Here is a 461373-nt window from a genome sequence, read left to right as displayed (position 1 = left end):
AAGATCGAAACGCTCATTTTCGAGATCCTGTACGGATGGCGTGGATTTAATAACTTCCCCCATAGACTCCAACTGATCAAAAACCATGTAGGCCCGTGCAGCTTTGAGGAGGCAATTTTCTTGCAGGAGAACTTTAATCCAGAACAGGTTATTGCCCGCTTCCTTGGACTGCTTCAATACAGTCAGCGAAAACTCGTCCAGCTCGTAATCACGATTAGCGGTTTCGTCACCGGAAGTAACAGCCTCTGCTTCCGCCCCAACTACTTCATCCGCCGCAGATGTAGTTGGAGAAAAATCTCCAGCCACAATGGCCCGCAGTTTCGCTACTGGCTGAGAAACGTCTGCGGTGCCGCTTCCGCCTTCCATAATATCCATGACCATGCCTTCGATCAGGTCGACGCTCTGGAAAATGACATCCATGATATCGCTGTTGATTTTCAGCTTGTCGTTACGGATCAGATCAAGCACGTTTTCCGCTTCATGGGTGAGGCTGGCCATATCCTCGAACCCCATCGTAGCAGACATCCCTTTCAACGTATGAGCCGAGCGAAAAATTTCGTTGACGATCTGAATTCTTTCGGGATCGCTCTCCAACACGAGCAGGTTTGCATTGATGGCCTGCAAGTGTTCTTTTGACTCTTCAATAAACATGTCCAAATATTGATTCATGTCCATGGTGATCCACCTCCCAAAATCAGTGCAGCAGTTTACAGAGAGTTTCTGCAATCGAGTGCAATGGTACGACGTTATCGGCGAGGCCCGCCTGAATGGCCGCGCGCGGCATTCCGAACACAACACATGATGATTCGTCTTCGATAATACTCGTCACATGTCCAAGGTCCTTCATCTGTTTCAGGCCTTTCGTCCCATCATTTCCCATGCCTGTCATGATAATTGCCCATTTGTCTACTTTTGTCAATCGGCTAACAGATTCGAAAAGAATGTCGACAGAAGGGCGGTGACCGCCTCGAGGCTCTTGTTGATGAAGCTTTGCCTGCAATCTTCCGTTCACTTGTTGAACTTCAAAATGATAGCCGCCTGGTGCGATGTAGGCCGTCCCGGACTCTAGCCATTCGCCATCCATCACTTCCGTGACGCGGATGGCGCAAAGCGAATCGAGACGTTGTGCCAACGATTTGGTAAATCCCGCGGGCATATGCTGCACAATGGCGATCGGTGCTGGAAATTCAGCGGGCAATGATGTGAGCACGGCCTGCAATGCTTTGGGTCCCCCTGTAGAGGTTCCCAGCACGACCAGCTTCGTCCCATCATTTCTCCCGATCCCTGTTCTGGGAAAAGTGGTGCCAGGGCCATCCGCTTTCACCCACATCTTTGTGTTCATACTGGATGGAGGGACGACGGGTGGCTGTTGTACAAATGGCAGGGTTCCTCTTTTGAATCGGGTCTGCTCCTGCGCTGCCGCTTTTACCCTCTCCACCAACCGATCTCCTACTTTATGTATGTCAAGAGAAATGGGTCCTGAGGGTTTGGTAACAAAATCAAACGCCCCCAACTCCAGAGCACGAATGGTGGCATCCGCCCCGTCCCTGGTGAGACTGCTCAGCATCACGACTGGAACAGGCTGCTGCTTCATCAGCTGCTCGAGTGCCTCCAGTCCATTCATGATCGGCATCTCGATATCGAGAGTGATCACATCGGGCTTTAGCTGCTTTGACTTTTCCAAGCATTCAAGTCCGTTTCTCGCACGATCAATGACTTCAATCTCGGGGTCATCCTGCAGTATGTCTGATATTACCTTCCGCATGAATGCTGAATCATCCGTAACGAGAACCCGAATTTTTTTCATCCGCGATCGCTCCCTTCCGAAATCTAGTTGTCTTATCGAATCAGGCCCTTCAGCTTTGTGAGAAAGCCTTTGAATCCACCTGATGACCCCATGCTCTCATCCGAGCTTCCGAGATATACATCCGCTAGGTTTCTGATGCTCCGGGAAGCTTGCGATTGCGGATAGACAAGAAAATATGGACGCTGCTGCTTGACGGCCTTGGTGACAAGGTGATCATCCATGACATATCCCAGCTTGCTTACATCCATATCGAGAAAACGTTTGGCAACCGCTGCCAATTTTTCTGAGGTCGCCCGTCCTTCCTGATCTGAGGTTGCCCGATTAATGACCAGACGTACTTTTGTCTGCGGGTTCCGGGAGTGAATCATTTTAATGACAGCGTAGGCATCCGTAATGGCCGGCGGCTCCGGTGTTGTCACGAGAATCACTTCATCGGAGGATAGCATGAATCGCAAGGACTCCTGTGAAATGCCTGCACCCGTATCAAAAATGATTGCATCTGCATAACCGTAGAGTGGGTCCAGCTTGTGAAAGAGAAGATCCAGCTTCGCTGTGTCCAATTGGAGAATCTGCGTAAACCCTGAGCCCCCTGCTATAAACTCGAGGTCTCCTGGGCCTTTTTCCAAAATATCCCAAACGCTCGTTTCAGCTTCCAATAAGTGAAGCAGATTGCGCTTGGGAGTGATCCCCATCAACACATCGAGATTGGCCAAGCCCAAATCGACATCAAATAATATGGCTTTATGTCCCCGCTCTCGCAAAGCCAAGGCAAAATTCAGGCTGAAATTGGATTTTCCGACTCCCCCTTTTCCGCTAGTCACCGTCACCAGTCGTGTCTGGCGGGAGGGCTGATTCTGCTGCATTCGCTCCCGGAGCCGTTTTGCTTGGTCATGCATACGATTCATTCTCCCATTATCATGTTGGCGATTAATCGGGGTGACGCTACGACGATGTCGTCAGGCACATTTTGTCCGGTGGTTACATAAGAGATGGATAAGTTCGTTTCCACGGCGACGTTCAGCATGGCACCGTAGGCTTCCGTTTCATCGGCCTTGGTGAAAATGAGCCTTGATACCGGGATGTCTTCAAAATTTTGAATAATGGTTCTCATGTCGCTGTATTTTGCGGTGAGACTCAACACCATAAAATTGAGACTGTTTGTACCTGTGACAACCAGATCGCGAATACCTTGGACATATTCATCATTGCGATAATTGCGTCCAGCGGTATCGACAAAAATCAGATCGCAGCCACTTAGCCGCTCCATTGCTTGCGGAACCTCTTTTGGAGAAAAGACCACTTCAAAGGGAACATTTAAGATGTTGGCATACGTTTTTAATTGTTCGACAGCAGCAATCCTGTACGTATCTGCTGTAATAAAACCGACTTTCCGTTTTTCCTTTAACATGCAGTCCGCCGCCAATTTTGCAATGGTTGTCGTCTTTCCCACCCCTGTGGGGCCGAAGAAAAAGGCATAGCGGACGTCTTTTAGCGGATGCCCCGATTGCTGTTGTACTGCCTTTTCCAGGGCTTTTGTAATCAAAGCTTCGGCTGCACGCAGCGTCTGCGCCTCGTCCCAATCCGGATCGTGATCCATAATCAGTTGCCGGATAAGCTCTGAAGCCGTCTCTCCCGTAACCTCCTGCTGCATGAGACGATTCTGAACTGCCTGAATGGATGGCGGCAGTTGCTGCTTCAGATCGTTGCTGAGCAGCTTCTCAAACATTTGCCGCATACTGCGTACTTCCATCGCCAAATGATCGTTGTTTTCCCGAGGCGCATTCCCGGTACTGTTTCGAGCAGGGGAAGGCTGCTGAGAAGATGGCATACGCACCGCTTCAGGTTTCGGTACAGCTTCGGTACGCAGTTCAGCTTTAGGCTGCAGTACGTCTTTAGACTGCAGCACTGTTTCAGGTTGAGGCACTTCCGCTATGGACGGCTGCGAGAGCTCTTGCTGTCCGGACGTAGCAGCAGGAGCGGGTCTGCTTGTCCGAGCCAGTTCACCGTCCCAGTCTGGGAAAACATCTGCTTCTTCGGCTCGGAACTGAGGCCTGGCAGCAGCGCTTTGGTAAGCCCGTTTGGCATTATTGCTGCTGGTTGCTACTGTCCTTGCGGGAACTTCGCGTGGTTGTTTTGGCGATGAGTTTTTTTGCTTGCTCAACTCCTTCTCATCCACAGCTGCTACAACCTCAATCTGCTGTCTCCCGAACAATCCCAGAAATCCCCCGGTTTTGATCGGTTTGGAGTTGAGAATGACCGCATCCTGCCCCAGATCGACGCGAATCTTGTCAAGTGCTTCCGGCATGGAGTCTACGATGTATCGTTTCACTCTCATGAAATGTTCACCATCCCTACACTTTGCACTTCTACATGAGGTTCAAGCTCGCTGTACGACAAAACAGGGACATCCGGCATCATTCTCTCCATCAGTTGTTTCAGGTACATGCGGACGGCTGGAGAGGAAAGGATGATCGGCTGCTGACCGGAGTTAACCATCCTGCTGACCTCCGTTGACATGGATTGATAAATGCGCTGAGATGTTTCCGGATCGATAGCCAGATAGGTTCCTTGCTCCGTCTGTTCCACGCTATCGGATATGGCCTTCTCCAAACCGGGTCCAGCTGTAATCACGCGAAGCGGTTGTCCTGGCTCGCTGTACTGTAGCGTAATTTGGCGTGACATGGCCTGACGAACGTATTCCGTCAAAACATCGGGATCTCGTGTGTAGGCTGCATGATCGGCCAACGCTTCCAGCACGACAGCCAGATTGCGGATCGACACCTTTTCACGCAGGAGCTTTTGCAGCACCTTTTGGACATCTCCGATTGATAATGTACCTGGAATCAGTTCATCTACCAGTACAGGAGCAACTTCCCTTACATTGTCGATCAATGCGCGTGTCTCTTGACGTCCAAGCAGCTCATGTGCATGTCGCTTGATCACTTCTGTCAGATGCGTCGCTACAACCGATGGCGGATCAACAACGGTGTACCCAGAGAGTTCAGCAATCTCCTTATTCTCTTCTGTTACCCATAAAGCAGGAAGGCCAAACGCAGGTTCAACCGTTTCAATCCCGACAACAGAGTCATCGTCAAATCCCGGACTCATCGCAAGGTAATGGTCGAGCAACAGCTCTCCGGTGGCAATCTGATTGCCTTTGATTTTGATCACGTACTCATTTGGACGGAGTTGAATATTGTCACGAATCCGAATGACGGGTACGACAATCCCCAATTCCAGGGCGATCTGCCTGCGAATCATAATGACGCGGTCAAGCAAATCCCCGCCTTGTTTAGCATCCGCCAAAGGAATCAGCCCGTAGCCAAACTCGAATTCGATCGGGTCGACCTGCAGCAGATTGACCACGCTCTCTGGACTTCGCACCTCGGCCATTTGCTGGTCTTCTTCCGTTTGAACCGTTTCCTCCAGCGCCACTTTCTGAGATTGTGAGGTTTTCCAGCCCGCAAAGCTGAGCAAGCCCGCAATCGGAACTACGGGAAACAAACCGATCGGCGTGAGCAAGCCAAGCAAGAAAATGGCTCCTGCTACGATGTACAGCAGTCGCGGATAGCTGAACATCTGACTGGTAATGTCTTCGCCCAGGCCTTCGCCTGATGTGGCGCGGGTCACGATGATACCTGTCGCAGTGGAAATCAACAGGGCCGGTACCTGGCTGACCAAGGCATCCCCGACGGACATCGTGGTGAATTTGGAAGCCGACTCGGCAAAACTCATGTCGTGGATGACCATCCCGATGATGAAGCCGCCAATGATATTGACTATAAAAATAATGATACCGGCGATGGCGTCACCTTTTACGAATTTGCTGGCACCGTCCATGGCGCCATAGAAATCGGCTTCATCCTCAATCTTCTTCCGGCGCGCTCTGGCTTCCGTATCGGTAATCATCCCAGCATTCAGGTCTGCGTCGATACTCATCTGCTTACCCGGCATAGCATCCAGGGTAAACCTCGCGGCAACCTCGGCAACGCGCTCTGAACCTTTTGTAATCACAATAAATTGAATAATGACGAGAATCAGAAATACCACAAAGCCCACGACCTGATTGCCACCGACTACGAAGCTTCCGAAGGCTTCAATCACCTTGCCCCCCTCGGCATGCGAGAGAATGTTTCGCGTTGTCGAAACGTTCAGGGCCAAGCGAAAAAGCGTCGTAATCAAAAGGACTGTGGGGAAAATGGAGAATTGCAAGGTCTCCCTTGTGTACATGGACACAAGCAAAATGGTTAAGGCAAGGGAGATATTCAGAATCAGAAGCAGGTCTAACAGCTCAGAAGGCAGTGGGATTACCATCATGACAACAATGCTAATCACAAACAGTACCGTGCCCAGTTCTTTAAATTTGAATCCCACCGTTCATCCTCCTTTCATCTTTTTACTTCACTTTCCCTTGCAGTTTGTATACATAGGCGAGAACCTCAGCAACCGCTTTGAACAACTCTTCCGGGATTTGCTGTCCGATCTCAACCTGGCTATGTAGAGCCCTGGCAAGAGGCTTATTTTCCATCGTAATAATCCGGTGCTGCTTGGCGACTTCCTTAATTCTCAGTGCCATGTAATCCTGCCCTTTTGCTATCACCGTGGGGGCATGCATCTCTTTGCTGTCATAGCGGATGGCTACCGCGAAATGCGTTGGGTTGGTGATGACCACATCAGCATTGGGCAATTCCTGCATCATCCGCCTGATCGCCATGCTCCGCTGTCTTTCACGGATTTTCCCTTTAATCAGCGGGTCACCCTCCGACTGTTTGTGTTCATCTTTAATGTCCTGCTTGGACATGCGCAGATTTTTTTCATGATCGTACTTTTGATAGGCGTAATCCATCACAGCTAGTATCAGTAGCAGCATTCCGATGAACAGCCCCAGTTTGGCTGCCTCGGTACCCGCAAAGGAGAGCGTTGCTTCCAAAGGCTGCAGCGAGAGTCTGGACAATTCATTTCGCACGTCCCATAAGATCATGTAAGCGACCAGGATGCCGGTACTGATTTTCAAGAGTGACTTGCAAAGCTCGACCAGGGAACGCAGGCTGAACATTCGCTTGGCACCCTGTATGGGATTTAGCTTTTCCGGCTTAAATCTAATCGTTTCGGTCGTGAACAGCCATCCTACCTGAGCGTAGTTCACAATCAGAGAGACGACAAAAATGGTAGCCAGCACCGGGCCCACAATCTTCGCAATTTCCCAGCCGATCTTCGTCGTGATGACCCCGAGATTTTCCTGGTTGACTTGCCAGGTGCTAAAGGTCAGCAGGGATTCGCGAAACACATTCTGCATGGAATGGAGCATGCTCGCACCGAGCGCCGATAGAACCAGGAACACCGCCATGAGGCCAAAGGCCGGAGACAAGTCAGAACTTTTGACCACCTGTCCTTTTTTGCGCGCATCCTGCCTCTTTTTGGGTGTCGCTTTCTCTGTCTTTTCTCCACTGAAGTACTGGAGATCAACCGGGTACAAAAAGATCATTCTGTTCATCCTGTTCCTCCGAGCAGCTTCATCATCTGAGCGAATGAACGAAACATTTTTTCAAACAAGCTATTGAGCGTCAGGATAAACGCAGGCATAACGACGATTAGCATACTAAAGCTGGCTAATAATTTTATCGGAAGTCCGACAACAAAGATATTAAACTGCGGCACTGATTTGGCGATAATACCAAGAGAGAGGTCAACCAAAAACAGCGAGACCGCGATGGGTGTGGCAATCAAAAAAGCACTCAGAAACATTTCCCGAAACACCTTGACGGCCATCCACATGACCTCTTCGCTCCCGAACGCCGCCCACATCCTATCTAAGGGGATGGCATGATAGCTGGTGACGATCCCTTTGATCAACATGTGATGTCCATTGATGCTAAGGAAATACAGCATGGCGAGAATGTTTTTGAAATGGCCTGTGAGCGGCACGTACGCCCCTGTACGGGGATCGATCACGTTCGCCATCGCAAGGCCCATCTGCATATCCATCATTCCGCCAGCTACTTGAACGGCCACGTAGATCATTTCGCAAATGTAACCAAGAATGAGTCCTACCAGCGCCTCTTTAATGACGTGCAAGATAAAGGTCAAGTCCATGGGGATCGGCCCTTGCACCGTCACCGAGCCAAAGGTGATCACGGCCAAAAAAAGTGCCAAACCAATTTTAAATTGGTTGGGAACACCCCTTACTGAAAAAAACGGGGCTGAAACGAAAAATGCGGTGAGACGAACAAAAACCAGAAGCAACACAGGCAAATGCATCAAAAAGAAATTCATGGTCTATCCGACGAACCGATGGAGATTTCCGAAAATCCCCATGGCAAATTCCAAGATGACTCGAAGCATCCACGGTCCTACCGCCAATATCGTGAGCAAAATCGCTACGATTTTGGGAATAAAAGCAAGTGTCTGCTCCTGGATTTGTGTTGTTGCCTGAAAAATGCTGACGAGCAAGCCAACCAGCAGCCCTACACCCAGCGCTGGAGCAGCAACCAGCAAAACGGTATAGACAGCGCTTTGGGCCACTCTCATGAGTAACTCTTGCGTCATGCTCTCTCCTCCTCGCGTGGGACAATTGTTCCTGGCTAAAAGCTGGTCAGAAGAGACTTGACCACCAAATACCATCCATCGACCATGATAAACAGCAAAATCTTAAACGGAAGCGAGATCATCACAGGCGGGAGCATCATCATCCCCATCCCCATCAAAATACTTGCGATGATCATGTCGATAACCAAAAATGGAATAAAAATCATAAAGCCAATCTGAAATGCGGTTTTCAGTTCACTGATGGCATACGCGGGAACCAAAGCTGTCAATGGAATCTCTTGTACGGTCTTGGGCCGCTCCGCTTTTGAAAACTCCAAAAAGAGTGCCAGATCTTTTTCTCGTGTCTGTTTTGCCATAAATTCCTTGAACGGTACAACCGCAGCCTCAAACGCTTGCTCCTGTGAAAGCTGCCCCTGCATAAAGGGCTGGACGGCTGTCTCATTTACCTTGGCAAAGGTAGGGGCCATGATAAAAAATGTCAAGAACAGCGCCAATGCTATCAACACTTGATTTGGCGGCATTTGCTGCGTTGCCATTGCGTTGCGAACGAATGACAGCACGATGACAATCCTCGTAAAACTTGTCATCAGCAGCAAAATGGCCGGAGCTACAGAGAGAACGGTCAAGATCAGCAACAGTTGGATTGCCGAAGACGTTTCCTGAGGTGTCCCTGAACCACCACCGATTTTCAGGTCGACGGTAGGAATCAACGGCGTATTGATTGGTGCCGCTGCCGCTATTTCAGGTACCACCAGCAAAGCAAGCAGAATCACGAGCAACTGGAATCCTTGTTTCATTTTAAATCCCCTCTGTCCTTACCTTGCTCATCCATCCACCGCGTGTTTTGTTCCGGGCGCTGAGCGACTTGTCCCCATTGATTACGAAGCATTTCCTCAAACGAACGTCCTTGTGCATCTGACATTTGGAGGTACTCATCGGATTTTTGCTTCTTTCGTCCCAGAGGCAACCACTGCCACAGGGAAGGATTGGCAGCCTTCATCTCAGTTTCCGAAAGGATCAAATCTGCTTCCTCACCGGCCGGAATATGGTGCAGCAGTTGCACATTATCCCCAACGCCCAGCACATAAAGCGATTCTCCAATCATCACCACTTGTACGGATTTTCCGTTTCCCAGCGGCGTTACACTGATCACTTTAACCGGTCCTTGTACCATGCTCATGCCTGCCTGTCGCTTTGACAAAAAGCGCAGCAATCCATAGATCAAGACCAAAATCAGCCCGAGAGAAAAAATAACCTGGAGCAAATACCCCCACATACTGCCGGAGTCGCCTCCAACAATGGGCGCCGGTTCCGCTGGACCGGCAGGCCCATCTGATGTCAGCGTGCCGTTATTCAAAGCGTCAGCGACAGAGCCGCCTTCAGCCATAACATGAACCGGAAGGGAAGCGACGAACAACAATAGCAGGCAGCACATCCAGACGAGCCGCACCCTTGTATTCCGGAGTTTCATCATTAGCTTAGCGTCTTTTTGATCGCTTCCAAAACGCGATCTGCCTGGAATGGCTTCACGATAAAATCTTTTGCGCCTGCTTGGATGGCGTCAATAACCATGGCCTGTTGTCCCATAGCAGAACACATGATGACACGCGCATTTGGATCCAGCTTTTTGATTTCTTTCAGCGCTGTGATGCCATCCATTTCTGGCATGGTGATATCCATGGTAACAAGATCAGGTCCCAGTTCCTTGTATTTTTCTACGGCTTGTGCACCGTCGCTTGCTTCACCGACGACACTGAAACCGTTTTTGGACAAAATTTCCTTGATCATCATGCGCATGAATGCGGCGTCATCTACGATGAGAACTTTGTTAGACATGGATAAGCTCCTCCTTAAATTTCCCTTTGTTATTGCAATTTCGATACGCGATCGATCGGACTGATGATGTCAATGACCCGGACACCGAAGTTTTCATCGATTACGACGACTTCACCCTTGGCGATCAGCTTGTTGTTGACAAGAATGTCTACATGTTCTCCAGCAAGCTTGTCCAATTGAATGATGGACCCCGCTGAAAGGTCAAGAATATCTTTGATCAGTTTCTTGGTTCGGCCCAATTCCACTGTCACCTGAAGCGGAATATCCAGAAGCAGGTTCAAGTTTTGTTCGTCTGGTACAGTCATCATACCGGCTCCAAACGGTGAGAATTGAGCTGCTTTTACGTTGGCCATGTTCATGGATTGCCCCCCAAAATGCTGTGGTGCTGGTGGTGCTGGCGGCGCAGCGTATTGCGGCGGGTATGGCGATCCGTATTGTGGTGGATATGGATATTGTCCGTACCCATCTGGATACATCGGCGGTGCCGGGTAGCCCATCGGAGGCGCATATCCAGGCGCTGGCGCTTGCTGTGGCTGGCCTGTGTGATGCATATCGGCAGCAGCGGCGGGTGCACTCGTGGGAGCAGAGGGTTCAGGCTGCGGAGCCGGTTGGCTTGGAGCTGTCGAAACAGCAACCTCTGGCATTTCGACAGTCTCTGTAATCTCGCTGATATCGGCCACGCCTGTCAGTCTGTTGATCATGTCCTTCGCAAAAGAAAGCGGCAAAAGCTGCATGATATTGGAATCAATCAACTCTCCCTGCTCTCCTACCTTCAGGCGGAACGAAACTTTTACCAGAGGGGTATCATCCTCTGTGAAGCTGTCTCCTCCTTTGCCCTGAGCGAGATCCATGACATCAATCCCTGGAGGCGAGATATTCACCAATTGATTGAAAATCGTTGACATGGAAGTGGCGGCTGAGCCCATCATCTGATTCATAGCTTCCTGTACCGCACTGATGTGCAGTTCGGACATCTCTGTACTGCCCGGTCTTCCGTCTCCGCCCATCATCAGGTCCGCAACGACGGCTGCGTCTTCCATCCGTATGACCAAAAGGTTTACACCTTTAAAACCGTCTGTATATTCCACATGAACTGCGACATGCGGCATAGGAAATTCTTTTTCCAACTCGCTGACTTGAACCATCGAGACAGTCGGGGTCGTGATGTCTACCTTCTGACTCAATAAAGTCGAGAGGGCTGTCGCTGCGCTTCCAAAAGAGATGTTTCCAATCTCACCGAGAGCATCTTGTTCAAACGCTGACAAGAAATCGGATACGTCCGGCGTGCTGGCTTGTTCTGATTCTTCTTCCACCAAATTATTTGCACGAAGCAGCGCGTCAATCTCATCTTGAGAAAGCATATCTCTACTCATTATTTTCCTCCCCTTCCTCAAGGACTTCGTCGATCTGCACCGCAACACGCCCTTTTTGCGTGCCCGGCTGTCCCAGGAACTTCAGTTGATTTCCCACTTTGATTTTCAACTTGTTCTCCACGAGATGATCCAGTTGTATCACATCACCTGGCTGTAGCTGAAGAAAATCTCCAACCGTTATTTGAGCTGTTCCGAGCTCTGCGATGATCGGCAGGCTTGCCGATTTTACCCGCTCTTCAACTCTGAGTCGCTCCTCTTCATCCCGCGTTTTTTTCTGTTTGGAAAACCAGTACTGTCCGGACAGCTTCGACATGATCGGCTCCAACACAACATGCGGCAAGCACAGATTAATCATACCCGTGGTATCGCCGATTTTGGTACTGAATGAGATAACGGCCACGATCTCGTTTGGTGAAACAATTTGCATGAACTGCGGGTTCATTTCCAACCCTTCCAAATAAGGGTCCAGCTCAATAATTTGTTTCCACGCTTCATGGAAGGTATCCAGGGCTTTTCCGAAAATACGCTCCATCACGGTTGTCTCAATCTCTGTCAGTGCCCCCATCTTGTCCGGAATGATCCCTTGACCGCCAAGGAGGCGATCCAGCATCGTATAGGCGATGTTGGGGTTTACCTCCAACACCATGCGCCCTTCAAGAGGCGGTGCCTCAAAAATGTTTAGGATCGTCATTTTCGGGATCGAGCGGATAAACTCGTCATATGGTAGTTGATCGACGGAGGCAACTGTTATTTGCACGAAGGTACGAAGCTGAGCTGAAAAGTATGTGGTTAACAGACGTGCGTAGTTTTCGTGAATTCGCGTCAAACCACGGATCTGATCCTTGGAAAATCTCAGTGCTCGTTTAAAGTCGTATACTTTAACCCGTCGTTCAGTCTCTTCTTTTTTCAGCTCGTTGGCATCCATCTCTCCAGATGAGAGTGCTGCCAACAACGCGTCAATCTCACTTTGTGAGAGAACCTCGGCCATCTGTCGTCACCTCCCTGCTATGTATTCTTTCTTGATTCATCAGGACTGCAGTTGTTTGGTCGTAATCACCTGGACGATTTTGCCTTCCTGCATCAGTGCGCTGATTTCGTTCATGATTTTTGCTTCCAGCTTGTTGATGCCTTCAGTACCCTTGATGTCGTCCGGTTCCAAACCAGCCAGTGTCTTGATGATGATTTGATTAACCTGCGGCATACGCTGCTCCAGCTCTTCTTTGGAGCTCTTGCTGTCTGCCGTGATGGTGAAGCGAACAATGATATAGTTTTTGGAAAGCAGGTTTGTGGTAATTTCACCGGTATCCACCGAGTACTCTTGCATTTCCTTGGCCGAGAGGGTTTTTACCTCTGTGGCTTTCTCATTGCTTGCTGTCTGGGCCGCGGGGGAGAGATAGGTTTGCCAAAGCACAAACGTAATGACTCCCAGTAGCGAAATCGCAATAATGATGATAAGGGCCATGTTAAATAATCGATTTTGAAACATTGCTTGTGCCTCCCGCTATTCAATGGAATCGTCGTCCGGCTTGCGCGGCGGCGTAAATGCCGGAAACGCTTGCTGGTAGAAATGCAGGATCTGTGATCTCACTTCCTCTGCTGTTTCCCGAACGATGTACTTCTTCCCCGTAAGCAAGGTGATAACTGTATCTGGAGTGGACTCCACCGTTTCTACATGCGTTGCGTTTAAATAAAACTTGACGCCGTTAAACCGGGTTAATTGGATCATTTGCCGCTCCTTTCGGGGTTCAGGGGGAGGAAGCATGCAGCCTCACTCCCCGATCCCCTTTAGACATTAGCGTTTCAGGTTCACCAGTTCTTCCAGAACCGAATCAGATGTTGTGATAATCCGGGAGTTTGCCTGGAAACCGCGCTGGGCAACGATCATCTCGGTAAACTCTTCAGAAAGATCCACGTTGGACATCTCCAGTTGGCCTGCGATGATATTTACCCCTGCCTCCGCTGGTGTGATCGGAGTCACTGGATCTCCATCCTGTGCCCCGCTGTTCATTGTATTCTCATACAAAGAGTTGCCGATTTTCTTCAATCCACCCGGGTTGTTGAACATCATGACACCGACGAAAACGTCCGTAGCCAGCTGCCCTTGATCATCCACGGTCGTGATGCCCCCGTCTTTTCCGATCGAGTAGGACATAACTCCATCATCACGCGAAATCTGAATGACTCCGCCATCGGAATCCATCAGCTTCAGCCCTTGGGGATTCACCATGAATCCATCCGCATCACGCGTGAAATTTCCTGCGCGTGTGTAGTAAACAGTGGTTCCTTCGTCTGGGGTTACCATGAAGAAGCCTTCTCCTTCGATGGACAAATCCGTTGGCAGATTGGTAGTCATCGGGCTGCCGCTGCTAAAGACCATGTCAATGGAAGCCATTTGAGATCCCAAGCCTACCTGGAGAGGGTTTGCTCCACCCTTTCCGCCGTCTTCGCTTGGAGCGGTTGCACCGCCGATATTTTGGCTCAGGATATCCTGAAACATAACACGGCTTTTCTTGAACCCCACGGTATTTACGTTAGCAATGTTATTGCCGATTACATCCAGTTTGGTCTGAAATCCGCGCAAACCTGAAATTCCGGCATACATGGAACGTAGCATATATCTGATTCCTCCTCGAAATGTTTAGTTGCTGACTGCTTCAGTCGGTCGGCAGCCGATGGGCTTCCTCCGAAGAGGTCCGGCCCTTTTTCCTATACAAACACAGCACTGTCAATATTGGTAAAGACATTGTCCTTCATTCGGTTGTCATCCACCGCTGTAATCACCTTTCGATTGGGGATGCTGACGACAAAGGCCACATTATCCATCATGATCAGTGATTCCCTCGCCCCTTTGTTGGCTGCTTTTCTAACACCTGAAGTCAGACGGTCCAATTTCGCATCGTCCAGCGTAATGCCTCTCTCTTGCAGTCGGTTCAAGGCATGCTGGCTAAAGCTGAGGGCGCGTTTCTCGTTTGGCTGATCAATCGATTCCACCAGAACGTCATGAAAGGTCTTTCCGGATGGTGCAGCTCCTGCCGGACGAATGGATGCCGGAGAGCTCGGCTTGACAGGAAAGTAGGTCTGCCCAATGTGAAACGAATGCATGGCAACTCCTCCTTTACCCGCTCTCTAACGGGAATTGCCGATTCTGCTGATAACCTCTTCACTGTTGTCAAGCAAGGCTTCCAGTGAAAATTCAGCGTCATCCTGGGCGGTTTGCTTCTGGTTTTCGTTTTCAGGCTGAGGCTGGCGTTCGCGCTGCTGCTGTTGTTGGAAAGCCAAATTGGATGACTGTCCTTGCTGGCTGACTTCGAGTCGCTCCACCTGCAAGCCCTGTTGGGTCAAGGCAGCCCGTAATTGTGACAACTGGTTATCAAGCAATTCTTTTCCTGCTGCGGTTTCCGCGGAGAAATGAGCAGTAACGATCCCGTTTTGTGAGGTGATTTTAACATCTACCTGTCCGAGAGACTGCGGATACAGGATCAGTCTGGCTTCGTGAACACCGTTCACTTGCGTCAGCTTCATCTGTTTTACAAACAGTTGGGATACCTGCTGGCTAAACTGATTCGCCTGTACCGGATGTGCGTTATTTGCCGCATTTGCCTTTTGAGATGAGGCAGGCTGCGGGCCAGGGCTTACCTGTGCATTCAAATTCAATGAAGGGAACTCAGCTTCTGTCGCTTTCTTGTCAGTGCCGTTCAGTGCATCCGCGAGTACACCAGACTTTGCTTGCAAGCCGGCTTCTGTCTGGTAGCTTGCCAATGCATGGGAAACGCGTAAATTCTGCATTGCTGGCATCTGACTTGCACGCTGCGTCAGGTGATGGGCGGTAGCCGTCTGTTCGGCAGATCCCTGTTTCACTTGAGCGGCATTCACCATGCCTGCGCTCGGTTTCTTTTCTTCTGTTTTCCCCTGTTCAGATTGGACCCCCGTCAACCCCAACCGTTTGAGCAGCTCATTTGACTGTTCATCCAGCTTGACCTGTCCCTTTTGAGGAATGGTCTGATCTGTTTGTGATAGAGCTGTCAGAAACGCAGCCAGCTTTTCGGCGGTTGCTTGCGGGAGTCCCCGCTGAGTGAACGCAGCATGCATGCTCTCCATCTGTTTCTGCCCCAGTTCGGGAAGCTGGGCGAGCTTGCCTGTGAAATCTGGCAATTGACTCGCTTTTTCCGTGATGGCCGCTGCTTCTTCCTGGTTTTGATCCAGGGGGAGCGTAACAAACTGCTGCAAAAGCGCGAGCAATTCGGTCAGCTCTGCCATATCCTTGCTGTCCATCTCTCCAGCGTCGCCAAACAATTCGTTTTCCTCTGTCGCTTGCATGCTTTCGAGGGCAGATGTCATTTGCATGGCAAACAAATTTCCCAGCGAGCCGAAAGCTTGCTGACCCGTTGCACCTGTCTGGACACCCGTTCCAGGCACGCTGGCAACCGGTACAGTTGGAGCCATTAGATTGGCTACATTCATCTCTATACACCTCCTCTGATTTTTTTGTTGCTTATATAAACGATAGCGTAAAAGAGATTCCTCTTCGTCGCTTATCGAAGCAACTCATTGGTTATGCGAGCAGCAACGTCTTCTTTCTTCTTGGTGTCTTCCTTGGCTACTGCGGCCAGTATCGAAGCGCGCTTGTCGTTCGACATGCCTGCCAGGATCGAGATCGCTCGGTTTTGGTTCGTTCCCATCAGGGAGCGGATAATCGATGCTGCGTCCTCTGCAGGCATCTGCGAAAACGTGTTAATGAGCGAGTCGATGTTGGTAGCGTCTTTTCTTGTTTCGCTCAGTGCTTTGGTGAGAACCTGCACCCTTTCCTGCAAAGCGGCAATATCGTCATCTTTGGTGACGACGGTATCCTTCAACAGGATGGACACATCAGCCGCTTTTTTCGGGTCCATCTTTGCCAAGATTCCAGCCTGTTGGTCGGCCTTCATCTTTTTCATCACTGTCACGGCTTCTTCCAGACTTAAATTGTCCACGATAGCCGCTGCGTTTTTCGGTGACATCGTAGAGTACAGCTTCGCCAGCTCCTGATACTGCTTCTGGCGTTCTTCGTCCGACGTCCGCTTGTCTTCTATCATCTTTTGCAAATCTTTTACCTGCTGCTCCAAGGCTTGAATCGCGGAGTCTTTCTTCGCCGTTTCTTCTTGCAAGCTGGCAATCGTCTGCTGATTCTGGGCTTGTTCATTTTGTAAGGTCTGCACCTGTTTGGCCTTATCCACGTTTGGCGTATCGCCATCTTTTGCCGCATAATCATCCGGGATCAGTTTTTCCACGTAGGGGATTGTGTTTGCCCAACCAAGCACATGTCCCAGGACATTGACACCCAGAAAGCTGAGAAAGACTCCCCCAAGGAGCGTGGCAAACAGAGCAGGGATAACAATCATGTAAAAGAACCATTCCCACCTGCTATATTCCCGTTCTTCTTGGATTTCTTCCATAGTGAACCTCCATCAGTTGCTCTTGCGAAGATAGAGCTGTGTGCCAATCTCGTCCATCTCTTTTTGTTCCCGCAGCTTGGCATCCTCCGTGTATTGCCAATGCGCTTTCTCGCGAAGCTTTTGCCAAAGCTGTGTCTCTTTCATCTGTTCAGTCAGCCGCAGCTTGCATTTTTCCATTTCCTGCTCACATCCATACAGCGTAACTTTTTGTCTGGTTATGGAGCGCTCAACGGCCTCTTTGTACTGGGTGATTTCCATCAATCGTGCGATGCTGACCGTTTCTGTCTGAACCGCATGCAGCATGCCAGTCGCTTCTTCGTGAAGTCCTTGAAGCTGGCCCAATTTCCATTCTTCTTCATTCTTGCGCTGAACCGATTTGCCAAAAGCCCATTCAGCCTGTTCCTTCTCTTTCTCCTTCACATCCAAGACCTTCTGGAGATGAAACTGGAACACTTTCACACTAGTTCACTCCCCCAAAATGAGTGATCAGCGACTTGATGGCACTTTGGAGATCAGATGGTTCATGCGTGCCCTGCGCTGTAAATTCCCGAATCACATCTCTGTAGCGAATCGCCAGATCAATCTCCCGGTTGGTTCCCGGTTTATACGCACCGATGTTGATGAGATCTTCTGCTTCTTTAAAAACAGCCAGATGCCTTTTCAGCTGACGTGCGGCTTCCAAGTGATTATCTGTAGATATCTCATTCATCACGCGGCTTACACTGGCCATCACATCGATGGCTGGGAAATGTCCCTTGTGGGCAATCTTCCGGTCAAGTACGATATGTCCGTCCAAAATCCCGCGGACAGCATCTGCAATCGGATCATTCATGTCATCCGAATCGACGAGTACCGTATAAAACGCTGTAATACTGCCTACATCTGCAGTGCCTGCTCGCTCCAAAAGCTTGGGCAACAAGGCAAACACCGACGGCGTATAGCCTCGCGTCGCTGGCGGCTCGCCAATGGCAAGTCCAATTTCCCGCTGGGCCATGGCAAAACGAGTGACGGAATCCATCATCAGCATCACATTCAACCCGCGATCACGGAAATACTCTGCGATGGACGTCGCGATCATCGCTCCTTTGATCCGAATCATCGCCGGTTGATCAGAAGTGGCTACGACTACGACTGACCTCTTCAATCCCTCTTCCCCGAGGTCCCTCTCGATAAACTCCATAACCTCTCGGCCACGCTCACCGATCAAGCCGATCACGTTGATGTCTGCTGTCGTATTCCGGGCAATCATCCCCATCAAGGTACTCTTACCGACACCGGAGCCGGCAAAAATCCCCACGCGCTGACCTTTTCCTACAGTAAGCAGTCCGTCGATGGCACGCACTCCCACACTTAGCGGCTCCTGAATCCTTGGCCGCAAAAGCGGGTTGGGTGGCATGTTATTCGTCGGATACGAAGTTAGCCCAAGCGGCAACTGTCCCTGTAGAGGTCGCCCCAATCCATCGAGTATCCGTCCGAGGATCTCCGGACCTACTTTGACTTGAAGGGAGCGTCCTGTTGCCACGACGTCACTTCCTGGCCCAATGGCTGTCAATTCGCCAAGCGGCATCATCAACACTTTGTTTTCTCGAAAGCCTACGACTTCCGCTGCAATCGGTTCCTGACTTTGGTTGGCATAGATGTGACAGATTTCTCCAAGCTTCACTTCAGGCCCCTGGGATTCAATCGTCAGGCCAACAACTTGGGTGACCTTGCCATTGATTCGCACTGGATCAATGGCTTCCAGAACATGCCGATATTTGCTCAGGTCGAGAACGGTCATCTTATCTCACTTCCCTTGGCGATCTCCAGAAGTGCTTGGCGGATTTCCGTCAACTGTGTATCAATTCGTGCATCGACACTCCCCAATGGAGTGCGAATAATACAGCCACCTTCATCAACGGAGTGATCCGGATAAATCGACAACTCTGCCTGTCCGTCCAGAATCGCCAAAAGCTGTGCCCTGTGTTCTTGGACAAAATTGAAATGACGCTGATGAACACATACGGATATTTCTCCGTGAACCCGCGAGCGTCTAAGCGTGTCCTTCACGATTTCCAGCACACTCTCTGGGGATGTCACAAGCTCGGCTCCCAATATTTTTTTTGCTATATCGATGCTCAGCTCTACCAAAAAAGGTTCAGCCTCGGCAATGATTCTTTCTTTTTCTTGATGGGCAAAGTTCAGCAGTTTGCCAGCTTCCTCTACCTTTTCCCGCTCTTCCTCCCAAGCCTCTTGCTTGCCAGCCTGGTGTCCGGCGAGAAATCCCTGTTTCCTTGCCTCTTCTTCTGTCTGGGAAAAGAGAGCCGCTGCCTCATGACGTTTGTTTTCCCACCATTCATCCATTTCGGTCAGAGCTTCCTGTCGCATTTTTTCTGTCTGCTCCATCGCCTCGCGAAGCAGTCTCTGCGCGGTTTCTTCTGCATCCTGGAGAATGATTTTCGCTTCTTCTTCTGCATTTTTTACAATTTGCACATTTTCTTGCAACTTTTCTGGTGAGTCAACCGTCTGTAACTTTGAAACGCTCACCGAGAGAAGAAAAGCTTCCTCTGACGTTTGATAATGAGACAGCTTAAGAATCCTAGACAATGATATCATCTCCTCCGCCGCGAGCGATGATGATCTCACCTGCTTCTTCTAGGCGGCGAATGATCGCGACGATGCGGGACTGTGCTTCTTCAACATCACGCAAGCGAACAGGTCCCATAAACTCCATTTCTTCCTTGAATGTGTCTGCCATCCGTTTGGACATGTTCCGGAAGATAACTTCACGGACTTCTTCACTCGCCACTTTAAGCGCAAGCTGAAGGTCTGCGTTTTCCACGTCGCGTATAACCCGCTGAATGGAACGGTTGTCCAGGGTGGCAATATCTTCGAAGACAAACATGCGTTTCTTGATTTCTTCTGCCAATTCCGGGTCCTGTATTTCCAAAGAATCCAGAATCGTACGCTCAGTACCTCTATCCACACCGTTCAGCACTGCCACAATCGCTTCGATACCACCTGCTTGCGTGTAATCCTGCGTAACGGTAGCAGATAGCTTTTGCTCCAATACCTGCTCAACTTGTGTGATGACCTCCGGAGATGTGCTGTCCATCAAGGCGATTCTCTTTGCTACCTCTGCCTGTCTCTCTTGAGGCAGCGCCGAAAGAATCATCGCAGCTTGCTGAGGCTCCAGGTAGGAAAGTACAAGGGCAATGGTTTGCGGGTGTTCATTCTGGATAAAGTTAAGAATTTGGCCTGGATCCGCTTTTCGAGCAAAGTCAAATGGACGAACCTGCAGATTTGCTGTAAGGCGATTGATAATATCCATCGCTTTGGTTTCACCCAGTGCCTTTTGCAAGATTTCTTTCGCGTAGGTAATCCCACCCTGCGAAATAACTTCTTGCGCCACCGCAATTTGATGGAACTCTGCCAGGATCTTGTCTTTTTCATCCGTATCTACTTTGCGAACGTTGGCAATTTCCAACGTAAGCTGCTCGATCTCGTCCTCTCGCAGATGTTTAAACACCTGTGCGGATACTTCCGGTCCGAGAGAGATGAGCAGGATCGCAGCCTTCTGTCTACCGGACAACTCTTTTGCGCCGCGAGCCATTCACTTTCACTCCTTAATCTTCAGCTAACCAAGTACGAAGCAACACGACGAATTCGTCCGGCTTGCTGCGCGCCAATTTTTCCAGTTGTTTTCGCACCACTGTCTGATCGGTGTCTTCCTGATAGGCCAAATCGGGAATTTCCATCGACTGCATGGTTCCTACGTCTTCGATTTCCTCTTCCATCAGTTTGGCCTGGTTGCGCCTGCGGTAGATGAGATAAGCGACTGCTGCGAGAGCAAGCAGGGCTACTGCACCCGTACCATAGAGCAAAGCAGGTGTGAGGAAGCTGGAATTTTCTGCAGCCACTTTTCCGGAGAACGGACGTGGCAGTACGGAAATATGCTTGTCCAATTCTTCTTGTGACAGATCAATGCCTTTGTCACTCAATGTCACGCGCACGACGTTTCGAAGGACCTGTTTGATGCCTTCCATCGTTTGCTCGTCCAATTGGCCACCTTCTGGCGGCTCTACCCCGACATTGATTGTAATGTCGTCAATTTTATAAGGACTCATCGAAATATTTCGGGTAATCCGGTTCACTTCGCGATTGATCGTATCGTTCAGTTCTTCATACTGACTGTTGCTTCCCTGCGGAGTACTTCCGGGATAGCCAGGTGTGTCATTGGCACCTGTACCGGCGATGCCTCCGGGAGGTGCACCCTGTCCACTAAATGCTTTGGATAATTTTTGTGATGAGATAATAAGACCTTCATTGTTTTCTTTATCAGGGGCTTCAACCAGATTTTCGACGCGGTTTTCCTTGTCAAAATTCATGCTGATGAAGGTATGCACAATGACCTTGTCTCTGCCCATGATCGTACCCAAAAGGGTATACAGGTTTTGCTGAATTTTCTTCTCTACATCTGCTTTGATTCGTTCCTGTTGTTCGTAGGCTGTCAGGTTCCCCTCCGGTTCGTTTCCATCTGTTCGATCCAACAGATTGGAATACTGGTCGGATATGGTGATGTTTTCTGGAGACAGCTTCGGCACACTTCGGGATACCAGCAAATACAACGAGTTGATCTGTTTTTGATCCAGTCTGGTACCTGGTTCAACATCTACGATCACGGATGCAGTTGCGGCATCCGGTGTTTCGGTTACCCAGACGCTTTCCTGTGGCAAAGAGATCATGACCTGTGCGCTGCGGACACCCTTCACACGTTCCAGCATTTTTCGCAGTTCTTGCTGGAGAGCTTCCTTTTTCATCACGTCAAATTGACGGTCTGTTACGCCTAGAGTGTTGGAGAAAATTTCCGAATTAATGCCTGCCTGACTCGGGATACCCTGGGCTGCCAAATCTACGATGACATCTTGTGCAAGTTTTTCCGGCACTTCAATACTGGTGCCATTGTCTGTAATGCGATACGGAACTTTCTTGCCATCCAGCTCCTGTTTGATGATTCCGATCTCCTGTTCACTCAATCGCTGGTTGTATAACGGCTTATATACCGGCTGTGAAGCAATAAATATGTATAGACCGAGTGAGAGTAGTAGAAAAAGAGCGATTCCGGAAATCATCCATTTCTGTTTGTTAGGCAGCTGGTTCCATTTCGCCAAAGCTTGATCTTTATATAGTGCTAGACGCTCGTTCATGGTTCACCTCACCAATGATACCGCCAAACATTAAAGTGGCATTCGCATGATTTCCTGATAGGACTCTATGACTTTGTTCCGAACTTGCAATGTCAACTGGAGCATGAGGGACGACTTCTGACCTGCGATGGTCACCTGATGTAAATCTTGTATCTGGCCAGTTGCAAACTTGTCCGTCAGGTTCGCTGACTCGATTTGTGCTTGATTTACTTCTGTTATCGCATCGGATAAAAACGACGAAAACGATTTGCTAACTTCTGCAGGCGAATATGTTTTTGTCTGGAGCTGCGGCTGTATCTGGCCCGTCCGGGAAAGTGCGTTTATGTCCATCGATTAAAAGCCCTCCCCTATTTGATTTCCAATGCTTTCATCATCATGCTTTTGGCGCCGTTCAAAATGGTTACGTTCGCCTCATAAGCCCTGGATGCTGAAATCAAATCAACCATTTCTTTCATCATGTCAACATTCGGCTTCAAAACGTACCCTTCTGCATCTGCATCCGGATCAGTCGGGTCAAACACCCGTTTGAACGGTGTATTGTCTTCGCGGATCGCCGTTACACGGACACCCTGCTCCGATCCCCCTGATATCATGCCGATGGCTCCCTGAAGCAGATTATCAAAGGATTGGCCCGAAGCCTTTGGAGACAGCTCAACCATTTTACGCCGGTACGGCTGCCAAACTCCGTCTACCTGGGTGGCGCGAGTGGTATTGGCATTGGCCACATTCGCGGCGATCGTGTCCAGACGCAGACGGTTTGCTGTCAACGCAGATGCGCTTGTATTCATTCCAACAAACATGCTCATAATTACTTACCTCCACCCTCAATTACGCTGCGCAGCTTCGTAAAATAACCAGCAGTCAGCTGTGTTAATCCACCGTACCAAATGATGTTTTTGGCATACTCATTCATTTCGAATTCCATATCCACGTCATTTCCGCTATTTTGTACGATGCCATCTGGATTGGAAACGATTCTGGGTACGCTCGTTATACCACTGTTACCAAATGGAATATGACGTGCGTTTGTGCGATAAGCTGCCAAATTTCGGCTCGAAGACCCAGAAATTTCCTGTTGAAGTAGGTCTTCAAACACAACTTGCTTGCTTTTAAAGTGAGGGGTGTCAATGTTTGCCATGTTATTCGCAATCGTTCTTTGTCGAAGCATGGCAGCGTCCAAAGATCGCTCAAGAATCCCCAAATGGTTATTTACCAGCATTTTTCTCCTTCCCCCCATTCCGTTGCTTCTCTGTATTTCCACAAAACTCTAGGAATTTCCTTCTAATTCGACACGCGAATACGACTCAATCATAGCAAAACTGGTATGACGAAAAAAGCCCTATTCGCATAAGTTTTAGGAAAATGATTCAATGGGACTAAATCCCTGACGTTTCCTAATCCTGTTAGTATCATGAAAATTTTGTTTAAAAACCTTACAAATATTTGAATTATCTAGTTTTTTTCCCACTAACGTTTTTACCTATTTTATAAAACTTTCAGATTTTCGACATGATAATAGGTCTAAAGACCTAGAAAAAAGGTGTAGCATGATATGCTACACCCTTTCTATACCCCTTTATCGACTCTGGAAAACCTCTTATACCGGTTTTTGGACAAAGGTTCTATCTTTTTTATGAACTTTTCAGTTTTTCAAGCTCAGGCAACAGCTTTTCATTCAATACTTTGATATACGTACCCTTCATACCCAAGGAACGGGATTCAATCACACCCGCACTCTCCAGCTTGCGCAGTGCATTTACGATCACAGAACGGGTAATTCCTACGCGGTCAGCAATCTTCGAAGCTACGAGCAAGCCTTCTTTTCCTTCCAGCTCTTCAAAGATATGCTCAACTGCCTCCAGTTCACTGTAGGAAAGGGAACCAATAGCCATTTGGACAACTGCCTTGCTCCGCGCTTCTTCCTCAATAGCTTCCGAGCGTTCACGCAGAATTTCCATGCCGACAACAGTCGCCCCTACTTCCGCCAGTACCAGGTCGTCATCAACGAATTGGTTATTCACACGACCAAGGATCAGGGTACCCAGTCGGTCGCCGCCACCCATGATTGGAACCAGAGTGGTCCAGCCTGTACGGAATACTTCTTTCATCTCCACTGGGAAAATCGTGTAAGGACTATCCACATCCAGGTTTGCGGAGGTTTCTTCTACCTTCAGCAAGCCATGGCTGTATTCCTCTGGAAAACGACGCTCCTCCAGCATTTTCCGGATACGTTCGTTGTCTACTTCCTGATGAATGGCAAAGCCCAGCAGCTTCCCTTTGCGGCTGACGACGAAAATATTGGCCTCAATCACATCGCTGAGCACCTGTGCCATTTCGCTAAAGTTTACCGCATGTCCTGCTGATTTTTGCAGCAAGCGGTTAATTCTTCTTGTTTTCGATAACAGATCCATTCTGGTTTCCTCCCAGTCAATTTACTTGACCAACATATATTATTTTTTAGAGAATGTACTGGCTCAAATCTTTGTTTCCGACGATCACTCCCAGCTTTTCACGCACGTATTCCGGCGTGATCTGCACAACATCCAAATGAATGTCCGGCGCCTCGAACGAGAGGTCCTCCAGCAGCTTTTCAAGCATGGTGTGAAGTCGTCTTGCACCTATATTGTCGGTGGACTGGTTCACTTCAGCAGCCAACTTAGCGATCTCTTGAATGGCTTCCGCAGTAAATTCCACGCGAATCCCTTCTGTTTCAAGAAGCGCAATATATTGCTTCAGCAGGGCGTTTTTTGGTTCCGTCAGGATACGAACGAAATCCTCGACCCGCAAGCTGGTCAGTTCAACCCGGATCGGAAAACGTCCCTGAAGCTCAGGAATCAAGTCAGACGGCTTCGCGATGTGAAAGGCGCCAGCAGCGATGAACAGCATGTAATCCGTTTTGACCGGACCATACTTAGTCATGACAGTTGAGCCTTCCACGATCGGCAAAATGTCTCTTTGGACGCCTTCTCGAGATACATCAGGTCCCCTGTTATCCTTGCCGGCGATCTTGTCAATCTCGTCGATAAAGATGATGCCGTGATTTTCAGCACGTCGGATGGACTCCTGTGTTACTTCATCCATATCCACCAGTTTTTGCGCTTCTTGCTGAATTAATACCTTTCGAGCATCTTTAATTCGCAATTTTCTCTTCTTCGTTCGTTTCGGGAGAAGATTCCCCAACATATCCTGCATTTGCATGCCCATTTGCTCCGTACCGGGTACCTGGAACATGTCAAACATCGAGGGGCTTTGGTCTTCCACATCGATTTCAATCATCTGCTCCTCGAGCTGGCCCGCATCCAGCTGCCAGGTTACCTGACGGCGCTGTTGTTCAATCGAGGCATCCTCGGGTTCAGCGGTATTCTGTTGCTGCTGTTGCCCGCCGAAAAACATTTCGAGCGGATTTTTAAAAGACTGCTGCTGTTTTCGCGTCGGAACGAGAATGTTGACGATGGCTTCGTTGGCCAGCTTTTCGGCCCTTTCCTTTACGGATTCCATCTTCTCCTGTTTCACCGTGCGGATTGCCGCTTCGATCAGATCGCGAACCATCGACTCTACGTCGCGTCCGACATACCCCACCTCAGTAAACTTTGTCGCCTCTACTTTGATAAAAGGGGCACCTGTAATCTTCGCAATCCTGCGGGCAATTTCCGTCTTCCCCACACCGGTCGGACCAATCATCAGGATGTTTTTGGGGATTACCTCATCTCTGATTTGCTCTGGCAGCTTATCACGGCGATAGCGGTTGCGAAGAGCAACAGCAATCGCCTTTTTCGCTTGACCTTGCCCTACGATGTATTTATCCAGATGTTCGACAATCTTACGCGGGGTTAATTGTTCAAGGTTCAACACCAGGAGTCCTCCCTTCACTTCATCTCGTCGATGACTAAATTGTCGTTGGTGAATACGCAAATCTCAGCAGCCGTTCGCAAGGAAGCCTCGGCTATTTCTCTTGCGGTCAAATGCGGCGCATATCGCTTCAACGCTCTTCCTGCAGCAAGCGCAAAACTTCCGCCGGAACCAATCGCGAGGATTCCATCGTCCGGTTCGATGATTTCACCGTTGCCCGAGATCAAAAGCAAGTGCTCTTTGTTGCAGACAATCATCATCGCTTCCAACCGACGCAGAATCTTATCCATACGCCATTCCTTCGCTAATTCCACGGCTGCCCTCTGCAGGTTGCCATGGTATTCTTCAAGTTTTGCTTCGAACTTTTCAAACAGGGTGATCGCATCTGCTACCGAACCGGCAAATCCAGCCAGCACCTCACCGCGATAGAGACGCCTTACTTTTTTTGCGCCGTGTTTCATTACCATACTGTTGCCGAACGTGACTTGGCCATCGCCAGCCATGGCCGCTTCACCATTATGATGGATGGCAAAAATCGTAGTCGCATGAAACTGTTCCATTACAGATTCCTCCCGCTTATGTACTACCGGCCGATCCCGGACGGGAATCACCCGCGCGCGGATGGGCTGCGTCGTAAACATGTCGCAGCCTTTCCTTCGTCACATGTGTATACACCTGGGTAGTCGAAATATTGACGTGACCGAGCAGTTCTTGCACGGTTCGCAAATCAGCCCCACCGTTCAGCAGATGGGTTGCAAACGTGTGGCGAAACGTATGTGGAGAGACGCGAAGATTTAGAGCGTGCGTTTCCACGTATTTATCGACGATTCGCCGGACACTTCGATCAGACAGTGGCTCCCCTCGATAATTGAGCAGCAGGAACCCATGGTCTGTCTTTCCGGCAAGAAGGGTTTTTCTTCCATATTCTAGGTATTGCCGAAGAACGTCGCACGCATAACTACCGATTGGAACATATCTTTCTTTTGCCCCTTTGCCGTAAACCAGAGCAACTCCCATACTGAGGTTGACTGCTTTCAATGTTAGTGTTACCAGCTCGGACACGCGAATCCCACTTGCATACAAAAGCTCAAAAATAAGCCGGTCACGCAAGCCGAGCGGGGTCTTCGTGTCAGGCATGTCAAAGAAAGACTGGAGTTCGTTTGGGTACAAAAAAGAGGGCAGTTTTTTCTCTACCTTTGGTGTCGATACCATTTGAAACGGATTTTGCGTCAGTTTTTCTTCCCTTAACAAGAAGCGGTACAGGCTGCGCAAACTGGAAAGCTTGCGGGCAATGCTGCGCCGCGAAAGACCCTTTTTTGCCAAATGGGCGAGAAAAGAACGGCCGTGCAAATAAGAAACAGCAGCAAATACGGGGATTTGGTGCTGTTCCATAAAAGCGACGAATTCGTTGATATCTGCCACGTAATGCTTCACCGTATGAGAAGAGGCATTTTTCTCAATGCGTAAATATTGGACGAACGACTCAATTTCTATGGATATTTCTTGCCCATTGTCCATCTGGCACGCACCCTCCTCGAAGGCACCTATATAGTAACATAGGAAAAAATCAGATATCAACTTTAATTGTGTCGTTTTTGTGTAAAATTCTGAATTGTGTCTAGCGCCCGCTCAGCGAGTTTTTCGTTTTTCTCCCGTTTGTTGCGAATGCGCTTACCCAGCTCCGGAACTAGCCCAAAGTTTGCATTCATAGGCTGAAAATTATTCGGGTCCGTCGTGGTAATGTAGCGAGCCATGCTGCCCATGATTGTTTCCGGAGGAAGGACAAGCAGTTCCTCTCCTTTCGCTAGACGGGCGGCATTCAGTCCCGCCAACAAACCGGAAGCAGCTGACTCTACATAGCCTTCTACCCCTGTCATTTGTCCAGCGAAGAACAGCGTATCCCGCTGTTTATACTGGTACGTGGCACGCAGCAGCTTCGGAGAATTAATGAAGGTATTGCGATGCATCACTCCGTAGCGGATAATTTCGCAGTTTTCCAGTCCGGGAATCATCGAGAAAACCCGTTTTTGCTCCGGCCATTTCAAATGGGTCTGGAAGCCTACGATATTATAAAGAGTCGCCGCACTGTTATCCTGGCGCAGCTGTACAACCGCGTACGGCTGTTTACCTGTGCGTGGATCGATCAGGCCGACTGGCTTTAGCGGTCCGAAGAGCATGGTCTGTCTCCCGCGGCTGGCCATCACCTCAATCGGCATGCACCCCTCAAAAAAGATTTCTTTTTCAAATTCTTTCAGTGGTACTGCCTCGGCACTGACGAGCGCATCGTAAAAGCGGTTAAACTCTTCCTCGCTCATCGGACAATTCAGGTACGCCGCTTCGCCTTTGTCATAGCGAGAAGCTACAAAGGCCTTCTCCATATCGATGGATTCCCGCTCGATGATCGGAGCGGCCGCATCGTAAAAATACAGGTACTCTTCCCCTGTCAAGGATGCGAGCTGCTCGGATAAAGCCGGTGAAGTTAGCGGACCCGTCGCGATAATCACAATCCCCTCGGGGATCTCGGTCACTTCTTCATTTTGCACCTCGATCAGCGGGTGATTGCGTACAGCTTCTGTCACGTACTGGGCAAACTCATGCCTGTCTACGGCCAAGGCTCCTCCCGCAGGTACGGCACATTTGTCCGCAGCTCCGATAATCACCGAATCAAATCGGCGCATTTCTTCCTTTAATACGCCAACTGCATTGGTCAGTGAATTGGCACGAAGAGAGTTGCTGCAAACAAGCTCGGCAAATTTATCCGTATGGTGGGCCGGTGTTTTTGTTTTGGGGCGCATTTCGTACAGCTTTACGTTCACACCCGATTGGGCAATCTGCCAGGCTGCCTCACTTCCCGCAAGCCCGGCACCGACCACCGCCACATGTAGTTGTTTTGTCATGCTGTTATCCTCCAACGCTATTAGGAATCGGCTTCTTCCTGGTAGTCACACTTGGTGCACGCGATGCTGACGCCTTGTTTTTTCTTCTTTTTCTCCACAAGAAGGCTGTTGCATTTTGGACACGGACGGGCAATCGGTTTGTCCCAGGAGACGAAGTCACACTCGGGGTAACGGTTACAACCGTAGAAAATGCGGCTCTTTTTAGATTTACGTTCAATAATCGATCCGGTTTCACAACTTGGGCACTTTACGCCAATTTCTTTGACGATTGGCTTGGTATTGCGGCAATCAGGGAATCCGGAGCAGGCCAGAAACTTTCCAAAACGGCCCAGCTTGTATACCATCACGCTTCCGCATAGTTCGCAGAACTCATCGGATTCCTCGTCTTTCAGCTCTACCTCTTCCATCTGTTCTTCCGCGACTGCTACCCGTTTGGCAAAGCCACCATAAAACTGGTCGAGCACTTTAATCCAGTCGGCTACGCCTTCTTCGACCCCGTCCAAATCTGATTCCATATGAGCGGTAAACTCGACGTCGAGAATTTCCGGAAAGAATTCCTCAATTAGCCCGATAACGATTTCCCCCAACTCTGTCGGGATAAAGCGTTTTTCCTCCAAAGCAACGTACCCGCGCTTTTGGACAGTTTCCAGGGTTGGCGCATAAGTGGACGGGCGGCCGATTCCTTTTTCCTCCAACGTCTTGATCAATCGCGCTTCTGAGTATCGAGGGGGCGGCTGGGTAAAATGCTGCGCAGGCTCGATTGTTTCAACACCGAGCGTCTCTCCCTCTTCGATCGGCGGCAGAAACGATTCTTCCTCGTTGTTGTCGTCGCTTCCTTCTATATATACTTTCATAAATCCGGGGAATTTCACTTTTGAACCGGTTGCCCGGAAGGCAACTCCGTTTGCGTCGATATCCACACTCATCGTATCCAAAACAGCGGACGCCATCTGACTGGCGAGGAAGCGCTCCCAGATCAAGCGATACAAGCGCAATTGATCACGGCTGAGCACGTCTTTCATTTGATCAGGGGATCGCAGGACAGACGTAGGGCGGATTGCTTCGTGCGCATCCTGGGCGTTTTCATTCTTGGCCTGCGTACGCGGTTCTGACAAAACGTAGTCGCTGCCATAATGCTCCAGAATGTATTCCTTTGCTTCGTTTTGTGCCGTAACCGAAATCCGGGTAGAGTCTGTACGCATATAGGTGATCAAACCCACGGTACCCTCTTTGTTTCCCAGGTCAATCCCTTCGTACAGCTCCTGAGCAATCCGCATCGTTTTCGAGGTACGGAAATTCAGCTTCCTGGCTGCTTCCTGCTGCAAAGAGCTGGTGATGAACGGCGGTGCCGGATTTCTTTTTCGCTCCCGCTTCGTTACCTTTTGCACGACAAAAGGATGCTCGCCAACTTTCTCCAACACCTGTTTTACGTCGGCTTCGGATTTCAGCTCTGCTTTTTCTTCACCGTATCCGAAGAATTTTGCTTCAAACCTCTTCCCGTTGCTGAGCAGCATACTGCTGATCGTCCAATATTCTTCCGGGATGAATTGTTGAATTTCACGCTCTCTGTCGATAATCATTTTGACCGTAACCGATTGTACTCGGCCAGCGCTTAAACCCTTGCGAACTTTTTTCCACAGGATCGGGCTGATGTTGTATCCCACTAAGCGGTCCAAAATCCTTCTCGCTTGCTGTGCGTTAACCAGATCCATGTTAATATGGCGCGGTTGTTTGAACGCTTCTTTGATCGCATCCTTGGTAATTTCGTTGAAAACCACGCGAAGCGGCTGGTTCAGATCGAGGCCCAAATACTGGGCGAGATGCCACGCAATCGCTTCCCCTTCACGATCCGGGTCCGCCGCCAGATATACTTTTTTCACTTTCTTGGCTGCGTCCTTCAAGCTTTTCAATACATCGCCCTTGCCGCGGATCGTTATGTATTTGGGTTGAAATTGCTGTGTTACGTCGACACCCATTTGGCTTTTCGGGAGGTCCCGCACATGGCCCATCGACGCCTTTACTATATATTTGCTTCCCAGATATTTACCAATCGTTTTTGCTTTCGCCGGGGATTCAACAATCACTAGCGTATCAGCCATTTTTTTCCTCCCCTTTCTGTTAGGAATCCTCCCTATTATTAAATATGCTTATCCAATTTGTCAAACACAAGCAGCTATTGATGTTGCGGCTCTCCCCAAATGGGGCCTATCTTCTTACATAATACCCGCCGGGCAGGCTCGTGATCACTTGTTTACTCTCCATATTCAGCAAAGTTCGGTACAGGTGGACAGTGCCCTTGTCCTGAACGATCTCGCTGATTTCATCGAGATGGACGGGCTCATGACCAATATGCTCAATCAGCATTTGCTCGTCTTCACTCAGGATCGTCAGTTCTGGTCCACCATGCTTTCCTTTCTGTACATGCCCGGAGTTGTCTGACTCCTGAAAAGACGGCAGTTCCTCCAGCACATCAACAACTGCTGTTACTAGCTTTGCTCCTTGTTTGATCAAGTTATGCGGCCCTGCGCTGACATCTGAAAAAATCGGACCTGGGACCGCAAAAACCTCTCGTCCTTGTTCCAGTGCGCAATCGGCTGTTACCAGAGAACCGCTCTTCTCTGCCGCCTCTACCACCAGTACACCGAAGCCTAGCCCGCTGATAATGCGATTTCGTTCTGGAAACAAGCCTGGGACTGGCGGTGTACCTGGCGGGTATTCTGAAACGAGCAAACCCGTAGCGGCTACCTCCTGATACAAGTCCCGATGGACAGGAGGATAAATGATATCAATACCACAACCCAGTACACCGATGGTCGCCCCGCCTTCTTTGATTGTTTCTCGATGAGCTTCCGCGTCAATTCCGTAGGCTAAACCGGATACGACAACAAGACCCGCTGCACTAAGCTGTTTCACCAAATTTCTACAAGCTGCACGTCCGTACGGGGTTGGTTTTCTGGAACCGACAACTCCAATCGCAGGAACCCTGGTTAATCCCAAATCCCCTTTATAAAAGAGAGCCAAAGGCGGATCTGGAATGGCCTGAAGCAAAGGCGGGAACTCTTCTTCCCAGCAACCGACAATTCCGATACCCCGCTGTCGGAGACTGTGAAATTGCGCCTCAACACTCTCCGCTGTTAACATCCCTTCTCCACGCTTGATTTGGGGGCCAGTAAGGCCTATCTTCGTAGCCATTTGGGCCCATTTTTTGCCCGCTTCTTGAAACGAACCGCACATTTGATAAAGCTCACGCAATTTTCTTCTGCCCAAACCTGGCACACAAGACAGTGCGTAAAACCACTTCGTTTCTTCTCTCTTACGCTTATTTTTATCTTTCATGGATACCCTATGCCTCCCATCCTTCTCTTGCCTGTTATTGTAGCTGGAGACAGTAGGGGGCTCTAGAAAATTTGCGCTCTCAACAGATGAGGCACGAAGGCAAAAAGAAAGAACAGGCATAGAGCCTGTCCTTTTTCTGTGCTGTTCCTGTATTATTTGCTCATTACTTTGTCGAGCATGCCGCGTTCTTTCAGGACTTCGACCAGCGTTTCCCCGATCACGGCAGGTGTTTTTGCTACGCGTACGCCGCACTCTTCCAGCTTGGCGATTTTTTCAGCAGCTGTACCTTTTCCGCCAGAAATGATCGCACCAGCGTGGCCCATACGTTTTCCTGGAGGTGCAGTTTGACCGCCAATGAAGCCGACTACAGGCTTTTTCATGTTGGCTGCGATCCACTCGGCTGCTTCTTCTTCTGCAGTTCCGCCGATCTCACCGATCATGATTACAGCTTCCGTGTCTGGATCTTCATTGAACATTTTCAGAACGTCAATGAACTCCATGCCTTTTACAGGGTCACCACCAATTCCAACCGCTGTGGATTGACCGATACCGCGGGTGGAGGTTTGGTGTACGGCTTCATATGTCAAGGTACCAGAACGGGAAACGATACCGACTTTACCAGGTGTATGAATGTAGCCAGGCATGATACCGATTTTGCACTCGCCCGGAGTGATTACGCCAGGGCAGTTTGGTCCGATCAGCTTGGTTTTCTTGCCTTCCATGTAACGTTTTACTTTTACCATGTCGAGGACAGGAATACCTTCGGTGATGCAAATCACGAGATCCAGTTCAGCATCTACTGCTTCCATGATCGCGTCAGCAGCAAATGGAGGAGCAACGTAAATAACAGAAGCGTTTGCGCCTGTTTTTGCTACTGCTTCAGCTACTGTATTGAAAATCGGAATACCGTCAACTTCGGTTCCGCCTTTTCCTGGTGTAACGCCGCCCACCATTTGTGTACCGTATTCTACGGCTCCGCGAGTGTGGAACAGACCCGTTGCACCTGTAATCCCTTGCGTAATAACTTTTGTATTTTTATTAACAAGAATACTCATCGCGTAATTTTCCCACCTTTTTTAACGTATCTAGTTGCCTAGCTTACTTTACCAAAGATACGATTTTCTCTGCTCCGTCAGCCATAGACTCTGCAGCCACGATATTCAGACCGGACTCGTTGAGGATTTTCTTGCCCAGATCTACGTTGGTGCCTTCGAGGCGAACAACGAGAGGTTTGTCCAGTTTGATTTGTTTTGCAGCGTTCACAACACCGTTCGCAATGACATCGCACTTCATGATGCCGCCGAAAATGTTGACGAAAATTCCTTTTACCTTTTCGTCGCGAAGAATGATCTTGAAGGCTTCTGTTACTTTCTCTTCGGTAGCGCCGCCACCTACATCGAGGAAGTTCGCAGGATCTCCACCGTAGAACTTCACGATGTCCATCGTAGCCATCGCAAGTCCGGCACCGTTCACCATGCAACCGATGTTTCCATCGAGAGCGATGTAAGAGAGATCAAACTTGGAAGCTTCAATTTCTTTTTCATCTTCTTCATCCAGGTCGCGCAGAGCCACGATGTCAGCGTGACGATACAGGGCATTGCTGTCGAAGTTCAGCTTGGCGTCGAGTGCCATCACTTCGCCATCGCCTGTTACTACGAGTGGGTTAATTTCAGCAATCGAGCAATCTTTTTCAACGAAAGCTTGATACAAGCTCATCATGAACTTGGCAGCCTTGTTGATCAGTTCTTTTGGAATGTTAATGGCATAAGCCAAGCGACGTGCTTGGAAAGCATTCAAGCCAGTAACTGGATCGATAACTTCCTTGAAGATTTTTTCCGGAGTCGCCGCTGCTACTTCCTCGATCTCCGTACCGCCTTCTTCGGATGCCATCATGACAACGCTTCCTGTCGCACGGTCAACGACTACACCTACGTAGTATTCTTTTTTGATGTCGCAGCCTTGTTCGATCAGAAGGCGCTTCACTTCTTTTCCTTCTGGGCCTGTTTGATGAGTTACCAGTACCTTGCCGAGGATCTCTTGGGCGTATGTACGTACTTCATCGAGGTTTTTCGCAACCTTTACGCCGCCAGCCTTACCGCGACCGCCTGCATGGATTTGCGCTTTTACCACAACGACCTGCGTGCCCAGTTGTTTGGCCGCTTCTACTGCTTCATCGACAGTAAAGGCAACTTTTCCCTCTGGTACTTTCACACCATACTGCTTAAGTATCTCTTTGCCTTGATACTCATGAATGTTCATTCTCCATCCTCCTATGGCAGATAAAGATCAGCAGCTCCCCCGTCGCAAAATGCTTTTTGCGCATGGGAAAGACCGCCACAATCAGTGCAACATGACTATTCTACGACAAAATTCGCAAAAGTGGTAGTGTCATGATTGTATCTTCTCTGATTATCGTGACCATAAAAGGTGTTTATCATGATAAGAAAGCCTTTATTTCTTAGAACCGAGCAATCGAAAAATCTCTTCCTCCAGCTTATCCTGAGCGTACCAGTTCTCCTGATATCGGAAGAAACGGTCATAAAAGTAAACGGTATGCACGGTATCTCCCACCGCAAAGGAAAGCTGATACTTTTCAGCACCATGGTTTTTCGGTTCCTGCGAAAGGAGCGTACTGTTTTTCAGCAGGCGAACGCAATGATGAGCCATCCCCTGTTCAACTGTCGTTTCTGTCGATTTTTTCTCCACTGACCCCTTGGCTTCGGCACCAGTTGCGATCAACCGGATCGTAGCAGCCTGATAGAGCTGCTGGAACGAATCATCGGTCATTTTGCGCGGTGGCATCCACTGCGTAAATTGAGAGAACAAAGAACCCTGAATCCGATAATACTGAGTCTCGCGGCCAAACGGAACCGCGATCATGGTCGGGGTGAGCAAAGTGGCATCGAGCATTCGCTCACCCGTATCCACCCGCATTTGGTAGTAAGGATACAGCGGGTATTGATGCCGTTCCTTTTCCATCAAAGGCTCTGCTGTTACTAACACTTCCTGAACAGCGAAAGTTTGGTCTTTGTCAAGCGTGAGCGTCTGGTTCAAATCAACTGCGGATAGGACGGTGGACCGATATGTCCCGGAGAGCAACCCTACTCCAGCCTGTTTGTAAATCCACTGGTAAAACTTCACAGCCCCCTGCCCTCTGTAGGTGTTCTCCCCGTATTGACTGGCTTGTTCCCCAATTTCAACGACCAGTGGAGCCAGTTTGGCACGGTATAAAACGAGCGTGTACCTGATTTCTTCGCGTGCCAAAGGCTGATCAGACTTTTGCAAATCACTTCCCTGTTCGGTCAGTTCCTTTAAAAAAGTCGGCAACTCCAACGGAACCTCTACCCCATCCGTGGACAGTACAGTAATCCTCTCAATCGACCCCAGTTCAGCATCTATCTGCTTTTTCATATCTGCCGGCTGGCCTTGCATGTTTTCTGAGCAACCAGCCAACAGCAGACCGGCCATCAATACCGGAAACAGATACATACCTAATTTCACTTTCATGCAGGTACCTCCCCATCGTGTTCGCCTTCGTGCCGATACCTTCACAGAAGCCCTAATCGACGGCTGATTTCACTGCCCAACTTGCGTTTTACATAAATCTCGCTAATTTGATGTGGATCTTTTACGACGACCGAGCGATTGTTCGTGCGGATTGCTACGAACTTTTCGTTGTTCTTGTCCAGTCCGCAAAACAGCTCTGAGCCGACTTCCACAAAAATGGAGACGACGTATTTATCTTGCACTTTGTTCAAGGTGATCTTCGGAAAAGGGGTCAAGAATGGTACGGTTTTGTCCTGGATATACTGGGTGATCGCCAGAACGTATTTGTCTGGGTCCCCATAATGTTCCAGCTCGTGGTTTACCCCGATGATTTCACCTTCATCCGAGATTCCCAAGAAGAGATTTCCATTATTGGAGTTGGCAAAAGCGACGATTGTCTTTATGATTCCGCTCTTTGAAAGCAAGAAATCTTGTTTGAATTCAATCCGGTCACTCTCCCCAAGCTGCGTAGCCATGACAGGATCGTCTACCCTTCCGAGATAGCGGAAACGGCTAATCGCGCCCAGCCTGTACACATACTCTTCAAACGTATCTGCAGGCAGGGATATGTCATGGATGACAACATCCGTATGTTGCCAGAGCTTGTATGTTTGAGGGGAGAAGCACATGTCAAAAATAACCGTACTTCCCAGTGAGCGTATATTCATCCCTACCGCTGCCGACTGAGGCTGCAAGGGATGATAGCCATTTTCATTTTCCACTTCCAACACGCCGTTGAAATACAGGTAGTCAAAGTAATGACGAGGCAGAAGCACAGCCGTCTTCAACAATTCTCTGTTCAGCTTCGGTAGTTTGCTTAGATGGTAAAAATCAAAGAATACGGTACTTTCGTCCAATTTCTTGACGTCTGCTAAAAACGTACATGAATGGCGCATAGTTCTCCTCATTTTGCGTCTGGTTCATTTTTCTTATTCTATCTCAGTCATTTGATCATTGACCAGCTTTTTTCAGTTAATCCCCAAAAAAGGGGGCCGAAGCCAGCAGTTTTTCAGCCGAATATGCTGCCGGCCCGGGCGGATATTAAGCAACAGAATCATTGGTATTTTTGCAGGATGGATTGCAGCTTCAACGATAATCCCAGGTCTCCTTTGATTTTGAGCTTTCCCATCATGAAGGCAGTCGTCGGATTGAGCTCTCCGTTGACCAGCTTGACAAAATTGGCGTCAGACAACTCCAAAGAGCATGCTGCCTGATCTGGTCCTCCTTCACAAACGGAAACAGCATTTCCTGAAAAGGCAATTTGGAAGAGGCCGCTCTCTTTCAAATGAAAATGGAAAACGGCCTGAAGCCCTCCCAAATACTCCGGGTTCGCGTTCATTTTTTCGGCTAAGCGGTCGATCGTTTCTTTGACGCTCATCGATCGTCCCTCCTTATCTGTCCAAATATTCCTTCTTTTTTATAGCATAGTCTTATTCGCACAAAGGAGTAAAGTGCAAAAAAGAAGAGCCAGACCTGACTGTGTCGGCCTGGCTCCCTTTTTATGCGTATAAACGGCACCGCTGTACAAACAAATTTCTTTGGTGAAGCCAACAGCCATAAGATAATCGGACGTCTTCCCTTGCGAATCGGATTATTTTACTCGGACAGCAGTACCTGTCGCGATCACCATCATCATGCCTTCACGCAGCGTCTCAAAATCCAGATCAACCCCGATAACTGCATTGGCACCGAGTGCTCTTGCCTTCTCCTTCATCTCACGAATGGCCATTTCCCTGCCCTCTGCCAATTTGCTTTCATAGGCCCCGCTGCGTCCCCCAATAATATCCGTGATTCCTGCCAAAAAGTCACGGACAACGTTGGCCCCCAAAATCACTTCTCCACTTACGATGTCCAGGTACTCTGCAATCTCTCTGCCTTGTAACGTATTTGTTGTCGTTACGATCATCATGATTTCCCTCCCGTTATTAACTGGGTGTTCATTCTATCTAGAAAATACGGATGAGTGATCACTATGGTTTCATTTACGCTATACAAAATGAACCCTTTATCCCCGTTTTGTTTGCTGGTGCTCTTTGGCATCCCGGTCATTCTGCGGCTCCACTTCAGCTGCTTTCCCTTTGCTGCTCTGTTTATGCAAATCGACGTTTTTATTTTTGGACATCGTTTCTTCCTCCTGCCTTCAATTTTATCCGTCAAACCGGATTGCTATCAGTATGTGCAGAGAGGGTCCGTGATATTTTTCACTTTCAAGGCGCACCTTATAGGAAACAGACAATTCCTGGAGGTGCTGTCATGAAAGAGCCTTTTCGCGATGACTTACATGAACGGGATGAAGAAGACGTCGCCGGACTGATTCAACTCGTGGAGCTGATCAATGCCAAAGGTGACCGTGGTGAGATCGAAGAACTTCTCGAGCAAAGCGATTCTGTAGAAGCTGATGGACAGAGTGGTTGGCTGAGACCATAAGGCCAAAAAATCGGGTCATAGAAAATTTAAAAAATCGACCATCACTTTACTTTGCATGTTGCCTTTGATTCCGGTATGATTACCGGTATGAATCTTGATCAGGAGGCAGTTTTTTTTGGCGATTACCTATAACAAAAGAAAATTTAGTTCTGTTCAAATTATTGTATTTTTGTATTTAGCCAGTGTTCTCGTAGCATCGCTGTTGCTGTGGCTGCCCTTTTTTCAGCTTCCTGGCGTTACTCTTTCCTTCATAGATGCGTTGTTTACGGCAGCCAGCGCGATTAGCGTTACAGGTCTTAACGTCGTAACAATCCATGAGGTATTTAACCAACGAGGCGTGATACTGCTCACCCTGCTCTTTCAAATTGGTGGTATCGGTATTATGACACTAGGCACCTTTTTCTGGATGATGCTGGGACAGCGTATTGGATTGGAGTACCGTAAATGGATTGCCACCGATCACAACCGGCCGACTCTTTCAGGGCTTGTCGATTTGATGCGAAATATCCTCGTGCTTGCTGTGGTCATTGAATTAGCAGGAACGATTTTGCTCGGCAGCTACTTCCTGATCGCAGGTTATCACCAAGACTGGTACGAAGCTTTTTATTACGGATTTTTTGCTGCGGTCAGCGCTTTTACCAACGCAGGCTTCGATATCTACGGAAATTCCCTTCATGATTTCTCCAAAGACTATATTTTGCAGTCCATTACTATGCTTCTGATCGTCTGCGGAGCTGTCGGCTTTCCTGTATTGATCGAGCTGAAAAATTACATCGCTCACAGACGTATGGGCCGGCGTTTTGCTTTCTCTTTGTTCACAAAGATTACAACAATTACCTTTTTTCTGCTGATTGTACTGGGGACGCTGCTCTTTTTCCTGTTTGAAAAAGATTCTTTCCTCCAAGGAAAAAACTGGCATGAGGCACTCTTTTTCTCTCTGTTTCAGTCTGTTACCACGAGAAGTGCCGGACTCTCTACTATGGACAGCAGCATTCTGACCACGCCGACCGCGGTCATTATGTCTTGTTTGATGTTTATTGGCGCTTCCCCGAGCAGTGTAGGCGGCGGGATTCGGACTACCACCTTTTTTGTCCTGGTAGTCACTGTAGCTTCCTACATGAGGGGCAGAAAAGATGTAAAGGTGTTTGGGCGTGAATTAGTCGAAGAGGACATCATGCGTTCCTTTATCGTCTTTTTCGTGGCGATCATGCTCGTCTTGACGGCGGTGCTGTCGCTGATGTGGATCGAGAATCTCCCGCTTCCTGCGGTCTTGTTCGAGGTCTGTTCTGCCTTTGGGACGACGGGCTTGTCGATGGGAATTACCCCCGAACTGAGCGGCACAGGAAAAATGATTCTGATCATCATGATGGTCATTGGACGGATCGGCATTATAAATCTGCTGCTCTTCCTGAAAAAAGATGATTACTCCGTCTCCTATCATTATCCAAAGGAACGGATTATCATCGGGCAGTAATTGGATAATCATAGTAATCTTATGTCAGAAACAATGAAGACAGCCCTTCTCGTTCAGGAGGGCTGTCTTCATCAATTTATTCAAACCTCTTTCATTTTTCCAGCTCCCGATGAGCCGAGCCTACTCCATAAGGTTTCAGTTAACTTCTCAGAGATGAATTCGGTTACTCCTGAACATCGGCTTTCAGCATTCGCCGATTCTCTGTTGAACAGGGAGTTAACATACTCTTTCTCTTTATTGAATTTAGATATTGAAAAATATTGTTCTATCTTAACATGGATTTCCTGTTTTTCTAAATGCACATCCCTGTTGGCATTTCTAAACAAAAAACAAGCAGACTATATGATACTAAAATCGGAAATACTCCGGGTATATCACATAATCACAGTGGTTTTTTAGTCCTCACAGGAATGACGGAAAATACAAATGACAAGAGGAGCAACCATGAACAGACGACGTTTACTGATATTGCTTAGCATTGTCACCGTCGCCTTGATTTTTCCACAACCAGGCGAAACACATAAATCGACAATTGACATCCGTTCTTATAAAGCCCAGGGGGTCGTTTGGAATGTCCGCACAAACAAAAAGGTGATTGCGCTTACCTTTGATGATGGACCGAATCCCCTCTACACAACACAAATCCTCGACCTCCTCAAACAATACCATGCCAATGCCACTTTTTTTGTGACGGGTATGCAAGTACAAAGAAACCCTAAATTGGCTAAGCGACAAGTACAGGAAGGGCATGAACTTGGCAATCATACATATAACCATCCGAAAATGTCTCGCCTAACGAAGGTGCAGATCCAGCAAGAGCTGTCCCGAACCAATCAGGCAATCCTGTCTGCGACCGGACAACAACCCCCCCTATTATTCCGCCCTCCCGGGGGATACATTGACCAAGCAATGGTCAACGCAGCGAAAGAGGTCGGTTATTCCGTTGTACTGTGGTCTTTTCACCAAGACACACAGGACTGGAAACGGCCGGGAGTACGTAAGATCGTTAAAAAGGTAGTGAACCATGCGCGCGCTGGTGATATCGTACTATTTCACGACCACGGCGGTAACCGCAGCCAAACTGTCAAGGCTTTGAAACAAATCCTTCCTGCGTTACAAAAGAAAGGATACCGATTCGTCACAGTATCCGACTTAATGATGGAAGAAAATGTGAAGGACATCTACGACATTCACTTCATGGAGGGAAGAGAACCCTTGACGCTTTCACTTGCTCGGACCCAATCGGTGTTATTCCGACGATCCCGCGGCATGATGGGTTGATTGATCAGATACAATAACGCTAAGAAGGAATTTTTTTATGGAATAATGAGGCTGGAACCCTTCACATTTCAGAGGTTCCAGCCTTCTTTGCTCGATCTTCGTTGTTTTGAATCTGACTGAGTTTGTCTTGGCAACTAAAATGTGCATTTACTCAAGGGATGGTTCACGGCCTTGGATATATTGCTCGCCCCAATCGTTCAATTGGTCCAATATCGATTTCAGCGATTTTCCCAACTCACTCATTTCATAGACAACTTTCGGCGGTACTTGGTTGTATACCGTTCGAATGATGATATCGTCTTCTTCCAACTCCCGGAGCTGCTGCGTTAACATTTTTTGTGTAATTTCCGGTATTTCCTTCTTTAATTCACTTGTTCTCTTGGGTCCACAGTTTAAATGACACAGAATCAATAATTTCCACTTCCCCCCTAAAATGTCCAACGTTGCTTCTGCGGGGATGTTATAAGTCCGAACCGATTGTCTCTCCATGGAATGCCTACCTCCTGTACAAGATAGTCAAGATTTATACTAAGGCACTTTTTAGTACCTATATAACTTTTTTGTATAAATGATACAAAAAAGTGCGTACTTCTCAATATCCATTGTATGATACATAATCCATTCATGCCAGTATTACGACATCCTCTCGTCTCTCGATCTACATGTCTCTAGATGAAATGAACCAAATAAGTTTATGGAAGGGAGAAGCATAATGAAAGTATTGACAGTTGTATCACACCCAAGGGTTGACTCTTTGACCTTTTCTGTTGCAGCCCAATTTACGCAAGGCCTGATGGATGCTGGCCACGAAACGGAGGTGTTGGATCTGCATCGCAGCGGTTTTAATCCTGTGTTGTGGGAATCAGACGAACCGGACTGGACAGCAGATCATAAAACATATTCACCTGAAGTAGAGAAGGAAATGGAGCGAATGAAAAAGCATGACGCACTCGCCTATATTTTCCCAATTTGGTGGTACAGCATGCCAGCCATGCTAAAGGGCTATATCGACCGCGTATGGAACTATGGTTTTGCGTACGGCTCCAATAAGCTGCATCATAAACGGATATTATGGCTTGGTCTCGCAGGCGCTCCACTCGAGCACTTTGAGAAAAGACAGTATGACAAGATGATCCAGCATCAACTGAACATAGGAATAGCTAGTTACGCAGGAATCCCGGATACAAAGGTTGAGATAATGTACGACACCTTGGATTCGAGGCCGGAAATTCATGAAAAGCTGTTGAAACAAGCTTATCACCTCGGTTTGCATTATGACAGCAATCTGAAGTAATCATCTAACGATTCACAATTTTGCGAATTATGATCTCGCGAACAACGATAAATAAAGGAGAATGAGAATGAACACTCAAAATCAACAAATTATTTTAATGAACCGTCCAGAAGGTGTACCGACAGAAGATGCATTTGGACTTCGAAATATTCCGATCGATAAGCCCGTAAGAGATCAGGTGCTTGTAAAAACTCTTTACTTGTCTGTAGATCCATACATGAGAGGGCGAATGAATGCTGGAAAGTCTTATATTGAGCCATTTGCTTTACATGAACCTATTTCGGGTTCCATGATTGGTGAAGTGATTGAATCCAATTCAGCGGAATTGAACGTTGGGTACAGGGCTTCCTGCCTTGGCAACTTTACAACACTGTTGACTCAAAAACCGTTAGTAAGATCAATAATACCAATGTTCCCTTGTCCGCTTATTTAAGTGTACTCGGAATAACGGGATTAACAGCTTATTTTGGACTGCTTGATGTTGGTCAACCGAAAAAAGGAGAAACGGTTGTTGTCTCAAGTGCTGCAGGTGCTGTTGGCTCTATCGTCGGTCAAATCGCAAAAATCAAAGGAGCCAGAGTTGTAGGCATTGCAGGTACGGATGAGAAAGTTGCACATTTGGAAAATGAACTTGGCTTTGATAAAGCCATTAACTACAACACGACAGATGATTTACAAAAAGCTGTTGAAGAAGCATGTCCGAATGGCGTGGACATCTATTTTGATAATGTTGGCGGCAAAATTTCTGACGCAGTGCTCAGTTTACTTAATAATTTCGCGCGTGTCCCATTATGCGGATCAATTTCATCCTATAATGATGAGAATGAAGCGTTTGGACCAAGTATTCAGTCGAAATTGCTAAAGACACGTTCTCTAATGAAAGGCTTCCTCATCACGGATTATGAAGAACGTTTTGGTGAAGGGCTGCAGTACCTGGCCGAGTGGCTATTAGAAGGGAAACTGAAATACGAAGAAACCATTGCAGAGGGCTTTGAAAATGCACCGAAAGCTTTTCTCGATCTATTTACTGGGAAAAATATAGGAAAACAGCTTGTGAAGGTCAGTGATCCATCTAAGTAAATTCCGATATGAAACAATGAGGACGACTCTTCCGCATTAAAGCGGAAGACCGTCCTTTTTCTACAAACGTAAACTGGGCAAATCCTTGTCCCCAATATGGATGACCCAACCAATACCCCGGTTCAGCGCGCTTATGAGTTTTTGAAACATCTTATTTCTGTTTCAAATCTACGCATCATCTTCTGTCCTCCATTTTTTAACATGAAAACCTCTGATGAAACCTCCAAACCAGCCACATAAACAGGCTGTACCCGAAGAAGGAATAGGTGTGCTTCCATTCACCGCTGTGGACAAACCAACCCAAGCCTTCCGAAATTTGTTCGGCGCAGGCTGCCATAACATTGTTTTTGTTGCACTGGCGGGTGCGTTCCCTGATTTCCCGAATAAGCTGATGCTTTCCCTGACTGGCCAGATTCCATGGGCAGCGCATATGCCGATTCAAGCGATATTGTCAAATCCTATGTTCCTTTAGGGGCAAGTACACCGTCTCAAACCGCTTGGGCGGTCGATACCCTTATCGCAGCTTCTCCGACACCGACAACGCCGATGAGACGCGGCATTCATTTTTTACTGGAAAGCGAAAAAAGCCCGAAGTGGACACGATCGTATCCGACAGATGCGGCGCTGCCCGGCGGCTTTTATTTCCATTATCACAGTTACCGGTACATTTGCCCTTGCTTGCACTCGGTCATTTTCAAAAGAAGTATGGGTAATGACAAAAACCACCTCGAAGGTGGCTTTTGCACGGGTATCATCCCTTATCATTCATCAGAAATAAAGTGGGCGGGAAATCGGACGATGTTACTTGGATACGGTGAAGGAAACCTTGGTACCCTGATCGGGCTTGCTTTGTACCTGCAGACCTTTTCCGTAAATTTGCTGTAAACGTCGATGTGTATTCAAAAGACCGATTCCTGATTTTCTCTGGCGATTCGTATCAAACAGGTGTCGCAAGGTATTCTCGTCCATCCCTACCCCGTCATCACTGACAGCGATTTCAGCACGATTCCCCAAATCAGTGATTTGGATGCGGACTGTCCCACCACGCAAACGCTTCAAGGCACCGTGTCGTATTGCATTTTCGACAAGTGGCTGGATAGAGAGTGGCGGGATTTGCAACTCAAGATTTTCGTCAATATCCCAGACAATCTCAAGCCTGTCTTCAAATCGCACCTTTTCTATATACAAGTAAGAACGCACGAGATCTATTTCACGGGAAAGCGGAACAAATCGCCTCGAATTGCTAAAGTCAAAACTTGCCTGCAAAAAGTCACTGAGAGCTTCCAGCAGTTCACTCATCCGATCAGAATCGATCAGCTTGAAAGCAGTGATGGCATTCAGTGTGTTAAACAAGAAATGCGGCTGAATCTGTGCCTGAAGCCATGCTGCTTCCATGCGAAGCCTCTCCCGCGCCGACTGCTTCATGCCCGTTAATGCTTGCACGCGGGACCGCAATTCTTGTGCATCCACTGGTTTTGCCACATAGTCGTTGGCTCCGGATAAGAAGCCGGTATGGATATCATCCACTTGGCTACGTGCTGTCAGGATAAGAACGGGGAGCTCAGACAAGGAATATCTCTCCCGAATAAGACGCGTCAACTCGTAACCGGATATGTTTGGCATCATGACATCGGTTATGACCAGATCCCATTCTCGCTGCTCCAGCATAGACAGGGCCTCTTTGCCGCTCGTAGCCGTGATGATTTCATACTCTTCTGTCGAGAGAATATTTCTTAGAATCTGCAAGTTCACCGGATCATCATCAACGGCCAAAATAGCTAATCTGTCTTCAGGAATATTCAATCGCCCATCTAGTTGAGCATCGTTTGACGAGAGTGGTGCCGTAACCGAAATTTCCCGCTGCGCCATCTGTTCTGCGAGGTGAATCGACGTGGCGGTTGATTGATCACTTTCCTGCGCCATTGGAATCGAAAAGCGAAAATGCGATCCTTTATCTGGCTCAGCGTACACCTCGATTGTTCCCCCATGTAACTCTACCAGTTGTTTTACTATACTCAGCCCAAGTCCAATGCCGCCTAGAGTGACATCGTTTCTTCCTTGTTCATATGGAAGGAAGATACGTTTTCGGGTTTCTTCGTCCATACCGATGCCCGTATCGATCACACTGATGATTGCCATGCCGCTTTCTTTCGTTGCTTGAAGAGTTACGCTTCCTTCATGCGTATACTTTACGGCATTGTGAAGCAGGTTGAACAAGATTTGGGTAAATCTGTTTTCATCGGCGACGATAGCCGGAAAGTTGTCTGGGATCGAGTTGATAAGTCGTATAGATTTTCCCTGCAGCATAAATCGCATCATATCCGCAACACCATTTGTGACACTTTGAATATTGAGAGGACGTACGTGAAGACGGATACCGTTCTCCTTCAAACGGGTCATATCCAGTAAATCATTCAATAAATAGGACATGCGCTTCCCAACCGCAATCAGTAACTCGAGATTGGCTTTTCCCTTTTCACTGTGCTGGTTGGTCGAGTCATCCAAGACCGTTTGGGCAATATTGATCATGCCATGCAGCGGGTTTCGCAGCTCATGTGATGTATTTGCCAGGAAAATATCTTTCATTTTGTCAGCAGCTTGCAGTTGTGATGCTAACTCGGCAGTGCGTGTGGAAAATCGAAAATACCGTTTGAACCAGTATGAGGCAAACATCAGGAAAGCCACGATCAGATCAATCGGGTAATAGCCTATATCCGGCCAGAAAATGCCCTTGATAAAACCGCCAATGACGTTCGTCAGGATGCTGCTGATTCCCAAAGTAATAAAGATCGCATCTTCGTCGACGGTGATCGCCGTTCGAATGGAGAGGACAAGCAAAATAATGCTTGCAATAAGGGTAAGGCCGAAATAAAAGGAAGCCAGGACGGTTGTCAGCTTTGCAGACGTGAAAAGAATAACCGCCGCTGAGATCGCACATATCCAGAAGAACCAGTAGAAGACGTCAAACCTCCTGGGTGAGACCAAAAGGTTTTTGGCAAAGTGCATCAGAAAGGCAGCCACACCAATAATAGCCAAGTAAGTTAGTTTAATCGACCACGGATAGTCGATCGGCAGCCAGTGCAAAAGTAATCGGTCATCATCAATCAGGGTCATAAGCAAAGTGAAAAGAATGAGCACCAAAAAGGAAAGCAGGGCTTTCTGCCGAGTACCGATGATGTATAGGATGCCGACATAGATAGCATGCATGCCTAAAACCGTGCACACAATCACTTGCAAGCAGATTGATAACCACCTGTCCCTCTCAATTGCCTGCTCATTACCAAACTTGATCGAAGTATTGATTCCTCCTCTTCGAAGATGATCGTAATTCGCTACTTGGACAACGATATCCAGTTCGCTTTTGTCTGTGGTAAAAGTAGCGGTGTATGGAACATTTCGGGCGATGTTCTGGTCGATGTTTTCAGCCGGTTTACCGGAGCTTCCAACCAGACGACCATTTACAAATACGGCGGACGAGGATACTACATACGCTAACTTGATACTATACAAGCGCTGGGAATCAGGCTTGACCAAAACACGCAAACGATAGGTTCCGTAGCCAATCTTAGAGTTTGTCTCAGGGTTTAAGGTTTCGGCCCAGTTTCCTGGAACCTGTAAATAGATTGATCGATCACTAACAGAGGTTGCGCTGGGAATCAAGAGTTGGTGAGGATAGAACTCCCATTCTCCATTTAAAGTAACAACGCTATCTGAAGTGAAATCGATGTCTCGTAAATCGAGCAGGCCTTGAACTGCTCGATTTTGATTCGGCTGCGCAAGCTGATGGTACCAGGTTGTACGGATCAATAAAAGGCAAATAACAAACAGAGAGACTATTATCAGGATTTTTCTTTTCGTCATCATTTTTTTCTTTGTTCGACGTAAGTCAAGCCTCTCCTTCTCCATTTTCAGTAGATTTTTCTAAAAAAATCTACTGTTAGCGTAATGTCGAAAAATAAGTTTTTTAGTCTATAAATATCAATTTCCACTCATTCCCAAATTCCATAAAACTGTACTCCGTACCACCGCATTCATAATCTATCGAACATTTTTTATCAACAGTTACAGTAACGAGATCATTCTCTTTTCTAAATCGCGGATTCATTACAGAGATAATTTTTGCGTCTTTTTCCATTACAAGATGGTCGTAAACCGGTTCATAGAATTCAGGATCGTTAAACATATCCAAAAACCCTTCTTTGTCCCGAGCGTTAAATTTTTTGACAGATTGGTTTATTAATGATAAGAAAATCTTATTCTCTGGCGCGTAGAAAGGACTATCCTCGTCGAGGTAAACGACAACCTTTTCGGTCCCCCACTGATTTTTGCTCACTGTTTCTTTTGCAGGTGACAACGTCTCCTCTCTTTGACTTACGAGCGTCAAGAGAGTGAGTGATAACACCATCAATAGCACACTCTTTTTCATTATTCCTCCATATTATGCATGGGAGACTATGCAATCACTTCATTTCGTAATGCTGATGATCTTTTCGCCCTTTTGATTATAACTGTTCATTTCAGATTTGTGTTAAAATTTCAATAACGTGGCTTCATAATCAAATTGTAAATGAGGTGTCGTTATGATTGGGGTTAATGTTTACTTTTTTGTTTCGTTCCTCGCTTTTATTGGGCTGATATTATGTACAGCCATAGTTATAGGACGAAAAATTACTGAACCAACAAAAGACCTCAGAAGACAAGTAGCCGTTCTTGCAAAGGAAATTGAAGAACTAAAATTGAGAAAGTAAAATGATGTACATTCGTCGTATTATGTACGAAAACTTCTACCTCTAAAATATGAAAGGTCTATGTAAATAAGCACGAATTGCAACACGTCGGCTATCAGCCGGCGTTTTACGTTGTACACATTTTACATTCCCCCTTTCCCCGGGACATCTGATAACCGATCCTTACGTGCCTGCAGTAATTGTTCCGGAGAGGTCGGAGACACCTCTTTTCGTTTCCATTACTGAAATAACTTGAAAAAGATGAGAGGCCGTGATTAAATTATCTGATTAAAAGCCTTCCACTCAATGGAGTGAAAGGAGCTCGAACGTACACGGTTGGAAAAGGATGGTTGAGGGATAAATGGCTTTACCAGATAACAACAAGTTTTTTGATATTGCAGCACTGGTCATTGGTTCGTTCTTGTTTGCACTCGGGATTAATTTATTTGTGATTCCCCAGCATTTTGGTGAAGGCGGCGTTACCGGCGTTACCATTATTTTGTATTACCTTTTTCAATGGGAGCCTTGGCTGACGAGTTTGTTGATCAATTCATTTCTCATCATAGTGGGGTACCGTTTTCTTGGGAAATTAACGACGATTTATACGGTCATTGTCGTTGCGCTTCTCTCTGTTTTTTTGCATCTCACAAAAACCTGGAGCATTTCCTCGCATGAACCAACGATTAATGCTATTTTCGGCGGAGTGATCATCGGTTTGGGCATTGGACTGATCGTTCGCGTGGGAGGAACCTCTGCAGGGACAGGCATTCTCGCCAAGATTGCAAATAAATATTTGAGTTGGAACGTTAGTTATGCTTTGTTATTTTTCGATTTAATTGTAGTTTTCGCGTCTTTATTCATCATTGGGTTCGAAAAAATGATGCTGACAATCCTCATGTTATTCGTAGCTACCAAGGTGATGGATTTTGTCGTGGAAGGATTGAATCCGAAAAAAGCAATTACGATCGTTTCGCTAAAACAGAACGAAATTGCCGAACGGATTAGTATCGAGCTAAATCGAGGTGTGACAGTGCTTACAGGCTATGGCTATTATACGAAAGAGCCAAAAGAAATTCTCTATACAGTCATTACGAAACAGGAAGTACCCGCGCTCAAGAAAATTATTCGCAAAACCGATAAGGACGCTTTTGTAACGATTCATGATGCTCGCGATGTATTCGGAGAGGGTTTCGTAGATATCTCAAAATAGGAAATCATGCTAATGAGATACGGTAGATGGCAGTCGAGAAACCCAAACTTTCCCAAAACGTACTACCAGGTAACGTCGAAATGTGTTCGCCAGCGTGTTTCAACCAGCCCGGACGGTCACAGTCAAAACAGCATTTCCTCTGGAACAAATGGGCAGAGCCTATGCGATACTGGGCACGACGATGCGGACCATACGGATTTTGGCCCCCCCGGGACAATATGGGCGGGATTCTGTAGCCCATGCGAAACGCCAATCCACTACTGCTTACGGAAAAAATTGGCTAGTTTTTTACTTATAAAACGTTAAGGATGGTGCTTGCTTTGTCTCGTCGTTTGACTGGCCTTGGTTTTTGTTTTTGTGCGACGCTCTTATTTGCGGCTTATTACTTAGGAGCTTCAATCTTCAGTTCCAGGGAATATGGCTTTGATTCCGTGCTATTTTCATGGATCGTAGAGGAGACCTATGCTTGGCTGCTTCCGGTTTTTGCCGGTGTGTTTTTCATTACTGGGATAATCTATCTGATTGTGGCCGAAATTCGTGGGGATAAGTAAATCCAATGAACAAAGGGAGGATAAATGATGTCATACGGAATTGTAGCATATCAAGAGAAAGATCATGATCGATTAGTGGATATTTGGTATCAGGCTGTAGTTCATACCCATACCTTTCTGACGGAAAAGGATATTGAATTTTATCATGACATGGTAAAAAATGGGGCACTAAGAGAAGTTGAGATTTGGTTGGAAGTAAATGAAGATGCAGAACCTGCAGGTTTTATTGGGCTTGACGGAACGAAGATAGAGATGTTGTTCGTAGACCCAAAATACCATGGTAAGGGTATAGGAAGCAGACTCATTCATCACGCTGTAAAAATAAAAGGAAAGAACCTTCAAGTTGATGTGAATGAGCAAAACGATGGAGCTTACGCATTTTACAAACGACTTGGATTTATTCAGGTTGGAAGATCAGAATTAGACAGCTCAGGACAACCATTTCCCCTCCTTCACTTGGAGTTAAAAAGTTGAACAAACAGGGTTCGAAAGATAAAAAATAGCGGTAGTCTTCGACATATTTTGTCAAAAGCTACTGCTATTTTATTATAAACCGAGGTATCCAAATCTTGTATAATGATAGAATATAGATGATTACTCTGGGGAATGGAGGCTTGTCAGCTCCAGGAAAACAATACAATCAGCCTGATTTTCTAACAAAAGTGATGAAAGCGATGTGTCTATCTACTATGGAAGACTGGATTTTCCTTGTCTTGATCGTTCTTGTTGCTGCATTGCTGCAAACAAGTACTGGTTATGGCTTCTCAATTATCGGTACACCATTTCTGTTCCTGCTTTATCCGGCCCACACAGCCATACAAATAAACATCATCCTCTCTCTTTGTATTTCCATTGTGATGATTTATAAAATTAGAAAAGAGATTGATCATTCTTTGTTAGTTAGACTGATAAAAGGCAGCTTAATTGGATTATTATTCGGATTGGTTATATATCTTTATGTAGACGTGCAATGGTTAAAATTTGCAGTTGGTAGCCTTATCCTTTTATCAACTATGCTTCTCATTTTTAGACTGACGATACGCCAAACGAAGTTTAGAGACGCTTTCACTGGTGGAATCTCTGGCTTGCTAACAACAAGCATAGGGGTGCCCGGACCTCCTTTGCTCCTTTATTTTTCTGGAGTTGGAACGAGAAAGGAAACGCTTCGCAGCACGACTTTGGCCTATTATTTATTTGTTTATTTTATTAGTTTACTCATGCAGATATCCTTTGATGGAACAAATAACGAGGTTTGGGTTTCGTCAATGATCGCGGTTCCTCCCCTGTTTGTGGGCATATTCCTTGGACAGCTCTTGTTTAAATGGATAAGTCAAAGAGTATTCAAGCTCGTAACATACTTAATTCTCCTCTTTACTGGATCATATTTGTTACTATCCAGTTTTTAGGATGACGAAAAGTTGTAAAGAATCCCCCTGATTTTCAATTTTTCTGGGGGATTTTTGTACAATATTTGCATTCAGTTCCATGCTCTCAGCCTATTTCAATTTTTGTTTTTTCTCGTGATTACTGAAGAGCCTCATCAAATGCATGTTCAATTTGTTCGGCATTTTTGGAGACCACGAACAGAACAAATTTGCCGTTCACCTTCCAGACATGTTTTTCCATGAGCTGATATTCTTCCGGGCGATAGTCTCTGAATTTGAGTGTCTGCGCCTCGATTCGCTTTTGCACATTCTCTTTGACGTCATCTACCTGATTCAGGTCTTTCACTTTTAGTACCAAGAGTTCTTCCGCCCTCACATTGGACGAAGAGGTAAACAGGATGAAATCCTCGACTGCTTCCGGAGCAATGTGATAGAGCTTTTGCAGCTTAGCCATATCACCTTGCTTCATTTCCTCCAGATTTACGGCTTGCTTGATGTGTTCTCCAACCTCGATTGCTGTACCAGTCGGGGTCTCATCTCCTTCACTAGAGCATCCCGTTATCACGCCAAATAGAAAGATGCATGCAAGCAATGATAGCAGCCATTTCCTGTAACGATAACCTGTGATCATATCCTTTCCTCCCATTCTCACTCAGTTCCCTCTCACTCTGCTTGATCTGCCAAAGTTTGGATTGACGGATCTTCAAAAAACGTCTGGACATTGTAAAGCAAAAGCATTTCGTTCAAGTGCTGTTCCAAAATAAGTTTCTGAAGATTCCCCTCATAATATCTGAGATCAACGACATACATCTCTTGAAAATGCTCGGCTAAAAAAGGGAGAAAGCTGTTGGCATAAGAGTCTTTGACAACTAGGAGTTTTCTACCCTCTCGATTCCCTGTCGTTATTTTGATCAGGCCGTGGTTTCCGTTGAGAAAGACAGCGTACTTGTCCTTTTTCCTTAAATTTTCCATCGCATACAGGGAGTCTGTGCTCTGTTGCTCGTCCACATACTCTACGCTGGATCTTCCGTTATCCTTTGGCAAAAAGAACTCAATGCTGTCGGGCTTTACGTGTCTGTAACCGCTCTTGGAATACAGAGAACCGTAAAAGGTATCCGTGACTTTTTCAATACGGAAATCATCTTTGACTTTCGGTTCAAACCCCATCTCCCGGCCCAACACCTGATAGGCCTCGTAAGCGCCCGTCGTTGTCCAGTGGTGATCCGTCTTATAAAAAAGGGATTGTTCCCGCTTGCCAGCTAGTGCTGGATAGACATCGACAATTTGAAGATTCTCACGGAGAGAGCGTTGGACCTTCTCCCTGTAAGCAAGCTCGCCATTATCCGAAGCATAAGAGGGAAGTTTGTCCGTCAAAACGCTTTGCGCCGTGGGAACGAGCATCATGTATTTAGTCAGATCGGGGGTAGCGTCACAAAATGCATGGATCGCTGCTATTTTTTCCTTCAAGTCCTCGTCTGATGGCGGTGTAAATTTTTTCAGCATAAACCCGTCCTTACCCAAGTAAACCCCGTTGCTCTCCTTTTTCCCCATGATGCGGTCCGTCTCCGATTTCGCCTCAATCCATAGGTCTCGCAAGACAAATTGATCGGATACATATTTCTCGAAATCGGAAGTGAATGTTCCCGCCATCAATGTTTTCCATGAAAAATGCGGCAACTGTTCCAGCATCCGGTTTTCTGATTCCGAAAATGTGCGATCCGGCGCAAATAGATTAAGAGCGGCGATCACACTAATAAACAGCAGCAGCAATAGACCCGGCAACTTTCTGTTGGTTTTATCGTAACTGTCCATAGCCGCCTCCCTTAAAATCGAAAATATAGAAACGGGTTGTAGGTTTCATTGACCAAATAGGCCGTCGACAGAACCATCAATAGGAAATAGATAAGCGGAACGGTGATCACTCCGCTTATTCCCCCTCTTTCCTTCATGAAGGATAATGCCTTTCCAGGGAGCGGAGTCGCACAAATCGCCAATACGCTAAGCAATACGAGATTCGTGGACAAAGCATAGAGCGCCTGCCGATCTGAAAAACCGTGCCCGCCAAAACCGAACATCACTTCTATGAAACGCCAAGCGGAAGCCAAATGGTCCATTTCAAACAAGACCCAGCCGAAGATGACGATCAGAAGCGTATAGACATGGCCGACAAAAGCGGGTTTGCGCCCAAGCCATTTGAAAAGAAACAGCTTCTCCATTCCCACAAAGAAACCGAAATACAGTCCCCAGACGATAAAGTTCCAGCTGGCGCCATGCCATAAGCCCGTTAAAAACCATACCACCCATAAATTCCGGAACTGTTTCCACAGCCCTAAACGGTTGCCGCCCAGCGGTATATAAACGTACTCCCGAAACCAGCTGCCCAGCGAAATATGCCATCTGCGCCAAAATTCCGTCACACTCCTGGAGATATAAGGGTAACGAAAGTTTTCCATGAAATCGAACCCGAACATTTTGCCAAGCCCGCGCGCCATATCGGAATACCCGCTGAAATCGAAATAGATTTGCAACGTAAAGGCAAGAATGCCTAGCCAAGCGGAAAGTACGGTCAATTCCTCGGTCGGCGTCCCTTTTACGCTTACCCAGAGCAATCCGATATTATTGGCAAACAGCACTTTTTTTGCGAGGCCTTTGATAAACAGCTCCGCCCCTTCGCCAAAACGATCCAGCGTCACTTTACGGGAAATAAGCTGCCCCGCGATATCGCCGTATTTGACGATCGGACCGGCTACAAGCTGTGGAAACATCGTCACGTACGCTCCGAATGAGACGATATTCCGTTGTACCGGCACTCTGTTCAGATATACGTCCACTACATAGGACATCGTTTGGAATGTATAGAATGATATGCCCACCGGCAGCGGCAGATCGGCTGTTTGTATTTGCAGATGAAACAGCTGATTGATATTGTCCACAACAAAACCAGCATATTTAAAAAAGCCGAGAATGCTCAGACTGCCTGCCATCGAACCGATAAATGCCACTCGGGCGATCGTTTTTCGATGTCTGTACCTGTCGATCAGCAGCCCGTTGAAATAATCGAACACGGTAGAAAAGATCATGATGAAAATGTATAACGGCTCTCCCCATGCATAGAAGATCAGACTCGTGACAAGCAGGACGGCATTTCGCAGCTTCGCCGGCGAAACATAATAGATCAATAGGGTGACCGGCAAGAAAAGGAAAAGAAAGATGAGACTGCTAAAGACCAAGATTACACCTCCAAAAAGGTTGACCCGTGTGCAGCTATTTCACTTGATCTTTCAGCAGATCCAACAAGCGCGTGTAGTACTCAGGTTTAAAATGAATGCCGTCCGAATCGTACAGGTCAGAACCATTTGAAAATATCGGGGATAAATCGATAAATCCGACATGTTCTTTTCCCGCCAGTTCTTTTAACCCTTGATTATATTCATTTATCTTTCCGTAGCGCGGTTCTTGCCTTTCCGCTTCCGATGTCACGGGGGTTACTGTTAGCAGCGTAATATCTGCCTGCGGCAGTTTCTCCTTGATCAGACCGATCAGTTTCGCGTAGTTTTTTAGAGAGTACTCTTTCGGATTGTCGGTAGGCCACAAAATGTCATCCGATCCCAATTGGATAAAAATATGTTTCGGGTTTCGCCGGCTCAACTCGTCGATATCTTTCAGCGCAAACTCCGCCGTTTTTCCTGCGCCTGCCAGTACATTGCCCTCATCTAGCACATCATGAAAAGACATACCCTCCGTAATGGAGTCTCCCAAAAATACGCTGTTTTGAAAGAGCGATTGAAACGAGGTTGTGGTTGCCCCCGCAGAAGCCCCTTTCTGTTCTTGGGCTTGAGGCGACAGTTGCTGCGGATTCGGGCTTGCAGGTTCGTTTCCGCATGCCGCCAATACAAGCGCGATGCTACCAATCAATAAAGTCGAATTCATTTTTTTCATGATCATGTTCCTCTCTTCAAGTTAATTTTAGAACTTCTTTAATTCCGTCCAGAATGGAGTTTGCCATCCGGTATTGGACTTCTTCCGTCAACATTTCTTTCTCTTCTTGCGGATTTGTTAAATACCCCATTTCAATTAGAACCGCCGGCATGTTCGTATCCTTCACGACGAAAAAATCCTCTTTTTTTACTCCCCGATCCCGAAATCCATTTGCTTGGACCATATGCTTTTGCATGATTTCAGCCAAGGACAAGGAATCTTCGTGGTAATAGTAGGTTTCCGTACCCGAAACGCTAGGGTCCTCGTACGTATTGCCGTGAATAGATATGAACAAATCCGCGCCCAGTTGGTTGGCGAATTCCGGTCTTTCCCGGTCAATTGAAGATAGAAAACCATCATCCGTCCGGGTGAGATACACCTCGAATCGCGGCTCTTGTTTCGCCAATTCCTCCACCTTGCGAGCCAGCTGCAGCGTAAAATCCTTCTCTAAACGTCCGCTGGCGCCTGTCGCGCCGTGATCCTTGCCGCCATGTCCGGGATCAATCACGATTTTATATACCTTCCCCTGCTGGTGATGGCTGGTTACGCTTGCTGCACCATTCCCTGAACAGATGTTATACAGAAGAACGATCAACACCGCAGACAGAATAAATGTAAGGATCGGGACACCTTTCTTCATCCTTTCTCTCCTCCTTCCGGTAAAGAGTGTAATCGCCCAGGATAAAGATAAAGTGCAGATGAAATAAACATAAAATTAAAAAAAGCGCAGAACCGAAGTTCTACGCTTTTTTCTTCAAATGAAAATAAAACATTACGCCCTCCGCCGTATTGGTTACGCCATATGGCACATCATGCATCTCCAGAATCTTTTTGGAGATGGCGAGGCCGAGGCCGGTTCCTCCGCTGGACCGATGACGGGAAGGTTCTCCGCGATAGAATCGGTCCCAGATCTTCTCCAGTTGTTCATCCGGAATATGGGCTCCTTTGTTTTCAATACAAATTTTAACGGTGTCCCGCTCTTCAGTGGTTGTGATAAAAATAGACTCCTGCTCCGGAGTGTAGCGAATTGCGTTGGTGAGGAAATTGACAAGGACTTGTTCAATCCTAAGTTCATTGGCAACGACTTCGACGGATATCAGAGCAGTGTTCAGATGCAATTGCTTGCTCGCAATGCCCGCAGCTAATTTTTCGCAAACTCGCTCGATGAGAGTATCGATAGGAAACGAATCGATTTTCATCTGATACGTCCCGGATTCATATTTTGCCAATTCCAGCATATCCGCGATCAGCAGGTCCATTCTTTTTACTTCGTCTTCCATCGCTTTAAAATAATGATCCCGCTTATGGGGTGCAACCTCATCCTGCAGAATCGAAAGACAGCTTTGCATGACGCTTAACGGAGTTTTCAGCTCATGCGATACGCCGGCTATAAATTCCTTCCGCGTGTGCTCCAGCTGCTTTTCTTTCTCGATGTCCTGCTCTAATCGGAGGATATGGGCATGCAGACGATCGGAAAGCGCGTTAATGTTTCGCGACAAATCTCCGATCTCATCCTTGGTCGTGACCGGTAATTTTTCGGAAAAGTTAAGACTTGCCATTTGCTGCGTCGTACGGTTGATGCGCAGCAAGGGACGAGCGATCCAGCGGGAATAAAAAAACGATGCAAACAGTACGAGCAGAAGCGTGCCGATAATAATGTACACATAGTATTTTTCAATCATCCCCGCGGCTTCATTTACGGGCTGCAGTGACGTCACCGCGAAGAGATATGCGGGATTCCCGTGGTGATCGTTCATGCGGTTTACGAAGATTTTGTAATTCACATGGTTCTCTTCAAAATCAACGATTTGATTCACGTTCCCGCTGCTATCATAGTCTCCGTACAGCAGGTCGGCTTGGAAAGCTTTGATACGCTCCAGGAATAGATGGTTCGTATAACGAGATACTCCTGCACCTTCCGGTAATTGTACTTTTGTAATCGTTCCCTCGACGAGAAATCCTGGATATTTTTCATGATACTGGGTCGGATTCGCAAATCGTTTGACGACGACTTCATACTCCTTGTTCACCATCTGGCGATTTTCCAGTTGGTTTTCCTCTCGCAGGTTGGATACCGCTCTCCCCATCCGCAGGATAACCGGTTGATTGTTCATGATAATGCCTTCAATCGCGATCGTCCCCCCTTCTTCAATCCAAGGAATGAGGAACGGGTTGTTGCTGCTGAAATCCTCTACGTTGATCACACTGTACAGCGGAACCTTCAACGTCTTATTTGACAGTGTATCATCCGAAGCATTCAGCTTGATCTCCATGAAGAAATCGTCGGTATTTATCAAATTGCCTCGGGCATCCAATGTCGTGATCCAGGTATTATACTTTTGATAAAAATTTTGCTCGAGAATCGCTATTTCCTGTGTATTGGTGGCATCATTCAGGTAGTCGCGTTCGTATGACATGAGCGCTGCCTGTACGTCCTTCACCTTTTGATGAACATAGAATTGTTTGAAGAACACGGTTTGTCCAACAAAAATAACGGCAAGGATCAACACGCATAATCCGGTCGTCAACAAAAACAGCTTGCGCACAATACCCTTTTTCATGGTTGATCCTCAAATTTGTATCCTGAACGGACCACAGTGACGATGTGCTTGGCATGTTCTCCCAGCTTGGAACGCAGGTTGCGGATATGGCTGTTGATCGTCCGATCGTCTCCTACGAAGTCATATCCCCATATCTTTGTAATCAACTGTTCCCTCGTTATGATGATTCCTTTGTTTTTCATCAGATAAGCCAGCATTTCGAATTCCGTGTGCGTTAAACTGCAGTTCTTCCCATCGACGGAAACGGATCGGGATGGAAAATGGATGGCAATGCCACTGCTGGATAACGTATCGTTCTCTAGCTCACGAATATGTCGGCTCTCCAACAGACGTTTCGCCCTCGCCAATAAGATGGGAGGGCTGTACGGCTTGGTTACATAATCATCGGCGCCCAATTCGAAACCAAGCAATGTATCGTCCTCATCCGCACGGGCGGTCAACATGAGTATGGGGACGTTTGAAACTTTGCGGATGCGCTTGCACACGGACCATCCGTCTAATTCAGGCAGCATGATGTCCAAAATGATTAAATCCAGCTCATGTTCCTGAAATAACGCGAGCGCTTGTTTCCCGTCTGAAGCTTCCAGCACCATAAATCCTTCCTCAAGCAGATAATCCTTAATGATTTCGCGTAAAATAGGCTCATCTTCTACAATCAGTATGGTTTTTGACATATAACAACCTCTCAACATTTTTTTAGCGCATACTTTCAAACTTTTTCGTAAAGGAGTCCTGTCAACATGTTAACGCGTAATGTTGCCAGGGTCTCTCTATGAGTAATATCCATTCGGTCATTGCGTTTCTAGGTTTTTCGTTACCATTATATCAAAAGTGTCGCAAAAGACATTTTCACGCTACATTTCCTTTGCACCAAAGTTGAAAGTAGTCATTTCGATCAGGCTGCTCCACTGGCTCCGGTCCGAGCCTTGGAGCAACATCAATTTCTGCACTGCTGGTTTAAAAGCAAGGGTTTGTATATTACTTGACAGGAATATTCCGTATCACGTATATTTAAATCAGTAACAAGCTACGACATGTTTCTTCGGAAAAAGTAAGGTGATTTCTAATGTAGAAATACACGGTTTTGGAGGCGAACACGGAAGAAAAAACATTGGGAGAGGATCCGACATGAAGGTACAAACCTTCAGCGCCCTGGCTGAGCCCAACCGCCTGAATATCGTCGAACTTCTGCTGGACGGACCGCTTCCGGTGGGGAAAATTGCGGAGAAGCTGGAACTGAACCAACCTCAAACCTCCAAGCATCTTCGCGTCCTGTGCGACTCCGGTCTAGTGGAGGTCCAACCGGTCGCGAATCGACGAATATACAGGCTAAGACCCGAACCACTTCAAGAAATGGATAAGTGGCTTGACTCCTACAGACGAATGTGGGAAAAACGGTTGGATCAGTTGGACGATTATCTTAATGTATTGCAGGGCAAAAAACCGATGAATTGATGAGTGGGAAAATTGACGAGGAGGAGTTTCAATGTCAAACAAACAAATGGTTTCAAGAGTTGAGAACGATCGGGTGCTGGTGTTGGAACGAGTATTCGACGCACCGCGCGACCTCGTGTTCAGCATGTTCAAAGAGCCTGAGCATCTTAAGCATTGGTGGGGACCGAGAGGCTGGGAGCTTCCGGTTTGCACTGTCGATTTCCGACCGGGCGGAGCCTGGCACTTCTGTATGAAATGCGTCGATCCGAACCAAGGCGAATTTTACGGAATGGAATCTTGGGGCAAAGCCATTTACAAAGAGATTAACGAGCCAAAGTCCATCGTCTATATGGATTACTTCTCGGATTCCGAAGGCAATATTAACGAAAACATGCCGTCGACCGAAATCACGATGGAATTCATCGATCTAGGCGGCCAGACCAAACTGGTCAGCCGTGCGGAATATGCTTCCGCGGAATCTCTCAAAACGGTCATGGATATGGGTATGCTGCAAGGTATCACCGAAACTTGGGACCGTCTGGAAGAGCGTTTACAGAAGAGCAAATAGGAAATACACCGTTCCCCCAAATAAAATAGAAAAGTCCGGCCTTAGGTTGGACCCAAAACAGCGGCAGCCAAAAATGACTGGAAAATAAAGTCATGGATTGCCGCTGTTTCATTTACAAGGCACTCAAACCCATAGGCTAAATTAGGTACTCAAATTGCAAAACCAACGCACTTATATTGATGAACCTGTTTAAACCCTAATCGGAGTGCTAATTTTTTCGATGCATCATTACTCAACGAACAATCCCAGTAGGCTGAAAAGCCATTTTCAATAATTTTATTCACAAGTAAGCCTGCCAGGTACGTACCTACACCGCTTTTTTGATAGTGAGGAAGAGTTTCAATTCCGATAGCATGAGTTTCCTGAGTAACAAAACTAGAGTAACAAACACCAATTATTTCAGGCCCATCAATCGCAACATAGCCGTAACCTTTTTTATAAAAATCATCCTGTGTACACCAGAACAGATCGATATGGTCATCCACAAATTTGCTATTCATAAAGTTTCGATCTCTCCATTCGTGTGACTGTAAATGCAGAGCTGTCATTCGATTATCACTCGGTTCAAGAGCTTTGTTTTCAAAATCCGTTAGCTGAAACACTAGTTGGTCCCATTGCTGAAGTTGCCTTGAAGCAAAAAGCGATTCCAGATTCCATTTGTCATGATGACCCGAAACTTCGAAGTTGTCCAAACCCTGTTCCTTCATCCTTGGCTTCATTTTATTTGTTATATAATTATTTAGTTCGTTGTTAAAAACATGATTGTTGTGGTCACCAATAAGGTAAAATCCTCTTATTCCCTTGCTCCAAATCAAGGCAGTCGTGGGCGAGTCTAATTGATCAGAAAAGACCCAACCTGGGTTATTATTTTCTAGAATGGAAAGAACCTCAGGATGAGGATGACCATTTTTAAGAAGAGGCATGACTTTATAAAAGGAATCCTTGGATAACTCAATCATAAGCACTATATCCCCTTTCCCGTAAAATTGGGAGCAATGTTTCATTCTTCAATCCGTCTGAAGTTCCTTCTTACACCTAGCTGTTCTATTCCGCTTATCGCAATGATTCGCATTTTGTCAGCTGTTACATTTGTCCTTGAAAATTTAGATCAAATTGTATATCATGGACATTGAAGGTCTATAATAAGATCAATTGCTTAGAAAGGAGGAAGGAAACATCCAGTTTTCCAAAAGTACCGATTACGCCCTTCACGCCTTACTTCATTTGGCTCACTCGGAGCATCGCCACAACATTGGAATCAGGGAACTGTCAGCGACACTTGGCGTTTCGGACAGCTACTTATCTAAAATCATGTCCAAGCTGCGTCAGGATGGGATCGTACGTGCCGTGCCTGGGGTAAACGGTGGTTACGAGCTTGCACGACCGGCCGAGCAGATTACATTTCTTGACGTTATCCAAGTGATCGAAGGCAGGCAACAACTGTTCGAATGCTCAAATTTGAATTCGCAACAGCATCGGATGTTAGCGGAAGAAAAAACTGCAGAACGGGATCAGGAAAAATGTGAATGCCTCGTTAAAAAGGTAATGGACGGCGCCCAACAACATCTGTATCAATACTTGCGGGAGCATACCATCCAATCGGTGCTGAACGAAGCGATCAAGAATTGCAACCAAGCTGTAAACAAGAAGTGATCCACTTCTCTTCTTGTATTCTAATTATGGATATTACAGATCCACGGAGGTGCATGAACACATGAAGAAACAACTTCTCGATGTGGCGATTATTGGCGGAGGACCCGCAGGGTTGAATGCGGCCCTCGTGCTGGGACGGGCGCGAAAAAACGTGGCGGTGATTGATGAAGGCCGTCCCCGAAACGCAGTGACTCGTGAGGCCCACGGGTTTCTTACCCGCGACGGGATCAGTCCGAGCGAGTTTCGGCGGATTGCGCAGGAAGAGATCAGCGCGTATCCCTCTGTGTCTTTCGTGGCGGATACAGCCGTGTCGATTGCGGGAACGAACGGCCAGTTTCAAATTGAGACGGCGCAAGGACAAGCTTTTGAAAGCAAAAAGGTATTATTTGCCGTCGGCATGAAGGATCGTCCGTTGGACATTCCAGGACTTGCGGAGGTATACGGGAAAAGCGCCTTTGTCTGCCCGTATTGCGATGGTTGGGAATTAAGGGATCAGCCGCTTGTCATTATTGTTAAGGGGGCTGATCTCATGCATTTTGCTCCACTCATATCCGGATGGACGAACCGTTTTACCATCTGCACGAATGGCCCCGATGAGCTGACGGATGCTCAACGCGAGGAGCTCAGCCAGCATGGTGTTCCCGTATTCGAATCGCCGATCCGATCCATCGAATCAAACGACGGAATTGTGCAGCAAGTTGTTCTTGAAAACGGGACCACCGTTCCATGCAGGGGGATCTTTTTTAAACCGGAGCTGGTTACGGGATCGGATTTGCCGAGAGCCATTGGATGCGACATCACAGAAGCGGGATCAGTCGTCGTCGATCAGTTTGGGAAAACGAACGTTCCGGGCGTCTACAGCGCTGGCGATGCGGCAACGCGAATGCATCAGGCCATTGCCGCCGCCTCTATGGGCTCATTTGCCGCCGCGGCTATCAACAATGAGTTGAATTTGGAGGCTTGGGTGAGAAACACGAGCGAAATTTGAGTCTTTCGTGGCTGGTTGCGTAATCAATCCCCAAAAATCGGCGATCATTTTTCGGTCAAATCCCGAAAAGCGGCCGCCGATTTTCTTTATCGTAGTTCCCTTTTGATTTTAACGTTTTTACTCTTTCCCCACGGTTTGAAGACCGATATCGCGAACATCGCGGAAGTGCTTAATGAATATGATAGTGTGTGTATCTAAATGGACACTAACCAAAATCTAAAAAAGGATAAAATCGAAGGACCACATTCTCGAAATTTCATTGAACGCTCCCACCACTTAGCTTTTACTCGCGTTCGCTTGAAGTGGGGGATTCTTGGGTAATGACTTCTACCGAAGCCAAATGTACCAAGCGATCCCTGTGCGACCCACAGTTAAGTTAGGATGATCCCTAACAATCGAAGTCCTTCTTGCTCAATATTCTTACTTGCATTAATATCGCGATCATGGACGGTTCCACACGATGGACATTCCCATTCACGTAGATTGAGATTCTTTACCTCTTTATGTCGATATCCACAAGAGGGATGGGAACATAGCTGACTGGATGGGAACCGTTTGTCTACGATGCTGATGATTCTACCGTACCATTTCGCCTTGTATTCAACCATGGTACGAAAAGCAGCCCATGATGCATCTGCGATTGATTTTGCCAGCTTGTGATTTTTGGCCATGTTTTCCACCTGCAAGTCCTCCATACAGATCACTTGGTTTTCGCGAATCAGTCTGGCAGAGAGCTTGTGGAGAAAGTCGTTGCGTGTGTTGGATATTTTTTCATGTAAGTGAGCAACTTTGATCCGTGCTTTTTCCCGGTTTTTCCCTCCTTTCTTTCTACGAGAAAGGATTCGTTGCCATCTGGCTAGTTGCTTCTCATACTTTCGATCGTTCTTTGGATTCGCTATTTTTTCTCCAGTGGAAAGCGTAGCAAAATCCTTGATCCCAAGATCAACGCCTACCGTTTGTTCTCCTTGTTCGAATGGTTTGATGGCCACTTCACAGAGAATGGAAACAAAGTATTTCCCGGATGGTTTGCGTCTGATGGTAGCAGACAAGATCCGTCCCTCTATTTCTCTTGACTTGACACATTTCACAAGTCCCAGTTTCGGAAGTTTCACATGATGACCGACCATTCCTATATTTCCATTGGTGTACTTCGTTGTGTAGGATTGCACAAGATTCTTCTTACTTTTGAATCTGGGCCGATCATTTTGTCCCTTGAAAAACCGCGCGAAGCTGTCTCCCAAATTCTTTACAGTCGTTTGAATGGCAATGGAATCTGCTTCTTTTAGCCATCCATACATGGTTTTGAGAGCAGGAAGTTGTGAGGAGCAACGACGATACGTTAGTCCTTTCCCTGTTTCCTGATACGATTGATTCCACTTGTCGAGGAAATGATTGAACACAAACCGGCAGCATCCAATCGTTTTGTTGATGAGCGTGGCCTGTTCTGGTGTTGGATATAGACGGAATTGAAACGCTTTGTATTGTTCCATGGAGTTTCACCCCCTTTAAGAACACTTGTTCTTAGTCCAGTTTACCATGTAATTCCAAAGAAGTCGACCATTCATCTCCCACTTATAGAAGGTAGGAGTCTTCTGGTCAAATAATGATAAAAAAAGTGAAGTGTCCGTTTTGATGGTTCAACCCGATTCGCCCTCCATGCAGCTCGACAATGTTTTTGGCAATGGAAAGGCCCATGCCTGCACCGGGCGACCCGTGATGGTCGTTTCTTGACGGATCAGCTTTATAAAACCGTTCGAAAAGCAGTTTCTCCTGCTCTTCCGGGATTGGTTTCCCCCTATTTTCAACCGCAAAATAAATATGCTGCTCATCCGCTGACAGCCGTACCGTGATTTCACCCGGCTTTACCGAAAACTTGAGCGCATTCATCAACAGGTTATCGATGGCGCGGACCATTTTTTCAGTATCGACATAACCGTAAATCGGCTTCTGATCCAGAAACGTACGAACCGTGAGCGATTTTTCCAGCGCAATCGGTTCGAATTCATTCATGATCTGCTCCAATAAACTGTTCACATCCACCTTCGTAAAAGAAAGGTTCGCCGCTCCACTTGTTAATCGTGTGTATTCAAACAAGTCGTCGATCAGCTTCTTCAGCTGTTGAGATTTGTTGTAGGCGTTGTTGATATAGCGCTTATGTTCATCGAGATCTTCGAGATTATCATTCTTCAACAAATTCAAATAACCAATGATGCTGGTTAAAGGCGTACGCAGATCATGGGAAACACTCGTAATCAGTTCCATTTTCGAATTTTCGATTTGGCGTTCCCGATTTATTTTTTCCTGGAGCTGCTCAGCCATAAAGTTAATGCTCTTGGCGACTTCTCCCAGCTCGTCTTCATTGGACGCTGGCAGCCGATAATCCAGATTCCCGCCCGCTATGGTTAAGAGGCCTTCGGCAAGTGTCCGCAAATAACGAACAATGGGGCGCGTGAAGAGGAAGAAGAAGAACAAAAACGAGACGATCATAAAAATGAGATCGCCAATCACCCCAAAAAACATAAGATCGAGCGATAAATACGTGAGAATATATGATAAAGCCACCATACAGCTAAAGCTTAGAAAAGCTGCCCAGAACATTCGGATTCGAATATTCTTTTTCCAGCTTAAAGTGGAAAGGAGCTTTCGTTTCTGCTTCTTATTCAACCTTATACCCCACTCCCCAAACGGTTTTGATATACCTAGGCTCTCGCGGATTGTCTTCAATTTTTTCGCGAATATTGCGGATATGAACCATGATGGTGTTATCGGATAAAAATTTGTCCTCTTTCCACACGCTTTGGTATATTTTTTCCACATTAAACACATGTCCACGATGGCTGGCCATCAGCTCCAGAATCGAAAACTCGAGCGGAGTGAGCGATACTTCTTTACTGCGCACCGTCACAACATGGCGATTTTTATCGATGATCAGATCGTTAATTTCGATAATCCCACTGTCGGACACGGACTTGCTGCTACCTCCTCCCGCCAGCTTCTGCCTGCGAAGCTGCGCCTTTACCCGAGCGATCAGTTCCAGTGGATTAAACGGCTTGGCGACATAATCGTCAGCCCCCGTCGTCAGCCCGGTTATTTTATCGATATCCTCGCCTTTGGCGGAAAGCATAATGATCGGAATATTCGACATTTCACGGATTTTGAAACACGCTTTAATCCCGTCGAGATTGGGCATCATTACATCCAAAATGATCAGATCGACTGCTTCACGGTTCAAAATTTGCAAGGCCTGCAAGCCGTCCTCGGCCTCCCATACATGAAACCCTTCATTTCGCAAAAAAATATGAACCACATCTCGAATTTCCGGATCGTCATCGACGACAAGCACTTTGTGAGTCAAGCTTTATCACTCCTTGAAAAATTTTGCTGTGGCCAACCACAGAGGACATGACGTGAATGTCTAAAAGAAGAAATCATTTCTACTTAATGCAAAGCTACCACATTTATATACAAGTGTCTCTGAACCTCTATACCTTCATTTTTTCCTTCGGCTCAGCCGATCAATCACTCATTTTTCAAATAACCGAACCACACACCTAACAGCAAGCTGATAAACACACCCATGCGTTTCAAAACAAAGGCGGGGACCAAGTGAAAAAGCCTGCTTGCCGTTACCGGTTTCGACAGACGTATACGAATGCCGGAGGTATATTCAAAGGGACGTAATGAATATGCTCAATATCGAACAGGCTGCTGAGCTGGTTTTTCATCTGCAGCGAGTATTGAAAGGCGATGAATAAACCGCCCGGCTTCAGTGAGGTTACGATTTGTTCCATAAGCTGGTCACGCAATTGCTGCGGAAAGTTGAAAAACGGCAGTCCGCTCACAATACAGTCCAAATGTCCGATGTGTTCTCTCCGAAGTGTATCATGTAGCACGCACGCATCGGCGTAACCGGTATACGCAGGGAATCGTTGTGCCAATTTGTTGCGCAAGAATGTATCCTTTTCAAAAAGCAAGACCTTCGCATTTTTCATATTTGCTGCTTCGATATATTTGGTGATAGCCCCCGTGCCCGCCCCTAACTCAGCAATATGCTCAACCCGATTCCAATTCACCGGTTCGAGCATTTTTTTGGCCAAAAACATTGAGCTTGGCGTAAGGCTGCCGATTTGTTTTGGATCCCGTAAAAATTTGTACAGAAACAACAGCTTCTCTTGAATCATGTGTATCATAAGTCTCCCTCCCTCAGATCAGTATCCTTATGCTAAGAAAAATATCTTCGGAACGAGCAAAGGAATTTCTGAAAAATTTCTGAAGTTGAGCGGAACGTAAAGAAATACCCGCCAATTCACATAATTGACGGGTTTTCTTATCTGCTGCTTCTATGCTGCAAACGGCCCTTGCTTGTGTCTATTCGTATCCCTGTCTTTTCTTCCCCCAGACTTCCATGATCATCGAACTTACAAATACCGTGCAATAATTCGAACCAACTTGGCCGGGAACTCATTCAGATCCGAAATATCCAAAAATCTCTCATTCCCATAAATTTGTTGAATGACATCTTTGTCCTGCCCGATTGCGGCTGCCAAAAATGCAATTCCTTTCCGTTCATATTCAGCTATCGTTTGTTGCATGTCTTGGGCCGCATAAACTCCGGTATAGTTGTCCATAGCCTTGGGTTGTCCGTCGCTTAAACTGATCAATAGCTTTGTCTCTTGAGGAGCAGCCACTAGCTTCTCCGCAAGGATTCTAAGCGCCATGCCATCTCGGTTATTACTTCTTGCACGTATGTTCATGAGCCTGAATCGATCATGGGAATCCGCGTTATTAAAATCAGCATACGCAAATAGCGACATTTGCTCCATCTTGGACACATCGGCTGTATCACCGTAGATCAAAATGGGGATCTTACAAATTTGACAAAATTCATATACCGCAATTACCGCGCGTTTTGCTGCCTCCAATCTCCCGAATGCCGCCATCGATGCTGATTCATCAATTCTCAGGCCTACCACTAGGGAGGGAGATTCCGTCGGAGGGAGTTTCTTGGCAAAATACTTGTAATCCCGGTAAGCTACGCTTTCTGCTTGAAATTTGGTACCGTAATAATGATTTCTCGCAAATTTAGAAGATACCTCATGCTCCAACAACGGAAGCGTTTTTCTGGCGATTTCCCTTACGACAGGCATTAGCTCCTTGCTTAAGGCGATATACTCCTGTTTATTTTCCGGATTGTATTCCGGACGGTGCACAATCAGCTTTACCCCTTTATGAATCGATTCGGACACAATCTCCCGCGCATCTCGATTCAGCTTTTTCCGGAAATCACGTTCTTTTTGCTTCGCATCCACCGACTTTGGGTCAGGATTTGCCTGATGAACCATCGGCAATCCATTCTCTCCCAAATCCGAGCTTTCCGTTACATTAGAATCATCGGAAGCACTGTCAGATGAGTTTTCATCACTTTCAGCGGACTTTTTCAAAGCAATCCCTGTTTCTCCTTCATTGTTGGCAAGATCAGAGCCCGAATCATCTACACTTCCCCAAGTTCTCATTTCCGCCGTGTCTACAATCCGTTTTTTTTTATCCCGACCTCAATTTCATCGATCTTCTCTACCAAACCATGCGTTTTAAGCGCTTCTTCCAGTATTTTTATTTCCTCTGAATCGGTCGTAATTTTGTAAATAACCTTGTGATACAAAGATTCAATTCCCGAAGCACCTGCGGCAAATGCGTCTACCCAGTAGAAGTAGGAACGCATGCCGGCTACACCTTTAATCGCATTTGCCCGTGCTGTTTTGTCCAGGACCATAATGGCTTCTGCTAGAACGTCTAAAACCTGCTCATTTGCGTAGCCTGTTTTCGCCTTCGCACGATCGATCATGACTTCTTTCGTAGGCAGATCCATCTTTTCCGTATGCTGAACCCTGTCACGCAATGCTTCGTTTAGCGGCCTGGCCCCTGCATAACTGCGATTTGTGGTAATGACCGCAATAAAATCCGGATGTCTGTGTATGATTTCTGTTGGAAGATTGATGCTGCCGTCCAGCTCCAAAGCCGAATTTAGAGCCATTAACACCGCGGCATCGCGAATAACGTTTGGCTCCTGAATTTCCAGAAGATATCCTTTCTGAAAAGCTCTGACGATTTCAGACGGGTAGAAGCGATATTCAACGGCTTCACCCTCCATATTTTTCGAGGCCTTCTTCAATAATTGCTTCATCTTTCGTGCTGCAGCCTCCTGAGTAATACCGAGTACCTCCATCATGACTTCCGTTGCGCTTTGAAAACCATCGCTCTCATACAGTGCTTGCAAGACGCTTTGGTCCGCAGGGTCCATTTTCTCTAATCTTTCGGAGGAAATAACCGGCAAAATGGCGCCAATAATATCCGATTTATCCATATCGGCAAAACAGGTCACTTTCGTATACGGAAGCCCGAAATTTGCGGACAATGCTTTGGCAAGCTGAGTTTTACCGGAACCGGCGTCACCCTCCAGCAAAATATTGGCGATTTTCATTTCCCCGCGATTCCAATTTCGCTTTATTTCTTTACAAATGCGCCGTTCTTCTTCGCTAACCTTATGAGAGAAAGGCTTTTTCCAAATAAGTTCTTTTTCTGCATCTGACAGTTGCCTCGCGGGTGACAAAATATATTCATCGTTATGCATGATTGTTCTCCTTTCTAAATAGTGTTATGACGTCAATTCGCATCTACTTATTTAGTGAATTAATAAATTAGTGATTTACTAAATTACTTGCTTATCTTAACTGATAACTTCTCCTTCGTCAATCTGTTATCTGCCATCCATTTTTGAAGAAGAATACTCGTTGCGTAACATATATAGCCGGCACCCCCCTTTTACAATCAGCGCCGCCCATAAAAGAAAACAGCGGCACACTCTGACTTATAAAATAAAGTCCTAGTCTACCGCTGTTTCATTGAACTATCGTTCTTTGATCGTTGAAAAGTGCTGAGGATCAATCACTTACGAATCAAGCATGAGATACCAATAAATTGCTATCTCATCACTATCTTTACCTAGACCTCTGTAGACGTAGGAATCGAAACCTCCGATGACAAAACCACAGCTTTCGTAGAATTTACATGCACGGACATTATTACTTTGTGTCTCTAGCATGATTCCCGTCATACCGTTATCCTTCGTCCAACGTTTAGCCTGTTCGATTAGTTTTTTACCGACACCGTATCCTCTATATTGCTTATCAACTTTGATATCTTCCACATAGGCATATTTGTTCCAATTTCTTTTCAAAACAATTTGACCCACAACTTGATTATTTACGAGCGCTAAATAAATGATTTGATGGGGATTGCCGATATAGTTCGAATAATCCTCAACAGTGTCTTCTTCAACCTGTTCATCATCGTAGCTTTTATTTCTAGGAGGTATCTCCTTCACCGTAAATCCGATTCGCTGTCCCATTAGTTGCAAGACAAGGGTAGAGTCCACGATAAAGCTCCCATCAATGTTTGCACCACACTCATTGTCCCCTGCCCTCAGTTCCCTAATGAAAATATCCATATTCATCCTCCAATATTTATAAGAAAAAACGTCAGGGGCAAACACCCTGACGGTCCTTTCGTTTCCTGCGTATGTGCATCACTCATTATTGAGAACGATCCCTCATGTCTACATGCCGGTTCTGTAAATTCTTTGATTCACTCTGTTACATCGTTTTTCGGACTTCCCACCATTGTCGATACGGGATAAGGAAAAGGAAACCGATCCCTCCCAGGACCAGAACGGCAATATTGATCAGTATCAGGTTGCTGTAATGAAATGCGGCAGCATCGGTTACAGTCGGAAGGAGCGGGAAAGCGAGCCATGATTTTGTCAGCAAACCTCCGACAGTGGCCACTCCAATCCCTTCGCCCAGGAAGCAGGCAAAGTTCAACAAACCCATGCCCGAGCCGGATTCCTCGGGCCTCAGTGTGGCTGCAACGAAGGTGGATACGACGGTTTTTACTAATGAAAGTCCGCCGAATGTCAGAACTACGGCGCCAGAAACAAGCCATGGCGTTCGATCCGGGAATAATGAAACGATCAGAAAACTTGAGCCGATCATGCTTAAGCCTGCCGACATTGTGAATACCTTCCCTAACTTATCGACCAATGCACCACCGACAATTCCGAACAGGGCGACACTGACTGTCCCGGGAAACAAGACACCGATTCCGATCAGACTTGTCGGTAGTTGATGGACCTCTTTCATCATATATGGAATCATGGATACATACCCGGCGACTGTTCCCAGCAGTATGCTTCCCGTGAGCACACCGATAATAAACGTTCGCTTTCCTAACAAAGAGGGTTCGATAAAAGGTTGTTCCGCTTGTCGAATACGTAGGCCAAATGCCAAGAAAAACAGCAAGCACACGGCCAGATATCCCCACTGGTATGCCGTCATAAACAGCGTAAACGCTACAATCCCGCCACTTAACAAAGAGGCGCCGATGACATCGGTCTTTCCTTTTACTGAAGTTTCGTCAGGAATGATTCTCATGAATATCGGAATCGTCAGAAGCATCATCATCGGCAGAAGGAACAACATGAACCAATGGAGATACTCGGTCACAACCCCTCCGATCACAGGAGCGATTCCTTCGCCGCAAGCTACCATCGAACCCACCATACCGAAAGCTTTTCCATGGTGTTTCCTATCGATATATCGCGTAATGATGACCAAAATCAACGCCGGAACAGCAGATACTCCTGCTCCTTGTATCATTCGAGCCGCCAATACACCCGGATACCACGAATGGAAAAACAGCCCTAGCAAGGACCCCGCTCCGTAGATCCACAAACCGAGCAGGAGCAGTTTTTTCGAACCATACAAATCGGACAGCTTCCCATACACTGCCGTCCCAATTGCAAACGTCAGTATAAAGCTGGTATTTACCCAATTCGCTGCCGAAGGCGTGATACGAAAATGGGTAGCGATATCCGGTAGCGATACATTAAAAATGGTCTCGTTGAGAACGCTGAAAAATGCAAGAAAGCTAAGCCAGACGATCGATTTGGTATGGCCGCCTGCCATCAATAACTTCTTCAATTGGTTAACCCCTTAATAACGCAAGGGGAATCGCGCAGTTTACAGGGCCAATGATGCGTATTCCCCTATTTTTAGTGCCCTTTTCTGCATGGTGTACCTCATAGTAACGCCTCCCAATAAGAGTAGCTCATGAATTTCGAACTGGTATATTATACCACAACTAATTCACTGTCGTTAATAACCCATTTCCTTTAAAATTCTTGATAACGTACGCAGCCGCTCGCCGATCAACTCTCCGTCTTCGCTTAACGCCTGGTTGAACAGTTTGACATCCTCATTTATTTTGTCATTGTCCGTACATATTGCCACCGTCATGGCATATCCTTGCAGTCCAATTCGGTCGATGACAGGCTTCTGCGGATCATAAAAATTCTCGTATCGATAAGCCTCTTGAAAATGCTCCATGGTCCTACAGATAAGGATTGACAAATCTAAAACGCGATGAAGCGGCAGTTCCTCTGACTGTCTGGACCATTTTTCTCCCGTATATCTCCATACTTTGGCGGAAATATCGACTTTTCCTCGATCGTTCCACTGGGCCAATCCCAGGGAGAGGCCTTTCGCATCACTGTTTCTAGCGAATCTTCCGTCAACCTGCTCGTAGTTTTCTGAAACAATAACAGGCTTATGCTTTAACGATGTAGGTATTTTCAATTTCATTACCTCTTTTCATTTACTAAATTACTTAATTACTAAATTGATAGCTCATTTTATCTGATTTCTTATCATTAGTCAATCCGCTGAGGACTTCATGCAGATTGACATTTATGCAAATCAATGTTAAATTTTCGGACACTAATCCCTCCCTTCTCAAATCGCAGGAAATCCTGCGAACTGAAAACTGCGATTTTTGAAGGAGGTTACATGAATGATGGCATTGATAAAAGCTAAATATATTTATGTAGAATATATGGGCCGCGAAGTCTTGAATATCGATAAGAAGCACTGGAGAATTTAATGAAAAACTACACTGGCACAATTGTTTTCATATCACACGATGTCCGTCTGCTGGAGAACGTTGCCGATATGGTATTTGAAATTAAGGATAAAAAAATGATTCGAAAGGCTTAGCTAGGTTTGCCTCGTTGATTTGAACGAGGCCAAGGCCAATAAAATGTTACTTTACAGAGATACAACACTTCTGGTTGTATCTCTGCTTTTTTGATAATCGCTCACTCAGCTACCAATCTCTATTTGTTGGCATTGGCGTCAGGAACTTTGTCCGCTACAAGATTCAAGACAATGTTATGTTCAAGGAACGCCTTAAGTCCACAGGGCTGTGCGGCTTCACGACCTAAACCGGACGCTTACATGAAGATAAGAACATTCTTTTGTATACTTAATCATAGCCGGAACGATAAGGTAAGCAGCTAAAGGAGATCCATACCTAATGAAATCTGACCGTATTAAACTCCCACCGGGATTTTGGGCGGGATTACAACAATTAGGGATTGCCCCACACGATGTAGCTCGCAAAGCGCGTCTGCCGCTCACCATTATTACAGAACCAGCTGGAGTCACCACCGCCCACTATTTCAGAATCTGGCAAGCGTACTCCGATCTCGTTGGTGACACTGCCACCGGAATCATCAAGCTTGTAACAGTCTTTGAAACAGCACAATACCCACCAACCGTCTTAGCGACCTATCATGCTCGTAACTATCGCGACGCCCTTAACCGAATGGCCCGGTACAAACAGCTGTGTCCTCCAGAAAGCTTGCGAATAACCGAAGAGGGCGAGCTCTGTACGATCGAATTGGAATGGATACGCAGCGAGCAACCCGGACCTCCCGTGCTGGTTGGAACCACACTGGCCTTTCTTCTGGAGCTGGGGCGCCGGGGTACGGGCCAACCTTTACCTGCACAGTCCGTGGAATTTTCTCAGCCGATGGGCGATGCAGCGGCCCTCGAAGCTTACTTCGGGTGCCCGATTCGAATTGGTGCAACCGCTAACCGATTAACACTGCATCGAAGAGACCTGGACCGCCCTTTTATTTCGTATAATAAAGAGTTGCTGGAGATCCTGACCCCTGTATTGGACCGAACATTAGATGAACAGCGCAGCCGTTCAGCCGCCGAGATGGTCAAGTGGATATTAAAGCGCAGCCTATCCGGAGGGCGCCTTGACATTCGGGCTGTGGCGAGCGACCTGGGCATGAGCGATCGTACTTTGCAGCGCCGTCTAACTGAAGAAGGCACAACTTTCACGGAGTTGTTGACGCATGTTCGGCATGAACAGGCACGAAAATACTTGGCAGACCCTAAGCTCGATATCAAAGAAGTGGCTTTCTTAATTGGATATGAAGACCAAAACTCGTTTTACCGCGCCTTTCGCCTTTGGGAAGGCGATACTCCTTCCAATTGGCGTACCGAATATTTAGGGGCAAACCCGCCGTCATAGAATCCGCAACCCTTCCCCTTCTAAGCAAGGCTAGCCGTTTTCGAGTTTCATTATTTGGCGGCTTAAACAAGAAATTTGGCGTTATACGCTAGTTACCGAACGATTCGGATGAAGTAATATAATCTCTATCCGGAGCACTTGGCTGTTCCAAGAATAACTTCTAATCAGCTTGCCATGAATGACACCAAAGGAGACATGTGTTATGGATATGGGATTAATGAACAAAACAGCTATGGTAACAGGATCAACGAAAGGTATTGGGAAAGCAATTGCCATTGAACTTGCCAGAGAAGGCGTCAATGTCCTCATTAATGGACGAAATCATGAAGAGGTAGAACGAACCGTAAATGAACTGAAGTCGGAGTTCCCGGCTACTTCCCCTCAGAATGCTACAGCTGATATTGTGGATAAGCAGCAAAGAGAGGCTTTATTTGAGAAATATCCCCATGTCGATATTCTGGTTAACAATATGGGCATTTATGAAATCATGTCATATGAGGACGTTGACGATGAAGTATGGGAAAAGTACTTCCGAACGAATGTCCTTGCCGCGAATGGATTATCTAAGTTTTATTTGCCTCAAATGTTGAAAAACAATTATGGACGAATCATTTTTATTGCAAGTGAAGAAGCGGTCATGCCTTCAGGGCAAATGCCCCAGTATTGTATGACCAAATCGATGTTATTATCCCTGTCAAAAAGCTTGTCTAAACTGACGATAGGAACGGAAGTCACATCGAATACAATCATGCCAGGACCAACGCTTTCCGAAAATGTATATCAAATCATTGAAAGTTTGTTTCCTGATGATATGGCATTTCCGGAAAAAGAGAAAAAATTTATGGCTGCGAACCTGCCTCAATCAGAAATACAGCGGTTTATCAAGCCTTTTGAAATAGGCAGGCTGGCTGCATTCCTATGCAGCCCTTATGCATCCGCATTTAAAGGTTCTCCGATCCGGATGGACGGGGGCATGGTGCCTACAATTTTTTAACAACTTCGCAACAGTAGGATACTCCTATGTATGAACCAAAGCAAAAAGGGTACGAGCGTTTAATAAACCAAGCCAGTCTAACACTTTATACTCGTGTTTTGACTGGCTTTTTGTACAGTAGCAGCCCTGCTGGAATTGTTTCTGTTTTCGTTCTAGAACTTTACAATGCACTCTACCACTTTCAGAACGCCCAATATACGATTAACAACAAAGTCCCTAATGCTACATTGAGCCATCCAAGAAAACGGGCTACACTTTTTTCCTTGTTCATCTCCGCCAGCGCATAACTTCCTACATCCAACCGTAACATTAACAACCCAGTAACCAACCATAAGGATGTAACGTAACCGATATAACTCGTAAACCCAGCGTAAGGCATGGCTTGTAGCCCCCTCAATTTCCAATTCATCCTGTCTATTATTTTGCTTTCATACCGACACGGCGAATTCGCGATTCTACTTTAATATCGACTGAAATGTCTTTGTACATTTCCTGCCATCGCTCTTTCGTTTTGATTTCCCGATTCCAATATTGAGATTGTTTCGCACGAACATATTCGCCAAAACCGAAAATATCGGATTGTTTCTTCTGTGTTTGTTCAATTAAACCTTTGTACAGCTTTGCAATCGCCTTTTCATCCTCCTGTCTGAGTTTTTCAAGGATATCGGAACTATTTATGGGAATTTGCTCGTTCAATTTTTCCTCTAAATTAAGCTCAACTCAGATGGAGACAGTAATATGCGGACGTCCGTTTTTGATCTGAGTCTCAATTCTTGATTTCCGATGGATTGCATACAAAGTCGCCATCGATTTCCTGTCCACGTTCACCATGCCCCGATACCCAGCGGGATTGATCCCTTTAATCCCCATGTACCCTGCGATTTCGATAGGCTTCGTTACACCTACCATTTTGCTGCCTTTAAAATAAGCTAATCCTTTAATTTCGATATTATCTTCTTTCATCTTTTGCACATAAGGAAGAAACCCTTCCTGCCCTTTCTTTGAGGAATTGCTCCAGAACATACCGACATAATCGGTTGGAAGTTTGCCTACCTTGATGGCGTCATCCAACGTCGACATCAAATACAGCGTCGGCACACGTTCCAACTTTGGTGCGGCCTTCATTAATTCTATCGCAGGTCCTTTCGAAATCATCATCCAGGCCATTCTGCGCACTTCTGAATTGCGTCGAAAGAAATCATTCAAATTTTGCAATCCTTTTTTGGCCACGGCTTCGGATACAACAATGACGCGTAAATGCCCGAAGAAGAGTCTCCCCGAAATCTGCTGATCTAAATTCATAAGGGCATCATCGATTGTGTGACCCACTACCTCGATGACCCAAACGGTTTGTTCAACTCCATTGTTTCCTCCTCCCCCTCCTCCGCTTTCGCCCGGTCCGAGCGGAATTCTCCCAGGAAGCGCGATCTGCACGGCGATGCGAATCATGTCTTTATGAGGTGCTGGGAATTTCCCGCGAAGGTGTGAAATTTCGTCCTCTTTTTTTTCAGCTTCTGGGCCCGCCTCATCAATTGAAACCCCCAATACGACGGCACGATTTTCGATTTCGAGACGATCCCAGCATCCTGTCAGAATCGGAAACGCGAGGAGAATGACACACAGAAACTTCAGCTGTTTAATCCATGGGCTTATCCTCAACACGATCCCCTCTTTTCCTGCGAAGAATAGCGATCAACAACAACATTCCCGGATAAGCGATCGTAATAATGAGACCGACGCGGCCGACTTTTTGAATGATTTCATACATATGCATGATGTTTTGAGGGAACATAGCCATAATAAAAACAATCGGCAATATGAAAAAAGAAAACAGTCGATAGTCGCGTAAGCGAAAAAGTTTGCTCGCTGAGTGAATCGTAAGAAAATAACTTGAAAAAAGAGTGGTAAACACGGCGGTCACCCAAACAGCAAGAAAGGCGGCATCCAGTCGTTCCAAAATATTCGCTGGCAAGGAGGTCGCTTTGGCTAACTCCAGTGTCGGCCAGAGCAAAAACTTGATCTCTTCGGCGCCGAACACGCTGACAGCCGCCACGACAATCGAAACATACAGCCCTCCTGCGATTACCATTCCCCATATACTAGCCTTCATCGCCTTCTGGGGTCGACGCATGGCTGGAATAACTGCAGTCACAATAAAGGACCCTTGAAACAAGGCAGCTATCGTAACAACGCCAAGCAGCATACCGCCCGGTTCGTTTCCCCAAATAGGCTGAAGATTGATCACCTCGGCATTTTTCAATGAGAGCACGACGATCAACAGACCTGGTCCCAGAAGGATGGGAGTATAGAAATAATGAATGTATGCGAATGTCGTGATGTTATTGCGAGTCGAGATAGCTGCCAAAAGCAGCATGACAATTACAGTGACCTCCACAGGAGTTCTTGTCAGAACCGATGTCACGACTACTTCACCAAACTCACGTGCGGTAAGAGAAGTTAACACTGCAAAGAAGGCGACGATGAATACACTGCCGATCCATGCGAACCATTTTCCGATAATATCCTCGCTGTATTGAACGATGGATTTCGTCGGAAAACGCATACCTAGCACAGTAATCAATGCCAGCCCAACAAAGCCAAGCAGGACGCCTAATAGCGTGACGAGAGGAGCACCAGAGTCTGCTGCCCGAACAGCAAAAAGGGGGAGGGCAAGAACGCCGACACCTATAATGGTACTAACAAGAATTGCCGTTGCTTGAAATACGGTTATCTGACGGGGATGCTCCATCGTTAACGCTCCTCCTTCCGCCCTTTGGATTTTAACGGATCTAACTCAACGCCTTGCGATTCATTAAGCTGTTCCACCGTGCTACTGTCCACTCTGGTCTTATCTTGAACATGTAGAAATACAGGTCTGCTTTTCATCCACCATAACGGCCCGCGTATGAGCAAATCTTTCATTCCCTGAAAGCTTCCCGGAACCAGAGGGCTCAAGTAAGGGACGCCGAACGATTTTAATGAAAGAAGATGATTCACGATGAGAATCAAACCGATCATGATGCCGTAAAGGCCAAAAATTCCAGCTAAAACAATGAGCGGGAATCGCAGGAGCCGTAGGGCTAACGCTGCATTGTAGGCAGGAGTAGCGAATGACCCGATCGTAGTCAAGGCGATAATAACAATGGTGATGGGACTCGCAAATCCCGCAGACACTGCTGCCTGTCCGATAACGAGTACACCGACGATAGAAAGAGCGCCGCCGACCTGTTGGGGCAATCGGATCGTTGCTTCCCGCAATACTTCCATGGATATTTCAATCACCAGCACTTCGATGATCGCCGGGAAAGGAACGCCAGCCCGCCCTCCTGCTACAGCTACTGCAAATTCGGTCGGAATCAATTCCGGATTGAAGGAAATAATAGCAACATAAAGAGACGGAAAGATTAGAGAAAAGATCAAGGCTACAAACCTTGCCAGGCGAATTGCACTCATCAGTACAAATCTTTCCGTATAGTCCTCTACTGTCTGATAAAACTGGTTGAAGATAGTCGGTACGAGCAGTGCTAATGGGGAACCATCGACCAGAATGGCGACCCTTCCTTCCAACAGGTTGGCGACGACTTTATCCGGCCGCTCCGTATACTGAACTTGCGGAAATGGGGACACATGATTATCCTCGATAAACTGCTCCAAATAACCCGAATCGAGCACCGCTTCGATATCGATGTTGCTAAGACGTCTATTTACTTCCTCTACAAGATCTGGGCTTGTAATACCCTCCATATAACAAATCGCGACTTTCGAATTCGTCCTACGGCCGAGTTGCATCGTTCGGACACGAAAATCTGTCGTCTGTAACCGATATCGCAGTAAGGCGATATTCGTCCCCAATTGTTCGATGAAACCATCACGAGGCCCACGAATCACCTGTTCGGTTGCTGGTTGGTCCGGTGACCTATTCTCTATACTGCGCGTACCGATTAGAAAAGCTTCCTCCAACCCCTCGATGGCTACGACAGTCTCTCCGCGTAACAAACCCTTGATGAGTTGCGTAAACTGGCTTTCCAACATACCTTCGCTGTGATACAGCGAATCGTAGAGCAGGACATCCTTTAATTGGGAGGATTCAATTTCCTTTCCTTCCAAATGGGGAGGCAAATACATGAACGGTTTTAAAATATTGATATTAATTGAAGCTTGATCGATCATATTCGAAAAATAAAACATGACTGCCGGATACTTTCCGAATACGTGAAAGCGGCGAATCGTAAAGTCGTCATTCATTCCTAGTATTCGCTGGATCGAGTCGATCGTATGTTCCAAATCGCCGTTTATTCTCACGGTCTGGTGTTGTTCTAATACTTGATCCCGCACACTAACAGCAGCCCGTCTTTTTGATTTTTTATACCATTTTAAAATCGACATTTTTGCACCGTCCAATCGTAACTTCATGCACTTGATTGCTGTATTATTGGAATCAGTTCGCCGCTCTGATTACAGGGCTATTGGGAAGCGCTCATGCCTGGACGACTCTCGTTCTCCCATTCTTTCCCAAAGGAATGGACGAAATACATCAGGTCGATTACTTTGGCATCCCCATCCTCGGCTCACTCGGCGGACTTCAGACAATAGAAAAAAGCCATGATAGACTGTTGTGCACGCTATCATGGCTTTCCTTACTGCCTGTATGCTTATCTCTTTTGTTTTAAGATATGCCCCATAAAGTTTAACATGGTCATGGCCGCAACTCGTGTCGTAGAATTCGTCGGGTCATATTGTGGTGCTACCTCTACTAAATCAAAGCAAATGACATTTCCTTTTTCTGCGATGCCGATCAGGATGTCATTTAAAAAGTCGTAGGAGAATCCGCCTGGTGAAGGAGAACCCGTTCCTGTAGCCAAGGAAATATCAAAACAATCAATGTCGATAGTGACATAATACTTTTCCGCCTTAGGGATTTTCTGCAAAACGCCTTCTACTCCCAACTGCATGGCTTCCTTCGCAGAAATCAATTTACTATGATACGCTTTCGCTGCGTCAAAATCCTCTTTTCTGCTACTACCAAGTCCACGTAATCCGATTTGCACCATTTCTTTTATATGGCTCATTTCTGACATTCTCCTCATCGGACTTCCATTCCCCAAACGCTGTCCACCTGGAGCATCCGACCAGTCAAGATGGGCGTCTAGTTGGATCACTGTCACGTCCCCTTCCGCTTTCAAGCCTCTTGCGATGGGAATAGAGATAGAATGATCGCCGCCCATAATGGCAGGTATCGCCCCCTTTTCTCTTATTTTGCTTACCGCATACTCAATCGCAGTAAATGACCCTTCAATATCTCCATGGACTACATCTGCGTCTCCAACATCAACAATTTTGAAAGGCGCTCCCAAAAATACCTCATCTCTTTCTGGATCATAAAATCCTGCATCGCCGCGTGCGTAATGTGTAGAAATCTCGCGGATGCGTCGTGGGCCAAAACGGCATCCAGATAAAAAACCAACTCCTGTATCATAGGGAACTCCCAGTACAGCTACATCGGCGTCCAGTTGTTCCAAGTCGTCGCAAATAGGATATTTTGCGAACGTACAAATTCCGGTTATGGGCATGTTTACTTTTTTCATTTTTGATCCTCCACAAGTTTTTTATTCAATGAATCCGGTCATGACTCCTTGAGCAGACCGAGATTATTGGATCAACAAATCAAGTCAATGCGCAAAAAAGTTGGTAAAAATTACTATAGAGGGAACCCCGACGATATCCACGAGCATCGATCCGCTGACCGGGATAATGAAAAATGCCTTTTTCGAAACGACTCCGTATTTCTTGGTGATAGCATCCATGACGGCGAGAGCATTCGCCGTCGCACCTAAACCATGACCGATAAAACCAGCTGCAAGTAAAGCTGCGTCGTAGTTTTTACCTGTGACCTTGAAAATGATTAACCAAGCAATGAAAATGATCGCGATGGTTTGTGCAAGTAAAATAATGAGGAGTGGAACAGCAAGGTCATATAATTCCCAAATTTTCAGATTCATCATCGCCATGGTTAAAAAGAGCTCAAGCGCTACCATCGAAAAGACATCCAGTATTTTACTATCTATGTGCACGATGTTTTTCTTATTGTTGAAGGAAGCAAATAGTAAACCGACAAATAAACTGAATACATGACCGGGGATCGTGAATCCGGTTACGTAGGTTAGCCATTTTGCGACGTTTGTACCAAAAGCCAAAACGAGTAAGATGACTGCCACTATGGTCAAGACGTTTTTATAATTGATGCTCGCCACCTGGTTCTGTTTTTCAGGTTCATCGACACTTCTGGCCCAATTGTCATCCGTTTCAATCTTCAACTTGTTCTTTTTAATCAGCCAGTTTCCCAGCGGACCTCCGATTAAACTACCTGCGACTAAACCATATGTGGCGGCGGCCAGTCCCACAGTTAGCGCCCCCGTTCCTCCCGCAGCTTCAATGGAAGGCGCCATCGCAGCTGCCATTCCATGACCACCTTCTAGTGCTGCTGAACCGGATGCAATGCCAAGCAACGGATCTATTCCTAGCAACGACGCCAGGGCAACACCAAACCCATTTTGAAAGATTGCCAACCCCCAACAAACGAGGATGTAAAAAAATAAAACTTTCCCCCCTTTTTTGATTAAAGAAAGACTCCCAGCCAAACCGATCGTGACGAAGAAAACAAACATAAGCAAATCGCCTATCGTGGTATCCGTTTTCAATTGGACGACATCAAATTCTCTCAGAAGCCAAACGATCACCGCAAAACTAAATCCACCGATAACCGGGCTTGGTATGCAATATTTCTTAAAAATATCGACTTTCTTGTTCAACCACATACCGAGTAAAAGAAGAAAGATTCCCACGGCTGTCGAAGTAATCAGGTTCAGTTCCAAAACTCCTTCATTGATGATCACGAATAACCTGTCCCCTTTCCATATAGGATCGTCGACGTCTTACGAATAAGACTATCACGTAAGCGCTATCAAAAATAATGTGAGAGATTTATCAACTAATAGATAATGTCTATTAGTAAACTCATCCTCAATAGGAAAGCCAGCATGCACCAGCCGGATACCGTCGCAAACTGGCTTACTGGCTTTACCCTTACTCGACACTTATTCGAACATTTTTTTGATATAGGAGACGATCGTAGATATTGTTGCATCCTTCACATGCACAAGGGCAATGCTGGTTTGAAACTCATGTGGCAGAGTGAGGGGAATTTTTTTCATCCTCTGGTTTTGCACTTCATCTTCTACTGCGTTTTCAGGGAGGAAACAGATACCTATCCCTTTCATAACTAATCTTTTTGCCGCTTCCATATTATCGATATCGACAAGGAGATGTTGCTGGAAATTGACTTTTTCCAATAAATTCGTAATCCCCAACCATTCCGGTGAATTATGGTCGTAGAAAATAATATTGTGATCTGCCAATTGTTCGATCGATACACTAGTTTCCTTTTGAGCCAACGGGTGGTCTCTATGAGCGTATAAGCCAACAGGAAATTTCATCAATACCTTGGATTCGATACGTGGATGCATCAGCTCTCGGATGAGGCCGCAATCCACCTCGTGGTTCAGCACTTTGGATAACGATGACTCTGAATGATCAGATACAATCTTGAAACGACAAGCTGGAAATTGTTGTTGCAGTACCGGGAGTATGATAGGGATAACATAGTTTGAAATGGAAATGGAACAAGCAATTTTTACCTGATCGGGTATATGCAATTGCTGGTTCATTTTATATACGGATTCTTGGTACTCACGTAAAATTTTTTCAGCGTACGGAAGAAAACTTTTGCCGGCATCGGTTAGCACGCATTTGTTCCGGTCTCGTACAAACAGTTTTTGCGCGACGTCGTTTTCTAGCGATCGTATCCGTGCCGATATCGATGGTTGAGATAAATACAACGCTTCCGCTGCTTTATTAAAACTTCCGAATTGTACGACATAGATAAACGCTTTTATATTTTGGATGTTCACTTTCTTTACCCCCTTCTTTTCCTCAGTGTTGCCAAAGCACATTTGCATTTAAGTTTCAGTCATAAACCTTGCTAGAAGTGGGAATCGAGTGCAGATCTTGAAAAAAGGATAAGTCAGACTATCGATTTCTTCCGCGATCCCGTTCGACTGGGATTTCATTTGAGCAGAACAAGTACTACTGAATGACATGGCTACCAATCCGAAATTAACGTCGAAAAGGTTCATAGCATTGAGGGACGCCATGAACCTTTTTTATCATTAAAGAAAGGGGGTACACGATCGGTAGGGAAGCAACACATTCTTGGACATTTACTACGCCACGCAGTTTTTGAAACGGAATAGCTAGAATGCGTAAGCCTGACTATTCATTTAATCCCTTTCCATCGAGAATTTGCTGCATACATTTTTCAATCCTTGACTCTCTCGTTTTGGATTGTTTGGGCGTTGAAAAATGAAGAATGTAGGCTCTTTGACGTCCCGGCGTCAATGCTTCAAAAGCAGTTTTCAAGGCAGGGATTTCATCGAATTTCGTTTGAAGTTCTTGAGGAACTACGTATTCTGGAGTCTTTTTAAAATTCACTTCTAAACCGGATTTTTCAATTTCAATGGCTTCATGAATATAGGCTTTCAAGATGGTTTCCATTTCAACTATTTCTTGAAGATTGGTGAACCGAATCTGGCGCGCCGACTGTACATTCTCCGTTTGTTGGATGAGAATCCCATGGGAATCCTGTAACAAGGCACCTTTGTGAAACAGTAGCGCACAATATTCTTTAAATCCATGTATCAAAACGATGTTTTTTTTCTCAAACGTGTAACAAGGATGCATCCACTTAAATTCTTCAGTCAGCTCGCAGTCAAGAACAATATTTCTCAACTTCTCATATTCTGCCTTCCACTTTTTCGCTTTACTTAAAAATTCATCAACCTTAGGATTCGTTCTACTCTTTGTCATAAAGGGACACCCCTCACTGATTTTTCTCGATCAAGATCCCTCTTAATTAGACACCTTTTGGTGTCCTTATCATAGGGCACTAAATGGTGTCATGTCAATATTAATTTTGACAAAAAAGTCGCAGGGTATCGGCATGTCGTCCGGTGCTCTGCGACTGTACACATTCACTCGTAAATTACGCTTTGGATTCATAAGGCAGCCGCACTTCAAACTGGGTACGGATCAGATCGCTCTGGACAGAGATCGTCCCTTGATGCTGCTCTACAATATTTTTAGCTATGAACAAACCAAGGCCAGTACTCCCGTCCTGATGCGTTCGCGCCTTGTCGCCAGTAAAAAACATCTCAAAAATATGCGCCTGAATCTCCTCGGGAATCGGGTCACCATAATTGATGATTTGAATCACCACTGCCCCGTCATCACGATAGCCGTTCATATCAACAAACTGTCCATCGCTCCCGTAGCGACAGGCATTCATCAGGAGATTCTCAAACACGCGTGCCAGCAGCTCGCCATCTCCGCGAATCATCAATTGCGGGGCCACATTCATCCTTGCGACGAGGTTATTTTTTTCCAAGGCGGGATACATCTCTTCGTTCAGCTGTACAAGCAGCTCACTTAGATCAATTATCTTTTCGTCGATGGTAACCTTGCCATATTTCATTCTGGTGATTTCGAAAAGCTCATCGATCAGCTTTTCCAGACGCTGCGACTTGGTAAACGCAATCGTCGCATAGTGCCTGACCTGCTCGGCAGTCAGCTGCTCGTCCCGCAAAATAAAATCGAGATATCCCAACACAGAAGTAAGCGGTGTACGCAAATCATGCGCCAGATTAAGCACGAGCTGATCCTTGCTGCTTTCCGCAAAATCTCCCCGCTCTACAGCCTCTTGCAATTTTTCACCCGCCAGATTGATATCTTTGGCAATCTCCCCTAATTCATCATTGGACGGAATATGAACCTTCCTGGAAAAGTCTCCATTGGCGAGATGGTGAATGCCCGTGGAAATCTCCCGAAAATAGATGTCATACGGTTTGGTGAAGAGATAGAAAAACAGAATTGAAAGCGGAACGAAGAAAAGCAAAAAGACGTTGACGTCACCAATTTCTCTGATCATGCGGCGAATCAGTGCCAATGAGTCTTCTAACCGGACCTGCGTCCGATAGTAATACTGAAGCACTTTATAGAGTAAATAGGTGATGACACCAGATACAAGCATGCTAAGCCCAAACAGCATGATCATTTTGGACCGAAAACTTGATCTTTTAGCCATTGAAGGAGTACCCCACGCCCCAAACCGTTTTGATCAGTTTGTTCTTCGCTTTCTCTTCGCCAAGCTTTTTTCGCAAGGTTCGAATATGTACCATGACCGTATTGCTGCTATCAAGGTACGCTTCGCCCCACACCTGCTGGAAAATGTTTTCGGCACTAAACACCTTTTTGGGGTAGCTGGCCAAAAGGTACAATATATCAAACTCCTTTGGCGTAAGCTCAATCGTTTCTCCGTACAGGCTAACCGCGCGCTGATCGGGATAAATGACCAGCCCCCCCGCCTCAATTACCTTTTTGTCTGCGGCTATCGATTGATTAAGCTGCTTGTAACGTCGTAGTTGTGCATTTACACGCGCGATCAATTCCATCGGGTTGAACGGCTTTGTCACATAATCATCTGCACCCATGACAAGTCCAGAAATTTTATCCAGATCAGAGGTTTTGGCACTCAAAAAGATGATCGGCATATTATGCTGCTCGCGAATCAGTCGGGTCACGTCATACCCGTTCAACTCGGGCATCATGATATCCAGGATCGCCAAGTCAATCGAATGCGCCTGGACAGCCTGGAACGCTGCCTTTCCATCGGATGCAATGATATAGTCGTAGCCCTCTTTTTTTACATGTAAGGCAATCAGCTCAGCAATCTCCGCCTCATCGTCCGCTATCAATATCGTTATGCTTTTCATCTTTTCCTCCATCGCTATTATAAATCAGGCATTTTTACCATTATAGCAAATACCCTCACACGACTTGTTCACAGGTCAAAGGACGATGGAATCGGACCTGTATACCTTTTTTACCCGCTCTCCCAAACGGCTCACCAATTCATTGGTTATCGTGCTGCACTGGCTCGCCAATTCCTCAGCTGATATGCATTCAGCCTGATCCACCCCGATCAATGTCGCGATATCCCCCTGCACTGCATCATCCAAATCCGAGATATCTACGATAAGCTGGTCCATGCAAACTGAGCCGATAATCGGTACTCTTTTCCCCTTGATGAGACAGCTTGCGCTGGCATGTGACAATAAGCGCGGCATTCCATCTGCATACCCGATTGAGATGATGGCGATTTTGCCGTCCCTATCCGCTGTGTAGGCACGTCCATAGCCGACTGAAGCACCTTTTTCCACCTGCTTTACCTGTACAACTCGTGCTTTAAGTGATAGCACAGGGCGCAGCTCCATGTGTGTTTTTACCTTGTCGCCCTCACTACTTAACATCCCATAGAGAGCGATGCCAATTCGCGCATAATCATAATTAAGTTCACTATAATTGAACACACCATAGCTGCTTTGCACATGCAGCTTTTGCGGATCGATTCCTTTTGCCCGCAGCTGCTCAATCACTTTCTGAAAACGCGAGATTTGATTTTTGGTATAGATGACATCGGGCTCTTCCAAGCTGTCAGCCGCATTCAGATGCGTAAATGTACCGCAGACATACAGGTTCCGATACCGATACAGGGAAGCTATCTCTTCTATGTTATGATAAGACTCGCCCAGTCTGCCCATTCCTGTGTCGATCTTGATATGAACGTGGATTTTTACTTTGCAGTCATTCAGCTTTTTGGCATGCTCTGCATCCACCACTGTTTGCGTCAGCCTATAGCGGGCAATCTGACGAATATGACTTTCATGGGTATGTCCCAAAACGAGGATTTCTCCTCTTACCCCTTTTTTTCGAAGCTCGATCCCCTCTTCCAGCGTTGCAACAGCAAAATGTCCGATCCCCAGCTTCTGCAGGTACCTGGCTATTTGCCATCCGCCATGACCGTATGCCTGCGCTTTTACTACCGCCATGATGTCACAGCCCTTAGGCAGAACACGCCGGATTTCCCTCACGTTATGCTGCAAATGAGCGACATTGATCTCGGCCCATGCTCGCTCTGAGTAATCGGGCGCTCTGCTGCTCTCTTTTTTTATCTTTTTTACAAGTATTATCGCGAATACGGAGACAACAAATGACAGCACCGTTACCAGTAAGAAATGAACCAGGCTGTTTTCAACGACCAACGATGTAAGTCCTGTTGCTTTTCCCATTGCCCGGATGATCACGATGCACATCGGATGCAGGATATAGACATACATGCCCAGATTCCTCAGATACCTCCTGCTTCTGATTCTCATACTAAGCAAGAGTTGAAACAAAAAATACATACACGGAATCGACAACAGATACATACTATCATGCCGGGACAGATGAAATGCATGGACAAGCAAGCCTTCCGTCACCATCATGGCGAAGAAAAAGACAAATCCAACTGTGTACGACATCCTCTTTGTCTGATCATGTTTGCCGTATGTCGCAATCAGGCCACCCAGCATAATAAACACAGGGGCAAAGAAAATACCGTTCCTCGTGAAATCGAACAAGGAAAACATAGCTTGATAGAAGCTTTCTATATACGGATTCATCTGTGCAAAAGCATAATAACTGTCACCCAATAATCCGATCCCATACAGGAGCAACGCGATCAAGAAAGCTCCTATAGCAGAAAGCCTTGTATGGAGAAAGTAACAGATACAAACTCCCAGCATGACGCCGGGAAAATACCACAGATGATACAGCGTCCCGTTAAACAAGATGTCTTTAACCATGGTCATAACTGAAAATTGATTTGTAAAATATCCGGCGTACACATTTATCGGGAGGTACAAAAGGATTGAAAGCATGTATAGCTTTCCCACTTTATATAAGAACTTCAAGAGCCTATCAAAATTCTTATCTTTATCCGTGCCAATCTGTTGCAAGAAAAAATAGCCCGTGCACATAAAGAAAAACGGAACCGTCACCCTGGAAACAATTCGTGTGAGGGTGAAATCAGCAAACGCATCATAGGACAGGAGTGGCGACGTATGGTTGGCGATCACGAGGATTGCGGCAATGATTCTAAAACCATCCAGACCGCCGTACTTCTTTTCACTACCTGTACCCATCAGAATACTCCTGATGAAACAATGTCACAATAAATCCATCCACATTGTTGCCGGATATCTCGCATCTTGCACCATCGACAAGCGGGATTTGCGTGACGGTTTCGCCGGCCTTTACATAGTAGATTTCGATTGCCTCATCATCCACTAGTAGATGCTCGCCGTGAAACTCGTAGTTTTTTAGAAACTGGATATACTCCTCCAAACACAGCTGATGCTTTTCCATGAGAGCAGCGTGCGGATAGCCCACGTAGCGGAAATGCCAGGGTTCATCCGAAATGCCAGTAAGCTGTTCTTTCTCTTTTGCGTAGCGCTTGATAAACCCGTATTCACTTGCCCTTTGGCGAAACGTGCGACATACTCCGTGGTCGGGAAAGGATGGGCAGATAAAATCAATCTCCTCCTTCCTCTCACCTACATCAATCGCCATGCCTGTCTGATGCTCACTTTCATTTGGTCGTGCAACATATTGCTTCGTGAATTCCAAACCATTTTCATATAACGATTGGTCGTAGATATTTTTTTGTTCAGCCTTGCTGCGATATCCGCTTACAGGTACGATGCCGTGCTCTGCGTTGCAAGCTTTCAGGAGCTTGCCCAGCATCGCCGCGGCTGTGTGTTCCAGCATGATATTGTGGTGTATTCCGTCAATCAGTCTCATGCGGTTAAGCAGGATACCGTCGTCATTTTGCCAACGGATCGGGTGATAACGATTCACAAGGATCAGATGGCCATGATACATATTCTCGCTGTTCAGAGAAAGAGTAGAGAATGTATGCTTGTCTGCTTGTTTCATCGTTAGTCCGCCTCCATCGCCAGAAAGATAAGGGTATCCAGAAGCTCCTTATAGGAGATACCCGCTGCCCGCAGCATACTTGGATATCTGCTTTTTGTAGTAAAGCCAGGAATCGTATTTACTTCGTTAAACACAATTTCATTCGTTGGTGTAACAAACATATCGACCCGCGCGAAACCGCGACAGTCAAGAACCTGGTAGAGACGGATCGCTGTTTCCTTGATTTTTTCAGCCATCTCCTTTTCAATTCTTGCTGGTACATGGATGCGTGAGGTCTCAAGTGAATATTTTTCGTTATAATTGAAAAATCCGTGAGATAACTCAATTTCATCTACTTCGCCCACGATTACATCACCGTTTCCCAGCACCGCGCAGCCTACTTCAAAGCCCTCAATGTTTTCCTCGATGACCACTTTGTTATCGTGATAAAAGGCATTTTCTATTCCCTTTACCAAATCAGCGGTGTTATGTGCTTTTGTAATCCCCAGGGAGGACCCGGATTTTGCCGGTTTTACGTACAAAGGGAAGCCTAACGATTCTACAGCAGCGATAACGTTGTCAGGGTCGGTGTTTTTAAAAACAGTAACGGATCGCGGCGTTTTTACACCGGAGCTTGCAGCCAGAATGTGGGCGATATCCTTGTCCATACATATCGCTGAGGAAAGGCTATGGCAGCCAACAAACGGAATTCCGGCCAGCGCAAGCAAGCCCTGGACCGTTCCATCCTCTCCGTTTTTGCCATGCAGAACCGGAAAAACTACATCCACCCTGGTAGTCATCATCACACCGTTGTGAAGTGCGACAACTCCTTGCACCTGTCTGCATGGAGATAGAAAGGCAGGTACGCACTCTTTGCTTTGATGCCAGGTATCATTCTTGATCCGGTCAGTGCTTCCACCATATTGCAGCCATTGCCCCTCTTTTGTGATCCCTAGTAACAACACATCGTATTTTTCCAGGTCCAGGTTTTCCAAAACCGCCGTTGCTGATTTTAGAGATACCTCATACTCGGAGGAACACCCCCCAAACAAGATCGCGACTGTGATTTTCTTCATAGGATTCACTCCTTATCCAGCTTGTCAGAGAAGACGGTCATAATAACTCCCCCCATGTTGTCACCTGAAATCTGATAATGTTTACGGATTGGCACATCAATCGTTGTCTTTTCGTAAATCGGGTAATAGTAGATTTCATACGTTTCACCATCGATCGGAACAACAATCTGTTTTTGCTCTCTCAGGTAAGCCAGATATTCTTCCAGTGAAAAGTTGTTCTTCTTGATAATCGCGCTATGCGGCAGCCCTACGTAACGGTAATGCCAGGGTTCGGACATGGTGCCCGTAATCTCTGTCTTGTCCTTTGGATAGCGCAAAATAAATCCGTATTTCCAAGAGTTTTTCTCCAGCCATTTTCCCTCGGGTGCACGCTCCATTTTCATTTGGGTAGACCCGATATCGAGAGCCAGGCCGAGATTGTGTTCGCTGAAGCCCGCTGGCATGGCAAGTCCGGGGGCCATTTCATTATGGAGCTGCTCCTGTTCTTCCAGGCTTCGAAATCCGCTGTTGATGATAAAGTTGCTCACGTTATCTTCTTGCGCAGCGTGAACCATCTCCTTAAATACCCGTACCATGCTCTCCGACGCCTGAATCGTGTCATCCTGTAAACGGTATCCCTGGACCAGGTCCTTATTCTGAGAGAGCAGGACGACATCGGATTTGATCGCTTCCTTCTGAACGGGGTATTCTTTGTTCACCAGTAGCAGATTGCCGTGGTAGACCTGATCTTTTGCGATTTTTATGGTTTGGTACCCCTCTTTGGGAGTTTTTTCTTGTGTCTGATCGTATTGGTCATCTACTTTCTTCAGCGCACCCTGTGCTAACTGCTGAACAGCGACATAACCGCACAGCAAAAGGATGACAAGCAAAAAAACCCTCTTTTTCATGTACAGTTTCCTCCTTTGTACTTCGCACACTCAGGATAGACAAAACTGTTTAAATAAAAAGTAGGGCAAAAATAAAACTTTTCTTAAGGAAATGAGTTCAGGTTTTTGCGTGAAACCCAAAATAGTCCAATACCTAGTAGCTAAAACCGAACAACCACTCATTCTTCCTCATACAATGGATAAACATTTAGAAAAGGGGACTATTACATGCGGATACCTGTGACAGGATTTGTTATTGAATCAAGTGGATTTGGTTCTCAACACTCCCACACATTGTACATTTCGACCTGGGATGGTAAGCCTGTCCACACACACGCTTTTTCAGGATGTACTTCTTGTGATGTTGGTCACTCGCACTATTATGCTGGAATGACGGAGCCTGCATTATCGGGAGTTCCTCACGTTCATAAGTATTATACAGTGACCGCTGTAAGCGAAGGTCATACACATAGAATCAAAGGAACAACAGGTCCAGCAGTCCCATTACCAAATGGTGGTCATTATCATTATTTCGAGGGATATACAACTGTGGACGGAATACAGCCACACTCCCATATGTATCGTGGAAAAACGGGAGATGAAGAATAGTTTCCATGAAACCAAACGGCTTCGATGAGTATTCATCAAAGCCGTTTGTATTGTCACTTTAATGTGCTTCAATCGGGCGACTTCCACGGAAATCTAACGCTTGATTGGTCATAAACACACCTCTTCTGTATGGTAGGTGATTGTTCATCACCGGGTCTTTTTTGCACAAGAAAAAACCGGCCTTTCAGCCGGTCGCGATCTGAGGTTCTTAGACGGACATCCTCTTTAAATGCGCTTCGAGCCGGTCAAGATTTTCCTCGTTGGCCGGAAGTGCTATTTTCTTGATCGCGTTGAATACGTCAGCGGTTTCGAAAAGCTGGCGCCAAGTTAGTCTGGTTCTTCCGCCAAGATCCTCGAAGGTTGCCGTGAGTTGATAATAGGGGGCGCAAAGGTGCCGCAGTACGATCCGTTCAGGCCCAATTTCAACAAATTCGCTTTTGTTGGGATAATCGACTCCATTCGGTCCGTGCATCACAAACTCCCATACCCCTCCCGGCCGTAAATCAAATTCGTGAAAAGTGTTCGTAAAGCCGTTCGGTCCCCACCACTGTGCCAAATGTTCCGGTTTTGTCCAGGCTTCGTAAACGAGAGCTGGAGATGCATTCATCACCCGCGTTGTTACCAATTCGTATTCTTCCGTTGCGCTGATTTCGTTGTTTGCTGCACGGTTTTCCGTCATGTCCATTCCACCTCTGCATGTTTAAGTAGGTTAGCCGATCTCCAGCAACACAACCAGCTTGTCCAGCATCTCCTTGGTGCCGTGCTCACGCTGAGCCGGCGTATCGTGGCCGTCCAGGAAGACGCCTTGCTCTGTGAAAATCAGCTTTGTGCCTTCGCCCTCCAGCTTGAACTCGACGGTCGTTACGGAAACGGACACCCGCGTCTCGCCCATATCCAAAGTGTAGCTGTAAACGATGCGCTCGTCCGGCACAATGTCGTGGTACCGGGCATCGAAGGTAAATACCGGTCCACCGGGAGGCCCGCCTTGACTGCTTTCTCCACCACCGATTCGGAAGTCAAACTCATTCGCTTTTGAAAACCATTGCTCTTTCAGGCGTGGGTCTGCCCAATAGGCAAAAACCTTTGCTGGCGTGGCCTTGTACACCCGTTCTACGACGAAAGTGTTATGAACGGCAAATCGTTCGTTCATGATTTTCAGCTCCCTTGATTCGATTCCTCGGCATCCTTGTCTAGCAAGTCTCCCAGCAGGTCCAGGTGGCGCTCCCAAGTCATCCGGCGTTCGAGGATCATTTTTTCATTGTTCTTTTTCATCATTTCCAATAATTTTGTAAAATCTTCGACCGTGACAGGTTGCTTCAAATGCATCAGGTTGGAGACATATTCCAATTCGGCCAAAAGCTTTTGTTGCTTCCGGATCGTTTCTTTCAGACGGTCGATTTGCAGCGACACGATTTCCAGCGGACTGAAGTGCCCGCCGGTTACTACGGACTTAATCTCCTCTAGCGATAAGCCAAGCTCTTTTAGCGACAAAATTTGCTGCAATCTCGAGAGGTCGGCCTCGTTATACAGCCTGTGCCCCGAATCGGAATGCGCCGACGGGGAAAACAGGCCGATCTGATCGTTAAACCTCAATGTTCGTATCGTGAGTCCCGTGAGCTTAGCTAGCTCCCCCACCTTCCAAAGTCGCTTCATAATCACCTCTTTTTTGCTGCGCATCTGATTACCGGTATCTACACTATAAAACATGACGTTACGTCACGTGCAAGTGATATAATTCCCCCGGGTACTTTCACCTTGAAGAACGGCACCATTTTCAAACCTTTCCATTCACATCCATGCCTTTTTTAAGAGCCTGACACCAAGCTCAATTTCATCACAAGAAAGATGACTAAATCCAAGCTTAATGATTGGATGATCTGTATTATTCTTAATAAAGTAGATTGAGGTGGGGCACACTCTTACACCATAAGAAGAAGCGCGCTCGATTAACCATTCTTCTGAACGGCCCAGGTGTAATTTGATTAATAAGTATAAACCAGACTGCTCGCCGATAATCGAGATATTTTGGCCAAATTGCTTTTTTAGTTCAGATACTAAGTACAGCATTTTCCTCTTATACACAAGACGCATTCGTTTAATGTGGCGATTCCATTCTCCCAATTCCATAAATTTTGCCATTGTGAGCTGGCTGAAAAGCGAAGCAGGACTCTCAAAACGAGTAAAATGCAATTTATAACGGTTTAAAATTGACTCGGGCAGCACCATATAAGATAAACGGATTCCTGGAAGAAATGATTTTGAGAAATTCCCTAAATAAATGACTCTTGCTGAATCGATGGAGGCAAGAGCAGGAAATGGTTTTTGTGTATAGCGAAATTCACTATCATAATCGTCTTCGATAATATATCCACACATCTTGTTAACCCAATGAATAAGCATTTGCCGTTGTTGAATCGACATGCTTACTCCAAGTGGGCTTTGATGCGAAGGGGTTATATAGAGCAATCGTGAATTCATTTGTTCTAATTGTGAAAGATCGGCACCGGTTTCATAAACCGGCAAAGTTTCAAACATAAAACGATGGAATTGAAAGGCTTCCCTAGCACCGTCGTAACCAGGGTCTTCAACGATAATACTCTGGAATTCATCCTTCAGTATATGCCCAAGGTATACAAGCATTTGTTGGGTACTGCTTCCGATAATAATAGCATTCGCATTCGTTTTTACTCCGCGTGATTGAAATAAATAGGTGGAGATTTGTTCGCGCAAACATGCTTCCCCAAATGGTTCTCCATATCGAAAGCTATCCGGTAATGTTAATACTTGATTGGCAATTCTCCTCCAAATTTTCAGTGGGAAATGTGTTTGATCAACGGCATCCGCCCTGAAATTCACTACCGGGGGTTTCTTTGACTCTGTTTGCTTTTTATTTTTAGATTCTAATACCTCTTGAGATAATAGGGGCTCTAATTCATTTACAAAATAACCTTTTCGGCCCTCTCCACGAATATACCCTTCAGCAACAAGTTGCTCATATGCCATTAATGTTGTATTACGGCTTACATGTAAGGAATCTGCAAGTTGACGAATGGAGGGCAATTTCTCATTCGCCAGAATATCGCCGTGCTCAATAAATGATTTAAATTTCTCGTAGATTTGTTCGTATTTTGGGGAATTATCTTTGAAGGTAAACATGGTATTGATCATATGCATCCCCTCTGACATGTATATTTGTTTATAATTGTACCTTTTTAAATGTCAGTTTTAATACTATCATACCGGTAAAGGATATTTGATGTTTGTCAAATATAGGATTGAGGAGGTTTCACATGTATATCCCAGAGCATTTTTCGATGAAAGAAGTAACCGCCGCTTACAATGTCATACAGGAGAACAGTTTTGCAACATTGTTTTCCATTCATAAAGGAATACCCTTCGCTACACATTTACCTTTAGTGTTGAATAAGGAGAAAACCTATTTGTACGGTCATTTTGCCCGTCCGAACCCGCAGTGGCAGGATATTCAAAATCAGACAATCTTAGCTGTTTTCCACGGTCCTCATTGTTATATTTCTCCCTCATGGTATGAGACCGATAAAGCAGTGCCAACGTGGAATTATGTGACCGTTCATGTTTACGGAGAAGTTGAGCTAATCCAGGATGAGGACGAGTTGATGAGATCCTTGAATGAAATGGTACTGAAGTATGAAACCCCCGACAGCTCTTACAGATTGCAGGATGTGGATGCGAAGTTTCTCGCCGGTATGAACAAAGGTGTGCAAGGATTCAAAATAAAAATCGATCGGATGGAAGGGAAAGCAAAACTAAGTCAAAACCATTCCTTACACAGACAAGGGCTCGTTATCAAACAGTTGGAACAGATTTCATTTTCAGCCGAGCAACAAATTGCCTCCTTGATGAAAAAGAACCTTACAAATAAAGGGTAACACTGCTTTTTACCTGCCGAGGAGGAGTCCGGTTCCATCATGGGAAAATATACAACAAGGAGTTGCATTTTATGGAGTTTTCAACGATTTGGCTATTTGTAGTGGCTGCTGCTACATTGTTAATCATACCTGGACCCGCTGTATTCTATATTATGGCTAGAAGCATCGATCAAGGGAAGAAAGCGGGTCTGGTATCCGTTCTTGGTGTATCTCTTGGTGGTTCTGTTCACGTTTTGGCCGGAGCAATAGGAGTTTCTGCGATCCTGATGACATCAGCAACAGCCTTTAACATCGTGAAATACTTGGGTGCTGCTTATCTGATCTATTTGGGGTGCAAGACTTTATTTTCTACATCTGATGGTACGACTTCAGAGATTCCAAAAGCCCCTCGCAAAAAATTGGTAAAGATATTTTACGAATCAGCGCTCGTAGAAATAATGAATCCGAAGACAGCACTCTTTTTTTTAGCCTTCTTTCCGCAGTTCATATCACCTTCTGCTGGATCAGTCACCGTACAATTTTTGCTTTTAGGAACGATATTTATTATCCTAGCTTTTATGAGTGATGGTCTGTATGCAGTTCTTGCAGCAAGTATTAGAAAGCGGATTACGGGTAGTAAAGCGCGTCCAAAGTTGCTGAATCGGATAACTGGTTATTTTTATATTGCCCTCGGGATATTCTCCGCCTTTGCGAGCCCCTCCAAAACATAAGGGGTTTGTGATGAAATTTATCGTGCTATGACAAAACTAATAACGATTCTATCAAGACAATTCGTGATGAATGGAGCGATCGTTGATGCCTAGATTTATCATTGAAGATGATTTTTGGTCGTTATTCCCTCATGCAAAAATAGGCACCGTGATTTGCCAGGGAATTGATAATTCAAAAAGGGACGTTGAAATCTACGAGAAGCTGCTGCAGGAGGCAGAGAAAGAAGCACATAAATTTCTCAAGCTGGAGGAATTCAGCAGTAATCCAGTCATATTCGTTTGGCGAGAAGCTTTTCAGAAATTCAAGACAAAAAAAGGGGCAAGGTGTTCCATTGAAGCTTTATTAAAAAGAGTGAAAAACGGCAATCATATCGGAACAATAAACCCGCTTGTTGACATCTATAATTCCATTTCCTTGCGTTACGGGCTTCCGTGTGGCGGAGAAGATATCGATACTTTTGCAGGCGATCTTCGGCTAACGCAGGCAAATGGCAACGAACCGTTTATCCCATTGGGAAGTGATGAAAATGCTTCGCCCTATGAAGGTGAAATTGTGTATAAAGATGATGAAGGTGCCATATGCAGATGCTGGAATTGGCGTGAAGCTCAGAGGACGATGCTCACAGAAAATACGAAAAATGCATTTCTCTGTATTGAATCAATCGATGAATCAAGAAGCGATGAGTTTCATATGGCGCTTAAAGAATTGTCTGATTTCGTGTCACATCATCTTGGTGGTCATGTGAAGATTGAAGTATTAGATAGTAATAATAGGGAAATTACAATCTTTGCTTAAGGTCAGATTGTGTTTAAAAAAGAGGCCCTGTGAGTCGATATAGACAAAAATTACGTATCGGTCCCCTTTTACGTTAGAAGGGGACCAAAAGGTGAACATATCGTTTTGGATTAGATTAAAATCTATACTCCGTAGTGGTCACTATAATCATTCCTTGTCATCACATAGGATTTGCAAGGAAATCCATCATGCATGCTATCTCCAACGAACGTAAGCCCTATTTTCTCGGCTACCCTTATTGACGGCTGATTTTCTGGATGTATGTCGGCAACAACACGACCTACACCTACTGTTTTAAAGGCATGTTCAAGAACTCTTCGTGCGGCTTCCGTTGCATAGCCCTTCCCCCAAGCAAATCGATTTAACCGCCAGCCAATTTCAATCTCCGGTCCAATACCATCGTAAGGGATTAAAAGTATCCAACCAACGAACTGTGATGACTGCTCCTTCGGGAATATAGACCAATAGCCGAGTCCTGGCCCAAACGACTTCTGAATCCGCTCGCTAAGAAAGCGTTCATGTTGCACCGGGTCGCTCCATGGCCCCGGAATATATTTGGTTACCTCTGAATCTTTATCCATTGCCAAACATTCGTTGAAGTCATCCAAAGTGCGGGGCCTGAGGAAAAGACGTTCTGTTTGAAAACTCGGCAGCATAACGGTTCCTCCTTCGTCGTAAATCAAAATACCAAGCATTTCACGGAAACAACAGTGCTGCCCGTTGTTAGGTAAAGAAGCGAATATGCTTTATTTGTGTTAATACTCGATCCTTCAATTTTTCAATTCTTCCTCGCTGATCTGGTTGAAGTGGTATATGTAACATGGAGGCAATCGATTCTGAAACCATTCCAACCGTTAAATTTTCAGTGTCCAGATGATGCCGGAATACCTCGTTAGACAATCCTGCTATACACCGATCTATTTGCTGTGCAGCCCACGAATTTTTCCCCTCACCTCTCGTGAGCAATCTCTTGAGTAAAACTTCTTTAGAAGCACATAACGTAAAATGGTGAACAGTGACACCATCTTCTCTTAACTTACCTACAATTTCACTAAAATACTGAGGGTTAACTATGGTCATTGGTACAATAATAATGCCCCTATATTCGGTGTCCATGTATTTTAGCATCGAATAATTCATTTCACGCCACATCGTATAATCTTGAAAATCACCTTTGGAGAGTTCCCTCGGAATGTTCTTTCGAATGTAATAACCTGCATTTTCCGGGTCAAACACAATTGAATGGGGAAGCCTTCTCTGCAATTCAAAAGACGTCTGTGTTTTGCCGGCGCCAAATGCACCATTTATCCAGATTATCAAAACGTTCACCCCTTTACCCTCTTTTTAAGCATATGTACAAACTCTTCTAATGAAAGCTTGGATAGAGATGGTACCAAAACTATTTGGTACTTTTCGTTTTTTGCATCCAATTTTAATATAGCTGTAACAAAAAAAGTTGGAGTGAAATGCATGAACAAAATCAAAGCACTTCTCTATTCCTATCTTATCTTGTCTCTGATTTTTTTAGGCGGAAGATTCTACATCATCATGACCTACAACATGAAGCAAGGACCTGTCCCCAGGGAAGCGTTTCTCAAATTATATGAATGGGTTGATTTGTTTTCCTATTTCTACATCGTGCCCCTGTTGATCATCGGTTTGCTCAGAATAATCCGCTTTGCTAGAAATAGAAATCTATTACTGGTTTTTCGTATCTTGATTTGCGTATTGTACATAGCTTTAGCGTCTGGCGTCGGGATTGCCCTTAAATTCATATTCATTTTACTTTTTTATGGGTTCGCTCCGTGAGCTACTTCCGCACCCTAAGAACTTATGCTATGCTATCATTTATCAGGATGAACGAAGTATTCAGAGTGGTATATCTGCCACCTTCACCACCTGCCAGAATGGGGCAATGAATTTCGAAGGACGGCCCTTCTTGTTGAGGAGGAAGATCATTTTTGAAAAGAAAGATAACGGTTATCATCGTCTTCATCATCGCTGTTTCTGGGATATTTTTTGCAATCGATAGAATGAAGTACACATCATTTGAAGAAATTATATTAAGTAAGATTGGTAAAGATGACGCAGTTACCATCCACATTGAAAGATATTCCGATAATAAGAGGCTCTCTATAAAGGATGCTGCTTTAGTAGAAAAAATATTAACGGATTTTTCGAGAATGGAGCTTAAAAAATCAAATCACACGAAACAAAGCGGTTCATATGCAATTAGAATATACAGTAATAAATCCAGTATGTTTGGTGTGGAGATTCTTCAAAACAAAAATTTCATTTGGATAACACTTGATAATGAAAGCAATGTCTATCAAATCGTCAATGACTTTGATCCATTAAAAATAATTGAAAATGTGAACTTTAACTAGAAATCTACACGGACTCTGTTATTTCTTTCATACATTCAATCCTATCGTTTTTCGGACTGCCAACCATTGGCGATACGGGGTATGCTCGCATCTGTTCGGCATCATAGGGAACAAGCAGTGACTGCAACAAATCCGCGTCGAATCTTTCACGATCTAACCAGGTTGATTCGTCCTCTCGCCTCAAGATCACCGGCATTCGGTCATGTATGGCTTTCACGACTTCGTTGGGGCGGGTCGTGATGATCGTGCAGGTATGAAGCTTGTCACCGTTTGGATGCACCCACGAATCATACAAGCCCGCAAAAGCAAAAAGCCCACCATCTTTCATCATGATTCTCATTGGCTGTTTACCACACTCTGTTTGCTTCCACTCGTAAAAACCGTCTGCTGGAATGATACAGCGCTTGCGCTCGAAGAGACGCCGAAAGGCTGGCTTCTCTTTCAACGTCTCTGCCCTGGCGTTGATCATCTTGTATCCCACTTTTTCGTCCGTTGCCCATGACGGTACCAGCCCCCACCGAATCTGGCCAATCCTACGATGGCCCTGATCTGCGATTATGGCCGGGATAGGCTGTCCCGGTGCGATATTGTAGCGCGGTATGATACCAAACGGGATACTCCCCAGGTCAAACCGATCAAAAATCACATCCGGTTTTGTTGTAAAAGTAAATCGTCCGCACATGTACACCCCTCCTGTAACAATATAACCGATACGGCTTAAAAGAAAAACCAGCCTCTAGGATATATGAAAAGGTTTCAGCTGTAGATGGGTTTCAGCTCAGACGTAATCTTATATCACATTATTGAACGTGGCTTACCGGACCAAGCGTACCTTGTAAGATCCTTTAGCCGAAAGAAAAAAGACGCATCACGCGTCTTTTTTCGGCTATGCATATTTTTTCCACTTTTTATGATTAGTTGCCATTAATGTTCGAATTAAGCTCTTCTTCAATACGAGATGATTTCGAGGTCTCCCCCATACGCCAGTAAGTGATCAAGCTAATCGCAATACAGACCGCTACATAGTAGTAAAAGAGGGATTCCGAACCGATATTTTTAAGGCCAAGGGCAACGAACTCCGCTGTTCCACCGAACACAGCTACGGTAATTGCGTATGGGAATCCAACACCAAGCGCACGAATTTCAGTCGGGAATAGCTCAGCTTTTACAATAGCATTGATAGATGTATAGCCTGTAACAATAATCAGACCCATCATCATGAGCAAGAAAGCAACCATCGGACTCTTTGTTTGTTCCATCAAGAGGAACATGGGAACCGTAAACAGTGTTCCAAGGATACCGAAAGTCATTAATAGCGGGCGTCGGCCGATCCGGTCAGACAGCATACCGGCGATTGGCTGGAGCACCACAAATACCAGCAGGGCCGTAAAGTTGATCCAGCTAACGGTTTCCTTCGGCAGGCCAACGGTATTCACCATAAACTTTTGTAAGTAAGTTGTGTACGTATTAAAAGCAATGGTTCCACCGAGCGTAAGTCCAACTACGGTCAGTACGGCTTTTGGATACTTCATCAATGCGCGAAGAGTTCCAGCGCTTTCCTTTGTCTTCTTCTCCATTTGCGTGAATTGATCGGATTCGTCCATCGAACGGCGCAGCCACAAAACGACCAATGCCCCAAGAGCACCGATCACGAAAGGTATACGCCAGCCCCACGTGTGCATATCGGCTTCGCTGAGTACTTGCTGGAGAATGATCTGAACACCCAATGCCAAAAGCTGACCGGCAATCAGGGTTACGTACTGAAAGCTGGAATAAAAGCCTCTGCGACCACTGCTCGCCATTTCGGACAGGTACGTAGCAGATGTTCCATACTCCCCACCAAGTGATAAGCCTTGTAACAGACGTGCAAGTACGAGAATAATAGGAGCATAAATGCCAATTGTACTATAGCCTGGAGTTAATGCAATAATCAGTGATCCGCTTGCCATGACTGTGATGGATAGTGTCAAGGCTGCGCGTCTGCCGTGACGGTCTGCGTAGCGACCCATCAGCAGGCTTCCCAGTGGTCTCATTAAAAATCCGATGGCAAAGATAGCGGCAGTATTGAGCAGTTGGCTCGTTGTGTCTCCTTTTGGAAAAAACTCGGACGAGAAATACACGGCAAAAGCCGAATAAACGTACCAGTCGTACCACTCGATCAGGTTACCGATCGAACCTTTAAAAATGTTTCCCGTGATGCGCCGGGTGTTTGTGCGATCATTCGTTTGATTCACTCTTAATCCTCCTTGTTGTCGTTTCTATTTCAGAAACCAAGCTTTTCTCTGTGAGAATGTAACCGGTTTCAGTTTGCAGTCGCATAAACATACAAGCAAATTACATGCCAACTCATTTAATGTGGAGTCTCTATAAGTGTTTCCTACATAGAAGGCGCCTTATTTACCAAAGAATTTTAAATACGACCGAATGTTTTTAAAACAGGAGTTCTCATTTGGAAAGAGTGAAATCATGACCTGGCACTAAAAAAACCGGCAAAAAAATCCGCTTATTACGGAAGTTTTTGCCGGTACGGAGCGCGAAATCGGACTTTTTAACCTGTTATTTTGCATGGGTTAATGAATTGGCCGCTTCTGCATAAAATTTTGCAGCCCCAGGATGGAGGGGAACAACGAGATCCTTACCCGCTTCCTGCCTGTCAATTTGCTCGGCGGCCTCATGGGCCTCTTGCAGAACATCTAGATTTTCGAAAAACGCCTTGGTTAACTTGTAGACTTGTGCATCGGTTAAATCAGAACGCACGAGCAGGATATTGCGAATAGCCACTGTTGGGACAGGCTTGTCGTTTTGATAAATACCCGCCGGAAGCTGAACTTTTTCAAAAAAAGGAAACTGCTTGGTGAGCTGTTCGATGGCTTCAGGCTGGATGGGCACGATGACGACCTCATCCGTGCTTTGCAGATCCAGGACTGCCGCATTGGGAAGTCCAGAGGTAACGAAGGCAGCATCAATGGCATTGTTTTTCAATTGTTCGATTGCTTCTGCGTAAGAGAGATATTCCGGTCTGATATCGTTGTACGTGATGCCATGCTCACCCAAGATCATGCGAGCATTGACCTCTACCCCGCTATTCGGGGCACCAACTCCTACCCGCTTTCCCTTTAGATCATGAACGGAGTGAATCGCGCGATCTTTTAGCGTGACGATTTGCACATAGTTCAAATAAAGTCCAGCCATTGATCTCATATGCTTGGCCGGACCGCTTGACCGAAAGCCTTCCTTTCCACCAAGTGCAAAAGAGGCAACGTCTGACATCGCAAAAGCCACGTCCACTTTTCCTCCCTCCAGAAGGCGCACATTTTCAACCGAGCCGTCCGTGGACCGAACGGCTGCATTGTACCCAAGCTTTTCTTTATACACCTTGGCCAAGGCTCCTCCAATCGTAAAATACGGACCGGAAGCACCGCCAGTTGCAATCGTCACAAAGGGTTGCTCCTGATCGGAACCGATTGGTATTTGTTCGGGTTTATGGTCACAGCCACTCGCTATGATTCCCACAGCAATCGTAGCCAGCATAATCCAAGCTGTAATTTTTCTCATTCCTTACCTCTTACATATTGCTTCAGCTTTTCACGTAATCCCCGCTCGCTGATCGATAGTTGTTTGGCTGTATTCAGACGATGGCCCTCATTTTTCTCAAGTGTATAGAGAATATACATTCTTTCCGCTTCTGCAAGAGTTAGCCCTTCTGGTATCAAAAGACCGCTTTCTTTTGCATCCTCACCTGCTGGAGTGACCCGATTTCCACGAACGGCTTCTGGAAGATCGTCAAGCTGAATCACTTCCTCTTCGGAGAGCGCCACCGCATATTCCAGCATATTGGAAAGCTCGCGAACATTGCCGGGGTAGGTGTAGTTATACAGCTTACGTTTGGCCTCTGGACTTAATGTTTTCGTTCGGACTCCCATATTAGCAGCGTAAAAGGCTAAAAAATGCTCAATGAGAAGTGGCACATCCTCCTTGCGCTCACGGAGAGGTGGAAGATGGATGGGAATGACATTTAAGCGATAGTAAAGATCCTCGCGAAAGCTCCCTTTTGCCACTTCTTCCTGCAGGTTGCGATTTGTTGCCGAAATGATTCGAACATCCACTTCCTTGGGCTGCTGGGAACCCACTGGGGTAACGACCTTCTCCTGAATGACTCGCAATATTTTCGCTTGCAGCGACAAAGGCATCTCTCCGATCTCATCCAGAAAGATCGTGCCGCCATCGGATCGCTCAAACAGCCCTTGCTGTTTCTGATAGGCGCCAGTGAATGCACCTTTTTCATGTCCGAACAACTCGCTTTCCAGCAGAGGCTCCGGTATAGCCGCACAATTGATGACCGAAAAAGCGCCCTTCTGCCGTCCCCCCTGAAAATGGATCGCACGGGCTACCAATTCCTTGCCTGTACCGCTTTCTCCCGTAATCATTACGTTGGAATTAATATCCTTTACCTTCTCGATCAATTGAAATACTTTCTGAATGGCACTGCTCTTGCCAATAATGCCCGCATAAGTTTCGTGCTGCCGAACGGCCTGACTGAGCACCTGAACCTGGCGATGAAGCTGTTGAAACGCAAGAGCTTTGCTAAGCAAAAGCCTTACTTCGTCTAAATTGAGAGGCTTGGACAAGTAATGATAGGCCCCTGCTTTCATCGCCTCTACGGACGATTCGATCGATCCATAAGCCGTCATAATAATGACAACTACCTCCGGCTTTCTCTCCTTGATCACCCGAAGAAGATCGATCCCGCTCGCTACGCGCAAATTCAGATCAAGCAAGATCCCGTCAATCGGCTCTTCATCCAGTAGTCTAAGGCCTTCATCAGGTCCCGAAGCGGTTAGGACGCGGTATTCATCCTCAAGCGCAAATGAGAGCGAGGAACAGATGGCTCGCTCGTCATCAATGATCAAAATGTTCAATTGCGTTCTCCCCCTTCGCAAACTGTAATAGAAACGTAGTGCCTTTCCACACTTCACTTTTCACTTCAATCTCTCCGCCATGCTCGTGCATAATTTTCTGGCTAATATACAACCCAAGCCCAATTCCCTGACTTTTCGTTGTATAGAAAGGCTGAAACATTTGAAGTAAATCTTCCTGCGCTATACCGGAACCCGTATCGGAAATCGCCAGACAGACCATTTTGCCACCCTGCTTGGTATGAATCGTCAATTGCTTGTCCTGTGAGTCGGCCATGGCCTCAATAGCATTGAGAATCAGATTAATCAGCACCTGTTTGATTCGGTCGCGATCTACGAACACTTTCAAATCCGGAGAAATATCGACCACAATTCGTATCCCTTCGCTCTCCATCCGTTTGGTGAAAAGACCCATCACGGATTGAACGAGGTCCAAGGGCTTCTCCCATTTTTGTTGAACAGGCTTTTCTCTGGAATAATCAAGCAAATCCTCAATAATCCGATTCATTCTGGCTACTTCTTCCGGAACATGCTCCAGAAGCTCGGCCCGAAAACGTGTATCATCCAGCTTTTTGGGGAGCAGCTCGGTAAAGGTTTTGATCGCTGTCAACGGATTGCGGATTTCATGGGCAATACCCGCGACCAGCTCTCCAAGGGCACGCATTTTTTCTTGCGCAATTAATCGGGCTTGCAGATGCTTCTGCTCAGTCCGGTCCTGCAGGCAAAGAATCCCGCCTACCTGCGCTCCTACGCTGTTAGATAAAGTGGCGATATAATAATAAACGATTCTGCCTGTTCCATCTCCTAGGTGCAGCTCGCCTTCGAGTATGCTCTTCTCTCCCATCAGTGCCTGCTGAACAGGTAAATGGGGCAGGCAGTCCATAACATATGACTCCGCTGGCTTGCTCTCTAATCCCAGCAATCTACTTGCAGCATGGTTAATCAAGGTAATCCGCCCTGTTTGATCAAATGAAAGAATTCCGTTGTCCACACTGTCCAGCACTTTTCTCTGAAAAGCGAAGCTGTCTGCCAAAGCGGCTGTTTGAACCCTGACCTCTCTTTGCAATCGTTTATTCCAAAGAAAGCTCCCAGCCAGAACGATCACAACGAGTCCCATCACGATGAGCAAGCCGTAGACCAGCTTGCGCCACCAATCGATGGCCATAGCGTTATAAGGCTCCAGGTATTGCGAATACAAAAGCTCGTAGGTGCCACTTCGATGCAGCTCCTTCAAGCCTTCATTCAGCTTGTTTAGAAGCTCATAATTGCCCTCTCGCACAGCAAAGGCATAATCAGATGGTGGGATGAGACCTGTGCGAATCCGGTAGTCTTGCCGCATATTTGCCTTCTGGAGTACATATTCAGCTGTCCACCGGTTTCCCAGAAAAACATCCGCTCTCCCTAAAAATAGCATGTCCATTGCATCCGGCTGATTGAAAGCGATCAGCATTTTGCCACCCCTGATGCTCTCTAATTGGTAGATTCCTGCATCATCTCGCTGGACCGCTACCACTTTTCCTCTTAGATCATTGATCCCGGAAATATCTCGGGTTGCCGACGGAACGATCAATGCGTCTGACATCGTTAAATAGGAGTCACTGAAATCAAAGTAGATGTCGCGCGTGCTTGTATATTTCATACCTACAACCAGGTCCAGTTGTCCTGCTCTTAGCTGAATAACCGCGTCCTCCCACTCCAGCGGAATAAATTGAATTTTATCACCGCGGAGCGTAGCCATTTTCCGGATCAGATCGATATCAAAGCCGGCAGCTTCCCCGTTTTTATCCAAATATGATAAAGGAGGCAAGCTCTTATCGAAACCGACTCGAATCAGGCGTTCTTCTTCGGCTTCTGCTGATCCAGGGAAAAAAGTGAACAGAAATAATGTTACGACTATCATGAGCAAACCTGCCTGCCTCAATAATGACCGCCCCCTTTCATATAGCCAACAACAAGAAACCAGATGAACTACTATTATGGACGATACAAGTATGGCTTGGAAAGAAGACTTTTCTATTCAGGGCACGAACATGGATACCGAGCTTTCGTTACAAAACGGGTCGGGAATCAAGCAAAAATGGCTGGCTGCTGATGTCTCGCTCTTCATAAATAACGTTTTGGGAAGTGGTACAAAAACAAGAAAAAACCAGAATGAATCCCATTCTGATTCCATACATGAAATAAATATAGTGATATTGAAGGGGTTTTTCACACTTACTATTGATAAGACTCGACGCCCAGTCGTGACCAAACGCAGCATGGTGCAGGAGAATTGATCGGGACACCGCTATTAGATCACGTTATTATAGAACTCCTAATCATGATAATTGGGTCATGCTCAGATACTAAGGCAAGATTCTATTGAGTTTTTCATATGATTAGCGAGTGCTGTCACCTCGGAATCCATTCCTTCCCACTTATCAACAGATTCTCCTCGATAGGCTTTTCTGGCTACGTCGAGTAAAGTCGAATATTTTGTAGGCAACTGGGGTAAAGCCCATTTTGCAGCCACATCTTTTGGAGAAATATCACCGATAGACACGGTCTGCCACATTCGAGCGAGGGTTAAGATTACATTACGCTCATCACCTTTGATACCCTCAATCAACCCTGGCAAAGACTCCTTAATCGCTCTTCGAATATCTGTCATCGGCACGGGGTCAAGTATCTCTGAAGCATCAGGACCAAATAGAGAAATGCTATTTTTTCTTACTTGTGCTAAAACAATAGCCAAATCAGGGTCATAGGTTGGCCCCTGAATATGTCCTTTCTCAAACTCACTCCTAAGCCACTCACCATAGATAAATTCATTTCTGGGCGGATATCGCCAAGGGACAACATCGCTATGGTTTATCACCGTGACTTCAAGTGGTCTCACAGAATCTATATTTCCTATCTTTCCAGATATAGGCATTAGTCTGTCTGTTAGTTTTTTTCCAGTCACTTCAGACAAACTATGATTCACGACCACTAGAACATCTACATCACTGTTAATGCGTAAACCACCGTTTACTGCAGAACCAAATAAATATACTCCGACTATCGAACTTCCAAGCAACTCCTCTACGATTTTTAATGCTTGAATCGCTTCCTTCGGTATTTTTACGTTATTCAGATTGCTCATCAACTACAAACTCCTCTCGATTGAAAGGTCGACAACTACGCGGGTATTACCCCCAACTTGTCGTCGATCACGCCGCAGGCGAGATCAATAGTGAGTGCAGCAGCGTCTTTGTTTGACCTTTCGGGAAATTAACCCCCCGTACTTGTGCCAGCCTTTCTCCTTGCTGTAAACAAAACGAATTGTTTTTGTCCCGAAGCCATCCTCGCCTACTGGCACTTTGTGTGTGTAGGTGATTTTTTGACGGTGTCGTTATCCAGCTTTTAGTTGGGTTTAATAAACGATAGCGGCTACTCCTTACTGTCGGTTGCGTCTCCATAGTCAGTAATTAACCACTGATCATCGAACTTCTTCACGATCACTTTCAACAACCATGGCCCTTCACTGCCTTCAGAAGTCGCCATTTGTAAGTTCACGAGGAATTCTGCAGTATTGGCATTTAGTTGCTTTTCACTTTGAATTGCAGCGCTTGACACCCATGGACTGGAAACGCCGATCACCCAGCCGCCCTCTTCTGCAACCCTTTTGTCTCTAATATCCGGAGCGAGAATAGCGTGCAAGAGCGCGCCATTGCGTGTCTTATAGCTAGTGATAAACGATTCTGCGGCTTCTTTTGCGGAGTGGGGAGCAAGTGCTTTCTCCAGCTGCTCGATCCGTAGCCTTTCCTCTTCTTTCCCGGTGTCAATCAAAACTGCTTGCTGCCCGGCGTCCCAGGTTACCTTCGCTCCGATAATCTCGCCAAGCGATTTTACAGGAACCATTACGCGGTTATGGATATTTTCCGGTGCACTGCTTGTCTTGATGACATTCCCGTCAACAATCAGTTTGATTGGACTGTTTGCAAAGACAGTTCCTACCACAACTGATGCAATTGCCATTCCGGTTGTAATACTGAGCCAATGTTTTTTCATTACGCAACTCTCCTGTTACCGTTAAGATAATATTTCCAATATGTAAGACTCCTTCGTATGATGAAATGTTTCGAGAAACAGATCGATTTCCCTATTACTATTCCTCTATAGGAAGTCAAAATATGGTATTTTTGTAATAGCCTTTTTTCCCGTTTTGACCCTCTACCCATACGAAAAAAGCCGAGTTTTCGTACGCTAAGGAAATCTTCGACTATGATACTAATCCTCAATCAAATCCTACGTTTACTGGCTCCACTGAAACACCAACGTACGGCAAACAGATGGGACAGCGGAACAATAAGCAATCCATATGCCGCAGTCACAAGCACAATTCCTGTCTCGTCAGGTCTTTGTAGTTTGACGACGATAATCACGAGTATTATCCCCACAAGCAGTTCCTTGGTCACGCGGCTCTGAAGGATTCGCATCCAAGACCGCCCTGCCAACCGCAATGGGAAGTCACGCTTCGCCTGTAATATTGCGGTGATCAATGCACTGATTGCAGTAGCAACACTGAAAGCAACCGCCAGTGCCATCAGCGAAAGATTCTGCAACCACACAAGATATGCTGCGAACTGCGCTTGTAGTATACCCTCTTCGGCAATGTAAACAACTTTCAGTTCACCTTTGATGCCAAGATCGCGTAGCGCCTGTACATCAAGGCTGTGTCGTTCTAATAATTGTTGCGTAGCAGTTACACCAGTGAACACTATGTTGTTACTCGAGATCATGGATGTCAAGGCAGTATCATTAAAGGTGTCGTACAGCGAGGGAACGACAGCGAGCAGGATATCATCTCCAAAGTAGAGACTTTCTCCCCCTCCCCCTTGAGCCACTGAAAGTCGAGACCCCCCAACTGGTTGGAGGAATTGTAATTGTTCGAATAGATTCTCGGGATGACCCTCTCTCGACAAAATATTAATCTCTTCTTGGATTTCGCGAATAAGATCCTCAGAAATGTTGTGATGCGAAACAGGCGTTACAACCGGCTGTTTCGCACCCATAGTGACTAAGTCAAGCCAACGCTGGTTTACGAAAGAGACGGCGGAGTATCTGCTGAAATCAACCGATGGCCGCATTTCCTTAGTGTAAGTATAGGAAAGTGCTACTGCTTCAATCGATTCCGCATCCTTTACCATCTCGCCAATCATTGGCTCCATGCGATCCATTTCACCAATGTCTGTTGCGAACACAATTGACACTTGGTCTGCAAGTCTCTTCCACTCTGCCATTTCAGTTGCCTTAGCAGATGAGTGTTTATATGCAGACCAAGCAGGGGCAGCAGTGGCCACCACTAAAACGAACGTTAGCGACTGGATCACAATCGCCACCGAACGCAGGCTTTTTACAGCCGGTTGTCTAGTGGCAAGCATGACAGCACTCGGCCACGCAGAGGCTGACAAAATAAGCGCAGCAAGTATGGATATAGCTATAACAACGACTTGAATACTAATCAGTACTTTGGTGAAGGTACTGACGTACAGCCAGCCATGAAAAACACCCACATAGATTGCTGCAACCATAGCCACAGTCCCCGCCGAAACAAATAGCGCCCCACCAAACTCTGTAAGGTCCTGCATCTGAATCCGCATAGTCGGAGACCCGCCCAGAACCTGAAGTGCACGTCCCCGCGATCTCACTGACAACCAGAACAGTGCAAGCGATGAAATCAGCGCAAGCGATGCAAGAATTACTGTAGTAAATCCTCTTTCCTGCACAACGAATACAAGACTATCCAAGATTGAGGGATCCCGACGGCTAACCTTTACCCCCGAATCATTCAGGGTGTCCGCAAACTCATCCAAACGAGCAGTATTCCCAGTCACAAGATATAACCCATCGGGATAGGAATTGGCAAGCCGATCTTTTCCAACAATTTTGCCTGTATCGTCGCCACTAAACCAAGTAAATTCATCTGGCAGCCCATCATTGTTAAACGTTGCAAAAATTTTGCCATTTCCTTCGCTAGCCAGATCTGGGGCGATCTTGACCAGTCCAAGCTTTAGGCGTGTATCGAGTTCTTCTAACTTCGAAAACGCTTCAGTGATAGAGTATCCCGATTCGTTGAAGCTAATATTAAGCCTACCTTTGCTCCCAATAGCCTGTGGGAAGTCTCGATCATTTAAGTCGGTAATGATTGCGGCCAACAGTGCAAGTAAAGTAAACAACGCTACCGAAACAGCCACGATGATACGTTTATACATAGTCATCTCTCTTTTTCACCCCTCTTTCTTTTTAAATGCGGGGGACAACGTTTTGGGCTAGCTAGTTGAAAGCCTGGTTAGCGCTTCTCCAAATGAACTGGAACCCCAAATCCTTCACTGCTGGAAAGCAGTTTGTTTATGGCATCACGCTCAGATTTCGAATTATATCTCACCAAGACGAGCCCACGTTCCTGATCATTTGGACACGGCTTGCCCACTTCCACTTTAATCCCATCTCCAAGCTTTTCTATTTCCTTGGCGAAATTCTCGTGATTGTCCAAAGCAGCAGTGGCCTCCGCAACGGTCGGCAGCTGGTCGCATGGCGGGTGGGTGTCTTTTGGTGATGCCGTTATCCAACCATTTATAAACGCAAATGCTCCTACTAACAATAGTAAGCCAACAATGACACTGATCGTAATCTTAGATGTTGATTTCATAATTATCCCCCTTGTGTTCTTTAGTTAATGTGACGCGCTTCGGAACCAACCTGATGAATAGCGCTGCACGCATCGATCATCTCGGAATCATGCGTTGACACAATGACCGTCCGGCCACGCACAGCGAAGTCCGCAAGCAGTTCGATGACCATACGCCGGTTAGTTGCATCCAGTGAAGCCGTTGGCTCATCAACAAACAGGATGTCAGCATCCTTGTAAATGGCACGAGATAAAGCAAGACGCTGTTTCTCGCCTCCACTCAGGTGTCCGGCCAATTCATTTTCCCTGCCTTTAAGACCTGTCTGTTCGAGTGATTGTATCAACTGTTCTTTGTTTCCCGAGACATGTCTTCCAATGACGCTTGCCTGCATAGTGACATTGAAGGCAACCGACTCCTCATCCATAATGCCATAATCCTGAAGTACGAATGCCGCGTGATCGCGCCAGAACCGACGTCGTGCTGCTGCACCGTACTTCGTGACATCTTTCCCGTCAATCAGGATGCTTCCTTTATCCACCGGAAGCAACAATCCGAGGCAATGTAGGAGTGTGGTCTTTCCAGATCCACTCGCGCCAACGAGAGCTGTCATAATACCGGGCTTGCAACGAACGGACGCACCGTCAAGCACAATCCGCCCACCAATTGCGACTGAAATGTCTTGAGCTTCGATTAACATTTGTACTGCTCACCTAATTCAACGTGTGTTGAGAAAATTGCCAGCATAGCGAATATCGCTTTGATAGTTTGATTCAGGTCTTTCCTTTTTTGCTTATATAAAGGTTTTTCCATTTATTATTTCATTCCTTCCAATTCAGTAATGAATGGTTCACCGCGAACAATGCGTTTCTAAATGTAGTATAGGGCAAAAAAATAAACACCATTGAAATGGTGTCTTAACGGAACCTTAATTTTATAAAGGAAATAAAATTTTTATCTTCGTTCCTCTATTCGGCTCACTTTCGACTATAATCTGCCCCCCTTGTTTTTCAATAAACTGTTTAGCAATGGACATTCCCAACCCTGACCCTAGATGAGACTTGTCCGTCGTCGTCCCTCGGTAATATTGATTAAATAATTGTTGAATTGTTTTATCATCCATTCCGATGCCATTGTCTTTAATTTCTATTAAGGTTGAACCTTTTATTGTTTCTATAGAGACAGTAATCGTTGTTTCACGAGGGTTATGATAAATAGCATTCATAATGAAATTTTCTAATGCTCTTTTTAATAATGTCTGATCAAAAGATAATAAAATATCACCTTCATTCTTGACGTTTAAATGAATAGGATAGTCGTTCGCCATCGGATATTGACGGAGATCTTCCAAAACATTTTTTACAAAAGTGACCAGATTAATAGTGCGTAAATCCAAAGGGATTTGCATTTTATCAAACTCATAAATAACACTTAAATCATCAATTAACTGCTCCATATACAATGATTTTTCTTCAATAATTTTAGCAAATTCCTTAATTTCTTCTTCATTCCATTTATGTTCGGAGCGAAGCATGGCTGCGTATCCTTTAATGTATGACAACGGCGTTTTTAAGTCATGTGTCACTCCAGAGGTCCAGTTCTTCCTTGTTTCTTCAAGTTCTTTTCGTTCTTTCTCTGCTGTGTTGAGTTGATATGTTAAACCATCAAGCTTTGATTTAAGTTCCAAAAACAGACTAAACCTCATCTTATCTAAGGGAAAATTCTTTATTGTATCTGGCATTTTAAAAACCCCAAGTGATAATTGATCAATCCAGCGTATAAAAAAGAAAAGAGGCTTTCTAATTTGGCGTTCGATAAGAAGTCCAATCAGAATAAGCATTCCGATGAATAGTAGTGGGAATATAGCATATGTCACCAATCCATTAATTCCTAAAAGGTTGTTCAATAAGTTAAGGGCTGAAAATCCCGTAATAAAAAAAATAGCACCTATGGTTAAAAAAATGATTATTAATATCAATGAAATTTTGGTTTCTAATTTCATTGGGGACTCCTTTGGTTTTCATTACTTAGCATGTAACCCAATCCCCTCGCATTTTTTAAATACTCTGGATGTTTCGGATCCTTTTCAATTTTTTGCCGTAGGCGACTAATATGGACCATAACGGTATTTTCTTTTCCCACAATACTGTAATCTCCCCAAACCTTTTCATATAGTTGATCTACGCTAAAAACCTGATTGGGATGCTGGCACATGAATTTAAGTAATTGAAACTCCTTAGCCGGGCAATTTACTTCTTTTCCTTCCACAATCAACCTTGCTTGGTCATAATGCAAAACGAAACGCTTTGTTTGAAACTTCTGAGCTATCTCCGGTATTGTTTTCCTTTGACGATGTAGAATGGCTTTGATTCGGGCAGCGACTTCGAGGGGATTAAAAGGTTTCGTTATATAATCATCGCCACCCATAGAAAAGCCGGTTAATTTGTCAATATCGGTAGTACGCGCTGTCAAAAAGATAATGGGTACGTCTGATATTTCTCTAATTTGTTGACACAAATCGAAACCGTTTGTATCTGGCAGCATGACATCGAGCAATATCAGATCAATCCTGTGTTCCTGTACCTTTTTCAATGCTTCAGCACCTGATTCGGCCTGGTATATCTCTTGAAATCCTTCCTTATCTAACAATCGTTTTAGCATTTTAATTAATCCTACTTCGTCTTCTATAATGAGTATTCTTTCGTTCACTTTTTCACTCCTCGTCTAGTAGATATCTTATACCAAACATATAATAACCAGAAAACACGGCATTAAACATCTGTCCCTTACTGGTCTGAATCTAAATAAGGACCCCCAACTGTTAGCTATCTGATCACCCTAATTCTCACCTTTTACAGGGAGGGGCTATCCTTCATGAATGTATTATATCGTTTTTTCAACGTTTTCATCGATATCTATCCAAGCAGAGTAGGAGTTTTTATTGACCGCATGTTCTCCTCCAATTACCTTAAAGCCTGCGCTGATCCAAGTAGGTAACCTATTGTTGCAGTGGCGTTGTGGCAAATCAGTTTCACTACCCAACCAATCTGCTATGTCACTCCAAAACAGAAAAAAGCCCTTCGTGAAAAGGGCTTTCTACATGCAAAGAATCAAAACTTCACAGTTACGGTTTCGTCCCTTTTATCACAGCGGAGACAATGTAATCCTCCAATTTCGACCCATGAACCCAATCTTTGATGAATGTTTTGGATTCCTCTTTCGGCTCAACCACCACATCCTTAAATCCACTTTGCGTTAACATTGTTTTCAGCTCATCAACCGATGACGCACCGGAAATGCACCCCGTGTATAAAACATCCAGGTCACTTTTGATCTCCGCTGGAAGTTCTGCGGTGGTGACAATATCTGAAATGGCGAGACGCCCTCCAGACCTCAAGACGCGGAAAGCTTCATTGAACACTTGTTGTTTATCCGGGGAAAGATTGATTACGCAGTTAGAAATGATGACATCTACCGTTTGATTCGAAACGGGTAAGTGTTCAATTTCACCGAGTCGAAAATCTGTATTTGTGAATCCGCCTTTGACTGCATTATTACGGGCTCGGCTTACCATTTCCGGTGTCATATCTACCCCGATAACTTTACCTGTTTCCCCTACTTGACGGGACGCAAGAAAACAATCGAAACCACCACCACTGCCAAGGTCCAATACGACTTCTCCCTGCGTAAGCTCAGCAATGGCTTGAGGATTGCCACAACCAAGACCAAGATTTGCACCATCAGGGACAGCAGTTAATTCCTCAGTTGAATATCCCAATTTGGAAGATACGTCATTGGCTGATCCGCAGCAGTTCGAAGCTGGCGAACAGCATGAACCTGACTCAATTTCTTGCAATGCGATTTCCTTATAACGGCTACGAACATTTTGGCGAATCTGATCATTGCTTACTTGATTCATGATAATCACTCCTTACTAAATGTTTATAAAATTGGCAGCAACTAGGAGCGCAGCAAGCTGTTATGTCTGCATTCGTGAGTGGCCATCCCCAAATGAATCGATTCAAGGGTAATGCCTGCTAAAGTAGTAGCTTTTAAAAACGCAATTCACGTCTGGCCCCACCCCCTTACAATTTGCATCCAAAGACGTTGTTCATCTATACCTATGAATATTATTTGTAATTTGCAAGTATTATAGAAAAAAGATTACCCCAAAGGGGTCGTACAACATTGGCTTGATTTTGCCATTGCATCATTCAATAGCTTAATCGAGCGAATGACTGTATCTTTTTCAAATTCGTTCAGGTGAGAGAAAACTTCATCTAAATAAGAATTCATTTGCTGGTCAATGGTTGTAGCCACATATTTGCCTTCTGTCGTTAAGGAAAGGACATACACCCTGCGATCGTCCGGATCTGGTTCTTTTCTCACCAAGTTCATCTTCATTAACGATTGAACTTGGCGACTAAAGGTTGTAATGTCAGTGCCTAAAGCCTCTGCTACTTGCTGCATGGATGGCTTACGTTGACGGTCAATTTCATACAGAATATGGCTTTGGACTAAGGAAATGTCGCAGCCACCGGCTGAACAGCAATTTTTATTTAAGAATCCAAAACGACGCGTCATTATTTGAAATAGCTCGCGTACATTCTCCACGTCACATCACCTCATATACCAGTTATACATCAGTTATTTGCAATTTACAACTATTTTATTTCGCTTTAGGGGCACGATGAGCAAAAAGAAAAGCCACCTAAATAAGTGGCTGGTCAGATGAATATTGATTGGGTTATACAAGTTTATCGGCCTTCGGTTATAAATTTCTCCATACGCGACATTATTGCATCCCGGCACGCTCGAAAACTTGCCATGATATCTTCTTCGGTTCCCGTCGCTTTTGCCGGATCATCAGTGCCCCAATGCCATTTCACTACATGCTCGTTGGGAATCACAGGGCAATGCTCATCCGCGTGGCCACACAAGGTAATGACATAATCTGCCCGTCCTAAGCTCTCAGGATCAATGACATCTGAAGTTTGGTTGCTGATGTCTACACCAGACTCACTCATGACTTGAACAGCCCGGGGATTAAGGCCATGGGCTTCAAGACCCGCGCTTTTTACTTCGTAACGGTCTCCTCCTAGTGCTTTCAGAAAGCCTTCTGCCATTTGGCTGCGGCAAGAGTTGCCTGTGCAAAGAAAATAAACGAGTGGTTTCTTCTCCATTATGTCGTCTCCTTTATGATGAGTGATTATTGCTGATCACGAGACCATTTGCAGCCAGAGGAACAGACCCATCAAGGTAAGAAAGAGTGTCGGAATTGTCAGTACGATGCCGGTCTTAAAATACTGTCCCCAAGTAATCGTTACATCCTTTCGGGACAACACATGTAGCCAAAGTAACGTTGCCAATGATCCAATCGGTGTGATCTTTGGACCCAGGTCACTGCCAATGACGTTGGCATAGATCAACGCCTCTCGGATAACACCGGATGTTTGTGTGCCCGAAATGGCCAGAGCGTCAATCATGACGGTAGGCATATTGTTCATAATCGAAGATAAAATGGCAGCCAGGAAACCCATCCCCAATGTGGCAATAAGAAGTCCCTGGTCTGCTAAAGATTGAATCAATTGTCCGAGCATGTCTGTCATCCCTACATTCCGTAAACCATAAACGACGACATACATTCCAATAGAGAACACAACGACAGCCCAAGGTGCCTCTTTTACAATCTGCTTGGTGTCGACCACCTTGCTGCCACGGGCTACAACCATAAAGATGATGGCTGCCACACCGGCTGTAACAGAAACCGGGATATGGATCACTTCGTTCAGTAAATAACCAATTAACAAGATAGCCAGAATCACCCACGATAACCGAAAGAGACGGATATCTTTTATCGCTTCATGCGGTTGTTTCAGGTGGATTCGATCATACTCTTTTGGAATATCTTTTCGAAAATATAGGAACAACACAAGTAAACTAGCTCCTAAGGCAAAGAAGTTAGGCACGATCATCCGGGAAGCATACTCAACAAATCCAATATCGAAGAAATCCGCAGATACGATGTTTACGAGATTGCTGACAATGAGCGGAAGCGAGGTAGTATCAGCGATAAAACCACTCGCCATAATAAACGGCAGAATCAGCTTATCTGGAAACTTCAAGGCGCGAACCTGCGCCAGTACTATTGGTGTCAAAATCAAAGCGGCCCCATCATTGGCAAAGAAGGCGGCAACGGCTGCACCCAAAAGCACAACATAGGTAAACATACGTCGGCCATTTCCTCTTGCCAAACGAGCCATATGCAGCGCGGACCACTCAAAAAAGCCGATTTCGTCCAGTAGTAATGAGATCAGAATAACAGCCACAAAAGCTAATGTAGCGTTCCAAACAATGCCGGTTACCGTCACGACATCAGTGAAGCTGACTACGCCGAACAGTAAAGCAAGTATAGCTCCACCGGCAGCAGACCAGCCGATGTTGAGTCCCTTCGGCTGCCAGATCACAAAGGTTAACGTGACGACAAAGATCAGAAAGGCACTCCATATGGAAAACATGGTCTCTCTCCATTCTTTTGTCTATTCGCAGGTAACGAGTAGTCCCTGTTCCGCCAGTCTTTCGAATTCATAGGTGTAATCAGGTAAATTGCCCAAAGCAAATCGGACCTGTTCGAAGCGTTCATGGTTGAGCGCATACATGACCCACTGTCCCTTTCTCGATTCAATAACCAAATCCGCACTCTTTAATCGACTCATATGTTTTGATACTGCGGGCTGGGAAATCCCGAAGATGGGAACCAGTTCACACACACAACAGCTGCGTAATTGGAGCAAGCTGATAATTTTTAAGCGTGTTGGATCTGCTAGTGCCTTCAAGGCATTTACTACTTCTTTGGTATCCAATTCTTCACTACCTCCTTTCCTTTCAACAACCTTATACTATTATAACCATATGGTTATTTCAATGTTTATTGTTTTGAATCTGCTTGAGGTAGTCTTTCAGCATGTACCCCTTCACTAAGCACTAACAACTGACACATAGTTAGAAAAATCTTTTTCAATGAATCGCCTCCTGTCACCAATAGTTTCCCTTTTTTCCACCAATGCATGAAATTTTGATTGGCGGTACCTTACTTACTTTGCACGTGGTGTCAGCGACGCTGGTACTCCCCTATTTATGAAACCAAAAATTGGGGATGGATTTTAAAGCATATCCCAGAAAATGAAGGGAAGAATAACACTTGAATTTCAGATACGAATGCCCTGGCCCATGTGCATCCGGGTTCGATCATCCTAAAGCCCGCTGCCAGGAGAAGTAGAGAGGATTTGACGGGCACTATTCAGGGCTGCCCGATCTCATTAATAAACTGCGAAACGGCAGCGTTAAGCTGGTGACGATTCCTGGACTTACCAGACCTTCCAGAGGTACGTGAGCATGAGAAAATCACGAAGACCATGCGGCAACATAATTGTTTTCGCTGCGCTGATCCTTTACTTCCTAATTCCTTGTTGTCCTGCCATGGCGGAAAAACCGGGTTCGGTGCAAAAGGAGCGATTTCGCGCCTACGAAAACGAAATTTACGACTTAATCGACCGTGGCCTCAAACCGCTTGAAAAACTGGAAAATAACGATAAGCTAACAGCCGCGCTTTCATCCGCAGGGGAAGCATTCGGCAAAACGTCGAGCGACTTTTCAAAAGTAAAAGTTCCCGATGAATTTCCTCAAGAAACTAAAGAAGTCATGAAGGAAATCAATCATTATTTTGCGATGGGTTTATCGGGCGTTGGAACAAAGCATGGGCTTTTATTCCCAGTACCTAAAATACCGTGAGCCCGGGTCGTTCAAAGCGTATTCCGTGAAATACCAGGAAGGTTTTAGCTTCATTGATGGAGGTTTAACTTCTTTAACCACGCTAAAAATGGGGCTGTTCCCGGAAGAATTTAAAAACGTTTGGGTGCTGGTTAAGAACCGACTTTACGATTTGCGACATCCAAGGTAATCGGTAATAATTGCCCGGTTTGGGCCAGTAGAAAGCGAGGCGGGAAAAAACCGCTTCCCGCCTCGCATTTGCATACCTACAAATGTTCAAATTAGACTTGTTTTTTGAGATTCGTTGATGCAGAAATAACCTTTAGGGGGCTCCTAGCGTGCTGCGTTTATTTCTGTTAGCTGGACTGTCCATCATCATTGGATTGACACCGTTAAAAGGTTACGCGTTTCCGTTGGAAAAGGATAGTGATAAAGAGGAAATCACCCAGTTTTTAACCCAGTTGTATAAAGACCGCAACGATTTCCTCGTCAATCAACGGCCGGAAACAATAGAGAAGTATTATATAAAGTCCGAACGCGCGAGCCGATATGCTTATCAAATGGAGTTACGGCGGGCAAAATACCTGTATTCCTGGGCGGAAAAGCGCGGGCTTCGCCTTGTTGCAGCTGAACCATTTATTCGTATCGGTCGTCTCAAAAAGGACGGCGATCTAGCGACAGTCACCTTGGTCCAATCGGCCAAAATAACTTATGAGTACAAAGCATCGTACCTTCCCTCGCAATCGTTTGGAGTTGGTACCCGGCATGCCCTTACCATTAAAAAGATAAATGACGGCTGGCTCGTAAAAAAAGAATGGTATTCGGACCCCTTGGAGGAAAACCCGGATTTAATTTCGGATACCCCGGCTGGCTTTCCCCATCTTTCCTCGGTTGACTATACGCCTAAATCAAAGGGACGATATAACCGAGAGCGTGCGGTTGCTTATGCGAACAAATATGCGGGTCTGGCTTGGGGAGCCGGAAATAACAATCGATACAACAAGAAATATATGGACTATACACCTCTTGGTGGAGACTGCACGAATTTTACATCTCAAGTTCTTGGAGATAAAAAGGAGGGCGGTGGCCTGCGGATGACGGGCACATGGGGGTATTGGGGAGGCGGAAGCCATGCCTGGGTGCAAACGGATGCGTTCGAACATTTTCTGCTTTACTCTGGATATGGAAGATTAATTGCCAAAGGAACGTTTACAGAGATCACCCAATCAAGCGAAAAACATCCGGATGGAGCCATTGCAAAACTGTTGCCAGGCGATGTAATTGGTTATTCGCTTGACGGAGATACGGACCATTTTTCAGTCATTGTCGGGCACGATGTAAACGGGTATCCTTTGGTGAACTCCCATACCGCCGACCGGTACCGTGTGCCGTTTGACCTCGGTTGGGACAAAAATACGAAGTATCTTTTAATTCATATTAACGATTAGACGATAGGGGCGTATACCTTCATAACCTTGTTCATATAATTTTGGGACAAGGTTATTTGGGGTGAGAATATGCAGCTTCCCGCCTTCCTGAAACAAACAGTGCTACGTACTGGCGCTATTTTTCTTGTTAAAGCCATCGGACTTGCAGTTCGTATTCCGCTATATCGGCTGCTCGGCTCGGAAGGAACTGGTATTTACCAAATTGTCTATTCAATTTTTGGATTCGCACTCACCCTCCTCACCGGCGGCTTTCCGACGACATTAGCGTTAATGACGGCTAAAGATCTCAAACGCGGGTCACAATTGTTTAAAGGTTTCATTATCCCATTCTTCATTTTGGGTGTTGGGTCCGGTTTGCTTTGCTACACTACAGCTCCTTATCTCGCCTATTATCTCGGGGATAGCCGTTTGACGTTTCCTATCCGTTGTCTTGCACCGGCATTAATGATTGTCCCTTTATTGCAACTCCATCGCGGTTTTTTGCAAGGGATCGAGTCTTACGGAGAAGTTTCGACTTCCGAGTTGATTGAGCAAGCGGTTCGAGCCGGCACGATGCTCTTGCTAGTTGTGGTTTGGATGAAATATGGCATTTACGCTGCGGCCGGTGGGGCCGCCTTCGGTGCGTTTACGGGAGCTTTTGTTGCATTATGTTTTCTTTGGTTATGGCAATATAACAAAAAACCGATGTTTTCTGGTACGACTAACAGGACATTTACAGATTCAATTCGCTGGTCCGTTTTCGGGCCTGGAATATTCTTCTTTCTTAAAACATCCTTTGCGATTACATTAACTCGTTTGGTAACGCCAACATCCGACCTTCTGGATGCACTTATTATTCCTGCCCGCCTACAGAAATCGGGCCTGAGTCAATCAGATGCCGTCGGCGTTTTCGGAGAAATAACGGGAATGGCATCGATAACGGCATACTTGCCCACAATCCTAACGGCGGCATTATCATATACGGTTGCCTCAAAACTAACGGCTAATTGGCAAAATAAAAAAAGGAAAAATTTCCTTGAACGTTCAAACATATCATTAGAAGTTGGATGGTTCTGGGGTATTGGTTCTACGGTTTTTCTCCTTTTTTATGCAGATGAGCTATCCATACTCATTTTCGGCAACGAAGGGGCCGCTCAAGCAAACCGCTATTTGTCTTTTGCCCCCATCGTTGTGGGCATGAGGGAACTAACGACAACAATTTTGTGGGCAATGGATCAAAAAAGCGCGCCCTTGATTGGCTCAATTCTAGGTCTTATATGCTCGGCGTTTGCCGCTTATTATTTGACGGCCATACCCGGTTTCGGTTACGCCGGTGCAGCGATTAGTGTATTTACCTTTGAATTCATTCCCTTGATTTGGAATGTAGTCATGGTGCAAAAACGATGCAAAGGAGCTTTTCCCGTAACCAACATAGTTAGCGGCTCGCTTTTTCTTCTGGTCATCGCTTTTTTTTACACTCCGTTCGACGCTCTTTTATTGCGTGTTGGCCTTGATTCGGCAATCATCCGCTCGCTTGGCGGTACGCTATTTTTTACCATTTGCATTTTTCTGTATATATTCTTCCGTTTTCGGAAAAAGACAGGAGGTCGTTAAAATCAGAAAAGAAGGTGGCATGGAATGACAATGGTTCCGGATACATATTTGCGAACTACTGAGGCGAAAATATCCCTACACATACTACCCATAACAGGTGAACGCAATGAAATGGCTTTTTTCGCTTATCGTAGTAGGAATGATCGCAATTACCGCAAGCCAGGCCCCTGCCCATGCTGATAAGGAAATTTACATTAACCTGTGGAAAAGGACACTAGAACTAAAGGAAAACGGTAAAGTCATTAAAACGTACCGTATTGGAGTTGGTACAAGGGACACCCCATCCCCTGTAGGGGTTTTCGAAATTGTCGATAAAAGGAAAAATTGGTTTGATGGTTTTGGACCTAGGTGGATGCAGCTTAATGTTGGGTGGGGAACCTTCGGAATTCACGGCACCGATAAACCCTATTCGATTGGCGGATTCGTAAGCGAAGGTTGTATTCGCATGTTTGATAACCAGGTAGAGGAGCTTTACGACCTTGTTAGTGTTGGTACGAAGGTTACCATCGACGGGCCTTTAACCGGACATCCCGATATCACATACCGTATTTTAGTCAAGGGTTCCCGGAGTGCACTCGTGCAAATCGTCCAAAATCGCCTTCAAGCGGCCGGTTATTACATGGGAGAATGCAACGGTCAATTTGATCGTTTAACGAAATCGCGATTACCCAGTACCAAAAAGATCATGGCCTCAAGGTTACATCCCAAATCCATTATGAAGATTTGCTTCACTTGGGAATAGAGGAATAGGCAGCTTGCAGGATCAGTTCGCGGACAAAGCGGTTATGTAAACAACGTATTCTGGTATTATTGCCGCCTTCGCCCCCTGCCAGAGTGGGGCAAGGAGGCGGACAAATCTGGGGATCTTTAGTCCCTTCAGCGAGGTGCGACCCGCTTCAAGAACGATCCATAGTTAAGCGGTTCAGTCATCGTGCGGCAGCTTTCAACAGTTCCATAGTGGTTGGCGCTGCGCCGCTACAAGAATCCAAAGGAGCTTCACAAGCTTCCATTACAACTGAAAAAGAGCTACCCACGGACGGGCGCTCCTGATCAATTTATTCTATTGTATAAAGATATTTTTCGTAACGTTGTTCAAGCATACAGCATAAAGAAACTCACTTCATGCCCAAGCTGCTTCAAATAGTTATAAAGCTGAGAACGATGATGGAACAGATGCGTAACCGTTTCAATTTGCCATTTAACCTGCACATATCCCTGTTCCAAATAGAAGGCTTTTGTCGATCGGTGCAGATAGTCCTCTTCACTAAGCGAAACGATATAGTCTTTGTAGATTTCAAAATTTTTTCTAAGGCTTGCAGCCAACTGCTCAGGATCGTCGATTCCGGAAAGGCTTTGTTCGACCGCACTTACCTCTTGCTCGGATTTCTCCTGCATAATGGCAAAGTCCGAAGCCGGAATCAGCACCAAATGATGCACCAACTCCAGCAGCGAGCGCATATCATCCTGCGGGCGGTATGACCAATCCTCCGGACGTATCCGGCGGATCAGCGCCTCTCCGGTTCGTACTCCGGTCTCCAGTTCATTCAGCAGATGATCCCGAATTTGCAGCGTTCCGTTCATCTTGTCATCTCTCCTTCGCCATTCGTTATGATGATTCCAGTATAACGAATGGCTACATACGGGTATTGTAAAAATCGGACAACCTCCGGCGATATTCGGCTGCCGCTGTATGTGGAGAACCGCCGTAAAATCTGCGAAAATCGCAAATCAGATGCGCCCGGTCGAATTAACTGTGCCGGAGAACAAGCTCTGCCGAATCCACCGTTTCGCCACTTTGAGTGCTGTCCCAGCACAGACTGGAATCGGACGACCTCGCTGAACTTCTTGGGACTAAGCCCGATCCATTGCCCGAACTTGCGGTTCAGCTGCCTTTCGCTGACCGCCTCTTGTTCGGCAAGCGCTCGGACACGCAAGCTCCCACCGCTAACAAAAATGCAATGCAGCGCATTTTTCATCAAACTATAATCCTCCTTTCCGGGCCGTAGCCGCAGCAAATGCCGGTACAAATATTCGTCCATAATCCGTATCTTCTTGTAATTTTGAATAAAAACGAGCCTAATGAATCTTTCTTAGGCTCGTTTTCGTATAAATCGGATTAATCCATTTTGAATACTACTCCCTGTCCGTGAACATTGTAATACGTGAGGAGGGATACAATGATTAAATCCGTTATCTGTGCTATTGGTTTGTATATAGCTGGAGATCTAATTAGCAATATGAATGCAGATTCATTGTTAGCTGAAAGGTTATCCTCAAAATATCAGGCTCCATATCAGAATCTCACTACAGAAGATAAGGGAATAAAATTCTCTATCAAGGATATTATATACGATCATCAACAGTTGCTGATAAAATACACTGCAGAAGGAGAAAAAGCTGGAGGCATTCATTTCAATTCGGTAAATTTATCGGTAGAAGGTAAAGAGTTAGAACTCGGAAAGAGCGCATCCTATTCTCAGGGAAGAGGAGAAATTAGAATCCTTACCAATAATTCATTACCGAAAACATTTATGCTCCGGTTGGAGATTAGTCAGCTGGGGGATACAGTGGGGAAATGGATTTTAAATGTTCCTGTCTCCACTTCTGAATTCGAACAATCTATTGTTCATTATGAACCTATGATTACTAAAAAGTTCAGGGATGCCTCATTTGAAATTAAAACTGTTCAAATATCACCGCACACAACAACTATCTCCTACACCGTCGTCTTCCCCAAATACGATGATAAACGCACTCTGCACATATTTGTTTATGACAAAAACGGGATTCCGTTTGAACCTATAGGCGGTGAAATTAAAACGCTGAAGAACGACGGACAATGGGTAACCCAAAAGGATAACAGAGTATTTATTACTCCAAAGAACAAGCCGGATTCATTAACATTAAAGGTTTTTGATAGTCAGCTTAAAGGGACATCCAAAGAACCTTTAGCGACTATTGAGTTAAGCAAGTAATTGATTCTAACCAAAAGACGATGCTAAATTCCTTTAGCACCGTCTTTTTCATTCGAAATCAAGCTCATTACCTAATGGGTTTTCGAATCAGATTGTGCAGTTTTTCGTTCTTCTTCTTCGCTCCATGCCCTACTTCCACTTCCCGAAACTTATTCTGCTATCTTACGATGACATAAGCCGTTCGTCGGGCCTCGTTTTCGATTTCTTCTCGCTGTTCTAGTCTGACCTATGATGCACTAGTAAAATGAGAATAAGAATAATCGTTTTATTAAGGTTCCCTACAGTTTCACCATTCAGGCTCAACGTTAAGTATAATTTTAGATGGTGGTGTGTCTTGTTTTGGGATGGTTACTGGTAGTGAAACAGAGCAGAGTAAAATAGCAAAAGCAAGTGTAGATAATAGTTTTTTCACGGGATATTCCTCCCCTATTCGTTTGCTTCATTATGGCAGATCTTATCAATTTTTTCCATATGTTCAAAAGATAAACTTTTCCCACTCAGTCGATGATGCCTTAAGAAAAGACCTATACATTGCATTGCTTTTTCAGAATCGCCTAGCTGTCGATAGTAGGTAATGCTTTGAAGCAAGCTGTCAAAACCTTCATTCGTCAAACCTGCGGAGAGCTGACACACACCTTTTCGTTTGAAGTACCTTGCTGCAACTTTAATACGATATGGATGAATATTTATGTTTGCGGGCAAGAAATCTGCTTCTGAATCGATCAGCTCTTTGATCAAATCGTTTCTGCCGATTTCCAGGTAGACCTCGAGAAGATCACTGACAACAGAAATACGCCTATCACGTTCCGCTTCCTGAAGGCACTCTTTGTAAAGTTGTATCGCTTCCGCAAATCTCCCTCTTTTTGTGTAGAGGACTGCTCTGAAGTGTTTTTTTCTGAAGTCAGCATATCTACTATTCTCGTACTCCTTTAAGCAATACTCTGCAAGAATCAGATCGTCCAATGAAATGTATGCGTTGAACAGTGTTATCAAAGCGTAGGCTTTCTGGCTACTATCTGCTTGGTCTTCCCGTATGCTCCTTCCACAAAAATCGATGCATTCACCGTGATAGTCCAAAATATCAGCATGAACTCCCATCCGGTAATAATAGTTAATCCGCTCATTTGGCTGAAGAAAATCCATGTAATGCAAATTCTTTTCCACGACGGTATGTTTCCTCGAAACGTATAAAATCATCTCGTTCCAGCAAGTACCTCTCGTAGAGGTTTTTTGCTAGATAATAGGGAATCCCGTGCTTCCGGGTGTAATCAATAATCACTCCATACAAAGCAAGCCTGACATCCCGATCCTCCACCCCTTTCGTTACTTGGAGAAGATGATCTAACGCTAGAAGAGTATCCATTCTCGGTGTTTCGAGCAGCCTTAGAGCCGCTTTTTGAACAAGTGTCTCGCTGTTGAGTGCAATCGATTCTTCTAACAATAATTTAATTTTAGTTGGTTGTTCTGTTGTACTTAAATAAATTCCAATTGTTTTCGTATACGGAATATTGAGTGTACTTGCGATCTTTTTCCAAACCATAAAACTGGGTCTTTTCGTCTCCCCTGATTCAATCTTTGAAAGCGATGCCTTGCTTACGCCTGTCCGTTCAGCCAGTTCGCCTAAAGATATATTTTTTTGTTGCCGATGATATAGTACCAATTCTCCAATCGCTTCTATGCTCATTAATATCCCCCTAAAAAATTCCTTTCAAGTTTTTTTATGATATCACACCATCACGAGAATGGTAATAGTTTCCTAAGTAATTAAATCCCAAAAATGTAATTAGTTGATTTTCTTCTTTGATTATTGCTGGAGCCATTTTTATGTGATATTATTAAGTGGCCTCTATAAGAATTAAAGGAGGTGATACTATGTGCAGAACGATACAACTATTGGCCTTTCTCTCATTCTGTCTAGTACTGCTTAAGATCATGTAAGCTTACCCATTGGACTACAGGTGAAATACCCGTAGTTCCGATGCCGGGAAATATAAAAATAAATGAAACAGTCTCCATAAGGGAGATTTTTTTACGTACTTTTTAGTTCACTGATTATTCTGTTAATTCAATCGGCTTCATTTAATTTTTCGGCAACTACTACCTGCAAAGCTGTGGCTGCTGATCCCTTGAACCTTACGAGAGTAACAATGAACGTTATAATTGCAAGTAAAGGTAGCAATTGGTCATTTGCTTCTAAAAATAACCTCTAATACCTTATCATGGCAGATATATCCCTTTCACTCTTTCCCAGTTACTTTTTTCATCGCTTCTTGAAGGTTCTGTAAATCAGCCAAAGCATCTTTTTTTCCTAGTCATCAGGCAATTTATTAATTTCATTTTCTTTTTCCGATTGAACTTTGCACGCTGCTTCACCTTGTCGTGGAAAGGATGGTGAATAAGCAGAAAGAGGAAGTGTGACCTTCCTCGGGACTGACCCCATAACGTAAGACAAATTAAAACACCTTCAAGAGAATGCGACCATGTCGTAAGATATGGGGACAACTTGGAGGTGTTTTTCTGTGGCAACGAGAGTAAGCTATCCCGCGGAAATTAAGCTAAAGGCTGTTGAAATGAGGATGGCGGGCGTATCAGTGAGTGAAGTAATGGAACATCTTTGTATCAAGAACAAAACGCAGGTGGATACATGGTTACGTTGGTATAGAAACGGGGAAATTCACCGCTTTGAACAACCAGTAGGTAAGCAGTACACATATGGAAAAGGGCCAGAGGTTACATCTGAAGTTGAAAGATTGAAGCAGGAAAATCGCTTCTTAAAACAACAATTGGATGTCTTAAAAAAGTACAAGGAGTGGGAAAGGAGGTGTCACCAGAAGCAGTAGTCCAGTGGATGGATTCCATAAAGGGAGAGGTCTCTGTACAACAAGCGTGCCTATGGCTGGGCGTTGCTCGTTCCACCTACTATCGGTGGAAAAATCAAAGGAATACACAACCGGTTTCAAAACCACTCGTCACACGTATTCGTGAGCTGTGCTTAGCACATAAATTTCGCTATGGATACCGAAAAATCACAGCACTTTTACGCCGAGAGATGCAAGTGAATCATAAACGAGTGCAACGGATCATGAGAGAAGAAGGCTTGCAATGTCGAGTGAAAGTGAAAAAGCGAAAGGGAATCGGACAACCATTCCAAGTAGCTGATCATCTTCTAAAACGTGATTTTCATGCGGAACAACCATTGCAAAAACTAGTTACGGATATTACTTACCTGCCTTTCGGCAGCAAAATGCTGTATTTATCTAGCATCATGGACTTGTACAACGGCGAGATTATCGCCTACAGTATTGGAGACACACAAGATACCGGTTTGGTTTTAGATACGTTGTATCAGTTGCCCACAGTAACGAGTTGCATGTTACATAGTGACCAAGGTTCCGTTTATACATCCAAGGCATTTCAACAGGCTGTAAAGGAAAAGGGCATTACCATGAGCATGTCCCGTAAGGGTACACCTGCTGATAATGCCCCCATAGAATCGTTTCATTCCACGCTAAAGTCTGAAACGTTCTATCTTGAAGACTTTACCTGTACAACGACGGCCATCGTTGCACAGATTGTTCAAGACTACATTCATTACTATAACTCAATTCGCATTCAAACGAAACTAAACAACCAGTCACCGATTCAATTTCGGCAACTGGCTGCTTAATTGGCTAAGGTGTTTTGATCCCTGTCCTACAGACGGGGGGCAGTCCCCTCCTCCCGTCGCTTATTCCATGTGCTTTTTTATTGCCCCAGCTTTGCTTTCAGATCCTTCAGCTTTGCTTCCGCATTTTCTTTGGTGATCGTATCGAGTCCGCTGTCAATGCGCTGTTCCACCGGCTCGCCTTTAATCGCCGCCAATGCATTTTTCACGCCAAGGTAGCCCATGTCATACGGCTTCTGCGCAACCGAGCCGAACAGGATGCCTTTGTTCACGGATTCAACCGCCTCAATGATTCCGTCGACACCGACGACAGGGATTTTCAAGCCTTTTGCTTCTGTGGCGCGCACGGCTCCCAGCGCCATCTCGTCATTGGCGGCAACGACCGCTTTGACATCTGGGTGCGCTTGCAAAATGTTCTCCATTACGGAGGTAGCTTTTACCCGGTCCCAGTCAGCCGACTGCGAAACCGCGATTTCCAGCCCGGCTTCCGTCAGCCCTCTTTTCGCTCCGGCAATCCGCGTCTCGCTAGCATAGGTCCCGGCGATTCCTTCGAGAATAGCGACTTTGTCCCCTTTGTTAAGCTGCTTGGCGACAAGCTGTGCGGCTGTATAGCCTGCCTCATCGTTATTGGTACCGATATAAGAGGTTTTATCCTTCCAGTTCGGCACGTCTGTGTCGATCAACAGAACGGGGATGCCTTTCTGTTTATACTTCCTCAATACCGGGAGAGCGGATTCCGGCTGAGAAGGCATCAAAACCAGCGCATCCGGCTTTTCATTCAGCGCCGTTTCGATCATGTTTACCTGCTCTATGACTTGCGATTGATTGGAAGGAGCGATCACCTTTCCATCTACGCCGAACTCTTGAAAAGCGGCTTTTGCTCCCGCTTCCATGAATTTAAAATACTGCGCGCTCAGCTCCATCAAGACAACGGTGACTTTTGGCTTGCCGTCAGAAGACCCTTGCTGATTTCCGGCCGTCGCTCCCGTGCTATTGTTTGCTTGCCCAGCGCAGCCTGCCAGAACGGAGAACATCATCATCAAAATCAATGGAATCGCAATTCTCTTTTTCATAGGAACCCCCCGTGTGCTCATTCTTTTTTGCTATAGCCGACATACGTCTTTGGAAAACCTCGACCGACCATGCTCCCTCCTTCTCAACCTTTCGTAGTTTGAATAAGCGCTTAACCATTTCTCATAAAAAAATGGATAGAACATAGATTTCAGCGTGTTAAAACAGGCGAACATCTCCGTTTTTCAGCGCTTTCTGGCCGGTGAAGCTGTCTCGTATGTTTGGTTAAGCGTTTTCTTAATGGCATTATAATACAGACCATTCCCGAGTGTAAACACTTTCATTTTGAAAAATCAAAATCGAAAGACTACTCACCCTGAGACGCCTACCCCAAATCGAGACAAGCGTCAAGACGCTGGCAGCCCGGCAAGTGCGGCTTCCTGCGCCGATGTAACTGAATAATCTGAATTTCACTCCGGCTGATCGGACGCTACTTGCACAGTTGTACCTGTCCGAAACGACTTGGTAGCCGCCTCCGCGATTTGCAGAGCGATTTTGGCATCGGCTGCCGATACCGCTGGCGCTTGCTGGTTGCGGATGCTGTCCACAAAGCTTTGCAATTGCAGGCAAAAAGCATCTTTGAATCTGGTCGGAAAATCGGGAATGAGATCGTGCGTTTTGCCTTTTGCCGTCATGATTTTCACATCGTGGTGCCGCAACGAGCCGATCTGGATCGTCCCTTCTGTCCCCATAATCTCCCCGCGTATATCGTAGCCGTAAAAGGCGTTGCGGCTGCCCTCTATATCTCCCATTGCCCCGGAGTGAAAAGTCAGATGAGTCAACGCCTGGTCGACATCGTTGCATTCCTCCAGAAAAGGATGCGCCAGAATGCGGCCAAACGCTGTGACCGAAGCGACCTCAGAACCTATCAGATATCGGGCGATATCGTAATCGTGTATGCACAAGTCCAGAAAAATCCCGCCGCTATGCTTCATGTAGTCAAGAGGTGGCGAACCGGGATCACGGCCGATGCCTTTAAAGTAGATCGGCTTGCCGATATCGCCTGCTTCCACCCGTTTTTTCGCCTCGGCATAGGCAGGATCAAATCTTCGCATAAAACCGACCTGGCACATGACGCGGTGCTCGCGAATGATGCGAATCGTTTCCTCTGCTTCTTCTGATGTTTGCGTGATCGGCTTTTCGACAAAAATATGCTTGCCGCTCTCTGCCGCCCGTTGGATCAGTTGTTTATGCGTAGCAGTCGGAGTAGCGATGATGACAGCGTCAATCTCGAGATTATCGAAGATATCATCAACAGAGTTGGTCGCTTGTCTGACCCCGAGCCTGCTCGCTACGGCTTCGGCGTGTTCCTTGCGGGTAGCGGCACAGACAGCAAGCTCTGCTCCTTTTACGCTGTTGACCAGATTTGCGGCATGGGAAAGGCCAGCCCGACCAAGTCCTACTACGGCACAACGGACTGTTTCGGCCATCCGTCAGTCCCCCTTTTTGTTATCGAGTGCTGGAGCTGCCGCTTCGCCCAGAGAATGGATACAACTCCCCTTGAGGATCAGCTGAGGCCAGCCATCCGGCCCTAGAGCAGCTCGCATTCAAGACAGGTGATTCGTACAAGCAGCCTGACCGCGTCGAGCTTTGTAGCTTTTGTAGCATTGACGGCTCCTTCCTTTATTTCCCCAGCAGCCCTTTCGCTTGGGCGAGCTTTGCTTCGGCATTCTCCGGCGTAATGACGTCAATCTCTGTCACGATTTGCTTTGGCACCGTTTCTTTGCGAATGGCTTTCACCGCATTTTCAACGCCCTTGTAGCCCATATCATACGTTTTCACCGCGATTGAGGCATCCATCGAGCCTTTTTGGATAGATTCAATCGCCTCGATGATGCCATCCATTCCGATGACGGCTATCTCTTTGCCCTTCGCCTCACTCGCACGAATCGCCCCAAGCGCCATTTCATCGTTTGCGGCGACCACGCCCTTAATATCCGGGTGGGCTTGCAAAACGTTTTCCATGACCGATACCGCTTCCACCCGATCCCAGTTCGCAGCCTCGGAAGCGGCAACGATCATTCCCGCATTTTCCAGCGCCTCTCTCGCTCCTTGTACGCGCTTGGCGCTGGTCGGAGTGCCGGAAATCCCTTCGAGAATGGCTACTTTGTCCCCCCTGCTCAGCTTCGCTGCCAATGTTTCACCCGCTTTTTGTCCGCTCAGCGCATCGTCATTGCCGATAAAAGTAGTTTTGTCCTCCCAATCCACGTCGCTGTCCAGCAGCACAACCGGGATATCTTTTGCTTTGTACTTCGCCAACGCCGAAACGACAGCAACAGGCTGGCTGGGAGTAAGCACCAGCCCATCGGGGTTTTTGTTCAGCAAGTCTTCAATCATGTTGACTTGCTCCATCACCTGTGTCTGGTTCGAGGGAGCCATGATCGTCCCGTCCACGTTGAAATCATGGAACGCCGCTTTTGCCCCCGCCTGTATGAACTGAAAATATTCACTGTTCAGCGACTTCAAGACGACGTAAATTTTCGGCTTTTGTTCACCGGGACCCGTCTGCGGCTGCTGCTGGGTCGAGGAACCTTCCGGACTGCCAGGCTGCTCCCCGCATGCTACCAGGCTTAACAGGACCAAGCTTGAAAAAATGGCTTTCCAAATCTTCTTTCTCATCGTCCGCTCCTCCGCAACGCCTTCCTATTTTTTGGCCGAACGCTGGCGCAGGACATCGACGTACACGGCAGCGATAATCACAGATCCGATAACCACTACTTGCAAATCGGAGGTCGTCCCCAGCAAGTTCAAGCCATTTCGCAGCACAGCGATGATGAGCGCCCCGATCAATGTGCCCCATACCGTCCCCACGCCGCCGAAAAAGCTAGCTCCACCGATAATCACCGCGGCAATCGCATCCAGTTCATACGACAGACCGGCAATCGGCGACGCCGAATCCGTCCTTCCGATCAGGACAAGGCCCGCCAGACCAGCCATCAAGCCGCTTAGGGTGTAGACGAGAATCAGAATCCGGTCCACAGGAATACCAGCGAGCCGGGCCGCTTCCTTGTTGCCGCCGATCGCGTATATATACCGTCCCGTCGCTGTGCGCGTAAGAAACAGATGGAAAAGAATATACGTAATAATCACGAGAATAAAGCTCACGGGAAAAATCCCGATGTTTTCATAGCCCGCGTAGTTGATGATGAACGGGAAGCCGAAAATCGGAGAGGCTGCTGTGATGATGAGTGCCAGCCCGCGAAAAATATTCATCGTTCCCAATGTGGAGATAAAAGGATGCGGCAATCTCAGTTTGGTGAGCAAAACCCCGTTGAACCATCCGCCGAGCGCTCCGATCGCGAGACAAAGCAAGATCCCAAGCAGCGGGTGCATCCCCCAGTTCACCACGAAAATCCCTGTCGTGGTAATCGCCAATGCCAGCAAGGAACCGACAGACAAATCAATTCCCGCTGTTAAAATCGGCAAAAGCATTCCAATTGCGAGCAACGCATTGATGGAAGACTGCCGAGCGATATTCATTAAATTTTCTGCTTTCAAAAAATTTGGGGAAAGAATGCTCAGGCACACTGAAAGGATGAGGAGTCCGAGCAAAGCCCCAAACTTGCCGACAAACGTTTTCCAATTCAAACTCAGTGTCTTGCTGGCACTTGTCCCTGTGGTGACTGTCACAGAGTTGGACTGTTCCTTCATTTTCTATCAACCTCCTGTTGCTGCTTTCATGATTACTTCTTGCGTCGCTTCCTCCCGTTGCAGATCGGCGGTGATCCGACCGTCGCTCATCACGAGAATCCGGTCGCACATCCCGAGAATTTCCGGCAAATCCGACGATACAATCAGCACACATGCGCCCAAGTCCACTAGGTCATTGATTAAGTTGTAGACCTCTACCTTTGCTCCCACGTCAATGCCGCGGGTAGGCTCGTCAAAAATAAAAATGCGCGCCTGGGTGAAAAGCCACTTGGCGATGACGACTTTTTGCTGGTTCCCTCCGCTGAAGTTCCGCCCCATCAAATTGATATTGTTCGGGCGAATCTGCAGCTCGCGGACGTACTTTTCCGCTACTTCCTTCATCTTTACCGAACTCAGCAGCCCGTTGCTTTTGACTTCGCGCAAATTGGCGATGGACGTATTGAAAATAAGCGACTGGTCGAGAAACAGCCCTTCCGTCTTCCTGTCTTCCGTAATGAAAGCAAATCCCGCCTCGATGGCATCGCGCGGCTGACGAATCACAGCCTCTTTCCCGAAGACGTAGACCTTGCCCGTCTCCTTCGGCTCCGCTCCGAAGATCGTTTTCATCAGCTCGCTGCGACCAGCGCCGACCAATCCGGAAAACCCGAGAATCTCGCCCTGATAGGCAGCAAAGCTTATCGGGTGAGAAGCCCCTTTCATCTTCAGGTTTTCGATCCGCAGCGCTTCCTGTCCCCGGGTAAACGTCTGTTTCGGATACTTGTTATGCAGAGAGCGGCCGACCATCAGTTCGATCATCCGATCAATGGAAGTCGTGCTGACATCCACCGTTTCGATTTTTGCCCCGTCCCGCAGAACCGTGATCCGGTCCCCGATGCGTTTTATCTCTTCCAGCCGATGGGAAACGTAAATGAACGTCATGCCCTGCTCCCGCAACGACTCGATCGTCGCCAGCAACTGCTCGGCTTCCTGGGCGCTCAAGCTCGATGTCGGTTCATCCATAATAATCAGCTTGGCATTCAAAGAAAGCGCTTTAGCAATTTCCACTAATTGTTGCTGTCCGACCCCCAAACTGCTCACCAATGCATTCGGGTCGATGCTTTGCCCCAGCTTCGTCATCAATTCCTTCGATTTTTCCCGCATGTACTTCCGATCCAGAAAAGAGTAGCGACCATGCTTTTTCTTTTCGTGTCCCAGAAAAATGTTCTCTGCCACCGAAAGATGTGGAATCAGGTTCAACTCCTGATAAATCGTGGCAATGCCGATATCAATCGCATCGCTCGGCTTTGCGATCTCGACCGGCCTGCCATCCCAGCGAATTTCCCCCTTGTCTTTCGTGTAGGCTCCGGTCATGATCTTGATAATCGTTGATTTTCCTGCGCCGTTTTCCCCGAGCAGGACGTGCACTTCCCCTTGCCGAACGTCCAGATGAACGTCGTGCAAGACCGTCACACCGGAAAATGCTTTGTTAATGCCCTTCATTTCCAGCAACGCCAAGGTCTTCACCTCCATTTTTTCAATTTGGATTGATTAAATGGACACTTTTTTATCGAGCTTGACTGTCTTCGCTGTTTGAAACGACTCGGTAGCTGCCGCTGCGATCTCAAGGGCGATTTTTCCGTCTGTTTCCGTGCATGCAGGCCGTTCTCTCTTTTGCACCGCGTCAATGAAATGAATCATTTCCAGTAGGTAGGCGTCCTTGAATTTCGTCGGGAAATCCGGGATGATGTCATGCGTACTGGCATTGGTAGTCAGCAAAAGCACATCGTGGTGGCGAAGCGATCCGATTTGAATGGAGCCTTCCGTGCCGATGACTTCGCCGCGTATATCATAGCCGTACGGAGCGATCCGCATTGTTTCGATGTCTCCCGCCGCTCCCGAAGCAAAGGTCAGGGTGGTCACCGCCTGGTCGACATCGTGATAGTCATTCATGAAGGTGTGCAAGAGCACATTCCCCGTCGCTGTAACCGATTCCACTTCCGTCCCCATTAAAAAGCGGGCGATATCGTAGTCGTGAATGGCGACATCGAGGAACAGCCCTCCGCTGTGCTTGATAAACTCTGCGGGCGGGCAATTGCCGTCGCGGCTCACTCCTTTAAAGTAGAGCGGCTTGCCGATATCCCCGGCCACGATCCGCCTTTTTGCTTCCGCGTAAGCCGGATCGAATCGGCGCATGAATCCTACCTGGCAAAAAACGTTGTGCTTGTGTAGCACCTGAATCACTTCGTCTGCTTCCTCCACGGTTTGGGTAATCGGTTTTTCAACAAAGATTTGTTTTCCGTGCGTCGCCGCCTGGGTAATCATCTCCGCATGAGTACTCGTAGGTGTGACCAAAACTACCGCGTCGATATTTACGTCCTCAAATACTTCGCGAGGGTCTTTGGACCAGCCTGGAACCCCCAGCTCTCTTGCTACCTGTTCCGCGCGGCCTTCCAACGGGTCCACTACTTTTACAAGCTGGGCACCTTTCACTTTTGTCGCAAGGTTTTCTGCATGCCAATATCCGAGTCTTCCTAATCCGATTACTGCCGTGCGCACTTGGCCGCTCATATTTATTCCTCCATCATCGTTTTTTGTTAAAATGTTTTCTCTCAGGGTTTTAAGGTAACCGCTTACCTTAAGTTTAAATGAGGCTTAATTGATTTTCAATTCAAATTTGTTCGAAAAGATATTTAATTCGAAAATTTTTTATTACGCTAGATTTACCCACTTGCCCGAGCGGATTGATTCATAGCAGGCTTCGATCACTTTCATGTTTTGCAAGATGCTCTCCCCGGAATAAAGCGGTTGGGAGCCGTCCAGCACGCATTGGGAAAAATGCTCAACTTCCAGCTTGTACTCGTTCCCGCGCACTTTTTCCACTCTGGACACGCCATCTTCTTTTTCCACAATCACGATGCCTTCCCCATCAAAATACTCGGGCAAATTGTAAGAGCGCGGCACCTGGATCGTCCCATGCGTCCCCACAATCTCGTACCGTTCACGGCGCACCATGTCAAAGCTGCAGTCAAACGTCGCCAGCATCCCGTTGTCCAGCTCCAGCATCCCGACGGCCGACATGTCCACATCAAATTCCGGATCGCGCGGGGAGTGGACGTATAGCCGTTTCGGTTCGCATTGCAAAATATTGCGGATGGAGTGAATGCAGTAGCACCCGATGTCGTACAAACTGCCGCCACCGAGCTGCGGGTCCAGACGGTAATCGCGGCTCCGGTCTTCGATCCGAAAGGTAAAATTGGCGCGAATCAGCCTGGGCGTGCCGATCTCGTTGGCCATGAGCAGCTCTTTCACCACTTGGTGCTGCGGATGGAACTGGTACATGAACGCCTCCATCAACAGCACCTGCCTGCTTTGGCAATGCTCGATCATCTCTTTTGTTTCCGCCGCATTCAGCGCGATCGGTTTTTCGCACAAAATATGCTTTCCTTTGTCTGCCGCCTTGAGCACCCATTCCTTGTGCATGCTGTTCGGAAGCGGAATGTACACGGCATCCACCTCAGGATCATCCAGCACTTCCTCATAGCTGTTATAGACGCTGGGAATATTGAATTTCGCAGAAACTTCCGAAACTTTTTCGTTCTGGCTACCGATGGCGACAACCTCGGCGTTGTCCGCCACCAGAATAGCCGGAATCATCGTGTTTACCGCGATTCTGGCCGTGCTCAACACTCCCCAGCGCACGCGTTTTTGCCTCATCTGTGCTCCCCTCCCCTTCTTCTTTCCCCTTCGTTTCAAGCAGGCCATAGGAATCCCCATGGCCCGCTTACTTCGCTTACACCGTTTGCGTCATCATCCATTCATGGTCGGCATCGTTGGTAAATTTCCAGGTGCGCACTGGCCCCGCCATCGTATTCAAGTAGTACAGGTCGTAGCCGGGAGGTGCCGATACGGGATGGTAGCCTTTTGGCACCAGCACCACATCGCCATCCTTGACCACCATCGTCTCGTTCAGCGAGCGGTCGTCCGTGTACACGCGTTGCAAGGCAAAGCCGTTCGCCTGCTTGATGCGATGGTAGTACGTCTCCTCCAGATACGCTTCATTGGGCAGGTTCTCCTGGTCATGCTTGTGCGGTGGATAGCTCGACCAGTTTCCGTTTGGCGTGTAGACTTCGACAATCAACAGGCTGTCCGCCGGCTGATCCTCAGGCAAAATGTTATGAATGCGGCGCAGCGTTTTACCGGAGCCGCGCATGTCTACCCGAACGTCTTTCGGCGCGATCAGTCTCGCCTCGTACGTGCCTTTGCCCGGAGCAGTGCACACGGCGATCTCGGCATCTGTCAAGGCTTCTACCTCATACTGATCGCCAGATGGCACGTAGACGGCATAGGGCGGGATTTCTTCGAAAATGTGCATGCGCTGCCCGATGTTGTTCCACTTCTGCTGCTTTGTTCTCGCGTTGGCATACCCGCTGAGAAGCACGATGCACACTTCCTGCTCCCCTGTGTCCATGCTGATTTTGTCGCCTTTGGCAAGCGTGTACACCTCGAAGCCTACATAGCCCCAGTTTGCCGATTCCGGTGTGACCTTGACCACGCTTTTCTCCTGGTTTGGTTGCTGGCTGGGAACGATCAATTTAGACATTTTCCTTCTCCTTTCGCTGCAAAACTTCCTTTGCCCCTCGGACGATATCCTCGACGGCAATCTGGTATTTTTTCAGCAGGGCGTCGTTTGGCCCGGACTCCGAATTGAGATCGCGCACCCCGACTCTTGTCATCGGCACGGGCTTGTGCTCTACCAGCACCTCAGCCACAGCGCTGCCCAGCCCGCCGTAGATGCTGTGTTCTTCTGTGGCGACAACCGCCCCTGTCCGTTCAGCGGCCTCCACGATGGCTTCCACATCTATCGGCTTGATGGACGGCAAGTGCAGGACACCCGCCTGAATGCCTGCTGCGCGCAGCAGGTTCGCAGCCTGAACGGCGCGGCCTGTTTGCGTCCCGGTTGAAATGATCGTCACATCCTGTCCTTCGATTAGCTTGACGCCTTTGCCGGGTGTAAACGTGTGCGTTTCTTCCGCAAAAAGGGTCGGCAGCGGGTCGCGCGCCAGCCGAATGTACACGGGACCGTGGTAGTCGCGGGCGAACTCCATCACCTTTTTCACTTCGACCGCGTCCGCCGGAGCCAGGACGACCATGTTAGCCAGACTGCGCATGATCGCGATATCTTCCAGACCTTGATGCGTTTTTCCCGTGCATCCGGTCAGCAAGCCGCTGTAGGCACCGATCATTTTCACGTCCAGCTTCGGCTGGGCGATCGTCACGGCGATCTGGTCCAGAGAGCGTTTCACAATAAAAGCGGCAAACGTGCACACCCACGGCTGCAAGCCGACTGTTGCCAGCCCGGAAGCGACTCCGAGCATGTTCTGCTCGGCGATGCCCATCTGCAAAAATTTGGCTGGATTCCCCTCCGCTACTTTATCCAGCCTGGTGGAGGTCGCCAGGTCGCCATCGACTGCGTACACTCGCGGATCGTCCTTCGTAAATTGCAGCAATGTTTCGCCAAACGCATCGCGCATGGCTACTTTTTTATCAAGCTGTAATTGCATCTTCTACACCCCCATATCCAGTTCTTCCAAGGCTGCTTTCAGCTCTTCCGCATTCGGCACTTTCGCATGCCATGTGTAGTTGTTCTCCATGAAGCTTACGCCCTTGCCTTTGACGGTGTGGGCAATTACGACGGTCGGCTTGCCATGCACGCGCTTCGCCTGCTGGCATGCCTCGATGATCTGCTCCACATCGTGGCCGTCAATGGCAAGCACATTCCAGCCGAACGCCGCCCAGCGGTCTTCCGGGGAAAAGATCGGGATTTCCCGTTCGCGGCCTTCCGTTCCCTTCCAGCCGAATTGCTGCAGCTTGTTGTAGTCCATGATGACTACCAGATTATCCAGCTCGTATTTGGCCGCTACGTCCGCCGCTTCCCATACTTGCCCTTCCTGCGATTCCCCGTCGCCGATGATGCAGTATGTGGAGAAAGTTTGCTGCTTCAGCTTCGCGCCCAGCGCCATGCCGACTGCGGCAGAAATCCCCTGCCCCAGCGAACCTGTGGACATGTCCAGTCCGGGCAGCAGCTTCATGTCCGGGTGGGCTTGCAGGCGGGAGTCGATATCGTCGAACGTTTTCAGCTCTTCCACTGGGAAGTAGCCCCGCAGCGCCAGCACCGTATAGAGGGCGATCGCGGAGTGCCCCTTGGATAGCACAAAGCGGTCCCGCTCCGCCCACAGCGGCTCGTCAGGCTTTATATTCATCACGTCAAAGTAAAGAGCGATCAAGAGATCGGTCACAGACAGCGGCCCGCCGATATGGCCTGCCCCCGCGTGGTGCACCGTTTGCAGGATCAGCCTCCGGGTCTCGCTGCTTTTCTTTTGCAGCCAATTGATTTTTTTCTGAGCGGAAACCGTCTTCATACTTTCTCACCTCTGGTTGAAGATATCGTTTGCTCGATGTAGGCAATGGATCTTTTCGCGTATGCAACAGGGTTGTGAACGAGCGGGTCCTGCTCGCCTTCGAGCATGGCCCAGCCTTGATAATCCCGCTCGGCCAGCTCCTTGAAAATCGGGGCAAAATCGAGGCTTCCATCGCCTGGGACAGTGAACACCCCTCTGCGGATGCAGGTGACGAAATCAGCCTGTTCCGCCCTTGCCTGGTCGAGAACGTTTTGGCGTATATCTTTCAGGTGCACGTAGCCGATCCGCCCATAATACTTTTGCAGCAGCTTCAACGGGTCGTTGCCGCCGTAGTAGGCATGGCCTGTATCGTACAGCAGGTAGACAAGCCCGGGATCGGTCATTTCCATCAGGCGGTCGATTTCCTCCGGCTGCTCCACCACCGTCCCGCCGTGATGATGGTAAACGAGCTTCATGCCCAATTCGCGGCAAATCTCCCCTGCCTGGTTCAGCCCTTGGGCCAGGCTTTTCCACTGCTCATCCGTCAAGTGTGCGACCTGCTTTTCATGCGGGGAGCGGCGCGGGTCCCAGTGCAGCGAGCCGCCAACTTCTGCCGTGCTGACGACTTCTGCTCCCATCGCCTTGAGGAATTGCGCGTGCTTCCGGTAAGCCTGCAGCTCCTCGTCGCGGCGCTGCGCATCCGAGAACAGCACGGACTTCCACTGCGAGGTTAGCTGCAGCCCCCGTCTGCTCAGCTCCTGCTGCAAAACAGCCGGATCGGCGGGGAACTTCCTGCTCATTTCCACACCTGTGATTCCAAGGCTGGCTATCTCATCCATGACCTGTTCGTACGAATAATGATCGCCGTGTTCTTTTACATCTTCCCCAACCCAGTTGATCGGGTGGACCCCCAGCTTGAAGCTGTATCCTTTATCTGACATGACTGTCACTCCCTTAGATTAAGCGCTTAACTCAACGTGATAAAAAACTTGGCTGCACCGCGCCATTGGCGGAGTCTTCCTACCGCAGGGCACAGCGTTGGCTTGCTCGCTTCGTTCGAAGTCTCATTCAGTTTCCCTTATACTGGAAAAGAATCTTAGCCATTTTAATCTGTTGTATAAAAATGCAAACAACACTTACATTTTTTTCGCAATCTCGATCTGCTTGTTCATCGTTTTATAAGCGGCTTGAACCTTCTCGCTAGCGGATACTTCCGCTACCCCCAGTCGCCACCACGATTCGTAGCCGGACGAGCACGTTCCGGGAAGCACCTTGATATCAATCAGCGTCGTGACAGTCTCTTCCTTCGCCTGCTGCAAGGCCGCTCTCAGCTCTTCCAAGGTGTGGGCCGTATATGCCTTCGCCCCCATGCTTCTGGCGTGGCTGGCAAAATCAATCTGCATATACTCCCCCGTCAGCCGGTTCGTCTGTTCGCTGCGGTAGCGGAATTCGTTGCCGAAGCCTTCGCTGCCATGGCCTCTTTGCAGGTTGTGGATGCAGCCGAACCCGTTGTTGTCGAAAAGCAGGATCGTAAATTTTTGCCCTTCCTGGATGCTCGTGACCAGCTCCGAATGAAGCATCAAATAGCTGCCATCCCCGCAGACGGCGTACACTTCCTGATCCGGGCTTGCCATCTTTACGCCGAACGCGCCGGACACTTCGTAGCCCATGCACGAGAAGCCGTATTCCATATGGTACGTTTTCGCGGCCTTGCATCTCCACAAGCGATGCAAATCTCCCGGCAGGCTTCCGGCAGCAGCGACGATTATGTCCTTCTCGCCCAGGAAGCGGTTGATCTCGCCCAGCGCAAGCATTTGCGACAAGCCTTCCGCCCGCTCCACAGAGCAGACCCGGTCTACCTCTTCGTCCCACTCCTTCTTCAGTGCAGCAATCGCTTCCGTCGAGTAGGATGACTTGTATTCCGCTTGCCTCAGCGTGCCCGCGATCGCGACCAGTGCTTCCTTCGCATCGGCCACAACGGCCTTTCCGTTCATTTTCAGCGCGTCGTAGGTGCTGACGTTGATGCTGATGAACTCCACATCTGGATTTTGGAAGGCCGTTTTGGATGAGGTAGGGAAGTCAGTCAGTCTCGTTCCGACGCCGATAATCAAATCGGCCTCTTTGGCCAGACGGTTTGCGGCGAGCGAGCCTGTGACGCCAATCGAGCCTACTTGAAGCGGGTGGTCCCAAGGCACAGCGCTTTTTCCCGCTTGCGTCTCCGCTACCGGAATGCCAAATTCCTCGGCGAAGCGAATCAGTTCTGCCGTAGCGAGCGAGTAGTGCACGCCGCCCCCGGCGATAATCAGCGGACGCGCTTTTTTCCGGATCGCTTCCGCTGCCCGTGCGAGCGCAGCAGCCGACAGCGCTCTTCTTTCGACGAAATGGACGCGCTTTTCAAAAAACTCAGCCGGATAATCGTACGCTTCGCTTTGCACATCCTGGGGTAGAGCCAAGGTGACCGCGCCAGTGTCGACCGGGTCCGTCAGCACTCTCATCGCGTTCAGAGCGGCGGTCATCAACTGCTCGGGACGTGTAATGCGGTCCCAGTACTTGCTGACCGGCTTGAACGCATCGTTGGATGAAATCGTGTAGTCAGCAGGGTTTTCAATTTGCTGCAAGACCGGATCAGGCTGGCGGCAGGCAAAAATATCGCCTGGCAAAAACAGCACCGGAATCCGGTTCACCGTCGCTGTCCCGGCGGCTGTGACCATGTTCAAGGCGCCGGGCCCAATCGAAGACGTGCAGGCAAAAATCTCAAGCCTATTCTTTTGTTTGGCGTAGGCAATGGCCGCATGCGCCATTCCTTGCTCGTTTTTCCCCTGGATGTAGGTCAACTCACCCTGAAAATGCTCCAGCGCTTCGCCCATCCCTGTGACATTGCCGTGCCCGAAAATCCCCATGACGCCTTTGACGAATTTTTGTTCCTGACCGTCCATGGAAATATATTGATTGTCCAAAAATCGCAGCAATGCCTGAGCCATCGTTAAGCGGATTGTTTTTGCCATGTTATCCTCCCTCAGATTCGATTTCTCTCCACAAAAATCAAGTTAAGCGCTTTCCTTTGTCTTGATTATACTCGATTCCCGCACTTCCACAAACCCTTTTTTCAATTTTTTCTGTCTTTTCCGGCAGTTGGCTGTACGCGCGCAGACTACAGCTCACGGATCGCAGGCGATTACGCGGGCTGCACAATCACCTTGATCGCTTCTCCTTTTTTCATCACGTCGATTCCTTCCGTGATGCGCTCCAAAGGAACCCGATGGGTAATCAGCCGCTCCAGATTCAGCAGCCCTGCCTCCATGACCTTCACTACCTTCGGGAACGTGTGGTTCGAGATATACGTGCCTTTTACCGTTACTTCATAGCGGGTAATGTCGTTTTGCTTGATCGGCGGCAAAGCGTGCTGATTCATGCCCACCAGCAAAATTTGTCCCCCTCTGCGCACCAGCGTCAGGCTCTGATCGAACAGCGAACCGACGCAGTCGATGACGACATCGGCCCCGATTTTCGTCGCTTCCTGTACAGACTTCGCCACGTCATTCGTTTTTGGATTCACCGTCACATTCGCCCCGGATATGCGGGCATACTCCAAGCGATAATCCGAGAAATCGACGGCGATGATCGTTCCGGCTCCCGCCGCTTTCAGCATCTGGATGAACATTTGCCCCATCGGCCCTGCGCCCAGCACGACAGCACTCTCGCCCGGCTGCACCTTGATTTTGTCCATGCCGTTTACGACGCAGGACAGCGGCTCGGCAAAAACGGCAATTTCCGGCGGAACCGAGTCAGCAATTTTGTGCACATTTCTGGCAGGGACGACACTGTAGGAAGTCCAGCCTCCGTCTACGAAAATGCCCATTGTCGACATATGCTCACACATGTTCACGTATCCCATCTGGCAATAGTCACAGTAACCGCAGGTCAGCGTCGGATCGACTACTACCCGGTCACCCACTTTTACGTTCGTGACATCCGCTCCTGCATCTACCACTTTTCCGACGTACTCGTGTCCCTGAATCACGCCTGCCGTCGCCGGATGCCCCGGAGGGTTAGCCAAAATGTGCACGTCTGTGCCGCATATGCTGGCTGCCTCCACCTTGATCCGTACTTCATCTGCCTTCTTGATGACCGGAACCGGCCTTTCCTGCAAAGAAAATATCCCCACCTGCTCAAATACACCAGCTAACATGCTCCATTCGCTCCTCTTCTACTGTTTAAGCTGCATCCATTCTGTTTTTTCCGCTTCCTCGTTCCTATTGCTCGCGTCGGTCTGCGCCGCCCCTTCAGGAAATAAAGTACTGGTAAGCAGGCAGGCCATTTTTCATTGGAATGGACACCTCGCCCTGAATCAGCGGATAGATATAATCAAAAAACTCGGCTTTGACAAAATGGCTGTCGGCGTCGTACCACTCCAGCGGAAACAGCTTTTCTTTTCCGGCTACTTCCTTTAGCGGGACGGAGCCGTATTCCACAGCGTAAAACGGCCTCTTTTTGCGTTGCAGCGTGACCATCGCTCCGTTGATCCCCTGCTTGGCATGATAGCAAGCGTGTTTTCCCGCCAAATACGCTTCCTCGACATCCACCCCGGACGAGAACATCATTCCGCTGCGCTGCCAAATGCTCGGCAAAATGTACCGCGCGGACAAGCCCGCTCCCTGAGTGGTGATGACGTCCTTCAAATAGCCAGCCACGCCGCCGAGTTGCGGACGCCCGACCGCATCCCGCACCAGAGCGCTATCGGCAATCAGCCTGCCTGCTCCGTCACGAATGCCTTCTGAGACAATGACCAGGGCTGAACCGTGCTGCTCGTACTTTTTTTGCACATCGCGCAAAAACTTTTCTTCGCAAAAAGGCGATTCCGGAATGTAGATCAATAGCGGTATGCCTGTTTCCTGCTGCATTCCCAGTGCGCACGAGGCCGCCAGCCAGCCGGTATTGCGCCCCATCGTCTCGACAATCGTAATGCGATTGCTTTTCGGCAAGCTCATGATGTCCATGGACATGTCGAGGATGGAGGTGGCAAGAAATTTGGCTGCGCTGCCAAACCCGGGTGAATGATCGGTTTGCGTCAAATCGTTGTCTACCGTTTTCGGAACCCCGATCACATTCAACTCGTACCCTTTTTTCTGGGCAGCCTGATGGATCAGATGAGCGACATGCATCGATCCGTTCCCGCCGATATAGTAAAAGTAGCGAATGTCGTTCGCCTGCATGTGAGCGACGATAATCTCGATCTCGTGGGTGCTCAGCTTGTAGCGCCAGGAGCCGAGCGCCGCGCCCGGCGTCATTCTCAGCATCTCTAGCTGCGGTTTGGACAATTGACCTAGATCAATGTAGTCCTGGTTGAGCAGACCGTACACCCCTCTTCTCGCCCCATAGACTTTCTGGATCTGCGGCGACTGAAGAGACTCCTCAATGATTCCGTACAATGAATTGTTGATAACAGCGGTTGGTCCACCGGATTGAGCGATCAGGCAGTTTCCGGTCATTTCCACACTCTCCATCCATGATTCATTTACTCTTCCAGGTTGATGACGACGGCCACCGTCTCGACCATTTCTTCAATCGCAAATGCCGGGCCTTCTTTCCCAATCCCGCTTTCCTTGACGCCCCCGTACGGCATCTGGTCGGCACGGAAGCAGCAGGTATCGTTGACGATCACCCCGCCCACTTCCAGCAGATGCGGCAGCTTGTGGGCCAGAACGAGAGATTTGGTGTACACTCCTGCCTGCAAGCCAAACTTGGAGTCGTTGACCAACTTCACCGCTTCCTCGATCGTTTCGTAGGACGCCACTGTAACTACTGGTGCGAATACTTCCTCGTCAAACACTTTCATGCCCTTTTTCGCCTGGGTAATGACCGTCGGATAGTACACACTTCCTTCCCTTTTGCCTCCGGTCAACACCTTCGCGCCCTTCGCTGCGGCTTCATTTACCCATGCCTCGATCCGCTGAGCCTCTTTCTCGCTAATCATCGGTCCTACATCCGTATCCGGGTCGAGCGGATTGCCCACCTTGAGCTGCGCCACCCGCTCCAGGAAAAGCTCCATGAACTTTTCTTCTACTGCTTTGTGCACGAAAATGCGCTGTACGGAAATGCAGATCTGCCCTGCATTGGCAAAAGCCATTTTCGCCAGCTTGTTTGCCGCCTGCTCGACATTGCCGTCTTCATGCACAATCGTCGCAGAGTTGGACCCGAGCTCCAGCGTGACTTTTCGCATGCCGATCGTCTGCTGGATGTGCTTGCCTACTTCTGGAGAGCCTGTAAACGAGTATTTTTTGATCCGCTGGTCTTTCAGCAACTGTTCGCCAACCGTCGCGCCCCCGCCGACCACGCATTGCACGTACCCTTTTGGCACGCCTGCCTGCTCCAAAAGCTTGCACAGCAGCAGAGCAGAATGGGCCGTATCCGTTGCTGGCTTGACGATCACCGGATTTCCTGCCGCAAGCGCCGGGGCAACCTTGTGCGAAACCAGGTTTAAAGGGAAGTTGAACGGCGAGATCGCGCACACAATGCCAATCGGCTTTTTGATCGTATAGATCAGTCGCGATTCGTTTCCAGGGGAAGCCTGGCTCGGGATGATTTCCCCTCTCAGCTTTTTCGCTTCCTCCGCCGCCAGAAGAAACGTCGTCGCGGAACGGATCACTTCCACTTTCGCATCGCGAATCGGCTTTCCGCCCTCCTGGGCAATGCAGTTGGCCAGCTCCTCGATGTTTTCCTTAATCAGTTGGGAGGCCTTCATTAGCACGTCGTAGCGCTTTTCCGCTGAAAAAGGCGTATGGTAAAAAGCGTACTCGGCTGCCTCTACTGCGCGATCCACCTCTTTTTCCCCGGCCTTGCACACCTGCACGTACAGCTCTCCCGTGTACTTGTTGTAGATCGGGTGCGTCTCGCCTGTCTCTACCCACTCCCCGTCGATGAACAAGCGTTGCAATTGCGTTACTGCTTCCATTTCTTATCCCCCCTGAACAATTTAGATAAGCGCTTAACCTAATCCGTTAAAAAATTTGAAAAAAGATGCTGGGCCTTACACAGACTGGACTGCGCTAATTTCTTCGAGCTTGACCGGTCTGTTTTCGGCAAATGACTTTTTCGCCGCCATGGCGATCAATTCAGCCTGGAAGCCGTCATGGCCGCTGACCGGAACTTCCTTGTCAAACAAGATGCTGTCGATGAAGTCTGCGATTTCCTGAATAAAAGCTTCATTGTACCGCTCCAGGAAAAAATACTTGGGCTTATCCCGGAACACTCCCTCGGCTGTGCTGATCTCTGCGGTGGTCGGTGTAACATTGCTTACGGTCACACAACCCTTCGCCCCCAATACTTCTACCCGCTGGTCGTAGCCGTAGACGGCTTTTCTGCTGTTGTCAATGACCCCGATCGCGCCGTTTTTGAATCTCAGCGTCGTAATCGCCGTATCCACGTCGCCGCATTCCGCGAACAGCGGGTCCACGAGCACAGCCCCTTGCGCAAACACTTCCTCGACCTCGCTGCCAACCAAATATCTTGCCATGTCAAAATCGTGAATCGCCATGTCGAAGAACAGACCGCCGCTGGCTGCTACATAGTCTTTGCCCGGCGGATGAGGGTCGCGCGAAGTGATGCGCAAAATGTGTGGTTCGCCGATCCCCCCTTCTTTGACGGTTTGATGAGCCTTTTTCAGGCTGTGGTCAAACCTGCGGCAAAATCCGACCTGGAATTTCACTCCGGCTTCCTTGACGACCTCGAGCGCTTCTCTCGTCTGCTCCAACTGAAAGCTGATCGGCTTTTCGCAGAAAATATGCTTGCCCGCTCTTGCTGCCTCCGTGATGATGGGAACGTGCGTATCAGTGGGCGAGCAGATCAAAACAGCCTCGATGTCCGGGTCCTGTAAAATCTCTTTGTAATCATCGGTGACATGGGGAATTCCGATGCTGCCAGCCCACTCCCGCACCTGCTCTGCGAAAATATCCGAGATCGCCTTCAATTCGACGCGGTGCAGTTTGACCAGATTTTCCGCGTGCAGTTTCCCGATGCGCCCTGCTCCAATGATTCCAACCTTTACTTTGCTCATCATGATCTCTCCTCTTCCGTTAAGGCAGGCCGTCACTTTCTGTCCAAAGAAATGCCTGTCGTCGGTGATCTTTTTTTTGCCCTGCTCCAATATATGGATAGTCCTGCAGCCAACAATCCAGACAAACCAGCGAAGATGAAACCATTTGCCAATCCGCTGCCTGAATTCAGCCAGCCCGCAAGAAAAGGCCCTAAGAAAATGCCCAACGAATAGATCGCTTGATAAAAGCCCATGGCGGTTGCCCGCTTTTCACTCTCTGTGTACTGAATCGCCATTCCTAAAAACAGCGGAAAGCCCATCCCCTGTGCAAAGCCGTTGCCTATTTGCGTCAGGCACAGCTGGAGCATCGTGTCCGCATACGGAATCACGACCGTAAAAGCGGCGCTGCCCGCAAACCCGATGGCGAGTGTAGGCCAATGTCCCAAGCGGACGGCAAAATATCTCCCCGCCACGATGGAGGCCACAGCGTGCGGCAGCATGAACGCGACGACAAGCCAGCCAAGACTCTCCTTGTCTGCGCCGATCTTCAATGCTTGCAGCGGAGTAAAGCCATACATCGTAATGAACAGCATGCCGTGGGCGACGATGGACAAAATGGATACCTTTAACAAAATCGGCTCTTTCATCACGCCCGCCAAATCTTTTGGCTTGATCGACTTCCGGGACGCTGCCTGCTTCGGCTCGCGAATCAAAAAAGAGAGCAAAAGACCGAGGAAAGCCACTCCTGCCCCAATCCAGAACGGAGAATGCCACCCCCATCGGCTGACCAAGTAGCCGCTAACCCCCATCCCCATTAATTGGGCGGAAACGGTAATAAAATGGATCGTCGACATCGCTTTGGTAACGTTTGCGCCGGTAAAGTAGCTCGAATACAAAACCGTAAAAACGACCCAGGCCGAGGCTGAAATCCCGGCAACCGCTCTGGAAAAAAGCGCCCAGCCGACATGGTCGGTGACAGCAAAGCCGAGACAGCTAAGCAGGCTCGTGACCATGCCAAGCCAGATGAACGGCCTTCTGACTTGTCGGTAATCCGACAGGACGCCGATCGGCAAGCGCAAAAGAAGCTGGGTAACGCCGTAGCTGCTCAAAACAACTCCGATCAGCATATACGAGGCGCCCTTGTGCTCCAGGTACGGAGACAGTATCGGCGTGTACAAATATTGAGAAGCCCAGTACATAAAGGTGACAAAGATGAATACGATATGATCCTTTGCTTCGATCTGCTGTGCCTGCATCCCGTTCATCGCCTTTTCGCGCAAAATGTCGCCCTTTTATTGGTTAAGCGTTTTCCCTAACCCTATTATATGGGATGCTCCGCGCGCGTGTAAAGAATTAATTCTGAAATGAACAAATCAACACAATTATTAGACTTTTAATCATGTGCTGTCTTGTTCGGCCTAGTTGCGCTGGATAGGCGAACCCTCGCTCGCGCCTCCTTTTGCTCCCTTGAACGAACGATTGCGCTCTCCAGCTCCTTTGGCTTCGGCGGACGTAAAAAAAGCACCCTGTTTCCCCGGTGCTTTCTCGCTTCATTTTCTGATTTGATTGGTCGATTCCCGCACGCACAATTCCGGCAGCATCACTACTCGTTTTTTCCCTTTCTTTTTCCCTTTGATTTCCTCGATCAACAGGTCCATCACTTGCCGGCCCATATCGTGAAACGGCTGAGCGACAGTCGTCAGCGGCGGATTGGAGATGGCAGCAAGAATCGTGTTGTCGTAGCCGACTACCGAGACGTCATCGGGAATCGACAGCCCCAGCTCTCTCGCCGCCTGTATAATCCCAATCGCGACCAAATCATTGCCTGCGAAAATGGCGGTTGGCCGTTCAGCAGCCTGTAGCATTTTCAAGCCCATTTGCTTTCCGCATTCTACAGAAGAGGGACCAAAAAGGACGTATTTTTCATCATATTCCAAACCATTTTCCTGCAAGGCGAGGCGATAACCGCGCGCGCGCTCCCGGCCGACCTCCAGATCGAGCTGGATCGCGCCAATCTGCTGGTGCCCCAGGTCGAGCAAATGCTGTGTTGCGTTGTAGCCGCCAATGAAATCATCCACGGTTACTGTATCTACGGAGACAGTGGAGACGTCGCGGGCCAGTACGGCGATCGGAATTTTCAAATTCAGCAAGTCGCGGATCACGGCATCATTTTGGAAGCCAGACGCGAGAATAAACCCGTCCACGCTCTTTTGCTTCAGCAACGAAATGTACTTCGACTCCTTTTCCGGGCGATAGTCCGTGCTGCACATAACGATGCTGTAGCCCAGCTCGTGGCCCCGGTCCTCGATGCTTCGCGCCAGCTCGGCAAAGAACGGGTTGGCCAGGTCGGGAATCAACAGGCCGATGGAGTACGTCGATTTGCCAGTCAAGGCGGCAGCCACGAGGCTCGGCTGGTAATCCAGCTCCTTCATGACCTGTAATACTCTTTGGCGCGTCTTTTCCCCGATCCGTCCCGTGTTGTTGATGACCTTGGACACGGTTGCAATGGACACGTTCGCTTCCCTTGCCACATCATAAATGGTTTTTTTCATTATGTTTTCCTTCCTTACATCATAGTGATGACGATCTATCTGCACGTCCGGGATGAACAACGTTTTCATTCCAAGTGATTAAGCGCTTTTAGCTTATATTTATTGTAAAGAACAAATAATCGTGAAGCAATAACACATATCCGCGCTCGCGGCATCACGGAGAAGTTCAACAGACTCATCTCTCCATTCCGCGCCTTCTTATTGCGCCGCCGACAACAAAAAAACGCGTAGCAGAAAACCGCTAGGCGTTTGACTTTTGCTTGTTTATTCTTCTTTCTTTTTTCAGCCGCGCGGTCGAGTCCCGGACGATTCGTTTCGTATTCAGCACGATTCTACTTTTGTATTGCTTTTCTCCTTTGATCTCGGTCACGATCAGGTCCATCACCTCACGCCCCATGTTCTGAATCGGCTGGGCAATCGTCGTCAACTGCGGATCAATAATCGTCGCAATCACTGTGTTGTCAAAACCTACGACCGAGACATCCTCCGGAACGCGCAGCTTTTTCTCCCGGATCGCCTCGATTGCCCCGATTGCCAGCAGATCGTTACAGGCAAAAAAGGCAGTTGGCGGGTCGGGCGAGTTCAAATAATCGAGCGCGATTTTTTTGCCCCACGGGACGTTCGACTCCAACGTAAACTGGCTGAAAGTGTACTCGCGAATCCCGCCATGATCTTCAAGCGCTTTGCGAAAGCCGCGGATTCTTTCCCGGTTGCTCCAAACGTCTCTTGCGATAATGGCTATTTTTTGATGGCCCAGCTCGATCAAGCAAGAAGCCGCATCGTACCCGCCCTGAAAATCGTCAATGCACACCGCGTTCACATTGAAGGCAGGGACGTCGCGGGCGACGATGGCGACCGGATACTTTTCCGCGATCAGCTTTTCCACCTCCAGGGTGTTCTCGAAGCCTGAGGCCAAAATAAACCCGTCTACATTTTTTCGCTTCAACAGCTCGATATACTTCGCTTCTTTGTCGGGATTGTAGTCCGTGCTGCAAATGACCAGGTTGTACCCCAGCTCATTCCCGCGGTCTTCGATGCTGCGCGCCAGCTCGGCGAAAAACAGGTTCGACAAATCCGGAATCAGTAGCCCGATGGTATACGTATGCTTCCCGGTCAGTGCAGTAGCGATTACATTTTGCTGATAGTTCAGGCTGCCAATGACCTTCCATACTTTGTTTTTTGTTTTCTCGCTAATTCGGCCGGTATTGTTGATGACTTTCGAAACAGTAGCAATCGACACCCTTGCTTTCTTTGCTACATCGTAAATGGTCGGCTTCATCTCTACCCTCTCTCTGTAAAGAAAAATCGGTCTTGAAACATGTTTGTGCCAAAAAGCGGCCGCCTACGCTTTTCCTGAGGAGCCAAACTCTCTCATCTTTCCTTTCACCGCATCTTTGATCGCCTCACGGGCAGGACCCAAATATTTGCGCGGATCGTAGACGTTCGGATTTTCTGCCAGCACCTTGCGAACGGCTGCCGCCGAGGCGATCTGGTTTTCCGTGTTGACGTTGATTTTCGCTGTGCCCAAAGAAATCGCTCTCTGAATATGCGGGGTGGGGATCCCCGTTCCTCCGTGCAGCACCAGCGGCAATCCGGTCAGCTTTTGCACTTCCTCCATTCGGTCAAAGCCAAGCTTCGGCTCCCCTTTATACGGTCCGTGCACAGACCCGAGCGCCGGGGCGAGGCAATCCACTCCTGTTTCCTTCGCCAGTCTGTCGCATTCGGCCGGAATGGCGTACATTGCTTCGGCGTCATCGACCACGAGATCGTCTTCCTGCCCGCCGATTCGCCCCAGTTCCGCCTCTACGGATACTCCGAGCACATGAGCGACCTCGACGACCTTTTTCGTGATCGAGATGTTCTCCTCTAGCGGATTATGCGACCCGTCGATCATGACGGAAGTAAACCCGGCATGAATCGCTTCCACGCATTTTTCGAAGGAAGAGCCGTGGTCGAGATGGATGGCGACATCAACAGTGATCTTGTACTCCTCCATCAACGACTTCACCAGGCCGACGATCAGCTTGAAGCCGCCCATGTAGCGAGCCGCGCCTTCACTGACTCCCAAAATAACCGGAGATTGTTCCTCCTCTGCCGCCTGCAAAATCGCTTGCGTAAACTCCAGATTGTTAATGTTGAACTGCCCAACTGCATACTTTCCTTGCACTGCCTTGTTTAGCATCGCTGTCATGGATACGAGTGGCATCTGAATCCTCCTAATAGTAAAAAATGGTATTTTGTCGCTTGCTCGTTTTATTGTTCGTTGCTGCTCCTGCTTTTACGCCTGTGCCTTGGCTGCCGCGTGCATGCTCGCCAAAACCTCGACTACCCGATCGCCAACCTCGGAGGTCGCAGCTTTTCCGCTCATGTCCGGCGTCAGCACTGCGCCCTCGACCATCACCTGCTCGATCGCCTTCAAGACGCTGCCTGCCAGCTCTTCATAGCCGAAAAACTCCAGCATCTGACTGGCCGACCAGATCGCCGCCAACGGATTCGCGATCCCTTTTCCCGCAATGTCAGGCGCTGAGCCGTGAATCGGTTCGAACATGGAAGGATGGGTCCGCTCCGGATTGATATTCGCTCCAGCGGCCAAGCCCAAGCCTCCGGCGAGCGCTGCCCCCAAATCGGTTAAAATATCCCCGAACAGGTTGGAGGTGACGACTACCTGGAATCGTTCCGGCTGCTTAATCATCAGCATGCTGGCTGCATCTACGAGATACGAGTGCGTCGGGACATCCGGGTATTCGCTCGCCACCTCCGCAAATACTTGGTCCCAAAACACCATGGAGTAATTCAGGGCATTCCCTTTGCTGATGCTGGTTAGCGATTGGCCCATTTTTCGCGCCGTTTCAAACGCGTAGCGAATGATTCGCTCCGTCCCTTTGCGCGAGAAAACGCTCGTTTGCAGCACGGTCTCGTTGTCTCTTCCCTTGAACAGCCAGTCCCCCGCTCCCGCATATTCGCCCTCGCTGTTTTCGCGGATGAACAGCATATCGACCTGTTCCTTCCCCGTGTTTTTCAGCGGGCACGGCGCTCCATCCAGCAGCGTGATCGGGCGAATGTTCACGTACTGGTCAAACTCCTTGCGAATCTTCAAGAGCAAATCCCAGAGCGATATATGGTCGGGAACGCCGGGAAAACCGACTGCTCCCAGGTAAATGGCGTCAAACTGTCTCAACTGCTCGATGCCATCCTCTGCCATCATCCTTCCGTGCTGGAGGTAATACTCGCAGCCCCACGGAAAGTAATGAAAATCGAATCGAACATCTGTCAGCTCTACGGCCTTTTCCAGCACCTTTACCCCTTCCTGGATCACTTCAGGGCCAATCCCGTCTCCCGGGATGACGGCAATTTTGTACAATTTCGTCATACGTTTCTCCTTTCGTAATCGCTTGCATCATTGTTGGATTGTGGCGTTTATACACCCGTATTCATTACTAATCACATCGAATAACAAGGAAATATTTTTCGCGCTTCCGGCGTCCCCGCTACGGACAGCATCCATAAAAAATAGCGAATTGACGCTAGATTAAGCGGTTACCCTAATTATAGTTTACGATCAATTCCGGTGTAAATGTATTTATCGAAAAAATGTGAGTATTTTAACGACGGCAGCTTAAGCGGTTTCTTCGAGAGGGGATGCTTGCGTCTTGGTTTTCTCTCGATTCATGAGTCCATTGGAGCGCTGGAGCGGAGTCAGGTCATGGGCGAAGCGTTCGTCTCCAAAGGGCACAAGTCTTGGTCTTGGACCTTCATTTGGAGCCACGCTATTCGCTATGCTGCTGCACTTATCCGAAATCTGCAAAACAAAAAACGGAGGCACGAGGCCCCCGTCGAGGATGTTAGCTGAACTGTTGATGCGCGTTGTTTTGCATGAGAAAATCATTCAATTTGGCAGCCAGACCGCCGTGACCAAATCGCATCCGTCTCCCCTGTCTGTTCTGCTCGCGAGCGATGCGGAGAAACTCGATCAAAAGCTTCCTTCTTTGTGTGATCTCCACGTACCCGTGCTCGTAAAACCACGCATCCATCGTATTGAGAACGCCGCGATTGATGCCAAATTCCCGTTGCAAATGCTGCGCAAACGTCAAGTCCGGCAAATGCACAATGCTCGCTGCTGTCACAAGCCGATCATCGCCTCCTGTTCCGTTCTGCTTGTCCACCCCTTTTGCTCGGACAGCCGAAACGCTTCCTTCACGCTGTTTACGTCGCGCTCGATTTGCTTTTGCAACTGAGTGAGATCGGAAAAGGCCATTTCCGGCCTGACGTAGAAATGTACGTCCACGTGTACACGCTCTCCGTAAATGTCTCCATCCCAATCAAACAAATGCACTTCATGGCTGATTGGCGCTCCATCGTGAAAAGTAGGTCTGCGGCCGACATTCATCACGCCCGCATGCGTCTGTCCGTTTCGAAAAAGCGTCACCCCGTACACGCCATGCTCCAGCCTGGGATGCGGGGGAAGCAGAGACAGATTCGCTGTCGGAAAGCCGAGCGTTCTGCCTACTTGCTTGCCGCTTACCACCTGGCCGTGCAAGGTACAAATGGGCTGCTTCATTTTCTCCATCCTCTTCCCCACTTTCCATAGCGTATTAGCCGCTCCATTGGCTTCACCGCGGTTTGCAGCCAGGGGGGTTCCAAGCATCCTGCCCGAAGCCCGGACTCACTTTGCCAGAATCCCCCGCCAGACATGCTACATCGTCCTTTTCCGCACGCTCAGTTTCCTTTGAGCGCCTTTTGCATGAACACGATCTCCTGCGCCAAAAGGGCGATTCGCTCTAAGACGTCCCGGTCGACTACCTCGTTATTCGCATTGAAATGGTCAGTATGCGCATAGACGTAGCCAGGGGCCGTGAATGCGCGAAAATAACCGGCAATCGGCTTTAGTTGATTTTCAATGACCAGGTAATGCTGGTACGTTCCGCCTGTCGCGACAAACCCCATCACTTTATGGCGCAGGGCAGAGACGGGAACCAGGTCAAATAAATTTTTCAGCGCTCCGGTGAGCGAACCTTGGAAAATCGGTGTGCCGATGACATAACAATCCGCAGCCGCTACCAGTTCGATCACTTTTTTGGTGTCGCCCGTATAGGTCCCAGGGTCCCGGCCATCACAAAACTGCACCTTGTACTCGCTTAAATCCAGCAGCTCTACCTCTATGCTGTCGTCCTGTTTTTTTACGTGGCGCAAAACCTCCTGAACGACAGCCGCTGTTTTCCTACCCGTGACTGTCCCGGAAATTCCCAACAGCTTCATAACAACTCCCCTCCCTTCTGCTTAGCTGCAAACAGTCGCAGCTCGTTTTTCGGCTACACCGTTTGCGGCTTTACATGCAGGCGAGGCAAAACTTCCTCGACCAGCAGGTGCATGGACTCTTTCCATATTTCCGGCGATTCGCTATAGTCGTAGCCCGTAATCAGCAAAGTCCCGAAACCGCCGACCGTGTCGTACAGCTTTTGCAATTTGTTCGCGACCGTTTCCGGCGATCCTACCAGCCAGTCGGTTTTCGCCATTAGTTCGGCTGTTACCTCTTCGTCGGCAAGCGCCGGATCGGGCTTCAAGTTTTTGATGTCGCCCTGCTTTTTAAACAGCGGTAGCCATGACTCGTCGAAGAAGCGGCCCATCATGCCTCCCAACGCTCCAGCCATTGCTTCTTCATCCGTTTTCGCCACAAAGACGTCTTGCGTAATGCGCCAACTGCTTCTGTCCGCTTCTTTCCCAACAGAGCGCGCCCCTTCTTCCACCGCATTCCAGTGCGATTTGATGTACTCGCTGTTCCAACCGAGACTCATCGGGATAAATCCGCGCTCGCCCGCCATTTTCAATGTGGCTGAACCCGCGCTGAACCCGGTAATCCCGATAGGCGGATGCGGCTTTTGGAACGGCTTGATATGCGGCCCGAGAATCCCGTCATGCCGCTCCTTTGGCTGGTTGGCGCTGTAAAATTTCCCCCGGAACGAAAAGGACTCCTCATCTGACCACAATCTCTGAATCAGCTCCCACGCTTCCATCATCATTTCCCGATTTATTTTTCCGTCGACAGCAAACAGCTCCCAGTCCGTTTGGGTTCCGCCTGCCCCGATCCCGAGCATCAAGCGGCCTTGGGCCAGATGGTCGAGATAGGCGATGCGATGCGCCAACTCCACCGGATGATGATAGGGCAGCAAATGGGCGCCGGGCGCCAGCTTGATTTGCTTTGTCCGCAACAGCGCCTGCGCGATGATTAAATCCGGGGATGGAATCGGCTCCCACGGCGCGGTAAAATGCTCCCCGATCCACACTTCGCTGTATCCCAATTTGTCGGCATATTCAATCATTTCCAGGTCCCACTGGGTCGCATCGTACAAGGACCGCTCCGGCGGATGCTGCGGCATTAAAAACATTCCGATATTCAATTTCGTCATAATAATCCCTCCATTTTATGAAGAAAAATGTTCGTTTCTCAGTCAGTCGTCAGTCGGTGCACATTTACGCGCACTTTTTGTTCCGTTTGGCAAGAGGTTTTGGCCGCATAGGCGATTTCCTGCGCGATCAATCCGTCGTTGATGCCGACAGCAGGCTTGGCATCGCGGTGCAAGCACTCGATGAAATGCTCCAGCTCGCGCAAGTAAGCGATCTCAAACCGTTCCATAAAAAACGGAATAATGTCAAAGCTGCCCTGATTCGGCCCGAGAAGCGTCACGTTATGATTGCGCAAGCCGGCGATGACCAATGTCCCTTCCGTCCCGATCACTTCCGCGCGAATGTCGTAGCCGTATTTGGCATTTCGGTACCCTTCCACATCGCCTGCGGCCCCATCGGCAAACCGCAAATACGTTAACGCCTGGTCCACATCGTCATACTTGGCCACGATTGGCGAGGCCAGAACCGACCCCATCGCATTCACTTCCACGATCTCCTGGCCCATCAAAAAGCGGGCGATATCAAAGTCGTGGATGTTCAAATCGGTAAAAATGCCGCCACATGTTGCCACGTACTCTTCATGCGCTACAAAAGGGTCCCTCGTAACGCCTTTGAAATAGACCGGCGTCCCGATATCCCCCGCCGCAATTCTGTCTCTTGCATGCGCGTAAGCCGGATCAAACCGCCGCATAAACCCAAGCTGGCACGTAATCCCTGCTTCCTCAATCACGCTCGCCGTTTTTCTCGCCACCTGAATGTCTGTCGAAATCGGCTTTTCCAAAAACAGCGCTTTTCCCGACCGGGCCACCTTCTCAGCCAGCTCGGCATGCGTGCTGGTTGGCGTCACAACGACGATGGCGTCAATGTCATCGCGCGCTATGATCGCATCCGGCTCTGTGGACCAGTATTTCACCTCATGCTCCCGGGCGAATGTTTCCGCTACACCCGGCATCACATCGGAGACAGCCACGAGCTGCGCTCCTTTTATCTTCCCTGCAATATTTTCGGCATGGATTTTGCCCAATCTCCCCAACCCGATAACGGCACATCGCACTTTCCGATCCACGACACTCGAACCCCTTTCCTAAAATGGCAAATTGAACATCGCTTTTGCACATGCGCGAGTTGAACACGTAGTTTCCCAGATGCGTACGGGTATGGCTTCGCGGTGTGCGCTGGTAAAGCAGCAAGGTAACAAATCAAAGAAACAAAACGCCACATTTAGTTAACCGATTTTCGTCCCCCTTTGTTTCCTCACGTTTTGTTTGGTAGTACACTGTGAAAAGTGGGCTGATCTACTTGTGATTCAGTATAAACCCTCTGTTTTATCAATTCAACAAGAAAGTTAATTAATTTTCTGAATAATTTTTCGCAAGTTTAGTCAAGGTAACAAACTTGATTTTGTTACCTTTACTTCCGCTGTTTTACCTTAAGTTTTCCTCTTCGCTATGGTATAGTTTACATTGAGCGGTTGTGGCTCACGCAGTTTTTCACGGGTTGGCATTGGTCTACTTATCACCTGAATAAACAGTCCGCTCGCCAGAAAACATCCGAAGCCATCCGGCAAACACGTGTTGTGCCAGCGCAAAACACGGCGTTTAGCTGGGGATGGATAATCTGTCCGTTTATTTGCTTAGAAACTGGGGGTACATGCATGAAACCGACGATATACGATGTGGCAAAAGAAGCGGGAGTATCGACTGCTACCGTATCGAAAGTCATCAACAATACCGGAAAAATTGGCGACAAGACCAAAGAAAAGGTGCTGCGCGTGATGGAGCAGTTGAACTACCAACCCAAGGCGGTTGCTTCCGCGCCACGCGGGAAGCTCTCCCACTCGATCGGCTTGTTGATTCCGGACTTAGCGAACCCGTTCTTCGCTGAATTTGCCCGAAGCATAGAAGACTGCGGCCGCGAATTAGGCTACAGCATCCTGATTTGCAGTACGGACTTCCAAAAAGCGAATGAACTCAAGCACAGTTCTTTCTTGATAGAAAAAAAGGTCGATGGAATCATCATCATTTCAGGCTCACAGGATGAGTCGTTTATAAAGGATTTGCTCGACAAACAAATTCCTGCTGTGATTGTGAATAAGGAGCTGACTACGCCGCTGCCGATTGACAGCGTATCTGTCGACGATTTTTTCGGAGGGTACGAGGCAACGAAGCATTTGCTTGAGCTGGGGCACCGTAGGATCGGTACCATTCAATTGGGGGAGCTGATGCTGGGAAAAGAACGGCTGCGCGGGTACAAGCACGCGCTGGAACAATATGAGGTCAAATACGAGAAAAGCTTGATTTTTTTCTGCTCTCCCAATGCAACGATTGAGGAGAGCAAACAAATCTCGCTGGAGATCCTCTCCTCCCCCAATCGTCCGACTGCTATTTTCGCAGGAAACGATATACTGGCTCTTGGCGTCATTCACGCGGCAATGGAGCTGGGGCTACCGATCCCGGATGGGCTTTCCGTCATCGGCTTTGACAACACCGTTCTTAGCGCCATGTCCAACCCGCCATTGACAACCATGGCACAATCCATTCAAGATATGGGCCGTATCTCTATCAATTTGTTATTGGAAGGTATTAAAGGCATACAACGAAATAAACAAAAAATCCAACTACGTCCCGAGTTGGTCATACGCAAAACAACAAAAGGAATTTACTCAGTCAACTCCAAGTTGATTACCAAATGACTGAATGACGATTCGACTAAATCCGGTAGCAGCAGCGAAACATGCATCGCATGGCAAACGAGCCTATCATGCCCACCCTTCCATGTACGAATGGCCGTTTTGTTCGGCACAAAACGGTTTCGCCGCTGCAATTGACAATGCCAAAATTACGAATCGAATCGATCGCGCCTTTCGCCCACTGCGGAATCGCTTCGTCATGGTGTTGGCGTATACGTCGCGGTGGAGCTAGCGCCGTTATTGTAGAGCGAACCCGTAGCGCCATTCGTCGATGCCCAGCTTGTCGGAATGTACCGCTCGTTCCCTTCTGTAAAGAAGCTTTAGATTGATGGTCCCGCCGGAAGCGGTGATCGTTTCACCCTGTTCCCCCATCCGCTCGCTTTCGGCGAATATCGAAACAGTCTCGCCTGCGGGTATACTGCTTGTGCAGGCATATGCGGCGTTTTTCGAAGCGTCCTCAACCCAAGCAAGTTGAGGATAAAAAGAAAAAGTAAAACTAACCCATTTAATGCCGCTTGTTGGCAGCAATCTGTCTGGTCTGCAAGGCTAAAAAACTATCATTTACGAGGCGGCCTCACTTTCTCTGGACAACGTGGTTATGCCGGTAGCCAAGGGGGGACTTCTTGTGGGGGGTCCATGTAGGTTTTCTCTAACTGCATAAGTTGGAACAATTTCCATTTATGTCGCGGCTCATCGCGGTTGAACCATTTCCCCGCTTGTCCCGGGTATTGAACGGAGAAGAGCACACCGATAGCTTTCCGGGACAAACCACGCTGCTCTCGATTGCGGGTAAACACCTGAAAAATCAAGCGTTTGGACCCCTGGCTCGATCCAACGGACTTGCGGTTAATGTGTCGGATTAAAAAAACGTTAACAAAGGCGGGGAGCAAACTTACATTTTTTGCACGTTTACTTTTGCTGCGCCTGTTTAAACCGGTAGACCGCGATGCCCAGGGTAACGACGGAAAGGAGAACCAGATTCAGTGTTCCCTGCCAGGCAAAGTTGAGGTTGTCTCCCTTTAGATAGACCCCTCTGATTAAATCCAGGTAATACGTAAGCGGAATCAAATCAGCACACCATTGCACATAGGCGGATTTGCAGCAAAACTTCGACTACGAATGTTCATCATCATTGAAAATATCCATTCTCCCGAAATGCGTCTGATATTAATGGAGTATAAATGATTCTGCGAGAAATGAAATCTAACCCCAGTTATAGAACCGGTTATAGAATAAGTAGAGTAGGGAACTGAAATTTCTTTGGCGGGCGTAAGTCCTTCTTCGACATATTGGGAGACATCCAACGCTGATGTGATTTTCTGATTTTCACGCCACTAGAAGCGAAGTTCATATCAAGAAAGTCATTGCAAAGTGGAGTTAAATCATTTATTGTGGATACCATAGATCTACATTGAAGATACTCTTGAAAAGGAGGGAGGAGAAACATGCAGTTCTCCAAAAGCACAGATTATGCCCTGCACGCCTTAATTCATCTGGGACACTCGGAGCGTTGCAACAACGTCGGGATCAAGGAATTATCTTCAACACTTGGTGTTTCCGAAAGCTATTTATCCAAAATCATGTCCAAGCTAAGACAAGATGGAATCGTACGTGCTGTGCCAGGGGTGAACGGCGGTTACGAGCTTGCACGGCCGGCGGATCAGATTACGTTCCTTCATGTAATTCAAGTGATTGAAGGAAGGCAGCAGCTATTCGAATGCTCAAATTCAAGTTCGCAGCAGCATCAGTTGTTAGCGGAACAGGGGGCTGCACAGCAGGATCAGAATCGTTTGGGAAAAAACGAATGTTTGGTTGAAAATGTTATGAACGGCGCGGAACAGCATCTGCACCAATACTTGCAGGAACATACCATTCAGTCGGTATTGGATGAGGCGTTCAAGCGTTGCAGCCACGAGGTAAATAAGAAGTGATGCACTTCTTATATTTTAATTATGGATATTATCGATCTATTGAGAATACGCAAACAAGAAGTGAAGTCCTTTTTGTTTTTCAATTATGGATATTATCGATCTATGGAGGTTAAAATTTATTATGGAAAAACAACTTTTCGATGTGGCAATTATTGGTGGCGGACCGGCTGGGTTGAACGCCGCCCTGGTGCTTGGGAGGGCAAGGAAAAGGTGGCTGTGATCGATGAAGGCCTTCTTCGCAACGCTGTGACTCGCAAGGTCCACGGGTTTCTTACCCGCGACGGGATCAGGCCGAGCGAATTTCGGCGAATTGCGAAGGAAGAGATCAGCGCCTATGCCTATGCCTCCGTATCATTCGTGGCGGATATGGCGGTGTCGATCGCGGGAACCGACGGCCGGTTTCAGATTGAGACTAAGCAAGGACAAACTTTTGCAAGCAAAAAAGTATTGTTTGCCGTCGGCATGAAGGATCGGTCGCTCAACATTCCGGGCGTCTATAGGGCTGGGGATGCAGCAACGAGAATGCACCAGGCCATAGCTTCGGCTTCGATGGGCGCATTTGTCGCCGCGGTCATTAACAATGAGCTAAATACTGAAATTTGGGGGAGAAACAGATGAGTAATTTAATCAATATGAAGCGCGGTCCAATCATGTTCGCCCTGATCATCGGCATGTTCGTCGCCGCTTTGAACGAGACGCTAATGGGCAATGCCCTTCCCGATTTGATGAAATCGTTCGACGTGTCTGCGGCAACGGTCCAGTGGCTTTCCACCGCCTACATGCTTGTCGTTGGCGTGCTTGTTCCGGTGACGGCAATCCTGCAGCAATGGTTCACGACCCGGCAGATTTTTCTGTCGGCGATGGGTCTGTTCTTCGTTGGTACCGTCGTCTCGGCGGTGTCGCCGGATTTCGGGGTGCTGCTGATCGGGAGGATTATTCAAGCGATAGGAACCGGCATGCTTCTGCCGCTAGTAATGAACGTAATTATATCCATTTATCCGCCGGAAAAGCGGGGCGGCGCAATGGGGATGTTAGGGCTCGTCGTCATGTTCGCACCGGCGATTGGCCCGACTATATCGGGTTTAATCGTTGACGGGCTTTCATGGCGCTGGCTGTTTTACCTAGTAATACCGTTTGCGCTGCTCTCCATTATTATGGGAGCCGTTTTCTTGAAGAATGTGTCGGAAGTCACCAAACCGCGAGTGGACCTCTTATCCATCGTGTTGTCGACGATCGGCTTCGGCGGAATCGTCTATGGGTTCAGCAGTGCCGGCGAACACGGTTGGTCAGAAGCGGAAGTCATTTGGACGATCGCCGCGGGCAGTGTTTCCTTGTTGCTGTTCGTCTGGAGGCAACTGCTGCTTAAGGAGCCCGTCATGGATTTGCGGGCGTTTCGTTATCCCATATTCTCGCTTGTCGCTGTTCTGCTATTCGTGCTTTTGATGACGTTCTTCTCGTCCGCGATCATGCTTCCAATGTTTATGCAGGGAGTGCTGATGATGACGGCATTCAAGTCCGGTTTGATCCTGCTTCCCGGGGGGATTGTGAACGGGCTCATGGCTCCAATCGCAGGCAAGCTGTTCGACAAGTTCGGACCTCGCGTTCTGGTCATCCCAGGACTGTCCGTTGCCGTCGTCTCGTTGTGGCTATTCACCCGATTCGACGAGGCGACGAGCACCGGCTTCCTCGTCGCCGTTCACATCGCGCTGATGATCGGCATCGCGCTAGTCATGATGCCCGCACAGACAGCTGGGCTCAACCAGCTGCCACGCCATCTGCACCCGCACGGGACAGCGATCCTGAATACGCTGCAGCAGGTGTCCGGCGCAATCGGTACTGCTCTGTACATCGGTATTATGTCGGGCGGACAGAAGCAGTACTTGAGCGGAGCGAACGATCCGCAGGCTCCAGCGGAAATCGCCAAAGGACTCGCAGCAGGTATCAACAACGCGTTCTGGTTCGGCGTCATCATCGCGCTCGTTGCGCTCGTACTCGGTCTCTTTCTCCGTAAAGGGAAATCGCCGGAGCATGAACAAGCGGCAGGATGAAACAGGGCGTTCGTTTAGGGAATCCATAAACCGTCAGGAAAGCGTGGGGAATACACATGAACGATTTTTTTAATGCAGCTATATGGGAAAAAGCGTGGAAAGACGAGTCCGATTTGAAAATCAACAGAATGAAAAAGAATGGAATCGATCCTGCCAGATCTTTTGACCATAAGGCGAAGACTTTCAACGAACAATCATTTAACGAAGAGGGAAGAAAACGAACCAAACGGATCATGAACTGGTTGGAAGGACAAGGAGTTCAATTCGAAAACAGCTCCATTTTGGATATTGGCGCCGCATCGGGCGTGTTCTCAGTACCGTTTGCGGAGCGAGGGGCTCGTGTAACCGCCGTAGAGACTTCTCCCCCGCTGATCGAATTGCTGGAAAAAAACCTCTCGAACTTCGCAGAAGACCAGGTGAAGATTGTTCCCGAAAAGTTTGAAGATATTGATGTTCAGGCCAAGGGCTGGAACCGAGCCTTCGATCTCGTCTTTGTCTCGATGAGCCCGGTCATTCACAATTGGGAGAGCGTGGAGAAGGTGCTCCATTGCGCACGGAAGTTCTGTTATATCAGTATGCCGGCAAGTCCTTCAGAGCACAGCCTAGTGAATGAAATCTGGCCGCTCGTCACCGGTCAGCTCTTCCATACGAAACATATGGAAATGGGATATTTGCTACATCTGCTGTATCTTAAAGGTTATGTATACGAATCGCTAATTACGCGGGAAATGAAAACGACGGAAGTCTCCAGAGAAGCGGCGCTGCAGGAAGCACTGACTTGGCTTCGCCATCACCGTCTGCCTGATGATGAACGGAATCGGAAAATAATTGCTAACTATTTGGAGCAAGCATATCCGTCCGGCAAAGTAGTCATCCAGGAAGGCGGACGTTTTGGCAAAGTACTGATTCGATTGCAGGATCAGAACATGTATACGAGAGAGATTTGAGTCTGACAAGGCGGGTTACGTATTCATTCCAGAAAAACCAGAGATCACCTGGCGGTTGAGTACCGAAAAGTGGTTGTCTATTTTCTAAATGACTGTACTTTCCAAAGCAACTATCGTCGTCGATAAGGTTCATGTTGTTCGTATGGCGAACCAGGCGTTAGACACCATCTGCAAACAGCTTAGAGATGGCTTATCACCGAAGGAACGGCGAGGATTTATGCACCTCCTGAAACGCCACAAAGAGCTTACAGAAATGGACAAGATAACACTAGACCTATGGACGAAGAATCACCCCTATCTTGGTATTGCTTACGAATTGAAAGAATCGTTCTTTGCGTTGTGGGATAGCGACAGCACACAAAAGGCATACCTTAATTACCACGTTTGATTACAAGCCGATATATAGAGCCGGATCGACGCGCTGCCCGGCCTCGCAAGCGAAATCGATGCCCTCATGAGATGCACCCGGCTTGCCGGTCACCAGATCGATCCGGATACAGAAAGGGGATGTAACCTCTCCGGAAACGGGACGTGCAAAGCCGCTTTCAGAAGGTTCAATGACTTCAATCGGAATAAACCCTCCCGTGACATAGAGCCTCGCATACATCATTGCTTATGCAACATAATTTTGATCATGATTGTATGCAAAAATCACACGTTCCAGTGGACATTGCATCTACAAATGATCCACATCTTAGCGGAACATGACAGCAAAACTTCGAGAAAAATTTCCGTACATGGACATTAAATAAAAGGAATCTTTAACTTGTTTAAAATAGCCATATATGCATCGTCTAATTTATCGTTACTTATAAATGCAATATTTACATTTGACATATAACCCTTATTATACTCTGCGGATTCTATTACTGCCTTACAACTTGAACAATGACTATTTACAAAAACCAAGATTGTTGGTTGTATCCTACTTATAAGCTCAAAGGAATTCTGAAAACGATCTTTAACCAATAATGGAGGGGCATCTTCTCCTTCTTTTAATTCCTAAATATTTTTATGACCTTTGTTTCTGGTCTTTAATATTTGGTCAAAATTATTAGCTACTACAGCCGACAGTCACTTTAGACTGTCGGCCCATATTTACTGGATTTCTGTCACGAAATGCGCTAAGTTACACCCCATTTCTCTGTCAATATCCGCCTGCTTTTCCACATCGCTATCAAGTTCTTTTTAGTAAACTTTATCTGGACGAATCACTCGAATGAAATAGTCTCCGGGTGTTACTTCTTTTCCATCCATCCCAGTGTGATCCCACGAAATGGTCGCTTTATATCCGAATCCCCCGGGGATCACTCCCGAAAAGGAATGTAATGGGCGTCTGTATACAACGTCACCATCGACTTTTTGGACTTCAAATTTAAGTTCAATAGGCTTAACTATGACGTCATCGCTCATATGATTTTCAATACGGACATTAAATACACGGTCACTGAATTCGCCATTCACTTTTATTTCAGTAGGAATGATAAAAAAGGGTTTAATGCAATTTCCTTCAATGACCGGGTTCCGATCCAATTCCCAATTATCGGAGCCATACCTTGGTAAATATCGATCTTGTGCAAACCATCAGTGCTGTCCGACGGATACTGATAATCTACAGTCACGCCCATCTAGGTGCGGCTGTTTGCTGTCCATCTGAAACCCTTACTTGCCGATCAGTTTACTTAGATCGCCCAAATAATGTTCTAATTCACGAACTGTACGGTCTGAGAATTGTTTATCAATTGAAAAATAACTTTTTAAATTTTGATTATTAATCATAAACTGAAAATCTAGTTTCGTTTCCCGTTCTAAATGAACGATTTCGACTTGGGCAGAGCTAACTCCCTTTTTACTCAAAAAAGCAACAATGACTTCTTGTAAGTCCTTACTTTGTTCCGGAGCTTTAAGTGAATTCAAATCCTCTTTACGATATTCCGTAGTCTTGTCGTTGAAAACATCCTGTTCCCTTATTCGGTATAGGACGCCGGAATCGTTCAACTCTTTCCCCTTTTTATCCCAGGAAAAAGAATAAAACAAATCATGAAGGGCACGAACCCCGATAAGCTCGTTGGAGACTTTATAGGTATCCGAGTGATATAAATCAAAGGATACTGCTGTGGGTGTTAGTTCATTGTACACCATTTCAATCGGCCCAATTTTAGGATCATATGCTGGAAGGATATATGGTTTATCTTTCAATAACGATTCAACCTGTTGCTTCCATTCCAGATATTCCTTTGAAGGTTGCTCATTGATTACGGCCTCTTTTGAACCGCATGCCGTAAGTATAACAATAAATAGACCTCCGATTAACAATCTCCATAGGCGTTGCATTTCAATCACCTTCATCTAGGATAATAATACCCATTATACAATTGTATATTAGATATATTCAACATAAATAAGCACAGAGTTGGAACCCTCTGTGCTTATTTATGATTATTTTTTAACGTCTCTCCCTACTAACTTGCGATACGTTGTACTAAAGTTTACCGCCGCTAAATCCTTACTATACCAAGGTGAAGTTCCGCACCAAGAGCTGGCATAGTTCATCAGATTATAAGCATTCTGGCCATAGCAAGTGAACGACGTTCGAGTTGCTCGTTTCGTGGTGGTACCACCATTTTCAGCAGTAAACGGAATAAAATACAATACGCTTCCTCCACAATCTAAGCTTCCATTCCAGTTCGTCGCAGCATCCTTTATTAAGCGTTCGTTTTCGTATAAATCCGATGTTCCATCCAACGTAAAAAGCAACTGTGATATAAATTCTGCAAAAACCTTGATGGCCAAGCTACCGGCTTCATCTTCTGTCTTAACAATATTTCCTTTCCCTCTAAAATCAGAGAGCGTATAGTTCGTTTTCTTTGCTTTATTATACGTATCCAACATTCCGCTCCCGATCTGATATAAACCATATGTTCCGAAATACTATTGGTTTCAGATCAGACCAATTCAAACCCCGCTGCACTAATCCCCTGCAGAGTCTTTAATAACCGAAGGATAAAAAGCACTTGCTTTTTAATTATACAAATGTATAATTAAACTCATTACAACAATCATATAGGAAAGAGGTCAAGATCCATGGACAGGAAAATCAAACGATTGCCGGATGCAGAATTGGAGATCATGCTCGTGATTTGGAGAGCCGGAAAACAGGTGAGTTCTTCCTATATCCTGGATCAACTGCGGGATAAAAGAAAGTGGGCGTTAGCCACTTTAATGACCGTACTGGCGCGGCTGGTCGACAAAGGATTTCTTCGTTGCGAAAAAATCGGGCGTAGCAATAGTTACCTGGCCGTCATCTCGGAGACGGAATACAAGGAAAGTGAAGGAAAATCTACACTGGAAAAATTGTATGGCAACTCCATTCAAGACATGGTCATGTCGCTGTACAACGGGAAGGCCATCGACAAAGGCGATCTGGCAGAACTTCGCGATTTCCTCGACCAAATGGCCAAGGAGGAATAGCAATGCTTACACGCCTGTTTACAGATTTTCTGATCATTTCTGTAACAACGAGCCTTGTTATACTAGGTTTAAAGTTGGCGTCTCCACTGCTGCACAAAAGCTATACGGCCAGATGGAAATACTGGGTGTGGATGATTGTAGCTATACGCTTGCTGTTCCCCTTTCACTTTTCGTTTGCCACTAGTCTTGTACAAATTAACGTTCCTGAATATACAATGATTGGAACGGTCTTCCAAGGGGGGGCGTCTTCAAATGCTCAAGAAAACTCCCCTGTAGCAACGCAGAACGAATTACCAGGTCATGCTGTCGAGCCTTTAAGCCATATGCTATCTGTTCTCGACATTCTCTCTTTCATCTGGACTTCCGGACTCGTGCTTTTTCTGCTGTATCACTTCATCGGTTACTTCCTTTTCAGAAAGCAAGCGCTGCGATGGAGCAGCCCCATCCTAGACCAAAGCGTGACGGCCACGATCGAGCAAGCCTTCAAGGAAATGAATGTAACGTCATCCGTCACCGTGCTGACAAGCGAAAAGGTTCCCAATCCGATGCTGGTAGGCTTTCTCAAGCCTGTTCTATTTTTGCCGCATGAAAACTATACGGATGAAGAACTCGAATTCATTGTCAAGCATGAGCTGGTTCATTTCAAGCGATTTGATATCGGGTATAAGCTGCTGCTTCTGATCGTTCAGGCGATCCATTGGTTTAATCCGTTTGTGTGGCTAATGGTGCGCGAAGCCGGTCGAGAAATTGAAATGTACTGTGATGAAACAGTGGTCCGGGGGCAAAGCCTAACCTATCGTAAAAGGTACTGCGAAGCCATTTTATCGGCGATGCAAGATAAGCCCATACGCCCTTCCGCGTTATCCACGAACTTTGCGGGAGGGAAACATACAATGAAACAAAGGTTCAAGTCCATCCTTAGTATGAAGAAGAAACGAAGCGGCCTTACGCTTTTCTGTACCGTTATCCTCACGCTTAGCATGTTGGCCGCCTTTACCAATGTTACGAATGGCAGCAGCGCATCCTTTAAACCCGGTACGATTTATTCCAGCCTCGATGGGAAGCAAGTTGTCTCGTATGACGCAGGCAATTCGTATTCGATCCATGCGGAGGGCAATGTTTCCATCTCGTACCGGAATGGAGAAGTTACCGCGCAAACACCATTAAAAGTAGATATGACGAGGGAATCGTGGAACAGAGGAATAAGCGAAAGCGGCTTTTTTATCTCCGAGGATAAAACGGCCATTGTGTATAATCCTCAACCCGACAAATTATCGCCCCTCCATGTTCTGATTAGTGATGACATGGGAAAAACGTGGAACGATACGACAGTTCAAGGCGCAAGGGGAAATGAGTTATTCATCGGTTTTACTTCGAAAAACGATGGTTGGATGGTCAGCGGCCACTCCCGCGGCGTAGGAAGCGCATTGAATAATGTGTTCCAGACCTCGGATGGCGGGAAGACATGGGAAGAGGTAGGCGACCCGAATGATGTTTATTCGGAGCATTTGACGGCTGCGGGTTTTGCTAACAAAGATATAGGCTTTTTAGGCTTCCGATATTATTCCGACTACGGGCCAGTCATTTATTGGACCAAAGATCGGGGACAGTCATGGGCAAGGCTCCCTGTATCGCTTCCGGAGAAGTTTGACGAATACAGGAAGAACCCTCTCTCACCAATATTCAACGGAAAAGAAGGACTGTTCCCCATTGCCGTAAAAGATCAAGAACTTGAAGACATAGGAACTATTTATCTAACCAGCAAAGACGGTGGTTTAACATGGGTATACGATGAATCTTATGATAAGTTGAAAAGCCACAAATAAAGAAAGAGGCGGCCATTTCGTGAATGGCCGCTTTTTCTGCCTATTCAGAGGGCGAATTATTTCTTCCAACCCCCGCCCCCATGGGAAGACGATTCAACATAGTCAACGGTAATTTTGCCGCTACCAGATCCAATCGTGGTATTAAAGTTATATTGACGAAGGTTCCAATCATCGAAAGTCCCTTGCCACTTGTTATCTACTATAAAGGTGTACCGTTCCGTAGCCGGAGAAGTGCCGCGGATATAGGAGCAGACTGCTCTTGATCCATATATCCCCATCTTATATCCATTGGGATTTTTTCTGCTGTTTTCCAAAACAGACTTAACCCCTTGGAAATAAGGTACAACTTTATCTTTAATCTGCTTCGTGGTCATGTCGGTGTCAACTGCGAAGTAAATGGGTGTGCTCCTTGGTTGTCCCAAGTCACTTGCCAGTTCCACTGCATCCTCCGCATCGCTATCACCCTGGGCCTTAGTAAAGTAATCCGGATCTGTACCACCCTCGTTTTCATAAAGGGATACAATGTACAATCCCTCGTCGGAGATACGTTTTACTTCGGCATCTGTAAGCTCGTCATGCATTCTCTCTAAGCGATTCAAGTATCGACCAATAAACGTGAACTTCTTCTCTTTAATCGACTTTAATCTTGCCGCAGTAACTTTTGTTGTGGTATCACAACCAAGTGCCATAAAAGTAACCTTCCTTCCTATTTCGTTATTTGTAATCCATGCACAATTGCCTGGACATAACGATATCAGTAAGGTTGTCCGGTTCCTTCCAATACCGAATTGTACAAATGGATCTGAGAGCGTAGCTTGGGATAGAGAAGAAACATGGGATGGTACCCCTCCTGCACCAATGTTCTTCTAAGCTGCTCTATTATCATTATATTTTATAGCGTTACGTTACGCAATATAACATAGTGGATTTTGCAAGATATATTTCGTGACATTACGTAACATGTCGTTAAGTAAGTGTCATTACTTTATAAAAGGTAGACGAACGTGGTGAAGGGAACACTTTGTTCGTTGAAATCCCTAAATAAAGTATGACAATTAATATCTTGTTACGTCACGTAACATAATGTTTTAAGGGGTGATTACTATGCCAATCAACAACCCCTCAACTTATTTGTGGATGGCCATCAGCAAAGCAGTGCCCGCAGAGAATATACGCCAACTCCCCTTCAAGCGACACGGCTTTCCTACTCGGCGGCGTATACAGATGTGCAGGAGACACCGGTTTTACCTATGCTAGTGCCAGTTGCCTTGCCTTCCTATAATCGCGGTAAAAATGTGGCCGTAGCAAATACGGCTAACAACAGAACGGTTAGTGCGCCTGTAAATGATGTGGGGCCATATTTTGACGCCTATTACTGCGGTTCAGATGAATATTGGAAAAACGGTACGGTGCCTCGGGCTGAACAAACTGGTTATCTGAATAAACCGCGCTGTGAAGCTGCAACGTTCCTTGCAATTACGTTACATGTTATCGTGTGAGTGTAGATGATATAGCGGTAGTGGGGTTCTGCCGCTATATCATCATAACCCCTACAAAAAAATAGCTTTTGGGGGGGAAATAGCAATGGCATTAGCTGTGTCCGTTGGTAAAGCTGTTCCACAGGAATCCTATTTTGCTGGAAGTATTATTGCCCGTCAAGCTTTTACCGTAAGTGTTTCTGGAGCTGCCGCCTATAGTAGTGTAACGATTTATGCAAACTCCACTTCCGTCGATAAAGGATTTAACCTTGGTACGATTACCACAAATGCTATAGGTTCAGGAAGCAGATCAGTTACCATTTCGCAGGTTTTCAATAACGGTTCCAACCGTAAAATTACAGTTGTGGATTCGTCGAATAATTCAGCTTCGATTACGGTTGGCGTCTGGTTCAAGGGTAGAGCCACTGTATTTCAAGGAAACAGTAGTTCTTATTACGTTGACAAGGGTTGCACACCTCTTACAACGAATTATGTTGCTTTGCCTTCTTACAGTCTTTGCGGTAAAAATGTAGCCGTCGTCAATACAGCCAACGGAAACATCATTACTGCTCCAGTCAATGATGTTGGCCCATATTTTGATGCGAATTACTGCAAAAAAGACGAGTATTGGAACACTGGCACTGTACCTCTTGCTGAACAATACGATGGTAAACAACGTTGCGAAGCTTGCGGTGTTCCGTGCAACACAACCGGAGATAAACGTAAAATTTCGAGAGCGATTATTGATCTAAGCCCTCAAATGATGAGTTCTTTGGGCGGCTCTACTGAAGTTACAGCGGCTTGGCGTTTTACGTAATGAAAAGATAGAATGCTGCACCTTGAACGGTGCAGCACCCCCCTTACTCCGGCGTATTTGTGGCTATTGTTTGGTTTCTCGTTGAAAGGTAATCTTTTGAATGATTTGCAGGTCCGAATCTTGACCATGATTCCAGGTGACAACATACGTTCCCCATTTGGGAACATCCACTTGAACTATGGTTGTTCCGGTTTTAGGGTCAGTAGGGTTCTTCGTAAAGGAAATGCCATTTGCAGTCGTTATAGTAACGGTTTTATAGATCGTCCTGTTTAAGTTACTCAGTTGATCATCAATCGATCTGTCAGAAAAATACTCATACGGAATGAGATTAGAAATTCGCAGGTAGGTGCTAACAAGCGGATCGCCCCACGTCACACTATGGCCTTCGTTAAAACTTTGAACGACGTCTTCTGTCCAATATTCTATCTTTCCTTTGTGATAGCTTGGTATTTCGCTTGTTTTCTTGGCAAACTCCCTGGAATCCACTTCATACAGCGTTATCGGTTCCATAAGCACCTTCTTTTCTTCCTTTTTGAGCTGTGCCGATGAATCCGTTCCCCTGTTCTGCTCACTTGAGATTTGAACCGTATCCGAGTTGATCGAATTGTTCACGTTTGTGCTTTGATTTGCAGGAGATTGGTTCGGCATCCCGGAATCTAAAGTGGCCGCTTGCGTCGAACAACCGGTTAATGCTACAGCCATTGCAATCCCTGTTAATATCGTTCGTATTTTCATTACTCTATGCACTCCAATTTTAATTTTTATGATCAGAACATAATTGCAGAGACTTTCTTGACATTTTCGTGCTTTTAAGGTTCCTTCTAATCAACCTTCCGACTTGGTAAAAAGCTCTTTTGAATGATCTGAATATCCGAATCCTGGTCGTTCAACAGGGTTACCAGATAAGTTCCCCACTGGGCTTCATTGGAATTATCCTCCTGTTTAGCTTGATCAGAGGTTGGAACAGACTGTTTTCGGCCTTCGTCAGAAGTCTTAGCCGCAGAGCATGCAGCGGCCACTGTAAGAGTAAAAACAAGCAACATACCCAATAACATCTTCGATTCATTTATGGTACACTCCTGTAAGTCTATAATGAATCCTGCAAACAACAATTGCCCTTGCACGATTCAGGGAAAGCCTCCCCCTCCCCTTTTATTGATTATTACCATAATTAGACAAATCTAAGTACAGCAATGTTCCTATTGAATTTAATTATACATTTGTATAATTTAAAATCGAGAAATTTTATTCTTCATGCACAACAACATGAAGGAGAAAAACGATGCCCTTTGTGCGGTGACGCGGGTGCTCCGGATTACACCGTCAACGGCGCAATCCTAGATGTCGCTCCTTCTGTGTTAAATGCAGTCGGTGCAAGCGGAACACTGACAAATGGTGTTTGGCGGTTTACGTAAAAGGAAAGGGGCTGAACGACTGGACAGCCCCTTTTACTTTTCAGGTTGTATGATTTCAAAAGCATGAGAAAACGAATTGCTTCTCCACTCAAAATCATATTCATACTTTTTATCTTCGCTTTGCCATCTCATAAATGTATCTCTACTTGATAACAAAATTTGACCACTTGAAAAATCCTTTAACGGACTATTTTTCAACACATTGTATACTTCTGTTAATTTCTTAGTTGCTGATTCACCATTTAGGGTGACTTTGACTTTCCAATTGTTAAATTCCATATATCCGAAAATATCATAATCAGAGTCTACCCAAGCAGAGACATTTGAATCAATTGTAATTGATTTGGGGTTTTTAGGTATTTCCATCTCCTGAAAGGAATTCAGAGATCGGTTAGTTTTTGACCCACTTATTCCTCCCATTTCCCTACTTCCCGGTTTGTTTAACTCGGGGCTATTTACTTCCAGCTTTTTTTCTGTTGCATATACTTTAAGGGCATATTCATCCTCGGATGCTTTGTACTGTATCCCATAATATAAATTCTCTAATGGTTCTGATAAGTCGGGTGCGATGACTGGAACTTTGGTTTTTTGCTTTATGTCATCTATTACATTTGAATAAGAAAATAAGGATGTATCCGTTGCTGAATTATGAGAAGAATCATCCCCTGCAAAAGATTGATTTTGTTGAGTTGGTTTTTGGGTAGTTTCATTTGAACAAGCAGTTAATCCGCTGGCTAGAACAATTACAGCGGACATTAGGGTTATCGTTCTATTCATTTTTCCAGCCTCCTAATTTATATTATACAAGTGTATAATAAATTCATTAGGCAATCAATACTTAAACGTAAGAGTTTATAAAGTGTTTAGAGAACTGAACTAGCATAAATAACACCTGCAAAGTAGCATCCAACCTTTGATCAGCTTGCCCTCCATCCGTTAAAACAATACCTTTTATAAGCAGTAATGACAAGCAAATCGAAAATTGTAGTTGGAGTTACTCCTGATTATTATCATCATCAAATTGACACGTGAGAATAGGGGGCAGCTCTACAGGTAATAGCACTGGGTTACATTTGCACTTAGAAATACACTCGTAAATGGGCGGCGCGTCGATCCGGCACTTTTTATTGGCCTGTAATGTTCGGAATTAAAAAACGAAAGGATCTCCTACAGCCGATTCGAGGCGCAAGGATCTTGCTAGAAAACCGAACGATCTTAACTACTCTGTCGGCTAAAAAATTCGCATAAAGACGTTAATCGGAGGGGATCACCACAAGCTCTGGTTGTATGGGTTACGATTCTGCAGATATTGGGGAACAGTACAGGGTAGATGGCTAACCTGTGATCATGCTGAAGGAATAATGTTTTCGGTTGGCGGCGGTTTGACGGGAATATGGTGGAAGGTAAACACAGAAATTATAAAAACAAATATATATTGCGTGACGATACGTTACATGTTATAATTGGCGTAGATCAAAAAAGAATCAGATTGAAACAAGGGGGTCGGGATACCTCATCAATCTGAATCCCGTTCTTTTTTTGACACAATATAACGCGTTACGGTACGTAACGTAATAAAGAGGAGTGAATCAATTATGGCAGCATCTCTTCAGAAATGCCCCCCTTGTGATTGTTCATATGGCTCTCGGGATGTTTACAATGTTACTGCTAAGCCTATTCAAAAATGGTTATCTCAAGCTAATACGGCAGGAAAAAATCATGGACTAAACCCGGTTGATTTTTTAGCTATTGCTTCTATCGAAACAAATGGAGACTACTCCGCGATCGATCCAAGCGGAACAACTTATGGTATTGTTCAAATCGATAAGGCTCATTTGAATGCCTATAACTGCCTTAAAGGTACCAAGTATACCATGGACGACCTTATTGGCGAAGGAAAACTTATTACTACGTCTTCTGGGGCCGTTAGATTGAGCTTTGACATCCTGGGTTATCATCTGAGTTCAGCCTTGGATAAAACGGATAGTTTGAAATCCGCTGCTACCTCATGGAATGGTGCAATCTGTGGCGGTGGTGGTATTAACCCTTATGGTAGCAAGTGCGGGGGATTTAGTTACGCTAGCAAACCTAGCTGCTATGGTGAAGCAGTCTATAAGCTGGCTTCTGCTTATTCCGATTGGTTTCAAAACGACTCACGTTATAAAGGCGAACTGGAAGAAGTACCCACAAATACACTGCCTACCTATAATAAGGTTTGTTTCGGAAAATAAGGGGGCTGTCCAATAAGTCCCCAAAAATAAAAAATTGGGCGGAGAAGCGTAACGCTTTCCGTCCAACTTTTTATGTATCTGCTTGTGCAAGAAAGTAGCGAGGCGGGTGCCCGCCACTTTCAGTAGATTATGGGCCATGGCCACAATCCCAAACTCGGTGTGAACCTTCTCCAACCCTCGCAACGAGAACCGACGAAACGAGTGACTGCCCTTGATGTAACCAAACACGCTTTCTACCTTGACTTTACACTGGGCATAGATCGCGGATTTCTCGTTATCCTCAAGGGCTCTTTTGACCTTAGCTTTTAACTCTTCCCAGATTCTATTCCAATGTACCTGGCGGTTCCCCTTGGCCTGGATGTAGCTTGCCTTAAGTGGATAATCCCTGCAATCTTCATACTCATAAATTTTGAAGCTTTGCTCCAAACCCGATGCGTTTTTCTTCGTTTGGTATTACTTAAAGCGAGCGTATTGGCCCTTCGGGCAAATAAACCGGTCATCTTGCTCTTCATACGTCCAGTTTGAGGCATGTCGGATGTCCTTCTTGTACGACGTGTTTTCTCTTTCATAAGGAATGAGAGAATTAAAAGAGAGCTCTTTTTCTTCGCCCATGGCATACAAATAGTTCTCTTCGCTATCATAGCCCGCATCCGCAATCACCGTTTTGGGCATCGGTAACGAAGACGCGACCAATCGCTCCATATGCGGGATGAAGCAACCCGTATCGGTGGGACACTGGCGAATGCTGTAAAATAAAACGAACTGGTTTTCTGTCGCCATTTGCACATTGTAATGCTTCTATTGCCCATTTTACATGTGATCTTCCTTCATGCGCATAAACGTGGCGTCCGGGTTGGTTTTGAATAGCTGTTGCGGTCGCCATTGCAAGCCACCGCTTGCTGTCATGATCTTAACGATTTTATCCAGATGGGTGCCCCCTTGCTCCTTGGTAAGCTGTTGATCGATACTTGAGTCAGGCAGGTATTCATTCGGAATGAGGTTGGAAATCCCCATACTGGTTCATTATTAGCGATTTGATATCGGGTATAAGCTGCTACTCTGACGTTTAGGCGATCCATTGGTTTAATCCGTTTGTGTGGCTAATGGTGCGCGAAGCCGGTCGTGAAATTGAAATGTACTGTGCGATCCCTGTTAATATCGTTCGTATTTTCATTACACTTTGCACTCCAATTTTAATTTTTATGATCAGAACATAATTGCAGAGACTTTCTTGACATTTTTGTGCTTTTAAGGTTCCTTCTTATCAACCTTCCGACTTGGTAAAAACGATCTTTTGAATGATCCGAATATCCGAATCCTGGCCGTTCATCAAGGTTACCAGATAAGTTCCCCACTGGGGATTTAGCTTCGACAACAGACGTTTTTGCCTTCCCGGGGTCTCTTTGTTTCTGTATAAAAACGATGCCATTCGAGGTCGTTATTTTGCGTTCTTCCCCTACTTTGTAAGTACCTTTACTCAACTGTTCATCGATGGCCTTATCTTGCAAATAATCGTAAGGGATCAAAAATCAAGAAATTTCCCCCTTCAATTACTGTTCAAAAATTATATTGCGTTACGTAACGAAACATGTTATTATAGTTTTAAATTAAGCTTCAAAAAAATGGATATGGATGGTTTATCTACGAAAGGAGGGTTGGTAATGGTTTGTCGTGAAAAGTTATTAAAAAATATCCAAAGTGTCCGTGCCGCCGTTGTTTCCTATGCTAATTGCTTATGTGAAGATGCTCCGGCCAAGGACCAAGAGGTCTTTTATCAATTTGGATTAGAATTATCTCATCAACTAATGGAATTGCGAAAGCTGTATGTTCGTTTATATGATGTCAATCCGCTAAGTGGCCACAACCCAATTTCCATAACACGTTGCAGCGATCATTAAGCCCTAATACGACAAATTTGAACGACATAATATTTGCGTAATCTGCCGTCGCAAAATTATGTCGTTTGTTTTACGCATCGCAAATATTAAGTCAAGTTCATGAAAGGGGAATAAATTGTATGATAAACGGAGACTCCGAGTTGGCTTTGTACGCCCAACTCATTGCAAATGTTGGATTTCCAATTGTCGTCGCGGCAATCCTCCTTAATCGCCTGTTAAACGGATTCAACAAGCGTTTAGATACGCTAGCCCAGAAGATGGAGGAGTTAATCGCAGCAATCCATCAACTGGCCACAAAAGAGAGAGACGCCGGGGGCAAATCCCAAGGTAAAAAGAATACGTCATGATTTAGCGCTTTCCGCCAAGATTTTCTACACGGTATAGCGTAACGTCTCGTATTGTTATGTAACACAAAAGGTATGACTCTTTGAAAAACTGTTGAGTATTGTCACATTTTATTTGAAACATTTTCCAGTTACTTGCGTAATTACATGTAGAGGTTAGATTTTTTCTCTTAGCACACAAACGTTTGTTCGGTATAATGTAGGTGCTAGATTTTTCTAATTAGGAGAGAGGGGGATTCGACTATGGGAACATTTCAATGCATTGAACCAAACATGAAACCATTTTTAGACAAATTGGGAGCTAATCTCCGAAAGGCCATATCGGAGATCCTCCAGGTAGATGATGTCCACACCAAGTTCCATTACAGAATTATTGAAAACGATGGAGAATTTTATTGTTGCTTGAGCAGAATGTAGCCGATGAATATACCGTATGCCATTGCTTTTTTACCGATCCTGTTGATCGGACTGTAGATCAGTACCGCTACGAAAGCATATCGTTGAAAACGGTTCATTTACTTTCGCAATTTTCTGCGAAAAAAGGCTTAACCTGCTAAGATTATTTATTTTTCTTATCCTTGGTAACTCGGATGTATTCCTCTTCGATAGTCCTCGACAGTAATTCCGTTGCCGTCATATTCAACTTCTTCGCGGTTTCTACAAGTTGTTGCTTTATATAGACTGGTATATCATAATGGAACTTCACTTTGTTTCCGTATGCCATCAATAATCACCCTTCCTGGTCTATTACTACACTTTGATATTTCTTCTCAATTAATTTAATAAGCAGTTGCGTGGCCGACATATCTTGCAAATTGGCTGCCTCAATCAACTTTTCTTTGATTTCTGGCATAAATTCGTAAGGCAGTTTAATCTTTGGCTCGCTCATGTGGCCACTTACCTGCTTTTCTGCCTCAATCGCTTGATTAATCATTTCAGACAGTGTTGAACCCGTTGGGTCTTTTCCATACCTTGGTAGAACCCGTGTAAGATAAGCTTCTAGCGCTTTTTGTTCCTCCCCGCTGATGTCCACTATGAGTTTTCCATGTTCTACCGATAATTGGCATTCTGTGTGATAACCGAATAAATTAATTGAATATTTCACGTCTGCACCTCCAATTTTGTATTATATAGTGTTTCGTACCATTACACAATATACTTTTGCATCGTTTATGATGAGCATACTGGGATTTTTTTAGCGTTGTTTATGATTCGCTCCTTGAATTTGATTTTACATTAAGCAGTTCAGCAAAAATGGCATTCCCATTGTTTCGGTAATTTGCTAAAAGTGCGTGAGTTGCCAAAACGACAAGTTGAGTTTGTGAAAATCCGGTTTCTTTAGCCATTTGCTGCAATTGACATTTTACCGACTCCGGAAAATAAACGGTAAGTCTAGGCGTTTTATCTTCTGACGACATCAAAATCCTCCTTACTATTACTATCATTATAACATATTTTCTGTGTTATAAAAGCATATACTTGACTAAAGGGACAATTTTTTTGTCGAGCGAAGACGAGTTGTCACGAATGATGGAAGTTGCCTATATCTGTATAGTCAGATAATTCGTCTGTTCGATAATAGCCTTGGCGATTGACTTTCCAGGTGAACTTATAGAAGTGAGCATTTTGCATAATTCCGTTTTTGAAAATTAGTGGTAGAATCCATGACCAAATAGAACGGCATTTTTAGTTTAACCTACTTGAATTGCTAAAATGGGCAGACCTGCAGAATTTCTGCTGATTCAAAAATTTAAGCGACGGCTTTCTTGGACTGACGGGCCATCGCTAATTCCGAAGCCAGCAATACAATGGCGTTAAGGTATTGGTGAGTGGTTACCTTCTGAATGCCCCAGACATGCATGGCGTCTGCGGTCAAATGGGTTTTCATCCTGGAGTTACAACGTTCTACTCTTGTTCGTTCGTTGTAAAGTTCCTTCCAGCGTTTCGTTCCCCGAGGTGGACTCTAGTAGCGCCGCAAATCGCTTTTGGTATCGACTTTGACGACCATTCCATAGTTGGAAGATGAGCATGCAGCCATACCGAGCGGACAATCGTCCCTTCCTGTGGCATGAGGACAGCGGAATTTCAGGTGATCGCCATCGGCGCCCCAATAGGTCATGGCGAACCCCATCGAGCAGCAGGGCGTACCGCTGGAAGTCATGCCCGCAGGTGGTTCCTTCTCATTGCGAAGGTTCATCGGAATAATCGCTTGTGCCTTTACGTTCCGCGCTGCTTCGTAGTTTTTAAGTTGGTCATATCCGGCATCCAGCATAAAGAACTTCACTTCTGCCGCGGTAGCCACTTGCTCCATAAGAGAAGGAGCCATATCGCCGTCGTTGACATGAGCCGGTGTAACGGAGAGCGCCAGCGGCAGCTCGCTTGCCGTGTCTACGGCAAGATGAAGCTTGTAGCCGAACCACTTGACCTTGTTGCCAAAAGAATCGAACTTCGCGCCCCAGTGGCCGGCACGTCCCCGGCGTGTTCTGCAGCAATCCAGTGATCAATCGTGTTTTTCTCAGCGTTATAATTGTCGTTCATTCCTATCAAACCTTTTATCTCGCCATTAAGCAGTTGAATCAAATTGTCGACCGTTCCGTTTGTATTCACCTCACCCCAAAATTCCGGAATACCCTGTCCTTCCGCCTTCTCGCCGCAAGGACATTCGCGTTTTAAGCCTACTACCTGGAAAGCCTCCCTATCAACTATACGTTAATTCATCGGTTCTGCTCCTTTTAAAGTCACCTGTATCGTCAGGCGGTTATAAGATTGTAGCTTACCGATCCCTTTTCGGGCTTCACTCGGAGTAACACCATGCGGTTTACGGAAAGCTTTTGCGAAAGCCTCGGGAGTTTCATAGCCATACTTGTAGGCAAGGTCGATAATTTTGCCATCCGTGCTGATTAACTCTTTTGCCGCTAGCGTTAACCGACGACGCCGAATATAATCACCGACCGTTATATCCGTCAGGATCAAAAACGTACGTTGAAAATGAAAAGAATTTAGAAGCCACTGCCTCACTCCAAGCGTTCGGATCGTGGAAAATTCATGGTGCCTGCGGGTGACTCGCTTGCCAGCCGATTTAACCGGAGGGCCAACAAGGCGTATGCATGCAGCCACTCTTGTTGTGCAGATTCATTGACCATAGATAGAAGATCACTATGTTAGTTTGGATGTTAAGAAAAGTAATGGCCGAAAGAGGTATATGGACGGGGGCAGCTCTAGGACGCCTTTTGAAAGAAAAGGCCGGATATGAGTTATCCGCACCCTCCATTAGTGCGCTGCTCAGGGGTCAACCTAAACAAATGAAAGCCGACACATTAGACACGTTATGTACGGCTCTGGAATGTACACCCGGCGAATTATGGGTGCACACCCCATCACAAATCAAAGCATATAGCACCACGATACAACTCGTTACCATTTACACTGGCATTTCCGTGTAGTGTATTGGATTTTACATTGTAAATGTGCTGAGTAAAGACTGCCATATGGAAATTTCCTCACGGCAGGAAGGACATATGTTCGTGAAAGGGTAACTCAGGAGAATATTGACAAATAAAATGAGCCTACGGTATGATTTTTCTAATTCATTTCACAAAGGTGGATTATGAGAAAAAAATTACAAATTTATATATCGTCTACTTACTACGATCTTATTGAGGAAAGACATACCGCTGTTGAAGCCATACTTCAAGCTGGTCATATCCCTGCTGGAGTCGAGCAATATTTTTTTGAAAGTCCAATGAAAATAAGGAAGAGATGGATCGACGAGTCCGATGTATATATCCTGTTTCTCGGAGGGTTCTATGGTTTAACGCTTCCCGATGATGAATCCAAGAGCTATATACAATGGGAATATGAGTATGCCGGAGAAGCGGGCAAACCTAGATTTGCTTTTGTACTCACAGATAAAAGATTAAGACAACTGCCATACGATTTCCCAGCAATTGAACACTATCAGGAGTTTCAAGAGTTTAAGCAATCGGTCATGGAACAAGTCCCTACCTATTATGTTGAAGATTTACGGCACATTAAAATGGTTCTTCGTGATCAATTGCCGGTGTATGCAGCAAGGGACGATTTGTATGGCTGGGTTTCCGGCAAGGATGTCCCGAACGTTCAAAAGCTAATGGAAGAGAATGCAAGATTAAAGGCGGAGCTGGATATAAAGAAATGAAAGAGGGGCTGGTGCAACAGCCCCTTTCTTCCGATTTCCCTTAAACCCAACGGCACGCTTCTTCGCGTCATCAACCGTATACATGACATTAATCCCAAGTCCGACCTCATAGAAGAGATTAAGGATAATGCTAAAATAGGGTATTGAACCGATAAGGAAGGATATGTCGGATGAAATGCGAAGACTTCTGAGCACATTCTGTGAAAGTTCATTTTGAAGAATGAGGAGGAAGCATGAATAACAATCAATTTTATTTGGTTGAATATGGGCCTGCCGCCAAAGGATGCCCTTATTTCTTGAGTGGGAGATTAACGATCAGAGAACAATCTGAGTTTTGCGAGGAAACCACTATTGAAACCGGCGAAACGATGATGCATCGTTATTTCCCTGCGACTCTCTTATATGCCTGGATCAAACGATTCTCAGTTGTTCCAGCAGAGGCCCATCTGTTCAGGTGCTTAGAACTAGGATAGTTCGTCGCAAGTCAACGTTTCCGTGACGTGGCGCTGCGCAGGAATCTTCAGGGCATTCGATTCACTCCGATCGATGATACGTTCATATACGATCCATGGGGAGTTATTGGAGCGTAACATGTTTTTTGCTCTCCCTCATCATTTTTTTACTGTCACAAGCGGTAGTAATTGAAATGAATAGTATAAACAACAGCATATAAATAGGCATAATTTTAAACATTCCTTCTCCCCCTGCTCCTCGGAAATCAATCCTCCAGGCAAGCGAAATCGGTGATGAGACGCACAACTTGACCATTTTTGTTCAGGGCGAAGTAGGAAGCGTAGAACCCGTCGCCCCATCCGGATCTGAACACGGCGGCATTGTACGGTTGTCCCGAAAAAGGAATCGCGTTGCAGTAATCTGAACTGACCGCTTCATCCCCCTCCAGCAGCTCGCTTAGATAATCGTCATAATAATTGTCGTACGCTTCGCCGAGCTGCTCCGCCAGTTGCTGTTGGTGCTTCATGAACTGATGCGCGCTTTCCTTATCCATGAAGCACCCGAGGCCTGCATCGACCGGGTAGCCAAATATTTCGCCAGCCTTCAGTTCTTCAACCTTTTGTCCGGGCAGCACCGCCATTTCCCAAGCCGCGATCTCATCTTCGGAAAAGCGGATTTCGGCGCAGCAGATCCGGTTGTATTGCCGCTCTATATACAAATAGACCGGAAACGTTCCGACAGGCGTCCGGCGGGCAAATGCCGGTCTCTCCATGTTTGCAAGTGGATCGGCTGCGACAATGCTGCCTGAAGGTACGTATAGATCGGGCAACCGAACGACTTGCTGCACATCAGGATGGCCTTCCCCCATGTACAAGACGTCAAGCAGCTTCGCTTCCGGCATTCTCTGGCTGCGCAAAGCTTGCAACGCTTCGCGGAACCTTTTTTTCACAGCCAGCGTTGACGTATAGCTATCCTCCGGAGCGGTCTGGAATTGGCACTGCATCTCCCATTGCCCATTGTAGACATCGTAAAACATCTGCCACTGATTTTCCTCTATATACCAAACGATTCTCATAATATAAAATTGCGGGCCGTCGATAAATCCTACCTGCTTCCAATCCTGTTCGTGGCTTTGGTAGAAATAGCAGCTCCCGGCATCGTCCACTTTGATTTTGTAAAGACTCTTACCATTCGGGCCCCCGCTATGAAATATCTCGTCAAAAGCAGCAGGAAGCTCGTCGGTAAAAGACGCATAGGTTTGCTCCAGCTTCTCCCAGTCGATCACCGATCCTCCTTTCTCAAAACGGTCGAGGAGCATGCTTCTATCCGGCCAAAGTCCGTCCGGCGAGGCATCGTAATCAACCAGAACGTCATGCAGAACGTCTTTGGCCCGGTATGTCGAAGGATACAGCGTCCATCGTTCGATCATTGAGCCGCTCTCGCTCTCCAGTTTGTCGATGCCGTAAATATCGTTGCGGGATATGAGCACATTGCTGCCGATTGTCCCGATATGCATAACGAAATCATCGGCAATGACAGCGTCGGCTTCCAATCGTCCGGCCACGACCAACTGGCCATGATTGTAATATCCGTACAAGCATTCGCATTTTACATTCCCTCCGACATAGAAGGTGGCTCCGCATAAAGCGATGTTCCTTGCCGTCAGATCGCCAAATACGGCCATCGGCGGCGAATAATCGGTATCATAAGCTTCGATGAAGGTGTCTACCGTTAAGTTCGCGGCAAAGACGTATCCGGCAATGGTAAACTGGAGCTTGTCCGCTTCCTCCGCCAACTGGGTCATATCCAGCCGCTGAAGATGCACATTCTCTTCGGAGAGCAAATAATAAATGGGCCGCTCGTCCGCAAGATGCAACCAAGCGCTGTTCAGTATGTGGTACAGTGGGGTATCGTGCGCGGGGTGGACGATCGCGTTCAAAAGACGGTCCGCCTGTTTGACGGTGATGACGCGGAAAGTATGTCCAAGCAGCATGCATGTCCGATCGACAAGATCCTCCTGCTCCATTAGCGCCTGCATATACTGTTCCTTTTTCATCTCCAGTGCATCGCTCTCGGATTTTTGACGGTCTCCCTTTTGCACGTATTGTTTGTTATCGAACCGGACCTTTGCGACAAGCCGCTTGAAATGATGAAGAGCTTTCTTCAGCGCATTCGTGTCGTCGGGTGGCAGCGGCTTTAATTCGTTTTCATGCCCGTTGCCTTCCTGGTAATACAGGGCGACCATTTTGTCTCCCTGTTCGTCAACAGCAATATCGTAGTGGAAAAAGAAAAAAACATCTTCGCCGTTTTCATTAACGGTTTCTTCCCCGACCAGAACGCGGGCGGTCGGGCCTTGTTCCGGCAGGCGAAAGCCGAAAAACAGGCTTCCGTACCAATAGCCGTTCTTGTCCGTATCGTAATAGTCGTTGTACCTCTCTTGCACGAGCGGCAGAGCCAAAATGTCTTCGATCGCTTGTACGGTGACCGTCTCGCGCAGCTTATGCAAATCATCTTCGGGCCGAGGCAAAGAGTCCTCACTTTGTTCCTTCAGCAGCGATTTCCCGGCTTTCAGGAGCTGTAGCACATCGCTTCCCCGGGTGAGCCAACATTCTTCTTCATCTGCAGTATACAGTTCCTCGACCAGCCACCTCTTTAGCACCTCCATGTCCAAACCTTGCCAGTCCCCGTGACTATCCCATGGCGTAAGATCCTGCCTGCAATTCAGTGATCCTGCAATATTCACGTGATACTCGTCTGTTTCGGCAAAGACCGCCGCATTCACATCTCCTTTTACGGTAAGATCGCCGTGATTGTAATCGCCCCAAAACAGTTCCTGTACCGTCAGACTGCCGCTCACATATATTTCTTGGCCGCCCACCACCATATTTTGGACGGAAAGATGCCCTTTCACGATCAGTCCCGCGGCACCGTCCGTATTTTCGTTATAAATGTAACGTTTTACCGTAAGATTGCCGTCAACCAGAATTAGACTTATCCGTTCGTTACCGAACGGCGAGTCCAGATTCAGGCTTTCCAGTTCGGTATCCCCCGAAAAGTAAGCGACAAGCCCGCATTCCGCTCTTTCCGGCCTTCGCTCGATCCAGGCATAATTCAAGCTATCGCTTGGCAGCTTGTCCTTCACCTGCAATAACGGAATCATTTGATGACGAATATCCATAATTCCACACCTCCGTGCTGATTTAGGATGCATAGCTACGCCTGATTTCGTTTTTCCGCATACATGTTCTTTAGAGGTTCATACCACCAGTCGAGAAACTGCCCCCAACCCTGTTCCGTAAAACTATCGTCGAGTACTTCGAATCCCGTTTCAAACTCCTTCTCGGCTGGCAATCGGGTAAGGCCGTAATCGTTGTTGTATTCGAAAGCGCGAGTTTCAATCACTACGTTCCGTATCGCTTGAAAATGCGGATTTGCCATTATCGCTTGGGCGCTGCAGCTATCCTGTGGTATGCCGATTTCCGTACGCCTGGCTTGCCAGTCCTTATCCATCGCATTCAAGATGGCATAAGCCGCCATTAGCGGATACCAGATACTGATCAGGATCGTATGATTTTGCTTGCGTGCTTCCGTCAGCGTCATACTGACGATCTCTTCCAAAGGAATTTCCCGAGGCGGTTCCGCGTCTTTGCCGGTCAATTTGCCGACGTCTACAAACAGCCGCCACAGTTCGCTGCCTGCATCAAAATACAACATGCCGACATTTCGCAGATGATCCGGTATTTGGTCCAAATAATTCGCTCCCCAAGCTTCCATCGGATGGCAATAGATGCCCACCTCGGGGTTCGTCTCCCCGTCCCACTCGCGGTCGGGATGACGCAACAGAAACTCCTGTTTTCTCAACCCATCAAAATACGCCTTATGCTGCTCATACTCGGGGTGCTCCGTTACCGGAAACACATAAGTATACCTGTGTTTTAGCAAAGGCGCGAGAACGTGAAAATGTTGAAATGAAGCGTCCCATCTTACCACAAAACGAGCCAGGGAATCGCAAATGGAGCGCATATCCAATACCTTGCTGAGAGGACTTTCATCCAAAACAAGAACAACACCTTCGACTGCGCCTTCAATTTCGTGCATACCCATCACAGCGTCAAACCTTTCTATTTGTCAGATAAGGTCAGAATTATTACTATTTTCAATAATGATTTAAAGAAAATAGTGGAAGAGAGTCATTTGGGGCCGACTATCTCGATTCAAGTCGGCGGCATGCCAGTCGTACAAGAGCTTGAATCAGCAACAACTTGCGAATAGATGACACTGTCCCCAGAAGCCCGTCCTGAATCGGGGGATTATCTGCCGCTGTCTTTTGGGGAACTCGCGGGGGAACGACCGCCTTGGGGATGGCTTGGAAGCATCGTCCGATTTCGTCTTCGGGTACGCCGTTAAACGTATAGGAGACGTTTAACATCGTTCGCATGATTTGAGCCGGAGTACCGGCTACCGTTTCCCCCGCGTCCGATATGAGACGTATTTTACTTCACGAATCACAAAACGGGACGGGATCGGCACACTGCCCCAGGACGTGCTTTCTTCGTCGCACTGGTAAATATCTGCCGCTTGTTTGCGCCAGCTACCCTCTTCCGGCGCTTTATCAAGCATTCTTACCAGCCCGTTGTCGTCCTGCGTCGCATGTTTGTCCTGTACCACAATCAAAACCGAGTAGTCGGGTGCGAAAGCGTATGGGGACCGTTAAGGCTTGAAGGGCAGCGGACGCTTCGCTGTCGCCGCAATAGGCGCGTTTCAGCAGATCAATCATATCGGATGTATTGTAATGGTGTATATACATTCTCCGTTCGCCGAGGATTTGGTCGGAAACTGCCTGGTATTCTCCATTTGATCGACCCGGCAGTTTCCGATCGTTTCCATTTTAATTATACACAGCAACAGAAATCGGTACAAAATATAAGGACAATAAAGAAAAGATGTTAAACGTTCATGCTCGCCCAGCCGTCGCGGTCTGCGTCGACGCCTTATCCGCCATACCTTGCGATCATGGCCAAGCTCGTCTTCTCTTCTTCTGTAAAGTTCCCTCGCCCTGCGCTATAACAAGAGGGATGCGACCATCCTACCCACGTACACGGCATAAACTGCATGTGCCCTTCTGCCCCGATGCTTGAAATTATGGGCTGTAGCGTAGAGAATACCGTCTCCACTCGATGATGCGCGGCAAGCAAATTCCACGGAACGCCGTACCTGGCTTCGGCAGCTTTATAGATGGGGATATTTCTGCCGGAATTTTCGCGTTCCCCTAGCGGCGAAATCGTTCCGTCCAAAAAGCGGTAGCCGATGCTTCCGCCGCCCGTGAACAATATCGGGAAAAAATGACCCCACATCGCGCAATGATCAGCACGACCTGAATTGCTGCAATTAACTTAAGAATTATGCAAAATGCTCAGTAACATAACATCGAGTTGTTGCGTTTAAGTTTAATAGTTGACAAGATACTTAAGTGCGCATTAATATAACTTTGTAAGATAAATCTAATGATGTTAGAGGAGCTGGTGAAGAGATGCGTAAAATTTCTGTAGCTATTATAGGAGGCGGACTTGGCGGGCTTGCTCTGGCCCAAAGTCTAAAGAATAACAATATCGACTTTCATGTCTACGAAAGAGAGCAGTCATCTTCATTTCGCCAAACAGGATATCGTATTAAATTGAATCCTGACGGTACGACCGCGCTTCGAAATTGCTTACCGAGTCATCTATACCAGCTCCATCTTTCGACTGCAGTTTACACTACGAGCCATCCTGTATTCCTCGACGCACACTCCTTAAAACCGGACAGAAGACCAGAAGGAGTGAACAAACAATCTAATGAGGTTCAGCCTGCCGTGAATCGGTTTACCTTTAGAGAAGTACTGCTTGGAGAATTGGATGAAAACATTCATTTTGGCTACCGATTCACGCACTACGAGAAGTTGGACAACGGGCAAATTAGAGCATGGTTTGACAATGGGGAGCATATTGACGCAGATGTACTCGTGGGAGCTGACGGCGGTGCGTCCAAGGTTCGGAATCAATATAAGCCTGGGGTTGAAATTTTCGATACAGGAGGAAGGGTTTTATATACCAAGGTATTTCTGGACGAACATCGTAGAGAGGAATTGAATTTACTCACCGGCAAAGAAATGCGAGGTATCGGGTGTCCGGATGGAGAAGCTCCGGGCATGTTGCTCCTAGATGATATGGCCTTCAAACAGCCTTTAGAGAAGATTCCGGAAACGTTGGCGCCTCGTGTGAAAATCACTCCGCAACAAGACTATCTTTATGCCGTTTTTGCCGGATCGCCGGAATGGTTCCATATTCCCGATGAGCAACTTTTCCAATTGAGCGGTTCGGAATTGTTGCAACTCGCGCAAGAAAGAACCCGGGAATGGCATCCGCAAGTCAAACGCATGCTTGAGTTGGCCGAACCCGAATTAACGGCAGTTTATCATCTTCGTAATGTGATGCCATTCAAGCCGTGGAAGGAAACGACGCAGGTCGTATTGCTGGGCGACGCTCTTCATCCGATGACTCCTGCCGGTACCGGGGCAAATGCGGCATTGTTTGACGCAAGCGAGCTATCCAAAGAATTGGTTCAAGTGAAAAACGGAAATAAGCAATTGCTTGACGCACTTCGGGATTATGAATTACCCGCCATTCAGCGCGGCATGAGGAGTGTTCGTCTATCTTCGCAAGCTGGTGCCGATATGTTTAATCAAAAGCCGTTGCCGGATGAAGATATGGTTATCGAAGATTAGTTACATTTGTTTTAACTCAAATTATTAAACCCCAGGTTAATCTTCACCGCGTTCTCAATTACGATACTAACGGCTTACTTGTCCCATCAAACAGAGAATCTCTCGTCTCAGCAGGACCACGCGGCGCTAAGCTATGCTTTCGGCCATACGTTTTTCATCCCTTTTGTCTTGTCTCTCGCCGCGCTGGTGTTGAGTTTGTTTCTTTCAAACCAAAACCCAGTTAAGATATAATTAAGAGATAAAAGAAAAGCGTTGGGAAGTGACAGGATGAAGCAAAAGCGCAGACCCCATATATCTGAAGAGAAGATTATGGAAGCTTCGTGGAAGCTGCTTGGTTCCGAAGGCATCGAGCAATTTACGATGAGGAATCTCGCCACAGAACTTCATATTCAAGCGCCGACGATTTATTGGTACTTCAAGAACAAGCAAATTTTGTTCCAGGCACTTGCGAACGAAGTCGCACGAGAGATCATCCGCGATCTTCCTGAAACCGGAGATTGGAGGGAACGGCTGGTATTAAGCATACAAGTCATCCGTCAGAAGCTGAAAAAGTTTCCATGCTCTGCCCAAATTCTCATAAAGTCGCGTCCCGAGTCCGATTATTTGCAGTTGTTCGACTGCCTGCTGCAAATGATCGAGCCGACGCAGTTATCGGACAAGCATAAGTTTTCGTACGTGTCCCATGTGTTCAATTTCGTGATCCATTATGCCATAGATGAGTACGAACAGCGTATGTTGCATTTGGCGCTTGAAGACGAGGGCGAGAGCAGTTCCGAAATCAATCTCTCCCAATTCAGTCTGATCGAGCGAATGCATGATGCCGGGCTATTCAATTTAATCGGATCTGACGAGATGTTCGAATCGGGAATCGCTTTGTTGTTGGACGGGATAGAGCAAAGAGTGATCGAATCCTCGCGAGGGACCACGTAGACAAGGATGATCTTCGTTACTACTCGATGGCCGAGCATTTTAAGAGACCATTTTTTATTCGACAAGTGCGGGTAGCTCCGGGCCTGCCTAGCATGGCTCGAAACGAGGCGATTTTCCCGGACAAATGGGGATTCGCCATCTTGGACGTTTGTTTGGCTAACTCTTGCAACATTTGATTTGACGTCTCCTCGTCTCTCTGTACGGCGGCAATGCGGGCAAGCCATAGCGCCGCGATGGTTGCCAGGCTTATATTGTCATGCAATTTTCCAATATGATAGACTTGGCGCATAACCTTTTCCGCTTCGACCAAGCGATTTCGTTCGTACTGCATTTTTCCAAAGTCGATATATAAATGAGCAACAAAAAGCACATTTCGGGTTCCAAACCAAATCGACAGCAAGGGCGTTAACACCTGTTCCGCCAGTCGAAGGCTGTCATCCGACACGTAGATGTCCCACACCGGATGATAGCCATCCCCGTCGCTTCCGAACCCAATGAAAAAATCGCCTTCCGGATGTTTCTCGACATATTCCTGTGAAAATTGTACGGCATATTCATAATCCCGATCCAAAAACGTGCGAAATGCGGCCAGAAAAGCGAGTCCGGCATGTAATGTTTCGGCTTCAACAGGAGGAAGGGGATCTGTGTCCTCATCCAGCCTGCGAACCGCTCGCCAATACCCGTCTGTGGCCGCTTCGACATGCCCAGACATGTACTGGGAAGCGAGTTTTGTCAAAAGCATCATCGGCTGGCAAATAACAGCGTGTCGGGAATAGCGCTAAGCCACCTGCAAAGCGTCGTCCATTCATTGGCCATCAGTTCCTTCGCAATCGTCTCTACTAATGAAAGCGCATGTTCGTAACCGGCAGCCGCAAGGTAATGATCCACCGCTTCATGCGGATAACCGTTCTCTTCCAACCATTTTCCCGCTGCCATGTGAAATGTTTTCCATTGCCGCGGCTCGCGTATTTTCAGTTGCGCCGTCAAAAATTGTCGGAATAAATGATGGTACCTGTACCACTCCCTCCCCTCGTCCAAAGCCACAAGAAACAGACTCTTCTGTTCCAACCGTTGCAGATAGGCATCACTCTCGGCTATGCCGGTTACCGCCTGACAGAGTTCGCCTGTCATCCGCCCTAAAATCGAAGTTTGAAGCAAAAATTGATGCATCGTTTCGGATTGACGGGAAAACACTTCATCGAAGAACCAGATGAATTCCAATCTACCCACTTTCCTGACGAATTTCTAAATTGCATGGCAAACGTATAGGTCCCATCCACATAATCATTGTCTGTATCATTGCTTTCAATTCCTACGGTTTGACACGGGATTCTGTTTTTTCACTATCAAAGTTAGGAAGTGTTGCTATTCGCTCGATGTCAATGTATACCGTCCACGTTCTGTCTCCCTAGAAACCTAAAAAATATGCGTTCCCCGTGGATTCTCTTCCCCAAAATTACATGCAAGGTAAATATCACCTTTATTCCAGGCCATGAAGTGATCATGCCAATCGTCGATATACCCATCGGAGCTATCAAGAGGTCCACGATTTGTTCCGACTCCAATCCATTCATTGGTTCTGAACCCTACCTACATTTCTGTTTGCCGATAAGATGTCAAAATAACAAATAAATAAAATGGAGTTTTTGTTGAATATAGTTTATTTTTAATTTAATATAGTTAATAATCAGGAGGTGAAAAGATGAATCGTGAAGATGTACCGGCCTGGATATTATCTCTGGATAAAGAATCCGTTGAATTTATAAGAAAATTTGTCATTAATTCCGGGTCATTAAAAGAAATCGCAAAAATTTATGATGTTTCCTATCCAACAGTAAGGGCAAGGTTGGATAAATTGATCCAGAAAATTGAATTGCATAGCAAAACAGAAGATGTGGAGTTCGTAACGATGATAAAAAATATGGTCATCGATGAACGGCTTAGTTTAGAAACCGCAAAATTGATTATCGACAAATATAGAAATGAAAGGACGGATGGCTAATGTTTCAGGTATATGGATGGCTGATCGCAATTGGAGTACTAGTAGTTCAATTTTTCTTATCGCGAAGAACAAATGTTTACTGGGGAGCTGTCTTACCCGCTTTATATGTGGTTTTTATCTTCATATGGCTACCCGAAAGATTTGGGAAGGAAATCACATTTTCCATTATTATAGCTGCTGTAGCCGGGTTGGTTTTTCTATTGGGAATGTGGCTTAACGGAAGAGAGGATCTGAAAAAGAAGAGAAAGAAAGAGTTGGAGAAAATGGAGTTGCATGATATCGAGTAAAGTTGTAATTAGTTCGGCATGAGTGTGCTGACAACGACGTCAACATCATTTTGACATATGGGAGAGAGCAATTTTTTCTCGAACTCGTATACCACTTTGATCGGATCGCCGACGCAGACTTCATACACTGCCGCGAACCAAGCTTCATGTACCAGTAGCTACCTATAGTTTGAAATACAAATATTCCAATGGACAGTAAAACACCTGAAAGTAAGCCCAGTTTTCCAAATAGCCCAAAACCGTACCCATAAAAAATGGGCGTGAAAATCACCGTTTGCAACAAATAATTAAGTTGCACACCTTTTCTCGCTAACTACGCGGAAAACGTATCAATATGCAGTTGAGTAATCACTATGTATCAGTCACTCATGAATTTCTTTCAAATTTTTTTGTTTTTGATGAACCAAAGAGCCCCTTTCCACATCTTAACTTATAGTACCAAAAATCAAGCACATGAATAGGAGGTTTGACAATGTGACCGATACATACGATTTTCAACAGGATGTCGACCTTGCCATGCGTGGAGACACCGATGCCTTCATCAGGCTGATTCTTGCTCATAAGAATTATCTGTACAGCTTGGCACGTACATACCTGAATCACGACGAGGATTGCTCCGATGCAGTACAGGAAACGATTTTTAAAGCGTTTAGGAGCATAAGCACCTTGAAAGAACCCGCATTTTTTAAATCATGGTTATCCCGTATTCTGATTAACGAATGCATCCAGTTGTTGCGGGCACAAAAAAGGATGCTCATCATCGAACAATCCAAATGGGATTGTATACCCATAAACGTTCCTTACGAGGCAATTGAGTTGAAAGAAGCGGTAGCGTATTTGGAGGACGACCTTCGAAACGTCATCCAGCTTTATTACTATGAGGATGCCCCAATCAAAAAAATCGCCAAAAGGCTTGGCGTTCCAGAAGGCACAATAAAATCCCGGCTGCACCGGGCCCGCGAGCTGCTGGCGGAAATTCTTGAATCCCCACATGACAGGAGAATGATGTATGACCCGACTCTAATGCAGGAGCGTCGACGAAATAACCTGATTCCTTTGCTACCCAACGTGGTGTGTGAACGAATCGATGCGATGCTTTCCTGCTTACCAAGAAAGCTACAGACCAAAGCTCTGCGGTTTGGCTTGTACAACTTAGAACCGGTTTTGTCCATCTTATGAAGGAGATGCTTCTATGGAAGGTTTCTTGTTAGACCGAGTGACAAAATAAGTTACGACTACGATGAAAAAGATTACGACTTTATAGCGGACAGATTGTACGAGTACAATGCAAAATCGTCGCAAGGATTGCTCAAAAAACCAGAGCATGACGTCTGTTTATTCTTGAAGGAGAAGTCTGGACGAGTGGTTGGCGGCATCTTTTCGAAACAACTATTGCTTATATAACGATATGTTCTGGATTGCGGATGATTATCGTGGCAAGGGATACGGTAAGGCAATGATTGTGGTGGGCCATAGGTTTTTGGTATTCTCGACGATTTTCCGGGCGGAATCAAACAATGTTTTCTGAAGAATAAGCTATAGAAGGAGCGCTAACGTGATCTACAAACTTGATATAACCGATCATGAGAAAATAAAGCCATTGTTAAAAAACGAGCAGCAAAATGATCTGACATTAAATGCGATTATGAACGGCAACAATCGTGGCACCGTTTACGTGGACAACCCAGAGCATCCGCGCACGGCTATGATCGATGTTATCGGAACGATCTCGATGTTTATTGGAGATCATACGAACGAAGACTTTTTTCGGCTGCTGCCGGATTTTATCGACAACCAACTGAAATTTGATACGTTGGAATCATGCGGCGGCACTTATTTCCTCGCCGTGGCAAGTGATGAAGTTTGGGAGAAAGTAATTGAGAAAGCTATTTCCCATCGGGAATACGAGACAGATTTTGAGTGGTACCACACATTCAACGCGGACCGTTTTCATACGCTCAAGAGTGGCTTTAAACCGTTACCTACGGGGTATGCGATTAGACGAATTGACAAAGCAACGATCGAGAACGATTCGGAAGAAATCCTCTCAGAGGTGTTGAACGAATTTTGGTACTCGACGGACGATTTTCTTACAAAAGGTTTAGGTTATTGCGTGGTGAATGGCGACCGTATCATTAGCGCATGCCTTTCCTGCTGTGTGAATGTCCAAGATCATGAGATTAGTGTAGAAACCTATAACGACGAAGACATGAATAAGGGTTTTGCCACATTAGCTTGCGCCGCGTATTTGGAGCATTGCCTTGCAAGTGGAATAACCCCCCATTGGTCGACACTCGAGACGAATAAGGAGTCTCTTCGTTTAGGGGCGAAACTCGGGTTTGAGTTTGCATCCAAACGCAAGACCTTTGAATTTGAGTTTTAAGTCAATACCTTCAGACTCCTTTATGAATTAAATATAGTTCACAAGTTCAGAGTTGGGAAGAGATATTCCGAGAGGTTGTTTTGGTCTCGAAGCGGAATAGATTCTCAATCACGTTTTGAATCCTCAACTGATCTTGAAAGACTGCTGTTTTACTCTAAGCTGGTCCGGGATATATCACCCGGACCAACTAGTGCTGTAGTTTTATTTAATAGGAGACCGTTCCAGCAAATATTGCAAAAAGTAATTTCTTATTCAGTTACAGGTTTACCCAATTTACCTTCGGCAATAATAATTTTACTTTTTTTAGGTAGGCATTTAAAAGGAGCCCAAAAGGACTTCTGATTCGGTCATCCTTGTCTGCTTTTTGCTCCCCAAGTGTTTTTTTGTCTAAATAGTCCTCCCAAAATAGGTTCAAGATTGGGTACGAATATTTCCGAAATTTCATCAATCAATATGCTTACCCTGCGAAGGTTTGATTCAGCCTATCACTTAGAAAGAAGGGGCATTTATTTGTTAAACCGATTAGACTTTCTCTTTTTCACAAATAATACTTTTAAAGAAGGAGGTGGCCTTGTGCGTAAGCTTTTCATTCATTTATTATTAGTTTTTTCTCTTATATCATTTTCAGGTATTTCGCTTGCACAAAATCATGAAATTCCTCCGCATGCAAAGTGGGGGAAAATTGCCATGGATGAAATGAAGAAAAGCTATCCAAAGGCTAAAATAATTGATTACCAATACATTGGACGAGATGTGATAGATGCAAAGAGATCGAAAGAAACCGTTAAACTTTAGTTAAGACAAGATAATAAAGAGTGGGGTGTGCTGGTAATCATAACATTCGATTCAAAAACAGAGAGAATCCAAACGATTCAGTTCAGAGAACCCAAAACACAGTATTAATTTGCTATTAAATAACTGGTTTAGCTAGTTGGAATAGCTATCAAGAAAGAAGGTGGTACTCTCCATGAAAAAATTAATTTTAGTCATTTTAACGGTTTTAATCTGTTCTAAACCTGTATATGCTACTGAAAGGAAAGTTGATTGCGACTTACTGAGACGTGCCTTTATAGAAGCGATGTTAGATAAGATCGGAAACGCCGTCCGTTCGCATGGGACAGATCGTTTATGGACTAGAGGTAAAGAGGAAATCTTGGAAGTAAAACAACCTGATCCCAAAAACCTTACTCGTTTCATCGTAACAGTTCGTGTTGAGACATTTGAAGGAGCCCATAATCCTCCACGCGCTTTCGAGACAATGACCATCGACCTCCCGTCGGGCGAAGTATTAAGTTATAAAATCAGATGGAATAATTAATTCGTTCAAACAAACCCCAAATCTCGTACAGTTTCTACAATTAATCATGTTGTTTTCGTCCATCGTTAATCGCTACATAAAAAACAATCAGGCTAATCTCTTAACTGTGACCCATAAGATGGACCTTTGAAAAAAGTTGCCCACTTGTCCCTCTGCCGGCTGTTAATGGATGTTTTCCAATGCACCTGATCCTCGCTTTCTTTCCCTGCTGAATACTGCCTATCAACCGCCTTCACCCCCTGCAAAAGTGGGCCAAGGCGGAAGACAAATCTGGGAATTTCAGCCCTTGCAGCGAGGTGTGACCAGCCTCTCCTTTAAATTCTGTCGCCCTTGATATGAACGAGAATGCGCTCAATTCAGGTCTTACCTTGTTTTGATTCAGTAGGTCTATACGCTCAAAAAGCGAAAAGCCAAGCGCTAACAAAACTCGAAAAATCTCGATAAGTTGGTGAACCTCGATTAGCAGACTTATGACACGCCAACTTGGCGATCCAGCGCCCGATAACGGATGGCTTCTGCTACATGGGCTGAGCCAATTTCCTCCGCCCCTGCCAGGTCCGCTATCGTTCTGGACAGCTTGACGATCCGATCATAGGCCCGTGCACTCAGGCCAAGGGTTTCAAACGCCATTTGCAGCAGCTCCTGCCCTTCTTTGTCCAGCATGCAGTAGCGGCGCAGCTCTTCTCCAGTCATGGAACTGTTGAAAGGAAATGCCGCACGATGACCAAACCTTTTGCTCTGGATCGTTCTTGCTGCCTCTACTCTGGTGCGGATGGCCGCAGACGATTCCGACATGCTGCGTTGATTCAGAAGATGAACAGGCACCCGAGGCACCTCCAGATGTAAATCTATGCGATCGAGGAGCGGTCCTGAAAGCTTCGCCCGGTAGCGCTGAATTTGCAGGGGCGAACAAGAGCACTCACGCTGATCCTTGGAGCCGTAAAAGCCGCAGGGACAAGGATTCAACGAAGCAATCAAAAGGAAGCGAGCCGGGAAAGTAAAAACATTCTTCGCTCGGGCAATCGTCACAACCCCTGCCTCCAATGGCTGTCTCAGCGCCTCCAGAACAGATCGCGAAAACTCCGGCAACTCATCAAGAAACAGGATGCCGCCATGTGCGAGACTGCACTCTCCTGGCCGCGGGCTTTGGGCTCCGCCTCCGACGAGTGCCGCCATCGTTACCGTATGATGCGGTGAACGAAACGGACGCTCCCGGATCAAGCCCGTCTTTCCACTTATCTGACCTGCGATGCTGTATATCTTGGTCACATCATAAGATTCATCCATATTCATCTCTGGCATGATCGAAGGCAAGCAAGTCGCAAGCATCGTTTTCCCCGATCCAGGCGGCCCGACAAGGATTACATTATGAAAGCCGGCAGCTGCTACCTCCAGCCCCCTTTTGACAAAGGTTTGCCCGTACACGAAGGAAAAGTCGAGCGTCGTCGTTTTCGCCGCAGGAACGCTCTCCCCCTCATCTGTGAATGCAGGTTCATTCAGAGAGGTTGTCCAATACTGGACAGCAGCGGCAAGATGGGCAGCGGGCAGGACAGTTAGATCAGAAAGCCTCGCCTCTGCTGCATTTTGTTCCGGCAGAATAACATGCGTAAACCCTTCTGTCTGTGCCTGTAGCAGTGTTGGCAAAACACCGCTCACTGGTCGCAAGGAGCCGTCCAGTGCCAGCTCTCCCAACATGAGAATCGCTTCTTCTCTTTTGGGGATCTGCTTGGAAGCGAGCAGTATGCCCATCGCGATCGCCAGATCAAACCCTGAGCCTTCTTTGCGGAGATCAGCTGGGGCCAGATTGACGGTAATTCGCTGCATCGGATATTCAAAACCGGAATTTCGCAGAGCCGCTCTCACCCGGTCCCGCGATTCTTTCACAGCCGAGCCGCCCAGGCCAACCAGGTCAAACTGGGGAAGACCGTTCGCAATGTCAGTCTCCACGGTCACGATCATGCCGTCAATTCCGTGGACGGTTCCGGAAAAACTTCGTGCGTACATAGTTAGGGATCACCTCTTGCTATCAGCGTAGAAAAAGACAGAAGAGGCTGGCAAATAAATATTGTATGACGTGTGTACTTTGATACATTACTCTTGATAGCCGACCAATTAGTTAGTAATGAATTGAAAGGCTAAGCTAGTGTATCCAGAGCCATCCTTTGATTCTTTGTCTCAAGATAAGCCTGGATTTTACAAACTACTTTTTCCAATTGATTCTTTTTCCATTTGATTTCTTTTCCGTCTAATTCTTCTGCAAGACCTGCGTTCATCGTACTCCATGGAGGTGTTCTTTCGTATGAAAGACCAGACAGGTACCGTGATTTCCGTGAGTAAAAGTGCAACCCACTCTTTCAGCAAACAAAATCAGAACGCCATTAATCTACTCACCGGACTTGGCGTGGAAGGTGACGCACACCTGGGTGAGACGGTGAAACATCGTTCCAGAGTAGCTCAAGATCCCACTCAGCCAAACCTGCGTCAGGTTCACCTGATCCATTCGGAAATTCTTGACGAGCTGCGAGAGTCGGGCTTTGACGTACTACCTGGGCAAATGGGTGAAAATATCACCACCAGGGGCGTCCAGCTTCTCGACCTGCCAACCGGAACGCGACTACATGTAGGCAGTTCTGCCGTTATTGAAGTCACTGGCCTGCGCAATCCCTGCAACCAACTGAATCATTTCCAGGAGGGTCTCATGCAGGCGCTGCTGGGACGGGATGAGCAGGGAAATCTTATCCGCAAAGCTGGCATCATGGGAATCGTACTTACTTCCGGCGAGGTTCGGCCTGGTGATTCCATCCGTGTAGAACTTCCCTCTGAGCCGCACCGACCGCTTGAGCGCGTCTAGCCAATTCCGGAACCTATTTTCATTTCCATATGGAACCTTTTCGCAAAAATTGCTATGATAGTTTCAATTTATAGCAGAAGGATGTGCCATCATGTCGAGAAAAGAGCTTGCCAAAGAGAGACTCCAAGGATATATTGCTGATGTAGAACAGCTTTTACAGGAACAGAAAAAGGATTATCCGAAGATCGTCCAGCGTGCGATCACGAATGAGATTAACCAACTGCAAAAATCGATCCGCCATTGGGATCAAGTCCTTCAAACACAGACCAGCTCGTAAAGGGTCTGTGTTTTTTTAGAATTCACAATCCAAAAAGTTTCATTTTTGGTATCCTTATTACAATACGATTCATCCCTGGAGGTGACTTAAGTCCGATCCCTCACACCGTTCATGCCGGCACATTTGCCAAGGTAACACACAAAGAGCCTGAATCAAAACTACATCATACCTATGTTTTTCTCTATGGTAAACTGGCTCTCTAAGTCCGGCTATGATTTTTCCGGGTTTGATTTTGTATACTGGGATCACCGATACAAACCAGACCATGAAGAAAATGAAATTGACCTGTATGTATCATTGCGATAAGCCGTTCGTGTTTATTGATCTAGTCCAAAAAGTCTTGAGGAGGTTTATATGTCGCGGACAATTGTCAACCGCATCGGTACAGTCTTTGTACCTGTCCGTAATATCGAAAAGGCTCGAGATTGGTATTGCAGACTCCTGAATATCCCTGCTCATGGCGAGATTCAATTTGGCCACTTGTACTGTGTGCCTATGGAAGGCGATGCGGGTTTGGTTTTGGATAGCCGGATTTTTGATGCGGAATCTCGGAGAAACGGACCTTTGTTCCATTTCAATACAGATGATATCGTAGCCGCTTATCACGATTTGAAGCAAAAAGACGTGGAATTATTGACTGGTATCGAAAATGATCATTGGTTTACGTTTCGAGACCCGGATGGCAATGTTCTAATGGTTTGCAAATGTTAAAACGGTCCATTCTCTTTAGGGCGGTTGTAGTAAATCGTGAAATGATCAAGGTCACTGACAATCGAGTAGGAGGGGGTGGCTAACCCCCGTCCTCTCACACCACCGTACGTACCGTTCGGTATACGGCGGTTCACCAAGCTTGACGAATGTCAAAATATCGCTGTGTTAAGCTTTTGAGCCCTTGTTGTTGCCAGTAGGCAATGCCGAGGGCTTTGTGTATATGCGGAGTCTTTGTAGTACGCCATGCCCCCTTGCGGGTGTTTGCAATTTCAATTGCTTTTGTGTGAGATATACCAAGAGAACGGAGTTCTCGATATCTGGTTCTCACTCGTTTCCACTGCGTCCACAAGCAAAGACGGAGCCTACGCCTTGTCCATTCCTCAATGGATTGTAAGATTCCCTTTGCGTCTGCAAGGGCAAAATATCCAATCCAACCCATGAGATACTGGTTTAACCTTTCAACCCGTTCCTCAAGCGAGATACTCCACACTGGATTCGTGATCGTGCGGATTTTCTCTTTTAACTTGAGAAGGGATTTTGGGTGGATACGAACCGTTGTCTGTTTTACGAAAGTAAAACTAAAGCCAAGGAATTTACGTTTCCACGGCCGGTCCACCGCACTTTTCTCCTCATTTACTTTTAGCCTAAGCACCTTTTCCAAGTAATCTTTCATGCTCTTCTTAACCCGTTCTCCTGCTCGTCTTGTTTTCACGTAGACGTTGCAATCGTCCGCATAGCGGCAAAAGCGATGTCCCCTCTTTTCTAATTCCTTATCCAGATCATCAAGCAAGATATTTGCTAATAGTGGGCTTAGCGGTCCACCTTGCGGTGTCCCCTCACTTGAGGTAGTACAGATTCCTTTTATCATGACACCTGCGTTTAGATAGGATCGAATCAGCTTTAGAAGGCGCTTGTCTTGGATTTTACGAGCCACGCGGCTCATCAGGATATCATGGTTGACACGATCAAAGAATTTCTCTAGATCGATGTCCACCACGAATCTGTATCCTTCCCTGATATACGCTTGCGCTTTCCTTACTGCCATGTGGGCGCTACGTTTCGGGCGAAATCCGTAACTGGACTCCGAGAAGGTGGGATCGAAGATCGGTGTTAATACTTGGAGGATGGCTTGCTGGATGAAGCGGTCCACCACGGTGGGAATGCCTAATAACCTTACGCCTCCGTCAGGTTTCGGGATTTCGACTCTGCGGACAGGTGAAGGTCGATAGGTTCCTCTTTCCAATTCCTCACGGATAGTTTGCCAGTGTTCGTGTAGATAGTCGCGTAGTTGTTCGGTTGAAACACCATCGACTCCACCAACACCTTTGTTTGCTTCTACTCGTTGAAGTGCCATCCGTAAGTTTTCCCGTGATAAAACTTTCTCCAGCAAGTCCATAACGATATTCCTTCCTTCGCACATGCGGGTTCCGTGTTTGCTGAACGATACTCAGCCCTCTTTTTGTACCCTCGGGGCTTCACCCCTGCTCTTCAAAAGTAGTTCCTTTCTGGAATTCTGCTTCGACGTATCGTAACAAAAGACATGGATCGCGTGCTGACTTGATGTTCAGCCCTTCCCCATTCAAGCGTCCTCTACTCGGGTACTATGGCCTCTGCTGACTTCTGCATGTTCAGCGCCTCCTTACGGAGGCGGTTACCAACAGTTGAAGGCGTTCCATGCAGACCTCCCCAGGTAAGAACGATAACTTTCATCCCATGTACCTGCCCAAGTTTACTGCTGTATCCCTTGGCTGTATGGGGCTTTGTCTTGTTTAGCAGACTCGCCCGAATACAACAGCCTCAAATTGGGTTCGTGTACCTCAGGTCGGGATTTTGCCGCTGGCTTCCTTCAGATTCGACCTCACGGTCGACACCCTTGCCTTGAGCTAACGGTTGGGACAGCCACCCCCCGTTCGGGACTTCCACCCTATAGCTATCGCCCATGCTGGGCGCACTAAAAAAATCCCCCGGCTGGGCCGAGGGACAAAGGATGGTGCTTGGAGGAGTTTCATCGCGTCGAGTACAGTACATAGTACGCCGGTACACAGCTATCTGCTGTAGACGCATCCCCAGTGGGCGGCCTATTTGGCGCCCGTTTTTTCATGAAAATGCGTGGACGATGTGTGTGATCGCGGGCGAATGATTCGTCTGCCCTTCCAAACGACCCTCAGAGCGCCCATACTGAATGCCCACTACATCAAACCGAAACTGTCTGATGGGCTCTTGCCTTGTTTGCAGATAGGCCAGTGCCATTTCCCTGAGCTTCTTTTGCTTTTGCCAGGTGATGGACTCAATCGCAGAGCCGTATTTCAGGCTGCTGCGGGTCCTGACCTCGACAAAGACCAGGACCTCCTTGTCCCATAAAATGAGGTCGATTTCCCCACGGGCCGTCCGAAAATTGCGTTCCTGCAATCGGAGGCCTTTTTGGATCAGGTATTGCTCAGCCATGCGTTCACCCTGCTGTCCCCGTTCGCGGCGGGCATCCGTCATGCCTTCTTTTTCCCTCCCTTGTCCAGGCGGTAGACAAAAGCGAGAACCTCTGCCACTACCTGATACAGCTCCGGTGGAATCTGCTGATGCAAATCCAGCTTTCCGAGCACTTCGACCAACGAGGGGTCCTCCTGGATCGGAATCTGATTTTCCTTTGCCGCCTTTAACAAATTTTCTGCGACATAGCCCTTTCCCTTGGCAACGACAGTAGGAGCATCCATTACCCCGGCCTGATAGCGCAGCGCCACAGCTTGCTTACGTTTTTCCATGTCAAAGGGAGTGCTGCTCATACGCGGAAATCTACCCCCTTGTAATCATTCATCATGTACCCGCTGCTGGCTCCGAGCCGTTGCACACTCCCTTTCGCTTCCGGAATGCTTTGAACACGCATGGATGAGAGCTGATAGCCAACCCCTTGCAGTTGGTCTACGAGACTATCCCGCATGTTCTGGACCAAGGGCTCCACCCAGTTGCTGTTGTTGAATACCTGAATATTGACGATCCGATTGACAATGCTTACATCCAGCATCGTGGTCCCCATCGCGCTCAAGTCCAGATGGAAAAACAAACGACAGTTTTCCGGGTCCAGCTCTCCTCCCCCTTTTTTCCGGGACTCGATTTGCACATAGGCCGTATCCTCTCCGTCCTGTGTCCGGATCGGAATTTGCATGACGACCTGGGCGAGCGGCTGATGTGTGGACTGAGCCAGCATGAGCTGTTGTCCTGTGATTTGCTGTAAAAGCACATCTGCTGCATCCCGCAATCCGGCGGGTACTCCGCCCAAGGAACCGCTTGAGAGCTGGAGCAACAGCGACTTTACGGATTCTAGCTGCTTGATGGCATCCTGCCCCCCAGCCATCACCTGATTGGCAACCTCTCTCTCATGAGATAATCCAAGCTGGCGGAACATCTCCAGGATCGGGTGGTTTATGCGTGCTGCCGAAGCCGACTGATTTTGTTGCAGGCTGTCCGAAGAAGCGCTCATCTCTGCAGAGCGGGATTGGGTGGCTTGCAGATCATCCAGTTTGACTCCGGTTGCTTTTCCCGCAAGTGCACTCTTATTCCCCTTCTCCAATCCCCCTAGATAGGGTTCAGATGTCCCACCAGGGCGTTGTCCAGACATTTCGCTTTGTCTAGCCGCATCGCTATTGCCTGTAGTAGCGGGATGAGCAGTGATCTCCTTTTGCATGGCTTCCGCACCAGCTTTGCCAAACGTCGTGGCTGCCGCTGCTGATGCTGCTCCCGCACCAAATCCCGGTCCTCCGAGGCCTGGGGTAGAATTTTGCATGACGGATGCACCAGATGTGCCAGCTTGAGATAACTCCTCCCGCGGCAAGGAAACAGCCAGATTCCCCAAGCTTTCCCGAAGTGCCCCGATGATTGCGCGCAGCTGTGTCCCTTGCGGATCGGTTGCCTGACTTTGTCCGCTGTTTCCGCTCATCGTGGACGGAGCAGCGCTTCCATTGGAATTGGCCTTGCCTGATTCTGAACCTTTGTCCCACCACTCGTCCGCCTGCCGGAGAAAGGCTTGGATCGTCTGACTCAGTGGCTTTTCCGAAAGAAATGCCTTGATCCCCGCGATGGACTCTGGGGTGATCGGCAAATTCCGTTTCAAGGCAAGCAGAAAAGCGTCTACTGTTCCTTGATCCCCTCCCAGACGCTGTGTGACCGCTGCAAAGCTCTGGGTCATTTCCCTGTTCACCGGCTGATTGGCTGACACCAATGCTTGTACAATCGCTTTGTTTTCTTTTGTATCTGTAATGCCGAGGGATTTCATCAAGCCTTCCAGCGACGCCTCCGCTACGGCTCCGCCTTGAGAAGACTGCAGTACTTTAAGCGTGACCACCCCGCTGGATGGCTGAACCTGCAGCCAGGCGCGCTGTCCCGCCTCCAGACTGGCCTCCAGCTTTGCCTGGAGCTGCATGCCTCCGATTTGGACCAGCGCCATATTTTCCGGATAGGTTCTGACAATCGCCCCGGTGAAAACCTGACCAGGTGTAAATTCCACCGGCTTGGCCGTCGAAATATGAGAACGCTGCATAAGAGATTGGACCATTTGTGCGGGCGAAAACATGACATAGCCTCCCTGTCAATGCCCGGAACCCTCTCGTCAGGCCTGCGCCTTCACCCCGGTAAAAGACCTCCGATGGATCGGGGTCATTCCGTAGCGCTCAAGAGCCGACAGATGTTCCGCTGTACCATATCCTGCATTTTTTTCGAAGCTGTATTGCGGGTACTCTTTTGCGTATTCACTCATCATTTTGTCGCGGGTCACTTTGGCGACAACCGAAGCCGCCGCGATCGATACGCTTTTTCCATCTCCGCCGATTATCGGAAGCTGTTTATAAGGCAAATCCTTCAACTGAACAGCATCGATCAGGCAAGCGTCCGGGATGATGCCCGCTTGCTTGATCGCCAGCTTCATCGCCTCTTTTGTCGCCTCCAGAATATTGATCTCGTCTATTCGATCAGCCGATACGATCCCGACACCCACAGCAAGAGCCTGCGATTTGATCACTTCGCAGAAGGCCTCCCTGGTTGCGGCCGGCAGTTTTTTCGAATCATTCAGTCCGGGCAGGTAAAAGTCAGCAGGCAGACTGACTGCAGCTGCAACGACAGGGCCAGCCAGCGGTCCCCGTCCCACTTCGTCAATTCCGAGCAGGTGGATATAACCCTCTGCACGCAGCGCCCGTTCAAACGTGGTCATCTCTTCCCACTGTCTGGCCAGCTTCGCTTTTCTTTCCTGCGCTTGCTCAACCTGTCTAGCAAGCTCATTAACACCTTTGCGTTTATCTTCGTGCAACCATTGTAGAAAATCTTTGGACACCTCGTCCATTTTTTCTATCTGATCCCGTATTTCTTTTATCGACATTTCTGCCAAATTCATTGATTCCACACCTTACTGGAGCGATTCAAAATAAGCAGTTGTTTTTGAAGCCTCCGACTATGTAATGAATTCATTATACTAGAAAACAAATGACGGTGTCCCAGGCAAGCTTTATTGATACATACGAAAAAACCTGCCTACCAGGGGATAGACAGGTGAATCTTGATTCGTCAGCATTCTTTTAGGAGAAAGCGATCGGTTTGCCAATCGGTTCTTCCATCTGCCAATCGACAGGACGCTCCAAGGTCACTGTCCCCAGCTTTCCTGAGCGGAGCTCACGCAAAAACAGCTCGGCTGCCTTGTCGTAATCGATCTCCCCGCCAGCTATCAGACAGCCCCGTTTTTTGCCGATAGACTCCAGCATTTCTACACGATCTGCCGGAAGCTCCTTCAGTTTGAAACGCTCGATCAGCCGCTCGGGATAGTAATGCATCATGTAGGTAATCGCGAAGAGCGCCACCTCTGTAAAATCAATCAACTCATCTTTAATCGCGCCGCTTGCAGCCAGGCGCAGCCCTACCATTTGATCCTCAAATTTGGGCCACAAAATTCCCGGTGTATCCAACAGTTCCAATGTATCGCCCATTTTTACCCATTGCTGGGCTTTGGTCACGGCTGGTCGGTCACCTGTCTGGGCAACAGCACGCTTCGCCAACCGATTGATCAGGGAGGATTTCCCGACGTTTGGTATGCCGAGAATCATGATCCGGATCGCACGTGCCTGCATCCCTCGCTCTGTACGTTTGGCCAGCATGTCCGCAGCCAGTTCTTTGCATACTTCAGGCAATTTGTTTACCCCTTTGCCGCTCAGCGCGTCAATCGGGAGTGTACGCAAATTTTGTTCACGGAAATAGCGAACCCACTCTTCCGTCACTTTCTCGTCGGCCAAATCTGCTTTGTTCAGCAAAAGCAGTCTTGGCTTTTCACTGACGATCTCGTCAATCATGGGATTACGGCTGGATAAAGGCAGCCGCGAATCTAGCAGCTCGATCACCACGTCAATCTGCTTCAGCTTTTCCGTTACTTGCCTTCGCGCCTTCGCCATATGCCCGGGAAACCACTGAATCGTCATGACGTCTCACCTGCCTCTCTTCTCTGTATACGTCATTCGCTGCACCGGTTTAACGGGTAATCCGAATTTCCGCAAGCGGCCAGAATACAAATTCGGAGCGGCCAACTACCAGGCTGATATCCACCGGACCGATCGCACGGCTGTCATGGCTGTCTCGACGATTGTCTCCCATGACAAAGACCTGTCCCACACCGACATGCACCGGACCAAAGTCCTCTGTCAGGGGAACACCTGCCGCCTCGGCTTCTTTCCGCTTCGGCTCCAGGTAGGGCTCCTCTACTACTTTTCCGTTTATCAGTAACTGGTCATTTTTCACTTCTACTGTATCTCCCGCCACCGCGATCACTCGTTTGATATAATCGCGTTTTGCCTCTGCATGAAACACGACGATATCTCCGGGCTTTGGCTGGGTCATATAGTAGATCGCTTTATTGACCACCAATTTTTCTCGGTCATGTAAGGTGAACTGCATGGAATCCCCGTCAACAATAAACGGAGCAAACAAAAAGGTACGGATTAAAAAAGCAAATACGATTGCTATCCCCAGTGCCTTAAGCCATTCCCATGCCTCATTTTTGGTTCGGCTGGAGGCGACTTCTTCGCTCATCCTGATCCCTCCACTTCTGCCGGTATCTTCCCCGAAATGGGGTTTGTCCATTCCTTTTGTAATGGAAAAAGGGGCCCGGCTAGCAGGCCAGACCCCTTGTATCGAATACTTGCTATTATCGACGGATTTCTTTGATACGGGCCGCCTTACCAACACGGTCGCGCAGGTAGTACAGCTTCGCACGGCGAACTTTACCGTGGCGCACAACCTCAATCTTGTCGATTTTTGGAGTATGCACGGGGAACGTACGCTCCACACCTACACCGTAAGAAATCTTACGAACGGTAAATGTTTCGCTAACGCCTGAACCGCGACGACGGATCACAACGCCTTCAAACAACTGAATACGTTCGCGCTGACCCTCGATAACCTTAACGTGAACACGAACAGTGTCACCAGGTCGGAAAGCAGGAATGTCCTGTTTCAATTGCTCTTTTTCCAACTCACGAATAACTTGGTTCATCCTCTATTCCCTCCTTCCCATCAGACGTTCTTACTCGCCTCAGAAAACAACGCCGGCATGCAACCGGTGTACGAGTAGCGGACCGCCTTAGTCAGCGGGCAAAATTGCCACAAGAAGTATAATAACATACCCGCATCTAAACGACAAGGTCTATTCCGATGACAAGCCTGAATTTTTTTCCTCTTGCTCTAATTCCAGCAGCAATTTTTTCATGTCCTCGTTCATTTCAAGCTGTTCCAACAGCTCTGGTCTGCGCGCTTTGGTTCTCCGCAAGGATTCTTTCAGCCGCCAGCGTACGATGTTTGCGTGATGGCCTGACAACAGGATATCCGGCACCTTCCAGCCGCGAAACTCCGCCGGGCGCGTATAATGCGGATGCTCCAGCAAACCTGTGGAGAAAGAGTCCTCGACAGCTGAAATTTGATTGCCAAGTGCACCTGGCTGAAGGCGCACAATGCTGTCGATGACCACCATCGCAGCCAGCTCGCCCCCCGTCAGCACATAGTCGCCGATCGAGATCTCATCGGTCACCAAGTGCTCGCGAATCCGCTCGTCATAGCCTTCATAATGCCCGCAGATAAAAACCAGATGCTCCTCCTGGGCCAGCTCCTCCGCCAGCTTTTGCTGATAGGGCTTCCCCTGCGGACACATGAGAATCACCCGAGGCTTGGCATCCGTGGTAACTGCCTCCACCGCACGAAAGAGCGGCTCCGGTTTTAGCACCATTCCCCCTCCTCCGCCATAGGGCGTATCATCTACGGTGCCATGCTTGCTCTCGGAGTAATCCCTGAAGTTTGTCACGTTGTACTCTACGATTCCCCGTTCGCTGGCTTTGCCGAGAATGCTGCTTCCGAGAACGCCCTCAAACATTTCCGGAAAGAGTGTCAAAATGTCAATCCGCAACGCTACTCCTCCTCTACAGCAGGCCTTCCATCAAATGGCAGACCACGCGCTTGCCAGCGATGTCCACTTCTTTGATGCAGTCATCAATATAGGGCAGCAGGATTTCTCCGCGCTTTCCTTTTACCACCCAGACATCATTGGCACCCGGCTGCAGGACGTCTACGATTTTGCCCAGCTCTTCGCCCGTATCCGTCACGACCTCGCATCCCACCAACTGGTGTATGTAAAATTCATCTTCTTCCAGCTCGAGCAGCTCGTCTTCCGAGATTTTCAACTCGCCGCCTTTGTATTTTTCCACATCGTTAATTGAGGAATAACCTTCAAAGCTGAGAATCTCGAAATCCTTTTGCTGCCTGCGGGTCGCCACCTTCAACAGCAATGGCTGGGCCAGGGTGGGGTGAAACAAATACAATTCCTTTCCCTTTTCAAACCGTTCATCGGGAAAATCAGTCGTTGAGATCACTCTTACTTCACCACGAAGCCCTTGCGTATTTACCAATTTTCCTACATTGTAATAACGCTTTTCCGGCATCTTTTGCCTCCTTTCCTTCACCCATTTGCACAGATCGTCAGACTCAAACGGTCTGCTCCGCTCTACTCACGAGCCGCCGCGTATTTCATGGATAACCCCATCTTTTATCACGATTACCGTACCCGCCATCTTCTCTTCCCAAACATCGCCTACCTGGATCTGGACAGGGCTTTGAACGGTCATGTAATCAATCTCCGCACCCAGCGGCAGATTTTCCAGCTGCCTTTTCTGAAACTGCAAATTCCCCTGCTTTTCCAGCCGTTTTCTCTCTTCTACAGAAAGTCTTTCCTGCATTTGCTGAAACAAATCAGCAGAGCGTTTGCGGGCGTCTGCGAGCAGCTTTTTCGCTTGAAATTCCCACTGCTCCCGTTCGTCCTCTTGTTGGCGAAGCTCTCTCTCGTATTTTTCCATCATGGCGGAGCGAGCTGCTTCCGTCAGAATGATTTTCACCTGGACTGTCCGCAGAATCGTAAGCATCTGAAGCATTCCTCCCGCCCTAGTCATTGACGGTCTTGCCTGATCGACGAGATTTCCCTTGGGAACGTAGAAAAAAAGACTGGGACACCTCCCAGCCTTTCCTAGACAATCTCAACTGTGACCCGCTTGTCTGATTGTACAGATGCTGCGATCACAACTGTGCGCAGCGCTTTCGCGATTCGTCCCTGCTTGCCGATGATTTTCCCCATATCCTCGGGATGCACCGACAGTTCGTAGACGAGAATGCGCTCTTTGTCCACAGCATTCACACGAACTTCATTCGGATGATCGACGAGAGCCTTTGCGATCGTTTCGACCAGTGCTTTCATCATCAGACCTCCAGATGAACGGCTTATTTGCCGTATTTCGTTTCGTGTACTTTTGCCATAACGCCTGCTTTGGAGAGCAGGTTGCGAACGGTATCAGTCGGAGCTGCACCATTCAGAATCCATTGTACCGCTTTCTCAGTGTCAATGTTAACAACAGCCGGTTGAGCAACCGGGTTGTAGTAACCGATTTCCTCGATGAAACGGCCATCACGTGGAGAACGGGAGTCAGCAACGACTACACGGTAGAACGGAGCTTTTTTGGAACCCATACGCTTCAGACGGATTTTAACTGCCATGTTGTTCACCTCCTATATGGATCAACGCAATTGTTATCACGTTGGCAAAGCTATATCTGAACCATCGCGCTTTTGCCGAAGCTCAAGTGCGAAGAGATCATCCCATCAATCATTTAAATGGCGGTTTGAAGTTGAACGGGAAGTTGTTGCCTCCCTGATTGCCGCCTTTACCCAAGAACGGAAGATTGAAGCCGCCTTTTTTCTTGGCCTTCTTTTTCATCTTGTCAGCGACGCCGGTAAACTGCTTCATCATTTTTTTCATTTCGTCAAACTGCTTGATGAATCGGTTTACTTCCTGAATCGTTGTACCGCTGCCTGCCGCAATGCGCTTGCGCCGGCTGGCATTGAGCAGCTCGGGATTGGCCCGTTCCGCTTTGGTCATCGATTTGGCGATCGCCTCGACGCGGGCAATCTGTTTTTCATCAACTTTGACAGCGCCCTTCATCTTGTTCATGCCAGGCATCATGCCGAGGATGTCTTCGAACGGTCCCAGGTTGCGCATCTGCTGCATCGCATCCAGGAACATCTCGAAAGTGAAATCCCCTTGACGCATTTGCCGTTCCATTTCCCGCGCCTTCTCTTCATCGACGGCTTCCTGTGCCTTTTCGATGAGGCTGAGCACATCGCCCATCCCGAGAATCCGGGAGGCCATGCGATCGGGATGGAAAGGTTCCAAAGCATCCAGCTTTTCACCCATGGCAGCGAACTTGATCGGCTTGCCTGTCACGGCTTTTACGGACAAGGCTGCACCACCGCGTGTATCGCCGTCCAGCTTGGTCAGGACCACACCCGTCAGCTCCAATTGACTGTTGAAGCTCTCTGCCACGTTGACAGCGTCTTGACCTGTCATGGCATCGACGACGAGCAGGATCTCGTCCGGCTTGGCTACCTCGCGCACTTGCTTCAGCTCTTCCATCAGAGCTTCGTCAATATGCAGACGGCCCGCCGTATCGATCAGCACATAATCGAGGTGATTCTCTTTGGCATGCTGGATCGCCTGTTTGGCAATCTCAACCGGGCTTACCTGATCGCCCAGTGAGAACACGGGTACGTTTAACTGCTCGCCCAAAACCTGCAACTGCTTGATGGCGGCAGGACGATAAATGTCTGCTGCTACCAAGAGCGGTTTGCGATTTTGTTTTTGCAGATACTTGGCCAGCTTACCGGTGGTCGTTGTCTTACCGGCCCCTTGCAGACCCGCCATCATGATGACGGTAGGCGGCCTGTGGGCTGCGGCCAACTGGGCGACATTTCCGCCCATCAATTCAATCAGCTCTTCGTTGACGATCTTGATGACCATCTGACCGGGAGTAAGGCTTTTCATAACGTCTTGCCCTACTGCCCGCTCTTTCACACGAGCGATAAATTCTTTTACAACTTTAAAATTGACGTCAGCTTCCAGCAGGGCCAGACGAACTTCGCGCATCGCCTCGTTGACGATGGTCTCGTCGATCTTGCCTCTGCCGCGCAATTTATCAAATGCGCCTTGCAGCCGGCTGGCTAAGCTTTCAAACGCCATACGAGCCCTCCTAATCCATCTCTGACAGTTGGTGGAGCAAAGTGATCAAGTCCTCTCTCGCCTTACCATCTGCGAGCCCTTCTACCGTTTGCTGCATGCGGGCAAGCAATTCCTGACGCTGTTCATGCCGGACGGACAAGCGGAGTTTGTCTTCGTATTCGAAGAGCTGCTTTTCAGCCCGCTTGACGTGGTCATACACGGCCTGTCTGCTCACTTCATGCATTTCGGCAATTTCTCCAAGCGACAAATCATCCAGATAATACAGCTCCAGATATTCGCGCTGCTTGCCTTTGAGAAGCGGCGCGTAAAAGTCGAACAAGAGATTCACTTGATTGGTTTTTTCGAGCATGGAACCAACCCTTTGCTGAGAGGTACTCGAATCCCGCTGTAAAGAACTTTTCCTTTACAGCACGATACTTATAGTACCCAATTCTCCATGTGCTGTCAAGGTTTTTTATTGACAAGTTTTTCGCAGGTGGTTTCGCGGCTAAAAACCGCTATTCCTTCGCTGCTTCCTCTTCCTCTGCCGCGACCTCTTGGGCAATCAAGCCCGCGAACAAGGCATGCACAAATTGTTCGGGATCAAATGGCTGAAGATCATCCATCCGCTCGCCCAAGCCCACGTATTTAACGGGAATGTTCAATTCATTGCGGATCGCAATCACGATCCCGCCCTTTGCCGTCCCGTCCAGCTTCGTCAGCACGATGCCCGTCACTCCCGCCGATTGCCCGAAGGTTTTGGCCTGAGACAGCGCGTTTTGTCCTGTCGTCGCGTCCAGTACCAGCAGCACTTCATGGGGAGCACCTGGAAGCTCGCGCTGCAGAACGCGGTGCACCTTGCTCAGCTCCTCCATCAGATTCACTTTGTTTTGCAGGCGCCCTGCCGTATCGCACAGGAGAACATCAACCCCGCGTGATTTTGCGGCCTGCGCGGCATCGTAGATCACAGCAGCCGGATCAGCGCCCTGCTGATGCTTGATCACTTCGACGCCGACTCGCTCGCCCCATACCTCCAGCTGTTCGATGGCGGCGGCACGGAATGTGTCACCGGCAGCAAGCAGCACTTTTTTTCCCTGCTGTTTAAACATATGCGCCATTTTTCCGATCGTGGTCGTCTTGCCAACGCCATTTACACCAACAAAGAGAATGACATTCAAGCGCCCCTCTTCGATTTGCAAGCGCGAATCCATCGCTTCATCGTTTTTCAACAGCGCCACCAGCTTTTCTGACAAAATCGGCTGCAAATCCATGGCGTTTTCGATTTTTTGCTTGCGCACCTCACTGCGAAGCTCGTCAATCAGTTCCATCACGGTATTGACGCCGACGTCCGCGGTGATCAGAATCTCCTCCAGTTCCTCGAAGAAATTCTCATCTATTTTTTTGTAGCGGCGCACGAGATCCTCCACTTTTTCGACCAGCAGATCCCTGGTTTTCGCGAGGCCGTCTGTGAATTTCTGGGTAACCGCCTCTGATTTTTGTACGATGGTATCCCGCAAGCGTTTAAAAAAGCTCATCTTCATCTTCCTTTTCTCGTCAATTCGATAAGAGCCTTGAAGCTATTTCCGATTTTTCGCTGCGACCCCTTATGCGGACTCAATGAATTTGCGTGTATCTTCCAGCTTTACGGAGACGATCTTGGAGACGCCGCCTTCTTGCATCGTAACGCCGTAGAGCACATCTGCGCTTTCCATTGTTCCTTTGCGGTGGGTTACACAGATAAATTGTGTCTGGCCGCTGAAATGGTGCATGTACTCGGCAAAACGGGTTACATTGGCCTCATCCAGCGCCGCTTCAACCTCATCCAGCACACAAAAGGGAACCGGCTTCACTTTGAGGATGGCAAACAGGAGAGCCATGGCGGTCAATGCCCGTTCGCCCCCGGACAGGAGCGCGAGATTTTGCAGCTTTTTACCCGGCGGCTGGGCGACGATATCGATCCCCGTCTCCAGCAGATTCTCCGGATTGGACAGGATCAGATCTGCCCGACCGCCGCCAAACAACTGCACGAACACATCCCGGAACTGTTCAGAGATTGCATCGAAGGTCTCTTTAAAGCGACGAGACATCTCCTGATCCATCTCGGAAATCACCTGGTACAGCATCGCCTTCGCTTCATTCAGGTCCTCTTCCTGTGTGCTGAGGAATTGCTGCCGCTCAGACAAGCGTTCGTATTCCTCAATCGCTCCAAGGTTGACTGTGCCCAGCGCGGCAATCTCTTTTCGCAAACGGTTGACGATCTGCTGTTCACTTGCCATCTCGCCCTTCGGCGGATACTTCTGTTTGGCCAGATCATAGCTCAGTTCGTATTCTTCGGAGAGTTTGTTCAACAGATGATCCAGTTCCACATCAAAGCGGTTTACTTTCACCTCTTCCTGATGCAGCGCTTCTTCCAGGGACTTGAGCCGTTTGCGAATCTCCTTCACTTCCAGCTCTACCTGCTCCTGACGCTGATACAGCGTAGCTCTCTCGCCCCTGCGATCCTGGATCAACCCGGCGACGCGATCCTTGTCCTGCCGCAATTCGGAGATTTTCTGGTCCAGCTCGCTGCTGCTGGTTTCGTTGGTTGCCTCCAGTTCATCATAGGAAGCCAAAGTTTGATTTAATTCCTCCCACTCTCGTTGCAGGGTCCGGCGCTGCTCCTCCAGCCGTTCCACTTGCTCCACGCGGGACTGGTATTCCTGTTTGACCTGGGCGTCAAGGACCTTGAGGCTTGTGATCCGCTGATTCATCTCTTCCTTGGACTCCAGTTGCTCCTGACGTTTGGCTTCCGCTTCGGCAATTTGCTCGGAGAGCTGTTTTTCTTCTTCTGTCATTTTCGCGAGGGCTGCTTCCAGCTCGTCCAGCTTCCGGCGAGATTCTTCCATCTCCCGCTGGTAACCGGCGATATCCTGATCCACAACAAACAAGCGATCAGAGAGGTTTCGCCCTTCTCCTTCTGTCTGCTGGAGCAGGACCTTCACTTCCTGTTCTTTGAGCCTGAGGCTTTCTCCCTCACTTCTTAGCTTCTCTTGCTGCTGCTCGATCGATTGGAGCTGCTTCGTCAGTTCTTCTACTTGCTCAGTATGCCCAATAATTCCCTGCTCGATCTCCTGCATCTGTGCTTCCAGTTCTTCTGCTTGCCGGTTTCTTCCCAAGAGATTGGTCGAGTTTTTTTTCAGGGCACCCCCGGTCATGGAGCCGCCGGCATTGACGATATCACCTTCCAGGGTGACGACGCGATAGCGATAGCCCATTGCTCTTGCCACCCGGTTCGCTTGGTCCAGTTTCTCTGTTACGATCACATTGCCAAGCATGGATTCTACGACCGAACGATAGGCATCCTGAAAGGTAACCAGTTCACTGGCGATGCCGACCACTCCCGCTTCTTTGGAGAGCGTTCGTTTGTCCTCTGCTTGAAGGCTGCGAGGACGGATGACATCCAGCGGCAGAAAGGTAGCCCGGCCTGCGTTGTTTTGCTTCAGATAACCGATCGCTGAGCGGCCCGCTGCTTCATTTTCTACCACGACATTTTGCAGCGCCCCGCCAAGCGCCACTTCGATCGCAGTCTCGTACTTTTCCGGAACGGTAACAAGCTCGGCAACGGCACCGTGGATACCCTGGAAGCCGCGCTCACGAGCCTTTAATATTTCCTTAACGCCCTGTTGGAAGCCGGCAAAGTCAGCCTGCATTTCCTTTAACAAATCCAGACGGGAGCGGATCGCTTCTTTCCGCTGTTCGCCCTGTCTCAGTTCGCGGCGTGCGGTTTCCAAACGGGCTTGTCCCTCCCGTATCCGATCCATCGACTCTTTATAACGGCTCAGTGTTTCTTGGATGGATTCTTCGATCTCCTGAAGCTGTTGCTTCAAGCCCTCTATTTTTCCGACCCTGCTTGCTTCTTCGCCGTCCAGCCGCTCTTTTTCGGCTGTCAGTCTATCAGCCCGGGCGTTTCCTGTTTGCAAGAGTTGCTGCTGATGACGGATGTCATTGCGCAAATTTGCAAGCTGATTCACCTTTTCAAAATAGTCGCCTTTCAATCGCTCGACGTCATCCGTGAGTGACTGAACCATGGCGTAAAACTGATTTTCAGCTTCACGCAGTGACTTTTGGGCATCTGCCAGTCGTTTTCCGGTCTCCTCTGTGCGCTGTTTTTCCTCTTGCAGTTCTGTTTCGACGGCATGCTGCTTTTCCGTGATGCGGTGAAGCTGTTCCATCGTTTGCTGGCGATTGGCGGTGAGGTTGCGAAGCCTTTCTTTCAATACCTCCCGCTGTCCTTCTACCTTCTCTGTTTCTTCACTGACAGTCAAAAGGACCTGCTGCAATTCTTCGATGGATTCGTCAATCTGGCTGACGTGAAATTTGGCTTTCTCCAAATCAGCTTCACGCCCTGATGCCTGTGCGGATTGAGCTGCCAGTTCTTCCTGCAGCTCCTGGGCGCGCCTGCCCGCTTCCTCCCATTTGGCGTGAGCAGCTTCAATCTGCTGGACGTAGAGGGAAATCTCATGTTCGACAAGCGTCGCATGCAGTTCTTTATAGGTGCGCGCCGTTGCTGCCTGTTCTTGCAGCGGGCCGATTTGTTCATTGATTTCGCTGACAATATCATGAATCCGAACGAGATTTTGTTCCGTCTCATCCAGCTTTTTCTCCGCTTCCCGCTTCCTCGTTTTGTATTTCACAATCCCGGCGGCCTCTTCAAAGATCCCCCGGCGATCCTCGGATTTCGTGCTGAGGATTTCTTCGATCTTCCCTTGGCCGATGATGGAGTAGGCTTCCTTGCCCAATCCCGTATCCATGAACAGCTCCATGATATCCTTCAGCCTGCACGCCCGTTTGTTTATGTAATATTCACTGTCACCAGACCGATAGACGCGGCGAGTTACCGATACCTCCGAATACTCCATGTCCAGCGACCTGTCGGTGTTGTCCAGCGTTAATGTCACTTCTGCAAAATTGACTGGCTTCCGCGAGTCGCTCCCTGCGAAGATGATATCCTCCATCTTGGCCCCGCGCAGCGACTTGGCACTCTGCTCACCGAGTACCCAGCGGATCGAGTCAGAGACGTTGCTTTTCCCGCTCCCGTTTGGTCCCACAACGGCGGTTACGCCGGGGACGAATTCCAATTCAGTCCGGTCTGCAAACGATTTGAAGCCTACCAGTTCCAGCCGTTTCAAATACATACGAGCGGTCCTCCCACATAAAAGCTCCTGACCGATCAGGAGCAAACAAAATCACTAGCATTCCCTTGCAACTAGGCACTATTTTATCATAACCTCCGGCTTTTGGCGAAGTGCTTGTGATGGGGTCTGACCTCGAAGAATAACAAAAGCCCGGGCTCCAATGAATGAAGTCCGGGCTTTCGCCATTTATTTCGCTCCCAGCTTAATCAGCGCGCGCGCTGCCGCCTGTTGCTCCGCTTCTTTCTTGGAACGGCCTGTCCCCACACCCAATGAGCGATGGTTTAACAGCACCTCGGAGACAAACTCACGGTTGTGCGCAGGGCCGCGTTCTTCCAGAATACGGTAATTGATTTCGCCGAGATTGTCCTGCTGAACAAATTCCTGCAACTGACTTTTAAAATCGGTCAGATGCGTGAACTCCCCTTTGTCCACGCGTGGATACACGTATTTCTCCATAAAGGTAAAAACGGCATCCAGGCCCTGGTCCAGGTACAATGCGCCGATAAATGCCTCAAACACGTCTGCCAACAGAGCAGGCCGCTGCCTGCCACCCGTCAATTCTTCCCCTTTTCCCAACAGGACGAGTTCACCGAAGCGAAGCAGCTCCGCAAACTTGACAAGAGACGGTTCGCAGACAATCGCTGCGCGAAGCTTGGTCATCTCGCCCTCACTCATCTTGGGAAAAGTCTTGTAGAGAAACTGGGAAACGGTAAGCTCCAGAACGGCATCGCCGAGAAACTCCAGCCGTTCGTTGTCTTGAATTCGCTTGCCGCGTTGCTCGTTGACGTAGGAAGAATGGGTGAACGCTTGCCGCAATACACTCTCATCTCGAAACCGGATTCCGATGGTTTCTTGCAGCTCGGCAAAATTCATCACCCTCACCACCATCCCCGAAGACTTCCTACTCTTTCTCTGAGCAGGAACCATTTATGCTTCGTAACGCTTTAAAATAATGGTCGCGTTGTGTCCGCCAAATCCAAATGTATTGGAAACAGCCACATTCACATCCGCTTTGCGTGCTACATTCGGTACATAATCAAGATCACACTCTGGATCAGGATTCTCCAGGTTAATCGTCGGCGGCAAAATCTGATCGCGAAGAGCAAAAGCCGTGGCGATTGCTTCTACACCGCCAGTTGCCCCGAGCAGATGCCCCGTCATCGATTTGGTCGAACTGACGGCCAGTTTGTAGGCATGCTCGCCAAACACTTCCTTGATCGCCATGGTTTCGGCGATATCTCCCTGATCCGTAGAGGTTCCGTGTGCATTAATGTACGCCACTTCTGATGGATCGATACCCGCATCCCGAATAGCATTTCTCATGCAGCGGGCTGCGCCTTCACCGCCTGGCGACGGTGCCGTAATATGATGCGCATCTGCGCTCATGCCGTAACCGATCACCTCGGCCAGAATCGTCGCACCGCGTTTTTTCGCATGCTCCAGTTCTTCCAGGATCAATACGCCTGCCCCTTCACCCATGACGAAACCATCGCGATCTTTGTCAAACGGACGGCTTGCCTTTTCAGGCTCATCGTTGCGCGTCGACATGGCTTTTGCCGAGCAAAAGCCCGCAAAAGCCATCGGACGGACGGTGGCCTCGGCTCCGCCGGTAATCATGACGTCAGCATGATCGTGCTGAATCAGACGGAAGGCATCGCCAATGGCGTTGGTACCGGTAGCGCATGCTGTGATGGCACTGGATGTCGGCCCTTTTGCACCGTACTGAATCGACACGGCACCGGACGCCATATTGGCGATCAACATGGGAATAAAAAACGGGCTGACACGGCGTGGTCCTTTTTCCAACAGAGTCCGATGCTGCTCTTCCCACGTGCTGAGTCCGCCGATCCCTGATCCGATGTATACACCAACACGTTCCGCATTTTCCGCTGTAATCTCCAGCTTGGCGTCTTCTACCGCCATTTTGGCAGCAGCCAATCCAAACTGAACGAATCGGTCTGTACGTCGAATCTCTTTCTTATCCATGTACGCTTCTGGATCGAAATCCTTGACTTCCCCAGCAATTTGGGTGGGGTAATCCGAGACATCAAAGGATGTGATGCGGGAAATGCCCGACTTTCCTTCCAAAAGGTTTTTCCAGAATGTCGTTGCATCATTACCGATCGGCGAAACAACGCCAACTCCGGTAATCACCACTCTTCGTTTCATAACCTATCACCTCTATAGTAAAGTCAGCCAAACGCTTCCTTGTTATCCTTGTTATCTTCTCATCTGAATAAGCCCGTGCGTACTTCGATTCTCTTCCCATGAAGGAAGGGGGAAGTCCCGCATCAACGGGACTTCCACTGAAGGAAACTACTTGTTAGCTTCTATGTAAGAAACGACTTCACCAACAGTAGTAATCTTTTCAGCGTCTTCATCAGAGATTTCCAGGTCGAATTCGTCTTCCAGTTCCATAACGAGTTCGACTACATCCAGGGAATCAGCACCCAGATCTTCTTTGAAAGAAGCCTCCAAAGTGATTTTGGACTCATCTACACCCAGACGGTCAATGATGATTTTTTTCACACGATCGAATGTATCTGCCATTTTGCTTCACCCCCTCTCCCCGTAATTATAGTAGATGAGCCTATGAAAAACTAGCAGGCTCTTCTTACTTACATATACATACCGCCGTCAACATGGAGCGTTTGTCCGGTCATGTAGCCAGCAGCATCTGATGCCAGGAACAGCACGACGCGGGCGATATCTTCAGCCTGCCCAAAACGGCCCAGCGGGATTTGTCCCATCATCGAAGATTTTACCTCTTCCGGCAGAGCTGCCGTCATGTCTGTATCAATAAATCCAGGGGCAACAGCATTCACAGTTATGCCACGGGATGCCAGCTCCCGCGCTGTCGTCTTTGTCAAGCCGATGACACCCGCTTTTGCAGCCACGTAGTTCGCCTGACCGGGGTTGCCCATCACGCCAACGATGGAGGTGATGTTGATAATCCGTCCGGAGCGCTGCTTCATCATCGGGCGTGTCGCCGCCTTGATGCAGTTGAATACGCCTTTCAGGTTGATGGCGATGACATCATCCCACTCTTCTTCTTTCATCCGCATCAGCAGATTATCCCGCGTAATTCCAGCATTGTTGACCAGAATGTCGATGCTGCCAAAATGGTCAAGCGCTGTTTTAAACATTTCATTTACTTCTTCTGCGTTGGATACATTCGCCCGCACCATAATGGCGTCGCGTCCCAGTTCCTTCACTTTGGCAACGGTCTCAGCAGCAGCTGCTTCACTGCCGGAATAGTTCACCACTACATTGGCCCCTGCTTCAGCCAGTGCCAAAGCGATGGCACGCCCGATTCCCCGGGATGCTCCCGTCACCAGTGCCGTTTTTCCAGTCATGATAAAATCCCTCCGTTCAACAGCTCCGTCAGCGAATCCATATCCTGCACGGAAATGATTTTCGTCTCGGCAGGCGCAATTTTCTTGATCAAGCCGGAGAGCACCTTGCCCGGACCTATCTCCACAAATGTCGTTACGCCTTCTTCAACCATCCACTGAATGGTATCTTCCCACAGGACAGGGGCAGCCACCTGCTGAATCAGGCTGTCCACAATCGTGCCGGCGTTAGATACAGGTCGCGCCGAAACGTTTGCTACCACCGGCACAGCCGCATCCTGAACGCTTACATCTGCCAGCAAAGCTTGCAGTTTATCGGCGGCGGGCTGCATCAGACTGGAGTGGAAAGGACCGCTTACATTCAGGGGCAATACCCGCTTGGCTCCGGAAGCCTTGGCTTTCTCCCCCGCCAGCTTCACTCCCTCCGCAGAACCGGAGATGACAATCTGTCCCGGGCAGTTCATGTTAGCCAGCTGAACCGGATTGCCCGCTTCGCTCACCTCTTCGCAAACCGCATGCAAGGCATCGCGCTCCATGCCCAGGACCGCTGCCATCGCACCTTGCCCTGCCGGAACCGCTTCCTCCATGTATTGACCACGCGCACGTACGGCGCGAACCGCATCGGTAAAGGAAAGAGCTCCGGCTGCTACCAACGCGGAATACTCACCCAAGCTGTGACCTGCGTAGAAATCTGCTTGCACACCTGGCTGCTTTTCACGCAGAGCCTCCAAGACCGCCACACTCGCTGTCAAAATGGCCGGCTGTGTATTAGCAGTCAGACGAAGCTCCTCTTCCGGACCAGTGAAGCAGAGCGCAGAGAGCGAAAATCCCAGCGCCTCATCCGCTTGTTCAAAAACGCGGCGTGCTGCCGCTGAATGCTCGGCCAGCTCCTGGCCCATCCCGACGAACTGAGAGCCCTGTCCAGGGAAAACAAAAGCAATTTTACCCATTACTTGTTTCCTCCTTCCGCTTCTTCCGTCGACCATTTCAGCAGGGAAGCGCCCCAAGTAAGTCCGCCGCCAAAGCCTACCAGCACGATGTTATCCCCTTCTTTTACACGCCCTTCCTGGATCGCTTCATCCAGGGCGACAGGGATCGATGCAGAGGACATATTTCCATAGCGGTGCAGGTTGATTGCCACCTTGTCTTCAGACAGGCCAAACCTTTGAACTGCCGAATCAATAATCCGCTTGTTCGCCTGATGCGGCACCAGCAAATCAATATCTTCTTTCGTCAATCCGGATTTATCCAACACAGCCTCCGTCGCCGAATTCATGACGCGGACTGCAAATTTGAATACTTCTCCACCCGCCATCGAAATGTAATGGAGGTCGTTTGCAATCGATTCGCTTGAAGCCGGAATCCGGGAACCGCCGGCCGGCTGTGACAGAAGCGCCCCTCCCGAACCGTCCGCACCCAGCTCAAATGCCTGGAAGCCGAAGCCGTCCTTGACCGGTCCCAGCACAGCCGCACCTGCTCCGTCACCGAACAACACGCAGGTGTTGCGATCCTTGTAGTTCGTGATTTTGGACAATGTCTCCACACCGACTACCAGTACATAGCGGTAGAGGCCATTGGCAATGAATTGGCTTCCGGTCGCGATCGCGTATAAAAACCCGGTACACGCTGCGGACACGTCGAGCGCCGCTGCTTTTTTCGCACCCAGTTTTTCCTGCAGGATGCAGGCTGTAGACGGAAACATCGTATCCGGGGTAACCGTGCCTACGATGATCATATCGAGCTGTTCGGCACTGATGTTGGCTTTGGCCAATGCTTTTTTCGCTGCTTCCAGCGCCAAATCGGATGAAGCTTGATTCGGTTCGCTGATGCGGCGCTCGCGAATCCCTGTTCTGGTGACGATCCATTCGTCCGAGGTATCAACCATTTTTTCCAGATCGAAGTTGGACAACACTTTCTCAGGCGTATAGGAACCAGTTGCTAAAATCCCGACGGAACGCATTCCTTTCATCGGTTTCACTCACTTTCTCCCGGCATATTTTTCTGTAAAGCGTCCTGTATGAAGCCATTCACGTCTTGTGAGACAAACCGGACACCGCTGACAATCGCATTTTTAATCGCCCGCTCGTCTGAAGAGCCATGGGCTTTGATCACAGGTCGCCGCAATCCCAAAAGCGGTGCTCCTCCGTACTCCGCATAATCCATTCGATTGCGGAATCGGACCAGACCCGGTTTTAGAATAGCCGCTCCTACTTTATTTATAAGGCTGGAAGTAAACTCCTGCTTTAATAAAGAAAAAATCGTCTCTGCCGTGCCCTCCATCGATTTGAGAAGCACATTTCCCACGAAGCCGTCTGATACCAGCACATCACAGGCCCCCTGCATGACGTCACGCGATTCCACATTGCCGACGAAGTGAAGGTCAGCTTCTCTCAGCATCGGGTATACGGCTTTCGACAGCTCATTCCCCTTGCCTTCCTCAGTACCGACGTTCAGAAGTCCCACACGTGGCGGATTGAATCCGAGCACTTTTTCTGCGTAAAGACTGCCCATAACCGCGTATTGATAGAGATGCTGCGGCTTGGCATCCATGTTGGCTCCAACGTCCAGCGCCAGCGTCACCTTGCCTTTGATGTTGGGAATAAAGGCCGCCAGTGCTGGTCGCTCGATTCCTTCCATACGACCGCAGTATAACAAGCCTGCCGTCATGAGCGCCCCCGTATTTCCCGCCGAAATCGCTGCATCCACTTTGCCTTCTTTTGCCAATTGCACGGCGACGACGAGAGACGAATCTTTCTTCCTCCGAACAGTACGCACCGGCTCATCGTCAGCCTCAATCACTTCTGACGCATGGTGTATTTCCAGACGGGCGTGAAGCTCCCCTGGCAGTTCTCGCCGGATGGCTTCCTCATCGCCGACAAGCACCACCGTCAGCGACGGATTTTCTTCGACTGCATGCCATGCGCCCAATACGGTGCTCTTGGGAGCATTGTCCCCACCCATCGCATCTAATGCGATTCGCATCCGTGTTCCTCCTTGTGCTCTCATCTGTTTGATGTCGTGACACTGGACATGCCAACGACTCGGAAAGTCGCTGTAAAGACCAGCTCACCTTGTACCTTTGTTTCAACACGAACCTTGCATTCATCACCGCTGCGGCTGCGCACTACCGCTTTGGCTACCAGCTTCTCACCCAGCCTGACCGGGCGTACAAAGCGTATGCGGGCTGTCGCTGTGAGGGCGACATCCGCGTCTATAACGGCTACAGCCAGTGAATTGGCCTGTGCAAATATGTAATGACCACGAGCAATCTGCGTCTTGGCAAAGACATGCTCTTCTTTGATTTCTAAAACCGAAATCGCCTGTGCGTCCAACTGCAGGTCCACAACCTCGCCAATCACTTCGTCAATCCCCAGTGATTTCACAGGGTCCAAGCTTTTTTCGGCTACCGATTTGATGCGCTCGCGCAGCTCTGGTATCCCGAGCTCCAAGCGGTCTAACCGTATTGTTTGGATACTGACCTGAAATAAATCAGCAAGATCCTCGTCCGTGGCAAAAGGGTGTTCCTGCAAGCTTTGCACCAACCGCTGCTGACGATCTTTTTTGGGTAAGCGGGCGATGATCAACACCCCCATTACGATCTGTTTTTAATACCTGGTACCAATAAAGTATAAGGGAGGATTTCCGCAATTACAAGCACAGATCCTCGCTCACTTGAAAATGACGACCATGGTCCTGAATCGTCCAGAAATAAAAAAGCAAGGTGATTTCTCACCCTGCTCTTCTTACTTCGCTACTTTCACACCTTTGTAGTGTCCGCAGCTCGGGCAAACGCGATGCGCAAGCTTGTATTCGCCACAATTATCGCATTTGATCATGCCAGGAATCTCTAATTTGAAGTGCGTACGACGCATTCTTTTACGGGTTTTGGAAGTTCTCCGTTGAGGTACTGCCATCTTCCTTACACCTCCTTCAACTGGTAAATGCTAAGAAGCTCTATTTGTGGTGGATGGAATAGGCGAAACGCTTTCTGCCATCCTTCAAAAATGGGACATTCAGAACAGATCTGCTGCCTCATCTTGAAAACGAAGTTACTTACTGGCTGTCTTTGAAAAAGTCAGCCAACCCGGCCAAGCGCGGGTCGATGCGCTCGTTTTTGCAGCTGCAGGCTTGTTCGTTGCGATTCACACCGCAGGTCGGACACAAGCCCTGGCAATCATCCGTACACAAGGGAAATGAGGGGATGTCGAGCAAAAAATTCTCTTGCAACAAAGGAACCAGCTCAATTTCATCGCCTTCCAATGAAAGAATCTCGCTGTCCTCGTCGTCGATGAGCTCCGATCCTTCCTCAGCGAAGGTTTCAGAAAACGGAACCTCGACGTGCTCTTTGAACGGTCGCAAGCAGCGCGAGCAGACGAAATCAACGTCGGCCTGCATGTTGCCATTTACATAGTAAAGGTCACCCAGCTTGGCCGCTTCTCCAGATGTTTGAACCGGAGTCAAACCGCGGATCTCCTGATGACGCCGTTTGAGCTCGTCCGCATCCAATGTAAGCTGGAACCGGAGCGGCTCTCCCTTGCGATGTTCTAAATCGGCAATTTTAATATTCACAGGTTTCACCTCTTGCACAACAAAGATGATTATAGCTTCTGCTTTTTTCTTTGTCAACCATTTTTCCTTGACAGCCACTTTGCCTCAGGACTGTTTTTGCGGCTGTGAACGCAAGTAATCCAGCGCGTCTTCTACGGTTTTGACCGGTACGATTTTCATCGAAGTGCCGATCCGCTTTGCTGTTGCTACCGCTTCCTGGTAATTGGTGATGGTGCCACTCTCGTCGTCAGGTGCGAAGAAGATCTCTGCTCCCGCATTGTCCGCAGCAACGATTTTATGATTGATCCCGCCGATTCTGCCCACAGACCCGTCCAGCGAAATGGTGCCGGTTCCCGCTATCTGATACCCGCGTGTCAAGTCCTGCTCCGCATTCAGTTGATCATACATCTCCAGAGTCATCATCAGTCCTGCGGAGGGACCGCCAATTCCCTCTGAGCTGATGGTTACTTTTTTAGGAATCGTGATTTCTTGCTTATCGTCCGGACGTATCCCAATCCCTGCGGTTTGCGAATTGGGCAATTGCATCAACTGAAGTGTTCGTTCTTCTTTTTTGCCGTCACGGATAAACGACAGCGAAACCTGATCCCCGGCTTTCTTTCCAGATAAATAGCTGAGCAAATCCTCCTTCTTCGGTGTCGGCTTGCCGTCTACGGAGACGATCACATCTCCGATTTGCAGCACATTTTTCGCTGGCATGCCGGCAACGATTCCCATCACCCAGACTCCCTGGTTTTCCACCTTTACATCATAGCCGGCAATGCGAAAAGCAACGGCCTCGGCTACCTTTTGGGAGTTATCCATCACGGCCAGCTCGCGTTTTGTAAAATCTTCGTTGCTCTCCCCTTCACTGACCACCAGTCTTTTATCCATCAATTCCGCATCCGGTGAAAAAAGCGAGTAGAGATACCAGGCCAGATTTGCCTCTCCCATCCGTACTGTAGTGAGCATAAAGGAGCCGGTTTCATCTTTAACCCCGCCCTCAACGTGGATGATCGGGGCCAGCTTCATTGCGGAGCCAGGTCTTGTTACATAATACGATGTAGGCACAAAAAACAGCAATCCCATGGCAATCGGAATGATGATGAGCAGCCAGCGGGTGAAGCGGTTTGATCTTCTATTCCGGTGAATCCTTATTTGTTCGTCACTCATGTTCCTGCCCCCAGTCCGCGATCATTTTCTGAATATATTCGATGTGTTGGAGTGCGGCTTGTTCACCGAGCGCAATAATTTCTTCTACTCCCGTATAAGCGATACTGCTATAGTGTCCAACATCAGGACGAATTACGAGATCGGCGGCAAGGATGCGATGACGTAATATTTCCCGCTCCATGACATCAATCGTTTGGGCGATGACATCAAAAATGGACGTGACTTTCATCGGTGTATCGAACAAGGCGACATCCACCGCAATGACCAGATCGGCTCCCATGTCCCTGATTACCGTGATCGGTACGCGGTCAATCACCCCTCCGTCCACCAACAGCCGATCCCCGATCCGCTCCGGCACAAAAATCCCGGGTATGGAGATGCTGGCACGAACGGCTTGATCAACCGGTCCACTGCGAAAGACGACCCGCTCTCCCGTTTCGATATCGGTCGCGACAATGGCCAGCTCTTTTTCCAGTTCCTCAATCAGTTTCCCATGTGTCAACAACCGTACCAATTGCTTGATTTTTTCGCCGGTAACAAATCCAAGGCTGGGTACCGTCAAGTCCAGCCAATGCTTCCGTTTTAAATTAAGCGCCAGCTTTTCAAGCATCTCCGGATCGATTCCGTTGGCATAAACGGCTCCAATCAAACTGCCCATGCTGCTACCAGCCAGCATGTCAACCTCGATCCCATGTGCTTTGAATACTTTGAGCACCCCAATATGTGCAAAGCCTCTTGCTCCTCCTGAGCCGAGCGCAAGGCCAATCGTCGGCTTCTTTTTCTTCTCCATGTCCACATCCCCCTCCCTACAACGTATGTGGCCACTCTCCAAAACTTTTCACACATCAATGGCAACGAATAGTTTTGTCCTCCTCCACGTAGACATGTACTATCTAGCTTGCAGGACAGGAGGTAGCCATGACACGCCGCTCTCCCCTTCTTACATTGTTATATGCTTGTTCAGCGATCGCGCTGGTCATCATCCTGGTTTCTCATCCCGAGACATCCTTTGAAGCGGCCATCCGAGGCTTACAAGTTTGGTGGGAGGTCGTTTTTCCTTCCACACTTCCGTTTATCGTGTTGTCAGAAATCCTGATGGGTGTTGGTGTCGTCCATTTTACCGGCGTCTTATTAGAGCCCATGATGCGACCGCTCTTTAATGTGCCCGGAACAGGCGGTTTCGTATTGACCATGGGTTTTGCTTCTGGTTATCCGGTGGCGGCCAAACTGACCACGCGCCTTCGTGAACAAGGAAGCATTACCAAAGCAGAAGGAGAACGCCTCGTCTCATTTACGACAACCGGCGATCCCTTATTTGTCATTGGAGCTGTCGCCATCGGTTTTTTCCACAGTGAACAGTTCGGCTTTGTGCTTGCCTTCAGCCACTATTTTTCTGCTCTCTTGCTCGGGGTGCTCTATCGCTTTTATTCGCCGTTTTCTCCGTCCAGCAAACCGCTTGAAAAAAATCATTTGCCCCTGCCACTCCGTGCGCTTCAGGCTATGCATCGGGCACGCCTTCGCGACCGGCGGCCTTTTGGCAAACTGATGGGCGAAGCCGTCCAATCTGCTCTGCAGACGCTTTTGATGATCGGTGGATTTATTATTGTCTTCTCGGTGTTGATTCAACTGTTTGCCACGATTGAAGTCACTCATTTTTTAAGCGCGGTGCTTGCGGTTTTCCTCGGTCCTTTGGGGGTCCCATCAGCCTTTTCATCCGGCATGATTGCCGGCTTATTCGAAGTAACGCTGGGGGCGCAGGGAGTGAGCGAAGTCGGCGCTGGAATTCCGATGATCTGGAAGGCTGTCGTCGCCAGTGCCATCGTCTCCTGGGGAGGAATCAGCGTTCACGCTCAAGTAGCCAGCATCCTGAACGATACGGATATCCGCGTGACGCCCTATCTGGTCGGACGTGCCATTCACGCGGCTCTCGCCTCCTTGCTCGCCTACTTCTGCTGGAAACCGATTACGGCGTCCAGTTGGTTTTCTGATGAAGATATACCCGTTTTCCTGCCGACGACGGCGGAGGGAGTACCTGTTGGAAATTGGTGGGACAGCTTGCTTTACTCTGGCCTTGCTGCGGCTGGAATCTTACTGTTGTTGCTCCTTGTCAGCCTCTTCTTTCGGTCCCGACGTTTCAAGCGTCCGCACTGATTGCTTTGACTAACAGGTTTGTTGTTAGCTGGAAATACCCGAAAACTTGCGAATCAGTGCTTCTTCAACGACCGGGGGTACCAATCCTGTTGTGCTTGCCTGGTATTTGGCCAATTCCCTGACGATGCTGGAGCTTAGATACGCATACTGCGGATTAGTGAGCAGAAAAAAGGTCTCGACGTCATGATCCAGATGTTTATTGGCGGCCGCGATCGGCATTTCATAGTCAAAATCCGCATTGGAACGCAGGCCGCGCAGAATCACCTTCGCCCCTTTTTCCTGCATGTAGGTAATCAGCAGACCGCTGAATGAATCTACCTGCACATTGGGCAGATGTGCAGTGGAAGCAGCGAGCAGCTCCACCCTTTCTTCAACGGAAAAAAGCGACTGTTTTTGTGAATTTACCAGGACAGCAACAATCACTTTATCGAAGATCCGGGCAGCTCTGGAGATGATATCCAGGTGACCGTTTGTCACGGGGTCAAAGCTCCCCGAGCATACCGCAATCGTCATGTTTCGTCTCCCCCTTCGTCACTGCCCGCCTCGGAGTTACCCCCAAAGCGATAAATGGTAATCGTCGTCTCTCCGTAGGTGGACACCCTGTCTGCATAACAGCCGCCAATTTCCTCCGGCAGACGGAGCCCGCTATCATGTTCGGCTACGACCCAGGCGTCTGCTGCGAGCATACTTCCCTCCTGGAGTTGCCTGATCTCATCTGCAATCTGCTGATGGGCATAAGGCGGATCAAGAAAAACCAGATCAAAAGCGATATTGCGTTTGGAAAGCTGCTTTAATGCTCTGGCAGCATCGATTCGATACAGCTCTGCCCGCTCTTCCAGCCTGCACGCAGCCACGTTCTGTTTGACGATGCCAAAAGCCTTTGGATCTCTTTCCACAAATACACATTTGTCTGTGCCTCTGCTCAGCGCCTCGATCCCCAAGCCGCCTGTCCCAGCGTACAGATCCAAAGCCCAGCCGCCTGAAAAATACGGGCCGATCATATTGAAAATAGATTCTTTTATTTTATCAGTGGTCGGCCGTGTGCCTTTTCCAGGTACAGCAGCCAGCTTGCGACCTCTGTGATCTCCTGAGATTACGCGCATGTTCATTTCACCTTTACTGTTGAGTCTACTGGTAGAATCGTGAGAATGATTTCATACTAACATAACCGCCAGTGCGGGTAAAATTGTCCAGTGGAAATTCTTTTAGCGGTCCATCACGGTGTTGATGTATATTTTCGACGCCCTTTGGAAAAGAATATGGATAGCGACGCAACGGTGTCGCTGACAACCGCGGAGAAGACTTACGTTTCCCCATAAGCTCTTCCTCCGGTTTCTCCTCTCCCATAATTGAAAAGCAGTCTCTACCTGCGCACGGCGTGTCTGATAGGAGCATTCCGTGCCGTCGTTCCCGTTTCCGGGAGAGATGGGCTGCTGCCTCACCGTATATTGCGGTGGGGTGTTTTTTTTCCTCCGCTCGGGGTACACTATCAGCAGTTCTGAAATTGGAGGCGATTCGTATGGCAGAGAAGCTCCCATCCAAACAAAAACAAGCCGCCGCCGCTGCCCAATCTCGTGCCGACCGAACCGGTACAGGCAAAGAAGAGGCACGCCGGCTGCAGTCTGAAGCAGATCAATCCGATATTATCAAGCACGGCCAATAAACTGTTACCAAAGCAAAGCAAGCCAGCCTTCTTCATAGGCTGGCTTTTTTCTATCCGGTTTTTCCCTCTCTGCAGCGCCTGGATTTAGCGGATACTACAGGTAATCGACAAGCTACCCAGGGAGGTTTTTGTGTGCACACTGTATGGAAAGGATCAATCAGCTTTGGCCTTGTGAATATCCCTGTACGGATGTTTACGGCTACAGAAGAACGGGATGTACGTTTTCGACAGCTTCATAAAGAGTGTCATACCCCGATTCGGTATGCCAAGATGTGCCCCCATTGCGAAAAAGAAGTAAACGCCGAAGACATCGTCCGCGGCTTTGAATACGAGAAAGGAAACTATGTGATAATTACGGATGAAGATCTGGAAGCAATCACACCGGAAACGCGCAGGGCGATTGAAATCGTCGATTTTGTAGACCTTTCCGAAATCGATCCGATTTACTTTGACAAAAGCTATTTCCTCTCCCCGCAGGAGACGGGAGACAAAGCGTATACCCTGCTCCGAGAAGCCATGAAGGAAACCGGCAAAATTGCAGTCGCGAAAGTTACAATGAGAAATAAGGAAAGTCTCGCCGTCATCCGCCTCTATCAGCATTGTATCATGATGGAAACCATCTACTACCCCGATGAGGTACGTCCGGTTTCCCAGGTCCCCGCCCTGCCTGAAGCCGATATCACTTTGGCCGAAAATGAACGCAAGATGGCTGCGGAACTGATCAACAATCTGACCACTACATTTGATCCGGTCAAATACAAAGATGAGTACCGCAGCGACCTGCAAGCAATGATCGAGAAAAAGAAGGAGGGCAAAGAAGTCGCGGTTGCACCTTCTGCTCCTAGGGCCAATGTCGTCGACCTGATGCAGGCGCTGCGAGAGAGCCTGGCCGCCACTGGAAACCAGGCTACCCCTGCGCGAATCGAACCAGAACCGACGCCCTCGCCGCTTCCGGGAAAGAAGCAGGTCGAGCCCGCTCCTGCTGCCCAACAGGCAAAAACGACGTCGACAACCAAAAAACTGCGTCGTAAAAAGGCAGAAACCTCCTAGTATGGCCGTCAACGAGCCAACCGCTCATCCGGTTCGATATGAATATGAACTGTCTTGATCCGATGCTCTTCACTCATTCTCTGTTCGATCTGTTCGGTGATGACATGACTCTCCAGCACATTTAGTTCCGGATCGACGTGGATCGTAGCGTCCACGATGATGCTGCTTCCCAGATACCTTGCTTTGATATCTTTGATTTCGCTCACACCGGGTATTTTTGAGATGGTCCCTTTCAAGTTTTCCAGCTCGTCAAAGTCAAATCCATCGGTCAATCGATGCGTCGCTTCGCGAAATATATCCCATGCCGTCTTCACGATGATCAGGCCCACTACCAGTGCAGCCAGCGGGTCCAACCAATGGAGCTGGAACTGGGCCCCGGCTATTCCGGCAAAGGTCCCGATGCTTACCCATGCATCCGAACGGTTATCCATCGCTGCAGCCTCTAATGCTTGACTGTTGACTGATTTGGCCAGCCGGATATTGTAGCGATAGACCAACAGCATCAGCGCTGCTGAACCCAAGGCAACCCATCCCGCCACGATGTCTGGCGCTGTAGACTCTGGGGAAAAGAGGGAAGGCACAGCGCGCAAAAGTACCTCCACTCCCACAGCAAACATAATAAAGGAAGCAACGAGTGCGGAAATGGTTTCTGCCCGAAAATGGCCGTACGGGTGATCTTTGTCCGGCGGCTTCCTGGCGATTCGCAGCCCGATGAGCACTGCTATCGAAGCGACGACGTCCGTTGTATTGTTTAAACCATCCGCGAGCAACGCCTCAGAACCGGCGTACCAGGCGATAGCTACTTTTACGATGGAACAGAAGATGTAGGCGATGATACTGATCCATACACCGCGTTCGCCTTGCTTTAGGTTTGCATACACATCCAACTGAACCACCTCAACCATCACTCTACTGTTTCAAACGATCTTCATCGTATCAAACCCACCTCATGTGGGTCTACAGAAACAGTTTTTGTCCGGTTCAGCTTCATAGCCAAGGGGAAAATATGTTGCGTGCAGGCAATCATTTACAATTGGTTATGGCAGAAGGCAAGCGTGGGCAGGAGTGTCAACAAAGCCTTGGATGCTTGGCTGCCTGAGGAAGTGCCCTTCCTTCCATTCAGCAAATTTGATCTTGGCCGTAATCTCCGGTTGGAGCCAGATCGCATCGGCGGTCCGTGGCGGCTTTTGAGCAAAGGGCATCTTTTTTTGCACAAGTGGTTTGATTCGTTCGGTCAGGTTCACCCAATCGTTTTTTGAAAGCCTTCCCGTTCCTGCGTGGCCGATATACCACAAGCGGCCTTGTTGATCGAAAAGCCCCAGGAGCAGTGCATTTACGATCTGATCCCTCAGAGTAATCCCGCCAACGACCGCAATAATATCCCGATAAAACTTTTTCTTCCGCCAGCGCGGATCTTTTCCGTTAATCAAGTAACTGCTCGACAGATCTTTCATTAACACGCCTTCCATTCCCTGCGCCTGGACGACTTGGTACAGAGCTTCAGCGTTGTCAAAATTCTCGACCAGTTGCACGTGGTTATTCGGCGTGATGATTTTGCTCAGTATGCGCTGCCGTTCCACTAAGGGGTAAGATGTAATCCATTCGCCATTCCAATAGAGAATATCAAAAATCATATACGTGACGGGAACTTCCTTTTGCATCTGCGGAACCTTTTCCATCCGTCTAAGACCGTCTCTTCGCATCACTTCGTAAAAAGAGGGCTTGCCGTCTGACCCAAGAGCAATCACTTCCCCATCCAAAATGACGGAACTGGCATGACAGTACGTAGTGAGGTCGGTGATCTCGGGATAATGGAGAGTTCGTTCATGCATTTTCCTGTTCCATAGACGAACCACGCTGCCATCAAAATAGGTGAGGACACGTACACCATCCCATTTGATCTGGGCCACCCAGTCGGGTCCATCCGGATATTGCTCCGTGCTGATCGGCTCAAACGGTATGATTGGTTTTAACTCCATGGCCCCCCTCCCTCATGCCCTTTTTGCGATGGATTTGGCGATCGTCATGATGTGATTAAGCGATTGCAACTCGAGATAGGAAAAGATCAGAGCACCAAGGTAAAAAAAGAAATAGACGCTGCCACTCACCAGCCCCAGCATCCCTTGAAAGGGCTCGAGGAGCGCCCCTATTATAACAGCTACCCCACAGAGGGCAAAGGCGTACCAGCCCATTTTGCTGTATAACCGATAACGTTTGATGAGGGGATGCTGTGCTTCATCCGAACCGGCCCGATTTTTCATACGTTTATATGCGTGAAAAAACAGAAACAACAAAAGCGGCCACTGCAGCAGCGGAACGATCAATGGCAGTAAAAAACCGATAAAGTTGTTGATATCGTTGATGTGCGGAAACGTATGCAAGGACAAGACCAGAACGAACCAGCCGAAGGGGATATTGAGCGATTTGTAATTCTCATTTCCCAGCATCGAGCTCAATCCAACTAGCAGTGCCAAATAGGTAATGACGACTTTAATCGTAAAAGCAGGAAACCAGATACTGAACAGGATCACCTCTACCCGTTCCAGAAAATCAGTCAAATGAATCTGCTGGACGAGCACGTAGACCGGGTAATTCAAGCGACTTGTGATGATGTATCCCAAGACCCCCAGTTGAATAATGATAATCACCATGATGGAAAAACCCGCCATCACCGCTCCGTGCTTTACTGCTGAAAAAAACACCCGGGATTGAGAGACCGCATGCAGAAAGGAGCCCCACACAAAAATATCTCCGTACATGCCTGTGGCCATCCAGTTGCTCAGAATCAAGGCGGTAATCTTGCTGTCTAAAATCGGTTCAATCCGTGCCACGTTGTACTCGTTCGCCAAGATAAAATACATGATCATCGAGAAGGAAAAAAAAAGGGGCAAATACATTTCATTCACACGCGTAGGTACTTCGAGACTGGTCCGACCGAAGAAAATCAGCGTCAAGACGAAGACGAGCAGGACGATTTCTATCGGAGTTGACCTCAGAATACTCAGCTTCAGAAAATGACCAACCCCTTTTACGTCCCTCATGAGAATACTCAAGAAATAGAGCAGAAGTGCACTGTTCAAAATGGTTCCGAAAAAGCGGCCAGCAATTTCATTCAGAATCTCGAACAGGTTTTTCCCCGGAAACGCCCGGATCAACCGTTCAAATACATAAGCGACCAGTATGACATACAAAGCAGGAAAGAATTGAGAAAACCAAGCGTCGTTCTTCGCGATTGCTGCCAGTTGCTGCGGCAGACTGACAAGAGAGCCTGTCATTAAAATACCGCCAGTGATCCAGGCAATCTGGCGGTGGTTGATTACCTGTTTCGTCCGCATCTCTCCCGCCTCCTTTTCTTCATTCATACATGCCGTACATCCAGGACTTCATATGAAACTCAATATTGCTGATGATGCTGTGGAATGATGTCTGGAAACCCACCTTTCGATAACCCGTCACGAATATGATCAGGGCCAGTACATACAGGCAAAAAACCGTCCACCTCATGCGCGGGGAGAACCTTTCTCTGTGAAGGATATCCCTGATAAACGAGATGGCGAACAGAAGCAGGAAGATCCCGGTAAAAACGAGGTTCATCGCCTTGGCTCCTCCTCGGTCAGATTTTCGGTGGTCTGCCCTACACTTTGAATACTGGTTCGAATATGGATTTCATAGGTGACGTTTTTTAAGTGGTCGGTCCAGTTCTCACGGTACTTTTGTTTCCAAAGCCGTGGATAGTTCCGAGCTAAAATAAGCCCAAGGCCAATGGGATCGCTCTGATGCTGATTGACTGTCTCCAGCAGGGTTTGGCGAATTTCTCCGGAGATCTGCTCTGCCAGCTTTTTTTCCAGCATCCTGATATTTTTTCTGTCCCCCCAATCAAGACCGCTGTGATCTTCAATAAGTTTCGCCCGTGCGGCTACCTGCATGCGGAAATGGACATGATCATTTTTGGGGATCGGCTTCACTGACAACTTTCCCTGATCCACCTGAACATTAACAAACTTATTTTTTCTGATAGGAATAAGCGCAGAATAAAAATGGAAGGTAGGCTGAAACCAGCGAAAGGTATTGGACTTGTTCCGCTCTAGAAAGTACACCATTTTATCATCGCGAAAGACGGAATATCCAATTCCCTGGATTTCCTTTTGTTTTCCCTTCGGCTGGGAATTTACAGCCTCCACGACGGGTAGATGGGCATCAATTCCCGGCGTGTTTAACATTTGCGCCAAATCTTTGACGGTGATCGTTACCCCGCGCAATTTAACCAGCTCTCTCATCGCCTCTGCAGAAAAGCGCTCTAGCTGTGGCTGTGCCTTCAATACGTCCACGCCTTTTCCTTTCGCCATGACGACATACGAAGTCAGTCTGTTTTCAGGGAAGCGAGCCACGATATCCAGAATCTCACGCAAGCCCGACTTTGCTAAATCTTCTCCAATAATAATGACCCGGTGATGGGCATAGTAGATCTGTCTGCTCATCCGCGATTGCAGAATGTTGCTTGCCTCCCTTAACGTTGGCCCAATGGCTGAGTCCACGTAAAAGCTCTTGTCACCACTGGTTCCTCCCCCCCCGCCCGTTGGTCCCCCCAAGCTACCGACCAACGGCAACTGAAGAGACAATCGATACTGGCCATCCGCCTCTTTATCTATCGAAAAAGCAAGTACCCAAGCCCTGTCATTTATTTCAACGCGATCCCAGCAACCTGCGAGCAGCCATGTACTTAACAACGTCATCACAAGGAAAGCAGGCAGTACACGGTCTCCCTTTTTCACTTTGTCTCTCCTCCTGCGTATACCGAATGTTACGATTTGGATCGATCGTTTGTACTTGTGCTCATACGTAATTCATCCTGCGAGCCTAGAAAGCCAGGGCGTTCCTTCAGGTCTGTCCAGGGAGCGCGAATCAGCACATCCTTGAAGTCGCGAACAGACATCGGTGCCAATGGCGAAAGATAAGGAACACCGAACGAGCGGAGATTGGCCATATGCCCCATAATAATGACGAACCCGATCAGGATGCCGTAGATGCCGAGAAATGCAGCGGCAAACATCAGCGGGAATCGGAGCATGCGCAAGGAGATCGATGCATTGTAGTGCGGCAAGGTAAAAGAGGCGATGCCCGTGATGGAAACCACGATAACCATCGGAGCAGACACAATCCCTGCTTGAACGGCAGCCTGACCGACCACCAGCGCTCCCAGAATACTGACCGCTTGACCAACTGTTTTGGGCAACCGGATTCCCGCCTCACGCAGCGCCTCGAAGGATATCTCCATGATCAGCGCCTCCACGATGGCAGGGAAGGGAATGGCTTCACGAGCCGCCGCTATGCTTAACAGCAAGGTCGTCGGCAGCATTTCCGGATGAAAGGTGGTAACCGCCACGTAGAGAGCCGGAGTGATTAGCGAGACGACCAGAAAGATGTAGCGCAGCCAGCGTATCAGCGTGGCCATCTGAAACCGTTCATAATAATCCTCATTGGCTTGCAGCATCATCCAGAACGTAACAGGGACGATCAAGACCATCGGAGTGCCGTCCACAAAAATGGCGACCCGCCCTTCCAGCAAAGCGGCCGCCACGGTATCAGGCCGCTCGGAATACTGCACCTGCGGAAAAGGGGAGTACAGGTTGTCCTGAATCAGCTCTTCGACGTAGCCAGACTCCAGGATAGCGTCGATGTCAATATTTTCCACCTTGGTCAGAACTTCATCTTTTAAAACCGGATCGACAATCCCGTCCAGATAGGCAACGACGAGGTTGGTATTGCTCTCTTTCCCCACCACTACTGACTTCATTTTTAACTTCGGAGTTTTCAGCCTTCTGCGCAGGAGAGACGTATTGGTCCGGATATTTTCAATAAAGCCCTCTCGCGGGCCCCGGACGACTGCCTCTCCTTCGGGCTCATTGACGGAGCGTTTCTCGGCCCCGCGGATTCCGAGACAGAGCGCCGTGCTGTTTCCATCGACCAGTACACCTGTATCGCCGGAGAGGACGGCCTCGAGCAGATCCTTGTAATTCTCTACTTTATTCGTCTGGGAAACAGGAAGGATCTCACTTTCGATGACCTCGACTTTCTCTTCGCCGCCTTCCAGGATCATCAGTGCTCTTAAGGCAGCATTTACTTCTTTCGTGTCAATCAGACCGTCAACAAAAATGGCACATGCACGAACACTGTCCTGCAGTTGAAATTCCCGCACGACAAAGTCTGAGCAGTCCTGAAACATACTTTTGATGATTTCAATGTTCTCTCTCAGTGCCGGGCGAATAAAAAAAGACTCCAGCTCAGACAAACTCTTTTCGTTTAGTTCCTCCAGCTTCTGTTCCGACTTTGTTCTTCGCGTAAATTTCATCTCATCACCAACTATTGGAAAGCTACCCCTATTATGCGGACTGCCTTTCCAAAATATGCAGGGTCCCCAGCCGCATAGCATTTGGTCATCTGGGAAAAGTAGTGGCAGCATCCTTATGAGAAAGAGGTGACCCCAGCTTGCCTACCTTAGCGACCGATCTCACCGTGACTGTCGAAGGCAAAGAACTCACCATCACTAACCCATCCAAAATGCTGTGGCCCGAGGCAAATGTGACAAAGTGGGATTATATTCGGTATTTGCTGGATGTGGCCACTCCTTTTCTGGCTTATACAAAGGATCGCTTGTTAACGGTGATTCGCTACCCGCACGGCATTGGCGACAAACATTTCTATCAAAAAAATCTACCGGATTATGCACCGGACTGGATTGCATCCAAGCGCTGGGAAAATACAGTATTTCCGCTTTGCAACGACGTGGCAACAATGGTCTGGATGGCCAATCAGGCGGCCCTGGAGTGGCATGTCTCCTTTCATTTGGCCCAGGATGAAACACCGACGGAGCTGGTTTTTGATCTGGACCCGTCTACCCCTGACTTCGAGCCTGTAGTGGAGACCGCTCTGCTATTAAAGGAGCTGCTTGACGAGTTGCAATTGCCTGTTGTCCCGAAAACCTCGGGTGCAACCGGTCTGCAGCTGTACATACCGATCGAGAAGCGGTATACCTTTGAAGAGACCCGTTCCGTGGGACATTTTCTCGCTACCTATTTGGCCGAAAAGCGCCCTGACCTGATTACATTGGAGCGCCTGGTCAAGAACAGAGGAACCAAGCTCTACATCGATTATCTACAGCCCTGGCGGGGGAAAACACTAACTGCCCCCTACTCCACACGAGCGCGGAAAGAAGCAACCGTTTCCGCACCGCTGCTCTGGGAGGAACTACCGCATATTCATCCCACTGACTTTACGGTTCATACGCTTCCATCCAGGTTGAAGCAAAAGGGGGATCTCTTTCAAGCGGTACATGATCCGAACCGACGCGCTTCCCTTGATTCTATCCTCTTATTCCTGCAGAAAAAGAAGTAACGTTTGATCGGCATGTGTGCAATCTTCGCCCGATCTTAAATTGGAATTGACGGGATCATCTATGCTATACTTGTGCTCAGATGCTTGGAGGCAAGGAGGAATAAAGCTTGATCGATTCAGTCGCATTTACACTCGGCCCCATCCAGGTGCACTGGTACGGAATTATCATGGGGTTTGCGTTTTTTCTGGGAACCTATCTTGCCCGATATAACGCCAAGCGAGCTGGTATCGACCCTGATCACGTCTTGAATATGGTCGTTCTTATCATCCCCGCTGCGATTATTTGTGCCCGGGCTTACTACGTCATATTTGAGTGGAATCAGTACAAGGACGATCTACTCAGTGTTTTTTACGTGTGGCATGGCGGACTCGCCATCCACGGCGGACTGATTGGCGGTGTCCTGGCAGGTTACTACTATGTTCGAAAACACAAGCTTCCGTTTTTACTTCTGGGAGATGCGATGATTCCGAGCGTCATTTTGGGTCAGGCGATCGGCCGGTGGGGCAACTTTATCAATCAGGAAGCGCACGGCGGACCGGCGACAGAAGAATTCATGATGAATTTTCCCGCCTTTATCCGTGATCAAATGTACATCAATGGTCAGTATTACCACCCCACGTTCTTGTATGAATCCATGTGGAATCTGCTTGTTTTTGGACTGTTGATGGCCATGCTGTACCGTTTCAAACGCTTTGACGGCCAAGTGCTCTTCAGTTACCTGATTCTTTATTCGCTGGGCCGTTTCTTTATTGAAGGAATGCGAACGGACAGTCTCTTAATTGGGGGTACCTTGCGTGTCGCTCAATTGGTGAGCCTCTCACTGATCGCTGTCGGTGTGATTTTGCTCCTCGTCTACGCGAGAAAAAGCAAGCTTTCCAGCCATTCACAAAACTCAGTGGACTAATCACAACTAAAGCGAAAAACCACTTCTTTTCTAAGCGGTGGTTTTTTCTTTTTTCTCCCACCGTCTGAATTGTCGAAAAGGTGGATAAACTGTTAGAAATAGAAAAAGAGGAGGGTACTTTTCATGCAGACAGGAATTTTAGAGGAGTACCTGGATCGCGACATCCGCGTACATTATGCGCCGTCTATGTTGGCATCCGGTTACCCTGACTTTGAAGAAGGGCGCCTGTACGATTACAGCGACGAAGGAATTTTACTGGAGCTCCCTGACAAGGCATTGGCCTATATCCCGCGAACATCGATCCGGATGGTGATGATCAAGCCCAAACTGGGGTTTTGGGCCGCTTTGACACGCAGTTCGTAAATGAAAATGAAAAAACGCCTCTTCCCCGGACGGAAAAAAGGCGTCAGCTTGCTTATAAGAACACGTCATACACCACGTAACACGCGGCGGCTAGCAGCCCTGTGGCTGGCAAGGTAATAACCCAGGTGACCAGAATCCGACCAGCCAGCCCCCATTTTACGGCTGAGAACTTGGTGGATGCACCTACCCCCAGAATCGAAGAAGTAATGACGTGTGTCGTACTGACCGGTAATTTTAAAGCGGTAAAAATCGTAATAATCATAGCGGATGAAAGGTCTGCTGAAAAACCGCTAATCGGTTTGATTTTCATGATTTTTCCACCCATGGTCTTGATAATCCGCCAGCCTCCAAAAGAGGTACCCAGCGCCATCGCCAGAGCGGCCGAAAATTTTACCCAGAGTGGAATCGAAAAATCACCGTTTTCTGTCTGCATGAAGCCCCCGGAAATCAAGGCGAACGTGATGATCCCCATGGTCTTCTGCGCATCGTTGGCACCGTGGCTAAAGGATTGCCAGGAGGCAGCTACCACTTGCAGCATGCGAAACCCTTTGTTCGTCGGATGATATGCCATATTGGCTACAATGGAAGAGACAATCTTGATCACAGTAAAACCGACGACAAACGCGATCAAAGGTGAGAAGATCAAGGCTTGTACAATGCTTAAAAAACCAGCCATATTGATGGAACCGACTCCCGCGGCACCCACAACTGCCCCTGCGATACCGCCAATCAACGCATGGGAGGAGGAGCTGGGAATACCAAACCACCAGGTAATCAGATTCCAGAGAATCGCGGATGTCAAGGCAGCCAAAACAACGACCAGTCCGTTTTCCAGCTTGAACGGGTCAGCAATCGACCCCCCGATTGTTTTTGCTACTCCCGTATAGGTGAGCGCACCGATGAGGTTCAGGATGGAGGCAATAAGAATAGCCGTACGCGGACTCAGTGCGCGTGTAGATACAGAGGTCGCGATCGCATTTGCAGTGTCATGGAACCCGTTGATAAAGTCAAAACTGAGCGCCAAGATCACGACCAGGATCATAATAACCAAATCCGGGGAAAAACTAGGCATTCTTCAGCACGATCCCTTCTACGAGGTTGGATACGTCTTCGGCAAAGTCAGCACAGTCTTCCAGCTTGTCGTAGATTTCCTTCAGCTTGATCGCTTCAATCGGATCGGCGTCAGGTGCATTCAAGAGATCAGATACCATTTTCCGGTAGTTGGAGTCGGATTCATGCTCCAGCTCTTTGATCTCTGCAGCGTATTTGGCCACAACATGGTGATCCAGTTTGCGCAAGGTGCGAATCAATTCGATCAATTTTGCCGAACATTTCACCAGAATATTCGCTTGCGCAAGCACACGCGGATCAGGCTGACGAACCTGGTACAAATACATCCGGTCTGCTACCCCGTCAATATAGTCAATCATGGAGTCCATGGTATGAGCCAACTGGTGGATGTCTTCTCTCTCAAGCGGAGTGATGAAAGTAGAGTTCAATTCGTTCATTATGCGGCGAACAATATCGTCCCCTTCTTTCTCCACAGATTTGATCTCTTTCACTTTTGTTTCCAGGTCCTGATAATTGCCGATCATCTCATAAAATAAATGCGTTCCTTTGTGGACATTGGCAATCTGCTGTTCAAACAAGTCAAAGAAGATATGCTTTTTGCTTTTTAACATGAGAATGTGGTCACTCCTTTGAATAAATCACGCCTCACCGATTATATCGAACAACTTTGTTGAGGTAAATTTAAAAACAAGGACAAATGTGTATTTTTTTCTTTAAGATAATGTTAAGTTTTTGTAAAGGCGGGTGACAAATAAAAATCACTCGTCCTCAAAAGGGTACGAGTGATAGTGTTGCCAACTTCACATTTCTTTATTTGGACGCAACGAGCATACAATCTTTCTGTTTCTTTGCTTCATACATCAAGGTATCGGCTTTGAGCGCCAATTGTGTAGCGGAATCAGCATGGAGAGGAAAGGTAGCTACTCCCATGCTCACGGTGATACCTTTAAACGCCTCTCTTACATTTGCCTGAATGCGCCCACCTACCATTGCCCCCTGCTCTGTTTCCGTATGAGGAAGCAAGACGACAAACTCCTCACCCCCCCAACGCCCAACCTGATCTTGAACCCGGACGCTGTGCTGCAGCAATTGCGCAAAGTCACAGAGAAGCTTGTCGCCTTCCAGATGGCCATAGGTGTCATTAAACACTTTGAAATTATCAAGATCAATAAACAAGAGGGTGACCGGGTATTGATGGCGACGTCCTCGCTCTACCTCTTCCTCCATGCGTTGAAAAAAACGGCGATTGACCAGAACCCCTGTGAGGGAGTCCAGGTAAGCCAATTTTCTTAATCTGTCTACATACTGCCCTACCCGATAGGCTGCCACTGTCTGAACGATGGCTACAGTCAAGACGAAAGCAGCCGTTCCTTCACTTTCCGGCAGTCCATAAGCTGACATCCACACTCCACTCACAAAAAAGGACGCCGCCAAACCGATCCAGCGTGAATTCACAACATCCCCTCCGGTAATTCTGCAACCGCTTCCGTTTTTTGGTTTTTTAGACCTAAAGCCCCATTTGACAAGTGGAAATTTAGGTCTATAAGCTCAATTATAGGAATATTTTACCTTTGCGCCCTATGAACTTCAAGTTAAAAGTTGGACAAAATGTGCCCAGTCAGAATTTTTCCAACCGAAACAATCCTCTTTCTTTTCCGTTTCCTCTCTCGTATACTATTCCTTACAAAAAAATAAATTTGATCAAAAGAGAGGAATTTTGTTGCATGACTTGGCTGCATACGATTCTTTCGCGCTACGATACCACGATTTGGATTCGCGTTATCGGAACCATCCTGACGACGTTTGCCGGATTTATGCTTCGTCCTTTTCTCGCTTTTTACCTGTATGATCGCATGGATGGTAATTTATTGATTGCAGCGATGATTACAAGTCTTCAGCCTCTTACAAGCATCGTCTCCAGTCTGTACGCAGGTGGTCTCGCTGACCGTTATGGGCGTAAACCCTTGATGGTGACTGCCCTGCTGATCGAATCTGTGTCCATGGCCGGTTATATTTGGGCGGATTCCCTGTACGCTTTTGCTGCCTTGACGATTCTCAACGGGATCGGTGCCTCCTTGTTCTGGCCGGCAGCCAGTGCACAGGTGACCGATGTGGTACCAGAGGAAAAGCGAAGCGAGGTATTTGCACTGCTTCATACTGCGCTGAATATCGGAGCCGCAGCCGGTCCCCTGATTGGTGTGACCTTGTACAAGATCAATCCCGGTATTGCCTTTGCGATTTGCTCAGCCGCCTTGTTTATCTACTGTCTGCTCATCATCTGGAAGATCCCAGAGACGCTCCCGAGGGATACTGCAAACAAAGACAAACAGGCCAGTGCGAGCCATTCACAGCCAACGGCACCCAAGCTGAAGCTGCGCGAACATACCACACTCCTGTGGATGACGCTTGCAGCCATCCCTGTCTCTCTTTTGTATTCACAAGTAGAGATCATCCTGCCACAGCATTTGCGTACGCGGTTTGACGACTTCTTGACCGTATTCGCCACCTTGCTGACGATTAATGGAATCCTGGTCGTTTGCTGTCAAATCGTCATCGCGAAATTCGCTGAACGCTTCCCTCCACAGCGGGTAATTCTGCTCGCCTATCTACTGCTTGGCTGTGTCGGCCTCGGCTACGGCTGGGCTCCGTTTTTCTGGCTGCTCGTCGTGTCGGAAGCCATCTTTACAATTGGCGAGATGCTCTACGGTCCGCAGATTCAAAAGGCGATTTCCGTCCTCGCTCCCGAAGAATTCCGGGGGAGGTACTTTTCTGTCTTCGGCGCAAACTGGGGCATTACCGGCACAATCGACCCTACGACCGGTGCCGTGGCATTTCGAAACATCGGCGGTGCCTATTGGTTCTCGATCATCGGTCTTCTGTTGATGATTGCCGGATTCTTTCAATACTTGCTTGTAAAGAAGGCAACCTCGAAATCAAATCCCGATACCGCAACGAAAGACCCTGCACCAGCAGTCTCTTGATCGGGAGCAAACGCAAATTGCATGCATTATGAATCGCCCTTTCGGGGAAAATGGTACTGATTGCCAACCTGGAGGGTGAGAGTGATGCCACGCATTGCAGCAGTATCCACGGCAGTTCCAGCCCATGAAGTAACGCAAGAGGACTCCATGGCGGTAGCCCGCCTTTTTTTTCAGGATGCCTACCCAGACATAGACCGTCTCTTGACCGTCTTTTCCCATAGCCAAATTCGGAAACGCTATTTTTGCATGCCATTGGACTGGTTTGGTGTCGCGCATGGATTCGCCGAGAAAAACCGATTATTTCTGGAGCACGCGGAAGCCTTGGGCACGAAGGTGGGAAAGGACTGTCTGGAACGCGCCGGATGCACACCTGCCCAGATCGATTGCCTGCTGTTTGTAACCAGTACCGGCATAGCCACTCCCAGCATGGATGCCAGGCTGATCAATCGTCTGGGCATGCGTCCGGATACCACACGCCTTCCTCTCTGGGGGCTAGGCTGTGCTGGCGGGGCAATGGGTCTGGCTCGCGCGTGTGAATACGTTCGTGCCTTTCCGCAGCGCAGAGCGCTCCTGATTAGCGTTGAGCTATGCGGTTTGACCTTCATTCGAAACGATCTCTCCAAAAGCAATTTGGTTGCGACCTGTCTATTTGGCGACGGAGCCGCCGCCGTTCTGGTTGAGGGGGATGAGGTGCCGCGAACGGCTGACCACGCGCCACATCTTTATGTCTGTGGGTCGGAGTCCCGAACCTGGCGGGATACGCTGGATGTCATGGGCTGGGAAATGACCGAAGCTGGTTTGAAAGTGATTTTCTCCCGGGATATCCCCCCATTGATCCATTCCGCCATGCGTGAAAATGTCGATAGCTTTCTGGGCCGCATGGATTCTTCTTTGCAGGACCTGACTCATTTTATCTTCCATCCAGGCGGAGCAAAAGTGCTGACCGCCTATCAACAAGCGCTTGATCTCCCCCCCTCGTCTACCCGTTTTTCCGAACATGTATTGAATGAGTACGGCAATATGTCTTCCCCTACCGTTTTATTTGTACTGGAAAAAAGCTTGGAAACAGCGTGGTCGTCTGGAGAAAAAGGATTGCTGGCGGCGCTTGGCCCGGGTTTCAGCTCGGAACTTCTGTTGCTGGAAGCGAGGTGAGAAAACGTGACTTTTTTCTTGCTTGTCTATGCTTCTGTGGTAGTTCAGCGGATGCTGGAGTTGTCCCTCGCCAAGAAAAATGCCCGCTATGTTCGGTCCCTTGGGGGATTTGAGGTGGGGGCCGATCATTACAAATACATCCTGCTTTTGCACATCTCCTTTTTTGTCTCCTTGCTTATCGAAGGATGGATGCGGGGCGGTTCGCCAGCCCCTTGGTGGGGAATCACGTTTGCGATTTTTCTGGTCGCCCAACTGTTTCGTTATTGGTGCATCATCACACTCGGCCGACGCTGGAACACGAGGATTTACGTCCTCCCCGGCTCCCCTCCTGTCAAACGCGGGCCTTACCGCTTTCTCCGTCATCCCAACTACTGGATCGTGACGACAGAGCTGTTTATGCTGCCGCTTACCTTTTCCGCCTATGCTACAGCTGTGGTCTTCACTTGCTGCAACCTGTGGCTGCTGCTTCGCATCCGCATTCCTGCCGAAGAGCGCGCACTGCGTGATCATTCATAAAAAAACACAGAAAAAAGAACCCGGTTTGAACTGCACCCCAATTGTTAGACACCACTACCAATTGGATGTACAGTTCAGTTTCGGGTTCTTTTTACGTTTATCTCTCTCAGATACCGGGTAATAGGAAACGAGTATTCCATTTCAAACACGAGGTGAATGACTTTGAAACCGCTCAACACGGAAGACCCACTTCAAGTCAAACAGTTGATTATCCGTGAGTTCTACGATCTGATTGGCGAGCTTCCCGATCACGATCACCCCGCTACCGTCCAAAAATTGGTCCGCTATTTGCAAGGGCTGCTACGGATCAAGAAAGTTGTGCCGCCCGTCGTCGAAATCATGACACTGATCAAGCAGTCAAAGCCAACTTTGTACACGGCTTCTCGCAGAACCATTTCCACTACCAGCAATCTGTACATGGTCTTTCAGATAGATATGAACCCCGCACTCGCAGAGGAGCGCATGAGGGACTTCATGAAAGCCTAACGACATCATTATTTGAGGTTTTCTGGATTGAGGCACTCCAGTTCCGGGATTATGAAACGGCCGTCTTTTCGAATCAACACGTCGTCAAACCAGATCTCTCCTCCGCCCCACTCTGGGCGTTGGATCGATACCATATCCCAGTGAACGGAAGATTTGTTCCCGTTATACGCTTCCTTGTAGCATTGGCCGGGGGTAAAGTGAAAGCTGCCGTCGATCTTTTCATCAAACAAAATATCTTTCATCGGATTGCGAATGATCGGATTTACTCCAATGGCAAACTCTCCAATATAACGAGCACCCTCGTCCGTGTCCAAAATCGCATTCAATCGCTCTGTGTCATTCGCTGCTGCTTTCACGATTTTCCCTTGCTCAAAGTGGAGGCATACCTGCTCAAACGTAAATCCGTTATACGGTGTCGGAGCATTGTGGGTGATGACCCCTTCTACTGAATCTCTCACGGGTGCCGAGTATACTTCTCCGTCAGGGATATTTCGCAGACCCGCACATTTTACCGCCGGGATATCCTTGATGGAGAAACGCAGATCCGTACCCGGTCCGACGATACGCACCCGATCCGTGCGGTTCATCAAGCTGACCAGGCTATCCATCGCTTTGCTCATTTTGCTGTAATCGAGATTGCATACCTCGAAATAAAACTGCTCGAAGGCATCTGTACTCATGTTCGCGAGCTGTGCCATCGAGTTATTTGGATAACGAAGGACCACCCATTTGGTTTCCGGCACCCGAATATCCTGAACAGGCAATTCGTACAGACGGGAATACAAGCTCATCCGGTCAGCAGGCACGTCTGACAGTTCATTGATGTTATCAGAAGCACGAATGCCGATATAGCCATCCATTTTCCGCATAAATGCGGTCTCGCTTTCCGCCAACAGCTTCAGCTGTTCCTCCGTACATTGTTTGGCCAGCTCACGTTTGATTTGAGGATTGACCAGTTGCACGAATGGATTTCCTTTTGCTGCGTACACCTCTCTGACTAGGGCTTGAACCAGCTCGGGTGTATTGCCGACCGAATGAATCAATACATTCTCTCCTGGCTGTACCCGAACGGAGTAGGTAACGAGATTTCGTGCCAATTCTTCCAAGCGGGGATCTCTCATCTTTTCGACACCTCTTTTTTAATTTTCTGACTCCACCTTCTATTTTTCCCGATCAATCTTTGTAAGTCAATAAAAAATATTTTAATGATATCTGAAGCCCTTTCATCTCTCGTCGGACAGCAAAGAAAAAAGCAGCCTCCCTTTGAAAAAGAGAGGTTGCTTTTCACACCTGCAGTTTCTTATTTATCGCTGTCGGAAACCGGTACATTCCATGTCCAAGCAGCTTGCTTGGAGTTGTCGAATGTTTTGCTGGAGATCACGATCGAATTTTTCTCGGTTGGAGCAGCCTGCCAGCCTGTGCGTGCAGCTTCCACTTCTGGTGTGGCTGTGGACAGAACAATGGTCTCATCCTCTTTAGGCATTTGCATCCAGCCAGTCCGCTGTGCATCGGTTTGTACCTGCTCAGGGGAGAGCACCACGTATTGATCCTCCACCGGCATTTGCATCCAGCCTTTTGGAGCTACTTGCGTTGTATCTTTGCCGCTGATGACAATGGATTGATCTTCAAGTACAGAACCCATCCATCCTCTTGGTGTAACAGGCTCATTGGATTTGTTGCTGATTGTGATGGATTGCTTTTCCAAAGGCATAGCCATCCAGCTTCCCTGAATGACAGGTTGACCTGCCGCTTCATTTGCGAATGCAGCATTGGTAAACAGCGTTGCGCCCAGAACCATGGAACCGAGCATAAGAGTTGTCATTTTTTTCATGATACATACACTCCTGTCTCCTGTTCACGCTGTCCAAAATATCTCTTTGATACTGTCGGGCTATGTACTTCCGTTTTTCGGCTATTCCTGAAGACCTTCCTTCATCTTGCGCAGGAACATCGTAAATTGTTCGATCTCTTGGTCGCTCAGGTTTCTTAGCAACCCGGTCATCAGGTCTCTCCGTTTGCCCAGCAAGCGTTCGATCAAGGGGATCGCCTTCTCTGAAACAGTCACCCACACAACCCGTCTGTCCTGTTCGTCGCGAATACGGTTGACATACCCCGCCTTCACCAATCGGTTTAACGCAATGGTGGTAGCACTGTTGGATTGCCGCAGCAACGTTGCAAGGTCAGATACGGTGCTTCGTTCCTTGTCGTAGAGGACACGAAGCAAAATAAACTGTTTGGGACTGATTACTTCATCCTCTTCTACAAGCCAGTGACTGATGAAGTATCGTGCCATTTCGACGAAAGCCTGGTCCAATTCCTCGATTTGAACTTTGCGAGAGATATCGCTCACATCATCACCCATTTTCAGAAAGTAAATACTTTTACTATAAAACTATATCGGGTTCGAAGACATAGTTCAAGTATTTTGCGTTTTCTTTTGGCGTTTATGCTCCTGCCTGAAAATAGGTGGATATGAGTTGGACGATGCGTTTACAGTTTAATATTTTTACTGTAAAACTATTTTACAATGTCATCTTACCTCATAATGGGAATCTTGGCAAGAGATCTATTTGTGACAAAACGATGAACAACAGATGTAATGCGTTTCCTTATTCTTTCCCACTGTTCTCCATCTTTCTTCCTTCTTCTCTGTTCGGAAAGCATGTATAATAAGGACATCCGTCATTTTTGCTATTCACTGCCAGTACCGACGGAGAAACTCGTATATGGGAGATTTCAAATGGAACAACAAATTCAACGTACGGCCAAATGGAAAAGAGAATTGCTGGATTGGGTAAAGTCGTTTGTCCTCATAGGCGGTCTGACCGCTTTCATCTACGTGTTTATCATGGCTCCTTATGTTGTACAGGGCCGCTCCATGGAAAGTACTTTGCATGATCGCGAACGCGTGATTGTGAATAAAGCGATTTTTTACCTCAAACAGCCTCAAATCGGGGATATCGTGATCATTCATCCGGATGCCTCTGGAGAAAACTGGATCAAGCGTGTCGTGGCATTAGCCGGTGACACTGTAGAAGCAAGGAACGATCAGCTTTACGTGAATGGCCAACCCGTCAATGAATCTTTTCTGACCTCCAATAAGCTGAAGGCTGCGGCTGCCGGCGTTACTTTGACTGAGGACTTCGGGCCGATTACCGTTCCCGAGGGTCATATCTACGTCATGGGGGACAACCGGAACAACAGCATGGACAGCCGTGCTATCGGTCCCGTTCGGCTTGACCATGTTGTCGGTCGCGCCGAGCTGGTCTACTGGCCGCTGGGAAGTATCCGTCTGCCGAAATAATGAGACCGGCGGTTATGAAACGCCTTCTTTACGATCATCCTATGGTTGTACGTCATGACCATATTCCAGGAGGTTGTAAAGATGCACAACTTGCAACACGCGAAACAGGAACTTGATCAATGCAAACAAGTGGTCCAGCAAATGATCCAACAAACTATGCAAACAAGCAATACTTACCGGCAATTGCTGCAACAGGAGCAGCAAAACGCAGCTACCTTGCAGCAGCTTGCCGCCCGTGAACAACAGGCTGTTCAGGTCATCCAACATGCCCTTCACGGACATGACCAAGCCATCCGCCAAATGCAACAGGTCATCTCCTATTGCGATCAGATGGAGCGCGAATTGCTTCAGTTCTATCCGCAGCCTGCTATTCAACCATCTTCCCTGCCTTCTTATACAGCTCGTCAGTAAGGCAGTGAGGCGGGAGATCATATCATACGATAAAAAGGAGAGCGCAGGAATCCAATCCCACGCTCTCCTTTTTTCTTGGATAGAACCTTCCTTTCGCCCTTCTTACAAAAATTCGTCTGGACCAAGGCGCCTTGAGTGATCCAGCCAAATGGGACGATTCCTTACTGTTTTGTCTGTACAGCTACTGCATCCTGGAAGTACTCCTCCAGCGAAATGCCTTTTTCCATGATCTCCTTCGCCATAACCTTGCCTACATAGCGGAGATGCCAGGGTTCGTAAGCATAGCCGGTAATCTCTTCCCTGCCTTTCGGGTAGCGGATGATAAATCCGTACTCTGCACAGTTGGCAGCCAGCCATTTCCCTTCTGCGGTATCCGCAAAAGGCTCTTCCAGCCTCGTTTTCGCGTCAGCCCCCGATACATCCATCGCCAGCCCTGTCTGATGCTCGCTCTTTCCAGGGACCGCGCTGTACCGGGAAGCATGCTCGGCTCCCTGAGTTTGCACATACCCCTCATAGAGAGATTTTTGTGTTCGATAGGAACGGTAGCCGGAAACTCCGTACAGTTGAATTCCGTCTTTTTGCGCGGCGGCAAACAATTCTTCAAGTGCACGCGCTGCCGGCTCCCGAAGCAGCTTTTTCTCTGCCTTGCCGGAGAAAGGGAATGGTACTTGCGGTTCTGTCAATCCGGCTGGAATGTATCCATCTGGCAAAGAACGCTCCTTGTTTACCACAACAGCCAGATCATCCGAGTTGGTCACGGTCGGTACGTTATTGACCATTTTGATCGTTTCTTCAAGTGAGGTTTTTACCGTGATCTGCGCCGTTTTGCTCTTCCCTTGATAGTCTACAATAACGTCAGCTTTCGAACCGATCGCGGCGTGTTCAGAGATCGTCAATTTGCCATCCGGTGATACGGTGACAACATCCGGAGCAGAGGTTTGATACGTGATTCCATTGGCATACGGCAGTGCTTGCTCACTACCCGGTGCGAGCACAAAGGAATCAGGAATAGCATTCCAGTCCATACTGGACTCATCCTCTTGCTGTATTTGCTCCCCAGAAGAAGAGGCTCCCGCAGGCGCAGCCGGCTGGGTATTCCCGCTTGAATTGATATCTGTAGCTTGACATCCTCCCAAAAGCGCACCAGAGAGTACTGCTGCGATGGCGAGAATGACGGTTTCCTGCTTTTTCATGAAAGTGTGCCTCCTGATTTCTGACAAAGAAGAAACGGTCTTCGTCTTATTACCTTACCATAGTAAATAGACGGATGAAAAGAATAGATGGTAACACGAAAAAGCTAGCTGTTTCTCGCTTTTTGCTCGATGGCCAGGTCGTGAATCAAAGGGACGAGCCAATTTGATAGCTTGCTGAATACGTACCCTTCCGATTTCGCCTTTTGCGTATTAAGGAGATATGGGGCGGGAAGCGCGAACGGAGAATGCTCCTGATCCGATGCACCTGCAATCATGCGAACTGGCTTACCCGTGACTGATGAAATTTCCTCGAGAATCTGGGGAAGTGTCCATTCTCCCTCGGAGCAGGCATTATACGGTCCGTTTGCTTTCGCAGCATCGCCCGTCCATTTCAGAAAAGCTGCCGCTTCAGCCGAATCGATGAATGATTGACGGGCATCTGGATTCCCAATGATGATTTCTCTTTGTTCTCTCACCCATTCCACATACATATGCAGGCGCCGGGTATAATCATCCTTGCCTAGGACGATTGGATATCGAACGGCAATCACAGGGAATTTGGCTGTTTGAAATAAAACAGCCTCCGCCTGCCGCTTTCCTTCCTCATAGGAGACATCCTCTCTCGTCCCGCGCCTGATTTCATATGTATACGGATTGAAGTCATCCTCGGTCCGCTCAAGCGGAGAGTATGTGTAAACCGCTCTCGATGAGGTTACGATGTATTTGGCCGTTTTTCCTTCCAATACGTTCACCACATGGGTTGCATTCTCTTCGGAATAGCAAAGATTATCGTACACAAGATCCCAATCGGTCTTCCCCACCAGCCGGAGTGAATCCAAATCGTTGCGATCGATCTGCAAGCGATTCACTTCATTGTCAAAGTCGTCCGGCATTCTTCCCCTCGTCGCAATTGTAACGTGGGCACCATCCGCTATCAGGCTATTGACCAGCCTCTTCCCAAAAAAGCGGGTTCCACCGAGAACGAGTACCTTTTTCATCCTCTCCCACCCTTTCCTGATTATTTGTCATGAAACAGCCAAGCTCTGCATGTCTCTATCCGCTTACTACCTTATAAAAAATCCCACTGCCCGTAAACCCTTTTCTCCTGTGTCCATCAGAAAAGGGAACCCGCAGGCTCCCTCTCTATCCTTTCATCCACTATGGTTTCTGCAGTGACACAACGGCTTCCCGTGCTTTCCAGGTGACCGTATACCCAAGGGCTTCGGCCACTCTTTTGACGGGAAGGAACAGGCGGCCGTCTCGTTTAATCTCATCCGCGGAAAATGACGCCTGTCTCGCATTCAATCCCAGGAGCAGCTTATCTGCCTGGACATAGGGTTCTCCGTTCCAAAGGAGGAGCTGATTGGCTGTAAACGGGTACGGATGTCCATTGACTTGGACGACAAAAGCCCCTTTTTCAGCCGCTTTTGGCGCTGCCGGTTCTGCCCAGGAAAATGCGACGGCATCTACGCCCAAAACCGTACCTTCCCGCGTATTGTCGGCACCGCCGTACATTTTGCCGTTTTCAAGATCGTAAATCACCGCCTGAACGTTGCCAATATTTTCAGGCTGCTCCCGGAAAACATGCCCCATGCCCATCAGCTTCAGAACCACGTCTTGCTCGATGCCGTCTTCCCAGCTCACGATAGGATATGTGCTGGAGAAAATACGCGGTGAAAGGATTGCTTCCTGAATCGGCATTTCATGCTCCAGAACATTTAGGATCGTTTGGGAAACGGATGCGATGATCGTCGAGCCGCCTGGGGAACCTACCGCCATAAAGGGCTGCCCATCCTTCAGCACGATGGTGGGCGTCATGCTGGAGCGGGGCCTTTTGCCCGGCTCGACCTGGTTGACCCCGCCAGGAGCGGCATCGAAGTCCGTCAGTTCATTGTTCAGCATGAAGCCGTAGCCGGGAACCATAATGCCGCTGCCAAACACATCCTCAATCGTCGTTGTATAGGAGACCAGATTGCCCCATTTATCCATGACGGAAAAGTGGGTGGTCTGTTTAACCGGAGTCACATCGGTCAGCGAAAGCGCCTGCACCGCTTTTTTCCCCTCATACTGCCACGGATCGCCGGCTTTTACATCAGTATTCACCCGATCCGGCTGAATCAATTTCCTCCGCTCGTTGATATATTCCTTGTCGATCAGTCCCTTTTTCGGAACAGGGTAAAAATCTTCATCCGCCATATAGGCGGCCCGATCTGCGTAAGCCAGATGGTTGGCTTCGATCAGACGATGCAAATAGGCAGCCGAGAGCGGGCCGTCCTGTTTGTTGTCATAGCCCTCCATCAGCTTTAAAATCTGGAGCAGCGTCAGTCCTCCTGAGCTGGGCGGTCCCATCGAAACGACTTCATAACCCCGGAACGTATCCCGCACCGGTTCCCGCTCTTTGACCACGTAGTGCTTCAGATCCTCCAACGTCATGGCACCGCCCGTACGCTGAACCTCTTTGACCAGCGCTGCTCCGATTTCTCCGCGGTACAGGGCATCCGGCCCTTTTTCCTTGATCAGCTTGAGGGTTTTCGCCAAATCTGGCTGGACCAAAAGCGCTCCTTCCTCCAGCGGCTTGCCTCCCGGAGCAAACACCTCCCCTGCGGTCTTGTGTTTTTTCAATTTGTCCTCGCTGTCCTTGATATGCTTTGCCGTGATCCAGTTGACGGTCACGCCTGTTTCTGCCAATTCAATGGCGGGATCGATAATTTCGGCGAGTTTTTTCGTCCCGTATTGCTTGAGTGCTGTTTCCACTCCCAAAAGGGTGCCTGGAACCCCAACAGCCTTGCCATTGGTATGGCGCTGCTCAAACGGCACCGGTTTTCCGGCTGCGTCCAGAAACATCTTAGGATCCGCTTTGCGGGGAGCCATCTCTCTTGAGTCGATGACTGTAATCTTCTGTTTGTCTTTCAGATAAATCATCATGAAGCCCCCGCCGCCAATGCCAGACATCTGCGGTTCGACAACAGCCAGGGCCAGTTGGATGCCTGCCGCCGCATCTACCGCATTTCCTCCCTGTTGCAGGATATCCTTGCCCACTTGCGCCGCCGCCGGGTGGGATACGGCTACGATTCCTTTCGTCGCCCCCGTCGTCTCCTTGGGAATCCCCGGCATCTTTCCATGCACCGGAGTTGCCAAAAGCAGAAACGCTGCTACACCGGAAATCAGCACCTTCGCTTTTGCTTTCACCCTCCTCACCCTTTCGCTTCCAGTTATGTAAGCCTTAACTTTATTATAATTTTGAATATTTCGAACGGTCAACGTGGAGAAAGTCGTGTCCTTTTGACGCATTTGGAGAAAAATGAAAAATCCCCTTCCCGTCACCTGAAAAGAGTATTTCTTTCCTTGTGACAAGAAGAGGATCTTCTCCGCCGTCTGCAGTGATCACGGCAGGATAATCAGATTGCTTGATACGACGCGCTCTCTGCCATCGGACGGACGGTTCAAGAGCTTGCCATTGTAATAAAACGCACTGGAGCCGCCGCCGTCCAGATTGTACGCGTCCACGACGTGGAATTCCTGGAGCTTGCGCTGCGCTTCTTCCAGCGTCACGCCGTTACTCCATCCTTTGCGTCTGCCGTCAATCACGATCAAAAGCAGGTCCCCGTTGTCAAAATGACCGATCAATGTCCGTGGCTGTCGGGCATTTGCCCAGGCCTTGGGAATCGGCATCCGCTTTCCGTTTTGCAGGAGCGTAGGCAAAAAGCTGGCGCCCTGCAGGATGCCTTTTTGCGTAATCTCTTCCTGGGAATTGATTTTTCCTCCGACCAGACGACCATTTTTATTAAAGCCGACGAAGCTCAAATCCGTATTCGTAGAAAAGGTCTGAACCTTTCCGTCAACTACCGTGGTGCCGATCGGAACGAGATTGCCCTGACTGTCCTTCATAAAGCCGCCCGCATTGATGGCCAGTACAGCCCCTTTTCGTTTGGCAGCCTGGCTGGTCGTCTCTCCGCGGCTCTTGACTTGATCATGTGCGAGGACCATGCGCAGAGCGTTCGGATTGTTCAGCCGGACTTTGGCCATGTAACCGCGATAGCCTGCTTCCTCAAGAGAATATACCTTGATCGTCGCATTTTTTCCAAATGTCTGGCCGATCGGATTTCCCAGCATATTGGAGAGGAGCGTATCCAGTACGTCCGCTGACTTTTTCGTCTGGGACTTGCTGTCCTCCAGAAGATTATGAATGGACTGATTCTGCTTTTCGTACTCTTCTTTTTCCTTCGTCGCTTGGTCGCGGATATCTTCGAGGAGAATTTCCGTGTTGCGCAGCTGGGTTTTGGTCTCCTGGAGCTGCTCAGCAAGTGCCGCTACATGATTGTGAGACTCCTCGGCCGCAAGCGTTAAGCCTTGGTAAGGAAGCTTGTCCACCGGATTGGCCTGGGAGAACGCCAGTAAAAAACCAATGGCTGGAGCGAGCAAAAAAGCAAAAAAACGGTGAATCTTACCAGGCACGAGCGGCATCCTCCAGTTTTTTCAACGAGGCTTTCAAATCAACCAGTTGCTTGTTCAGCTGATCGATCCGATCCTGCAAGGCCTGTTTGGTTTGATTGGTTCCTCCCAGTGTTTTTCCCGTCAGTTGCAATTCTTCTTCAATGTTAGCCAGTCCACCCTGCACCAGCTTCATCTCATCCTGTACCGTGGTTAGCTGCTCTTCCATTGTCCTCATCTGATGTAGATTGGCCATTTGTATTTCTTCAATTCGTTGCTGCACCAGTTGCTGCTGCTTGTCCAAGGTATGTACGGCAAAAGCGTACCCACCGTAAGCCAATCCGCCCCAGAGTACGACTGCCACGATAACAGGCGCGGCAGAGCGCTTCTCTTCCGACTGGGGAAGGATGGTATGAAATAAGCTTTTCCACAATCCCTTGCGCTTTCGTCTTGCCTGTTTGCCCTGCTCAGGCATACGCAGCGTTGTGGATGGCGATGATGATGCTGACACGATCTTGTCGTTCATCAGCTCCCCCTCCTTTCATCTGACAAAGGATGAGGTATTATTATAACATAAAACATTTTTCGACACCTCTTTTGGCGAAAAGATCAGGACCTTTATCCTGATCTTTTGTTTGTCGTTATCTTCCGATCTTCCATTCGTGCTCCAGCTGCTCATGCACTTGCAACAGAAAGCCGACGGCATGATCCTCTGCTGCTTGTCGCTGTGGCCAATCAAGACGCGTGCAGATTCGTCGTACGATCTGCAAAGCCAGTTCGATTCGCTTGGTCTCCGACAAACCGGGAATTCTCTGCACGAAAGTATCCAGAAGATTCCAGTCCTCTCTGGTGATCGCCTGTTTTTGCCGCTCATTCAGAAAGACGACGGGCGCATTTTCGCGCCATTTTTCTAGTTTTCTGGACCATTTCCCGCTTGCCTTTCCACGCGCTGAACCGCTTTCCACGACAACGATGGTTCCCGCGACTAGATCGCCGATCCTTTTGTCGCGCGGGTGAAAAAACGAGACCAAACTTCCCAGCATATAACCGGTCGGCATTGAATCAATGATCCGAAAGAGATTGCGAATGACTGCTGACAGAAAGGTGAGGGACTGGCCGTTTTCCTGGATGACGCGGATTTTCATCCAGCGTTTCCCAGGTGTCTGTCCGGCTCGGAAATACTCCCAGAAAAAGAAATAGCCAAAGTTTAACAGGAACAAGACAATCAAGATGATGGCAAGCGCATAGTTTTCCGTTTCCTGAAAAAAAAGAGGTTCATTTCCAAAAATAACTATACCCACTATTAGAAATACAGTAAGATTAACCAAGAGAAGCAGGCCGGTATCGATCAGTTGAGCAGCCGCCCTGCTTCCCAGACCCGCTGTCTGGAAGCGAAGCTGAACGTGCTCTGGTGTAACGATTGCCATTTCTCTTTCTAATTGATTGGAGATGTGTTGCTCATTCATGCTGGCGATTTCACCCTTCCTTTTTGACACTCGTCTGTGAACTCTTTGAAAGGAGACCTGCTCGTGAACCTGACATCATTTTGGCAGTCCCACAAAGCGACCTGGGCTGAGCTCGACCGTCTGCTGGAACATTTTCAAAAACGTCCGCGCCAGGTGGGAGCAGCAGAAATCGACCGCCTTACCTTATTGTATAAAAAAACCTCTGCCCATCTGGCTTATATCCGAACCTACCATCCGCATGACGAGATCACCCAGTATTTGAACCAGCTGGTATCCAGGGCCCATAATACCGCATACCGGCAACAATCCAACAGCATGGGCCAGCTCTCCCATTTCTTCTGGGTTCATCTCTTTTCCCTGGTGAACAAGCGCATCTGGTTTATCGGGCTGGCCGGCTTGTTGTTCGTCATCGGCGGGATTTCCGGCTTTGCGGCAGTCATGGTAGACCCTCTGAATCTTTACTACGTCCTGCCGGAAGGAATGGCTGCACATATCGATCCCAGCCGACTGGGCGCGGGGCATGATGCGATCAATAGTCCGATCATGTCTACGGCGATCATGATCAATAATATCAAAGTGGCGTTTCTCGCTTTTATCAGCGGGATTACCTTGGGCCTCGTCCCTGTCTATCTGATGCTGTACAACGGACTGCTTGTCGGAGCGTTGGCAGCTGTATACGCCCAGGCAGACAGCAGCTATGCTTTTTGGGCCTACATATTGCCCCACGGCGTCATCGAGTTGACCGCGATCTTTATCGCAGGAGGAGCCGGACTCCATATGGGATACCGACTCCTCGTACCGGGCATCTATCACCGGAAATATCAGTTCCTGCAAGCAGCCAAGGAATCTGCACAACTGCTTCTGGGCACTCTGCCGATGTTCGTCATCGCCGGAATTATCGAGGGGTATATTACCCCGTCCTCCTTCTCTCTGGAAGCGAAGTACAGTGTAGCCGCTCTGACTCTTCTGGCTCTCGTCGGCTGGTACCTGTACGGTTTCTATCGCCAGCGACAGCGGTCATAACGCTTCTCTTCTTTTAATCTCCAAATAGGAATTGACTACGGTCAGCGTCAATTGATCGGCCGGGATGTCCAGGACCTGGATACCCGCGCCGATCATATTTTGTTGGAAAGCCTTTCGATCCAATTGAAAACGTTGTGCCAGCGCCTTGACGAAGGCTAACTGACTGTTGCTTACAGTTGCCTTGCTCCATTCATGCAGGAGCGGGTCCGCCAGTGACAGCAGCAACAGCAAATGACTGCGTCTCAGTCTCCACAGATACGCCCCCAGCTGATCCTCCAGCAGATAATTTTCCATATCGGAGAATAAGACCATCAAGCTTCTCCGCTTTTGTTGCCGATGCAGATACTCCAGTGCTTGCAGCGGGTTGGATTCCACAAAATCACTTCGCACATCATAGACAGCCTCGACCAATGTATGAAGATGCCCGAGCCCTCTGCCTGGAGGAATATAGGTTTTGATCTCGTGGGAAAAAGCCAGCAAGGCGACCTGATCGCCCTGTTTCAGCGCAACGGCAGCCAAAGTGAGCGCAGCCTCCAAAGAGAGATCCAGCTTGCTCCTGCCATCCAGCTCCACGCCCATCATCCGGCCGCAGTCCAAGAGGAGCGTCAACACTTTTCCCTGCTCGGGTCGAAACTGATTCGTCATCAAACGCCGTCCCCTGGCTGAGGCAGACCAGTTGATATGGCGCGGGTCATCGTCCGGTACATACTCGCGAATCGCATGAAACTCAGTTCCGCTTCTTGACCGGAGCAGGATTTTTTTCCCGTCCACAATCAGGCTGTCCTGCAGCGATTGCAGGTACCCGCGGACAGCCGATAGATCTGGATACACTTTAATCGCTTGAGGACAATACGGTTTGGCTTGCTTCTCCCACAGGCCCAGCTTTCCCTGATAGCGAAGATAGAGATGCGAAAAGGTGTATAATCCCCTCTCATTCCCCTTCGTTATGTAGGATACGACACCTCGCCGCTCCGACAAGACGCCTGTCACTTCTGTCGGCCGGTCAAATGTGTAGGGGAGATCATCCCGGAGATGATAGCGCACGGGTTTCCCGCTGTGATTTTCCAGTACGAGGGTGACGGTCAGTGTTTGCCCGATGTCGGTTTGCTCGGGCAGGATACGCGCTGCCACAAACTGCCCTTTCCGCGGCATACTCATCCAGTCCAGCACACTGGCCAAAAGAAGCAAAAGGTTGTAAATCCAGAAAAAGGTGTACCCGATCCCGACAAGTGAACCCGCAGTGGCTACCACTGCACCTCCCCCGAGCCAGATGATCATCCTTCTGGTCGGGAGAATCCCGTTGTCAAAAAATCGCTTAGCGAGGGACTGGAATGGCCGCGAGCGTTTCATCGATGATGTGGTCACTGTTGCCCCCCTCCAATTCGACCTGTGGCGCCACGATCAGTCGATGCCGCAGGGCGGGTCGTACAACAGCCTTGACATCGTCCGGCGTGACGTACATGCGGTTATCGAGCAAGGCCCACGCTTTGCTCGCCATCAGAACCGCGATTCCTGCCCGTGAGCTGGCTCCCAGCAACAATCGCTTTGTCTCCCGGGTCTTGCGTATGATTGTCGTGATGTACGCCAGTATTTGTTCCTCGACGACTACCTCCGCCAGCCTTTGCCGCTTTTGGATGATATCCTCCACGTTGTATGCCACATTCTCCTCTGCTGCTTCCTTCACAAAGAACGGAGTGTGCTGCCGTAAAATCTCCAGCTCCTGCGACTCGGAAGGATAATCCACCTGCAGTTTGAACAGAAAACGGTCCAATTGCGCTTCGGGAAGGACATAGGTCCCTTCATATTCCACCGGGTTTTGGGTAGCCATCACAAAAAAGGGATCGGGAAGCGGATAAGTGACACCATGGATCGTCACTTGCCGCTCTTCCATCGCCTCAAGCAAAGCGGCCTGCGTCTTTGGAGGCGTGCGATTGATCTCGTCAGCCAGCAGCAGGTTGGAAAAAATCGGTCCCTTGAGCGTTTCAAAAGAATTTTGTTGCATGTTGAAGACGACATTTCCCACAATATCGCTCGGCATCAGATCAGGCGTAAATTGAATCCGCCGATACGTGCCGTTAATCAGTTCCGCGAGTGTCCGGATCATTTTGGTTTTTCCGATTCCCGGCACGCCCTCCAGAAGAACATGCCCGCCCGCCAGCATGGCTGTGACCAGCAAACGAATGTTTTGCCTTTGACCAAATACTTTTTTCTCCATCTGTTGCAGTAGTTGCTCCACCTTCTGCTTCACTCCTTTTCCAAACGCTTGGTCACTTGATCCAGCAGTTTGCTGTCCTCCAGCAATCGTTTGGGTGTGTAATGCCGATCTTGCTTCGCTTCCTCCAGCCTTGCCAGCACATGGCTGAGCAGTCCTGCGTCCCGGTCCATCCAGTGCGTTTTGGCTGTGCGGACAATATCGTAGTCGGACGTCCCCTTGTGCAACCCCCATCGTTCGGAAAGAAGCTGACGCAGATACGCTTCGCGAATGCGCAAGGCGTCCCCGGCCAAGCGTCGTCGTTCATACCAGCTGGCCACGGCTAACAGCGTTTCGTCTCCACGCCGAACCGTCCATTCCCGTCGGGTATAAACCGGGCCAAAACGCTTCCCTTGCCACCAAATCATAAACAACAGGGCAATCCCAAGCTGGGTCAGACAGACGATCAGCCAGTCCGGGTAGATTGCCAGGATACCAGGGCGCTGCTGATAGCCATGATGGTACTCATCGATCCAGATCACTCTCCAGTTTCCCTGCAGGTACGGCCAAATCAATTCAAAATGATCGTTTTCCATGATGCGATTGTTCGTTAGCCACTCGGGCACGAGAAACAGCGTAATCGTTCCCGCTCCCACGGTGCTTCGCCCTGCCAGTATGCCCTTTTGATCCGACAGCAGCGTTTCCATTTCTGCTGAAGAGTCGAGTCTGTAGTGAGTTTCAGCCTGACCTGTACCCGCGCTGCTCAAAACGGCGCTTTCTATTTTCCCAGGCTCCGCTTGATAATCCGTCAGACTGCTAGCTGCAAGGTGAACATCTTCCCAGCCTTTCGAATTTTTCTGGAATACGAGCAAATCATTTCCTTTTTCTGCCCATTTCAACAGCTCTGCCTGCTCAGCTTCCTCTAAGCCGAAGGGTTCGACCAGTACGATCGCCTGATGTTCCCCTTCCGGCAAGTACTCCATGGGCTTTCTCCATTCTTTGATTACCGCCTGTTTCTCTCCCAGCAGTTCAAACACAGCCTTGGTACCGTTAGCGTTGGGCGAGAAGGAGACGTAGGGGGGATACGCTTGACCGGCAGGCTTCAGCAGAAGTACGCCTACGACCAAAAAGAGCAGGATGGCTGCTCCCACAGTCAGCCGATATTTGAAGACATTAGTCATGCGCACCCTCCCCGTCCAATCTCCGCTCCAGCTCGTTTACCGTTTCCCAGAACATCGCCGGTTCAAGTGCGACGCGTCCATACCACACCTGTTCAAAAAGGCGGGCATGACTGCGGAAAAATGATTCCCATTCCGGTTTTCGCTCTCGCAATTCATCCAAATATTCCCAATTTGTTTTCCACGTTTCGATATGTACCCAAGAGCGTTCCTGCATGTAGCTCAAGAGGGCCAAAAAGGAAAAGCGCATACCCTCGCGCCAATCCCCCTGATTTCCCCTCTCCTTTGCTTCCCGAATGTAATCCGCATAGGTGCGAATTCGCTCGTCATAGACAAGCAGGGGATTTTCCCTCCGGCTGCGCCTTACCATGCGCCGTCCCCACATCACCAGCAACGCGATGATGCCGATGATGGCGGCCATAATGATAACCCAGGACAAGACTCCTGCCGTACCGGGACTGACATCAGCGCTCAGAAGCAAGCGGCTGATCGTGTCGAGGATTTTTTCCAGAATGATGTCGAGCCAGCTTTTCCCTTGTCTCTCTACTTCCTGGAATTCCTCTCTGGCCAGTATCTCTCCCAGTTTTTCCTTGTCACCCGCCAGTTGGTTTGGATCAATCATGGCCTCTCATCCGGCTTCTCATTCGTCATGACCGGCTCCGTTTGCACTTGCAGCAATGCTTCCACGTCTGTACCATCATAGCGAACTTTCAAGTCCAGATACGTCAGCGCGTACACGATCATCATCCAGGGCACCAAAAGGCATGTAAACAGCACCAGCAGCAATTGGCCCAAGACGGATACGCCGAAGACGGCAATCAGAAGGGCTTGAATCCCGCCTGAGAAAATCGTGTAAATGACGGTAAGTACAATGTACAAGGCAACCAATCGCCAAAATTTCCCTTTTGTCAAACGCCAGCTGCGACCAATTCCAATACCGTCCCGCTCAATCAGCACCACAGGGAGATAAAACGCCCAGCGAAGCAGAAAATATCCAGGAAGCAGGACAATCACAAGAATGAAGAGAAGGTACAGCAAGATAAACAAGAGGATCATCAGCACGGGATTAAAGCTGTCCAGATCAGGCATGAGCAGGCCGCCCACTCCAATCCCAAGTACCGACAGCAAACCGATGACCAGCATAAATCCGATCATGATTCCGAGGACGATCAGCCCATATACAAACGTACTGCCGGCCATGGGCCAGAATCTTGAAAAAGATTGCTTCAACGCAGCCTTTAACGTGATGGGTTCCCCATACACAGCCCCTTTGGTGATCAGCAGCGATGCCCCCTGCATTTGAGGGTAAACCACGAAAAGACTGATAGGGATTAGCAACAAAAGAAAAAGCAGTAGCTTTATCGGGTCTTCGGTTACTGGTTGATCTGATCCCAAAAATCGGTTTTGCAAAAATTCTTCAAAACTATCCGATTCATTATCGGATGCCAGCAGCGGCATGCTGCCCATATCACTCATCAATGCCTCCTGCAGCAGCATCAGCGGAGCAAACAGGATCAGCGCCAATAAAAAGAACGTGGCAAAATGTTGGCGGTAAACCGCAAAGCTTCGATCCAGTAAGCCCCCCACTCCCATGGGTTCAAGCCGCTTTTGCTCCATTCTTGAAACCTCCACTATCTCTGTATTTTTTGGATTACCCGACTATTATACACGATTTTCCTCTTTTTTGAAAAAATCCCTCTGTTTCTGACAAATATTGTCGGATGTTTTCCAGAAAGCAGCATTGTTTCTTTTTACGGGCAAAAAAAAAGCCTCCGGCTATGAATATCAATAGCTGGAGGTATAGTACGTGAATGTCTTTATTATAAGTGCCATGCATATGCATTTCCTTCGTGGGTTATTGGCATTGCAGGTATTTTTGCCTTCAAATGGCGATTTTTATGTAAAAAGTGAGGCAAGGACTAAGGAGAGGAATATTATTCCCTGTTACTACTTTACAGGGAATTCGCCCCAGCTATCTATAAGTAAATATTGGGAATCCCTTTCCGGACACCCTCTCCTTGTTGTTCATCCTCACTTTCTTTAGAGGAAATATCGATCTCTTCCTGCCGCCGCAGATCGTAGAGATCGCCCCAGCTCCGCTCTTTTTTATACTGCTTGTTCAGCGAAGACATCAGGCTCACCTTTCTCAGCAGCTCTTTGAGGGAATGTGAGAAAAATTCTGGTTCCTTCCTTCCGTTCAGGTACCCCACCGCCACTGAAATCGGCACGTCATCCAATACCATCGGCTTCGTGATTTGCTTCAGGTATTCGTCAATCCGCTCTTCGTCAGCCAGAGAGATGATCACAAACTCATCTCCCGCATAGCGACACAGAAAATCGTCTTTTTCATGCACCAGGTTTACCAGTCTGGTCGACAGCGCCCGGATGACATCATCTCCAAAGGGATGACCGTGTTCTTTGTTAATTCGGCCGAAATCGTTGATATCCACAAAAATCAGATGGAATGGCTTGCGCTGTTTCAACAGCTCCTCGCCGATATATCGTATGTACGGAGCGCGATACAAACCGGTATGTGCATCCAGTGACTCTGAGAGCTTCCTCATGATTTCTTCACGGGTCACCAACCCCTTCATCTGCGAATCTTCCATCACCAGAATCCGCTCGATTTGATGTGCCTTGAGCAGATGATACGCATGCCAGATGTCCTGATCCGGTGTGACTGTGATGAGAGATGGCGTCATGGCATCGGCCACGATCCGATTGGGATGGGCTGATCGCACATCCCGTGAAGTGAGGATGCCCATGACCTCATTATGATCTACAACCAGCAGCGATCCGATTTTCCGTTCATTCATTTGCTCTGCCGCGGAGGAAACGCTTTTCCAGGAGGAAATGGTATGCACGGATGTAGTCATGATTTCGGAGATTTTCATGGCAAATCCACCTCACGCTCAACGGAGATCGCTATTTTTAACTCAGAGCGAAGGACCATTGAATCGCTGATCATATTTTGGGCTTCTTCCAGAATGATGTTCATCAAGACATCCTTGTCCAGCATCTGCATCAGCGAATTGCGCATCAGCACCGCCTCAATCCGCGGATGGTCAATCTTGATCAACGAGAATTGTTCAGGCGATAACGCCTCGGCCATCCGCCGAACGGCTTCCGGGCCAATCGGGGCTTTTCTCCCCACGATCAGAAGATCTTGCATTGGGGGTACCTCAAATTCCGATATTCGCAGGGAAAGCGCTGCTTTCCGTGAATACCTGTTTCGATCACTCATCACACTCTTGCCTCCAATATGTACGCATTTCAAGTATAACTTTTCAAACGTTCCGGTTTTCCCAGATAGTACCCCTGGCCCATCGTGACGCCAAGGACTGCGGCTCGACTAAAATCCGTTGCGTGTTCGATCCCCTCCAATATCAGCTCCGCCTCCCCCTGGCAATACTCCACCAGTAGACGGACGATTTTTTGTTTCTTTACCGATGCTTCCAGTCCATCTGCAAAAAACTTGTCCATTTTGATAAAATCGGGGGAAATTTCTACGATTTTGCGAAAGCTGGTCGTGCCTTCTCCTACGTCATCAAGAGCAATCATGAATCCGATTTTTCTTAGCATGCCGATCCGTCTGGTGAAGAGGGGATTCATCCAGATTTTTCGCTCTGCAGCTGATTCGTTGATCTCCAACACGATTTTACTTAGAAACGGGCGGAACCGACTCAAAATGTTGTCCACAAAAGCCGGGAACTGGTCTTCTACGATGGTAGACGGATAAATATTGACAAAAAGGAATACACTTTTGTCTTGCCGCTGATGAGACACAAAAAAAGTCTGAAGCGCGTGCAAGATCGAGAACGTATCCAATTCAAACAACCTGTTTTGTTCGATAGCCTTTTGGAATAATGCTTCGGGACCGATTGGGGACAAGCTGCGTATCAGCGCCTCATATCCTATTACCTTTTTTTCCGGAAGGTGACAAATCGGCTGGAATACGTGGTAGAATTGTTTATTTTCAATAACCTCTGTAATACTCTCCATCGTCCTAACCTTCCTTACATGTTTTATGAAATAATCGTGCCTTCATTTCTGTCATTTCGTCAGACGGCGGTTTATCGTTGCGCTACCCCTGATTACTCTAGGTACTTAGACTTACTTTTTTTAGACGACAGATGACAAAATACACCAATATCCCTAATTATTCGCTAAGCGTTCTCTTAATTCCTTTTCTTTTTTTGTGTAATTCGGACTACCATTTACATCTTTTCTTTTATCCATCACCTAATTTTTCATCAGCAAAAAGCGTCTCCTGCTTTGTGACATTTCACTAAAGGCCATTAGAAAAACTTGGCTTATCGCCAAGTCAAATAGCGAAAGTCTTCGTTTTTCTTACGCTTTCGCCATTTAACGCATTAGCGAAATTAAACTTTTCAATAGTATAAAAAAAGCCTTTCCTCCCGTGCTTTTACGGTGAAGGAAGGCTCATTCCTTTTTGGACGTGGTGACTGGTTTTATGTCGCGACTACATCTACCTTGCTTTTGGTGACAATATGATGACCGAGCGGCAGCCCTCGCTGCTTCAGTTCGTCTGAGCTTACAATCTGGAGCGTTTCACTTTTGCATGGCATTGGCATCAGACCGCCGAAAGGGCTCATCACGCGTCCATTTGTCGTTGTCTCAATCACAATGTACAGCCCTTTGCTTTCCAACTGGTGAAGAAACTCCGTCCAGCTTTTTGCACTCATATGCCCCACGTGCTTCGTGAAAATAACACCCATTTCTTGTGCTAACATGTACGCTCTCCTTTGGTTCCCGTCAAGATGATTTGAGACATCATAACGATACAAGGAAGATGGCGTTTTGGCAAAATGCGTTTTTCGCAGAATTCGGCGAAAAAATCTTGTTTTTCTCCAGATATGGATGCTACAGTCTCGCCTCGTCACCGCACACCGCTTTTCACTATGTGTCGCTCCCTTTCGCAGCTTGCTTTCGTCAACGGAGCTCTTTTTTTTTTGATCATCGCCCTTCATCCTGGCCGGTCACCCGGAGCGATCCTCTTCCACCTCCAGCAAACTGGAAAAGCGAATCCAGATTGTTCTCCCCTCTGCTTGCAGCTTCATTTTTCCCAGGGACGGATCGACATGCGAAATGCTGCCTGTCAATTTCCTTGCTCTTTCTCCATCGTAATAGATAAGCATGATCTCTCTTCTTGCTTGCCATGCTTCCCATACCCGGCCACTGAGGATGGCCTGTTGTTCCTCGTCCCGTTCAGGTGGAACGTAGCGCCGCTCCTCACTCTTCATCCTGGTGTACATCTCCCGGTGCTCGGGCAGGACAAAGCGACTGGCTACAAACAAATTATCCCGCTTGGAAACGCGCTTTTCCCTCATGTTCTCCCTTCCTTCCTGCTGTCTGAACTCAGGTTGCCTTGCTGCTCCTGTATAGCTGCCGGCGGCCCCCAGGGAAATGCTTGTGGCCGCATCATCCACCACGAGCGGGCCAGTTCCTGACACTCAGCACGGAGCACTTCGATGGAATAGATCGCTTCCCTGACGTATCCGCGATGCCGATATCTCACAACATAATAGCCATCCTGGCGAGCTGCTGTCAGCAGACGGCATCGTTGCTGCATCAGCCTGCGGCGGAGTTGATGATGCTCTTTTTCTGCCCAGCGGGACAGATCCTGAAAAAACCAGTGATAAGAAATTTTCAAGGGATTCGCCTTCAGGTGTTCCAAATCCACCATCGCCACCCGGAACAACAGGCCATACAGTACATACAGGCGGAGCAGCTCTTGTTCGCCTTCGCTTTCCTCGCGCGGACTGGCCGTCATTTATAATGCCCCCCGATCTTTCTCGCCCGCTCCTGGGCCTGCCCTGCCTGCAAGGCAGAAACGGCCCGCAGGATGGCATCCGGGCCGTAACGGTTGCGGATGTCGTCTACGGCGCGGGCGAGTGACCGCTGTTTATGTGTATCTGTAAAGAGATTGAGCTGCACCACGTTGTCGGGTACCAGCTGCTCCAGATTAACGCCCACACTTCGCACCGGCGTCCCCTCCCAATGCCGGTCGAACAGGCGGCAGACCGCTTCATACAGCGTCATCGCATCGTTCGTCGGCTCTGGCAGCTTTAGCTGGCGTCCGAATCCCACGGGAATATCGAAATCAGCACCCCGGCAGCCAACCGAGACCACATGGCCCATCAACTCCTTGCTCCGCGCCCGGCGACAAACCTCCTCACACAGCTCCAGCAGCACCACCTTGATATCGGCTGCCGTATGATAATCGCGCGGCAGCGTCATGTGGTGACCAATCCCTTTTTGGGTGTCATGCGTGCCCAGCGAAACAGGCGAATCGTCCAGACCATGTGCGGTGCGCCACAGCACTTCTCCGTTTATTCCCCAGCGCTTGGTTAACACAGCGGGAGAGAGCTGTGCCAGCTGGCCGATCTGATAGATGCCCATGCGATGAAAATGCCGCTTCATCCGCGAGCCTACGCCGAACAGCTTCTCGATCGGCAGCTTCCAAAGCGTATCGGCCAGCTCCTCTCGCTTGAGCCAAAAAATACCGACCTCCTGCTTTTTGGCAAAATTGTCGCAGGCCATTTTGGCCAACACCTTGTTTTCTCCGATGCCGATCCGGGCATTGACTCCTGTCTCCAGCCGAATCCGCCGCCGGATCTCCTGTGCGATCTTCCACGGATCGCCAAACAGCTTGATACTGCCAGTCACGTCCAGAAATTGTTCGTCAATCGAGTACGGTTCTACCAGATTCGTAAACGACTCAAAAATGCGGGTAATTTGCACGGCAATCCGGATGTAGGTCTCCATTCGCGGACGTACGACCACCAAATGCCGACATTTTTGCTGAGCCTGCCACAGCGCTTCTGCCGTAGTCACGCCGTACGACTTGGCGATCGGGCAGGCCGCCAGCACGACGCCGCTCCTCCGTTCGGGGTCCCCCGCCACCACGATTGGTTTGTCGCTAAGCTCCGGATTGGCTGCTTTTTCAATACTGGCGTAAAAGCTCTCCATGTCAGCGAGAAAAATAATCCGTCCATTTTCATGGGACATCAGAACCATCTCCTGTATAGGAACAAATGTTCTTATCTGACTCTGTTCTTATTATAGCAAACAAACGTTCGCTTTTATACCTGTCGTATGCAAAAATGGGCTGGTAATTGCAGGAAGTCGTCCTGATTATCGAGAACTCATGTAAGCATGGCAACCAAAGAGCAAAAGCCATGCCTACATTCGCCCCCCGCATGTACCGAACGCGTTTTACACAGTCGGCGCAGTGGGGAAACACAGGTGAAAACACAGGAGAGGAGAAAAGCATGAGGATTCGTCTGCGACCAACGTCCCCCAAGGATATTCCCTCTATATACGAAACCGAGCAAATGGAGGAAAACCGCGTTTACATTTTGCCGTGGGAAAAAGAGCGGCATCAGCTCTCTCTCACTGATCCCGATATTCGCCACCTCATTGTGGAAGAAGCGGATACCAGCCGGGTGGTTGGATACGTCATCCTGGCCGGACTAACCAACCCGCACGGAAGTATTGAATTGCTGCGAATCACGATTTCAGAAAAAGGAAAAGGGTATGGGCGCCAGGTGCTTCGGGAGATTAAAAGACGAGCTTTTCATGAATGGGGAGCCAACCGTTTGTGGTTGGACGTGAAGGAGGAAAATAAACGCGCCCTTCAGCTCTACCTGTCAGAGGGCTTTATCATGGAGGGAAAATTGCGGGAGTGTCTCAAAACAAATGATCGATATGAATCTTTGATCGTTCTCTCCCTGCTGGCCCGGGAGTACGACGGTCAGGCTGGAAGCGAGACAAGCAAGTCCCTGTAAGAGAATCTTTCGCCTTTGACAGGATCGTCCGAAAAAGCACAAAAATTATGCAAAGCGGCTGCCCATACTGAATCGCATTGGAGAATAAAGAAAAACGCGGAAAATGATGAACTGCACCCCATTTGTTAGACACATCTAACATTTGGAGGTGCAGTTCATGAACCCGCGATTTTTTATTTTCGTTATTCATTCGGGTTTCTGCAAATCATAAAGGCTCAGCAGATACACCCACTTGCTGTCCCGGCTTACTCCCAAAATGTCAAGCCCAGGCTGCAAGTCTTCAAGCAGCGTCTCCGTCTTGTTCCGATCAGCGTCAAACACATTGAGATTCATAAAGCTCCCATGTTCGCTGTCCTTGTACTTGGCAAACAGGAACCGGTGACTGCTTGGAAGCCATACCCCTTCCCCCATAAAATCGGCCACGTGAGTAGTACCTTTATAAAAACCCCCGTTCCAAAACATCTGATACATCCCGTCATCGGTTTGCAGATAGCCCGACCAGCCTTGCTTTACCACAGGCGGATTCCAAAGACTGATCGTCTTTGTCCCCCAATCAAAGCGATGGACCAGTTCTTCAAAACTCTCTTCGTGTTTCCTCATGCGAATGATTACCTGTTTTCCATCATCCTGCAGATCAATAGGAATTACCGCTCCATCCATTTCACTGGTAGGTACAGTGCCCTTCAGAACCCCGGCGAATCGGCGCTGCTGACCGCTTTCAAGCTGCACGATCAACAGGTCGAAATCCTGCTTCTGCTCCTCTGTCCCCACAGCCATCAGCAGCTTGCTACGGTCGCGGCTAAAGCTTGCCCCGTGAACATAACCATCGATTTCGATCCGGCTGACACCCTCAACCTCGGGCACCTTCACGCCTTTATCCGGCTCCGCATAAAAAAAACCGCGCCGATCCACATAAAATCGGCCTTCTCCCCGATATGTCGTCATCAGCTCGACAGGATAGTGGGTCATGGTTTTCTCCTGCACGTCGTAGATCGCATACAATAGAGGATGGAGACCATCGCATTCACAGTAGTGAGTGTAACGCCTGAGAAATAAATAGCGCTGCTCCTCATCAAGGAACGGCTCACTCAAATAATGAATCGGAAATTGACTGAGCTTCTCTCTGACCTGGCCATCGAGGGACATCCGCCATACTTGATTGGGCGGCAGGACAAGCGCGAACAAGTCCGGCGACTTAGCAAGCACCTGTCCGGACTTGGTGCGTGCCCCGTTTACAGCCAGCCGATACTCGATTCCCATCCCTGTCACTTTTTCCTGTGGGGTCGCACGCAGATGAAGCTGTTTGTCATGGACCCAGCGAAATTCAAAGTCCGGGTGGACAAACCAGTCACCGTTGTTCTCCTCCTTCGCCTGGGCGACAATCGCTTCCTCCACACTTTTTCGATCCATGGCTTCGCGGAAAAACAGCGTAAAGGTCTGGGGCCCCATCCCGACAACAGTGCGGATCGGCGATTGCAGCCTCGGTTCTTCGTCAAGGCGGATCACCACCGCATCTTTCATCGCGGCATAGTCAAATGGAATTTCTTGTATCTGCCACTCGTTTGCGGAAGCACCTGGCACCGACGCCCCCGAGCCTTCATCCGTCGGCTTTTCCCCCGCTGAGGGCGGCAAACCGGCTTGTGGCGGCGCCTGATCCTGAGAGACAGGGGAGCCCTCCGTAGGCAAACTGCACCCTGACAAAAGCAGTGTTCCGAGCAGGAGCCACACGAATCCCTTTGAACGAAACATCCTTATGACTCTCCTTCTTTTTGGCAACTGTATTTTTCCATTAGACGGCAGGGACAGGCGATAAGTTACAGTATCTGTTAACAGAAAAAAAGCCCTTCCGAGATTGGAGGGGCTTACCACCGTGCATAGAGGACAAGCTAAGTCCCATTTTTCCCAGAAAGGCTTCACTTTTTTGGACCACGGCCCCAAGACTATCCCACAGAAAGCCAGTACGAACCGCTCGCATCAGTCAAACACAATCCCGTCCAAAACTCCCTCGCGCTTCAAGTATTCGCGCAGCCAGAAATACTGCTCCGCCCTCCAAAACTCATCCCTCTCTACCAGAGAGGCCGTCTCCTGGCGGGCAACCTCCAGCGCTTTGAAATCACTCATCAAGTCCGCCACTTTAAATTCGGGCAGACCGCTCTGCTTGGTTCCGAAAAAGTCACCGGGACCGCGCAGCTCCAGATCGCGGCGGGAGAGTTCAAAACCGTCTGTCGTTTCGCACATGACGCGCATTCGCTCTTTCCCGATTTCCGTTTTGGGATCGGCAATCAGTACACAATACGACTGATCGGAGCCGCGCCCGACACGCCCGCGCAGCTGATGCAGCTGCGCCAGCCCGAACCGCTCGGCATCATAGACCACCATAAACGTCGCATTGGGCACGTTGACCCCTACCTCTACGACTGTGGTCGAGACGAGAACCGCATACTCCCCAGAGAGAAAGGCCTGCATCACCGCATCCTTTTCCTTCGCGGGAAGGCGACCGTGCATCAGCCCTACCCCATATTCCGAAAACACTTGGGACAGCTGGGTATGGACATCAATGGCGTTTTGCACATCCAGCTTTTCCGACTCCTCGATCAACGGACAGATCACATAGGCCTGTCTGCCCTTTCGCAATTCACTGCGCATTTGCTCCAGCACCTGATGGAACTGCTCATGCTTTTTCCAGGTCGTCTCGATCGGTTTGCGGCCCGCCGGCATCTGGTCGATCGTCGAGACATCCATATCGCCAAAGGCCGTGATTGCCAGCGTTCGCGGAATAGGCGTAGCGGTCATGAACAGCACGTCCGGGGAAAGGCCTTTGTTTCGTAAAATCCGCCTTTGTTCTACACCAAACCGATGCTGTTCATCCGTAATGACCAGCCCCAGCTTGGAAAAGTAGACATCTTCTTGAATCAGGGCATGCGTCCCGACGACGACATCAGTCAGACCCATTTGCAATTCTCCGATCACTTCGCGCCGCCGTTTAGCTGTCAGCGAGCCGGACAAAAGCGAGACTTGAATGCCGTACGGGGAAAGCAGCGACGTAAGTGACTGTAGATGCTGCTCGGCCAGAATCTCTGTCGGCACCATCAATGCCCCTTGGTACCCGGCTTTGACAGCCGAAAACAAGGCAATCGCTGCCACCACCGTTTTCCCCGATCCCACATCACCCTGGAGCAGCCGGTTCATCGCATAAGGGGCCCGCATATCTGTGAGAATCTCCTTGATCACACGCTTTTGGGCATCCGTGAGGGGAAACGGCAAAGCCCGCACAAAGGAGCGCACCTCGTCCATCGGGATAGAGAGCGCCACCCCTTCTGTCTGCTCGCGGGTAATTCGGCGAAGCGCCTGCATTTTGAGCTGGAACAAAAACAGCTCCTCAAACATGATGCGGCGGCGGGCTTGTCGCCCCTCCTCGGCGTCAGCCGGAAAATGGATCGAGTGGATAGCAGCGGGTCGCGACATCAGCCGATAGCGACTGACGATGTCCGGCGGCAGAATTTCCGGGATTTGCTCCCCGTACTGCCGCAATCCCTGCTGGATCGTCTTGCGCAGCAGCGTATGGGTCACATCGCCGCCCAGCGGGTAGATCGGTGCCAGCTCGCCTCTTTTTTGCGCCCGGTCCGAATCCGTCTCCGTCATTTCGCTGACGGTAATCTGCAGCTTGTGCTTGTCCCACTTTCCCGTGACGAGAATCTCTTTTCCGGGCGACAGCCTGCTTTTGACAAAGGTTTGATTAAACCAGACAGCCGTGACCACCACTCTGTCCATCACCAGCTTTACCGAAAGGCGCGATTTTCGCTTGCCGTAAAAACGAACAGAGGGTTCGCCGTAGACAATCCCTGCCAGCGTTACCCTCTCTCCATCCTTGACCTCTGTCAAATCGCGCACGCGGTAATCCTCATAACGAGAGGGAAAATACTCCAGCAGCTTTCCCACACTGGTAATGCCCAGACCGGCAAAAGCCTTGGCCCGCTCCTCGCCTACCCCGTGCAAAAGCGAGACGGGCGCGTCATACCAATCGTTCATTTCTTCGCCAACTGCACACCGAAGATTTTGGCCTCAATCTGACGCCCGGTCTGCGTAGCGGCCAAGCCTCCCTGTGCGGTCTCCTTGAGCGTGGTCGGCATCGCGCAGCCAATCCGGTACATCGCCTCAATCACTTCGTCGGTCGGCACCACACTCTTGATGCCGGCCAGTGCCATATCGGCAGCGACCGTTGCGATAGCCGCCCCCATCGCATTGCGTTTGACGCAAGGAACCTCTACCAGTCCGGCCACGGGGTCACAGACCAGACCAAGCATATTTTTCAGCGCGATCGCTACGGCTTGTGCAGACTGCTCCGGCGTACCGCCCGCCATCTCGACAATCGCCGCAGCCGCCATCGCTGTCGCAGAGCCAACCTCTGCCTGGCAGCCGCCAGCGGCGCCGGAGATAAAGGCGTTGTTGGCGATGCAGTAACCGATGGCCCCCGCAGTAAAGAGATAGTTGACCATCTCTTCGCGGGCCGGCTGGAGCTTGTCGGATACCGCAAATAGCGTACCCGGCACAATCCCGCAGGCACCTGCAGTCGGAGTCGCCACAATCGTGCCCATGGCGGCGTTCACTTCATTTACAGCCACAGACATGGAGACTGCATTCAGCAGTGTCGGCCCAGACAGAAAAGGCTTTGTCTGCATGTACTCCTGCAGTCTCTTCGCATCGCCGCCGGTAAGCCCGCTGTGCGAGCGGATGTCTTCCGTCAGCCCGCGCCGAACCGCTTTTTCCATCACGTCCAGATTGGTGTACATATCCGTTAAAATGGCCTCTCGCGTCCGCTGGGAAACCTCCATCTCCGCTTCGATCATCACCTGCGAAATCTTTTTTCCCTGGGACTCGGCCAGTTCTACGAGCTCCGCTACATTACGAAACATGTTGTCACTTCCCTCCTGATCCCGCTCTATTGCAATGACAGCAGCGAGACGTCAAAAATATGCGGGATCGCTCTGATTTCGGCCAAGACCTCGGGCAACACCAGCGCGTCCGTCTCAATCGCCATCAGGGCGCGCGAACCGCGCTCATGCCGGGAAACCTCCATCAGTCCTACATTGATCCGATGCTCCTTCAGTACCTTGGCCACACCGGCAATCATGCCGAAGCGGTCTTCATGCAGCACCATCAGGGTCGGTGAATCGAAGCCGAGCTGGAAAGTAAAGCCATTGATCTCGATCACTTCAATCTTTCCGCCGCCGATCGAGACGCCGACCACTTCCACCTGCTTCTCATCATGGCCGAGGCGAACCCGGGACGTGTTGGGGTGGCCAGTCAGCTCGTCGGAGGTGTCGATTCGCACATCGATGCCCAAATCTTTGGCGATCTGCAAGGAGTCTTTCAAACGCAGATCAAACGTGTCGAAATCGAGAATTCCGGCCACCGTTGCCACATCGGAGCCATGCCCCTTGTAGGTCTTGGCGAAGGACCCGTAAAAGGTGATCTCCGCTGTTTTTGGCTGACTGCCCAGGAGCTTGCGGGCCATCCGTCCGATCCGGGCCGCGCCGGCTGTATGAGAGCTTGACGGTCCCACCATGACGGGACCGATTATGTCAAATACACTTTTATATTTCACCCAGTTCTCCTCCTGAATTCCAAGGGGTTCTGCACCCGCAAAGGTTCACTCCCATTGTATCTTACCGCCTTTGAAAGCGCTATAGGTTCCTGCCGGTGAAACTGGGCTTTCACCTACTTTGCTGCTGCTTCATAACATACAAAAACGATAGCGGTATGGAGCGAAAAAGTGAAAAAGGAGGTCGTCAGATGGAGTAAAGGTGATTGATCGGCTGTGAAAGAGAAAAAGAGCAAACCCATTTTTCCAAAACGGAGACAGCAAAAATGGGAGACAACAAAAACAAGCAGAGGGGTCTGCACGACTCCCCTGCTCTCCTGTGACGATATGAACGACGGGCGGCTGACCAGCCTACGACGAGCAAATTTCCGCTGCGTTTTCCTCCCTGGACTCAGCCAGCGGGACATAGGAGGCCGGCCGCCTGTGCCGCAAATAATGAGGCATACCTCTCGCCTCCCTGATCTTTTCGAGATCAAAATGAATGAGATACCCCGACTCGCACTGATCCCCGAGGACAAGCAGGCGTCCAAACGGATCAGCAGCGGCGCTTTCTCCGAAAAAGAAGGTTTCCTCCTCTGTGCCGATCCGGTTGGTCGTCTGTAAAAATGATGTTACTTGTAAATGACTTGACATCAGACCCTCTAACGGGCATGACTTCCTAAGATACAGTTTCATTTCTTAATCGCTTGAATCAATTCATCTTCCGTAATTTTAGGTAGTTGTTCTGATTCATAAACATTAACAAATTGATTATTGTTTGATTCTTTCGAAAACATACCTCTTGAATTAGCTAATTTAAAGAGTTGGCTAGGGGTATTTGGAACAAAGACTTCTTTATCTTCATTATCGTATTCAACATTTAAAAATAATAAATATTCACCTTCATCCCAAACATGAGTATCATCTTCGGTAATTGTAACGATACTTTTTCCACTGTCGAACCCAATCAAGCGATAAAGTTCTATCGTATCCCCTTCTTCAATTTCTTGATTTGTCAGGTTGCTGTACACTTTATTCACTTGAACTTGATAGGCGTGATATATAACATCGTCTACTATTTCTTCCCTGTACTGTGTAGGGATAGAACCTTGAACGATTAATTGCGAGTCATTAACAATTTCTTCGGTACTAGTAAACCTTTTTGTCATAGCAAAGTGATTTTTTGAAGAGGGGGAACTTGCTTGATTATATGCTACTGCAGATCCAAATCCGACAACCAACGCAAGAGCAACAATTGCTCCATAAAACAACTTCATTTGTACCACTCCTTTAATAATATTATTATTTTAGTCATACAAGTTAATGAGATTTGTTTTATCAAATGCAGTGGGACCATAAATACTTGATTTAAATACGTAACTTTCGTTCATAATTGAGACTTTATTATTATGTGCCAATCCAAGAATATGTCCAAATTCATGAATAATAAGATTTGTAGTTTTATGATCATCCAGTTTATCGGAAAGGTATCGGACAATAATTAAATCTCCCGATGCATAAGGATGAACATCATCGTTTCCGTACTTATCATAAGGAATACCAACAGCATAAGTTCCGCTGCGACCAAGTCTTTCGTCTGAATTTCTTGATACGTGACGAACCTCGATTTGAGCAGGCTTTTTCTCGGTCGATGGATATAAATCCAAATTATATGCTATACCATTCCAGGCGTCAGCAGAAGCCCAAAGAACTTCTGCATATTTTTTCTCTAGATTTACATTCTCGTAACGAACTGGAGATATTTCCCACTTGCCATTTAAATATGCTGCAAACACACTTGAAGTAGTAAAAAACGCAATTGTTGAGACGAGGGAAAATACGCTAACTGCAATTTTTGTGGATTTCTTTACCATGTTTTTTTAAACCTCCTTATTATCGAATTACATAGTTTTACATCATATGTATATTAAAACATATATTGGTAATTTTTTCAATATGAATAATAGAGTAATATCAAGAATTTGAAAAACATTTGTATTGAGGTAGAGTATTATGCGAGAACCGGAGTTTTGTAAAAGGACTAGTCTTTAACAAAGGGTCAGCAGATACAGATACACCAGGGAGCTTTATTACTCGCCATTCAATTTCATCAGGGGAATGAACTACCGCCCGATGAAATCGGCATACTATATTTGAGGCAAAAACGGTTGGAAAGAGAAAATGATACCCGTCCTCTATCAGATGTACAGCTCAAACAAACACATTCGAGGCCGGTAATTACGTTATAAATAAAAGCAACAGTCACTCACTATGTACAAGGAGAGTTGTCTGTCGCTTTGGTAATATTTACAATATTCAGACGCGCATCTCACTCTTTTGCTCAAGCAAAAACAAGCGTCACCTAGTGAATATTTCGGTGCCATAGAGCCATTTAGTTAATGAATGAGCACCACATTGTTACTGAATAGAGCCACGATGTGAATCGTGATGAGAGAGTTACGTCAAAAGAAAAAGAAAGAGAGTACCTAGGCGTGGTACTCTCTCGGGAATACTTGAATTCGCTCAAGTATTCTTTTTTATCGTTCAAAGGAATCGTAGTAAGATCCATATTCACGTCTCAATGATTTAAAATATTGTCCTCCAATACGGCGAACTTATCGCCGTATTCTTTAATAATATGGCGCTCTCCCCAGGAGCAAAGCGCATCCAGAATCGGCTTGAGGCTCCACCCGTATTCGCTCAGCTCGTATTCGACCTTGGGCGGCACTTGATGATACGTAATCCGGTTGACGATCCCGTCCGCCTCCAGTTCCCGCAGTTGCTGGGTTAGCATCTTTTGCGTAATGCTGGGCATCATACGCTTGAGATCACTCGTCCGCTTCTTTCCGCGCGTCAAGTGACAGAGAATTACGCACTTCCATTTTCCTCCGATGACGTCCAAGGTCGCTTCCACCGAAATATTATACTTCTTATTGGTTTCTGTGCTCATCCGAAGCCCTCCAATTGCTATAGGAACTTTTTAGTACCTATCGTACTTGAAAGTACGTACTAGCCAAATATGCATGCTCCTCTCATAATAGCACCTATCGGCCGATGAATGCCATGAATAGAGGTGAGAAAACATGCAATTGGATCACAAACGGAGTGTACTTGCGCTTCTGGCTCTAGCCATCAGCGCTTATGCGATCGGAACTACCGAGTTTATCAGCGTGGGGCTGCTGCCCCTGATCGCCGAAAACCTTCATATATCGGTCACAACAGCAGGACTGACCGTGACACTGTATGCGCTCGGTGTCACCTTCGGGGCTCCCGTGCTGACCTCACTCACAACGGGAATGTCCCGCAAGTCGCTGCTGATTGCCATCATGGTCGTTTTTATCGCCGGCAACAGTCTGGCGGCGGCTTCCGGAAGCATCGGCGTCCTGTTGACGGCCCGCGTGCTATCCGCTTTGTCGCACGGTGTATTTATGTCGATCGCATCAACCATCGCCGCCGACCTCGTGCCGGAGAACAAACGGGCGAGTGCGATCTCCATCATGTTCTCAGGTCTGACGGTCGCCACCGTGACCGGCGTGCCGATCGGTACCTGGATTGGCCATCAGATGGGCTGGCGGGCGGCCTTCGTCACCATCACCATCATTGGCCTGGTCGCGCTGATCGCCAACCTGATCTTGATCCCTGCCTCGCTGCGTAAGGGCGTTCCGACCCCGGTGCGTGAGCAGGTGAAGCTGGTGACGAATAGCAGGCTGCTGCTTGCGTTCGCCATCACGGCTCTCGGATATGGAGGCACCTTTGTCGTATTTACTTATTTATCCCCATTGCTGCATGAGATAACCGGATTTGCCGAAAGCACGGTAGCGGTCATCCTGCTGATTTACGGCGTTGCGATTGCGATCGGCAATGTTATCGGGGGAAAGGTGGCCAACCGACGGCCGCTCAGGGCTCTGTTCTATATGTTCATCCTGCAAGCGATCGTGCTGCTGGTGTTGATGGTGACCGCGCCATTCAAGGTAGCCGGGTTGATCACGATCTTCTTCATGGGCCTGCTGGCTTTCATGAACGTTCCCGGGCTGCAGATTTATGTCGTCATGCTGGCCGAGCGCTTCGCCCCGGGAGCTAAGGATGTCGCTTCCGCCGTCAACATCGCCGCGTTCAATGCGGGCATCGCCATTGGGGCCTATCTGGGTGGTGTGGTCACCGACTCGATCGGATTGATTCATACCACCTGGATCGGCGCTGTCATGGTCTTAGCCGCGGTTTTGCTGACCGGCTGGAGCATGGCACTGGAACGCATGGGCGGGCCGATTCGCGCCGTGTATGCGGAGCCAGCCCAATCTTGACTGTTTAGCTCTTGTTTCCACTATCAGGGCATCATCTAAGCAGCCAGCGTAAAATGGCTAAGGCAACTATCAGCCCCAACAAGACATCATGTATTCATATCTACTATTTCCCCTACTGGAGGTTTTATCTATGACATTGCATCTGCAAGCAACTACGACTCTAAATAACGGAAAGGCTATGCCCTGGTTCGGCATCGGCGTATTCAAAGTCGAGGAGGGTCCCGTGCTCGTGGACGCGGTCAAAGCGGCTGTCGCCCATGGCTACCGCAGCATCGACACGGCGGCCATCTATGACAACGAGCGCAGCGTAGGCCAGGCTATCCGCGAAGCCCTCCAAGAAACGGGACTCTCCCGTGAAAACCTGTTCGTCACATCCAAGGTAAGGAACGCCGATCTCGGCTACGAAGCGACGCTCGCCGCCTATGAGACCAGCTTGGAGAAGCTGGGGCTGGATTATCTCGATCTGTACCTGATTCACTGGCCGGTGGCCGGCAAGTACAAGGACGCTTGGCGTGCGCTCGAAGCGCTGTACAAGGCCGGACGCGTCAAAGCGATCGGCGTCAGCAACTTCCAGATTCATCACCTGGAGGACCTGATGAAAGATGCCGAGATCAAGCCGATGGTGAACCAGATCGAGCTCCATCCGCGGCTCAGCCAGCAAGCACTGCGTGACTTCTGCGCCCGGCATGACATTCAGATCGAGGCATGGTCGCCTCTGATGCAGGGCCAGCTGCTGGACAACCCGGTGCTGCAGGAAATCGGCGCCCGTCACGGCAAGTCGGTCGCCCAAGTCATTCTGCGCTGGGATCTGCAGCACGGCATCGTAACGATTCCCAAGTCGACCAAGGCTCACCGGATTATCGAGAACGCCTCGGTGTTCGACTTCGAGCTGACAAGTGAAGAGACGGCCCGCATCGATGCGCTGAACCAGAACCTGCGAGTTGGACCGGACCCCGACAATTTTGACTTCTAAACCTGAACCGGCCAATAACGAGGAACGCCAGTTCTCCTAGCAAAGGGCTGGTCGGGGCTGTCCAAAAAGTCCATTTTGGGGTAAAACGCACCGAAATTAAAAACCCAAGAATACTGATTTTACGGCATTCTTGGGTTTTAACTTTTTTAGTTATCGGGCTGAAATACCACTTTTCGGACAGCCCCATTTCTTGTTTAAGAGCTATTATCGTCAGCTAAACCAGTTAGTGATTATCCACACCGCTGAATTCCTCCACTACGATGGAGGAGTGCCTTCACCTAGTAAGAGCGTACAGGGCGATCTCTTTTCCTTTGTACAAAATCTTCCGCTCAAAGACCATCCCGATTTTTTGGGCGACGTTGGCCGATGGGTGGTTGTCGAACTGGATCAGTGAGACCATTCTTTTTTGGCCCAGTTGAGAAAGGCCGTGGTCACGCATAGCCAATGCTGCCTCTGTCGCAAAACCGTGCCCCCAGTATTTTTTAGCGACCCAATAGCCGATCTCTATCTCTTCCTGCCCTTCTACGACCTGAGCAACGAGTCCGGCGTGTCCGATCAGTTCCCCATTGGACTTCTTTACGGCTACGAGCAGCCCGGTTCCCAGTCCATCCCGATACCGTTCGATCCATCCCTGAAGTCTCTGAGTGGTCTCCTCTCTGGTCCACACCGCACCATTCCCGATAAACCGCATCATATCCGGGTCACTGGTCATGGTCATCACAAATTTCAAGTCGTCCATGGTATATGGCCGAAAACACAATCGCTCCGTCTCCAGCATTCAAACATCCTCCTTCATGTGACCGTTTGCCCACACGGAAATAAAAAGACACTCACCGTCTTGAAAGGGAGTGCCTTCTAAGCAAGTCTTATTCCTTTACCATTACAAAACCGAGCAATCCCGGCCCTACATGGGTACCGATCACCGGACCGATCTCCAGCAAATAGGAACCCGTAACCTGAAACTGCTCTTTCAATGAAGCCAAATGCTCAGCCGCCTGATCAGGCACGGCGCTGTGCAGCATCGCCACTTTGACAGGCTGACCGGACGCATACTCTTTCAATGCCTCCATCACACGGGCAATGGCCTTTTTCGTGCCGCGGACCTTGTCGTAGGCAGCTACATATCCAGCAGGGTCCAGAGTGAGAATCGGTTTGATATTCAATAAAGAACCGATAAGAGCCGATGCTTTTCCGATCCGCCCACCCTTTTGCAAGAACTCCAGCGTATCGACGATGAAATACACCTGTACCTCGTCCAAATAACGATCGATCATATCGAGAATCTGCTGCTTGGTTTTCCCGTCACGGGCAGCCTGCGCTGCTTCCACGACGAGCATGCCGTAGACAAAGGAAGCCTTGCGCGTATCAATCACAGTGATATCCAGCTGCTCCTCCATCATCGTTTGCGCGATGACGGCTGACTGATAAGTGCCGGAGAGGGCAGCCGAAAGGGACAAGACGATGATTTGTACATCGCTGCCGTGCTGGTCGCGAATCCCTTTGTACGCCTCAGCAAAATCAATGGGTGACGGCTGAGACGTAGTGGGAAGCGCCTCTGCATGCTTCAGTTTTTCAAAAAACATCGTAGATGTGATGGTGACCCCGTCCGTATAGGTCTCTTCACCAAACATCACCTTCAACGGAACAGACACAATTCCAAGCGATTCACGCAGCTCGGAATCAATGTCTGACGCGCTGTCTGTTACAATCACGATGGACATCTACACAACTCCCCTCCGATGAGCGATCAGGACAATCGCAGGCGTACGACTCTACTCGACAGCGAAGATGAACGGATAGAGCGGCTGACCGCCCTCATGGATCTCCACGTCCACATCAGGGAAGGCATCGTTGACCGCTTGACCGAGCTGCTCAGCCTGCGTCTCGTCTGCCCCCTCACCGATAAAAATGGTCACAATGCCTGTATCTTCATCGACCAGCTGGAGCAGCAGTTCATTGGCAATCTCCATCAAATCCGCACCTGACGAGACAATCTCTTTTTCGGCGATGCCGATGAAATCCCCTTCTTTGATCTCCACATCGCCCATTTTCGTGTCACGAACGGCGTGTGTGACCAAGCCGGTTTTCACCTGCGCGATTGCAGATGTCATGGCCTCTTGGTTCTCCTCCAGCGAGGCTCCTCCGTTAAATGCGATCAACGCAGCCATACCCTGCGGAATGCTCTTGGATGGAATCACCGCGACCGATTTTTCTGCGAGCTCGGCCGCCTGCTTTGCAGCCATCACAATATTGCTGTTGTTTGGCAAGATCACGATCTCTTCTGCATTCAACCCTGAAATGGCCGAGAGGAAATCCTCCGTACTCGGATTCATGGTTTGTCCGCCTTCGACGACGACATGAACTCCCATGCTGCGGAAAATCTCAGCCAGGCCAGGGCCTGCAGCAACTGCAATCAAGCCGTAGCGAAGAGCTGGTGCTGGCGCTGCCTGTACGTCAGCAGCCATCCCAGCTGCCTTCCCTTTTTTCTCTTCCTCGCGAAGGATGTTGGCATGTTGTTCACGCATGTTTTCAATCTTAATGCGGTGCAGGCTGCCAAATTGCTGTGCATACTGCAGAACATTTCCCGGATGCTCTGCATGAATATGTACTTTGACCAGCTCGTCATCCGAGATGACCAGGAGGGAGTCGCCCATCTGATCCAGGTGCGAGCGGAAAACACCTTCAGCAAACGGTTTTTTATTGGCTTCCGTGCTGTTTTTCAGAAAAACCATAAACTCCGTACAGTACCCGAAATGAATATCTTCCGTTTTCATATGGAGCTGTGCGTGTTGTTCCTCAATCAGCTCGTCCATATAGGCAGGAGTGAGCGAAGTCTTCTCCTCTCTCACCTGCTCTGCCGTCTCGCCGCGGAGGGCGCGGATGAAACCTTCGTACACATAGAGCAAGCCTTGACCTCCGGAATCAACCACGCCGACTTCTTTCAAAACAGGCAGCATCTCCGGTGTCCGAAGCAGGGTTGCTTGTGCCTGCTCATAGGTTTTTTCCATCACCAGGTACACATCGTCCGTCGTCCGTGCTGTACGAACAGCCATATCAGCCGCTTCCCTGGCTACTGTCAAAATCGTGCCCTCTACCGGCTTCATGACTGCTTGGTAGGCGGAATCTACGCCTGACTTCAACGCTTCGGCAAATTGACGAGCATTGATCTCGTCTTTCCCGTTTACCGCTTTGCTGAATCCGCGGAACAACTGGGAGAGGATGACACCGGAATTCCCCCGCGCTCCCATGAGCAGGCCTTTGGCCAGGGCAGCGGAAGACTCACCGATTTTCGGGGACTCCCTTCGTGCCAACTCCTCCGCTCCAGATGTGAGCGTCAAATTCATATTAGTTCCCGTATCCCCATCCGGCACGGGAAAGACATTTAACCCGTCCACCACTTTGGCGTTGCTGGACAGGAGCTTGGCCCCCAGATAAACCATCTGGCTAAACAGCAGGCCGTCAAGACGCTTATGTACCACTGATGTTCCTCCTTACGTATCCCTGTCTGTACGGACTCCCTGTACAAAAATATTAACAGCCGTCACGTCGATGCCCACCATCTGCTCAAGCGTATAGCGGACGCGTCTTTGTACATTGCCGGCTACCTCGGAAATCTTCACGCCGTAGCTCACAATAATATGCATATCGAGAATGACTTCACCGTTCTGATTATGGACGACGACCCCTTTACTGAGGTTGTCTCTCCCCAGCATTTCAGCAAGTCCGTCTTTAAGCGCTTTGCGTGAAGCCATGCCGACCAGGCCGAACACTTCGATGGCGGCTCCTCCAGCAATCCGTGCAATTACATCTTCCGTTACATCAATTTTACCGAGAGGTGTGCTCATTTCCACTGTCATGCAAGGACTCCTCCTTTTTCCAAACGGCTGAGCCGTCTATTGTACCTGTAACCGTACAAATAAGCATGTACGTCATTGCTGCCATCCATACCGCATAGAGCTGCTACGATTTTCACACTCCAACAGGGAATGCATGCTTGGACAAATACCGCTCGTGAAAAGGAGCCTTCCAGAGTTGAAGCTGCCTCCTCGCACATTTCCATGCTTCTCCCAATTTTACACTATGAAAAGGTAGAAATGAAGCGTTTTGTCGAATCGTCACCAAAACAGAGGCCTCATTGCTTTTCCTCATGTCAAGTATTGCAATTGACAGGTGCCTATGCTAATATAAGCAAGTATTTGTATTATCAAAAACAAAGGTATCCCGCTTATATGCATCTGAGGGAGGTGGAACGAAATGGCACGTCGCTGCTTTGTAACTGGCCGTTCTGGCAAAACTGGAAACGCTCGCTCCCACTCCATGCGCGCTAACCGCCGCAAATGGGGTGTTAACGTACAAAAAGTGCGCATTCTTGTAGATGGTAAACCAAAGCGTGTTTATGTAAGCACTCGAGCGCTGAAATCCGGTCTGGTAACTCGCGTATAATCGCGTAACACAACTGATCTTCAGTAAAAAAAGCACCCACGAGGTGCTTTTTTGCATTTCCTGCCGCTTCCCCTGCTATGTCTGAGGGAGACCGCTGCCTTCATTTCTTCTTATTAAAGGCCTCAATGACAGCGCGAATCATGCCACCAATAAACTTCGGCAACTTGATGGTGTAAAACCGCATGACTTACCCCTCCTTACCGAAATTACTTCATGTGATACAGATACCAGCCAGCACCCAAGAGTCCAGTCCCGAGCAGGCTATACCAAACCCATGGAGGTGCTGAGTACAGGATAACGGTGATTCCTCCGACAGCCAACGCCACACCGAGAACACGTCGCAAGGCACCCCCCTGTCGCAGGCGGAAGGAGCGCAATCCCATTCTTGCTGCACCTCCTATAGGCGTACTTTTGAAACGTGCATATTACATCTTATTCCACACTGGGATAAACATGTGCCTCGATGTCGAAACAAAAAAAAATTCAGGCAACGTTTCGCTGCCTGAATACTCTATGTGGCAAAATTCCCCATTATGCATGATTTCTTGCAAGCTTCTGTTATCTGTTTACGCCAGTCGATTTCTCATCGGGAACAAAAGCTGCGGCGCGCTTGACATCAACACCGTCAAGACGATGCCGGTGATCACCATTTCCGGAAGCAGATAGGTGATGTTGTAGACAAATGAGTAGAGGGCAGCCGGCATCCCTTCCGGCGCGTATTCCCCAAACCAGATGATCCCGGAGAGAAAATGGCAAGCGAGGCGTGCCAGTACTCCCACAAGCAGGACACTCCACAAAGCCATGACCTTGGTGACCCGTTTTTCCAGCGTCGGGAGCCGTACCAATCCGGCCAGCCCCAGGGCACCAAAAGCAAGCGGGTAGTCAAGCAGAAGCTGCACCGGATGAACAACATAGCCGCCGAGAAAATTATTGATCATACCAACCATCAATCCGCAAATCACGCCCGGCACCAGACCGCGTCGAACCGCAATCAGTGCGATCGGTACCATCACCAGCGAGACGGAGCCGCCCTGTGGCATCTGATAGACCTTGATCTCGCTGAACACCACTGCAAGCGCGGTCATCATCGCCATCTCCAGCAAAATAAGCAAGCGTTGTCGAGACATGTATCTCCACTCCCTTTTTACGATCAAACCTTGTACTGAAAAATTCGAATGAGTTCCTCAACTGTAACTGATTCTAGCCCAGGCCGGTATTTCTGTCAAAAGAAAACGCTCCGTCAGCCCGTTCGGGAGCGGAGCGCTTCCAAGCACTCTTTTGGCTACAGCATCTTTTCCAGAAACTGCTTGGCTCTTTGACTCTGCGGATTGGTAAAAAACTGACTGGGCGGAGCGTCTTCCACCAGTCGGCCTCCATCCAAAAAGCAGATGCGATCAGCCACTTCTCTGGCAAAGTTCATTTCATGGGTCACAATCGCCATGGTCATCCCGGTATCGGCCAGACCCTTCATGACATCCAGCACCTCTTTGACCATCTCCGGGTCAAGAGCAGAGGTCGGCTCGTCAAACAGCATGATTTCCGGTTCCATCGCTAAAGATCGAGCAATGGCCACCCGCTGTTTTTGCCCGCCGGAAAGCTTGGAAGGAAAGGAAGCCGCCTTATCGGACAAGCCGACGCGGGCCAGCAGTTCCTTGGCCTTGGCTTCCGCTGCTTCCTTGGAGATGCCCTTTACCTTCACTGGTGCATAGGTCAGATTGTCCAGCACGCTCATATGCGGAAACAGGTGAAAGTGCTGGAAGACCATGCCGATCTTTTGACGGATCGACATCACGTCAGCCTTGGGATCGGTAATATCTCGACCGTCGATCATGATTTTACCCTTGGTCGGCACTTCCAGTAGATTAATACAGCGCAAAAGGGTTGATTTCCCCGAACCGGAAGGGCCGATGATGGCAACCACATCTCCCTTTCCGATCTCTGTAGAGATGTCATGCAGTACATCGTGCGAGCCGAATGATTTGCTTACGTTTTCAATCTTAATCACTTCGTCTCATCCTCCTCTCCAGCACACGCGCTACCCATGTAAGCAGCATGACCATGACATAGTAGCTGAACCCAGCCAAGAGATACGGTTCAAAATAGCGGAAGGTCGTTCCCTTGACGATGTTCGCATTCTGCATCAGGTCTGCCAGGCCGATGGTGGAGACGAGAGCCGATTCTTTCAAAAGCGCGATCGACTCGTTGACGAGCGCAGGCAGGATGTTTTTTACCGCTTGCGGGAAAATGATGTCTGTCATCATCTTGCGGTAGGGTACACCCAAAGACTTGGCCGCTTCCCATTGCCCTTTGTCAACAGCCAAAATACCTGCTCGAATCGTCTCGGAAATATAAGCCGCCGAGTTCAGCGCAAACGTCAATACCGCTGCTTCAAATTGGGAGATGTTATAACCTGTCAACTGCGGAGTGGCGAAATAGACGAGTGTCAACTGCAAAATGAGCGGAGTCCCGCGAAAAATCGAGGTGTAACCGACTGCCAGTGCTTTCAATAAACGAATATTAGATATTTTGATAAGAGCTAAAACAGAGCCCCATAAAAACCCGAGCACCACTGAAAAAAGGGTGACCTGCAGTGTGACCTTTATCCCGTTTAGAATAAAAGGGATATAGGGCACAATTTGTGCGAAATCCAAATTCATGCCCTGTTCGACTCCCATCTAAGATGTTTTTATTCAAACCATTTTTTAATCAGTTTTTCCATTTCACCGTTTTCCTGCATCGCTTTGATTACTTTGTTGAACTCTTCTACATGCTCCGAGCCTTTCGGGAACGCAATCGCGGTATTCAGCTCAGAATCGCCTTCAAACGTGGTGAATTGCAGTCCTGGATTCGCATCGACAAATCCTTTTGCCACGGTGTTTTCCAGAATCGCTGCATCCACGCGGCCCGTTTTTACCTCTTCCACGATCTCACCGGTTTTGTTCAAAGAGATAATTTCCAGGCCTTGCAGTGTTTTTTGCAGTTCCTTGGCAGCACCTTCCTGGATCGACCCTGTTTGAACCGTTACTTTCTTGCCGGCGAGCTGTTCCGTCTTCGTCAAGCCACTGTCTTTTTTGGAAACGATGCTGTTTTTCGAATCGTAGTAAACGATGGAAAAGTCAACGTTTTTCTCGCGTTCTGGCGTAGGAGTCATCCCTGCCATAACGAGATCTGCTCGTTTTGCTTGCAGGGCCGGAACCAGACCATCAAAGTTCATATCAACGATTTCGATTTCATAGCCCAGCTCATTTGCGATATGCTTGGCAATGTCGATGTCAAATCCGACAATTTCATCTTTACCGCTAGACAGATCATGGAATTCATATGGTTTGAAATCTGCTGAGGTCGCCAGAACCAGTTTTTTCCCGCCGGCAGCTTGTCCAGCAGAATCTTGACCTGCGGGCTGTTGTCCGGTTCCTTGTTGATTACCTGCGCCACAGCCTGCCAGGACGGCAACGGCAAGCAGAGAAGAAAGTGCTACGGAAAGCAATGATGTTTTTTTCATGGTATGTCCCCCTTGAATGTCCGATCTTTACTATGTTGTTATTCAAAAAAGCAGCAAAGCATATGCTTTGAAAAACCGAGTAAACATTACTCACCTGATAATTTATATTTATACAACAAAATGAGTATTTCAATCAACATAAAATTAAGTTCATAGAATATTAAAAATAATCCGTATCTAAAATCGACAGAATTCTGCACAAAACTGCTCTGCTTTTGTGATTGTTCACAACCTTGAAATTTTTCCCTTTCAGACATATAATGGTAGAAAAAAATAGGAGTGTGTCACATGGATACGATTGTGAAGCCTGCAATGAGTAACCCTGTCGGTTTTTGGCGGAGACTCGGGGGAGGCTTTTTGGATATATTGATCATTGGGGTCCCGATTTTTTGTATTTGGTGGTTCATTGGGATCAGGGAAAAAAACTATCTTCCTAGCCTTATCTACACGTTGTACCATGTGCTAGTCCCCATTTTCTGGAATGGCTATACGATCGGAAAAAAAATCATGGGAATTCGAATCGTTAATCTTGATCACAGTGATGTACGTTTTGGCACGATGCTACTACGCGTAGTAATCGGTTTGCATTTGGCCATCTTTTTAACTTTTGGCATCGCAGCGATTGTCAGTGCCATCATGGTGGGTGTTCGCGAAGACAAACGCGCCATCCACGACCTGATCGCCGGAACCTACGTCACCTCTGACTAGGGAATTGCTTGCAGTTTGTTCCATATTTGAATCAAAAAAGACCGGGGCCCAATAGCTCCGGTCTTGCTCATTTCCTGCTCTGAAAAAAACAGCTTCACACCTGTCGATGCGAAGCCCTCAAATCCTTCGTCAAATAACACTATCCCCTTACAGCAGCGATCGCGGACGCCCGGTCTTTTTGATTGAAGACCGCACTTCCCGCTACGAGAACGGTAGCTCCCGCCTCTGCACACAGACGAGCCGTCTCTGCATTTACCCCGCCGTCGATCTCGATCTCCACATGTCTCAGCCCCCGCTCGTCCAACATTCGGCGAAGCTCTCTAATCTTGGGCACGACACTGTGGATAAACTTTTGCCCGCCAAAACCAGGGTTGACCGTCATCAGCAGCACGATGTCCAAATCGGGCAGCATCGGTTCAATCGTCGCAACCGGTGTAGCCGGGTTGAGGACCACTCCTGCTTTCACGCCCTGCTCTTTGATCAGATAAATCGTCCGATGGAGATGGCGGCAGGCTTCCTGATGAACGGTAATCCAGTCGGCTCCGCTCTTCGCGAACTGCGGAATATAGCGGTCCGGCTCTTCGATCATCAAATGAACGTCCAGCGGCAACGCCGTCACAGGGCGGATCGCATCCACAATCAAGGGACCGATGGTAATATTGGGAACAAAATGTCCATCCATTACATCTACGTGAATCCAGTCCGCACCGCCCTGCTCTACGTCGCGAATTTCTTCACCCAGTCGGGCAAAGTCGGCGGACAGGATTGAGGGAGCAATTTTTACCATGGTTTGTTCCTCCGTTGGTATTCTTTCAATTCTTCCCGAAACTGTTTGTAATGTTCGTAGCGTTCCGGATTCAGTGAGCCTTCCTCCAGCGCAGCCTGGACAGCGCAGGAAGGCTCGCTCACATGCAGGCAGCCCCGAAACTTGCACTGACTGCTGAGAGCGGCAAAGTCACGAAAGGCTTCAGCGAGCTGCAATTCATCAATCCCGATAAACTCCAAGGAACTGAAACCCGGTGTATCGGCGACGTAGCCGCCCTCCTCCAGCTTGATCAGCTCGACATGGCGGGTCGTATGCCGTCCGCGCCCCAGCTTTTGGCTGATATCGCCTGTCTGAAGACTCATCCCCGGAAACAGCCGGTTGATCAGCGATGATTTGCCGACGCCTGATTGACCGGCGAAGACCGAGATGCGATCGCGCAGCACTTCCCGCACCTCATCAATCCCCCGCTCCTCTTTTGTAGACGTCGGAATCACCGTATAGCCGACTGCTTCGTATTTCTGAACGATCTCCTCGACTTCGCTTTGATCTGCCTTGTCTGCCTTGGAGAGTACGATGACGGAGTCAATGCCGGCGTTCTCCGTATGGACGAGAAACTTGTCCAACAAATAAGCGGTGAAAGCAGGCTCCACCATCGAAAACACGAGGATGGCCTGATCCACATTGGAGATGGGGGGGCGAACAAGCTCATTTGCCCGCTCGCCCACTTCCATGACAAAGCCTTCCGTATCACTGATGGCGTCGTACACGACCCAATCCCCCACCAATGGGTTGATCTTGGCTCCCTTTTTCTTGAACAGTCCTCTTGCCCGGCATTGATACACCTTTTCGCCGTCGTCCACGTAGTAGAACCCGCTTAGCGCTTTGACAATCCGTCCTTCTGGCATTCATGTCCCTCCAACTGCTTTAATACTGAACACTGTTATAGTCGACTTCGGTGACGAATACAGGCTGGCTGGCACCGTTTTTATACAATTTGACCGTTGCATTCTTCTTTGGAGACAGAACGATCGGAATGTCGAAATTCCTGCTTTCGTTGATCCGCTCCTCATAGACTGTCATATTGTCTCCACGAGCATCGCTTACGACAATTTTAATTGGCACATCGTATTCGCCATCGATCAGCTCGGCGTATACCGGCGTAGTCGTAATCTTCGCGTCAGCAGGAAACTGACCGTTGCTCACCGTTATTGGAATCGCCGTTCCCTTGGCTACCTTCATGCCCGGATCATAGGGATGGGTGCCGAGCACGATATTCGGCTTCTCTGTTGAGTAAGTTGGCTCTGCCTTGATCGCCGCTTCATCCACGAGGAGGCCGACTTTGAACAGTTCAATTCTTGCTTTCTCCAGTGGTAGAGTGCGCACGTCAGGCATATCGACCATCGCCCGCCCTTTGCTGACCTCTATTTTGACCTCCGTCGCCCCCGGCACGACCTGCTGATCAGCAGGCGGGAACTGGTTGATAACCTGACCGGCCGGTACATCATCCGACTCTTTTTCCACGAAGGTTGCATCCGTGATTTTGAATCCTTTTGACTTCAGTTCTTCTTCGGCAACCGTTCTCACCTTGTTAATCAGATTGGGCATACCTATTGCTTCCTGCCCGCTGCTGACATACAGGGTAACGACTGCGTTTTCTTTCAGCCCCATCGGCGGAGCCGGGTCCTGTCTGATCACTATGCCCTTCTCCACCTCGTTACTGGCTTCCGTAATCACTTTGGGAACCAGCTTGGCCCCGCGGATTTCCTGTTCTGCCACAGTTCCGTCATGGCCTACCACATCCGGTACCTGCGTCTCCGGCACAGTAGGAAACAGCTCCATAACCAGGTTAAAGCCCAAAAAGGCAAGTACAAAAAACAGTCCGATGGCCCCTGCCCAAAGCGCCGTTTTCATCCACCACGGGCGGCTTTTTCTCGTTTCTTTCTCCTGCCGCGATGGAGGGATGGTCCGTCCCTGACTCTCCAGCATTTCCTGTGTAATCACGGGATAAGCTTTGGTCGCTTCATCATCCACGGGAAACTCGATTTTCTCCTCGTGCAATCTCTCCGGCAACAAGCACGTTTCCAAATCCTCCAGCATTTCGCGAGCCGAAGCGTAGCGATAGGTTGGATCTTTGACCAGTGCTTTTAAAATGACGTTTTCCACACTTTGCGGAATCTCCGGGTTCACCTGACGCGGCTCCGGGAGCGGCTCCTGCAAATGCTTCAGGGCAACAGAGATTGGCGATTCTCCGGAAAAAGGCAATTTTCCCGTGACCATCTCGTACAGCACGATGCCCAGTGAATAGATGTCCGATTTTTCAGCCGTAATTCCTCCGCGCGCTTGCTCCGGTGAAAAGTAATGCACGGAACCCAGCACGGAATTGGTATGGGTAATCGTCGTCGATGTGACGGCTCGAGCGATACCGAAGTCAGTCACTTTGATGCGGCCGTTTTTCCCGATCAAAATGTTATGCGGTTTGATATCGCGGTGAATGATCTGGTTGGAATGCGCATGATCCAGAGCATCACAAATTTCCGCTGCTATCTCGACGGCATCCTCAACGGGAATCGCGCCGTTTCGATTGATTAATTCTTTGAGCGTATACCCTTCCACGTACTCCATCACCATGTAATGGGTATCGCCATCCTGTCCCACGTCGTACACACCGACCACATTAGGATGAGACAGGCTTGCCACCGCCTGAGCTTCACGTCGGAATCGGGTGACAAAATCGTCATCGGTCCCGAATTGCGAACGGAGGACTTTTACGGCGACCGGCCGATTCAGCACCAAATCCTTGGCCTTGTAGACGATCGCCATGCCTCCGCCACCGATGCGCGCTTCCAGTTGGTAGCGCCCCCCCAGTCGTTGACCTTCCATCTCTCTCACCCCTCTTTCTGAACGGTGTCAACTTTTAGCTGATTGCGAACAGCCACCAACGTGATATTGTCTTCTCCGCCTGATTCCAATGCCAACTGAACCAGACCGTCTACCTGAGCTTGCAAGGAGAGCGGCTTTTTCATCCATTCCACTAATGTGCCGACTTTTACTTTATTAGTGAGACCATCTGTGCACAACAAAACAACATCGCCCTGCGACCATTCAAAACGGCCGAGATCGATACGAACATCCGGCTCTGTACCAAGCGCGCGCATGATCACGTTGCGCTGGGGATGAACAGATGCTTCCTGAGCGGTGATCTGACCGCTTTTCAACAGCTCATGGACCAGGGTATGATCTTCTGTTCTTTGCACCAATTCTTCATTTTGAAAATGGTAAAGCCGGCTGTCTCCGATGTGTGCCGTCACTGCGCCCCGGGGTCCGAGCAGCGCGGCAACGACCGTGGTTCCCATGCCGCTGCATTCGGGATGCTCCTGGGCATAGCGATAGACTTCATCGTTGGCCACGAGGAGTGCATTCATCAGTTGTTCCTTGGCGTCATCCTCATCCAGACCAGTTTCCAACTGACGCAGTTCTTTTACTATTCGCTCAACGGCGAGGCGGCTGGCAACATCGCCAGCCTGATGCCCGCCCATTCCGTCCGCGACAACTGCCAGTACGCGGCCGCTTACATCCACGATACACGCGTAAAAATCTTCGTTCACCTGACGTACACAGCCTACATGAGACTTCATTGCAATTTCCATGGTATCACCCCACGGTTTCTTTGGCATGTTGAGCCCTTAATTGTCCGCAAGCAGCAGCGATGTCACTGCCTTGCTCACGCCGAATCGTTACGTTGATTCCCTTTTCTTCGAGAATGTCTTTAAAACGGAAAATATCATTGCGCGGCGTGCGCACGTAGTCTCGCTCTGGTACGTAGTTAACCGGAATCAGATTGACGTGGCACATCATGTCGCCGATCAGTTCAGCCAGCTCTTCGGCATGTTCGGGCTGGTCATTCTTCCCGCCGAAGAGGCCGTACTCAAAGCTGATCCGGCGACCTGTTTTGGCAATATAATAACGGCATGCCTCCAACAGCTTTTCCAGTGGAAAGCCGCGGTTGATCGGCATCAGCTTGGTACGCAGCTCCGTGTTTGGCGCGTGCAGCGATATCGCCAGGTTGACCTGACCGCCGCGTTCTGCGAACTCGTAGATTTTCGGCACAATGCCGCTGGTAGATACCGTGATATGTCTCGCCCCGATGTTCAGGCCGCGATTGTCATTGATGATGCCCAAAAACGCCATCAGGTTCTCAAAGTTTTCGAACGGCTCGCCAATCCCCATGACGACGACATGGCTGACCCGCTCTCCCTCTTCGTCCAGCTTCCGCTGCGCCATCAGAACCTGGGCCACAATCTCGCCCGCATCCAGATTTCGCTTCAATCCGCCCAGTGTGGACGCACAGAAGGTACACCCGATCCGGCATCCTACCTGGGTGGTCACACAGATGCTGTTGCCGTAGTTATGGCGCATGATGACCGTTTCGATGGCATGGCCGTCAACCAGTTGGAAAAGAAACTTGACGGTTCCATCCTGAGAGGTCTGATGCGTGATTTCATTCATCGCCTCCATCCGAAAGGTCTCGCCCAGCTTTTGACGAAGGTCTTTGGACAAGTTGGTCATTTCTTCAAAAGAACGGACACGCTTAACGTAGAGCCAGTCAAAAATTTGCTGAGCACGAAACGCCTTGTCCCCGCTCTCGACCAGCCATGCTTTCAGCTCGTCAGGGGTCAGGCTGTAGATGAGCGGCTTTTCGCTCGTATAGGAAGATAATGGCATTCGTTTATTCACATCCTCAAGTGATTGGCTTGCTGCAAATCATCATTTTATCATTGTACCCTGCATTGACTGCCGCTTCAAACAAGAAATCGGCGGAAACATTGAAAATGCTTCGCTTCTCCTAGTGTAAACCATTCCGCACGAGTACAAACGGCGAGGGAGCAGCATCTCCGCAAAAACGGCGTGCCACCCCCTCATTCTCTAGGCTTTTCGTTTGATTCGGGCGATGAAAAAGCCGTCACTTTCAAAGTGATGCGGCAGAACCTGAATATAGCCCAGACCTTTGTCTACCTTTTCCCGGACAGCCTCCGGCAAATCCTTGCTCAAGGATGGGTCCAGCTCAAATTCGGGATGCTCACGTACAAAGCGCTCGACTATTTTTTCGTTTTCTTCCCGTTCAATCGTACACGTGCTGTAGACGAGCAAGCCGCCGGGCTGCAGCAGTTCCGAAACGCTTTGCAGCAATTCATACTGCAGCTCTGCGATGGCTTTGACATCCTCCGGCGTCTTGTTCCATTTGAGATCGGGCTTTCTGCGAATCACCCCAAATCCCGTACAAGGAGCGTCCAGCAGGATTCGGTCAAATTGTCCGAGGTTTTTCTCTCCCAAATGCAGTGCATCGGAGACAATCGGCTCGATGATCGTCGTCCCCAGTCTTCTGGCGTTTTGGGCGATCAAATCCCGTTTGTGAGGGTGAACGTCACTGGCGATCAGCTTTCCCCGGTTTTGCATCAAGGCTGCGATATGGGTCGTTTTGCCCCCCGGAGCGGCACAGGCATCCAGCACTTTCATCCCCGGCTCTACGGCCAAGGCAGGCGCGACAAGCATCGAGCTTTCGTCCTGGATGGTAAAGTCCCCCTGCCGGTACCACTGCGTGCCGGCAGCATGACCGCCATCAAGCAGCAAACCATCGGGACTGACCGCGGAGAGCTCTACCGTGGAAAAATGAGCGGCGAGCTTTTCGCTCAGCTCCTCTCTGGTCAGCTTGAGGGTGTTTACGCGAATCGACGGATGGGGAGGACGGTTATTGCTTTCGCAAATCTGTCTCGTCTCCTCCAGGCCGTACTGAGCTGCCCATCTGCGTACCAGCCACTCGGGATGGGACTCCAGGATGGATAGCTGCCTGATCTCATCGCCTTGGCCCAACTCTTTCCAAAGCCCCGGTTGCCGAAGGACATTGCGCAGGACCCCGTTCACCATCGAGGCAATGCCCTGATGTCCTCTCCGTTTGGCGATCTCCACCGCTTCGTGAACCACGGCCCGATCTGGAATGCGATCGAGGTAGTGAATCTGGTACACACTGAGGCGCAGCAGATTTTTTACCCAGGACTGTACCTTCTTCCCGCGAATAAACTGATCCAGTGCTGTATCCAGTGTCAGGCGCCGCTGGATCGTACCGTAAACCAGCTCCGTTACCAGACCGGCATCGACTGCGCGCAATTCCTCCCTGTCCAGCACAGACTTCAGTTCTAGATTGCTGTACGACTGATGTTCTTCCACCCGGTTCAGGACATCGAGAGCGATGTCACGCGCACCTTTTTTTGCCACTGATCATTCTCCTACCTTTGTGCCGATTTCCAAGCTGCTTGCTGCGCCCCTTAAAAAGTCGAGCGCACTCATCCGCTTCTTCCCTTCCGGCTGCAACTCCGTAATCTTGACGGAGCCGCTGCCGCAAGCGATGACCAGCCCATCCGGTTCGAGGCCGACAATGGTACCGGGTGCTGCTGCCTGTGAACCCGATGAATGTTTTTCCACCCACCATATTTTCCAATTTTTACCTTTGTGTTGTGTAAAGGCAACCGGCCAAGGCTGCAGCCCTCTGACCTGGTTGTACACCTCTTCTGCCGATTTCGACCAATCGATGTTTTCCTCCGAGCGCTTGATCGTCGGCGCAAAGGTGGCAAGATCGTGATCCTGCGGCTCTGGCGTCAGTTTCCCGGCGAGCAAATCTGGCAGCGTTTTGACCAGCAGCTTCGCACCTTCGGCAGACAGCTTCTCAAACAACGTGCCTGCTGTATCCCGCTCATCGATGGGGATGACTGTCTTGGACAGCATATCACCCGCATCCAGTGCCTCCACCATGTACATGATGGTGACGCCCGATTCCTTTTCGCCCGCGATAATCGCCTTGTGGATCGGCGCGCCTCCGCGGTATTTAGGCAAAAGCGATGCATGCACGTTGATGCAGCCGTGTTTGGGCGCGTCCAGCAAGGCTTTGGGAAGAATCTGTCCATACGCCGCTGTGACAATCAGATCAGGACGCAGAGCCAGCACTTCCTCCAAGGCCTCGGGAGCCTTGATCTTCTCAGGCTGGAGCACGGGAATGCCATGCCGAAGGGCCGCCTCCTTCACAGGGGGCGGCGTCAGCACCTGCTTGCGACCTACAGGGCGATCCGGCTGGGTTACGGCAGCGATGATGGAGTAGCCTTCCGCCACGAGTGCCTCCAGGCAGGGAACAGCGAAATCAGGCGTGCCCATGAAGAGTATCCGCATATCTTTCAATTTGCTTTATTCCCCTTCCTCATCGGGATTGATCGTGTACACCTTGTCCGCAACGTCGATAAACAGCACCCCGTTCAGGTGGTCGATCTCGTGCTGGGCGCAGCGGGACAAAAGATCGTCCGCTTCCATCTCAAAGACGTTGCCGTCGCGGTCTTGTCCACGCAGCTTGATCCACTTATGACGGCGAACATCACCACGCAGGCCGGGAATGCTCAGGCAGCCCTCCGGATAGTCAAACTGTTCACCCTCATGCTCGATAATCTCCGGGTTGACGATTTCAATTAAACCATCTCCGCAATCCATGACGATCACGCGTTTGGAAATGCCTACCTGCGGCGCAGCCAATCCTACTCCGTCCGCATCATACATGGTATCCGCCATGTCGTCGAGCAGCTTGTGCAGATTAGCGTTGAATTTGGTGACCACGATAGCCTTGTCTCTCAGGATCGGATCTGGGTGTTTGACAATAGTGCGAATAGCCATTCGTTGTTTATCCTCCCTAAAGCAAAACGTACGGATCGACATCGATCGTCATCAGTACCTTATGCTGTTTGTTCCATTCTTCAAATGCGGCCGTCGCTTGTGCTAGCAAGTCAGGCAACCGCGATTCATCCCGATATTTTAACATGATTTGGAACCGAAATCTATCTTTCACGCGCGCGATGGGCGAAGCTACGGGTCCCAGCAGAATGGTGGTCTCTGCAAGTCGGGGACGCAATGTATCCGCCATGGTATGAGCCGCTTTGACGACAACAGGCACCTCTTCATGCGAAAAGGTAATCAGCACCAGCCGGAAATACGGCGGATAACCGGTGCGTCTGCGCTGCAGCATCTCCTCCCGGTAAAAGGACGGATAATCATGCTGAGTAGCGTGGCGAATGCTGTAGTGTTCCGGTGTATAGGTCTGCACCACTACGTCTCCTTTCAGTTCGTGACGCCCTGCTCTTCCCCCTACTTGGGTAAGCAACTGAAAGGTTTTTTCAGCGGCGCGAAAATCCGGCAAAAAAAGCGACGTATCGGCTGTTATCACTCCTACCAGCGTGACGCGCGGAAAATCAAGCCCTTTGGCGATCATTTGCGTGCCTAAAAGGACGTCTCCCTGACCCGTTCGAAACTTGCGAAGCAGCTCCTCATGAGCGCCTTTTCGGGAGGTCGTGTCCACATCCATGCGGATCACGCGGATACCCGGATAGAGTTTGGCCAGCTCTTCCTCAACCTTTTGCGTACCCGTACCAAAAAAGCGAATATGCTCGCTTTGACACTCTGGACAATGCGCCGGTTGCTTGATCGTATATCCGCAATAGTGACAGCGAGCTGTATGATTCGTCCGGTGATAGGTCAGCGAAATATCGCAGTGAACACAGCGCAGCGTATAGCCGCAGGAGCGGCACATGACAAAGGTCGAAAATCCCCGCCGGTTGAGAAACATCACCATCTGCTCCTGTTTCGCCAAACGCTCGCCGATCATCTCATGCAATTGGCGGCTGAACATGGAGCGATTCTCTGCACGCAGCTCCTCCCGCATGTCCACGACGTGAACAGTGGGAAGCGGACGGTTGCCCACCCGCTCAGGCATCGACAGGAGGGTATAGCGTCCACGCTCCGCCAGCGCGTAGGTCTCCAGCGCTGGCGTGGCGCTGCCCATCAGCAGTACGGCATGGTTTTCCTTCGCCCGCCAGATCGCTACCTCCCTGGCGTGGTAACGCGGTGTTTCCTCCTGCTTGTACGTGCTTTCATGCTCCTCATCGATCACGATCAGCCCGACATTTTGAAACGGAGCAAATACGGCAGAGCGGGCACCAACGACCACGCGAACTTCCTTGCGAATGATTTTGCGCCATTCGTCATACCGCTCCCCCTGGGACAAGGCGCTATGCAAAACCGCCACTTCATCTCCGAAACGAGCCTTGAACTTCTCCACCATCTGCGGCGTCAAAGCGATCTCCGGCACCAGAAAGATCGCTTCCCTGCCTTTGGCCAGCGTCTTCTCAATTGCTTCCAGATAGACTTCGGTTTTTCCGCTGCCGGTTACGCCGTGCAAGAGAAACGAACCGTACTCCTGTTTTTGGATCGGCTCCTCGATGGCTTGAAGCACTCTTTCCTGCTGAGCGGTAAAGGCAGGTTTGGTCTCGCCCGCAAAACGTCTGTGGGCATAGGGGTCCCGGTAAACCTCCTGCTGCTCGATGACGACCCAGCCTTTGGCCTCCAGGCTTTTCAATGGAGAGCGCGTGATGCCCAGCTCCTCCTGAAGCATTTTAACTGAAAGAGACTGCCCGTGTAGTCCTGCCAGCAACGCAAGTACGCGGCGCATCTGCTCCGCTCTGGCTGGCAAGCTCGCGATCGCTTCCGCCAGTTCTTCATCCGACAGCGTGCTCCGTACAAATGACTGCTGCTTGCGGGTAACCCGATCTGTCACCTGATAGCTTGTGTACAAAAGGCCACTGGCAATCCAGCCGGGCACCAACATGGCTTCTTCTGCATAGCCCTTCTCTACCTCTGCCAGCGGCATTTTTTTACGGCGAAACAAATCCCAAAGCAAAGAAGAACGCCCGCACTCCTCCACACCAAGCTGTTCAGAGGCAAACAGCCATTTTTCCGAACGGCCCTTCAGAACTGCGGGAATCATCGCTTGCAGTGCGGTTACCCAGGGACATAAATACTGGCGGGACATCCATTCACCCAGCCGAATCAGTTCATCGGAAAGCGGCGGCTGATCGTCCAGTACCTGTTCGACATCACGCAGCTTTTCCAGTACCCTGTCTTCAGCTGTCTCCTCTACCCCGATCACGTAGCCCTGCAGCTTGCGCGGTCCAAAAGGTACGACGACGCGGCTCCCGATTTTCATCAAGGGTACCAGCCAGTCGGGGACACGGTAATCAAAGGGGCGATTGGTACGGTTGACCGGCACGTCCACGATCACACGAGCGATCATAGCTCCTCCGGCAATGGCTGGCAATCCAGCTTGAGCAAAATCGCATCAAGCAGCTTGTCCGCTACGTCCCGTTTGCTTCGTTTCCCCACAGCTGCCTGTTCCCCTTCTTTTGTCAGCAGGGTGACAATATTGGTGTCACTGCCCATCCCCGCACCTTCCATCAGGACGTCGTTGGCCACGATCATATCCAGATTTTTCCGCTCCAGTTTGCTCTTTGCGTGCGACAGCACGTCCTGTGTTTCTGCTGCAAATCCCACGACAAACTGCTTATCTTTGCGCTGTCCCACTTCCTTCAAAATGTCAGGAGCCTTGTCCAACTCCAGCACGAGCGGACCATCTCCTTTTTTCATCTTGTGGGCATGAACCTCTTTGGGTCGATAGTCGGAAACAGCCGCGGATTTGATGACAATATCACTGGCTGGCAGAGCCTCCATGACTGCATCGTACATGTCCTGCACAGATTCGACCGGGATCATCCGGACGCCGGTGGGCACGGGCAAATTCGTGGGCCCGCTGATCAACACGACGTTGGCACCCCGCGCTTTCGCCGCTTCGGCTATGGCATAGCCCATTTTGCCGGAAGCATGGTTGGTGATATAGCGGACGGGATCGATTTTCTCTCTCGTTGGACCTGCCGTAACCAAGACCGTTTTTCCTTGCAGATCCTGCTTTTGTTTACTCTCTTCCGCAAACAGATGAATCACCGCATCGACGATCTCTTCCGGCTCAGCCAAGCGCCCTTTGCCTACCCAGCCACAGGCCAAGGGACCTTCTCCCGGCTCGACGAAGCGATAGCCAAAGTCTGCCAGCTTTTGCAGGTTGGCTGCCACTGCTGGGTGCAAATACATATTCACATTCATCGCCGGCGCCAGCATCACGGGTGCTTTCGTCGCCAGGACGGTGGTCGTCAGCATATCGTCTGCGATGCCATTGGCCATTTTGCCGATAATGTTGGCCGTAGCCGGAGCAATCAGCACCAAGTCGGCACGGTCCGCCAGATCGATATGACTGATCACCTGCGGATCAGGCTCCTGGAACAGATCCGTATAGACGGGCCCGTGTGAGAGGGCCTGAAAGGTCAATGGTTGTACAAATTTTGTGGCGTTTTCTGTAAGCATGACGTGCACTTTTGCACCCGCCTGCGTCAGCTTGCTGGTTAGCGCTGCAGCTTTATAGGCGGCGATTCCCCCCGATACTCCCAAAACAATTTGCTTGCCTGTCAAAGGAAGCATGCCCATCTCTCCTCTTTAGGTAACGTAATCCTCCCGTCCGAAAAAAAACAACCTGCGTGAGGTTGTTTGGAAAGCGAGTACGCGGGTAACAATCCGCTTATTTGCGAGAGTCTGTAACGTCGTGAACCAAATGATCACCGATCAATTCTTCCAGTGCTTGACCGACAAACTTTTTCGATTTGGGCTTCTCCACCTGGAGAGCGCTGTTCTCGCGGATTTGGCGAGCCCGTTTGGAAGCGATAGTCACCAGTGTGTATTTGCTTTCAACCTGTGCAGTCAATTTGTCAATAGACGGATATAACATAATCTATTCAACCTCCTTCAACCATTTGCGAAACTTGTGGATTTGCCGTTCCTTTTTTAAATGTTCGGCTGTAATGATCGATTGAATACGTGAGCAGGCACAATCAATTTGATCATTCACTACAACATAGTCGTACTGATCCATCAATTCAATCTCGGTCCGAGCCATCTCCATGCGATGGCGGATCGTATCCTCCGTCTCCGTACCACGGCCGACAATCCGATTTTTCAGTTCGGCCAAGTCAGGAGGAGCCAGGAAAAGAAAGATACCTTGCGGAAATTTTTTCTTTACTTGCAGGGCTCCCTGCACTTCGATCTCGAGAATGACATCGCGCCCGCTGTCCAGTGTCTCTTCCACGAACTTTCGCGGCGTCCCGTAATAATTTCCCACATATTCCGCCCACTCAAGCAGTTGATCCTGCTCGATCATCTGGCGAAAATCTTCCTTGCTCGTAAAAAAGTAGTTTACTCCCTCAACTTCTCCCACGCGAGGAGCGCGCGTAGTGGCAGAGACAGAATAAACGAGATCCGGCATGCACTCGCGAAGCGCTTTGCAGACGGTTCCCTTCCCCACACCTGACGGCCCTGAGAGAACCAGAAGGAGACCCCTATCACTCATGAATGATTTCAACTCCTGCACTATTCGTCCGATTCGTCGTCTTTGTTTGTCAACCGTTGTGCAACCGTTTCCGGCTGAACCGCTGACAAAATGACATGGTCGCTATCTGTAATGATGACTGCTCTGGTTCTTCTACCGTATGTAGCATCCACGAGCATGTTGCGATCCCGCGCTTCCTGGATGATCCGCTTGATCGGTGCGGACTCAGGACTGACTATTGAAATAATCCGGTTGGCATTGACGATGTTGCCAAAACCAATATTTATAAGCTTGATGGCCATGTCGGCACCGCCCACCCCTTCATCGCTACTCGATGTTTTGTACCTGTTCTCTCATCTTTTCCAATTCTGTCTTAATCTCGATCGCTAACCGCTGGATTGGCAGATGATTCGCCTTGGATGCGATCGTATTCGCTTCCCGATTCATCTCCTGCAAGTAAAAATCGAGTTTTCGCCCGACTGCTTCATCCGAAGCAAGCTGTTCGGAGAACTGGGCGCAATGACTCTCCAGTCGAGTCACCTCTTCACTGATATCGCTGCGCTCGGCGAACAAAACGACCTCATGCGCCAGTCGCTGCTCGTCAACATCCAGAGGAACGCCTCTGGCCCACTCACTCACGCGCTGCTGCAGCCGCGTCCGATACTCCTCCACAACTCCAGGAGCACTTTCTGCGATTTCTTTTGTCCAGGCGCTGATCTCGGCAAGCCTTTTCATGAGATCCTCTTGCAGCTTTTGCCCTTCCCTTTCTTTCATGACGAGCAGGTCTTTGGCTGCCTCTCCCACCGCCGCAAGCAACGGCTCCTGAAAATCTTCCGGAAGAGTTTCATCCATCTCCTTGCTGGTCATGACACCAGGCAGCTGCAGCAAGTCTTTGGCAGAGAGCGACTCGCTCAAAGAAAAACGCTCGTTCATCTCTCGCACAGCTTTTACGTACTCATCGGCAATATCCCAGTTTACTTGAAACTCCGCTTCCGTGGAAGCCATTTCATCGATAGAGATCGTCACATCGACCCGGCCGCGGCGGATGTATCCGGCAACCAGCTTGCGCACCGGATCTTCCAGTATGCCATAGGCCTTGGGCAGCCGAATGATGATCTCGGAGAAGCGATGATTGACCGAACGCATTTCCACAGACAATCGGAGTGTACCATACAAGGTTTCTTTTCGGCCGTACCCTGTCATGCTTCGGACCATGGACATCACTTCCATTGTCGTAAAATCGTTAATTCATTATAGGAGACAACTCTTTGCAGTGTCAACCAAAGGGAGCTTTCCGTACGTTTATATCGCAGGGTCGATGATTATGTTACACTTGACTGGCGCAGAACGTAAAATTATCTTTTTTATTGCCCGCTCGCGCGAAAGAACCATCATGAGGTGAGTAGCAATGGCTTTTGACGGAATGGTAACTCGTGCCGTTGTTCATGAGTTGAAACGATTTGAAGGGGCGCGGATCGCAAAAATCCACCAACCCCATAACAGTGATATTGTCCTTCAATTACGCTCCCAGAAAGAAACCGGAAGGCTGCTTCTCTCGGCAAACCCAACGTATCCACGTTTTCATCTGACGACCGAGGAGTTCACCAACCCGCTGGAGGCCCCCATGTTTTGCATGCTGCTCCGCAAGCATTGCGAAGGCGGCGTGATCGAATCGATCGAACAGGTTGACATGGAAAGGATCGTCCACCTGAATATCCGCTCGCGTGATGAGCTGGGGGATACAGCCCGCCGCCGGATTGTCGTGGAAATCATGGGGAAGCACAGCAATATTATTTTGCTTGACGCTGATACCGGCGTGATTTTGGACAGCGCCATGCATGTGACGCTCGCCCTGAGTCAGTACCGGCAAGTTCTGCCCGGCAGACCCTATATCACTCCCCCCAGTCAGGAAAAACACAACCCGCTGCAGGTGTCGCAGCAGGCATTTATCCAATTGCTGGATTGGAATGGCGGACGCCTGGATAAACAGCTTGTCGACACATTCACGGGAATCAGTCCGCTGCTGGCAAAAGAGGTGCTTCATCGCGCCGGTTTGCCGACCCGCGAAGCCTTGTGGCAGGCTTTTTCCGAAGTCATGCAGTGCGCTGCCCGTCATGAGTACAGCCCCGTAACCGTCATGACCAAGGAGAAAGACTATTTTCACGTCTTTTCCCTGACACATCTGAATGACGCCGAGATTACAGATTATCCCACTGCCAGCGTATGTCTCCAGAGCTATTTTGAAGGAAAGGCTCAGCGCGATACGGTCAAGCAAAAGGTCCACGACCTGATCCGGATTGTTACCAACGAACGAAACAAGAACGCCAAAAAAATCGAAAAGCTGGAACAAACGCTGCTCGATGCCCAGGAAGCGGAACAATTCCGTCTGTTTGGCGAGTTGATCACAGCCAATATGCATCTGATGAAACGCGGGGATCGGGAGCTGGTCACCGTGAATTGGTATGACGAAGCCGGCGGAACCGTAAGCATCCCGCTTGATCCGCTGAAGACCCCTTCGGAAAACCTGCAGGCCTACTACAAACGGTATAACAAGGCCAAAAACAGCTTGAGCATTGTCGCCGAACAAATTTCCGCAGCGCAGGAGGAATTGATTTATCTGGACGGTCTTTTGGTCCAATTGGAGCACGCAACCGTTCTGGAAACCGAGGAAATTCGGGAGGAGCTGGCCGAACAGGGCTATGTCCGCAATCGGCAAAAGCGTTCGAGCAAAAAGAAAAAAGATCAGCGTCCTGAGCTGGACCCCTATTTGTCTACACACGGCACACTGATCCTCGTGGGAAAAAACAACAAACAAAATGAATATCTCACGAACAAGCTCGCCTCTCCCGGCGATACGTGGCTTCACACCAAGGATATCCCCGGTTCTCACGTCGTCATTCGCTCGCGTGAGTTTTCTGAGCAGACATTGATCGAGGCCGCCATACTCGCTGCCTACTACAGCAAGGCCCAGCAGGGCAGCCAAGTCCCGGTTGACTACACCCTGATCAAGCATGTGAAAAAACCAAGCGGCTCCAAACCCGGATATGTCATCTATGAACAGCAGCGGACGCTCTATGTCACGCCTGACGAACGCATCATTCGCCAACTGAAGCAGAATCATCGCCAGTATGCCATGGATGCGAATAGCAAGACTACCTAAGTTCATACTAAGAGCAGGAAAGGAGGTGCTCATTTTTGAGCATCCTGCTTAAGCTCTTAGCCAATGGCATCGTTGCTGTACCGGGACTGATCTGGTCGGGAACGTCGCTGATGTTTGCGCTTGTTGCCAGCGTCATCATCAGTTTGATCTCTTATATGATCGGAGACTTGTACCTGCTTCCCCGCACGAATAACACGTTTGCAAGCACAGCTGATTTCGGACTTAGCTTCGTTCTTTTCTGGCTGTCATGTGCTATGTTTGCGCAGCCCTTCCGTCTGTCCGGCATCTTTTTAACGGCATTTGCGATTGCGATCGTCGAGTATTTCTACCACAATTATCTGCAGCATCGCGGTGTCCATCACAGTAAACACCCGGGCTGATGCACCATTTTATGAATAAGGAGGATCGGGATGAACGTCATCGGGATCATCCAGACGGACCTGAATGAATTCAGCGTCCTTTTTGAACCAGACCAAAGCGGGCAGCAGGGAAATCAACAACAGGGCAACAACAATCAACAGGGGGGGAACTCTTCCTCCTCGCAAGATGGGCAAGGGCAGAATGACAATGATTCCATGTTTCTCAGCTTTCTGGAAGACCAGAGCTTCGGTGATCAGACCCAAAGAAACACAGGTGGATATGGGAGCAACCCAAATCAACAGCAAAACGCTCCCCAGGAATTGACCGTTCGGATCAAGGGAATTCCCGAGGGTCAGAAAGCAAACTTTTTACAGATGTATCAAATCCTCCATGATGCCAAGGATACCCAAACGCTGCAGCACAGCCTGACGATCGTCCAAAACAGCGATCAGCAGAACCAGGGTGCCGGCAACAACAATAATCAAGGTTCTGGCGGAGGAAACAACTTTTCCAGCAACTCCGGCAATGCCCAAATCCAATAGCAGACATACCAAAAATCCCCTTGCTGGCGACCGCAGTCACAGCAAGGGGATCGTTATGTATCAGGTAGGCTTGAACAAGAAAACCCCCGCTCTGCCGTCCGACCTCATGTTTCTATAACCTGCGCTCACACAGGTGGGTGACCCGTCCACGTGTTTGCCTTCCCATGCGTCCCAGGGGGAGGTGGGCCTGACATATCCGTGAAGTTCTGTCTCCCAGATAAAACGTATAAGGTTAGAAACATTTTAAGCCTAACGCACATCGCAGGATCTTGTTGATTATTACTTTACCACAGGTTTCGGTTGTACTCAACGGATAAAATTACCAGCCTCTTTTATCCTTTGCTGAGACGCTGACGGATGACAGCCTGAAATTCTGGATGAGCAATCAATGCAGGCTGCTGTTGTTTTTCCCACGCCAGCGACTGCGCCAAATCCATCTCTAGGCTGCGATGCAAACCCTCTTTTGTCGTTGCCCATGCTTGTTTCGGCAGCTTGCGCAACGCAGCGATCAACTGATTTGCCTCCGTGTCCAAGTTTGCACGGTCCACTGCTTTGTAGATCAGCCCTATCGCTTCGGCTTGACTGCCGCTGATTTTTTCTCCGAGCAATGCCAGCCTCTTCGCTTGTGCCAGGCCTACCAATCGGGGAAGCAGATACGTCCCACCGAAATCCGTAGTCAGACCGATTTGGACAAATGGCTCCTGCAGCACCGCATCTTTGGCAGCCAGGACAAAATCAGCATGGAGCGCCAGATTGAGGCCTGCCCCTACCGCTACCCCTTCAATTAGGGCAATGACCGGCTTGTTCATCTGATGAAGCTGCAAAAGAAACGCATTTACGACAGTAAGGGCTTGTTCCGCCTGATCCTCTTCACTCAACATGCCCAGTACGCTCAAATCAGCACCCGAGCAAAAATGACCGCCCGCACCGCGCAAAACAACCACGCGGGCCCGCTCCTCCAAGGCAGCTTCGGCAATCGCCTCTCCCAGCAGTGAAAACATCTCCAAAGTCAGCGCATTGAGTACCCGTGGCCGATTCAGAGTAATGGTAAATATATCCTCCGCAAGCTCTGTATAGAGCGGCTGAGCTTGTGACTGCTGCATCATCAGGATCACGCCTTCCTCTTTTTTTATCCAATCGGTATGACACCGTTTTTCTCCAGCCTATTCAACTCTGCCGGTGACAATCCTAGCTTGGCAGTCAACACTTCACGCGTATGGGCGCCGTACACCGGTGGCGGGGCTGCTGACGATTCATGCCGCATAAGCGATTCTTGTCCAGAGTGGATCTGCCAGGTCAACACGGCTTCTCCCAGCGGCAAAGGGACGGCTACCTGTCGACTTTTCACGTATGTACTTGAGAGCCAGGTGTCCATTTCTTCTACGGCGGTCAGACAGCAATCCACTTCGCTGCCCAGTTCATTCCACTCAGCTTGTATCCGTGACAGAAACAGCGCCTTTAGTTCCTCGAATACTTCGGGGAAATCCTCCTTGCGCGCTCCGTGCAAGCCTTCCCAGTCCTCTCTGCCAACAGCCCTGCAGAAATTCAGCCAAAATTTTTCCTCCAGGGCAGCCAGCGCTACGTATTTTCCGTCTGCCGTCTCAAAAATCTGGTACGCCAGATGCCCTTTAAAAAAACGGGCCACTTCTCGTTCCTCTTCTCCTATTCCTGCGAACAGTGCATGCATCCCCATCCAGGGGGCCAACGCATCCACGGCAGAAATATCGAGATAGCTTCCCTGTCCGGTTCGAAATCGCTTGACCAGGGCGGCACAAATCTGCTCAGCAGCGTACAGACCGCACGCATAGTCAGCAATCGGCACCTCGGATACGACCGGTCTTCCCTCTTCATCGCGAATCGCCGATAGCAGTCCGCTTACTGCCTGAAAATTCAGATCATGGCCACCCAACTGCTGCATGCTCCCGCTTTGACCATACCCCGTCAGGGAGCAATAGATGGTCGAGGGGTGCTGCTCGGAAATGCTTTCATAATCAAGTCCCAGCAGTTTCATCACACCCGGCCGGAAGCTCTCGACCACCACATCCGCTTGGCTGGCCAAAGCAAATGCCAGCTCTTTTCCTTCACTGGTCCGCAAGTTCAGGGCAATACTTTGTTTATTTCTGCCGGTGCTCAGAAACAGGGCGCCTGTTTTTCCGACTCTGGGTCCCATCGTTCGTCCAGGGTCCCCGGAGGGATGTGTTTCCACTTTCATCACTTCCGCTCCCAGGTCTGCCAATCTCATGGTGCAAAACGGTCCGGGAAGATGGCGCGAAAAATCGACTACCGTTATCCCTGCCAACATGTTTTGACCGCTCCCTTCAAACCCCTTTCCCTACTCATTTCGGCCTTCCCCTGGATCAATCCTCTTTTTTCCATAAGAAAAAGCGCCGGGCAGAAGCTGCCTGCTCACATCAGCTTCTACCCGCGCTTTATGCCTTGCTGCTTTTTCTTTCTTCCCCTATCGAGGGGGCTTGCTGTCAAGTGCCGTTTTTAATAATGATGTCAGTAGCCACCGTGAGAGCTAGAGTGGGAGGAATCCCATCCTCCGCCCCAACCACTTCCGTAGCCTCCGCCCCAACCTTTTCTGTGGCCTCCACCGTGACCGCCATAAGTATGGCAGTCGTATTTGTAGACCGGTTTCAGATAGCACATTTTCTTGTAGTATTTCTTTTTACAGCACTTCTTGTGAAAGCAATGGCCGTAAGACTTTTTGCATCCGCAGCTCACTCGCTTCACCCCCTCCGTCATTCGTACAGTTACAAAATATGTCGGGGAGTAGCCTTCGGCACGGTACATTTGACTATTCATTGGGAAAATCAGCGTTTGTTCCTATGACAGTCGTCTATGTCCTCACTGTGTCACAATCTTGCGCAATTCCTGAATTCCGTGATGATCGGGGATTTCCTGGAATTCCTTGACCTTGGGCAGCGTCAACAGGTGAGGTCGCGTCATATAGCCCGGTTTTGAGATATAAACAACGTCGCAGTTGGCAATCAGATCGAACACATCGGGATGATTGGCTTCGATGGTGCGCAAATCCAGATGGGTAATACCTGCGTTGTGGAGATCGTGGATCATGCCTTCCGCCCCGCGAATCGTCGCGCAGATCAGACCTACCATGGTATGCCGTGGATAGGCCTCCATAGCCGGGATTACCGTGGTCGGGTCAGGAATGAAATCAAGACTGACGATCGGGGGCGCTTCACGCGGCAAAGCTTGCTTCACCCTCGCGCTGACCGAAGGATGAGTGACGATGGCCTTGTACGCATACAATACGGGTTCTCCTTCTTGCTCCAGCCACTCCCAAAATTCCTCCAGCGTTCGCCCCTCCACCATGGCACTGGGCAGGTGATACTGGACCAGTCTCAGGTATTCAGCCAGCTCCAGTTCGGTAAAGCGGATGAACAGCACGGGAAACTGATTGATTTCATGCATGACGACGGAAAGGACCCGGGTAAACTCATCCATCGAATACCCCATTGCCTTAACTTTGTGGATGGTCTCCTTGGCCAAGAGAGCCAGATGGGCAGGATTTCGCGTCAGCAAAGGGTCATTGACGACATTGCTGACGATGGTGCCCCTCCCTTGTCTGGAATCAACCAGGCCTTCCTGCTGCAATCGCAAGTAGACGCTGCGGATTGTGTTATAGTTCACCTTGAGCTGTGCAGCCAGATCCCTAACCGTGGGCAGTTGTGCGTGGGAAGGCAATTCACCGCTTCGTATCGCCGAAGCGATTTGCTGGTACAACTGTTCATGGTACGACACATTCGATTCTTTCTGCAAAGACAGGCGAAGCACGTAATAACCTCCCCTATATCATTTAATTTCAATCGTAATTCAATTCTGAATGTACCGTCAATACGTACGCTCAGGATGAACAGAGGACCGCGAACAAATACTATGGTTGTCCCATCAATCCGAAGAAAGCGGGGTGACTGGGTTGGGCGAGCGCAGCCGTTTTCGTGAAGGCGAGAAATCTCCCAAAAACGCCGTCTACATGGAAATTGGAGAGACGGGAGCCAGTGTCCAGGACCCGATGATTATTGAACTGGGCAGAGGCGAAAAATTTCCTGCTACCCGGAACAAGAACAGGGTCTGGACGCAAAAATAGCGTGAGCAAAAAGAAGAACCAATCCGTAGCAAACGGTTGGTTCTTCTTTGATCAATCCTCGTTTTCGTCTTCGTCCTCAAAGTCTTCCTCTTTTACATAGATGATCGTGACTCCCAGGCTCTCCAGTAGCTGAATCACTTCCCGATTCAACGTCTCGTCCATGAGCAGCCCCAGACTCTCCACCAGTTCAAGCTCCTCTAATTCCCCGGCTTCGGCGTCTTCTATCAACTCGATAATATCGGTCAACTGCTTTTCTTCCAAGACCGCCATAATTTCCTTTTTGGTCATTTGCTCCAGCACCTCGTTTTCCTTCGAAATCCTCTTTATAATTGTACATAGGTAAAACGGAAAACAAAAGAGCGAGGTAAACCTATGTATCCGAAACCCTATTTGGAATACCTGATCCTTTTTCACGCGGAGCGGGATTATTTTGAGTGCCATGAAATTTTGGAGGAGTACTGGAAGGAAAGTCCGCCGAAACAACGGCAAGCCGTCTGGGTCGCGTTGATCCAGATTGCCGTCTCTCTCTACCATCAGCGCAGGGGCAATTTTGCCGGTGCCGGAAAAATGATGCGCAGTGCAATCGACGGCGTAACGCGAGAAAAACAGCAGATCGAACGCCTCGGCCTCGATCACGCTGCTATGCTGGATACCCTCATCCAGATCCAGGCCGAGCAAGAGGCACACAAGCCTTACCACAGCATTCGCTTGCCGATTGCTGATCCGGAATTGCTGGCTGCCTGCCGACAGCTATCGCTGGCACGAGGTCTGTCCTTTGATCGGGAAAGCGATCTGGAAAATGACTATCTTTTGCACAAACATACCCTTCGCGACCGCTCGGAAGTCGTCGCTGAACGGCTTCGCAGGCTTGATGAGCGCAATCAAGAACGAACCCGCAACCCTGCTTCCGATACGTAAGCAGCCGGTATCGCTTCTGAAAAATAATACGGCCCTCCATCATAAAAAAAGCGAATGCCCAGCTCCCATGCTTTCCGCGCTTCTACCTCCAATAAGACCAGGGTTCGCACACGCTCTGAAACATCAGGAGGCGTAAGCAACAGTTGGACCAGGTCGCTGGCAATCGGCAACAAACCGCCCTCTGCGATTTGTCCGAGCAGCTTCCGATGCGTAGCGTAGTAGAGCCTCTCCGGCGGCTCTACTTCCTCTCCTGCTTTTTTCGGCCCTGGCAAAAATCCAAAGGTGGCCCGAATCAATTCTCCTCCATCCCATTCGATCTGCTGAGCGGGGTCCAACTCTACGACCTGCCTGAGATCCTCCCTCGTGACAAGGCTGCAACCCTTTAGCGTTCGAATATACGATAAGAGCGGCTCAACTGCCGTATACCCGTAGGTATCATAAAACAGCGTCAAAGGCTCTGTATTTTGTCTCAAGGCAGAAAGCAATCTCTTCCGCAGCCTGGCCCTTTCAAAATCCTGTTCCATCCAGTCCGCCCCCTTTGGCTTTAGTAAACCCAACTATACAAGACGACGACAATCCCCAAATCTGCCAGGAGGTGACTGAGCCAGGTCGCATAGACGGACGGGTACCATCTCTTCATCCACCCCCATAAAGCTCCCGTCATAAAAACCAATCCGGTGATAAGTGCTCCCCAGACCAATCCAAACAGGACAACGCCGATAATCAGGTGATAAAGGCTATAAAAAAAACTGCTCAACAAAACAGCCTGGAAACGGGTAAGCGTCGACAACAAACGCTCCAGGATGAAGCCGCGCCACATCAGTTCCTCCAGCAGGGAATTGATCAACACCAAGTAGAGAGAAAACGGGAGTAGCAGTTGTGATGTCAGTCCCCAAGTTTCCATTGCTTGCCTGATCCGGACCGCGTGAATCTGCCCCTGCAGCAGAAGCCAAGCGCCCGTGATGATCCCGATGAAAAGCATCGCGCCCACCGCCAAGCCGTAAGAAATTCCTGAAAATCCATCGTTCTTCCAGGCCTTTTTCCATTGAACCGACAGTTCCCCTTCCCACCAGGCGTGAAGCAACGGAACCAGCAGGCAGACGAGCAAATGAAATGCGACGAACGTGACAAACAGACTTCGTTTTTCGACCAAGCCGTAAAATACCGATAATGTGGCTGCAAAGCTGTAAGCCAGCAAGACAAGCAAAACCTGCTTTTTTTTCATCCCGTACTCCCTTTATCACTTTTGACAGCCTTAGATTACCCCACCTTTGCAGCCTGCATTCGGAAGCGCGGGATCAATATACAAAATTTTGGGCAAATGCTATACTGTTTGAATCTATAAAAATAATTTGACTAGACTGGGGGAGTATCTAACATGTTGTGGCGCAATCGTACGTTTCTCCTGCTCATGAGCGGGGAAGTGATTGCCGGTGCGGGGATGTGGATTTCCATCATCGCGAACCTCCAGTTCATGCAGCATCTGATCCCTTCAGATACGGTGAAGGCATTAGTCCTGATGAGCGGTTTGATCGTCAGCATCCTGCTGTCACCCAAGGCCGGAGTGATGATCGACCGTCATGACAAGCAAAGGATTATGCTGTGGGCGAGTCTCGTTCGATGTTTGAGCCCGATTTGCATGCTGCCAGCCATTGCCAACGGCTCCCTGTCGTGGATGATCGTATCGCTGATCATCATGCAGGCGTCTGCTGCTTTTTACTTTCCGACGGTGCAATCGTCTTTGCCTGCCATCCTGACTCCTGCGGAATTGTTGCAGGCCAACAGTGTCTATCTCAACATTTCCACGTTGTCCCGGATTGGCGGAACAGCCGTGGGGGGCATTCTCGTCGCATCGATGGATTTGTCCAGCCTGTACCTGTTCTCGCTTGCGGCCTATTTAATGCTGGCCTTCGTGACCCGATTTTTGCGCATACCGGCGGTTGATGTGCGAAAGCAAAAAGAAAAAGTAGAATTTCGAGAAGTGTTTACGATCATCAAAAAAGATCACGCCCTCTCTGTTGCCTTGCTCAATACGGGTTTGATCACACTCTTTCTGGGCGGCTTCAACCTTCTGGTGCTCAATTTCAGCAACATTCAGGGAAGTCCCGAGCTGATGGGCTGGATCTACACCGTAGAGGGAACCAGCATCCTGCTCGGAGGTTTGCTCGCGAAGCGCTGGATCGGCGGGCGCAATCTAATTGCGGCCTCGACACTCCTGCTTTTCTTTTTCGCCATCTCTCAATACGGGATGTCTTTTGCAGAAAGCCGTCTGATGGTTCTCTCTTCTTTTGGTCTGTTTGGATTTACCGTTGCCTTCTTTTTCCCGGTGACGACAACCATTTTCCAGCGTCGGTTGGCCGAGAACCAGCAAGGCCGCTTTTTCTCGTTTAAAAGTATGCTGGACCGCGCCTTTTTCCTCATCGCTCTAGGGACGACCGGGGTCGGCCTTGATCTCTTGGGTGTGTCAGGCTACATGATCGGAATCGGCACGCTGACCCTGTTCATGGCTGCCCTGACCATGTACTACAGCAAAAAGCACAAGCTGGATGTCAGGGAAACAGACGAACCTGCCGCTGCATGATGCCACGGAAAAGCCAAAAGTCTACTTCCCTCTTTCGAAAAAAATGGTGTACACTAATAGCATCCTGAGGTAAGGAGGAGCATCTTTCATGCACATCCTGTCATCGAGCGCTCTCGGGATGCTAATCCCGTTACTGATGGCGACTGCCGTTATGTTTTTACGATTGAAGGCGCAGAAAAAGCCTATCTCTGCACGCCGAATTATTTTACCGCCCTTGTTCATGTCTACCGGTTTTGCAATGTTTCATTTTCCGGAAACGGCAACGCCGTTTGTCTACCATTTGATCGCTTTCTTCGCGGGGATGGTCCTCTCCATTCCGCTGATTGTCACCTCCCGCTTTGAATTCGTGGGCCAGGAGGTTTATCTTAAACGCTCGCGAGCGTTTTTTCTGATTCTTTTAGGTGTGTTGGTCGTACGGACCTTGATCAAGCTGTGGGTCAATGATTCTTTTACCGTCATGCAAACAGGTGGTTTGTTCTTTGTCCTGGCATACGGCATGATTCTGCCCTGGCGGCTGGCTATGCTGTATATGTACCGACAGCTTGTTAAAAAAGCAGCGCGGACTTGACACGCGGAAAGATAAAATGAGCAGATCCCTCTTGTGGTACCGGGGCCTGCTCTTTTTGCTGTGAAAAACTTCCCTCACTTCGGGGGTTTCAAACATCTTGACGTTTTTATTTACCACTCATATCTGCTGCCAAAGATCATTTCGTTTTGCCCCGCATCAGATCCGGCAAAGCGGATCAGGAAAGGACGCTCTCCTCTTGACGACAAAGCGGCCTTGACGATTCCAGCACCAACAGGCTGACAGAGGAGCAGATCTCCTCCCGCGCATGGAACCCGCCGGCAAATCGCCTCTAACCGCTCGTCATGAAAGGCCTCTCCCACATCCATCCCAAACCAGTCCTGCCATGCTTGAGCTGCCTCGTCCAGCTTTTCCACAGCGATAGCGATATACGAAATTTCTCGAACATGATTGGGGTGCGGGGCAATGACTCCACGTCCACTCAGGTCATGTAGACGGTTCTCATCGGTGTCCGCCCACTCAATCAGAAAAGGGATGCGCCTATTTTTGTTCGGCTCTTCGGCAAAAAGCATCTTCCACTGGATCACACTGCCATCGTCACGTCTTCTGCTGCCTAAAAGCGGACCTGTTACCAGATAGCCCTGCCTTTGGAAGTGTTCCGCCCAACGCTCAATCTCATGCGTGCGCAGCGCTATCTGCCCCATACCCTCGCCCAGATGCTGGTCGCAAATCAACTGCCGCACCAGGGGATTTTCTGCAACGGCGGCAACATCCGGAAATTCCACAGACAAAAACTCGACGTACGACAAACCGAAATAGCTCAAGCTGTTGCAGGTTCCCCAAGACTCATGACGTCCGCCTGCCGTAGTGTGAAACCCAACCTGCTGCAAACGAACCCCGGCCTCCACAGGAGGTCGGTAAAGAAAGTGTACAAGATGATCAAACGATAGTTTCATCACGCCCGCCCTCTTTCCTGGATATTTCACAAATGGTAACGCATATCTGTGAAAAGTCAATTGGCCGGGCGGATAATTTTTTCCAGTGCAAGCGGAACCAGGATGTCGCCGTTTGAGGCTCGGCTCAGCGGTACCGACTGAAGGCGATGATCCCTTCCCCGTCTGGCTGCCCGTTTCTCTCTAGGAAAGCTCCGCTTCTGTTGACGGCAAATTTTTCAGCGATTCGAGGTACTGATTGGCCGCCTCAAGCTGTTTGGCCGCCTCTTCATCGGACCAGCCCAGCTCCTCTCCCATCAGTCGGATGACCTGTTCCTTCTGTGCTTCCGCTTTTTGCAGTTGGAAATACGTCCAGCCTGTTCGCAGTCGCAGAAAGTCCAGAGCGTGGACGGTCCTCTCCTCTTCAATCGCGTACTGTATCTGGGCGGCCAGCAGTCTCTCATCCTGCTGCCGCTCTGATGAAATCCGTTTGTATATGTGCAAAGTATTGGTACCGTAGGTCTCGATCCATTCCCAAGCGGTACCGGCATCCACCCCGCGTTCCACGCCCTGGCGCAGCATTTCCTGTTTCCAGTCCTCATAATGCTGGTAGCCATTTCGTTCCCCGCCGCTGATCACGATGGTGTCTGTCGAACATCCGGGATAGCTCTTTCCCTCTTGTTCACGCAGCTTCTGCGCGACCAGATCCACAACCTTTTCCGCCATCTTCCGAAAGCCCGTCAGTTTTCCGCCCGCAATCGTAATCAGACCGGTGGGCGAGTGAAAGATTTCATCTTTTCGTGATAGCTCAGACGGTCCTTTGCCTTCCTCGTAAATCAGCGGGCGCAGACCGGCCCAGTTAGAGAGCACATCGTCAGGCTGCAAGCTGACTGCGGGGAACATGCTGTTTACTGCATACAACAAATAATCCCGGTCCTCTTCCGTCGTTCGCGGTTTATCGATGGAATGATTATACGGGGTATCCGTCGTCCCGATATAGGTTACTTTGCCACGTGGAATCACGAATACCATCCGTCCATCAGGCGTATCAAAATAAGCTGCTTGCTGCACAGGCAATTTCTCCGTGGAGACGACCAGATGGACGCCTTTTGTCAGATAGAGCCGTTTGCCGTGCAACGAGCCATCCATGTTGCGGACCCCGTCCACCCACGGTCCTGCCGCATTGACCACATGCTTTGCTCTGATCGGATACGTTTTTCCGGTCACACGGTCTGTTACCAATACCCCAACCAGTTTTCCATTTTCGTACAAAAATTCTCCTGCCTCAGCGTAGTTTACGGCTCTGGCCCCCTGTTCAACGGCCGTTTTCAGTATATCCAGCGTCAGACGGGCATCATCCGTCCGGTACTCAAAATAAAGCCCGCCGCCTTTCAGTCCCTCTTTCTTGAGCAACGGCTCATGAGAAAGGGTCTGTTCCTTGCCGAGCATCTTCCTCCGCTCCCTCCGCTCTACTCCGGCTAGCCAATCATAGATGTACAGGCCAATAGATGAAGCCCAGTATCCGTAAGTGCCCCCTTTGTAAATCGGCAACAGCATGGGAGCCGGGATGACGAGATGCGGAGCATTTTTGTACAGAATGGCTCGCTCGCGTCCTACCTCCTGGACGAGTTTTACCTCTCCCTGCTTTAAATACCGCAATCCTCCATGGATCAACTTGGTCGAACGGCTGCTGGTTCCCGAGCCAAAGTCTGCTTTCTCGACCAGTCCTACCCGAATGCCCCGCTTGCTCGCATCCAAGGCAATCCCCGCTCCCGTAATTCCGCCCCCGATGACAAGCAGATCAAGCGTATTCGCGGACATGTCTTCCAAATCATTTTGTCTGTTCCGTGCTGAAAATCGGTTTTCCACGGTTAGCCTCCTCTCCGGCAAGGCTGCCGGACGTTTTCCCAAAATCAAAAAACCCCATGAAAAGACCGCATGCTCCATCAGCACGCTGTCTCTTCAAAGGGGTATCTCCTCATCTCTTCCCTTTTCTTCAATTATTCAGGTAAATACCAAAGCTCTTTTGTTCCAACCGATACGGCCAGCGCACCCGCTGCCAGCGCTTCATTGATCTCCTGCCTGGTGCCGATCAGCCCTCCTGCAATAATGGGCAAAGGGGTCAGCTCCGTCATCTCCTGAATGACCCGAGGCATAACACCCGGCATGATCTCGACAGCATCGGGCAAGCTTTGCTCCACTACCCGAATTCCTTTGGTCACGGCATTTCGGTCAATCAAGAAAATGCGCTGTATGGCCATCAGATCCATCTCTTTCGCCACGCGAATCAGATTGCTTCGCGTAGAGATGATACCGGTTGGCGCGATATTTTTAGCTACATAGCCCACTCCGCTTTTATCTGGCGCAATCCCCTCTATAAATTCCATATGCAGAAAGACCTGTTTATTTGCCGCTTTGGTGCGGTCCACCAGCTCTTTTATATTGAAAATGGAACCGGTCAATAAAAAAATCATATTGACGGGGCTTTCAAGCGCCGCCTCCAGATCTGATTCGGACTGTACGGCCGCAATCGTCTCATTCTCGACAAGGTCTACAATAGGATACATCCAAGGCCCTCCATATGGTGTTTGGTTGCTCCCATTATAGCATCACTTATCTTAGAGACTTACAATTTCTTTAATGCTGTTCAAAATGTGATGCGGGCTATACGGGCTTTTCTCCGCCATCGCCCTCGTCGATATTCCGGTCAATACCAGGACAGAGTTCATGCCGGTATCATTCCCCATCTTGATATCGGTCTCCAGTCGGTCTCCGACCATATAGCAAGCGGAATAGTCCAACCCGAGATGGCGTACGGCAGCTTCCGCCGCAATCGGGGATGGCTTGCCTACCACCAGATCAATCGGCCGTCCCGTCGCTCCCTCCAGGGCACCGATAAAGGCTCCGGTATCGGGAATCTGTCCATCCTCCAACGGGCAGGTGCGATCCGGATTGGACGCGATCACCTTGGCTCCGCGTATGGCGGCCTGAAACAGCTTGTTCAACCCGTCGTAGGTAAACTGTCGATCCCAGGAAAGGACCACGTACTGGACGTCCATCGGATCTTCGCAAAGCTGAATGCCGTGCGCCAACAGTTCGTCGCGTATCGGCTGCTCCCCGATTACCAGTACGTTTTCCCCCGGCTTCATCACCTGCTGCAAATACCGGGCCGCGATCAGGGAGGAGTTGAGTACGTCCTCCACAGCCGTCGGTATTCCCATCTGGGTCAGCTTGTCTGCGTAGGATTGTCGGGTGGCGATTGGCTTGTTCGACAAGAATACCACCTTGTCTCCACGCGATCTCAGAGTTTGTATGGCCTCTGCTGCCCCCTCGATCAACTGGTCACCCAGATAAACTGTACCATCGAGGTCAAAGATAAATCCTTTCACGGTTGTCCCTCCTTAGTACAGTTGGTCTTTTGTCAGTTTTTTGGCCAGATATTGCAGCACGACTACAATCGCAACAATCAAAATGGCCATCGCAGATGCGGTGTAATATTCACCCCGCAAGAGATTTTGGAATACGGCCAGACTCATCGGCGCCCAATCTGTTGGAGCCAACAATAGCGAGATACTGGTCTCCTTGATCACGGTGACAAACACGAGGATCGCCCCGGCTGCAATCCCCGGCACCATCAGCGGACCAATCACCGTGATAGCTGCAAAGAGATTGGATGCACCCAGATTGACTGCCGCTTCTTCAATATCTTTTCGGATCGCCATCATCGAGCTCATTGTAGAGCGGATCATGTACGGCATCCGGCGAATCGTATAGGCAATGATCAGTAAAAGTGCTGTTCCGGTCAATTTGAGCGGAGCTGTATTAAACGTCTGAATCAGCGCAATCCCCAGTGAGATCCCTGGCACGATCAGCGGAATTGACGAGACGAAATCAAGACCGGCTGAATTGCGCCGCACGACAAAATAGGAGACAAACGTCGCGATGATGACGCTGAGAATCAGTGCCCCACCTGCAAGCAGCAGACTGTTCATAATATTTTTATGAGAGGTGCTGAAGATTGTCAGGTAATGGCTCAGTGTATAACCATCGGGCAACGCATGACGTCCCCATGTAGTGGCCAGCGATGACAGGAAAATCGAACCGACGCCCAACAAAGGAACCAGCACGACCAAAAATGAGTACGTGGTCAGAACCGAGACCACTCCCTTGTGATCGTTCAGTTTTTGACGTGTCGGCTTGCCGGAAATGGTTCCATACTCTTTGCCTTTCACAACCAGTCGCTGCAGCCAGAAGAAGAAGGCGGCCACCAGCAGCATGATTACAGTTAGCACAGCGGAACCCGCCCAGTTAAAGAACCCGGCCATTTCCCTGTAGGCTTCCACGACAATCAGGTTCAGGTCCTTTGGAGCAAGGATGATCGGCGTTCCAAAATCGGAAAAGCTGACGGTAAAGATCAGTAGCATGCTGGAGACAATCCCCGGCATCGCCAGCGGCATTGTCACTCGCAGGAATGTATACCAGCCGTGAGCACCCAGGTTTTGTGATGCTTCCTCTAAGGTTAAATCGCTGATTTTAAAAGCAGCTACCATTGGCCATAAGGCATACGGAAAGAAATAAAATACCTGCACCAGCACAATTCCCAGCATTGACTGGATGTCAAAGAGCACACCTTGTCCACCCAGAGCTTGATAGATATGGTTGACCCAACCCGTTTTTCCGAACATCAGCATAAATGCATAGGAGGAAATAAAAGTGGGTACCACCAACGGAATCGTACACAACGCAGCAAAGAGCGGCTTCCAAGGCATTTTTGTCCGTGCAAAAGCATAAGCAATCGGCAAAACGACGATCGTTACCAGCAAAGCGACGCCGGTACTCAGCTTCAAGCTGTTGATCAGGGCATCAAAGTACCCCTTTCCTTGAAAGAGCGAGGAATACGCATCCAGGGAAATATGGGATAATTTCTCCATCGTCTTTGCCAATGTCTTTTGGCTGACGAAGCTCCCGAAGATATTGATCGGCTGGCCTGTAAAGCTGACCAGCAGGATCGAAAACAACGGAACCAGCAAAAAGAGAAAGAAGAACAGGTAGATCAACCATTTCAACACCGTGAATCCGTTAATGGATTGTCCCAGTCGCTTCATCATAGAATCACCACGAGATTGGGATCAATTGACAGCTTCACCTTCGTACCCGGAGAAAACAAGGGTGTACCGGCTTCAAATGTCTTGTCCACTTCAAATTGCAGGTTTCCTGCCTGAACGTCATAACGAATGCTCGGCCCCAGATACGTTGACATCGTGATCGTACCCTCAAGCGAATTGGCCGCTTCCTTCTCCGATTGATCTGCTGTGAGCATGATGCTTTCCGGGCGAATGATGACTTCAACCTCGCTACGCGTCGTACCAAATGAGGATCTGATCAACTGGCCGCCGTCCAGTTGGAGCACGGTTCCCTGGTCCGATGAGGATTTAACCATACCCTTGAAAATATTGGATGATCCAACGAAATCGGCTACAAACGTGGAACACGGATTGCTGTATAAAGCTGTAGGCGAATCCACCTGGACCAGCTTTCCTCCCTGCATGACCGCTACCCGGTCAGCCATGCTCATCGCTTCTTCCTGGTCATGGGTAACGAATATGGTGGTAATCCCCACTTTTTGCTGTATCCGGCGTATTGTCACCCGCATGCTATTGCGAAGTTTTTTGTCCAGGTTCGAAAGCGGCTCATCCATGAGCAGCACCGCTGGTTCCATGATCAAGGCTCGTGCCAGGGCAACCCGCTGCTGCTGCCCACCGGAGAGCTGTCCAGGCAGCCTGTCAGCGAGATGTCCCAGTTCTACAAAATCGAGAGAATCTCGAACTTTTTTCTCTGTATCCTTGTCCACCTTGCCCAATTTGCGGTTCAACATACCGCCGAGAACTGACAGCTTTGTGCCCAGTCCTCCCTGATAAAAGCGGCGGACCTGCAAACTGTAGGCCACATTCTCAAACACGGTGAGATGTGGGAAAAGCGCATAGCTTTGAAAAACCATTCCACAATTGCGCTGGTTGGCCGGGATATTGCTTACATCCCGATCTCCGATATAGATTTTGCCGGACGTTGGATTCTCAAATCCGGCTACGCATCGCATGGTCGTCGTTTTTCCGCATCCGGACGGTCCGAGAAGGGCGAAGAACTCGCCCTCCCGGATCTCCAGACTCACATCTTCCAATGCGGCGATTCCGTTAAACGATTTATGCAGGTTTTCAATTTTAACCGACCCCATGGAAGAACCTCCTTATTGGAATTTTTGGCGCCATTCATTCCGGACGCGATCGTAGTTTTGCACCACCCAATCTACATCAAGCTCCTGCGCGTGCGGGATGACCTTCTCCAGGCTGAGCGGTGTTTTTGATTCGACCTCTGGGGAAATCGGAATATGATACCAGTTTGCCAGTGTCTGCTGTCCTTCTTTGGAGAGCAAGTAATCAATCAGCGCTTTACCTCCGTCAGGGTTAGGCCCGTCCTGCACAAGAGATACCGGGTTGACGATCACAGGTGTTTTCTCCGGTACGATGAAGTCTACCTTTTCACCCTTTGCCTTCATTTCATAGGCCATAAAGTCAAAGGCGATGGCGACCTCAGCTTCCCCTTTGGCAACTGCCTTCCCTGGTGAGGAGCCGGAGTCTGGCATGGCGCTCATCTGATCGACCAGCTTTTTAAAGTAATTCCAGCCCGGCTCTTCTCCGCGATCCATCAGTTGGCTAAGAACAGTGAGTGTCGCCGTCCCAGATGCGGCCGGGTTCGGCATTTGCAGCTTCCCCTTCCATTTTGGATCGAGCAAATCATCCCATGTCTTCGGGGCGTCCTCCGGTTTTACCAGGTCTGTGTTATAGACAAAGCCGAGTACGAATACCTCAGCACCAATCCATTTCCAATCCTTGTCCCTGATTTTGATGCCGTCTCGCACTTCCGGCCAATCCTTGATCGCTTCGGGTATGTAAGCGGTGATAATGTCCTTGTCCTTGGCTGATTCAAATGGCAGGAAACCTCCTCCGCCGTACCAGACATCCCCCATCGGATTATCCTTTTCCGCGATCATCCGGTTTACCAGAACATTGGTACCAGCGTACTGGACGTTAATAGCAGAACCTTTGAAAGCCTTTTCAAAATTTTGTCCAATTTCTTTGGTCATATCTGGTGTTTCAGGTGAGTACAGCGCAATCTGTCCCAGCTCTTTTGCTTTGGAGCCGCCCCCTTCTGTACCCGCTCCTGCACTAGGTGTTCCCGAATCCCCGGAAGAACAACCAGCCACCACGACCGTAGACAACAAAGCTGCCGTTGCTACGACATTCAGCCATTTCTTTACCATTTGCCAGACCCTCTTTCTTCTCTGTTTTTTCTGTTGACCGAATCGTTTGAAAAGACAAATAAAAAGAAAACCCCTCCGACGATAAACACACTCCTCCCCTTAAGGAAATGTGTTTACGGGTAAGGGTTTTCTCCGATTTCTCCGCCTAACCGTATGTCATTTCAAACCGATCAACTTTTCTAAAGTATAACCATACATTTCATTTACTGTCAATGAAAACACTTACAAAAATGCCAGCGCTGCCTGAACTGCTTTCTTCCAGCCCGCATAGAGGGCCTCTCTCTGCGTTTCGCTAAGTGCCGGGGCAAAGGTTTGATCCAACTGCCAGTTGCGTTGAATCTCCTCCTTGCTTTTCCAAAAGCCTACACCCAGGCCAGCCAAATAGGCGGCTCCCAGCGCGGTCGTCTCATGGATCTGCGGCCGCTCCACCGGAACGTCCAGGATATCGCTTTGGAATTGCATCAGAAACTGATTCATGACAGCGCCGCCGTCTACTCTCAGCTTGGTCAGCGGAATACCGGCATCAGCTTCCATCGCCATGACGACGTCTTTGGTCTGATAGGCCAGTGCTTCCAGTGTGGCGCGGATGAAATGCTCCTTTTGGGTCCCGCGCGTCAGTCCAAAAACCGCTCCGCGCACGTCGCTGTTCCAATACGGCGTTCCCAAACCGACAAATGCCGGGACGACGTACACACCCTCGGTCGATGGCACGGCCGTGGCATACCGTTCACTTTCCGCAGAGGTTTTCAGCATGCGAAGGCCGTCTCTCAACCACTGAACTGCCGAACCTGCGACAAACACGCTTCCTTCCAGTGCATACTCCACTTTTCCCTCAAGACCCCAGGCAATCGTAGTCAACAGCCCATGCGCCGAGCGGACTGCCTGTTCTCCCGTATTCATCAGCAAAAAACAGCCGGTACCGTATGTATTTTTCGCCATGCCAGTAGCGAAGCAGGCTTGCCCAAACAAAGCTGCCTGCTGATCGCCCGCCGCCCCTGAGATGGGTACCTCGGCACCGAAAAACAGGTCCTTGTCCGTCGCAGCGTACACCTCTGCATTGCCTTTTACTTCCGGCAGCATCGAATGCGGTATGCCGAGTATCGTCAACAGCTCGTCGTCCCATTTCAGTTCGAAGATGTTGTACATCAGCGTCCGCGAAGCGTTGGTATAGTCGGTAACATGGGCTCGCCCACCCGACAGCTTCCAGATCAGCCAGGTATCGATGGTCCCAAACAACAGATCGCCCCGCTCCGCAAGCTCACGTGCCCCGTCCACCTGATCGAGAATCCATTTTACCTTCGTCCCGGAAAAATAGGCGTCAATGAGCAGACCTGTTTTCTGCCGAAACAGCTCGTCATGCCCCTGCTGCTTCAACTTCTCGCATATCGCCGAGGTTTGTCTGGATTGCCAGACGATGGCATGATAGATCGGGATGCCTGTATGCCGGTTCCATACCACCGTCGTTTCCCGCTGGTTGGCGATTCCGATCGCCGCTACTTCTGCTGCGGAGACATTGTGATTGGCGAGCACCTCCCCGATCACGCCGACTACGGAAGACCAGATCTCCATGGCATTATGCTCGACCCAGCCCGGCTGCGGGAAGAGCTGCGTAAATTCCTTCTGAGCCGCACCTGCGACGCTCCCGCTTTTGTCAAATAATATGGCCCTGGAACTGGTCGTCCCCTGATCAATAGCCAAAATGTATCTCTTTTCCATCGACCTCTCTCCCTTTTGCACCCAATATGTCCTGCTCTTCTCCCCTGGAGATTACAGGGAATACGTCTGTTTGGATGCCAAAATCACGCTGCAGGGCTGCTCTATGCTCATCGGTAAAGCCACGGGCAATCACTCCGATTCGCAGCACATTTGCCCAGTCATACTGTATTCGCTGCTTCGCTATGGAAACACCTCCCAGGTTCAAAAAATGAAGAATCTGCTCCGGCGTCCCCTGCAAGCCCGTGCTTTCCAGGTAGACAAAACTCCATGTGCCTTCTTTTCCCACACCATGATTTCCTTGTCGCTCGCGCCAAAGCGGGTGGGGGGAAAAGCGCTGCGTAAGCAAATAGGCAAGGTCTTCCACGACGGCGCTTGCGGTTGGCAACTCTCCCGCTCCTTTCCCCATGAAAAGCAGATCACCCACGATATTTCCCGAAACTTGTACCGCATTATCAGCACCTTGTACCTGTGCCAAAGGATGATCGAGAGGCAAAAGGGTGGGGCTGACCGACAACTGAACGCCTCCTTCCGCCTTCGTGGCTTGAGCGAGCAGCTTGATCCGGTATCCCAGCTCATGAGCCAGTGTGAGCTGTCCGAGATGCAGGGAATCAATGCCCCTCCTGCGTGCCTGATTGAGCGGCAGGGCTTCACCGAAGACAAGCTGGGCCAAAATATAGGATTTGTACAAAGCATCCCAGCCTTCCACGTCAGAGCTGGGGTCCGCTTCTGCGTAGCCCAATTCCTGCGCTTGTTTCAATGCTTCATGGTAAGGCAGCTTGGCCTGCTCCATCTGGGTGAGGATAAAATTGGTCGTCCCGTTTAAGATACCACTGACGGACGAGATATCATTCGTCCGCAAAAACTGGCGCAGGACTCCGAGAATCGGGATGCCCCCAGCCACACTCGCCTCGTAAGCAAGCTGAACCTGGTGGCGATTCGCCAATTGAATCAGTTCCGTACCGTGCCTCGCGAGCAATTCCTTGTTGGCCGTCACGATATGACAGCCCTTTTCGATCAATGCCCGCACATATTCATAAGCAGGCTCGACCCCGCCCATTACTTCGACGACGATATCCACATCGGATTTCAAGACTTCTTCAAACCGGGTGGTAATCAGATCGTGATCGAGCTCCACAGTCCGCTTCTTTCCGGGATCACGTACAAGCGCCTTGACGATTTCAACGGGTCGGCCCAACCGTTCCGACAGCTTTTGCTGCTGCAGGCGAATTGTCTTTAGCACCCCGCCCCCTACTGTTCCGACACCTAACAAGCCCACTTTTACTGCCTCCGTACTCATCATGCCCACTCCTTTTTTCTCGTCATTGGGTACAGTAAAAAACCTTCTTCGGATAAGAAGAAGGCTCGTCGTGAACGGGACCCCTTCTTATCTGCCAAGACATCACGTCCTGCAGGAATTGGCACCTTGTCGCGAAATACGCAACGGTTGCCGGGCTTCATCGGGCCAGTCCCTCCACCTCTCTGGATAAGAAAGAAGTATGAAATTGGAAAATAAAAAAACCTTCTCCAGTAAGAAGAAGGTTGGCATTCATAGAGAGGATGCTCCCGCTTCTTATCTGTCAGGACCTCGTGTCCTGCAGGAATTGGCACCTTGTCGCGATATTGCAACGGTTGCCGGGCTTCATCGGGCCAGTCCCTCTGCCACTCTGGATAAGATTCGTATGTTCCTGTAGAAAACATTGTAAGAAATTCTTGTCACCGCGTCAACTGATTCTTCTGACCTTTCACAACAATGCTTTGCTTCCTCTGGAAAACAGCAGGGTGAAAAATTCTCTTTTTTGATAAAGATTTCCGTCAAAATTCTCATGATTGATAAATTAGTGATCGCAAAACCCGCTAGCGAAAAAGGGTGAACCCGCTGACTTTCGTTGGAACTATTCTTGCATATTATATTCAGAAAAATCTGATTATGTTTTTTCTTTTCCCTTGCGCATGGGACGCCAGCTATGACGAATATAGTTAGCTAAGATCATCAGGCTGACCGTATACCCCCGTTGTTTTCTTTGAAAGGAGGTGGAACTTGATGCGAAGGCCTTTGCCCATATATTTGCACCATCGTCCCACTTAGCTGCGCAAAACTATTTCCTGCCTGTAACGGCAGAAGGAGGTTGTTTGGATGAGACTTCGTCCGCGTGAACCCATCGATGTTGTGCATCAGGTTATTGTATTCCCCGCTACCATTGATCTGCATTTGCAGAAATGGCTGTTTCGAATGCGAAGATAGAACGTGTGACCATATGGAAGGAGGACTCTATGCGAGTCGCAATAGTAGGAGTTGGCGGTGTTGGACAGGTAAGTGCCTGCGAATTGGCAAAATCCTCTTATTTAAAAAAACTGGTGCTGGCCGATATTTCGATCGGACCTGCGGAAGAACTGGCTGCTGAATTGCGTCGGGAAACCGATGTGGAAATTCAGGTAAAACGCGTCGATGCGCGCGACGTAAACAGTGTGCAAAGTATTTTAGAGGACATTGATGTGCTCTTGCATATTGGTTTACCCGAAAACAATTTTGAAGTAATGAAAGCTTGCTTGAATACAAAAACCCATTATATCGACACCGCTTCCTGCGGCCCACAATGGCTGCGCAAGCAGTTGGCCTGGAACGACAAATTTAAAGCGGCAGGCATACTCGGCATCATGGGACTCGGCTGCGATCCGGGCTTCTCCAATATCGCTGCCCGCTACGCGGTCGATCAGCTCGATGAGGTCGACGAAATCCTGATTCGCGATGCCGATAATTCGGTTGTCGACTATGACGGCTTCTGCTCTTTCTTCAGCCCGCAAACCGCGATTCAAGAGTGTCTGGCCAAACCCAACTACTGGACGGCTGAAAAAGGGGAGCAGTACCTCCCTACTCCTTTTGCCAATAAAGAGGAGTTCGAATTCCCTGAACCCATCGGCTGGATGGACTGCTATAACGTAGAGCACGAGGAAGCCACCACCCTCGGTGAAACCATCGGCAGAGCCAAGGGCTGCAAATACGTGGATTTCAAATACGCGCTCCATCCCGATTTCGTCAACACGCTCAAAGTGCTGAGCTATTTGGGACTGGACAGCGACGAAGAAATTGACGTCAGGGGAATTAAGGTTGTCCCTCGCGATGTAGTCGTGACAACGATGCCCAAACCAGCAGACCTGGCAGGCAAAATTCACGGATATTCCTCTGTCGGTGCTCTCGTCAAAGGCAGAAAGAATAACAAACGAAAAGAAGTTTACGTGTACACGATCGCCAACCATGATGAGGTCTTTTTCAAAACTGAATTCCAGGCTACGATCTGGCAGACAGGCATCCCGCCAGTCGTCGCTGTCGACATGATGGCGCAAGGATTGCTTGGCGCGACTGGCTGCATCCCTCCCGAGCTGATTGATCCGCTTCCCTTTTTGGAGCGCCTGAAGGCTCGCGGCATGATGTGGGATGTGATTGAAAAAACTGCCCCTCTTCGGCAAATATCGTAGTGCGTAACTTGAGTATAAAAAGATCGGGAGCGGCTCACCACGCCTTCCCGATCTTTCATTACAGCGGAAATGAAGGTGAGAGATACAGATGACTAGAAAAAGTTGGACAAGCCCACTCGTATTGCTCTTGTTGCTCACTGCCCTTCTGACAGGTGTGACTGCATGCAGTACTGCTACTTCCCCTTCTGCTCAAAACCCAGGACCAGGTGTCACGACGGCCAAGGGAGAGACGAGCCCTCAACCAAAATTGGCGAAGTCGCTCAATCTTTTTATCTGGTCTGAGTATATCCCGACCAGTGTGCTGGAGGCTTTTGAAAAAGAGTACGGCGTCAAAGTGAATATCAGCACCTACTCCTCCAATGAGGAAATGTTTGCAAAGCTGGCTGTCCATTCATCCGGATATGATCTGGCTGTCGCGAGCGATTATATGATTGATTTGATGCGCAAGCAGGATCTGATGGAGAAGCTGGATTACGAAAATATCAGCAATATCAAAAACATTGGACCGGAGTTTTTAAAACGGGCCGCCGATCCCGATGGTGCATTTTCAGTTCCTTACATGTGGGGAAATGTCGTGATCGCGATCAACAAGGACAAGGTTTCTACGCCGGTCAGCCATTATCGCGATCTGCTCAAACCGGAGTTCAAGGATTCATTGGTCGTACTGGATGACTCTCGCTCGATGATCGGGATCGCCAACCAGATGCAGGGAAAGTCGCTGAATGAGACAGATCCGGCTGTTTTGGAAAAGTCAAAGGAATTTCTTCGACAGCTGCTTCCCAATATAAAGGCCTTTGACAGTGACAGCCCCAAAACACTTCTGGTGACTGGCGAGGTGGCAGCCGGTATCGTCTACGGTGCCGAGGCATCTCTCGCACGCCAGGAAAATCCCTCCATTCTGACCGTAATACCTGCGGAGGGCATGGAGCTGTGGCAGGATAACTTTGTCATCCCGAAAGGCAGTCCGAACAAACTGACCGCAGAGACTTTTATCAACTTCGTGCTGCGTCCCGATATTAGCGCAGAAATCTCCTCACACTATCCGTACGCCAATCCCAATTTGGCCGCACATGAACTGATTGACAAGGAAATCCTGCAGGACCCGGCTGTCTACCCGCCGAAGAGCGAGCTGGAAAAAGGAGAATACATGGTAGATATCGGCAATGCCGTCAAGCTCTACGACCGGATCTGGTCTGAAATCAAATTGGAATAATAAAAAAGGAGCGTCTCTTCAAAGGGCTGTTTCGCCTGAAGGGACGCTTTTTCCATCATTATTTTGTCTGCTTATTCGCCGAGCGGCCTCGCTTGATAACTAGAGCCGGTCCAGTCCGTCAATTCACTGATCGCTTTCCACAGCGGCGGGTAAAATTCAAAGCGGACTCCTTTTTGCAGTGCTTGTGCGGGAACCCCTTTCAGACTGTTTGTCTCCAGTCCGATCATTCTCCGTACCAGCTGCAAATGATGGTAGCGGAAGCTTTGGAAGCTTTCATCAAACTGAAGCATTTCCTGCATCAGGCGAAACAGGGAGGGGTGCGACTGTGGCTGTTTCTGCAATTCGAGCGGAGTAAGCCCACTTTCTGCCATTAACTTTTGAAACGGCTCCCAAAGTGTGGGACCTGCCTGCAGGATTTGATTAAAGCCAGGAGAATCCTGTCCGCTGCCTCGTCCCAGTGCCAGACGAATCTTATGGTAATCAAAAGGACTGATGACCTTGACCATCTCAAATACTTCGGGCAGCTGCTTCATGTGAAGATTCATGCGCCGGAGCTGATCGGAAGCGGCATCAGCCTTCCCGGCGGTCATCGCGGCTTTTGCCATATCCAAATACTGCATAACCAGCTTGAAGTGAAGCTCGGCAATCTGGTGAATCACCTGAAAGGTCAGTTCATCCTCGCATGCGAGCTGATCCTCTCTTTTTTGCAAGCGGAGCAGTTCCTCTGTCCGGATGTACTTCTCATAATCTGACAGTTCTTTTGTCAATGTCCCCTTCCTCCTTTTTCAATCCCTGTTCATGGGGATGAAACCAAATGCCACGCAGACCGTAAACCACCCGCTTGTTTTGCCAGACAAGATGGAATCCCGAGAATTTACCAACTGCGCAGCACAGCACGCACGGGACTTCCGTCCGCTTCGACGAGCGGCAGGGGCAGCGCGACCAGCTCATAATCGCCTGGCCGGACATGATCCAGCAAAAGTCCTTCAAGAATATGGATGTCAAAAGCATGAAGGGAGTGATGGGCAGGCAGCTCCTTGCTGTCTAAAGGATCAATGGATGGAGTATCGATTCCGATAAGACGGATGCCCTGCTGTGATAAGAATGGCCCCAGATCAGGCCGGAGGTAGCAAATGGATGTGGGAAACGTCTGCGGGTCTTTCCAGGAGCCGGTACACAGTAACAAACGCGTCACATCTGTCAAATCGAAGTTTGACAGATCGGCTGCGCCAATGCTTTCTTTTCCCAATACATGGAGAACTTTTGCTTTTCCGATATACACGTCAATTGGCAAATCAATCATCTTTCTGCCGTCATCGGCAAAATGAAAGGGAGCATCTGCATGTGTCCCTGTATGCACACTCATCGTCAGTTTGCCTACGTTGACAGAACCGCTATCTGATTTGGGCCAGCTTACTTCGTATTGAAACGGAGTGTCCCCTGGCCATGTGGGTGCACCTGAGGCAAGCGGGCGAGAAATGTCAATCCAGCTCATTTTGCATCCCCCTGATCAGGCGATCACGCCGCGTTTGTTTTCATACTGCTGATAGCTTCGCTGCTCCATGATTTGCTTTAAGATTTGAACAGATCTCCATATGTCATGGTATGAGGTATAGAGGGGCACAGGTGCCAGACGAATTACGTTCGGGGCACGAAAGTCCGGGATGACTCCGTTTTCTTTCAAGGCTCTGCAAATACGGGCCGCTTCCGGATGCTCCAGGCTGACGTGGCCCCCGCGTCTCTGGTCATCGGTCGGGTTGCCCAGCACAAAGCCGTGACCGGCCAGCTCAGTATCCAGGAGCTGCATCAGGAAAGCCGTCTGCTGCAAAGACTTCTCGCGTATCGCCTCCATCCCGGCTTCGGCAAACATCGGCAACGATCCGAACAAGGGAGCCATGCTGAGGATATGAGGAGTGCCGATCTGGTACGCTCCCGCCGATTGGGCCGGGAAAAAGGTAAGCTCCATATCAAATTGCTTTTCTTTGTCAGAACCAAACCATCCGGTTAGACCCGGCACCTTTCCAAAATGTTTGCGATTAACATACAACGCCGCAACACTGCCAGGACCTCCATTCAGATACTTGTAATTGCACCAGTAGGCAAAATCGACGTCCCACTCCTGAAACTGATGCGGAATCACTCCGACCGAGTGGCATCCGTCAAATCCGATCAAAATTCCGCGCTTGTGAGCCTCTTCGGTCAGTCGGGGGATGTCGAGCAACTGGCCGCTGCGGTAAAGGACGGTCGGCAGCACAATCAGCGCAATCTCCTCCGTCATGCAAGCGATAATCTCATCTTCATCCAGAAAGCGGCCATCTCCGCTTTTTGCCAGTACCAAGTGTTCGTCCGGATCAAGCCCCCGGAGGCGCACCTGACTTTGCAGGGCGTACAAGTCAGAGGGAAAGGTAAGCTCATCAGCAAGTATTTTTGTCCGCTTCCCTGCAGGCTGATAAAAAGTAGAAGCCAGCTGATGCAGATTGACCGTGGTCGATCCGGTTACGATCACTTCATCGGCAGCAGCCCCTACCAGCGGAGCAAGCAGCGACCCCAGCTGTTCGGCCTGAAAAAACCAGGGGCGATCTCCTCCCGTCCAACCGTCAATCCCCAGCCGCTTCCAGTCGTTCAGTACGTCGCATACCGCCTGCTCTGCGCGGACGGATAACAGTCCCAGAGAGTTGCCATCAAGATAAATCGACTTCTCCGAAAGGTAAAACTCCTTGCGAAAATGTCCCAGATGATCCGTTGCATCCCGCTCAAACGCATACTCTTCCGTTGGCAGGAACGAAGAATATGTCAAGAGAATCCCCCCTCGCACAGAAATAAGTTAGTTAAAGATTACAGAAAAGTTGACGTGGTGTCAATATTCTAAAAAGTCTGTTATCACACTTCTTTTCCCTTTCTTTTTCTGCCAAATCCCTGTATCCTGTAACCAGAAAGGGGGAGCCAAACAGTGGAAAATACGAAGCCATTGACAGATGGTCGCCATCTGCGCTCACAACAGACGCGTCAGAAGCTCCTCGAAGCAGCCAAAGAGGTATTTCGCGAGGAAGGCTTCCATAAAACAACGATCTCTCAGATTATTAAGCGGGCAAAAACAGGTTACGGGACTGCCTATGTGCATTTTACCGGGAAGGATGACCTTTTGATCGTTCTGATGGAGGATGTGATGGCTTCCTTTTACGCGATTGCGGAACGGCCTTTTGCTCCGGTCTCGCGTGCGGAAGCCGAACAACTGATCTTCCGCCAGACACTTGCCTTTTTGCGCCTGGCCGAATCCGAGCGAAAAATGCTTCAGGTACTCGCGGAAGCAATCGGCGTCTCTGTCTCGGCACAAGAAAAATGGGCCGAAATACGGGAGCGATTTATCAGCCGAATTTCTCAGGATATCACCTTTTCACAGAGCCAGGGGCTGGCGCGAAGCGGATTGGTGCCGGAGTTGGTTGCGAGAGGCTGGTTTTACTCTCATGAAATGTATCTGTGGGACATCGTCAGCAGTGATCAGCATGCCGATTTGGAGACGATTGCCAAAACGCTGACTGCGATCTATACAGGGGGCTTGTATGTATAGACTGCTTGGAAAAAGAGACTTGTGGAGCGCATAGCCCTGACAAGTCTCTTTTTGCTCATTGTTCCATTGATTTTGATTGATTCACAGGTTAGCATCCATGACCCTTTTACGCAGGGCTAGCCAAGCTGGATCCTGCCTACCTGACCGTCTATCGTTATCGCAGTGCCATAGGGTTCACTCAGCTCTTGCAAATGCTCCAGAATGCTGATTTTCTCCGATAAGACGGGCCACCCCCTCTGGTACCTGGGCTGACCAAAGCCAAGCTCCACCGGATACAACACAATCTCTTTCAGAGCTCCATCTTCGATCGTCCAATACGGGAGAACGGATTCCCACACATGCGGGTTGACACCCAATCCCTTGGTATTGTTCTGTGTCCGAGTGTCAAAAGCGTCTGCTACCCCGTGCTCTTGCCCCAATCCATACTTTTCGTAAAAATCAGACGGCAAATGACTGACCGTTTCATTTTGAAAAATAAAATTGCCGAGACTGTAAAAAATCGGGCGATTCTTATAAATCTCGATTCCGCGCAGTACATGCGGACCATGTCCGATCACCGCATCTGCGCCTTCGTCAATGCATTGTCGTGAAAAGAGCTCCAGAAACGTCGCTGCTTTGTTTTTATCCTCGCCGTACATCTCATGAGAGTGGACACTGATGAGGACATAGTCAGACTGGCGGCGGGCCTCTGCGATAGCTCGCCGGACCCGCATCCAATCTTTTTCCAGCGGAGAAGTGAGGCAGCCCGCCGCTTCTCCCGGCGCAAACAGGTATTGCCCAAATCGCACACTGCCGTCATTATGTTCCACGGCAAACCCTTCTTTGACAGAAAGGCGATGCTCTGCGTTAATCGGCAGCTTGGCTGCAATGGCCGCCAGCTGTTCCAGCTCTTCTTCAGGGAGCTGATAGGTAGTCGTATAACGGAGCGGATTGACTCCGGGTCGCCCCGCCATGTCCGGACGCTGCTGACCTGCCACCCATGATTCATGGAAGGTAGAAGTAACCGCGATGAGTGCCACACGACCACTCGGGCAATCAAGATAAGCCGGCTGGCTGGCTTCTGCCAGATTCAGGCCAACACCCGCGTGCGGAATTCCGTACTCATTCAAATGTCGGCGAGTCGCTTCCAATCCGCCATACCCATAGTCCATTGTGTGGTTATTGGCCCAGGACATGATATTGAACCCAAATGCCTTTAAATCGAGGAGCACTTCTGGAGGCGCAATCGCCCAGGTCCCCCCGCTGAAAGCAAAGGGAAAGCCTTCAAAACGGTGCGTTGTCACCTCCAGATTGGTAAAGCGAAACTCAGCTTGAGAAATAACCGCCGCCAACTTTTGAAAGTCCACCGATTCCACCTTAGGCAGCCTTCGTGTAATAAAGCTGTCCCCCGTAGCAACGAAGCTCATACGTTTGCCTGCATCCGCTCTCCCCATCAGCCCTGCTCCCTCCGCTTCTGTCACACGAACTGTGATTTCAACTGTGGCCTGCCTGCACTCGCTCTTCTACTTGCTCTTCTACTTGCTTTCCACGCACTCTTTCCTAGGTATGTAACCTGCTCTCTAGCCCAGCCTCGCACTAGCCTTCTTTTCACTGCCTTTCTATTTGAGCGGAAAGCCCTGCTCCTTCAAAAAACCGCTGAGATGCGCTCGACGCGGCTTGCTCAAGTAATCGGCCATCTGCTTCGTCCAGCCCTCCGGTCGTTCTCCCCTTGTTCTGCGCAAATAATACTCGGAGGAGATGGCTTCATATTCCTCCAATGCTTCGGGGAAGTGATCGGAACGGTATTCTTCATCGTGGAAGACAGCCCTTTTTGGCAATCTCGGCTTCTGCTCCACGTCCTGATCAGGATAGCCGAGACACATCCCCATGATGGGCGTGGTAAGCGGCGGCAGGTTCAGCAGACGTGCGACCTCCTGCGGCTTGTTGCGGATGCCCCCGATCATCACACCCCCCAGCCCATGCGAGCGAGCGGCGAGCAGCACGTTTTCTGCTGCCAATGCTGTATCCACGGCCGCTACCAGCAGATTCTCCACTTCGTCAGCAGCCAGCTTGGTCCCGTTCATTTCGCATGCCTGTTTCAGGCGATAGAAATCAGCGATGAACACCAGAAACACCGGGCAGCGCTCCACCCATTTTTGGGAGCCGCACAACTGGGCAAGCTCCCTTTTCTTTTCCTCAGACCTGACGACAATGACGCTGTATGCTTGTACATTATGGGATGAGGGTGCCCACTGCGCGCACGCCAATACATCGGCCAGCACCTCTTCTCCGATCGGTTCGTCCGTGTATCGGCGAATCGAACGATGTGACTGAATCAACCTGGTTACCTCTGTCTGCATGTTTTGCCTCCTCTGGATCAAACAAGGGATCTGCTCACTCGTTTGATCCCTGCTCTGTTATTCGTTTTTCGGTTGGGACCGGGGTGTGACCAGCCGTCCTGCGGGTCCGCCAACAATCTCTCCTTCTTTCATCACCGTCTTCCCGCGCACAATCGTCTGAATCGGCGTACCGGTTCCACTCCAACCGTCGTACGCGGTCACCTTGCTTTTGCTGTGCAGGTTATCGCGTTTGATCGTAAATGGTTTCTCCATGTCTACAACGGTGATGTCTGCGTCCGTCCCCACCTGGAGCGAGCCTTTTTGCGGGTAGATGCCAAACAGCTTGGCCGGCTGTTCCGACAAAACGGATACGACCTTTTGCAGCGTCAGCTTGCCCTCATGAACAGCGTTCAGCAGGAGCGGAGCCAGCGTCTCAACGCCGCACATGCCAGCCGGGATGGACCATAGATCGCCATCCTTCTCTTCCTCTGTATGCGGCGCATGGTCGGAGCAGACGACAGAGATGACGCCTTCCTCAATGCCTTTCCAGAGGCGCTCCTGATCTTTTTTATACTTCACCGGCGGATACACCTTCATCGCTGGACCAATGGTGTGAAAATCCTCGTTATCGAGGAAAAGATAGTGGGGGCACGTCTCCGCTGTGATCGGATATCCCTCAGCCTGTGCCTGCTTGATCAAATCGACGGCCTCTCCTGTACTGACATGCAGGATGTGGAGGCGCGCACCGGTTTCTTTGGCAAAAGCGATTCCCGTCTGAACCGTCACAATTTCCGCCAGATTGGGGCGTCCCTCCAGCAGCGCTTCATAGTCCCGGCGGCCGCTTGCTTCCACCTTTTTGGTCAGATGCTGGATGATGTCATTGCTTTCCGCATGGATCGCCAGGATTTGACCGGTCTTGGCCGCTTCCCGGAAAATATCCAGCACATCCCCGTCTTTGAACGGCGGGATCACATCCTCCATCCCTTCCTTGTAATTGTACATCAGCTGGAAGGTTTTGCTGTGGACCGCATACCCCCAGAAAAATTTGAAACCGATCACACCTGCTTCGTGAAGGGGAAGGAGATCCTCCAGATTCAGATGACCAAGACAAATCGCCCAGATGCCAAAGTCTACATGCGCTTTCTCTCCCAGATTGGCTGCCTGCTTGTGAAAATTCTCCACGTTGTTGATGGGCGGATTGGTATTTGGCATCTCAAATACAGTCGTGATTCCGCCTGCAGCGGCAGCTTGTGTGGAGTGGTAAAAGTCTTCTTTGTAAGTGGCGCCGGGGTCACGGGAGTGCACATGGATGTCCATCAGGCCAGGCAGAACGTATTTGCCTACTGCGTCAGTCACCTCGGCTGCTTCACCTGGCAGAGGCTCTGTGGAAGGAGAAATCGCCGCGATGATCCCATTCTTGATGTAGAGATCCGCTTGATAGCTTTCCTGAGAGGTTACGATATGACCGTTTCGAATGATGTGATCCCACTTCATTTAGCATTCCTCCATTTTCTGCTTTTGTACATATACCTGTCCGACCAGTGATTTAATGTCGGTAATTTGGTATTGACGCATATACTGTTTGATTTCCTCCAGAATATCGAGCATGGCTGTCGGCTGAATAAAACTGGCCGTCCCGACCTGTACCGCACTTGCTCCGGCGAGGATCATCTCGATCGCATCCTCCCCGTTCATCACACCACCGCAGCCGATGATCGGCAGTGCGGATACTTGTCTCACCTGATAGATCATCCGCACGATAATCGGCTTCACTGCCGGGCCCGAGAGTCCGCCCATGACGTTGCCGATCTTGGGCTTGCGCGTATGCACATCGATGGACATGGCCAAAATCGTGTTGGCGACATTCAAGCTGTCGGCGCCGCCTTCATCCGCCGCTCTGGCGATCTCCTGAATACTGGTTACATTGGGAGACAGCTTGGCGATCAGCGGTTTATCCGTCACCTGGCGAACTGTCTGCAGGAGCCGGTACGTGATCTCCGGGTCCATCCCAAAGGCAAGGCCATTTCCTTTCAGGTTGGGGCAGGAGATATTCAGCTCCAGTGCAGATACCTCTACTCTGCTGGCAAGGATTTCCGACATCTCAGCAAACTCCTCAACCGAGTCGGCAGAGATGCTGGAAATTAACGGGATGTCGTAGCGCCCGTAGTACGGAACAATATTTTCGAGATAATAGGCAATTCCCTTGCTCTGGATTCCAATTGAGTTAATCATTCCACCTACGGTTTCACAGACCCGTGGAGTGGCATTCCCTTTACGAGGCTCTTTCGTGATGCTCTTGGGCACGACTGCACCCAATCGGTTAAAATCGACGACCTTTTCCATATCCTCGCCAAATGCTCCCGAGGCCGGCATGATTGGATTTTGCAGCGTAAGACCGCCGATGGAAACAGTCAGATCAAGTTCGGTTTTGTTCGTGCTGATCATGCCAACACCACCTTTTCCAGCGGGAAGACAGGCCCTTCCTTGCAGACGCGGACGGTTTTCAATGTCTCTCCCTCACGCACGTCACAGACGCAGGCAAAACAGACTCCCATCGCACAGCCCATATGCTCCTCCAGTGCGATCTGGGCAGGGATCTGATGGACCGCTGTCACTTCTTGCAGCAATCGGGAGAGGCGCTTCGAGCCGCAGGTAAATGCCGCGTCGATCTTGTGCCGCTCTAAAATTTTCTCCAGCAACAGACGGACCGAAACCACATCGCTGTTTCCGTCTTCCTCCGTGACCTTATAGACATCCGCACCGAACCCCTGAAGGGTCTTAGTCGCGAGCAGATCATTTTGCGACCGCGCACTGAGAATAGCAGCCGCGCGGATTCCTCTCTCCGCCGCATCCTGGGCCAATGCAGCCAGAGTGGCAATGCCCACCCCTCTAGCGATCAGAAGCACGGTTTTCCAGTCCTCTTGCAGAGTAAAAGGGGTACCCAGCGGTCCGAAGATATCGACCGTTTCCCCGGCCTTTCGCTCCGTCAATCGCTTCGTCCCCAGTCCTTTTACCAGATAGAGAAACTCCAGGGTACCCGCGGAACGATTGATTCGGTAAATACTGAAGGGTCGACGCAGCAGCGGATAGGTTTCCTCGGAACAACGGATGTTGAAAAACTGACCGGGATAAACCTCTGCATCCAGACCGCTCGCATCTACGATCATATGCCAATAGCGGTCACTCACCTGTCGATTGGACAGAATTCTCATGTTTCCCTGTTTCATACGCTCTCCCCCACCTGATCTGGTTTCGCGCTTGCCTGACTTGCCTCCACGATGGCCGCTTGCTTGAGCATCGTCTCCAGCAGAGTTGCACCCATGCCAATCTGATCTATCGGCGTATACTCGTCCCGATGATGACTGAGTCCGTCCTTCGACGGAACGAAAATCATTCCAGTCGGACAAAGGCGTGCCATGTTCATCGCGTCATGTCCGGCACCGCTCGGCATGGTGAGATAAGGAAGTCCAAGCGACCGGCAGCTTTCTTCGAGTGCACCGATCACGGACGGATCGAGCAGCACCGGCTCTTCGTCACTGAGCAGACGCCATTCGACCCGAAGGCCTCTTGTTTGCTCGACCCGTTCAAATGCACTCAGCAATTTTTGCAGCACAGCCTGTTTGGAAGAGACGTGTATACCGCGTATGTCAATTTTCAGCTCTGCGGCGTCAGGAACGACATTCATCGCTCCCGGCGTGATGTTGCACACTCCGACAGTGCCCACTGTACCGTACTGCTTTTCTTCCAGGGCGGCCTGTTCCAGCGCAAGCCCGATCTCCGCAGCTCCTAAAAAAGCATCCTGCCTGCGATCCATCGGAGTCGTGCCTGTATGGGACGCTTTCCCCTGGACACGCACGTGCAGACGTGTCGGCCCGGCGATGCCCGTCACAATTCCGATCGGCTTGTCTTCCTGCTCCAAAACGGGGCCTTGTTCGATATGCAGCTCAAGAAACAATTTCAATTCTCTGGAAGAACGGGCAGCATGATCCATTTTGTCAAAATGAAGGAAACATTCTGACAATGCATCCCGGAATGAGGTGCCATCACGGTCAACCAACGCTCCCACGGCTTCCCGGTCCAACACGCCTGCCATCGCCTTGCTGCCAATCGTCGAGACGCCGAATCGCGAAGATTCCTCACAAGTAAAACAAATCAGTTCGATCGGGTGGCGAGTGATGATTTCTTGATCATTCAAAGATCGAATCGCCTCCAAACCGGCTGCCACGCCGATTACCCCGTCATACTGTCCGGCATCAATCACCGAGTCCAGGTGTGATCCACAGGCAACTGCTGGCAAAGAGGGGTCGGTGCCTTTGCGAGTCGCAATCAGATTGCCTGCTGCATCCATGCGCACGGACATCCCTGCCTGCAAGCACATTTCCGCCAGCCCGCGAACCGCCTGCCGCTCTGCTGGAGAATACGCCAAGCGGTTGATGGTATTGTCTGAATAACCAAATTGATTTAATGTCCTTATGCATTGTTCCAATCGTTTCAGGTTCATCGCTGCCTCCACTGCTTACGAATTTCCGCTTTATTTCTACTACGAAAATTCTTGTCCGATGAGCCCAAAACCTTTGTCGTTTCAGACAAAGTACAGGGCATGTACCTTAGTGGAACCGATAATCGTCTCGGATCAATTCCGCTATCTTCAGACCTAAATGGAGCATCAGTTTCCCTTCTGACTGCTGCAGACTGTGGCCCGATATTTTTTCGATGCGCCGAATGCGGTACTTCAATGTATTGACATGGATAAAGAGCGCTTGCGCTGTTTCCGTCAGCGTCTCATTGTGTTGAAAATAGATGCGGAGTGTCTTTACCAGTTCCAGATCACTATTGCGGTCATATTGAAACAGCTTTCCCACCGTTTGATCATAAAAATGGCGCAGCTCTCCCTGATCGCGTAATTGGGCCAACAACCGATATATGCCTAAGTCGTTAAAATGTATGACCGCAGGCTTTCCAGGCATGGCACTCCCCAGCAAAATTGCTTTTTCCGCTTCCCGAAAGCTCTCCTGCAGAGCAGCCAATCCTGCTCCGTGATTGCGGCCAATTCCCAGGCGGAACGTTTTCCCGGCAGAAAACTGCTTGCGGAGCGGTTCTGTCATCGCTTCGGTCTTTTTCTTGATCACATCATCGGACTCCTCCGCTCCAACCGCGCAAAGACAGTACACAGCCTGCCGCAAAAATCCGGTGATCGTCTCGGGAAATGAGTGACGGATCAACCGTTCTGCCCGATCCCCCAGATCAAACGGGTTGTCTCCCCGCTCCTGTCCTGTAAACTGGAGAACCAGACAGACATAGGCAGTATCCAGTGAAAATCCGTAGGGACGCCCGCGTTCCCGAACATCCTCCGGCAAAAGATTTTCATTGATAAACAGTTCTCGCAAAAAATCGCTCTTGTATTGCTGCTCGACGTCAAATCTGACCTTCAGGCGCAAAAATTCCAGAGCCAATAGTGTAGAAGCTTTTTCCAGCACGGCCAAATCCATTTCCAAATGCTCCATGTCAAACGCCCAGCAGGTAATATTTCCGTACACATGTCCATCGAGCATGATCGGCGCCACGATACAGTCGGTCTCGCCGTATTCGCATTGACGCGTCAAGCGGACAGGTCTTTTGATAATGGCAAGCTCTTTTAGCTGCTGGCTGGTCAGGGGCGTGACGGAAAACGGAAGTGACGGAACCCTCATGTACGAAAGCAGGCTCTCTACCGTAATCGTATTTTTGGTCAGCATGCCGAGCGCTTCAATCAGCGGTTCCATTCCTTGCTCGTTTAGGGAAATCTCATGCAAGAGCCGACTTGCCTGCTCCAAATCTTCCTGGAGAACGACTTTTCGATCAAAGATGGCATTCATCACAGGCGGGAGGATATCGAGATAGCTGATCGCTTCCGGAATTTCGATGACCGGCAAAGCGTACCGGTCTGCTTCCTCCAGGACGGAAGCGGGAATCTCGTCGACGAAACGATGCGGTTTGATCGCCAGCGCTGCTGTGCCGATCTCATGAAGCTGACGAACCAGTTGCTTCTGTGCCACGGGGTCGTCTTTGATGGGAAAAAGGCTGGTGAGGATCAGCTCGTCCCCTTTTAGCCAGCGGACGATATCCGGCACTTCCATGATCGTGGCCAGCTTGACTTCCCGCTCCAGTCCCAAGTGGCCCGCTACGACCTTGCATTGCCGCAGCCCGCCGATTTTCATCAAGTTTTTTACCGTGATTGCCATGGCTGCCTCCTCGCCTGATTGGATTCATCTCGAAGCATTGATCTTTTTATTATAGCGTATCCGGGAAGATACGCCTGGCGAAGGAAGCTGAATTGAGTAATCCCCTTTGGAGCGGACAGTGAACGCTCCATTGCGGGAGAAACCCGGAGCTGAGCAGGGAAACATGCCTCTACTCGCCACCGCCTCGTTCCCGCGAGTTTTTGTTTAAATAGCACTATGATGCGGGGCCAAAAAACCTAGCTTTTCTCATTCAAAAAAGCTGCGGCCAAATGCTCCGCAGCTTCTCAAGATATCCGTTAATCCAGTTCGACATCCTTGGTCTCCGGGACCATCGTCCACATGACCAAGAGGCCAATCGGGTATACCAGGAAGATCAGCGACATAGCTCCCATGATGTTGCCGCCGACGCTCATTGCGCCAATAATCGCTGGTCCAAAGCCAGAAAGTCCGCGGCCCGTACCAAAGATGAAGTTCTCTGCGGTCGAACGTGCCTCTGCTGGATACGCTTCGGCCAGCACCGCCCCGAAGCCGCCCATCATGCCGTTTACAAAGAAGCCGAGCAGCGAGCTTCCCCAGAGCAGCATTGCCTCGTCTTTGAAGACAAAGAAGTACAGGATACAGTAGATCGTTCCCCCAATATAATAGATGGCAAATGTTTTCTTCCGGCCAATCCGGTCTGCTAAAATCCCAAACACCATAATCCCGATCAGCATGCCGATGGTAGAGATGAGCATCCATCCGCTCGCTTTTGCCAGGGTGTATCCGTACTTCTCGGCAAGTACCGTCGGCATCCAGGAGAAAATTCCGTAGTAGCCAAAGTTTTGAATGAAGGACATGATCGTCAGTCCGATCGTCGCGATTGTCAATTGCTTCGTCGCAAACAGCTTGCCCAAAGGAAAGCCGCTCATGCGTTTCAATGCTGCATCTTCATCGGGCGTCAGCGTACCGGCTTGCGCTTTGGCTTGTAGATGCTTCTTGTACTCGTTTTTGCTCTTCCAGATTTCAGGTTCCTTCAGTCCGAAGCGGACATAGGCGGCAAGCGCTGCAGGAATCAGACCAAACAAGAATACGGCACGCCAGCCCATGGTTGGCACAACCAGTGCAGCCAGGACAGATGCACTCAGTACCCCCAGCTGCCAGCCCAGCGCAACGCCGGATGTGGCTTTGGCCCGTTTGCTCTTGGACCAGGTTTCACTGACGACAGCCATCCCTATTCCAAATTCTCCGCCGACGCCCATCCCCACCAGGAAGCGGAGAATAGCAAGATGGGAATAATCCGTAGCAAAATAGATAAGTGCTGTTGCAACAGAATAAAGCAAAATGGTAATCGAAAAAATGCGAATCCGTCCATACATGTCCGCTAAAAATCCGAACAGATACGAGCCGACCAGGGTACCAATGGTGGTGTACAACGTCAGATTTCCCGCTTGCCCCGGTGTCAAGCCAAACTCCTTGATGACGAAAACGAGTACGAACGACAGCAGGAGCATGTCCAATCCGTCAGCCGCATACCCCAGAATCGAACCGATCAAGGTCTTGATTCGAGTCGATTTGCTTTCTTCTACCCTGTTCTCTGTAGCCAGTTGATGTTTCACGAAAGCATTCCCCCTTGTCTGGTATCTTGATAATTAAAAATAATATGAGTAATTACAATTATGTGAATTCTACACTTTTCCCTTTGTCTGTTTGGACTATATTTCAAAGATTGGGTTATAGACACAGACAATTCCTCATATTTGCGAATCATCGGGGGCAAAGGGGAGCCGCACAAGAATCATCTTCCTTGTACGAGCTCCCCCTGCTTTCTACCCAGCTATTACACTGACCAAAATGTTTCCAATGCCAAGTAACTTACCACTTGGCGTGAAAGAACAATCCGCTTCCTCCTAGGAGGAAAAGAAAGTCCGGGGTGATTTTCTCCAGTCACCCAGCAGCGCTTCCTGCTGCGCCGAAATCACGCCTGCCTCTCTTGCTGTTTCCAGAAGAACGGTGTAATTGGACAGCGTCGTCAGCTCGACGCCTGCTTCCGCAAACAGCGCTTCTGCATCAGGGAATTGGTAGGTGAAGATAGCGATGACCCCCAGTACCTCCGCTTTTTCTTCCAGCACTGCCTGAGCTGCCTTCAGAGAACTTCCTCCCGTAGAGATCAGGTCTTCGATGACAACAACTTTCTGTCCGGGAGCAATAGCCCCCTCGATTTGATTTTGTCTGCCGTGACCTTTGGCCTTATCCCGTACGTAGATCATCGGAAGATCAAGCAAATCGGCAACCCACGCGGCGTGGGGAATCCCCGCAGTGGCTGTCCCCGCAATGACTTCCGCCTGCGGATATCGCTCGCGAATCAAATCCGCAAACGCTTTGGCAATTTTGCGGCGAACCGCAGGGTGGGACATCGTAATCCTGTTGTCACAATAGATGGGTGACTTGATCCCCGATGTCCAGGTAAACGGCTGATCCGGCCGCAGATGCACAGCTCCAATCTCCAGCAGTTTTCCCGCTATTTCCTTTGCGATGGTTGTTGTCATCATCATGATTCCTTCCTCTCCGATCAAAAGTTAGATGCGTGCCGCTTCCACGTCCGTAACGATCTTCTCCCAGGCCCGCGCCGGATCGGTCGCTTCCGTAATGGCCCGGCCAATCACCAGGTAATCGCTGCCCAGCTTGAACGCTTGCTCCGGCGTTGTGATGCGTGTCTGGTCCCCTTTGTCTGCGCCGAGCGGACGAATCCCCGGTGTGACGGTAATAAACGACTGGCCTGCCGCTTGCTTGATCATCGGGACCTCCAGCGGAGAAGCCACAACCCCATCCAGTCCTGCCTGTTGAGTCATCTTCGCATAATGCACCACGACGTCCTCCACTTCCCCCGGCAGGGCAAGCTCCCGGTTCATCGTTTCCTTGCCCGTGGACGTCAGCATCGTGACAGCGATCAGCAGCGGACGAGCCGCTCCTGCTGTTGTCCCCTGCTCCAGACCTTCACGCGCTGCTGCCATCATGGCTACGCCGCCCGCCGCATGAACATTGACCATATCCACGCCGTGACGGGCGAGACTTCTCATCGCCCCCTTGGCTGTGTTGGGGATGTCATGCACTTTTAGGTCCAGAAAGACCTTTAGTCCCCGCTCTTTCAGGAAATGAACGATAGCCGGACCTTCGGCATAAGCCAGCTCCATGCCGACCTTTACATAGCGGATCAACCCATCCAGCTGTCCGAGGCAACGCTTCACCTCATCCATGGTGGCAAAATCAAGCGCTACGATCATGCGCTCGCGAATATCTGTCGGTTGTACGTGCACACTGCTCTCCTCATTTCTATCCCGTTTCAACAAACGAGGCTGTTGTTGTTTACAAAAGAATGGCTGCCTTCGCACCCAGCCGTTGCTGCGGCATGGCCTCTGTTTGGAAGGTGATGGTTTCCAGCACATGGAGCAAGGCCTTGGCTGTGTCCAGAGATGTCAGGCAAACCGCCCCGTTTTCTACTGCTTCCCGCCGGATGCGGAACCCGTCACGCTCCGGCGTTTTCCCTTTTGTCAGCGTGTTGAGGACAAGATTGGCCTCCCCTTTTTGAATCAGATCCAGCAGATTCGGTGTACCTTCGGATAATTTGTTCACACTCGTCACGGGCAGCCCGGCTTGCTGCAAATATTCAGCCGTCCCGGCAGTCGCCAGCAGGCGGAAACCAAGCAGGTGGAAGCGTCTGACGATGTCGAGCGCTTCACTCTTGTCTTTGTCCGCTACGGTCACCAGCAGGGAGCCGTGGGTCGGAATTTTCATCCCTGCAGCCACCAGTCCTTTGTACAGCGCTTTGGCCAACGTTTTTTCGCGTCCCATGACTTCTCCTGTTGATTTCATTTCAGGTCCCAGTGTGATGTCGACCCGGCGCAGTTTGGCAAAGGAGAAGACAGGTACCTTGACGGAGACCATCTCTTCCTCCGGATGACAGCCTGGTTCATAGCCCTGATCCTGAATGCTCTGGCCAAAAATGGCCTTGGTTGCGATATTGGCCATCGGTATCCCTGTCACTTTGGAGAGGAACGGCACCGTTCTGGATGAACGCGGGTTTACCTCGATGACGTAGGGCTGTCCTTGGAAAATGACGAACTGGATATTGAGCAATCCTTTTACTTGCAGCGCACGCGCCAGCTCGGAGGTTATCTTGATCAGTTCCTTTTTGATCGGCTCTGTCAGGGATTGCGGTGGATACACAGCGATTGAGTCACCCGAGTGAACTCCTGCCCGTTCAATATGTTCCATGATTCCGGGGATCAGCACGTTTTCACCGTCGCAGATGGCATCGACTTCGACCTCTGTGCCTACCATGTAGCGGTCGATCAGCACTGGATGCTCAGGGTTTACCTTGACAGCCTGCTTCATGTATTCCAGCAATTCCGCATGATTGTATACAATCTCCATCGCGCGTCCGCCCAGCACGTAGGAAGGGCGCACCAGCACCGGGAAGCCGAGATGCTCTGCCGCAGTTACCGCCTCGTCTACAGAGACCACTGTTTTACCTGGCGGCTGAGCGATATTCAGCTTTCTGAGCAGCGCTTCGAATTTCTCGCGGTTCTCTGCCGCATCGATGGATTCCAGGCTGGTACCGAGAATTTTGACCCCTCGCGCAGCCAGCTTGTCAGCCAGATTGATCGCCGTCTGACCACCAAATTGTACGATTACGCCTTCCGGTTTTTCCGCTTCGATGATATTCATGACGTCCTCGATGTAAAGCGGTTCGAAGTACAGGCGGTCGGAGGTGTTGAAGTCGGTGGACACCGTCTCGGGATTGTTGTTGATAATCACGGCTTCATAGCCTGATTCCTGCAAGGCCCATACCGCATGCACGGTTGCATAGTCGAACTCGATTCCCTGCCCGATGCGGATTGGCCCGGAGCCCAGTACGATCACCCGTTTTCTCCCCGTTTCCACCCGTTCATCTTCCACTTCGTAGCTGGAGTAGTAATAGGGTGTCGCCGCTTCAAACTCCGCTGCGCAGGTATCGACCATCTTGAAAACAGGACGAATGCCGAGCTTCACCCTCATGGTGCGAATACCATCCGCCGTTTGGCCGGTAAGCTCGCCGATTTTCCGGTCTGTAAAACCGAGTCGTTTTGCCTGATACAGCTTTTCTTCCGTCAAGCCCTCTGCGAGAACTGCTTCAAACGAGACCAGCTTGTGAAATTTATGCAGGAAGAAGAAATCGATTTTCGTCAGGTCGTAAAGCCGCTCCAGTGACCAGCCGCGGCGCATCGCCTCCGCCAGCAGGAAAATTCGCTCGTCATCCGCCGCTTTCAACCGTTCCGCCAGCAATTCATCCGCGATCAAAGAGGCGCCTTCGATTTCCAGATGGTCGCAGCCGACCTCCAGGGAGCGGATTGCTTTCATCATCGACTCCTCAAAGGTGCGGCCAATCGCCATCACTTCTCCCGTGGCTTTCATCTGCGTGCCCAGCTTGCGGTTCGCCGACTGAAACTTGTCAAAAGGCCAACGCGGGATTTTGCTTACCACGTAGTCCAGTGTTGGTTCAAAGCAAGCATAGGTCTGCCCCGTAACAGGATTGCGCAGCTCATCCAAGGTGTAGCCAATGGCGATTTTTGCTGCCATTTTCGCGATCGGATAGCCCGTCGCTTTCGACGCAAGCGCAGAAGAGCGGCTCACCCGCGGATTTACTTCGATCACGTAGTACTGAAAGCTGTGCGGGTCGAGAGCGTATTGCACGTTGCAGCCGCCTTCGATGCCCAGTGAGCGGATTATGTTCAGGGCAGAGGAGCGGAGCATTTGATATTCGCGATCCGAGAGCGTCTGACTGGGTGCTACCACGATCGAGTCACCCGTATGCACACCTACCGGATCGATATTTTCCATATTGCAGACGACAATGCAGTTATCATTTGCATCCCGCATGACTTCGTACTCAATTTCCTTCATGCCGGCGATGCTTTTCTCAATCAGGCATTGGGTAATCGGCGAGTATTTCAAACCGCTGGCAACAATTTCGCGGAGGCTTTCTTCGTCCTCGCAAATTCCTCCGCCGGTGCCGCCCAGCGTGTAAGCAGGTCGAACGATGATGGGGTAGCCAATCTTGCTGGCAAACGCAATTGCCTCTTCCACGGTACCGACGATTGCCGAATCGGGTACAGGCTCGCCCAGTTCGTTCATCAAGGCGCGGAAGAGCTCGCGATCCTCAGCGCGCTTGATTGAATCGAGGTTGGTGCCAAGCAGCTTTACATTCTCAGCCTCGAGAACCCCTGCTTCCGCAAGAGCTACTGCCATATTCAATCCGGTCTGCCCGCCCAGCGTTGGCAGGAGTCCGTCCGGCTTTTCCTGGCGAATGACGCGAGTGACGAACTCGAGTGTAATTGGCTCGATGTACACCTTGTCTGCCATATTGGTATCCGTCATGATGGTCGCCGGATTGGAGTTGATCAGGATGACCTCCAGTCCCTCTTCTTTCAAAGCCTGGCAAGCCTGGGTGCCCGCATAATCAAACTCTGCTGCCTGCCCGATGACGATGGGCCCGGAACCGATCACAAGTATTTTTTTCAGATCAGCGAATTTTGGCATGCAAACGCCCCTCCTTGGCTGTATCCATCATGGAAAGAAACTGGTCGAACAGATAGCTGGAATCATACGGCCCCGGCGCCGCTTCCGGGTGGTACTGTACGGAGAAAGCCGGATGTTCTGTATGGCGAAGGCCCTCTACTGTTCCGTCATTCAAAGCGGTATGCGTGATGATCAGCTCCGTATTGGCCAGGGAGTCTGCTGTAACCGCATAGCTGTGGTTTTGAGAGGTGATGTAGGTTCGACCTGTTGCTATCTCTTTGACAGGGTGATTGCCGCCCCAGTGGCCAAATTTCAGCTTGGTGGTATCAGCACCGCCGGCCAGTGCGAACAGTTGGTGCCCTAAACAAATCCCGAATATTGGGTATTTACCTAAAACCTCGCGAATCATCTGAGTCGCATGCTGTACATCCTTGGGATCGCCAGGTCCGTTGGAAAGGAGTATTCCGTCTGGCTGAAGTCGGCTGATTTCCTCGGCTGTCACATCGTGAGGCACAACCACGACGTCACAGTCTCGTTTGGTCAATTCACGCAGAATCCCATGCTTGGCACCGAAGTCGACCAGCACGACGCGGTGGCCGGTTCCCGGGCAGTTATACAGATTCTTGGTGGAGACGCGAGCCACCTGATCCGTCATCATGGGCGCAGATCGCAGCGCAGCAACCAATTCTGCCAACGGGGCATCGCTGCTCGTGATCATACCCTTCATGGTGCCGTGATAGCGGAGCTTGCGCGTCAGCATCCGTGTATCTACTCCGGCAATCCCCGGAATTCCGTAGTCTTGAAGCAGTTCATCCAGACTGTTGGTGCTGCGCCAATTGCTCGGAGTATCACAATGCTCTCTGACGACGAAGCCGTGGATATACGGACGAACCGCTTCGAAATCATCCCGGTTGATTCCGTAGTTGCCGATCAGCGGATAGGTCATCGTCACGATTTGTCCGCAATATGATGGGTCGGACAGCACTTCCTGATAGCCGGTCAAGCCGGTGTTGAAGACCACTTCCCCGATCGACTCGGTCACTTTTCCAAAGGCCGTTCCGACACATTCCGTTCCGTCTTCCAATATCAGTCTTGCTCGCATGCTGACTACCTCCCCTCTGATTCGTTATAAACCACGCGGCCACCCACCAGGGTGATGACTGGCCAGCCCTTGCATTTCCAACCGGCAAACGGAGTGTTTTTTCCTTTGCTGGCGAAATTGTCAGGATCGATCGCTTTTTCTGTCTCCAGATCGATCACAGTCAGATCAGCCGGTGAACCAATTTCCAGGCGTCCATACGGGAGTCCAAAGCTGTCGGCAGGCTTCACCGTCAACAGCTCAAGCAGTCTTTGCAAAGTGATCTCGCCTGTCAGCACGAGATGGGTGTATAGAAGCGGGAACGCCGTCTCCAAACCGACGATCCCAAAAGGCGCCCGCTCCAGTCCGGCAGCTTTTTCTTCCGCCGTGTGCGGGGCGTGATCCGTGGCGATCATGTCGATCGTGCCGTCTAAAAGGCCTTCAATCAGTGCGGCGCGATCAGCACGTGAGCGCAGCGGCGGATTCATTTTCCAGTTGGCAGGCAAATCCGCAGGAATGTCCTCGTCACACAACAGCAGATGATGCGGCGTCACTTCACATGTGACGTTGACTCCAGCCCGCTTGCCGTCGCGTACCAGTCGAACAGATTCCTTCGCGCTGATATGGCAGACGTGGTAATGAGCCCCCGTCTGTTCGGCCAGCAGGATATCGCGGCCTACGTGGATGGATTCAGACTCGGACGGGATGCCTGGAAGTCCGTGACGCGCAGCCACTACTCCGTCATGAAGGGCACTGCCGGGAATTAAGAGCGTATCATCCTCACAATGGGCCACGATGGAGATTCCCAGTTCCCTCGCCTTTTTCATTGCTGCTTTCATCATTCCGGCAGATTGTACGCCCACTCCGTCATCGGTGAGGGCAAAAATTCCGGCCTCTTTCAAGGCGGCAAAGTCTGTCAGCTCTTTGCCCAATTGACGGACCGTAATGGCCCCGTAGGGCAACACCCGTGCCTTTCCCGCCTCGCTTGCTTTTTTCAGGATTTCTTGCACCGTCTCCACACTGTCGATCGAAGGGCGCGTGTTGGGCATGCAGGCGATCGTCGTAAAGCCGCCTTTTACTGCAGCTGCTGCTCCGGTGGCAATCGTCTCTTTTTGTTCCTGACCGGGCTCACGCAGATGCACATGCACATCGACAAAACCGGCTGAAATCAAGCCGCCTTTGCAATCGACCCATTCATGACCAGCGCGCTCCACCCGCTCCGCAATGGAGATGATGCGCCCCTCTTCTACCAAAACCTCTGCCGGAATTTGTTTGCCTGCTTGATTGATTATTGTGCCGTTACCAAGGATAATTCCCATTTCCACTCGCTCCCTTTCATCAGTGCTTCCATGACTGCCATCCGGGCTGCAACCCCGTTGGTGACTTGCTTATGGATCAGCGAACGCTCGCAGTCTACGAGGTCCGTATGAATTTCTACTCCGCGATTGACCGGAGCTGGATGCATAATCACTGCCTCTGGCTTCATCATCTGGACCCGCTCCAGGGTCAGACCGTGTGCCTGGTGGTATTCTTCTTTGGAGATGAACAGCGAGTTTGTATGGCGTTCGAGCTGCACTCTGAGCATCATCACCACATCGGCTGTTTTGATCGCCTCGTCGATCTCCACGGTTTTTACACCCGCCGGAATGACTTCAGCCTGAGGCATCATGGTTGAAGGTCCGGCCAGCATGAGCTGCGCTCCCATTTTAGGCAGTGCGTGCAGATGAGAACCCAGGACGCGGCTGTGGCGCAAATCTCCGATGATGGCCACGCTCAAGCCCTCGAGCTTGCCAAACTGTTGCTGCATGGTTAACAGATCGAGCAGACACTGTGTCGGATGTTCATTCGTTCCGTCTCCGGCGTTGATCAGTTGGACTTTCACCTGATCAGCCAGCTCCTGGAACAGGCCGTCTTTTTTGGTGCGAATAACGGCTGCCTCTACGCCCATATCCTCCAGCGTCCGCACCGTATCCAGGATCGTCTCCCCTTTGACCGTGGAGGAGGTCTCCGGAATGAAGTTCAGCACATGTGCACCCAGTCTCTTTTGCGCGACCTCGAAGGAAAATCTCGTTCGAGTACTCGCTTCGAAGAACAGATTGGCGACAAAGCGCCCGCGCAAACTCTCGGATTGAACACCCGGCCTTTGAGCCCAGTATTCAGCTCTCTCCAGCAGACTGTTGATGGTGTCCTTTGACAAATCCTTGATCCCGACTAAATGTCGCAAGTTACTCATGTGGAACCCTCCATTATTGATGTACTGGCCGCTTATACTGGCCACTTCCAGCAGATGTGGACAAAAAAAGCTTCTTGCCTGGCAGCCGTGGAGGCGGGCACAGGCAAGAAGCTGATCGCTTCTTTCCATGAGCAGGGCTAAGAGCGCCCTACTTCCTTGCCAGCCTCTCGGGACTGAGTTAAAGGAACGTGGAACGTATCAGGTTTGGGCTTCGCGGTGCGCTTCTCCCATCGCTGATTCTTTCCCCGGCAAAACCACGTGCAGGATAATGCCGAGGAAGGTCGCAAACGCGATGTTGTCAATCGTCAGGTTGTGCAGGAACGATTGCCAGAAGGAGACCGTGTCGAAGCTGATTTTGTATCCGCCAATCCCGGTAACCAGGATGGCTGCTGAAATAATCATGTTTCGCTTGTTTGAAAAGTCTACTTTGTTTTCTACGAACATCCGCAAGCCTTGGGCCGCGATAATCCCGAACAGGATGATAGACACGCCGCCAAGCACCGGTGTCGGGATCGTCATCAAAAGTGCACTGATTTTCCCGATGAAAGCGAACAGGATCGCACAGACGGCTGCAAGGCCGATCACAACTCGACTGTATACACGGGTGATCGCCAGCACCCCGATGTTTTCACCGTAGGTAGTAGCTGGAGGACCGCCGACAATCGCAGCGAGCGAAGTCGCCACACCATCACCAAGCAAGCTGCGGTGCAAGCCGGGATCTTTCATCAAGTCACGATCCATCACCTTGCTGGTGACCAGCAAATGGCCGAGGTGTTCCGCCAGCGTCACAAAGGCGACTGGCGCGATGATCAATGCTGCTGTCCATGCTGCAGGACTTGTGATCACAGAAGCTACCTCGCCGAACTTAAAGTGCTTTTCAAACATTTCGCCGAATTTAACGAAGATCGGCGCAGTGACAACCTTGTTGAAGTCAATCAGCTCAGGATGGCGCAGCAAGGTGTACAGATAGCCGGTGATAATGCCGATCAGGATCGGAATCAGGGCGAAGAACCCGCGCAGCATCACAGCTGCAAGAACCGTTACGAGCATCGTGACGAGTGAAATTTCGATGGATGTAAGCGATAGCTGCGATTGGCCGTCTACCGTCACTTTCGTGGACATATCCACAGCGACAACTGACAAGCTCAGGCCGATGACTACAATCACGGAAGCGATCACAACGGGCGGCAGTACACGGTCAAGCCATTTGACACCGGCTTTTTTCACGATCGCCGCGACGATGATGTATACCACCCCTGAGAGCAGACAGCCAAGCAGTGCGGTTCCCACCCCATACGCCTTGGTTACCGTAATAATCGGACCGATGAAGGCAAAGGAGGAGCCCAGGTAATTGGGAATCCTACCTTTGGTGATCCACAAAAACAGGAGTGTTCCGATCCCGCTGGTAAAGAGCGCAGTCGCAACGTCCAGCCCGGTTAAAATGGGAACAAGCACGGTGGAGCCAAACATGGCGAACAGATGCTGAATGCTTAGCGGCAACAGCTTGGTAATCGGCGGCGTTTCGTGTACATCAACAAAATTTTTCTGGCTCATTTTCTCTTCCCCCTGTTTGTAAATGGACCTGGTCCATAAAAAAAGCCTCTTTGTACAGGCACAAAGAGGCATACTCCTTCCGTTTCGCGGAAAGCAAGTACCTCTTTGCAACCTCACAGGATTGCCTCTTAAAGAGGTGTATTTACTTAGACCTTAGATAAGCTGGCGGATTGTGACCATATCCATAGCATCCACTTCAGCCAGTTGTACATCGACAATCTCCGTTCGTGAAGTCGGCACGTTTTTCCCGACAAAATCCGGACGGATCGGCAGTTCACGGTGACCGCGGTCAACGAGCACAGCCAGTTGGATCATACGGGGACGGCCGTTGTCGATCAGTGCATCCAACGCCGCTCTCACAGTCCGGCCCGTAAAGAGCACGTCATCGACGAGGATGACTGTTTTTCCGTTGATGTCGTTTGGCAGTTGCGTTCCTTGAAGAACGGCGTCCTCTGATTTGTGCTGCAGGTCATCGCGGTAAAACGTGATGTCCAGCTCGCCGACGGGCAGCTTGACGTTTTCGATCATTTCAATCCGCTCGACCAAACGCTCCGCCAGATAAATTCCTCTGGTTTTGATACCGACGATGATGCAATCCTCCACGCCCTTGTTCCGTTCAATGATCTCGTGGGCAATCCGGGTTAAAGCGCGCCGGATCGCAGCATCATCCATAATCACACTTTTGTTGATCATGTGCATTTCCTCCCCCGACTGACAGCTTATCGACTGTTGACGAGAATGAAAAAAGCTTCTTGTCGGCAGACAAGAAGTCACAGGGCATGTCAGGTGAAAAAGGGTACTGCCTTTTCGCAGCCTGTACATGCAGGTATCCGTGCCCTTGCCAGCCTCTCTGGACTGGATTTAAAGGTTCTCAATTCGTCAGTGACGATTATGTCACGAAACAAGCTATGTGTCAACTCTTTTTCACATCATTCTATTTCGATTCACTGAGGTTGAACCCAATGTATTTGAACCCAGGCAGGCAGATAATTCGCGTAATATCCGGCTTCACCCGTCACATGGCGAACCAGTTCCTTTTCCGATCCATCCTGTGTACGGACACAGACTGATCCATGCTCCGCTCCGTCCAGCCGCACAAACAGCAGCTGGTTGCCGTCTGGTGAAGGATTGGGATAGGTATCCGCCGTTTTTTCCGTCCCTTTGGTCACAGCCTGCTCTTGGCCGCCGGCATCCCGCGTCCAGATGCGCTGTCCAGGGATCAGCAATTTCTCTGGCTGATAATTGCCCAGCCACTCAGAATTATCCAGGCCTCGGGCAAAAAACAGCCTGTCTGCCTTTGCATTCGTCCAGCGCGGGAGAGCATCTACCTTGCCCGTTTGCCCGGCAGGGATCACTTTTCCGTCTGCTTTGGCGAGAGTCAAATGCTTGCCCTCGGATGCGACTCGGCCTCCGCCTTCAATGAAGGCAAGCTGCTTACTGTCGGCCGACCAGGAAAACCACTCTGGATACGAAAGTCCGGTTCCCAGTTCAAAAGGCTTCTGGCTGGGCTTTGTCAAATCAAGCAGTTGGATGGCAACACCGTCCGCTGTTAGCGAACCGGAATTGGGGCGTACATAGTAGGCCACTTGATTGCCGTCTGGCGATAGGGTAAGGCCTGTTGCCGCATAAGGATAGATTCCCTCTTCGATTTTGGGAGGCTGGCCAAGCGGATAGGCTGACAGCTTTTTCCCTTTCAGATCAGTCAGCTCCAGGGTGATCGGACGATCTTTGGCTGCAGGAACCGATAAAAGCAAGCGAGCACTATCTGGCATCCAGGCAAAATCTGTGATGTCTCTCTTCTCTTCGAGCAGCTTTGTGATCTTGCCGTCCGTCAGTTCCGCGGCCACAAGCTCGGGAGAATATACATTGCTGGTGCCAGTGCTTCCGGTTTCAGCCGATTGAACGACATAGGCGAAACGATGCCCAGCCGGTGCCCATTTGGGCTGCATCAGCACCTCTCGCGGATCGATTTGAAAGGCATCCGTTCCGTCCGCTTTTACCGCCCACAGATACTTTTTGGAGAAGGTTTCCTCTGGTTTTGGTTCATGCTGGTAAAACAGCCACGCGCCATCCTGGGACCATCCAACAATTTCGACTGCCCCGATGCTCGTCACCTGTTTTGGAGCAGCTTGCGGGTCACGAGCGTTCAGAAGCCAGAGCTGCCGGTTATTGGTAAATGCAATCTGAGCAGGAATCGCTTCCTGGTATACTCTCTCGGGCTTCTGTATCCTCTCGGCAGCGCCGCTCGAGCCGCTGCTCCCAAGCAACGCGGTTGCCGCCAAAGCGACGCTGGTGAGAATAGAGACAGGCTTCCACATCTGATTTTCCTCCTTTTGTTTCGACACATTTCCTCTTCATTTGACGAGATCAAGCCTGAGATCGTTACCATCCTTTTGCAGTATTCCTGAAAATGTTTCTAGTATTCCCAGGGATTCTCTTCGAAAACAAAAAAAGGGAATGGCAGCCAAAAGGTTACCATTCCCGGACCACATTTGTTTTTTTCAAATTAAACGCGGATTCGCTCCAGCAATAAAAAAGGATTTCCGTACAGGTCCGTGAAGATCGCTTCCCGCCCGTACATCCGATCAGCGGGCTCGGAAACAAACCTGACGCCCTTTTCACGAAAGGTATGGTAGGTCTGTTCAAATTGGTCCGTCTCCCAGACCCACATCGGGTTTTTCCCTACCTGTGCCAGCATCTTTTCCGCCGTCTCCTGTTCATGCCAGTGTGATGGATCATGCAAAACAATTTCTACGTCCTCGCCCGGCAGACCGATGGTCAACCAGCGCGCACCTGTATCCATTTTGGCATCCATTCGCTTTTCAAAGCCAAGCTTTTCCGTGTAGAATTGCAAAGCTTCTTCACAATCTTTGACGTACAAGGTGATATGGGCTAAGCGACGCAGCATATCCTTGCCTCCATTATCCCGGCTTTACACTTGGCGGAGATATTCGATCACGTCGAGCATTTCCTGCGGAAGAGGGGCTTCAAACTCAAGATGCTCCCCTGTGCGCGGATGATCGAACCCGAGGGTTTTTGCGTGAAGCGCTTGTCCATCCAGCTCCAAGGTGTTTTTGGGTCCGTATTTGGGATCACCGGCCAGCGGATAGCCGATGTATTTCATGTGAACGCGAATCTGATGGGTTCTCCCCGTTTCCAGCTTCAGCTCTACCAGCGTGTATTCCTTGAATCGTTCCAATACGACAAAATGGGTAACTGCCGGCTTGCTGTTCTCAAAGACGACCGCCATCTGCTGCCGGTTCTTCGGGTCCCGACCAATCGGGGCATCGATCGTCCCCATTTCATGCGGGATCACACCGTGAACGATCGCCACGTATTTACGATTGACGGTATGTTCTTTTAATTGCTCTGCCAGACCGACATGCGCCTTGTCATTCTTGGCCACCATGAGCAAACCTGAGGTATCCTTGTCGATGCGATGCACAATACCTGGACGCAGGACCCCATTGATGCCAGACAAATCCTTGCAGTGGGCCAGCAGTCCGTTAACCAGTGTACCGGTGTAGTGTCCGGGTGCCGGGTGGACGACCATTCCCCTCGGTTTGTTCACCACGACCAGATCGCTGTCCTCATACACAATCTCCAGTGGCATTGGCTCGGCTTTGATCATCATTTCTTTTGGCGGCGGCACACGAAGGGTTACTTCATCGTCTGCGGACAGCTTGTAGTTGTTTTTGACCGACTCTCCGTTTACGCTGACTCGTCCCTCTTTGATCCAGCTCTGCACCTGGGAGCGTGTCCAATCCTCGTTTTGTTCCGTGACAAATTTATCAATCCGTTCCTTGGCATCAGATGGCTCTGCCACCCAATCGTAGCGTTCAAACAACTCCAAATCGTTCATGACTGTCTCCTCTGGTGTAGTTCCTCTAGTATCCACATTTTCCCGTTCAATCATCACGCGCTTTTCCGTTTCCCATCCAGCAGGACATCCAGCAAAAGCAAGCCCACTCCAACCGTAATCGCGACATCCGCCACATTAAAGATCGGAAAATTGATCAAGGTGAAATCGACAAAGTCAACAACCTGGCCTGTTGTGATCCGGTCGATAAAATTCCCGATCGCTCCACCGAGGACCAGCGAAAGAGCAAGGGAAACGCGAGGCTGTGATTTGCCAGCACGAATGAGTGTGACCAGAATTCCGATGACGACGGCAATCGTAATAACAACGAACAGCCAGCGCTGATTTTGCAGGATGCCGAAAGCTGCCCCCATGTTGCGATGCGAGGTGAGATGAAGCACATCGGCAAACAAGGGAATCGACTGTCCCTGTTCCATATTTTTGACCACGAGCCACTTGGTCCATTGATCAAGAGCGATAATGGCGGCAGCGATTAGATAGTACATAAATGGAAGTCCTCCTTCGTTCAACTGCAGAGAGCTGCGAAATATTCGCTTTAAAATGTTATTTTACCACAGGCGCAATAGCCCAACAATGTCAGGCGGCATCCCCTGGCCCTAGCTACTCTCTACCCCGACTGCTCTTCCTACCCGCGAAGTCGCCTGGTCAGTTTCTTGTAAAAACGGTACCCTTTCCGAATCACTTCCAGCAGCCAGAGCGGCAGCTTCCAACCGCGATCTTTGATAAAGGGAAGGTAAAATCGGTGGTACGCCATGCTTAAGTCTCGCCACTTGCTGTCCGGTTTGTTTTTATAGTAGTCGGAAACGTCAATCAAATAGCCGCGGCCGTGATCCATCAAGACGTTTTTCCCATGAACGTCATGCGGGAAGAGCCCCTTGGCGCGTGCTTCCTCCAAAGCAGACTCCACATCATCCATCACCTGGGGAGGAATGGGGATGCCGTAGCGAAAGCAGTCAAACAGGGAGATCCCTCTCATCCGCTTCAGCACCAGATAGCCCGGTTCTGACTGATAACATACGGGGAAGAAGCGGCTTTCACCCAGCTTGTGATAGACCTCGACTTCTTGCTCCCAGCCGGGACGTCCGGGGGCATACAGCTTGATGACAACCTCCGGATAATCCGGGTGTCCGAACACGGCAGCGTAGTTTCCCACTCCAACCACTTCCCACGGATAGGGCGTAGCCCGCACCAGAACCGGATTATGGGGTGAAAGACTTTCTACTTTTACCGCTTTTAAAAAAGATTCGATGACATGCTGCGGTATCTTCATACATCCACTTCTTTCATGTAGAGCGAACCATGCCTCCCGATCATTCTCCCTCTGATTCTAGCAAATCACAAAAACGTGAAACAACCAAACAAAACGATTATGACCATATTCCCCTCTGATCGGTGGAACAAAAGTGTTGACTGCGAGCGGTCGCATCCTACTTTTATGTAAAACGTCAAGATGTTTCAATCACCCGATGAGAAGCGACGTTTTTACGAAAAAGTTCCCTTCCACCTGTATGTGATGGAAGGGAACCTGGGAGTCTCGGTTTTTTCTATGAGAACCACTCGCGCATTGCCTCTGTGATTTTGTGCAGCGCCTCGACGCTGACGGCCTCGCAGTATATCCGCAAAAGCGGTTCTGTCCCCGATGGGCGGATCAGAACCCATTGACCTCCCTGCAGCAAAAATTTAATCCCGTCACATTTGCTAATCTCCTCAACATCATACGGACCGATTTTGGCGGGTACAGCCTGAAGGAGCTGTTCCTGCTGGATGTGGGATGAGAGCGGAATATCCAGACGGGTACTGTGCAGCTCCCCAAATTCGTCGTACACATCTCGCAAGATCTGGTCAATCCCTTTCTTCTCCCAGGCGCACATCTCCGCGAGCAGCAAATTGATGAGGATCCCGTCTTTTTCCGGGATATGTCCGAAAATGCTGGCGCCGCCACTTTCTTCGCCCCCGATTAAGACATCCCCCTCTCGCATGTGGGCGCCGATATGCTTAAAGCCGACCGGAGTCTCTATTAATTCCAGACCATAGTGCTTGGCCATGCGATCCAACAAATGAGTAGTCGCCACCGTTCGGACAATCTTCCCGCTGAGTTTCCTGTTTTTCACAAGATGTCTGGTCAAAAGGACAAGCGCTGCGTTGGGGGGCAGGTATTGCCCAAAGCGGTCAACCACTCCGAAACGATCCGCGTCCCCGTCGTTGGCCAGCCCCAGAGCCGCTTTCTGCTTGATCACTTCTTGTTTTAAGAGGCTTAAATGCTGATCGATTGGTTCTGGCAAATGACCGCCAAAAAAAGGATCGGCCGTATCTCGAATGCCGTTGGTTTCCGCACCCGCCTCAGCCAGCATCCGGCTGACATAGCCCCTTCCAGCTCCGTGCATGGGATCGACGACAACACGCAGCTTCGCCTGTTTCATCACATCAAAATGGACCATTCGGCGAAGATGGGCCTCATAATGCGGACGCAGGACGATTGGCTGCAACAGCTTTCGTGCAGTCGCCTCCTCCGGAGTGATTATGAGCACCTCGCCCCCCGTCTGGATGTGGTGAATCTCTTTCTCCAGTTGGTTTGTAATCTCTCGGGTGGCTGGTCCTGCGTATTCGGGAATGTATTTGATCCCGTTGTATTCGGGAGGATTATGGCTCGCTGTAATCATGACAGCCCCGCTTACGGCAAAATGCTTTACACCAAAAGCGGCAACTGGCGTCGGCACGGATTCATTCGTCAGGTACGTGCGGATTCCGTTGGCTGCCAGCACACCTGCGACAGCCTGGGCAAAGCGGCGTCCCAAAAACCGGGTGTCATAGCCAACGATAATCCCCTGTTCCCTTTGACCGATCGCGATTGTATAGGTAGCAATGGCTTGGGCTACGACTCGAACATTTTCCACCGTAAACTCGTCGGCCACGATGGCTCGCCAGCCGTCTGTGCCAAAGCGTATTGCACTCACATTGTTCCACCTCAGCTCTCTGACTCCATTTTCCTGGTTCCTCCGCTCCTGCGCCACATAAGGCTTTTTCTGTGTTTCCTAAATGTTACGCTTCCTTTTGGGCTTCAATGACCACGGATCTTTGCTCCCCGATCTTTTCCTCCCCAATGGAGTGAAGCAGGGCAGCCAAGGAAACTCTCTCCCGGGCCAGGACATCCAAAATGCTGAAGAGACTAAAAATGGCGTCATAGCGAGGGTGAAAACGGGCATGGTCTGTAGATGAGACCTGGTTGCAAACGACTTTTTGCAGTCGCTCAAGCTGTTCCTGTGTCAGCCTTTCTCCCGTATGCGTAAACAGCTCCAGGCTTTCTCCGCTTTTCTCCAACCGTACCCCCAGATCAGCCTGATGAATGCGGACGCCCTCAGAGATGGTTCTGTTCACGGACACAATTCCAAGTTCGGAGAAGATAGGATGCAAAAAGTCCAGTAAAAAGCGGGATTCACTTTCAATCAGCAGCGTTGTCTGTGCACTCCTGATCGCGGCTTGGTCCAGCTCTTGCAGTAAGGCTTGGGCGTAGGTCTTCAGCACCCCGTGTTCTAGATGCAGCTGCCCCAGATGCCGCAGGGCGCGCAGAAAAGAATCTTGGGTAAAGGCGTAAGCAATTTTCCGTTCACGTTCGGGCGAAATGGACAATCCGTCCGCTCCCACGAATTGAATCGAGATCTGCTTTTCGCTTATCGATTCACTCATTTGAAGATGAATGCCGCCTTCACAAGAGAGTGACTGCACACTATAGCGAAGCAGAGGCGCAAAGCCGACACCGATATCGACGGTGTCAATTCCTGCCGAACACAGACTGGTCATCACACTATGCTTTAACAATTGGGCAAAGGGATGCACGCATGCAGACAGAACGATGCGGCTTCCTGCAGGAAGCTGAGAAGCATAAGCGGCTGCCAGGCGCGTCACGTACTCGGGTGTGATATCCACATTCGCCACACCAACAATGCCTCCGCTGATATTGCTCTTGGCAAACAGCCCCCGATTTCGCATTCGGCCATGAACGATCGATGTATGTACGACAGCCCCTTCCTCAATCTCTTTATGTGGCCAGACCATGACCCCGGGCTTGACGGCAACCGTACGACCAACCCGGCATCGCTCGCCGATAACGCTGTTCTCCCCCAGTACGGCACAATCGCCCAGACTGACGTGACTCCCCACAATCCCTCCGGTGACTTCTGCATGCATCCCGATAAAGGAATGCTCCCACACGATTGCTTGCGAGAGCCAGGCACCCTCAGACACGACCGTCTGCCTTCCCAGAATCGAATACGCCTCAATCGATACACCCGGCTCCAGATGAACCCCTTTTCCAAACAGGATTGGTCCCTCCAGCCTCACCGAAGCATCAATCCGCAGATCTCCTTCGACGTAGATGCCCGGTACAAGCTGTCTCGCTGCGATATGCACGTTTACCTGCCCATCGAGCATGTCGAATTGGGCCTGACGATATTCGTCCAGAGTGCGCAGCCCCGACCAGTAGCCTTCCAACCGGTACCCGCCCAGCGGAATTCCGTTCCGAAAAAGAGCGCGGGCCAATTCTTGCGGGTGGATCTCCTCTTCCGAAGACAGCAGTGTGGAAATGGACTCCGGCTCCAGAAGCAACAGCCCTGTATCGATAGTCCCCCACGCCTCCTCAAGACCGTCTAAACCTTGGCCGATTTGTATGATGTGACCGTCTTGATGCAACCAAACCTGCTGTTCTTCAGTAGAGGTCTCTTTTTCCGCCACAACCATCGTGGCCGCCCGGCGACTCTCCCGATGATCGTGAAGCGCTTCTTCCAGATCACAGTCGATTAACGCCGCTCCCGGAATGACAAGGATGGTATCGGCCACGGAAGAATCCGTCCCCCGCCCGAGGTGTTCCAGCAAATTGGAAAAGGAAAACGGCTCTTCCCAGTACGAAAGTGAAACACCGTACTGCGATCCATCGCCGAAATAGTCCCGGACCTGATCCGGAAAGTACCTGAGCATAACGAAAATATCTGTTATGCCATATCGCTTCAACAGCTCGATCGTATATTCCATGCATGGCCGATTTAGCAACGGCACCATCGGTTTCGGCGTATAAACGGTTAGCGGACGAAGCTCCACTCCCTTCTCGTCCGCCAGGATTACTGCTCTCATCCACGGAACCTCCTTGTCTTTGCAATCGTCTGAAACCCGGGAAAGAAGCATACGGTCATTCTATTCGGCTCTTTAGGCCAATAGAACGGGATGCTCCTGATATGGCAAGGAATTTCTGCATCGGCTTGCCCGTCTGGATGAGACTCGTTCTTCCGCTCCAGTTCGCTTGCCGTCGCGGGGAAGCACCAGGAAATCGGAACGCAGAATCGGGCAAAACTGTCTGCCGTGGAACAACCCGAAATCTACCAGATAGGTCCGACCCGGGCACAGACTTTCCACCACGACCTCCTGTTCTTCAACAGTGAGCGTCACGTCCAGGCACGGAAGCGGCTCTGTCCCTTGGGCAAAGTAATCTGTCGCATCATAAATGCGCAGCCCGCTGCGAATCGGATCGGCATCGGCAGGCAGATAGCTGGCAACCATCCTCAATCGTGCCTCACTTATTCTCCAATTGACGATAAAAGCATCCGAACTGATAACCGTCGTCGTAATCTTTCCAGTGACGAATGAGCACGGGCTCTCTTTTGCTGAGATATTGATTTGTGAATGAAATGAACGATGTAGATTGGATGATTCGAGCACCGAGATTCGCTCCCTTCCGTTATTTGCCGGGAAACATCAAGATTGGCTTTCCCCGTCTGACGATGATTCCTTCACCATTGCCATCATAACGGAAAAAAGAATCAAAGGCTGTCGAACGCTGCACCCTTTTTGCTTGTTCTTTTGTCGAGTCCCCCGCTCTTTTTCGTCAACACGATCACTCCGTCCTGGAGCAGACTGTTTTAAGCCGAACAGGAAGGGATCTGCTCTTTATCGAACTCTATGAATTTTTCGGGCGGCCAGCTGTCAGGCCGGAGGTTCAAGCGATGTTCACCACGTTTACCGCTCATTTATGGGAGGAACTGGAGGGACTTGTTGATTTATTCGGCACGCTGCATACCTTCGTTTACCGTTTTGACCAGAAGACGTTTACGACCTCTAGTGACGAGGGCGGGGAGACGATTACGATTGATTTTGATCAGTGGGTAAAGGGGCGGGATATCGAGATTAGTGCTATTCGGGGGTATTATCACAGTGGTCGAGTTTATATATGATGAAAAATGAAAAGAGACCACCGGTGTGGTGGTCCCGAATTACGGTTTTGCTGCCTTGAGTCATGCTCTTGTGTAAAGAGCGACCAGACAAAGGAGTTTTCGGCCAATAGGACGCGGTTTTGATACCGAGTCCTTTTGTTGTTTCAATCCACGCTCCTGTGTAAGGAGCGACTGTTGAGACGACTCAAAAGTTCGCCCTGAATCGGCTACACTGAATTGGACAGTTCTCTTAAGGTCTAGTAGATTAGAAACAAATCGAAAAAGGACGGAGAGAATGTCATGGCTAAACGTGAGCGTCGAGCATTTACAGATGAGTTCAAGCAGCAAATGGTTCAACTTTATGAGAACGGCAAACCACGTGCAGATATTTTGAGAGAATACGATCTGAGTGCATCTGCATTTGATCGTTGGGTAAAACAGAGTAGAACCACCGGTTCCTTCAAAGAAAGCGATAACCGTACAGATGAACAAAACGAGCTACTTCAGCTACGTAAGGAAAATCAACGACTGAAGATGGAGAACGATATTTTAAAGCAAGCGGCGCTGATCTTCGGACGAAAATAATGGTAATCCAGCAAAACGCTCATAAGTATTCCGTATTGGCCATGTGCAAGATCCTCCAGGTCAATCGGAGTACCTACTACTACGAGAGTAAAGAGCCATCATCTATCGATGATGATGAGGTGGAACAAGCAATTATCCGTATTTTTGAAGAGAATCAGCGCGTTTATGGAGCAAGAAAGATCAAAGCAAAACTTCACAAAGAGGGACTGACGGTTTCCAGACGGCGCATTGGACGTTTGATGAAGAAAAACGCTCTGGTTTCGGTCTACACGGTTGCACAGTATAAACCGAATGTGTCGTCATGTAACGAATCGCCAATTCAGAACGAACTGAATCGCGAGTTTGTGAAAGAAGCACCTCTCGAAGCTGTTGTGAGTGACTTGACCTACGTTCGAGTCGCAAACAAATGGCACTATATTTGCTTGCTTGTGGACTTGTTTAATCGGGAGATTATCGGTCACAGCTGCGGAAAATTCAAAGATGCCGCACTCGTCTATCAAGCATTTGCAAGCGTAAAAGGAGATCTGCGCCAAATTCAGCTTTTTCACTCGGATCGTGGCAGTGAGTTTAAAAATCTTACGATTGATGATGTGATCAATACGTTCAATATCAAACGCTCACTAAGTATGAAAGGCTGCCCCTATGATAATGCAGTGGCAGAGGCAACCTTTAAGCTGATCAAAGCGGAGTTCGTGAGAAATCGTCAGTTTGAATCGTTAGCTCAGTTAAAAAAGGAGCTGGGAATCTATATAAAATGGTTTAACGAAACAAGGATTCATTCCACATTAGGTTATCTGAGTCCTATAGCGTACAAAGAAGTTGCACTTAAGAAATCTGTCTAGTTTGGTGTTGACAATCCACCCCCATAAAACTTGCGTTTCAATCCACGCTCCTGTGTAAGGAGCGACGAGGACCCGAAAGTAAGATTAACGACAGAAAGGAGGTTTCAATCCACGCTCCTGTGTAAGGAGCGACCCTGACAAAGTTCCAAATTCCAACATTGGTAAAGGTTTCAATCCACGCTCCTGTGTAAGGAGCGACCATCGCGCATGTCTTTCCAGCGGGCAGTACGCTGTCCTCGTTTCAATCCACGCTCCTGTGTAAGGAGCGACGAGCGCAGAGAGCGATACGAGCGCTACGCCGTCTGAGGTTTCAATCCACGCTCCTGCGTAAGGAGCGACGCGAAATGCCCCAAGATATGATCCACGGGATTGCGTGTTTCAATCCACGCTCCTGCGTAAGGAGCGACGGTCGGAAGCTCTATTATGCAAAGCCCTTCCTCAAGGTTTCAATCCACGCTCCTGCGTAAGGAGCGACGTTGACCGTCTGCGGAAGGTGCGCCGAACGTCCGGTTTCAATCCACGCTCCTGCGTAAGGAGCGACACTTTATCGCTTTCAACGTTGATCTCGATCTGCCCGTTTCAATCCACGCTCCTGCGTAAGGAGCGACAGCATACGTCCAAAAGCCTTGCTACACATGATTTTTGGACATCATTTCCGCGAACCTCTTAATAAGTTAGCCCTGTGAGTTATAAAATCAGTACCAAAACCCAGAAAAGCCTTGCCAGAAGCGGAGCGCGAGCCTTCCAGGGATTTTATGTGAGCTTGAGGTTCGCGATTTAGGGATTTTGTTTACGAAATCGGATTTAAACATATCAGTCTATCTTTTTACTTTCCTTCCGTACAACTTCCATTATAGCAAATTTTACCATCCCATGCTGGCGATCATTTTCAAATGCAAAAATTTCCTTCGCTCAACAATACAGTCGATCAATATTGGAAACATGTATGATATAGTGAAAATTATTTCATTTCCATATCTTGCGAGGGATCCCGTAATGAATACTTTATCCAGTAAACAGAAAGCACTTTTGGTCATCGCTCCCGCACTTGTTTTGACACAAATCACAGTATTTCAGCTTTTGGTACGGCACTACGGCGATACTTTGGGGTATTTACTCGGTTATATCGTCTATTGGCTCGTATGGTGCATTCCCGTCACCCTCTTGTTCATTGGCCCTCCATCCTCCATTTTATGGCGATTCCCTGCTGATGTTTCGTACAAACAATGGATAGCGACTGCACTCGTTGCCCTTCCGGCCATCGCCACCTGCATGGCGGTCTTCCTTCCCTATGCCCCCTTGGCTGGGAGAAACGTCATTCTGCTTGCCCTTCTCTTCGCCATCGTGAACGCACCCTTGGAAGAAATGCTGTGGCGCGGTGTATTCCCTTCTCTGTTTCCCCATAATCTGTGGCTTGGTTTTCTCTACCCCACATTCTGGTTCGGCTCCTGGCATCTGGCTCCAGCTCTGGTAAAGGATTCTGGCATGGACGGCGGCATCCTTGCCTTTGTCGGCGGGGCTGTGTTTATGGGCCTTGTGTGGGGCTGGTTTTCGTACCGATACAAATCCATATTGCCAAGCACCCTCGCTCATCTGCTGTCGAATTTCTTTGCATTTACCGGCTTTATCTATGTCAATTGGTTTGCGTAAATGGTATCCGCTCAACCATTACTCCCTTGCACACCTTGGCTAAAGGCCTTTAGGTGTTTTTGGGATGTTAGAAAACGTGGATGGTTCTATCGTGGAGAACCTGCTTGAGATGAATCTGTCCAAACGATGACTATTTAAGAGAGCTTGATAAACAAAGGATTGAATCTTATTGCGCCCTGCTCGCAAGCATACATAAAAAAAGCCCACCTGCACGGTGGCCCTTTTTTAAAAGAACTTTTTCCGATCCTGCTCTTCCTTCAAAATCTCGACTGCCTCCCGGAAGCGGAGCGAGTGAATGACTTCCCGCTCTCTGAGAAATTTCAAGCCGTCCTGCAGATCGACGTCGTCGGTCATGTCGATCAGCCATTGATAGGTCGCTCTGGCCTTCTCTTCCGCGGCGATATCTTCGTACAAATCTGCGATGGGATCGCCCTTGGCTTGTATATAGGCTGCTGTCCAGGGGACACCAGAAGCATTTTCATAAAAAAGAGCGTTGTCGTGTGAAGCAAAGTGTGCGCCCAGTCCAGCTTCGATCAACTGATCGGGGGTGGCATCCTTCGTCAGCTTATACACCATGGTGGCGATCATTTCCAGATGTGCGAATTCTTCGGTACATTATATTTATCAATAATTTGGCCCTTCTATGAACAGAACATCTTTCTCACTTATTGTTTCTCGGAAAACACCGATGCTGCATTGGCGGAAAAAATCATCTGGACACATAACCTGTCTGATCATCAAACTTTCCGGAAGTCGTTTAATGACTTCATCCATTTTTAACAATTATTCTACCATCAATGTCACTTTGGACAAAACGGGGGAATATTCTACATTAGCCCAATAATGTAACCAAGGAGAAGCGGAAATGAGCAATCGTAAGAATTTGGTGTACGACTATATTGTCGTTGGGACGGGGCCTGCGGGTGCGATCATTGCCAAGAGACTTTCGGACGATAAGAATACTTCCGTTCTTGTCCTAGAGGCGGGCGAAAATAACGATAAGGATACCCCCATTAAGGATTCTACATTTGCTCCGGAATTGGAAGAGCAGTTTTCTCCGCAATATTTCTGGCAAGGGGAAGGCGTTCCCCAAAGCAATCTGGATGATCGGACGTTTGAGTGGACAACGGGGCGCCTCTCTGGCGGGGGGTCTTCCATAAACGGCGAGCAGTATGTGAGACCAACCACGGATGTACTGCGGGAATGGCAAAGTCTTTTAGGTGCATTATGGTCACCAAAACGGGCCATTGAACGATTTAAACGTATTGAGAAATACAACGGGGAATCAAATAATCCCCAAGCTCACGGATTTCGTGGCCCGGTTGACATCCGACAAGCACCAAAAAATCCGACAGCTATGGCTAAGAAGCTGGTTACCGCTATTTCACGGGCAACCGGTTTTCGGGAAATTCTTGACTACAACGATCCACAGACACCACTCGGCCCTTTTACCCGGTGGCAATTGTTTCAAAAGCCAAATGGGCACCGTGAAAGCTCCTCCACTGCCTTTCTTTCCTCTGATATCATAGCTGCAAATGGCCGTGGTGTTAACAGCCGAAAGCTGAGAGTTATGTACAAGTCGACGGCGATTCGCGTGCTTTTTGCCGATAAGCGGGCCCGGGGCGTAGAGTTTCTAAAAGAGGGCGCATGCATTCAAGCCTTTGCTCGCAAGAAGGTGATTATTTCTGCCGGGATCAATAGTAGTCAACTGTTGATGCTATCCGGAATTGGGCCGGCAAAGCATTTGCAAGCAGCAGGCATACCCGTAGTGTTCAATAACCCGAACGTGGGAAAGGGATTGAGAAACCATACCCTTACGTTCGCTACTTTTACCACTAATCCAGGGGACAAACCTCTCCCTGATAACGATCCGAGTGCTCTTTATACCGGTGGAGCATTCCTCCCCGATCCGGCGCCCGGGGCGGATAAACACCGCCGCGCGGTGCAATTGGTTGGAATCGGCGGGCGTCAGTCGCTTACCATCGCCATTATCTACCTGCGCCCGAAAAGCCGGGGGACAATTCGCATCCAGAATAACGATCCACTCAAAATCGTTCTGGCGGACGAAGGATTTTTGGATCATCCGGCGGATCTGGAGGCGGTAAAGAACATTTACAAAATCTATATCAAAAATATTGCAGCTGAACTTCGGCGCATCGACCCAACTTACCGTCTCACCACCCCTACAGACGACATTATCGATAACGACCGTAAGCTGGAGGAGTTCATCAAACAAAATTTCGATCATAACCACCATCAGCAAGGCGCTCTAAGGATGGCACCGCTTGCGGAGGGCGGCGTAGTCAACAGCAAAGGGCATGTGCACGGGGTGAAAAACCTGGTTGTGGCCGATGATTCCCTCATTCCATTCACCGTGGACGGCAATACGACCGCGCCAGCATACCTGATCGGCTATACCATTGTACAGCAGTTGTTGAAGAAACCTGCCGGCAAAAAGAACCTGGTCTTGAAAAGTAAGCCTGTGGCAAAGGGAGAACCCGGCCGCAAAAAGAAATATGCCGGGCCAAGGAAACATTATGCCCTAAGAACCCCCCTTCAAGGTCAGAGTGGTTGGGAAACTACAGCTGAATAACCGGCCGTAAAACTGACAAAGAAAGCTCCCCTTCAAGTAGCGGTATTTTTATGAAACCTGTCTACCTAAAGGGGAGCATATCAATCCTCGACAGCCTTCTTTTTTTCTAAATCGCTTACTTTGCCACTATGCAATGTTTTCCAATTTTTATCCTACGATAAGAGCTTGCCCCCACTTCCCTACATCCCGTTACTTCCAGGTAGTCCACCCATTCCCCAACCGCCACTATTGCACCTGTAGGCAGATTTCTCCACTATGTATCCATGTCCGGCCAGTACACTGCGAAATGGCTACTGTTCTCCATCTTCCTTCTCGCTTCTGCTCTTCGGTACTCTTTTCGGTTGTGTGAGGCTTGTCCTTCCAAGCCGGTGATTAACCGGCCTTGTTTTCACCTTCTTGGTGTATTGCCCATCCTGCTGCATGAAAGTCGTCAATGATTTTCTCAATTTCCTGAGGGTCGGTTCGGATACAATTGTCAGCAATGTGGATGGTGGAGCCATTAATGATGTAGGTCTCCACGATGTTTGGATTCTCGATTTTTTTGCGCACATCACCCACTCCCTTCGGGGGATGTATATGCGGTGTTACTTAGGGGACTGCCCTTGTTTGTAAAAGTGGCTGGGCCATCTATTGACCATTTGGTCATCCAAGTTGCAGACCTGGCGAAATTACTGAAGATAAATGTTTTTGTATAGTTGCACTTTGTACCAGAATAGTATAAATGGTACTCACCTTACACTGTGTTTCTTACATAAAATGATTGTTCGAATTAAAGAAGGTGAATGTCTTGTCTAGACTTCCTTATGGAAAATATGCTGCATACCTCAGAAAATCACGAATTGATCTTGAGGCAGAGGCCCGAGGCGAGGAAGACACCTATAAACGCCATATGCGTATCTTGATCGAATTGTCGAAACGCTACGGTATCACCATAACAGAAATCTACAGCGAAAAACCTGCCACATCAGGAGAAAGAATTTCAGAACGTCCTGAAATGATTCGGCTGCTTGAGGATGTGGAAAACGAGCAATGGACCGGGATACTCGTAGTCGAAGTGGAACGTCTAGCCCGTGGGGATACGATGGATCAGGGGATCGTAGCAAATGCTTTTAAATACTCGAACACTCTCATTGTCACCCCAATGCGTGTCTATGACCCGCAAAACTCCGACGACGAAGAATATTTTGAGTTTGGTCTTTTTATGTCTCGTAGGGAATTTAAGACGACGACGAGGCGCCTGCAAGGAGGGCGGGTTGATGGTGTGAGGGACGGAAGATATGTGGGAAACACTCCCCCCTATGGCTATCAGCGGGTAAAGCTCCCTGGCAAGGGTTGGTCGCTCGAACCGAACACAGATCAAGCTCCGATCGTGCGATTGATCTTTTCTCTATACACTGACCCAGATCCAGAAAAGCGTATGGGTACTGCTCGTTTGGCAAAGCACTTAAATACGATGGGGGTTCCTACAGCTCGAAATAGTAAATGGACGGTGGCCACGATAAACGGTCTACTTCGAAACCCCGTCTATATTGGTCGGGTACGATGGGGCTCCCGTCCTCTGATCAAACGACGTGATGGAAAAAGCAGGCCGAGAAAGCCCAGGGATCAATGGGTCGAAGTAGTTGGGATGCACCCGCCATTAATTGATGAGGCTACGTTTGATCTTGCTCAAAATATCATGCAAGATCATGGCCACACTCCAGCTCCACGGGGGAAAATAAGCAATCCTCTCGCAGGATTAATACGGTGTGATATATGTGGTGGACCTATGGTGTTGCGGCCTTATGGAGACAAAAATCCATCATCTATTATCTGTCCGAGTCAAGATTGCCCCAACGTCAGTTCCTATTTTCACATCATCGAGGAACGATTACTCCAGTCTCTTCGAGAATGGCTAAAATCATACAAGGCACAGTGGAAAGATAAGCAGCCCAAAACAAAGAGAACCGACCAAATGAAGTTGAAAGCCCATGAAGAAATGCTTAAATCATTAAGAAAAAAATTTGATGATTTGAATAACCAAAAAAACGAAGCCCACAACCTGTTGGAGTTAAAAGTTTATTCAATCGAAGTGTTTATGGAACGTTCTCAATCTCTTGCGAAACAGATCGATGAGATACGGGAAACTATTGCCCAAGCTGAAAAAGAAATAGAGCTTGAACAAAAGCGAATAGCTGCTAGGGTGGAAACAATTCCGAAGGTTGAACACGTCATTGAGGTTTATCAAAAAACAGACGATCCTGGAAAGAAAAACGCAATGCTGAAATCAGTTGTGGAACAGGCGACTTATCGTAAAGAAAGAGGTGGGAGGTGGAATCCAGAGGCGATCAATCAATTTACTCTCGTGCTGTATCCGAAGCTTCCAAAAATATAAGAGCGCATTTTTATCGATATCTGTAGTGTACTGATTCTTCGGTCCCAATATCCGTTAACAACCCAATGACCTTATCTGGAATCGAGTAGCGCTGATTCAAATAGCGTAGGGCTGCGGCCAGTTCACCGTCTGCTCCGCCGTATTGCTCCAGCAAAAATTTGGCCATGCGCGGATCACATTTGCTTACCCGGACAGGATACTGCAATTTTTTTTCATATACCCACACGATGTGTTCTCCTCCTCGTCTTTATACCTGCCAGGGCCAGGGTGTGTCGTTCCACTGCCAGGGGTATCGCGAATAACTGAGACCGAATTGCAATAGCGGACCATAGCTTTCTTCAAATTCACAAGCGATTTTCCAACGCTGCTCGGAGATTTGGTTAAATTGTTGAAGGGCATCAAAGTCATTGCTATGCGTATCTAAATAGAGTGTCAATTCCACCAGCACAAAGTCGAGTGCTTGCAGTTCGAGTAACAGCTGATAGTACCGTTCATCGACCGGAGTGGTTTCGCTCATTTTTTCCTCCTCCCTTCTTCTCTTCTGCCGCTGCGCCCCTCATAGGGGCTGAACAAATCTGGCCACAGTGTTCCGTATTGGAGGGCCTCCCGGGGTGAAAATTGCGGGAGATTGGGAGGTTGAAACTGTATGAATAATTGGGGGGGCACCACATATGACTTGACGCGCTGCGGCGGACACGGGTCGAACGGACTGATGTACGGAAAGTAGACTCGATACTGGGAGTACAATGATGAAACCTCCTTATGTGGGTCTTTGACTAATCACTATCACTCTATGATGTTTACCCATGCCCGGTGTTAGGCACCTGCCCTATTCTGGCTTGAATACCGTATAACGAAACAAAGGTGCCCCCAAAAGCTGAGCTTTTGGGGAGACACCTCTGTTTTTCCTGCTTATCGTTTTATCCCTCTCGCTTTTCTGCTCGACCGTCGTCCCTCATAAACGCCGTGACTGCTTTGTTCACAAATGAAGGTCTTTCCATGGAGAGGACATGCCCTGCTCCATGGACCATCATGGTCTCGATTCCCGGCACTAATCTTTTTGCACGCTCTTGTGCTGCCCGCGGATCGTAAATGACTTCCTTCTCTCCGAGCAGCAGCAGGACAGGTACGTGTATGGATGACAGCTCCTCGTCGGAGTACACATATGGAAAACCGTTTTCTCCGGGAGGGCGGCTTTCTTTCTCACCCAACCAGTTGATAGCCGCACGATACTGTTGTAAAAACGGGGCCGGGATGGTATAGCGGTCCGCAAACATCCAGTCCACAAATCGCTCCACCCCTCCTGGTTGAAACAAACCGTAGGCGTAGGTGTAAAAATCCGGGTGAAACGGAACAAATGATTCGGCCGGACTGATGACGACAACCCGCTCAATCCATTCCTGAGCCTGTACCAGCAGATTGATGACATGCATACCGCCCAGCGATAAGCCCACCAGTTTTGCCTTTTGAATGTGCAAATGCTGCAAGATTTCAATCATCCACTCTTTGAAATCCGTTCTGTTCCTGCAGCCCACTGTGGGGATACTCAAATTTTGATCTTCCAAAACGTCGATGGCATATACGCGATACTGCTTGCTCCACTCTCCAACATTGGGGTACCACATACTCGAGCTGAACAAGGCCCCATGCAACAGAACCAACGGCTCTGCGTCAGCCGGCCCACATGCCACGACATGCGTCTGGCCAAATCTGGTGGGAACATAGAACCTTTCGTACGCAACCGGCCAAAGTCCAAGGCTGGCTTCATAAGCCTGTTGAAAACGCTTGCCGCCTTCCGTATCCGGAAAAGTCTCCAGATGATGAGTGGTAACATGGTTCCGATTCAACATTTCCTCTCCCTCTTTTCATTCACTGGTTTTGGATCTGATTAGAATTGCCTCTCCATGTAATACAGATACAAAATTATAATAATACAGTTCTTGAAATATGTAAATAACCTGATATTTTTGTTATAACAGTTATTATAAAATAACTATAACAATATATTAATCCGGTTGTCGATTCACCTCAGAGCTTTCTGCACCTCTCGCTGAACAAAACAAAAACCCGCTCTGCTTCGAGCGGGTCATCTTCGTTTGGTAATGCGTCCGTAGCCTCCGACCTTGGTACGTGGCGCTGATGATCGTTTGGGTGGAGAAAAGATGGAGGATGAGGATTTCTTGCTTGAACTGGAACCATCTGAGTAACTTGCACCCTTCTCACTTGAACGAGTAATCTTTCCGGTAGATCCACTGGAGGTGTCTACCCTTTTCTTGGTGAGACTTCCATCCGATCCGACGGTTGTGTCTGTTTTGTTCGTCCCCCGCTTGATAATGCTTCCTTTTCCCTGGGTGGTGATGGGCGGGGTTTGCTTCTTCTCTTCAACCGTTGGTGTTCGGTAGGTACCCGAAGGCTTGTAAACCTCCTTATTGGTGTATCCTCGGTAAGAGCCGGGGTAGTTTTTCTGTCCATGGAACAGATCACTTAACAAGCTGCCAAGGATATACCCTTCGAGAAAGGAAGGATCGTAGTTCTGGCGGACGAACTCCTTGGAATCCACTTCAATGATTGTATCGCTTGGTTTGGCCTCATCCTGTTGCAGATGGTACCACTCGTCGGAATAGACGAGAAACATATGCTGTTCGTCTTCCTTCGAGATTTCATCCGGCGTTCTCTGTTCGGATAGCTCCTGGGCGACCTCCGGCACGGTTTTGTTCTCCGCTCGATATATCTTGGAGGTTTGCCCGCCATCCTTGGAGATGATGGACTCCAAGGGATAGCTATTGCTTACTGATTGCGTATTGCACCCGGCAAGCACAAGCAGGAACAAAGCAGGGATCAGGATGAGTTTGATCGCTTTCATCAATTGCTGTGGCACTTTCCTCCCCCCTAAGTTCCGCGCAACACCTGTACGTCAGCCGGAAGAATACTTTCCCCTTCATAAAGCAAAAAGCGTCCGTCTTGCCACTCGATTCGAAGCAATCTCCTGTCATCGGATTGATACTGCCAGACATGCTGCTCCCCGGAAGCTTGAAACGGCGCGCTTCCAAGTGCTGTCACTTTGCCAAAATACTGCTCCTCTAAATGATAGGCATGATCATCCATCTCAATCGTCGTCGGAATCTCTTCCGGAGAATCCAGACGGCCGTCAATCATGTCATACAGCTGATAAACCGTCCGCTCCCGCTCTTCAATGAGAAGGTAGCGTATCCTGCTGCCATCCTGCAAGGTAAGCATGACCGCATTGCGGTTGAGATTTCGAGTCTTTCCCGTCACTTGATAGGTCGATAGCGATACCTCGACGACATCTCCAGGTCCAACCGTCAGCAGGCTCAATTCCCCTTGAGGAAGCTCATGCTTGGCGAAGATGTTTTGAATTCGCTTCCATACACTCATCACTGAACCCCTCTCTTTCCACTACACGACAGTTCCTACAGACATGCGCCAATAATCAGGGCGCCTACCACGTGGAAGGAGCCTGCAAGAAGCGCATACGCGACTTTTCCCTGCTTCGTACCTTCATCCAGGTTGAGCCCCGCAACTGCTTGCAGTATTTTTTCCACAACCCATTCCAGCAAGAATAAAATCACAAATGATACCACGGAAGCAAGCAATGCTTCCCAGAGATCATTGGACTTCGTGATTGACTGCGACAGAATGAATCCCTGGGCAAATAACTTCATCACGAACCGGGTTGTCACGGCGACATTACCCTTTTTCATCTCTGTCAAATCATTGTATTTGGTAAAGAGCGAATCCACCCACATCAGTACAGACAACAGGATGGCACCTGCGCCTGTCCAGACGAACATGGCGAGAATTTCTCTCCAGGCCACTCGCAATCCCTCCACAGCTCAAGGTCAAACAGCTCAATCTTTGCGAAAGAAAAGGGGGAACCGCATCAGCGGCTTACCCCTCATATTTTTTCATCAGCGCAGCCAATTCGTCCTCGACCTGCTGATCCTTGTTCAGTTTGGCGATCTCGTCATCGAGAGACGACTCTTTTTTGTACAATTCACCGCTCGCTTCTGCCTCTGCTTCCAGCTGCATGGCTTTCTCTTCCATGCGCTTCAGGCCAGCCATGGCTGTGCTGGAATCAAATCCAGACATCGACTGATTGATCTGCTTTTGAGCTTTGGCCGCGTTCACACGAGCAGCCAGCGTCTCCCGCTTGTTTTTCAACTCGGTGATTTGCTTCTTCATTTCGGTCAGTTTTTCACGCAGGTTGTCAGCAGCAGCCTTGTTTTGCTCGTAGCCAGCTTTGTATTCGGCCATTTTCTGCTCGGCCGCTTTCTTTTCCTCCAACGCTCTGCGGGCGAGGTCGATATTTTTCGCCTGGGCCGCCACATGAGCCTGTTCGTCCCGCTTTTTCACAAGCGCTTCCTGCTCTTCATACAACTGTTTGAATTTCTTTTCCAGAACGATTTGAGCGGCTACTGCCTTTTCCGCTTCTGCCAAATCTTCTTGCATATCACGGAGATACTGATCTGTCATTTTAATCGGATCTTCCGCTTTTTCTATCAGCGCGTACAGATTTGACATGGTCAGGTCACGTAAACGTTTAAAAATGGACATGATTCATTTCCTCCTCAGCTAAGGAATCAGAAGCCCAACTTTTGTCGCTGTTCTTCTCTACTATATACCTACGGATCAATCGTACGGAAGTTTCAAAAACAATCGGGAAACCCGAAAAAAACTTCCCTCACCCCTGTTCCACTTTTGCCTTTTTCTCCTGATCGTCCCAGACCAGGAAACCATCAAGGCTGTCCTGTCCCTTTTTGAAGCCCTTGATCTTGTTGCTCTTTCCTTGCTCCATCAGCTTTTTGACATTGGTTTCCGTCACTTTCTTGCCCATAATCAGCTTGGACACGGTGACACTGCATTTCGTCTTCTGGTAATTGGCGCAGCCGTAAAAATCTCCTTTGTCTACCAAATCGCCGCCGCAAACCCGACATTCTGCCACCTTTTTCCCCAGGCGAAACCGGGAAGTTTGCTTCGGCAGCTCCGCCACTTCATAGCTTTGCAGATTCCAATGCGCGGATTGTTCGACGGCATCATCCACAATTTTCTGGGACAGCTTTCTTACCTGTTCCATAAAAGCTTGTGCGGATGCCTGACCCTGCCCGATTTCAGCAAGTCGCTGCTCCCAGCGCGCAGTCATCTCCGGCGAGGCCAGGATCTTGTCTCCGATCACCTCGATGAGAAGCATGCCTTTTTGGGTGGCAAAGACCTGATTTCTTTTGACCTCGATGTATTTTCGCTGCTTCAACATCCCGATGATCCCGGCCCGCGTAGCCTCTGTTCCCAGCCCTTCCGTTTTCATCAGGACCTTTTCCAGCTCCTGATTGTCCAAATGCTTCCCCGCTGTTTTCATCAAAGTAATCAGTTGCCCCTCTGTATATCGCTTAGGTGGCTGTGTCTTGCTTTCTTTTACCTTTACCTTTTGTACCTGTCCCTCTTCACCCTCTGCAAGCGGAGGCAGCAACGCATCGTCGCTCTCTTTTTCCTCATCAAACAGGACGCTCCTCCAGCCTGCACGGATTTGTACTTTGCCCTTGCTGACAAACGTGGCGCGCCCGTCGACCAGGGTCATTACGGTTGTATAATCAAACAAGGCGCTTTCACAGTGAGCGGCAATCAGCCGCCGGGCCACCAGATCGTAAATTTTTCGTTCCTCATCGGCAAGTCTGGATACTGTCGGAACCTGCTCCGTGGGGATGATGGCATAGTGGTCCGTCACCTTTTTTTGGTTGACGTAACGCCTGTCTCCCGCAACTGAGTTTTTGGCAGTGGGGAAATACCCGCTGAAATCGGACTGTTTTGCCAGCTTGGCTAAAATCTCGGGAAATGTCCGTGCTTCTTCCGAGGTGACAAAGCTGGAATCGGAACGAGGGTAGGAAAGATACCCCTTCAGATAAAGCTTTTGCGCTACCTCGAGCGTTTTTTGCGGTGAAAACTTATACAGCCGGTTTGCTGTCGCTTGCAGGGACGAGAGGTTAAACAGGTAGGGCGGCAGATACTCCTTTCGCTCCTGTACGACCTCTGCCACGCTTGCTGCTTTACCCCGACAAAACGCGGTGATCCGCTCTGCCAATTCCGGCTCTTTGATTCGAGACTCGCCATCCTTCTGCCAGGTGCCTTCGTAGATTTTTCCATCCATCTGGAAGGTAGCCAGCACCTCCCAAAACGGCTCCGGCTTGAAATTGGCGATTTCCTTTTCCCTCTTGACCACCAGGGCGAGGGTCGGCGTCTGAACACGTCCGGCGGAAAACACATCATGAATTCCCTTATTTTTTAACAGGATGGTATAGACACGGGAAGCATTCATTCCGACCAGCCAATCAGCACAGGAGCGGCTGTACGCCTCCTGATAGAGATTCGCTGTTTCGACTTCATCGAGAAGCGATTCAAATCCGGCAACCACCGCTTTTTCCGTCAAAGACGAAATCCACAAGCGTTTCATGGGCTTTTTCACACCGCATTGCTCAATAATTGTGCGGACGATCAGCTCCCCTTCCCTCCCGGCATCGCCGGCGTGGATGATTTCTCGCACATCTGGACGTCTCAGCAACTGCTTGATGATGCCAAATTGCTTGGCTTTTGCTCTCGTCACCTGATGCCGAAACTTTTCCGGGATCAGCGGCAGGCTCTGCAAGGACCATTTTTTCCATGCTGGATTGTACGCTTCCGGGGGCACCAGCTCGCAGATATGGCCGATGGCCCATGTAACGACAGCCCCTTGTGGAAACAGACGGTTTGGTGTGATTTCCAAATATCCTTGTTTTTTTCGATGTGGAAAGGGTCCCGCCAGCTTCATCGCCTGATCCGGTTTCTCTGCTATGACGACCTTCATCTCATTTCTCCCTACTCGCTTCTGTTCAAGCTCTATTGTACACCATGGTTCTCCTCTCCTGCGAGCCGTTACGTGGAAATTGAAGGCCTACAGTTCGTGGAAAGAAGAAAAAAGGGAGGGCATCTGATCTGCCTCCCTCGTTCATGCGTTTCTAGGTTTCTTCGTCTGTCGTTTTTATCGTTACAGTCGTTTCGTTTGTTTTCCTATCCATTTTGTCCGCCATTCTGCTCCATGGATGGTGTGTTGGGCTCCCATGGCTGCGGGCTGATGATATCAGGAGGAGGCATGTTTTCAGGAGCCAGTTCGCCCCCGCCAATGTCTGGTGGCGGAGCGTTTTCACCCTGATGATTCGCTGGCTGTGCCTTGGCTGGCGGTTTCGTTGAAGCTGCCGGAGTAGCCGGCTTTGTCTGTTCACCCACCAGTTTCGGGTCCTGCGGCTTCGGAGAGTTCGCATTGCTTCCCGTCGTCGACTGTGTTCCGGTGCTGGGCTTGCGCGGCTCTGCTCGCGCTACATCCGATATCGCCGCATCGCTCATGGCTATCTCGGATTTTATGCCTCGCTCACTGAGCAAAATACGGCGAACTTCGTTCATGCTTTCTCGGGGCCATACAGTATAGGGATACTGCCATACAGCACCATTGTCAAGTGAGACGATTTTGTCCGAGGAGAAGCTCCGAAAATCAAGCGCCAAGCCCTTGATCTGATCCTTGGACAGGTCTGTCTTTACGTGTTTCCCTGCCGTTTCCAAAACGGCCAGCGCTTTGGTCAATCCATCAGCCGACGTCATCTTGTCGGTCACGACCCGGATGACTTCCTGCTGGCGCCGGTTCCGGTCGAAGTCGCTGGAATCAAATCTTGACCCTCGTCTGTCTACTCGGTGCCGTACAAACCCGAGAGCCTGCTCCCCGTTCAGCACCTGTTTGCCAGGCTTAAGCGTACGGTAGACACCACCGCTCGGAAGTTCGTAGACCAGCTCGCGATCTACTGTTACCTCCACCCCTCCCAGTTTGTCGATGGCGGCCTTGAAGCCGTCGAAGTCAAGGAGTATGTAGTGGTCAACGGGAATCCCCAGCATGCTTTCAACAGTTTTTTTCAACAGCGTAACGCCATTTTCTGTGACGGGCTCTCCCTTTTTCTCTGCGCGCTGCCGGATTCCCTCGCCAAGCGCGAATACACCGTTGATCTTATGGTAATCCGGGTACTCGGGAATCTTTACCCTGGTATCACGCGGCAGGGAGACCATCGTCACTTTTTTGTCATCGGGGTCTGCGACTGCGAGCAACAAGACATCCGTATTCAGCATGCCTTCATTTTTTCTCGTATCCGTACCAATGATCAAGATGGAGAGCGATTTGTTTTCTTCGTACTTCTGTTCCACCACAGGCTGATCCGGCAGTTTGTACGGGTCATCCGTGACCTCGTCCAGCGTATCATCCAGCTTGGAGAGTACGTAACCTCCACCGACGATCAACGCCATTATCAGAAAGCAACTCGTCAGCATGAGCCAGAGCCGAAGACCTTTTTTATTCCGCTTTGCCCGTCTTTGTTTCGCTGTCGGTACCCCGTTTTTCTGCGTATTCTCCAACGTCCAGTCACTCCCTCAAAGACAGAGAAGTTCATCTTCTTGTAAAATTATGTATCATTCTACCATATCTGAAAGCGTTTTTGTAAAACTTTGACGGCCCGTGACTGATGATGCATCCTTTTGTCCCCACGACACTCTTGCACTCGCCCTGTGAAAGGGGTAGTCTAAAGCTATCCATATTCGCATAATAACGCAATATAGAGGTTGTTCAACAGTCTCTTTTAGGGAAGAGGGGGACTCGTGTGGAACATATACAGGTACTAATTGTTGGCGGCGGCATTGCGGGGATGTCTGCCGCCATTTGGTGCGAGCGTCTTGGACTTCGTTGTGTGCTCATCGAAAGAGAGGAACAACTGGGCGGGCAGCTATCCCAGATTCGCAATGCCATTTGGGACTTTCCGCCCGGTATCTATCCAGATGGAGAGGCGCTTAGGCGGGAACTGCTTTCCCATCCAGCCTTGCAAAAACAGTCGATTCGCTTGGGAGAATCTCTCACCGCGATTGATCCCTCCAGCAGAACGGTCACGACCAGCCGAACGACGTATCGGGTCGATTACCTCATCATCGCTACAGGTGTAAGCCCGAACGAGATTCCCGCCCTGGATGGCTGTTCCCGGCTGTTGTCTCCCTGGTTCTCCACCACCGCGGAAGCCAAAAGTGTAGCCGGACTGGATGTCGCTGTTATCGGTGGCGGGGATCGGGCTGCGGAAAGTGTACATAATCTCATCCCGCATGCACGAGCGGTCTATCTGTTGGTTCGTCGCAATCATTTGCGCGCCCGTGCTCAATGGGCCGAATTGCTCGAGGGCCATCCGTCGCTGCAGATTTTCTGGGAAACGAACATCACAGATTATCGCGAAGAGGGCGAAAAAGTTGTGCTCACCTTGCATTCGCCGCGTGCCAATGTCCCTGCTTCGCTCCACGTTGACCGGATTTTGCCCAGGATCGGCGTGCATGCCAACCTGGATGGACTAGACCAGTTTCTCGGCATAAATCAGGATGGCTACCTTCTGGCGGGGCCGCTTCAGCAGACAGAAGGTACGGGCTCCTCCTGGATCTATGCGGTCGGTGACGTGACTAACGGTGCAGAATACGCCAGTCTCTCTCTGGCCATCGGTCAAGCCATGAAAGCAGTCAAGCATATTTCCCTCCAAGTAAAGGAGCAATGACCCCATGCATCATTTTCTCGATGATTTTGGCTATCCGGCAACCCTTACCTATGACCCTGCTGTCTACCAGCAGCGGGTCGCCAAACACGTGCTGATCTTTCCCTTTTGGCAGGGGAAGCTGCTATTCACCCGCCATCGTTTGCGCGGGATCGAACTGCCTGGGGGGAAAGTAGAGCCCGGTGAAACCAGTATCGCCGCAGCCATTCGGGAGACCTTTGAAGAGACCGGCGCAGTGCTGGACGCAATCGAAAGAATTGGTCAATACACCGTGGGAAATGACATGGTTAAGGACATCTACGTCGCCCGGGTGCTTTCTCTGCAGGAACAAGCGATCGGCACCGATGTAGAGGGTGCCATCTGGTTTGATGAAATCCCAGAGAATGTAAAAGGGCAATCTCCTTTCAGCCGCTATCTTTATGACGATGTCTATCCATACACATTGACGAGGTTGAGTGAACATCCGTTTACTTCATCTCCAAAAAAAGAAAGCTGACAGCCATCCCCTGCTGCGGGGTGAATGCCTGTCAGCTTTTTTCTTTCTCTTTTTTCCCCTTTGGGCTGAACAAGTGCTTCATTAAGTCGTTCGGATCAAAGCCTAATTGGCGAATCGCTTTCACCCTGCGCTTCTCTTCTTCACTCTCTGATTGAACGCCCAGAATTTCTGCAATTTGTTGCATCGCTTCCATTTGCTTAGCTTTTTCATCGTCCTCCTGTGAAGACGATCCTGATTCGGCCTGCTGCTTGGAAGACCCCGCTGCTGCTTGCTTTGGCTTTAAAAAGAAAATCGCCACAACTCCAAAGACTGCTGCCAAACCTGCGATCGAGAGGAACATGACGCTCCGTGACAGATTCAAAAGCCAAGTAAAGACCGGAGGCCCCACCGCCACGCCGATAAAACGGACACCGCTGTACAGCGACGTAATCATACCCCGCTCTGATTTTTGCACGGCTCCGATAATCATGCTGTTCAGACAAGGGAGGATCATACCCGTCCCCACACTTCCGATGATCAAGACCCCGGTCAGGGCATAGGCGCCTTTGACAAAATTTGCGATCACGTACGAAGTAGCGAGCATGAACATCCCAATAATCACGAAGAGGCGCATTAACCCCAGCTTCGTTTTGATGATGAGTCCGGTCACATATGCCGTAATGCTCATGACCAACAAGGGAACCGCTAAAAAAGCACCTTTCAGCAAGCCGTCGATCTTATATTTGTCCTCCAGCAGATCAGATAAATAAAACAAAACGCCAAACAGCGTAAACAGACAAATACTCCCGATAAAAAAAGCGGGTATCAGCCAACGGCCGTGCGTGCGAAATACCTGCCCGATCGATTTCAGGTACTGGCGGATCGGCAGCGGTTGCTTCTCCTGCTTTTTCTCTTTGGTAAAGAAGAGAAAAAGCAACAGGATGACACCGCAGATGATGGGAAATGCCAGAAACACCATGTACCAGGCAATCATTGCAAGCAGAGAGCCAAAAATCGGGCTTAGCACTTTTCCCAGGCCATTGGAGGTTTCCATCAAGCCAAGTGCGCGGCTTTCCGATGCCCCTTTGAACAGATCGCCTGCGAGTGCCATCGCAATCGGAGCTGTTCCTGCCGCCCCTATCCCTTGCAGCACGCGCCCCAGCATAATGACCATGTACGGTTTATCCCACCAGAGGGCTGCGAGCCCAGCCACGAGTCCGCCTACTCCGTACAAGGCCAGGGAGAGGATGATGACAATTTTACGTCCGAACCGATCGGACAGATAACCGGCAAGCGGGATCACAATCCCGGCCGAGATGGAAAATGCCGTTATCAGAAAGCTCGTCTGCAAGGCAGTCAAATCCAACTTCGCTTTCATTGTGGGCAAAACAGGGATGAGCATCGAGTTGCCCAGCACCATGACCAGCGGTATCCCAGTCAAACCTATCAGATTTTTTGTGTTTTGCGCCATTTCCTATCTCCTCGTATTAGACATATGCGCCGCCATCCCAGCGCAACTTGTCTATAATCTGCCAATCGGGTTCCACACCGATCCCCACCGCTTTGGGAACACCTACATATCCATTATTCATGGCCAGCGGAAACAGCGAGGTAAACGGATTTTCCATCACATCCCACTCCACTGGCTCAATCGACTCGCCCTCCATCTTGCTCCAGGCGGGCAAACAGGCCTGAACACAAATGGCATAAAGACGTGAGAGAGCACCGTCATATACATGAGGGGAGACGCGGTGACCAAAATTCCGGGCCAGATGGACATTTTCCCGAAAGCTGTCGATTCCTTCTGCATGCATGGGATCGGGCTGTGTAATATCAACGGCCCCCATCTTTAACAGAGGTAAAAACTGATCACATCTAATCAAATTCTCGCCACCTGCCAGCGGAACGGAGAGCAGCGGGCGCAATTTCTCATATTCGGCAGTCCTGGACATCGGCATAGGTTCCTCCAGCCACAGCCAGTTGCCATACCGGGAAAAGACCTGCTCCCATTTTCGTGCCTCCGCCAGGTCGTAGCTTTGGTTGGCATCAAGCGCAACCTGTATATGGTCAGGGATAGACGCCTTCAGTCTTTCAATATGCTTGCGATCTTCTTGCCAGGGGCGGCCGCCTACTTTTACTTTCACCTGCCGAAAGCCTTGGAGTATTTGCGACTCCACATGGCGGACAGCATGGAGTGGCCAATCTTCCCGGTCGGTATAGGACTGAAAGGAAGCGTAGACAGGGATCTTCTCATGCAAGGCTCCCCCCCACAGATCACACAGGGACACTCCCGCTTTTTTGGCAAGGATTTCAGTCAGCGCCATACTGACAGCAGTCGCGGATCGTTGATGCCATTTTGCGATTGTCGCAACCAGATCCAAGCGATTTGTCGCCATCTTCCCCAGCAGATACGGGGTAATCCGCTCGACAAATCCTTTTTCCAGAGTGGGCAGCCAATCCACCGCTTCTCCCCAACCCTCCAGACCCGATTGGGTGGTAATTCGTATCAGAAAGCAGCTTCGATATTTTTTATACCCATTGGCGTCCCCATACGGCTGACTGAGCCTATGCAGCAAAGGAAACGTCTCCACGCGCGCGATTTGCATGTCACTGTCTGGCCCCCTGGTTTACATCAAGTCATTGCGCCCTTCTCGCTCGGCTCGCTCTTCCAGAGCCTCTTCATAGGAAAGGAATTGTCCTTTACCCTCCCCTTTGCGCATGTACTCTTCATATGTGCCGCTTCGCATGAATTTGATGCTGTCAGGTCCATGATAGCCGTGTATGTCCGTGTAGCCGATCTCCTCGACGGCCTGCACAAACCCGTCCGGCTCATCGCTTTCGATATACATTTCCTTGTAATCGGTCTTGTCGTTATCGACAAAGGAAAATGGTGTACTGGATGTACCCCATGCCTCTACGATTTGCCAGGCGTCCTCTCCATCGAAACCGTTTTGTCCTTCCTTTTCATCCAGCGAGGTTCGCCCAAATGGCGGCTGCAAAAACTCCTCCTCAATCGGGCGGGAGTGATTGATATTGGGTGCGGGTGCATGCTCCTTGCAGGTTTGCGCTTGGGGAAGGGCTTCCAGACGCTCTTCCGGGATTTTCTCCCCGCAGACGGTACATACGCCGTAGGTGCCTTCTTCCATTCTGGTCAGTGCCTGATCGATTTCTTTCAATGTCTCTCGATCCAGACTGTCGAGGGCCAGATCCTTTTCTCGCTCAAACATCTCCGTGCCGATATCGGCCGGATGGTTATCGTACATGGAAAATTCCTGTAAAGAGGTCGTCATCGGTTCACGCATGCCATAATGATCCTGCACCCGGTCTTCCAGTTCCTTTTTCTGCTCCAGCAGTTGCTCCCTGAAGCGGGCCAGTTTCTCTTTGTCCACGTATGACACCGTCCTTCCTTTGTTATCCCTGAAGGGTAGTATGTCTATTCCCACACAACTTTAACCCGAGTCCGTGCTCTGATGAGGGTGGGCTATGGCAGGGTTCAAGATGACGAGGAAATTGCAGGTGTTCTTTTAAAAGTTTTGAGCGATTATTCTGTTGATAGGTAGCCTTTGGGTTCATCTCGGACCTCGGCCCGGGTTACGAAGCCGGGGTGAGAAGAATCATGTTTCCCTGCTTGGCTCCGTATTCCGCCCTGCATGGATGATTCACTGTCCGCTCCTCAGCGGCTGACGGGGGGCCGCAAAAGCCGTGTCGCTCCGAGGTCATCCCAAGGTTGCGGCCCTGTTTCCCGCCATCCGCTGCTCCGCTGAGCCGGGCTCCACAGTCGCACCGCAGGGAAACATGATTCTTCTCCGTACATTCTGCTTCTTCCTGGATTTTTTAATGATCAAAAGAGAAAGGACCATTTTTTGAAAAAAAAGCCGCCCCGATGCCAAAAAGGCCGGGGCGGCTTGAAAGTCCGCTATTTTTGCACTTGATTCTTTTATTGATTACTCTGAGACACCAGCGTAGTTTTCGTTGACAATGGTCGCACAACGTTTGCAAATGGTCGGATGGGCACTGTCTGCGCCAACGTCTTGCTTGACGACACGGCAACGCTCGCATTTTTCGCCGTCCGCAGCCGCCACCACAACGGTGATGCCCTCCAAAGCCGTCGCTTCAGCAGGAGCCGCAGTACCATGCGGGTGTAAGTCGACATGAGCGACGATAAACAGGTCAGCCAGATCCTCCATGGAGGACAGGACGCTTGCCACTTCTTCCGTTTGCGGATACAGAGCCAGCTTCGCGTCTACGGAGTTTCCAAATACCTTGTTGCGGCGCGCTTCTTCCATTGCCTTCAGCACTTCGTCGCGGATCGCAAGGAAAGCGTTCCATTTGTTCAGGGCATCCTGTGCAAATCCGAGGTGCTGTTTATTTGCATCCGGCATATCGGTAAGCTGCACGCTTGGCTCAACTACGCCTGGAATAAAGCTCCATACCTCATCTGCTGTATGCGGCAGGATCGGCGCTACCAGCTTCACCAAACTCAACAGGCAATCGTACATGACGGTTTGGGCAGCACGACGCTTCACATTGTCTGGCGCTTCGACATAAAGGCGGTCTTTACAGATATCCAGGTAGAAAGCAGACAAGTCAATCACGCAGAAATTATGCACGGCATGGAATACCGTATGGAACTGGTATTCATCGTAAGCCTTGCGTGCACGTTTGACGACTTGTGCTGCCTTGGCCAGGACAAAACGATCCAGTTCGCTCAATTGCTCGTAGTCCACGCGATCTTTTGCCGGATCAAAGCCATCCAGGTTCCCCAGCAGGAATCGGAAGGTGTTGCGGATTTTGCGGTACACTTCTGCAATCTGGTTCAAGATGGCGTCGGAAATTCGCGAGTCCGCCTGATAATCTACCGATGCCACCCACAGACGCAGGATATCCGCACCCAGCTTGTTGATGACTTCTTGCGGTACGATGGTGTTGCCCAGCGACTTGGACATCTTCCGCCCTTCACCATCCAGGGTGAAGCCGTGGCTCAGAACCGCTTTGTACGGCGCGGTGCCATAGACCGCAACGGCCGTGGAAAGTGAAGAGTTGAACCACCCGCGGTATTGGTCGGAGCCTTCCAGATACATATCGGCAGGCCAGTTTAAGCCGCGCTCTCTCAGCACCGCTTCATGACTGGAGCCGGAATCAAACCAGACATCCATGATATCCGTCTCTTTGCGGAATTCCGTGCAGCCGCATTTGTTGCAGGACAGACCTTCAGGCACCAGTTCTTTTGCTTCATGGGCAAACCAGACCGAGGAACCCTCTTTGCGGAACAGCTCGGAGACATGCTCGATCGTCTGATCGTTGATAATCGGCTCGTTGCAATCCTTGCAGTAGAAAATCGGGATCGGTACACCCCAGACACGCTGACGGGAAATGCACCAGTCTCCGCGGTCGGCGATCATGTTGGCCAAACGCGTTTCGCCCCAATGCGGAATCCACTGTACGTTTTTGATCGCTTCCAGCATTTTGTCGCGGAATGCGTCGATGGAGGCAAACCACTGCTCCGTCGCACGGTAGATCACCGGCTTTTTCGTCCGCCAATCATGCGGATAGGAGTGCGTGATAAAGCCAAGCTTCAGCAATGACCCCGTTTCGTTCAGCTTTTCAGTAACCAGCTTGTTGGCATCTTCATAGAACAAGCCTTCAAAGCCTGGCGCTTCTTTGGTCATTTTTCCTTCGTGATCGACCGGACACAGAACGCCAAGGCCGTATTTTTGCCCAATCGCAAAGTCGTCTTCCCCGTGGCCAGGAGCTGTGTGTACACATCCTGTACCTGCATCAAGCGTGACGTGCTCGCCGAGGATAAGCGGCGATGGACGGTCGTAGAACGGATGCTTGGTTACGACGCCTTCCAGCTCTTGGCCTTTAAAGGAAGCCAGCACTTCTACACTTTCCCACCCGATTTCCTTGCTTGCCGCTTCCACCAGTCCGCTGGCCAGCAGGAATTTGCGTCCGTCCGCTTTAACGACGTTATACTCCAGCTCTGGATGCAGGGAGATCGCCAGGTTCGCCGGGATGGTCCACGGTGTGGTCGTCCAAATGACTACACCTGTATCGGTATCCAGCTTTCCTTTACCATCCTGCACCTGGAAGCTGACGTAGATGGATGGAGAGCGTTTGTCTTTGTACTCGATTTCGGCATCAGCCAGTGCCGTCTCTGAGGACGGGGACCAGTATACACAGCGCAGGCCTTTGTAAATGTAGCCTTTTTTGGCCATTTCACCAAAGATCTTGATTTGACGAGCTTCGTACTCAGGGAGCAAGGTTACATACGGGTTTTCCCAATCACCGCGAATCCCCAGTCGCTTGAACTGGTCACGCTGTTTGTCAATATAGCTCCAGGCGTACTCTTCACAGCGCTTGCGGAAGTCATTGACCTCGATGCTGCGGCGATCCAATCCCTGAGCGTTGATGATCGCCTGTTCAATCGGCAGACCATGTGTGTCCCAGCCGGGAATGTATGGGGAATCGAACCCAGCCATCGATTTATAACGGACGATGAAGTCCTTCAATACCTTGTTCAGTGCATGTCCGATATGGATATCCCCGTTAGCGTACGGAGGGCCGTCATGCAAAATAAAGCTCGGGCGTCCTTTTGTTCGCTCCTGCACTTTTCGATAGATATCCATCTCGTCCCATTTTGCCTGCATATCCGGCTCACGGGCTGGCAGATTCCCGCGCATGGGGAAATCGGTTTTTGGCAGCGCAAGCGTTTTGCTATAATCCATCGTCAAATCCACTCCTACAGAAAATGTAAAAAAGCCTTTCCTCATCCCAATAGGGACGAGAGAAGGCTCCCGTGGTACCACCCTGATTAAACAGACGTCTTGCCAGCACGGCAAATCGCTGTTTCACTCGATCCATTCATAACGGGAATGACGCGCTCACTTACTGACCGCTGCACATACTGTCAGGCGGTGTTCGGCTATTGAACTCCCGGGTGATTTTCAACGGCAGGCAACAGGCCGGCTTCCACCCTTCTCCGGCTCTCTGGACTGTGCTTGTGCGCTTACTCGTCCCGTTCATCGTTTGTCAGTTGATGTAAAATTGTAAAGAAAAGTTTCAAATTATTATAGTACCATCATAGCCTTGACGTCAATGTCTTATTCAGCCAGAACAGCGGATGTGGAATCTGCCTGTTCGATATCATCCCACGCACCGTTCTCCAGCATCTCCAACTGCGCTTCAAGCAGCGTACGGAAACGCATGCGATACACAGACGCGCGCTTTTTCAGCTCTTCGATCTCGATCGCAATCTTGCGGGATTTCGCCAGTGCCTCGTTTACGATACGGTCCGCATTTTTTTCTGCTTCTTTAAGAATCAGTTGTGCTTCCTTGCGAGCGTTTGATTTTACATCTTCAGCCGTCTCCTGAGCAACCAAGATCGACTTGCTCAAGTTCTCTTCCAGGCTTTTATAGTGATCGACACGCTCATTGAGGATCGCGATCCGCTCTTCCATTTCCTTCTTTTCCTTGATCAGGAGTTCGAAGTCCTTGATAACCTGATCCAGAAACTCGTTTACTTCGTCAATATTGTATCCGCGAAATCCAGTGCTGAATTCTTTATTGTGTATGTCTAACGGCGTTAAAGGCACGTGAACCCCCCACTTCTCCGAATAATCGTACTGACAAATTCGACAGCTTCCTCATCATTTCCTGCCGGATTTTGCAAATATTTCAGTGATATCATTCTATGTGACCAAGCCGATATTCATACGAATTCTTCCGCTTTTCGTCGGTCCGGCTACATCGAGCAGCTTGAATCTCCCCCATCCAGCCAGAGAAACCATGTCTCCCGCCTCTAGCAAGCTAGATGGATCATCCACCACCTTCCAATTCACTTTCACCTTGCCCCCGCGAATCGGGATCAATGCTTTGGCCCGTGAAAGATGGTAGACCTCGCCAATCACAGCGTCTACGCGCGGCGAAGGAACCGTAATGGTTTTCTCCTGATATTGCTCGTCGGGCGGTTCAAAGGACTCCCACTCCACCTTTTCAAACGTAACCGGCGTCTTGTGAATATGGGTCACCTGTGAACAGATAAAGTCAGCCACCTCGTCTGCCACGACTGCATAGCATCCGCGCTCATCGACAAGCATGTCGCCAAATTTTTCACGTTTTAGCCCCGCATTCAAAAGGGCTCCCATCACATCTCGATGCTCCAGCCGATGAAAGCGCTGGTCCGCTCCGATGTGCAGCAGCGTGAGGTGGAAATCCGCAGGCTCTGGATCAAAATACGCGGGATGGATGATTACCCGGACACGCTCAGCGCCCTCGAAGCCGCCATATGGCATGACTGCCACATCGTGCACTTGGGAGGTCAAACTCTGCATAATCGCCAACTGTCGCGGGTCCAGAAAATCAGTAAGGCGCATGGCCTGCTTTCGCTCCACCAGCGTCAGCATCTCCAGCGCCCGTTCCACAAAGGGAAGCTCTTCTTTTCGAAAATGATTGTATATACTCATCGCATACACCTACATCTGCGACATTTTGATGAGGATTGTCTGCAGACCGCTTTGCGCAAAATTAAGCGCAATCAACGCAACAATTGGTGAGATATCGATGAATCCAAGCGTCGGGATAAACCGACGAAATGGAGCAAGATAAGGCTCTACAAATCTTTCGAGCAATTGACCAATCCCGGTCTCTCTCATCTGCGGAACCCAAGACATGAGCACATACGCAATCACCATAAACTGATATACTGTAAACGCGAAATTAATAATGGTAAACAAGACGGATAACATTCACTCACCCTTTAGCCTGTTCCAAACCGCTCGCAATCAGAACTGCTCGGGATCTGAAACAAGAGTTTATTCCTATTCTTCCACGACACTGGAAATTGTACCCTGAATATCTACATGATCTGGTGTGCAGACAAAAATATAGTCGCCTACCTTTTGAATATCGCCGTTCAGCGCATAGACAGTACCGCTGAGAAAATCGATGATGCGTTTTGCCTGTTCCTTGTCCACCCGTTGCAAATTCACCACAACAGGCCGGCGGTGACGAAGGTTGTCAGCGATATCCTGAGCATCGCTGTATTGACGTGGTTCACAGAGGATCAGACGAATTCCCTCCTTCTCCCTCGTCTGGAAAGGCACGACATTGTTGGCACGTCCCAGCTGCTGTTGTCTTTTGTTGTTGACAGGCTCCTGTTCCTCTCGCTCTTCGATCACTGTCTCCTCAAAGTATTCCTCATCTTCCAATCCCAAAAATCCTTTGATTTTATTCATGACGCTCATAGCCATCCTCCTCTCGCATACGTAATCAGTCCGGCTTGACCAATACAGAGCCGAGCCGGATATATGTAGCCCCTTCTTCAATCGCTACCTCAAAGTCGTTGGACATTCCCATCGACAGCTCTGTGATTTCCGCATGCGGAAACTGCTCTTCATTGATCCGCTCCATCCATTCTCGCAGACCTTTAAATACAGGCCGTGCCTCTTCCGGATCTTCGACATGAGGCGCCATGGTCATCAATCCCGCGATCCTTATATGTTTCATATTACTGGTTTCGCGCAGAAATGCCAATACGTCATTGGGACTAAGGCCAAATTTTGTCTCTTCTCCGGAAATATTTACCTGCAAAAAGCAAGGAACGACAATATTCAGCGCTTGCCCCCGCTTATTGATCTCTTCTGCCAAAGAGAGTCGATCCAAAGAGTGAACATAAGTAAACCGGCCGATCACCTCTTTTACTTTATTGGTTTGAAGATGGCCGATAAAATGCCAGATCCCGCGCTGTCCCCACCGTTCATGTTTGGGCAAGGCATCTTGAACCCGGTTCTCCCCAATATTCTTTACACCGATCTCCAACAGATCCCCAATCGTATCGCCATCCACGTATTTCGTAACAGCAATGATTTTGACATCATTGCGATTTCGCCCCGAACGTATGCAGGCAGCTTCGATTCTTTTCTCAATCCTCTCTAGTCTTTCTTTCAGCAGTTGTTGTTCGTGGGTCATCTTTGCGTAACGTCCTTTCCCGTCAAAATTGTGTCTACCGTTTACGCCAGCCGATAAAGGAAGCCATCCGTCCTGTTTTCCCTGTCACGCCGGCTTCTTTGCGATGTGAAAAGAAAAGGTCTGTACGGCAGCTTGTACACCATCCGGTGCGCAGGATATTTTCTGGCGCTACTCCGCACTCTTCTAAAATCTCCTGGTTCAACCGTGGGAGATCCAGCATGTAGCGCCCATTTTTCAAGGAGACTACTGCATGCGGCCATTCCCGAGCAGACTTGCGCACCTCTTGTATCACCCGATCATCTACCTCATAACAGCATCCGCCAATCGAAGGTCCGATCGCAATACAAAGTTGTTCCGTTTTCGTTTTGTATGTATCACAAAAAGCGTTGATCATTTCCTCGGCAATTCGGGAAACCGTCCCCTTCCAGCCTGCATGGGCAAGTCCGATTGCACCAGACGAGGGGTCAAGAAAATAGAGCGGGACACAATCTGCATAAAACGAAGTGAGCAATACTCCTTCTTTATTGGTAAACAGGCCATCGGTTGCCGGAATGACATCGCGGAGACTCTCTTTCCCTGCTCCCCCTGCCGTCACTTCACAAACTCGATTGCCATGCACTTGATCCGCACAGGTCCAGGCATCAAATGACATCTCCAATGATTCGGCCAACAGCCGACGATTGGTTACCACATGTGAGTCATCATCGCCCACATGCAGCCCCATGTTAAAAGATCCATAAGGTTCGGCGCTTACCCCGCCCGTACGTATGGTGAAGCCTGCGACCAGACCGGGAAACGCTTTTTCCCACTCCTGCAAGCGAAGTCCTGCTGCGTTTGTCTGTTCCATAAACGGCTCGTTCATCTCTTCACCTCTTGTTTGCGAAGCGCAAGGTTTCTATGGATTATGATACCATAGCCAAAAAGAAAAGAAAGGCTCCCTCTGCCTTTCTACGAGCGATATTCATCCTCTGCGTTGTTCTTTGCATCCACCCGGAGGGCTTCTTCCACTCGAACCAGAACAACATCTTTGCCGATTTTCACAATATTGCGCCAAGGGATAACAAAATCATTTCCGGATGAAAAGAACCCCAGGAACTTTCCTGGTCCTGGGACGATGATGGCCTCTACCCTCCCGTGGCGAAGGTCGATTTCCAAGTCGGATATTTGCCCCAACCGTTTGCCGTCCAAAATATTCACTACCTCTTTGGTCTGGAAGTCCGAAATCTTCACCATCCGTCTCACCTTCTTTTCTTCCCTTCTCTTTCATTATATGAACAGTTGGGCGATTATGTCCGAACCTGAAGAAAAGAAAAAGCCCCGCAGTAGCACTCCGCAGGACTAGGACCCATCCATCATTACGATTGTACGTGTTTTTGCATGTGAGCTATCGCCGCCTTCTCCAGTCGAGAGACTTGCGCTTGCGAAATGCCGATTTCCTCGGCCACCTCCATCTGCGTCTTTCCTTCGTAAAAACGCATGGAGATAATCATTTTTTCCCGTTCGCCTAACCGTTGCATCCCTTCACGCAGCGCGATTTCTTCGACCCAGATCACATCCTTGTTTTTATCGTCACTGATCTGATCCATGACGTAGATCGGGTCGCCCCCGTCTTGATAGATCGGCTCAAACAAGGAAACGGGGTCCTGTATCGCATCCAGTGCAAAAACCACGTCTTCTTTGGGAACATTCAGCTCTTGGGAGATTTCCATGATGGTGGGCTCCCGCGAATGCTTGTTGGTGAGATTATCCCTGACCTGCAGGGCTTTGTAGGCGATATCCCGCAAAGACCTCGATACCCGGATTGGATTGTTGTCCCGCAAATAGCGGCGGATTTCCCCGATGATCATCGGCACGGCGTAAGTCGAAAATTTCACGTTCTGGCCGAGGTCAAAATTGTCGATGGCCTTCATCAAACCAATGCATCCTACCTGAAACAGATCGTCAACAAACTCGCCGCGATTGTTGAATCGCTGGATCACACTGAGCACCAAGCGCAGATTGCCGTTTACCAGCTTTTCCCGCGCTGGGAGTTCACCGCCTTGCAGACGTTCAAACAGTTCCCGCATCTCTTTGTTGGTCAGCACCGGAAGCTTGGAGGTATCTACCCCGCAAATCTCTACTTTATTGCGCGTCACGTCTTTCCCTCCTCGAAGCAAGAAAAAAGTTCCTAACCCGGTTGTCTCGAAAGCCCGCGTTCTGACGCGTCCCCGGACGAGAAGTGGCTATCGCCACCCTCTGGTACGGTTTAGGAACAGTATCTCCCTCGATTGGGAAAATATGCGTTACACCATTTTGTTAAATTCTTTTCGCAACCGTTTTATAATTCTCTTTTCCAGACGAGAAATATAGGATTGCGAGATGCCCAAAAGATCCGCGACATCTTTCTGTGTCTTCTCTTCTTCACCAGCGAGACCGAATCGCAGCTCCATGATGACTCGCTCCCGCTCAGTCAGTTTATCAAGCGCTTTTTTCAGCAGCTTGCGATCCACCTGGTCTTCAATGTTTTTGTAAATCGTATCGTTTTCCGTCCCCAAAACATCGGAGAGCAGCAGCTCATTTCCGTCCCAGTCAATATTGAGCGGCTCGTCGAAGGATACCTCGGAGCGGATTTTATTGTTTCTGCGCAGGTACATCAAAATCTCGTTTTCGATACAGCGTGAGGCGTAAGTAGCCAGCTTGATATTTTTCTCCGGATCAAACGTATTGACCGCTTTGATCAAACCGATTGTCCCAATGCTGACAAGGTCTTCAATGTTGATTCCTGTATTTTCAAACTTGCGGGCAATATAAACGACGAGCCGCAAATTTCGTTCGATCAGCATACTCCGTACCGCCGGATCACCAGAAGGCAGGCGCCCCAGCAGAATCTCCTCTTCCTCCCGCGTCAGCGGCGGAGGCAAGGCCTCGCTTCCTCCGATATAGTAAATTTCCTCTGCACGTGCACCAGTCCACAGCAGGATTCGGTACCAGAGTAATTGTAATTGCAGACGAAGTTTGACATACATATTTGTTAGCCCTCCTGTTCGCGTACTGGATATTCTTCTTCAAGGGAGGTCTCGATCATCGCGGGATGCACGATGGCCTGGTATTGCCCGTCCGCCGCCAGGGGAATCGGGTTGAGACCCACCAGTACTTTTTTGGTTAGATAACGTTTGCCGTCTTGCACAATCAGCACCTCATCTGGTTTGAATGCGATCAAAAAACTCATGCCACTGGCGACGCTACGATACGGTACCAACCTCAGACGGGGTTGCCACTCAGGTGTCAGCTTCTCCCATATCCCCTCCATCTGATCCAAGGGCTGCTCGCTGTTGCTGCTTAGCCCAATGAGGGCTTCGGGCAGGATATGTGCAAACAATCGAGTCTCCGCAACCATTACAGGGGTTCGGGTGATCGGTTCATAAAGCTGGTTCCCCGTATCGACTAGCCCCCTGCAAAGGACGGTTTCACCTGCGAGCTTCACTACGACCTCCGCCAGAACTGCTTCTACCCTTCGTGGCTGCTGGATCGCGGCATAGCTTTGCTTGCTCAAGAAAAATACGAGGACAAAGCCTGCCAACAGGATTGCCAGCGTGGGTGTAAATCCGACGCCAAAGCCGTCACTATGTACCGTTACCAATTCGCTGATGACCTCGTTTTGCGTCGAGAGAAAATACTGAAGTCCAAACACCCCTCCGCCGAAGACAAAGGCAACGAAATAAAAGAGGATCAGATTATGCAAAAACCCGAGCAACCTTTTTCGGCCAAAGGCAATCCACAGCATGATGACAGAAAAAAGCAATTTGACGGACCATTGGTACATGGGAGCAAAAACGGGAAAAAAGAAAAAGGCGAGATAGGTTGATCCAAACAAGGATGCAAGAATAATCCTCCACCATCGCACCCGCTCCTTGCGAAAATACGCCGTGAACCACAAGAGCAAGGTATCAATGGCCAGATTGAGGAGTAGAATGATATCAAGATACACAATCACTTTGTTCTCACCCCCGATCGTCCGATCAAACCCGACCATCCGGTCTTTTGTCAGAGGTTTCTACCATCGTACAATCAGTGTTGCTCACCGACCAAAGCCAGTATATATCAATGTGTATGTAAAGTCTGTCAATTCTTGACCGTGTTTTTTCGGATTTTTTGTAGAAGAATTTTGGGTGGAAATCTACAGAAAATGAGGGCGTTTTCCTGCTTAAAACCAATACTTTCTTTGCGACAAAAACGCGGAAAATACACCGCGTTTTTTTTATTGACCATCTCCCTTTTTTTGTTAATACTTTCTTACAGTACTCCCTCCGCCTTAAATCCTCGCAACGAGGCTGTAGGGAGAAGAATCATGTTTCCCTGCTTGGCTCCGTATTCCGCCCTGCAGGGAAGTATTTCTGTCCGCTCCACAGCGGCTGGCGGGGGTCCGCAAAAGCCGTTTCGCTCCGGGGTCATCCCAAGGTTGCGCCCCTATTTCCCGCCATCCGCTGCTCCGCTGAGCTGGGCTACACAGTCGCACCGCAGGGAAACATGATTCTTCTCCGGACATACTGCTCCTTTCGAACTTTTAAAATGAGGGAAAGTTAGATCATTCCTTCCATCATTTCTTGAACTTTGCATGTCTTTATGTTCGTCCTTGGTCCACCCACATTGTTTTAAAAAGCTCCGGTTTCGTGAAGAAGCATGTTTTCCTGCGTTGCGACTGTGGAGCTCTCGCTCAGCGGAGGGGGGATTCGCGGGAAAAAGGAGCGCAACCTTGGGATGACCTCGGAGCTTTTCTGCTTTTGCGATCCCCCGCGAATCTCCCCGGAGCGGACAGTGAATCATCCATGTGGGCGGAATACGGAGCTGAGCAGGGAAACATGCTTCTTCTCGCTATGGCTCCGCCTTGAGGTGGCCTTTGAAAAGATTCCGCTTAGATATACGAAACGGTAGAAGATACCCACCCTGTGCCAAAAAGTAAGCACCTCAGAAAATGGGAAAAAGCCTTGCTCTCATAAAGAACAAGGCTTTCGTCAAAATCAGTGATCCCGTCGGATTCCTGTTTTGTGTTTATGTGATACTGCGTACATGAATAGTTGCTTTCGCCTACTTCTTGTTGCGGCGGCGATTGCGCAGGAAGGCCGGAATATCCAGGTTGTCCAGATTGCTCATCGAGAAGAATGGCTTCTCTTCTTCCTCTTCCTTCGCACGTGGCTGAGACTGATTGGAAATTGGCGTCGGACGGTTGCTGGTTTGGACAGGCTGTTGAACGCGGCGCTGTGCAGCGTTTTGACGCTGGTTGTCTTCAAAGCCCGTAGCGATCACCGTTACGACGATCTCGTTTTTCAAATCTTCGTTGATCACGGCACCGAAAATCATGTTTACTTCCGGATCAGCAGCCGAGGATACGATATCAGCCGCTTCGTTTACTTCATACAAGCTCAGGTTGGTGCCGCCCGTAATGTTCATCAGCACACCGCGCGCCCCATCGATCGATGTTTCCAGCAGCGGGCTGGAAATAGCGCGTCTTGCTGCTTCAGCCGCACGATTTTCACCGCTGCCCACACCAATACCCATCAGAGCAGAGCCACGCTCTGTCATAATGGTTTTAACGTCAGCAAAATCCAGGTTGATCAAACCTGGTGTCGCAATCAAATCGGATATCCCTTGTACCCCTTGGCGCAGGATGTTGTCCGCTTCGCGGAATGCTTCCAGCATCGGGGTGTTCTTGTCTACAATTTCCAGCAAACGATCGTTCGGGATAACGATCAGTGTGTCTACCTTTTCCTTCAATGCTGCAATTCCCAGCTCACCTTGCATCGAGCGCTTGCGTCCCTCAAAGGAAAACGGGCGAGTTACGACACCAACAGTCAAAGCGCCCAGCTCTTTGGCGATCTCTGCTACGACAGGTGCTGCACCAGTACCTGTACCGCCACCCATTCCGCCTGTGACGAAGACCATATCTGCGCCGCGCAGGGCGTTCTCGATCAGATCACGACTTTCTTCCGCCGCTTTTTTTCCGATTTCCGGATTGGCACCGGCTCCCAGTCCTCGTGTCAGTTTTTCTCCGATCTGCAGCTTGATGTCAGCACTGGAGAGTTGCAGAGCTTGCGCGTCTGTATTGAGAGTAATAAATTCGACTCCTCTCACACCGCCGGCAATCATACGGTTGACCGCGTTGCTTCCGCCACCGCCGCAACCAATTACTTTAATTCGCGCAAAGGATTCCATGTCCATATCAAATTCCAGCATCTTGCTAGTCCTCCCCAATTCAACTTGAGAAAAGCTTCTGTGTGGTGAAGCTGCTTGGTGAATCGGTACCTTCACCAAATTCGGAGTATTCGGTTACAGCAACTCTTAAATGAACTCGCTGAACCAGTTCTTTACTTTGTCCATCAAGCCGGCCCCTTCTTTCGGCTTGGAAGAAACAGCTGACTTTTGTGCCCCTTTAAACGATGGAGGAGCTACCCGCACACTCCGGCGCTCCAACTGATGGAGGGCGTACTGAATCAAACCGACACCAGTTGTGTAAGCAGGGTCTCTCACCCCTATGTAATCGGGGATTGCGACGCGGACAGGAGCATCTAACTCCTCTTTTGCCAATTCCAGCATGCCTGGCATCGCTACTGTGCCACCAGTCAAAACGTAGCCGCCGGCTATGTCATCATGGTACCCGAGCTTGTACACGGCATCTTCGACAAGATGGAAAATCTCCGCCGCACGCGGTTCAATAATGTTCGCTAGATCCACCTGAGTAAACTGTTTTTCCACATCACTGCCAATACGCGTCACCTTGAATTTTACATCCTCAGAAGCCTCGTCGATCAGAGCGCAGCCATTTTTGGTCTTGACTCGTTCGGCTACGTCCGTATGAGTCCGAAGTCCTAATGAGATATCATTGGTAATATGGTCGCCGCCAATTCCAATTACAGTCGTTGCTGCCAGTTTTCCCTGTTCAAATACACCGATTGTCGTAGAACCGGCACCAATATCTACCAAAACGACTCCCATTTTTTTGTCGTCTTTGGAAAGAGCTACCGTGCTGGAGGCAAGCGGCTGCAGAAAAATCCCGGAAACGTGGAGATTTGTCCGCTCCGTGCAGCGCACAATATTATGTACGACAGTTTTAGACCCGGTTACAATCGTGCCTTCCATTTCTAGACGGACGCCGATCATACCTCGCGGATCTTTTATGCCACCCTGCCCATCTACGATGTATTCTTTCGGTACAACTTCAATAATCTCACGGTCGGGCGGTATGGCAACAACCTTTGCTGCCTGGATGACTCGTTGGATGTCTTCCTCTCGTATTTCACGGTCCTCGCTGGATACAGCGACAACCCCTTGTGTTTCATGCAGCTCAATGTGGTTCCCTGTGATACCGACATAAACTTCGTCAATCGATACCCCTACCATGCGCTCGGCATGGTCTACAGCTTCCCGGATGGCATGCACAGTTTGGTCGATGTCGACGATCACACCCTTTTTGATTCCTTCCGAGTGTGCTTGTCCGACTCCGATGATGTTGATGGAACCGTTGTTTACCTCGCCAATCATGACGCGTACTTTAGAAGTTCCAATGTCTAGGCTGACGATGAGTTCATTGCTTACCAAACCTGTGACACCTCCCTTGCTACGTCTTTAGTCATCGTGAAGTGAACACATCTGCGTAATTTATTCCACACAGAAGTACCATTCCCTTTTTTTTAACACGATTTTTTGTAAAAATATGACCTTTTTCCCAATTCGGGATGAGTCTCTATTCCTGCTGGTTTATCCACCGGGATAGTACGATCCGACGAATGACCGCCAGATTGTTAAACAAACGTACGCCAAATGCCACAATCGCAGCTAAATAGAGGTCGATTCCCAAAAATCCGCCGATAAAGGCCAGCCCGGCTGCAAACAGCGTATTAAAGAAAAAGCCGGACATAAAGATGCGCACATTGAATGTTCGTTCCAGATAGGAGCGAATCCCGCCGAAAATCGTGTCCAAGCCAGCAAGCAGTGCAATCGACAGATAGCTGCTGTATTCCTGCGGGACACGCCAATCCAGCAAAAAACCAACCACGATACCTACGATGAGTCCGATAAGCGGGAGCCACATGTCAGGATTCTCCTTTTTCTTTGACAGGTTTCATGTATTGGATGGGGCGTTGCTCTCTGTGTGCAGGAACAATCAACTTCTCCCGCTTTTCGGCAATAATCTCTTTATTGGCCATGCGAAAGTTTTCTTCCACACCTTCCAGCTTCAGGGCAGACAGCAACACTTCAGGTTCCCCCAACGCTTTCAGTTCGTACGGTGGCTGAATGGTCTTCGTATCGATTTGGATCGAATCGCCGACGTAGCGGATCGGTGTAGTTGCGACCATGCGGTGACCATTAATCGAGACCGCCTGGGCACCATTGGCAAAAAGTACATTGACCAGCCATCTGAGGTCTTCCTCGTCACTCGTATAACCACCTACCAGAGGCTCGGTCACTTCTCCATCGTGGCCCAGTTCCGCATGATGCAGCGCAGCTTCAACTACCTGCAGCACGATTCCCTTTCCCTCGACGCTGACCATACCTGCCAGTTTACGATTCCGGGCAAGCTCTTCTTTCATAACCGAAAGGCTTTCATCCTCATTTAGTGAAGTTTCATACTGATAGTACAGTTGATTGTACTTAGAAATATCCGCCAAAAGATTTTTGTGCTTCTCCAGTTCCTTCTGCAGAGACGCACGCAACTCAGCAATACTCCGCGACTCTTTATGAACCGGGTGAAAGCTGCTCCTTAGCTGGATGGTCAACATAACCCCTATGATAGCACTAATAATAGCAAGAATAAATGTGATTTTACGGTTTTTTTGCAACATCAGAAACGCTTCCTTCACCTAGGAATGTTTGGTCTTGGCGTCGCCTACATACGCGGGAAGTTTTAGCTTGTCCTTTTTGGCCAGATCAATCTGTACGAAGTCCTGCAGAGATTGCATGACACCGCCTGGAAGATGCAAGGCTGATTCCAACGTGTGAGGATCTCCAATTGCAGAAATTACAAACGGCGCTGCAGACTTAATGCCGTTGACAATAATTGTCGGACCCACACAGCGAATAGCCGAATTGCTCACCAAACGTTGTCCGTTAATGCTGATCGCTTCAGCCCCTGCTGCCCGCAGCTCATTGACTACCAGACGAACATCTTCTTCATGGACGATGTAATTTGCTACATCCGGTGCACTTCCGGCATTTTGGCTGTCCTGCATCGTAACGATGACACCCGGGCCCTCAACCGGTACGACACCAGCTCGCATCCGCGCTGCCTCCAGCTCACTGAGAATACTCCCCGCTTCTGATTTTCTCTGTGCCATCGCTTCTTCCACTTTGCCCACTTGCCGCTGCAAGTCGAGCAATTGATTCTCAAGGTGCCGGTTTTGCTCTTTTTCCGCCAATATCCGCTCGTTTAATTGGGTCTCTTTTTGAAAAAGCTGATCGTTCATCCTCTCTCTTTGTAGCAGCTTGGTCGTTTCGACGGAAGTCGCTACGAGGAAACCTGTGCAAAAAGTGACAAGCGTAAGGTAAATATTAAATTTATGTCGACGCCCCATATAACCGTTCCCCTTCTAGCAAATACTTATGAGCGCTTGGGGCTTGACTCGCCGGCGGGAAGCTGAATCGGCGCACCCGGATTCGTGTAAGGCACAAACCAAGGCTGCTCAAACAACGAGAGAACCCCTTTTACTCCTTTGGGCAGTTCTTTCACAATTGTCGGATACCAGTTGAGCATGGTATCCAGCTTGTACACGACGCTTCTCACTTCATTCCCGTCGCGCATATACAGCGTAATCCGCTGTTTGTCATATACGGTAGGCGTCAGCGCAATGTCGGAAATTTCTCCTAACACGGCGGGGGACAGATTGGCCAATGCCTTCGCCAGGGTGGGAAGCATCTCGGGTGACTGCCAGAAGCTGATCAAGGGCCTGTCCACGATACGTTTGGAAAAATCGACTTGTCGAAGCACCTTGCCATTTTCCAGAAGCGGCGCTCGGCTGCCGTCCTGTCCATTCCAGAAAGCCACTCTTCGAAATTCGGTGACATGCAAACGGATTACTCCGGGAAAGGAGCGCTCCACTTTAATCTCCTTCACTCCCTCAAGCGGTTCGCTTGCTTTTTGCACCTGATACTCCCATACATTAAAAAACTGCATACCGATCGTCAAACCGGAATGACTGACGATCTCTTCCGGTGTGTACATGTCATTCCCATACACCTGTATCTCCTGCACCTTGCTGTAAGGCGAGCGAATAAAGAGGACGATCAAGACAATCAAAAAGAACAGTACGAGTAAATAGATAAGCTTTCGATTTCCTTTGCGCCTCGGTCGCTGCTCTTTGACATGCGGAATCCGATCTTCAATAACCGCCATGACTCAACCCTTCCTCGCTGCACGAGCATGATCACGCGCCAAGCTTTCATATTGCTTGTCCGACTCGCTTGCACCGGAAGCTTGTCCGTTCATGCGAGCACACAAAAACTGGGATCATTATAAATTACTGTCATGTTACAAAACAGGGAAAGCGGCATAGATATGCCGCTTGATTTCTTGGGTCTATGTCGACACTCGGGTGATGCGGGCACCCAACTGCTGTAGCTGCAACTCCAGCCGTTCATAACCACGGTCGATATGGTGAATCTGTGAAACCGTAGTCGTACCCTCCGCTGCCAACCCTGCCAGTACAAGAGCAGCACCGGCCCGAAGGTCGCTTGCCTCCACGCTCGCGCCGGACAGTCGCTCCACACCGCGGATAATCGCGGACCCCAGATCGACGTAAATGGATGCTCCCATTCTGGCCAATTCGTTCACATGGTTGAATCTTCCCTCAAAAACGGTCTCTTTGATCACACTTGTTCCATTGGCCAGAGAAAGAAATACCATTAACTGTGCTTGCAAATCAGTCGGGAAACCAGGAAACGGGGAAGTGATAATCCGATCATACGATTTTGGACTACCCGTCTTCTTAACCTCCATTATATCATGGTGGGTCTTGATTTCAACACCACAGCTACGGGCTACCTCAATTACAGCGGTGAGATGCTCAGGGATAGTATTGGCCAGTTCGATATGTCCTTGCGACACACCGACCGCAAGCAGATGAGTGCCTGCTACGATCCGATCAGGGATGATACGATAGCTGACAGAGCGCAGCCGCGGAACTCCCTGGACTTCGATCGTGTCCGTTCCTGCTCCACTGATACGGGCCCCCATCGCATTGAGGAAATTTTGCAAATCGACAATCTCCGGTTCTCTGGCTGCATTGCAGATTCGGGTGGTTCCCTTGGCCAAAACAGCCGCCATCATGATGTTTTCCGTGGCTCCCACACTGGGAAACGAAAGAAAGATATTGGTTCCATACAATTGTTCAGCCCGAAACGTTATATAGCCCTCGGCTTCCTCGATTTTTGCACCAAGCGCGGTCAACCCGGCGAGATGCAGGTCGATTCGCCGCTCTCCGATCAAACATCCCCCCGGTCGGGAAATGGTGACCTCCCCCAGTCGAGCCAAGAGCGGTCCGGCCAGAAAGATCGAAGAACGCATTTGACCCATCAGGTCATCAGGCACATGCGTTACGGAAACGGAAGTCGTATCAAGATCCACACTTCCTTCGGCATGCTTTGTTTTTGCTCCCAGTGCTTGCAAAATCTCCAGCATCACCTCAATGTCCCTGAGGTGGGGAACATCATAGATATAAAATTGCCCTTCCGCGAGAACAGACGCGGCGAGTATGGGAAGGGCAGCATTCTTGGCTCCTTGGATCCGAAGCGAACCGGACAGAGTTCTTCCGCCTTCGATCGCAAAAGTATCCAAACTTTCACCTCCGTGTTACCCCTCGCCCACCACCAGTACCTCCTGATGCATTTCGACGCCAAATTTTTCCTGAATCGTGCATCGGATGTGCGTAATCAAGGTGAGGACGTCGGCAGCCGTAGCTCCTCCCCGATTGACGATGAAGTTTGCGTGGATCTCAGAAACCTGAGCTCCGCCGATCTGAAAGCCTTTCAGTCCTGCTGCTTCAATCAAGCGGCCTGCATGATCTCCCGGCGGATTGCGGAAGACACTGCCGGCACAGGGCATCTGTAGGGGCTGTGTGATCCGGCGCCGATCCTTGTTTGCAGCCAAAACAGCTGCGATCTCTTTGCGGTCACCCTGGCGCAGTTGGAAACGCGCTTCCAGTACAATTCCCTTTCGCTTTTGCAGCAGGGAGGTTCGGTAACTGAAGCTCAGTTCCTCGTTGTTCAACACACTTACTTCACCATCTTCAAAGAGAATTTCGGCATCTTTGATAATCCGTGACAGATCCGATCCGTGCGCCCCTGCATTCATGTAAACGGCTCCGCCAACTGTACCAGGAATGCCTCCCGCAAACTCCATACCTGTTAATCCCATTTTGCCTGTTTCCATCGCCAGGCGGATCATGGAATATCCGGCACCCACACGCACCTCTTCGCCCCTGAATTCGCAGTGACTCAAGCCCTCAGCCACCTTCAGCACGGCTCCACGTATCCCTCCGTCCCTCACCAGAAGGTTGGAACCGCGCCCGATCACGCTCCAAGGAATATTATGACGACGGATGATTTGCAAGGCTGTCAGCAATTCTGACTTATCCTTGGGCTGGATTAACAAATCAGCAGGACCCCCTATCCGCCAAGTCGTATGGTTGGCGAGAGGTTCATTGGTCCACACTTTTCCAACATTCGCCTGCCTCAACTCATCTGTGATCTGTTTCATTTGTGAACCTCCTGATACACATGCTAGGGTTGCAACTAGGCCTTATCACGTGTTTGCTCCATACTATGCGATCGCCCATTTTTGCGTGACAATGGACCAAAAAAGCCCAGCTTACTTCGCTACTTTCTTCATCACCTGATAAATGTCCGTTGCCGCCTGAGGCATTCCCAGCTTTCGGGAGGACTCCCGCATTTCAGCCCAGCGCTCATCATCTTTTAAAATGGACGCAAGCGCTTTAAACAGACGCTCTCCATTCAATTCATTTTCCAACAAAACAACCGCCGCCCCCTGCTTTTCCAGTCCACGGGCATTTTTCTCCTGATGGTTGTTGGTGACGTACGGACTCGGGATCAAGATAGACGGTACCCCGAGTGCTGTGATTTCAGCCAGACTGGACGCACCTGCCCGCCCTACCAGCAGATGGGTTGCCGCCAAAAGATCCGGCATATTGTGGACGAATGGAAAGACGGAAAGGTTGCCAGGCAACGCGTCCAATTCTTTGATCGCTGCCGAAATCGTTTCGTAGTGAACGTTTCCCGTCACGTAGACAAAATGCGACTGCGGAAATTCTCCCATACGCGGGATCATGGCCAGAGTCGCCTCGTTGATCGGTCGCGCCCCTCGGCTGCCGCCAAAGATCAGCACAATACGCTTGTCCGCATCCACGCCAAGGAAGTCTCTTCCTGCCGAAGCCTCTCCATGCATGACCTCAGTAGCCCTCGGATTTCCGGTCAAAACCGTTTTGGCCGCAGGAAAAAATGACAACGACTCTTCAAAGGAAACCGCAACCCGATCGACGTAGCGGGCCAAGAATTTATTCGTCAGTCCGGGTACCACATTTTGTTCATGAATCACGGTCGGAATCCCCAACTTTGCCGCCGCATAGACAACAGGGCCGCACACGTATCCACCCGTGCCGATTACGACATCCGGGCGGTACTCGCGCAGCATCTTTTTAGAATCCGAAACCGCCCTGAGAAATTTCCAGAACGTCTTTACATTGTCGAGCGTCAGTTTTCGCTTCAATCCGGCGATCTCCACCGATTGAAAAGGAATCCCTGCGCGCGGAACCAGCTCCGCCTCCAGACCCTTTTTACTTCCTATGTACAAAAAGGCAGCCTGCGGTTCCTGGCGAGCTATTTCTTTCGCCACCGCAAGCGCCGGATAGATATGACCTCCTGTGCCTCCACCTGTGAGGACCACACGCATAAACAATCACCCTCACCCTGTTTGCTTAGTATCCTTTTTCCCTCTCTATCTGGAAAAACGGGAGATATTCAACAATACCCCTACCCCAGTCAGCATCAGGGTCAATGATGAACCGCCGTAGCTGAGGAAGGGGAGTGTAATGCCTGTGACAGGGAACATGCCGGTTACCACCCCTACGTTGATGACAACCTGGATGGCAATCATGCCGATAATCCCAAGCGCTAACAGACTTCCGTACAAATCCGGCGCCGTAATCGCTGTGCGCATCCCCCTCCAAAGGAGCAGGAGAAATAACAGCAGCACCAGCGTTCCCCCGACAAATCCCAACTCTTCGGCAATCACCGAAAAGATAAAATCATTATAGGGCTCTGGCAAATAATAGTGCTTTTGCCGGCTCTGACCAAGGCCAAGGCCAAACAATCCGCCCGGTCCAATAGCGTAAAGCGACTGGATGATCTGATAACCAGTACCTTGCGGGTCCTGCCAAGGATCGAGGAAAGAGGTGATTCGCTTGATCCTGTATGGAGCGGACAAAACGAGTCCGACAAATCCGGCGAGACCAATCATGCCGAGTCCGACGAAATGGCTGATTCTGGCACCTGCTGCAAAGATCATGACGACCGCTGTTCCCATCAAGACCGTGCCTGTTCCCAGATCTGGCTGCAGCATGATCAGACCAAAGCACAGGACGGGTATCCCCAGTGCAGGGACCAAGCCCTTGCGAAACAAGACGATCTCTTTTTGATTATCGGAAAGCCAGCGAGCCAGAAAAGCCACGACGCCCAGCTTCGCAAATTCCCCCGGCTGGATGCCGAACGCCCCGAATCCGAGCCAGCTTTTCGAGCCATTTACCTCAATCCCGATCACGAGAACGATGATGAGCAGCCCGATACTGATCAGAAAGCCGAGCTTGGACCACTGCTTCCATACCCAGTAATCAATATTCATCATCAAATACATGGACGTAATACCCAAAATCGCAAAAATCAACTGCCGTTTCGCGAAGAAATACGGATCGTTGAAGGGAGCCCTCTGCGCAACGATAGCACTGGCGCTGTAGACCATCACGATGCCAATTCCTAATAAAAAAAGTGTTGCAAAAATGATCAAGAAGTCGGGGGCAGAGCGTACCTTGCTCATCGTGCAAAGTCATCCTTTCTCACGCCGTCCCGGGAGGTCGTCAAACGGAAGAGAGAAGCACAGGGACAAGGCGTTATGCTAGGCTTGTTTTAAGTCTATGCACAGCGTCCTTAAACATGCTTCCCCGCACCTCAAATGACGGAAACATATCCCAACTCGCACATGCCGGGCTGAGCAATACAGCATCCCCCGGCGATGCAGCCTCGTAAGCGGCAAGAACGGCTTTTTCCACAGTATCGACATGGATCAGCGTCTTGATTCCTGCTTCTTTGGCTCTTGCCAGCAAAATAGGGGCCGTCTCTCCAAAGGCAACCACAGCTTTTACACGCGGCTCGATGACCGGGATGAGCTCCTCAAAAGAAACGCCTCGATCCAAACCGCCGCAAATCCAGACAACCGGTTCTGCAAGCGCCTGCAAAGCTCTTGACGCAGCCTCTGAATTGGTTGCCTTGGAATCATTGTAATACTTCGCACCTTTCACTGTCGCGACGAATTCCATTCGATGCTCCACTCCGGCAAAGCTGGACAATACGCTCGCTATCGCGGCAGTGTCTGCCCCCGCCAGCTTGGCGACCAGTGCAGCCGCCAGCGCGTTATCCAAGTGGGCCACAGACAGCTTTTCTACAGGAAGAATCTCTTCGCGCTCCCCCGAAGCTCCTACATAGACAATGACACCATTTTCTACATAGGTACCACGCGGAACGGGATGGTGTTTGCTGAAGGAATACACGGTCGCCTGCAGCTTTTCTGCTTCCGGCCACGCCTCTGGTTGATCGTATGGAAGAATCGCGATATCATCGGCTGTCTGATTGGCAAAAAGCTTCCATTTTGCTGCCCGATACTCGTCCATCGTATGATGATAGTCAAGATGTGCTTGATATATGTTCATCAACACCCCGATTTTCGGTTTGAACGTAACGGTTCCCATCAGCTGAAAGCTGCTCAACTCAGCCACCAGCCATTGGTCGGGACGCGCCTGAGAAGCCAGTCCGCACAAAACGGTTCCGATATTTCCTCCCGTCAATGCGTCTATGCCCGCTTTTTGCAAAATTAAGCCGACCAGCGTCGTGGTGGTCGTTTTCCCATTGGAGCCGGTAATGCCGATAATAGGCGCTTTGGCGATTTGATAGGCCAACTCTACCTCGGTTACGACCGGTATCCCAAGCTCAATCGCTTTGGCTACAGGAGCAGCCTCATAGGGAATGCCGGGATTTTTCACCACAAGGGCTACTCCTGGGTGAATCAAATCATCCGGGTGCCCCCCGCAAATGACCTGAATACCCAGCTTCTCCAGTTCCTCGACTCCTACTGCTTGCTCTCGCGGTTTTTGATCATTTACCACGACATGCGCACCAAAGCGGTGCAGCAGTTGGGCCACTGCTACACCGCTTTTTGCCATGCCTAATACGACGACCTGCTGATTCTGATAGAGGCTCATCGCAGAGTCACCACCTCAAGATATACGCCTAGTCCAGCACAGATCATACCGACCAGCCAAAAGGTAACGACTACCCGCCACTCTGACCAGCCCGTCAACTCAAAATGATGATGCAGCGGACTCATGCGAAAGATTCGTTTTCCCCTCGTCTTGAAGGAAACTACCTGCAAAATAACGGACAGGGTTTCGACGACGAATACGCCGCCAATGATAGCCAAAAGCAACTCTGTTTTCGTCATAATCGCGATTCCGGCCAGCGCTCCACCGAGCGCGAGCGAGCCAGTATCGCCCATAAATACGCGCGCTGGATGAGCGTTGAAGACTAAAAATCCGAGTACAGCCCCTACGACTGCCGCACTGAAAATAGCCGTATCATAGCTCTGACTAAACCAGGCGATAATCGCATATGCCCCGAACGCAATCGCCCCCGTCCCTGCCAAAAGACCGTCCAATCCATCCGTGATGTTGACGGCATTGGTCGTACCGACCAGAAGAAACAGCAGAAACGGGAAGTAAAGAATGCCCAACTCAATATTCCATGGGGTCCCCGGAAGATGGAGTGACGTATCATGCCCCATCAGGTGCAGCAAATAATAGGCACCGATAGCTAAAAGGATTTGGCCGGCAAATTTTTGTTTGGCAGTCAGTCCCAGATTTCGCTTTTTGATAATCTTGATGTAGTCATCCAGAAAACCGATCAAACCGTACCCGATTGTGACCAGCATCAGAAAGAAAACCTCGATGGTGGCATTCGCAAATTTCAGCACGGTAAAGATGAGTGCCAACAAAATGATGGTACCCCCCATGGTGGGTGTCCCTGCTTTTTTATGATGGGATTGCGGTCCTTCTTCCCGGATCGCCTGACCGAATTTCAGGCGGCGAAGAACGGGAATGAACAAGGGACCGATGAGAACTGCGATGAGAAACGCGGCTACGATCGTGACGAGGAGTACGTTGTCAGCGAACATGCCCGACCCTCCTTTCTCTGATGCTATTCAATAATGGGTGCCACTATTCGCTTTTCCACCTGGCGATGGCTTCTTTTGCTACTTCCCTGTCATCAAACGGGAGAACTTCCCCTTTGATGATCTGGTAAGTCTCATGCCCTTTACCGGCGATAAGAATGACATCGCCTTCACTTGCTAGCGAGACGGCATGAGAGATGGCTTCTCTGCGATCAACCATTGCCGTATAACGCTCCGGCGCTACCTCTCCCAAACCCGCAAGCATGTCAGCCAGAATCGCCTCGGGGTCCTCCGAACGGGGGTTATCGGAGGTTAAGACTGCGAGGTCCGCGTATTTTGTTGCAATTCTCGCCATAATTGGGCGCTTTGTTTTATCCCGGTCACCGCCACAACCTACGATGCAGAATATCTTTCCTTTGGCAAATTCCTTCACGGTCACAAGGGCATTTTCCAGGCTGTCCGGGGTATGCGAATAATCGACCAGGACGGCAAAAGGCTGCCCTGCCTGGACGGATTCAAATCGGCCGTTTACGCCAGGAACTTGTTCCAGACTGGCCTTGATTTCAGCCAGCGGAATACCCTCAGCCAATCCGACTGCGATCGCAGCCAAAGCATTATAGACGTTGAATTTGCCCATCAATTTAAGCGAAAGACGGATTGAGCCGGCAAACGTGTGGGCGACAAAAGTCGTTCCCTGTGTGCTGATCTCGATTTCATCCGCCCGAATATCGGCTGCTTGATCAATTCCGTACGTGATGACCCGCGCCGGGGTCACGGTGGCAAAAAAACGGGATGCCTCGTCGTCCGCATTGAGTACAGCCGTTTTTAATCGCTGCGGGTCATAGCTGTTCCCGAGCTGGGCAAACAGCAGCGACTTGGCATGCCGATAATTTTCCATGGTCTTGTGATAATCCAGATGGTCCTGCGTCAGGTTGGTGAAGACGGCTGTATGTATGTCACACCCGCGGACACGCCCCAATTCCAACGCATGGGAAGATACCTCGATGGTCGCATACTCCGTGCCGATGTCACACATGCGTCGAAAACTCTCCTGCAGTTCCAGGGCATCCGGCGTGGTATTCTTAATTTCCTCTGTAACCTCACCAATGCGCATATGAATCGTGCCAATAAGGCCGGTCTTCTTTTTCTGGTCGCGCAAAATCTTGTCGATCAGATGAGTAGTTGTGGTTTTTCCATTCGTGCCTGTAACCCCGATTACTTTCAACTGCCGTGTGGGTGACCCGTAAAAACGGTCAGCCAGCATCGCCATTGCTCGGCGGGTATCAGGAACCCGAACAACGGTGGCCGGCACGTCTACATCCTTTTCTGCCAATATGGCAACGGCCCCATTTTCTACAGCCTGGGCTGCATACTGGTGACCGTCCACGGTAAAGCCTGTCAAGCATACAAACAAGCATCCCGGTTTTACTTTGCGTGAATCTGCTGTCAAACTCGTGATTTCTATGCTGTCCTCCCCTATCACGCTGACCGGCAACAAAGGAGCAAGCAGATCCCGAAGTAGCATAAACTGGCACCCCATTCTTTCCTTAGTATAGACAAAAGCAGTGGGAATTCTACAGAGCGAAAGAGCGAGTGCCTGTGTACAAGCCTCACTTCGCTCCGCTCCGAAATCTCATTTTATAGTTAATCGGTTGATTTGTCACCAAGGTAGATGCGAATTTTTGAGCCTTCCTCGATTTTTTCACCTGCTGCCGGGGACTGCTGAAGGACGAGTGAGCCCTTCCCCTCCACGACGAGCGGCAGTGTGTCATAGGCCGTCACAATTTCCCGCATGGATAATCCAACCATCTGCGGCACCTCGATATAGCGCTTGTCTCCGCGCGCGATGTTGATTTCCCGTTCAATGCCGTCCTTGCGCTTGGGGACTCCCAGGTACTGCAAGGAGGTCTCCAGGATATTTTTTACACTTGGCGCAGCGATCAATCCCCCAAAAGCAAGCGCTTGCGGATTGTCTACGGCAAAGTAGACGACGATCTGCGGATCATCTGCCGGGGCGAAGCCGATAAAGGAAACGATGTACTCTCCATTGACGTAGCGTCCGTCCCTTACCTTTTGGGCGGTCCCTGTCTTGCCGCCTACCCGATAGCCCTCGATATAGGCATTTCCACCGGTCCCTCTGGCGACGACACTCTCCAGAGCATAGCGCACTTTTTCTGACGTCTCCGGTGAGATAACTTGCCGTACCTCCGAAGGCAACGTCCTTCCGACAATATCATGTGTAACGCTGTCTCGCCACTCCTTGGCCACGTAAGGCTTCATCAGCTTCCCGCCGTTAATGGCAGCGGAAACGGCGGCCATCTGCTGGATGGGGGTAACAGAGACCCCCTGTCCAAAGGAGGTTGTGCCCAATTCGACAGGCCCCACTCGGTTTAAGCTAAACAGCAGTCCGTTTGCTTCCCCGAGCAGGTCAATCCCGGTCTTTTTCCCAAAGCCGAACTTCTTGATATATTCAAACAGACGTTCTTTCTGCAGACGCTGTCCCATCGTGACGAATCCCGGGTTGCAGGAGTTTTCCACAACCTCCAGCATCGTCTCCTGACCGTGGCCTTGCCGCTTCCAGCAGCGCAAACGCTTTCCGGCTACCATGATGTAGCCAGGATCGAAAAAGCTTTCCTCCAGCTTGACCTCTCCTTCATTCAGCGCTGCCGCCAAGGTCACGATTTTGAAAGTGGAACCTGGCTCATAGGTTTTCCAGATAGGCAGGTTGCGGTTGTAAATTTCACTGGGGTAATCCTGGTATCGGCCTGGATCATAGGTAGGGCGACTTCCCATGCCGAGAATCTCCCCTGTTTTGGGATTCATCGCAATCGCCAGCACATCATCAGGCTGATAGGCGATCATCGCCTGATCCAGCTCTCTTTCAATAAACGACTGGATGTTGCTGTCGATGGTCAGATACATATCCATGCCATCTGCTGGCGGCACGTACTCTTCCGTTCCTCCCTGCATCGCCTTTCCGCGGGCATCGGAGAGATAGGAGATATGGCCGGGCGTTCCTTTTAGAAACTGATCGTAGATGCGTTCCAAACCGGTCAGTCCCTGGTTGTCAATCCCGGTGAACCCGAAGAGATGGGCAGCCATCGTCCCGTTTGGATAAAACCGTTGGGAATCTTCCACCACCAGTATGCCCGGCAGGTTCAATTCCTGGATTTGTCGAGCTTTCTCGGGAGATATCTTTCTCCCGCCGGGGACGCGCTCAATTTTTTCCCGCTTGGTAATCGACTTATAGACAACTTCTTCTTTCTGCCCGAGCACGACGGCCAGTTTCTTTGCTGTCTCCTGCGGCTCTTTCACCTGCACAGGGATCGCCATCACTGACGGTACACTGATATTGCTGACCAGTTCTTTTCCGTTGCGGTCGAGAATACGTCCTCTCTTTGGCTCAAAGTTGATGTTTCGATTCCACAGCTTGTGCGCCTTATCCTGCAGTTCAGGTCCCGCGACCAGTTGCACGTAGCCAAGCCGCGTGATCAGACTGGTATACAGCACAATTCCCATTACCAATGCGACGAAAATACGGCGTCTGACAGTTACATTGGATACCCGCACAACGAGTTCCCCCTTATAACACAGGTTGTCTCTTTCCTACCCTATTCGGCGGGGGGACATGTTAGAACTTGTTCGCTGTGCGGCAAAAGCCCTTGCTTGACTGGTTGCAGCCAGATTCTTCACCTAATTGTTGGCAGGTGTATCAGTTGCAGGTCCATTTGTCGGTGTGTTGGTTACCGGTATATTTGCGGGCGGATAAGGATAGGGGATGCTGCCTTGCCCAGCCGGCAACATCTGTCCAACACCTGGGACCTGGTTTACTCCTGTTGGGGCGACCTGCTGATAGCCTGGATAGGGCACATTCCCCGGATAGCCGGGGTACCCTGGATTCGGGATGATCTGCGTTCCTCCCGTCATTCCCGGAGGTGCCGTACCCGGAGGATAGACAGGCATCATCCCTTGCGGCTGGATGCCCGTTTGCCCTGGCATGGTTCCGTTCTGCACAGCGGGAACAGCTCCGGTACCATTTGCCGAGGTCTGGCCTTGTGCAGCTCCTGAACCGGCGGGAGGTGTACCCGCAGTACCTGGCGGGTTGGTTCCTGCCGTACCATTCCCTCCAGTTCCTCCAGATCCTCCATTCGGACCTGTATTTTCCCCATCGCCCTCCTCCACTGGCACCCCCTCTGCTCCACCCTGATTTCCATCCGGTGAGGAGATGATGGTACCCGAAGTTGGTTGCAGCGTAATTTGCAACTGTTCTCCGCCCTTTAGCTCAGTTCCCGGCGGAATATTCTGCTGCGTGACAAATCCTACTCCATACGTGGTGAGCTGCAGCTGCATCAGAGAGCCAAATTCAAGCGCTTCTCGCAATGATTTCCCTGTCAAATCAGGCATTTTCGTACCTTCCAAACGGTCGGTTACCAGCGTGACGCTCGTACCGGGGACTACCTTTTCATAAGGGGACGGATATTGGCTGGCGATTTTTGTCCCTGTTCCCATGATTGCCACCGTCAATTGGTCTTGCTCAGCTCTCAGCTTTGCTGCTGTAGTAGACATGCCAACCAGCTTGGGCATGCTTACTTCCCGAATCTGTTCGGAACGGGCAATCGCCTCAGAGTTTACGGTTTCTGCTTGTTTCTCCGCTGCTGTCATATCCGGCTTTTGTTGGAGATACTGGAGACTTCTCTCCATAACAGATTTAAATATGGGTGCAACAAATTTCCCGCCCCAAGTGCGATAATCTTCCGTTGTGGTCGGATCATCCACCACGACATAGACCAACAGCCGGGGATTATCCTTAGGAGCAAACCCGATAAAAGAGACGATGTAATGCTGGCCCTCCATGATTCTTCCTTTGTCATCGTATTTCTGGGCCGTCCCTGTCTTCCCCGCCACCTGATAGCTGTCCAATCGATAGGATTTCCCTGTACCTTTTTCCCCTGTGATCACGGTTTCCAAAATATCGCGTGTTTTTTTAGCAGTCGCTTCACTTACGACCCGGTGAACCACTTCCCGCTGTGTTCTCCTTACGACCGCTCCGGATAGTGGATCTCGAATTTCTTTGACAATATGAGGCTTCAGCAGCTCTCCCCCGTTGGCAACTGCTCCCACGGCTGCGACCTGCTGGATCGCGGTAACCGCTACCCCTTGTCCAAATGTGGTAACTGCAATATCCCGCGGGGAGTTCGGTTTCAACAGGTTGTTCAAGATTCCTTCCTTTTCATAAGGCAGTTCGATTCCCGTCTTGGAGCCAATGCCAAATTTCTCGAAATAATTCTTCAACATCTCGGGTCCCAAATACTTGTAACCCATGATGACGAAAACGACGTTACTGGATCGCTGTACCCCTTCCAGAAAAGAAATCGGTCCCCACCCTACACCGTTGTTGTGGTCACGGATCGGCTGCTTGAACTCTTTAAACATCCCGGATTGATAGATTTCATTCGGGTTGAATTTCCCTTCTTCAATCGCGGCAGCCAGCGTAATGATCTTAAATGTTGACCCTGGCTCAAACATAGAAGTAATCGCGTGATTCGTAAAATTGGTAATCCCCTTGTAATAGGTATTGGGATCAAATTGGGGCCGGTTCCCCATGGCCAGAACCTCGCCTGTTTGCGGATCAGTCACCACAACAGTCATCGACTTCGGTTTGTACTCGGCCTCGGCCTTGTCCAAAGCCTGCTCGACATAATCCTGAATTGTGCGGTCGATTGTCAGATAAACGTTCATACCGTCTTTAGCAGGCTTGTATTTGCGCTCGCCATCGGGCAGTTGATAGCCGGCGCCGTCCGTACGAATCTGCATTTCGCCTTTTTCACCGCGCAGTTCTTTGTCAAATTGCAGCTCCAGCCCCATCTTCGGTTCATCATCGAAGTCCATATAGCCGAGCACATGGGCTGCAAAGCTGTTGTTTGGATAGTAGCGGCGTGTCGTCTCCGTCACGATAATGCCAGGCAGTTGGTTGGTTTTGACCTTTTCTCCATTAGGTAGCATAGGATACTGATAATACTCGATATTTGACTTTTGCTGCTCACTGATCTTCTTGCCATACCGCCCCAACTCTACGACTTTTGAGTTCGGATTGGTCAGCTTCTTCAGCAGTTCGTCCATGGGGGCATTCAGGATGGGCGCCAGTACCTGCGCGGTGTAATACGGGTCCTTCACCACGTCCTTATCTTTCTCATCCCGCGGCTTCAGGCGGGCGCTCAGATCATAGGCACGGCCTTCATAGGCAAGAATCTCGCCATTCCGGTCCAAAATCGCTCCCCTTTTTGGCTTCAATGTTTTCTCCCAGTCCCATGTCGCATGGCTGATAATATTGGCCGCATCCACCGTCTGGAGCCACCACATGCGGACTGTCAAGGTTACGAACAGCAGAATGGCGGTTAGCGCCAATAAAATGATGCGTAAATTGATTCTCCGTTTTACTTCCATAGTTTCACCTCAACTCCGGGTCATCTCGTTCCCTGTACTTCACTGCAGATAGGACTAAAGTAGCAAATGAGCTTCTTTTACGTAAAAAATGTTACTTACTTGCGCAAGTAACATTCGAGTAGGCAGCTATATTCAATCAGTTATTGGCAGGCTCTTTCGTCGGCTCTTCCCCTGAAGTAGACGATGCCGTTGTTGTCTTTTTATTTGTAGCGGCAGCCTCGCTGGTTTGGCCGACCATATGAGCTGCCTTTGGATTGTACACCATTCCCATTCTTTCAGCTTCCATGATGATACGGTCACGGTTGCCCAACTGTTCAATCTGCAGTTGGAGGCTGGCATTGGCTTCCTTTGTAAGCTTGATCTCTTTCTTCAGTCGTTGAATCTCATAGTTGTGCTGCGAGATTTCGGAATATCGAATACCAACCAGGCTCACACCTACGACAACCAGGGTAACGAAAAAGAGATACATCAATTTTTCCCCAGTCGGAATAGACGGCTTGATCCGAATCGTCCGCTTCGTTTTTTTCTTGGTGCTGGAACGTGGTGATTCCTCCAGCTCTACCGCGAGATTTCCCCGGTAGTAATAGCTCATCTCGGTCTCCCTCCCTATGCTCTGGCTGCGAGCGTTACAATTTTTCCGCTACCCGCAATTTCGCCGAACGGGCGCGCGGGTTTGCTTCTAACTCTTGCTCCGATGGTAAAATTGGCTTTCTGGTAATGATCTTGACAGTGGCCTCATTCCCGCAGGTGCAGAGCGGAAACGAAGGCGGACAGGTGCAGCCTTTGGCATACTCCTGATAAACCTGCTTGCAAATCCGGTCCTCCAGCGAGTGAAAGGTGATCACGCTTACTCTTCCATTTGGACGCAGGATGTTGATCGCATCGATCACGGCATCCCGAAAGGCATCCAGTTCGTCATTTACGGCAATCCGAATGGCCTGAAATGTCCGTTTGGCAGGATGCGGACCCGTTCTGCGGGCGGCAGCCGGAATCGCTTCCTTGATCAGTTCGACCAGCTCGCCTGTCGTCTCGACCGGAGCGCGTTGTCTGCTCTGGACAATTTGCCGGGCAATTCGCCGGGAAAACTTTTCCTCGCCGTATTCCCAGATGATGCGGGCAAGCTCCTGCTCGTCCCATTCATTGATGATTTCATAGGCAGTCAACGCTGCCTGCTGGTCCATTCTCATGTCCAGCGGAGCATCAGCATTGTAGCTGAAGCCTCGCTCCCCTTCGTCCAATTGGGGGGAGGAGACTCCCAGATCAAACAGTACACCATCGACGCCATCTAGCCCCAGGTCGTCGATGATTTGCTTGAGGTGGCGAAAATTGCTCTTAACCAGCGTGACTCGATCTATGTAGGGCAATAGCCGCTCTTTAGCATTTTCCAGCGCCCAATCGTCCTGATCGACAGCGATCAGACGTCCGCCCGGAGCCAGACGCGAAGCGATCAGACTGCTATGACCAGCTCCACCCAGCGTACAATCCATATAAATGCCATCTGTCCGGATATTGAGTCCGTCAACGGCTTCTTCGCGCAAAACCGTTACATGATGAAATGACAAAGCCGTCACTCCCAGTTCCATCGGTGGCGATCGGGGTCCAGCCCCGCGACACCGTTTTTTCTTGTTGCATTCTCACAGTTGATCTACAAATCAAAATCCACAAGCTTCTCTGCGATCTCTCCGAAGGAGCCTTCCGACTCAGCGAAATAATTCTCCCATCGATCTTTGCTCCAAATCTCCACGCGATTGGAAACCCCAATGACAACGCACTCTTTTTGAAGCGTGGCGTAATCACGCAGAGTAGACGGTATATTTACCCTTCCCTGCTTGTCCCACTCACATTCTGATGCACCCGAAAAGAAAAATCGCGTAAACGCGCGTGCATCGGCTTTGGTAAACGGCAGCATCTTCAGCCGCTCCTCCAAAGCTTTCCACTCTTCCATCGGGTAGACGAACAGACATTGGTCAAGTCCGCGGGTAACAACGAAGGATGTGCCAAGGCCATCACGGAATTTGGCAGGGATCGTCAACCGGCCTTTATCATCGATGCTATGCTGGTATTCACCCATAAACACGGCCGATTCACCCACTTTCCTCCAAAAGGCCTCCACTTTCCCCCACTTTTCCCCACTTGGACACCTATTAGCTATTATAAAGAAAAAATCCTGCTTTTGTAAGCAGGATTTTTCGTTGATTTTTTTACCGGGAAAGGACGCGTTTCGCGATATTATTCGACCCAGCTATCCAGATATGCTTTTTGTTCGTCGGTCAGCTTGTCGATTCTGATTCCCAGTGCTTCCAGTTTGTATTGGGCGACCATCGCATCCAGCTCGTACGGTACGTTCAGCACGCGCTTGCCGATGGATTCGTACTGTTTGTTTACATGCTCCAGAGAAACGGCTTGCAGAGCAAATGTCATGTCCATAATTTCTGCCGGGTGACCGTCCCCCGCTGCCAGGTTGACCAGACGCCCTTCGGCCAGGAGATACACTTTTCGACCATCGGCAAGGACAAATTCCTCGATATCTTTGCGAACCGTGCGCTTGGATTTCGACAACGCTTCCAGCTCTACCTTGTTTACTTCGACATCGAAGTGGCCGGCATTGGAGAGGATCGCACCGTCTTTCATCACTTCAAAATGCTCTTTGCGAATTACGTCACGGTTTCCAGTCACGGTCACAAAGTAATCACCGTGTTTCGCCGCTTCGCTCATCGGCATCACTTCAAATCCGTCCATGTACGCTTCCACTGCTTTGATGGCGTCGATCTCGGTTACGATCACTTTCGCACCCAGACCTTTTGCACGCATCGCTACGCCTTTTCCGCACCAGCCATAACCGACGACCACGACCGTCTTGCCTGCCACTACCAGGTTGGTTGTACGGTTGATACCGTCCCATACAGATTGACCCGTACCATAGCGGTTGTCAAACAAGTATTTGCAGAACGCGTCGTTAACTGCGACCATCGGGAATTCCAGCTTGCCTTCCTTTTCCAGAGCCTTGAGGCGCAAGATGCCGGTAGTCGTCTCTTCCGCACCGCCACGCACCTGGGAAAGCAGATCACGGCGCTCACTGTGCAAGATCGTCACCAGATCGCCGCCGTCGTCAATGATCAGGTCGGGACGGGTCTCCAGTGTTTTGATCATGTGGCTTTTATACTCTTCCGGCGATGGGTTGTACTTGGCGAAAACGCGAATGCCGTCTTCCACCAGGGCAGCGCATACGTCGTCTTGTGTGGACAGAGGGTTGGACCCAGTAATGGTTACCTCGGCGCCGCCTGCTTGCACGACTTTCGCCAGATAAGCAGTTTTCGCTTCCAGGTGAAGAGAGATTGCCACTTTCAGACCTGCAAATGGCTTTTCCTTTTCAAAACGCTCACGGATGCGGTTAAGTACCGGCATATGTTCTTTTACCCAGTCGATCTTCAGATGACCGTTTGGTGCGAGAGCCATATCTTTTACAATGCTTTCAGATACCATGTTCATGTACGGATGAACCTCCTTCTTCTAAAAAACAGCTACGTTTAATCTTACCACAGGAATTTTCATTTTCCTATCCGTACCATAGTCTCCGCAAGAAAAAACAACTATTCCGCTGTGTTTTTAGCGTTTACTTTCTCGCCAGTACCGCCTTTGCCGGAAAGCAGTTCAAGAAAATAGCGCATCGAGCGCGGCATCCACTTCTTTTTATGATACACGAGCTGTCGGTACACACGGATATCCGGATGGGAAAAGGGAAGTACCGTAACAAGCCCCTTCTCTACTTCTTCCGTGATGGCGATCATGGGGACGATGGCTATTCCCAGTCCGTATGCCACGCACTGCTTGATCGCCTCCAAACTGCCAAATTCCAGCGACGTTTCGATACCGGTGCCGCAGTCCCGCAGAACAGACTCGATCATCGCGCGATAGCTGCAGCCCGCTTCGGGGAATATCCACTGCTCTCCGGCAAAATCCTCGGCTTTCACAAGCTTTTTCTTTGTCAGCGGATGTTCGGGGGTAGCGATGACGACCAACTTTTCTTCTCCTAGGTTGACACAGTCCAAATCGGGGTGAGACTGCAGCCAGTCGAGCACAACCGCAAAATCGTAGGTGCCGTCCTTCACTCCCTGGCGAAGCTCGTGGCAGATTCCAGGCGTAAGCAAAACTTTCATCTGCGGCTGCTCGCGGCGAAAGGTTTGCAGATAAGGCGGCAAATAGAATGCTGCCAGCGATTCTACCGTCCCAATCGTGATCGTGCCTGCCATCTCTGACTGCTCGCTTAGCTGCATTTTTGCCTCATCCAGTAAACCCAGTAACTGACCACAGTAATCGAGAAGAACTTCCCCGGCATGAGTCAGCTTGATTTTACGTCCCCATCGCTCAAACAGCGTGACGCCAAATTCCTGCTCCAGATTCTGTATTTGGGTCGTGACACTGGATTGCGCATACCCCAATACCTCGGCAGCACGGGTAAAGCTTTGCCATTTGGCTACTTCGCGGAAGGTTTGCAGATAACGAGTATCCAACCGACACACCCCTTTTCATCGATTTTTCCGATCGTTACTATCAATTATTATAGATAACTCCGATCTTTTCGTCTATGCTACACTGCAACTGAGTACGTGTTTCCGCAAAGATTTCGATGAAAAGAGAGGGCTTACAATGGAAAACTCCGCTCCACACTCCAGCGGCCTTACGAAGACACTGTCACTACCCCATATTGTCACACTGTACATTGGGGCCGTCATCGGCTCGGGTGTACTGCTCCTCCCCGGCTTGGCTGCCGAAAAAGCGGGCCCCGCCTCGATTCTGGCCTGGCTGCTGATGACGATCCTGGTGCTGCCGATGGCCATCACAATGGGATTGTTATCGGCGAAACACCCCAGTTCGGGAGGCGTCTCCACGTTTGTGCGCCTGGCATACGGGGACCGCTTCGGCAATATGGTCGGTTGGTTTTTTCTGCTTTCGGTTCCCATGGGTGCCCCGATTGTCGCCGTCACCGCCTCCCACTATGCAGCCGTGCTTCTTGATTGGGGACCGCTTCAGGTCTACCTCGCAGCCGCACTCATCCTGCTGGCTGTCGTGAGCATGAACGTGTTTGGGCTGCAGGTGGCCAGCCGCGTTCAGACCGTCGTTGTCGGTCTGATCGTAGCCATCCTGGTCCTGGCTGTGATCGCTGCTCTGCCACACGCGCAGGTATCCCACTTTACTCCATTTGTGCCGCATGGCTGGTTGAGTGTGGCCCAGGTCGCAGGCTTGCTGTTCTGGTGCTTTATCGGCTGGGAGGCCGTTACTCATCTGTCTGAGGAATTCGTCAATCCGGAGAAAAACGCTGTTCGTGGTGTGCTCTGGAGTGCTGGCATCGTCGCTTTGCTTTACTTTTCTGTCGCGCTGTTAACCGTGGCTACCCACAGCTACGGGCTGGGACGCTCAGAAGCGTCGCTCAGTGTGATGGTTCAGCTTTCGCTGGGTCCCGTCGGCGGCTGGATCGTAGGGGTGACCGCCCTGTTTATCTGTGTGGCGACGGTCAATGCCTATATTGGCGCTGCTTCGCGGATTGCTTACGCCCTTGCACGGGAAGGCTCTGCACCGCGCTGGTTTGGCCTGCTTCACCGGAAATACCGGACCCCCATCGGCGGACTGCTCTTTTTGACGCTTTGCTTCGCCCTCGTACTTACGGTTCTCGCTCTGGGCTGGATCGATCTTGCCCGCCTGATCCAGCTTCCCAACGCCACTTTTTTTGCCACCTACATTGGCGGTTGTCTGGCCGGGATTCATCTTCTCAAAGAGAGTCGCTACGGTCGGCTTGCCGCGTGGACCTCGCTGATTGTCACGGGTGCCCTTTACCCTTTTCTCGGCTGGTCGGCTCTCTACCCGCTGGTCATCGCAGGACTTCTCCTGCTCTGGGAGAAACGAAAAAAAACAACCGTACCCGCTCGAAGCTAGTGGGGTACGGCTGTTTTGCATTATTCGTCTTTTCCGATCAGACGGAAGCTCTTTCCATCCTCCGAAGCGAGATAAAAGGTCCGGTCCATACTGCCTCCCAGTTCCCCCGCATAGTACTGCACAGTCATCCGGTATTTCCCGTCGCTGATTTTCGCGTAGTAGATCAGTTCATCAAAGCGGGGAAAACTGGCGTAATCATACACCTCATATTTCATAAAGGAAAAATGCTCCTGCAGGAATCGCTCACTCACTGGCAGCTTCTGTTTCTGCACATAGGCGACCAGCTCGTCATAGCGACGAATCCTCTCCTTGTCCATCACACCGGTGACAAACGTATCAACGGCTTTTGTCATCGCCACGCGCTCCGCTTCAGTGACCTGCCCCGGATACAGCTCCGCTGCCGCTTCCTTGATCCCTTTCAGCAAGACGACAGCCTGCGCACGGGTCACGCGATCATCCGGACGAAATGTGCCGTCCGGGTAGCCAGTCATGACTCCCAGCTTGTAAATCGGGTATATCGTGAGAACCTGATTTTCTTTGTCAGGCGAGACATCATTAAAAAAGCGAGAGGAAGTGCCCCGATATTTTTCTCCCTCCGATTGCTTGCCCAGGGCAGCCAGCGACAGCCTTGCCGCTTCTACGCGAGTAACGGGCTCCTCCGGCTTGCCATTCGGGATGATTCCTGCCGAAAACAGATGCTTGTAGGTTTTTTCTGACCATCGTCCCTGTACAGGGCTCAGATACAGCTCCCGAGATAAGTCATCGGGCTCATGGCCATTGTAGGCGGGCAAGAGGCGTTCGAGCAAAGCCATGAACTGTTCTTGTGAAACAGGCTGCTCCGGACGAAACGTGCCATCTGGAAAACCCTGCAGCCAACCCGCTCGCACGGCTTCATCGATCTCTTTTTTCGCCCAATGACGATCTGTATCGACGAAGGTTTTGCTGCTGATCTGATCGGTATAACGGGCCTCAGCTGTCTGTAGGCCAGCTCCCGCACCCGTAAAGAAGCAGGTAACGGAAAGGGCAAAAGCCGCCATCCATACCCATTTTCCTCTGTTTGTCATCTTGTTCTGCATGAAAAGTTTGACCACCTTTCGCAGGAAATCACCTGTTCATTAGGTATGACGTTTGTATGTGTTAAATGTTTCGACAAATGACAACAAAGTGACAGGTAACTTTTCCCATCGTATCACAAGAATAACGGGCTTGACCACTTCTTTGGACTGAGCTTTGGCCAGCGTCTGGTGGCGGCAAAGATATTTCCATCGGGAAGCAGCAGACTGCTGTTTTTGGAGGATGAATAGATTGTCGCATGTACATACCAGAGACTTCAGTATGCAGATTTCCGAGACTGCTGTATTGAGCTATCCCGCAAGCTCCATGAAAAAAACCGCACCCTTATAGGAAGCGGCTTTTATGCCAAACGTTTTATCCAGATCGAAATTACAAATACAGAACCTGATGACTGTCATCGTGGACAAAAGGCGCCTCGACGAGTCGATCGATCAGTGACAGTCCGTGTCTATTGAGAAACGGCAGGATCGTCAGCTTCCGCTCTTGCAGCCCTCCTGCCGGATATAATGCCGTTTCCAGCCGGTACAGTCGTCGCAATCCGATATCCTCTCGTTGATCGAGCGCTGCGTGCAGCCGTCTTTCCAAGAAATCTACCTGCTCTTGGAGCCGCGCTGCATTTTTTTCCGCCAAATGCTTCAGTCCCGGCTCCAACCGGGCCACTTCGCTGACTACGGGCTGGTACAGCTCCCGCAAGGCGTCTCGCACCTCCTGAAAACGATCGGTCAGCGGATAGGGTCCCTGCTGGGCCTCCCACTCTTCTTTCCAGGACGCAAATCCTCCCAGCGCGCGCTCGATGCTCAGGTCAAATTCCTTCAGCAGACGGGCAATCGCCCCCTCAACCAGCGTCACAGACATCCGCGGGAGGACGATCGGCAACTGTTTGCCGAAGGCTGCAAAAATCTCTTGTAAATACGCCCAATAAGCAACCTCACCCGGCCCTCCGATAAAAGCAAGGGTCGGAAACAAATGCTCCTGCATCAGCGGGCGGGTCACTACATTTGAGCTGAATCGACAGGGGTCTTTCTTCAGCAGCTCAAGCAGTTCACCCTGGGTATAGGTGCCCCTGCGGGTGACGAAGTGATCGCCATGTCGAAGTAGCTGCAGGCGGTCCACTCCTTCGTAGAGAAACAGATTGGCCTCTTGCCCGCCCACATCCAACTGTTGGGGATACCCCGCCTTTTCCAGCTCTCCAGCCGCCTTCACCAGCAGGGAGCTGAGCGATTCGTTTTGTTCCAGAATCTGCGTAAAAACCGGTTTTTCCAGCTCTCTGACAAAGGGAAGGGAGGATTCAACCAGAATCAGGCCGTACTTTCCAAATAACGCGGCCGTCAAGCGGGCAAACCAATCCACGATGGTTTTCGAGGTTGCCAGGCTCTCTTCCGCCCACTTGCGAATTTCTTTTGTCTCCTTTGTCTCCGTCAGACCGGCAAATAGCTTGTTCAGGAAAGCCTGACAATCACTGTGGTCAAGCTGCACACTGCTTGCTGACGGCCGTCCGGATCGCTTTAGCGCCAGCTTTTCCTTGTACAGTTTGCTCTCTTGATCGAGAAGCCCGTAAACATGATCAATCTCATCAATATCATGGTCTTCTCCAGCAATCCAAAATACGGGAACAACCCTTACCCCCCACTCCGCAGACAGCCGCTTGGCAGCCTGGATCAAATGGATGGCTTTGTGGATGGTGTAGAGAGGCCCGGTTAGCACACCTGCCTGCTGACCGCCGATGACCACCATGGTTCCCGACTGCCGCAGCAGTTCGATGTTTGTCAGAGCTTCCTGGTGATTGCCGATAGACTGGTTGTACGTATACAAACCATCCGCCAATGCTTCGCGGTGGGGAATATCATTTTGCGATAGCCACTCGATCCTCTCCCGATAGGAGCGCTTGTCATAGGGCGCATACCTAAAAAAACGCAAAGCGCTATCTTTACCTTGCCGGTAATCGTCTGCCAATGGATTGGCCAACGGAAGTGATATGCATTCAACATTCATAGAAGCTCACCTTTCTTACTCCTTGTCACTGCAAATTATACCATGCCCCCTTTCTACAAAAAACAAGACAACCCCGTTTAATGGGTTGTCAAAGTGTAAGCAGTAGGTTTTCGCAACTTAAAATTGAGGCGTCGTGACCGACCAGATCAGGACAGCTTCGTCCTGGCCTGTGTTTTCGATACTATGTGTTTTGGTGCTGTCAAATGTCAGGCTGTCTCCCGACTCCAGAATATGCTCTTCGTCGTGAAAACGGGCGGTTACACTTCCCGCTGCAACGACGAAGCATTCTTCTCCCTCACCTTGCACGAATTTGTCCAACACCTGCTGGCCGGGTTGCAAACGCACTTCCAGCATCCCCAGCTTGGCGCTTCCACCAGCAGACAACAACGAGTAGGTCCCGCTGGATTCCGGAAATACGACCTGTCTGCGTTTCGTCTTGCGAGTCACATGCACCTGCTTTTGATCAATATCCTCAAAGAAATGAATGATAGATGCCTCAAGAGCCTTGGTAATCTTCCACAACGAATCCAAGGAAGGCTGGGAAATCCCTCGCTCAACCTGACTAAGCAAACCCTTGCTCAATCCGGTTTTGTTCGCCATAATTTCCAGGGTAAAGCCACGCTCTTTCCGAATCATGCGAATCTTATGCCCAATCGATTCGATGGGAAGCCTCATAAAACCTACCTTCTTTCTTTATTGGAATATGTATCGGAACCGCAGGTGCTTACACGTTGCCCATCGTCTTTACGATTCCGGTCGTATACAACACCACGTAGACCAGTCCAAATAGAAGAAAAGATAATCTCCAGACTGAAAAGCTGGCTTTCAACAAGGAGAGCTTGCCTTTCCATTTCACTTGTATGAAACCGAGCAACGCGATCGCCGTCACGAAGAACCCGGTAATCCACCACCAGACAGAGACTGCCTCTGGCCAAATCACGCTATAGCCGACGGCGACAGCGCGAATCAACAAAAAATTCGTGATATTGATTGCCCAGCGCCCTGCCAGACGCCGGTCTCGCTTCCAAGCAAAGATCGAGAAGTAAGCGAGCGGAAACCCCAAAAAGGGAAACGCGGTCAGGATCGCCCAAAAATAGGTCCATGTCCCAGTAAGTAACGACCAAAGTTTACCGAAAAAGGTCACGCACGGCCCTCTCCCTTCCCCTCGACCATGTCTGTTTTCAGAAGCACGGCGCGCAGCAATGTCTCATGCATAGGGGTGGGCTGTCCGGTTTCCCTTCCCATTTGTACGAGATAACCGTTGATAGCGTTTACTTCTGTCTGATTCCGCCGCCGAATGTCTTGCAACATGGAGGATATGTTCCGGGATGTATTTCGGCAAATTTTTACAACTTCCTGCCAATCTCGCTCTTCTATTTTTTCACCGCAGCTGTTGGCTACGGAAGCTGCCTCCTCAAACAACTCTCTCATCAACTGAATGGTATAAGGTGATTCCAGCAGCATTCCGTTTGGTATCTCAAACAGGGCGGTGAGCGGGTTGATCAGGGCGTTTGCCAGCAGTTTGCGCCAGGCAAATGGCTTGATCGCCTGCTCATAAACAGCTTGAAAGCCGCTATGATTGGCCAGTTCGACAAAAGCGGCACATGTTGGATCCGCATTTTCCTGGACATCCCAAGGACCAATACGCAGCAGTCCCGTCCCGGTATGTTCTACCTCTACCGGCGAAAGACGGCGTGCCCCCTCGGTATTGCTGGCAAAGAAACACTGCTGACGATCCAGAAACTCCGTGAATCTTTCGTAGTGTCCCATGCCATTTTGCAGTGCTAGCACCCGAGAGCGGGGCGGAATCCTCTGCAGGTAAGGCAAAATCTCATCGAGGTCGGTCTGTTTTACCGCCAGCAGATAAAGATCCGCTTCCGGCAAACCTACTTCCAGCGGTTGGCTCCGAACGGCGGTGTGCCGCTGCCTGCCATCCAGTTGATGAAGCGTAATGCCTTCCGCTGTCAATTGCTTTGCTTGAACATGTGTACGGGTAACGAGTTCGACTGAATGCCCGCTCAGAAGCAAGCGTGCAGCGTAAAGCAGTCCCACTGAACCGCCACCGATGACAACCAGATGCATGCGTATCTTCTGAAACGGCATTTGTTCACCCACATTAATAAATACTTATTTCCAGAATACCAAAGTTAGCGGAAATGATCAATTCTTCCTACGTAAAAAGATCGAAATTATCGAACAATTATTCACTGACGTTTACTTACATCCATCCAAGGAATAGGCTTTTGTTGAAAGAAAACCTCCTTCTGTCTCACTATCGCTTCTTTCTCTATGTTTTCCGGAAATAAAAAAGACTGCCTCCTCTTTTTGGAGACAGTCTTGCTAGAGAATTTTTACACTGGGTAAACCGGATGCTTCCGATCCGAAAATTGCTGCTTTTTGCCTGCATACACTTCATATCTGCCGATCAGCTCGCGTCGCAGCTCATCCGGCTGGATGATGGCATCGACGATCAGGTTGGAGGCGAGCAGGTAGATGTCAATATCCTCCTGATATTCTTGACGCTTTTGCTGAATAAATGCCTGGCGTTCCTGCGGATCTTCAATCGCCTGAATTTTATTGCTGTACACGGCATTTACGGCTGCTTCGGGTCCCATGACAGCAATCTGGGCACCAGGCAGGGCGAGGCAGGCATCAGGCTCAAAGGCCGAGCTGGCCATGGCGTACAAACCTGCCCCGTATGCTTTGCGGACGATGACAGAAATTTTCGGGACGGTCGCTTCGGCCATCGCCGAGATCATCTTGGCCCCGTGGCGGATTATCCCTGCCCGTTCCACAGCGGTACCAATCATAAAGCCCGGTACATCTGCCAGGAACAAAAGCGGAATCTGGTAAGCGTCGCAGAGCGTGATAAATCGAGCCGCCTTGTCGGCCGAGTCGACGAACAGCACGCCCCCTTTGACACGCGGCTGATTCGCAATGATGCCGACCGGTTTTCCATCCAGGCGGGCCAGCCCCGTGATCAGCTCCTGGGCAAACAGCTTTTTCACCTCAAAGAAAGAGCCTTCGTCCACCAACGCATCGATCAGTTCGTACATATTAAATGGAGCATTCTGATTCTCCGGCACAATCTCACCGATCTTTTTGGTATCCGGGCGCGGCGGCAATGGTGCAGCGGCGGGAGGCTTGGCGGTATAGTTCTCCGGAAAGTAGGCGAGGTAGCGACGAGCGGCGGCAATGGCCTCTTCTTCATTAGCCGCCAGCAAATCTCCGCAGCCGCTGACGGAACAATGCATCCGGGCGCCGCCCAGCTCTTCCAGCGTCACTTTTTCCCCGATCACCATCTCGGCCATCCGCGGGGAACCCAAATACATGCTGGCGTTTTTATCCACCATGATCACGATGTCGCAAAATGCGGGAATATACGCTCCCCCTGCAGCAGAGGGTCCAAACAGGATGCAGACCTGCGGAATTTTTCCAGAGAGCTTTACTTGGTTGTAAAAAATGCGTCCGGCCCCGCGCCTGCCTGGAAACATCTCGAGCTGATCGGTAATCCGCGCTCCCGCAGAATCGACCAGATAGAGCAGGGGAACGCGCATTTTTTCTGCCGTTTCCTGAATCCGGATGATTTTCTCTACCGTCCGTGCCCCCCAGGAGCCTGCTTTTACCGTTGAATCGTTGGCCATGACACAAACCGTTTGACCGTTCACCTTCCCAATCGCGGTTACCACTCCGTCTGCCGGCAAATCACCAGCCATAAAATTGGCAAACAGGCCGTCCTCCAGCAGAAACTCGTCATCAAAAAGCAGCTTCAGCCGATCACGGACAAACAGTTTGTTCTGCTCCTTCAGTTTGTCATGGTATTTCTCGTCACCGCCCTTTTCTACCTGGGCCGTGCGTTCTCTCAGCATCTCTTCTGCGTGTTTGCTCATGGGTGTCACTCTCCCTCCTCTTATTCGCCGCGATACTCCGGTTTGCGTTTTTCTTTAAAGGCCTCCAGTCCCTCCCGGCGATCCCGGGTAGGAATCAGCACCTGATAGGCGTTGCTCTCCATCGCCAATCCGGTAGCCAGGTCGGCCTCCAGGCCGTGATCGATGGCAAATTTGGCCTGGGCCAAGGCAATGGGGGCGTTCTCTGCGATCTGCTGTGCCATGGCCAACGCGGCAGACATGAGTTGATCAGGAGCAGTCACCTGATTGACCAAGCCGATCGCAAGCGCCTCCTCGGCAACTACACGTCGAGCCGTGAAAATCAACTCTTTTGCCTTCCCCTTGCCGATCAGCCGCGGAAGTCTCTGGGTGCCGCCCGCTCCGGGAATAATCCCGAGCGACGTCTCGGTCAGCCCCATTTGTGCTGCTTCGCTCATAATCCGCAAATCGCAAGCGATCGCCAGTTCCGTTCCTCCGCCCAGTGCCAGGCCATTGATGGCAGCTATCACCGGTTTGGACAGTTTTTCCAGATCACTGAACGTGTCGCGGATGGTTCTAATATAGTGCTGAACTTGCTGATCGCTCATGGAACGCCGCTCTTTCAGATCGGCTCCGGAACAAAAAGCCCGATCACCCGCTCCGGTGACAATCAGCACACGCACCTCACGATCTAGTGCCACCTCCGCAACCTTCTGCCTTATCGCAAGCAGAGTATCCAGATTGAGACAGTTGAAAACATCCGGACGGTTGATCGTCAAAATACCGACCGTCCCGTCCTGCTGAAACAAAATGCTCATGCTTATCCTCCCTCTGCCAAGGGTTACTTGCCGCTGTTTTTGCTGTGGCTCCGTTTTTCTTTACCACTTCCGCTTTCGATGGTCAGGGAACTTCCCGACTGTCCTCGCTTCTGATGGTCAGGTCTGTTTCGGCTGCTCCTGCTTCTGGGCGAGGGAAGCCTGGAGAACCTTTGACGGCAGTACGCGCCCGAGCAATTTTTGGATGTACGCACCAGCCTCCGTCAATTTCTCCAGGTCAATCCTGGTTTCATATCCCATCCCATGAAGCATGTACACCAGATCCTCCGTCGAAATGTTGCCTGACGCTCCCGGTGCATACGGGCAGCCGCCCAGCCCCCCGATGGAGCTGTCGAAAACACGAATCCCTTCGTCCAATGCGGCTGTTACATTTGCTAGACCGGTGCCTCGCGTATCGTGGAAGTGACCGGCCAAGCGCTCAGTCGTAACATCTTTCACAAGCGTCGCAAAAACCTCATGTACTTGCAGCGGTGTCGCTACACCAATGGTATCGCCAATCGAAATCTCGTACACTCCCATGGATACCAGCTCCTCGGTCACCCGGCGACTATTCTCCACAGGTACATGCCCTTCATAAGGACAGCCAAAAACAGTGGATACATAACCGCGGACGCGCATGCCCAGGGCGAGCGCTTCCCGGGCGACCTCCCGGAGTATGGGGAATGTCTCTGCCATAGATTTGTTGATATTTTTCAAATTATGCGTCTCCGATGCGGACATAAAGACCGCCACCTCGGTCAAGCCACACTCTCTGGCTCTCTCCAGTCCTTTCAGGTTTGGCACAAGAGCACTGTACGTCACACGCGAATCTCGTGGAAGCGATTTGCAAACCTCACCGGCATCAGCCAGTTGAGGAATCCACCGCGGATTGACAAAAGAGCTTGCTTCCACTCTCTGCAGGCCTGCTTCTGCAAGCATTTCGATCAATCGAATCTTGTCACTTGTAGAGAGCAGTTCTTTCTCGTTCTGCAGACCATCACGAGGTCCTACCTCCACCACTTGTATCTGCATGGTTCTCCCCCTCTCCTAGCGGGCGCTCAGTTTAGATACAGACCAAAACTATTCCAGCGTGATGATCACATCTCCGTCATTGACAAAATCACCAATGTTGCCCTTGATTTCCGTCACCACACCATCGGCTTCTGCCTGCACCGGCACTTCCATCTTCATCGACTCCAGCACGATGACGTCTTGGCCTGCCTGTACTTGATCTCCCTTTTGCACCAGGATGTTAATGATGGTACCTGCCATTGTCGCTGTCACGTTCTTCATAGTGATTGCACTCCTTAGACTGATTTTTGTTTGCGCTCCTGAATGAAGCGGGTCGTGTAGGTTCCTTTCACGAAAAGCTCGTCTTCGAGTACCTCCAGCAAAAAGGGAAGGTTCGTTTTAATACCGGTAATGATAAATTGCTCCAATGCCTTCTTGGCTTGCTCGATGGCTTCAGCCCGGTCTGCCCCAGATGCAATCACCTTGGCAATCATGGGATCGTAAAACGGAGTTACCTGTGTCCCCGTCTCCACACCGTCGTCGATTCGAATCCCTTCCAGCTCCGGCGGTTGATACAGCGTGATGGTTCCGGGAGAAGGCATGAAGGTAACCGGGTCCTCGGCGTAGATGCGAAGCTCGATTGCATGCCGGATTGCCTTGATTTCTGCCTGCTTTAGCGCAAGCGGTTTTCCGCGGGCAATATCGAGCTGCATGGCAACCAGATCAAGTCCGGTCATCTCCTCTGTAACAGGGTGTTCTACCTGCAAACGGGTGTTCATTTCCAGAAAGTAAAACTGCTTGCTTCCATCTACGATAAATTCAACCGTTCCCACGCCTGTATAGCCTACCGCCCGTGCTGCCTGAACGGCTGCAGCGCAAAGTCTCTCCCTGGTGTCGGCGTCCAGAAAAGGAGATGGACTTTCCTCCAGCACTTTTTGATGTCTTCGCTGAATGGAGCACTCTCTCTCCAGGATATGCAGTACGTTGCCATGCATATCTCCGGCAATCTGCACTTCGATATGACGCGGCTCATCTACATAACGCTCCACGTACATCGCATCATTGCCGAAGTAAGCTTTTGCCCTGCCTTTTGCTGACTGATAGGCTTGACGCAGGTCTTCTTCCTGATAACAGATCTGCATGCCAATACCGCCGCCGCCCGCGCTCGCTTTGAGCATCACCGGGTAGCCGATCTCAGCCGCCATGGAAGCCGCTTCATCGGCAGTCTCTGCTGGTTCCTGGAAGCCAGGCACGATGGGCACACCAGCTGCTTGCATCACGTTGCGCGCCGTCAATTTATCCCCCATCTGGGCAATCACCTCAGGCGTTGGACCAATGAAAAGCAGCCCTTCTTCCTCGCAGCGACGTGCAAACGCTGCATTTTCCGACAGCAGTCCATAGCCGGGGTGAATCGCATCGGCCTGGGTCTGTTTGGCGGCAGCAATGATCGCCTCCACATTGAGATAGCTGTGCGGCACCGGGGGTGGCCCGATGTGTACAGCCTCATCTGCCTCACGCACAAACGGAAGGTCCTTGTCTGCATCTGAAAACACCGCGACTGTCCCGACTCCCTGCTCACGGCAGGTGCGAATGATCCGTCTGGCGATTTCACCGCGATTGGCAATCAATACTTTTCGCATGGCAACGCTCCTCTCACTGACCAATCGTCCGTACTATGAAAACGCTTGCAACTTGTCCGGGCGATTGCCAAAATATTTAGCTTACTCTCTATTTTGCCATGAGAAATGAGTTTGATCTAGGTCGAAATTGAAATTTGTACCTTCACAGCAACAACATTTTTTGACAAACGAGATGAGATTGGAAGAAAAAGCACTATCGTGCAACCGTTTTTGTGTATAATGGATATAGGTTTGTGGAAAGGCAAAGTGCGTGAGAGGAGTGGCAACTCATGTTTGAGGTAAAACGACTAAATATCAACTACAAGACTTTGGAGGAGTTTCAAAGATTTCGCGAATTTGGCCTGGAGGAACTTTCGATGAAGGAAGACCTGGAGGCGAACATCGTGGAGAACGATTCCGAGTCTCCTTTTTACGGCATTTACGAAAATGATCTTTTGATCGCACGGATGAGTCTGTACAAAATCGACGGGAAGTACGATCGCTATTTCTCCCCTGCTCAGGATTACTATGAGCTGTGGAAGCTAGAAGTGCTGCCTGACTATCGCGGCAAGGATTTTGGTACTGCACTGGTTAACCATGCCAAAAGCTTCGGGGCACCGATCAAAACCAATTCCCGCTGTCGTGCTGATCAATTCTGGCTGAAAATGGGCTTTACTCCCGTGAAGTACAACCCGATGCGCGACCGCGGAGAAAATCCGTACGTTTGGCTTCCGGAAGGCGTCGGTCTCCAAGACTAGGGAACGAATTAAAACGAAAAAAGAAGCGGTCAGTACGGCACCGCTTCTTTTTTCTCCTTTTTTGCAAGCAAGCCCCTATTTTTCTACTCTTTCCAAATTGCCATTTTCGTCCATTTTGAAGATCGCCCTGGCAGGCTCCTCTTCGTTTAAAAATGCAAGCTTCCGGGCGCGCTCCATGATCTGAACCAGTGCCTTGTAATCTTCATTTACCCCTTGAATCTGTTCCAGCTCTTTCTGTGTCCTGTCATATGCGTCTTTCCATTCTTTTAACTCCAGCGTCTTGCCTTCCAACTCTTGTTCAAGCTGTTTGACTCTCTGAACCAGCCCTTTTTGATTGATCAACATGCGAATCACGGATTCGATCTGCTCTTCCTCCGGATGGCTGTACGTGCTTGGCGAAGATTCAGGCAAAGAAATAGATACGGGCTGCTGAGGTCTCCTGAACAGATGCGCTTCTCCGTTGCTCTGCGTTTGCACAGAAGCAAGCCGTCCCATCTTTTTTAACTGTTGCCGCTGGTTTTTGGCGATAGCGATCGCCGCGTCATACCTTTTGCGGACACAACTGTTCCAGCGAAACCCGCAAGCCGCGGCGGTTCGCCCCAAGCGTTGACCTACTTCTTCAAAAGCAGCTAGCTGAGTGCCGCCCTCGCGAATATGGCGTAGGGTGACTTCCGCCAACACCAGATCGTCATCTTCAGTCCATGCGTCCTGTCTGGAAGCTACCATGTATGAAGTCCCTCCCGTTACCTTTAAAAGGATGATGTACTCCATCCTATGCTTTTTCCTACTCTTGTAGAATCGTTTTCTATCAGAAAACTTAACTCCGCCAACCAAATGGGCGGAGGGCTAGTTGTGAAGCACAGGACGTGCCGTTGCCGGTTCGTTCTCACCAACCGACTATGTCCATAGGAATCAGCTTATGAATCCTATCGTCCTAGAAAAAGTATGTCCAAGCATAGAATTCTTTAAACAGGAGAGACTTCGGTGTGGCAGCAAGTCTTTTATTTTCGTAAAAATTTTTCTACCAGACGCACATGCTCATCATTTCCCCACAAATCGGCACACTGGCTGACTTCGCGCTCCACTCTTTCAGACTGCGGGATTCCGGCGCGCTTCCAGGCAAGCAATCTCATATAGGCTTCAATCCCGGCAAGAGGCTGGGCGGCGATCATCCTGGCAAATTGCTCCGTCTCCTCGCGCAAACGATCGGGATGGCACACATGATCGACCAAACCATATCGCTCTGCCTCTCGGGCGGTCAGCTTTTCTCCCGTTAACAAAAGAGCAAGCGCACGAGACTCAGGCAGCTTGTCCAACAAACGCGTACCCCCTCCCCAGCCAGACGTAATATGTAAACCAATTTGCACAAAGCCAAGCATAGCGGACTGGCTGGCATAGCGAAAATGACAGGAGATGGCAAATTCACTTCCTCCCCCAATCGCGTGGCCATTGATCATGGCGATGGTCGGTTTCGGAGATTCTTCGATTGTCTTCAGCATTCCGGCGACCTTGCTGAGGATCGGCAAAGCTTGCTCCCTTCCACGCGCGGCGATAAATTGTTTGAGATCTCCGCCAGAGACGAAGCTTTCTCCCTCCCCCGTAAAGATGATTACTTTTACCTGTGAATCGGCTGCACAGTCCGCGACAGCAGCCTGGATCTCCTCCGTCATTTCCAGACTGATCGCATTGTGGACCTCGGGGCGCGCCAGTGTAATCGTGGCGATTCCTTCTTTTTTCTCCAAGCGAATGGTCTCCATTTTGTCCCATCCCTTCCCTGTGATCTTGCTCTCATTGTAAACATGTTTGAAAAAAGAAAAAAGAGAAGGGATAAACCCCTCTCTTTATCAGGCAAGCAGATTTTTCATAGCCGATTGGTTAAAACCGACGATCAGGTTTTCACCGTCTGTCAGGATTGGCCGTTTTAATAGCTGTGGTTCTTCACTTAACATCTCCAACAGCTCGCTTACCGACATATCGTCAATGTTTACATCCAGGTTTTTAAAGCGCTGGCTGCGTGTGGACAATATTTCATCCAACCCATTTGTTGTCATTTTGATAATTTCAAGCAGTTCTTCAGAAGTAGGCGGATTTTTGAACAAATGCCGCTCTTCGTAGTTAACCCCATTCTCTGCCAGCCAAGCTTTTGCTTTGCGACAGGAGGTGCAACTCGGGTAGGTGAAAAACGTTAATTTTTGGGTACGGGTACGCTCTGCTACCGCCATCGTTTAACCCTCCATCTCACTCTATATCATCTTTTTGCTTTCTAAAAGTAAGCTAATAAAAAAACCTTTCTTACTTAGGATTATAAATGCGGTATTTACACTATGTCAATAGTATTAAATCTAAAAAATACGATTAGATCTACCGGTAATCGACAGCGGATCTAATCGATCAGCACACTCCCGCCTTAACATTCAGCGAAAAATCGGATACACTTAAAATAATTTGCCGCAGGAAGGGAGGGAACCATATGGAATGCGACGCTCAAAAACTAACCAGCGCCTTGGCGGATTCAACTCGTTTTTCCATCTACCAGTATGTATCGAACCGTATCGAACCTGTAACGGTTCAAGAAATCGCGGAACACTTTTCTATCCATCCAAACGTTGCCCGCCTTCATCTAACGAAGCTGGAAGATGTTCGCCTTCTAAGTTCCTCCTCCGACAAGAGCGGGAAAGGCGGACGTCCAAGCCGTCTCTATACGCTGTCTGATCATGTCGTCAGCCTTCAGTTTCCTCCGCGCGACTATCGCTTGCTCGCTGACATCGCGATCGAGAGTCTGCTTTCCCTTGGGGAAGCAGGAGAAGCGGCCCTGATCAACATGGGGCATCGCATGGGAAAGGAAATGGCGAAGCGCGCGATCAAAGAATACCCTCTTCTCAAGGAAACGGCTTCCCTGTCGGAAAAACTGGACCATATTAACCGCTTGGTAATCGCGCAGGGCTTAAAACCGGACATCGAAGCGCTGCCCGATGGCCAACTGCGATTCCGGGTCTATAACTGTACCTTCTCAGAAAGCGCGAAGCGATTTCCCAACTCCGTTTGCAAGATGCACAACGCTTTGTTGACCGGAATATTTGAGACCTACTTTGGGAACATTGAGTTACGAGAAGATGAGTCGATGTTGAGCGGATGCCGCTCCTGCAATTACACGGTGATTCATCTGCCCGATGCCTGCAGCCAGCTTTCCCCAGAAAGCTAACGCCGAATTTGCGGCTTTTCATGCATGCATTTTGATACGGTCAAAAAACCGTCATACCTTCCCGTTTACACGTCTCTCCCTGTCCTATATAATGGGGAAGGAATCTTGTAAATATTGCCGACTTGCAGCAAAAGGAGGGATTACAGATGGATCGTATGTATCGCGTACTGGGCTTCTGGACGATTGCTATCGCTCTGATGGCGTTCTGGGGTGGATTGTACCCGATGGCTCTGTTGTTCTTCGGCCTGACCGCATTTTTCGTGGCGCTCAGCTACATGAATCTGACCGAGCGGGCATATTTGAACATTTTCTTTGGTTTCATGTTCGTATCTTTTGTGGGCTTCACTTACTACACGTTCTTCGTGATGCCAGTTGGGCCACAAGAGCACTCTCTGGTGCTCCAAACATTGCTGTAAGAAAAAAGATGCTCACCTGCTGAGCATCTTTTTTCGTCTCTGACACATACATATAAAGGGCATGCCAGGTTCTCTGGCGATGCCCTTTTTTACTACCAGCTTCGTCCGCTTCTCTGAAAGCGAAAACCCGCTTGAGGCATGTCCCCTTTTGACTGAACCAGCACCCGAAACAATCCTCCCAGTCCCCCTGGCAAAATCAATTGTTGAATAGCCCGGTTCCGCTTCATTGCTTCGCTCGTAAAAGGGTCTCTGTCTTGGTGATTGACCGCTTTTTCAAGCAATCCGCTTTTGATCAGAAACTGATCCTGCCGCATGAAGCCGATCGTCTGAAAACCGGACTGCTCCCCTGCCTGGATCAACGCTGAAAAATTAACATGGGCGGTTATGTCTTGCTCCCCGACACGAACGTACGGATTGTCATCCACCTGATGACGGTAGTAACACATCAGCGTGCCTCTTTTTCTGCTCGGATGGTACAAATCTTCCTGAAGATCTCCGTAGTCGATGGTAATGATGTACCCGCACTTCAACAGTTCGGCGAGCTGGGCAAATGTCCGTCCCACCTCCAGATTAACCTCTACGCGCATTCCTTTTGGCAGTCTCTCATCGACCTCGGCCAAAAAACTGGCGAGTGCCGGGGCGGGCTCCCGCAAACACTCTTGCAGCCCCTCTCCTTGTCTGGTCACATACACCTCCTGCCACCCCTCGCCCGTTTTCTCAGCGAGATGAACAGGAAAAGCGTCAAACCACTCATTGGAGAGGATGACCCCCTCGATGGTTTCCGCTACAGCCGCCGCCTTCAGACTTTCATAGACGCGGACGGGACGCTGCCACTTCGCCAGAGCATCCTGCTGCAGCTGGCGATGGTAGGGGCTTGCTTCCACCAAGACCACCTGAATCGCAGCGAAAAGTGCCGGAGCTGCTTCCTGCAACCGGCTGAGTATGGCATTGCACAGTGCTCCCGTCCCACCTCCAATCTCGACCAGGGTGGGCGCAGACCACTTTCCGGCTTCCCACATCTCGATCACGACATCAGCCAGTGTCTCTGCAAATACAGGATGCACGGTGGCACTGGTATAAAAATCGCCGTCCTTGCCGATTTTTTGGCGGGCAGAGGTATAATACCCTCCCTGTTGATCATACAAAGCCATTTCCATGAAGCGGACAAATGGAATGGCCCCTTCTGGCCGTTGCTCGATTTCCTTGTAAATTCTGGGTAATATCGTCATCTTCGTTTCTCCTGCTATCCAAATTCAGTCAACTAAGGCTATAATACGAAAAGAGATCATACAATGTGGTGAGAGCGTCTTTGGCTTTTGGCTCCAATCACGCTACGAAACAAAAGGTGAAGAGATGCGTAAACTATTGCTCGCCTTGCTGCTTGCCCTTATGCCTTTAACCGCTTTCGCCGAGGAACTTCCCCCTTTGGAGCAGTTGATCCTGCAACAGCATTTTACACAAAAAGAGCTGGAGCGGACGCTGGGAATGATCAAACAGGAGGAAAGCCGGCTGAACGGAGAGGTAGCCCGTCTTGATTTGGACATGCAACGGCAAAAACTTGTCATGGAAGCGATGAAGCGGCATGCCGGTGAAGTAGCTGTGGCCTACTACACGGGGGAGCGCGTTTCGCTTTTGACTCTGTTGTTTGACGCTGAAAATTTTAATGATTTTTTGCTGATGTTTGATTTCCTGCAGCTCTTGTATGAAAGAGACATGCAGAAACTGGAAAAATACCAGGCCGAGCGGACAAAAATGGAAGCTATGCAGTCTGATAAGCTGCAGCGGATCACCGCTTTGCAGGAACTGAAAAAATCGTACGAAAAGCAATTGGCCGAGATGCTCGCTATCCAGGCTGAGAAAGAAGAGAATCTCTCGAAAATAGGCGATGCGACCAATGTTCAGTCCCTAATAGGCCATTTAATCGTCGATTGGCGCGAGCGCGGCCTGCCAGCTTTCCAAACCTTTTTCAGCCAATTGTCCACGGTGATGTTTCAGATTCCTGAGCTGGCTACTCCGGATCGTATTCAATCCGAGGGGTTATTCCTGCATACACTAACGATCCGGCAAGATGAGTTTAACCAATTTTTGATGAACAAAGATGAACTGTTCAAACATTCACAGTTCCGCTTCGAAAACAATCAGCTCATCGTCGAAGGTACCTATGATCACATGCAGATCAAGCTGGTCGGTTCCTACGAGCTGGTTTCGCCGAAAGAGTTGAAATTTCGCATCAATGAATTGTATTTCGACGGCTTTGCCCTGCCTTCCTCCACCATCGAGGAAATGGATCAAGCCTACGATTTTGGTTTTTACCCTGAGCTGATCTCCCCGAATATTCAGGTACAGGGAATCAGCATGGTCAACGAAGAGCTGAAGCTGCAGCTAAAAATCAATTTTCCCTTTGGTTTCGGACAGAAGTAGCTTTCTTTCCTACTCCCTTCTCTCCTTCGCCGATCAGTATGCTACCCGGCAAACTGCATATGCAAAAAGGCCAGCACTGCTAGCTGGCCTCTTTCTCTTTTTCTTTTTCTTTCCTTTTCTCCAAGGAATCGAGATGAATTTGTATTTCTTTGTCTAAACGATTCAAATAAGCCAGCACTTCTTTGGTCAAAACAGGGTCCTTCTGCCCCTGTTGAACCGCAGCCAGGGTTTGCGAGACTGGGTAGATGACATACTGACGTTTTCCATTTTTTCGATAATAATGGACATAAGTAGGAATCCATTCTGCTTGCTCTACATGTGCCTCGCCATTTTCTCCCTTGAAGAGCGTAAGCTTCAGAATAGCACCGACATCCTTGTACTCACGACGCTGTGCAGATATAAAATTGCCTAAAGAATATGCGATAAATCCGGTATGTGTCTGCCCGTTTTCCAGTGTCACGGTTTTCCATTCATAAGGCTGTAAAACATGTGGGTGCGCCCCTAGTACTAAATCGGCGCCGTACTGAATGCAAAGCGCCGCTGTTTCTTTCTGCTTGGGGCTTGGCATGCGCTGGTATTCGTTCCCAAAATGCAGTGCTACGGTGACCAGATCTGCTCCTGTTTCTCTCGCTCTGGCGATATCTTGCTTGATCAGCTCGTGATCGATCAGATTGACCAGATAGTCCTTCCCCTGCGGAATCGGTATTCCGTTCGTTCCGTACGTGTAGGCCAAGACGGCCATCGTAAAGTCGTCCTTGGTCAAGATGAGCGGCTGATTGCGGCTGGTTTCATCGCGAAAGGTCCCCGTATGCAGCATACCTACACGGTCCAACTGTTCAATTGTGCGAAGCACTCCGGGCTCTTTGCGATCCATTGAATGGTTATTAGCCGTGGTCATCGCGGTAAAGCCGATCTGTTTCAAGGTATCCGCCAAAGAGTCCGGGGAGTTGAACATCGGGTATCCGCTGAATCTCATGTCGCGTCCGGCCAGGGTCGTTTCCAGATTGCCGACCACCCAATCTGCTTCCTGAAAGATAGGTGCCACATGGGAAAAGGATGGGGAAAAATCATAGGAAACCTGATCAGGGAGCAAGGCAGCCTCCAGTTGTTCGTCATGAACCATGACATCCCCGACAGCCATCAATGTAATCCGTTGTTCGGGAAACCGGGATAAAGGCGGCTCTGTTCCAGCATTCGGCACCTCAGTGTTCTCCCCGCTTTCTTCTGGAGGCAGGGATTCCGGCATAGGATCGGCTCCAGAAACGGGAGAAGGTTGTTCCGTAGAAGCCACGGGCGGCCGTGTGCCCTGATCAGACGGCCCGGCTCCCGGCGCACATCCCACTGTTCCCCAGAGAAGCGCAGCCACCACCCATAGAGAGCAGCACCTTTTCATCGAAGCATCCCCGTTACGTAGGGATTATACGTTTTTTCCGTATCAATGGTCGTTTTGGGGCCATGGCCCGGATAGACGATTGTCTCATCGTCCAGTTCAAACAATTTATCCTGGATACTGATCATCAGTGTCTCGAAGTCACCACCTGGCAAATCGGTGCGACCGATGCTCTGGGCAAACAGCACATCGCCTCCGAAGCAATGGCGGCCAATCACAAACGAGCAGCTTCCTGGAGAGTGGCCCGGGGTATGCAACACCTGGATGGAGAAACCTGCCAGCATCAGTGTCTGCCCGTCATGCAGCTCATTCTCCGCAGGCTGGCAAACAATCGGTTCTGGCAAATGCCAGCGGGTGGAGCCGTTCAGCTCGGGATTTGTCAGCCACTCTTGCTCCAGTGGATGGATGTAAACCGGTGCATTCGTCAACGCTCTGACTGCGTTTACCCCGCCAATATGGTCCAGATGAGCATGTGTCAGCAAAATTGCCACTACGTTTTTGCCCTCCAGCTTCTGCAGCAATGGTTCGGGGTCCATACCCGGATCGATTACGATGCTTTCCTGTGTATCGTTGTTGGTGAGCAGATACGCATTGGTTTGGAAAGGGCCCAACGCCAGACTATCGATAACCAGATTTGACTCTTTCATGTGAAACCTCCTCAAATACTGTGATACGATAAAAGCAATCAACACAAAATGGGGTGATGACGGATGAAAAGGATGTTTGGGATAGAAATGCACGTTCCTTCAGGTAAACTTCCCGGCTTCTATGCACAAGTCATACATAAAATTGGAGATCATGTCAACGTGTTTGACCGCGACGAGCAGCTTTTGATCGTCGACAATGAACAAGAGCGCGACAAGCTGGCCCAGCTGCTTGAGCAAGCATCAATGCTTGGAGAGGAATTTGCGCTTTGGCTCCTTCCTGCGAGCGCCAGCATTGATCATCTCGAAGACATCGGATTCGAAAGTCAGGCGGGTCATGTCTATCTTTACACCGACAGAGTGACAGCCTTCTCGCTGGATCTGTCTTCCGGCCAGCAGCAAGATCGCTGGGCTGCGTTGGAGCAGATGAAGGAGTCAACGTTTGGACTGATCCCTGGCGAAGCTGGTGACCTTTATCTGACTGATCCTGAGCAGGAACTTTTAATAGAAGGAATCGCCAGGGCCTACCAGGTTTCTGTGAATTGGCTGGCCTCACGCGACTGATCTTGCTTCGCTGCTGCCTTACTCGATGGTAACGAAGCGGTAGCCGATCACCTGATTGTCATTCAGGCTAAATACGACCTGATATTTCTTTCCCTGCAAAGTGATTTGCCCCTCTTTCTCTTCACCAATCGGACCATACAGCTCTTGCAGGCGTTCCTTGCTGTCATAGACGGCAAGCCCCCGGTTGGTTGCAAACAGTGTCGCTTTCTCCTTCGGAACACCGCCGACCGCGATAGAATGAAGCACTCCCTGCTTGACAGTGATCATCAACTGGCAATCGTCTACAAAAAGAAGGCCCATCACTGTAGTGCCCGCACCGGCAGCAAGCTGGTCAACTGTGAAGCTTTCTCTGGTTACCGCATCCATAAAATCAGCTTTTTCCGGCTTCAAAATCTCTATCACTTGTTTGATGTTTTGTCCCAGATACATACCGCGAATGCCGAATTCTTGCTGATTTTCCAGATCAAAAGCAGCCGGCAATCCCGACTGTTGATTTTGTCCCGGTCCACATGCCTGCAGCAGAAGAACTGCAGCGATCAACCAAATGAACATAATCAGACGTCTTGTTCTCATGGGTCGTTCTCCCTTATCCGCTGGTAGATTGTACAAGTTTATCTTATCTCACCAGCAGGTCGGACGACAATAGAGGTGAGATGGATAGGCTGACAGATCAATACCTTCGGAGAAATGCTCCTCTTTACCCTGTACCATGAAGGGATGCATAATACTTCGATTGGCTTATTAAAAAAGGCTCAACCGACAAGCCTGATCCCACAAAAAATTCCAGCTTTCCCTTACCCGGTTCCGACCGGGTTTTTCTATTTTCAAAGAAGCTTTCCTTATAAAACCCCGAAAAAAGAAAAACCGCTCCCAATAAAGGAGCGGCCGTGTCGAGCCCGTTGCTTTTGGGGTTATACCGATCAGTCTCTTTGGCTCTTCAACCTCCGGATAAGAGTTTGGTTTACCTAAAGAGTACGGTTTCCGCCAGTTCGACTACTGTCGACTGCTTGATCATGACCATCCACGGTTCTTCGCCTCCTGAAGGCTTTGCGCCGATGTTTGAATCATCGATCTGCGGGCTCGACAACTATAGTGTAACCCTTTTCTTTGCTCCTATTCAGGTTTACAACAAATCGGCTGCGAGCTGCGCCAGTATGCTTCGCTCTCCTTTTTCCAGGCGAATATGCCCAGCCAGCTTTTGATCCTTGAACATTTCAACCACGTAGGTTAACCCGTTATTGCTCTCATCCAAATAGGGATGGTCTATTTGTTCCGGGTCCCCCATCAACACAATTTTGGAACCCTCCCCCACCCTCGTCAAAATCGTTTTTACTTCATGCTTGGTAAGGTTTTGCGCTTCGTCGATAATAATGTACTGCCCGGGAATCGAGCGACCGCGGATATACGTCAGCGCTTCTACCTGAATGCTACCCATACCCGCCAGGATTTTGTCCAGATCACCCGAGCGCTTTGTATTAAACAGATATTCCAAATTGTCGTAAATCGGCTGCATCCAAGGGCGCAGCTTTTCTTCTTTTTCACCGGGAAGATACCCAATGTCTTTCCCGAGTGGAACAATGGGTCTGGCGACGAGCAGTTTTTTATACGTTTGCAGGTCTTCAATCTGCAGGAGTCCGGCTGCGAGTGCCAACAAGGTTTTTCCCGTCCCCGCTTTTCCGGTCATGGTCACGAGGGGAATATCCTCCCGCAGCAAGAGTTCAACCGCCATTTTTTGCTGGACATTTCGTGCGCGTATTCCCCACATCGGATCATCGTCAGCGATCAGCATTTCCAGATTTTTCCCATCGGGGTCCACCTTGCCGATTGCCGAGATGGAGGGATTCAATTCATCCTTCAGCACGAGAAACTGATGCGGATAGAAGCGATGTTGCGGAAAGCTGGAGGAAAGAGGCAATTTGCGGTTGGCGTAGTAGTTCTTGATGAGCTCCGGCGCTGCCTGCAGCTTTTGGTAGCCTGCGTAAATACTGGAGTATTCGCCGACGACCCGGTCTGACAAGAAATCCTCCGCGATCAGTCCCAGGGCATCTGCTTTTACCCGCATCAAGGCGTCTTTGCTGACAAGAATGACAGGGCGCGGTTGAGGCGACAGGTTCTCTTCTTCCTGCAAGTTCAGCGCTACGGCAAGGATGCGGTTGTCGTTGGTGACCTCTGTAAATTGCCTTTGAAGTTTGGATAGCGAGGAATGATTCAACTCTACCCGAAACAACCCTCCTGTTTCCAAAATGAGGCCTTGGTGCAGATGTCCCAGTTCACGGAAGCTGTCAAACAGTCTGGATACATATCGTGCGTTTCGGCCAATTTCATCCATGTAGCGCTTTTTTGAATCAATTTCTTCCAACACCACGGCGGGTATGACGATTTCGTTGTCCGCAAAGGAAAACATCGCCCGTGGATCTTGCAGGAGTACGTTGGTGTCCAGAACGTAGATTTTCTTCAAAATCTCGCCTCCTATAACCCATCTGATATACCGTATGCAATTTGGGATGGGATGCTCAGCATCTGGCGACGTGATGTACTACAGTGTATGACGGCGAAAGAAAAGATAGACGGCGCTCAGAATGAAAAGCGGGACATGAGAACACAATACGAGTAATCATCTTATTTTTTGTGTGGGAGCATCTTGGATCAGCATCTTAGAGTAAAGGAGAATGACCGTGAAACGGACAGCTATTCTCGTGTTTAGTGTCAGCCTGCTGCTCTCCGCGTGCATGACTGGCAACAAGCCACCGGCAAATCAGGCAGCACCGCAGCCAAACAAACGGGCAGACGAGCGCCAGCGTGTGCAACAAACTGCACCTTCCCCCGCCTATAATCAATCGCCGCAAGCTACAGCCGACCGTCTGGTACAACTCGCCTCCCGGGTGCCAAACGTTAATGGCGCAACAGCGGTTGTTTTGGGCAAATATGCCGTCGTTGGCATCAATGTGAATCCGCATCTTGACCGTCCAGAAGTAGGCGTAATCAAATATTCGGTCGCGGAAGCGCTCAAGGAAGACCCTCAAGGAGCAACTGCCCTGGTGACGGCTGACCCTGGTCTCGTACAACGCGTCAGAGAAATGGCGGCTGACATGCGACGTGGCCGACCCATCGCCGGGATCGCCGAAGAGCTGGGTGATGTCGTCGGGCGAATCATTCCGCAAGCTCCCAGTAACGTAAAGAAAAAAGAAGAACCTCCGACACGAGAAAATGAACAGCGAATCAACAAATCAGGAAAGTCCCGCCCAGAAGGAAACCACAAAATTCCGGTCAACCGTCAATAAAAAGAAAGAGGCATGCCCCGGTTTACGTACCGGAGTATGCCTCTTCTTTGCTTTCGAAGGATAGATTTTCCAAGCTATTCAGTGCCTGCTCCAGATCATGGATCAGGTCATCAGCGTCCTCCAAGCCCGCGGACAGTCGAATCAAACCGTCTGTAATGCCTCTGCACACTCTCTCTTCTTTTGGCATAGCAGCATGTGACATCGTGGCAGGATACGACAAGATTGTTTCGACCGCCCCCAAACTCACGGCTACGATGGGCAGAGTCACCCGATCAAAAAGCGCTTTAGCCCTCTCTCTGCTGCCGACATCAAAGGATAGAACGGCTCCATGTCCACTGGCTTGTCTGGCTTGCAGGAGATGTCCCGGATGCTGCTCCAAGCCTGTATAGTATACCTTCTTCACTTCGGGGTGACCGGCCAGCCAGCGGGCAATCTTGTCAGCTGTCCGGGTGCTTACATCGAGACGTGCTTTTAATGATTTCAAGCCGCGCATGACCAGCCAGGAATCCTGCGCCCCCAGTACGGCCCCCATCCCGTTTTGAATAAAGTAAAGCTGCTCCCCTAATTCCTTGTCCCTGGTTACGGCCAAGCCCGCAACTACGTCACTGTGCCCGCCGATAAACTTGGTGGCTGAGTGAATGACGATATCTGCTCCCAGCTCCAGCGGTCTTTGATAGTAGGGGGTCAAAAAGGTGTTGTCGACAATCACCAGCAGGTTGTTACTGCGTGCCAGCCTGCAGATCGCCGCAATATCTGTAACCTTCAACGTCGGATTGGAGGGTGTCTCCAGATAAATGCCGCGCGTACAGGGGGTGATTGCTTTTTCCACTTCGGCGAGCGAGGTCGTATCCACGAAAGTAACATCAATGTTCATCCGTGACAAAACTTTGGTTAAAAAACGATACGTCCCGCCGTAAACGTCCTCTGCAACGACGATGTGATCTCCTGCCGAAAAGAGCATGAAGACACTGGAAATGGCCGCCATTCCGGAAGCAAAGGCAAACCCCCGCTCCCCGCCCTCCAGTACGGCAATCGCATCCTCCAATGCCTGGCGGGTCGGGTTGCCGGAGCGCGAATAATCAAAAGCGCCCGGCCGGTCAAGATCTGCTTGATGAAAGGTAGAGGCCTGATAAATCGGCGTAGAGGCGGCACCCGTTGCCGGATCAAAACAACTGGTTCCATGCAAAAGCTTGGTAGCAAATTTCATCGGATACACTCCCTCGCAACCAGACTGGCATCTAGCGCCTGACATAAATCCGCAATCAGGTCCTCCGGATGCTCAATTCCAACTGACAACCGCAGCAATCGATCACATACACCTACGTATTCCCGAACCTCCTGCGGTATATCAGCATGTGTCTGCGTCGCAGGGTACGTACATAAGGACTCCACTCCGCCGAGGCTCTCTGCAAAAGAAACAATGTTCAGACTCTCCAGAAAGGGGCCGACCTGTTCCGGGAAGCGGACGCGAAACGAAACCATACCGCTGTATCCGCTCGCCTGTTTGCTTTGAATGTCAAAGCCCTCCTGAGCCTCTAGACCGGGGTAAAACACTTCCGCAACAGCCGGATGCTCCTGCAGTTTCCTGGCGATGGCCAAAGCGTTGCTCTGATGGCGTTCCATGCGCAGGGCCAGCGTCTTCATCCCTCTGAGAAGCAGCCAGCAATCATTCGGACCGAGGACTGCACCGATTGAATTATGCAAAAACCGGACCTTTTCAGACAACTCTTTTCCCTTGGTCACAATCAGTCCAGCGAGAACATCATTATGTCCCCCCAGATATTTTGTGGCACTGTGCAGGACCAAATTCGCCCCCAATTCCAGCGGCCGCTGAAAATACGGCGTCATGAATGTGTTGTCCACCAGGGTCAACAGCCCATGGCGTTTGGCGATTTCAGAGACGGCCTGGATATTGGTAATCTGCATCAGCGGATTGGTCGGTGTTTCGACCAGAACCGCTTTTGAATCCGGCCGGATCGCCTGCTCGAATGCTTGCAGATCACGCAAATCGACGTAGCTGAAACAAAGGCCGTAACGGCTCAGAACTTGCTCAAAAAGGCGGTACGTTCCCCCGTATAAATCAAGCGAAACAATCAAATGATCTCCTTGAGAGAAGAGCCCCATTACCGTATGGATCGCTGCCATCCCCGACGCACAGGCAAATCCGGCATCCCCGCTTTCCGCTTCTGCGATTGCCAGCTCGAGCACCTCTCTCGTGGGGTTTGCGGTACGGGTGTAGTCAAATCCAGTACTTTGTCCCTGGGCGGGGTGGCGGTATGCTGTTGCGTTGTAGACAGGGAAGCTGACAGCACCTGTGGTTTGGTCTCTCCCGACTCCAGCCTGAACCAGTTTTGTTTCCAAGTACATCTCGTTCTCTCCCTCCGATGGTGATTGAGGGCATGAAAAAGCCCTCTTTTCTTTTGAAAAGAAGGCTTTGTTTACGTCGCCGTAAGCAAATCCTTCTCATCTTTCAGAGCAATCATGCTCTGCAGGAATTAGCACCAGTATTGTCCTGTAAACAGGAAAATTGGTTGCCGGGCATCATCGGGCCAGTCCCTCCGCCTCTCTGGATAAGAAGTTTGCTATTCAATTTGTTGAACCTAATAGTACCGGATTGAAGAAGGTACTGTCAACTGATTATTTCCCTTTTTTTACCCGTTCTCTCTATTCCGCTCCGCGAAGCGCTGTCATCACCTGATTATCCAGCTTGGCAGCTGCATTTTTATCGTATGTTTTTTCATACTGCGGTTCTACAGAAATGCGGGAACCATAAAACATGACATCTCGCACAGCTTCGATGGTGACTTCTACCATCGCCAGCTTGAGCGGAACACCCTCCATCCGCTCGCTCTTTAGGGCAGCCTTGCCATTGATCGCAAAAGAAGAGCCTGCGCCGATTAGATGCAGAACAATCTGCGGTTCCTTGGCAATATTGGCTAAAATCCGGGAGCGATTATCGACGGCAAACCGAATGACTTGCGGGGTAGCCGCATAGGTCCAGGAAAGTGAGCTAAGCGAAGGAGCCCCCGACTCATGGTCAACGGTGCCGAGTGTGATAAAACGCTCCTGTTGCAACAGCCCAAACAATTCCTCCGAAAGTGTCTGGGAAACGGTCTCAGCCATTCCGAAGCCTCCTTGTGAAAAGTATTGTACGTCTATTGTACCCGGCCTGGTAACGATAGGCAAACGTTTACGCTCTACGCTTGATTATCGCCTTCTTTTTGCCTACACTGGTAGATACCGGAAAAATAGTAAAAGGGACAGGAGGAGACTTCGGATGACACAAACACCTACGGACCGCCTGTTAGAAAAAATAGACCAGCTCCTGAGTGAATTGCAGGAGGCGCGAAAGTTAAATGAACGTATGGACAAGATCGCCATGTTTCTTGAGGATATCCGCTTGGCCGACGTGATTCAGAATTATACAGCCCCGCGAAAACTGCTGTGGATCAATTTCCTCGCAGGTCTTGCACGGGGCCTTGGCCTCACCATCGGTACCGCCATTGTATTGACTTTACTTGGATCGGTTCTGAGCAAGTTTCTCTCCGTCCCGATTATCGGAGACTATATCAAGGAGCTTGTCGATTACGTTTCCAGCTATTATCATCATCAGCCTTAGTCGTCATCACGGTCGTCATCTTGGTCGTCATCATGGTTGTCGTTCCCGTGCTTTTTCCAATAACCGTAAGCATTCCCGTTCGAATGCTTATTTTCTTTTTTCTTGTCATTTTCTTTTTTCTTCTCGTTTTCTTTCTTCTTTTCGTTTTCTTTCTTCTTTTCGTCTTCCTGTTTCTGTTTCTCCCCGTTTACCGGAGTTCCATGAGGGATATCCGCCTGAGTGACTACCTTGCCATCGATGACCAGCTCCAACTGAACGGATTTGGCACTGTAGGAACGGTTCTTGTAGGAGAGCTTCACTTCAAATTTACCGTCATCTTTCAGCTTTACCTCGTGCTTCTGTCCATCTGGCGCGATCACATACAATGTGGCCTTCTTGTTCTTGCTGTAGCCGCTTACCTTGCCTTCTACCTCGATTTCCTTGTCTTTGGCATCCAGCTTTGCTTTCCCGGTGATATTGTAGTCAGCAGGCTTGGCCGGATCTGGCTTGCTTGGGTTTTCAGGCTTGGCCAAAGCTAGAACTTCGATCCATTGAGAATCCAGCTTTTTGCCGTCTTTGTAAACCTCGACGAGTACTTTCTCTTTACCTGCTTCCACATTCTTGAAGGTTACGGAATAAGAACCGACACCCTCCCAAAGCTTTTTCACACCAGCCTCTCTGGTTTCGCCATCGTAGCTCACTACTACTTTGCCGTTCTGGATATTCACCACGCCGTTTACCTTCAGCTCACTCTTCCGGCTGTCCAATACGGCTTGGGAATGGATCAATGTATGAGCGTCAAGCACTGTACCTGTGTTCACACGTACTTCACGCGTATCTACAAGCTTGTCATTTACATATGCCTTCACTGTGGCGTACTGGGGAGTCGCACTGACGACGGAGGCAAAGCTGACCGTAAAGGTATCGTTTGCATTCGGCATCACTTCCATGACGTCACCGTTTGGCTTGACGATCACGACCTTCGTCACATCTTCTGTCACTTCGCCTTTCAGGTAGGTGGTGTTCTCTTTGATCTCCGGATTCAAGCTGAGGAATCCCTGATCGACTTCATTGAAGCGGACTTCCAAATAGATATCACTGTAGTATTGATTGTAAATCCGATTCCATTCCGCTTCATTTTTTTCAATGAAGGTTTGCATTTTGACGTCGAGGTTCAGTTTATCCACCACAATGTATAGATGGTCAGCCTGAGTTTTCAAAAGCAGATTCAATGTCGCCGGGTCTTTCGCTGCCAACTCTTTCAGATTGTAACGCGTAACCTGTTTGCCTTCTTCATTCATGACAACTTTTGTTGCACTGCTGTTGCCGAGGGAGCTGGCATTGGCCAGGAGCGGAACCGCCCCTCCAATAATCGTTGCTGCTGCAAGAACAGCAAGCACGGGCTTGGTCATGTATTTTTTCATTGATGTATTTCCCCTTTCCATATTTCCCCTCATGCCTTTTGGCACAATTACTGACGGCCTGTTACACGGAAAGGTTGCAGGATTTTAAAAAAGCAGCAAAATAGCAAAGAGCCCCTCACCTTGAATGGACGGGGCTCTTCCTTGTGCTTTCACGCTTTTGCTACTGGTTGTAGCGGGGTTCACTTTCAATGGCCCGCAAAAGAGTTTCCGCCTCTTCGCGGTCAAACCGGCGTTCGGATCTCTCGTCATCAAATAAAGCCGTTACGACGTAGCAATGTTCTTCAGCATGGTAAGACAATTCACTGGCCTTGTGGTCTTCCCGCAGGATTTCCTCAAAAAAAGAGGCAGTATCCGCTGCAGAGCGGTCTTCCGGTCTGGCTTCGGCCACAAGCTTGATCTGCAGCCAGTTTGCAAGTGCATCCTCACGCTTCATCCGGCTTCCCTCACTTTCGTGTGCTGCCATCGGGCTTGATTCTGACTTTGACAATCACCAGAATCGCGATAGCAATCAGGAGTGCGCTCTTCACGGGCAATTGTACATCCAGGATGGCAAAGATCAATGCACCTGCAAACAGGAGGATATACAGCAGAACATTTTTCAGAATCGGCATGCGTATCCGCGTGGCAAAACCGAGATAATAGACGAGGATCAACTGCACAAAAATAATCCAGGCCCGGTAATGGTCTGCCCACATGCGAAAACTGTCATATAGTGAAGGTTCTCCCGCCCCAGAGGGAGAATAGGTGGAGACAAGGTCAAACCATTCCATTTGCTATCCCTCCTGGCCTGCCGACATGCCACTTCCGCGAAGTTCATGCAAATAGACCATTTCCTCGGCATATTCCCGCTCGTCATCCACCGGAGTCTCCAAAATGACCGGCAAGTGCTGCAGCTTCTTGGACACGAGGAATTTTTTCAGCGCACTGCTGCCAATTTCCCCTTTTCCGATCTTTTCGTGACGGTCTTTTCTGCTGGCAAACGGTGCCTTGCTGTCATTGAAGTGAATGGCAACCAGGTGCTCCAGATAACCTGTGCTTTCCATTTCGTCCATCAACTGATCAAAAGTTTCTTCGTTCCACTCTCCTGCTGCAAACGAGTGGCATGTATCAAAGCAGAAACCGATTTTCTCCGCATTTTTGGTTGCGCCGCGAATTTCCATCAGCGAAGAGAGGGTCAGCCCCAGCTCGGAGCCTTGTCCAGCCGTATTTTCCAAGAGTAGCTTTACACTGCCCTCATACTGATCCAGGATCAGATCGAGCGTCTCCACCATGCGGCGGATGCCGTATTCCTCTCCCTCTCCTACATGCTTGCCACAGTGTACAACCGCACCTTTGGCCCCATACGCCTCGGCAATGTGCAGATCTTCCAGAATCGAACGAATCGTCACTTCCTGCAAATCTTCCTTGGGCGTAGACAAATTGGTTATGTACGGTGTGTGACAGATCAGCTCAAGATCGTGCTGCCGCAAAAGTGCAACCCCTTTTTCTGCATCTTTATAATCCACTTTTTTGGGTCGTAGACCGCGCGGATTTTTTGTAAACACCTGCAAGGATTCTGCTCCCAGCTCAACAGCGCGCAGAACTGCACTTTCCAGTCCTTTGCCGACACTAATATGGCATCCGATTTTCAATCTATATTCACTCCTACTTCAGTATACAGTCTCGTCCATTTCACTTTATCAGTTGCTTCGGAGACTGTCAAAATTCCAATTGCAGCGTCATTTGTTTCCCATGCATTCTCGTCCCTCTTTTTTCATACGCTTTGGTAAAAAGGGTGAGCGGGAGGGGTTTGTGTGAAGCATTCCCAGGCATTGGCCAGTCTTCAATTTTTGCAAGAACAGTTTGACTACGCAGTCATGCATGATTCCTGCAGAAGAAGCGGAAATGGGGAGGTACGAACCATCATTGTTCAAAATCCAGAGGGAGTAGTACGCGTCCTGCAAAGTACCGTACGGAAACGAACCGAATCCACTCAACAAATCATCTTGTCTGAAGTGGAGATGAACATCCTCAAGCAATTGACCTGAACATTCGCTCTGGAAGCAGCTCTCTTTTCCGTGCTATAGTGGACGGGATGACTACTCTTTGAAAGAGGTGGAGTCCTTGAGTATCCATGACATTCCTGTCACAACCATAACCGGCGAGGAAACGACGCTGGCAGACTTCAAAGGAAAAGTACTGCTGATTGTCAATACAGCCAGCGCTTGCGGCCTCACACCACAGTACAAGGGCCTTCAGGAGTTGTACGAACGCTATCAGGACCGCGGCTTCGTTGTTCTCGGCTTCCCCTGCAACCAATTCGCCCAGCAAGAGCCTGGCACGGCTGATGAAATCGCTGCTTTCTGCGAGCGCAATTACGGAGTCACCTTCCCGCTGTTCGCCAAAATCGACGTAAATGGGCCAGATGCTCATCCACTGTACCAGTACTTGAAAAGCCATGCACCAGAAGGCGAAGACCAAGAAATCGAATGGAACTTCGCCAAGTTTCTCGTAGACGGAGCGGGAATGGTTGTACAGCGCATCGATCCGCGTGTAAAACCGGAGGAACTGACGGCGTTGATTGAGGAATATCTGCCTGCTGGTTGAGAAAAAACAGCCCTCGGACACTCATCGTTGCTTGATCATACGATGAAAGCATCCTGTTCCAGTTTACACGGGTCAAAAAAAGCCGCCTTCAAAGAGGCGGCTTTTTCTTTTCCCTTGCTTGATGCTTGCGATTAAGACTGAGCGACATAGCGTTTTTGTTTTTCATAACGCTCGCGCTCAGATTTGGTCAGATATTTTTTGCGCAGACGAACAGATGTCGGGGTAACCTCGCACAGTTCATCGTCGTTCAGGTATTCCAGCGCCTCTTCGAGAGTCAGGAGACGTGGTGTTTTCATTTTGACGGTATCATCTTTCGTCGCCGAACGAACGTTGGTGGCATGCTTTTCTTTGCAGACGTTGACGGTCAGATCGTTATCGCGGTTGTGTTCCCCGACGATCATGCCTTCGTACACTTCGGTACCCGGCTCGATAAACATGATGCCGCGGTCTTCCACAGACATCAAGCCATAAGTGGTTGCCGTACCAGTCTCGTTGGAGATCAGTACGCCAGCATGGCGACCACCCACACTTCCTGCTACCAGAGGGCGATAGCTGTCAAAGGAGTGGTTCATAATGCCGTAGCCACGCGTAATGGTCAAGAATTCGGTACGGTACCCGATCAGACCGCGAGATGGGATAATGAACTCCAGGCGAACCTGGCCAAATCCGTTGTTGATCATATTCACCATCTCGGCTTTTCGCTGGCCAAGGGTTTCCATAACAGGACCCGTATACTCTTCCGGAACGTCGATAATCAGTCGTTCCGCCGGCTCCATTTTCTGTCCATCAATCAGACGAACGATTACTTCCGGTTTGGATACACCCAGCTCGAAGCCTTCACGGCGCATGTTTTCCACCAAGATAGAAAGATGCAGCTCGCCGCGCCCGGAAACCACATAGGCATCAGGCGAATCCGTTTCTTCCACGCGGAGGGAAACATCTGTCTCCAGCTCGGCCATCAGGCGATCACGCAGCTTGCGAGAGGTGACATGTTTGCCTTCGCGCCCAGCAAACGGGCTGTTGTTTACGAGGAAGGTCATCTGAAGAGTCGGCTCGTCGATTTTCAGCAGCGGCAACGGATCTGGATGATCGGTGTGACATACGGTCTCACCCACGTTGATGTCTTCCAGGCCGGAAATAGCAACGATGTCGCCCGCTTTTGCGGTTTTTTGCTCGACGCGTTGCAGCCCGGAGAAGCCAAACAGCTTTTGCACCCGCATCCGTTTTACACTGCCGTCGCGTTTAACCAAGGCAACGGTGTCATTTACGTTCAAAACGCCGCGATAAATACGGCCGATTCCGATTCTTCCCAAAAAGTCGTTGTAATCCAGCATCGTCACCTGCATTTGCAGCGGCTCTTCAGCATTGGCATCCGGTGCTGGAATATGTTCCACAATGGTATCAAACAACGGACGCAAATCACCCTCCAGTTTATCCGGTTCCAAACCGGCGATACCTTGCAGACCAGATGCGTATACAATCGGAAACTCCAATTGTTCTTCATTCGCGTCGAGATCAATAAAGAGGTCGTAAATTTCATTAATCACTTCTTGCGGACGTGCGTTATCACGGTCCACTTTATTGACCACGACGATTGGCGTTACATTCGATTCCAGCGCTTTTTTCAAGACGAAACGCGTTTGCGGCATGCACCCTTCAAATGCGTCTACAATCAAGATCACGCCATCCACCATGCTCATGATCCGTTCCACTTCTCCGCCAAAGTCGGCGTGGCCCGGTGTATCAAGAATGTTAATGGTGTACTCTTTGTATTTTACGGATGTGGTTTTTGCCAAAATCGTAATTCCGCGCTCCCGCTCCAGATCGTTGGAGTCCATCATCCGCTCCTCTACATGCTGGTTGCTGCGGAAGGTACCAGATTGAATCAACAGTTTGTCCACCAACGTAGTTTTCCCGTGGTCGACGTGGGCAATAATGGCTATGTTGCGTATGTCAAGACGCTTCATGTAAACCTCCTCGTTTATGCGTACAATTTATATTAACAGGTTGAGAAAAATGGCACAATGGGGCGTTTTGACAAGCCCCTTCCTGAGTAATGAGTTTGCAGGGTACTCATACTAAGTTCAGGAGGTGGCTCACCATGAATAAAAAATGGATGTATCCCGTCGTTGGATTGCTAATATTGGCCTCCCTGCCTGGCTGCGGCAAATCCAGTACGGGTCCAAACCCCAAAACACAAAATGCAGCTCAGACGCAAAAAGCAGCGCAAACACAAAATGCTGCCCATACACAAAAGGCAAGACCCCAAGCTGGGACTCAGGGAACGGCGCAAACCAATATGCATCCCTACACCACCAACTATTTCCATTATGACGGTACCCAGCAAAGGATGGGCGTCAACCAGTTTGACCGGATTGCAGCGGAACGTCTGGTAAGAGCTGCTAGCACTGTGCCCGGAGTTTCGGGGGCAACTGCAGTCGTACACGGCAATGACGCTGTCATTGGCGTAAAAACCCGCTTCCCTGCCAATCAAACTCAGCAGCGTCAGGTGATCGAGCAAAAAGTCCATGCAGCGGCCCGTTCCGCTTCACCCCAAATGCGTATCCGGGTGACCTCCGACGATCACATGTACGGTCGGGTGCATCGTCTCAGCACTTCCCTCACCCACGGAGTTTCGAACGCAGCCCATTCGCTCACGACCGGGCCAACCACAGTGGGAGGAAACCTCTCCAACGCCGCTGGCGATTTCACTGCCTTGATTCGTGATTTGGGACGATCTGTTACGGCGCCTTTCCGTTAATTTTCGTGGATGCATGGTTTTTGACACAAAAGAGGTGCGGACATTGCCGCACCTCTTGGCTTTTAAGAATCGATAATTACTTGCTTGCCACCTCAGCCGACTTCATTTCCGGTTCAACGACTTGCAACTCGCCTGTTCCACGAACCAATTTCTTCGCGTACACTTTTTCCGGCTTCAATACTGATACCAGATAATCAATAGCGACTTGCGGGTCTACAGTCTCACCGCAGGTGTAGCAGTCCAGAGCCGCAAATCCTCGCTCCGGGTAGGTGTGAATAGACAGATGGCTTTCCGAGAGAAGAACCAGAACGGTAGCCCCTTGAGGAGAAAACTGCTTAGCTTGCACACTTAATACGGTGGCACCACAGCTTTCAGCAGCTTCGATCATTTCCTTTTTCAAAAACTCTGCGTCGTTCAACAAGTCAAACTGAACTCCCCATGTGTCAACGGCAACGTGTCTTCCGAAAGTTGAGTATTCCATCTTTCGGTTCCCCCTTCCTAGCAAGTGTAATGTTAAACATCGCTAGGACCTGCGTCATTCACTAACGGGGGCGGCTTCCCTCTTGTTATCCACCCTTTAAAGTGAATCCTGGTTCCTAATCCTGTTTCCAACGAAAACAACCATACCATGCTTCGGCCTACATTACAATACCTTTTACAAAAGAAAAATGCGGAAAACAAAAAATGGGCGCAAACGCACCCATTTTTTGTTAAGAACTGCGGCCTCAGGCTTCCAGTTCAAACAACCGACGTGACATGGCACACAATCGAGAGTCGATCATGTCGAGCTTTTCCGGGGCCTCATGTTTGGCCCAGTTTCGCAAGTCCAGCCATCTATCCGTCTCTTGTCGGATCGAATCAATCTCGCATTCACTTCCCGTTTTACGGAACAACATTTCCAGTTCCTTAGCTGCATGGGGAGCAGAATTTTCAAAAATGGACACTTCTTCGTCGTCGGAAATCTCCTGGATTCTTACGACAGAGCCCTCGTCGTAATGGTAAACGACAGTGAAGCCCTGATAAATCCGATGGACGATTCCGTGGCCTCGAAACGTTTTCATTGCCTTCCGCATAGCATTAGCCAGTTGCATATCTCGAATGAGGTAGGAGCTTTCACAGGAATACCGGTTGCCCTTACGGTGGAAAGTCAATTGAATCGCACCGCTCTGGTCCGTCAACAAAACGTCCCGATCGCCGTTTTCAAAAATTTTCATTTCGACTGAAATGTGCTCATTGGTGAAGAGAGAGACGAATCGGTTCAACTCTTCTTCGTTCATCGTAAAATAGGCCTTGGCGTAATTGGTTGCTAAACGCTGTGCCATAACTATCTCCTCAATTCTCTTGGTTTACCTGATCGCTGAGACGATAACAGTTTTCCCATTGAGGAGCTACGCTAAGTGTCGACGAAGGAACGTTGTAGAACCTGGCCTTGCCCAGCGAATCGAAAATCGCTTTGGGTATTGAAGGCGGATCACCTACTTTTCGTATTTAAAGCCGACCTTTATACACTTTATTATACTACGGGGTTTGCGAAATGTCTTGAGAGAAAAGCGGATGAATTTTCGCAAAACAGACGAATATCGGCTAAATTTTATCTTGACGCAAAAAGAACTCTGTAATTCTACAGAAAACTGCCAAAATGTACTGTTTTCCACGTCAAGCTCAGGAGGAGCGAGCGGCTGATTGATTCATCGCTTTTCGAATCGCTGTTTGTTCTTCTTCCGATAAATGGTACGACGATGAGCCTTGCTCAACCGGTTTGGCGTAGACACGGGACTCCATTCGACTGTAAATGCTGGTCATCACAACACCGTTTTGTGCATCATCCAGAATCGCCAAAGAAAAGCTGAGATCGCTTCCGATGTCTTCAAACGCGTTATACCGCACGATCCCGAGATTTCCGCTCTGTCCAGCAATTCGCTGGGACAAGCGATTCACCAAGAACTGCTGATCCACTTGCCGCTTTTTCATGTCATCCATTTCCTGAAAAAGCTGATGCATGCCTTCCTCCAGATTGGCTCCATTGGTTCCACTCAACAATTTGCTTAGCGACTTGCGGAGTCGACTGATGCGAACAGCCTGCAGGATCACGAGCAGAAACAACAGAAAAATAGCTGCAAACATGACCAAGAACAGGATGGGAGTGCTTTCCGCAAGTGATAGGACAGATTCCATGTATCGTTTACTTCCTTTCTACTGGGGCCCGAAGGCCAAAAATCCTCTTCTATTGTACAACTCTGGTACTAGCCAATTCAAATGGGAATCGAGGCACTCCGGCATTTTTCTGAGAAGAGGCATTTTCCGCACTGCGGCTGACGCTTTTTACAGAATTCTTTGCCGTGCTCAACGATTAGTCCGTGGAGGCGCTGCAGGTCCTGGAGCTCTTCAATTTCGGCTTGAATTGCCATGCGGATTTGCCCGTAGGTACATGATTCTCCCGTCAGGCGCAACCACAGGCGGCGCGTGTAGGCATCGCCCGAAATCGAAGGACGGTCGAGGGCATAGGCAAGGATCGTATCGGCCGTTTCTTCTCCGATACCTTTCATTGCGAGCAGTTGTCGCCGAAGCTGTTCCCCTGATTCGTTGCTCTTGCGAATAACCTCCATCCCGCCTTTTTGGACGATCCAGCGGGAAATCTGCAGCAGGCATGCGCTTTTGGCCCGTTGAAAACCGGCGGGCCGAATGATTTCCTGAAGCTCCTCGGCTGACAGGAGCAAAAGTTTTTCGGGAAAAAGTATTCCGGCTGCATCCATGCGCTCCAGCGCCTTCACCACGTTGCTCCAGTTTGTATTTTGTACGAGAATGCTGCCGACTACACGGCTGAACGGGTCTGCCATTCCCCACCAGCTCTCCACCTGAAAATCTGGGAATGCCCTCTCAAGCTGGCGGTAAATCGATTGCCACACGATCGCGTTCCCCTCCCCTCACTCGTTCATCCTGCTTCATTTGTTTTCCTTCCCCCATTGTAACCTTGTCCAGAGCCAGCAGGAAAATGAAATCAAAAAAAGCGACACTCTCGATTCGAGATGCCGCTCTTTTATTCCTTTTTCACATGTCTAGCCATCATCGGATTTGTTCTTGCCTCCACTCATCAACTCATCAACTTCATCACTACTGGTTCAGTCAAGCTTCCAAAAGCAGCATTTCCTTGCGGAGCTGCTTCAAGCGTTCGGTCGATCTGCGAACCTGTACCGTATCCTTTGCTTGCAAGGCGTCGTACAAGGTGGCCAGTTCGTAATCCAACTCCAATCGTAAAACGGGGATACGTTCTTCTGCGTCACGGCGTTTGAGGGCGGCGATCACCTGATCCATGGTCACACTGCATGCTTTTTCGTAGATCACTTTTTTCTCAGCTCCTTTTATCTCTACGATTTTGACGGCTTCCCCATACCGAATGTGCTTTACCAGTACCCCGCTGTCATGGATCATCTTCACGATCACATGACCTTTGGCCCTTTGGATAAAGCGATAAAGCACGAGGGCCATCCGGGTGTCCTGGAGTGAGCAGTCTGGCTGTTGCCATTTGTAAAAGCCGTTAACACGATCCAATCTCCATTCCGACCTGTTTTCTTGGTTGCATACGAGAAAAGAAAATTGTTCCTGTGTCTCCTTCCAGGTGACAATTGCTCCAGTGTCGACCAAAGCGTGCATCATCGCGTGCAATGTCTTGCGATCAAACCAGACAGCCAGATTGCAATACTCCAGTTCCTTCCCATCTGTCATCCTATCCCCCCATTCGCAGAATACTCAGATAAATACACCTGCTTACGGGAGTGAGTGGTATATCATATTATTCTCCATCCGCTTTTGCTATTCGTTTCTCCGTCATGTTTTTTGCTGGTGTCTTATGTTATTATATGGAGGATTCCAAGCTCTTTTGCCAAAGATATCCGCCCGTTTATACGGGCGATTCCCTACATAACGCCAGATACGAGGTGGAAAGATAACCATGTCTTTTACAGGATTTCATGAAAAAGATTTTGATGTATTTTCAATTGAGGGCCTGGATGACCGAATGCAGGGAATTATCAGTCAGATTCGTCCCAAGCTGGAATTCCTCGGTCAGCATTTCGCTGCCTCCCTGTCTGCTTTAACCGGAGAAGAGATGTTTTTTCACGTAGCCAAGCATGCACGAAGAACTGTGAATCCTCCCAATGATACCTGGGTGGCTTGGGCTGGTGACAAACGCGGATACAAGAAACACCCACATTTTCAGGTAGGCTTGTGGGGAACTCATCTGTTCGTCTGGTATGCTGTCATCTATGAATCGCCTTTTAAGGAAGGGATTAGCCAGTCTATGGCCGAGCATCTGGATGAAATCATGGCGACCATTCCCGACGATTTCCGCTGGTCACCGGATCATATGCAACCGGAAAGCACCACTCAAGCTGTCTTGGGACGGGAAGGAGTAGCGCAGATGATCGACAGACTGCAGCGTGTGAAAAAAGCCGAACTCCTTTGTGGGTTTACGATTGATCGGCATAATCCCCTACTTCGTGACGGTGACAAGCTGCTGAAGCGAATGGATGAAACGTTTTCGACTCTCGCCAAGCTGTACCAGCTCGGCAAGCAGGGCACCGTCAGCGCCTCTCGGTAGGGATTATTGAAGGTATATGCAAGAGAACAGGTCCGCTTTCATCTGAAATGCGCATGCCTGTTCTTTTGACTTTCTACCTCATCCCCGTCATCCGCGACTACTGAAAAAATTTCCAACTGTCATTCCATACTTTGGTTGAGAAAAGCCAGCCGTTCCTCAACCTCGCGGAACATGCGTTCAAACAGTGTCTGCACTCGCGGGACATCCTCGATAAGACCGATAACCTGTCCTGCCCATCCGAAGCCTTCCTGTTCGTCACCTTCGTAGATGAACCGGCGATTACGTTCCCCGCTGATGTACGGTTTTAATTCCTCAAAGCCGGCCCCTTTGCCCTCCAGCTCTAAAATCTGGTCAGAACCAGGAGTTCGTACGACTCGCGCAGGTGTTCCCAGCGTTCGTTTGATCACGGTCGTGTCATGCTCCGTTCCTTTGATCAAAGCACTCTTGTAAGCAGGGTGGGCGTGAACGCACTCTTCCGTCGCGATGAACCGCGTCCCCATCTCCACTCCCTCCGCACCAAGTGCAAGCGCTGCCACTATGCCTCGACCGTCACCAATCCCGCCGCTTGCCAGCACAGGGATGCGGACAGAATCGACTACACGCGGGATCAGCACGAAAGTTCCGATGTCGTCTCGTCCGAGATGGCCGCCACCTTCTTGGCCCACAGCCATGACAGCATCCGCCCCGATTGACTCGGCTTTTTGCGCTTGGCGAACGGAAGCTACCAGCACCAGCGTTTTCACATCAAGACCTTCTGTTCGCCTGATCAGTGGCTCGGGATTTCCTCCCGTTACGGAAATCACCTTGATGCCTTCCTCCAATGCCGCATCCAGCATCGATTCATAGGGACGTCCGTGCTGACCGATGGCAAAATTGACGCCAAACGGCTTGTCTGTGAGACTTTTGATTTTGCGAATCTCTTCTCGCAAGGCTTCGGGAGAGGGCAAAGACATAGCCGTAATTTGTCCCAGGCCGCCTGCATTGGAGACAGCAGCAGCCAGATCGGCATACGCCAGATAGGCCAATCCCCCTTGAACGACTGGATACTTTACCTGAAGAAGTTCCGTTACTCTTGTTTTCATAAGGGCTTCACCTCACACACTCATTCACTTCTCGGCCAAGCGGAGAACTCCTGCCCGATCGATCAATTTTGGATGAAAAATTCGCTTGCTTTCCCCCTTCATTTTGCTATACTCAATTTGTTTGTTTTTTACCCTTTATTTCTTTTGCAAAGTGAGGCGATCATATGAGACAAAAGAGAACTCCTCTGTTTAGCGGGTTGCTGGAGCACGCTCGAAAGAACCCCATTCAATTTCACATCCCTGGTCATAAAAAGGGCATGGGCATGCACCCGGATTTCCGCACATTTATGGGAGACAATGCTCTGTCGATTGACCTCATCAACATTGCCCCTTTGGATGACCTTCATCATCCCAAGGCAATGATCAAGGAAGCACAAGAGCTTGCCGCTGAAGCGTTCGGCGCTGATCATACCTTTTTTTCCGTGCAGGGAACAAGCGGTGCCATCATGGCTATGATCATGGCTACCTGCAACCCTGGCGACAAAATTATCGTCCCTCGCAATGTCCACAAATCGATAATGGCTGCCATTATTTTTGCTGGAGCGATCCCTATTTTTATTCATCCAGTGATGGACGAGCGCTTGGGCATTTCTCACGGGATTACCGTGAAGGCTGTACAGAAAGCGTTGCAAAAACATCCCGATGCCGCTGCACTGCTGGTAATCAATCCTACCTATTTTGGCATCGCAGGAGATCTAAGGGAAATCGTGCGTACGGCCCATAACTATGAAATACCTGTCTTGGTGGATGAAGCACATGGCGTGCATATTCATTTTCACGAGGAGCTTCCCATTTCCGCCATGCAAGCAGGTGCGGATATGGCTGCTACCAGCGTACACAAGCTGGGCGGCTCTTTGACCCAAACCTCGATTCTGAACGTCCGCGAAGGATTGGTTGACGTGGATCGGGTCAAGACTGTCATGAGCATGCTGACGACGACCTCAACCTCGTATATCCTGTTGGCCTCTCTGGACATGGCCCGGCAGCATATGGCCATCAACGGCAGAATGCTGACCGATACAGCGATGACGATGGCAAATAAGGCACGGGAGATGATCAATGAAATTCCGCGGATTCACTGTGTCGGCAGGGAAATTCTCGGAACACCCGCTACTTTTGCCATGGACCCGACCAAGCTGTTGATTCACGTTCGCGATCTGGGCATCACGGGTTGGGAAGTGGAAAACTGGCTTCGCTCGAAATACAATATCGAGGTCGAGATGAGCGATCTGTACAATATACTTTGCTTCGTGACAGCCGGAGATACCGAGGAATCCATCCAGGCGCTGGTTCATGCGCTGCGTGATCTTTCTGTAGAATTTGCTCACGCTCAAGCAGAGGATAAACCTACGATTGCCCTGCCCAAGATTCCCATCCTGTCCATGACTCCGCGCGATGCCTTTTATGCGGAAACGGAGACAATTCCCTTGGTGGAAGCCGTCGGACGTGTCATTACGGAATTCATCATGGTCTATCCTCCAGGCATCCCGATCTTTTTGCCGGGAGAGATGATCAGCGAAGAAAATATTACCTATATTCAAGAGAATATCCGCGTAGGCCTTCCCGTACAGGGACCAGAGGATGAAACGCTGCAAACTGTGAAGGTCGTCAAGCGCCAGACAGCCATCTCTTGATAATAAAACTGCCGACCCTTTCGTGGAGCGGCAGTTTTTCTTTGGTCGACTGTTTTCTGATATGATAAGGAAAAGTGGGAATACTTGGAGGATTATACCCATGCCTGATTGGTCCTATCAAACGCTGTTCCGTCCGTTTCTTTTTTCTCTGCCAGCGAGAGTGGCCCGGCAATTGACACTGAATGCGATTGGGACGCTGGCAAAATGTCCCGGAGGCCCTTCAATCATTGAACTGATGGGGCATATGAAGCCGCCTGCTGAACTTGGGCGGGAGCATTGGGGAATCACCTTTTCAACTCCTGTCGGTCTGGGGGCAGGACTTGACCCAGATGCCCGGGCACTGTCTGCTTTGTCGCAATTTGGCTTTGGCTATGTGGAATTGGGCCCCGTAACCAGGGATGCAATCGCAGAAGCGGAACCGATCCTTCGGCATGTACAAGAGGCCTCTCTCTTTTATCCCGTTCCCAGGGCGAATACAGGTGTTAAGCAACTAATTGAACGTCTTAAAAAAAGCAAGCGGGTAGATGTTCCGCTCGGAGCGCGACTTTCTTTTCAACCGGGCTCCTCCCCGCAGGAAGCAGCACTGGAGCGCAGGGAAATGATGGAGATGCTTTCACCCTATTGCCAGTTCTTTACTTTGGATACAAGCCAGCAATGTCTCCATGATGGCTGGGATCAGGCAGGTTGGAGGGAGCACCTCGCTTTGCTCTCCCACGAAACTACCGTCCCCATGCTGCTTGTGTTGACGCCCGGCATCTCACCAGAAGATGCAGAATGCCTACTGGAGTCCGCTCTGCAGGCAGGGATCGCCGGTGTTCTGGTTTCAGGCGGCCTTCCGGCTACATCGTCTTCTCAAAGTGCGTCGGAGGACACACCCAATCATCATCTGTGCCATGGTTATCTCACGGGCGGCCCTACCAAAGAAAAAAGCATTGCGCTGGTTCAGTGGATTCGCAATCGGTATCCGGATATGCCCATCATCGGTTCTGGAGGGATCATCGAACCGGCCGATGCACTCGATTTTTATCGAGCCGGAGCTGATTTTGTACAGCTTCACAGTGGCCTGGTCTTTTCCGGCCCCGGCCTCCCCAAACGGATCAATGAAGCTGTATGGCAAAACACCTGTCCAGAGCAGATTAAGACAGAGGCTTCGTCGACATTCTCACTGCGAAACAGTTGGCGCTGGCTTGCCGGTGTCCTGCTTGGGATCGGGATGATCGCAGGGGGAGCGCTCGCTCTCCTGGTTGCTGTGACCAGTGTCGTCCTTCCTTATGATGAGGCATTTTTGGGTATGCGCGCGGATGAGCTTGCCCTGGCCAACCCGCAGATTTTGCCGTTTATGTCCCATGATCGAATCAGTTTGGCCGGCACGATGATCTCCATCGGTGTCCTCTATAGCCTGTTGTCTGGATTTGGTTTACGCCGTCACTTGCACTGGGCAAGACAGACATTGCTGGCATCCGGAACAATTGGATTTCTCAGCTTTTTTCTGTTTATCGGGTACGGCTATTTTGATATCTTGCACGCCGTTTTAGCCCTGTTGTTACTCCCCTTCTTCTTGCTGTCCTTGACGCAATCAGCGGATAAACAGCTAACACGTCTGCCTCCACAAGTCTTTAATGATGCGGACTGGCGAAGAAGTCTGTGGGGACAGCTCCTTTTTGTCATCATCGGCTGCGGTTTGACCGGCGCGGGGCTGGTCATTT

The 461373-nt window shown here is 49.3% G+C and carries 467 protein-coding genes, 1 other RNA gene, 10 pseudogenes, 1 CRISPR repeat array, 3 riboswitches and 1 other annotated feature (2 of these 483 running past the window's edge); of the genes and pseudogenes, 111 read left to right on the top strand and 367 right to left on the bottom strand.

Translation table 11 applies throughout. The features are described from left to right. The 40 genes from NDK47_RS11985 to NDK47_RS11790 form a co-directional block, all read right to left on the bottom strand. Positions 1–675, bottom strand: the beginning of a protein-coding gene (locus NDK47_RS11985) for a chemotaxis protein CheA (RefSeq protein ID WP_251875087.1). 1386 nt of this gene lie to the left of the window's left edge; only the first 675 of its 2061 coding nucleotides appear in the window; the start codon lies at positions 673–675; the stop codon falls past the left edge of the window. Between the two features lie 19 nt (positions 676–694). Further along, positions 695–1807: a protein-glutamate methylesterase/protein-glutamine glutaminase gene (locus tag NDK47_RS11980; protein WP_251875085.1), complete on the bottom strand. Its 1113-nt coding sequence runs from the start codon at positions 1805–1807 to the stop codon at positions 695–697. 32 nt (positions 1808–1839) lie between these two features. Beyond that, positions 1840–2703, bottom strand: a complete 864-nt coding sequence (locus NDK47_RS11975; protein ID WP_251875083.1) for a MinD/ParA family protein — start codon at positions 2701–2703, stop codon at positions 1840–1842. 5 nt (positions 2704–2708) lie between these two features. After that, a complete protein-coding gene (gene flhF / locus NDK47_RS11970) occupies positions 2709–4142 on the bottom strand; it encodes a flagellar biosynthesis GTPase FlhF (RefSeq protein ID WP_251875081.1) in 1434 nt (477 codons plus the stop codon). Next, on the bottom strand, positions 4139–6181 hold the full coding sequence (flhA, locus tag NDK47_RS11965; protein ID WP_251875079.1) for a flagellar biosynthesis protein FlhA: 2043 nt from the start codon (positions 6179–6181) through the stop codon (positions 4139–4141). Before flhA ends, flhF begins: the two co-directional genes overlap by 4 nt. A 22-nt stretch (positions 6182–6203) precedes the next feature. Further along, positions 6204–7301, bottom strand: coding sequence for a flagellar biosynthesis protein FlhB (gene flhB / locus NDK47_RS11960; RefSeq protein WP_251875077.1), 1098 nt, complete (start codon positions 7299–7301; stop codon positions 6204–6206). Beyond that, positions 7298–8080, bottom strand: coding sequence for a flagellar biosynthetic protein FliR (fliR, locus tag NDK47_RS11955; protein ID WP_251875075.1), 783 nt, complete (start codon positions 8078–8080; stop codon positions 7298–7300). The genes flhB and fliR overlap by 4 nt, the downstream gene beginning before the upstream one ends. A gap of 3 nt (positions 8081–8083) precedes the next feature. Next, complete coding sequence (gene fliQ, locus NDK47_RS11950; protein ID WP_251875073.1) at positions 8084–8353, bottom strand: flagellar biosynthesis protein FliQ; 270 nt, start codon at positions 8351–8353, stop codon at positions 8084–8086. A 35-nt stretch (positions 8354–8388) separates the two neighbouring features. Continuing rightward, a complete protein-coding gene (gene fliP / locus NDK47_RS11945) occupies positions 8389–9150 on the bottom strand; it encodes a flagellar type III secretion system pore protein FliP (RefSeq protein ID WP_251875071.1) in 762 nt (253 codons plus the stop codon). Further along, complete coding sequence (locus NDK47_RS11940; protein ID WP_251875069.1) at positions 9147–9827, bottom strand: flagellar biosynthetic protein FliO; 681 nt, start codon at positions 9825–9827, stop codon at positions 9147–9149. Before NDK47_RS11940 ends, fliP begins: the two co-directional genes overlap by 4 nt. Then, positions 9827–10189 (bottom strand): response regulator, encoded by a 363-nt coding sequence (locus tag NDK47_RS11935; RefSeq protein WP_251875067.1) that lies wholly within the window; start codon positions 10187–10189, stop codon positions 9827–9829. Before NDK47_RS11935 ends, NDK47_RS11940 begins: the two co-directional genes overlap by 1 nt. A gap of 29 nt (positions 10190–10218) precedes the next feature. Beyond that, positions 10219–11562: a flagellar motor switch phosphatase FliY gene (gene fliY / locus NDK47_RS11930; RefSeq protein ID WP_251875065.1), complete on the bottom strand. Its 1344-nt coding sequence runs from the start codon at positions 11560–11562 to the stop codon at positions 10219–10221. Beyond that, positions 11555–12550 carry a flagellar motor switch protein FliM gene (fliM, locus tag NDK47_RS11925; protein WP_251875063.1) on the bottom strand — a complete coding sequence of 332 codons (996 nt, stop codon included), beginning with the start codon at positions 12548–12550 and terminating at the stop codon, positions 11555–11557. The genes fliY and fliM overlap by 8 nt, the downstream gene beginning before the upstream one ends. 39 nt (positions 12551–12589) lie before the next feature. After that, positions 12590–13048: a flagellar basal body-associated FliL family protein gene (locus NDK47_RS11920; RefSeq protein WP_251875061.1), complete on the bottom strand. Its 459-nt coding sequence runs from the start codon at positions 13046–13048 to the stop codon at positions 12590–12592. Positions 13049–13063: 15 nt separating this feature from the next. Further along, the gene (locus tag NDK47_RS11915) at positions 13064–13288 is read right to left on the bottom strand and encodes a flagellar FlbD family protein (RefSeq protein WP_251875059.1); all 225 of its coding nucleotides are present in this window, start codon (positions 13286–13288) and stop codon (positions 13064–13066) included. Positions 13289–13354: 66 nt separating this feature from the next. Continuing rightward, positions 13355–14176, bottom strand: a complete 822-nt coding sequence (gene flgG / locus NDK47_RS11910; RefSeq protein WP_251875049.1) for a flagellar basal body rod protein FlgG — start codon at positions 14174–14176, stop codon at positions 13355–13357. A 92-nt stretch (positions 14177–14268) separates the two neighbouring features. Next, a complete protein-coding gene (locus tag NDK47_RS11905) occupies positions 14269–14664 on the bottom strand; it encodes a TIGR02530 family flagellar biosynthesis protein (protein ID WP_251875047.1) in 396 nt (131 codons plus the stop codon). A gap of 24 nt (positions 14665–14688) precedes the next feature. After that, positions 14689–16023 (bottom strand): flagellar hook-length control protein FliK, encoded by a 1335-nt coding sequence (locus NDK47_RS11900; protein WP_251875045.1) that lies wholly within the window; start codon positions 16021–16023, stop codon positions 14689–14691. 71 nt (positions 16024–16094) lie between these two features. Beyond that, entirely contained in the window at positions 16095–16994 is a 900-nt protein-coding gene (locus tag NDK47_RS11895) for a MotE family protein (RefSeq protein ID WP_251875043.1), read from the bottom strand. 12 nt (positions 16995–17006) lie between these two features. Next, a complete protein-coding gene (gene fliJ, locus NDK47_RS11890) occupies positions 17007–17453 on the bottom strand; it encodes a flagellar export protein FliJ (protein WP_251875041.1) in 447 nt (148 codons plus the stop codon). 1 nt (position 17454) lies between these two features. After that, complete coding sequence (gene fliI / locus NDK47_RS11885; protein WP_251875039.1) at positions 17455–18774, bottom strand: flagellar protein export ATPase FliI; 1320 nt, start codon at positions 18772–18774, stop codon at positions 17455–17457. Further along, positions 18771–19589, bottom strand: a complete 819-nt coding sequence (gene fliH / locus NDK47_RS11880; RefSeq protein WP_251875037.1) for a flagellar assembly protein FliH — start codon at positions 19587–19589, stop codon at positions 18771–18773. Before fliH ends, fliI begins: the two co-directional genes overlap by 4 nt. Beyond that, the gene (fliG, locus tag NDK47_RS11875) at positions 19573–20586 is read right to left on the bottom strand and encodes a flagellar motor switch protein FliG (RefSeq protein WP_251875035.1); all 1014 of its coding nucleotides are present in this window, start codon (positions 20584–20586) and stop codon (positions 19573–19575) included. Before fliG ends, fliH begins: the two co-directional genes overlap by 17 nt. 13 nt (positions 20587–20599) lie before the next feature. Then, positions 20600–22180 (bottom strand): flagellar basal-body MS-ring/collar protein FliF, encoded by a 1581-nt coding sequence (gene fliF, locus NDK47_RS11870; protein ID WP_251875033.1) that lies wholly within the window; start codon positions 22178–22180, stop codon positions 20600–20602. 30 nt (positions 22181–22210) lie between these two features. Next, positions 22211–22510 carry a flagellar hook-basal body complex protein FliE gene (gene fliE / locus NDK47_RS11865; protein WP_251875031.1) on the bottom strand — a complete coding sequence of 100 codons (300 nt, stop codon included), beginning with the start codon at positions 22508–22510 and terminating at the stop codon, positions 22211–22213. A gap of 17 nt (positions 22511–22527) precedes the next feature. Continuing rightward, on the bottom strand, positions 22528–22986 hold the full coding sequence (gene flgC, locus NDK47_RS11860) for a flagellar basal body rod protein FlgC (protein WP_251875029.1): 459 nt from the start codon (positions 22984–22986) through the stop codon (positions 22528–22530). Positions 22987–22988: 2 nt separating this feature from the next. Then, entirely contained in the window at positions 22989–23399 is a 411-nt protein-coding gene (flgB, locus tag NDK47_RS11855) for a flagellar basal body rod protein FlgB (protein WP_251875027.1), read from the bottom strand. A gap of 412 nt (positions 23400–23811) precedes the next feature. Next, positions 23812–24591, bottom strand: a complete 780-nt coding sequence (gene codY, locus NDK47_RS11850; protein WP_198829631.1) for a GTP-sensing pleiotropic transcriptional regulator CodY — start codon at positions 24589–24591, stop codon at positions 23812–23814. Positions 24592–24637: 46 nt separating this feature from the next. Then, positions 24638–26032, bottom strand: coding sequence for an ATP-dependent protease ATPase subunit HslU (gene hslU, locus NDK47_RS11845; protein ID WP_305883385.1), 1395 nt, complete (start codon positions 26030–26032; stop codon positions 24638–24640). 14 nt (positions 26033–26046) lie between these two features. Continuing rightward, complete coding sequence (gene hslV / locus NDK47_RS11840) at positions 26047–26589, bottom strand: ATP-dependent protease subunit HslV (RefSeq protein ID WP_251875025.1); 543 nt, start codon at positions 26587–26589, stop codon at positions 26047–26049. Positions 26590–26605: 16 nt separating this feature from the next. After that, positions 26606–27547: a tyrosine recombinase XerC gene (gene xerC, locus NDK47_RS11835; protein ID WP_251875023.1), complete on the bottom strand. Its 942-nt coding sequence runs from the start codon at positions 27545–27547 to the stop codon at positions 26606–26608. A gap of 62 nt (positions 27548–27609) precedes the next feature. Beyond that, on the bottom strand, positions 27610–28926 hold the full coding sequence (trmFO, locus tag NDK47_RS11830; RefSeq protein WP_251875021.1) for an FADH(2)-oxidizing methylenetetrahydrofolate--tRNA-(uracil(54)-C(5))-methyltransferase TrmFO: 1317 nt from the start codon (positions 28924–28926) through the stop codon (positions 27610–27612). A gap of 20 nt (positions 28927–28946) precedes the next feature. Then, on the bottom strand, positions 28947–31025 hold the full coding sequence (topA, locus tag NDK47_RS11825) for a type I DNA topoisomerase (RefSeq protein WP_251875019.1): 2079 nt from the start codon (positions 31023–31025) through the stop codon (positions 28947–28949). A 106-nt stretch (positions 31026–31131) separates the two neighbouring features. Then, positions 31132–32262 carry a DNA-processing protein DprA gene (dprA, locus tag NDK47_RS11820; RefSeq protein WP_251875017.1) on the bottom strand — a complete coding sequence of 377 codons (1131 nt, stop codon included), beginning with the start codon at positions 32260–32262 and terminating at the stop codon, positions 31132–31134. Positions 32263–32414: 152 nt separating this feature from the next. After that, the gene (gene sucD / locus NDK47_RS11815) at positions 32415–33317 is read right to left on the bottom strand and encodes a succinate--CoA ligase subunit alpha (RefSeq protein WP_251875015.1); all 903 of its coding nucleotides are present in this window, start codon (positions 33315–33317) and stop codon (positions 32415–32417) included. Between the two features lie 43 nt (positions 33318–33360). Continuing rightward, on the bottom strand, positions 33361–34521 hold the full coding sequence (gene sucC, locus NDK47_RS11810) for an ADP-forming succinate--CoA ligase subunit beta (protein ID WP_251875014.1): 1161 nt from the start codon (positions 34519–34521) through the stop codon (positions 33361–33363). Positions 34522–34713: 192 nt separating this feature from the next. Next, on the bottom strand, positions 34714–35769 hold the full coding sequence (locus tag NDK47_RS11805; RefSeq protein ID WP_251875012.1) for a hypothetical protein: 1056 nt from the start codon (positions 35767–35769) through the stop codon (positions 34714–34716). 41 nt (positions 35770–35810) lie between these two features. Beyond that, on the bottom strand, positions 35811–36704 hold the full coding sequence (locus NDK47_RS11800; protein ID WP_251875010.1) for an AlbA family DNA-binding domain-containing protein: 894 nt from the start codon (positions 36702–36704) through the stop codon (positions 35811–35813). Between the two features lie 158 nt (positions 36705–36862). Further along, the gene (locus NDK47_RS11795; protein ID WP_251875009.1) at positions 36863–37186 is read right to left on the bottom strand and encodes an SCP2 sterol-binding domain-containing protein; all 324 of its coding nucleotides are present in this window, start codon (positions 37184–37186) and stop codon (positions 36863–36865) included. Positions 37187–37399: 213 nt separating this feature from the next. Continuing rightward, positions 37400–37714, bottom strand: a complete 315-nt coding sequence (locus tag NDK47_RS11790; RefSeq protein WP_251876123.1) for a YbjQ family protein — start codon at positions 37712–37714, stop codon at positions 37400–37402. A 347-nt stretch (positions 37715–38061) separates the two neighbouring features. Between NDK47_RS11790 and NDK47_RS11785 the strand changes: the two genes are divergently transcribed. The 3 genes from NDK47_RS11785 to NDK47_RS11775 all read left to right on the top strand — a co-directional run bounded on the left by NDK47_RS11785 (position 38062) and on the right by NDK47_RS11775 (position 40990). Next, a complete protein-coding gene (locus tag NDK47_RS11785) occupies positions 38062–38235 on the top strand; it encodes a hypothetical protein (RefSeq protein WP_251875007.1) in 174 nt (57 codons plus the stop codon). 115 nt (positions 38236–38350) lie between these two features. Beyond that, on the top strand, positions 38351–39709 hold the full coding sequence (locus NDK47_RS11780) for a TrkH family potassium uptake protein (RefSeq protein ID WP_251875005.1): 1359 nt from the start codon (positions 38351–38353) through the stop codon (positions 39707–39709). A gap of 444 nt (positions 39710–40153) precedes the next feature. After that, a complete protein-coding gene (locus NDK47_RS11775; RefSeq protein ID WP_251875003.1) occupies positions 40154–40990 on the top strand; it encodes a polysaccharide deacetylase family protein in 837 nt (278 codons plus the stop codon). A gap of 147 nt (positions 40991–41137) precedes the next feature. Here NDK47_RS11775 and NDK47_RS11770 read toward each other — a convergent pair whose 3' ends face one another. Then, on the bottom strand, positions 41138–41479 hold the full coding sequence (locus tag NDK47_RS11770; protein WP_251875001.1) for a winged helix-turn-helix transcriptional regulator: 342 nt from the start codon (positions 41477–41479) through the stop codon (positions 41138–41140). A gap of 223 nt (positions 41480–41702) precedes the next feature. On the opposite strand from NDK47_RS11770, the gene NDK47_RS11765 reads away from it, so the two are divergent. The 4 genes and pseudogenes from NDK47_RS11765 (at position 41703) to NDK47_RS11750 (ending at position 44249) form a co-directional block, all read left to right on the top strand. Continuing rightward, positions 41703–42284: an NAD(P)H oxidoreductase gene (locus NDK47_RS11765; protein ID WP_251874999.1), complete on the top strand. Its 582-nt coding sequence runs from the start codon at positions 41703–41705 to the stop codon at positions 42282–42284. 67 nt (positions 42285–42351) lie between these two features. Next, positions 42352–43364: pseudogene (locus NDK47_RS11760) on the top strand (NADP-dependent oxidoreductase). A 214-nt stretch (positions 43365–43578) separates the two neighbouring features. After that, positions 43579–43836, top strand: a complete 258-nt coding sequence (locus NDK47_RS11755) for a hypothetical protein (RefSeq protein WP_251876421.1) — start codon at positions 43579–43581, stop codon at positions 43834–43836. Further along, a complete protein-coding gene (locus tag NDK47_RS11750) occupies positions 43782–44249 on the top strand; it encodes a hypothetical protein (protein WP_251874997.1) in 468 nt (155 codons plus the stop codon). The genes NDK47_RS11755 and NDK47_RS11750 overlap by 55 nt, the downstream gene beginning before the upstream one ends. Here NDK47_RS11750 and NDK47_RS11745 read toward each other — a convergent pair. Beyond that, positions 44166–46907: a hybrid sensor histidine kinase/response regulator gene (locus NDK47_RS11745; protein ID WP_251874995.1), complete on the bottom strand. Its 2742-nt coding sequence runs from the start codon at positions 46905–46907 to the stop codon at positions 44166–44168. The genes NDK47_RS11750 and NDK47_RS11745 overlap by 84 nt on opposite strands. A 421-nt stretch (positions 46908–47328) precedes the next feature. Beyond that, on the bottom strand, positions 47329–47790 hold the full coding sequence (locus NDK47_RS11740) for a hypothetical protein (protein ID WP_251874994.1): 462 nt from the start codon (positions 47788–47790) through the stop codon (positions 47329–47331). 662 nt (positions 47791–48452) lie between these two features. Here NDK47_RS11740 and NDK47_RS11735 point away from each other — a divergent pair. From NDK47_RS11735 to NDK47_RS11720, 4 genes are all read left to right on the top strand, one after another. Then, positions 48453–49301, top strand: a complete 849-nt coding sequence (locus tag NDK47_RS11735) for a YitT family protein (RefSeq protein ID WP_251874993.1) — start codon at positions 48453–48455, stop codon at positions 49299–49301. Positions 49302–49621: 320 nt separating this feature from the next. Continuing rightward, a complete protein-coding gene (locus NDK47_RS11730; protein ID WP_251874992.1) occupies positions 49622–49852 on the top strand; it encodes a hypothetical protein in 231 nt (76 codons plus the stop codon). Positions 49853–49879: 27 nt separating this feature from the next. Next, a complete protein-coding gene (locus NDK47_RS11725) occupies positions 49880–50326 on the top strand; it encodes an acetyltransferase (RefSeq protein ID WP_251874991.1) in 447 nt (148 codons plus the stop codon). 215 nt (positions 50327–50541) lie between these two features. Next, complete coding sequence (locus NDK47_RS11720) at positions 50542–51258, top strand: sulfite exporter TauE/SafE family protein (protein ID WP_251876121.1); 717 nt, start codon at positions 50542–50544, stop codon at positions 51256–51258. A gap of 118 nt (positions 51259–51376) precedes the next feature. On the opposite strand, the gene NDK47_RS11715 is transcribed toward NDK47_RS11720, so the two are convergent. From NDK47_RS11715 to NDK47_RS11685, 7 genes are all read right to left on the bottom strand, one after another. Continuing rightward, positions 51377–51868 carry a DUF4358 domain-containing protein gene (locus NDK47_RS11715; protein ID WP_251874990.1) on the bottom strand — a complete coding sequence of 164 codons (492 nt, stop codon included), beginning with the start codon at positions 51866–51868 and terminating at the stop codon, positions 51377–51379. A 32-nt stretch (positions 51869–51900) separates the two neighbouring features. Next, a complete protein-coding gene (locus NDK47_RS11710) occupies positions 51901–53049 on the bottom strand; it encodes a DHHW family protein (protein WP_251874989.1) in 1149 nt (382 codons plus the stop codon). Between the two features lie 11 nt (positions 53050–53060). Beyond that, positions 53061–54467 carry an MBOAT family O-acyltransferase gene (locus NDK47_RS11705; protein ID WP_251874988.1) on the bottom strand — a complete coding sequence of 469 codons (1407 nt, stop codon included), beginning with the start codon at positions 54465–54467 and terminating at the stop codon, positions 53061–53063. Positions 54468–54501: 34 nt separating this feature from the next. Next, complete coding sequence (locus NDK47_RS11700) at positions 54502–55176, bottom strand: GDSL-type esterase/lipase family protein (RefSeq protein WP_407653411.1); 675 nt, start codon at positions 55174–55176, stop codon at positions 54502–54504. A gap of 16 nt (positions 55177–55192) precedes the next feature. Beyond that, positions 55193–55855 (bottom strand): N-acetylmuramoyl-L-alanine amidase family protein, encoded by a 663-nt coding sequence (locus NDK47_RS11695; RefSeq protein ID WP_251874986.1) that lies wholly within the window; start codon positions 55853–55855, stop codon positions 55193–55195. 100 nt (positions 55856–55955) lie between these two features. Beyond that, entirely contained in the window at positions 55956–57776 is a 1821-nt protein-coding gene (locus NDK47_RS11690; RefSeq protein WP_251874985.1) for a sensor histidine kinase, read from the bottom strand. Continuing rightward, positions 57773–58450 carry a response regulator transcription factor gene (locus tag NDK47_RS11685; RefSeq protein WP_251874984.1) on the bottom strand — a complete coding sequence of 226 codons (678 nt, stop codon included), beginning with the start codon at positions 58448–58450 and terminating at the stop codon, positions 57773–57775. Before NDK47_RS11685 ends, NDK47_RS11690 begins: the two co-directional genes overlap by 4 nt. A gap of 454 nt (positions 58451–58904) precedes the next feature. On the opposite strand from NDK47_RS11685, the gene NDK47_RS11680 reads away from it, so the two are divergent. Both NDK47_RS11680 and NDK47_RS11675 read left to right on the top strand, forming a co-directional pair. After that, complete coding sequence (locus NDK47_RS11680) at positions 58905–59231, top strand: ArsR/SmtB family transcription factor (RefSeq protein ID WP_251874983.1); 327 nt, start codon at positions 58905–58907, stop codon at positions 59229–59231. Between the two features lie 31 nt (positions 59232–59262). Continuing rightward, a complete protein-coding gene (locus NDK47_RS11675) occupies positions 59263–59778 on the top strand; it encodes an SRPBCC domain-containing protein (protein ID WP_251874982.1) in 516 nt (171 codons plus the stop codon). Between the two features lie 149 nt (positions 59779–59927). Here NDK47_RS11675 and NDK47_RS11670 read toward each other — a convergent pair whose 3' ends face one another. Continuing rightward, complete coding sequence (locus tag NDK47_RS11670; RefSeq protein WP_251874981.1) at positions 59928–60737, bottom strand: GNAT family N-acetyltransferase; 810 nt, start codon at positions 60735–60737, stop codon at positions 59928–59930. Between the two features lie 217 nt (positions 60738–60954). Here NDK47_RS11670 and NDK47_RS11665 point away from each other — a divergent pair, with 217 nt between their 5' ends. Beyond that, on the top strand, positions 60955–61431 hold the full coding sequence (locus tag NDK47_RS11665; protein WP_251876119.1) for an Rrf2 family transcriptional regulator: 477 nt from the start codon (positions 60955–60957) through the stop codon (positions 61429–61431). 61 nt (positions 61432–61492) lie between these two features. Continuing rightward, the gene (locus tag NDK47_RS11660; protein WP_251874980.1) at positions 61493–62419 is read left to right on the top strand and encodes an NAD(P)/FAD-dependent oxidoreductase; all 927 of its coding nucleotides are present in this window, start codon (positions 61493–61495) and stop codon (positions 62417–62419) included. A gap of 371 nt (positions 62420–62790) precedes the next feature. On the opposite strand, the gene tnpB is transcribed toward NDK47_RS11660, so the two are convergent. The 9 genes from tnpB to NDK47_RS11615 all read right to left on the bottom strand — a co-directional run bounded on the left by tnpB (position 62791) and on the right by NDK47_RS11615 (position 72108). Further along, a complete protein-coding gene (gene tnpB, locus NDK47_RS11655; protein WP_251874979.1) occupies positions 62791–63909 on the bottom strand; it encodes an IS200/IS605 family element RNA-guided endonuclease TnpB in 1119 nt (372 codons plus the stop codon). A gap of 106 nt (positions 63910–64015) precedes the next feature. Next, positions 64016–65083, bottom strand: a complete 1068-nt coding sequence (locus NDK47_RS11650) for a sensor histidine kinase (RefSeq protein ID WP_251874978.1) — start codon at positions 65081–65083, stop codon at positions 64016–64018. After that, entirely contained in the window at positions 65076–65774 is a 699-nt protein-coding gene (locus tag NDK47_RS11645; protein ID WP_251874977.1) for a response regulator transcription factor, read from the bottom strand. The genes NDK47_RS11650 and NDK47_RS11645 overlap by 8 nt, the downstream gene beginning before the upstream one ends. Positions 65775–66045: 271 nt before the next feature. Beyond that, positions 66046–66609: a class I SAM-dependent methyltransferase gene (locus NDK47_RS11640; protein ID WP_251874976.1), complete on the bottom strand. Its 564-nt coding sequence runs from the start codon at positions 66607–66609 to the stop codon at positions 66046–66048. A gap of 228 nt (positions 66610–66837) precedes the next feature. Further along, the gene (locus NDK47_RS11635; protein WP_251874975.1) at positions 66838–67932 is read right to left on the bottom strand and encodes a vWA domain-containing protein; all 1095 of its coding nucleotides are present in this window, start codon (positions 67930–67932) and stop codon (positions 66838–66840) included. Between the two features lie 11 nt (positions 67933–67943). Beyond that, positions 67944–69047: an AAA family ATPase gene (locus tag NDK47_RS11630; protein ID WP_407653409.1), complete on the bottom strand. Its 1104-nt coding sequence runs from the start codon at positions 69045–69047 to the stop codon at positions 67944–67946. A 318-nt stretch (positions 69048–69365) separates the two neighbouring features. Further along, the gene (locus tag NDK47_RS11625) at positions 69366–69923 is read right to left on the bottom strand and encodes a GNAT family N-acetyltransferase (protein WP_251874974.1); all 558 of its coding nucleotides are present in this window, start codon (positions 69921–69923) and stop codon (positions 69366–69368) included. Positions 69924–70068: 145 nt separating this feature from the next. Further along, positions 70069–71439: an MFS transporter gene (locus NDK47_RS11620; protein WP_407653436.1), complete on the bottom strand. Its 1371-nt coding sequence runs from the start codon at positions 71437–71439 to the stop codon at positions 70069–70071. A gap of 189 nt (positions 71440–71628) precedes the next feature. Next, positions 71629–72108: a DUF6530 family protein gene (locus NDK47_RS11615; protein WP_251874972.1), complete on the bottom strand. Its 480-nt coding sequence runs from the start codon at positions 72106–72108 to the stop codon at positions 71629–71631. Positions 72109–72844: 736 nt separating this feature from the next. On the opposite strand from NDK47_RS11615, the gene NDK47_RS11610 reads away from it, so the two are divergent. Together NDK47_RS11610 and NDK47_RS11605 are read left to right on the top strand one after the other, a co-directional pair. Continuing rightward, positions 72845–73855, top strand: a complete 1011-nt coding sequence (locus tag NDK47_RS11610) for an AraC family transcriptional regulator (RefSeq protein ID WP_251874971.1) — start codon at positions 72845–72847, stop codon at positions 73853–73855. A gap of 202 nt (positions 73856–74057) precedes the next feature. Continuing rightward, positions 74058–74849: an SDR family NAD(P)-dependent oxidoreductase gene (locus tag NDK47_RS11605; RefSeq protein ID WP_251874970.1), complete on the top strand. Its 792-nt coding sequence runs from the start codon at positions 74058–74060 to the stop codon at positions 74847–74849. Between the two features lie 181 nt (positions 74850–75030). Here the strand turns inward: NDK47_RS11605 and NDK47_RS27820 are convergent, their stop codons facing one another. The 14 genes and pseudogenes from NDK47_RS27820 to NDK47_RS11540 form a co-directional block, all read right to left on the bottom strand. Then, entirely contained in the window at positions 75031–75159 is a 129-nt protein-coding gene (locus NDK47_RS27820) for a CLC_0170 family protein (RefSeq protein WP_407653435.1), read from the bottom strand. A 107-nt stretch (positions 75160–75266) separates the two neighbouring features. Next, positions 75267–76511, bottom strand: a pseudogene (locus tag NDK47_RS11600) (Ger(x)C family spore germination protein). Further along, positions 76486–77598 (bottom strand): GerAB/ArcD/ProY family transporter, encoded by a 1113-nt coding sequence (locus NDK47_RS11595; protein ID WP_251874969.1) that lies wholly within the window; start codon positions 77596–77598, stop codon positions 76486–76488. Before NDK47_RS11595 ends, NDK47_RS11600 begins: the two are co-directional and overlap by 26 nt. A gap of 2 nt (positions 77599–77600) precedes the next feature. Then, on the bottom strand, positions 77601–79262 hold the full coding sequence (locus NDK47_RS11590) for a spore germination protein (RefSeq protein WP_251874968.1): 1662 nt from the start codon (positions 79260–79262) through the stop codon (positions 77601–77603). Positions 79263–79501: 239 nt separating this feature from the next. Continuing rightward, a complete protein-coding gene (locus tag NDK47_RS11585) occupies positions 79502–80434 on the bottom strand; it encodes an agmatinase (protein ID WP_251874967.1) in 933 nt (310 codons plus the stop codon). Positions 80435–80518: 84 nt separating this feature from the next. Continuing rightward, a complete protein-coding gene (locus NDK47_RS11580) occupies positions 80519–81742 on the bottom strand; it encodes a sodium/glutamate symporter (protein WP_251874966.1) in 1224 nt (407 codons plus the stop codon). 201 nt (positions 81743–81943) lie between these two features. Beyond that, complete coding sequence (locus NDK47_RS11575) at positions 81944–82816, bottom strand: LysR family transcriptional regulator (protein WP_251874965.1); 873 nt, start codon at positions 82814–82816, stop codon at positions 81944–81946. A 361-nt stretch (positions 82817–83177) separates the two neighbouring features. Continuing rightward, the gene (locus NDK47_RS11570; protein WP_251874964.1) at positions 83178–83771 is read right to left on the bottom strand and encodes a YdeI/OmpD-associated family protein; all 594 of its coding nucleotides are present in this window, start codon (positions 83769–83771) and stop codon (positions 83178–83180) included. A 175-nt stretch (positions 83772–83946) separates the two neighbouring features. Further along, positions 83947–85044: a HAMP domain-containing sensor histidine kinase gene (locus NDK47_RS11565; protein WP_251874963.1), complete on the bottom strand. Its 1098-nt coding sequence runs from the start codon at positions 85042–85044 to the stop codon at positions 83947–83949. Further along, positions 85037–85732: a response regulator transcription factor gene (locus NDK47_RS11560; protein WP_251874962.1), complete on the bottom strand. Its 696-nt coding sequence runs from the start codon at positions 85730–85732 to the stop codon at positions 85037–85039. Before NDK47_RS11560 ends, NDK47_RS11565 begins: the two co-directional genes overlap by 8 nt. 75 nt (positions 85733–85807) lie before the next feature. Then, entirely contained in the window at positions 85808–87985 is a 2178-nt protein-coding gene (gene vanT / locus NDK47_RS11555) for a serine racemase VanT catalytic subunit (protein WP_251874961.1), read from the bottom strand. Next, a complete protein-coding gene (locus NDK47_RS11550) occupies positions 87972–88778 on the bottom strand; it encodes a M15 family metallopeptidase (protein WP_251874960.1) in 807 nt (268 codons plus the stop codon). Before NDK47_RS11550 ends, vanT begins: the two co-directional genes overlap by 14 nt. 2 nt (positions 88779–88780) lie before the next feature. Further along, complete coding sequence (gene vanG / locus NDK47_RS11545) at positions 88781–89833, bottom strand: D-alanine--D-serine ligase VanG (RefSeq protein ID WP_251874959.1); 1053 nt, start codon at positions 89831–89833, stop codon at positions 88781–88783. A gap of 5 nt (positions 89834–89838) precedes the next feature. Further along, a complete protein-coding gene (locus NDK47_RS11540) occupies positions 89839–90720 on the bottom strand; it encodes a M15 family metallopeptidase (RefSeq protein ID WP_251874958.1) in 882 nt (293 codons plus the stop codon). 207 nt (positions 90721–90927) lie between these two features. Between NDK47_RS11540 and NDK47_RS11535 the strand changes: the two genes are divergently transcribed. Continuing rightward, on the top strand, positions 90928–91308 hold the full coding sequence (locus NDK47_RS11535; RefSeq protein ID WP_251874957.1) for a YmaF family protein: 381 nt from the start codon (positions 90928–90930) through the stop codon (positions 91306–91308). Positions 91309–91516: 208 nt separating this feature from the next. Here the strand turns inward: NDK47_RS11535 and NDK47_RS11530 are convergent, their stop codons facing one another. The 4 genes from NDK47_RS11530 to pdxR form a co-directional block, all read right to left on the bottom strand. Continuing rightward, complete coding sequence (locus NDK47_RS11530) at positions 91517–91987, bottom strand: SRPBCC family protein (RefSeq protein WP_251874956.1); 471 nt, start codon at positions 91985–91987, stop codon at positions 91517–91519. Positions 91988–92017: 30 nt separating this feature from the next. Next, the gene (locus tag NDK47_RS11525) at positions 92018–92458 is read right to left on the bottom strand and encodes an SRPBCC family protein (RefSeq protein WP_251874955.1); all 441 of its coding nucleotides are present in this window, start codon (positions 92456–92458) and stop codon (positions 92018–92020) included. Between the two features lie 5 nt (positions 92459–92463). Next, the gene (locus NDK47_RS11520; protein WP_251874954.1) at positions 92464–92961 is read right to left on the bottom strand and encodes a MerR family transcriptional regulator; all 498 of its coding nucleotides are present in this window, start codon (positions 92959–92961) and stop codon (positions 92464–92466) included. Between the two features lie 135 nt (positions 92962–93096). Continuing rightward, entirely contained in the window at positions 93097–94476 is a 1380-nt protein-coding gene (gene pdxR / locus NDK47_RS11515) for a MocR-like pyridoxine biosynthesis transcription factor PdxR (RefSeq protein WP_251874953.1), read from the bottom strand. Between the two features lie 122 nt (positions 94477–94598). Between pdxR and NDK47_RS11510 the strand changes: the two genes are divergently transcribed. The 3 genes from NDK47_RS11510 (at position 94599) to NDK47_RS11500 (ending at position 96722) form a co-directional block, all read left to right on the top strand. After that, on the top strand, positions 94599–95216 hold the full coding sequence (locus NDK47_RS11510) for an FMN-binding negative transcriptional regulator (RefSeq protein WP_251874952.1): 618 nt from the start codon (positions 94599–94601) through the stop codon (positions 95214–95216). Between the two features lie 71 nt (positions 95217–95287). After that, a complete protein-coding gene (locus NDK47_RS11505; protein ID WP_251874951.1) occupies positions 95288–95926 on the top strand; it encodes a LysE family translocator in 639 nt (212 codons plus the stop codon). Positions 95927–96011: 85 nt separating this feature from the next. Further along, the gene (locus NDK47_RS11500; RefSeq protein WP_251874950.1) at positions 96012–96722 is read left to right on the top strand and encodes a B3/B4 domain-containing protein; all 711 of its coding nucleotides are present in this window, start codon (positions 96012–96014) and stop codon (positions 96720–96722) included. A gap of 122 nt (positions 96723–96844) precedes the next feature. Here NDK47_RS11500 and NDK47_RS11495 read toward each other — a convergent pair whose 3' ends face one another. Together NDK47_RS11495 and NDK47_RS11490 are read right to left on the bottom strand one after the other, a co-directional pair. Beyond that, positions 96845–97378, bottom strand: a complete 534-nt coding sequence (locus NDK47_RS11495) for a GNAT family N-acetyltransferase (protein ID WP_251874949.1) — start codon at positions 97376–97378, stop codon at positions 96845–96847. 67 nt (positions 97379–97445) lie between these two features. Continuing rightward, a complete protein-coding gene (locus tag NDK47_RS11490) occupies positions 97446–98042 on the bottom strand; it encodes an AAA family ATPase (protein ID WP_251876115.1) in 597 nt (198 codons plus the stop codon). A 150-nt stretch (positions 98043–98192) separates the two neighbouring features. On the opposite strand from NDK47_RS11490, the gene NDK47_RS11485 reads away from it, so the two are divergent. Beyond that, complete coding sequence (locus NDK47_RS11485) at positions 98193–98531, top strand: hypothetical protein (RefSeq protein ID WP_251874948.1); 339 nt, start codon at positions 98193–98195, stop codon at positions 98529–98531. A gap of 152 nt (positions 98532–98683) precedes the next feature. Further along, positions 98684–99109 carry a hypothetical protein gene (locus tag NDK47_RS11480; RefSeq protein WP_251874947.1) on the top strand — a complete coding sequence of 142 codons (426 nt, stop codon included), beginning with the start codon at positions 98684–98686 and terminating at the stop codon, positions 99107–99109. A gap of 4 nt (positions 99110–99113) precedes the next feature. Here the strand turns inward: NDK47_RS11480 and NDK47_RS11475 are convergent, their stop codons facing one another. The 5 genes from NDK47_RS11475 to NDK47_RS11455 form a co-directional block, all read right to left on the bottom strand. Beyond that, positions 99114–99791, bottom strand: a complete 678-nt coding sequence (locus NDK47_RS11475; protein WP_251874946.1) for an SOS response-associated peptidase — start codon at positions 99789–99791, stop codon at positions 99114–99116. Between the two features lie 232 nt (positions 99792–100023). Beyond that, the gene (locus tag NDK47_RS11470; RefSeq protein ID WP_251874945.1) at positions 100024–101343 is read right to left on the bottom strand and encodes an MFS transporter; all 1320 of its coding nucleotides are present in this window, start codon (positions 101341–101343) and stop codon (positions 100024–100026) included. 322 nt (positions 101344–101665) lie between these two features. Further along, the gene (locus NDK47_RS11465; RefSeq protein WP_251874944.1) at positions 101666–102664 is read right to left on the bottom strand and encodes a TAXI family TRAP transporter solute-binding subunit; all 999 of its coding nucleotides are present in this window, start codon (positions 102662–102664) and stop codon (positions 101666–101668) included. Next, a complete protein-coding gene (locus NDK47_RS11460) occupies positions 102661–104028 on the bottom strand; it encodes a sigma-54-dependent transcriptional regulator (protein ID WP_251874943.1) in 1368 nt (455 codons plus the stop codon). Before NDK47_RS11460 ends, NDK47_RS11465 begins: the two co-directional genes overlap by 4 nt. After that, positions 104009–105925 (bottom strand): transporter substrate-binding domain-containing protein, encoded by a 1917-nt coding sequence (locus tag NDK47_RS11455; protein WP_251874942.1) that lies wholly within the window; start codon positions 105923–105925, stop codon positions 104009–104011. The genes NDK47_RS11460 and NDK47_RS11455 overlap by 20 nt, the downstream gene beginning before the upstream one ends. Positions 105926–106016: 91 nt before the next feature. On the opposite strand from NDK47_RS11455, the gene NDK47_RS11450 reads away from it, so the two are divergent. Next, positions 106017–106301: a hypothetical protein gene (locus NDK47_RS11450; RefSeq protein ID WP_251874941.1), complete on the top strand. Its 285-nt coding sequence runs from the start codon at positions 106017–106019 to the stop codon at positions 106299–106301. 62 nt (positions 106302–106363) lie between these two features. On the opposite strand, the gene ant(9) is transcribed toward NDK47_RS11450, so the two are convergent. From ant(9) to NDK47_RS11390, 12 genes are all read right to left on the bottom strand, one after another. Continuing rightward, positions 106364–107149, bottom strand: a complete 786-nt coding sequence (ant(9), locus tag NDK47_RS11445) for an aminoglycoside nucleotidyltransferase ANT(9) (protein ID WP_251874940.1) — start codon at positions 107147–107149, stop codon at positions 106364–106366. Positions 107150–107436: 287 nt separating this feature from the next. Beyond that, on the bottom strand, positions 107437–108057 hold the full coding sequence (locus NDK47_RS11440) for a stalk domain-containing protein (protein ID WP_251874939.1): 621 nt from the start codon (positions 108055–108057) through the stop codon (positions 107437–107439). A 230-nt stretch (positions 108058–108287) separates the two neighbouring features. Beyond that, positions 108288–110267: a hypothetical protein gene (locus NDK47_RS11435; protein WP_251874938.1), complete on the bottom strand. Its 1980-nt coding sequence runs from the start codon at positions 110265–110267 to the stop codon at positions 108288–108290. A 71-nt stretch (positions 110268–110338) separates the two neighbouring features. Continuing rightward, entirely contained in the window at positions 110339–110698 is a 360-nt protein-coding gene (locus NDK47_RS11430) for a hypothetical protein (RefSeq protein ID WP_251874937.1), read from the bottom strand. A 20-nt stretch (positions 110699–110718) separates the two neighbouring features. Then, a complete protein-coding gene (locus NDK47_RS11425) occupies positions 110719–111375 on the bottom strand; it encodes an ABC transporter ATP-binding protein (RefSeq protein ID WP_251874936.1) in 657 nt (218 codons plus the stop codon). A gap of 234 nt (positions 111376–111609) precedes the next feature. Further along, positions 111610–112677 (bottom strand): sensor histidine kinase, encoded by a 1068-nt coding sequence (locus tag NDK47_RS11420; protein ID WP_251874935.1) that lies wholly within the window; start codon positions 112675–112677, stop codon positions 111610–111612. Continuing rightward, positions 112674–113384 carry a response regulator transcription factor gene (locus tag NDK47_RS11415; protein WP_256481485.1) on the bottom strand — a complete coding sequence of 237 codons (711 nt, stop codon included), beginning with the start codon at positions 113382–113384 and terminating at the stop codon, positions 112674–112676. Before NDK47_RS11415 ends, NDK47_RS11420 begins: the two co-directional genes overlap by 4 nt. Positions 113385–113799: 415 nt before the next feature. Continuing rightward, positions 113800–114594, bottom strand: a complete 795-nt coding sequence (locus NDK47_RS11410) for an arsenite methyltransferase (RefSeq protein ID WP_251874934.1) — start codon at positions 114592–114594, stop codon at positions 113800–113802. 245 nt (positions 114595–114839) lie between these two features. Beyond that, positions 114840–115289: a MarR family winged helix-turn-helix transcriptional regulator gene (locus NDK47_RS11405; RefSeq protein WP_251874933.1), complete on the bottom strand. Its 450-nt coding sequence runs from the start codon at positions 115287–115289 to the stop codon at positions 114840–114842. 143 nt (positions 115290–115432) lie between these two features. Continuing rightward, positions 115433–115858 carry an arsenate reductase (thioredoxin) gene (gene arsC, locus NDK47_RS11400; RefSeq protein WP_251874932.1) on the bottom strand — a complete coding sequence of 142 codons (426 nt, stop codon included), beginning with the start codon at positions 115856–115858 and terminating at the stop codon, positions 115433–115435. Between the two features lie 36 nt (positions 115859–115894). Beyond that, positions 115895–117193, bottom strand: a complete 1299-nt coding sequence (locus tag NDK47_RS11395) for an arsenic transporter (RefSeq protein WP_251874931.1) — start codon at positions 117191–117193, stop codon at positions 115895–115897. Between the two features lie 21 nt (positions 117194–117214). Next, positions 117215–117538 carry an ArsR/SmtB family transcription factor gene (locus tag NDK47_RS11390; RefSeq protein WP_251874930.1) on the bottom strand — a complete coding sequence of 108 codons (324 nt, stop codon included), beginning with the start codon at positions 117536–117538 and terminating at the stop codon, positions 117215–117217. A 532-nt stretch (positions 117539–118070) separates the two neighbouring features. Between NDK47_RS11390 and NDK47_RS11385 the strand changes: the two genes are divergently transcribed. From NDK47_RS11385 to NDK47_RS11370, 4 genes are all read left to right on the top strand, one after another. Continuing rightward, positions 118071–118466, top strand: coding sequence for a hypothetical protein (locus tag NDK47_RS11385; protein ID WP_251874929.1), 396 nt, complete (start codon positions 118071–118073; stop codon positions 118464–118466). A 317-nt stretch (positions 118467–118783) separates the two neighbouring features. Then, positions 118784–119893: an amidase domain-containing protein gene (locus NDK47_RS11380; protein ID WP_251874928.1), complete on the top strand. Its 1110-nt coding sequence runs from the start codon at positions 118784–118786 to the stop codon at positions 119891–119893. Positions 119894–119962: 69 nt separating this feature from the next. Beyond that, complete coding sequence (locus tag NDK47_RS11375) at positions 119963–121486, top strand: oligosaccharide flippase family protein (protein WP_251874927.1); 1524 nt, start codon at positions 119963–119965, stop codon at positions 121484–121486. 106 nt (positions 121487–121592) lie between these two features. Then, positions 121593–122228 (top strand): L,D-transpeptidase family protein, encoded by a 636-nt coding sequence (locus tag NDK47_RS11370; RefSeq protein ID WP_251874926.1) that lies wholly within the window; start codon positions 121593–121595, stop codon positions 122226–122228. Positions 122229–122578: 350 nt separating this feature from the next. Here the strand turns inward: NDK47_RS11370 and NDK47_RS11365 are convergent, their stop codons facing one another. Further along, positions 122579–123067 (bottom strand): DinB family protein, encoded by a 489-nt coding sequence (locus NDK47_RS11365; RefSeq protein ID WP_251874925.1) that lies wholly within the window; start codon positions 123065–123067, stop codon positions 122579–122581. Further along, positions 123064–123462, bottom strand: a complete 399-nt coding sequence (locus tag NDK47_RS11360; RefSeq protein WP_251874924.1) for a helix-turn-helix domain-containing protein — start codon at positions 123460–123462, stop codon at positions 123064–123066. Before NDK47_RS11360 ends, NDK47_RS11365 begins: the two co-directional genes overlap by 4 nt. Before the next feature lie 201 nt (positions 123463–123663). Here NDK47_RS11360 and NDK47_RS11355 point away from each other — a divergent pair, with 201 nt between their 5' ends. Further along, positions 123664–124461, top strand: coding sequence for a DUF4179 domain-containing protein (locus NDK47_RS11355; RefSeq protein ID WP_251874923.1), 798 nt, complete (start codon positions 123664–123666; stop codon positions 124459–124461). Between the two features lie 286 nt (positions 124462–124747). Here NDK47_RS11355 and NDK47_RS27650 read toward each other — a convergent pair whose 3' ends face one another. From NDK47_RS27650 to NDK47_RS11345, 3 genes are read right to left on the bottom strand one after another with little or no spacing between them, the layout of a single operon-like run. Beyond that, positions 124748–124873, bottom strand: a complete 126-nt coding sequence (locus NDK47_RS27650) for a hypothetical protein (protein WP_256481484.1) — start codon at positions 124871–124873, stop codon at positions 124748–124750. A 14-nt stretch (positions 124874–124887) separates the two neighbouring features. After that, on the bottom strand, positions 124888–125625 hold the full coding sequence (locus NDK47_RS11350) for a hypothetical protein (protein ID WP_251874922.1): 738 nt from the start codon (positions 125623–125625) through the stop codon (positions 124888–124890). Beyond that, the gene (locus NDK47_RS11345) at positions 125582–126145 is read right to left on the bottom strand and encodes a helix-turn-helix domain-containing protein (RefSeq protein WP_251874921.1); all 564 of its coding nucleotides are present in this window, start codon (positions 126143–126145) and stop codon (positions 125582–125584) included. The genes NDK47_RS11350 and NDK47_RS11345 overlap by 44 nt, the downstream gene beginning before the upstream one ends. A gap of 835 nt (positions 126146–126980) precedes the next feature. Between NDK47_RS11345 and NDK47_RS11340 the strand changes: the two genes are divergently transcribed. Next, positions 126981–128128 (top strand): IS3 family transposase gene (locus NDK47_RS11340; RefSeq protein WP_251870624.1). Its coding sequence is split into 2 segments (ribosomal slippage): positions 126981–127251 and positions 127251–128128, totalling 1149 coding nucleotides; the frame shifts between segments, so codons are not numbered across the junction. 77 nt (positions 128129–128205) lie between these two features. Here the strand turns inward: NDK47_RS11340 and NDK47_RS11335 are convergent. The 26 genes from NDK47_RS11335 to iolG (NDK47_RS11210) all read right to left on the bottom strand — a co-directional run bounded on the left by NDK47_RS11335 (position 128206) and on the right by iolG (NDK47_RS11210) (position 157276). Then, positions 128206–129198 (bottom strand): sugar ABC transporter substrate-binding protein, encoded by a 993-nt coding sequence (locus NDK47_RS11335; protein WP_251874920.1) that lies wholly within the window; start codon positions 129196–129198, stop codon positions 128206–128208. A gap of 408 nt (positions 129199–129606) precedes the next feature. Then, on the bottom strand, positions 129607–130626 hold the full coding sequence (iolG, locus tag NDK47_RS11330) for an inositol 2-dehydrogenase (RefSeq protein WP_251874919.1): 1020 nt from the start codon (positions 130624–130626) through the stop codon (positions 129607–129609). Positions 130627–130819: 193 nt separating this feature from the next. Beyond that, a complete protein-coding gene (locus tag NDK47_RS11325; protein WP_251874918.1) occupies positions 130820–131815 on the bottom strand; it encodes a sugar ABC transporter substrate-binding protein in 996 nt (331 codons plus the stop codon). A 24-nt stretch (positions 131816–131839) separates the two neighbouring features. Continuing rightward, positions 131840–132847, bottom strand: coding sequence for an ABC transporter permease (locus NDK47_RS11320; RefSeq protein WP_251874917.1), 1008 nt, complete (start codon positions 132845–132847; stop codon positions 131840–131842). A gap of 6 nt (positions 132848–132853) precedes the next feature. Then, positions 132854–134350 (bottom strand): sugar ABC transporter ATP-binding protein, encoded by a 1497-nt coding sequence (locus tag NDK47_RS11315; protein ID WP_322112089.1) that lies wholly within the window; start codon positions 134348–134350, stop codon positions 132854–132856. 24 nt (positions 134351–134374) lie between these two features. Further along, entirely contained in the window at positions 134375–135394 is a 1020-nt protein-coding gene (iolG, locus tag NDK47_RS11310; RefSeq protein ID WP_251874915.1) for an inositol 2-dehydrogenase, read from the bottom strand. A 141-nt stretch (positions 135395–135535) separates the two neighbouring features. Continuing rightward, positions 135536–136540: a Gfo/Idh/MocA family protein gene (locus NDK47_RS11305; protein WP_251874914.1), complete on the bottom strand. Its 1005-nt coding sequence runs from the start codon at positions 136538–136540 to the stop codon at positions 135536–135538. Between the two features lie 76 nt (positions 136541–136616). After that, the gene (iolB, locus tag NDK47_RS11300) at positions 136617–137426 is read right to left on the bottom strand and encodes a 5-deoxy-glucuronate isomerase (protein ID WP_251874913.1); all 810 of its coding nucleotides are present in this window, start codon (positions 137424–137426) and stop codon (positions 136617–136619) included. After that, positions 137419–138387, bottom strand: coding sequence for a transketolase family protein (locus tag NDK47_RS11295; protein WP_251874912.1), 969 nt, complete (start codon positions 138385–138387; stop codon positions 137419–137421). The genes iolB and NDK47_RS11295 overlap by 8 nt, the downstream gene beginning before the upstream one ends. Before the next feature lie 3 nt (positions 138388–138390). Beyond that, positions 138391–139245: a transketolase gene (locus NDK47_RS11290; RefSeq protein ID WP_251874911.1), complete on the bottom strand. Its 855-nt coding sequence runs from the start codon at positions 139243–139245 to the stop codon at positions 138391–138393. Further along, the gene (iolE, locus tag NDK47_RS11285) at positions 139242–140165 is read right to left on the bottom strand and encodes a myo-inosose-2 dehydratase (RefSeq protein ID WP_251874910.1); all 924 of its coding nucleotides are present in this window, start codon (positions 140163–140165) and stop codon (positions 139242–139244) included. Before iolE ends, NDK47_RS11290 begins: the two co-directional genes overlap by 4 nt. A gap of 195 nt (positions 140166–140360) precedes the next feature. Next, positions 140361–142229: a 3D-(3,5/4)-trihydroxycyclohexane-1,2-dione acylhydrolase (decyclizing) gene (gene iolD / locus NDK47_RS11280; protein WP_251874909.1), complete on the bottom strand. Its 1869-nt coding sequence runs from the start codon at positions 142227–142229 to the stop codon at positions 140361–140363. A gap of 170 nt (positions 142230–142399) precedes the next feature. Further along, complete coding sequence (locus NDK47_RS11275; protein WP_251874908.1) at positions 142400–143413, bottom strand: zinc-binding dehydrogenase; 1014 nt, start codon at positions 143411–143413, stop codon at positions 142400–142402. A gap of 94 nt (positions 143414–143507) precedes the next feature. Continuing rightward, positions 143508–144713: a 6-phosphofructokinase gene (locus NDK47_RS11270; protein ID WP_251874907.1), complete on the bottom strand. Its 1206-nt coding sequence runs from the start codon at positions 144711–144713 to the stop codon at positions 143508–143510. Between the two features lie 26 nt (positions 144714–144739). Next, complete coding sequence (locus tag NDK47_RS11265; protein ID WP_251874906.1) at positions 144740–146176, bottom strand: aldehyde dehydrogenase family protein; 1437 nt, start codon at positions 146174–146176, stop codon at positions 144740–144742. Positions 146177–146251: 75 nt separating this feature from the next. Then, positions 146252–147277, bottom strand: a complete 1026-nt coding sequence (gene iolG / locus NDK47_RS11260; protein WP_251874905.1) for an inositol 2-dehydrogenase — start codon at positions 147275–147277, stop codon at positions 146252–146254. A gap of 32 nt (positions 147278–147309) precedes the next feature. Beyond that, positions 147310–148536 (bottom strand): MFS transporter, encoded by a 1227-nt coding sequence (locus NDK47_RS11255; protein ID WP_251874904.1) that lies wholly within the window; start codon positions 148534–148536, stop codon positions 147310–147312. Between the two features lie 270 nt (positions 148537–148806). Beyond that, the gene (locus NDK47_RS11250; protein WP_251874903.1) at positions 148807–149808 is read right to left on the bottom strand and encodes a LacI family DNA-binding transcriptional regulator; all 1002 of its coding nucleotides are present in this window, start codon (positions 149806–149808) and stop codon (positions 148807–148809) included. Positions 149809–150049: 241 nt separating this feature from the next. Then, positions 150050–151087 (bottom strand): LacI family DNA-binding transcriptional regulator, encoded by a 1038-nt coding sequence (locus NDK47_RS11245; RefSeq protein WP_251874902.1) that lies wholly within the window; start codon positions 151085–151087, stop codon positions 150050–150052. Between the two features lie 63 nt (positions 151088–151150). Next, positions 151151–152014 carry a class II fructose-1,6-bisphosphate aldolase gene (gene fba / locus NDK47_RS11240; RefSeq protein WP_251874901.1) on the bottom strand — a complete coding sequence of 288 codons (864 nt, stop codon included), beginning with the start codon at positions 152012–152014 and terminating at the stop codon, positions 151151–151153. Positions 152015–152086: 72 nt separating this feature from the next. Further along, a complete protein-coding gene (locus NDK47_RS11235; RefSeq protein ID WP_251874900.1) occupies positions 152087–153178 on the bottom strand; it encodes a tartrate dehydrogenase in 1092 nt (363 codons plus the stop codon). A gap of 472 nt (positions 153179–153650) precedes the next feature. Continuing rightward, positions 153651–153932, bottom strand: coding sequence for a hypothetical protein (locus tag NDK47_RS11230; protein WP_251874899.1), 282 nt, complete (start codon positions 153930–153932; stop codon positions 153651–153653). Further along, entirely contained in the window at positions 153929–154366 is a 438-nt protein-coding gene (locus tag NDK47_RS11225; protein WP_251874898.1) for a riboflavin kinase, read from the bottom strand. The genes NDK47_RS11230 and NDK47_RS11225 overlap by 4 nt, the downstream gene beginning before the upstream one ends. A 158-nt stretch (positions 154367–154524) precedes the next feature. After that, positions 154525–155064, bottom strand: coding sequence for an NADPH-dependent FMN reductase (locus NDK47_RS11220; RefSeq protein WP_251874897.1), 540 nt, complete (start codon positions 155062–155064; stop codon positions 154525–154527). A gap of 53 nt (positions 155065–155117) precedes the next feature. After that, complete coding sequence (locus NDK47_RS11215; RefSeq protein WP_251874896.1) at positions 155118–156212, bottom strand: LLM class flavin-dependent oxidoreductase; 1095 nt, start codon at positions 156210–156212, stop codon at positions 155118–155120. A gap of 38 nt (positions 156213–156250) precedes the next feature. After that, on the bottom strand, positions 156251–157276 hold the full coding sequence (gene iolG / locus NDK47_RS11210) for an inositol 2-dehydrogenase (protein ID WP_251874895.1): 1026 nt from the start codon (positions 157274–157276) through the stop codon (positions 156251–156253). Between the two features lie 588 nt (positions 157277–157864). Between iolG (NDK47_RS11210) and NDK47_RS11205 the strand changes: the two genes are divergently transcribed. Further along, positions 157865–158902, top strand: a complete 1038-nt coding sequence (locus NDK47_RS11205; RefSeq protein WP_251874894.1) for a LacI family DNA-binding transcriptional regulator — start codon at positions 157865–157867, stop codon at positions 158900–158902. A 4-nt stretch (positions 158903–158906) separates the two neighbouring features. Continuing rightward, positions 158907–159131 (top strand): hypothetical protein, encoded by a 225-nt coding sequence (locus NDK47_RS11200; RefSeq protein ID WP_251874893.1) that lies wholly within the window; start codon positions 158907–158909, stop codon positions 159129–159131. A 5-nt stretch (positions 159132–159136) separates the two neighbouring features. Here the strand turns inward: NDK47_RS11200 and NDK47_RS11195 are convergent, their stop codons facing one another. Continuing rightward, a complete protein-coding gene (locus NDK47_RS11195; RefSeq protein ID WP_251874892.1) occupies positions 159137–159427 on the bottom strand; it encodes a hypothetical protein in 291 nt (96 codons plus the stop codon). Between the two features lie 152 nt (positions 159428–159579). Here NDK47_RS11195 and NDK47_RS11190 point away from each other — a divergent pair, with 152 nt between their 5' ends. Then, complete coding sequence (locus tag NDK47_RS11190) at positions 159580–159762, top strand: hypothetical protein (RefSeq protein ID WP_251874891.1); 183 nt, start codon at positions 159580–159582, stop codon at positions 159760–159762. Positions 159763–159808: 46 nt separating this feature from the next. Here the strand turns inward: NDK47_RS11190 and NDK47_RS11185 are convergent, their stop codons facing one another. After that, complete coding sequence (locus NDK47_RS11185; RefSeq protein WP_251874890.1) at positions 159809–159967, bottom strand: hypothetical protein; 159 nt, start codon at positions 159965–159967, stop codon at positions 159809–159811. Positions 159968–160344: 377 nt separating this feature from the next. On the opposite strand from NDK47_RS11185, the gene NDK47_RS11180 reads away from it, so the two are divergent. The 5 genes and pseudogenes from NDK47_RS11180 to NDK47_RS11160 all read left to right on the top strand — a co-directional run. Beyond that, positions 160345–160830 carry an RrF2 family transcriptional regulator gene (locus tag NDK47_RS11180; protein ID WP_251874889.1) on the top strand — a complete coding sequence of 162 codons (486 nt, stop codon included), beginning with the start codon at positions 160345–160347 and terminating at the stop codon, positions 160828–160830. A 121-nt stretch (positions 160831–160951) separates the two neighbouring features. After that, positions 160952–161325: pseudogene (locus NDK47_RS11175) on the top strand (FAD-dependent oxidoreductase); the annotation flags it as partial. A gap of 119 nt (positions 161326–161444) precedes the next feature. Then, positions 161445–162878, top strand: a complete 1434-nt coding sequence (locus NDK47_RS11170; RefSeq protein WP_251874888.1) for an MDR family MFS transporter — start codon at positions 161445–161447, stop codon at positions 162876–162878. A 56-nt stretch (positions 162879–162934) separates the two neighbouring features. Next, positions 162935–163825, top strand: a complete 891-nt coding sequence (locus NDK47_RS11165) for a class I SAM-dependent methyltransferase (RefSeq protein WP_251874887.1) — start codon at positions 162935–162937, stop codon at positions 163823–163825. A gap of 94 nt (positions 163826–163919) precedes the next feature. Then, positions 163920–164207: pseudogene (locus tag NDK47_RS11160) on the top strand (transposase); the annotation flags it as partial. Between the two features lie 6 nt (positions 164208–164213). Here the strand turns inward: NDK47_RS11160 and NDK47_RS11155 are convergent. The 3 genes from NDK47_RS11155 to NDK47_RS11145 form a co-directional block, all read right to left on the bottom strand. Next, positions 164214–164435 carry a M23 family metallopeptidase gene (locus NDK47_RS11155; protein ID WP_251874886.1) on the bottom strand — a complete coding sequence of 74 codons (222 nt, stop codon included), beginning with the start codon at positions 164433–164435 and terminating at the stop codon, positions 164214–164216. Between the two features lie 1052 nt (positions 164436–165487). Continuing rightward, on the bottom strand, positions 165488–166159 hold the full coding sequence (locus NDK47_RS11150) for a hypothetical protein (RefSeq protein ID WP_251874885.1): 672 nt from the start codon (positions 166157–166159) through the stop codon (positions 165488–165490). A gap of 105 nt (positions 166160–166264) precedes the next feature. Next, positions 166265–166714 carry a hypothetical protein gene (locus tag NDK47_RS11145; protein WP_251874884.1) on the bottom strand — a complete coding sequence of 150 codons (450 nt, stop codon included), beginning with the start codon at positions 166712–166714 and terminating at the stop codon, positions 166265–166267. 195 nt (positions 166715–166909) lie between these two features. Between NDK47_RS11145 and NDK47_RS11140 the strand changes: the two genes are divergently transcribed. Beyond that, a complete protein-coding gene (locus NDK47_RS11140) occupies positions 166910–167296 on the top strand; it encodes a BlaI/MecI/CopY family transcriptional regulator (protein WP_251874883.1) in 387 nt (128 codons plus the stop codon). A 2-nt stretch (positions 167297–167298) separates the two neighbouring features. Further along, entirely contained in the window at positions 167299–169122 is a 1824-nt protein-coding gene (locus tag NDK47_RS11135) for a M56 family metallopeptidase (RefSeq protein WP_251874882.1), read from the top strand. A 56-nt stretch (positions 169123–169178) separates the two neighbouring features. Here the strand turns inward: NDK47_RS11135 and NDK47_RS11130 are convergent, their stop codons facing one another. Beyond that, positions 169179–169811, bottom strand: a complete 633-nt coding sequence (locus NDK47_RS11130) for a glycoside hydrolase domain-containing protein (protein WP_251874881.1) — start codon at positions 169809–169811, stop codon at positions 169179–169181. Between the two features lie 561 nt (positions 169812–170372). Between NDK47_RS11130 and NDK47_RS11125 the strand changes: the two genes are divergently transcribed. Next, on the top strand, positions 170373–170621 hold the full coding sequence (locus NDK47_RS11125) for a hypothetical protein (protein ID WP_251874880.1): 249 nt from the start codon (positions 170373–170375) through the stop codon (positions 170619–170621). 85 nt (positions 170622–170706) lie between these two features. Beyond that, on the top strand, positions 170707–171417 hold the full coding sequence (locus tag NDK47_RS11120; RefSeq protein ID WP_251874879.1) for a hypothetical protein: 711 nt from the start codon (positions 170707–170709) through the stop codon (positions 171415–171417). A gap of 63 nt (positions 171418–171480) precedes the next feature. On the opposite strand, the gene NDK47_RS11115 is transcribed toward NDK47_RS11120, so the two are convergent. The 3 genes from NDK47_RS11115 to NDK47_RS11105 form a co-directional block, all read right to left on the bottom strand. After that, a complete protein-coding gene (locus tag NDK47_RS11115) occupies positions 171481–172152 on the bottom strand; it encodes a YajG family lipoprotein (RefSeq protein WP_251874878.1) in 672 nt (223 codons plus the stop codon). Between the two features lie 86 nt (positions 172153–172238). Beyond that, complete coding sequence (locus NDK47_RS11110) at positions 172239–172541, bottom strand: hypothetical protein (RefSeq protein ID WP_251874877.1); 303 nt, start codon at positions 172539–172541, stop codon at positions 172239–172241. Between the two features lie 324 nt (positions 172542–172865). Beyond that, positions 172866–173609 (bottom strand): hypothetical protein, encoded by a 744-nt coding sequence (locus NDK47_RS11105; protein WP_251874876.1) that lies wholly within the window; start codon positions 173607–173609, stop codon positions 172866–172868. Between the two features lie 818 nt (positions 173610–174427). On the opposite strand from NDK47_RS11105, the gene NDK47_RS11100 reads away from it, so the two are divergent. Then, on the top strand, positions 174428–175063 hold the full coding sequence (locus NDK47_RS11100; protein WP_251874875.1) for a lysozyme family protein: 636 nt from the start codon (positions 174428–174430) through the stop codon (positions 175061–175063). Here the strand turns inward: NDK47_RS11100 and NDK47_RS27815 are convergent. Genes NDK47_RS27815 through NDK47_RS11090 form a run of 3 tightly spaced genes read right to left on the bottom strand, consistent with a single transcriptional unit; the run spans position 174986 to position 176077 of the window. Next, the gene (locus tag NDK47_RS27815) at positions 174986–175489 is read right to left on the bottom strand and encodes a transposase (protein WP_407653404.1); all 504 of its coding nucleotides are present in this window, start codon (positions 175487–175489) and stop codon (positions 174986–174988) included. The genes NDK47_RS11100 and NDK47_RS27815 overlap by 78 nt on opposite strands. Before the next feature lie 27 nt (positions 175490–175516). Beyond that, entirely contained in the window at positions 175517–175849 is a 333-nt protein-coding gene (locus tag NDK47_RS11095) for a hypothetical protein (protein ID WP_251874874.1), read from the bottom strand. 24 nt (positions 175850–175873) lie between these two features. After that, positions 175874–176077: a hypothetical protein gene (locus NDK47_RS11090; protein WP_251874873.1), complete on the bottom strand. Its 204-nt coding sequence runs from the start codon at positions 176075–176077 to the stop codon at positions 175874–175876. A 647-nt stretch (positions 176078–176724) separates the two neighbouring features. Between NDK47_RS11090 and NDK47_RS11085 the strand changes: the two genes are divergently transcribed. Together NDK47_RS11085 and NDK47_RS11080 are read left to right on the top strand one after the other, a co-directional pair. Further along, entirely contained in the window at positions 176725–176961 is a 237-nt protein-coding gene (locus NDK47_RS11085; protein WP_251874872.1) for a hypothetical protein, read from the top strand. A gap of 119 nt (positions 176962–177080) precedes the next feature. Next, complete coding sequence (locus NDK47_RS11080) at positions 177081–177308, top strand: YvrJ family protein (protein ID WP_251874871.1); 228 nt, start codon at positions 177081–177083, stop codon at positions 177306–177308. Between the two features lie 727 nt (positions 177309–178035). On the opposite strand, the gene NDK47_RS11075 is transcribed toward NDK47_RS11080, so the two are convergent. The 4 genes and pseudogenes from NDK47_RS11075 to NDK47_RS11060 all read right to left on the bottom strand — a co-directional run bounded on the left by NDK47_RS11075 (position 178036) and on the right by NDK47_RS11060 (position 180323). Next, entirely contained in the window at positions 178036–178410 is a 375-nt protein-coding gene (locus NDK47_RS11075) for a hypothetical protein (protein ID WP_251874870.1), read from the bottom strand. Positions 178411–178510: 100 nt separating this feature from the next. Beyond that, positions 178511–178723 carry a hypothetical protein gene (locus NDK47_RS11070; RefSeq protein ID WP_251874869.1) on the bottom strand — a complete coding sequence of 71 codons (213 nt, stop codon included), beginning with the start codon at positions 178721–178723 and terminating at the stop codon, positions 178511–178513. A 332-nt stretch (positions 178724–179055) separates the two neighbouring features. Next, positions 179056–179766, bottom strand: a pseudogene (locus NDK47_RS11065) (transposase); the annotation flags it as partial. Between the two features lie 248 nt (positions 179767–180014). Further along, positions 180015–180323: a helix-turn-helix transcriptional regulator gene (locus tag NDK47_RS11060; protein WP_251874868.1), complete on the bottom strand. Its 309-nt coding sequence runs from the start codon at positions 180321–180323 to the stop codon at positions 180015–180017. Between the two features lie 140 nt (positions 180324–180463). Here NDK47_RS11060 and NDK47_RS11055 point away from each other — a divergent pair, with 140 nt between their 5' ends. Both NDK47_RS11055 and NDK47_RS11050 read left to right on the top strand, forming a co-directional pair. Next, positions 180464–180748: a helix-turn-helix domain-containing protein gene (locus tag NDK47_RS11055; RefSeq protein WP_251874867.1), complete on the top strand. Its 285-nt coding sequence runs from the start codon at positions 180464–180466 to the stop codon at positions 180746–180748. A gap of 164 nt (positions 180749–180912) precedes the next feature. Continuing rightward, the gene (locus NDK47_RS11050) at positions 180913–181482 is read left to right on the top strand and encodes a DUF4062 domain-containing protein (protein WP_251874866.1); all 570 of its coding nucleotides are present in this window, start codon (positions 180913–180915) and stop codon (positions 181480–181482) included. Between the two features lie 39 nt (positions 181483–181521). On the opposite strand, the pseudogene NDK47_RS11045 reads toward NDK47_RS11050, so the two are convergent. Continuing rightward, positions 181522–181599 (bottom strand): annotated as a pseudogene (locus tag NDK47_RS11045) (phage tail protein); the annotation flags it as partial. Between the two features lie 116 nt (positions 181600–181715). Here NDK47_RS11045 and NDK47_RS11040 point away from each other — a divergent pair. Next, positions 181716–181955, top strand: coding sequence for a hypothetical protein (locus NDK47_RS11040; protein WP_251874865.1), 240 nt, complete (start codon positions 181716–181718; stop codon positions 181953–181955). A gap of 245 nt (positions 181956–182200) precedes the next feature. On the opposite strand, the gene NDK47_RS11035 is transcribed toward NDK47_RS11040, so the two are convergent. The 4 genes from NDK47_RS11035 to NDK47_RS11020 all read right to left on the bottom strand — a co-directional run bounded on the left by NDK47_RS11035 (position 182201) and on the right by NDK47_RS11020 (position 187289). Continuing rightward, positions 182201–185113: a DUF4241 domain-containing protein gene (locus tag NDK47_RS11035; RefSeq protein WP_251874864.1), complete on the bottom strand. Its 2913-nt coding sequence runs from the start codon at positions 185111–185113 to the stop codon at positions 182201–182203. Positions 185114–185148: 35 nt separating this feature from the next. After that, positions 185149–186039, bottom strand: a complete 891-nt coding sequence (locus NDK47_RS11030; RefSeq protein WP_251874863.1) for a hypothetical protein — start codon at positions 186037–186039, stop codon at positions 185149–185151. A 354-nt stretch (positions 186040–186393) separates the two neighbouring features. Then, complete coding sequence (locus NDK47_RS11025) at positions 186394–186555, bottom strand: hypothetical protein (RefSeq protein ID WP_251874862.1); 162 nt, start codon at positions 186553–186555, stop codon at positions 186394–186396. Between the two features lie 371 nt (positions 186556–186926). Further along, entirely contained in the window at positions 186927–187289 is a 363-nt protein-coding gene (locus NDK47_RS11020) for a lysozyme family protein (RefSeq protein ID WP_322112087.1), read from the bottom strand. A 176-nt stretch (positions 187290–187465) separates the two neighbouring features. Between NDK47_RS11020 and NDK47_RS11015 the strand changes: the two genes are divergently transcribed. Beyond that, positions 187466–188698 carry an FAD-dependent oxidoreductase gene (locus NDK47_RS11015; RefSeq protein ID WP_251874861.1) on the top strand — a complete coding sequence of 411 codons (1233 nt, stop codon included), beginning with the start codon at positions 187466–187468 and terminating at the stop codon, positions 188696–188698. 267 nt (positions 188699–188965) lie between these two features. Next, a complete protein-coding gene (locus NDK47_RS11010; protein WP_251874860.1) occupies positions 188966–189628 on the top strand; it encodes a TetR/AcrR family transcriptional regulator in 663 nt (220 codons plus the stop codon). A gap of 19 nt (positions 189629–189647) precedes the next feature. Here NDK47_RS11010 and NDK47_RS11005 read toward each other — a convergent pair whose 3' ends face one another. Next, positions 189648–190364, bottom strand: coding sequence for a hypothetical protein (locus NDK47_RS11005; protein WP_251874859.1), 717 nt, complete (start codon positions 190362–190364; stop codon positions 189648–189650). A 5-nt stretch (positions 190365–190369) separates the two neighbouring features. Beyond that, positions 190370–190849 carry a winged helix-turn-helix domain-containing protein gene (locus NDK47_RS11000; RefSeq protein ID WP_251874858.1) on the bottom strand — a complete coding sequence of 160 codons (480 nt, stop codon included), beginning with the start codon at positions 190847–190849 and terminating at the stop codon, positions 190370–190372. A 481-nt stretch (positions 190850–191330) separates the two neighbouring features. Between NDK47_RS11000 and NDK47_RS10995 the strand changes: the two genes are divergently transcribed. Together NDK47_RS10995 and NDK47_RS10990 are read left to right on the top strand one after the other, a co-directional pair. After that, positions 191331–191630, top strand: a complete 300-nt coding sequence (locus NDK47_RS10995) for a DUF2089 family protein (RefSeq protein WP_251874857.1) — start codon at positions 191331–191333, stop codon at positions 191628–191630. Then, the gene (locus tag NDK47_RS10990) at positions 191630–191917 is read left to right on the top strand and encodes a hypothetical protein (protein WP_251874856.1); all 288 of its coding nucleotides are present in this window, start codon (positions 191630–191632) and stop codon (positions 191915–191917) included. Before NDK47_RS10995 ends, NDK47_RS10990 begins: the two co-directional genes overlap by 1 nt. On the opposite strand, the gene NDK47_RS10985 is transcribed toward NDK47_RS10990, so the two are convergent. Beyond that, the gene (locus NDK47_RS10985; RefSeq protein WP_251876109.1) at positions 191844–192188 is read right to left on the bottom strand and encodes a DUF418 domain-containing protein; all 345 of its coding nucleotides are present in this window, start codon (positions 192186–192188) and stop codon (positions 191844–191846) included. The genes NDK47_RS10990 and NDK47_RS10985 overlap by 74 nt on opposite strands. Positions 192189–192391: 203 nt before the next feature. Between NDK47_RS10985 and NDK47_RS10980 the strand changes: the two genes are divergently transcribed. The 5 genes and pseudogenes from NDK47_RS10980 (at position 192392) to NDK47_RS27810 (ending at position 195952) form a co-directional block, all read left to right on the top strand. Next, positions 192392–193096, top strand: a complete 705-nt coding sequence (locus tag NDK47_RS10980; RefSeq protein ID WP_251874855.1) for a sigma-70 family RNA polymerase sigma factor — start codon at positions 192392–192394, stop codon at positions 193094–193096. Positions 193097–193472: 376 nt separating this feature from the next. Next, on the top strand, positions 193473–194300 hold the full coding sequence (locus NDK47_RS10975; RefSeq protein ID WP_251874854.1) for a GNAT family N-acetyltransferase: 828 nt from the start codon (positions 193473–193475) through the stop codon (positions 194298–194300). 453 nt (positions 194301–194753) lie between these two features. Further along, a pseudogene (locus NDK47_RS27705) lies at positions 194754–195203 on the top strand (DUF3889 domain-containing protein). A 64-nt stretch (positions 195204–195267) separates the two neighbouring features. Beyond that, positions 195268–195618 carry a DUF3888 domain-containing protein gene (locus NDK47_RS10965; protein WP_251874853.1) on the top strand — a complete coding sequence of 117 codons (351 nt, stop codon included), beginning with the start codon at positions 195268–195270 and terminating at the stop codon, positions 195616–195618. A 169-nt stretch (positions 195619–195787) separates the two neighbouring features. Continuing rightward, positions 195788–195952: a protease inhibitor I42 family protein gene (locus tag NDK47_RS27810; protein ID WP_407653403.1), complete on the top strand. Its 165-nt coding sequence runs from the start codon at positions 195788–195790 to the stop codon at positions 195950–195952. Positions 195953–196086: 134 nt separating this feature from the next. Here the strand turns inward: NDK47_RS27810 and NDK47_RS10960 are convergent, their stop codons facing one another. Then, a complete protein-coding gene (locus NDK47_RS10960; RefSeq protein ID WP_251874852.1) occupies positions 196087–197622 on the bottom strand; it encodes a YifB family Mg chelatase-like AAA ATPase in 1536 nt (511 codons plus the stop codon). Positions 197623–197917: 295 nt separating this feature from the next. Between NDK47_RS10960 and NDK47_RS10955 the strand changes: the two genes are divergently transcribed. From NDK47_RS10955 to NDK47_RS10945, 3 genes are all read left to right on the top strand, one after another. Next, entirely contained in the window at positions 197918–198469 is a 552-nt protein-coding gene (locus tag NDK47_RS10955) for an MOSC domain-containing protein (RefSeq protein WP_251874851.1), read from the top strand. Positions 198470–198560: 91 nt separating this feature from the next. Next, entirely contained in the window at positions 198561–198746 is a 186-nt protein-coding gene (locus NDK47_RS10950) for a hypothetical protein (protein ID WP_251874850.1), read from the top strand. A 354-nt stretch (positions 198747–199100) separates the two neighbouring features. Beyond that, positions 199101–199457: a VOC family protein gene (locus NDK47_RS10945; protein WP_251874849.1), complete on the top strand. Its 357-nt coding sequence runs from the start codon at positions 199101–199103 to the stop codon at positions 199455–199457. 130 nt (positions 199458–199587) lie between these two features. Here NDK47_RS10945 and ltrA read toward each other — a convergent pair whose 3' ends face one another. The 29 genes from ltrA to NDK47_RS10800 form a co-directional block, all read right to left on the bottom strand. Beyond that, positions 199588–200853 (bottom strand): group II intron reverse transcriptase/maturase, encoded by a 1266-nt coding sequence (gene ltrA, locus NDK47_RS10940; RefSeq protein WP_251871428.1) that lies wholly within the window; start codon positions 200851–200853, stop codon positions 199588–199590. Positions 200854–201554: 701 nt separating this feature from the next. After that, a complete protein-coding gene (locus NDK47_RS10935) occupies positions 201555–201944 on the bottom strand; it encodes a YraN family protein (RefSeq protein ID WP_251874848.1) in 390 nt (129 codons plus the stop codon). Continuing rightward, positions 201941–202234, bottom strand: coding sequence for an EscU/YscU/HrcU family type III secretion system export apparatus switch protein (locus NDK47_RS10930; RefSeq protein WP_251874847.1), 294 nt, complete (start codon positions 202232–202234; stop codon positions 201941–201943). The genes NDK47_RS10935 and NDK47_RS10930 overlap by 4 nt, the downstream gene beginning before the upstream one ends. Then, positions 202231–204018 (bottom strand): hypothetical protein, encoded by a 1788-nt coding sequence (locus tag NDK47_RS10925; protein ID WP_251874846.1) that lies wholly within the window; start codon positions 204016–204018, stop codon positions 202231–202233. The genes NDK47_RS10930 and NDK47_RS10925 overlap by 4 nt, the downstream gene beginning before the upstream one ends. Before the next feature lie 36 nt (positions 204019–204054). After that, a complete protein-coding gene (locus NDK47_RS10920) occupies positions 204055–204831 on the bottom strand; it encodes a ribonuclease HII (protein WP_305883384.1) in 777 nt (258 codons plus the stop codon). Positions 204832–205012: 181 nt separating this feature from the next. Then, the gene (gene ylqF / locus NDK47_RS10915) at positions 205013–205903 is read right to left on the bottom strand and encodes a ribosome biogenesis GTPase YlqF (protein ID WP_251874845.1); all 891 of its coding nucleotides are present in this window, start codon (positions 205901–205903) and stop codon (positions 205013–205015) included. Between the two features lie 49 nt (positions 205904–205952). Next, positions 205953–206510 carry a signal peptidase I gene (lepB, locus tag NDK47_RS10910; RefSeq protein WP_251874844.1) on the bottom strand — a complete coding sequence of 186 codons (558 nt, stop codon included), beginning with the start codon at positions 206508–206510 and terminating at the stop codon, positions 205953–205955. A 115-nt stretch (positions 206511–206625) separates the two neighbouring features. Continuing rightward, positions 206626–206973, bottom strand: coding sequence for a 50S ribosomal protein L19 (gene rplS / locus NDK47_RS10905; protein WP_251874843.1), 348 nt, complete (start codon positions 206971–206973; stop codon positions 206626–206628). Positions 206974–207123: 150 nt separating this feature from the next. Beyond that, entirely contained in the window at positions 207124–207876 is a 753-nt protein-coding gene (gene trmD / locus NDK47_RS10900) for a tRNA (guanosine(37)-N1)-methyltransferase TrmD (RefSeq protein ID WP_251874842.1), read from the bottom strand. 13 nt (positions 207877–207889) lie between these two features. Further along, positions 207890–208408, bottom strand: a complete 519-nt coding sequence (gene rimM, locus NDK47_RS10895) for a ribosome maturation factor RimM (protein WP_251874841.1) — start codon at positions 208406–208408, stop codon at positions 207890–207892. Positions 208409–208474: 66 nt separating this feature from the next. Beyond that, positions 208475–208885 (bottom strand): YlqD family protein, encoded by a 411-nt coding sequence (locus tag NDK47_RS10890; protein ID WP_251874840.1) that lies wholly within the window; start codon positions 208883–208885, stop codon positions 208475–208477. A 101-nt stretch (positions 208886–208986) separates the two neighbouring features. Then, on the bottom strand, positions 208987–209214 hold the full coding sequence (locus NDK47_RS10885; RefSeq protein ID WP_251874839.1) for a KH domain-containing protein: 228 nt from the start codon (positions 209212–209214) through the stop codon (positions 208987–208989). A 23-nt stretch (positions 209215–209237) separates the two neighbouring features. Next, positions 209238–209510: a 30S ribosomal protein S16 gene (gene rpsP, locus NDK47_RS10880; RefSeq protein WP_003386026.1), complete on the bottom strand. Its 273-nt coding sequence runs from the start codon at positions 209508–209510 to the stop codon at positions 209238–209240. Between the two features lie 109 nt (positions 209511–209619). Beyond that, complete coding sequence (gene ffh / locus NDK47_RS10875) at positions 209620–211029, bottom strand: signal recognition particle protein (protein WP_251874838.1); 1410 nt, start codon at positions 211027–211029, stop codon at positions 209620–209622. A 10-nt stretch (positions 211030–211039) separates the two neighbouring features. Further along, a complete protein-coding gene (locus tag NDK47_RS10870) occupies positions 211040–211378 on the bottom strand; it encodes a putative DNA-binding protein (protein ID WP_251874837.1) in 339 nt (112 codons plus the stop codon). 148 nt (positions 211379–211526) lie between these two features. Further along, positions 211527–212543 (bottom strand): signal recognition particle-docking protein FtsY, encoded by a 1017-nt coding sequence (ftsY, locus tag NDK47_RS10865; RefSeq protein WP_251874836.1) that lies wholly within the window; start codon positions 212541–212543, stop codon positions 211527–211529. A 69-nt stretch (positions 212544–212612) separates the two neighbouring features. Next, on the bottom strand, positions 212613–216182 hold the full coding sequence (gene smc, locus NDK47_RS10860; RefSeq protein ID WP_251874835.1) for a chromosome segregation protein SMC: 3570 nt from the start codon (positions 216180–216182) through the stop codon (positions 212613–212615). 186 nt (positions 216183–216368) lie between these two features. Further along, positions 216369–217070: a ribonuclease III gene (rnc, locus tag NDK47_RS10855; protein WP_251874834.1), complete on the bottom strand. Its 702-nt coding sequence runs from the start codon at positions 217068–217070 to the stop codon at positions 216369–216371. Positions 217071–217109: 39 nt separating this feature from the next. Further along, positions 217110–218351 (bottom strand): beta-ketoacyl-ACP synthase II, encoded by a 1242-nt coding sequence (fabF, locus tag NDK47_RS10850; protein WP_251874833.1) that lies wholly within the window; start codon positions 218349–218351, stop codon positions 217110–217112. A gap of 147 nt (positions 218352–218498) precedes the next feature. Then, complete coding sequence (gene acpP, locus NDK47_RS10845; protein ID WP_251874832.1) at positions 218499–218732, bottom strand: acyl carrier protein; 234 nt, start codon at positions 218730–218732, stop codon at positions 218499–218501. Between the two features lie 68 nt (positions 218733–218800). After that, entirely contained in the window at positions 218801–219541 is a 741-nt protein-coding gene (gene fabG / locus NDK47_RS10840; RefSeq protein WP_251876105.1) for a 3-oxoacyl-[acyl-carrier-protein] reductase, read from the bottom strand. Then, a complete protein-coding gene (fabD, locus tag NDK47_RS10835) occupies positions 219535–220485 on the bottom strand; it encodes an ACP S-malonyltransferase (protein WP_251874831.1) in 951 nt (316 codons plus the stop codon). Before fabD ends, fabG begins: the two co-directional genes overlap by 7 nt. Next, complete coding sequence (locus NDK47_RS10830) at positions 220485–221504, bottom strand: beta-ketoacyl-ACP synthase III (RefSeq protein WP_251876103.1); 1020 nt, start codon at positions 221502–221504, stop codon at positions 220485–220487. Before NDK47_RS10830 ends, fabD begins: the two co-directional genes overlap by 1 nt. A gap of 5 nt (positions 221505–221509) precedes the next feature. Continuing rightward, a complete protein-coding gene (gene plsX, locus NDK47_RS10825; RefSeq protein ID WP_251874830.1) occupies positions 221510–222517 on the bottom strand; it encodes a phosphate acyltransferase PlsX in 1008 nt (335 codons plus the stop codon). Positions 222518–222537: 20 nt separating this feature from the next. After that, positions 222538–223122, bottom strand: a complete 585-nt coding sequence (gene fapR, locus NDK47_RS10820) for a transcription factor FapR (protein WP_251876101.1) — start codon at positions 223120–223122, stop codon at positions 222538–222540. A gap of 156 nt (positions 223123–223278) precedes the next feature. Beyond that, entirely contained in the window at positions 223279–223449 is a 171-nt protein-coding gene (gene rpmF / locus NDK47_RS10815) for a 50S ribosomal protein L32 (RefSeq protein ID WP_081656575.1), read from the bottom strand. Positions 223450–223588: 139 nt separating this feature from the next. Beyond that, positions 223589–224104 (bottom strand): YceD family protein, encoded by a 516-nt coding sequence (locus tag NDK47_RS10810; protein WP_251874829.1) that lies wholly within the window; start codon positions 224102–224104, stop codon positions 223589–223591. 84 nt (positions 224105–224188) lie between these two features. Next, positions 224189–225253: a SepM family pheromone-processing serine protease gene (locus NDK47_RS10805; RefSeq protein WP_251874828.1), complete on the bottom strand. Its 1065-nt coding sequence runs from the start codon at positions 225251–225253 to the stop codon at positions 224189–224191. After that, positions 225246–226043 (bottom strand): patatin-like phospholipase family protein, encoded by a 798-nt coding sequence (locus NDK47_RS10800; RefSeq protein ID WP_251874827.1) that lies wholly within the window; start codon positions 226041–226043, stop codon positions 225246–225248. Before NDK47_RS10800 ends, NDK47_RS10805 begins: the two co-directional genes overlap by 8 nt. A 128-nt stretch (positions 226044–226171) precedes the next feature. On the opposite strand from NDK47_RS10800, the gene ylbJ reads away from it, so the two are divergent. Continuing rightward, on the top strand, positions 226172–227404 hold the full coding sequence (gene ylbJ, locus NDK47_RS10795; protein WP_251874826.1) for a sporulation integral membrane protein YlbJ: 1233 nt from the start codon (positions 226172–226174) through the stop codon (positions 227402–227404). A gap of 24 nt (positions 227405–227428) precedes the next feature. Here ylbJ and coaD read toward each other — a convergent pair whose 3' ends face one another. Next, positions 227429–227917 (bottom strand): pantetheine-phosphate adenylyltransferase, encoded by a 489-nt coding sequence (coaD, locus tag NDK47_RS10790; RefSeq protein WP_251874825.1) that lies wholly within the window; start codon positions 227915–227917, stop codon positions 227429–227431. Then, a complete protein-coding gene (gene rsmD, locus NDK47_RS10785; protein WP_251874824.1) occupies positions 227914–228507 on the bottom strand; it encodes a 16S rRNA (guanine(966)-N(2))-methyltransferase RsmD in 594 nt (197 codons plus the stop codon). The genes coaD and rsmD overlap by 4 nt, the downstream gene beginning before the upstream one ends. A 416-nt stretch (positions 228508–228923) precedes the next feature. On the opposite strand from rsmD, the gene NDK47_RS10780 reads away from it, so the two are divergent. Both NDK47_RS10780 and ku read left to right on the top strand, forming a co-directional pair. After that, positions 228924–229067, top strand: a complete 144-nt coding sequence (locus NDK47_RS10780) for a hypothetical protein (RefSeq protein WP_251874823.1) — start codon at positions 228924–228926, stop codon at positions 229065–229067. 132 nt (positions 229068–229199) lie between these two features. Beyond that, a complete protein-coding gene (gene ku, locus NDK47_RS10775) occupies positions 229200–230117 on the top strand; it encodes a non-homologous end joining protein Ku (protein ID WP_251874822.1) in 918 nt (305 codons plus the stop codon). 8 nt (positions 230118–230125) lie between these two features. On the opposite strand, the gene NDK47_RS10770 is transcribed toward ku, so the two are convergent. The 6 genes from NDK47_RS10770 to NDK47_RS10745 all read right to left on the bottom strand — a co-directional run bounded on the left by NDK47_RS10770 (position 230126) and on the right by NDK47_RS10745 (position 236466). Next, positions 230126–231004, bottom strand: a complete 879-nt coding sequence (locus NDK47_RS10770; RefSeq protein WP_251874821.1) for a cation diffusion facilitator family transporter — start codon at positions 231002–231004, stop codon at positions 230126–230128. Positions 231005–231154: 150 nt separating this feature from the next. After that, a complete protein-coding gene (locus NDK47_RS10765; protein ID WP_251874820.1) occupies positions 231155–232096 on the bottom strand; it encodes an ATP-dependent DNA ligase in 942 nt (313 codons plus the stop codon). 12 nt (positions 232097–232108) lie between these two features. Beyond that, a complete protein-coding gene (locus NDK47_RS10760) occupies positions 232109–233452 on the bottom strand; it encodes a GerAB/ArcD/ProY family transporter (RefSeq protein ID WP_251874819.1) in 1344 nt (447 codons plus the stop codon). Positions 233453–233471: 19 nt separating this feature from the next. Next, positions 233472–233711: a hypothetical protein gene (locus NDK47_RS10755; RefSeq protein WP_251874818.1), complete on the bottom strand. Its 240-nt coding sequence runs from the start codon at positions 233709–233711 to the stop codon at positions 233472–233474. Further along, the gene (locus NDK47_RS10750; protein ID WP_251874817.1) at positions 233708–234889 is read right to left on the bottom strand and encodes a Ger(x)C family spore germination protein; all 1182 of its coding nucleotides are present in this window, start codon (positions 234887–234889) and stop codon (positions 233708–233710) included. The genes NDK47_RS10755 and NDK47_RS10750 overlap by 4 nt, the downstream gene beginning before the upstream one ends. Before the next feature lie 29 nt (positions 234890–234918). Then, positions 234919–236466: a spore germination protein gene (locus NDK47_RS10745; protein ID WP_251874816.1), complete on the bottom strand. Its 1548-nt coding sequence runs from the start codon at positions 236464–236466 to the stop codon at positions 234919–234921. A gap of 137 nt (positions 236467–236603) precedes the next feature. On the opposite strand from NDK47_RS10745, the gene ligD reads away from it, so the two are divergent. The 3 genes from ligD (at position 236604) to NDK47_RS10730 (ending at position 238777) form a co-directional block, all read left to right on the top strand. Next, on the top strand, positions 236604–237509 hold the full coding sequence (gene ligD, locus NDK47_RS10740; RefSeq protein ID WP_251874815.1) for a non-homologous end-joining DNA ligase: 906 nt from the start codon (positions 236604–236606) through the stop codon (positions 237507–237509). Between the two features lie 107 nt (positions 237510–237616). Next, a complete protein-coding gene (gene lgt / locus NDK47_RS10735; RefSeq protein ID WP_251874814.1) occupies positions 237617–238414 on the top strand; it encodes a prolipoprotein diacylglyceryl transferase in 798 nt (265 codons plus the stop codon). A gap of 123 nt (positions 238415–238537) precedes the next feature. Beyond that, on the top strand, positions 238538–238777 hold the full coding sequence (locus tag NDK47_RS10730; protein ID WP_251874813.1) for a hypothetical protein: 240 nt from the start codon (positions 238538–238540) through the stop codon (positions 238775–238777). A 52-nt stretch (positions 238778–238829) separates the two neighbouring features. Here NDK47_RS10730 and NDK47_RS10725 read toward each other — a convergent pair whose 3' ends face one another. The 3 genes from NDK47_RS10725 to NDK47_RS10715 all read right to left on the bottom strand — a co-directional run bounded on the left by NDK47_RS10725 (position 238830) and on the right by NDK47_RS10715 (position 241303). Further along, a complete protein-coding gene (locus NDK47_RS10725) occupies positions 238830–239849 on the bottom strand; it encodes an inorganic phosphate transporter (RefSeq protein WP_251874812.1) in 1020 nt (339 codons plus the stop codon). Further along, on the bottom strand, positions 239842–240459 hold the full coding sequence (locus tag NDK47_RS10720; RefSeq protein ID WP_251874811.1) for a DUF47 domain-containing protein: 618 nt from the start codon (positions 240457–240459) through the stop codon (positions 239842–239844). Before NDK47_RS10720 ends, NDK47_RS10725 begins: the two co-directional genes overlap by 8 nt. 199 nt (positions 240460–240658) lie before the next feature. Beyond that, positions 240659–241303, bottom strand: a complete 645-nt coding sequence (locus NDK47_RS10715; protein ID WP_251874810.1) for a GGDEF domain-containing protein — start codon at positions 241301–241303, stop codon at positions 240659–240661. Positions 241304–241572: 269 nt separating this feature from the next. On the opposite strand from NDK47_RS10715, the gene NDK47_RS10710 reads away from it, so the two are divergent. From NDK47_RS10710 to NDK47_RS10695, 4 genes are all read left to right on the top strand, one after another. Further along, positions 241573–242829, top strand: coding sequence for an MDR family MFS transporter (locus NDK47_RS10710; protein WP_251874809.1), 1257 nt, complete (start codon positions 241573–241575; stop codon positions 242827–242829). Positions 242830–242913: 84 nt separating this feature from the next. Continuing rightward, on the top strand, positions 242914–243981 hold the full coding sequence (locus tag NDK47_RS10705; RefSeq protein ID WP_251874808.1) for a type III polyketide synthase: 1068 nt from the start codon (positions 242914–242916) through the stop codon (positions 243979–243981). A gap of 6 nt (positions 243982–243987) precedes the next feature. Then, positions 243988–244497, top strand: a complete 510-nt coding sequence (locus NDK47_RS10700) for an isoprenylcysteine carboxyl methyltransferase family protein (RefSeq protein ID WP_251874807.1) — start codon at positions 243988–243990, stop codon at positions 244495–244497. 162 nt (positions 244498–244659) lie between these two features. Beyond that, positions 244660–244983: a hypothetical protein gene (locus NDK47_RS10695; RefSeq protein ID WP_251874806.1), complete on the top strand. Its 324-nt coding sequence runs from the start codon at positions 244660–244662 to the stop codon at positions 244981–244983. 8 nt (positions 244984–244991) lie between these two features. Here NDK47_RS10695 and NDK47_RS10690 read toward each other — a convergent pair whose 3' ends face one another. From NDK47_RS10690 to NDK47_RS10680, 3 genes are all read right to left on the bottom strand, one after another. Then, the gene (locus tag NDK47_RS10690; RefSeq protein ID WP_251874805.1) at positions 244992–246104 is read right to left on the bottom strand and encodes an aminopeptidase; all 1113 of its coding nucleotides are present in this window, start codon (positions 246102–246104) and stop codon (positions 244992–244994) included. 179 nt (positions 246105–246283) lie between these two features. After that, on the bottom strand, positions 246284–246814 hold the full coding sequence (locus tag NDK47_RS10685) for a hypothetical protein (protein WP_251874804.1): 531 nt from the start codon (positions 246812–246814) through the stop codon (positions 246284–246286). 81 nt (positions 246815–246895) lie between these two features. Continuing rightward, the gene (locus NDK47_RS10680; RefSeq protein ID WP_251874803.1) at positions 246896–247333 is read right to left on the bottom strand and encodes a MarR family winged helix-turn-helix transcriptional regulator; all 438 of its coding nucleotides are present in this window, start codon (positions 247331–247333) and stop codon (positions 246896–246898) included. Positions 247334–247723: 390 nt separating this feature from the next. Between NDK47_RS10680 and lepB (NDK47_RS10675) the strand changes: the two genes are divergently transcribed. Next, positions 247724–248287 (top strand): signal peptidase I, encoded by a 564-nt coding sequence (gene lepB / locus NDK47_RS10675; protein ID WP_251874802.1) that lies wholly within the window; start codon positions 247724–247726, stop codon positions 248285–248287. A gap of 81 nt (positions 248288–248368) precedes the next feature. Further along, the gene (locus NDK47_RS10670) at positions 248369–248698 is read left to right on the top strand and encodes a hypothetical protein (RefSeq protein WP_251874801.1); all 330 of its coding nucleotides are present in this window, start codon (positions 248369–248371) and stop codon (positions 248696–248698) included. A gap of 161 nt (positions 248699–248859) precedes the next feature. On the opposite strand, the gene NDK47_RS10665 is transcribed toward NDK47_RS10670, so the two are convergent. The 6 genes from NDK47_RS10665 to NDK47_RS10640 all read right to left on the bottom strand — a co-directional run bounded on the left by NDK47_RS10665 (position 248860) and on the right by NDK47_RS10640 (position 255788). Next, complete coding sequence (locus NDK47_RS10665) at positions 248860–249891, bottom strand: M15 family metallopeptidase (RefSeq protein ID WP_251874800.1); 1032 nt, start codon at positions 249889–249891, stop codon at positions 248860–248862. A 104-nt stretch (positions 249892–249995) separates the two neighbouring features. Further along, positions 249996–250889 (bottom strand): NAD-dependent epimerase/dehydratase family protein, encoded by an 894-nt coding sequence (locus NDK47_RS10660; RefSeq protein ID WP_251874799.1) that lies wholly within the window; start codon positions 250887–250889, stop codon positions 249996–249998. A gap of 160 nt (positions 250890–251049) precedes the next feature. Further along, positions 251050–253089: a gamma-glutamyltransferase gene (ggt, locus tag NDK47_RS10655; RefSeq protein ID WP_407653402.1), complete on the bottom strand. Its 2040-nt coding sequence runs from the start codon at positions 253087–253089 to the stop codon at positions 251050–251052. 186 nt (positions 253090–253275) lie between these two features. Further along, positions 253276–254346, bottom strand: a complete 1071-nt coding sequence (locus NDK47_RS10650) for a phosphodiester glycosidase family protein (protein WP_407653401.1) — start codon at positions 254344–254346, stop codon at positions 253276–253278. Continuing rightward, positions 254336–254848, bottom strand: a complete 513-nt coding sequence (locus tag NDK47_RS10645) for a coiled-coil domain-containing protein (protein WP_251874797.1) — start codon at positions 254846–254848, stop codon at positions 254336–254338. Before NDK47_RS10645 ends, NDK47_RS10650 begins: the two co-directional genes overlap by 11 nt. Positions 254849–254963: 115 nt before the next feature. After that, positions 254964–255788, bottom strand: a complete 825-nt coding sequence (locus tag NDK47_RS10640) for an RDD family protein (RefSeq protein WP_251874796.1) — start codon at positions 255786–255788, stop codon at positions 254964–254966. A gap of 63 nt (positions 255789–255851) precedes the next feature. On the opposite strand from NDK47_RS10640, the pseudogene NDK47_RS10635 reads away from it, so the two are divergent. Beyond that, positions 255852–256839: pseudogene (locus NDK47_RS10635) on the top strand (stage II sporulation protein M). Here NDK47_RS10635 and NDK47_RS10630 read toward each other — a convergent pair. From NDK47_RS10630 to NDK47_RS10575, 12 genes are all read right to left on the bottom strand, one after another. After that, on the bottom strand, positions 256806–258176 hold the full coding sequence (locus tag NDK47_RS10630; RefSeq protein ID WP_251874794.1) for a DUF58 domain-containing protein: 1371 nt from the start codon (positions 258174–258176) through the stop codon (positions 256806–256808). The pseudogene NDK47_RS10635 and the gene NDK47_RS10630 sit on opposite strands and share 34 nt — an antisense overlap. Beyond that, positions 258127–259047, bottom strand: coding sequence for an AAA family ATPase (locus NDK47_RS10625; protein ID WP_251874793.1), 921 nt, complete (start codon positions 259045–259047; stop codon positions 258127–258129). Before NDK47_RS10625 ends, NDK47_RS10630 begins: the two co-directional genes overlap by 50 nt. A gap of 8 nt (positions 259048–259055) precedes the next feature. After that, complete coding sequence (locus tag NDK47_RS10620) at positions 259056–260183, bottom strand: DUF4350 domain-containing protein (protein WP_251874792.1); 1128 nt, start codon at positions 260181–260183, stop codon at positions 259056–259058. Next, positions 260176–260802, bottom strand: coding sequence for a DUF4129 domain-containing protein (locus NDK47_RS10615; protein ID WP_251874791.1), 627 nt, complete (start codon positions 260800–260802; stop codon positions 260176–260178). The genes NDK47_RS10620 and NDK47_RS10615 overlap by 8 nt, the downstream gene beginning before the upstream one ends. Beyond that, positions 260799–261797 (bottom strand): DUF7847 domain-containing protein, encoded by a 999-nt coding sequence (locus NDK47_RS10610; RefSeq protein WP_251874790.1) that lies wholly within the window; start codon positions 261795–261797, stop codon positions 260799–260801. The genes NDK47_RS10615 and NDK47_RS10610 overlap by 4 nt, the downstream gene beginning before the upstream one ends. Positions 261798–262156: 359 nt before the next feature. Next, positions 262157–263074, bottom strand: coding sequence for a CBS domain-containing protein (locus NDK47_RS10605; RefSeq protein ID WP_251874789.1), 918 nt, complete (start codon positions 263072–263074; stop codon positions 262157–262159). Continuing rightward, positions 263071–263424, bottom strand: a complete 354-nt coding sequence (locus tag NDK47_RS10600) for a hypothetical protein (protein WP_251874788.1) — start codon at positions 263422–263424, stop codon at positions 263071–263073. The genes NDK47_RS10605 and NDK47_RS10600 overlap by 4 nt, the downstream gene beginning before the upstream one ends. A gap of 29 nt (positions 263425–263453) precedes the next feature. Next, entirely contained in the window at positions 263454–264182 is a 729-nt protein-coding gene (locus NDK47_RS10595) for an EAL domain-containing protein (RefSeq protein WP_251874787.1), read from the bottom strand. Positions 264183–264652: 470 nt separating this feature from the next. Further along, positions 264653–264934, bottom strand: coding sequence for a hypothetical protein (locus NDK47_RS10590; RefSeq protein WP_251874786.1), 282 nt, complete (start codon positions 264932–264934; stop codon positions 264653–264655). Between the two features lie 246 nt (positions 264935–265180). After that, positions 265181–265531 (bottom strand): YolD-like family protein, encoded by a 351-nt coding sequence (locus NDK47_RS10585; RefSeq protein ID WP_251874785.1) that lies wholly within the window; start codon positions 265529–265531, stop codon positions 265181–265183. Further along, positions 265528–265974, bottom strand: coding sequence for a YhjD family protein (locus NDK47_RS10580; protein ID WP_251874784.1), 447 nt, complete (start codon positions 265972–265974; stop codon positions 265528–265530). Before NDK47_RS10580 ends, NDK47_RS10585 begins: the two co-directional genes overlap by 4 nt. Further along, positions 265971–267212: a DNA polymerase IV gene (locus NDK47_RS10575; protein ID WP_251874783.1), complete on the bottom strand. Its 1242-nt coding sequence runs from the start codon at positions 267210–267212 to the stop codon at positions 265971–265973. Before NDK47_RS10575 ends, NDK47_RS10580 begins: the two co-directional genes overlap by 4 nt. Before the next feature lie 263 nt (positions 267213–267475). On the opposite strand from NDK47_RS10575, the gene NDK47_RS10570 reads away from it, so the two are divergent. Then, positions 267476–267991 (top strand): GNAT family N-acetyltransferase, encoded by a 516-nt coding sequence (locus NDK47_RS10570; RefSeq protein ID WP_251874782.1) that lies wholly within the window; start codon positions 267476–267478, stop codon positions 267989–267991. Between the two features lie 186 nt (positions 267992–268177). Here the strand turns inward: NDK47_RS10570 and NDK47_RS10565 are convergent, their stop codons facing one another. From NDK47_RS10565 to NDK47_RS10530, 8 genes are all read right to left on the bottom strand, one after another. Further along, positions 268178–269740: a hypothetical protein gene (locus tag NDK47_RS10565; protein WP_251874781.1), complete on the bottom strand. Its 1563-nt coding sequence runs from the start codon at positions 269738–269740 to the stop codon at positions 268178–268180. Between the two features lie 225 nt (positions 269741–269965). Then, a complete protein-coding gene (gene recG / locus NDK47_RS10560) occupies positions 269966–272020 on the bottom strand; it encodes an ATP-dependent DNA helicase RecG (protein WP_251874780.1) in 2055 nt (684 codons plus the stop codon). Continuing rightward, complete coding sequence (sdaAA, locus tag NDK47_RS10555) at positions 272017–272904, bottom strand: L-serine ammonia-lyase, iron-sulfur-dependent, subunit alpha (RefSeq protein WP_251874779.1); 888 nt, start codon at positions 272902–272904, stop codon at positions 272017–272019. The genes recG and sdaAA overlap by 4 nt, the downstream gene beginning before the upstream one ends. A gap of 26 nt (positions 272905–272930) precedes the next feature. Next, positions 272931–273596 (bottom strand): L-serine ammonia-lyase, iron-sulfur-dependent subunit beta, encoded by a 666-nt coding sequence (sdaAB, locus tag NDK47_RS10550; protein WP_251874778.1) that lies wholly within the window; start codon positions 273594–273596, stop codon positions 272931–272933. A 348-nt stretch (positions 273597–273944) separates the two neighbouring features. Continuing rightward, the gene (locus NDK47_RS10545; protein ID WP_251874777.1) at positions 273945–274226 is read right to left on the bottom strand and encodes a carbon-nitrogen hydrolase family protein; all 282 of its coding nucleotides are present in this window, start codon (positions 274224–274226) and stop codon (positions 273945–273947) included. A gap of 38 nt (positions 274227–274264) precedes the next feature. Further along, on the bottom strand, positions 274265–274849 hold the full coding sequence (locus tag NDK47_RS10540) for a hypothetical protein (RefSeq protein ID WP_251874776.1): 585 nt from the start codon (positions 274847–274849) through the stop codon (positions 274265–274267). A 30-nt stretch (positions 274850–274879) separates the two neighbouring features. Further along, a complete protein-coding gene (locus tag NDK47_RS10535) occupies positions 274880–275446 on the bottom strand; it encodes a matrixin family metalloprotease (RefSeq protein WP_251874775.1) in 567 nt (188 codons plus the stop codon). A 704-nt stretch (positions 275447–276150) separates the two neighbouring features. Beyond that, positions 276151–276522, bottom strand: a complete 372-nt coding sequence (locus NDK47_RS10530; protein WP_251874774.1) for a winged helix-turn-helix transcriptional regulator — start codon at positions 276520–276522, stop codon at positions 276151–276153. A 133-nt stretch (positions 276523–276655) separates the two neighbouring features. On the opposite strand from NDK47_RS10530, the gene NDK47_RS10525 reads away from it, so the two are divergent. Continuing rightward, positions 276656–277873, top strand: a complete 1218-nt coding sequence (locus NDK47_RS10525) for an MFS transporter (RefSeq protein WP_251874773.1) — start codon at positions 276656–276658, stop codon at positions 277871–277873. A gap of 130 nt (positions 277874–278003) precedes the next feature. Next, the gene (locus tag NDK47_RS10520; RefSeq protein ID WP_251874772.1) at positions 278004–278846 is read left to right on the top strand and encodes an aldo/keto reductase; all 843 of its coding nucleotides are present in this window, start codon (positions 278004–278006) and stop codon (positions 278844–278846) included. A 274-nt stretch (positions 278847–279120) separates the two neighbouring features. On the opposite strand, the gene NDK47_RS10515 is transcribed toward NDK47_RS10520, so the two are convergent. The 4 genes from NDK47_RS10515 to NDK47_RS10500 form a co-directional block, all read right to left on the bottom strand. Continuing rightward, positions 279121–279624, bottom strand: a complete 504-nt coding sequence (locus NDK47_RS10515) for a GNAT family N-acetyltransferase (RefSeq protein ID WP_251874771.1) — start codon at positions 279622–279624, stop codon at positions 279121–279123. Positions 279625–279712: 88 nt separating this feature from the next. Then, entirely contained in the window at positions 279713–280567 is an 855-nt protein-coding gene (locus NDK47_RS10510) for a DegV family protein (RefSeq protein ID WP_251874770.1), read from the bottom strand. Positions 280568–280618: 51 nt separating this feature from the next. Continuing rightward, positions 280619–282325: a DAK2 domain-containing protein gene (locus NDK47_RS10505; RefSeq protein WP_251874769.1), complete on the bottom strand. Its 1707-nt coding sequence runs from the start codon at positions 282323–282325 to the stop codon at positions 280619–280621. A 12-nt stretch (positions 282326–282337) separates the two neighbouring features. Further along, a complete protein-coding gene (locus NDK47_RS10500) occupies positions 282338–282703 on the bottom strand; it encodes an Asp23/Gls24 family envelope stress response protein (RefSeq protein WP_251874768.1) in 366 nt (121 codons plus the stop codon). Between the two features lie 397 nt (positions 282704–283100). Here NDK47_RS10500 and rpmB point away from each other — a divergent pair, with 397 nt between their 5' ends. Then, positions 283101–283289: a 50S ribosomal protein L28 gene (rpmB, locus tag NDK47_RS10495; RefSeq protein ID WP_003386124.1), complete on the top strand. Its 189-nt coding sequence runs from the start codon at positions 283101–283103 to the stop codon at positions 283287–283289. Between the two features lie 100 nt (positions 283290–283389). On the opposite strand, the gene spoVM is transcribed toward rpmB, so the two are convergent. The 6 genes from spoVM to NDK47_RS10465 all read right to left on the bottom strand — a co-directional run bounded on the left by spoVM (position 283390) and on the right by NDK47_RS10465 (position 286791). Next, positions 283390–283473, bottom strand: coding sequence for a stage V sporulation protein SpoVM (gene spoVM, locus NDK47_RS10490; RefSeq protein ID WP_003386125.1), 84 nt, complete (start codon positions 283471–283473; stop codon positions 283390–283392). Positions 283474–283495: 22 nt separating this feature from the next. Then, positions 283496–283672: a hypothetical protein gene (locus tag NDK47_RS10485; protein ID WP_251874767.1), complete on the bottom strand. Its 177-nt coding sequence runs from the start codon at positions 283670–283672 to the stop codon at positions 283496–283498. Positions 283673–283855: 183 nt separating this feature from the next. Then, positions 283856–284416, bottom strand: a complete 561-nt coding sequence (thiT, locus tag NDK47_RS10480) for an energy-coupled thiamine transporter ThiT (RefSeq protein ID WP_251874766.1) — start codon at positions 284414–284416, stop codon at positions 283856–283858. Positions 284417–284571: 155 nt separating this feature from the next. Next, on the bottom strand, positions 284572–285294 hold the full coding sequence (locus NDK47_RS10475) for an amino acid ABC transporter ATP-binding protein (RefSeq protein ID WP_251874765.1): 723 nt from the start codon (positions 285292–285294) through the stop codon (positions 284572–284574). Then, complete coding sequence (locus NDK47_RS10470; RefSeq protein WP_251874764.1) at positions 285287–285946, bottom strand: amino acid ABC transporter permease; 660 nt, start codon at positions 285944–285946, stop codon at positions 285287–285289. The genes NDK47_RS10475 and NDK47_RS10470 overlap by 8 nt, the downstream gene beginning before the upstream one ends. 29 nt (positions 285947–285975) lie before the next feature. Further along, positions 285976–286791 (bottom strand): transporter substrate-binding domain-containing protein, encoded by an 816-nt coding sequence (locus tag NDK47_RS10465; RefSeq protein ID WP_251874763.1) that lies wholly within the window; start codon positions 286789–286791, stop codon positions 285976–285978. Between the two features lie 288 nt (positions 286792–287079). Between NDK47_RS10465 and NDK47_RS10460 the strand changes: the two genes are divergently transcribed. Next, a complete protein-coding gene (locus NDK47_RS10460) occupies positions 287080–287499 on the top strand; it encodes an RDD family protein (protein ID WP_251874762.1) in 420 nt (139 codons plus the stop codon). Positions 287500–287638: 139 nt separating this feature from the next. Here NDK47_RS10460 and rpe read toward each other — a convergent pair whose 3' ends face one another. The 14 genes from rpe to NDK47_RS10390 all read right to left on the bottom strand — a co-directional run bounded on the left by rpe (position 287639) and on the right by NDK47_RS10390 (position 301769). Beyond that, entirely contained in the window at positions 287639–288286 is a 648-nt protein-coding gene (gene rpe / locus NDK47_RS10455; RefSeq protein ID WP_251874761.1) for a ribulose-phosphate 3-epimerase, read from the bottom strand. Then, on the bottom strand, positions 288280–289170 hold the full coding sequence (rsgA, locus tag NDK47_RS10450; protein ID WP_251874760.1) for a ribosome small subunit-dependent GTPase A: 891 nt from the start codon (positions 289168–289170) through the stop codon (positions 288280–288282). Before rsgA ends, rpe begins: the two co-directional genes overlap by 7 nt. 19 nt (positions 289171–289189) lie before the next feature. Further along, positions 289190–291145, bottom strand: coding sequence for a Stk1 family PASTA domain-containing Ser/Thr kinase (gene pknB, locus NDK47_RS10445; RefSeq protein WP_251874759.1), 1956 nt, complete (start codon positions 291143–291145; stop codon positions 289190–289192). A gap of 5 nt (positions 291146–291150) precedes the next feature. Continuing rightward, positions 291151–291912: a Stp1/IreP family PP2C-type Ser/Thr phosphatase gene (locus NDK47_RS10440; protein ID WP_251874758.1), complete on the bottom strand. Its 762-nt coding sequence runs from the start codon at positions 291910–291912 to the stop codon at positions 291151–291153. 4 nt (positions 291913–291916) lie between these two features. Further along, entirely contained in the window at positions 291917–292987 is a 1071-nt protein-coding gene (gene rlmN / locus NDK47_RS10435) for a dual-specificity RNA methyltransferase RlmN (RefSeq protein ID WP_251874757.1), read from the bottom strand. A gap of 201 nt (positions 292988–293188) precedes the next feature. Continuing rightward, entirely contained in the window at positions 293189–294535 is a 1347-nt protein-coding gene (rsmB, locus tag NDK47_RS10430; protein ID WP_251874756.1) for a 16S rRNA (cytosine(967)-C(5))-methyltransferase RsmB, read from the bottom strand. A gap of 3 nt (positions 294536–294538) precedes the next feature. Further along, positions 294539–295489: a methionyl-tRNA formyltransferase gene (gene fmt / locus NDK47_RS10425; protein ID WP_251874755.1), complete on the bottom strand. Its 951-nt coding sequence runs from the start codon at positions 295487–295489 to the stop codon at positions 294539–294541. Positions 295490–295495: 6 nt separating this feature from the next. Beyond that, on the bottom strand, positions 295496–295972 hold the full coding sequence (gene def, locus NDK47_RS10420) for a peptide deformylase (RefSeq protein ID WP_251874754.1): 477 nt from the start codon (positions 295970–295972) through the stop codon (positions 295496–295498). Between the two features lie 16 nt (positions 295973–295988). Further along, on the bottom strand, positions 295989–298421 hold the full coding sequence (gene priA, locus NDK47_RS10415; RefSeq protein WP_251874753.1) for a primosomal protein N': 2433 nt from the start codon (positions 298419–298421) through the stop codon (positions 295989–295991). After that, positions 298418–299653, bottom strand: coding sequence for a bifunctional phosphopantothenoylcysteine decarboxylase/phosphopantothenate--cysteine ligase CoaBC (gene coaBC / locus NDK47_RS10410; protein ID WP_251874752.1), 1236 nt, complete (start codon positions 299651–299653; stop codon positions 298418–298420). The genes priA and coaBC overlap by 4 nt, the downstream gene beginning before the upstream one ends. A 97-nt stretch (positions 299654–299750) precedes the next feature. Beyond that, positions 299751–299957 carry a DNA-directed RNA polymerase subunit omega gene (rpoZ, locus tag NDK47_RS10405; protein ID WP_251874751.1) on the bottom strand — a complete coding sequence of 69 codons (207 nt, stop codon included), beginning with the start codon at positions 299955–299957 and terminating at the stop codon, positions 299751–299753. Between the two features lie 3 nt (positions 299958–299960). Continuing rightward, positions 299961–300575: a guanylate kinase gene (gene gmk / locus NDK47_RS10400; protein ID WP_251874750.1), complete on the bottom strand. Its 615-nt coding sequence runs from the start codon at positions 300573–300575 to the stop codon at positions 299961–299963. A 20-nt stretch (positions 300576–300595) separates the two neighbouring features. After that, a complete protein-coding gene (gene remA / locus NDK47_RS10395) occupies positions 300596–300856 on the bottom strand; it encodes an extracellular matrix/biofilm regulator RemA (protein ID WP_003386147.1) in 261 nt (86 codons plus the stop codon). Between the two features lie 25 nt (positions 300857–300881). After that, a complete protein-coding gene (locus tag NDK47_RS10390; RefSeq protein ID WP_251874749.1) occupies positions 300882–301769 on the bottom strand; it encodes a YicC/YloC family endoribonuclease in 888 nt (295 codons plus the stop codon). Positions 301770–301962: 193 nt separating this feature from the next. Between NDK47_RS10390 and NDK47_RS10385 the strand changes: the two genes are divergently transcribed. Genes NDK47_RS10385 through NDK47_RS10375 form a run of 3 tightly spaced genes read left to right on the top strand, consistent with a single transcriptional unit; the run spans position 301963 to position 304616 of the window. Continuing rightward, positions 301963–303714 carry an Rqc2 family fibronectin-binding protein gene (locus tag NDK47_RS10385; protein WP_251874748.1) on the top strand — a complete coding sequence of 584 codons (1752 nt, stop codon included), beginning with the start codon at positions 301963–301965 and terminating at the stop codon, positions 303712–303714. A 35-nt stretch (positions 303715–303749) separates the two neighbouring features. Then, positions 303750–304094, top strand: a complete 345-nt coding sequence (locus tag NDK47_RS10380; RefSeq protein WP_251874747.1) for a DUF2512 family protein — start codon at positions 303750–303752, stop codon at positions 304092–304094. 30 nt (positions 304095–304124) lie between these two features. Next, complete coding sequence (locus NDK47_RS10375; protein ID WP_251874746.1) at positions 304125–304616, top strand: hypothetical protein; 492 nt, start codon at positions 304125–304127, stop codon at positions 304614–304616. A gap of 79 nt (positions 304617–304695) precedes the next feature. Here NDK47_RS10375 and ssrS read toward each other — a convergent pair. From ssrS to NDK47_RS10355, 4 genes are all read right to left on the bottom strand, one after another. After that, positions 304696–304887: non-coding RNA, 6S RNA (gene ssrS, locus NDK47_RS10370), on the bottom strand. 61 nt (positions 304888–304948) lie between these two features. Next, on the bottom strand, positions 304949–305722 hold the full coding sequence (locus tag NDK47_RS10365) for an enoyl-CoA hydratase/isomerase family protein (RefSeq protein ID WP_251876097.1): 774 nt from the start codon (positions 305720–305722) through the stop codon (positions 304949–304951). Positions 305723–305745: 23 nt separating this feature from the next. Continuing rightward, positions 305746–306918, bottom strand: coding sequence for a CaiB/BaiF CoA transferase family protein (locus NDK47_RS10360; RefSeq protein ID WP_251874745.1), 1173 nt, complete (start codon positions 306916–306918; stop codon positions 305746–305748). Between the two features lie 548 nt (positions 306919–307466). Further along, positions 307467–308414: a GntR family transcriptional regulator gene (locus NDK47_RS10355; RefSeq protein WP_251874744.1), complete on the bottom strand. Its 948-nt coding sequence runs from the start codon at positions 308412–308414 to the stop codon at positions 307467–307469. A gap of 142 nt (positions 308415–308556) precedes the next feature. Between NDK47_RS10355 and NDK47_RS10350 the strand changes: the two genes are divergently transcribed. Next, a complete protein-coding gene (locus tag NDK47_RS10350; RefSeq protein WP_251874743.1) occupies positions 308557–308727 on the top strand; it encodes a YjzC family protein in 171 nt (56 codons plus the stop codon). Positions 308728–308778: 51 nt separating this feature from the next. On the opposite strand, the gene NDK47_RS10345 is transcribed toward NDK47_RS10350, so the two are convergent. Next, positions 308779–309015 (bottom strand): hypothetical protein, encoded by a 237-nt coding sequence (locus tag NDK47_RS10345; RefSeq protein ID WP_251874742.1) that lies wholly within the window; start codon positions 309013–309015, stop codon positions 308779–308781. A gap of 84 nt (positions 309016–309099) precedes the next feature. Here NDK47_RS10345 and NDK47_RS10340 point away from each other — a divergent pair, with 84 nt between their 5' ends. After that, positions 309100–309645, top strand: coding sequence for a DUF309 domain-containing protein (locus NDK47_RS10340; protein WP_251874741.1), 546 nt, complete (start codon positions 309100–309102; stop codon positions 309643–309645). On the opposite strand, the gene NDK47_RS10335 is transcribed toward NDK47_RS10340, so the two are convergent. Then, entirely contained in the window at positions 309609–310169 is a 561-nt protein-coding gene (locus NDK47_RS10335) for an RNA 2'-phosphotransferase (protein WP_251874740.1), read from the bottom strand. The two genes, NDK47_RS10340 and NDK47_RS10335, sit on opposite strands and share 37 nt — an antisense overlap. 20 nt (positions 310170–310189) lie before the next feature. Continuing rightward, positions 310190–310870, bottom strand: coding sequence for a CPBP family intramembrane glutamic endopeptidase (locus tag NDK47_RS10330; protein ID WP_251874739.1), 681 nt, complete (start codon positions 310868–310870; stop codon positions 310190–310192). 153 nt (positions 310871–311023) lie between these two features. Between NDK47_RS10330 and NDK47_RS10325 the strand changes: the two genes are divergently transcribed. Together NDK47_RS10325 and NDK47_RS10320 are read left to right on the top strand one after the other, a co-directional pair. Further along, positions 311024–312226 carry an MFS transporter gene (locus NDK47_RS10325; protein ID WP_251874738.1) on the top strand — a complete coding sequence of 401 codons (1203 nt, stop codon included), beginning with the start codon at positions 311024–311026 and terminating at the stop codon, positions 312224–312226. 88 nt (positions 312227–312314) lie between these two features. After that, complete coding sequence (locus NDK47_RS10320; protein ID WP_251874737.1) at positions 312315–312794, top strand: CcdC family protein; 480 nt, start codon at positions 312315–312317, stop codon at positions 312792–312794. A gap of 110 nt (positions 312795–312904) precedes the next feature. Here the strand turns inward: NDK47_RS10320 and NDK47_RS10315 are convergent, their stop codons facing one another. The 9 genes from NDK47_RS10315 to NDK47_RS10275 all read right to left on the bottom strand — a co-directional run bounded on the left by NDK47_RS10315 (position 312905) and on the right by NDK47_RS10275 (position 324015). Further along, complete coding sequence (locus NDK47_RS10315) at positions 312905–313708, bottom strand: VOC family protein (RefSeq protein WP_251874736.1); 804 nt, start codon at positions 313706–313708, stop codon at positions 312905–312907. A gap of 180 nt (positions 313709–313888) precedes the next feature. Beyond that, positions 313889–315553: a glycerol-3-phosphate dehydrogenase/oxidase gene (locus tag NDK47_RS10310; protein ID WP_251874735.1), complete on the bottom strand. Its 1665-nt coding sequence runs from the start codon at positions 315551–315553 to the stop codon at positions 313889–313891. A 131-nt stretch (positions 315554–315684) separates the two neighbouring features. Continuing rightward, complete coding sequence (locus NDK47_RS10305) at positions 315685–316251, bottom strand: glycerol-3-phosphate responsive antiterminator (RefSeq protein WP_251874734.1); 567 nt, start codon at positions 316249–316251, stop codon at positions 315685–315687. Between the two features lie 51 nt (positions 316252–316302). Next, positions 316303–317073 (bottom strand): HAD-IIA family hydrolase, encoded by a 771-nt coding sequence (locus tag NDK47_RS10300; protein WP_251874733.1) that lies wholly within the window; start codon positions 317071–317073, stop codon positions 316303–316305. Positions 317074–317085: 12 nt separating this feature from the next. Continuing rightward, complete coding sequence (locus NDK47_RS10295) at positions 317086–318792, bottom strand: ABC transporter permease (protein WP_251874732.1); 1707 nt, start codon at positions 318790–318792, stop codon at positions 317086–317088. Further along, complete coding sequence (locus tag NDK47_RS10290) at positions 318789–319916, bottom strand: ABC transporter ATP-binding protein (protein ID WP_251874731.1); 1128 nt, start codon at positions 319914–319916, stop codon at positions 318789–318791. Before NDK47_RS10290 ends, NDK47_RS10295 begins: the two co-directional genes overlap by 4 nt. Before the next feature lie 12 nt (positions 319917–319928). Continuing rightward, positions 319929–321002, bottom strand: coding sequence for an extracellular solute-binding protein (locus NDK47_RS10285; protein WP_251874730.1), 1074 nt, complete (start codon positions 321000–321002; stop codon positions 319929–319931). 222 nt (positions 321003–321224) lie between these two features. Continuing rightward, positions 321225–322718 (bottom strand): glycerol kinase GlpK, encoded by a 1494-nt coding sequence (gene glpK, locus NDK47_RS10280; RefSeq protein ID WP_251874729.1) that lies wholly within the window; start codon positions 322716–322718, stop codon positions 321225–321227. Further along, complete coding sequence (locus tag NDK47_RS10275) at positions 322690–324015, bottom strand: homoserine dehydrogenase (protein ID WP_251874728.1); 1326 nt, start codon at positions 324013–324015, stop codon at positions 322690–322692. The genes glpK and NDK47_RS10275 overlap by 29 nt, the downstream gene beginning before the upstream one ends. A gap of 84 nt (positions 324016–324099) precedes the next feature. Next, a riboswitch (SAM riboswitch) is annotated at positions 324100–324208 on the bottom strand. 77 nt (positions 324209–324285) lie between these two features. After that, a riboswitch (SAM riboswitch) is annotated at positions 324286–324393 on the bottom strand. Positions 324394–324989: 596 nt separating this feature from the next. Between NDK47_RS10275 and NDK47_RS10270 the strand changes: the two genes are divergently transcribed. Both NDK47_RS10270 and NDK47_RS10265 read left to right on the top strand, forming a co-directional pair. Further along, entirely contained in the window at positions 324990–326192 is a 1203-nt protein-coding gene (locus tag NDK47_RS10270) for a saccharopine dehydrogenase family protein (RefSeq protein ID WP_251874727.1), read from the top strand. An 88-nt stretch (positions 326193–326280) separates the two neighbouring features. Beyond that, positions 326281–327405: a polyamine ABC transporter substrate-binding protein gene (locus NDK47_RS10265; protein ID WP_251874726.1), complete on the top strand. Its 1125-nt coding sequence runs from the start codon at positions 326281–326283 to the stop codon at positions 327403–327405. Between the two features lie 71 nt (positions 327406–327476). On the opposite strand, the gene NDK47_RS10260 is transcribed toward NDK47_RS10265, so the two are convergent. The 3 genes from NDK47_RS10260 to kynU all read right to left on the bottom strand — a co-directional run bounded on the left by NDK47_RS10260 (position 327477) and on the right by kynU (position 330202). Then, positions 327477–328172, bottom strand: a complete 696-nt coding sequence (locus NDK47_RS10260) for a tryptophan 2,3-dioxygenase family protein (protein WP_251874725.1) — start codon at positions 328170–328172, stop codon at positions 327477–327479. Positions 328173–328279: 107 nt separating this feature from the next. Beyond that, a complete protein-coding gene (kynB, locus tag NDK47_RS10255; protein ID WP_251874724.1) occupies positions 328280–328900 on the bottom strand; it encodes an arylformamidase in 621 nt (206 codons plus the stop codon). A gap of 15 nt (positions 328901–328915) precedes the next feature. Next, entirely contained in the window at positions 328916–330202 is a 1287-nt protein-coding gene (gene kynU / locus NDK47_RS10250; protein WP_251874723.1) for a kynureninase, read from the bottom strand. 153 nt (positions 330203–330355) lie between these two features. On the opposite strand from kynU, the gene NDK47_RS10245 reads away from it, so the two are divergent. Next, the gene (locus NDK47_RS10245) at positions 330356–330973 is read left to right on the top strand and encodes a TetR/AcrR family transcriptional regulator (RefSeq protein ID WP_251874722.1); all 618 of its coding nucleotides are present in this window, start codon (positions 330356–330358) and stop codon (positions 330971–330973) included. 116 nt (positions 330974–331089) lie between these two features. Here the strand turns inward: NDK47_RS10245 and NDK47_RS10240 are convergent, their stop codons facing one another. The 14 genes from NDK47_RS10240 to NDK47_RS10175 all read right to left on the bottom strand — a co-directional run bounded on the left by NDK47_RS10240 (position 331090) and on the right by NDK47_RS10175 (position 349357). After that, positions 331090–332406 carry a CapA family protein gene (locus NDK47_RS10240; protein WP_251874721.1) on the bottom strand — a complete coding sequence of 439 codons (1317 nt, stop codon included), beginning with the start codon at positions 332404–332406 and terminating at the stop codon, positions 331090–331092. A gap of 165 nt (positions 332407–332571) precedes the next feature. Continuing rightward, positions 332572–333312 (bottom strand): oxygen-insensitive NADPH nitroreductase, encoded by a 741-nt coding sequence (gene nfsA, locus NDK47_RS10235; RefSeq protein ID WP_251874720.1) that lies wholly within the window; start codon positions 333310–333312, stop codon positions 332572–332574. Positions 333313–333369: 57 nt separating this feature from the next. Then, positions 333370–334785 carry an allantoinase AllB gene (gene allB / locus NDK47_RS10230; protein WP_251874719.1) on the bottom strand — a complete coding sequence of 472 codons (1416 nt, stop codon included), beginning with the start codon at positions 334783–334785 and terminating at the stop codon, positions 333370–333372. Next, positions 334786–335736 carry a dihydroorotate dehydrogenase gene (locus tag NDK47_RS10225; RefSeq protein WP_251874718.1) on the bottom strand — a complete coding sequence of 317 codons (951 nt, stop codon included), beginning with the start codon at positions 335734–335736 and terminating at the stop codon, positions 334786–334788. Further along, positions 335733–336518 carry a dihydroorotate dehydrogenase electron transfer subunit gene (locus NDK47_RS10220; RefSeq protein ID WP_251874717.1) on the bottom strand — a complete coding sequence of 262 codons (786 nt, stop codon included), beginning with the start codon at positions 336516–336518 and terminating at the stop codon, positions 335733–335735. The genes NDK47_RS10225 and NDK47_RS10220 overlap by 4 nt, the downstream gene beginning before the upstream one ends. Further along, on the bottom strand, positions 336515–337792 hold the full coding sequence (locus NDK47_RS10215) for a Zn-dependent hydrolase (protein WP_251874716.1): 1278 nt from the start codon (positions 337790–337792) through the stop codon (positions 336515–336517). The genes NDK47_RS10220 and NDK47_RS10215 overlap by 4 nt, the downstream gene beginning before the upstream one ends. 106 nt (positions 337793–337898) lie before the next feature. After that, positions 337899–339512 (bottom strand): PucR family transcriptional regulator, encoded by a 1614-nt coding sequence (locus tag NDK47_RS10210; protein WP_251874715.1) that lies wholly within the window; start codon positions 339510–339512, stop codon positions 337899–337901. 296 nt (positions 339513–339808) lie between these two features. Further along, positions 339809–341107 carry an MFS transporter gene (locus tag NDK47_RS10205; RefSeq protein WP_251874714.1) on the bottom strand — a complete coding sequence of 433 codons (1299 nt, stop codon included), beginning with the start codon at positions 341105–341107 and terminating at the stop codon, positions 339809–339811. A gap of 291 nt (positions 341108–341398) precedes the next feature. Next, positions 341399–342040, bottom strand: a complete 642-nt coding sequence (gene pyrE, locus NDK47_RS10200; protein ID WP_407653434.1) for an orotate phosphoribosyltransferase — start codon at positions 342038–342040, stop codon at positions 341399–341401. A 27-nt stretch (positions 342041–342067) separates the two neighbouring features. Continuing rightward, a complete protein-coding gene (gene pyrF, locus NDK47_RS10195; protein ID WP_305883383.1) occupies positions 342068–342805 on the bottom strand; it encodes an orotidine-5'-phosphate decarboxylase in 738 nt (245 codons plus the stop codon). 49 nt (positions 342806–342854) lie between these two features. Next, positions 342855–346067: a carbamoyl-phosphate synthase large subunit gene (gene carB / locus NDK47_RS10190; protein ID WP_251874713.1), complete on the bottom strand. Its 3213-nt coding sequence runs from the start codon at positions 346065–346067 to the stop codon at positions 342855–342857. Further along, positions 346051–347148 (bottom strand): glutamine-hydrolyzing carbamoyl-phosphate synthase small subunit, encoded by a 1098-nt coding sequence (gene carA, locus NDK47_RS10185; RefSeq protein ID WP_251874712.1) that lies wholly within the window; start codon positions 347146–347148, stop codon positions 346051–346053. Before carA ends, carB begins: the two co-directional genes overlap by 17 nt. A gap of 5 nt (positions 347149–347153) precedes the next feature. Beyond that, positions 347154–348443 carry a dihydroorotase gene (locus tag NDK47_RS10180; RefSeq protein WP_251874711.1) on the bottom strand — a complete coding sequence of 430 codons (1290 nt, stop codon included), beginning with the start codon at positions 348441–348443 and terminating at the stop codon, positions 347154–347156. Beyond that, positions 348413–349357 (bottom strand): aspartate carbamoyltransferase catalytic subunit, encoded by a 945-nt coding sequence (locus tag NDK47_RS10175; RefSeq protein WP_305883382.1) that lies wholly within the window; start codon positions 349355–349357, stop codon positions 348413–348415. Before NDK47_RS10175 ends, NDK47_RS10180 begins: the two co-directional genes overlap by 31 nt. Here NDK47_RS10175 and NDK47_RS10170 point away from each other — a divergent pair, their 5' ends adjacent. Continuing rightward, on the top strand, positions 349358–349498 hold the full coding sequence (locus NDK47_RS10170; protein ID WP_251874710.1) for a hypothetical protein: 141 nt from the start codon (positions 349358–349360) through the stop codon (positions 349496–349498). It begins immediately after the preceding gene. Between the two features lie 57 nt (positions 349499–349555). Here the strand turns inward: NDK47_RS10170 and NDK47_RS10165 are convergent, their stop codons facing one another. The 10 genes from NDK47_RS10165 to NDK47_RS10120 all read right to left on the bottom strand — a co-directional run bounded on the left by NDK47_RS10165 (position 349556) and on the right by NDK47_RS10120 (position 360497). After that, complete coding sequence (locus tag NDK47_RS10165) at positions 349556–350911, bottom strand: solute carrier family 23 protein (RefSeq protein WP_251874709.1); 1356 nt, start codon at positions 350909–350911, stop codon at positions 349556–349558. Between the two features lie 153 nt (positions 350912–351064). Beyond that, entirely contained in the window at positions 351065–351604 is a 540-nt protein-coding gene (gene pyrR, locus NDK47_RS10160; RefSeq protein WP_251874708.1) for a bifunctional pyr operon transcriptional regulator/uracil phosphoribosyltransferase PyrR, read from the bottom strand. A 251-nt stretch (positions 351605–351855) separates the two neighbouring features. Further along, complete coding sequence (locus tag NDK47_RS10155; protein ID WP_251874707.1) at positions 351856–353229, bottom strand: TolB family protein; 1374 nt, start codon at positions 353227–353229, stop codon at positions 351856–351858. 188 nt (positions 353230–353417) lie between these two features. After that, complete coding sequence (locus NDK47_RS10150; protein ID WP_251874706.1) at positions 353418–353819, bottom strand: VOC family protein; 402 nt, start codon at positions 353817–353819, stop codon at positions 353418–353420. Between the two features lie 24 nt (positions 353820–353843). Next, entirely contained in the window at positions 353844–354773 is a 930-nt protein-coding gene (locus tag NDK47_RS10145; protein WP_251874705.1) for an RluA family pseudouridine synthase, read from the bottom strand. Between the two features lie 53 nt (positions 354774–354826). Next, a complete protein-coding gene (lspA, locus tag NDK47_RS10140; RefSeq protein WP_251874704.1) occupies positions 354827–355276 on the bottom strand; it encodes a signal peptidase II in 450 nt (149 codons plus the stop codon). Positions 355277–355416: 140 nt separating this feature from the next. Further along, positions 355417–356061, bottom strand: a complete 645-nt coding sequence (locus tag NDK47_RS10135) for a serine/threonine protein kinase (protein ID WP_251874703.1) — start codon at positions 356059–356061, stop codon at positions 355417–355419. Between the two features lie 274 nt (positions 356062–356335). Further along, complete coding sequence (locus NDK47_RS10130) at positions 356336–357745, bottom strand: phosphoglucomutase/phosphomannomutase family protein (RefSeq protein ID WP_251874702.1); 1410 nt, start codon at positions 357743–357745, stop codon at positions 356336–356338. A gap of 85 nt (positions 357746–357830) precedes the next feature. After that, the gene (locus NDK47_RS10125; protein WP_251874701.1) at positions 357831–359915 is read right to left on the bottom strand and encodes a sugar phosphate nucleotidyltransferase; all 2085 of its coding nucleotides are present in this window, start codon (positions 359913–359915) and stop codon (positions 357831–357833) included. 72 nt (positions 359916–359987) lie between these two features. After that, complete coding sequence (locus NDK47_RS10120) at positions 359988–360497, bottom strand: DUF4912 domain-containing protein (protein ID WP_251874700.1); 510 nt, start codon at positions 360495–360497, stop codon at positions 359988–359990. 284 nt (positions 360498–360781) lie between these two features. On the opposite strand from NDK47_RS10120, the gene NDK47_RS10115 reads away from it, so the two are divergent. The 3 genes from NDK47_RS10115 to NDK47_RS10105 all read left to right on the top strand — a co-directional run bounded on the left by NDK47_RS10115 (position 360782) and on the right by NDK47_RS10105 (position 364065). Then, positions 360782–361009, top strand: a complete 228-nt coding sequence (locus NDK47_RS10115; RefSeq protein ID WP_251874699.1) for a hypothetical protein — start codon at positions 360782–360784, stop codon at positions 361007–361009. A gap of 279 nt (positions 361010–361288) precedes the next feature. Next, positions 361289–362415 (top strand): IS3 family transposase gene (locus NDK47_RS10110; protein ID WP_251874698.1). Its coding sequence is split into 2 segments (ribosomal slippage): positions 361289–361538 and positions 361538–362415, totalling 1128 coding nucleotides; the frame shifts between segments, so codons are not numbered across the junction. A 34-nt stretch (positions 362416–362449) separates the two neighbouring features. Then, a CRISPR array of direct repeats spans positions 362450–363023; the repeat unit is 32 nt; unit sequence GTTTCAATCCACGCTCCTGTGTAAGGAGCGAC. Between the two features lie 388 nt (positions 363024–363411). Beyond that, positions 363412–364065 carry a CPBP family intramembrane glutamic endopeptidase gene (locus tag NDK47_RS10105; protein ID WP_251874697.1) on the top strand — a complete coding sequence of 218 codons (654 nt, stop codon included), beginning with the start codon at positions 363412–363414 and terminating at the stop codon, positions 364063–364065. A gap of 225 nt (positions 364066–364290) precedes the next feature. Here NDK47_RS10105 and NDK47_RS10100 read toward each other — a convergent pair. Continuing rightward, a pseudogene (locus NDK47_RS10100) lies at positions 364291–364677 on the bottom strand (manganese catalase family protein); the annotation flags it as partial. 253 nt (positions 364678–364930) lie between these two features. Here NDK47_RS10100 and NDK47_RS10095 point away from each other — a divergent pair. Continuing rightward, complete coding sequence (locus NDK47_RS10095; protein ID WP_251874696.1) at positions 364931–366658, top strand: GMC family oxidoreductase; 1728 nt, start codon at positions 364931–364933, stop codon at positions 366656–366658. Positions 366659–367030: 372 nt separating this feature from the next. Here the strand turns inward: NDK47_RS10095 and NDK47_RS10090 are convergent, their stop codons facing one another. Further along, a complete protein-coding gene (locus NDK47_RS10090) occupies positions 367031–367207 on the bottom strand; it encodes a hypothetical protein (protein WP_251874695.1) in 177 nt (58 codons plus the stop codon). Between the two features lie 238 nt (positions 367208–367445). Between NDK47_RS10090 and NDK47_RS10085 the strand changes: the two genes are divergently transcribed. After that, positions 367446–369032 carry a recombinase family protein gene (locus NDK47_RS10085; protein ID WP_251874694.1) on the top strand — a complete coding sequence of 529 codons (1587 nt, stop codon included), beginning with the start codon at positions 367446–367448 and terminating at the stop codon, positions 369030–369032. 25 nt (positions 369033–369057) lie between these two features. On the opposite strand, the pseudogene NDK47_RS10080 reads toward NDK47_RS10085, so the two are convergent. The 10 genes and pseudogenes from NDK47_RS10080 to NDK47_RS10035 form a co-directional block, all read right to left on the bottom strand. Further along, positions 369058–369258: pseudogene (locus NDK47_RS10080) on the bottom strand (manganese catalase family protein); the annotation flags it as partial. A 21-nt stretch (positions 369259–369279) separates the two neighbouring features. Beyond that, entirely contained in the window at positions 369280–369549 is a 270-nt protein-coding gene (locus tag NDK47_RS10075) for a spore coat protein CotJB (protein ID WP_251874693.1), read from the bottom strand. Further along, positions 369546–369779 carry a spore coat associated protein CotJA gene (locus tag NDK47_RS10070; RefSeq protein ID WP_251874692.1) on the bottom strand — a complete coding sequence of 78 codons (234 nt, stop codon included), beginning with the start codon at positions 369777–369779 and terminating at the stop codon, positions 369546–369548. Before NDK47_RS10070 ends, NDK47_RS10075 begins: the two co-directional genes overlap by 4 nt. 173 nt (positions 369780–369952) lie before the next feature. Beyond that, positions 369953–370882: an alpha/beta fold hydrolase gene (locus NDK47_RS10065; protein ID WP_251874691.1), complete on the bottom strand. Its 930-nt coding sequence runs from the start codon at positions 370880–370882 to the stop codon at positions 369953–369955. Positions 370883–371118: 236 nt separating this feature from the next. Next, complete coding sequence (locus NDK47_RS10060; protein ID WP_251874690.1) at positions 371119–371910, bottom strand: DUF4247 domain-containing protein; 792 nt, start codon at positions 371908–371910, stop codon at positions 371119–371121. A gap of 11 nt (positions 371911–371921) precedes the next feature. After that, positions 371922–372428 carry a DUF4178 domain-containing protein gene (locus NDK47_RS10055; RefSeq protein WP_251874689.1) on the bottom strand — a complete coding sequence of 169 codons (507 nt, stop codon included), beginning with the start codon at positions 372426–372428 and terminating at the stop codon, positions 371922–371924. A gap of 35 nt (positions 372429–372463) precedes the next feature. Next, positions 372464–372844 carry a DUF350 domain-containing protein gene (locus NDK47_RS10050; protein WP_407653433.1) on the bottom strand — a complete coding sequence of 127 codons (381 nt, stop codon included), beginning with the start codon at positions 372842–372844 and terminating at the stop codon, positions 372464–372466. 97 nt (positions 372845–372941) lie between these two features. Next, positions 372942–373607: a PspA/IM30 family protein gene (locus NDK47_RS10045; protein ID WP_251874687.1), complete on the bottom strand. Its 666-nt coding sequence runs from the start codon at positions 373605–373607 to the stop codon at positions 372942–372944. Between the two features lie 127 nt (positions 373608–373734). Then, the gene (locus NDK47_RS10040) at positions 373735–375885 is read right to left on the bottom strand and encodes a DNA topoisomerase III (protein WP_251874686.1); all 2151 of its coding nucleotides are present in this window, start codon (positions 375883–375885) and stop codon (positions 373735–373737) included. Between the two features lie 203 nt (positions 375886–376088). Then, positions 376089–377471 carry an LCP family protein gene (locus NDK47_RS10035; protein ID WP_251874685.1) on the bottom strand — a complete coding sequence of 461 codons (1383 nt, stop codon included), beginning with the start codon at positions 377469–377471 and terminating at the stop codon, positions 376089–376091. A gap of 242 nt (positions 377472–377713) precedes the next feature. Between NDK47_RS10035 and NDK47_RS10030 the strand changes: the two genes are divergently transcribed. Both NDK47_RS10030 and NDK47_RS10025 read left to right on the top strand, forming a co-directional pair. After that, positions 377714–378640, top strand: coding sequence for an NAD(P)/FAD-dependent oxidoreductase (locus NDK47_RS10030; protein WP_251874684.1), 927 nt, complete (start codon positions 377714–377716; stop codon positions 378638–378640). 4 nt (positions 378641–378644) lie between these two features. After that, the gene (locus NDK47_RS10025; protein ID WP_251874683.1) at positions 378645–379133 is read left to right on the top strand and encodes an NUDIX hydrolase; all 489 of its coding nucleotides are present in this window, start codon (positions 378645–378647) and stop codon (positions 379131–379133) included. A 31-nt stretch (positions 379134–379164) separates the two neighbouring features. Here NDK47_RS10025 and NDK47_RS10020 read toward each other — a convergent pair whose 3' ends face one another. The 14 genes from NDK47_RS10020 to spoIIGA form a co-directional block, all read right to left on the bottom strand. Further along, positions 379165–380583, bottom strand: coding sequence for an MFS transporter (locus tag NDK47_RS10020; protein WP_251874682.1), 1419 nt, complete (start codon positions 380581–380583; stop codon positions 379165–379167). Positions 380584–380599: 16 nt separating this feature from the next. After that, positions 380600–381718, bottom strand: coding sequence for a mandelate racemase/muconate lactonizing enzyme family protein (locus NDK47_RS10015; RefSeq protein WP_251874681.1), 1119 nt, complete (start codon positions 381716–381718; stop codon positions 380600–380602). A 21-nt stretch (positions 381719–381739) separates the two neighbouring features. Continuing rightward, positions 381740–382501, bottom strand: coding sequence for a TraR/DksA C4-type zinc finger protein (locus tag NDK47_RS10010; protein WP_251874680.1), 762 nt, complete (start codon positions 382499–382501; stop codon positions 381740–381742). A 555-nt stretch (positions 382502–383056) separates the two neighbouring features. Then, on the bottom strand, positions 383057–385840 hold the full coding sequence (gene ileS, locus NDK47_RS10005; protein ID WP_251874679.1) for an isoleucine--tRNA ligase: 2784 nt from the start codon (positions 385838–385840) through the stop codon (positions 383057–383059). A 48-nt stretch (positions 385841–385888) separates the two neighbouring features. Then, positions 385889–386147 (bottom strand) — a binding site (T-box leader). A gap of 68 nt (positions 386148–386215) precedes the next feature. Further along, positions 386216–386707, bottom strand: a complete 492-nt coding sequence (locus NDK47_RS10000) for a DivIVA domain-containing protein (protein WP_251874678.1) — start codon at positions 386705–386707, stop codon at positions 386216–386218. Between the two features lie 96 nt (positions 386708–386803). Continuing rightward, positions 386804–387577 (bottom strand): YlmH family RNA-binding protein, encoded by a 774-nt coding sequence (locus NDK47_RS09995; protein ID WP_251874677.1) that lies wholly within the window; start codon positions 387575–387577, stop codon positions 386804–386806. 9 nt (positions 387578–387586) lie between these two features. Continuing rightward, a complete protein-coding gene (locus tag NDK47_RS09990) occupies positions 387587–387859 on the bottom strand; it encodes a YggT family protein (protein WP_251874676.1) in 273 nt (90 codons plus the stop codon). 72 nt (positions 387860–387931) lie between these two features. Beyond that, positions 387932–388357, bottom strand: a complete 426-nt coding sequence (locus NDK47_RS09985) for a cell division protein SepF (RefSeq protein WP_251874675.1) — start codon at positions 388355–388357, stop codon at positions 387932–387934. A 25-nt stretch (positions 388358–388382) separates the two neighbouring features. Next, positions 388383–389081: a YggS family pyridoxal phosphate-dependent enzyme gene (locus NDK47_RS09980; RefSeq protein WP_251874674.1), complete on the bottom strand. Its 699-nt coding sequence runs from the start codon at positions 389079–389081 to the stop codon at positions 388383–388385. 34 nt (positions 389082–389115) lie between these two features. After that, positions 389116–389943: a peptidoglycan editing factor PgeF gene (gene pgeF, locus NDK47_RS09975; protein ID WP_251874673.1), complete on the bottom strand. Its 828-nt coding sequence runs from the start codon at positions 389941–389943 to the stop codon at positions 389116–389118. Between the two features lie 86 nt (positions 389944–390029). Then, positions 390030–390314 (bottom strand): YlmC/YmxH family sporulation protein, encoded by a 285-nt coding sequence (locus NDK47_RS09970; protein ID WP_251874672.1) that lies wholly within the window; start codon positions 390312–390314, stop codon positions 390030–390032. 122 nt (positions 390315–390436) lie between these two features. Further along, entirely contained in the window at positions 390437–391216 is a 780-nt protein-coding gene (sigG, locus tag NDK47_RS09965) for an RNA polymerase sporulation sigma factor SigG (RefSeq protein WP_251874671.1), read from the bottom strand. A gap of 147 nt (positions 391217–391363) precedes the next feature. Beyond that, entirely contained in the window at positions 391364–392086 is a 723-nt protein-coding gene (gene sigE, locus NDK47_RS09960; protein WP_251874670.1) for an RNA polymerase sporulation sigma factor SigE, read from the bottom strand. Between the two features lie 5 nt (positions 392087–392091). After that, a complete protein-coding gene (spoIIGA, locus tag NDK47_RS09955; RefSeq protein ID WP_251874669.1) occupies positions 392092–393054 on the bottom strand; it encodes a sigma-E processing peptidase SpoIIGA in 963 nt (320 codons plus the stop codon). Positions 393055–393408: 354 nt separating this feature from the next. Here spoIIGA and NDK47_RS09950 point away from each other — a divergent pair, with 354 nt between their 5' ends. Then, positions 393409–393591 carry a hypothetical protein gene (locus NDK47_RS09950; protein ID WP_251874668.1) on the top strand — a complete coding sequence of 61 codons (183 nt, stop codon included), beginning with the start codon at positions 393409–393411 and terminating at the stop codon, positions 393589–393591. A 554-nt stretch (positions 393592–394145) separates the two neighbouring features. On the opposite strand, the gene ftsZ is transcribed toward NDK47_RS09950, so the two are convergent. The 20 genes from ftsZ to NDK47_RS09850 form a co-directional block, all read right to left on the bottom strand. Continuing rightward, positions 394146–395291: a cell division protein FtsZ gene (ftsZ, locus tag NDK47_RS09945; protein WP_251874667.1), complete on the bottom strand. Its 1146-nt coding sequence runs from the start codon at positions 395289–395291 to the stop codon at positions 394146–394148. A 105-nt stretch (positions 395292–395396) separates the two neighbouring features. Continuing rightward, a complete protein-coding gene (ftsA, locus tag NDK47_RS09940; protein ID WP_251874666.1) occupies positions 395397–396653 on the bottom strand; it encodes a cell division protein FtsA in 1257 nt (418 codons plus the stop codon). Positions 396654–396798: 145 nt separating this feature from the next. Beyond that, positions 396799–397146, bottom strand: a complete 348-nt coding sequence (locus NDK47_RS09935) for a small basic family protein (RefSeq protein WP_251874665.1) — start codon at positions 397144–397146, stop codon at positions 396799–396801. A 1-nt stretch (position 397147) separates the two neighbouring features. Beyond that, entirely contained in the window at positions 397148–397897 is a 750-nt protein-coding gene (locus tag NDK47_RS09930) for a DUF881 domain-containing protein (protein ID WP_251874664.1), read from the bottom strand. Positions 397898–397915: 18 nt separating this feature from the next. After that, positions 397916–398626 (bottom strand): DUF881 domain-containing protein, encoded by a 711-nt coding sequence (locus NDK47_RS09925; protein ID WP_251874663.1) that lies wholly within the window; start codon positions 398624–398626, stop codon positions 397916–397918. A gap of 26 nt (positions 398627–398652) precedes the next feature. Next, positions 398653–399444 carry a cell division protein FtsQ/DivIB gene (locus NDK47_RS09920; RefSeq protein WP_251874662.1) on the bottom strand — a complete coding sequence of 264 codons (792 nt, stop codon included), beginning with the start codon at positions 399442–399444 and terminating at the stop codon, positions 398653–398655. A gap of 183 nt (positions 399445–399627) precedes the next feature. Beyond that, positions 399628–400884 carry a UDP-N-acetylglucosamine 1-carboxyvinyltransferase gene (murA, locus tag NDK47_RS09915; RefSeq protein WP_251874661.1) on the bottom strand — a complete coding sequence of 419 codons (1257 nt, stop codon included), beginning with the start codon at positions 400882–400884 and terminating at the stop codon, positions 399628–399630. Between the two features lie 15 nt (positions 400885–400899). Continuing rightward, positions 400900–401805, bottom strand: coding sequence for a UDP-N-acetylmuramate dehydrogenase (gene murB, locus NDK47_RS09910; protein WP_251874660.1), 906 nt, complete (start codon positions 401803–401805; stop codon positions 400900–400902). Positions 401806–401916: 111 nt separating this feature from the next. After that, positions 401917–403014 (bottom strand): undecaprenyldiphospho-muramoylpentapeptide beta-N-acetylglucosaminyltransferase, encoded by a 1098-nt coding sequence (gene murG / locus NDK47_RS09905; RefSeq protein ID WP_251874659.1) that lies wholly within the window; start codon positions 403012–403014, stop codon positions 401917–401919. A gap of 45 nt (positions 403015–403059) precedes the next feature. Next, positions 403060–404154 (bottom strand): stage V sporulation protein E, encoded by a 1095-nt coding sequence (gene spoVE / locus NDK47_RS09900; protein ID WP_251874658.1) that lies wholly within the window; start codon positions 404152–404154, stop codon positions 403060–403062. Between the two features lie 73 nt (positions 404155–404227). Further along, entirely contained in the window at positions 404228–405592 is a 1365-nt protein-coding gene (gene murD, locus NDK47_RS09895; RefSeq protein WP_251874657.1) for a UDP-N-acetylmuramoyl-L-alanine--D-glutamate ligase, read from the bottom strand. Further along, complete coding sequence (mraY, locus tag NDK47_RS09890) at positions 405589–406560, bottom strand: phospho-N-acetylmuramoyl-pentapeptide-transferase (protein WP_251874656.1); 972 nt, start codon at positions 406558–406560, stop codon at positions 405589–405591. The genes murD and mraY overlap by 4 nt, the downstream gene beginning before the upstream one ends. Positions 406561–406603: 43 nt before the next feature. Continuing rightward, positions 406604–408082 carry a UDP-N-acetylmuramoyl-L-alanyl-D-glutamate--2,6-diaminopimelate ligase gene (locus NDK47_RS09885; RefSeq protein ID WP_251874655.1) on the bottom strand — a complete coding sequence of 493 codons (1479 nt, stop codon included), beginning with the start codon at positions 408080–408082 and terminating at the stop codon, positions 406604–406606. Between the two features lie 119 nt (positions 408083–408201). Next, positions 408202–410127: a stage V sporulation protein D gene (locus NDK47_RS09880; protein ID WP_251874654.1), complete on the bottom strand. Its 1926-nt coding sequence runs from the start codon at positions 410125–410127 to the stop codon at positions 408202–408204. Positions 410128–410250: 123 nt separating this feature from the next. Continuing rightward, positions 410251–413001: a penicillin-binding transpeptidase domain-containing protein gene (locus NDK47_RS09875; protein ID WP_251874653.1), complete on the bottom strand. Its 2751-nt coding sequence runs from the start codon at positions 412999–413001 to the stop codon at positions 410251–410253. 136 nt (positions 413002–413137) lie between these two features. Then, the gene (ftsL, locus tag NDK47_RS09870) at positions 413138–413593 is read right to left on the bottom strand and encodes a cell division protein FtsL (RefSeq protein WP_251874652.1); all 456 of its coding nucleotides are present in this window, start codon (positions 413591–413593) and stop codon (positions 413138–413140) included. A gap of 34 nt (positions 413594–413627) precedes the next feature. Further along, positions 413628–414572, bottom strand: a complete 945-nt coding sequence (gene rsmH, locus NDK47_RS09865; RefSeq protein WP_251876090.1) for a 16S rRNA (cytosine(1402)-N(4))-methyltransferase RsmH — start codon at positions 414570–414572, stop codon at positions 413628–413630. 74 nt (positions 414573–414646) lie between these two features. Continuing rightward, the gene (gene mraZ, locus NDK47_RS09860; protein ID WP_251874651.1) at positions 414647–415078 is read right to left on the bottom strand and encodes a division/cell wall cluster transcriptional repressor MraZ; all 432 of its coding nucleotides are present in this window, start codon (positions 415076–415078) and stop codon (positions 414647–414649) included. Positions 415079–415230: 152 nt separating this feature from the next. Beyond that, positions 415231–416490 carry an adenosylhomocysteinase gene (locus tag NDK47_RS09855; protein WP_251874650.1) on the bottom strand — a complete coding sequence of 420 codons (1260 nt, stop codon included), beginning with the start codon at positions 416488–416490 and terminating at the stop codon, positions 415231–415233. 101 nt (positions 416491–416591) lie between these two features. Beyond that, positions 416592–417512 (bottom strand): LysR family transcriptional regulator, encoded by a 921-nt coding sequence (locus tag NDK47_RS09850; protein ID WP_251874649.1) that lies wholly within the window; start codon positions 417510–417512, stop codon positions 416592–416594. Positions 417513–417648: 136 nt separating this feature from the next. On the opposite strand from NDK47_RS09850, the gene NDK47_RS09845 reads away from it, so the two are divergent. Then, a complete protein-coding gene (locus NDK47_RS09845) occupies positions 417649–418932 on the top strand; it encodes an APC family permease (RefSeq protein WP_251874648.1) in 1284 nt (427 codons plus the stop codon). 20 nt (positions 418933–418952) lie between these two features. Here the strand turns inward: NDK47_RS09845 and NDK47_RS09840 are convergent, their stop codons facing one another. From NDK47_RS09840 to NDK47_RS09795, 10 genes are all read right to left on the bottom strand, one after another. Then, positions 418953–420008 (bottom strand): S-layer homology domain-containing protein, encoded by a 1056-nt coding sequence (locus NDK47_RS09840; protein WP_251874647.1) that lies wholly within the window; start codon positions 420006–420008, stop codon positions 418953–418955. 367 nt (positions 420009–420375) lie between these two features. Next, a complete protein-coding gene (bshC, locus tag NDK47_RS09835) occupies positions 420376–421998 on the bottom strand; it encodes a bacillithiol biosynthesis cysteine-adding enzyme BshC (RefSeq protein ID WP_251874646.1) in 1623 nt (540 codons plus the stop codon). Between the two features lie 117 nt (positions 421999–422115). Further along, positions 422116–422673 carry a helix-turn-helix domain-containing protein gene (locus NDK47_RS09830; RefSeq protein WP_251874645.1) on the bottom strand — a complete coding sequence of 186 codons (558 nt, stop codon included), beginning with the start codon at positions 422671–422673 and terminating at the stop codon, positions 422116–422118. Positions 422674–422722: 49 nt separating this feature from the next. After that, positions 422723–423142 carry a DUF3397 family protein gene (locus tag NDK47_RS09825; RefSeq protein ID WP_251874644.1) on the bottom strand — a complete coding sequence of 140 codons (420 nt, stop codon included), beginning with the start codon at positions 423140–423142 and terminating at the stop codon, positions 422723–422725. Further along, positions 423139–424101 carry a ketopantoate reductase family protein gene (locus NDK47_RS09820; protein ID WP_251874643.1) on the bottom strand — a complete coding sequence of 321 codons (963 nt, stop codon included), beginning with the start codon at positions 424099–424101 and terminating at the stop codon, positions 423139–423141. Before NDK47_RS09820 ends, NDK47_RS09825 begins: the two co-directional genes overlap by 4 nt. A gap of 248 nt (positions 424102–424349) precedes the next feature. After that, positions 424350–425888: an acyl-CoA carboxylase subunit beta gene (locus NDK47_RS09815; protein WP_251874642.1), complete on the bottom strand. Its 1539-nt coding sequence runs from the start codon at positions 425886–425888 to the stop codon at positions 424350–424352. 20 nt (positions 425889–425908) lie between these two features. Continuing rightward, the gene (locus NDK47_RS09810; RefSeq protein ID WP_251874641.1) at positions 425909–426682 is read right to left on the bottom strand and encodes an enoyl-CoA hydratase-related protein; all 774 of its coding nucleotides are present in this window, start codon (positions 426680–426682) and stop codon (positions 425909–425911) included. 117 nt (positions 426683–426799) lie between these two features. Further along, positions 426800–427711: a hydroxymethylglutaryl-CoA lyase gene (locus NDK47_RS09805; protein WP_251874640.1), complete on the bottom strand. Its 912-nt coding sequence runs from the start codon at positions 427709–427711 to the stop codon at positions 426800–426802. Positions 427712–427759: 48 nt separating this feature from the next. Then, positions 427760–427972 (bottom strand): acetyl-CoA carboxylase biotin carboxyl carrier protein subunit, encoded by a 213-nt coding sequence (locus NDK47_RS09800; RefSeq protein WP_251874639.1) that lies wholly within the window; start codon positions 427970–427972, stop codon positions 427760–427762. A 14-nt stretch (positions 427973–427986) separates the two neighbouring features. Further along, the gene (locus NDK47_RS09795; protein WP_251874638.1) at positions 427987–429330 is read right to left on the bottom strand and encodes an acetyl-CoA carboxylase biotin carboxylase subunit; all 1344 of its coding nucleotides are present in this window, start codon (positions 429328–429330) and stop codon (positions 427987–427989) included. A gap of 269 nt (positions 429331–429599) precedes the next feature. On the opposite strand from NDK47_RS09795, the gene NDK47_RS09790 reads away from it, so the two are divergent. Beyond that, entirely contained in the window at positions 429600–430067 is a 468-nt protein-coding gene (locus NDK47_RS09790; protein ID WP_251874637.1) for an N-acetyltransferase, read from the top strand. Between the two features lie 75 nt (positions 430068–430142). Here NDK47_RS09790 and NDK47_RS09785 read toward each other — a convergent pair whose 3' ends face one another. The 3 genes from NDK47_RS09785 to NDK47_RS09775 all read right to left on the bottom strand — a co-directional run bounded on the left by NDK47_RS09785 (position 430143) and on the right by NDK47_RS09775 (position 432289). Further along, positions 430143–430793 carry an RsfA family transcriptional regulator gene (locus tag NDK47_RS09785; protein WP_251874636.1) on the bottom strand — a complete coding sequence of 217 codons (651 nt, stop codon included), beginning with the start codon at positions 430791–430793 and terminating at the stop codon, positions 430143–430145. A gap of 275 nt (positions 430794–431068) precedes the next feature. Next, a complete protein-coding gene (locus tag NDK47_RS09780) occupies positions 431069–431824 on the bottom strand; it encodes an enoyl-CoA hydratase/isomerase family protein (RefSeq protein ID WP_251874635.1) in 756 nt (251 codons plus the stop codon). An 87-nt stretch (positions 431825–431911) separates the two neighbouring features. Further along, positions 431912–432289 (bottom strand): Spx/MgsR family RNA polymerase-binding regulatory protein, encoded by a 378-nt coding sequence (locus NDK47_RS09775; protein WP_251874634.1) that lies wholly within the window; start codon positions 432287–432289, stop codon positions 431912–431914. A gap of 248 nt (positions 432290–432537) precedes the next feature. On the opposite strand from NDK47_RS09775, the gene NDK47_RS09770 reads away from it, so the two are divergent. Beyond that, the gene (locus tag NDK47_RS09770) at positions 432538–433269 is read left to right on the top strand and encodes a helix-turn-helix transcriptional regulator (RefSeq protein WP_251874633.1); all 732 of its coding nucleotides are present in this window, start codon (positions 432538–432540) and stop codon (positions 433267–433269) included. Positions 433270–433415: 146 nt separating this feature from the next. Then, on the top strand, positions 433416–433685 hold the full coding sequence (locus tag NDK47_RS09765) for a DUF2626 domain-containing protein (protein WP_251874632.1): 270 nt from the start codon (positions 433416–433418) through the stop codon (positions 433683–433685). 92 nt (positions 433686–433777) lie between these two features. Here the strand turns inward: NDK47_RS09765 and NDK47_RS09760 are convergent, their stop codons facing one another. Beyond that, on the bottom strand, positions 433778–434914 hold the full coding sequence (locus NDK47_RS09760; protein ID WP_251874631.1) for a class I SAM-dependent methyltransferase: 1137 nt from the start codon (positions 434912–434914) through the stop codon (positions 433778–433780). A 124-nt stretch (positions 434915–435038) separates the two neighbouring features. Here NDK47_RS09760 and NDK47_RS09755 point away from each other — a divergent pair, with 124 nt between their 5' ends. Next, positions 435039–436106, top strand: coding sequence for a coiled-coil domain-containing protein (locus NDK47_RS09755; protein WP_251874630.1), 1068 nt, complete (start codon positions 435039–435041; stop codon positions 436104–436106). 79 nt (positions 436107–436185) lie between these two features. Here the strand turns inward: NDK47_RS09755 and NDK47_RS09750 are convergent, their stop codons facing one another. Further along, positions 436186–437499, bottom strand: a complete 1314-nt coding sequence (locus tag NDK47_RS09750; RefSeq protein ID WP_251874629.1) for a CapA family protein — start codon at positions 437497–437499, stop codon at positions 436186–436188. Continuing rightward, on the bottom strand, positions 437496–438143 hold the full coding sequence (locus NDK47_RS09745) for an MBL fold metallo-hydrolase (RefSeq protein WP_251874628.1): 648 nt from the start codon (positions 438141–438143) through the stop codon (positions 437496–437498). The genes NDK47_RS09750 and NDK47_RS09745 overlap by 4 nt, the downstream gene beginning before the upstream one ends. A gap of 63 nt (positions 438144–438206) precedes the next feature. Between NDK47_RS09745 and NDK47_RS09740 the strand changes: the two genes are divergently transcribed. Next, on the top strand, positions 438207–438704 hold the full coding sequence (locus NDK47_RS09740; RefSeq protein ID WP_251874627.1) for a hypothetical protein: 498 nt from the start codon (positions 438207–438209) through the stop codon (positions 438702–438704). Between the two features lie 18 nt (positions 438705–438722). Here NDK47_RS09740 and NDK47_RS09735 read toward each other — a convergent pair whose 3' ends face one another. Together NDK47_RS09735 and NDK47_RS09730 are read right to left on the bottom strand one after the other, a co-directional pair. After that, positions 438723–439277 (bottom strand): hypothetical protein, encoded by a 555-nt coding sequence (locus NDK47_RS09735; RefSeq protein ID WP_251874626.1) that lies wholly within the window; start codon positions 439275–439277, stop codon positions 438723–438725. Between the two features lie 550 nt (positions 439278–439827). Continuing rightward, on the bottom strand, positions 439828–441162 hold the full coding sequence (locus tag NDK47_RS09730; RefSeq protein WP_251874625.1) for a PhoH family protein: 1335 nt from the start codon (positions 441160–441162) through the stop codon (positions 439828–439830). A 211-nt stretch (positions 441163–441373) separates the two neighbouring features. Here NDK47_RS09730 and NDK47_RS09725 point away from each other — a divergent pair, with 211 nt between their 5' ends. Next, a complete protein-coding gene (locus NDK47_RS09725; RefSeq protein ID WP_251874624.1) occupies positions 441374–441985 on the top strand; it encodes a YhcN/YlaJ family sporulation lipoprotein in 612 nt (203 codons plus the stop codon). A 22-nt stretch (positions 441986–442007) separates the two neighbouring features. Here the strand turns inward: NDK47_RS09725 and NDK47_RS09720 are convergent, their stop codons facing one another. The 3 genes from NDK47_RS09720 to NDK47_RS09710 all read right to left on the bottom strand — a co-directional run bounded on the left by NDK47_RS09720 (position 442008) and on the right by NDK47_RS09710 (position 445108). Next, a complete protein-coding gene (locus NDK47_RS09720) occupies positions 442008–443192 on the bottom strand; it encodes a trans-sulfuration enzyme family protein (RefSeq protein WP_251874623.1) in 1185 nt (394 codons plus the stop codon). Next, positions 443189–444352, bottom strand: coding sequence for an aminotransferase class I/II-fold pyridoxal phosphate-dependent enzyme (locus tag NDK47_RS09715; protein WP_251874622.1), 1164 nt, complete (start codon positions 444350–444352; stop codon positions 443189–443191). The genes NDK47_RS09720 and NDK47_RS09715 overlap by 4 nt, the downstream gene beginning before the upstream one ends. Before the next feature lie 93 nt (positions 444353–444445). Further along, positions 444446–444562: riboswitch (SAM riboswitch) on the bottom strand. 87 nt (positions 444563–444649) lie between these two features. Further along, on the bottom strand, positions 444650–445108 hold the full coding sequence (locus NDK47_RS09710) for a pyridoxamine 5'-phosphate oxidase family protein (protein WP_251874621.1): 459 nt from the start codon (positions 445106–445108) through the stop codon (positions 444650–444652). Positions 445109–445262: 154 nt separating this feature from the next. Here NDK47_RS09710 and NDK47_RS09705 point away from each other — a divergent pair, with 154 nt between their 5' ends. Further along, the gene (locus NDK47_RS09705) at positions 445263–445604 is read left to right on the top strand and encodes a DUF5665 domain-containing protein (protein ID WP_251874620.1); all 342 of its coding nucleotides are present in this window, start codon (positions 445263–445265) and stop codon (positions 445602–445604) included. Here the strand turns inward: NDK47_RS09705 and NDK47_RS09700 are convergent. The 4 genes from NDK47_RS09700 to NDK47_RS09685 all read right to left on the bottom strand — a co-directional run bounded on the left by NDK47_RS09700 (position 445601) and on the right by NDK47_RS09685 (position 448638). Further along, on the bottom strand, positions 445601–447007 hold the full coding sequence (locus NDK47_RS09700; protein ID WP_251874619.1) for a hypothetical protein: 1407 nt from the start codon (positions 447005–447007) through the stop codon (positions 445601–445603). The genes NDK47_RS09705 and NDK47_RS09700 overlap by 4 nt on opposite strands. A gap of 160 nt (positions 447008–447167) precedes the next feature. Further along, positions 447168–447440, bottom strand: a complete 273-nt coding sequence (locus NDK47_RS09695) for a hypothetical protein (protein ID WP_251874618.1) — start codon at positions 447438–447440, stop codon at positions 447168–447170. Positions 447441–447450: 10 nt separating this feature from the next. Then, a complete protein-coding gene (locus NDK47_RS09690; RefSeq protein WP_251874617.1) occupies positions 447451–447777 on the bottom strand; it encodes a YlaH-like family protein in 327 nt (108 codons plus the stop codon). Positions 447778–447780: 3 nt separating this feature from the next. After that, positions 447781–448638: a deoxyribonuclease IV gene (locus tag NDK47_RS09685; RefSeq protein ID WP_251874616.1), complete on the bottom strand. Its 858-nt coding sequence runs from the start codon at positions 448636–448638 to the stop codon at positions 447781–447783. Positions 448639–448800: 162 nt separating this feature from the next. On the opposite strand from NDK47_RS09685, the gene NDK47_RS09680 reads away from it, so the two are divergent. Then, on the top strand, positions 448801–449034 hold the full coding sequence (locus NDK47_RS09680) for a hypothetical protein (protein WP_251874615.1): 234 nt from the start codon (positions 448801–448803) through the stop codon (positions 449032–449034). 76 nt (positions 449035–449110) lie between these two features. Next, entirely contained in the window at positions 449111–449593 is a 483-nt protein-coding gene (locus NDK47_RS09675; protein WP_251874614.1) for a glutathione peroxidase, read from the top strand. A 131-nt stretch (positions 449594–449724) separates the two neighbouring features. Here NDK47_RS09675 and typA read toward each other — a convergent pair whose 3' ends face one another. Then, complete coding sequence (typA, locus tag NDK47_RS09670; protein ID WP_251874613.1) at positions 449725–451560, bottom strand: translational GTPase TypA; 1836 nt, start codon at positions 451558–451560, stop codon at positions 449725–449727. A 134-nt stretch (positions 451561–451694) separates the two neighbouring features. On the opposite strand from typA, the gene NDK47_RS09665 reads away from it, so the two are divergent. Then, a complete protein-coding gene (locus tag NDK47_RS09665) occupies positions 451695–452354 on the top strand; it encodes a YhcN/YlaJ family sporulation lipoprotein (RefSeq protein WP_251874612.1) in 660 nt (219 codons plus the stop codon). A 76-nt stretch (positions 452355–452430) separates the two neighbouring features. Here the strand turns inward: NDK47_RS09665 and speD are convergent, their stop codons facing one another. From speD to NDK47_RS09640, 5 genes are all read right to left on the bottom strand, one after another. After that, positions 452431–452835, bottom strand: a complete 405-nt coding sequence (gene speD, locus NDK47_RS09660) for an adenosylmethionine decarboxylase (protein ID WP_251874611.1) — start codon at positions 452833–452835, stop codon at positions 452431–452433. A 244-nt stretch (positions 452836–453079) separates the two neighbouring features. Then, complete coding sequence (locus tag NDK47_RS09655; protein WP_251874610.1) at positions 453080–453676, bottom strand: hypothetical protein; 597 nt, start codon at positions 453674–453676, stop codon at positions 453080–453082. A gap of 340 nt (positions 453677–454016) precedes the next feature. Then, on the bottom strand, positions 454017–454529 hold the full coding sequence (locus NDK47_RS09650; RefSeq protein WP_251874609.1) for a DUF4446 family protein: 513 nt from the start codon (positions 454527–454529) through the stop codon (positions 454017–454019). 77 nt (positions 454530–454606) lie between these two features. After that, on the bottom strand, positions 454607–455260 hold the full coding sequence (locus tag NDK47_RS09645; protein ID WP_251874608.1) for an endonuclease III domain-containing protein: 654 nt from the start codon (positions 455258–455260) through the stop codon (positions 454607–454609). Positions 455261–455477: 217 nt separating this feature from the next. Further along, positions 455478–456077, bottom strand: coding sequence for a hypothetical protein (locus NDK47_RS09640; protein ID WP_251874607.1), 600 nt, complete (start codon positions 456075–456077; stop codon positions 455478–455480). A 226-nt stretch (positions 456078–456303) separates the two neighbouring features. Here NDK47_RS09640 and NDK47_RS09635 point away from each other — a divergent pair, with 226 nt between their 5' ends. After that, a complete protein-coding gene (locus NDK47_RS09635) occupies positions 456304–456951 on the top strand; it encodes a YktB family protein (protein WP_251874606.1) in 648 nt (215 codons plus the stop codon). 119 nt (positions 456952–457070) lie between these two features. On the opposite strand, the gene NDK47_RS09630 is transcribed toward NDK47_RS09635, so the two are convergent. After that, entirely contained in the window at positions 457071–458033 is a 963-nt protein-coding gene (locus tag NDK47_RS09630) for an NAD(P)H-dependent flavin oxidoreductase (protein ID WP_251874605.1), read from the bottom strand. A gap of 164 nt (positions 458034–458197) precedes the next feature. Here NDK47_RS09630 and NDK47_RS09625 point away from each other — a divergent pair, with 164 nt between their 5' ends. Next, positions 458198–459667, top strand: a complete 1470-nt coding sequence (locus tag NDK47_RS09625) for an aminotransferase class I/II-fold pyridoxal phosphate-dependent enzyme (protein WP_251874604.1) — start codon at positions 458198–458200, stop codon at positions 459665–459667. A gap of 100 nt (positions 459668–459767) precedes the next feature. Further along, positions 459768–461373: the 5' portion of a dihydroorotate dehydrogenase gene (locus NDK47_RS09620; protein ID WP_251874603.1), read on the top strand. The gene runs 395 nt beyond the window's last position; only the first 1606 of its 2001 coding nucleotides appear in the window; it begins with the start codon at positions 459768–459770; its stop codon lies off the right edge, out of view.

This window comes from Brevibacillus ruminantium (genome assembly GCF_023746555.1).
In the GTDB taxonomy this organism is placed as follows: Bacteria; Bacillota; Bacilli; order Brevibacillales; family Brevibacillaceae; genus Brevibacillus; species Brevibacillus ruminantium.
Note: the sequence above shows the minus strand (reverse complement) of the source record. Positions and strands in the feature narration are given on the sequence as shown.

Bases quoted from the DNA above. Each gene is read 5' to 3' on its own strand.
- NDK47_RS11980 (WP_251875085.1), bottom strand. From the start codon at position 1,807: ATGAAAAAAATTCGGGTTCTCGTTACGGATGATTCAGCATTCATGCGG.
- NDK47_RS11975 (WP_251875083.1), bottom strand. From the start codon at position 2,703: ATGCATGACCAAGCAAAACGGCTCCGGGAGCGAATGCAGCAGAATCAG.
- flhF (WP_251875081.1), bottom strand. From the start codon at position 4,142: ATGAGAGTGAAACGATACATCGTAGACTCCATGCCGGAAGCACTTGAC.
- flhB (WP_251875077.1), bottom strand. From the start codon at position 7,301: ATGAACAGAATGATCTTTTTGTACCCGGTTGATCTCCAGTACTTCAGT.
- fliR (WP_251875075.1), bottom strand. From the start codon at position 8,080: ATGAATTTCTTTTTGATGCATTTGCCTGTGTTGCTTCTGGTTTTTGTT.
- fliQ (WP_251875073.1), bottom strand. From the start codon at position 8,353: ATGACGCAAGAGTTACTCATGAGAGTGGCCCAAAGCGCTGTCTATACC.
- fliP (WP_251875071.1), bottom strand. From the start codon at position 9,150: ATGAAACAAGGATTCCAGTTGCTCGTGATTCTGCTTGCTTTGCTGGTG.
- NDK47_RS11940 (WP_251875069.1), bottom strand. From the start codon at position 9,827: ATGATGAAACTCCGGAATACAAGGGTGCGGCTCGTCTGGATGTGCTGC.
- NDK47_RS11935 (WP_251875067.1), bottom strand. From the start codon at position 10,189: ATGTCTAACAAAGTTCTCATCGTAGATGACGCCGCATTCATGCGCATG.
- fliY (WP_251875065.1), bottom strand. From the start codon at position 11,562: ATGAGTAGAGATATGCTTTCTCAAGATGAGATTGACGCGCTGCTTCGT.
- fliM (WP_251875063.1), bottom strand. From the start codon at position 12,550: ATGGCCGAGGTTCTCTCACAAAGTGAGATTGACGCGTTGTTGGCAGCA.
- NDK47_RS11920 (WP_251875061.1), bottom strand. From the start codon at position 13,048: ATGTTTCAAAATCGATTATTTAACATGGCCCTTATCATCATTATTGCG.
- NDK47_RS11915 (WP_251875059.1), bottom strand. From the start codon at position 13,288: ATGATCCAATTAACCCGGTTTAACGGCGTCAAGTTTTATTTAAACGCA.
- flgG (WP_251875049.1), bottom strand. From the start codon at position 14,176: ATGCTACGTTCCATGTATGCCGGAATTTCAGGTTTGCGCGGATTTCAG.
- NDK47_RS11905 (WP_251875047.1), bottom strand. From the start codon at position 14,664: ATGCATTCGTTTCACATTGGGCAGACCTACTTTCCTGTCAAGCCGAGC.
- NDK47_RS11900 (WP_251875045.1), bottom strand. From the start codon at position 16,023: ATGAATGTAGCCAATCTAATGGCTCCAACTGTACCGGTTGCCAGCGTG.
- NDK47_RS11895 (WP_251875043.1), bottom strand. From the start codon at position 16,994: ATGGAAGAAATCCAAGAAGAACGGGAATATAGCAGGTGGGAATGGTTC.
- fliI (WP_251875039.1), bottom strand. From the start codon at position 18,774: ATGACCGTTCTCGACCTGAGCAAATATCGGCATGTTCTGGAAGCCATT.
- fliH (WP_251875037.1), bottom strand. From the start codon at position 19,589: ATGATATCATTGTCTAGGATTCTTAAGCTGTCTCATTATCAAACGTCA.
- fliG (WP_251875035.1), bottom strand. From the start codon at position 20,586: ATGGCTCGCGGCGCAAAAGAGTTGTCCGGTAGACAGAAGGCTGCGATC.
- fliF (WP_251875033.1), bottom strand. From the start codon at position 22,180: ATGAACGAGCGTCTAGCACTATATAAAGATCAAGCTTTGGCGAAATGG.
- fliE (WP_251875031.1), bottom strand. From the start codon at position 22,510: ATGGACATAAACGCACTTTCCCGGACGGGCCAGATACAGCCGCAGCTC.
- flgC (WP_251875029.1), bottom strand. From the start codon at position 22,986: ATGAGCATGTTTGTTGGAATGAATACAAGCGCATCTGCGTTGACAGCA.
- flgB (WP_251875027.1), bottom strand. From the start codon at position 23,399: ATGCTGGTAAATAACCATTTGGGGATTCTTGAGCGATCTTTGGACGCT.
- codY (WP_198829631.1), bottom strand. From the start codon at position 24,591: ATGGATCTGTTATCGAAAACAAGAAGAATTAACCGCTTGCTGCAAAAA.
- hslV (WP_251875025.1), bottom strand. From the start codon at position 26,589: ATGGAACAGTTTCATGCGACTACGATTTTTGCCATCCATCATAATGGT.
- xerC (WP_251875023.1), bottom strand. From the start codon at position 27,547: ATGGACAATGGGCAAGAAATATCCATAGAAATTGAGTCGTTCGTCCAA.
- trmFO (WP_251875021.1), bottom strand. From the start codon at position 28,926: ATGACAAAACAACTACATGTGGCGGTGGTCGGTGCCGGGCTTGCGGGA.
- topA (WP_251875019.1), bottom strand. From the start codon at position 31,025: ATGGCTGATACGCTAGTGATTGTTGAATCCCCGGCGAAAGCAAAAACG.
- dprA (WP_251875017.1), bottom strand. From the start codon at position 32,262: ATGAAAGATAAAAATAAGCGTAAGAGAGAAGAAACGAAGTGGTTTTAC.
- sucD (WP_251875015.1), bottom strand. From the start codon at position 33,317: ATGAGTATTCTTGTTAATAAAAATACAAAAGTTATTACGCAAGGGATT.
- sucC (WP_251875014.1), bottom strand. From the start codon at position 34,521: ATGAACATTCATGAGTATCAAGGCAAAGAGATACTTAAGCAGTATGGT.
- NDK47_RS11805 (WP_251875012.1), bottom strand. From the start codon at position 35,769: ATGAAAGTGAAATTAGGTATGTATCTGTTTCCGGTATTGATGGCCGGT.
- NDK47_RS11800 (WP_251875010.1), bottom strand. From the start codon at position 36,704: ATGCGCCATTCATGTACGTTTTTAGCAGACGTCAAGAAATTGGACGAA.
- NDK47_RS11795 (WP_251875009.1), bottom strand. From the start codon at position 37,186: ATGAGCGTCAAAGAAACGATCGACCGCTTAGCCGAAAAAATGAACGCG.
- NDK47_RS11790 (WP_251876123.1), bottom strand. From the start codon at position 37,714: ATGATCGTAACGACAACAAATACGTTACAAGGCAGAGAGATTGCAGAG.
- NDK47_RS11785 (WP_251875007.1), top strand. From the start codon at position 38,062: ATGAAAGAGCCTTTTCGCGATGACTTACATGAACGGGATGAAGAAGAC.
- NDK47_RS11775 (WP_251875003.1), top strand. From the start codon at position 40,154: ATGAACAGACGACGTTTACTGATATTGCTTAGCATTGTCACCGTCGCC.
- NDK47_RS11770 (WP_251875001.1), bottom strand. From the start codon at position 41,479: ATGGAGAGACAATCGGTTCGGACTTATAACATCCCCGCAGAAGCAACG.
- NDK47_RS11765 (WP_251874999.1), top strand. From the start codon at position 41,703: ATGAAAGTATTGACAGTTGTATCACACCCAAGGGTTGACTCTTTGACC.
- NDK47_RS11755 (WP_251876421.1), top strand. From the start codon at position 43,579: ATGAAACCTCCAAACCAGCCACATAAACAGGCTGTACCCGAAGAAGGA.
- NDK47_RS11750 (WP_251874997.1), top strand. From the start codon at position 43,782: ATGGGCAGCGCATATGCCGATTCAAGCGATATTGTCAAATCCTATGTT.
- NDK47_RS11740 (WP_251874994.1), bottom strand. From the start codon at position 47,790: ATGAAAAAGAGTGTGCTATTGATGGTGTTATCACTCACTCTCTTGACG.
- NDK47_RS11735 (WP_251874993.1), top strand. From the start codon at position 48,453: ATGGCTTTACCAGATAACAACAAGTTTTTTGATATTGCAGCACTGGTC.
- NDK47_RS11725 (WP_251874991.1), top strand. From the start codon at position 49,880: ATGTCATACGGAATTGTAGCATATCAAGAGAAAGATCATGATCGATTA.
- NDK47_RS11720 (WP_251876121.1), top strand. From the start codon at position 50,542: ATGGAAGACTGGATTTTCCTTGTCTTGATCGTTCTTGTTGCTGCATTG.
- NDK47_RS11715 (WP_251874990.1), bottom strand. From the start codon at position 51,868: ATGATCACAGGTTATCGTTACAGGAAATGGCTGCTATCATTGCTTGCA.
- NDK47_RS11710 (WP_251874989.1), bottom strand. From the start codon at position 53,049: ATGGACAGTTACGATAAAACCAACAGAAAGTTGCCGGGTCTATTGCTG.
- NDK47_RS11700 (WP_407653411.1), bottom strand. From the start codon at position 55,176: ATGAAAAAAATGAATTCGACTTTATTGATTGGTAGCATCGCGCTTGTA.
- NDK47_RS11695 (WP_251874986.1), bottom strand. From the start codon at position 55,855: ATGAAGAAAGGTGTCCCGATCCTTACATTTATTCTGTCTGCGGTGTTG.
- NDK47_RS11690 (WP_251874985.1), bottom strand. From the start codon at position 57,776: ATGAAAAAGGGTATTGTGCGCAAGCTGTTTTTGTTGACGACCGGATTA.
- NDK47_RS11685 (WP_251874984.1), bottom strand. From the start codon at position 58,450: ATGTCAAAAACCATACTGATTGTAGAAGATGAGCCTATTTTACGCGAA.
- NDK47_RS11680 (WP_251874983.1), top strand. From the start codon at position 58,905: ATGAAGGTACAAACCTTCAGCGCCCTGGCTGAGCCCAACCGCCTGAAT.
- NDK47_RS11675 (WP_251874982.1), top strand. From the start codon at position 59,263: ATGTCAAACAAACAAATGGTTTCAAGAGTTGAGAACGATCGGGTGCTG.
- NDK47_RS11670 (WP_251874981.1), bottom strand. From the start codon at position 60,737: ATGATTGAGTTATCCAAGGATTCCTTTTATAAAGTCATGCCTCTTCTT.
- NDK47_RS11660 (WP_251874980.1), top strand. From the start codon at position 61,493: ATGAAGAAACAACTTCTCGATGTGGCGATTATTGGCGGAGGACCCGCA.
- tnpB (WP_251874979.1), bottom strand. From the start codon at position 63,909: ATGGAACAATACAAAGCGTTTCAATTCCGTCTATATCCAACACCAGAA.
- NDK47_RS11640 (WP_251874976.1), bottom strand. From the start codon at position 66,609: ATGATACACATGATTCAAGAGAAGCTGTTGTTTCTGTACAAATTTTTA.
- NDK47_RS11635 (WP_251874975.1), bottom strand. From the start codon at position 67,932: ATGAGAACTTGGGGAAGTGTAGATGATTCGGGCTCTGATCTTGCCAAC.
- NDK47_RS11630 (WP_407653409.1), bottom strand. From the start codon at position 69,047: ATGCATAACGATGAATATATTTTGTCACCCGCGAGGCAACTGTCAGAT.
- NDK47_RS11625 (WP_251874974.1), bottom strand. From the start codon at position 69,923: ATGGATATTTTCATTAGGGAACTGAGGGCAGGGGACAATGAGTGTGGT.
- NDK47_RS11620 (WP_407653436.1), bottom strand. From the start codon at position 71,439: ATGGCAGGCGGCCATACCAAATCGATCGTCTGGCTTAGCTTTCTTGCA.
- NDK47_RS11610 (WP_251874971.1), top strand. From the start codon at position 72,845: ATGAAATCTGACCGTATTAAACTCCCACCGGGATTTTGGGCGGGATTA.
- NDK47_RS11605 (WP_251874970.1), top strand. From the start codon at position 74,058: ATGGATATGGGATTAATGAACAAAACAGCTATGGTAACAGGATCAACG.
- NDK47_RS27820 (WP_407653435.1), bottom strand. From the start codon at position 75,159: ATGTTACGGTTGGATGTAGGAAGTTATGCGCTGGCGGAGATGAACAAG.
- NDK47_RS11595 (WP_251874969.1), bottom strand. From the start codon at position 77,598: ATGGAGCATCCCCGTCAGATAACCGTATTTCAAGCAACGGCAATTCTT.
- NDK47_RS11590 (WP_251874968.1), bottom strand. From the start codon at position 79,262: ATGAAGTTACGATTGGACGGTGCAAAAATGTCGATTTTAAAATGGTAT.
- NDK47_RS11585 (WP_251874967.1), bottom strand. From the start codon at position 80,434: ATGAAAAAAGTAAACATGCCCATAACCGGAATTTGTACGTTCGCAAAA.
- NDK47_RS11570 (WP_251874964.1), bottom strand. From the start codon at position 83,771: ATGACAAAGAGTAGAACGAATCCTAAGGTTGATGAATTTTTAAGTAAA.
- NDK47_RS11565 (WP_251874963.1), bottom strand. From the start codon at position 85,044: ATGGCTAAAAGATCAAGTTTTCGGTCCAAAATGATCATGCTGTTTGGG.
- NDK47_RS11560 (WP_251874962.1), bottom strand. From the start codon at position 85,732: ATGAAAAGCATAACGATATTGATAGCGGACGATGAGGCGGAGATTGCT.
- vanT (WP_251874961.1), bottom strand. From the start codon at position 87,985: ATGGGTACAGGTAGTGAAAAGAAGTACGGCGGTCTGGATGGTTTTAGA.
- NDK47_RS11550 (WP_251874960.1), bottom strand. From the start codon at position 88,778: ATGAAACAAGCAGACAAGCATACATTCTCTACTCTTTCTCTGAACAGC.
- vanG (WP_251874959.1), bottom strand. From the start codon at position 89,833: ATGAAGAAAATCACAGTCGCGATCTTGTTTGGGGGGTGTTCCTCCGAG.
- NDK47_RS11540 (WP_251874958.1), bottom strand. From the start codon at position 90,720: ATGAAAAAGAGGGTTTTTTTGCTTGTCATCCTTTTGCTGTGCGGTTAT.
- NDK47_RS11535 (WP_251874957.1), top strand. From the start codon at position 90,928: ATGCGGATACCTGTGACAGGATTTGTTATTGAATCAAGTGGATTTGGT.
- NDK47_RS11530 (WP_251874956.1), bottom strand. From the start codon at position 91,987: ATGACGGAAAACCGTGCAGCAAACAACGAAATCAGCGCAACGGAAGAA.
- NDK47_RS11525 (WP_251874955.1), bottom strand. From the start codon at position 92,458: ATGAACGAACGATTTGCCGTTCATAACACTTTCGTCGTAGAACGGGTG.
- NDK47_RS11520 (WP_251874954.1), bottom strand. From the start codon at position 92,961: ATGAAGCGACTTTGGAAGGTGGGGGAGCTAGCTAAGCTCACGGGACTC.
- pdxR (WP_251874953.1), bottom strand. From the start codon at position 94,476: ATGATCAATACCATGTTTACCTTCAAAGATAATTCCCCAAAATACGAA.
- NDK47_RS11510 (WP_251874952.1), top strand. From the start codon at position 94,599: ATGTATATCCCAGAGCATTTTTCGATGAAAGAAGTAACCGCCGCTTAC.
- NDK47_RS11505 (WP_251874951.1), top strand. From the start codon at position 95,288: ATGGAGTTTTCAACGATTTGGCTATTTGTAGTGGCTGCTGCTACATTG.
- NDK47_RS11500 (WP_251874950.1), top strand. From the start codon at position 96,012: ATGCCTAGATTTATCATTGAAGATGATTTTTGGTCGTTATTCCCTCAT.
- NDK47_RS11495 (WP_251874949.1), bottom strand. From the start codon at position 97,378: ATGCTGCCGAGTTTTCAAACAGAACGTCTTTTCCTCAGGCCCCGCACT.
- NDK47_RS11485 (WP_251874948.1), top strand. From the start codon at position 98,193: ATGAACAAAATCAAAGCACTTCTCTATTCCTATCTTATCTTGTCTCTG.
- NDK47_RS11475 (WP_251874946.1), bottom strand. From the start codon at position 99,791: ATGTGCGGACGATTTACTTTTACAACAAAACCGGATGTGATTTTTGAT.
- NDK47_RS11465 (WP_251874944.1), bottom strand. From the start codon at position 102,664: ATGAGAAAAATTACAGCTTGGATTATGCTGGCTACGATTGCTGTGGGA.
- NDK47_RS11455 (WP_251874942.1), bottom strand. From the start codon at position 105,925: ATGATAGTCGTAACATTATTTCTGTTCACTTTTTTCCCTGGATCAGCA.
- NDK47_RS11450 (WP_251874941.1), top strand. From the start codon at position 106,017: ATGGCTTGGAAAGAAGACTTTTCTATTCAGGGCACGAACATGGATACC.
- NDK47_RS11440 (WP_251874939.1), bottom strand. From the start codon at position 108,057: ATGAAAAAACATTGGCTCAGTATTACAACCGGAATGGCAATTGCATCA.
- NDK47_RS11435 (WP_251874938.1), bottom strand. From the start codon at position 110,267: ATGACTATGTATAAACGTATCATCGTGGCTGTTTCGGTAGCGTTGTTT.
- NDK47_RS11430 (WP_251874937.1), bottom strand. From the start codon at position 110,698: ATGAAATCAACATCTAAGATTACGATCAGTGTCATTGTTGGCTTACTA.
- NDK47_RS11425 (WP_251874936.1), bottom strand. From the start codon at position 111,375: ATGTTAATCGAAGCTCAAGACATTTCAGTCGCAATTGGTGGGCGGATT.
- NDK47_RS11420 (WP_251874935.1), bottom strand. From the start codon at position 112,677: ATGAAATTAGAAACCAAAATTTCATTGATATTAATAATCATTTTTTTA.
- NDK47_RS11410 (WP_251874934.1), bottom strand. From the start codon at position 114,594: ATGAATCAAGTAAGCAATGATCAGATTCGCCAAAATGTTCGTAGCCGT.
- arsC (WP_251874932.1), bottom strand. From the start codon at position 115,858: ATGGAGAAGAAACCACTCGTTTATTTTCTTTGCACAGGCAACTCTTGC.
- NDK47_RS11395 (WP_251874931.1), bottom strand. From the start codon at position 117,193: ATGTTTTCCATATGGAGTGCCTTTCTGATCTTTGTCGTCACGTTAACC.
- NDK47_RS11385 (WP_251874929.1), top strand. From the start codon at position 118,071: ATGAGAAAATCACGAAGACCATGCGGCAACATAATTGTTTTCGCTGCG.
- NDK47_RS11375 (WP_251874927.1), top strand. From the start codon at position 119,963: ATGCAGCTTCCCGCCTTCCTGAAACAAACAGTGCTACGTACTGGCGCT.
- NDK47_RS11370 (WP_251874926.1), top strand. From the start codon at position 121,593: ATGAAATGGCTTTTTTCGCTTATCGTAGTAGGAATGATCGCAATTACC.
- NDK47_RS11365 (WP_251874925.1), bottom strand. From the start codon at position 123,067: ATGAACGGAACGCTGCAAATTCGGGATCATCTGCTGAATGAACTGGAG.
- NDK47_RS11360 (WP_251874924.1), bottom strand. From the start codon at position 123,462: ATGAAAAATGCGCTGCATTGCATTTTTGTTAGCGGTGGGAGCTTGCGT.
- NDK47_RS11355 (WP_251874923.1), top strand. From the start codon at position 123,664: ATGATTAAATCCGTTATCTGTGCTATTGGTTTGTATATAGCTGGAGAT.
- NDK47_RS11345 (WP_251874921.1), bottom strand. From the start codon at position 126,145: ATGAGCATAGAAGCGATTGGAGAATTGGTACTATATCATCGGCAACAA.
- NDK47_RS11335 (WP_251874920.1), bottom strand. From the start codon at position 129,198: ATGAAAAAGAGAATTGCGATTCCATTGATTTTGATGATGATGTTCTCC.
- iolG (WP_251874919.1), bottom strand. From the start codon at position 130,626: ATGGCCGAAACAGTCCGTTGTGCCGTAGTAGGACTTGGTCGGGCTGGC.
- NDK47_RS11325 (WP_251874918.1), bottom strand. From the start codon at position 131,815: ATGAGAAAGAAGATTTGGAAAGCCATTTTTTCAAGCTTGGTCCTGTTA.
- NDK47_RS11320 (WP_251874917.1), bottom strand. From the start codon at position 132,847: ATGAAGGAACAGTCCAACTCTGTGACAGTCACCACAGGGACAAGTGCC.
- iolG (WP_251874915.1), bottom strand. From the start codon at position 135,394: ATGAGCGGCCAAGTGCGCACGGCAGTAATCGGATTAGGAAGACTCGGA.
- NDK47_RS11305 (WP_251874914.1), bottom strand. From the start codon at position 136,540: ATGAGGCAAAAACGCGTGCGCTGGGGAGTGTTGAGCACGGCCAGAATC.
- iolB (WP_251874913.1), bottom strand. From the start codon at position 137,426: ATGTCTAAATTGATCGTTCCCAGCCAGCAACCAAACCAGGAGAAAAGC.
- NDK47_RS11295 (WP_251874912.1), bottom strand. From the start codon at position 138,387: ATGCAATTACAGCTTGATAAAAAAGTAGCCATGCGCGATGCGTTTGGC.
- NDK47_RS11290 (WP_251874911.1), bottom strand. From the start codon at position 139,245: ATGAAGACGGTTTCCGCTCAGAAAAAAATCAATTGGCTGCAAAAGAAA.
- iolE (WP_251874910.1), bottom strand. From the start codon at position 140,165: ATGTCAGATAAAGGATACAGCTTCAAGCTGGGGGTCCACCCGATCAAC.
- iolD (WP_251874909.1), bottom strand. From the start codon at position 142,229: ATGGCAAAAACAATCCGCTTAACGATGGCTCAGGCATTGCTGCGATTT.
- NDK47_RS11275 (WP_251874908.1), bottom strand. From the start codon at position 143,413: ATGTTAGCTGGTGTATTTGAGCAGGTGGGGATATTTTCTTTGCAGGAA.
- NDK47_RS11270 (WP_251874907.1), bottom strand. From the start codon at position 144,713: ATGACCGGAAACTGCCTGATCGCTCAATCCGGTGGACCAACCGCTGTT.
- NDK47_RS11265 (WP_251874906.1), bottom strand. From the start codon at position 146,176: ATGGAAGCAGTAACGCAATTGCAACGCTTGTTCATCGACGGGGAGTGG.
- iolG (WP_251874905.1), bottom strand. From the start codon at position 147,277: ATGAGCAAAGTAAAGGTTGGAATCATTGGAGCAGGGCGCATCGGGAAA.
- NDK47_RS11250 (WP_251874903.1), bottom strand. From the start codon at position 149,808: ATGAAAAAAACCATTTATGATGTGGCAAGGGAAGCGAACGTGTCCATT.
- NDK47_RS11245 (WP_251874902.1), bottom strand. From the start codon at position 151,087: ATGAAGCCGACCATTTACGATGTAGCAAAGAAAGCAAGGGTGTCGATT.
- fba (WP_251874901.1), bottom strand. From the start codon at position 152,014: ATGCCACTCGTATCCATGACAGCGATGCTAAACAAGGCAGTGCAAGGA.
- NDK47_RS11235 (WP_251874900.1), bottom strand. From the start codon at position 153,178: ATGACGAAATTGTACAAAATTGCCGTCATCCCGGGAGACGGGATTGGC.
- NDK47_RS11225 (WP_251874898.1), bottom strand. From the start codon at position 154,366: ATGAAGCAGCCCATTTGTACCTTGCACGGCCAGGTGGTAAGCGGCAAG.
- NDK47_RS11220 (WP_251874897.1), bottom strand. From the start codon at position 155,064: ATGAAGCTGTTGGGAATTTCCGGGACAGTCACGGGTAGGAAAACAGCG.
- NDK47_RS11215 (WP_251874896.1), bottom strand. From the start codon at position 156,212: ATGACGAAATTGAATATCGGAATGTTTTTAATGCCGCAGCATCCGCCG.
- NDK47_RS11205 (WP_251874894.1), top strand. From the start codon at position 157,865: ATGAAACCGACGATATACGATGTGGCAAAAGAAGCGGGAGTATCGACT.
- NDK47_RS11200 (WP_251874893.1), top strand. From the start codon at position 158,907: ATGACGATTCGACTAAATCCGGTAGCAGCAGCGAAACATGCATCGCAT.
- NDK47_RS11190 (WP_251874891.1), top strand. From the start codon at position 159,580: ATGTCGCGGCTCATCGCGGTTGAACCATTTCCCCGCTTGTCCCGGGTA.
- NDK47_RS11180 (WP_251874889.1), top strand. From the start codon at position 160,345: ATGCAGTTCTCCAAAAGCACAGATTATGCCCTGCACGCCTTAATTCAT.
- NDK47_RS11170 (WP_251874888.1), top strand. From the start codon at position 161,445: ATGAGTAATTTAATCAATATGAAGCGCGGTCCAATCATGTTCGCCCTG.
- NDK47_RS11165 (WP_251874887.1), top strand. From the start codon at position 162,935: ATGAACGATTTTTTTAATGCAGCTATATGGGAAAAAGCGTGGAAAGAC.
- NDK47_RS11155 (WP_251874886.1), bottom strand. From the start codon at position 164,435: ATGATGTATGCGAGGCTCTATGTCACGGGAGGGTTTATTCCGATTGAA.
- NDK47_RS11150 (WP_251874885.1), bottom strand. From the start codon at position 166,159: ATGCAACGCCTATGGAGATTGTTAATCGGAGGTCTATTTATTGTTATA.
- NDK47_RS11140 (WP_251874883.1), top strand. From the start codon at position 166,910: ATGGACAGGAAAATCAAACGATTGCCGGATGCAGAATTGGAGATCATG.
- NDK47_RS11135 (WP_251874882.1), top strand. From the start codon at position 167,299: ATGCTTACACGCCTGTTTACAGATTTTCTGATCATTTCTGTAACAACG.
- NDK47_RS11130 (WP_251874881.1), bottom strand. From the start codon at position 169,811: ATGGCACTTGGTTGTGATACCACAACAAAAGTTACTGCGGCAAGATTA.
- NDK47_RS11125 (WP_251874880.1), top strand. From the start codon at position 170,373: ATGCTAGTGCCAGTTGCCTTGCCTTCCTATAATCGCGGTAAAAATGTG.
- NDK47_RS11120 (WP_251874879.1), top strand. From the start codon at position 170,707: ATGGCATTAGCTGTGTCCGTTGGTAAAGCTGTTCCACAGGAATCCTAT.
- NDK47_RS11115 (WP_251874878.1), bottom strand. From the start codon at position 172,152: ATGAAAATACGAACGATATTAACAGGGATTGCAATGGCTGTAGCATTA.
- NDK47_RS11105 (WP_251874876.1), bottom strand. From the start codon at position 173,609: ATGAATAGAACGATAACCCTAATGTCCGCTGTAATTGTTCTAGCCAGC.
- NDK47_RS11100 (WP_251874875.1), top strand. From the start codon at position 174,428: ATGGCAGCATCTCTTCAGAAATGCCCCCCTTGTGATTGTTCATATGGC.
- NDK47_RS11090 (WP_251874873.1), bottom strand. From the start codon at position 176,077: ATGGGGATTTCCAACCTCATTCCGAATGAATACCTGCCTGACTCAAGT.
- NDK47_RS11085 (WP_251874872.1), top strand. From the start codon at position 176,725: ATGGTTTGTCGTGAAAAGTTATTAAAAAATATCCAAAGTGTCCGTGCC.
- NDK47_RS11080 (WP_251874871.1), top strand. From the start codon at position 177,081: ATGATAAACGGAGACTCCGAGTTGGCTTTGTACGCCCAACTCATTGCA.
- NDK47_RS11070 (WP_251874869.1), bottom strand. From the start codon at position 178,723: ATGTCGTCAGAAGATAAAACGCCTAGACTTACCGTTTATTTTCCGGAG.
- NDK47_RS11055 (WP_251874867.1), top strand. From the start codon at position 180,464: ATGTTAGTTTGGATGTTAAGAAAAGTAATGGCCGAAAGAGGTATATGG.
- NDK47_RS11050 (WP_251874866.1), top strand. From the start codon at position 180,913: ATGAGAAAAAAATTACAAATTTATATATCGTCTACTTACTACGATCTT.
- NDK47_RS11040 (WP_251874865.1), top strand. From the start codon at position 181,716: ATGAATAACAATCAATTTTATTTGGTTGAATATGGGCCTGCCGCCAAA.
- NDK47_RS11035 (WP_251874864.1), bottom strand. From the start codon at position 185,113: ATGGATATTCGTCATCAAATGATTCCGTTATTGCAGGTGAAGGACAAG.
- NDK47_RS11030 (WP_251874863.1), bottom strand. From the start codon at position 186,039: ATGGGTATGCACGAAATTGAAGGCGCAGTCGAAGGTGTTGTTCTTGTT.
- NDK47_RS11025 (WP_251874862.1), bottom strand. From the start codon at position 186,555: ATGCTTGATAAAGCGCCGGAAGAGGGTAGCTGGCGCAAACAAGCGGCA.
- NDK47_RS11020 (WP_322112087.1), bottom strand. From the start codon at position 187,289: ATGTGGGGTCATTTTTTCCCGATATTGTTCACGGGCGGCGGAAGCATC.
- NDK47_RS11015 (WP_251874861.1), top strand. From the start codon at position 187,466: ATGCGTAAAATTTCTGTAGCTATTATAGGAGGCGGACTTGGCGGGCTT.
- NDK47_RS11010 (WP_251874860.1), top strand. From the start codon at position 188,966: ATGAAGCAAAAGCGCAGACCCCATATATCTGAAGAGAAGATTATGGAA.
- NDK47_RS10995 (WP_251874857.1), top strand. From the start codon at position 191,331: ATGAATCGTGAAGATGTACCGGCCTGGATATTATCTCTGGATAAAGAA.
- NDK47_RS10990 (WP_251874856.1), top strand. From the start codon at position 191,630: ATGTTTCAGGTATATGGATGGCTGATCGCAATTGGAGTACTAGTAGTT.
- NDK47_RS10965 (WP_251874853.1), top strand. From the start codon at position 195,268: ATGAAAAAATTAATTTTAGTCATTTTAACGGTTTTAATCTGTTCTAAA.
- NDK47_RS27810 (WP_407653403.1), top strand. From the start codon at position 195,788: ATGTTTTCCAATGCACCTGATCCTCGCTTTCTTTCCCTGCTGAATACT.
- NDK47_RS10960 (WP_251874852.1), bottom strand. From the start codon at position 197,622: ATGTACGCACGAAGTTTTTCCGGAACCGTCCACGGAATTGACGGCATG.
- NDK47_RS10955 (WP_251874851.1), top strand. From the start codon at position 197,918: ATGAAAGACCAGACAGGTACCGTGATTTCCGTGAGTAAAAGTGCAACC.
- NDK47_RS10950 (WP_251874850.1), top strand. From the start codon at position 198,561: ATGTCGAGAAAAGAGCTTGCCAAAGAGAGACTCCAAGGATATATTGCT.
- NDK47_RS10945 (WP_251874849.1), top strand. From the start codon at position 199,101: ATGTCGCGGACAATTGTCAACCGCATCGGTACAGTCTTTGTACCTGTC.
- ltrA (WP_251871428.1), bottom strand. From the start codon at position 200,853: ATGGACTTGCTGGAGAAAGTTTTATCACGGGAAAACTTACGGATGGCA.
- NDK47_RS10935 (WP_251874848.1), bottom strand. From the start codon at position 201,944: ATGACGGATGCCCGCCGCGAACGGGGACAGCAGGGTGAACGCATGGCT.
- NDK47_RS10930 (WP_251874847.1), bottom strand. From the start codon at position 202,234: ATGAGCAGCACTCCCTTTGACATGGAAAAACGTAAGCAAGCTGTGGCG.
- NDK47_RS10925 (WP_251874846.1), bottom strand. From the start codon at position 204,018: ATGTTTTCGCCCGCACAAATGGTCCAATCTCTTATGCAGCGTTCTCAT.
- NDK47_RS10920 (WP_305883384.1), bottom strand. From the start codon at position 204,831: ATGAATTTGGCAGAAATGTCGATAAAAGAAATACGGGATCAGATAGAA.
- ylqF (WP_251874845.1), bottom strand. From the start codon at position 205,903: ATGACGATTCAGTGGTTTCCCGGGCATATGGCGAAGGCGCGAAGGCAA.
- lepB (WP_251874844.1), bottom strand. From the start codon at position 206,510: ATGAGCGAAGAAGTCGCCTCCAGCCGAACCAAAAATGAGGCATGGGAA.
- rplS (WP_251874843.1), bottom strand. From the start codon at position 206,973: ATGAACCAAGTTATTCGTGAGTTGGAAAAAGAGCAATTGAAACAGGAC.
- rimM (WP_251874841.1), bottom strand. From the start codon at position 208,408: ATGCCGGAAAAGCGTTATTACAATGTAGGAAAATTGGTAAATACGCAA.
- NDK47_RS10890 (WP_251874840.1), bottom strand. From the start codon at position 208,885: ATGCTTACGATTCTGCGGACAGTCCAGGTGAAAATCATTCTGACGGAA.
- NDK47_RS10885 (WP_251874839.1), bottom strand. From the start codon at position 209,214: ATGAAAGCACTGGTCGAAACGATCGCAAAGGCTCTCGTCGATCATCCG.
- rpsP (WP_003386026.1), bottom strand. From the start codon at position 209,510: ATGGCAGTTAAAATCCGTCTGAAGCGTATGGGTTCCAAAAAAGCTCCG.
- ffh (WP_251874838.1), bottom strand. From the start codon at position 211,029: ATGGCGTTTGAAAGCTTAGCCAGCCGGCTGCAAGGCGCATTTGATAAA.
- NDK47_RS10870 (WP_251874837.1), bottom strand. From the start codon at position 211,378: ATGCTCGAAAAAACCAATCAAGTGAATCTCTTGTTCGACTTTTACGCG.
- ftsY (WP_251874836.1), bottom strand. From the start codon at position 212,543: ATGAGCTTTTTTAAACGCTTGCGGGATACCATCGTACAAAAATCAGAG.
- smc (WP_251874835.1), bottom strand. From the start codon at position 216,182: ATGTATTTGAAACGGCTGGAACTGGTAGGCTTCAAATCGTTTGCAGAC.
- rnc (WP_251874834.1), bottom strand. From the start codon at position 217,070: ATGGTGGTGAGGGTGATGAATTTTGCCGAGCTGCAAGAAACCATCGGA.
- fabF (WP_251874833.1), bottom strand. From the start codon at position 218,351: ATGAAACGAAGAGTGGTGATTACCGGAGTTGGCGTTGTTTCGCCGATC.
- acpP (WP_251874832.1), bottom strand. From the start codon at position 218,732: ATGGCAGATACATTCGATCGTGTGAAAAAAATCATCATTGACCGTCTG.
- fabD (WP_251874831.1), bottom strand. From the start codon at position 220,485: ATGGGTAAAATTGCTTTTGTTTTCCCTGGACAGGGCTCTCAGTTCGTC.
- NDK47_RS10830 (WP_251876103.1), bottom strand. From the start codon at position 221,504: ATGAAAGGAATGCGTTCCGTCGGGATTTTAGCAACTGGTTCCTATACG.
- plsX (WP_251874830.1), bottom strand. From the start codon at position 222,517: ATGCGAATCGCATTAGATGCGATGGGTGGGGACAATGCTCCCAAGAGC.
- rpmF (WP_081656575.1), bottom strand. From the start codon at position 223,449: ATGGCAGTACCTCAACGGAGAACTTCCAAAACCCGTAAAAGAATGCGT.
- NDK47_RS10805 (WP_251874828.1), bottom strand. From the start codon at position 225,253: ATGAGTGACGAACAAATAAGGATTCACCGGAATAGAAGATCAAACCGC.
- NDK47_RS10800 (WP_251874827.1), bottom strand. From the start codon at position 226,043: ATGGAGAAGAAAAAGAAGCCGACGATTGGCCTTGCGCTCGGCTCAGGA.
- ylbJ (WP_251874826.1), top strand. From the start codon at position 226,172: ATGACACGCCGCTCTCCCCTTCTTACATTGTTATATGCTTGTTCAGCG.
- coaD (WP_251874825.1), bottom strand. From the start codon at position 227,917: ATGACGATTGCGGTATGCTCGGGGAGCTTTGACCCCGTGACAAACGGT.
- rsmD (WP_251874824.1), bottom strand. From the start codon at position 228,507: ATGCGCGTAATCTCAGGAGATCACAGAGGTCGCAAGCTGGCTGCTGTA.
- NDK47_RS10780 (WP_251874823.1), top strand. From the start codon at position 228,924: ATGGCAGAGAAGCTCCCATCCAAACAAAAACAAGCCGCCGCCGCTGCC.
- NDK47_RS10765 (WP_251874820.1), bottom strand. From the start codon at position 232,096: ATGGAGTTAAAACCAATCATACCGTTTGAGCCGATCAGCACGGAGCAA.
- NDK47_RS10760 (WP_251874819.1), bottom strand. From the start codon at position 233,452: ATGCGGACGAAACAGGTAATCAACCACCGCCAGATTGCCTGGATCACT.
- NDK47_RS10755 (WP_251874818.1), bottom strand. From the start codon at position 233,711: ATGAACCTCGTTTTTACCGGGATCTTCCTGCTTCTGTTCGCCATCTCG.
- NDK47_RS10745 (WP_251874816.1), bottom strand. From the start codon at position 236,466: ATGAAATTTACGCGAAGAACAAAGTCGGAACAGAAGCTGGAGGAACTA.
- NDK47_RS10730 (WP_251874813.1), top strand. From the start codon at position 238,538: ATGCAGACAGGAATTTTAGAGGAGTACCTGGATCGCGACATCCGCGTA.
- NDK47_RS10725 (WP_251874812.1), bottom strand. From the start codon at position 239,849: ATGCCTAGTTTTTCCCCGGATTTGGTTATTATGATCCTGGTCGTGATC.
- NDK47_RS10720 (WP_251874811.1), bottom strand. From the start codon at position 240,459: ATGTTAAAAAGCAAAAAGCATATCTTCTTTGACTTGTTTGAACAGCAG.
- NDK47_RS10710 (WP_251874809.1), top strand. From the start codon at position 241,573: ATGACTTGGCTGCATACGATTCTTTCGCGCTACGATACCACGATTTGG.
- NDK47_RS10705 (WP_251874808.1), top strand. From the start codon at position 242,914: ATGCCACGCATTGCAGCAGTATCCACGGCAGTTCCAGCCCATGAAGTA.
- NDK47_RS10690 (WP_251874805.1), bottom strand. From the start codon at position 246,104: ATGAGAGATCCCCGCTTGGAAGAATTGGCACGAAATCTCGTTACCTAC.
- NDK47_RS10685 (WP_251874804.1), bottom strand. From the start codon at position 246,814: ATGAAAAAAATGACAACTCTTATGCTCGGTTCCATGGTTCTGGGCGCA.
- lepB (WP_251874802.1), top strand. From the start codon at position 247,724: ATGGAACAACAAATTCAACGTACGGCCAAATGGAAAAGAGAATTGCTG.
- NDK47_RS10670 (WP_251874801.1), top strand. From the start codon at position 248,369: ATGCACAACTTGCAACACGCGAAACAGGAACTTGATCAATGCAAACAA.
- NDK47_RS10665 (WP_251874800.1), bottom strand. From the start codon at position 249,891: ATGAAAAAGCAGGAAACCGTCATTCTCGCCATCGCAGCAGTACTCTCT.
- NDK47_RS10660 (WP_251874799.1), bottom strand. From the start codon at position 250,889: ATGAAAAAGGTACTCGTTCTCGGTGGAACCCGCTTTTTTGGGAAGAGG.
- NDK47_RS10645 (WP_251874797.1), bottom strand. From the start codon at position 254,848: ATGAACGACAAGATCGTGTCAGCATCATCATCGCCATCCACAACGCTG.
- NDK47_RS10640 (WP_251874796.1), bottom strand. From the start codon at position 255,788: ATGAATGAGCAACACATCTCCAATCAATTAGAAAGAGAAATGGCAATC.
- NDK47_RS10620 (WP_251874792.1), bottom strand. From the start codon at position 260,183: ATGACTAATGTCTTCAAATATCGGCTGACTGTGGGAGCAGCCATCCTG.
- NDK47_RS10615 (WP_251874791.1), bottom strand. From the start codon at position 260,802: ATGATTGATCCAAACCAACTGGCGGGTGACAAGGAAAAACTGGGAGAG.
- NDK47_RS10610 (WP_251874790.1), bottom strand. From the start codon at position 261,797: ATGGAGCAAAAGCGGCTTGAACCCATGGGAGTGGGGGGCTTACTGGAT.
- NDK47_RS10605 (WP_251874789.1), bottom strand. From the start codon at position 263,074: ATGAAAATCTCCGAAATCATGACTACATCCGTGCATACCATTTCCTCC.
- NDK47_RS10600 (WP_251874788.1), bottom strand. From the start codon at position 263,424: ATGAGTGATCGAAACAGGTATTCACGGAAAGCAGCGCTTTCCCTGCGA.
- NDK47_RS10595 (WP_251874787.1), bottom strand. From the start codon at position 264,182: ATGGAGAGTATTACAGAGGTTATTGAAAATAAACAATTCTACCACGTA.
- NDK47_RS10590 (WP_251874786.1), bottom strand. From the start codon at position 264,934: ATGTTAGCACAAGAAATGGGTGTTATTTTCACGAAGCACGTGGGGCAT.
- NDK47_RS10585 (WP_251874785.1), bottom strand. From the start codon at position 265,531: ATGAGGGAAAAGCGCGTTTCCAAGCGGGATAATTTGTTTGTAGCCAGT.
- NDK47_RS10580 (WP_251874784.1), bottom strand. From the start codon at position 265,974: ATGACGGCCAGTCCGCGCGAGGAAAGCGAAGGCGAACAAGAGCTGCTC.
- NDK47_RS10575 (WP_251874783.1), bottom strand. From the start codon at position 267,212: ATGTCCCATGAAAATGGACGGATTATTTTTCTCGCTGACATGGAGAGC.
- NDK47_RS10570 (WP_251874782.1), top strand. From the start codon at position 267,476: ATGAGGATTCGTCTGCGACCAACGTCCCCCAAGGATATTCCCTCTATA.
- NDK47_RS10565 (WP_251874781.1), bottom strand. From the start codon at position 269,740: ATGTTTCGTTCAAAGGGATTCGTGTGGCTCCTGCTCGGAACACTGCTT.
- recG (WP_251874780.1), bottom strand. From the start codon at position 272,020: ATGAACGATTGGTATGACGCGCCCGTCTCGCTTTTGCACGGGGTAGGC.
- sdaAA (WP_251874779.1), bottom strand. From the start codon at position 272,904: ATGTTTCGTAATGTAGCGGAGCTCGTAGAACTGGCCGAGTCCCAGGGA.
- NDK47_RS10545 (WP_251874777.1), bottom strand. From the start codon at position 274,226: ATGTCAAGTCATTTACAAGTAACATCATTTTTACAGACGACCAACCGG.
- NDK47_RS10540 (WP_251874776.1), bottom strand. From the start codon at position 274,849: ATGAAGTTGTTTTATGGAGCAATTGTTGCTCTTGCGTTGGTTGTCGGA.
- NDK47_RS10535 (WP_251874775.1), bottom strand. From the start codon at position 275,446: ATGGTAAAGAAATCCACAAAAATTGCAGTTAGCGTATTTTCCCTCGTC.
- NDK47_RS10530 (WP_251874774.1), bottom strand. From the start codon at position 276,522: ATGAGCACAGAAACCAATAAGAAGTATAATATTTCGGTGGAAGCGACC.
- NDK47_RS10525 (WP_251874773.1), top strand. From the start codon at position 276,656: ATGCAATTGGATCACAAACGGAGTGTACTTGCGCTTCTGGCTCTAGCC.
- NDK47_RS10520 (WP_251874772.1), top strand. From the start codon at position 278,004: ATGACATTGCATCTGCAAGCAACTACGACTCTAAATAACGGAAAGGCT.
- NDK47_RS10515 (WP_251874771.1), bottom strand. From the start codon at position 279,624: ATGCTGGAGACGGAGCGATTGTGTTTTCGGCCATATACCATGGACGAC.
- NDK47_RS10510 (WP_251874770.1), bottom strand. From the start codon at position 280,567: ATGTCCATCGTGATTGTAACAGACAGCGCGTCAGACATTGATTCCGAG.
- NDK47_RS10500 (WP_251874768.1), bottom strand. From the start codon at position 282,703: ATGACAGTGGAAATGAGCACACCTCTCGGTAAAATTGATGTAACGGAA.
- rpmB (WP_003386124.1), top strand. From the start codon at position 283,101: ATGGCACGTCGCTGCTTTGTAACTGGCCGTTCTGGCAAAACTGGAAAC.
- spoVM (WP_003386125.1), bottom strand. From the start codon at position 283,473: ATGCGGTTTTACACCATCAAGTTGCCGAAGTTTATTGGTGGCATGATT.
- NDK47_RS10485 (WP_251874767.1), bottom strand. From the start codon at position 283,672: ATGGGATTGCGCTCCTTCCGCCTGCGACAGGGGGGTGCCTTGCGACGT.
- thiT (WP_251874766.1), bottom strand. From the start codon at position 284,416: ATGTCTCGACAACGCTTGCTTATTTTGCTGGAGATGGCGATGATGACC.
- NDK47_RS10470 (WP_251874764.1), bottom strand. From the start codon at position 285,946: ATGAATTTGGATTTCGCACAAATTGTGCCCTATATCCCTTTTATTCTA.
- NDK47_RS10465 (WP_251874763.1), bottom strand. From the start codon at position 286,791: ATGAAAAAAACATCATTGCTTTCCGTAGCACTTTCTTCTCTGCTTGCC.
- NDK47_RS10460 (WP_251874762.1), top strand. From the start codon at position 287,080: ATGGATACGATTGTGAAGCCTGCAATGAGTAACCCTGTCGGTTTTTGG.
- rpe (WP_251874761.1), bottom strand. From the start codon at position 288,286: ATGGTAAAAATTGCTCCCTCAATCCTGTCCGCCGACTTTGCCCGACTG.
- rsgA (WP_251874760.1), bottom strand. From the start codon at position 289,170: ATGCCAGAAGGACGGATTGTCAAAGCGCTAAGCGGGTTCTACTACGTG.
- pknB (WP_251874759.1), bottom strand. From the start codon at position 291,145: ATGGAAGGTCAACGACTGGGGGGGCGCTACCAACTGGAAGCGCGCATC.
- NDK47_RS10440 (WP_251874758.1), bottom strand. From the start codon at position 291,912: ATGGAAATTGCAATGAAGTCTCATGTAGGCTGTGTACGTCAGGTGAAC.
- rlmN (WP_251874757.1), bottom strand. From the start codon at position 292,987: ATGCCATTATCTTCCTATACGAGCGAAAAGCCGCTCATCTACAGCCTG.
- def (WP_251874754.1), bottom strand. From the start codon at position 295,972: ATGGCTATTCGCACTATTGTCAAACACCCAGATCCGATCCTGAGAGAC.
- priA (WP_251874753.1), bottom strand. From the start codon at position 298,421: ATGATCGCTCGTGTGATCGTGGACGTGCCGGTCAACCGTACCAATCGC.
- coaBC (WP_251874752.1), bottom strand. From the start codon at position 299,653: ATGCTTCCTTTGACAGGCAAGCAAATTGTTTTGGGAGTATCGGGGGGA.
- rpoZ (WP_251874751.1), bottom strand. From the start codon at position 299,957: ATGTTATATCCGTCTATTGACAAATTGACTGCACAGGTTGAAAGCAAA.
- gmk (WP_251874750.1), bottom strand. From the start codon at position 300,575: ATGAGTGATAGGGGTCTCCTTCTGGTTCTCTCAGGGCCGTCAGGTGTG.
- remA (WP_003386147.1), bottom strand. From the start codon at position 300,856: ATGGCCATCAAGCTTATAAATATTGGTTTTGGCAACATCGTCAATGCC.
- NDK47_RS10390 (WP_251874749.1), bottom strand. From the start codon at position 301,769: ATGGTCCGAAGCATGACAGGGTACGGCCGAAAAGAAACCTTGTATGGT.
- NDK47_RS10385 (WP_251874748.1), top strand. From the start codon at position 301,963: ATGGCTTTTGACGGAATGGTAACTCGTGCCGTTGTTCATGAGTTGAAA.
- NDK47_RS10375 (WP_251874746.1), top strand. From the start codon at position 304,125: ATGAACGTCATCGGGATCATCCAGACGGACCTGAATGAATTCAGCGTC.
- NDK47_RS10365 (WP_251876097.1), bottom strand. From the start codon at position 305,722: ATGATGCAGCAGTCACAAGCTCAGCCGCTCTATACAGAGCTTGCGGAG.
- NDK47_RS10360 (WP_251874745.1), bottom strand. From the start codon at position 306,918: ATGTTGGCAGGGATAACGGTAGTCGATTTTTCGCGCCATCTTCCCGGA.
- NDK47_RS10345 (WP_251874742.1), bottom strand. From the start codon at position 309,015: ATGACCAAAAAGGAAATTATGGCGGTCTTGGAAGAAAAGCAGTTGACC.
- NDK47_RS10340 (WP_251874741.1), top strand. From the start codon at position 309,100: ATGTATCCGAAACCCTATTTGGAATACCTGATCCTTTTTCACGCGGAG.
- NDK47_RS10335 (WP_251874740.1), bottom strand. From the start codon at position 310,169: ATGGAACAGGATTTTGAAAGGGCCAGGCTGCGGAAGAGATTGCTTTCT.
- NDK47_RS10330 (WP_251874739.1), bottom strand. From the start codon at position 310,870: ATGAAAAAAAAGCAGGTTTTGCTTGTCTTGCTGGCTTACAGCTTTGCA.
- NDK47_RS10325 (WP_251874738.1), top strand. From the start codon at position 311,024: ATGTTGTGGCGCAATCGTACGTTTCTCCTGCTCATGAGCGGGGAAGTG.
- NDK47_RS10320 (WP_251874737.1), top strand. From the start codon at position 312,315: ATGCACATCCTGTCATCGAGCGCTCTCGGGATGCTAATCCCGTTACTG.
- NDK47_RS10315 (WP_251874736.1), bottom strand. From the start codon at position 313,708: ATGAAACTATCGTTTGATCATCTTGTACACTTTCTTTACCGACCTCCT.
- NDK47_RS10305 (WP_251874734.1), bottom strand. From the start codon at position 316,251: ATGTATCCTATTGTAGACCTTGTCGAGAATGAGACGATTGCGGCCGTA.
- NDK47_RS10295 (WP_251874732.1), bottom strand. From the start codon at position 318,792: ATGATGAAGCGACTGGGACAATCCATTAACGGATTCACGGTGTTGAAA.
- NDK47_RS10290 (WP_251874731.1), bottom strand. From the start codon at position 319,916: ATGGGGTCGGTTAAAATTGAAAACCTGCATAAATCGTTTAACGGAATC.
- NDK47_RS10285 (WP_251874730.1), bottom strand. From the start codon at position 321,002: ATGGTAAAGAAATGGCTGAATGTCGTAGCAACGGCAGCTTTGTTGTCT.
- glpK (WP_251874729.1), bottom strand. From the start codon at position 322,718: ATGGAAAAGAGATACATTTTGGCTATTGATCAGGGGACGACCAGTTCC.
- NDK47_RS10275 (WP_251874728.1), bottom strand. From the start codon at position 324,015: ATGAGTACGGAGGCAGTAAAAGTGGGCTTGTTAGGTGTCGGAACAGTA.
- NDK47_RS10270 (WP_251874727.1), top strand. From the start codon at position 324,990: ATGCGAGTCGCAATAGTAGGAGTTGGCGGTGTTGGACAGGTAAGTGCC.
- NDK47_RS10265 (WP_251874726.1), top strand. From the start codon at position 326,281: ATGACTAGAAAAAGTTGGACAAGCCCACTCGTATTGCTCTTGTTGCTC.
- kynB (WP_251874724.1), bottom strand. From the start codon at position 328,900: ATGAGCTGGATTGACATTTCTCGCCCGCTTGCCTCAGGTGCACCCACA.
- NDK47_RS10240 (WP_251874721.1), bottom strand. From the start codon at position 332,406: ATGGGGAGAGCGGATGCAGGCAAACGTATGAGCTTCGTTGCTACGGGG.
- nfsA (WP_251874720.1), bottom strand. From the start codon at position 333,312: ATGCAGACAGAGGTAACCAGGTTGATTCAGTCACATCGTTCGATTCGC.
- allB (WP_251874719.1), bottom strand. From the start codon at position 334,785: ATGAAGTGGGATCACATCATTCGAAACGGTCATATCGTAACCTCTCAG.
- NDK47_RS10225 (WP_251874718.1), bottom strand. From the start codon at position 335,736: ATGATCAGCACGAACAAAACCGAACTTGATCTGACTGTTTCCATCGGC.
- NDK47_RS10220 (WP_251874717.1), bottom strand. From the start codon at position 336,518: ATGAAACAGGGAAACATGAGAATTCTGTCCAATCGACAGGTGAGTGAC.
- NDK47_RS10215 (WP_251874716.1), bottom strand. From the start codon at position 337,792: ATGAACCTGAAACGATTGGAACAATGCATAAGGACATTAAATCAATTT.
- NDK47_RS10210 (WP_251874715.1), bottom strand. From the start codon at position 339,512: ATGGCAATCACGGTAAAAAACTTGATGAAAATCGGCGGGCTGCGGCAA.
- pyrE (WP_407653434.1), bottom strand. From the start codon at position 342,040: ATGATGACAACAACCATCGCAAAGGAAATAGCGGGAAAACTGCTGGAG.
- carB (WP_251874713.1), bottom strand. From the start codon at position 346,067: ATGCCAAAATTCGCTGATCTGAAAAAAATACTTGTGATCGGTTCCGGG.
- carA (WP_251874712.1), bottom strand. From the start codon at position 347,148: ATGCGAGCAAGACTGATATTGGAAGACGGAACGGAATGTGTCGGAACG.
- NDK47_RS10180 (WP_251874711.1), bottom strand. From the start codon at position 348,443: ATGGGAATTATCCTTGGTAACGGCACAATAATCAATCAAGCAGGCAAA.
- NDK47_RS10175 (WP_305883382.1), bottom strand. From the start codon at position 349,357: ATGAGTAACTTGCGACATTTAGTCGGGATCAAGGATTTGTCAAAGGAC.
- NDK47_RS10165 (WP_251874709.1), bottom strand. From the start codon at position 350,911: ATGAGCCAGAAAAATTTTGTTGATGTACACGAAACGCCGCCGATTACC.
- pyrR (WP_251874708.1), bottom strand. From the start codon at position 351,604: ATGATCAACAAAAGTGTGATTATGGATGATGCTGCGATCCGGCGCGCT.
- NDK47_RS10155 (WP_251874707.1), bottom strand. From the start codon at position 353,229: ATGTGGAAGCCTGTCTCTATTCTCACCAGCGTCGCTTTGGCGGCAACC.
- NDK47_RS10150 (WP_251874706.1), bottom strand. From the start codon at position 353,819: ATGCTGCGTCGCTTAGCCCATATCACCTTGTACGTCAAAGATTGTGAA.
- NDK47_RS10145 (WP_251874705.1), bottom strand. From the start codon at position 354,773: ATGAACGATTTGGAGTTGTTTGAACGCTACGATTGGGTGGCAGAGCCA.
- lspA (WP_251874704.1), bottom strand. From the start codon at position 355,276: ATGTACTATCTAATCGCTGCCGCCATTATCGCTCTTGATCAATGGACC.
- NDK47_RS10135 (WP_251874703.1), bottom strand. From the start codon at position 356,061: ATGAAGATACCGCAGCATGTCATCGAATCTTTTTTAAAAGCGGTAAAA.
- NDK47_RS10125 (WP_251874701.1), bottom strand. From the start codon at position 359,915: ATGAGAGCAGTAATCCTGGCGGACGAGAAGGGAGTGGAGCTTCGTCCG.
- NDK47_RS10115 (WP_251874699.1), top strand. From the start codon at position 360,782: ATGTTCACCACGTTTACCGCTCATTTATGGGAGGAACTGGAGGGACTT.
- NDK47_RS10105 (WP_251874697.1), top strand. From the start codon at position 363,412: ATGAATACTTTATCCAGTAAACAGAAAGCACTTTTGGTCATCGCTCCC.
- NDK47_RS10095 (WP_251874696.1), top strand. From the start codon at position 364,931: ATGAGCAATCGTAAGAATTTGGTGTACGACTATATTGTCGTTGGGACG.
- NDK47_RS10075 (WP_251874693.1), bottom strand. From the start codon at position 369,549: ATGAGCGAAACCACTCCGGTCGATGAACGGTACTATCAGCTGTTACTC.
- NDK47_RS10065 (WP_251874691.1), bottom strand. From the start codon at position 370,882: ATGTTGAATCGGAACCATGTTACCACTCATCATCTGGAGACTTTTCCG.
- NDK47_RS10055 (WP_251874689.1), bottom strand. From the start codon at position 372,428: ATGAGTGTATGGAAGCGAATTCAAAACATCTTCGCCAAGCATGAGCTT.
- NDK47_RS10050 (WP_407653433.1), bottom strand. From the start codon at position 372,844: ATGTTCGTCTGGACAGGCGCAGGTGCCATCCTGTTGTCTGTACTGATG.
- NDK47_RS10045 (WP_251874687.1), bottom strand. From the start codon at position 373,607: ATGTCCATTTTTAAACGTTTACGTGACCTGACCATGTCAAATCTGTAC.
- NDK47_RS10040 (WP_251874686.1), bottom strand. From the start codon at position 375,885: ATGAAGGTCGTCATAGCAGAGAAACCGGATCAGGCGATGAAGCTGGCG.
- NDK47_RS10025 (WP_251874683.1), top strand. From the start codon at position 378,645: ATGCATCATTTTCTCGATGATTTTGGCTATCCGGCAACCCTTACCTAT.
- NDK47_RS10020 (WP_251874682.1), bottom strand. From the start codon at position 380,583: ATGGCGCAAAACACAAAAAATCTGATAGGTTTGACTGGGATACCGCTG.
- NDK47_RS10015 (WP_251874681.1), bottom strand. From the start codon at position 381,718: ATGCAAATCGCGCGCGTGGAGACGTTTCCTTTGCTGCATAGGCTCAGT.
- ileS (WP_251874679.1), bottom strand. From the start codon at position 385,840: ATGGATTATAGCAAAACGCTTGCGCTGCCAAAAACCGATTTCCCCATG.
- NDK47_RS09995 (WP_251874677.1), bottom strand. From the start codon at position 387,577: ATGAGTATATACAATCATTTTCGAAAAGAAGAGCTTCCCTTTGTGGAA.
- NDK47_RS09990 (WP_251874676.1), bottom strand. From the start codon at position 387,859: ATGTTATCCGTCTTGTTTACCATTATTAATTTCGCGTTTACAGTATAT.
- NDK47_RS09985 (WP_251874675.1), bottom strand. From the start codon at position 388,357: ATGAGCGTCATGAATAAAATCAAAGGATTTTTGGGATTGGAAGATGAG.
- NDK47_RS09980 (WP_251874674.1), bottom strand. From the start codon at position 389,081: ATGACCCACGAACAACAACTGCTGAAAGAAAGACTAGAGAGGATTGAG.
- pgeF (WP_251874673.1), bottom strand. From the start codon at position 389,943: ATGAACGAGCCGTTTATGGAACAGACAAACGCAGCAGGACTTCGCTTG.
- NDK47_RS09970 (WP_251874672.1), bottom strand. From the start codon at position 390,314: ATGGTGAAGATTTCGGACTTCCAGACCAAAGAGGTAGTGAATATTTTG.
- sigE (WP_251874670.1), bottom strand. From the start codon at position 392,086: ATGTATGTCAAACTTCGTCTGCAATTACAATTACTCTGGTACCGAATC.
- NDK47_RS09950 (WP_251874668.1), top strand. From the start codon at position 393,409: ATGTTTCCCTGCTTGGCTCCGTATTCCGCCCTGCAGGGAAGTATTTCT.
- ftsZ (WP_251874667.1), bottom strand. From the start codon at position 395,291: ATGCTGGAATTTGATATGGACATGGAATCCTTTGCGCGAATTAAAGTA.
- NDK47_RS09935 (WP_251874665.1), bottom strand. From the start codon at position 397,146: ATGTGGCTCCCGCTTATCGGACTCATCGTAGGTATCGTGGTTGGTTTT.
- NDK47_RS09930 (WP_251874664.1), bottom strand. From the start codon at position 397,897: ATGTTGCAAAAAAACCGTAAAATCACATTTATTCTTGCTATTATTAGT.
- NDK47_RS09925 (WP_251874663.1), bottom strand. From the start codon at position 398,626: ATGGGGCGTCGACATAAATTTAATATTTACCTTACGCTTGTCACTTTT.
- NDK47_RS09920 (WP_251874662.1), bottom strand. From the start codon at position 399,444: ATGGCGGTTATTGAAGATCGGATTCCGCATGTCAAAGAGCAGCGACCG.
- murB (WP_251874660.1), bottom strand. From the start codon at position 401,805: ATGAAACAGATCACAGATGAGTTGAGGCAGGCGAATGTTGGAAAAGTG.
- murG (WP_251874659.1), bottom strand. From the start codon at position 403,014: ATGCGTGTGGTCCTCACAGGTGGAGGCACAGGAGGTCATATCTATCCG.
- spoVE (WP_251874658.1), bottom strand. From the start codon at position 404,154: ATGAGCAAGGTACGCTCTGCCCCCGACTTCTTGATCATTTTTGCAACA.
- murD (WP_251874657.1), bottom strand. From the start codon at position 405,592: ATGAGCCTCTATCAGAATCAGCAGGTCGTCGTATTAGGCATGGCAAAA.
- mraY (WP_251874656.1), bottom strand. From the start codon at position 406,560: ATGTTCGCTGACAACGTACTCCTCGTCACGATCGTAGCCGCGTTTCTC.
- NDK47_RS09885 (WP_251874655.1), bottom strand. From the start codon at position 408,082: ATGCTACTTCGGGATCTGCTTGCTCCTTTGTTGCCGGTCAGCGTGATA.
- NDK47_RS09875 (WP_251874653.1), bottom strand. From the start codon at position 413,001: ATGGAAGTAAAACGGAGAATCAATTTACGCATCATTTTATTGGCGCTA.
- ftsL (WP_251874652.1), bottom strand. From the start codon at position 413,593: ATGAGCTATTACTACCGGGGAAATCTCGCGGTAGAGCTGGAGGAATCA.
- NDK47_RS09855 (WP_251874650.1), bottom strand. From the start codon at position 416,490: ATGAACATGGTATCTGAAAGCATTGTAAAAGATATGGCTCTCGCACCA.
- NDK47_RS09845 (WP_251874648.1), top strand. From the start codon at position 417,649: ATGGAAAACTCCGCTCCACACTCCAGCGGCCTTACGAAGACACTGTCA.
- NDK47_RS09840 (WP_251874647.1), bottom strand. From the start codon at position 420,008: ATGCAGAACAAGATGACAAACAGAGGAAAATGGGTATGGATGGCGGCT.
- bshC (WP_251874646.1), bottom strand. From the start codon at position 421,998: ATGAATGTTGAATGCATATCACTTCCGTTGGCCAATCCATTGGCAGAC.
- NDK47_RS09830 (WP_251874645.1), bottom strand. From the start codon at position 422,673: ATGAGGCTTCCCATCGAATCGATTGGGCATAAGATTCGCATGATTCGG.
- NDK47_RS09820 (WP_251874643.1), bottom strand. From the start codon at position 424,101: ATGCCGTTTCAGAAGATACGCATGCATCTGGTTGTCATCGGTGGCGGT.
- NDK47_RS09815 (WP_251874642.1), bottom strand. From the start codon at position 425,888: ATGAGCAAACACGCAGAAGAGATGCTGAGAGAACGCACGGCCCAGGTA.
- NDK47_RS09810 (WP_251874641.1), bottom strand. From the start codon at position 426,682: ATGAGCATTTTGTTTCAGCAGGACGGGACGGTCGGTATTTTGACGATC.
- NDK47_RS09805 (WP_251874640.1), bottom strand. From the start codon at position 427,711: ATGCAGATACAAGTGGTGGAGGTAGGACCTCGTGATGGTCTGCAGAAC.
- NDK47_RS09800 (WP_251874639.1), bottom strand. From the start codon at position 427,972: ATGAAGAACGTGACAGCGACAATGGCAGGTACCATCATTAACATCCTG.
- NDK47_RS09795 (WP_251874638.1), bottom strand. From the start codon at position 429,330: ATGCGAAAAGTATTGATTGCCAATCGCGGTGAAATCGCCAGACGGATC.
- NDK47_RS09790 (WP_251874637.1), top strand. From the start codon at position 429,600: ATGTTTGAGGTAAAACGACTAAATATCAACTACAAGACTTTGGAGGAG.
- NDK47_RS09785 (WP_251874636.1), bottom strand. From the start codon at position 430,793: ATGGTAGCTTCCAGACAGGACGCATGGACTGAAGATGACGATCTGGTG.
- NDK47_RS09780 (WP_251874635.1), bottom strand. From the start codon at position 431,824: ATGGAGACCATTCGCTTGGAGAAAAAAGAAGGAATCGCCACGATTACA.
- NDK47_RS09775 (WP_251874634.1), bottom strand. From the start codon at position 432,289: ATGGCGGTAGCAGAGCGTACCCGTACCCAAAAATTAACGTTTTTCACC.
- NDK47_RS09770 (WP_251874633.1), top strand. From the start codon at position 432,538: ATGGAATGCGACGCTCAAAAACTAACCAGCGCCTTGGCGGATTCAACT.
- NDK47_RS09765 (WP_251874632.1), top strand. From the start codon at position 433,416: ATGGATCGTATGTATCGCGTACTGGGCTTCTGGACGATTGCTATCGCT.
- NDK47_RS09760 (WP_251874631.1), bottom strand. From the start codon at position 434,914: ATGACGATATTACCCAGAATTTACAAGGAAATCGAGCAACGGCCAGAA.
- NDK47_RS09755 (WP_251874630.1), top strand. From the start codon at position 435,039: ATGCGTAAACTATTGCTCGCCTTGCTGCTTGCCCTTATGCCTTTAACC.
- NDK47_RS09750 (WP_251874629.1), bottom strand. From the start codon at position 437,499: ATGAAAAGGTGCTGCTCTCTATGGGTGGTGGCTGCGCTTCTCTGGGGA.
- NDK47_RS09745 (WP_251874628.1), bottom strand. From the start codon at position 438,143: ATGAAAGAGTCAAATCTGGTTATCGATAGTCTGGCGTTGGGCCCTTTC.
- NDK47_RS09740 (WP_251874627.1), top strand. From the start codon at position 438,207: ATGAAAAGGATGTTTGGGATAGAAATGCACGTTCCTTCAGGTAAACTT.
- NDK47_RS09735 (WP_251874626.1), bottom strand. From the start codon at position 439,277: ATGAGAACAAGACGTCTGATTATGTTCATTTGGTTGATCGCTGCAGTT.
- NDK47_RS09725 (WP_251874624.1), top strand. From the start codon at position 441,374: ATGACCGTGAAACGGACAGCTATTCTCGTGTTTAGTGTCAGCCTGCTG.
- NDK47_RS09720 (WP_251874623.1), bottom strand. From the start codon at position 443,192: ATGAAATTTGCTACCAAGCTTTTGCATGGAACCAGTTGTTTTGATCCG.
- NDK47_RS09715 (WP_251874622.1), bottom strand. From the start codon at position 444,352: ATGTACTTGGAAACAAAACTGGTTCAGGCTGGAGTCGGGAGAGACCAA.
- NDK47_RS09710 (WP_251874621.1), bottom strand. From the start codon at position 445,108: ATGGCTGAGACCGTTTCCCAGACACTTTCGGAGGAATTGTTTGGGCTG.
- NDK47_RS09705 (WP_251874620.1), top strand. From the start codon at position 445,263: ATGACACAAACACCTACGGACCGCCTGTTAGAAAAAATAGACCAGCTC.
- NDK47_RS09700 (WP_251874619.1), bottom strand. From the start codon at position 447,007: ATGAAAAAATACATGACCAAGCCCGTGCTTGCTGTTCTTGCAGCAGCA.
- NDK47_RS09695 (WP_251874618.1), bottom strand. From the start codon at position 447,440: ATGAAGCGTGAGGATGCACTTGCAAACTGGCTGCAGATCAAGCTTGTG.
- NDK47_RS09690 (WP_251874617.1), bottom strand. From the start codon at position 447,777: ATGGAATGGTTTGACCTTGTCTCCACCTATTCTCCCTCTGGGGCGGGA.
- typA (WP_251874613.1), bottom strand. From the start codon at position 451,560: ATGAAGCGTCTTGACATACGCAACATAGCCATTATTGCCCACGTCGAC.
- NDK47_RS09665 (WP_251874612.1), top strand. From the start codon at position 451,695: ATGAATAAAAAATGGATGTATCCCGTCGTTGGATTGCTAATATTGGCC.
- speD (WP_251874611.1), bottom strand. From the start codon at position 452,835: ATGGAATACTCAACTTTCGGAAGACACGTTGCCGTTGACACATGGGGA.
- NDK47_RS09655 (WP_251874610.1), bottom strand. From the start codon at position 453,676: ATGGCACAGCGTTTAGCAACCAATTACGCCAAGGCCTATTTTACGATG.
- NDK47_RS09650 (WP_251874609.1), bottom strand. From the start codon at position 454,529: ATGGAATCTGTCCTATCACTTGCGGAAAGCACTCCCATCCTGTTCTTG.
- NDK47_RS09640 (WP_251874607.1), bottom strand. From the start codon at position 456,077: ATGACAGATGGGAAGGAACTGGAGTATTGCAATCTGGCTGTCTGGTTT.
- NDK47_RS09635 (WP_251874606.1), top strand. From the start codon at position 456,304: ATGTCTTTTACAGGATTTCATGAAAAAGATTTTGATGTATTTTCAATT.
- NDK47_RS09630 (WP_251874605.1), bottom strand. From the start codon at position 458,033: ATGAAAACAAGAGTAACGGAACTTCTTCAGGTAAAGTATCCAGTCGTT.
- NDK47_RS09625 (WP_251874604.1), top strand. From the start codon at position 458,198: ATGAGACAAAAGAGAACTCCTCTGTTTAGCGGGTTGCTGGAGCACGCT.